The sequence below is a fragment of the Leeuwenhoekiella sp. LLG6367-2.1 genome (assembly GCF_045055775.1).
GTDB lineage: Bacteria > Bacteroidota > Bacteroidia > Flavobacteriales > Flavobacteriaceae > Leeuwenhoekiella > Leeuwenhoekiella aequorea.
This window is the reverse complement of record NZ_CP159331.1, coordinates 2,514,803-2,976,175: the sequence shown is the minus strand read 5'-3', so window position 1 is coordinate 2,976,175 and position 461,373 is coordinate 2,514,803. Positions and strand designations below refer to the sequence as shown.

Sequence of the window (461,373 nt, the reverse complement as noted above, 5' to 3'; positions counted from 1 at the left end):
AAAAAACAGTTTCCTACACCTCCCAAAATACGTACTACACGCTAAATAAACTAACTGAGAAAACAACCAAAATATGGTTAGTTTGTCACGGTATAGGTTATTTAAGTCCTTACTTTTTAGAACACTTTAAAAAACTAGATCCAGAACGCAATTACATTATAGCCCCACAAGCACCTAGCAAATACTATCAAGACAAGCGTTATAAATATATAGGTGCATCTTGGTTTACTCGACTAAATACAGAAATGGAAACACATAATGTCGTAAGATACCTCGACGAAGTTTACAAAAACGAAATTAAAGAACGTAATAATAAAATTGAATTCATTGCGATGGGATATTCACAAGGTGTTTCAGCTATAACAAGGTGGCTTGCTAACTCCAAGATTAGTTGTGATCATCTTATTATACATTCAGGATCTGTGCCTGAAGAATTTAACGAATCCTCATTTGCAAAAATGGACTCAACCAAGATTACATTGTTGTACGGGATAGATGATCCGTATATAAGTGAAAAGAAAATTGAAAACCAACTCAGCTACTTACAATCCGTTTTCAAAAAAGAAATAAACCTAATACCATTTAATGGAGTTCACGAAGTTCATGAAGAGAGCCTAATTGCACTTTCCGAATAAAAGCATTCCCATAAAATCACTTCAAACTGTAGGATTTTTCCTAATTTTTAGAATTTTAGATCCGTGAAAAACACTTTTCATCTGCTAAGAATTAAATTTAAATTAGAAAAACCCCTAAATACAGTTATATTTTACAAGTAAATAACAACTATAACAGGATGTAAAAATTATTTTTGTGCATTTCAACGAATTTATATGTATTTAAAGGATAAGTGTATGTATATTTACGTTGTAGAACACAAAAACAGATAATATGAAATCAATTCTTACTTTTATCGCAGTTGCTTTTTTAAGTTTTAATGCTGTAGCTGAAGTTGCTACAACTCAAAAAGAAGCTTTGATTGATTTATTTAATGCTACAAATGGTTCTGAGTGGAATACAACTTGGGATTTAAATGCTGATGTTTCTACTTGGTATGGTGTTCGAGTAATTAACAACAATGTAGTTGGCCTTAATTTAAGTATGAATAACTTAAATGGTGAGTTACCAGAATCACTAGGTAATCTAGAGTCACTAGTAACATTAGAATTGTTTTTCAACAAAATTGAAGGAGCTATACCTAATTCTATCGGTAATCTAAAAAACCTAAAAGTTTTAGTTCTTAACGGAAATATGCTTAACGGTAATTTACCTCAATCACTATATAAGCTAACTAAGCTTGAACAATTAATGTTAACCAGTAATAACCTTACTGGAAGATTAGATAATGATTTATCAAATCTTACTAACCTTAAAGTGCTTAACTTATTTGACAATAAAATTGATGGAGAGTTTCCACTGGCAGTTTTAAAACTGAACAACTTAAAGGAACTAAACTTATCAAACAATAGTCTTTATGGAGCAGTTCCTAAAGAATTGAATAAGATGAAAAATTTAACCTCTATCGCTATTGCTCAAAACAACTTTGATACAAATACAGATGCACTAGCTTACGATACTAACGGAAAAAGTGTAACACAAAATACAATTGCTTCTAACGAATAAATGATTTCCCCAAATCAGAATTAGTTAAGTTGTTTAAAAGATCTGTCATTGACAGATCTTTTTTTTATTTAGAATTTTACGTTTACTGTGCTGCTTTTTGCTTATTGATGGGCTTGACAACAAAGGGTGTAAAGAAATCCCAGGTAAGACCTATAGATACTCTAGAATAGCTATCTAAAAACCGGTAGTTATAATCATCATAACCAAAGCTAAAGCGTGCCATTATTCCTAAATCCTTATCCCAAGGATATAAAATTGCACTGGTTTCAGAACGATAAATATCGGCTGATGGATGTACATCTGGATGTATAAATATCTTCTGCCCAAGACTGTAACGCATCTCTTTAAAATGTCCGGTAAATTCATATTCAGCTTCTATTTGATGTCTACCATAGATTTTAATATCCTCCGGATTGTAGCCCCCAAATTGAAACATTCCCAAAAATCGATTGTGATAAAGCTGATAGGCCACTGTCAACGAATGCGATCGAGAAGGATAATTATCTTTATCAAAAGTATTTATTCTATAGTTTAGAGCCACTCGAGTAAGATTTGTAGAAAAATTACCAGAAGATCTATTTAACAATGCCGCTAAATCTGTGTTGTCATCAATATCTTCATACAAACTCCTACTCTCTTCGCTGTTATCATCAAAGGCTTCGCTAAATGCGGATTTACTTTGTCCATTAGAATAATGACCGGTTTCAATAGCTGCAGTTAAAAAATTATTCCGTTGTGTTTTAATTATTGACTGCCATCCTATAAATGCTTTATAAGAAGGTGTTTTTACTGGTTTAGAATTCTCATCATAAATTCTTAAATGAGGTTGGATACTCAGATAAACTGCATCACCGGCGGTTATAGTGTCTCTATTTAATGCTTCTCGTATATCGTTATAAATACTATAATAAACGACAGGCTTTGCTTCAAGAAGAATTGTTTCATAGGGATTGTTACCGCTACCTGCAGCCAGAAATGGACGTTCAGATATGGGAAAGTAATTTTTAAAAACACTACGCTCCTCTTTTTGGGCGTGTAAAAGATAGCCGCCAAAACTATTAATTAAGGCTACAAATAAAATGATACGTTTGTGGAAATTCATTGTTGGAGTTTAGGGATTTACAGTATAAATTAAATATCTAATTATTTTACAAAACTACTATCAAGTATCTTAAAGCTAGCTTCGGAATATAAATAATTTGAAACAAAACAATTAGTGCAGCGTCTTTATGCTATATTTTATGATCATAATACCCGGTATACATCACTTAATGATTATATAATAACTGTATTTTTACCACAAATTTCACCCTAATATGAAACATCTATTTTTAGCCTTTTTAGTATTTATAAGTTTGAGTACAGCCTCTGTAGCCCAAGGAACGGTAGCTCATATAGATATGTCAGAACTTTTAAAGATTATGCCAGAAAGCAAACAGGCAGAGGCAGAAATAAACCGACTGAACCAAGCGTACAGAGCAGATTTTGAAACCTCGTACAGAGAATATCAAGCTAAATTTGTAAAATTTGAGGATGAGGCGTCTACATTATCTCCAGAAGAATCTGCAAAAAGAAAAAGTGATCTCGAATTAATAGAACGCAATCTAGCACAGTCACAACAAAATATTGATAAACAAATTGCAGAAAAAAGAGAATTACTATTTGCTCCTATTAGAGAGAAAGCTAAAACATTGGTGACTAAAATAGCAGACGATCAAGGATTTTTATACGTTCTTGACTCTGCAGCATCTAATGGTCTAATAATGGCCAAGGGAAAAGATCTAATGCCAGAAGTAAAACGAACCTTAAATATTAAATAGGTTAATAGTAATTTACTGCTCTAGACTAGTAACAAAATACCAACAAATAAAAAAGCCGCATCTTCATGATGCGGCTTTTTTTTCTGATGTAATCCTCTACGTTGGGATTAATAAATAAATTAAACTTTCTTTCTTATTTGGGACAAAAAAGGGAATTTTAAAAACATTTAAAAATCACATCAGAATAATTAACATTCTATAGAATACTTACTTTCTATCTCAAATATAACTTCAATAAAGTTATAAAACAATAGATGAACGTTGTTTATCCAATATAATTACGTTTTATCGTCAATTATTTTAACTTTAATCAAGATTCATAAGATTATACTTAGAAGTTACAGATTCGATAATAATTTTATTTCAGCCCGATTAAACCTTTTGAGAATATAAAAGTCTCATATAATGTAAAAAGGTATTAAGTACAAAACCATTTTAGAATATAAATATTGAGTATCAAAACAATAAATCCCGTATCGATCAAATTTGAAGATCTGGTAAGCGAATATAAAGAGCGTTTATATTGGCATATTAGACGTATGGTGATTTCTCATGAGGATGCTGATGATGTTTTGCAAAACACGTTTATTAAAGTATTTAAAAACTTAAATACTTTTAATGGAGATAGCCAGATATATACTTGGCTTTATAGAATTGCTACAAATGAGAGCTTAACATTTATAAAGAAGAGACAACGAACCACTCATTTAAGTAATGAAGATCTGCAAGATAATTTAATTGCAAACTTATCTAGCGACCCCTATTTTAATGGTGACGACGCGCAATTAAAGCTTCAAGAGGCCATTAATACACTTCCCGCTAAGCAGAAGCAAGTATTTATTATGAAATACTATGATGAATTACAGTACAATGAGATTTCAGAAATTTTAGGCACTTCTGAAGGCGCGTTAAAAGCCAGTTACCATCACGCGGTAAAAAAAATCACAGATCACGTCACTGGTAATTAAACCTTTTTAAATATTTAAAGTCTAAAAATTATGGAAAGCGATAATAATAATAAAGAACAATTTAATATCCCGAGCGATTACTTCAAATCGTTTGACGATAGATTGTTTACTGAACTTAAGTTTCAGGAGCTTTTTCCTAATAAAGTGGATGTCTTTACAGTTCCAGAAAACTACTTTGAAGATGTTACCCTGAAGATTATAGAACAAAATAAACCGCATGGCAAACTCATATCATATGATTTTAAAACGTTTGTTAAAGCATTTGTAGCACTTGCAGCAGTTGTAGTACTATTATTTTATGTTATTAACCCGGTAGGCACACCAGAAGATTTTGATTCACTTTCTGTTTCAAGCATTGAGAGCTATTTAATAGATCAAGATCAACTACCCTACTATTTTTCTGATGAAGATCTAAGTAATATTGAAAATAACACTTCAATATTTGATCAGCAATTAGATAGTGAAGAGGTGATTTATGACTATATAGATCAAGATATCATTGAGACCTCTTGGACTGCAGATCAATAATTTAAACCCAAAACAATGAGAAATTTAATTATAATATTGGGGTTGTTAATAGGTGTTACATCCTATGCTCAAAATGACCATCACGAACGTATAAAATCACTTAAAGTATCTTTTTTAACTGAAGAGCTAAATCTTACTCCTTCAGAAGCCGAGAAATTCTGGCCTATTTATAATATATATGATTCAAAAATGAATGATTTACGTAATCGTGAACGTAGTTTATTCAAACAAAAATACGGTTCTTCAGGATCTAAAAACACGTTTTCAGAAAGCGAAGCTAATAAGCTTATAGCAGAATATAATGATATTCTTGAAAAGAGATTTGCTCTGGAAAGCAGCTTGATGTCTGACCTCACAAGAAAACTTCCTGCCTCAAAAATGATGTTTCTTCCTGAAGTGGAACACAAATTTGGCAAGAAATTGTGGGAAGAATACCGTAAAAGAAAAAAGTAAGTTAAGTTTTGGTTTTAGTTTTAAAAAGCCTGTTTACATTTTGTAAACAGGCTTTTTTTATCTTTTAAATTTCAACTTAGAAATTCTATTGGGTCCTGCCGCATATGCTGTTGAGTCATTTACAAAACGAACGGTAAAAAAACCTTCTTCACTTAGACTTGTCCAGCTTGCACCTTGATCTTTACTATAATCTATACCTTCAAATCCTATAGCCAATAGTTCCTTGCCAGCAGTATTAGGTATAAATTGAATACAACTTCTATAACCGGGATTAGCACCATTGGCGATTAAGTTCCATGTTTTGCCACCATCTGTAGTAAGTGCCTTATTAGCGGTATTATCATTAGGTTTTGTATAATCACCTCCTATGATTACTCCTAATTTGTCATTATAAAAATCTATTGAATAACCTCCTGTTGTAGACGTTCCTTGAACGAGCGGCGTTTTATATAACTCCCAGGATTTACCTTTATCTCCTGTAAACAGAACATTAGACTCCATTCCTCCGGTTATTATCCATGCATTATCTCCATAAACAGCAATATTACTATTACTAGCGGCAAAAGCTGCCTCTCCATCTGCTGCAGTGGGTAGATTTGAGCAGGCTATTTTTGACCAACTTTTACCGCCGTCGCGTGTTATAATAATCGAAATGCAAGAATCTGTAGGATCACCCATTGCAATACCTTCTTTGTCATTCCAGAAAATCATAGAATCATAAAAAGCTTTAGGATGATCTTCGCTGTAAACGAGCTCCATTCCCGAATTGCCTGTTTTATAAAGTAATGCCGGACTAGCAACACTAAGCATAAAAAAATCTTCTGCCGTATGTGCTACTGCTCTAAAACTTGGCGTGAGACTGTCTTTTTTAAGAATACCAGTATTCCACGTTTGAGAACTAAAATTATAGAGTCCGTATTTACCATTCGATCCAGCAAAAGCCAGACTACCATCATTAAGAATATCAACTGCACGTACACTTACAGAATCTGTATACATATCCTCAATTAAGACACTTTTAATAGGAGATAACGCTTTTGCTTCTTCTAAAGAATCTTTACATCCTGAAACAACTAGGAGTAGTAAAACAATAATATAAAATTTCATACTTTAAAATTTGGGGGAATTTAAAACTATTCGCCTTTAAACCTGTACCTTTGCACCCATTTTTAAACACACTTTTTATGCGTTTACACCGCAACTTGGTTTTTGCCGTCATTGATGGTCTTATCGAAATTTTTAACGAAGGCAGTTATGCCGATAAAGTTATATCAAAACAATTAAAGCGTGATAAACGCTGGGGATCTCGGGACCGTAGTTTTGTAGCAGAAACAACCTATGATATTGTTCGCTGGAAACGCCTATATGCAGAAATTTCAGATGTTAGCGAACCTATAGATCGTAAAGATCTATGGCGCATGTTTGCAGTATGGTGCACTCTTAAAGGAATTAAACTACCAGATTGGCCACAATTTGAAGAAACGCCTACGCGTCGTATTAAAGGTAGATTTGATGAATTATCAAAAACCAGAAAATTACGGGAATCTATTCCAGATTGGTTAGATGAGTTAGGAGAGAAAGAATTAGGTGATAAATGGGATGTAGAACTAGCTTCACTAAATAAGCAAGCTCCGGTCGTTTTACGTACTAATAAATTAAAAACAGACCTTGATACTTTAAAAGCTGCTTTAGTTGAAGAAGGTCATGAAACCGAAAACCTGAAAGCATATCCTGATGCTCTTCAGCTACAGGAACGCGGAAATGTATTTGCTACAGAGGCCTTTAAAAATGGCTTATTTGAAGTTCAAGATGCTTCTTCACAAATGGTTGCTCCTTATCTTGATGTAGAACCAGGAATGCGCGTTATAGACGCTTGCGCCGGTGCAGGTGGAAAAACATTACATCTTGCAGCACAAATGGATAATAAAGGCCAACTAATAGCTTTAGATATTTATGCTAATAAGTTGAAAGAACTGAAACGTAGAGCGCGAAGAGCCGGTGCTCACAATATAGAAACCAGAACCATAGACAGCACTAAGGTTATTAAAAAATTGCACAATTCTGCAGATCGTTTGCTTATTGATGCTCCGTGTACAGGACTAGGCGTTTTAAGTAGAAATCCTGATGCTAAATGGAAACTGCAACCAGACTTCGTAGCTAAAATACAAGAGACTCAGCAAGAACTTTTAGTAGATTATTCTAAAATGGTGAAACCCGGAGGAAAAATGGTTTATGCTACATGCTCGATTTTACCTTCAGAAAATCAGGAACAAGTAAAGAAATTCTTGAAAACAGATGAAGGAAGAGAATTTAAAATAGAAAAACAGAAAACAATTTTATCTAGCGAAAGTGGATATGATGGTTTTTACATGTGCCTAATGGTAAAGAAAGATAAAGCTTAATTTTAAGCAACGATTAAACTTGAAAAGCCTCTTAGAAAAATCTAAGAGGCTTTTTGTATTTTAATAAAATAAAACGCAAGTAGGTTATCAACATCAATGAGTTAAATTCTGTTGAATTTCTTTAAAAACTAAGACCGAAGTAAAGAGCAAAAATCACTAAATTTGTCGCTTCTTTAGCAAAAGCACTATGATTCATTTTTTCGGTTCACAAGAAACCAAAATTTTCGCAGTTCAAACCAATAACGAACTTTCACAAGAAGATATAAATAAGCTTAACTGGCTTTTTGGCAATCAGGCTAAAATACAAGCGTCTACTTTAGACGCTTTTTTTATTGGTCCACGCGCCACAATGATTACTCCCTGGAGTACTAATGCCGTTGAGATCACCCAGAATATGGGTATTGAAGGAATAATACGTATCGAAGAATTTGTTGCTGGTAAGGCAGATTTTGATCCGATGCTCTCTCAAGAATATCCTAAGCTTGATCAAGATGTATTTACAATAAATATTGAGCCTGATTCTATCTTACATATTGAAGATATTGCAGCATTTAATCAGCAAGAAGGACTTTCCTTAAATGAGGAAGAAGTAGCTTATTTAGAAAGCGTAGCAAAACGTATAGGCCGCCCACTTACAGACTCAGAAGTTTTTGGCTTTAGCCAGGTAAATTCCGAGCATTGCCGTCATAAAATTTTCAACGGTACCTTTGTGATTGATGGTGAAGAAATGCCGACTTCACTCTTTAAAATGATACGTAAGACTTCCGCAGAAAATCCTAACGAAATTGTTTCTGCTTACAAAGATAATGTTGCATTTATAAACGGACCTAAAGCAACACAATTTGCACCTAAGACAGCTGATAAACCCGATTATTATACCGAAAAGGAATTTGATAGTGTACTTTCACTAAAAGCCGAAACCCACAACTTCCCTACCACAGTAGAACCTTTCAATGGTGCTGCAACCGGTGCAGGTGGAGAAATTCGTGATCGTCTGGCAGGTGGTCAGGGCTCATTACCGCTGGCAGGAACTGCAGTTTATATGACGGCATATTCCAGATTAAAAGCAGAATCTCCAAGACACTGGGAAGCGGGTATGCCAGCACGTAAATGGTTGTATCAAACCCCAATTGATATACTTATAAAAGCTTCAAATGGGGCTTCAGACTTCGGAAATAAATTTGGACAACCGCTTATTGCAGGTTCAGTTTTGACTTTTGAACATGAAGAAGGTGGTCGCAAGCTAGGCTACGATAAAGTGATTATGCAAGCTGGTGGAATAGGTTACGGTAAAAAGAATCAAGCTTTAAAAGAAAAACCGCAAACTGGAGATAAAATTGTAATTCTAGGTGGTGATAACTACCGCATAGGGATGGGCGGTGCTGCAGTTTCTTCTGCAGATACGGGTGCCTTTAGTTCGGGGATTGAATTAAACGCTATTCAGCGCTCTAATCCTGAAATGCAAAAACGAGCTGCAAATGCCATTCGTGGTATGGTAGAAAGCGATGAAAATACCATTGTTTCTATTCACGATCACGGTGCCGGCGGTCACTTAAACTGTCTTTCTGAACTGGTTGAAGAAACTGGAGGACTGATTGATCTGGATAAACTTCCTGTAGGTGACCCTACTCTTTCAGCTAAAGAAATTATAGGCAATGAGTCACAAGAGCGTATGGGGCTTGTAATAGGAGCTCAAAATGCTGAAACTTTAAAACGTATTGCAGATCGCGAACGTTCTCCTATGTACGAAGTAGGTGATGTGACCGGTGATCATCGCTTTACATTTAAATCTAAGACTACAGGTGAAAAACCTATGGATTTAGAAATGAATGATATGTTTGGTAGTTCGCCAAAAACCATAATGACCGATTCAAAAATCAGTAGGGTTTATGATGATGTTTCCTACTCGTTAGAGAATTTTCACGACTATTTAGAAAATGTATTGCAACTGGAATCTGTTGCCTGTAAAGACTGGTTAACGAATAAAGTAGATCGTTGTGTAGGTGGACGGGTTGCAAAACAGCAATGTGTGGGTAGCTTACAAATTCCACTAAATAATGTTGGAGTAATGGCGCTAGATTTTAACTCTAAAAATGGTGTTGCTACCTCTATAGGTCACTCCCCTGTAAGTGGTTTAATAAACCCCGTTGCAGGAAGTAAAAATAGTATTGCAGAAGCACTTACAAATATTATTTGGGCACCACTTGAAAAAGGCTTAAAATCGGTTTCACTATCTGCAAATTGGATGTGGCCGTGTAATAATGAAGGAGAAGATGCCCGTTTATATGAGGCGGTACAAGCTGTTTCTGAGTTTGCAATAGACTTGGGCATTAATATTCCTACTGGTAAGGATTCGCTTTCTATGAAGCAGAAATATCCTGATGGTGATGTAATTGCTCCCGGAACCGTTATAATATCTGCGGCCGGAACTTGTAGCGATATTAATAGAGTTATCGAACCTGTCTTACAACACGATGAAGGAGCTATCTATTACATAAATTTATCTCAGGATGATTTTAAATTAGGAGGATCTAGTTTTGCTCAAATTCAGAACAAAATTGGTACTCAGGCACCTTCAATCTTAGACAATAAAGGATTTGCTAAAGCATTTAATGTCATTCAAGATTTAATTAAAAATGATCAGATCGTTGCCGGGCATGATGTTGCTTCCGGCGGACTAATAACTACTCTTTTAGAGTTGTGTTTTGCTGAAAATAACTTGGGTGCATCAATAGACCTGACTGCTTTTGAAGAGAAAGATTTAATTAAAATTCTTTTTGCTGAAAATGCAGGTATTGTATTTCAGGCAGCTAAGAATGCTGACGTTGAATCTATTTTGACTGAAAATAATATAGCTTTCTTCAACATCGGAACTACAACTGAAACTGCAGATTTAGAAGTTAAAAAGGATTCTATTGAAATAGGTTTAAATATCTCTTCTTTACGTAGAAAATGGTTTCAGACTTCTTATCTTTTAGATCAGCAACAAACCGCAAAAGGTCTGGCAGGTGCACGATTTGCAAATTTTGATGTACAACCCTTAACATATAGTTTTCCAAAACAATTCACAGGTATTAAACCTGAAATAGATGCTACTAAACCACGCCCTAAAGCAGCAATTTTACGCGAAAAAGGAAGTAACAGTGAACGTGAGATGGCAAATGCTATGTATCTCGCTGGTTTTGACGTAAAAGATGTGCATATGACCGATTTGATTACCGGTCGTGAAACACTTGAAGATATTCAATTTATAGGTGCTGTGGGTGGTTTCTCAAACTCAGATGTATTAGGATCTGCTAAAGGCTGGGCTGGTGCATTTTTGTACAACGAGAAAGCCAATACTGCTCTTAAGAATTTCTTTGCGCGACCAGATACACTTTCAGTAGGTATTTGTAACGGTTGCCAACTTTTTGTAGAGCTCGATTTATTAAATCCAGAACATGTGCAAAAGCCAGTCATGCAGCATAACGATTCTAATAAGCACGAGAGCGGATTTACAAGTGTTACTATTGCAGAAAATGATTCGGTGATGCTATCTACACTTTCAGGAGCAACTTTAGGTGTGTGGATTTCTCACGGAGAAGGTAAATTTAATTTGCCACTTGATGAAGAAAACTACAAAATTGTAGGTAAATACGGGTACGATGCTTATCCTGCTAGCCCTAATGGAAGTAGTTTTAATACCGCTATGATGACTGATAAAACGGGTCGTCACTTAGTAACTATGCCACACATTGAACGTTCTATCTTTCAATGGAACTGGGCAAAATATCCTAAAGGTCGCCAAGACGAAGTGAGCCCTTGGATTGAAGCTTTTGTAAACGCCCGTTTATGGATTGAAAAGCAATAAAACATCAGTTAAATTGTTAAAAAAGGCTCTGGTAAAATTTTATCAGAGCCTTTTTTTTAAGCTTTTTCGTTATTTGTAATACTTTAAAACATCAAAACCCAATAAATTATAAAAGAAATTTATAATTTACTAATGACTACTGAATCTGAATCTGAAACCAAATTTTATTTTGCAAAATTTAAATATTCAGATTCAGAAAATCTCGATTTAAATAAATTTTCAGGAAACTTAACTTATTACAATCAGGCAGGTAAAAAATTAACTTCCTCTTATTTCAATTCAGGCATTTTTTAGCTTAAATTCATTACAATAATTTGAATACTAGTAAAGATGAATTAATTACATCTAAAGCCATGCTCCCATGGAAGACTGTATATTAAAACCTATGCAAAATATACATATTGGTATAAACTAATAGATGGTGAATACCGGTATACTCATACCACTTCTGATATTGCAAGTAGAGAAATCTGTTCAACAGCTGGATCACCAGGAGAACCTTTTTTTGAAGGTAGCGGCAGCGGAAGTAACAATGGCAATACTAATAACAGTACTTGTTATGAGAATTAGAAAATGAATGTGGGGGATGTATGGTAGAATTTAATGATGAAATTTATGATGATAAAACAGATAATCAACTGACTAGAAAAGCTGATTGTGTTTACCAAAAAATGGTTGACAATAAAAACAATATTAATTGGATTCTTGAAAACTTTAATGATGGAGATACTCATTCTCAATTTAACTTAAAACTTGTAATGTCAACAACGCTTGGCAATAAAACAAATGCTTCTACAGCAACACCTTTACAAAGTGGTATCTCAAATACTTTTGTAATAAGTATAAATCAAAGTCATGCGGAAAATAGAAATACTACGTTAACCATTGCAAGAACCATTATACACGAAAGTATTCACGCAAGACTCTGGGAATTTATGTACTCAAGAGATAAAAATTTAGCGATGATAAAAAATGATTTTCCGGGTATTTATAACTATTATAAAAATCATCAACAGAACTGGGATCATGAGCAAATGGCTGCGTATTACAGGGAAACTATAGCTACAGGTTTAAAACATTTTGATAATGGACAACACACAGACTAATTTTATGGTGATATGTCGTGGGAAGGTTTAGCGAATATTGTTGATGAAAATAATAGGCCTAATGAAATTTACACGGAAGCGTGGGAAAAATTAACAGATACTGAACAAAATAGAATTAAATATACTATTGCAAATGAGAAAAGTAATGGAAATAAAACCTGTGTAAAATGAGAAAATACATTTTTATAGTTACATCTCTTTTGTTCTTAAGTTCCTATTCTCAGTCTAGGAAGAATATTTATTTTTTAATTGATAAAAAAGATACATTAATCAAAAAACAAATTGCTACTCAAACAAATGAATACGAAGGCTATCGAATAATTGATGAAAGACGCATAGTAACAGAATTAAAAAGATCTGAAAGTATTCATGGTGATGATGTTGAATATGAAACGTTTGCTTCTTATTCATTTTCTTTTAATAGAAAAGAGGATACTATCATTTCAAAAACGTATTTCGATAGTTTGTCAATAATTAAGGACAGGAAAAAAATTTTAGATACTATTAAAATAGAAAATATGTTCAATTTGAATTACATTTTTATTGAACCAAAAAATTGCAACGAATTCATTTTGAGACAAGCAGAGGTTTTAACCTTTGAATAAATGTAAGCCATAACAGTCTATAGGAATAGGATGTTCAAAAGTCCTAAACCATTTTTACTCTTTTTACTTTTAAGCTGCAATTTCTTTTAGTAAGAATCTGGAAAGAAATGGATGTCTATCGAGTATGTTAGTTGTTAAAAAATATAACAAATGCAAAAAACTAAGGGTAGCAAGCTGTGTGAATAAGATAATCCTTTTAATGTTTTTTTTGGCCACACCTTTTTTTTCATACGGTCAAAAAAATCAATATTTGCTCTTCGACATTTGTAATGATAGTTTTTTACTAGCGGAGATATGAAATATTATAATATTGACGATACTCTTTTTGAAATAAGCAGGTATAAACAAGTTGATACAATTTCTAGGAAAGAGTTTGGTAAAATCAATTTTACTACAGTTCATAACCTATGGGATAAGGGTGAAAAATTGTTTCTCGAAGTAAGTATTAAAAAGAATAAAATGTTAGAAACTAAAAATGAAGTTTTTGAACACATTTTTGTTATTGATAAGCTTCAAAATGATAAATTCAAAAGAACCCGGGTTTGGTGGATAGATTATTAATAAACTTTTATAATACTAATGAATTTTAATTTAGCTACCTAACACAGAATAGGATCTATTTAATATTAAATAAGCGGAGTGTTCTAACAGAGCCTTTAACAAATAATGTAAATCACTTTACTATTGGGCATCATTGTCTATGTCAAATACCTCTACAAAGAGTATATGGGTATAACAACTAAGTTTATCTACCTTTCGACAATAACGGGCCAAGCTGATCCTGATTTCTCAGAACTATTTGATGCTTTTATAGAATACAATAGGACTTCTTCTCCTGCCAATCTCAACAAAACTCAACACGAACTGATGAATGATTTCATCTTCGAAATGGCTACATCATTATCTGCTTATGGAAATGCAGCAGGCTATAATTTACCACTATCGTATTACAAAAAATTATGTTATTCTGGAGATATGTTAGCTTCTGCAAGTTTTAAAAATTCGTATCCTGAATTTGTTAATCCTGCTGATCGAACGAATAATATTTGAAATAGAAATCCTGAGTTCATAGAAATTCTTTATTCTGTTTTAAGTGAACAAGACAATACAACACAAACTAATACTTATCCTGATGCCACAACTTTCACAGCAACACCAAAAGGCAAACCTGTTTCATAGGTATTTCCTTGCAATTAGTGTATTTCTTATATTGATTCAGACTTCCTGTAGCTCTTTAAAAAACTCAAAAATTACCAATTTCAATATTAAGTCATTGATAGCTCTTGAGGTTGATTTTCATGAGGCAGATAATATTAAGTTTATTGATAGTTTCTCTAATGATAAAGCTTTTAAAAACTATTTGAAAGATAACCTGTTTGAAAAGGGACCAAAATTATCCTATCCCAATCCATTTTACTATAAAAGTCAGGCTATAGCTTTGTTCAAAGGATCAAATGGGAATCACCTCTTAGACCAACTTAATCATTCAGATGGCTCTTTATTACAATATTTTCCTGAACAAAAAATAAATTTACTTTTTAACTATGATGATGATGATGGCGAGAATAATCAGAATAGGGATTTTGAATATAAATCAAGTAAACAAATAAAAATCACAAAACCAGTCATTTCGATGGATGGGAAACTTGCGCTTATTTGGTATAGCACATACTTTGTAGGTGATGGTCATACAGGTATTCATATGTTTCAAAAAATTGATGGAAAATGGGTACTCTCGAACTTTAGAGAATTGTATTAGGCCTAAGATATTTTCAATATAATGTTAAGTAGTAATTGATAATTATAGATCTTTAGTTTGTGATAATAAAAAAAAGCACAGATTCTTTGAATCTGTGCTTTTTTTTACCCTATTCATAATGAAAAACCCGATGCTATAAGCACCGGGTTTAAAATTAACTAGGTAGTAAATTTAATTTTGATCAGCTTCATTAATATTTGGATTTGCATCAATTTCAGCTTGAGGAATCTTGAAAATCCAATCATCATTAACTGATGGTTTATCCTGTATAAAACCGTCTTGATAAAGAACTGCTGCTGCACCCGAATTTGTTAAGTCTATTCCCTCATCCCAGCGAATATGATCGGTATAACTAAACCCTTCGCCATAAAGCTCTATGTAACGTTGAAATTTAATTTGCTCCATAAGCTCTGCCTGAGTATTGTATTGATCAATATCAAAAGCACTGTCACGAGCACTTCCTAATGCATCTAATGCCGCTTTAGCACCAGTAATATCATTACTCATAGCTTTAGCTTCTGCTTCGATAAGATACATTTCTGCGGAACGCATGTAAATAACATCATCAGGATCTATAGTCCCAGGATTTTTATTTAAAAACTTTACATGCATATAAGGGTGAGTATTGTGCTGTGGTGTCATCCCATATTTTGAAATGATCGCATCAAAAGCAGCTTCAAATTCTTCTTCAGTATCATAATTAGGATCTGATTCAAAACTACCTCCTTGATCATTAGAAGCAGATGAATTTGTGTTAGGAGCATCTGGTAAAAATGCTTTCGTTCTATAATCTGTATCAGGAAGCATATCGTACATTTCCTTATTTACTAATTTAGGATTACCTCTGTTCTGACTTCCGTTGAATGTTGGAGAAATCAGATAAAAGTATGATCTAAAGAACGTAGTTTCCGTAGAAATTACATTCCCACCCCAGATAACTTCTGGTAATTCATTAGTATTAAAACCAGACAACCAGTCTGCTTCATTCATTAATGGATAACCATTACGAGCTAATGCAGCCGCACTTGCAGCTGTAGCCCAGTCCCCTTTAGATAAAGCAATACGTGCTTTTATACCGTAAGCTGCATTAATGTTTAATTGAGACTTAATTTTTGCACTTCCATTTCCTCTTGGGTCTGCACCTTCAAAATATGTAATAGCTTGATCTATATCCTTTTCCATTTGAGCATAAACTTCTGCAACTGTAGAACGTGCTTCACTTGTAAATGGAGGCTCTGTAGCAAATAGTAAGGGCACACCCGGATCTGTAGCCGGATCACCTATAATATATCCTTTTGCATACGCAGTAACTAGGCGATAATAAGACCATGCTCTGTAAGCATATGACTGACCTAAAACATCACTCAAATTCTCATCAATCGCAAGTCCGTCTTCCTGAACTTGATTAATGATTGAATTAACACTAGTGATAAAATGATAACGCTGATACCATAATTGCTCTGAAGTCAATGATGTAGATACGTTATGAGAATTCCATTGTAATTCTGATGTCATCCATCCATTTGCTGGTGCAGAGTGAATAAGATCACCGGTAAGCACATCTCCTAATGGTATAAAGTAATGCTCCCCTGCTCTACTTGCAGAACCTCCTGGTATTGGAGATTGCGCATACATTTGTCTGTGGAGTCCATTTAATATTAATCTCATATTTGCCACAGATGATAATGCATCTGCCGCAGATATCGCGTCGGTAGGTTTAGTTTCCAGAAAATCTTCTGAGCAACCTAGTGTTGATATCATAACTAATGACAACACTACTATTTTAATTCGTTGTAACATATGTGTAAATTTTATTTTCTTGTCGATTAATTAAAATGAAACATTAACTCCAAAAGAAACCACTCGAGAAGGATTGTAGTCATTACCAGAACCGGTACCTGCAAGGTTGTATTGCGGATTCAAACCATTACGCTCACTATTAAAGTATAGGTTTTCTCCTGCAACAAACAGACGTAAATTTTCAAAACCTAAACGCTCTGAAATATCTGTATTAAATGTATACGATAGGTTTACATTACGTAGCGCAACAAACGATGCATCTGTAAGGAAACGAGTAGACTGCGTTTGAACTTGGTTTGAGTTTCCATTTTCTAAACGTGGTACTGAAGTAATATCTCCCGGGTTTCTCCAAGCGTTAAGCGCATCTGGATGATAAGCATCTCCATAATCTCCAGTGTGCATTAAACCTGCATAACCATTATCTAAGATTTTTCCGCCTTGAGAGAAAGTGAATATAAAATCTAAAGCAAGACCTTTATAATTAATTCGGTTTTGGATAGAACCTATTAAATCTGGTATAGATTGTTCACCTACATAAGCTCTACCTGCTTCATCCCAATCGTTTGTAGTTGCTTGTGTACCATCTGCATTTAAAACAGGAACACGCTCCCCAGCATTAACATCACCTTCATACATATTGTAAAGAGCATCTCCATTATCTGGATCTACACCGGCATAGTCATATATGTAGAAATCAAATCTAGAACGACCTACTTCCCAACGTTTTGACCCATTCACAAATGGTGATGGTAAATCAGTAATTTTATTCTTAAAAGTAGATGCTTGAGCAGTTACAGACCAGTTTAAATTTTGAGTTCTAATAAGATTTGCTGTTAGAGCTAATTCAAAACCTTCATTATACATTGTTCCTACGTTTTGAGGAACCTCATTTAAACCATTAGATAATGGAATAGGTAGGTTGTACAACAGATCAGAAGAATTCTTTTTGTAATATTCAAAAGAACCATCTAAGAAATTATTGAATAGACCAAATTCTAACGCTATATCATAGCTCTCGATAGTTTCCCAAGTTAATGCTGAGTTACCTATATCTGATAAAAATATCGCAGGATCACCGGCATTTGAAGTAAGTGAATAACGAGGTTGTGATAAGTAATAATCTAATAAATCATCATTACCAACTTCACCATAAGAAGCACGTAATTTTAACTGATTGATAAAATCAACGTTATCCATAAATTTTTCCTGATCTATTCTCCAAGAAGCCCCTACAGAATAGAAAGAACCCCAACGTACATCACTGTTAAAAACAGAACTTCCATCACGACGTACAGAACCACTTACATAGTATCTGTTATCATAATTATAATTTAAACGCGCAAAATATCCCTCAATTCGTTTGTCTGAACTGTAACCACCTAACCTTACCGGAGTAGAAAAGTTGTCATACTCATATATACCTTCAGCAGTTTGTACTGTTGCAAGTCCATTATTTTCTGAATAATGACGATCAAAACTTTCGTGACCAAGCGTTAAATCCACATTGTGAACGTCTGCAAATGACTTATTGTATGTTAAAAGTTGTGTGAAGTTCTCTACTGTTCTTCTAAAACGAGTTTCTCCGTAACGTCCTGTTGGAGCACCATCACCAACTATTGCATTCTCATAACTTTTATTAATATAGTCTTGAACATCTTGACCGTATGTCAAACGTGCTTTTAAGCCATCTATAATTGTAAATTCTGAATACAAACGCATACCTAAGTTATTGATATCAGTTTGTTCATCATTAAAAATGGTTTCAGCAATACCATGACGACCTGGATTGTATGGTCGAGACTGAATGCCATATTCTGAATAACCTTCTCCTAAATCAAAAAGACGATCTCCATTAGCATCTAATACGTAGTTACCATTAGAATCAACTTGATATACTGGATATATTGAACCTAGATCTTTAGCCCAATTAAATGCATTTACAATACTACCTGTACCTGCACCACCTAAACCACTAGACTTACTAAGAGCAAGGTTAATGCTACCACCAACTGTTAACCACTTCGTCGGAGTAAAATCTCCGTTAAGTCGTGAAGTCAATCGGTTGAAATCACTTTGTATTACATAACCCTCTTCTTTAAGGTGCGATGTAGAGAAAAACACTTGATGATTCTCTCCACCGGCAGAAACAGAAACCGAATTATTAATACGACTACCTGTTCGTTGTAATGCGTCATACCAGTCTAAACCTTGGTAAACAACTTGTGCATTAGGATTTATTTTTCCATCTGTACCTACAATCTGATCGTTAGGAACATTAAAAGGATTGTAACCTAATCTATTGAATATGGAAGCTGAAGCTTGTGCTGCAGGATCTGCAACATTCAGCGAATTCTTATAAGCTTCCCACATAAGTTCGTAATACTCTCCGGGATTAACCGCATCATAATTAGATACACCTTGATTAACAACACCATATTGAGAAGAAGCAGTAATACGGGCAGGAACGCCTTTTTTACCACTTTTAGTAGTGATAAGAACTACACCATTTGCTGCTCTCGAACCGTAAAGCGCTGTAGAAGCTGCATCTTTAAGTACGGTAATAGATTCTATATCGCTCTGGCTAATACTGTTTAAACCACCTTCAAACTGAATACCGTCTACAATATATAATGGATCTGTACTTCCGTTAAGTGTACCTACACCTCTAATTATTACGCTAGGTGAAGAACCCGGCTGTCCTGATGCAGAGATAAATTGCACACCAGTAGTAGACCCTTCAAGAGCTGCTATAGGAGAAGTTACAACACGCTGCTCAAGATCTTCAGACTTGATAACGCTTGCCGATCCTGTAAATGCCTCTTTAGTAGTTGTACCGTATGCGGTTACAATTACTTCTTCTAAAGATTCTGAATCTGCTTGTAATGCTAATGAGAATTGAGTGGCATTCCCAATTTTCTTTCTCAAATTTTTAAAACCTACATAAGATATTACTAGTGTTTCAGTTGAAGAAGCCTCAATACTAAAATTACCGTCAAAATCTGTTTGTGTACCTCTACTCGTGCCTTCAATTATTACCGAAGCACCAGGCAGAGGTTGGCCATCTTCGGCAGTGGTAATCGTACCACGTACAGTTTTTTGTTGTGCAAAACTTGAGTAAATACCAAGAAATAGCACAAAAAATACGCTAAGTAGTTTTTTTAATTTCATATAAAAGTTTGTTAATGATTTAACGCAAGATTAACAATCATGATCTTTTTCACAAGTTGTAACTCTATCGGAATACTAGGTAAATGAGCGATTTCTTAACGTTTTATAAAGTAATATTTAACATATGATAATCAAGAGAGCTCTGATTAATAAAGTGTTAATAAAGAATAGAGAGAATTGCAAATCTTTCAATTTTAGCTAATTGAAAAATGTTGCATTTTTTGTGATTTAAAATCATTCAAAATAACCCATTGTTGTTTTCTTAACCTTAATGGAAATAAATTATCAACCATTTAGTATAAATACCATATTCTTAATACAACGTTGTAATTTTTTATAAAAATTAGAATATAGCTGTCAAAATTGCTATTTTGCAAGACAAACCCTATTCAATAAGCAATGGAAATTAAACGTCTTTTCGACTTCCCATACTACCAGCTAGAGAACTACAAATTAGACAATGCACTGGTAACTAAATACGACGGCAAGTGGGTCGCTACAACTACCCAATCCTATATTGATCAAGCAAATGCTATTAGTCGAGGCCTTCTCAAATTAGGCGTAAAACCAAATGATAAAATTGCTGTAATCTCTTCTACAAATCGTACAGAGTGGAACATTATGGACATTGGCATCCTTCAATTAGGTGCTCAAAATGTTCCTGTCTATCCTACTATTTCTAAGGAAGAGTATGAATATGTACTTAATCACAGTGAATCTATTTACTGTTTTGTTTCAGATAAAGAAGTTCTTGACAAATTAAATGCGATAAAAGATAATGTACCCTCTTTAAAGGGAGTTTATTGCTTTGATTCAATAACGGGTTGTCAGAGCTGGGAAGAGGTTAAAGAAGAAGATACCCATTTACAAGCTGAAGTAGAAAAATTAAAAGATGCTGTTCACGAGGATGATTTAGCTACACTTATTTATACCTCAGGAACTACAGGTAAACCTAAGGGGGTTATGCTTAGTCATAAAAATGTGGCCTCAAATGCATTAAATAGTGCAAGTAGATTTCCTATAGTTCCAGGAAAAAGTAAAGCCTTAAGTTTTTTACCTGTCTGCCATATCTACGAGCGTATGCTTATGTATTTGTATCAGTATTCTGGTGTGAGTATTTATTTTGCAGAAGGGCTTGACACGATAAGTGAAAACTTAAAAGAAATTCAGCCAGAAGTAATGACCGCAGTACCTCGTCTCCTAGAGAAGGTATATGATAAAATCATTGCTAAGGGTGCTGATTTAACGGGTATTAAAAGGAAACTTTTTTTCTGGGCTGTAGAGCTCGGACTTGAATACGAACCTTATGGCCAAAATGGGTGGTGGTATGAGCAAAAACTAGGAATTGCACGCAAATTGATTTTCAGTAAATGGCAGGAAGCACTTGGGGGTAACTTAAAAGTAATTGCTTCAGGTAGTGCAGCATTACAGCCGCGGCTAGCACGTGTATTTAATGCTGCAGAAATCGCTGTTATGGAAGGATATGGTCTTACAGAAACCTCGCCGGTGATATCTGTTAATGATATGAGAGATGAAGGGTTCAAAATTGGAACTGTAGGAAAACCTATTCCAGAGACTGAAGTGAAAATTGCAGAAGATGGCGAAATTTTGATTAAAGGTCCGCAAGTAATGCTAGGCTATTATAAAGATGCTGAAAAGACCGAGGAGGTTCTTATCAATGGCTATTTTCATACTGGAGATATAGGAGAGATTGATCACCAAGGATTTTTAAAAATTACAGATCGCAAAAAAGAAATGTTTAAAACAAGCGGTGGAAAATATGTCGCTCCACAGCTTATTGAGAATATGATGAAGCAATCCCGTTTTATCGAGCATATTATGGTTGTGGGTGAAGGCGAAAAAATGCCTGCAGCTTTAATCCAACCTAATTTTGAATTTGTTACCGAATGGGCTAAAAAGAAAGGTATTGATATAGGAACAACTAATCAAGATTTAGTTACCAATGCTGATGTAATTAATCGCATTCAGGAAGACGTTAATCAATATAATGAGCATTTTGGTAAATGGGAACAGATTAAGCGGTTTGAACTTACTCCCGATGAGTGGAGTATAGATTCTGGCCACCTCACTCCTACTATGAAATTAAAGAGACGCATTGTTAAGCAAATGTATATTGCTCAATACAATAAAATTTACGACCATAAATAATTGAAAGACTCCTTAGAAATAAGGAGTTTTTTTATGGATATATAGCTGCAGTAACAAACCAAATGTTAATCTGCTAAAATTAATTCAATTTATTATGCACGCATAGTATTATTTTTTTAACTTTACGCAAACGTATGAGTAAAAAAGATATAACAATAGATCACGCGCTTAGAGCAACCTGGCAAGCCATTACAAAAATGTACAATGAGCAAGCTGCTCAATTAGATAGTACAATGGCTACTGGCTTTGCATTGCTAAGTATAGATCCTGAAGAAGGAACACCATCTACAGCCTTAGGTCCAAAAATGGGAATGGAAGCTACTAGTCTTTCACGTACCTTAAAATCTATGGAAGAACGTGGATTGATCGAAAGAAAACCTAATCCTGCTGATGGTCGCGGCGTATTAATTTTTCTTACAGACTTTGGTAGAGAAAACAGAGACTTTAGTAAGGATAGAGTTTTACGCTTTAATGAAGCAATTAGAAATAATATAGACAGTCAAAAAATTGATCATTTTTTTGAGGTTGTCCATGTTATTAATGATTTGATTCAAAATAAAAAAATATATAACACATCTGAAACTACTATAAAACAATGAGTAAAAGACGTATAAACAAAGTTGCAGTTATTGGCTCCGGGATTATGGGAAGTGGTATCGCTTGTCATTTTGCTAATATAGGAGTCGAAGTATTATTGCTCGATATAGTTCCCAGAGAACTTACCGATAAAGAAAAAGCTAAGGGATTAACTTTAGAGAGTAAAGTGGTACGTAATCGTTTAGTTAACGATCATCTTACAAACTCATTAAAGTCAAAACCTTCACCTATTTACCATCTAGATTTTGCAAAACGCATTACGACAGGTAATATGGAAGATGACATCGCTAAGGTAAAAGATGTAGACTGGATTATTGAGGTTGTTATTGAGCGTCTGGATATTAAGAAGCAGGTTTTTGAAAATCTTGATAAACATCGTACTCCGGGAACATTAATTACGTCTAATACATCAGGTATTCCTATCAAGTTTATGAGTGAAGGGCGTAGTGATGATTTTCAAAAGCATTTTTGTGGAACTCATTTCTTTAATCCTGCTCGATATTTAGATCTTTTTGAAATTATTCCTGGTCCAAAAACAGACCAGGATGTGCTTGATTTTCTTGATTCTTATGGCGAAAAGTTTTTAGGAAAGACAACTGTAGTTGCGAAAGATACTCCTGCATTTATAGGTAATCGTGTAGGTACATTTAGTATTATGAGTCTATTTCATACTGTTGAAGAACTAGGTATGACTGTAGAAGAAGTTGATAAACTTACAGGTCCTGTTATAGGTAGACCTAAATCTGCCACATTTAGAACTGTAGATGTTGTGGGTCTTGATACACTTGTACATGTTGCTAATGGCATACGTGACAATGTAAAAGATGATGAGCGTAATGAACTTTTTGCTTTGCCTAATTACATCGACCTGATGAACGATAAAAAATGGCTGGGAAGTAAAACGGGTCAGGGTTTTTATAAGAAAATAAAAAATGAAGATGGTTCTAGTGAAATTCAGACACTAGATTTAAATACTATGGAGTATCGTGCAAATAAACGTGCTTCATTTACGACTCTTGAGCTTACAAAATCGATCGATAATGTAGCAAAGCGTTTTCCGGTACTTGTTAATGGAAAAGATAAAGCAGGTGAATTCTTCCGTAAAAATTTTGCTGGATTATTCGCTTATGTTCAAAATCGTATTCCAGAAATTACAGACGAACTTTATAAAATTGATGATGCGATGCGTGCGGGTTACGGTTGGGAACACGGTCCGTTTCAAATTTGGGATGCTGTAGGCGTTGAGAAAGGTATCGAATTGATGAAAGCTGAAGGGTATGAAGTTGCCTCTTGGGTTTCAGAAATGGTTTCATCTGGTAAAAATTCGTTTTACACCGTTAAGGAAGGAAGTACTTTTTATTATGATATTCCGAAGAAAGAATTTGTCAAAAAACCAGGTCAGGATGGTTTCATTATTCTAGATAACATACGAGAGTCAAAACAAGTTTTTAAAAACAGCGGTGTTGTTGTTGAAGATTTAGGTGATGGTATATTAAACGTAGAGTTCAGATCAAAAATGAATTCTATAGGTGGTGATGTGTTAGCTGGTTTAAATAAGGCCATCGATATGGCTGAAAAAGATTTTGCCGGTCTTGTAGTTTCAAACCAAGGGAAAAACTTCTCTGTAGGTGCAAATATCGGTATGATATTTATGATGGCTGTAGAGCAGGAATATGACGAATTAAACGCTGCTGTTAAGTATTTTCAGGATACGTGTATGCGTCTTCGCTACTCTTCTATTCCTACGGTTGTAGCTCCTCACGCAATGACCCTGGGCGGTGGATGTGAGATGACCTTACATGCAGATCGCGTTGTTGCAGCTGCAGAAAGTTATATAGGTCTTGTAGAATTTGGTGTAGGTGTTATTCCCGGTGGTGGTGGATCTAAAGAAATGGCTTTACGAGCATCAGAAACCTATCATAAAGATGATGTAGAATTAAATAGACTTCGTGAATATTTCTTAGCAATAGGTATGGCGAAAGTATCTACCTCAGCTTATGAGGCTTATGCTCTTGGTATTTTAAAACCAGGTAAAGATATTGTTGTGGTTAATAAAAACAGACAAATAGCCGCTGCTAAAGAAGTTGCCAAATTTATGGCAGATCAAGGGTACACAAAACCAATACCTCGTACTGATATTAAAGTACTCGGTAAACAAGCTTTAGGTGCTTTTTATGTAGGTACAGATCAAATGAATGCAGGTAAATACATAAGTGATCACGATAAGAAAATAGCCAATAAACTAGCTTACGTTATGGCTGGTGGTGACCTATCTGAAGCTTCTTATGTGAGTGAACAATATCTTTTAGATCTTGAACGTGAAGCCTTTTTAAGTCTTACCGGAGAACGCAAAACTTTAGAGCGTTTACAGCATATGATCCAAAAAGGTAAACCGCTGCGTAACTAACCTAAATCTAAAAAATTAGGTCTAGTTTCTAATGAAATGATTTAACCGCTTATTTGACAAGTTGGTTGAAGTTTAAAAGATGAATTATATACTTATAAAGAAATTCAAATAGCCTTAGGATTAAAATTCTACAGTCTATAATCTAAAATCTATATTAATGAAAACAGCATATATCGTAAAAGCATATAGAACAGCCGTAGGTAAAGCACCTCGCGGATTGTTTCGATTTAAGAGACCAGACGAATTAGCAGCAGAGACCATCGAATATATGATGAATGAGCTGCCTAATTTTGATAAGACACGTATTGATGATGTGATGGTAGGTAATGCAATGCCAGAGGCAGAACAAGGTCTTAACGTAGGTCGTTTAATTTCTTTAATGGGTTTAAAAATTGAAGATGTTCCTGGTGTAACTGTAAATCGCTACTGTGCATCTGGTGTTGAAACGATCGCAATGGCATCTGCAAAAATACAAGCAGGTATGGCAGAATGTATTATTGCTGGTGGTGCAGAAAGTATGAGTTATATCCCAATGGGAGGTTACAAACCTGTGCCAGATTATAAAGTAGCTAAAGCCGGTAATGAAGATTATTATTGGGGAATGGGATTGACTGCAGAAGCAGTGGCAAATCAATATAACGTATCTCGAGAAGATCAAGATCAATTTGCCTACAATTCACATCAAAAAGCTTTAAAAGCACAAGCTGAAGGACGTTTTGATGATCAAATTGTACCTATCGAAGTTGAGCATACATTTGTAAATGATGCCGGTAAAAAAGAATCGAAGACTTATACCGTAAAGCAAGACGAAGGCCCTCGTGCCGATACAAAACTTGAAATCCTTTCTAAACTTCCTCCCGTTTTTGCTGAAGGTGGTAGTGTAACCGCCGGTAATTCATCACAAATGAGTGATGGTGCTGCATTTGTATTGGTTATGAGTGAAGAAATGGTTAAAGAACTTAACCTTGAACCTATTGCTCGTATGGTCAATTTTGCTGCAGTGGGTGTTGAACCTCGCATAATGGGTATTGGACCAGTTAAAGCTATTCCCAAAGCTTTAAAACAAGCAGGTCTAAAACAAGATGACATTAGTCTTATGGAGCTTAATGAGGCATTTGCTTCGCAATCCTTGGCAGTTATAAGAGAGTTAGGACTCAATCCAGATATTGTAAACGTAAATGGAGGTGCAATAGCATTAGGACATCCATTAGGTTGTACAGGTGCTAAACTTTCAGTTCAACTGTTTGATGAAATGCGTAAGCGTGAGATGAAAGGAAAATATGGGGTGGTAACTATGTGCGTAGGTACCGGTCAAGGCGCTGCAGGAGTTTACGAGTTTCTCAACTAGATTATAGATATTTAGAAGAAAGATAAAAGACTATTTATCGATTATTTGTCAGGATCTTCTTTGAATTGGGAACACCGTTTCTCATAGCTCAACATAAAATTACATCAACCATAAAATATTAAACGAATTAGAAATTAAAATACAGGAATGGCAAAAAATGACAATGGTTTTCAACATGGTTTATAACTATAAATCTAATCTCATTTTTCTCTCTTCTATATTCTTAAAAATAAAATAATGGCAGAAACAGCAGATAATAAAGAAATTTTACGTGGTGGTCAATTTTTAGTTAAAGAAACCGCTTGTGAAGATGTTTTTACTCCTGAAGACTTTAACGAGGAGCAAAAAATGATGAAAGAAACGGTTAAAGAATTCGTTGACCGAGAGATTGTTCCTCACAGAGAGCGTTTTGAACATAAAGATTATGCACTCACGGAAGAGGTTATGCGTAAGGCTGGTGAGCTTGGCTTACTAGGTATTGCTGTTCCTGAAGAATACGATGGTTTAGGTATGGGTTTTGTTTCAACTATGCTTGTTTGCGATTATATTTCTGGAGCTACAGGATCTATCGCTACTGCATTTGGTGCTCATACGGGAATCGGCACCATGCCTATTACACTTTATGGGTCTGAAGAACAGAAGAAAAAATATGTTCCTAAGTTAGCTACAGGTGAATGGTTTGGCGCTTATTGTTTAACAGAGCCGGGTGCTGGATCTGACGCAAATAGTGGTAAAACAAAAGCCGAACTTTCCTCAGACGGTAAGACCTATAAGATCAATGGTCAGAAAATGTGGATCTCAAACGCAGGTTTTTGTAATGTGTTTATTGTTTTTGCACGTATAGAAGATGATAAAAATATCACTGGATTTATTGTAGAAAACGATCCTACAAATGGAATTTCACTAGGTGAAGAAGAAAAGAAATTAGGTATTCACTCTTCATCAACACGTCAGGTTTTCTTCAACGATACAGTAGTTCCTGTAGAAAATATGCTTTCAGGTCGTGGAGAAGGTTTTAAAATTGCAATGAATGCACTCAACGTGGGTCGTATAAAACTAGCTGCAGCTTGTCTTGATGCTCAACGTCGTGTAATTGATATGGGTGTAAAATATGCTAACGAGCGCGTACAATTTAAAACGCCTATTGCAAAGTTTGGTGCCATAAAATCTAAACTTGCCGAGATGGCAACTAATGCTTATGCTTCTGAAAGTGCTGCTTATAGAGCTGCAAAAAATATAGAAGACCGCATCAGTATACGTATCAGCGAAGGCAATACGCATCAAGAAGCAGAACTTAAAGGTGTTGAAGAATATGCAATTGAATGTTCTATTCTGAAAGTTGCCGCGTCTGAAGATATGCAGAGTTGTGCAGATGAAGGTATTCAAATATTTGGAGGAATGGGCTTTAGTGCAGATGCTCCTATGGAAGCTGCCTGGAGAGATGCCCGTATCTCCCGTATCTATGAAGGTACAAATGAGATTAACCGCATGCTTGCTGTAGGAATGCTTGTTAAAAAGGCAATGAAAGGTCACGTAGATCTTCTTAACCCAGCAATGGCTGTAGGTGAAGAACTTACAGGAATTCCTTCTTTTGATACTCCAGATTATTCTGAAATACTTTCCGAAGAAAAAGCGATTGTAGCAAAATTGAAGAAGGTATTCTTGATGGTTGCCGGTAGTGCTATTCAAAAATTTGGCCCAGAGCTTGAATCACATCAGCAATTATTAATGGCCGCTTCAGATATTCTTATTGAAGTATATATGGCTGAAAGTACTATCCTACGTACCGAAAAGAACATTAAACGTTTTGGTGAAGAAAATCAGAAGGAGCAAATTGCAATGGCTCAACTTTATCTTTATCACGCAGTAGATACGATAAACATAAAAGCAAAAGAGGGTATTGTTTCCTTTGCTGAGGGAGATGAACAACGTATGATGCTTATGGGATTAAAGCGTTTTACAAAGTATCAAAATCAGCCTAATGTAGTTGCTTTACGCAATCTTATTGCAGAGAAGATAACTTCAGAAAATACATATCCATTCTAGCCTTTCACTCCTAAGAAAGACTGAAAAAGACCTGTAGCAAATTTGTTACAGGTCTTTTTTTATTTAGATCCGAAGATAAAGTTTAGCTAGTGATGTAATACTTAATCTTATTCCTGTATTTGTCAAATCGGCTCAATACTTGCTGTCTTCGTATAAACATCAGTATCTTTAAAACTTTATTTAATTAACTATGCTTAACTACATTTTTTCAGCTCTATTTTGTCTGGTTTCCTTAGCCGCATCAGCACAAACTAGTCCAGATGTTTATCTGTTTGAGATAAAAACTACTCCTACTACCCTTGAGATTCTAAGTGGAAAAAATATATCTCAAAATCCAAAGTATGATAATCAACCTTCTTTTTATGACGACAATACTGTGCTATATAGTCATACTAGGGATAGTTTAACAACAATTAGTGCTTATGATATTAAATTAGATAAGAATAGGGTATTTACAAACGAACCTTCAAACGGATTCTTCTCTCCACAGCGACTTCCAGAATCTGAAGCCATTGTAATGGTAAGACAAGATTCTTTAGGAAAGCAGCGAATGGTAATTTACGATTATAACACTGCAAAATTTATTAAAGAAGTTGATAGCAACCAGGTGGGATACTTCACGTTTTATAATGATGACTTTTTTATTGCTTCTGTATTAGTTCCTAATCAAATGGATTTGTATTCTGGTCATATTTCACAAAAGAATTCAAGAATGATAATGAATAATGTAGGTAGATCTTTGCAAAAAGTACCTAAGTCAAAATCATTAAGCTATACCGTGGTTAATGAAGATCAAAATTTAGATTTATATGTTTTAGATCTTTCAGGAGACGAACCTACCAGTTATTTTGTTTGTGAATTGCCAATAGGAAGACAAGATTATACCTGGTTAGATGAAAACCGCATACTTGTAGGAAGTGGAGACAGTCTCTTTGTATATGATTTATTTGGTGAACCTGCTTGGCAGTTTTTAGTGAGCTTAAATAAATACCAGTTAACCAATATTACACGTATATCAATTAGTCCAGATGGTAAGCATCTTGCACTTGCGGCAGAACCGGTAGAATAATCTTGTATTTGTGATTATATCTTCTAAATCTCGTGTTGTATTTATTATAGTAATAGCCCAGTTTTTAGGAACTTCACTATGGTTTGTTGGCAATATTGTGGTTCCACAACTTCCATTCTCAGAATTAGGAAGGTCTGATGCGATACGCTCCATTTTGGCAGCTGTTCAATTTGGCTTTATAGCAGGCACCCTGCTTTTTGCACTACTTGCAATTTCAGACCGCTATGCTCCATCAAAAGTATTTCTTATTTGTGCAACTTTAGGAGCTCTTGTAAATCTCACTCTTTTAGCACCTAGTGTTTCTTTTAATACCATACTCATTTCTCGATTTTTAACAGGATTCTTTCTTGCCGGTATTTACCCTGTAGGAATGAAAATAGCGTCTGATTATTTTGAAAAGGGATTAGAAAAAGTGTTAGGCTATCTAGTAGGTGCACTTGCTTTAGGTACTGCCCTCCCCCATTTCTTAAACAGTCTTGGGCTAGCTATCAATTATAAAACAATAACATTGCTTACAAGTATATTAGCTTTAACAGGCGGACTTTTAGTAGGTTTATGTGTGCCTAACGGACCTTTTAGAAAAGCTCAACAGCAAATAAAATTAGTTGGATTATCAACAATGTTTAAGCACAGACCATTTAAAGCAGCAGCTATTGGATATTGGGGACATATGTGGGAGCTTTATGCATTCTGGGGTTTTGTGCCTCTATACATTACACTTTATAACGGTGAGAATGCCCTAAACATAAATATTCCGCTACTGGCATTTTTAACTCTAAGTATAGGAGCTGTATCTTGTGCCCTCGGAGGGCATATAAGTAAAAAAACTACCAGCAAATCTGTAGCATTATTTTCCCTTAGCGCATCGGGGATCTGCTGTCTAGTTTCACCTTTTTTATTGATGGCACCTCTATGGCTTTTTATAGTATTTATTTTGTTTTGGGGAGCTGTTGTGGTTGCAGATAGTCCGCAATTCTCTACCTTAATAGCCAATAACGCAATCGCCGAATACCGTGGTACGGCATTGACGATTGTAAATTGCATAGGATTTGCCATAACTATCGTGAGTATTCAATTTGTTGGTTATTTTGCAGAAAATTATGCCCCTTATTTGTTTCTTATTTTAGCGTTAGGTCCAATTATCGGTGTTATTAATTTAATCTTTCAGAAAAAATAGCTGCTAGAATACAATTCAAGATTTTCTAAATTCAACTATGCGTTTTTTATACCTACTAATTTTTCTTGGCTTATCAGCATGTAATCAAGAAACTTCAAAGCCTGACTTATTTGAAAAATCTAACAGTGATTATCAACCGGTAAAGCGCTCTTTAATTACACCAAATATAGATGGATCTCCCAATGATATTGCCTGGAAAAATAAAACTTGGATTCCTTTAGATAATGATTGGGAAGGAAAAAATGAAAATTCTGTACGGTATAAACTTACCTGGACACCTCACGCTCTATACATTTTGGTGGTTATTGAAAATCTAAAATTAGAACGCTCATTAAATAATCCCCTCAGTACATTTGAAAATCAAAGCAAACTAATACTATATATTGATGAAAATAATAGCGGAGGTAATTATGCCAATGACCATAGCGCTTTTTCTTATCATACACTTGTTGACGGATTTATTCTTGACTATAATGCATTAGGACAACCTGCTGTTTACAATAACCATATAGATAGTGAAATCAAACAATCTGATTCTAACCTTTATTGGGAAATCAAGCTAACCGTATTTGATGAAAGTTATTGTGATAACCTCCCGAATGAAGCGGTGAAGCTAATTAAAAACAAGAAAATGGGTTTTGCAATTGCTTACAGTTCTACTGACGCTTCTACAAATTCAAAAACCATTTTAGGCTCTGTCGAGATTCCAAAAGATTATGAGAATCACATTAAATATGATTCCGGTCTTTTTGGTACTATAATGCTTGTAGAATAGTTCCTTCTATGTATATAGAAAGTGAGTCTAACATATGTTAATCTCACGCTGTCTTAACCATACTATATTTGCATTTAGAAACAAGTTCAGCTTTAATTAACCGAGCAGGATAGTATCTTATAGCGTCAAATTACTTAAGTTTAAAAACAACTAATTTTCGCTATAGCGGAAAAACAAACAATATGGAAAACAAACTAGCACTCAATGATAATCTAAGCTTATCAAGAATTATACACGGTTACTGGCGTTTAAGAGACTGGAATCTTAGTGACCAGGAACTTTTGAAACTTATTGAACAAGTTTTGGAATTGGGAATAACCTCCTTTGATCACGCCGATATCTATGGAAACTATACGTGTGAAGCCTATTTTGGCCGTGCACTTGCGTTAAAGCCATCTTTACGCGATCAAATGGAATTAATAAGCAAATGTGGCATTCGATTAAATACAGATGCGAACCCAGAACTTGATGTGAAAATTTATGATTATAGTTTTAATTATATAGTACAACAGGCTGAAGCATCACTTAAGCATTTGGGTACAGATCGTCTTGATCTTTTACTACTACATAGACCTGCTCCATTTTTTAATCCGGAAGAGGTTGCAAAAGCATTTGATAAACTTAAACAGAGTGGTAAAGTGCTAAATTTTGGAGTCTCAAATTTCACACCGATGCAATTTGACAGCTTGCAATCAAATCTAGATATGCCTCTTGCCACAAATCAAGTTGAGATTTCAGTTTCTTGTTTAGAGCATTTCGAAAATGAAAATATGGAGTTTCTTCAGAAACATAAAATTAAGCCAATGGCATGGTCTCCCCTTGCAGGTGGCGGTCTATTTAAACCTCAATCTGATAAAGAACATCGCTTGTATTCTGTACTAAAGGAAATCGCAGCAGCTTTAAATGTGGAGTCAATTGACCAAGTGATGTATGCTTGGCTATTAAAACATCCTGCTGGTATAATGCCTATTGTAGGTTCTCAACACATAAACCGAATAAAGAGTGCGGTTGATGCGCTTGAGGTTGAAATGAGTCTTGAGCAATGGTACAAAATTTACATTGCTTCAAAAGGAGAAGAATTGCCTTAGAAATTTTAAAAATCGGTTGTTATATAGATTATATAACAACCGATTTTAAATAAAAAACTACTTTTCTAAAACGGTATATTCATAACGGGAATATCCTGTTTTTCCTGAAGGTGACAACGCTTCTATTAGTATTGTTTTTGTTCCTGGAAGATCGCTATTATAGAAAGAAAATTTTGCTGTACCTGTTTTATCAGTCAGGATATTGGGATCCCAGTAAAGTGTAGTTTCTAAATGATTTTTTGCTGTCTGGGTTTCTATATTTTCATATTTAGGAACATAAAACTTTTTTGAAGTGGCATACACCGGTATGGTGGTTTTTAATATTCCTTTAGATTTATAGGCGGTGAAAATTCCATTACCACTATAGGTATAAATAGCTAGAATACTTCCCCAGGAAGGGACAGCACTATAATCTGAAAACGGATTTGCTTCTCTATACAGTTGCTGATAATTAGATGAAGTTTCTTTTATAATTTCAACACTCTTAATATCTGCAGTAGAAAGGTTTTGTAACAATTGATATTCATAATTACGCACCGTTATACCATCTACTAAAATTAAGGTTTCATCTCCTGCTTGTATACGTGGCTTCAAATAAGTTCCCGTACTGTCTGTAACCGGTAAAAATGTAATCTCGTTACCAAATGCAGCACGCAATACGCTAAACAATCCAAATGACCAGTTTTGCTGACTATCTCTTATTTTATCTCCATCGAAAATAACATCGGGCTTTCCATATAAATCTTGTACTTTCTTTCGTTGTGGTGTCATTTCATAGCTGTCTAAAATAATTTCATCTAACTGATTTATAGTCGGATCATAGTCAAAAAATAAATCTTCAGAATTTTCACGTATTTTTTCTGAAAATTCTGAATCCATTACCACAATATTATTCACCTTATCTATTGTTTTAAAATCAACTTCAGGTCTTTCAAGCTTATTTAAATTAAGTGTATAATCACGTTGCCTACCCGCATCATTTTTAGTCTGTAGCACCGCTCGTAATCGATTTCCTTTAATTTGAGGTAGCGGAAAATAAAACCTTCCTAAACTGTCTGTTTGCTGTTTATAGAAACTTTGCTGCTCCCCAAAAATCATAAGGCTTACCTCTACATTTTCTTTCTTTTTATTTTCAGCAAGCAATGCGGCAATATCCCCTTTTACATACAAACCCAGTTCCGGTTCAAAATCAAAATCAGTTTTTAGGTCTGAAATAAATGTATAGTTTCGGTAGCCTTGCGTTAGCATAAGCGCATCCAAATCTAGTTGTCTGTGTGAATTATTTTTGTCAAAATAAGACGTCGCATTCTCGATAGTGCCTTTCAACTCAGAACTCAGCAGCATATACGTTTGAATAGATTTACCCGCTTGTGCTGCCGAAAATACAGAGTCTACAACAACTGCGGAAACCGTAGGAAGCACCGTTTCTTTAGCAAGATTAGCAATATTCAATTGGGCGGTTACTTCTTCTCCTGAGCGATAACTCAATTTATCTGTACCGATGTTAAGGTCTAAAAATTGAGTTTCTAAATCATTGTAATAAAGACGTTCTGCAAGTGGTTTTTTATTAACATCAAATAATGTAAATACAATAATACCGGCGGGCAAACTACTTTTATCTACAGGTAGGGTAAGTTTTCCCTCATTCAGTTTTTGATAAATATTACCGTGAGAAATCCCGCGACTTGCAACCTGTATTGCAATAGAATCATTTAAAAATTCTGTGGAAGTAATTGAGAGCAGTAATTTATCGCGAAGGAGCTTTACATTTAATAAAGTTCCCTGGTCAGATACTTCGGGTAAATCAAAGTATGTCGCTTTAGTTTCATATAAAGCATCAGTCTTTGTAAGTCTTGTACGGTATTTTGTAGCTTTCTTCGGAACCAAAAAAAGTTGCCCCATTCCCAGCGTATTGCTTCTAAATTTACCCACAACAACTCCACTCCCATCAACAACTTCACCTTCAACCAGAACGCCTTTACCGGTATGATCTAATGCTTTAAAACCAACCAAATTGGTAATACCTGCAACAAAATTTCCACTTTCGGGGAAAAATTGTAAATCAATATCTGGTTTTGCTAAATTATAAAACTCAGTGTGCCGCGCACCACTCGGTGTTTCTACAGTCAGGGTACTCCATTGTGCATCACTAGAAATATCCTTTTTAAATATAAAATCTCCAGCTTCATTTTTTGCTACAGCGTATGTTTTAGTATTCCCGGCTATCGCAAAATGTACGTCAATAATAGCTCCAGCTGTAGTATCTATAAACTCAGGTTTAATTAAAACTTCAAGCTGATTTCCGGCAACGGCTGTACTTGCATTTAGAATCTTAAAAACCTCTGTAGTTTGTGAGGCTTTATCTTCTAAAACTTGAATATGAGTTTTAAATGTAAATGCATCTCCAAAATTACGATTCCATTCTGTATACCCTCTTAGTTGATACGCACCTGCTAAATAGTAATATGGCAATTCAAAAGAATTTGAACCCACTCCCTGCTCTAATGGAATCTGCTTACTATCTATTATTTTATCATTGGCATCTATGAGTTCTACGTGCAACGTCTTACTTAATGGGGATGGCTGATGATCTTTTGCCTGAGTTACAATCGCCTTAAACCATAGGGTTTCTCCTTTTTGATACACGCTTTTATCGATTTGCAAATACACCTTTTCTGCAAATGCTTCCTGTGCGATTTGTTCTTGCGCACGACTAAAAGTTGTAAAGAATAGAAAGGCACATAGCGTCAATCTTAATACTGATTTGGCATAGATCGCTTGATTTAAATTCATAATAATAGGATTACAGATTTTATAATTTGTATAATTATTCTGTAGGGGCTATAATAAAACAAACTAAAAACAGCATCTTAGATTAGATCCTTAAGTTGTTTTTAGGATTCATAATTTCAGTATTAATTTGCTTTAATGCTTAAGCTATATTTAGAGTTTTATGATTTGCTTTTTTCCAGTAGTAAATGTTACTTCTGCTTTATTGTCTGTAACCTCTAAAGTAAGCGGCATCAATTCCTCTTTACTAAACGATTCTCCAGATTTTTTCCAAAGCATTAATGTAGCAAACACTGTATTTTTAGCCTTTGGCGAAAAGTCGGCAGTCACATTGATAACTTTGCTAATATCTGCTACAGGATGTAAACCTTCAGATTCTTTTATTTCGGTTTTACTCCAACCGCTTAAGGGTACAAGTGCCAATACATACTCGCCATTATCAATGAGTGTCGCTTCGGTGTCACCTACTTTAATTTTAGATTCTGTAATTGCTTTACCTTCTAGTTTAGGTAATGCGTAATGTCCTAAACGCATTTTTACAGGCACCGTACTCAACTGCTTATCTACGCGTAAAATTCCGTTAGGTAGTGGCATTTCTGCGAGTTGCATTTTTACCTGGTCATTGGTTTCTAAAACTGCATCTCTGTAATATACGCCATTTTCATAATTCTTAAACGTATATAACCTCCACGGCTCCCATTCTTTTTTGGCATTTAAAAACACATAATTCATAGAGATGGTACCATCTTCACCATCTGCTTGCCACGGAAACGCCGAGTTATAGGATAGCTTATTGTAATTTTCGCTAGAGCGAAATCCTTGCCAGTCATCTGCTTTTTTCTCGTGACACCAGGCTCTTACCTCAGCAGCACCTATGTTTGCATAATCTGTAATTAAGATATTTGATGCAGCCTGAAATTTATTATAAACCTTATCTTTTTTAAAGGTTGATTCCCACGGACCTTCATTTTCGGTAGCTGTCCAAAACGGATTATCCTCTGGCAACAACAAACCTAAAAAGGCTTTCCCCATCCAAAACACACTTCCGCGTGTACTGTAGTTTTGCACTGCAGGTTCAAAATGATCATAAAACCCCAACGTAGGAATTCTATCTTTTAAAAATTCGGGATTTTCTAAAAACTGAAGTAATGTGCTGGATGAGATGCGACGCAACCAGCCAAAATTAATCGTATCGTCATTTAATGTTCCCGAAAACGGAAACGGACTAATAGAAGCAATACGGTAACTGATGCTTCTTCCCCACATAATCATCTTACCATCTTCTGCAAACATATAGGGATAGTGATACACTAAATCCTGAAAATTAGTTTTAAAACCTTTTGCAAATTCCGGGTAATGCATATCGCCATATACCGTTGCCCACATAGGACCGTATACCTGAAATGCCCACATACTGTAATAATCATAAGCAGGATTATCATTGTACCAGCCCTGACCCCGGTAATCGTCTAAGGATTTTTGCAAATATTCTTCAAGTAGCGATTTATTGACTTTGTAACCTTGCGAATCAAAAAAGCTTAAAACAAAAATGTTGAAGAATTTCCAGTTAGAATCTACTGTAGGACCATCCCCATAGCTCAACATAGAAGCTGCAAGACCATCTTTTACCTCTTGACTTAATGGCTCCCATAAGGTCTCTGGTGATATAAATAATGAAATCGCCAATGCTCCATATTCAACTAAGTTCTGACTGGGACCGCCATTTCCTCTTGGCTTAATATAGGCCGGATCATTAGGATCTATTAGCTTAGGAATTTGATGCTGGTAATATTCTGCTACTTTAATTCCATTTAAGGTAAGATTGGGTTCTTTTTTAAGCAGTGGTGCTGCTACAAAAAGCGTACGTACCAAACCTTCTAATTTCTCGGTAGGAACACGACGGATATCATGTGGATAACTCTTACCCGGAAGTTTAGGAAACTTCATAGGATCGTCTAGATTATCTATATAGCTAAATGCTCCATCAAGAATATATCGTGCTGCATCTTCCCAGTGTTTTCTGGTCATTCCCGTTAAAGGACTCGTGGTAAAATCTGGATTTTCAACCTTAAAAAGTGGCCTTTCGCCATCTACTTGTTTTGCCGGTTTTATTTCCTGAGCGAATGTCGTACTAGTAAGCAACAACAGACAAAGTACTTTTATTATTCTCATAACTTTTTTATATAAATGTAATAAACACATTTGCAAAATTTCGCATAGTTCTCCCTTTATTTGGAGAAACTATACCATTTATAACCTACTGATTTTCTACAAAACGGTACATTTCTGAAGCGGCTAGCAAATATGCTCCTACTCCAAAATCTGCAGTAGATTTTATATTAACAACTTGCCCCGGAATAGCTTTTTCGCCGATAGGCTGTACATAGCCTACACTGCCATCTTCCTGTAATGCTACTTCACTTAAGTACGCCCAGCTCTTTTCAACAACCGGCACATACGTGTCTGTATCTAGAATACCATTATTAATTCCCCATAAATATCCGTAAGTAAAAAATGCTGTACCACTGGTCTCTGGTCCCGGGGCGTGTGCAGGGTCAAGAATACTACGTGTCCAATAACCTTCGGGTTGCTGTGCACTTTTTAAAGCAGCTGCCATCGTTTTAAAACGGGCTATATACTCATCACGATATTTTGCATCTTCCGGTAAATCCTGAATAACTTTTGCTAAGCCTGCAAATACCCAACCGTCGCCACGTGCCCAGAAATCTTTCTTCCCGTTAGCACTCTTGTGTTTTGGATATACATATTTAGCATCACGGTAATACAAACCTGCTTCTTCATCAAACATAATACTATTAGCATATGCCAGATATTCATGAAGTTTTTCTAAGTATAGCTCATTGCCTGTCACCTTATACAACTTGGTCATAACCGGCATAACCATATACAAACCATCTGCCCACCACCAGTAGTCATTAGCTTCGGTAGACATCTGGTATTCCATCACCTCACGGGCGCGTGCAATTTTTGAAGCATCTGTAGAACCTTCAATCGTATATAAATCTATATAGGTTTGAAACGCAATTTGCCAGTCTCCAAATAATACAAAATCATCGCTTTCGCCATAAGAATACTTCCAGTTTGATTTATCATCAGATTTTGCGCCTTTCCACTCATTCTGTTCAGCCCAAGCAGTAGAATAATCTAAAAAATCCTGATTCTTAGTAATCTTATACGCTTCTATATTACCTGTGTGATATGCAGCAGGATGCCAAAAAGCTCGCGCATGTACTGGTTGAGTCTCCTGCCAGTGCGTATTTACCTTATTTATAATCGCAACGACTTCATTTTTATCTTGTGGCAAAGCCGAAATTTCAGCGCTTTCTACTACTGCATCTGTACTTTTATCTGTAGTACTCTTGCAGCTTACTACAAGTAAGCCCAAGGTTATTCCCAATGCTATATGGCTTGAATACTTTATTAATTTCATTATTATTATTATTATTAGGTTGTAAGATTTAATTTATAAGTTAGTAATGGTGGTCTATATTAATATTCTGACCACTCCATATTTTCTTTTGAGTCCAGTCTGTCTCGGGATTACTCCATAACGGAGCGTCTGCTGGTAGCCCAAGTATTAAAAAAACTTCAGAACAGAGGTATAAACTTCCTGTTGAGATGTAGCCTTCACCTATATTGTTTTGATGCCCATAAAGTCCTACCGTAAGCCAGCCTTTATCATCAAAAGTTCCCGGAGCCTCAATTTGATTTTTAACCATGGTATACAGAGCATCTCGTACTTGAGCGGGTGCTACATCTTTAGGTAACTCATCTCTTAGTGCAACTTGCGACAGCAATTGGAATGCTCCAAAACGATAAGCCAAAGATCTTCCGATAGGAGGATATGTACCTTGCGGACCAATTAAACGCTCTTGAATTGCTGCATAACGGGTTGCACGTTCTTTTGCTCTTTTATAATCTCTATCTTTTGCGTGACCGGTTTCTTCTAGTGTTTTATAAATATCAAGCAGCATAGGCTGAATTACAAAACTGTTGTAGTAATCCCAGTGAAAATCGGGTCCGTCACCATACATCCCATCTCCCAGATACCATTCTTTGTGTTTGTTTAATGCATAGTCTATACGTATTAAGTCCCCACTAGTATCAAACTTGAGCAAAGCGGCTTCTACCATAGCTGTAAAGAGTAACCAATTGCTGTAATAAGGTTCTATTTTACGCGATGATTTTAAAGCATTAATTACGTTTTCTTGAGTTTTTTTATCTAAACGATCCCAGGTTTGTGTAGGCGCTCTTAATAAACCTTGTGCCAAAAAAGCAGCATCAACCAGTGGCTGACGGTCTGTGCTAAAATTCATAAAATCATCTGCCTCCGGATTGGTCCCGTTTACTAAACCTTTTAAAACGAGCTGGATGTACTTTTCTCTTAATTTTCCTTCTTTAGTATCATCTGGACCTAACTCGAGCCAGGGTGCCATTCCAGAAAATAAACGTCCAAAACCTTCCAAATAGGTTACGTGTTTGCGATCATCCCAGGCTCCCGGAGAGCGCTCTACAGGCATTTTTTCTTTTAACTGGTCTTTACTTAATGCTTCTAAAAGAGGATCGGCAATTTTTATCATGGTATTTACCATATACTCCCGCTTTTCTTGTGCTTGTAAGGCTTGTATACCCGTGATTACACCAATACATAGCGCTAAAACAATAGTTAACTGTTGTTTATTCATCGTCTAATTATCTTATAATTTTTGAAATATTCGCACGTAATCAACCTCATAGGATCTTGGGAAGCTTGTGTCTTTTAGTTCACCTCCATTAGAACCTAATGCCAGATTAAGCAATAGATAATGCGGCTGTTGAAACCCATTAAATCCGTCTACATTTTTAGTTTTACTTAAATCTATGGTATTTAATAACTCATCATCTAGGTAGAGTTTTATATACTCTTCGGTCCAGTCCATTTTCCAGATATGAAATTTATTGGGCCAGTCTGAATCTTTTTCTAAAAACGCTGTAAAAGGAATTGCCTCACTATCCCAGGAAACACCTCGTTCTTTTCCTTTCCATGCGGCATTCGCCAAAATGTGAGGAACACCATCAATTTGGTAATATTCCATAATGTCTATCTCGCCATTTGAAGGCCATCCTTTTTCGATTCCCAATGTCCAGATTGCAGGCCACATTCCGCTTGCAGTATCAATTTTTGCGCGCACTTCTACAATACCGTATTTAAACTCATACTTACCACGCGTATTGATACTGGAAGATGTATAGTTTGCTACTTTTCTATTCTTTTTCCAGTTGTTACTTTGCGCTTCATAATTGGGATTGTTCAGTATCTCTCGCTTTCCGGTAATTATGAGATTACCACGTTCGATAGTGGCATTTTCTTCCTGATACCATTGCATCTCATTATTACGTACAAAGCCATGTTCATACGACCAAAACTCAGGATTAGGTTTTGATCCTTTATTAAATTCGTCATTCCAAACAAGCGTATATCCTTTAGGAACTTCAAGCTTTTTAATATTAGTAAGTGCGTCTGTAGACTTACAAGAAACTTGTATTAAAAAGAGTAAAATGAAAAGGTGTTTGATTGTATTCATCGCTTATTGAATTGCGTATAACTGGGCTTTATCATCGTTGCGAGTTACCAAAAGCTCTTTTTTACCCGAATTAAACTTCATTATATTTAAACATTTAATATCTCCCGATAGCCACAATTGATTTTGTTTTTCTGAAATCTTAAACGCATTATTTTCAAATTTTAAAAGCGTTCCAAAAGAAGCATCCATACGCCCTATTCCCACACGCAACGGAAATAAATTACCTGCCGCTAAAATTTCTTTTTTTCCATCGCCATCAAAATCTTCAAATACAAAATCTTGTATTGCTGAGTTTTGCGCAAGAAATGGTAAGGCTTTAAGTTCAAATTTACCATTGCCCAAATTTTCTATAAATGAAGATTTTAAATGAGAAATTTCTAAAGTAAAACGGGGTTTTATAGCATTTTCAGTTAAGAAACTTTCAGTATTTACCTGAGCATAAGCTTCATAAGAACCGTACTTCTTTTTGAGCGTTGGCACCTGCCCCAGCAGTTCATCACGGGTAGGTAATGGATAACTTACCCCATTGATGTAATACGTTAAAATAGGATCTATACGCCCATTATTATCTATATCTTGTATGTAATAACGCATAGGCTCTGTTTCACTTGCTGAGAATTGCATATTGTCACCTAGGTTTCCTGCAAGAAAATCAATATCACCATCTCCGTCAAAATCTCCTGCGGTGAGACTAAACCACCATCCATTTGTATTATTTAGTCCAAAGAGTTCGGTTTCGTTTTTAAGCTGTCCTTCGTTGTTTTTTAAAACAGTAATTGGCATCCATTCTCCGGAAAGTATCAAATCTGGCCAGCTGTCATTATCTATATCTTCCCATACCGCATCTGTTACCATACCCACTTGCTCTATATCATAGTTACGTACAGATGAAAAGATCACTTTTCCGTTACTGCTATCGTTACGCAATAAAGCACTACGCGGAATCATCGGATAATTACCAGCAGAGAGTCTTCCTCCTACAAAGAGGTCTAGATCTCCATCTTTATCAAAATCACTGGCTTTAACCACACCACCACTAAACTTCATATCGGGCAATGCATCTACTGCTTTTGTGAACATCCCAGAACCATCATTTAAGTACAGACGATCCTGATAATAAACATCACCATTGAACTCTTCGTTTCCTCCACTTACTACATATAAATCCAGGTCGCCATCTGCATCTGCATCAAAAAACAATGCATCACTATCTTCATAATATTTTTCTTCTGGTAAGGTCCAGCCTTGTTTCTCATTATATTTTTTTAATGTGCCATCATCATTACCTAGATACAGTTGCGATGCTTGCCCTTTAGCTCCTGCTATATATACATCATCATTACCATCCTGATTTACATCACCTACCGCAGCTTTACCACCTAATCTTGATAATTGATAGGGTATTAAACTCTCGTAATTAAAATCTATATAATCATTCTCAATATGTGTAAAATCTAGCTGTGCCTGTTCTGTAATATCTACAAGGAAATTTTTACCGGTCTCTACTTTATAGGTATAGTTTGCATTTGCATCGGTCTCATTTAAAACCAGTTTTTGATTGTGTGTAACTTCGTTAAGAGTTGTTTGCTTTTTTGAAGGCCAAATAACTTGCAAAGTGCTTACTTTATCTTCCTTACCTAATCCTATGGTCATTTGGGGTTGTACCGAAGATTGATATCCCCTTACGTAATACGCTTCCTTATAAATAGTTTTTCCGCTGGCTAGCGTCAAAATCACTTTTGCTCCAAGCGCATTTGTATTTTTGTCTGCACCATGTAGTTGTAGCGTGATGTAATTATTTTTCTCTCGTTTTTCCTCGTTATTTTTATAAATGAGTATCGGCTGGTTGAGATTATTAACAATTAAATCAAGGTCTCCATCATTATCAAAATCTGCATATGCAGCGGCGTTAGAAACAGTTTTAATAGTTAGTCCCCAATCCAGGGTCGTATTTTCAAACGCTAATCCGTCTTTATTTTTAAATGCGTAATTGGAAATTTTAGTTGCCGGAATTTTACTTATCAGTAATCCTACATCAAGCGGAACTCCTTTTTCTTGTGCACTTTGCACCGCCTCATTTACAGTATAATTATTAAAATCCAGATTGCTATAGTCTCTTAGATAACCATTTGTTACAAATATGTCTTTTAACCCGTCGTTGTCATAGTCTGCAATTAAAGGCGCCCAACTCCAATCTGTATTTGAAATACCAGACAACTGCGCAATTTCTGAAAATTGCAAATTTCCTGCCGGGTCGTGCCCACGGTTTATCTGCAGATTATTACGCATATATTGATGGTGATAACCACTATCTATAAGGGTTTGTGCACGGTTATAATTATCTGCACCCTTGAGTGCTTTCTGTCTATAATTATCCTCTGGCAACATATCTACTACAAAAAGATCGGGTTCTAAATCATTGTTGAGATCAGCAATATCAGATCCCATTGCGTATTTTGAAAAGTGGCCAAAAGAAGATTTTGAAACTTCTTTAAAGGTGCCATCACCTTTGTTTATATAGCAAAAATCTTGTTCAGAATAGTCGTTAGTCACAAAAATATCTGGCAAGCCATCTTTATTTAAATCGCTTATTGCTGCGCTTAATCCGAAGTTGATTCCTGTACCATATATACCTGCCTCTTCAGAAACCTCTACAAATTTTCCGTCTTGATTTTGATATAATTTATTGCCGTAATACGGGTGACGTAAGTTCCTAAGATGCTTTACATTAAAAAGTGTATTATAAAATTTATTGGCGTGATTGAGTAGAAATAAATCAAGATCACCATCTAGATCGTAGTCTAAGAAATAGGCTTGTGTTGAAAATGATCCTAACGCATCAACACCATATTCTTTTGCTTGTTCTAAGAAAACGGGTAGGCCGTTAGCATCATTACCCTGATTGATAAATAGCTGATTTGCACGACCCGCATATTCTTTAACCACGGGTTGTGTAAATCCTTCTGAAGGAGCATTGCCCGAGTAACATAAATAAATATCCAGCAATCCATCACCGTTGACATCTGCCATCGAAACTCCGGTTTTCCAACCTTCTTTTTCGTCAATTTTCGCTTTTGCAGTAATGTCTTCAAATTTAAAATCTCCTTTATTTAAGAACAGTTTATTGTTTACCTGGTTGCCCGAAAGATACACATCTGCAAGGCCGTCATTATTTAAATCACCTACAGCTACGCCACCACCATTGTAGATATACTCATAGGTCATTACATTATAATCTTCTGTTTCTACCAATGTGTTTTCAAAAACAAGACCTGTATCTTCTGCACTCATTTCTGTAAAAAGTGTGGTCGCTTCCTCTTTACAACTAGTAAAAAGTAGTACAGCAAGTGCTAATAATTGAGTAGTTCTAAAATTCATAAATGTATTGTAATCGCATTCCTAAACTTGATGAAGTAGGTTTATTGAGTAATAAGCAATGCCCCGCCTTCACCATATAGTTTTATTGTAAACGTTCCGTTTTTATTAATTGTAACCGGTTTTGTTGCTGCTGTACGGTCTTTAGTATCATAAATTAAAGTTGCTTTAGCTCCTTTAAACATCGGCAAATTGAGCTCTAAGGTTTTGTCTTTTTTCTCTCCATTAGTAACTGCGAGATACCAGACAGCTCCTTTGCGTCTTGCTATGGCTGCGTAATCACCTGGCTCACCTCCTATATAAATGGTCTCATCCCATACCGTAGGCACTTTTTTTAAGAAATCTAATACAAACTCAGGTTGCTCTTTTAGGTTATTTGGCGTGAGTCCAAAATGCTGAATGGGAGAAAAATATAGAACTGCTGTAGCTAACTCAAATGCTTCTGAAGTGCTGCGTAGCGTTCCTTGTTTTTGATCTTTAGAAAGTCGCTTATTGAGAAACACAGGCGCAAAATCCATTGCAGCTACAGGATTTCTTGTAAATGGTAAAATTGTGCTATAATATGCGTGTTTATCTAAAGCATCTTGTGTGAAAATTAAATTTTCGGATGCGCGAACCGCTTCTGAAGTAACAAAATTAGGATACATTTTTTCCCAACCGCGGGGTAAGGTACACCCGTGAAAAGTTACTGCCAGTCCGTAATTGTTAGCGTCAGTAAGAATATCTTCATACAATTGCATCGTAACCTGCTTATCGCCTCCAAAGAAATCAATCTTTAATCCTTTTACTCCTATTTTTTGCAGCCACGCCATTTCTTGTTGACGTTTGTAGGTCGTATTCATAAGGTCTTGTGGTGTTTGAGGTGCGTTGTTCCAAAAACCATTAGAGTTGTACCATAACAAAACTTCTACATTTTTGGATTGTGCGTAAGCAACCAAATCTTCCATTTTATCACGTCCTATAGTTGCATCCCACCAGTTATCAATCAGTACATACTCAAAATTAAGTGCTGCTGCCAGGTCTATGTATTCTACCTGATCTTCATAATTAATACTGTTGTCCTGCCAAACAATCCAGCTCCAGGTTGCTTTACCCATTTTATAATCTTGAGAAGGAGCATATTTTTGTTCTACCAGATCAAATGCTACTGTAGATTCTACTATAGGTTTTAAGCTTTTACCAAGAGTAATTGTACGCCAAGGCGTTTGAGCCGGCATTGCCATCGCCGCATAGATTATACCAATACTGTTATTTTCGCCTTCTTGAGGAAATACCAAAGGAAATAGACCGGCGGCATTAGACTCTCCTAAGCGTGCTCCAGGATAACTCCCGTCTACTCCGGTTTCAGATATTAAAATCCAACCTTTTTCAGCATTTTTAAATAATGCCGGAAACGTGTATCCTACACCATATTGGGAAGGAGTTCCTAATGCTTCATTGAATGTATATTCTTCTTCATAAGAAGGTTTAGTTTGCTCCCAACCAGACATTGGTAGTGCCTGTGGAGTAATAAATGAAGTAGCATCATCTGGTAAATTAAATCCTGTTGCTTCCGCTAAAATTTTAACCTTTGTATTGCGGTCTTTAGCAACGATTTTATATGAAAAAGCAACGTCATTATTACTTATTCTAAAAATTATAGATAATGTATCATCATTAGCATTTGTGAATTTTACAATACGTTCATTAGCCAGATAATCAACTTGACTAACCTTTGATTTTGAAAGCTGATAGGATTCTGAAATCAAGTTTGAAATTGATTTCTTAAAGGCTAGATCTTGAGCAAAGTCTCCTATTGAAGTTTTTAAACCCAACGGTGATCTCTCTAAAAATTGCTTTCCATTCAATTGTATTGAGTATACCGGTTTTGCTTCAAATAACTCAATACAAACTTGTATCTGCCCATCTGGACTTGATGCTGAAATCGGCATCTGGCTCCATAATGACGGAGCCAGAATTAGATAAATTAACGTTGTGAAAATATTTTTTTGTGACACGTTAGGGCTATAATAATTTTATCGTATAGCTGTAGCTATACTTATCTTCTTCTAATCTATATTTCTCAAGTGGGTATTGTCCCCAACTGTTAAGACCTCCTAAACCACGTTGTTTTAAATCTAGATGAAGAAAAACTTTATCTTCTACCGTTAAGTCTGTAGGGTGTTTTTGATTTTTCTTCATTCCCGGATCAAGATCTTCTGTAGAAATATTAAGCGCACTAAAGCCTAAAGGTTGAGCAGCTTCAATATGTAATCCCTTACCTAAACTATTAGTGAGCGATAACCAGCGAGTGTCTGTATGATATCCTGATTCTTGCGGGCGTATATATGTCCAAGTGAATTGGTTTTCTACTTTATCTATATAGGTGCCTAAAAATGCCGATTCTTTTCGGTCAGAATAATTTTCCCATGGACCTCTACCGTAATACTTTAGATTATCAAAATCTCCATTTACAATCATACGCATTCCAAAACGTGGCATTTCTGGTAATTTTTTACCTGCCATATCCATACTTGCCGTAATTGTTATCGCCCCAGTATTATCTATTAAATAGGTAGTAAAATAAGGCACATCAACCCCTGCAAGTTGATATGTAAATGAGACCGGTAAACCCTTCTGACTAAGTTTGCCAACCTGAGCACTAACTAATTTTGCATCTTTAGAGGCCGTTTTCCAAGCTTGTAATTTTTTCGGCATTCCATTACCAAAATCATTATCCGTTGGTGCTCTCCAGAAATATGGTTGCGGAAATTCATTTACTACAACATCACCATTTTTAAGTTGGTATTTTTCAATGTGTCCCGTTTTAAGGTTAATAGTGCCCGTTGTATTTTCAGTATTGAATTGTAGCGTACCATTCTCAGTTTTAAAGGCAAGTTTACTTTCAGAAGATCTATCTTTCTTTGGAGCAAAGTAACTATTGATATTCATATCAAACTGCTCACGTGCAATTTCATAACCTGCAGGAATTAAAGCTGAAGCATTTTTTGTGTACGCGTAAACGTCTAAGAAATATTCACCTTGTGCCATTTCTGGTAAATCAAGTTTTACAGAATTTTGTGTATTGGGTTCTGCTGAAATACTAAAGTCACCTGTTTCTATAGAAATACCATCTTTTAATAAATTCCATTTAAAGTTGAATTTATCGAGATTGATATATTGATGTTCATTAGAAATATTTAGAGTTTTCCCTATAATTGAGAATTCTATAGGCTGATAAACTTTTTTAATCTCAGCTAAAGAAGGATGTGCAACACGATCTGCAGTAACTAACCCATTGGCATTGAAATTCTCATCATTCTGTAGGTCTTTACCTCCCAGATCACCACCATAAGCCCAGAATTCACGACCATCGTCTGTTTTTGCTCTTAGACCTTGATCTACCCAATCCCATATAAATCCACCTTGCATATGTGGACTACTGTCTATAATGTCCCAGTATTCTCTAAAGTTTCCACTACTATTCCCCATTGCATGAGAGTACTCACACATTATGTAAGGTCTTGTAACATCTGTACGCTCTGCATATTCTGTCATACTTTTGAGTCCTGGATACATAGGTGCAACTACATCTGTATTGCGATTTTGACCCGCCTGTTCAAACGTTACTAAACGTGAAGTATCTGTCTTTTTTAACCAGTCATAGGCTTCATAAAAAACAGGACCGTTGCCGCATTCATTACCCATAGACCATAAAATAATAGAAGTATGATTTTTATCCATCTCATACATACGCTTTATACGATCTAAATGTGCAGGTGCCCATTCTTCTAAATAAGCAGGATGCTTAGACTTATTTATTCTCCCCTGCCATTCTGCACCCATCGCATGTGTTTCAATATTTGCTTCGTCAACTATGTAAAATCCAAATTCATCTGCCAAATCATACACTTCCTGACCGTGTGAATAGTGACTCATTCGCACAGCATTAATATTGTTGCGCGCCATCAATTCAAAATCTTTCCGCGTCATCTCCAGATCTGGTACGTGACCTTTATCTGGATGATGCTCGTGCAAATTGACACCACGTACCGTTACGGCATTTCCATTAACTAGAAGTTGAGCATTTTTAAGTTCTACCTTTCTAAAACCAATGCGTCCCGAAGTTGCTACAATAGTATGTCCATTTTCATCTTCCAGTCTAATTAAATACGTGTATAATGTAGGTATTTCAGCGCTCCATTTCATTACCTTAGGAACTGAAAGTGCAAATGACAATTTTGAATTTGATGCTGCTGTAGCCTTTTTCTCTGCTAAAACTAAATCACCATTGGCATCAAATAAAGCTACCTGTACTCTTGTATTCCCAACTTTATTTTTGTTGAATGAGCGTATGTCAACCTCCGCAGAAAACTTTCCGTTCGTATAACTTTCATCGAGATCTCCGTTAACCCGGTAATCCCAAATTGTAGTTTTTGGCATTGCCTGTAGAAAAACTGTACGTTCTATACCACTCAACCTCCAGAAGTCCTGATCTTCTAGATAGCTCCCATCATGCCAGCGAGTTACTTGTACGGCTAGTAAATTCTCTCCTATACCTAAATAACTGGTAATATTAAACTCTGCAGGTGTTTTAGAAGCTTTTGTCATTCCTACTTCTGCACCATTAACAAAGATGCGAGCATATCCCGAAATTGAACCAAAGCTTAAAATCACTTCTTTATCATTCCATTCTTTAGGTAAAGAAAATGTGGTACGGTAACTTCCTACAGGATTGTAATCCCCATCTATAAATGGTGGATTTTTAGGAAATGGGTAGGCTACATTGGTGTAAATAGGAATATCAAAACCTTCAGTCTCCCAATTAGATGGTACATTAATCGCATCCCAATTACTATCATCTATATTGTTTTTATAGAAGTCTTGCGAAAGGGACTCCGGATTTTTTGCCAGTTTAAATTTCCAAGTTCCATTTAAACTTTTATAAAGTGAAGACTTCTCTGGAATATGTGTTTGAGCATTTTTTACATTCTCGTACAAAATAAAAGCACTACGGCCTTCTTCTTTATTTCTATCTAAAACTGTAGGATCTTCCCACTCGTTATGCTGGTTTTGAGCAAGTCCACTAAAAATGCAGACTATACTCAAGAGGTTTAAAAAAAAATTTCTCATTTAGTTAAATAATTGGAATTTTACAATTGGCTTTTATAAGGTAATTTTTTGAGTTCATTAATTTCTACTGGTGTTGCATTTCTTATTTTAAGTCCTTCACCATCTATCTGCACAACTTCTTGTTCAAAAATGTGCACCTTTCCCGTTTTCTTAAAGAGTTCTTTATCAAAATTAGGTTCCCAATCTCCCACACTTTTTTCGGTTAGATCTCGTATCTCCCAGGAACTTTCTTTATCTAAGTTTTTATAAGCTAAAGATATTTTGTTACCTCTAGAAGCATCTCTAAATAATAAATAGGTAATCTTTTCTCCAGACTCGTTCGAAATAAAAATTTCAGGTCTAGAAATCGGAATTTTTTTAGTTCCGCCACCGCCCAATTCAAATGCTGTTGATCTAAATGCAGTATTCTCTCTTTTCCAAGTTTGATTAATCGAGTAAACTATTTGATATTGTGTTTTTCCACCATCATTCCAGTAACTTGCGATATAAGGGTTACCTTGGTTATCTGTCGTCATTGCTGTTTGATTTATGAGACTACTATTTTGTGGGATTTTCCAAGAATATTCTGCGCTTGATTGCGTTATAGGTAACTGATATTTTTCACCAGTTGATTTTTGCCATGTAACACCATCATCAGTCGATTTTGCGTATGCTATATCGTGATTTGTTGCCACATCATATGTCTCACGCCATACCCAAGATAGATGTATGTTCCCATCTAAATCTACATACGCTTGCCAATAGGCATTTCTATAATTTTCGCCATCTATAAGATTTTGATAAAGCTGCGTCCACTTCTTTGTTTTAATATCGTATTTATTTAAAACTAAAACACCTCTACCCGATTGGCCTGAGCGATACATAAACAATAATCCTCCTGTTTTAGTTAGATTATAAAACTGTGGATATGATACTTTTTGCTCATTGATACCAGTCATTTTTATTTTGTCACTAAGCTCTAAACTTAAAGGAACTTTACTTTTTGCATAGCGTAGTTCATTATCATGATGATCCCAACTTACATGCAAATAACCCGCACCATCAACAGCTATACTAATAGCATTATGAGCATCTGTTGTATTGCCGGTATATTGTGTTTTTGATGTCAACCAGACACCATTAGGGAGTGTTCTCTTTGCTACAACGAGATAAGAATCAGCATCATAATAAGCTGTAAACTGTGTGTTATTATGTGTTGTCACGGCATTCTGTCGAAAAATTACTGTATTCACCGAATTAGAAGACCATCCCATTCCCACTAGAGATTTTGTAGTATTTATATTTTTTTGCTGAACACTACACGAGATGAAAATGCACCCTAAAAGACTGAAAATATTAAGCTTAAGTAAATTCATTTTCATCGAAATATAATTAAGTGTATAATATACGTTTAAAAATACTTATTTTATATGTAAAACTTGATGTTTTGTACATATTCAATTCAGGATTTAGTGTCTTAGATATCATTAATTTGAGGGTAAGCCATCTTTTTTCATTCCCTGAATAAGGAGAGCATGTATGATGTAGGTCATATCGTTACCATTATCCTCATGAGCACCATTTATACCATAGGGCCAAAAATGTATTTCATCACCTCTTACTGTAGCAGTATTATTGTTTGTCATCATCTGTAGTATTGCATTAGCTTCTACACCCTGATAAACTCCTGATTCGATCAAGTCATTCCATTTCCAGTGTTGCCCGACACCTACTGTATGGGCCATTTCGTGCATAGCCGTTCCTGTACGTTGATACCTTTCATTAGCACCTACTCTAATCGTGCCTGCAAAGTTTGCATCTGCCGTTGGCGTTCCTGGTGAATAATTAACAACAATGTGTTTTACAATTGAGGTAAAGCGATTGTAGTAATCTGTAGCTGTATCAAATGCTTCTTTAATGCGAATGTGATTTTCATTAGCTGTATCATAACCATTAAAAAAATAGGTGAATTTTCCTTTAGTAAGCGTTTTAACTACAACTTCATCTCCATAAACTATACGTTTGCTAGTTTTTGCAAAGGGTCTGATAAAATAGGATGTATTTTCTTTCAAATCTGAGATACACTCTGTAAATGAAGTGTTGATAACATCTCTTTTTACAATTTTATCTTTAAGACTTGGATTTTCATCAAGCGAATAAACTAAGCCTACTTCCTCAAATTCTGCAGCTCTGGTTTGATCTAAATTAATTGAAATAAAAATATCGTGAGCTCCAGAAATCTGTTTTTCTCCAATACTAATTAATGGAGATTCTGCAAATGTTGTTGTGAAATTTATTTCATTTCCATAAGCAATGTGCGTTTCTTTTTTAGCATACGCTCTGGCATAATACAAAGTACCTTCTAGTAGATTAGCAAGATTAACTTCAAACTCCCCTGGACTTTTTACTGTACCCGCTCTAGTTATATCTCCTTCATAATCTGGGTTAGCTGTAAGACCAAAAAGAATATCTCGATCTGTTATAGATGTCATACCATTATTAGTTGTTACCGAGTATGGCGCTAAATTTTCCGGCTCGTTTGTAATAAATGTTGCTAAGACAGTTTCATCTACAGGTTCTTTAATTAGGTTATTAACATTTAGAGCTTTTTCGCTAGAGCAGCCAACACTAAATAAAAAGAAAAATATATAGTTGAGAATTCGTTTCATGTTTTTTATCGAATAGCTAGACAGGTTTGATTTAAGACTACTAAAAATTCTCACCCTTATCTAAAAAATCAATCTCGTTGGAAATAAGCATTCACGTAGTGCAATCTTTATCTCTTATTTTTATTGGATTTTCTACTTAAAACTAGAGATTGTTTTCTTAAATGTAAGAAGTTGTAAAAGGCGATTTCTTGAAAAAAATTCATCCGCATAGTTCTACATATGCGGAATGAATTTCTTCATTAACTAATAAAAAAATTGACCTTTTACTTAACCACGATATCGAGTTTTAGAATTTTCCAATAACTCTGATCTACTGTAAAATCTGTAACTATACCTACTGAAACCGGCTTATTCTCTTCAGAAGTAAAATCAACAATTATATTACCCGTAGCTGATATTCTTTTGTAAGCGAGAACATCTGTAGATGTAATAATATCATCAATGTCTGGCAATCCATCACCTTTAGATACCACGGCGTAAACACGTGTGCCTGTTTCTGCCAGTTTATTTCCATTAGAAAGGTCAATGTTTAGAGTATATGTAGCAGGTTGTACCTCAACAACCTGATAAATTTTACCATTTCTAATTAATGGTGAACCCCAGCTTTCTAAACCCATTGCATCACGACCTCCATTGTTATCAAAACCTCCAACAGCAGGATTTCCATGGGTTTTAGCATTATCATTTGTAATCCAGTCTGACAAAGTCCCCCATCTGCCTGATCTCGCACTTGTTGCAAAAGGTAAACTCGCATTTAGAAGTAGAGGCTTTGGTATAGGTTTTAAATTACTATATGCGGTATAAAATGTATCAATTGCAGTTTTTTCTGGTTTAAATAGCGTGCGGTATTTATAGGTTGTAGATGATTTAAAATCAAGAATTGTAACCGCTGCACTATCTATAGGAACATAAATTTCTTTTATCTCATCACTAGTATTTGTGTACGATACTTGAGTACCTAAAACACCAGAAGTAAGATCCATCGAAGCATAATTTATTACCAAACTGTCTTCTATTAAATTATTTGCAATAACGGGTCTATTAAATAATGTTGCTTGGTAGCGGTCTCCATATACCTCTCCTGTTGCAGATACTGGAACAGAGCTATTACCCTGATCGTCAAAAGTGAGTATTTCAAAATTGTAAATGTTTTCTGGTAAGTCTGAAATTATTACTTCTAACGTATCTACCCCTATGGAACGGGTAATAGGTACTACAACGGAATCTTTTTTGCTTTCCCAGTACACTCTAAACTCTGTGATTTTAGGATCTGCATCTACAATACCCTGAATTTTAGCACGGTTTTTTCCAGAAAATATCTTTAATGAATCTACTTTTTCAGAGTAATTAATTTCTCCCGATACAGTAAAATCCTTAAAATCATCCATTTCTGCAACATCTCCACAGGAGCAGAGGCCTGTTACCAGTATTAGCAGAAGCATTTTTATTATTGTATGTATTTTCATGATTATAATACTTTATAAAATTAAAATTTAGTGTTACCGTAAACTTGAATTTCACCAATGGCTAAACTTTTACCACCTTCCCAGTTTTCTAGATTACGTATACGCAGATATCTCATTTTAGGCATATCTGCAGGCACTTCCCAACTAAAACCAGCAACTGCAGTTTCATAATCTTCATTATTTTGTTGTCCATAAGGAAGACCAGAAGGTTTAATCTCTTCATAGGTTCCTAAAAGTGTCCAGCTTGATAAATCTCCTGAAGTATCCAGTTCTTCGCTGCCATAAATCTCAAATCGTTTCATGCAGCCTTTATAATAGTAAGTACGCCCATTAAAATATTCTGGATAATCCCAAATAACGATTCGACTTAATTTAGCTTCTACACCCATATCAATTGTAAACATGTGTAAGTTCTCTGTATAGGTACCTTGCGTAAGATATACTCCAGACCAGTTCATTAAATTACCATCCCATAATCCACTAAGTGGAGTGGAGTTATGTCTTGGGGCATCATTAGGTAACTCCAATCCTCTATAACCTGATTTGGGAATAGCTTCTTCAAACAGAGGCTTAATTGTAGTAAATAACGTATCTGTATAATTTAACCAGCGATCTCTAACAGTTATAGCAAATTCTTGCGATAGAGTATCAAAACCCCGTATTGTACTGCTAATTTCATCAGTCGAAGTATAAACACTATTTGGATTTATCACCCAATCCCCAAGATCATCTTTTTCCATAAGTAGGAGCGCTACATCTTCTCGATCAGGGTTATCTGCTTTTAAATAGACTCCCCCAAAAGCAGCGCCAGACTCAACACTCTCATACACATCAAATATGGGGGCCCTTAACGGATTTACAGTAACTAGTACAGGTGCTGATTCTATTTCGCTACGATTTACGGTAGTAATTTTGACTTCGTTTGCCTGCGCTCCAGAAAACCCTTCTAATAACATACTAGAATTGTAGAACGAAGATTTCACTTCCATTTCTCTTCCGTTAGCAAGTGTATAACTCGCTTTTACATACAGTAAATCTTGGTCCTTAGGTAATTTATAGGATACCTTGGCTTTACCTTTTAAGTTTACTACACTAACATCTGTAACTTGTGAAGGTGCTTCAGAATTATTTTCTATCGGTGTTTGCAGATCCTCATCGGAACATGACACTCCAATGAGTAATCCCAGAACTGCTAAATAATTTAAAAATATTGTTTTCATGATTTTTCTTTTTTATTAATTCCATCCAGGATTCTGTACCAGATTTGAATTCTGTAAAAGTGCATATTCCCAAATCGGCCAGAAATAATCTCTAGGAGCTACAAAACGCTGCTGGTGCAAAGTTCTAATTTGGTAATATGCAGCCTCATCTTCTCCGTATACATTCCATCCTTGTATAGGTTGATTAAACTCACGCACTGCTTTTTTCCATCTTAACAAATCCCAGTAGCGTTGTCCTTCAAATGCAAGTTCTATTAAACGTTCTTGATGTATAATTTCACGCAAACCATTTTGTGAGCTTGGTTTATCTGGATTATTTGAGTATTGTGTCCAAGATTCTTCAACACCTGCTAAACCTGCACGATCTCTAATAAGATCTAAATAATGTAAAACTTCATTACTAGGACCATTTACTTCATTCAAAGCTTCTGCATACATTAAATACAAATCTGCCAGTCTCAATTCTGGCCAGGCGTAGGATCTAAATGAAGAACCATTAGCACCAAAGCTTTGATCATTATTAACCAGTTTTTTCAAGTAATAACCGGTTACATTAAAGAAAAATGCGTGATTGCTTCCTGCGTAATCTGCATACTTGCCTTCAATATGTGATACATTTTCAACATCTTGATCTGCATTGCGATACCATATAGAACCGTCAAAACCTAGGTCTGCATAAAAGCGATGCTCTCTATCAAAATTTAAACGAGATGTTCTATAGCCTTGAAGTATATTATTTCCTTCAGAGGAGTTTGCTTCTCTAATTTCTAATATATCGTTAAAATTCAGGCTCTTATCCTCATTAATAGGCACGCCATTTTTTGTGTAAAAAAGTTTTGCCATTTCAAGTGTAGGAGATATAATTTTTTCTGCAGATCTGTGATTATCATCAATAGATAAAGGAGCCATAGATTGACGCTGTAAATCTGAAACTACACTTTGAGTATTAGGCCATAATACTTCTTGACTTCTACGTAAGCTAACAGCATTCCGAATGCTTAATTTAATAGAGGTTGTATCAGATAAATTAAATGTGTTTCCTGAAAATTCATATAGGCTGTGTCCAGAATTCTTAGCTAGTTCTATAGCTTCTTGAGCTGCATCTAAAGCTTCTTGCCATTTAGATATTTCAAAAGACGTATTGTATAAAACTGTACCATCAGGGTTTACGACTCCGTTTAAATCCTCATTACCATTAAACAATGGACTGGCTGCTGTAAGCAATACTCGAGCTTTTAATCCCTTTGCGATAACCGAGGTTATACGACCATACTCTGTGTTTTGATCTGCAATAGAAGGAGGCAATATGGCTGCTGCTTCATCAAGTAATTCTATAACATAATCTATTCCTTCATCGTAAGGAGAACGCGGGATATCAAATTCTGAAGCATCTGCATCTATGCTCACATTTTCACGAATTATGGGAGAGGCACCATACATACGCATTATATAAAAATGGTAATATGCCTTTAAGAATTTTGCCTCGGCTATCCAGCGTTCACGTTCACTTGCATCTATATCAGGTACTTGTAAAGGATCGTTTAAATTCTCAATAAAAATATTGCAATGTCTAATTCCTTGAAACATGGGTTTTGCTTGAATTCTACCATCCCATGCATTATTAAAAGGATCGGCAGCGCTTTGTAAGCCTAAAGCTATATTCAAAGAAAAAGCAGTAATTGCTTGAAATTCATCGGGTATCCATAGCTCATCTCCAGCTAAAAATGCTGGGTTAGACACTAAATTTCCATTTTCTGGCATATATGAATAACAGGTAAACAAATATTTTTCGGCTTCATTACGCAGATTAAATACTTTATCTATCGTATTCACATTATCTGGTACAACATCCAGAAACTCTTCTTCGCAAGAGCTAAGTACAGTAAGAACTATTAAGGAAAGTACTAGTGAATGTAAGCGCCTTTTGCTTTTATTAGTATTAAATATCATATTCATAACTATTTTTTTTTAAAAGTCAAATTGTAAACCAAAATTGTAAACAGATTGTATAGGGTAGCCCAGACCGTTACCACCCATTTCTGGATCCCAAAGATCAAAACTGCTCCACACTGCAAGGTTTAGAGCACTCACATAAACACGCATCGATTTTATGTTTAAAGCATTCAACACTTTTTCTGGTGCTTTATATCCTATTTCTACATTCTTTAATCTTAAAAAATCCCCGTTGCGTAACCACCATGTAGATCTTTGAAGATTATTAATCTCTTGAGTTTGACTTAAACGTGGCCAAAACGCGTAGGCGTTACGATTATCCTCAGACCAATAATCTTCTGCTATTACATTTAATAATCCGTTTTGGTAGCGCCCTTCAACTACAAAGGGTGCTATACGCTCTGGACTTATGAAAAATGAGGACCTGGCAGATCCTTGAAAAAACATACTCAAATCAAAATTCTTATAACCTACACTACCCCCAAATCCATAAATGAATTCTGGTACAGTAGGTAAACCTATAGGCACTCTGTCTAGCGGTGTAATTTGACCATCACCGTTTACATCACGGTACTTGATATCACCACCGTTTACATCCCCAAATTGAGTAGGTGAGTTATTAACTTCTTCTTGATCTACAAAAAGTCGTTCTGCTATATATCCAAAAGTTTGATCAGAGTGCTGACCTACACGAGATAAATAGCTCAAATTATCAGGATAATTTAACTCATCATATTGGCTAATCTCATTAGTTGCATAAGTCATTGTAGCTCGCAACTGAGTCCACCAGTTATTGTTAAACTGTTTATTATAATCTAAAGCCACCTCAAAACCGTGGCTTTCAAGTTCTGCAAAATTTGCTTGTGGCTGAGCGGTTAATCCTATGACAGATCCAATCTCAGAACGTGTTTGTAAAATATTACTACGTTTCTGCTTGAAGATATCAAAGGTTAAATTTAAAGATCTGTAAAGCTCTAAGTCTATACCTAAATTGTATTGTTCAGACTCTTCCCAACCTATTTCTTCGTTAGGATATCTAGATACTAAAACACCCGGTCTCCCATAGTTAAAATCTTGCCCAAAAATTGCTCCGAAACCTCCATTATTTGAGTCAACATTAGATAAATAGAAAAAACGATCTCTATCTTCTCCAATTTGATCATTACCTGCTTTACCATAGGTGAGGCGTAACTTTAGATTAGTTACAGCATCGCTTATAGGTTCAAAGAATTTCTCTTTAGAAATTCTCCATCCTAAACCAACCGATGGAAAAAAGCCATAACGGTGACCTTTTGCAAAACGCTCTGAGCCATTATAACCAAAACTGAATGATGTTAAGTACCTATCATCAAATGAATATGAAAAACTACCTGATATACCGTGATTACGAAAAGGTAAAGAACCTTGCAAATCATCACCAACAACTCCATTTTCTGTACTATAAATTAAATTAAGTAACATAGCAGAAATCGCGTGCTTTTCTGCAAACGTGCGGTTATAATTTATTTGGGATTCATTATAAATTCTAGAGTTAATTCTTTGTGTATTAGAGCCACCTATAACATCTATAAATTCAGTACCTGTAAGGCCTATAGAGCCTTCACTCCCATCGTTAAGGACACTTAGACTTATTGAATTATCTATAGGATTAAGTGATGATGAATAGTAAAAAGGATTGTATTGTCTTTGTATTTGATAGAAGGCATAACGTCTTATATACCCCATCGATCTAAAGCTTAATCCTTCAGTAATAAAACTAAGGTCTTGCTTTATTTGTATTTGCGCCTGGATTGTAGATGCTTTACTAGTCTGATATCCTTTTACCATCTCTGCATACGGATTATATAATAGCGTATTTCCTCCTAGTTGTGAAGGAGCTCCTCCAAATAGTGGATGCTCTATAAGCGGTTTTAATTCTTGTGGGTAAATAGCAGGAAATGCTACAGGATTTGACCAAACAGCTGTATTAAAAACATAAGTACCTCCAGAAACTTCACCAAAAGGAGAATAGCGGTCGGTGCCACCTACAGGACCATTATAATCATCAAATTGACCATAAACATTAAGGGATAAATCTGTGGTTTCTGTAAGCTCAATATCTAGATTACTTCTTATAGAATAGTTACGTAATTTGATGTTGCTATTAAAGTTGTTAATGGGTTCTACATCAAGAATACCATTATCTATATTATAGGTACCTGCCACATAATATCGTGCTTTTTCTGAACCACCACTTGCACTAATATTTACACTTTCATTTACCGTATAATCTTTAACCATTTGATCTATCCAGTTATTACTAGGATATAAAAGGGGATTATCTCCCGCGGCAGTTCTATCTATTTTTGTTTGTGTATAGGGTAATATAGCCTGGCGGTCTCTAGTAAGAGCAGCTTCATTGGCCATATTCATATACGTGATATTATCTGCGAAGTTGAAATTTTTTGTGTTAGAAGATAAACGAGTCTGCGATCTAAAACTAAAGTTTGTTTTTCCAGATTTTCCGCGTTTGGTAGTAATCAAAACAACTCCATTTGCTCCACGTGCTCCGTAAACTGAAGCTGCCGCAGCATCTTTTAGGACTGAGAATGAATCAATATCATCAGGTTGTAGACGCGCTAAATCTGTAGAGGTAGATTCAATACCATCTATTAGAATTAAAGGATCACGTTTGCCAGATCCAAACGTACTCAAACCTCGTATAAAGAAATCTGAATTATCTGCACCAGGTTCTCCAGAACGTTGATATGAGATCATCCCTGGAACCCGCCCAGCAAGCATATTTGTGAGGTTGTTTGTAGGACCTTTTAATTGTTCAGGGTTAATTGAAACAACAGAAGTCACCACATTTGTTTTCTTCTGCTTTCCGCTAAAGGCAATTACGACCGTTTCTTCAAGCGATTCCTGACTTAAATTAAGAGTCATATCTATAGTCTGCTGCTCTCCTACAACCACTTCTTTTGTGATAAAACCTACAAATGAATAAATTAATGTAGCTCCCTTAGCAACCCGAATGCTATATCTACCATCAAAGTCTGTAGCGGTACCATTATTAGTTCCTTTTTCTTGGACGGTAACTCCAATTAGAGGTTGTTTATCATTACCATCATAAATAGTTCCTGTTACGATGTTTTGTAGAGGCTCTGTAAGCTCTTCAACCCCAGCATATAGACAACTGCAAGACAAACTACCTAAAACTAGGAGTATCCAACAAAATCGCTGCTTTGTTTTATAAATAATATTTATCATAATTTTCGTCTAAGTAATTTTATTCTATATTATCAAGTGTTTAGTTCAGTTAGATTTGATAGGTACATGGGTACTTTTACGAGTTTTATCATAGTTTATTGTTTTTAAATTAGTTAGCAGATTATTCTTTAAAATTTTCAATTACTATATCGATTGAGGAAGTTTTACCTACTCTATAATTACTTTAGGGTTGGATAGAATTATATTTACTTAAATCCCACTTATCTAACCATTCTATTTCTGGCTTTTTATTTTTGATTTTAATGGGTAACCAGATGTATCTACCATCAATATGATTTTTTGGATTCCAGCGATCGCCCATATATAGGAAAGTATCCTCTACTCCATTTACCGTCAATACATATGTGCTTTGAGAATTAAATGTCACCTGAGCTAGCTTACCCGTGGCGGGGTTACCTAATGATTTCCAAGGCCCCCAGATGGACTTTGCACTAAATGAACGTGCAGCATTAGGTGCCCACCCGGTCAAACCCGAAGTAATCATATAATAGGTATCATTATGCTTAAATACGGCGGGAGCTTCATTTTGACCCCCAGGTTTCATACGAGTCCACCTCGATGTAAAATCAAGATAGTCATCTGTTAATTCAGAAATATGAAGAGTTTGGTTTTCTTCAGAAGAGTGAATATGATATGCTTTACCATCATCATCAACAAAAACTGTCATATCTCGAGACATTTGTCCTTCTCTAAAATCTCTCCGAACATAGAGGCCCTCAATTAAAGCAGCCTTCCATTCTGGAGTCCACCATTCATATAATTCATTCTTTTTTGTTCTCTTTTGGTTTGATAGAGGAAAATTTAATGGCCATACGTTCGCATTGGGGCGATAAGACTTTAAATATTTAAAAGGTCCTGTAGGAGAATCACTAATCGCCACACCAGTACGCGCAGCTGCATATCCTTGATTTTTAAGTTCAAGGTGAAACCACATCACATACTTGCCTGTTTTGTTATTATAAATAACTTTAGGACGCTCGATAACAGAACCTTTGGTTATTTCGGAATCTAAATCGTTGCTAACGGCAAGAGCTATACCTTCATTTTTCCAGTTATAGAGGTCGCTAGATGAATATACACGTACACCTACTTGAGCAATACTGCTTTGGCCTTTATGTTCTCCATACCAGTAATATGTATCTCCTTCAGAATAAATACCTCCACCATGGGCGTTTATGTGTTTTCCCTCTGTGTCTTTCCAAATAGCACCAGGCTCAAAAAAGGTATTTTGAGAACTACATGGGTCTGCCACTATAATGAGAAAAAAGAGTAAACAAAGTAATTTCATATAAATATCGGAATTTTTGTGTGTTATTTACACTTAAAATAAGCGTAAGATATTAATTCAAAAGGTAATGTTAATTAGTTATACAATTTTCTTAATATCAAAGGATTATAATAGGGGGCGTAGTGATATAATTAGGGGGGCTTATCGTTCAGAGACAATAATATCTCCAGTTTTTTGTGATAATTCTTATTAAGAAACTAAATATTTTAATAAAATTTTAAGATCTTGGAGTAGTCAAATTTTGCTTTCTCCCTATGATAAACAAAATATATATTCTGCTCTTTGCAAGTCTATTCTATGTATCACTATATGCTCAAACTGAAAAATTAAATAGTCAATTTCCACTAGAGCGAAGACTTAGTTTCTATAATCTTGATACCGAAAAAGGCTTGTCAAATAATAATGTGAAATCTATTGTGCAAGATTCGCTTGGATTTATATGGATAGGAACCTCCGATGGCCTCAATATGTATGACGGCAATGAGTTTAAAATTTTTAGACGAGAGAGTTCTGCGTTAAGTAATAATTACATACAAAATTTAATACTTAGTAAATCTGGCGAGATAAAAATAGCTACAGATGGTGGTGTTAATAGTTATCACCCTCGCAAAGAACAATTAACTCTATTTAACGAGATAGACCCAACCCTAAGTCTTAGTATTAACTCTCTTGTAGAATTACAAGATTCACGTCTTCTTATAGGGGCTTATAATCAAGGTCTACACATTTATAATAAAAAAAATAAAGAAGCTTATTTAGGAGACAACGCTTTAACCTCATCAAAGATTTCTAGTCTTGTCAATCAGCAAGATTCTATAATCTGGATAGGAACATTTGATAAAGGGTTAGATAAGCTTAATTTAAGAACACTTGAGGTAGAGCATATAGCAATTGATACTAAAACAACAAAATCGAACTGGATCAATTGCCTATTTATTGATAGCAAAAATAATTTATGGATTGGTACTAATAATGGTCTAACTGTAAGGACGCCAGAAGGAACTTTGTTAAGTCTTAACAAGTCACATTCAAAAAAAGGACTTAGTGATAATCAAATACAAGCTGTAGCCGAGGATAACTATGGTCAAATATGGATAGGCACCTACGGAGGTGGCCTTAATATTATTGATCCAGAACTTTTTTTTAAAAACGATTTAAGATTTGGTGTACGTAAGTATCTACCTAAAGAAGATGGTAGCAGTATATTTAATGCAACTATAAACACAATTTTTAAAGACCAGTCGGGTAATATGTGGATAGGTACTAATGCTGGTTTAAACTTTGTTGATCCTAATGGCGAACCTATAAAATTACTAAAGAACGATCTTATAGGATCTCAAAAGTTAGCACACGATCGTATAAGCGCTATTTCGGAGTGTTCTTCAGGCAAAATTTATCTAGGTACAGATGGTGGCGGTATTGATATGTATGATCCTCTTACTGGAAACTTTGACTATTCTGTTTACAGTACTGCAAATGGCTTAAAATCTAATCAAGTACAAACTACACTAAGAGATAATGCCCAACGTCTTTGGATAGGAACTTACAGAAAAGGCCTCAATATGTATAATCTAAATACTCAAAAATGGAGCTATTATTTGCAGGGAGATACGCAAGACGGAAATGATGTACGTGTGATATACCAAGATCTACAGAACGATATCTGGGTGGGTACAAATCGAGGTGGCCTTTATAAATATAATTTTGCTGAAGATACTTTTGACTATGTATCAGAATTAGATGTTATCTATCCAAAAATGGATATACGTGATATTAAGATGGATAGTAAGGGAGTTCTTTGGATGGCGTCTTATGGAAATGGGGTTCTGAGATATAACCCTAGAACTAAAGAGGCATACTCCTACTTTAATGGAAATCTTGGGGGAATGACAAATAATGTCGTTTTCTGTATTTGGTTGTTAGATGATGATAGTATTGTTGCAGGATTAAAATATGGAGGCATTGTACACTTTAGTAGAGAAGATATCCAAGCTTTGAATCTTACTGAAAAAGATGGTCTAAGTAATAACACAGTTAATAGCATTGCACAGTACGATGATAATATTCTTTGGCTAGGTACCTATAAAGGAATTACAAAATACAATTATGTGAAGCATACCTTAGAGAGCATAAATTCTTTTAATAACATACAAAAGAGTGATTATAATATAGGTGCCGCTCTTAAAAGCAGCTCCGGATTTATGTATTTTGGTGGTAATAAGGGTCTTAACATTTTCAAACCTGAAGAGCTCACTTTGCAGCAATCTTCTAATAACATTATAATTAAAAAATTATCTATTTATAATTCAGATATTACTGTAGAGTCCCAAGATGAAAATGCGATTCTTACAGAATCTATTGCTTATAGTAATAAATTGATTCTCAAGCATAATCAAAATAATTTTTCGCTCGACTTTACAAGTTTAAAATTTCCTTTTGCAGACAATGTGAGTTATTCATACAAATTAGAAGGTTATAACGACTTTTGGACGAGCTTGAAAAACTCTAACCATATAAACTTTAGCAATATACCTCCTGGCAATTATAATTTAAAAATAGCTGCAGCATCTGATGTTGAATCGTCCTACTACAAAGAATTTGAAATAACCATACTCCCGCCTTTCTGGAAAACAATACCTGCATATATTTTCTACATTATTACTACACTAATTTTAATAACTACTGGCTTAAGATATTATTCAGAGCGTATAAAACTTAAAAACTCTCTATTGTTTGAAAAAAAACAAAGACAGCTAGAACACGAGTTAAACGAAGAACGTATTCGTTTTTATACCGGTTTTTCACACGAACTAAAAACTCCTCTTACACTTATACTTGCTCCATTAGAAACCTTACTTGATGATATAAAGCAAAAAGAACACCGTAACAGTTTAAAGTTGATTAAGCGCAATGCTAATAACTTATTGCAATTTATCAATAAGTTACTTGAGTTTAGAAAAAGCGAAGAAGGTCTTAGTAAACTTCATCTCAATGAGTATAATCTAACTAAACATTTGTCTAAATGGCTTGCTACTTATAAACCCTTATTGCAAAAGAAAAATATAGATTTGACCGTGACCATGCCACAAAATGCCATTAAATTTTACTGTGATCTAGAGAAGCTACACATAATTATTAATAATCTAATTTCAAACGCAATAAAATATACTGATAAAGGTGGTCAAATAGCAGTAAGTTTTACTCAAGATCATACATCAATATATCTGAGTATAAGTGATTCAGGAAGTGGGATTATAGCAGATGATTTAAACCATATTTTTGAATGGTATTATCAATCAAATACGTCAATAAAAAAGGATGGTACAGGCATTGGTCTAGCTCTATCAAAACGCTTTGCCGAGTTGCACAATGGAAACTTAAATGTATTTAATAATCCAGATATCGGTAGCACATTCATACTTACTTTACCTAAAGATGATCGCTTAATTGATGCATTTTTAAAAAATAGCCCTAATGCATTATTTAACAAGAAAGCGGTTGAACAACGTATAAATGATGTAGATGTATCCATAGAACATGCCAGCGTAAACGATTTACTTATTCAAACTGAAAATGCTAGAAAACTCATACTCCTGATAGATGATAATCCAGACATTCTCGAATTTTTAGACAGCGCATTGGCTTCAACTTATGATCTTATCCACGCTGAAAATGGCGAAGAAGGAATACAGCAGGCCAGTAAATACATTCCCGATTTAATAATAAGCGATATAATGATGCCTGTTAAAACAGGTATTGATTTGTGTCATTTTCTTAAAAACAAAAAAGAAACCTCCCACATACCTATAATTTTACTTTCGGCTAAAAGTAATTTTGAAATGATTGAAACCGGCTATTCTGAAGGTGCAGATGATTATATGGTAAAGCCCTTTAATGTACAGGTTTTAAGAGCACGTATTGAAAATTTAATTGCTACACGTAAAAAACTCTTAGAAGAATTTTCTAGTAAGTTTAGTGACGAATCTTTTCAAGATAATGATGATCGAAAATTGCTACAAATAGAGAAAAAATTTCTAGAAGAATTTCATACTGCCGTTTACAATAATATGCAGCAAGGTATAAAAACCGTAAAAGTGGTATCTGAAGAAATAGGCATGAGCCGGTCTTCTTTATATAGAAAAATAACAGCTACTACAGGACAAAATATTAATGAATATATACGTAATTTAAAAATAGAACGAGCTGCTCACCTTATTGAAAAGGAGAATTTCACAGTCTCTCAGGCGTCTTTTGAAGTAGGCTTTGCAGATGCAAAATACTTTAGAAAAATATTTAAAGAAAAATATGGTAAAACACCATCAACTCTTAAGTAAAACAACTGTTAGACGTACAAACTAGTGAATACTTAGAAGAAACCTTGTTAAACTAACATAGAAGAAAGTACTTTTTTAAAATTCAGCTAAAGACAGTACATAGTTTTTAATCAACAATAGTAACAGGATTTATACCTTCAATTGTAGGAATAACTTCATTTATAGAGCCATCTTCTGCAAATGTAATTTTATCTATTGCTACTTCTCTATGAAATCCTGCAGGACTGCCCATTTCCAACCCGCGTGGCCGTGTAAATCTGTGGTAAACAATATACCAATCATCGGTTCCTGGTACATTAATTATAGAGTTATGGCCCGTACCATAAATTTGGTTTTTATCATCTCTTTGAATTACCATATTAGATTCTGGTATAAATAATGGTCCTAATGGCGATTTAGCCGTCGCATAGCGCACTCGATAATTTGGACTACGTGTATCATCTTCAGACCACAAAAAATAATACACTCCATTTCTATAAAACACTTCAGTCCCCTCTCGATAGGTTTCATCTGGCGTTAAATCTGTAATGGTTTCTTCTTTTAACGATAGCATATCCTCATTAAGTTCGGCTGCTCCCAGGTAGCCATTCCCCCAATAAAAATAACTTTTACCGCTTGCAGGATCTGTAAAAACATCTGGATCTATAATCTGGCCACCACCACGTTTTATTGCTGAAGGTTTCTCACTTAAAAGTGCAGTACCCTTATCTTCAAAGGGACCTGCAGGACTATCTGCAACCGCTACACCAATTTTCTGTGCAGCTGAGAAGTAATAAAAATACTTTAGTTTACCATCAATTTCTTTTTCTGCAATACACGGTGCCCAAGCATTCCGATCTGCCCAAGAGACATCTTTTTTAAGATCAAGAATAGTGCCCTCATCTTGCCAGTGTATTAAATCTTTAGAAGAAAATGTTTTAAAATAGGTGCCAGACCAGCCGTCAAAACCATCACTGGTTGGGTATAAATAGAATTTGTTATCAGTATTTGAATAAATGATTTCGGGGTCTGCGTAAAATCCATCCAGAGCTGGATTTTTTGCTATAGCTGCTTCAACAGCATATGTGATTTTTTCGCCGTCAGGCAAAATAACGGTGTACGGTTTTGCACCATTTAAAAAATCTTGAATACCAGCCTCTTGAATTTTAACTCCTGGAAAAGCAATTAATTGCGCATCTAATTTTTGTAAGTTCTTATCTACACGTATGGGAAGATAGACCGTTTTTTTAGCTGGGTCAACAACGATGTTTTGTTTTCTCACAGCTTCTGCCTGCGCTCCTAAAATAAGTGGCAACTCTTTTGATGGAAACTCTTTGAGTAAACGTGCAGACTCTTCTTCGGTTATTGGGATAATCGTCCCGTGGCGCGGATGAAAATTCATCGAAATTTTATCTGCGCCCAATGCTTTAAAATTTAGTAGATCTGTACTTTCTGCAAATTGATATTTGCCATCTATATACATATCATATAGCAGAATATAGGTATCACTATCTATGATTTTAAACACACTAGAACCCTCTACAGCTCTATCGGTCTGATCTACGTAACCTTCGATAGGTTCATATCCTGAAGTAAGGCTGTCTGAAACTGCTACTCGAATACCTTTTGTAGCAGTCCCTTCTGTTTTATAAAATAAATAGAACTTACCCTCTTTACTAATGATATCTCCATCTATGCACGACTTCTCATCGGGACTATAGAATAATTGTTTTGGTGCTTCTTCTAAAGCCGTAAAATCTCTGTTGATGTAAGCATAATAGATCTTATCATAGCTACCCGGCTGAAGCATTGAAAAATAAACCATGTATTTACCGGTAGCCTCATCATAAATCGTTTGGGGAGCCCATGCCCGAGTAATATCGGAAAACTCTGGAAATGTTTTAGCTATATCAATAACTGTAGTATTCCAGCTTATCAAATCTGCTGATTTTGCAAGAATTATACCTGTATTACTCCATCCGTTATCCGTTTTTAAATCTGTAAGTACCATGTAAAAATTAGAATCTTTAGTACCTCTCAAAATATGGGGATCTCTTACACCACCGGTCTCACTAATACTTTCTGTACTTATAATAGGCTTGTCGTTATTTAAGGCATAAAAATTATACCCATCTCTACTTATGCCGTAGCGTACCGCTTCCTCCCCTTCTGCATTGCCAGTAAAATAAGTGAATAAATAAGCTGTTTTTTTTGTAGGCTCTGTAGGATTAGAGCACGAAAACACTAAGCTAGCAAGTGCAATAAGTGAAATTTTTAAAGATAACATACTAAGATATTTAATAACCTACCTAGTAAAAAACTCGCTAGATAGTAATGAAACAACTTGATAATCCAAATAAAATTGAGCTATAGTTTGGACTTCCTTCTAATTCTGCAAAATTTGATAAATCAATTTTTGAAGATAAATGTGAAAATAACAAATTAAACAAATATAAATGTATTTTATACATTTATACATAGAAATATTATTTTAATCTACTTAATGTGCGAACAATTCGTCAAAATTCTGAAAATCAAAGCCTATGGGTTATTGTTTAAAAAACTTTGAATTATTATCACTATAGAATTCTTACACAGCAAATTCTCTAGGATCATTTCCCCAAAAAAAAAATAAATAACAATTCAAAGCTAATATTAAATGTTATTTATACATTTAACCATAATTTAATAGTATTCATTTATAATTTACACCTATGAAACAAAAATTAATATGCTTTAAATCTTCCTTGATTTTCTGTCTATTGTTAGTTTTGAGCTATCCCATAAAGGCTTCTACAACGCTGACAGAAAATTTACAGCAAAAAATTACAGGTACAGTAACTATCGCAGCAGACGGAATGCCCCTACCTGGAGTTACAGTGCTAGTAAAAGGTACTACAACTGGAACTACTACCGATTTTGATGGTAAGTATGAACTTAATACTACCTCAGAGAATGATGTCTTAATATTTTCTTATGTAGGTATGAAAACGGTAGAGATTACAGTAAATGGGAAATCAGTAGTTAATATAGCACTTGAAGAAAATATTGGCTCTCTTGACGAAATCGTTGTCGTGGGCTACGGAAGTCAAAAGCGTTCTGATGTAACAGGATCTGTATCGTCTGTACCTGAAGATCGTCTCGAAAACCTACCCGTTACAAACGTCACTCAAGCCATACAAGGAACTACAGCTGGTTTAAATATTAGCCAAAACTCATCTGTACCAGGATCGAGTGGTTCTATACAAGTACGTGGCGTAAACTCCATTACTGGAAGTACGAGTCCATTTATTGTTCTTGACGGAATACCATTTACAGGTACTTTAAATGATATAAATACGCGAGATATAAAATCTATCCAGATTTTAAAAGATGCATCTGCAGTAGCTATCTATGGTACTCGTGGTTCAAATGGGGTAATACTTATACAAACAAAGAGAGGTGTAAGTGGTGAACCTATAATAAATTATAGCACTTATGTTGCTGTAGAAGAATTTGCAAATATTCTTAACCCATTAGGCCCTGATGCATATGTACAAAAGTATGCAGACTTTTTTAGCCAGAATAACCCGGGTGTTACTCAAGATCGTGTTCTAGAAAATCAAAGCGAAATAGACAACTTTAACGCCGGTAGAACTACAGATTGGTTTAAAGAAGTAACACAATCTGGTATCATACAAGAGCATAATTTAAGCATTCGCGGAGGTAGTGAAAAAGTAAAGTATTTTGTTTCTGGTGGTTACTTAGACCAGCAAGGCGTTATAAAAGGATATGATTATGAAAAACTTACGCTGCGCTCTAATCTAGACGTTGAAATCACAGATTATTTAAAAGTAGGTTTAAATACTTTTTTTGCTAATAACAATTTTGACGGTGGCCGGGCAAATTTATTACTTGCTACAGCAATGAGCCCGTACTCTGTACCATATGATGATAACGGCCAGCTTATTATAAATCCCATGTTACCTGAGTTATTATATGAAAACCCTTTATTAGGTTTAACAACAGATCGTGAAGTACGCGAGCGCACCCTTTCGGGGAATGTTTTTGCCGAAATTACTCCTGCGTTTTTAGAGGGTTTATCATATCGTGTAAATGCATCATACACCATAAATCCGTATTCATACAAAACCTATAAAGGTAGAGCGGCAAATGATAACCGGGGGACCGCTGTAATAGGTGGTGATGAGGAAAAAGTATGGATTGTAGAAAATATTTTGAAATATGCAAAGAGCTTTGGCAAGCATAATTTAGATTTTACAGCACTGTATAGTGCCCAGTCTAATGACTTTTTTAGAGAAGAATTAACTGGTGTGGGTTTTGTAAATGATCAATTATCATTTAATCGTATATCGGCAGCCGAAGTTTTATCTGCAGATCCTGGCCGTAATTATAGTACCCTTTCTACACTAGTATCTCAAATGGGTCGAGTAAACTATAATTATGACAGTAAATATTTAGTTACTGCTACGGTTCGTCGTGATGGCTATTCTGCCTTTGGTGCAAATACCAGTAAATATGGTGTATTCCCATCTGCTGCTTTAGGTTGGAATATACACAAAGAATCTTTTATGCAAAATGCAGATGCCATTAATAATTTAAAATTACGCTTGTCTTATGGTAAAACTGGAAACAGAGGCGTGGGTATAAATCAAACTCAAACCAGAACAGGAACTACCGTATATCCATTTGGTGGACAAGCTTACACAGGTACATTTATAAATGGCTTAGGAAATCCTAATTTACAATGGGAAACGACGACTTCCGGAAATTTAGGTGCAGATTTCGGACTATGGAATAACCGCATTAATGGTTCTGTTGAGGTTTATAAATCTAAAACTAAAGATCTGTTACTCAATCGTAGTATCCCGGCATTAACAGGGACGCGTAATATAATAGAAAACATTGGTGAAGTTGAAAACAGAGGTTTTGAATTTAGCATAAGTTCTATAAATGTTAATACAGGTGATTTTAAGTGGGAAACTAATTTAAACTTCTCAACTTATAAAAACGAGATTTTAGATCTCTATGGCGATGGTAAGGATGATATTCCCAGCCGCTGGTTTATAGGTAAATCGCTAGGTGCTATTTACGATTATAGACTAGCTGGTGTTTGGCAGGAAGGTGAAGACACCGGTACCTTTAATGCAAACCCTGGTGATCTCAAATTTGAAGACCTTAATGGTGACGGTGTAATAGACCCAGAAAATGATCGTTCGTATTTAGGTTCTTCTCTTCCTGAGTGGACTGGTGGGCTTACAAATACGTTCTCCTATAAAAATTTTGATTTAGCAATTTTCTTACAAACGGTACAAGGTGTACTAAAAGGAAATCCCGATTTAAACTATGGTGATGAGTTAGCACGTAGAAATACACCCGCAGAAGTAGGTTACTGGACTCCTGAAAACCAAAGTAATGAATTTCCTTCACTTACATATCGTAATACATTAGGCTATGGGTATCCTAAAGACGCTAGTTTTGTAAGACTTAAAGATATTCGTTTGAGCTACAGATTTCCTATTGAGAAAATAGAAAAATTAGGGCTTAGTGATTTGATGATTTACGCAACAGGCAGAAATCTATATACCTGGACTGACTGGACGGGTTGGGATCCAGAAAGTAGTCAATCTTATAGGGGGTCAGGTGACTGGACTAACAATTATCCCGTGGTACGCACATTCTCATTAGGACTTAACGTCTCTTTATAATACTACATAAAAATATAATGATACATTTTATGAAAAATAGATCTAAGATAATTATAGCACTCTTGAGCTTAAACATATTTATACTAAGTTCTTGTAGTGATGATTTTCTGGTAGAAGAAATACGTTCTGACTATACGCCAGAAACTTTGAATGATGAACTAGGTTATCAAGCTCAATTATTAGGCTTATACCAGATGTTGAGTACATTTTACACACGTAGCGGCGATCAAGGTTGGCTATCTGTATGGCAAGCAGGAACAGATATCACTTGGCCCACAGCACCGCAAGGAATTGAAGTACCATATTATAAATACAACCAGTTGACCACAGATGACAATGCAGCGTTTCAAAGTTGGGAGTTATGGTATAATATGGTTGAAAACGCTAACAGTATAATTGCAAGTATTGAAAGTTCGACCTCTACAGAATTAACTCAGGAACAAAAAGATGCTATAAATGCCGAAGCTCGATTTTTTAGAGCATATGCTTATAATAATCTTGCTACGCTTTTTGGTGGAGTTCCCTTAATTACTGAGCCAATTACAGAAGCTCGTTTTGATTATACGCGTAATACATTAGACGAGATTAACGCTCAAATTGAAACAGATCTACAGTTTGCAACTGAAAATCTAGGAGAACCTACTAATGCACCTCAATTTGAAGCTCGTGTAAATAGGTATGTTGCTAATCAATTATTCGCAGAATTTTATCTGCGTGCTGGTAAGCCAGATCTAGCAGAAAGTCAAGCAGATATTATCATTAATAGCCAGGCATTTCAACTTATAACTGAACGTTATGGAGTAAAAGCTTCAGAAGAAGGTGATCCTTTTTCTGATATGTTTTTCAAAGGCAATCAACGACGTTCACAAGGTAATACTGAAGCATTATGGGTATTAGAAAATGAGAATCCGTCAGATGTACGTGGAGGTTCGAGTGGCAACCCACAACAGCGCCGAGTTTGGGGAGCAGGTTATCACAATGTAAATGGTATGATCCCAGCAGATAGTCTGGGAGGTCGTGGACTTTCTCGTATACGCCTCAATAATTGGGTTGTATATGATTTATACGATGAGACAGATATGCGTAATTCAAAACACTCTATTCATAGACGCTTTAGATACAACAATCCGGATCCAAATTTTGCAGATATTTACGGAGATTTGGTACCATATACCGGCATTGATACCTTAGCTCGTATCAATCCGTATTCTCTAAAGTGGGGACATTTTGATCCGGCAGATGTATTCGGTTTTGGAATGTGGAAAGATTTTATCCTTATGCGATTAGGAGAAACTTACTTACTAAAAGCTGAGGCTCAAGTAATGCAAAATAATACTACCGGAGCTGCAACAACAATAAATATCCTTAGAACTCGTGCAAACGCACCTCAGGTAGTAGCAGGAGAAATGTCTTTAGATTTTATTCTGGATGAACGCGTGCGTGAATTGCTTGCCGAAGAAAATCGAAGAATGACTTTGATGCGTACCAAAATGCTAGTTGAACGGGCCTCTGGTCTCAATGTGCAGGATCAAAATATACCATTACCACAAACGATGCGTATAGAAGGCTTGCAAGAGTTCCACGAACTTTTTCCTATTCCACTTCGTGAGATACAACTGAATAAAGATGCTGTTCTAGAACAAAATCCTGGATATTCAACAAATTAATTTTTTTAATTTATAACTATTAAAAGCCTCATATTTTGAGGCTTTTTTACTTTAATTGAAAATTCTAATTATTTACCAACGATATAGTTTAACACAAGTTCAAGTTTTTAATATTCTTAACAAGTAATATAGTTTCAACCTATTATTTTTATAATAAACGCATATAAACATTAGTATATGAGTACGTATATAGATTCTAGACTTTCACTTTTCCTTGTAATAATTTTAATATCTGGGATATTAGTTTTCACCCTTTTATTTTATGCTTTAAAAAAGTTTGGTAAAAGTCCACGTACAATTTTGCCCGTTAATTTTGCAACCCGCATACGCATACCACTCGCATTATTTTTGTTGGCTTTAATTCTTAGAATCGTTCTGGTAAGAGAAGAAATTACGGCATATATTAATCAAGATATTCTGTCCCATGCAAGCACCTTACTATTCATCACAAGCATTACCTGGGCAATTATTTTAGTTATAAAAGCATTTAAAAGAAATATTCTTACAAAATATGATATGAGTGTTTCAGATAATGTGCACGCTAGAAAAATTTATACTCAGTTTAGCGTACTCGAACGCGTTATCATTTTTGTAATTGTTCTATTTGCCGTGAGTATTGCGTTGATGAGTTTTGAAAATATAAGAGCAATTGGCGTAAGTATTTTAACTTCTGCTGGGATTGCTGGTATTATCATTGGTTTTGCCGCTCAGAAAGCCTTAGGAACACTAATGGCAGGAATACAAATTGCATTTACGCAACCAATACGTATAGATGATGTTGTTGTAGTAGAAGGAGAATGGGGCCGAATTGAAGAAATTTATTTGACCTATGTTGTTGTTAAGATTTGGGACAAACGAAGGTTGGTTATACCCACTACGTATTTCATTGAAAAACCATTTCAAAATTGGACGCGCAATTCGTCAGATATACTGGGAACCGTTTTCATTTATACAGATTATAGCGTACCCTTTGATGCTTTACGTCACGAACTTACTCGAATTTTGGAAAGTACAGATTTATGGGATGGTGAAGTTAATGTTCTGCAAGTTACAGATACTAAAAATGAAGTCGTAGAAACAAGAGCTCTTATGAGCGCAAAAGATTCTCCTACTTCGTGGGACCTACGCGTATTGGTACGTGAAAAACTTGTTGTATTTATTCAAAATAATTATCCGCATAGCTTGCCCCGCACACGTGTGGAAATGCACGAAATTACAGATTCTAAAGATCCGGAAAATACTTCTACGTCTCCAGAACCTTCCGATTTACTTCGTAAATAATTGTTTGGTATTTGATGATTTTCAATCTAAGATGCTAGGCAAAGAATGCAAACATTAAACTAACGTTTAATACTATTAAAAACGTAGAATCTTGTAATTTACACTTCAGTACAAATGATTTATAATTGAAAAATAAAGCGACAGAAAATAAATGCTGGGAGGTCTGTAATGATTGTAAAGGTCAAGGGAAACGTAAGCGGCGAATACGCAAGAAAGTCCGCCTTAATTATAAAAAACAATTAGCGGCCGCGCTTAAAGGCGAGGCTCCAATTCCTAAACCTCTCAAAGCTCATAAATACCTTTGTGCAACTTGTAAGGGGGCTGGTCTTATTAAAGCTCCTAATTTCCCACAGCCAGATTCTATTAATTTTCCACATATTGCTATTATAGGTGGCGGTATTGGAGGTGTTGCTCTAGCTGTTGCTTGTTTACATCGTGGAATACCCTTTACATTATATGAGCGTGATTCTAGTTTTAATGCCAGATCACAAGGTTACGCACTAACCTTGCAACAAGCAAGTTCGGCAATAAAAGGTCTTGGCCTTAATGATCTTAAAGAGGGGGTTATTTCAACCAGACACGTTGTTCATAGTACTGATGGTGAAATTATAGGCGAATGGGGAATGCGCAAATGGCTCGAGTCACAATCGGCTCCTTTTTCAAAACGCACAAATATTCATATTGCAAGACAATTTTTACGTCAAGAACTATTAGATCAGTTATTGCGATCAGACTCGGTTAAATGGGATCATCAACTTTTAAGTTATTCAGAAACCGAATCAATAAACTTAAATTTTATACACGATAATGAATTGGTATCTGCTAAAACTGATGTACTTGTGGGTGCCGATGGAATTTTTAGCACGGTTCGTAATCTTTTACTAAAGGAAGATTATAAACCTTTAAGATATTTAGATTGTATTGTTATTTTAGGTATTTGCCCGTTGTCAAAATTAAAAGATATTGAAAACCCTTTGTTAGATTCAGCAACAGTTTTTCAAACTGCTAATGGCAATGAACGCATCTATATGATGCCTTATGATAAGGATCACATTATGTGGCAATTAAGTTTTCCATTACTGGAACATGAAGCAAAAAGTCTCAGTGCATTGGGAAGTGATGCTCTTAAAAAAGAAGCTTGTCGACGCACGCAGTGGCACAGTCCTATTCCCGAAATTCTCGCCGCTACATCCAGCGATTTAATATCTGGGTATCCAGTGTATGACCGGGAAATATTAGAAACTAAGGATTTTGTACATGCTTCAAAAACTACATTAATAGGTGATGCAGCACATCCTATGAGTCCGTTTAAAGGTCAGGGAGCCAATCAAGCTTTGCTTGATGCTCTTGCACTTGCTCGTGAGATTTATAAGGGATGCGGACCCAATTCTGGCTGGCGGGAAGAAGGTGTTAGAAAACGTATATTATTAAATTTTGAATCTGAAATGCTCAAACGTAGTGCTAAAAAAGTAAAAGATTCTGCTGAAGCTGCAGTGTTTCTTCACACAGATGAAGTTCTTTATAAAGCCAACCAACCACGAGGACGCCATCTCAAAACTGATAAGAATAGCAATTAACTACATTTAATAATAAATTAATCTACAACATTTGATTCCTTTAGAAAATTAAACGTAGAATTGTTATATAATCGTATTTAAATCAGAAATTTAAAAATCATTAACGCCTGCAACAGCACGAGAGTGAATGAGAACCAGAAATAATTTATACAAAAAGTTATATTCCAAAAAAAGTCATCGGTTTTTAACCACTAAAGTTCGCCATTCTAGGCAAAATGATATTGATAATCGAAAAATTGTATGGCACGCTATTGCCTCTTTTTACTTAGATACAGAATTGCTTGAGTATGATTATGAACGTATCGCAGCACTTTTTACGCAATCTGGATTCTCGATTACTGAATTGAAAAAAATAGACTTGTATGAAGTCTTTCCTGTTCTTAAGGATAACCTTCTTACGATCTCTGGAGTTTGGAATGGAATAGATGAAGGCTGGCTAAATAAGGCTTGCACTCTCACCTATTACAGACGAAACAATAATTTTTTTAGAATGAAAGTTAGGTTTTACAATCGCGTTTTATACACGATGCGCAAAGAGCATTGGATAAAAATAGAATCAATTATGCGAAGTAAAACAACTCCACAAATTCCTATCAATTCTAATTTAATAGAAAATAGTTGAAATAAATCTGCATCTAGTTTTATAGTTCGCCCTATTAATCGTAATATTGCAATGTACTAATATTTAATTATGGGTTTAGCTAAAACTGAAATGTTTACCGATGAGCAAAATAAGATTGCACTCTTTGCTAAAGTGTTTGGACATCCTGCTCGCGTTTCTATTTTACAACATCTGTTTAAGATAGATTCTTGTGTATGCGGTGATCTTGTAAATGAAATAGGATTAGCTCAACCTACAATTTCTCAACATCTCAAAGAATTAAAACACCTTGGTTTAATTAAAGGAAACGTTGAAGGCACCAGTGTTTGCTATTGCATAGACAAAGAAAACTGGACCGCAATGAAGGCTTTGATGAATCAATTTTTAAATCAGGATGTAAGCCTAAACAACGATTGCTGTTAAAAATTTAAACTCATTAATCGTATAATCGCAATAAACAAATATATTATGAAATTATCTGAAGTAAAAAATAATTTAAGACAATTAGAGAAAATCGCTTTTCAATTACCTAATGGCGAATTAGTTCCAAATCATTTCCACGTAACAGAAGTAGGTAAAATCACCAAGAATTTTATTGATTGTGGTGGTACCGTACGTAATGAAGAAGTAGCTAATTTTCAACTATGGAATGCAAATGATTATGATCACCGCTTACATCCTGAAAAACTTTTGGATATAATCGAATTATCTGAGAAGATTTTAAAGCTTGATGATCTTGAAATCGAAGTAGAATATCAAGGTGATACTATTGGTAAATTTGGACTTGACTTTGACGGTACAAATTTCTTGCTTACTTCAAAGCAAACCGACTGTCTTGCTAAAGAAAGTTGTGGTATTCCTGAAGAAAAGCCCAAATTAAAAATGGCTGATATAGCAACGGGTACAAGTTGTACTCCAGGAGGAAACTGCTGTTAATCAAAATCTGGTAACTTATGAATACTCAAGAAAACCTATTATTTGATAACATATCTGTTTTTATCTCAAAACTAGATAGTGATACTATTTCACAAGAGCGTAAAGAAGTATTGCAGCCTTTAGCAGATTTTATTCAATCTAAAGTATCGGCTGCTCAAGCTGTACGTATCAATTTTATATGTACTCATAACTCAAGAAGAAGTCATCTTTCGCAAGTATGGGCACAAACAATGGCGACCTACTTTAAAATTGATAAGGTTTCCTGTTATTCTGGAGGAACAGAGGCTACAGCCTTATTTCCTATGGTAGCAAAAACACTGGAAAATACCGGTTTTGCAGTCAAAACTATTTCTGAAGGTGATAATCCTATTTATAGTATAAAGTACGGAGCAAGTGAATCACCAGTAATAGGTTTTTCTAAAAAACTTGATGATGACTTTAATCCTAAATCAAATTTTGCAGCAATTATGACTTGCTCGCAAGCAGATGGTGGTTGCCCATTTATTGCCGGTGCAGAAAAACGTATTCCTATAACATTTGAAGACCCAAAAGTTTTTGACAACACTCCTCAGCAAACTGAAAAATATGCCGAGAGAAGTCTTCAAATAGCAACGGAAATGTTTTTTATATTTTCTCAAATCAATAAATAAATAAAAGATACAATGGCTAAAAAAAAATTGAGTTTTCTCGATAGAAATTTAACCTTATGGATTTTTGTTGCGATGGTAATAGGAGTTGGTATAGGCTATTTCTTTCCATCATTTCCTACTGTAATTAACTCTTTAAGCAGCGGATCTACAAATATTCCTATTGCTATAGGTCTAATTGTAATGATGTATCCTCCACTGGCTAAAGTGAATTATTCCTTATTACCCAAAGTTTTTAAAAACACAAAAATTTTATCTATCTCTCTAATTTTGAATTGGATTGTAGGTCCTGTTCTAATGTTTTTTCTGGCTATAACTTTTCTAAGAGATTATCCTGAATATATGGTAGGCCTCATCCTAATTGGTTTGGCGCGCTGTATTGCGATGGTTCTCGTATGGAATGATCTTGCTGAAGGTAGTAGTGAATATGGTGCAGGATTGGTTGCTTTAAATAGTATTTTTCAAGTATTTGCATATAGTTTCTATGCGTGGTTATTTATTACAGTACTTCCCCCCTATTTTGGATTTGAAGGTGCTATAGTAGATATTTCTGTAGGTACTATCGCAGAAAGTGTAGCCATTTATCTGGGTATTCCATTTGTTTTAGGAATACTTAGCCGTTTAATATTAGTGAAAACTAAAGGCGAAGAATGGTATATGCAAAAGTATATCCCTACAATTGCTCCACTTACATTAATCGCTCTACTTTTTACAATTGTGGTTATGTTTTCTCTTAAAGGTGAACTTATCGTGGAAATCCCAATGGATGTGTTAATTATAGCCGTACCACTTCTAATCTATTTTACATTAATGTTTATCATAGGCTTTTTCTTTACAAAGGCTACAGGAGCTGAATATGATAAAACTACCGCTGTAGCATTTACTGCGGCAGGAAATAACTTTGAACTGGCTATTGCGGTAGCAATTGCCGTATTCGGATTGAACTCGGGGCAGGCGTTTGCAGGTGTTATAGGTCCTTTAGTTGAGGTTCCGGCTCTTATATTATTAGTAAGAGTTTCGTTTTGGCTACGGAAAAAATACTTTACAAAAACTTCAAATCCGGTTTAACTAGTATAATTATTTTGAATTTAAAATGCCTCCTCAAAAGAGGCATTTTTTTTAATTTAATACCTAGATTTTCAAAATATGATAGTGATGATCGACCTTTACAAACTTAAATTGAATTGATACGATGAATTGGGTTCTAGTGATAATTGCAGGTTTGTTTGAAGTAGCTTTTGCATTTTGCTTAGGTAAAGCAAATGAGACCACAGGTAAGGAAATGTATGTATGGTATACCGGTTTTCTAATCGCTTTACTAATAAGTATGGGGTTACTAATTAAAGCAACACAAACATTACCTATAGGCACTGCCTATGCAGTCTGGACGGGTATCGGAGCCGTAGGAACGGTACTTGTAGGTATTTTAATTTTTAAGGAGCCTGCGACTTTTTTACGTCTCTTTTTTATAACTACACTTATCGGCTCGATAGTAGGATTAAAAGTAGTATCCCACTAAAGCAAAATATCCTTACGCTAACTCGCTTTTGAAACTTGATCGAGTAGATAATTACCAATCATATTTTTGGGATGACTCGTTTCTACAATAGGGAAGTCAAACCAGTGTTGCAGGTTTTTTTCCAGTCCCGCATTGTTGAGATAATTATTTAATGCAAGATTGAGACCGGCTGTATATTTAGGATGATCTGCCCCCAATGGATCTACATGGTACAAATCATTCTGAGCAAAACCTTCAAATTCGGGTCCGGTGATTTGAATTTCAAAAGCATCGGGATTCTTGCCTATAGGGCTGTGGATGGTAGTTGTAAACTGATGCCAGAAAGCTGATTGAATACAATTATTTTTAAACAGCTGACGCACTACTTCTAACGAATCTATAGTTTCTTGCTCGGTTTGAGTAGGAAAGCCATACATAAGATATGCATGAACCATAATATTATTTCTTGAAAAATAATGCGTCACACGAGCCACTTGAGCTATGTCTACACCTTTTTTCATTTTAGCCAGAAGTCGATCTGAAGCAACTTCAAGTCCACCGGTTACAGCGATACAACCAGACTGAGCCATTAAGGCGCACAAATCATAATCAAAGGTTTTTTCAAATCTAATATTTGTCCACCACGTGATTTTAACTTCCCGTGCTATTAATTCATTAGATAAGGCTCTAAGCATTTTTGGCGGGGCCGCTTCATCTACAAAATGAAAGCCTGTAATTCCTGTATCACTTACTATTTTCTCAATTTTATCTACAAGCTTACTCGCTGTTGTATTTTGATAATTGCCTATATAATCAAGGTTAACATCACAAAATGAGCATTGTTTCCAATAACATCCGTGAGATATCGTAAGCTTATTCCAGCGTGCATCTGTCCACATTCGATGCATCGGGTTTACAACATCCAGAAACGAAACATATTTATCAAATGGCAATCCGCTATAATCTGGAGCTGGTAAATCTCGATGATGATAAATCGTATTAGGAATTTTGTTCTTATAAACGACTTGCCCTTCTTCTAAAATAAAGGTGCGTTCGAGATCATCTATAGAAATACCTCCCTCTATATAATTGATTATTTTTAGAAGAGGACCCTCGCCATCATCAAGCGAAATAAAATCTACAAACTCGAAGATTCTGGAGTCCTTTAAAGACCTTAACTCGGTGTTACAATAACCACCTCCAAAGGCTATTTTAATATCTGGAAATAGCTGCTTAATAAATTGAGAACAACGTAGTGCAGAGAATAAATTTCCAGGAAATGGAATCGTGAAACAAACTAAAGCAGGATTTACAGTTTCTATTTGATCAATTAGCAGATCAAGCATTTGTTCTTCAACTCGGGTAGGTTGATAACTTAGAAATTCATCAAGATCATCAAAACTACTTGCTGAAGTCGCTATCTGCTCTGCATATTTTGTAAAGGCAAAAAATTCGTCAACATTAGCTTGAATAAAATCTCCTATTTCTTCAATAAATAAAGTTCCGTAGTGCTTTGCTTTATCAATTATACCTGCATTACCCGGTGACCAGGCAATTTTAGTATTTACATTTTTGAGTCGGTGTCCTTGTGGTAAAAAATTAGGCTGTAAAATGTGATGAGCACCTTCTAGATCTTCTTTTTGAAGAAAAGATATAACAGCATCTACCCGGGATATATATATCTTTTTAAACTTTCGTACTAATGGATAATTATAATTCTCTAAAGCATCAGCTTCCTCAAAAACCGATTTCAAAAAATCTGCCGTAAATAGTGCCGTAAACAATTCGATGCTCAGGTCAAAATGTGCAACAGAGACTCCGTGTTCGTTCAGAAAACCTTTCAAATACGCCGTCGCGGGGTAGGCAGTATTTAACTGTGTGAAAGGCGGAGTTATAAAAAGAATTTGAGATTGCATAGTGCAAAGATAGAATTCTATAAATTGAATAATCTGATACTAAAGTATATTAAGAGAAAGTGATAATCTGCATTCCTCCTAGCGGTATGTAAATGTTACTGCTTTATCAATAACGAATTATACATAAATGTATCCTGCCAATTTTCAAATCGCTTGTCAAACTTTTCAGTAAAAATTAAATACTGGCATTTACCTATACTTTCTGGAGTTCTCACAACATCTCCGAAACTGCTTTTACCTAATAAAAAGTGTGCATCATCTATAATACACATCTGCAGCTCGTTGAGATTGATTCCGTTTAAAAAGAATATTTTATTCAGACGTTTTGGCGTTGCAATGACGATATCTGTTCCCATGTAAATTTCGTCACGTTGATCGTCTATATTCTTCTCATCATATGCGCAATAAACACGTAAATCTGTGTCTTTTACATAGGGATAAAACTCAGACTCCAACTCAAGCGCTGCTTGCTTATTTTCAACAAAAATAAGTGCGCGTGGCGCATCTGCAACTGCTTGTCCTTTTAAGTTTTGAATTACACTTAAAATTATACTGGTCGTCTTACCAGCTCCTTTAGGAGCAACCACAAACATACTCGAGCCTCCTTTTATTTTTGAAAGAATTTTCTTTTGTAATGGTAAAGGTTCTTTGATTCCCTTTTGAGCCAGTGTTTCTTTTAAAGGTTCTATTAATTTCTTAAACGACATAGTTGCAATTCCTTAATTCGCTGCAAAGATAGTCGTTCTCATTCTGCTAACTCGTGTTATTTGATTCTTATAATCGAAGTAGTAGAAGTGCGTATTTTAAGCTTCTACCGTATTTGTTTTCTTAAATTCTGAAGGACTTACGCCTGTATTTTTTCTGAAAAATCTCGAAAAACTACTAATCGAATTAAACCCCAACATATAAGCTAACTCTTTTGTGGTAATTTCACTTTTTACGAGTTCGCGTTTAGCTTCAGTTATTTGGCGTTGTTGTATAATTTGCTTTGCTGTGAGCTTTAGTTTTGCTTTTAAAATTTGATTAAGTCGTTTCTCACTAATGCCCAACTTCTCTGCATAAAATAAGCTATTAGGTTCATTAAGAAAATGAGTTTCCATAAGCTCTAAAAACTGAAATACACGTTTTTGATTAAGATCTTGTTCTATGAAATGATCATTTTGACATCGAATAAGACGTAACAAAAGTACTTTCAATAAGGTTTTTAGCATTATATAAGAAGTGTCTTCTCTATGAAATTCTGACTTCAGATGATGCAAAATACTTTTTAAATGTTCAATTTCATTTAAGTCAGACAAGACAAATCGCGGACTTCTATTGAAAAGGGACATTACATCCAGAGCGTATTCAATATCGTCCTCATCGATCAGATCCCGCTCAAAATTCAGTAAGATTCCAAGCTTATTCAAAAAGATATTGCCATTAAAATTTTCATTCAAGGGTTTATAATGAATATGCAATTCTTGCGTATTTACATATTCAATATAGATGCCCATAGAGTTTCCTGCGAATTGCTCCTCACCTCCCTGAAAATTTTCAATTATCTGAAATTTATTTTCCCAACTTGTTAAATACATGTTCTACCAACTGTACCTCAAAAATAGGGAGAATTCTTTTGGTTATTTAATCACCTTCTGAAATACAAAATAAATACCTATACAAAAGATAAATGCTAGCCCCGTGGCAACGCCATAAATTGCAATATAAGCATCAGAAATAAACTCTATAAATGTAGATAAAAACTGTCCTCCAAAAACTCCCATTGAAAACAGGCTTAAATTTTTTCCTTGATTCTGGGGAGTACTGTTTTCTAACATCAAATGGTTTAACAAGGGAATAGTGAATCCAAAACCAATACCTATAAATATAACAGTCACTATTAAAAATGCCAGACTTGACGTAGTGGCTAGAACTAAATAACCTAAAGCAAAGAATAAAAATCCTAATGCAACAGTCTTTGTACTTCCCTGCGCTTTAACCATTCGTGGCATTTGGCTTGCGGTTAATATCGCAATTATCGATATAGATGCGAGCAAATAACCCGTTTGAGATTCAGTAAAATTAAAAGATTGAGGTAGATAAAGTGGTAGCGTTACAAAACCTATAAAAAACAGCATCATGGCTAGTAACGAGGTGATAAAAATAAGTTTTATAGTCGTCTTGCTTACTGAATTTGATTCATTATGAGAAACTTCAGCTTGCTCTTTAGACTCTGGCTTTGGAAGAAAAAAAGCGACTAGAACTAGACAGACTAAAGCTGTAAGATAAATATAGAATGGGAATTGCCAATTAATTTCTCCCACTATTCCCCCTATGGCGAGGAATACAACTCCGCCTAACTCGATAGCCATTCCTTGCCACGCGATCATCTTCATTCGTGCATCTCCGGTAAAAAATTGAGCAATATAGGTAGTGATAGATACCTGAATCGCAACTGTGGCTGCACCTAATAGAATTCGATCTAATATGAGCAAATAATCTGAAGTTATATAGCCTCCCGCAACTCCTAAAATAGCATACGGTATTAAACCGATATATAACAGTTTTAACGTTCCTAATTTATTGACTAACCTACCTATGATCGGTGCAAAAAGCACTACTCCCAAAGAGGGTAAGGTAATAAGCCAACTTGCCGAAAAACCAAGATCATTATTTGCTAAAATCCCTGACAACGAGGGCGCGATTACCGCACCTGCCATAATCGTTAAGCTACTTACAAATAGTATTGTAAAAATTCCTGCATTTGATATTTTATCCATTCTACAAATTTCTTATTTACTTCTACGATGAGTGACACCTATTTTCTAAAATAGTATGCTCAAAAGGAAATGACAATTGATTAACTGAACACGAAGACGCCATTTTTAATTCAAATTAAATTGAATGCTACAACAAGGCGTGTTCATATTTTGGAGTTGAAGGTGTATTAAAAACTAAATTTGTGTTAATCCAACTTCTATTACTAAACGATTGGTTAGTTTTGTGGTCTAATTAGATTTAATGGCAAGAAAAAAAAAATATATAGAAGAAGATGTAATCGTTAAAGCGATGCATTTGTTTTGGCGTAAAGGATATGAAAACACCTCTATGCAGATGCTTGAAAAAGAGATGGGAATCAATAAATTTTCTATTTATTCAAGCTTTGGAAACAAACACGGCCTTTTTCTAGAAAGTTTAAAATGCTATAAATCTAAAGTAGCATCTATGTTTGACAAATTTCAAAAGGCTTCTAAAGGCGTTGATGACATAAAGCAATTCTTTTACGATTCGGTTGCCATAAGTTCGCAGGATGATTTTGAAAAAGGATGCTTACTTACAAATACATACAACGAATTTTCAGAAACAGATGACCCGCTGATAAATGATTTAATGGTTTCCTTTATGGACAATTTGAAAAAATTGTTTATCGAAAAACTAAAATTGAGCGGCTATAGTGACGAAGAAGAAATTACTAAACTGGCTAACTTTTTAGTTTTGGCAAAACACGGTCTGGCAGCAGCCTCCCGAGTAAATTCAGAAAAAGAAATTGAAGACTATATTGAAATGACGTTTAAAAATTTATAAACGTTTTTTTACCCAATAACTAAATGAACGTTTAGTTATTTTCAGATTAAAAATTAATATTTAAAATTTTACACAATGACAACTTTAAAAATTCACGATTTAGAAACTGCTCCACAAGAGAGTAAAGTATTCTTAGAACAATCTCAAAAGCAAAATGGTATGATTCCAGGTTTACACGGCGTGTTAGCCGGCGCACCGGGATTACTTGAAGGATACCAGACCTTACACAAATTGTTTATGGATTCTTCTTTTAACAAAGAAGAATTAACAGTGGTATGGCAAGCGATAAATGTTGAGCACGAATGTCACTATTGTGTGCCTGCACATACAGCTATCGCAAATATGATGAAGGTAGATGAGGATATAACAGAATCATTGCGTAATCAAACTCCATTAGCTTATGCTAAACTTGAAGCATTGCGTACACTAACTTTATCTATGGTTCGTAATCGCGGAAATGTAACTCAAGAAGAATTACAAGCATTTTATGATGCCGGTTATGGTGAGAGACAGGTACTTGAAATTATTTTAGGACTTTCTCAAAAAGTAATCAGCAACTATACAAATCATATTGCGAATACACCAGTAGATGCTCCCTTTGAAAAGTTTGCATGGAAAAAATAATTAGAAGATAAACTTCTAATAATGGGTACGAACTAGCTCGATTAAATTGAGATTGGCTAGTTCGTACTTTAATAATATTTAAAAATACAACTATGAGTATTTCAATAAAAAACCAAGTAGCACTAGTCACTGGTGCAAACCGCGGAATAGGTAAGGCAATTACCGAATTATTTTTAAAACACGGTGCAAAAAAGGTGTACTTAGCTGTACGTGATACAACTTCAACTCAAGAGCTGGAAGAGGCTTACGGTGAACGTGTAGTTACACTGGAAGCTGATGTATCAAACACAGAATCGATTCAGAAACTAGCAGAGCAAACTCCTGATGTCGCTATTGTAGTAAATAATGCAGGTATTGGTTCACCATGTGCAACTCTTGATGAGGATGTTTTAGAAAGCTTAACAAAACAACTTGATGTTAATGCTTTTGGACTTTTACGTGTCGCCACTTCTTTTGCTAAGACCTTAGAAAAAAATAAAGGAGCACTCGTTCAGCTTAACTCGGTAGCTTCTATTAAAAATTTCCCTCATTTATCTACTTACTCAGCATCTAAAGCTGCTTCGTATTCTTTGACTCAAGGATTAAGAGCAGAACTAAGTTCTAAAGGAGTAACTATTCTAAGTGTACATCCAGGACCTGTAGATACAGAAATGGGCGCTGCAGCAGGATTTGAAGATGGTGCAGATACCTCAGTGATTGCTGAAGGAATCGTAACTTCTCTTGAAGCCGGAGATTTTCACTTATTTCCCGATGAGATGGCAAAGCAATTTGAAGATGCTTATAGCAACTTTTCTGAGAAAATAGTTTTAGCCGATCTTTCTGAATAATTAAATAATAGACTTATGATCAAGTTAACTGTAATGTATCCTAATAATGTAGACTTAACATTTGATAAGGATTACTATTTAAGCAAACACGGAAATCTAATTGCAGAATTATTAGGTGAAGCAATTATAGATTCTGATGTGAACTTTGGTATTGCTTCAGCATCACCCACTGAGCCCGCTCCTTATGCTGTGATTGCAAATATCACTTTTAAATCTATGGAAAGTTTTGAAAAATCTTTTGGCGCTAATGCCGAAACAATTTTAAAAGATTTACCAAATTTTACCAATGCAGAGCCGGTAGTTCAACTAAGTGAGGTTGTATAAATTAATAACTCAAAAACCAATCAAGTATGAAAATTAAACTGTTATCAGGAATAGTGAGCTTGGCATTAATCTCTTGTGGATTTAATGAATCTTCTAAAAATACAACCCGTACTGATGATACTCAAGAAGAAAAAATAGCTGAACCCGAATTTCAAAATAAAGGTCACGAATTAATTTATGCAGTAGCTCAAAAAGTAGGCAACAAAGATTCACTTTGGGCAAAAAATGATGTGATTTACACCTACACCTACAAAACTCCAGATGGTAAAGCCGATGTAAGTACTGAAAAATACCTATTTGATGGTGAACTTTCCTATGGCTCTTATTCGAAACACGAACGTACACTTCCACAGTTAGAAGGAGTAATTGAGCAGGGATTTGATGGTGAAGAATATTGGTTACGTCACAACGACACCTATTTATCTGATGAGGAAATGATGAAGCAAGTTGCTTTTAATAGACCTACTAATTTTTACTGGTTTACGATGATGCAGAAGCTACTTGACGATGGGATAAACTATGAATACTTGAATAAGAAAACCATCGACAGTACGACCTATGACGTTGTAAAAATAACTTTTGATCTTAATGAGGACAAACCTACAGACATCTATCAGGTTTATATCAATGAAGAAACTAATTTAATAGATCGCTTTTTGTTTACAGTAGCAGATTTCAATGTTATAGAAACTCCGTATTTGATGGTTTTAGAATATGAAGAAATCGATAATATGCTGATACCTACTTCTCGTAAGTACAAAAAATCTACTTGGGAAGGTGAGTTAACAGATGAGCCGTGGATTTATGTAAACTGGACTAATATCAAATTTGATAATGGTCTCAATAAGGAACTTTTCACAAAATAAAGGAGATGACTTATACGCTTACAGAACAATTATCTAAGCAACAATTAGCCGGTCTTGTATTTAAAGAGGTTTTTAGAACCGCTACAGATAAACCGGGGTTTTTCCATATCAATTTGGGCAGCGATAGTTCGTCAAAAGCGTTAAGATCATTAATGGTAATACTTAAAAATGAGCTATCACTATTATCGTTAGCTCATTTTAATAAGTCATTAGCTTACCATTGGCTGGTGCGGTTTGATCAACAAGTAAATACTCCGTTTCACATAGATAATGCAGGAGATCAATCATTTCTTATGTTAGGTTATGAACCTAGTGAAATTGCCAGTGAGTTGTCTCTTGCAGATTTTCATAGGTATGCAAAGGCAGATTTGAAAGCTTCGGAAAACTATCTTAACACTTTTGAGCCTGTTTTTAAAGCTAATGAGTCTCAACTGGCTCCTTTCACAACCACATTAAATTCTTTTAAGAAAGACTCATACAACCTGGTGATTATAAATAATAGTCACCCCAGATCTCCGGAAACTTTAGGTGTTTTTCATAAAGCACATATTAAAAATAGTGATCTACAAAAAAGCAGAATAGTTAACTCGATGCTTATAAATATGGTTGATGAATCTTTTGAGAATATAACGGAACCCAGTGAAACAAATTTCATAGACACTTCTATAATAAGTAAATAAAAAAATATGGCTAATAAACTGAAAATTGATATTGTATCTGATGTTGTTTGTCCGTGGTGCATAATAGGCTACAAAAGACTAGACAAAGCAATTAAAGAATTAGGTCTGGAAGACCAAATAGAATTAGAGTGGCAACCATTTGAACTCAATCCAAATATGCCTGTTGAAGGTCAAAATTTACGTGAGCATATTGCAGAAAAATACGGATCTACCACAGCGCAACAAGAAGAATCTCAACAACGCATGATAGATGCCGGTGCTGAGCTAGGGTTTAAATTTGATTATTTTGAAGATATGCGTATGGCTAACACATTTGATGCGCATATCTTGCTAGAATATGCTAAAGATTTTGGGAAGCAAACCGAATTAAAAATGCAATTGATTAAAGCATTTTTTAGCGAGCGTAAAGATGTTTCTAAGCAAAGTGTGCTCAAGGAGGCCTTGTTAAAAGTAGGTCTTAATGCTGAGGAAGCTTTAAAACGCTTAGATAGTGAAGAAGCTCGTTATGAAGTACGTACTACTCAATCTTACTGGAAAAATCTTGGTGTGAATTCGGTTCCTACTGTTGTATTCGATCGCAAAAGCGCAGTTACTGGCGCGCAGCCGGTAGATGTTTTTAAACAAGTTCTTCTTGAGGCAATGGGTAAGCAAACGAGTTAGCAAAAAGCAATATTAGATCACAAGCTAGTTTCCTAATTACTGAATATTGAAGGGTAAGAAATGGTATTATAATGGCTTTACCATTTTACAATTAGCTACTACAGAATAAAAAAGCTGATATTAATTTTTAAATTAATATCAGATTTTTTATTCTGTATAAGTATGTAATTTTGAATAAACAGCTAAATTACAGCCTACTATCCCCGTGATTATGAATAGTAAAAGAAAATCCTTGAAAATTTATCATCAAGTGGAGAATAAATCGATTTATATCGATGATGACCACAACAGCTATATGTTTTTACAGAAATTTTTAATGGTTCTTATTCTTGCTAACTCTATATTAAATCTCTTGAATATTTTTGAAAATAGAATACGTTTTCAATCTGTAGTATGGATTTTAATGGGTGTGCTAAGTATCTATTATTTGTATATCTATTTCTTCAAAATAACTATGAAAGACGAGTTACCCATTTCTCTAATAAGTCACTTATCAAAACGGACATTTTTTAGACCTAATCACTACTCAATTGTATTAAAAAATGGTAAGAAAAGAAGACTTCCTCAAGTGAAAACTCAGGATGACGTTAAACAATTAGAAGTTATACTTGCAACTTTCCAAGCAAATCCTGAGTATAATTAATTATACATTTTGTGAAACTATAACTGGCCCTTTATAAGTTCATAAGTCTGAACAAGGAAGCTTAAAGATTGATTTAAACGTATTTTTTACCATTTTAATTTAAAAAGAAAATTCAAGTTAAGGTTTGCAATTACATTGCGACTAGTGTATCTATATAATTTCTTACACTACAAAAAACCTTCCGCAGTACATGGATAAACTTAAAGGAATTGCCTTCGTTTCGATAGGCGCTGCCAGTTATGGTGTTTTAGCAACCATAGTAAAACTTGCAAATAATGCCGGTTTTGGTACTGCTGCACTTACATTTTTACAGTTCCTGTTTGGAGTAATTGTACTTAGCATAATCTCATTCGTTTCAGTAAGAAAAAACAATTCAACAGCAACAAACAACACTATTTCCTCAAATAAATCAAAGTTTAAATTGCTGCTCTTCGGGTCTTCGCTCGGGTTTACAAGTTGTTTTTATTACCTCGCTATTCAATTTGTACCGGTTTCAATAGGTATTATTCTACTTATGCAAACGGTTTGGATGAGTATCATTCTGGAGTTTTTTACTGAAAGAGAACGGGTTAACAGAACAAAACTTATAGGTGCAATTGTCGTCTTAGCCGGCACTGCCCTAGCCTCTCGCATTTTTGAAAGTGATTTTACATTTAGTCCGTTGGGTTTTGGATATGGCTTTCTGGCTGCTTTATCCTATACAATTACTATGTATGCGACTAATAAAATATCACTAGACTTACCCAACATTACCCGAAGTAAATATCTGGTTCTTGGGGGATTTATTGCTATTATATTCTTTTGGAATTATCAAATCATCGAAGAATTAAATACCCTCGAACTTATTAAATGGGGTGTTATTTTGGGATTATTTGGTACGGTTTTACCTCCAATTTTATTTAATAATGGTGTTCCAAAAATTGGCGCAGGATTAGCCGGAATCTTAGCCACGTTAGAAATACCAGTTTCTATCTTAAGTGCCTATTTTATGCTCAACGAGCGTATAGGATTATTACAAGCATTAGGAATCTTGATCATTTTAATTACAATAATCAAAATCAACACGCATAAACAAAAAGTCATATGAGTTTTTTAGAAGTAATGCAAAGTCGTTATACAACAAAGAAGTTTGATGCTTCAAAGAAGATAACTCCAGAAAATATCGAAGCCCTAAAAGAAATTCTGCAGTTAGCTCCATCCTCAATAAATAGCCAACCTTGGAAATTTACATTTGTTTCCAATTCAGAAATAAAAGCAAAATTAGCTGACGTATCTTGGATTAACACTCCAAAAATTCTCAATTGCGATACGCTTATAGTTTTAAGTCGTGTTAAAAGTTTAGAAGCTTTTGAAGCACGTATCGAGAAAGAATTACCTCAAGGAGCTGTTGGTTTTTACAATGATTTTATCAAAAAACAACCGGAACCACAAATTTATGCCTGGTTTGAAAAACAGGTATATCTTGCATTAGGAGTATTATTAAGTGCTTGTGCAGATATGGGGATTGATGCAACACCTATGGAAGGAATTGAGCCAGATGCATATGATACAATTTTGGGCCAAAAGGAACACGCAACTCTGGTTGCCGTAGCAATAGGATATAGAGACGCAGATGATACAAATCAACCTCATATAAAACCAAAATCCAGAACCGCATTAAAGAATGTGATTGAAGAAATATAATTTACTTTATTCAATATAATAACAAAGTCTGATAATCCTAAATCTATTATCAGGCTTTGCTGTTAGATATCCTGCACACTGTTAATCACAAAGTCATCAAATCTTAACATAATCCCAAGCTGAAGACTTTTAAAAAGCAGAACTTTACAAACTCAATTTTTAAGACAGGTAATGCATCACACAAGTTATGAGTAAAATTAAGACAGCAATAAAAGCGACTTATTTTAGTATCATAGGCAATGTGATTCTAGCTATTTTAAAAGGTATTGCTGGTATTTTTGGAAACTCGTACGCCCTTATTGCTGATGCGATTGAATCTACCGCAGATGTTTTTGCCTCTTTTCTGGTACTATTCGGTTTAAAATATGCAGATCGTCCACCAGATGACAATCATCCATATGGTCACGGAAAAATAGAACCTCTTGTAACGTTTATGGTGGTTGCTTTTTTAGTTACCTCAGCATCGGTGATTGCGTATGAGAGTATACAAAATATACAAACTCCGCATTTGTCACCAAAGCCCTGGACGTTGCTGGTACTCGGCTCTATAATTATCTGGAAAGAAACTGCTTTTAGAATTGTTTTAAAGCGCAGTATTGAAACTAACAGCTCTTCGTTAAAAGCAGATGCCTGGCATCATCGCAGTGATGCAATTACATCTGTAATGGCATTTATAGGAATTAGTATTTCATTGATTTTTGGAAAAGGTTTTGAAGCTGCAGATGACTGGGCCGCATTACTAGCCTCTGGTATAATTATCTACAATGCTTATTTGATTTTTAGACCTGCACTTGGTGAGATAATGGATGAAAACCGCTATGATGATGTCATTGAAGAGGTACGGGTAAAATCTCTGGAAGTTACCGGCGTATTAGATACTGAAAAAGCTTTTATTCGGAAAGCCGGTATGAATTATCATCTTGATTTACATGCAATTGTAGATGGTGATATAAGTGTAACTGCGGGGCATATAATTGCGCATAAATTACAAGATCACCTAAAAGAAGAAATTCCCAACCTCAATTTTATATTAATTCATATTGAGCCTGGGAATCCTATAGATTTTGATTCTGCGTCTACAAATTAGATGCAGTGAAATATCTGTTTTTTATAAGCCGGCAGCGGCGTCTCTGTCTAAAAACCAAATTAGCTCACCCTCTTTAGGAGCTACTAAACTTGCCGGAAATTTTTTATAATCTTCAAGTTCATTAACTATTAATGATACTTTTTCTTTTTTACTAGCTCCCGTTACTAGAAATGCAACTGTTTCTGCAGCATTAATAACTTTACCAGTAATTGTAATACGTTTTTGACCACTTTCAGGATGCGTAGCTACTCTGCAACTTTCTGGCATTTCCCATAATTCAATCTGATGTGGAAAAATTGATGCAGTATGACCGTCATCACCCATACCTAGAATAACCAAGTCAAAACGCGGTATTCCATTTAAGCTTGGTAAATTATCGCGTAATACATTTGTATAACGCTTCGCCTCTTCTTCAGGATCAGCTTCCCCTAAAATTCGATGAATATTTGCTTCCGGAATATTAATTTTTGAAAGCAAATGAGTAACCGTCATTTTGTAATTACTCTCTTCATCTGTAGGAGCTACACAACGCTCATCACCCCAGTAAAAATGCACCTTCGACCAGTCTATTTGAGAATTATATTCCGAAGCCAGTTGATCAAAAACAATTTTAGGCGTGCTTCCTCCGGAAAGTGCAACGTTCACCTCTTTTTTATCAGCGCAAAGTTCTTTGAAAAAATAAGAGAATTCTTCGGCAACTTGCTGCTTTGTGTCTTTTATACGTAAGTCCATAACTATGGGAATTTTTAATTATACTTCAATTTAAATAATGCAAAAACCAGATTCATCGGTAAGATGTTCTCCAGGATTTCGCCATCCGTTGCTATCTTCAATAAGATCATCAGAGTCTTTGGGACCCCAAGTTCCCGCAGGATAACCATACGTATTCACATCTTGACCGTTTGCCCAGTAATCCAAAATAGGATCTACAAACGCCCAGGCAGCTTCAACCTCATCTGCACGTGCATATAGTGTTGCATCTCCTTGCATAGCATCTAATAATAGACGCTCGTAAGCATCCATTATATTGGAGTCTGATAAACTGCTATAGTAAAAATCCATATTTGCACGCTCTACCTGAAAGCCTTGACCAGGTACTTTTACACCAAATTTGATTAAAATACCCTCATCTGGTTGAATACGAATGATAAGCTTATTGTCTTTATTATTTATATCCTGATCTTTAAATACCTGATGATGCGGAGTCTTAAAGTGTATAACAACTTCAGTTACTTTGGTAGGCATTTGCTTTGCAGTACGTACATAAAATGGAGTGTCTTTCCACCTCCAGTTATCCACAAAAAATTTAATTGCTGCGTAGGTTTCAGTTTTAGATTCAGGATCTACACCTTCCTCTTCTCTGTAACCTTTTACGCGCTTACCATTTATACTAGAAGCAACATACTGCCCACGCATAGTGTTGTGAAACAGTTCTTCTTCAGACCTCATAATTCGTAATGATTTTAAAGCTTTTACTTTTTCATTACGTATTTCTTCAGCATTAGAGTTTATAGGTGGCTCCATTACAATTAAAGAGACAATCTGTAATAAATGACTCTGAAACATATCGCGCAAAGCACCAGACTTATCATAATATCCACCGCGTTTCTCTACGCCTACCGTTTCTGCATTTGTAATTTCTACGTGATGTATATAATTTCGGTTCCATAGAGGTTCAAAAATTGAGTTAGAAAAACGCGTTACAAGTAAATTCTGCACGGTTTCTTTACCCAAATAATGATCTATTCTAAATATCTGATTCTCTTTAAAGTATTTCTGTAAACCTTTGTTTAATTCCTGAGCAGTTTCCAAACTATAACCAAAAGGCTTCTCAACAATTATGCGTCTAAAGCCTTTATCATTTCCAGAACCTTTAGTTAGTCCTTGATCGGAAAGATTTTTTGCTATCGGCTCATATAAACTAGGCGGTGTAGATAGATAAAACATAAAACTACCGTTAGTTTTACACTCTTTATCTAAGCTTTCTATACGATTTTTAAGATCTGTATAATCTGAGTCATAATCATCTCCCAGATCCTGATAATACATTATATCTGCAAATTTCTTGATGAATGCCGCATCCTTAGTTTTTACTTCTTCTTTTAAATACGGACTCTCATAAACAACTTTTTTACGAAACTCTTCGTCGCTCATATTACTACGGCTTGCTCCTAGAACAACAAAATTTTCAGGGAAATGTCCACCTTCATACAAGTGATATAATGCAGGTATTAATTTACGAGCGGTAAGGTCTCCAGATGCTCCAAATATAACCAGCAATTGATTTGATGTAGAATTCATAAAGAATTTTGATTTTTTAATGATTTTTGTAGTCGATAATGGTTAGTTGCAATTATAACATGAGTTTATACAATAAAGTAGTAATAAGTCAATGTTATCATTTAATTTTGGCTATAACCAATACAAAAATAAGGCATCTTACCTGCACACAAGAGGCTTTATAAAAACATTATAGTGCAAATTTAAAAGAACAATAAATAATTATTATGGAGCATAAAAATTATGATTTTGGCCTTGTAGGTCTCGGTGTAATGGGACGTAACTTTATATTAAATGTCGCAGACAATAATTTTAAGGCCTACGGTTATGATCTGGATCAGGAAAAAGTTGATGCACTCAAGACAGAAGGCGGTAATCTTGAAAAAGTTGATGCATCATCAGATATAACAACGTTTATAAATGCACTTTCTGCTCCGCGAAAAATTATGTTGCTGGTACCTGCAGGTAAAATTGTAGATCAAGTAATAGAATCATTACTTCCACATCTGGATCAGGGAGATATAATCATCGATGGAGGAAACTCTTTTTTTACAGATACAGACCGTCGTGAAGCTTATTTAAAAGAAAAGGGTATAAACTTCTTTGGAGCTGGTGTTAGTGGCGGTGCCGAAGGAGCTCGCAAAGGACCAAGTATTATGCCAGGTGGAGATGCTGAAGCATACACACATATCAAACCTATTTTTGAAGCAGTAGCCGCAAAATTTAAAGGAGAACCCTGTGTTGCGCATTTAGGTCCTAAATCTGCCGGAAACTATGTAAAAATGGTTCACAATGGTATCGAATATGGTATGATGCAACTTACTTCTGAAATCTATGACCTACTTAAAAAGTCACTCAGATTAAGTAATGATGAATTGCATCAAATATTTGATCGTTGGAACAAGGGTCGTCTACAATCTTTTCTTGTAGAAATTACTGCTGAAATATTTGCTCAAAAAGATGATCTGGGAGACGGAGATCTTGTAGATATGATACTTGATAAAGCCAAGCAAAAAGGTACTGGGAAATGGACCTCGCAAAACGCAATGGATTTAGGAATTCCTGTACCTACTATTGATGTCGCAGTAAGTATGCGTGAGATTTCTGCATTAAAAGAAGAGCGTATCGTTGCAGATAAATTATATAGCAGACCAGAACCACAAGAGATTGATAAAGACAAATTAATCGCTATGGCAGAAAAGTCATTATACTTTTCTTTTATAGCTGCATATGCACAAGGTTTACATCAGCTTGCAGATGCATCTAAAGAGTATGAGTACGATCTTGATATGTCTGTTATTGCAAAAATCTGGAGAGCCGGTTGTATCATTAGATCTGGTTTATTAGATGCTATTTCAGAAGCTTATATTACAGATAAATCACTTCCTAACTTATTACTAGCACCTGCATTTGTTCCTAAAGTACAAGAAACAATGGCGTCTGTAAGAGAGACTGTGGCGTATGCCGCTATGAGTGGTATTCCGGTTCCGGGATTATCTGCATCATTAAATTACTTCGAAGCATATACCTCAAGTCATTTACCACTAAACTTGATACAAGCGCAACGAGATAACTTTGGTTCACATACCTATGAGCGCATAGACCGCGAAGGTATTTTTCACACAGAATGGGGAAAATAAGAACCTATTAAATACAAATTAAAGAGCCCAATAGGGCTCTTTTTTAGTTTAAGCCGTGTTATTTTGAGAATCTCCGTATTTTAAATGCTTCAAAAATTCAATTCTATGTTTAGAATATTACTGCTATTTATTACTTCTTTAGTCTTATTATCCTGCACCGTAAAAGCTCCTGTATTTGATCTTGTTATTCATAATGTGAATATTATAAATTTAGAAAACGGAGAGATTCTAAATGAACAATCTGTTTTTATAAATGCAGATACTATTCATTCTATAGTACGTACAAAAGATTTACTAACTAGTGCTGCAAAAACACAGATTGACGGAACAGGAAAATACCTTATGCCGGGTTTGTGGGATAATCACGTTCACTTTAGAGGTGGTGACAGCCTTATTAAAGAAAACAAGAAATTCTTAAATCTATATCTCGCTAATGGAATTACTACCGTGCGTGACGCAGGTGGTGATTTAACATCTTCGGTAATGCAATGGCAAAAGGATATGAAAAATGGGACCTTAAACGGACCCACAATTTATACTTCGGGACCCAAGATAGATGGTCCCGGCGCAACCTGGGCAGGTTCTTTAGAAGTTTCAACTTCTGAAGACATAGAAAGAGCGCTCGACTCCCTTCAGTCTTTAGAAGTGGATTTCGTAAAAATTTATGACAGTAAGATTTCCGCAGAAAATTATCTTCAAACTATTAAAAAAGCAGAAAAACGCGGAATCATAACCAGCGGCCATATGCCCTACTCCGTAACTCTTGAAGAAACTACTGCAGCAGGAATTGATGCCATCGAGCACTTGTATTATATTTTGAAGGGTTGCTCCCTACAGGAAGCCGCAATAACTGAAGCGGTTAAAACCGGAAAAATGGGATTCTGGTCTTCTTTAGATCGTGTTATTAAAACGTATTCTGAAACTACAGCGGCAAAAACATTTAGTAGCTTAACAGAGCGTGATGTGTATGTTGTCCCTACACTACACATAGGTGAAACCCTGAGTTATTTAGATGAGCATGATCATACAGGAGATACATACCTCAACTATATAGGCCCGGGAATTAAAAAAACATATGAAGGTCGTATAAATAGTGCGCTCAACGCATCTCCAGAATTTGTAGCTATACGAAAAAAGCTAGACTCTACATTTATTTTTCTAACCGGCCAACTGCATAAAAATAAGGTTAGTATTCTTGCGGGTTCAGATTGTGGTGCGTATAACTCATACATCTATCCCGGTATCTCTTTACACAACGAACTCGAAGCTTTAGTAGGAGCTGGTTTAAGTCCGTTAGAAGCACTCAAAACTTCTTCACAAAATGGGGCTAAATTCTTAAAAAAGACCGTTCCAACAATACAGAGCGGTGCTCAAGCAGATTTAATACTTCTAAATGCAAATCCGTTGAAAGATATCAAAAGTACACAGGATATTTATGAAGTCATCAAAGCCGGAAGAGCATTCAATAGAAAAAAACTAGATAGCTTATTGGAAGCTTCAATTTATTAAATTTAAGAGCTAGAAATATTTAATTGCTTATTAGCATTAACAGACAAATTTTATGAGTTTAAAAATTACCACACTTCTTCTTCTCGTTACTTTTTCAACTTTTGCACAAAAAGTAAAAGTTCCTGTTGATACAACCAGTACATCCACTCATAGTGTTACTATAAAAGGTAAAACCATTCCGTATAAAGCTGAGTTAGGATTTCAACCAGTATGGGATGAATCTGGAAATCCCGTAGCTACTCTTAATTATACGTACTATTCACGTACAGATATTAAAGATGATCAAACGCGACCACTTGTAATAAGCTTTAATGGAGGTCCTGGATCTGCATCTGTATGGATGCATATCGCCTACACTGGACCTAGAATACTTAAAATAACTGATGAGGGCTTCCCGGTACAACCTTATGGTATAAAAGATAATCCCTACTCGATTTTAGATGTTGCAGATATCGTATTTATAAATCCGGTAAATACAGGTTACAGCAGAATGCTTCCTTATGAAAAAGGAGAAATGCCAGACCGTAAGGAGTTTTTTGGGGTAAACGCAGATATAAGCTATCTAGCCACTTGGGTAAATACCTTTGTTACCCGTCACAACCGCTGGAGATCTCCAAAATTTCTTATTGGGGAGAGTTACGGTACAACTCGTGTTTCTGGTTTGGCTATGGAACTACAACAAAGTAAATGGATGTATATCAACGGCGTAATACTTGTATCTCCTACAGAAATAGGCTTTGAATTTGAGGGACCGGTAGAAATCGCAAATCGATTGCCTTATTTTGCTGCAGCTGCCTGGTATCACAAAGCTTTACCGCCAGAACTTCAGAATAAAGATTTATTAGAAATGTTGCCTGAGGTTGAAGCCTATGCGGTAAATGAATTACTTCCTGTGTTAGCAAAAGGAGGATCTGCTACTGCTACTGAGCGAGCACAAGCAATTGAAAAAACTGCATATTATTCTGGACTTAGCCAGAAAACGGTTGCCCAGCATAATCTTGCGGTACCATTTAATTACTTCTGGAAAGATTTATTACGCGATAAAGAAGGGTTGACAATAGGACGTCTTGACTCTCGGTATAAGGGATTAGATATTGCTAATGCCGGATCCTCACCAGATTATAATAGCGAACTCACCTCTTGGTTGCATAGTTTCACACCTGCGATTAACTACTACATGACTCAAGAACTTAATTTTAAAACAGACCTTACCTATGATATGTTTGGCGACGTAAGACCTTGGGACCGTACTAATAATAATTCTGGCGCAGATTTACGCGAAGCGATGGCAATGAACTCAAATTTGCACCTCTTGGTTCAATCTGGTTACTATGATGGAGCTTGTACGTATTTTAATGCCAAGTATATTATCAATCAGATAAACATCAATGGTAAATTCACAGACCGTATGGATTTTAAAGGGTATCGCAGTGGTCATATGATGTATCTACGTAATGAGGATCTCAAAAATGCCAACGAAGACTTACGTGTATTTATAGAAAAAGCAAGTAAAAATATTGCTCAGGGCGCCAAATATTAATATTGACAACCATATTTAAGATTCTATTAATCTTAGTTATTCGCTAAGCTTCAATGTATAGATTAAATTTGCAGGATGGATTTATCTCAAGTAAAATTAGTGGTTTCTGATATGGATGGCACACTCCTAAATGATAAAGGAGTGGTTAGTGATTTATTTTTTGAACAGTTTGAACAGCTTAAAAAACATGATGTGAAATTTGTTGCCGCAAGCGGAAGACAATATTACAGTATGATTCACAAGCTCGAGCCTATTAAAGATGAGATTACAATTATTGCGGAGAATGGCGGGATGACGGTTATCTCAGAAGAAGTGACCGATACTTGCACAATAGATACAAACACTGTTCATGATTTGATACGAGATATGCGTAAAATAGAAGATGCGCATATTGTACTTTGTGGTAAAAAACAAGCTTATGTAGAGTCAAAGCATCAGGAGTTCTTAAATATATTTGATGAATATTACTTTAGATATAATCTGGTAGATGATCTTACTGAAATAGAAGATGATGATTTCTTCAAAATTGCCGTTTATAGTTTTGGAGGATCAGAAAAAACAACTTACCCAGCAGTAAAACATCTCGAAGATAGAATTAAAGCTAAAGTGTCTGGTGAAAACTGGTTAGACTTAAGCCATTTACATACAGATAAAGGACGCGCATTAAAAATCATTCAATCAAAATTGAATATCTCTAAAGAGGAAACTATGGTTTTTGGAGATTACAATAATGATATTGAAATGTTAGAGCTCGCTCATTTTAGTTATGCAATGCAAAATGCACATCCTAACATCATTAAAGCTGCTAATTATAGCACAAAAACCAATAATGAAAATGGTGTAGAATATATACTGGGAAAACTTATTGAAGCAAAAGAGCAGCTAGTTACCAAATAACGTAATAACCACACTTCGTGATCCACCATTATTTCTGTGCTCACACAAGTAAACACCTTGCCAAGTCCCTAGATTTAATTTGCCATTTGTTACCGGGATTGTGACAGAAGCTCCCATTAATGAAGCCTTGATGTGTGCAGGCATGTCGTCTGGACCTTCAAATGTATGTTTATAATAGGGTGCATCTTCAGGCACCATTTTATTTATATGACTTTCAAAATCTTCACGTACTGTAGGATCGGCATTTTCATTTATCGTAAGACTAGCAGAAGTGTGTTTAATAAATACCTGTAATTGCCCTACTTCAATCTTATTGATGTGCTCTAATTGATTTTCAATTTCTGAAGTAACTAAATGAAACCCTCTGGCTTTAGGTCTTAGTTTTATTTCTTTCTGAAAAAAATGCATATATGCTGACTTTAAAATTTAGTTGAATAAAGTTACAGTTTTTAGATAGTCTCTAAAATTTCTAGCTGTGAATAAGTGCTTAATAATGGTCTTTCAGGTTTTACTAAGGACTCCTATCTTAGTACTGAATCTTTAAACCATAAGAAATGTCAGCAATTCTGAAAATAACTCCGCTTCAAAACCAGTGGGATACACAAGATCCTTTTTTATTTTGTGCTTTTCATCATGATTTATATCCCGAAGGGAATGGACATTCTGGACCTAAAGATTCACTGGCGGGACGCAATATAGGTCAAGATTTTACACAACGCGATGGCTGGGCAATGTACCATGGCTCAAAAGTTCCGGGTTTTCCGGCACATCCACATGTAGGTTTTGAGACAGTAACTATTGCAGAAGAAGGATATGTGGATCATTCAGACTCCTTAGGTGCTGCAGGTAGATTTGGTAATGGAGATGTACAATGGATGACTGCTGGTAAGGGTGTTCAACATAGTGAAATGTTTCCGCTACTCAATACTGAAGCTAAAAATCCGCTGCTGTTATTTCAAATCTGGTTAAACTTACCTGCAAAGAGTAAAGGTGTGAACCCTTATTTTGGGATGATGTGGCACGAGAACATACCAGTGATTAACATAAAGGACACTAATAATAAGCAAACGACAATTAAATTAATTGCCGGCGAATATTTAGATACCCAATCATTAAATCCGGCACCAGATTCCTGGGCAGCAGATCCTGAGAATGCAATAAATATCTGGTTGATTACCTTAGAACCAGATGCAGAGTTTACACTTCCGAAAGCAAAACCTGGTGTGAATCGTTCGCTTTACTTTTATGAGGGAAAGAATCTTTTTTCCGAAGAATTTACAATCCCCAGTATGCATCAAATAAAGGCAGATGCAACTAAAGATCTAACATTAACAAATACTGACCAGTTTGCTCAGATTTTACTTTTAGAAGGTATGCCCATAAATGAACCCGTTGTACAACACGGTCCTTTTGTAGGTAATTCCAGAACAGATATTGAAAAAGCCTTTAGTAACTTTCAAGAGACTCAATTTGGTGGTTGGCCCTGGCCTTCAAAAGAATACACCCACGATGTAAATTTAAAGCGATTTGCTAAATATCCCGATGGAAAAATAGAAGAGTTGGAGTTTTAAATAGGATAATGTGAAAATTATCTTAATTTTAATTTACATTTAATCGTACTTAATTGCTATTAAACGGTTAATATTGTATTGTTAAAACTTATTCCAACTTTTATGGTTAAAAAAATTACGCTATTAAGAAAGAGCATTTTACTGTCTTTCCTATTTATTAGTTTAGGATTTTCTACAGCAGCCTATGCACAATGTGCCGGCCAAGATGCCAATTTGAGTACCTGTAATAAAGAGGTAAACCAATTTATTGACCTGTTTGCAGCTTTAGGTGGAAGTCCAGAACGCGGAGGTATCTGGATAGATGTTGATAATACAGGTGGATTAAATGCAACTACAGGTATTTTAAATACTTGGCAAATAAGTAGTGGTGGTACATTTAGTTACACCTACACAAATGCAACGTGCTCACAAAGTGCTACCGTTACCCTAGCATTAGCCGGTTTTCCAGGACAAAGCAATATGCTTGCGGTTGCCTGTGATGATAATACACGGGTTAATCTATTTCAATTTACCGGAGGTAGCCCTGCTGCTACCACTCCCGGAAACTGGATGCTTATTGACGTAAATAATGAGCGTGGCGATAATGTTGCTTCCATAAGTAATGCTCTTACAGGTCGCAATTTTAATGCTTTACAAGCGGGAACAGGTACATATACTTTTAGATATACAATTACTGATCAACCAGCTATAGATTGCCAGTCTGGTTCAGGATCAACTTCGTCGCTATCGAGTATGGTACGTCTGGAAGTATCCCCTGCACCAAACGCCGGAAATCTTGATATTACGACAAAAACAATTTTCTGTGAAACAGACGATTTTAGCAGCCTGCGTAATTTTGATTTAAGAAATGCGATTGTAAATGAAGATGAAGGCGGTACGTGGACTGAATCTAGAACAAATGAAATTAGCAATGCTAATGACAGTTTTATAGATATTCAAAACATTAGAGATACCTACGGAGTGGGAATTTATTCTTTTACATATACAGTAGAGCCTATTAATCAAATATGTAATGAAAGTGAGATAACAGTAGATATAGTTATTGAGCAAGTTGCAGATTTTAGAAACGCAACCTTAGAATTTTCATTTCCAGAAGCCCTTGATGATGTAATTTGTGAAGATACGCTTCCCATAAATCCTGTAGTTACCATCACAGGGGATATTGCAGACATTCCAAATGGTGATTATGTAATGACCTACAGCGTAGGCACTGCTCCTAATACTGGAACAGAAATAATCACAGTGACTATGACTGATGGTGTAGGTACATTTAATGCCAATCCTTCTTTTTTCACGGGAGTAGGAATTGCAGAACTGGCCATTACATCTATACAGGATCCTAATACAGAAGGTACATGTATTGCTTACATAGGTGATTTAAGAGATACACTTACAATTATAGGTCTTCCTAATCTTTCAGATATTGCCTTAAGCGTTAATCAGCCATTATGTTTAGAGGAAGATGGTGTATTTAATTTAAGTGATGCAGGTACAACGCCAGAATTAGAACTTATCGATGGTTCTTATAGTTTTACCTATTCTATAAGTAGTGGTGGTGTAGCAACAACGTATACGCAAAATGCCGATGTAGTAAGCGGTGTGGCAGCTATAACTCTAGCGTCTAATGCACTTGCTACTGCCGATGATTATATTCTTACGCTACTCAACGTAACGAATGATACAGGCTGTAGTACAGATACTAATGTAGTAACAAACTTTACAGTTAGTCCTAAACCCAATGCGGAAACAATTGCAATAACTGTTACAGATGCTTGTGAAAATGATCTAGTTACGGTTACCATATCTGACTCTGCTGCAACACCTAATCTTATTGATGGAGATTATGATTTCAATTATGAGATAAGCGGAGCAATTAACGCAACTAATCAAGTTGCAACCCAGGTTACTATCACTAATGGAACAGGATCTTTCGATCTACCTGCTACACTTTTAGTAAACGGAGATTCAAGTTTGACCTTAGTGGGTATTGTGAATACGATGACTACTTGTGAAGCAGATAATCTGACGATGCCAACTTCAGATTTTACAATTACACCTATTCCTGATGCCTCTAATGCAGTACTTGCATTTGTAGATATATGTGAAGACAGTACAGGTTCATTACTTATAACTGCACCAGCTATAGAAATTCAAGATGGCACGTATACCGTTTTATATGACCTAAGTGGTGCCAATGCATCGAGTCAAAACCAATCTACAGTTACATTTACAGCTGGTGTTGGGACATTAGAAATACCTGCGGTACAATTAGAAAATGCCGGTACCAATACAATAACCATAACTAGCTTATCTACGAATGTCTTGAATTGTGAAGCAACAGGCTTACCACTTACTCAGGATTTTGAAATACTCCCTACTCCAGATCTTGAGTCCACAACGATAACGGCTACAGATATATGCTTAGGAGAAAATGGCCAAATACTTTTTTCTAATTCAAATCTTGCCGATGGTTCTTATGAAGTAGAATATGAATTAACAGGAGCCAATTTATATAGCAATCTTGAAACTGTTCAATTTGTTCAAGGAAACGCCACCCTTTCATTAGATTCATCTTTTTTAATGAATGATGGCAACACAACTTTTACTATTGAAGCCATTACAAACCCATTGTCTAGTTGTGCTAATACCACTTTATATACAACTTCATTTACTATAAATCCTATTCCTGAACTAGCAACTGAAAGTATAAACGCTTCAGATATATGTTTAGCAGAAAACGGACTAGTTAGTATTTCGAACGCCACAGGTCTTTCTGACGGAGATTATAGTATTACCTATGATCTATCTGGTTCAAATTCTTCAAGCAACCTTTCTGCATCGGTAACCGTTACTAATGGTTCTGGAGTTTTTGAAATACCAGCAACCGTATTAACCCAACTGGGGATTACTACTGTTACTATCACTGCAGTTACGAACTCAACAAGCTGTGCACCTGGTACATTAAACATCAGTAATGATTTTGAAATTTTTGATCTGCCTGATGCGACCGGTGTAACGTTAACAACAGATGATGTGTGTTTTGGAGAGGCTGTATCTATAGCTATCGATAACGCTTCTTCTCTCGCAGACGCAAGCTATATGGTTACCTATCAATTAAGTGGAGCAAATACTACGCAAACTAGTACAGCCGAACTAACATTTGTGTCGGGTTCTGCTAATCTTATACTAGATTCTGCATTACTTACAAATGCTGGTAATACAACTTTTGAAATCTTAGATATTCAAAATTTTACAACGTTATGTAGTGCTTCAAATTTATCTGTAGCGCCGGTTCAATTTAATTTAGAAGATCCCGAAATTCCAACAATTAGTGCTACAGGTTCTATTTTCTGTATAAATGATGATCCTACAATGGCAGACTTATTGGCAAATATAAATTCGTCTTTTGAAGTTCTTGTTTATGATGCACCTACAAATGGTAATTTAATTAGCTCAACTGCTTCTTTATCTGCAAATACAACTTATTATTTTGCCGCGCAGAATACAAGCACCGGTTGTGAAAGTTCGCAGCGCTTAGCAGTTACAGCAGATTTGACAGGATGTGATTCAGTCTTTATTCCTGAAGGCTTCTCTCCTAACGGTGATGGAATAAATGATTTATTTGAAATGAAAAACATTGATATCATTTATCCCAACTATACAATCGAAATATTTAACCGTAATGGAAGCGTAGTTTTTAAGGGTAATGCTTCAATAGGACCTTGGAACGGGCAGGCAAATCAAAATCGCCTAGGTGGAAACACCCTTCCTAACGGAACATATTTCTACATCATCAATTACAATAACGGCCAAAAAAGTTCTAAACAAGGCAAAATTTACCTAAACAGATAAAAGGATAATCTCAATGAAAAATTCAACTTCAAAATATAGTCTTTTTGCAGTGCTTGTCCTTTTATGCACAAGTATGTTTGCACAGCAAGACCCAGAATACACTCAATATATGTACAATATGAGTGTCATAAACCCAGCATACTCATCAGTAAATAAAGCTAAAATAGGTGGAATTTACAGAGCCCAATGGGTAGGAATAGATGGAGCACCTACAACAGCGAGCTTTTTTGCTCACTTACCTATGTCTGATAAAGTAGAGCTAGGTCTAAATATTGTGCACGATGAAATAGGAGATGTTGTACAAGAAACCAATTTAAATGCAGATTTTGCTTATAAGTTACCTATTCAGGAAAACGCTACCCTTGCGCTAGGTTTAAAAGCTGGGGCATCATTTTTCAGTACAGATTTTAGTAGATTACAACTAGGTAGTGGTGGTGCTGCAACAGATCCGTCATTTGACCAAAATATAAATGAAACCTATCCTACCATAGGTATAGGTGCCTATTATTTTTCTGAAACGTATTACGTAGGAATTTCTGCTCCTAACCTTGTAGCATCTTACCATCTGGAAGATGAGAACGGAATACAGCGATTAGGAAGTGAGAACACTCATTATTTTCTAACAGGAGGTTACGTTTTTGAACCTACTTCAGATTTTCAAATCAAACCCTCTTTTATGGCAAGATGGGTTAACGGTGCTCCGGTAAGTATAGATGTAAATGCTAATGTGCGTTTCTATCAACGATTTGAAGCTGGTATAGGTTACCGAATTGATGATGCTGTTACCGGCATGCTTAATTTTGAAGTTACACCCGGCGTTCGTGTGGGTTATGCCTATGATTACACTACATCTAACTTAGGTGAATATAACAACGGTAGCCACGAAGTAATGGTTTTGTTTGATTTTGATCTATTGAGCAAGTTACCATCATATTTAAAATCACCACGTTTCTTCTAATTTACGGTATAATGACTATGAGAACTTACACACTATTTTTTATACTGCTTACCGTATTTCAAGCAGGATTTTCACAAAGTAAATCACTAAAAGAAGCTAATAAGCTTTTTGCAAATCAAGCCTATGCTGAGGCAATAGCGGCTTATGAAGATGAAGAAACACTTGATTCTACAGCTTTATTAAATCTAGCAAATGCTTATTATTATACAGCCGATGCTGAAAATGCAACTGCAGCTTTTGCTAAGGCATGGTCTTCAAATCCGAACCAAAGTCTTTCAACATATTTTAAATATGCAGATGCTGCAAAACGCACAAATAATTATGATAAAGCGAATGAGCTGCTATCTATTTATACCGGCGAGACTATTTCAATTTTACAGGATGCTGAAGCCACAGGAAAAGATCTTCCGCAGTATTTTGTAGCACAGCCTCTTGATGTATCCTCTGCTTACGATGATTTTGGAGCAACTTATTTTGACAGACAAATTGTATTTGCATCTAATCGGAATACAGAACGCCCCAACTATGCGTGGGATGGTAAACCGTTTTTAGATTTGTATTATGCAACTGTATCTGGATCTACACTTACAGATGTAGGATTGTTTCCAGGATCTATAAATACAGATACTCACGAAAGTAATGCCGTATTTTCACCAGATGGAAAACGAATGTTTTTTACAAGAACTAGTCCGCAGCTTACCCGTATCGAAAAAAATAAAGTAGGTGTTCTGCAAATCTACAGCGCTACTTTGATAGGTACAAAATGGTCTGATGTAAAGTTATTAGAAATTAATAACTCAAAATATTCGGTAACACACCCGGCGATAAGTCCCGATGGAGAATTGTTGTATTTTTCAAGTGATATGCCTGGTGGATTTGGAGGTTTTGATATTTATAAAGCCCAGATTAATCCAGACGGAAGTATAACTAATGCTGAAAACCTGGGAGCACAAATTAATTCTGATAAACTAGAACAATTTCCATTTATCGCTCAAAATGGGGACCTTTATTTTGCAAGTAATAGAGTTGAAGGCTTAGGTGGATTAGATATATACCGAAGTGTTTTAGAAGATGGGAACTTTCAGAAAGCATTTAATTTAGGTGCCTCCTTAAATTCTAATGCCGATGATTTCTCCATTATTTTGAATGAGAAAGAAGGAAAAGGATTTGTTTCTTCTAACCGCACTGGAAAAGACAAATTATATGCGCTAACTATTTATCCAAATATCGATTATCTGGTATTAGGTAATGTGGACGATAAAAAAACTTCCAGACCTATAGAAGGTGCAGAAGTGACTATGTTTAATGCAGAAACCGGATCTGTTTTAAAAGCAGTATCTGCAAAAGACGGAAGTTTTAAATTTGAAGTAAGTCCTAATAGCTCCTACAATTTTAAAGCCAGTAAAGAGGGCTATGCTCCTGCTGAAAAAGATTTAAGTATCGAATACTCACCAAGTACTAAAACGGTTATACAGCTCGAGATGCTTGCATATAAAGATTCTGATAGCCTTATAGTTTACAACGAGCGAAATAACACGACTCAAGTTAATCTGGAGAAAATATATTTTGATTTTGATAAAGCTTCTATACGTAATGATGCGGCTCTTATACTCAATAAATTAGTTGCTGTTATGCGAAAATATCCTACAATGAAAATTGAAGTAGCAGCACATACAGATTCTAAAGGTTCAGACAGTTATAATCTCGAGTTGTCAGAGCGCCGGGCGCAAGCAACTAAAGCCTATCTAATCTCTCAGGGAATCTCAGAAAGTAGATTAACCGCTAAAGGATATGGAGAGACCGATTTAATAAATGATTGTAATTCTATAAACTGCTCAGATGCACAACAAGATGCTAACAGACGCAGTGAGTTTACGATTATCAATTAATAGTATAACCATAAAAAAACCCGCTCAATGAGCGGGTTTTTTATTTTAAAGGAAATTGAACTTATAGTCCGCTTATGTAGCTTCCATAAAGATCTTTAAAGCGCATTCCTTCAGACATGCGGTATTTACTAAGCTTTTTAAATTCAACCAGTGCCCAAAGAATAAATTCTTTCATAAAGTATTGATCTTTTTTGTCAAGATCAGGTTGATACGTATTTATTAATGTTTGCAATGGGGCAACCTCATCAAGCATTTTTTTGTAAGACGCATCATTTAAATCATCTAACAATTGAAAATCAGTTTGATCAAAGAACCATGCAATGATGGGATCATACGGATTATTTTGATCCTGCTTTTCTAATTTTTTAATCTCTGGGAAATAGGTTACAAATAAGGTTTTGATTGCGTCACCTAATAACATATTTGCTACGGAAGCTGCTCCCTCCTGCTCTCCTTCATAAACTAACTCTACCTTCCCGGTAATCGCAGGAATCATACCTGTAAAATCACCCAGACGCACTGTGGTAGTTTCATCTCCTGCCTGTAATGCTCTACGTTCTGCAGTACTCAAAAGATTTTCATATGCTGTGATACTCATACGAGCACTTACACCACTTTTCACATCGATATATTCACTCTCACGGGCTTCAAAACTTATTTGCTCTAAAAGATCTTTAGCTAGCGAAGGAACATAAATTTGTTCCTCACCACGTCCATCTTTACGAGCCTCTTGTTGCGTAATAGTACGGGCAATTTCTATAGTTTCTGGGTAATGAGTGAGTATTTGAGAACCTATTCTGTCCTTCAAAGGTGTTACAATGCTTCCTCTATTTGTATAATCTTCGGGATTTGCTGTAAATACAAACTGAAGATCTAAAGGTAATCGCAACTTAAATCCTCTAATTTGAATATCTCCTTCTTGTAAGATATTAAATAACGCCACCTGAATACGAGCCTGAAGATCTGGTAATTCGTTAATAACAAAAATACATCTGTTTGCACGAGGAATCATTCCAAAGTGAATCACCCGATCGTCTGCATAACTTAATTTTAAATTTGCCGCCTTTATAGGATCTACATCTCCTATTAAATCTGCAACAGTCACATCTGGAGTTGCAAGCTTTTCAGCAAAGCGATCATCGCGATGTAACCAATCAATTGGAGTGTCGTCTCCTTTTTCTTCGATTAGATTAATTGCATAACGTGATAAAGGTTTAAAAGGGTCATCATTTAATTCAGAACCTTCCACAACAGGCACCCATTCATCAAGTAACTGAACCATAAGACGGGCTAAACGTGTTTTTGCTTGCCCTCGCAGTCCCAGTAAGTTTATATTGTGTTTTGATAATATCGCACGCTCTAATTCTGGGATAACGGTATATTCATATCCATGTATTCCTTCAAACGAGTTTTTCCCGTCCTTGATATTCTTTAAAAGATTTTGACGAAGTTCATCTTTAATACCGCGGCTGGTGTAATTCTCTTTTTTTAATTCGCCTAATGTCTTGATTGCTGGTTTACTCATAGTCTTACTTTATTTTCTTTATCTAGCGTATTCTCTTTTTTCTATTAGTCTCATAATCTTCAAAAATCATTTCTCCTAGTCCTTTCAAACCCGTGTAAAATGCTTTTCCTTGATTAGCCTCTGTAAACTGTCTTACAAATTGCATCAGATAAGGATCCTGCGCAATCATAAAAGTAGTAATCGGAATTTTAAGCTTTCGTGCCTGACTCGCCTGACTATAACATTTGTTAACGATATACTCATCCAGCCCTACACTATTTTTATAATACCTGCCATCAGATTCTCTAATGCAACTGGGCTTCCCATCAGTAATCATAAAAATCTGCTTATTCGTATTTCTTTTACGTCTCAATATATCCATCGCTAACTGAAGTCCGGCTACCGTATTTGTATGATAAGGACCTACTTGTAAATACGGCAAATCTTTAATTTTTATGGGCCAGGAGTCATTACCAAAAACGATAATATCAATTGTGTCTTTTGGGTACCGGGTAGTTATTAATTCGGCAAGAGCCATGGCAACTTTTTTTGCTGGCGTAATGCGATCTTCACCATACAAAATCATACTGTGACTTATATCAATCATAAGTACGGTACTCATTTGTGCTTTGTGCTGCGTTTCTTCAACAATCAAATCGCGTTCAGTAAGATCAAAATTGCCCATTCCGTTATTTATCTGAGCGTTTTTTAAACTTTCGGTCATTGATACGCGATCGAGTCCATCCCCAAAACGATATTCGCGGATTTCTCCAGTATGTTCATCTCCGCTACCCACACGATTGGTTTTATGATTACCTAAACCTCCACGCTTTAGATTACCAAAAATTTGATCAAGAGCACGTTGTCTAATAGCTTGCTCAGTTTTAGCAGTAATAGAAATTGATCCGTTACCGTCTGGCTCAATTTCTTCTTTAAGATATCCTCGTTCCTTTAACTCTTCAACAAAATCGTCTAAGGTATAATCGGGATTAGTAAGTTTATATTCTTTATCGAGTTCTTTAAGCCAATCCATTGCTTCGTCAAAATCTCCAGAAGTATGTGTAATCAATTCTTTGAAAATTTCAAATAACTGATCAAACAATGATTGCTCGGGAGCTTCGTATGTTTTAAATACAAAACCCTTGCGTAAATTTTCCTTTTTCATAGTACTTAAAATTACGGATTTTTAGACTTTTCACCTTAGAAAGTAATGAAAAGCTAGGCGTAAAAATTTACCTTGATATGCTATAGTATTAGACGTCTTTGATAGGATAGGATTACATATAAAACAAAAAACCCTTCATTGCTGAAGGGTTTTAAATAGTGACTAATTAAAGTCTTACATTTTTGGCATAACTACTGCATCAATACCGTGAATCACCCCATTAGAAGCGTCAACGTCTGCCATAGTTACTTTTGCTTTACTTCCGCTAGCGTCAGTTACAATAACATTCTCACCATCTAAAGTAGCAGTTAACTCACCACCTTGTACAGTTTTAATTACAAAACTTCCGTTGTTTTCTTTAATAGCTTTAACTATATCTGCAGCCATATACTCTCCAGAAACTACGTGATATTTTAATAGACCAGCAAGTTTCTCTTTGCTTTCAGGTTTAGTCAAACCTTCTAAAGTACCTTCAGGTAATTTATTAAATGCATCGTTAGTAGGTGCAAATACTGTGTATGGTCCAGAACCATTTAAAGTTTCTCCTAATTCTGCAGATTGAATTGCAGATACAAGAGTTGTAAAGTTTTCGTTATCCATTGCGATAGTAGCGATAGTCTGCTGCTCTGGCATTGTTTCTTCAGTTTGTGCTTCTGCCTCCATAGCCATTTGCTCTTCGGTCATAGTTTCATCAGCCTCTTTGTTTTCATTGTCTTTGCAAGATGTAAATGCTAAAGTAGCAAGTACTGCCATACTTAAAAATATCTTTTTCATAAGTGTTGATTTTAAATTTTAGTTGTCCAAAAGTATATCGAAATTCTTTCTCTTTTACATTTTAGTATTTAAGCTTCTGTTAATTGTATTTTATTTATGTTAATGCAAAATCAAAATGCCATTCTGAATCTTAATTTTTTAATTTTCTTAACTTTAGAAACTAAATCCAGTTAATTTTAATTATGAAAATAAGATTACTTCTTTCTTTTTTAGCAGTATCGCTAAGCATGTTTGGTCAACAGGTTAATCTCGACCTTTTAAAAAATATTAAACCCCGAAGTGTAGGTCCTGCTGGTATGAGTGGTCGAATTACCGCAATTGACGCCGTTACAAATAATCCCGATATTATATATGCGGGTTCTGCAAGCGGTGGTATTTGGAAATCAACTTCTGGGGGTGTAACCTGGAAGCCTATTTTTGAAAATGAAGCTACGGCTTCTATCGGAGCAGTGGCAATACAACAATCAAATCCAGCTGTAGTTTGGGCAGGTACCGGTGAAGGAAACCCGCGTAACAGTCTTAATGGTGGATTCGGAATTTATAAAACGCTTGACGGTGGCAAAACCTGGAAATGTATGGGATTAGAAAACACGCGCCATATTTATAGGGTGCGTATTAATCCTTCAAATCCAGATATTGTTTATGCCGCTGCTATAGGCTCTCCTTGGGGAGAACATGAAGAACGTGGTGTGTATCGCACAATCGATGGCGGTAAAAACTGGGAAAAAATTCTCTATGTGGATCAAAAAACCGGCGCAGGCGAATTAATTATGGATCCTACTAATCCCAATAAACTTATTGCTGCAATGTGGCAGCATAAGAGAGATCCTTGGTTCTTCAACAGTGGTGGCCCAGGATCTGGATTATACATTACTTATGACGGTGGAGATACCTGGAAAGAAATCACATCACAAAATGGTTTACCAGAGGGAGATTTAGGACGTATGGGTCTTGCTATTGCTCCAAATAAACCAAATATAGTCTATGCTTACATAGAATCTAAGAAAAACGCATTGTACAGATCTAACGATGGCGGTGAAAACTGGAAGAAGGTAAATGATAATATGGACGAAATAGGAAATCGTCCTTTCTATTATGCTGAAATTTATGTTGCTCCTAACAATGAAAATCGTGTCTATACCGTATTTACATATATTAATGTATCTGAAGATGGTGGTGCAAGTTTTAAAGAACTAATGCCGGCTTATGGTGTTGAGAATGGGGTTCACCCAGATCATCACGCCTGGTACATACATCCTACAAATGCAGATTTTATGATAGATGGTAATGATGGAGGATTAAATATTACTCGTGATGGCGGAAAGTCTTGGCGCTTTGCGGAAAATATTCCGGTAGGTCAATTTTACCATATTGCTGTGGACAATGAATTTCCATACAATGTTTATGGAGGAATGCAAGACAACGGAAGCTGGAGAGGACCGGCTTACGTCTGGAAAGATCAAGGAATACGCAATGCCTACTGGCAGGAAATATCGTTTGGTGATGGTTTTGATGTAGTACCAGATCGCGATAATTCACAGTATGGATGGTCTATGAGTCAGCAAGGGTACGTAAGCAGATATGACCACATTACAGGAAATAACTATTCTGTGCGTCCTACACATCCAGACCCTGAAGTAGAACTAAGATTTAACTGGAATGCTGCTATTAATAGTGATCCTTTTGATAACAGCACATTGTATTTTGGGAGTCAGTTTGTGCATAAATCAACAGATAAAGGTCTTACTTGGGAAGTTATATCTCCAGATCTAACCACCAATAATCCTGAAAAGCAAAAGCAAAGCGAGAGCGGAGGTCTTACAATGGATGCTACCGGTGCAGAAAATCATACGACAATACTTGTCATTGAGCCTTCACCAGTAGAAAAGGATATGCTATGGACGGGTTCTGATGATGGTAAAGTATTTTATACGTTAAATGGTGGTACAAGCTGGACAGATGTATCAAAAAATATTAAAGGTCTTCCTGAAGGTAGCTGGATTGCTCAAATAAAAGCTTCTGCAACAAATAAAGGTGAAGCCTTGCTTGTAGCCAATAATTACCGCCGTTTTGACTACAGACCCTATGCATACCGTACTACAGATTATGGTAAAACCTGGAAAAGCTTGGTTAAAGCGGAAGATGTAGGCAGTTACACACTTTCTATTTTAGAAGATAAAATTCAGCCTAAGCTTATGTTCTTAGGTACAGACGATGGACTCTATATAAGTTTTAATGCAGGTGCAAACTGGCAAAAATGGACCAATGGTTTTCCAACCGTTCCTGTTAAAGATATGGTAATTCAAGAGCGTGAAGATGATCTTGCGATTGCAACATTTGGGAGATCTATCTGGGTGCTAGATGATCTTAAACCTTTAAGAGCATTGGCAAATGATTCCCAATTAGTCACAAAAATGAATTCTTCAGAATCACCGATACTCGAAGTATTCCCCACTCCCCTGGCCTATCAAAATGCTTCTCAACAACCTACCGGAAGTAGATTTGGAGCAGATGCTACGTTCAACGGACAAAATCGACCAGGCGGTGCTCACATAAAATATCTATTTATCCCTAATAAAGATGTCAAGAAAGACGCAGTAAAAGACGAGTCTTTGGAAAATACTATTCAATGGGATAGCATCACCTTAAATATCTATGACGAATCACGATTGATACGCACTTTAAAAACTAAATCCCCAGATAGCGCGGGTACGTATACGATGAGATGGAATATGGATGAAAAAGGCAGCGACAGACCCTCCCGCACGTTACGTAAACGTTCTTCAGAAGCTGGTGGTGTTTCTGTAAAACCAGGAAGCTATAAAATCGTTATGAATTATGGCGATCTAGAAGATGAACAATCTATTACCGTTAAAAGCGATCCTAGATTAACTATTTCACCAGAAGCAATCACAGAAGTTTATACCGCTCAGAAAAATTTAGAACAGATGATTCAAATTTCTGCTGATGCTGTAAAACAATTGGTCGAAAGTAAAAACATTGCTGAAGGGTATATAACTGATCTTAAAAAATTAGATAAGAAAAGATATAAAGCACAAATAGATAGTTCGACTGCAATTGTAAAAACAATCGACAGCAAAATTGCTTTATTTTTAGGAAATGAAGATGACAGACAGGGAATTACACGCAATAAGGAGATCACTGTGTTGAATCGCATATATGAAGCAAACAGCTATGTAAGAAGTAGACCTAATGGAATAACTAAAACGGAAACTATTCTTATAAAACAAGCCAAAGACGAACTTACAAATGCACTTCAAACCGTTAATTCATTTTTTAATGAAGAATGGATCTCCTATAAGAATGAGATGCAACAGTTAGAAATTGATCCTTTTAAAGAGGTTAAAACTTTTCAGCTTTAAAAACCTTTATAAAACATTAAAAAATCCCGATTGCTCGTTGCAATCGGGATTTTCTTTTTTATTAGTCTACTATAATACCTAGTTTTTTTGAATGAGAAATCGCTTCAGAACTATTTCTAAAGTAGCAAGTCGCAACTTGCATACGTTCGATATTTTTTAAAGTATCTGCTATTTTTCGTTTTGACGATCTCTTAGTTTGCCTTAAATAAACGGCCTTAATATTTAAAGGAAATATTTTACATATACGTTCATAGATATACGCGTCGTGTTGCGAGTCATCACCTAAAAGCACATACTGCTGTTTCGGGTAAAATGATATTATATCTTTTATCTTAACAAACTTGTGATCGTGATTACCTCCTCCCGTGGTAAGAAAATCTGATATTCCTGTTTTAATATCTTTTAATTTAATAACCGCCTTAGGTAACTCTTGCAGTTTTGTAAACTGTACGATAAAATCATATAGATTCCATTCACTACTGGATACGTAAAAAAACGAATTACTTTTTCCTTTTTCTTTATGACCACTATTACTTAATGCAGCATAATGCTTAGCTACATCATCAAATATTTTACGCTTGTTTACATTACGAGCAAGCATTACATATAACTTTTTAAAAATATTACCGCTATGCGAAATAAGAAAGGTATCATCTATATCTGATATAATGCTTAATTCACTTTTGTAAGGTTTCAGTAATTCTGCATTTTCAACAATACCATAATTTACTTCGTCTAGTTTACAGATAACCTGATACTCGTGCCAGCCACTTTCTAATTTTTCAGTAAAAGGAACCGTAAACCTAAAATAGCCATCATCCATAGTACGAGTTGTGACTTCCAGATTTTTAAATCTTAGTTGTACCTCGACATTTTTAAGGGGAGAGATTCTAAACATATGCAACACCGCAAATGCATGTTTAAAGCCTTTGCGATCTGCCTGGTATTTATCTGGAGCCCAGGATTTAAAAACGTGCCCAAATATTATTAGCTCATCGTCATTAACATAACCTCGGTATACTTGTAAATCTAGTTTCACTATTGGTAATTTATTAACGTTGTCTGGTTGTCAAAATACCTAATTTTAAATCGAAATTTACTTAATGAAAGCACAAAAGAGCATATTACTTGTAATCAATCCTATTGCGGGAGACACAGATAAAAAGCCCATTATCGAGGCTTTTAAAAATCACGTAAGTACGAATGGAAATACACCAATAGTTTATGAAACTACGGGTGAAAATGATAATGAAGCTATAGTAAACTATATAGACGATCACGATGTAAAGCGGGTGCTAATATCTGGCGGTGATGGCACAATACGACAGGTTGCAGATGGTTTGAAAGAGCGCTCGATAAACATTGGGTTATTACCATCTGGATCTGCAAACGGATTAGCTTCAAATTTTTTAATTTCTGAAAACTTAGAAGACCAGCTTGACATTGCATTGGGAGATACATTTATTGATCTGGATGTTCTTGACATTAATGGTTATACTAGTTTACATATTGCAGATTTAGGTGTAAATGCTAAGCTTATTGAAAACTATGAAAAGTCTGAAATACGTGGGAAACTGGGTTATTTTCTACAGGCTATACCTACCTTATTAAATTCTGATTATCCATTTGAAGTTGAGATTTTTGTTAATGGAAAAAGTCACAAAGAAGAAGGTGTACTCATTGCAATAGCAAATGCTAATAAATTTGGAACCGGTGCAAATATTAATCCGACAGGAAAAATGGACGATGGTCTATTTGAAGTACTTATTTTTAAAAATCTCAGTATTAAAGGTATTATTGAAACCTTTTACAATGATGCGCCACTGGATCCTGACTTTGTAACGGTAATAAGTAGTAAAGAAGCTACTATTAAATGTACTAAACCTATTGCATTTCAAATTGACGGCGAGTTTATAGGTGAGCAGTCGCTTGTTGAAGCAAAAATGACTCCCCATAAACTACGAATTGCTATTCCGTAGAACTATTTAAAATTATGCATTTTGTTAAGCTATCTATAATTCTTTGGTAAGCGATTTGCATTCCTTTAATTTAGCTACACTAAACAATCAAATATATTATTATGAAAAACTACGCAATACTTTTTTCTCTTGCTCTTACACTAGGTTTTACATCTTGTAAAAGCGATAAGAAAGATAATGAAGAGGAAGTAACAACTACTGAAACTACCGAAACAACTGAAGTACCGGTAGTAAAAAAAATAAACGTATCACTTGATTCTAAAAGTGGAAGTACTGCAAAAGGTACCGCCGTTTTTAAAGAAGAAGATGGTAAAGTTGCGATGACTGCTGTCTTTGAAGGATTGCAACCGGGAACTCATGCAATTCACATTCACGAAAACGCAGATTGTTCTGCAGAAGATGGTACTTCTGCCGGAGGACACTGGAATCCTACAAAAATGCCACACGGTAAATGGGGCGATAGCGAAGGATACCATAGAGGTGATATCGGTAATTTTGAAGCAGATGATAATGGTAACGGTACTATTACAATGACTACAGAAGAGTGGTGCATTAGCTGTGATGATAACACAAAAAACATTGCAGGAAAAGGCCTTATTGTACATCAGGGTGCTGATGATTTCACAAGTCAGCCTAGTGGTGATTCTGGAGCTCGTGTAAGCTGTGGTGGAATCATTGAATAATCTTACTAGAAAATAGATCAAATACTAAAAGCAGCCTTCTTGGCTGCTTTTTACGTTTTATTTAATACATTTAGCCATAACTAACTTATGCTATGCAGCCAGACGATTTAATACTGAGATTACAGCAAAAAGATGAAAAAGCTTTTGAACGTTTGTACACATTGTATTCTCAAAGCATTTTTGGAGTAATAAATAGTGTTCTGCACGACACCGAAGCTTCAGAAGAAGTTTTACAGGATGTTTTTATTAAAGTGTGGGACAATTGTGACTCGTACTCCTCAAAAAAAGGGAGATTTTTTACGTGGTTACTTAATATAGCGCGAAATGCCGCTATCGATAAAACCCGTTCTAAATCTTTTAAAAATCAAAAGAAAAACCTCACTCAAGAATATTTCGTAGATATTATTGAAAGCAAGAATAGCTTTTCAAACAAAATGGATGCTATAGGTATTAGCAAGTACATCAAAACTTTAGGGGAAGAATGTAAAAAAGTAATTAACCTGTTATTTTTTAAAGGTTATACGCAAAAAGAAGCTTCTGAAGAGTTGAGCATTCCGCTAGGTACTATTAAAACCCGTAACAGACTTTGTCTAAATAAATTAAGAGAAATACTAGTCGAGTAAGATGAATATACAAGAATATATAAATTCTGGCATCCTTGAATTATACGTTTATGGAGCTTTAAGCCCTCAGGAAAGTGAAGAGGTTTCTAAAGTTCTTAAACAGTATCCAGAGGTTGAAAATGAAGTTTCAGAAATTGAAGAAGCTTTAAAAAGTTTAGCCTCAGCTGCGGCTCCTTATAATCCTGAGGAGATGCTAGCTGCAATAAAAGCTAAATTAAATAGTCACGGCGGGATTGTACAGATGCACCCGACTCCTACTAATAAGCGCGCACGTATTATATCGTTTATAAGCGTTGCCGCCTCATTGATCTTTTTAGTGGGAATCTTTGTGCTGCTTAACAGAACAAATAATTTACGTCAAGAACTTCGAGTTGTAGAGGCTAAGAATGCCATAATGCAGACTAAAGTAGATGATTCAGAAAATTCTTTAAATCAAGCTAAAACGATATTAGCAGTAATTAGAGATCCTAATGTCACAAAAGTGCCTCTTGCCGGTCAACAAGTTGCTCCAGACGCTTATGTTAATGTTTTCTGGGATAAAGAAAATAACAAAGCTTATATAGATGCACTGGGCTTACCAGAACCTCCACAAGGAATGGTTTATCAGGTTTGGTCTTTAAAACTTGATCCACTTACTCCTACAAGTATGGGTCTGTTAGAAGACTTCTCTAATAATGAAAATAAAGTGTTCTCTTTTGATAATCCAAATGAATCTCAAGCTTTTGGGATAACTCTTGAGCCTGCTGGTGGTAGTGAAACACCTACTATGGACCAACTTTATACTTTAGGTGTTATTACAAATAACGCATAATTAAAATACCGTATAATTTATAAATGCCTCTAGAAAACTCTAGAGGCATTTTTATTTGGAAAAAATAGGGCATAAAAAAAGAACCACCTGCCTTCTCCAAAACATGGTGGTTCTCCAACTAACAAAAAATCCAAAAAAACTAATCAACTAACCAATTGATATTCATTTTTCTTTTTCATAATTCCGACTAATCGGGAAACTGGATTTTTTTCCAATTTTAAATAGTTAAATGCCCAACTTAATCTATTTACTACATTTACGTAATAGAGTTTTCTATGGTTTTCTTATTTCTATTTTTTTTTGTGTTAAAGTGAATGTTAAAATAATAAACCCAGCATTTATCAACGCTACCAAAGATTATTTAATGAAAATCTGTTAGTACACAATATAATTTTCGAACTAAGAGTTACAAAGACTTAATTTCAAAAACATTATAATGAATCCTTCATCTCCCGGATGGATAACAAAACACCAACCTATACTTAAGCAGAAAATTCTGGAGCGAAAACCAGACTTTGAATTGTTTTACAACAACCTTCTGGAAACCGGTTTTTTATACGGTGTTTCTGTGACTACCTGGAGTTATGGCGATCAGGAGCCTTTGCGATGGACGGAAATAGAAAGAACAAAACTCAACTTTCACGATAGCCTGTTTTTTGCATATTTCAACTATTCTAATAGTGAAGCTGGTTTCTTTGAGGCAATTACAGATTTTTACTCTCAGCTTAACCCTAAAGAATTCCATTATTTTGGTTATTTCAAAAAACCAAAACCAAACGCATCTTCATTAGAAAAAATAATACAAGAACGTATTCAAACTAATACTCCGGTATTACAGAAAAACTTCAGCAATCTTATAACCAATGCCCTTTTATTTCTAGATGTAATCGCATTTGATTATTTTCTTAACAAAGGGGAAAATAGTATCACATTTGCTCAAGAGTTAGAAGCTAAGCTTATGAATACCATCTGGCTGGCTCTTATGCAAAAAGAGGAGAAAGAGTATTACGACAAACTTTTACTTAAACTATTTGAAAAATCATTGCGCTATTCTAGTAGTTTGTCACGTGAAATACAAAATATTGAAGATTTGCAACTCGCAAATTATCCTAAACTCATTCAGAAGAAATACTTATTAGATATGGCAGCACTTGCTATATGGGATGATTCTAGTATAGATCGTTCTGAATATTTATTTCTGAAAAGCCTAGGGAAATGTTTAGACTTACCTCATCAAACTATTGAAGTTTCTACAAATTATGTACACCGCTTTATAGTCAAAAACCGCAGGAAAATTGCCTATTTTAACTCTAGTAATCCCGTTAAGCATTTCTACAATCAAACAACAAAAACAGTCAAAATACTAATCTTACGAAATAAAAAACGATTGCTACAAGAGCTTTCTGAGAGTAAAGATCTCGTGTTATTGTTGAGTCAATCTACATTTAGAGACTTAAGTAAAGTAGAGAAAAAAAGGGTGAAAACACAATTACTCAGTATTTGCAAAACTGTACCATCATTAGCTATATTTATGCTGCCGGGTGGCGGAGTTCTACTTCCGCTTTTAGTAAAATTTATACCCGAACTACTTCCCACTGCCTTTAATGAAAACCGACTAGATGATGAACCGGAAGCAACTTAAAATAGCTGGTGAAAATTCATATTTTATTGAAGTTATTTAGCAACTTCGCTTTATGCTTCAATTTATTACAAAAGTCAAACTCTTATTTAATAATCTTACAGGGAAAATAGGTTTCTATCCTTCACTATTTGCCTTTGGAGGTCTTTGTTTAGGTTTTATAATGCTGTATGCAGAAAGTCAGGGCATTTCAAAATTTCTTATAGAAAACGCACCTAAATTAGTCATTAATGATGCAGATACTGCCCGTACGCTACTAAGTACTTTTATAGGTGGTATAATATCACTTATGGTATTTAGTTTTTCTATGGTAATGATATTACTCAATCAAGCTTCTAATAATTATTCACCTAGAATTCTGCCCGGTTTAATATCAAACAAAAGACATCAGTACGTTTTAGGATACTACATAGCTACTTTAATTTACTGTATTCTTGTTCTACTAAGTATTAAACCTACAGATAACAAATATCAGCTTCCGGGTTTTTCGGTACTTATAGGAATAATATTGAGTATGCTGGTACTGGCATTGTTTATCTATTTTATACATTCAATTTCTGAAGCCATTCAGATTAATAAGATAATTGAGACTATTTATCAAAAAGCAAAGATTCGCCTTACAGAGCTCACAAGTCAAACTGATGAAGAATATAGCCAGGAAGATTTTCCTGATAGCGAAGACTGGAATATTATTCGTATTGATAAAACAGGCTATCTTCAAACAATAGCTACTAACGCTTTACTAGAATTTTGTGACGAAGCTAATTGCAAAGTTGAGCTTTTAGCAGCTAAGGGTACTTTTATATTAAAGAATGTACCTATTGTAAAATGTGATATAGAACTTGATGAAAAACAACAAGACCAATTATTTACTTGTTTTGGTTTTTCCCGAAGTGAGATTGTAACTCATAATTATGTATTAGGATTTAAACAACTCACTGAAATTGCAATTAAAGCAATGAGTCCGGGGATTAATGATCCTGGTACTGCGATTACGTGTATAGACTACTTATCAGAATTATTTGCTCTAAGACTTTGTAAAAAGGATTTCAGTTACTTTAAAAATGAAGACAATCAAGCGGTAATAAGTTTAAGAACTATAAATTTTAAAGAGCTCATTTACTTTGTATTTGTACCCTTACGCATTTATTGTAAACATGATATAATAATGCTGCACAAGATGCTTACTGCCTTGTATTTCTTATTGCAAAGCGAAAGTGTAATCGATGATGCTCATGTAATCATTATTAATGAGGCTAATTTGATCTTGCAAGATGCAAAGCAAAGTATCACAAATGAAAAAGATCTAAGCGGCGTATTTGCAATACGTGAGAAAATTGCTGCGATAAATACCACGACTATAGAGCTTGTAGCATTAAACCCTTAGGATAGCCACAATTTAAAGTCCTTTACGCGTTCTCTACTCACAATGATATCTTGATCTGAACAGGATTTTAATTTTACCTGCAGTCGGGAATTTGTATAACTTACAATATCCTCTATCGCTTTTATATTTACAAAGTACTTTCGGCTTACTCTGAAGAATTGATCTGGTGCCAGTTCATCTTCCAGAAGCTCTAGTGTGGTATCCAATAAATAGTCGCGCTGTTCCCGTGTACGTGCGTATGTCCCTTTATTTTCGCTATATAAACAAACAATATCTTCAACATTAATCAGCTTTATATGCTGCCCGATTTTCACGGTAAATCGTTTTTTATAATCTCGCTCCACCGGATTGATACCTAATAATTTTCGGATATCATCAAAGTTCACCTTTACATCTGCCTGCACAGGATTTTGTTTTTTAAATTTTAATACCGCATTTTCTAATTCTTCATCATCTATAGGCTTTAACAAATAATCAATACTATTTAATTTAAAAGCTTGTAGCGCATATTCATCATAAGCGGTAGTAAATATAATTGCACTCGTTACAGTAACAGCATCAAAAATCTCAAATGATAAGCCATCACTTAATTGTATATCCAAGAATATTAAATCTGGATGGGTATTATTTGTAAACCAGGTTATGGCTTCTTCTACTGAGTTTAACTGTGCCAGAACATTTAAATCTAATGCTTCCAGCATTCGAGTAAGACGCCGTGCAGCTGGTTTTTCATCCTCAATAACAAGTACATTCATAATGATACAATGATTAATAAATTAAGAGTCTAATCCCAGTTATTTATAGAAGAGCTTTTTTCTTCTTCCTGCTCTAAGTATTCTTTTATTTTTCGCTGTTCCCATTTTTTATACTTATGCTCTATTTTACTACCGCGAGTAATATAGAAATAATAAATAAGGAGACCCATCCCCCAGCAGGATGCCATGATAACCGGTGACCACCACGGGATGTAACTGCTTATCGCTCCGTCATCAAATAAACCGGTACAAAATGCAAAGTAAGCGAGACAAACCACAATATAAACAGGTATGGAATTATAAAAGTTTTTGAGTTTTTTTACTCGTTTTGCCGCTTCTGTATAATTTGAATTTTCCATTTTATCTTTTTTTAATTTATTCCCAACGCCCCATTGTAGATTGCGACTTATCCTCACGATCCATAAATTCTTTTATTTTTCGCTCTTCCCAATCTTTTGAAACAATTGGATTCCAATTAAAAGCTTTCGCTGCTTGAAATAACAAACCTATCCCCCATCCAAATGCAGGCCATAAGAACCAAGGGTATCTCAATTCATTTGTATAATAATTTAATGCTGCTAAACCACCTATAACGAGTACATAACTCATTAAACTACCATAAAACTTCTTTAATTCTCTCACTTGCTCTTTAGCCTGAAAGTATCTGCTTTCTTTATCTAAGTTTTCCATTTGATTTATTTGTTAAGATTAATATAGAGCAAATATCATAGCTTCTTTGGATCTGCTCAAGTTTTAGATACTCGACTGTAGAATTTACTTACTCAATTGTAATTAGTTATCCGTTTTCTTATCCATTAGTTCTCTAATTTTTCGGGCTTCCCAGTTCTTGCCTAGAAATAGACTGTAATTAAACACTTCAGCACCGTGAAAAAATAATCCCAATCCCCATCCTAATGCGGGAAATATCGACCAGGGAAATGAAGTGCTGTAAAAATTTAAACCTATGAGTATAGGAATAATCAAACAGTAGAGCCCAAGATTTATATAAAAACCCTTTAGTTTTTCTACGTGTTCTTTAGCGAGAGCATATTTCTTTTCTGATAAGTAATTTTGAGTATTCATAACAGGTTGTTTTAATTGATGAGTTAACAGCGGAATTTTCACTATAAATTCTTCTGAATTTTGCTCAATAAGTATAGTACGCGTCGAAAGCAGCGCATAACGTTGTCTAATATTTATAAGTCCTACGCCACTACTTTTTGAAATTATTTTTTTTGGCTGAAGATTATTACTAACAACTAGATAGTTATCAACTTCTTTGATTGTGATATGTAATTTGTATAAATCACTTACTACATTATGCTTCACAGCATTTTCTAAAAGAAGCTGCAAAGCCAGCGGTACTACCTTTGCGGCAGAATTAACGGCCTTATCCGGTATCGAGAATACAATACTGTCTTCATATCGCATTTTTAAAAGTGTCATATATGTTTTAGCAAAAGCCAACTCCTCATCTATTGCTATGAGTTCTTTATTTTTTTGCTCCAGAACATATCTATAAACCTTAGAAAGAGAGGTAGTAAATTTTTGTGCCTGCTGCGGATTTTCTTCAATTAGACTGGTAAGTACATTCAAACTATTGAAAAGAAAATGCGGATCTAATTGGTTTTTTAATGCATCAAATTGAGCTGAAGCAGTACCTGCGATAATTTTCTGTTCCTTAACCTGGCGATCTTTCTTGTAGCGATAATAGAAAAAAGAATAAAATATAATATTACATACTAACGCTATGAATATAGGAATCCAGTATTCAGAAAATGATTCCTCTTGTACAAAGAGTACGACATCAATATCTTGAGTAATTGATTTTATAAAAATTCTTACCAGAAATATTCCAACTACAGTTACTAGCAAACTGGCAATTATGGCTTTATAAAGATGTTTTAAAGAATAAAGCTTATCTACATGCTTTTTATAGAAATATCTAAATACAGCCATATTAAGCATATACAATGCGACTGAATAAAGGAGACTCTGTAAAAAGTCTATTACAAGATTACTATCTAATCTTAATGTATTTCCTAACGCGAGATGTATTGCTAGAAAAACAAGATAGATTGCAATACCTACGACTAGAGCTTTCCCAAACTCTTTTAAGATGTTATTCATACTTTCTTAGGTAGTTGGTCATTTTTTGTTGAGATTATAAAGTTATGACAATCTCTAAAAAGCACTATTGAAGGTTGAGCAAGTCTAGTTTCTATTGTATGTTTTTCAACAATCTCTGTACGGGATTGCAAGTTACTTTCTGATGAGTCTGCTAGTAGGATTGAATTAACGATTATTAAAATAAGTTTAAACATAGCCAGCTGTTTTCTTTATTAGATACATCAAAGATGATAAACAGCACTTTATAATCTAAATAGGATTGACTCAATTGTCAAATTAGCCTACTCAAATGTAACTTGCTTTATATTTAAGCAGAACGTTAACAATGACATAAAAACTTTTAACGTCAAAATGAATTAATATTTTTGCTCAAATTCCTACACCCCAATTCATGCTTCATAAAAAAATACTTCGGGTATCATCGTTTGCAATTAGTTTGATGATTATAATTTCCTGTGCCAGCAAACGCACACAGTACCTAGATGCTAAAACTAAGACTATTGCTACAGCAGCTGATACTTCGTCATATCGAAGCGTTTATTTACTGGGAAATTTGGGCTCAAGCAAAAGTGGACCGAATAACAAATTAATTTCTGCCTTTGATAGTGTGCAAAGCAGCAACGCAAGCAAAGACGATTACTTGGTTATTCTGGGAGATAATATCTATGCAAATGCTTTAAAGAAAGGAACAAACGAGGAACAACTAGAACAGAGCATCTCGTTAATTAAATCTTTTATTGGAGAGACGCTTATAATTCCGGGAGAAAATGAATGGAATGATAAAGGTGCAAAAGGTGTAGAAAAAATTGAAGATTATATTGAAAGTAAAATTGGTAAAGACAATCATTTTCAACCAGAAAATGGTTGTCCACTAGAAACAATAACTGTTGATGATGAAACCGAAATCATTATTGTAGACTCCCAGTGGTATATTGAAGATTGGAGTAAACATCCGAATTTTAATGATAAATGTGCCATAAAAACGCGTACTCAATTAATTACGGCTTTAAAAGACGAAGCCAGAAAAGCAAGACATAAAAATATTTTACTTGTTATGCATCATCCCCTATACTCAAATGGGATTTATGGTGGTGAAATGAGTACAAGATCTTTGTATAAACCTTCCGCAGAAAATGCCTTTATTCCATTAGCTGGATTTGGCTGGGCCTTTATGAGAACCCAGGGCGGATTATCAAAGCAAGATCAGTTTAATCCATTAATGAATGACTTAATGCGTGAGATCAAAAAAATGGCCATTGATCTTCCCAGACTTTTTGTACTTTCTGCTCACGAACGCTCACAGCAATATATTGTAAATAAAAATATACGCCAGATTATTTCTGGTACAGGTAGTAAAACGGAATATGCTCGCTTAGGAAAAGATGGACATTTTTCTTCGGTAGCTCCTGGTTTTACCGAATTGCGTCTCTTTAAAAACGGATCATCAACCGTTCATTATTATACACTTGAACAAAATAAATTAGTTGAGAAATTTTCTAAAGTAGCATTTGCGCAGCCTAAACCTTTTCCGTTAGATTCCTTACCTACTAACTTTTCAAAATTTGAATCCGCTCGAATTTACCCAACAGAGACCGTTAAGGTAACCCCAGAATTTGAAGAGAAATGGGGCAAACACTATAGAGATTTATATGGAGTTGAAATTAAAGCTCCGGTTGCGATATTAGATACGCTGTATGGCGGACTTCAAGTAGAGCGAGCCGGAGGAGGAAATCAAACCCAATCTTTACGTCTGGTAGATAAAGATGACAAAGAATACAATATGCGAGCTTTAGCAAAAGATCCTTTTGCCTTTTTAAAATCATCTGGATATGACGATTTAGACGCGCAAGCTTATTTTAAAGGCACACTTCCCGCCCAATTAATAGAAGATTTTTATACTGCAGCTCATCCTTATGGAGCTTTTGCGATCCCTAAACTAGCAGGTGCTGCAAATTTAAATCATACGCATCCTAAAGTTTTTTATGTACCTAAACAGCCTCGATTAGGAGATTTTAATCATAGTCATGGAGATCGATTATATATGATCGTAGAAAAACCGGATTCTGATTTTAATGGCGATCATATGTTTGGCTTTAATGAAGATGTAGAAAGTACCTCAGATCTTTTTGAAGCAATACGTGAAGATGAAAAAAATCGAGTCGATGAGCTAGAATATATACGAGCGCGCGTTTTTGATATGCTTGTAGGAGATTGGGACCGCCACGAAGATCAATGGCGCTGGGCAGAGCAAAAAGATAGTTCGGGAGTTGCCCATTATATTGCAATCCCAAGAGATAGAGATCAGGTGTTTTCAAAATTTGATGGGAAAATCATCAAAAAACTACAGAAATTTATGCCTAGCACTCGCGAACTGGCAAACTACGGTCCTGATATAGAGTTTATAGAAAAATTTAGTGAAAGTGCCATAAATCTCGATCGTGCTGTATTGCAACGTACCGCAAAAAAGGAATGGCTTGATGCAGTAGCATATATTCAAGAAAATATAACCCCAGCAGTGGTGGCAAAGGCCTTTAAAGATATGCCAGTAGAAGTTCAAGACGAAAACTGGAAAAATATTCAGAAAGATTTACTGAAACGAAAAGAGAATTTAAAAGCAATTGTAGAGCGCTATTATGATTACTACATAAAATTTCAGACCTTAAAAGGTACCGATAAGGATGATCACTTTTATATAAATCGCAATTCAGACGGTACAACTCAAATAAAGGCTTATCGCATAGAGGATGGAAAAGATGGTGCTTTGCTCTTTGACCGCCTTTTTGATCCTAAAGAAACAAAGGAGATTTGGATTTATGGGCTGGATGATGACGATCGTTTTACCACCACAGGTGATGCAAAAAGTAAAATTAAACTTGTGATTGCAGGTGGGCAAAATGATGATATTTATGACTTACAGAATGGAAATAATCTTACCGTTTATGATCAACCAAAAGTGAATAAAATTGAAAAAAATAAAGGTGCTCGAGTACGGTTTAGCTCGGTTTATGAGAACCATATTTATGATACCGAAAGACTCCCTTCTGAAGCAAAACAGATAGGTTTAAATGTATCTTATAATCCAGATTGGGGAGTGGCTCCACATCTAATTATTAAACGCCAAAAATTAGGATTTGAGCGCAATCCGTTTACATCACAATTTGTAGCTGATGTACACTATTTTTCATTAATGCAAGCAGCACAATTTAAAGGTGAAGTTCATTTTTCAAATATTTTTCCGGAGTGGAATTTTAAAATTTCAGGATTAGCAACTACAAATAATTACACTGAAAACTTTTTTGGCTTCGGAAATGAAACCCAAAATAACGCATCCCATTTTGATCAAAATCGCATAAATATGCAGAAATTTGAAGGGGGCACAGGTGTGTATTATAACGGAGAATATGGTAGTTCATTTGAAGCGTCTCTTAACTACCAGCAATACAACCTTGATCAATCACTTTTACTCAACAACTACAACCATCTGAATTCTAACAATTATGCGACTTTAAAATCTATTTATTCCTACACGAGTTTAGACAAAGAAAAATTTCCTACACGAGGTATGCTTTTTGAGGCTTCAGGATTTTATAGTGATAATCTGGACAACCGAGAAACAGTCTTTGCTGCAGATCCAAAACTCATCTTTTGGAACGCGATAGATTCCTCCAGAGATCTTATTTTAAAAACCCAAATAGATGCCGCACTTCGATTTGGAAATGACATCCCTTTTTACCAAGCAGCAAAATTGGGTGGTAATTCAGGTTTACGAAGTTATCGTTTAGGAAGATTTACAGGCGATCAAATGTTGCATTCTTCAGTAGATTTATTATATCAAATTAAGCCAATTAAAACGGCTTTATTTCCTATTCGATCGCATCTGTATTTAGGATACGATTTAGGTAGAGTTTGGTTGAATAATGAAGATTCAAATCGATGGCATGACAGTTACGGTGGAGGTGTAAATTTTAGTATTGGAGAATTTCTATCTAGCAGCTTTGGATACTTTACCGGTTCGGAAGGGGGTCGTCTTCAGTTTGCTCTAAAATTTGGGGCATAACCCAATTTAAATTTAGATTTTCTAATCTATGTAACCCGAGTTACTGTATACCAGAAGAGGTGTATTATCTTTGCATAAGAAAATAGATAAGATGAACATAGAACAAATTTATACGGGTTGTTTAGCTCAGGGAGCATACTATATTGAAAGTGAAGGAGAAGTTGCAGTTATAGATCCTTTACGGGAAACAAAACCTTATATAGATCGTGCCGAAGCAGACAATGCAAAAATCAAGTATATTTTTGAAACACATTTTCACGCAGATTTTGTGAGTGGACACGTAACTCTCGCAAAGGAAACAGGAGCTGACATCATATATGGACCTCAGGCAAATCCCTCTTTTGACGCTATAATCGCAAAAGATAATCAGGAATTTAAATTAGGTGCAATTACCATCAAGGCCCTACACACTCCCGGTCATACAATGGAAAGTACCACGTATTTACTTATTGATGAAAATGGAAAAAATCACGCTATTTTTAGTGGAGATACTTTGTTTTTAGGTGATGTAGGTCGTCCAGACCTGGCTCAAAAAGCAAAAGAACTATCTCAAGATGATCTTGCTGGTTTTTTATATGATAGTTTACGTACTAAAATTATGCCGCTAGCAGATGACATTATCGTGTATCCTGCCCATGGTGCCGGCTCGGCTTGTGGAAAGAACATGATGAAAGAGACCGTGGATACACTGGGCAATCAGAAAAAGATGAATTATGCACTACGTGCAGATATGAGTAAAGAAGAGTTTATTGCCGAAGTTACAGATGGCTTACTACCTCCACCTTCTTATTTTCCACTCAATGTAAAAATGAATAAAGAGGGCTATGATGATATAAGTGATGTTATTGAACGTGGTACACAAGCGCTGGATCCTGATGCATTTGAGAAAGCCGCAAATGACACCGGAGCTGTAATCATAGATGTGCGCAAACAAGCTGCATATGCCAAAGCTCATATTCCAAGATCGATTTTTATAGGTATTGATGGTGGTTTTGCTCCGTGGGTAGGCGCTCTAATAGCAGACACAAAGCAACCTATCTTATTAGTTGCAGAAGAAGGAAGAGAAGAAGAAACGATTACACGTCTTTCCCGCGTAGGTTTTGACGGAACTATAGGATATCTGAAGGGTGGTTTTAAGTCTTGGGAAAGTACTGGTAAACAAACTGATTCTGTACACTCTGTTGCGGCTAGTGAATTAGAAACAGCTGTTAATCAAAATGAAAATACACCGGTTTTTGATGTACGTAAACCAGGTGAATTTGAAGCAGAACATCTAGAGATTGCACAAAGCACTCCCCTAGATTTTATAAATAAACATCTAAAAGATTTCCCTACAAACACCGATTTTTATATTCATTGTGCAGGTGGTTACCGTAGTATGATTGCTGCCAGTATTTTAAAAAGTCGTGGAATTCACAATTTAATTGATGTACAAGGTGGTTACAAATCTTTAAAGGAAACAGATTTAAAAACAACCAACTTTGTTTGCCCATCAACACTAAAAAAGTAATTTGATGAAATTTATTCTATCCTTTATAATCGTTACAGCATTTACATTAGGAGTTAATGCACAGAATTCCAAACACCAAATTTTAGACAAGGCTACTTACCAGGATAGTTTGTTTCAACCGAATGTGACTTTAATTGATGTGCGCACTTCTGAAGAATATGAGAGCGGTCACCTAGATAAAGCTCAAAATATCGATTTCCTCAACGAAGAACTTTTCATAACAGAGATCGAAAAATTTGATAAGTCACAGCCTATCTATATTTATTGTCGTTCAGGAAATCGTAGCGGAAAAGCAGCTACATTGATGCAAGAACTTGGTTTTCAAAACATATACGATTTAGAAGGTGGTTATCTTAACTGGACTTCAAAATCTGGATTTGAAAAATAATTATCCATTTATTGTAATCAAAAAAAAAAGGGCTGTTTGCTTAAGCAAACAGCCCTTTTTTTTAAATTCTGCTTGCCCTTTTAATTGCGGTACTTGAATATAGGACCAGATTCATTTCCTAATATTAGAAGATTAGTAGTATCAAGAAATAATCCTGTTTCTACAATACCAGGCACTTTAAGTAATTTTATTTCAAGTGCTTTTAGATCTTCAACCTTAAATATATCTACATCTATAATGTAATTATTTTCATCAGTACGATAAGGTTGTCCATCTTTCATACGTTGTATAGGTTTTAAATTTTCAGCTTCTAAAAAATTTAAAATTTGTTTAGTCGCAAATGGAATAACTTCAATAGGAAGTTTAAACGCGCCCAGCTTCTTCACAGCTTTACTACTATCGGCTATAATAATATTATACTTCGTATTCCAGGCAAGTATTTTTTCACGAAGTAAAGCTCCTCCTCCACCTTTGATTAGCTGAAAATTTTCGTCACATTCATCAGCGCCATCAATTGTGATGTCTATTTTGTCTATTTCGTGTAAATCCACAATTTTAATCCCTAATTCTAATGCTATTTTTTGTGTAGCCTCAGATGACGGGACGCAGGTCAAATTCATACCTCTTTTTACGAGATCTCCAACTGCGAGAATCATATGCTTTGCAGTAGATCCCGTACCAAGGCCTACAACCATATTGTTTTTAATGAATTTAACTGCCTCTAAAGCAGCTTGTTGTTTCTCTTGATCAGCAGTCATCAGATAGAATCTTGTGGTGGTTTAAGTGTTTAAAATTAAGTTTATTTTCTGAGCAAACGTTTATAATCATCAGGAGTATCTATGTCTTCAATTTTATTTTTAGTATTTAAAACAATAAGATTTTCCATTCCTGAATTTAAAATATAACGCGCACCTACATCACCAGAAAGCTTTCCCAATTCTTGATAAAGTAGTTGAGGAAAAATTGCCGGTACTCCTAGTTTATCTCCGTAACCGGAAGCAATACAGCTTTCGGGATTCTTTAACGCAGTATTGATTAATACGTTTAAATATGCTGTATCTATAGCAGGCTGATCGGCAAGCATAATTAAAACCGAATCGTATCCCTTTTTCTCTAACTCATTTACACCTGTTGCAATACTATGCCCTAATCCCTTTTTCCATTCTGGGTTATAAATAAATTGCACGTCTTGCTTAATTTCCTTTTTAATAACTTCAGCATTAGCTCCTATAAGACAATAAACAGATGCGACGTTAGCTTTGACCGCTTGGTAAATTGCGTGGCCTAACAATGTGGTATTTTTATAAGGCAATAGCTGTTTAGCTTCACCCATTCTACTGGCGCTTCCTGCAGCAAGGATTAATACCGCTATCTTCATTTCAGTCATTTAAAGCTCAAAACTAATCATTGCTTAAAAACTATATAAACTCTTTCTGGTTTTTATAATCTGTATAAATAGAAGTAGCCTTCGCATAAACTTGTTAAGTTTTTATTAATTTAACCTAAATAAAAATTTCTATTATGCCTATTTACAATCTTACGGTCAATGGCAAATCAATGCAAGTTGATGCTGAACCTGATACGCCCTTGCTTTGGGTTTTGCGCGACGAACTTGATCTTGTAGGTACAAAATTTGGCTGCGGAATAGGCCAATGTGGAGCTTGTACGGTACACATTGACGGTGCAGCTACACGAAGCTGTCTGCTACAAGTAAGTTCTCTAGAATCTGCTAAAATAACAACTATCGAAGGTATTTCTGATGATGGCACACATCCCGTACAAATCGCCTGGAAAGAACATGATGTACCGCAATGTGGTTACTGCCAGGCAGGACAAATAATGACTGCGACATCTTTTCTAAAAAATAATCCTACTCCCTCAGAATCTGAAATTCGTGATGCGATGAGTGGTAATCTTTGCCGTTGCGCTTCCTATAATCGTATAGAGCAAGCAGTTGCGACTGCCGCAAAAAAACTATCTTAAAATAGACGTTATGAAAACAACAGAAAAAATGACGTTCAGCAGACGAGGATTTATTCGCACATCAGCACTTGCGAGTGGCGGACTTTTAATAGGTTTTAATTTTCTCACCGCCTGTAAAGAAGAGGTACAACCTCCAGTTGATATAGCCAATTTAAATTTTAATGATTTTAATGCTTACATACAAATTGCCGATAATGGATATGTAACCATTTTTTCTCCCAATCCTGAAATAGGTCAAGGTGTTAAAACGGCAATGCCAATGCTTGTTGCAGAAGAATTAGATGTCCCGTGGGATCACGTTTTTGTGAAGCAAGCAGGTCTTGATACAGATAAATATAGAGGTCAAGTAGCCGGTGGTAGTCAATCAATTAGGCAAAACTGGGAAGTCTTAAGACAAACCGGAGCAACAGCGAAACAAATGCTTATAAATGCAGCAGCAGCAAAATGGCAAATTGATGCTGATGAAGTAACTGCAACAGCTGGCGTCATTACTTCACCTAGTGGTGAAAAATTAGGTTACGGCGATGTGGTGAAAGAAGCAGCTGCTCTTGAGGTTCCTGAAAATGTAGTACTTAAAGAACCTAAGGATTTCAAAATTATAGGTAAAGACACTTTAAATGTAGATTTAGATAACATTGTTACTGGGAAACCCTTATATGGTCTCGATTACAAAAAGGAAGGTATGGCCTATGTATCTGTTTTGCGTCCGCCTGCATTTGGAATGAAATTAAAAGATTTTTCAGATGCAGATACACGAGCAGTTACAGGGGTTTACGATGTGATTCAGTTTGGCGATAAAATTGCTGTTCTTGCTAAAAACACCTGGGCAGCTATGAAAGGTAAAAAGGCTTTAAAGGCTAATTGGCAAGATGATGCATTAGAAAATACAGAACTGCATGATAAAATTCTGCTTGATCTGTTAAACAGTAAAGAAGGCGAAGTCCGTAGAGAGGATGGTAATGTTGATAAAGCATTTGCCGAAGCAGACCAAATTATAGAACGTATATATGAATCTCCATTTCTTCCACATAACTGTATGGAACCGATGAATTTTTATGCGGATGTCACGGAAGAAAAAATTCATCTCGCAGGTCCCATCCAAACTCCGGAAGGTACAGCCGCGCAAGTTGCAAAATTATTAGAACGAGAGCCACGAGAGGTCGTTTTAGAATTAACACGTATGGGTGGTGGCTTTGGGCGTAGACTCTACGGTGACTTTGTTTTAGAAGCTGCAGAGATTTCGAGCAAAGCTAAAAAACCGATAAAACTCATATATTCACGAGAGGATGATATGACTGCTGGTATTTTTAGACCTGCAATTAAATATAAAATTTCAGCATCCTTAAAAGATGGGAAAATTACGGGCTACAAACTAAAAGAGGCGGCCATTAATAGTAATATGTATGGTCTTATTCCTCATTTTTTCCCTGCAGGAGCGATCGCCAATTTAAGAATTGAAAGCGCCAATTACCAGAGTAATATTACAACAGGTGCCTGGCGGGCTCCTTACACTAATTTTCTAGCTTTTGCAGAACAAAGCTTCTTTGATGAAGTGGCAGAAAGTCTAAATCAAGACGCTGTACAACTGCGTTTAGATTTGTTAGATAATGTCGTTGACGGAGCAGATGAGCGAATACAGTATTCTGCTGCCAGATTGAAAGAAGTGATTAAAGTTGCCGCTGATAAAGGCAATTGGGGTTCAACTTCAGAAGGCGTTTATAAAGGCTTTTCTGCGTATTACAGCCATAATACACACGTGGCTGAAGTTGCAGAAATACGTATGCAAAATGGCATACCCAAAGTGAGCCGTGTAACTGCTGCTGTAGATTGCGGTATTGTAGTAAATCCTACAGGAGCGAATAATCAAGTCGTTGGCGGAGTTTTAGACGGTATAGGCCACGCCATGTATGGTGATTTTACTTTTAAAGATGGTAAGCCTTCGTCAACAAATTTTGATACCTATCGATTAATACGTATGCACGAAACTCCTAAAGTAGATGTTCATTTTATTGAAAGCGAACTTGCACCTACAGGTCTGGGTGAACCCGGATTACCTCCCGCAGGTGGTGCAGTGGCAAATGCAATTAAAGCAGCTACCGGTAAACGATTAACAAAACAACCTCTCCTTAAATATCTTACTGAAGCTGAAACACAATTAAAAGGATAAAAAAAAGAGATCTCGTTGAGATCTCTTTTTTTTTTAGAATTTATATCCTATAGATACACTATAATTTCTTGGAGCTATAGGGTTAATACTATTATCATCGTGTATGTTGTAGTTAAGCTCATTAGTACAATTTGCAAGCTTTGCACGTAGCGTAATATGATTATTTAAAACGTAGCCTATTGTAGCATCTAACTGAAAATAATCGGAAAGTGGTATGAGTTGTCTTCCACTATCAGGGTTTGTAGTTTGAAATGATCTACCGGCAAATCGTTCTCCAAAATACGAAACTATCACACCTAAATTTAGTCCATTAAGAATTCCTGATTCAAAACGGTAATCTGCACTTAAATTTGCGGTATGCTTAGGATTATATCTAAATGAACTTCCTACTATATAAATATTCGATTCTGTGTATTTCATCTCATTAAAGCTGTATCCGACTAATAATCGTAATCCTTTTACAGGATTAGCTGTAAGATCAACTTCTACACCTTTACTTTCAGTTGCTCCAGCTAGCTCCTGGACGGTATTGTCAGTTAATGAAGTTTGTGCTAGATTACTATTTTTAATTAAGTAGGCGGTTATATTAAACAGCAATTTGTTTCCGAAGAATTCATTTTTTAAACCTACTTCAAATTGATCGATTATAGAAGGTTCTAAAGCGTTGCCATTTATATCAATTCCTGTATTTGTTTCAAAAGAATTTGCATAGCTGGCAAATATTGAATTGTGTTTTGTAGGCTGAATAATTAACCCAAAACGAGGTGTGAATGCATCATCGTAGAAGTTTGTACTACTTGTACTTAAACCTGGCAGGTTTGTAATTTCACTTTCAGTATCTTGATACGTATAGCGCACTCCGGCAAGAACTTTCACATAGTCTGTGAGACGTATTAAATCTTGAATATAAATACCAAAACGCGATACCGGCGTAGTCGTTAATCTATTTTGATCAAGCTGTGGAATGTCATTTCTAAAATTAGCATAATCCGGGTTAAATATATTTATAACATCATAAAAGCTCTCTCCATTATCTTGTTCTGAAAATGTATTGTATCTATAGTTTTTTGTTCGATAATTTTCAACGTCTGCACCTACTAAAAATTGATGTTTTAAGAAGCCTGTATTAAAGACACCTTTTAAATCAAATTGGTTGATATTATAATTATCCTGAATATCATTTTTCTGGATATTACGTTGCCAATCTCCATTTTCTTGTATAATACCACCTGAAGTATTAGGGCGGGTATTTGCAAACAGATTAGTATTATAATGACGAAAAGAATTGATATAAGTCAAACCCCAATTATCAGAAAATTGATGATTTAAGGTAGCTGTCACCGATAATTGTTCAGAATCAAAATAACCCCACTTCACTCCTGTAAATTGTTCACGAGGAAGATCTACTAATTGGTAATTAATTATACCTGCACCAAAATCTGGTGTACGAGAATCATTTGTATAATCTGCTTCAATAAGTAAATTCGTCTTCTTCCCTAATTTGAATAAGAAAGATGGATTAATATAATAAGTTTCAGAAGAAACAAATTTTCTATAGCTGTCTGCAGATGTATAGGAGCCATTTAATCTGAAGGCACTAGTTTTTGATTCATTCAAAGCACCATACACATCAAATATGGGTTTTATTAAATCAAAACTTCCCAACGTTAAATCTACTTCACCACCAAATTCAAACTGTGGCTTTTTTGTCACAAGATTAAGTATTCCTCCAGCTTGCACATTACCAAATAAAATAGCTGCACTACCCTTTAAAATTTCAGCTTGCTCTATTCCACTTGTTTCGATGCGCATTCCATTAAAGTAACGCACCCCATTTTTAAATGTATTACTACTTCCTAAGCTATATCCGCGAGAAGCAATCTCCTCTTGATAACCACCTGTAGTACCCATTATATAAACACCATTGGTATTTTTGAGAATATCTGTCAGCGAATTTACCTGCTGATTTTCTAATGTTTGTTGAGAAATTACAGCTGCACTTTGAGGTAAATCAAGTGGCTTAATCCCAGCTTTAGCAGCATTAGGTGTTCTATTAAACAAGCTACCAGAAACGATTACCTCGTTTAATTGATTATTAGCTTCTTCAAGTTCTATAACAGATAGATTAGTTGTCTGCCCACTAATTATACTTACTTGTAAAAACTGAGTTATAAATCCGAGGTGAGCGATTTTTACTGTGTAAACTCCAGCATTAAGATTGTCTATTGTAAAATTACCTTCAGCATTTGATATGCTATATTTATTAAGGTTATCTATACTTACTGTTGCACCTTCAATTTCTTCCTGAGAATTTGAAATAATTTTTCCTGATAAAATGCCCTCTTGAGCAAGCACGCTATTAGACACTAGCAGTGCTAAGATTATAAATAAAAACCTTGATATCATCCTTGTTTAGATTAATTAAAAATAATGCGCGAAACTAATCTCGGGAATGATATAAAACAACATTTATTTAGAATAAATCTGCATAATGTTAATATCCTCTAATCAAGTGTTTTACCAAGTTTATAAAAGATTTTTAGACAAAATTACTTCTTCAAGATACTTGGAAGATAGAAACAGCTATACGATCGAGGAGTAATATCTTAAATAATTGAACCAAATACGTATCCTATAAAAGCTGTTACGCCCATTGCTAAAGTGCCCCATAGGGTGATGCGTATTATGGCTTTTCTAATGGGAGATCCGCCAGTCTTTGCAGCTAGGACACCTAGTATAATTAGAAACAAAATCGCACTTACATATTGTATATATTCCATATAGCGTATAGGTGCACTAAAAGCGACTATCATAGGCATTCCTCCTCCTAAGGTAAACGCAGCTCCACTATACCAGGCTGCTTGCAAAGGTTTTGCCTGTGTAATCTCATGCAATCCTAATTCGTCTCGTGCGTGAGCCTCAAGCGCATTATGAGCAGTAAGCTGTTTAGTAACTTCTAGAGCAGTTTCTTGATTTAAACCTCTACTTACATAAATTTGCTGAAGTTCAGACAACTCTTCATTAGGCATCGTTTCTAATTCAAAACGCTCCCGCTCAAGATCTGCTTTCTCAATGTCACTTTGAGAACTTACAGAAACATATTCTCCGGCAGCCATCGATAAAGCGCCAGCAACAATCCCGGCCACTCCGGCAAGTACAATGGCTTCTCTATTTTCACTTGCAGCTGCAACTCCTATAATAAGACTCGCGGTAGATAAAATTCCGTCATTTGCGCCTAATACTGCAGCCCTAAGCCAATTACTGCGTTGTGTATAATGATCTTCTTTTTGCATATTACTAAATTTAACCAATTCAAATTGAATCCCAGTTTTCCGCTAAAAATACCAGCTGGATTACTGTAATTTTAATAGCCAGATAGGATATAATTAATACCTTGCTAATCTAAAAATCACAAAAATGACTCTTGTTTTTGCTACCCATAATGCAAATAAATTACGTGAAATACAGGCTTTGATGCCAAAGTATAATCTGAAAAGTTTGACCGATATAGGATGTACTGAAGATATTATCGAAGACGCTGAAACTATAGAAGGTAATGCGTTGTTAAAAGCAAAATATGTAAAAGAAAAATATGGCTATGACTGTTTTGCAGATGATACCGGATTAGAAGTTGAAGCGCTCCAGGGGGCACCCGGAGTTTATAGTGCCCGATATGCCGGTGAACAAAAAAATGATGCCGATAATGTAGCCAAATTACTAACCGAATTAAACGGTAAAGAAAACCGAAGTGCGCATTTTAAAACTGTCATTGCTCTTCTCATAAATGACAAAACCTATACGTTTGAAGGCATTTGTAAAGGTTCTATCACACGAGATAAAATGGGTGATAATGGTTTTGGCTATGATCCTGTTTTTAAACCCGAAGGCTATGATATGACATTTGCTCAAATGCCACTATCTACTAAAAATAAAATAGGTCACCGCGGAAAAGCTACTGAAAAACTTATTATTTCACTTCAAAATTTATAAAAATTCGCTGTTATTCTAACCACTTGATCCTTAGATCGATGAGCTAATTCTATTTATTCAAGTACAAATAGTTGATATTTAGGCAACTAAATGATTACACACATCTACATCTTCTTACATTAATTAACATTATCTTTGCAGCCTCTTAAATCGACGTTGATTTGAGATAATTTTTTTATATGAATACATTTAAAGCGTTAGGACTTAATGATGCCATCTTGCAAGCTGTAACCGATATGGGTTTTACAGAGCCTTCAGAAGTGCAAGAAAAAGCCATCCCGGTCCTATTACGCGATGCAACAGATGTGGTTGCACTCGCTCAGACAGGTACAGGTAAAACGGCAGCATTTGGTTTTCCGCTTATTCAAAAAGTAGATGCAACCAGTCGCAAAACTCAGGGGCTTATAATTTCCCCTACTCGTGAACTTTGCCTACAGATTACAAATGAACTTAAGAGTTACTCAAAGTATGTAAAAGGTTTAAACACCGTGGCAGTTTACGGTGGTGCTAATATTCAAGAGCAAGCTCGTCAAATTTCTCGTGGTGCACAGATTATTGTTGCAACACCAGGACGTATGCAAGATATGATGCGTCGTAACTTAGTTGATATTAGTGGTATTGATTTCTGTATCTTAGATGAGGCAGATGAGATGCTTAATATGGGCTTCTATGAAGATATAACTGCAATTCTTGCAGATACTCCAAAGACGAAGCAGACGTGGTTATTTTCTGCTACAATGCCTAAAGAAGTTGCTCGTATTGCGAAGCAATTTATGAACAATCCTATTGAGATTACGGTAGGTACAAAAAATATGGGTGCAGAAAATGTATCTCACGAGTACTATCTAGTGAACTCAAGAGATCGTTATCAAGCACTTAAGCGTCTTGCTGATGCTAACCCAGATATTTTCTCTGTTATATTTTGTAGAACAAAGAGAGATACTCAGAAGGTTGCCGAAAATCTTATTGAAGATGGTTATAATGCTTCTGCTCTACACGGAGACTTAAGCCAGAATCAGCGTGACCTTGTGATGAAAAGCTTTAGAGCTCGTCAAATACAAATGCTTGTGGCTACAGATGTTGCTGCTCGTGGTATTGACGTTGATGATATTACTCACGTTATTAATTACCAATTACCTGATGAAATAGAAACCTATACACACCGTAGTGGTCGTACAGGTCGTGCCGGTAAAACGGGTATCTCAATGGTAATTGTTTCTAAAAGTGAAATACGTAAAGTAAGAACATTAGAAAAAATCATAAACAAGAAGTTTATACAAAAAGAGATTCCTACAGGAATGGAAATTTGTGAAGTTCAGTTAATGCACCTTGCAAATGACATTCGTAATACTACTATTAATGATGAAATAAATCCGTATTTATTCAGCATTAATGAAGTTCTTGAAGGCTTAAGTCGTGAGGAACTTATTAAGAAAGTATTTTCTGTAGAATTCACTCGTTTCTTTAATTACTACAAGAAAACAAAGGATCTAAATGCCGGAGTTGTTGCAGATATGAAAGAAGAGTCTGGGGAATCTACAAGATATTTTATCAATGTAGGACAGCGTGACGGATTTGACTGGATGAGTTTAAAAGACTTCTTAAAAGATCTTACCAGTCTGGGTGAAGGAGTTTATAAAGTTGACTGTAAAGACTCATTTTCATTCTTTAATACAGATACTGAACACAAGGATACTATTTTAGCTCTTTTTGAAGATTTTAATCTTAAAGGACGCTCTGTACACGTAGAGATTACTAAAGACACCAGAAGTGGTGGCGGCGGTGGCGGAAAACGCAAACGCAACGACAGAAGAAGTGGTGGTTCTGGAGGCGGCGGAAGACGCAGAGATGACTCTGGTGGAGATGGCGGATTCAAGAAGAGAAGATCATCAGGAGGTTCAAGCTCTGGAGGCGGTAGAAGTCGCAGCAGTGAAAATGCCGGTGGTGAACGCAGAGGTAAAAGTAAACCGGAAGGAGAACGTGAAAATAAGAGTCCGTTTTCAGGAAAAAGAAGAAGGAGAGATCGTTAATACATCATTAATTTTCTAAGATTTGTCACATTTGGTATGGTTTTACTGTCTCTTTTTCTAAATTGATTATACTATGAAGAAGATTTTTATACTACTCCTATGTATTGTCTTGCCCACTTTTGCCTTTGCGCAAAGCACAGTGACAGACGATACAGAAGAATCGCTTATTGAAGGTACTGTTATAAACGCAACTACAGAGGAGGTTCTTGAAGGAGTTAATATTATAAATCTAAATACTGTAAAAGGGACAACTACCGCTACAGATGGAACTTTTAAAATCAGGGCGTCTTCAACAGACACCCTGTTTTTTTCATTTTTAGGTTTTAAAACATTACAAGTACGTGTTACAAATGACTGGAAACGTTTTGGCGATGTGAAAGTTAAAATGACAGAAACCGGAATCGCTTTAGAAGAGGTTGTCGTTAAAAATGTCGAATTAACTGGATATCTTGAAATTGACGCTAAGAACGTTCCTGTTTATAAAAATGTGCGTTATAGTATTTCTGGTTTAGATACTGCTTACGAAGCGGGTAATTCGCAACCGGGTGCCATAAACAAAGTATTGAGTGCTATTTTTAATCCGGCAGACTTTTTAAATAAAGTCTTTTCGAATAAAAGTTCGCAAATGCGCAAACTTAGGCAAATGAAAGAGGATGATAATATTAGAAATCTTCTGGTAACTAAGTTTGATAGAGAAACGTTAAGTGCATTGCTACAGGTTCCTAAAGAAGATATAGAAGCTATTCTTGGAAGATGCGACTATTCACAGAGCTTCGTAAAATCTGCTAACGATCTTCAAATATTAGACGCGTTGAGCAGTTGCTATGAAGAATATAAAGTTCTCAATAGAGATAAATAACAAGTAACTCAAGTTTTTAAAATAGTAAAGTCCGTAGTATTCACATACTACGGACTTTACTATTTAAATTCAATTCTATGTTAATTAGAGCTGTTATTTTCTAATTCATAACGTGTCACTAGTTTGTCATAATCTTTCAAATTTCTTTTAAGCCATAGCTCCTTAATATCAAGACAGTCCGACGCATTTAACTGCCAGTCAAGATTAGATTTGCGTAAACGTTGTGTAAGTTCTTGAAGTAAAATTGCCGCACATACAGAAATATTAAGACTTTGAGTAAAGCCAAATGTGGGTATGTAAATGTATTCATCTGCAGCCTCTATTACCGTATCTGTTAGCCCATCTTTTTCACTTCCGAAAAATAAAACAGTAGGTTGATCTAATACAAAATCTTCCAATTTATGCGCAGTATGATGCGGTGTCGTAGCAACAATTTTATAACCTTTACCTTTTAAGGAACTCAATGCTTCTTTGGTGCTTGAATATCTATTTACAGTAGTCCATTTCTGCGCTCCCATGGCGATTTCTCGATCTATACGCTTTCCTTTTAGCTCTTCAATTACGTGCACATCTTGCACACCAAACGCATCGCAACTACGCATCACCGCACTGGTATTATGTAAATGACCTACGTCTTCTATAGCTACTGTTAAAAAACGGGTACGCTGTGCCAGTACCTCTTTAAAAAGTTCTTGACGTCTGGGCGTGAGATAGGTTTCTAAGTAATTGTGAAGACTTTGTTTCATACTGTTCAAAAATAAAATAAGCTAAGCAATCACGCTTGATAATCTCGTTATTTGTGTTTAATTCTCATCGATGATGGTTATTTTTATACTGGATAAATTATCGGCATAAATTATGAAAAAGGTAGTAGTACTTTCTGGTGCAGGAATCAGTGCAGAAAGTGGTCTTAAAACATTTAGGGATGCTAATGGATTATGGGAAGGTCACGATGTAATGGAGGTCGCCAGTCCAGAAGGATGGCAGAAAAATCAAGATCTTGTTCTGCATTTCTACAATGAGCGCAGACGTCAATTAAAGACTGTAACTCCCAACGCAGCCCATTCTGCATTGGTAGATTTAGAAAAGCAGTATGAGGTATCTATTATCACACAAAACGTAGATGATTTACACGAGCGTGCCGGCAGTAGCTCGGTAATTCACTTACACGGCGAACTTTTAAAAGCCAGGAGTTCTGTGGATGAAAATATTGTTTTGAATTGGGATACAGACATTTGCACTGGTGATTTGTGTGAGAAAAATAGCCAGTTGCGACCTCATATAGTATGGTTTGGAGAGCAAGTTCCGCTACTTGAAACTGCTGCGCATTTAGTATCTCAAGCAGATATAATTATAATCGTAGGGACATCGATGCAAGTTTATCCAGCCGCAGGGCTTATCGATTATGCTAAGAATACCGCTCACATCTATTTTATAGATCCTAATCCGGCATTAAAATCAAAACAAAATTTACACATAATCCCAGAAAAAGCGTCTATAGCATTGCCTAAGCTGGTTGACGAATTGATGCCCAACTAAGGCTTTGATATTTTCATTCTTAGAAATTAAATATTCTGAAACAATCTGGTAACGCATTCTTGCCCTTTGTAGTTTGTTAGTAGGATATAGCTGCGTATCTTTGCTTCTTAAAATTAAAATGCAATTATGTCGCTATCTTCATTAGAAGCTGTATCACCTATAGACGGTAGATATTCAAGTAAAACCGAAATATTATCTGCTTTTTTTTCTGAAAAAGCACTTATTAAATACCGTGTAAAAGTAGAAGTTGAATATTTTATTGCTTTATGCGAAATTCCGCTTCCTCAACTAGCAGACTTTCCGAAGAAGCATTACGCAGATTTGAGAGGTATTTATGATGATTTTTCTACTGAAGATGCAGAGAACGTTAAAAAGATTGAAAACGTCACCAATCACGACGTCAAAGCCGTTGAGTATTTTATAAAAGAGAAATTTGATGCACTGGGACTTACTCAGTCTAAAGAATTTATACATTTTGGACTTACCTCTCAAGATATAAATAATACCGCAATTCCTTTAAGTCTTAAGGACGCAACAAATCAAGTTTACATACCTCAACTTCTTGAAGTAATCGACCATTTAAAACAGTTAGCAGATGAGTGGGAAACTATTCCTATGCTCGCTCGTACTCACGGTCAGCCAGCCTCTCCTACTCGATTAGGTAAAGAAATTGAAGTGTTTATTGTACGTCTGGAAGAGCAAATACGACTGCTTAAGGATATTCCGAGTGCGGCAAAATTTGGTGGTGCTACAGGTAACTTCAATGCACATCACGTAGCATACCCACAAGTCGACTGGAAAAATTTTGGATCTTCGTTTGTAAACGGAACTCTTAAACTTCATCATTCTTTCCCTACTACACAAATAGAGCATTATGATCATATGGCTGCTCTTTTTGATACAATGAAGCGTATAAATACGATTATCATAGATCTAAACAGAGACTTCTGGCAGTATATTTCTATGGAATATTTTAAGCAAAAAATTAAAAAAGGTGAAGTTGGTTCATCTGCAATGCCACATAAAGTAAATCCTATTGACTTTGAAAATAGCGAAGGAAACTTAGGAATTGCAAATGCTATTTTTGAACATCTATCTGCTAAGCTTCCAATTTCTAGATTACAGCGCGATTTAACAGACAGTACCGTACTACGTAATATTGGCGTGCCTTTAGGTCATACAATAATAGGATTTCAGAGCACTTTAAAAGGTCTAAACAAATTGCTATTGAACGAAAGTAAATTTGCTAAAGATCTTGAAAATAACTGGGCAGTTGTAGCAGAAGCTATCCAAACCATTTTGAGAAGAGAAGGATATCCTAATCCTTATGAAGCTTTAAAAGGGTTAACCCGTACTAATGAGGTAATTAATCAAGCATCTATGCACGCTTTTATAGATACATTAGATACTAGTGCTGCTATTAAACAAGAATTAAAAGCTATTACTCCGTCAAACTACACGGGTATTTAAATTACAATAGAAAATCGCTAAATCTGATCTGAGTACAGGTTTGTGTAGTATTCTCCCTGCGGGCCTAGCAGGAATACTTAATCAAACACAAGTACTTTCAGGTTTAGCGATTATTTTTTAAATAATTCCGAGTTGAATATAACCAATAAAGCGTTAGTCTTCGATTAAATCAAAAACCTGATTTGCTATTTCTAACTCTTCATTTGTAGGAATAACTAATACTTTTACGCTAGATTCTTGAGCGTGAATCTCTCTTAGCTTCTTAGAACGTTCCGCATTGCTGTTTTCATCCAGATAGATACCTAGATAATTCATATTACGGCAAACTGCACTACGTAAATAACTACTATTTTCTCCAATTCCTGCTGTAAAAACTAGAGCATCCAAACCGTTTAATGCAGCAGCATATGCACCAATATATTTTTTAATACGGTATGCATTCATTTCCAGAGCTAATTTGCACGTGGCATCTCCACTCGCCGCAGCTTCTTCAATATCTCTTAAATCGCTAAAACCTGTGAGTCCCAGCATTCCGCTTTTTTTATTCAGAATATCATTAACCTCGCTTATAGAATATCCTAAATGTTCTTGCATATAGAATACCACGCTCTGATCTATGTCTCCGGCGCGAGTACCCATTATAAGACCATTTGCAGGTCCAAAGCCTAACGAAGTATCTATGGGAAGTCCATCTTTAATTGCAGCCATACTACAACCATTACCCAAGTGAATCGTAATAATCTTTGATTCTGGCTTCTGTAAATAGTCAATAGCCTTTTTACTTACATATTTGTGACTAGTCCCGTGAAAACCATAGAGTCGTATTCTGTTTTCAGTCATAAAATGTTGTGGTATAGCATATTGATATGCCATTTGCGGAACAGACTTAAAGAAAGCCGTATCAAAAACACAGAACTGAGGCGCCTTATCAAAAAGCTTTTCGGCAACTTCAATTCCCGTTAAATTTGCAGGATTATGTAAGGGTGCCAAAGAAAATAAGCGCTTGATGTTTTCCTTTACATCTTCATTAATTTCTATAGTTTCCGTAAAACGCTGTCCGCCATGAACCACACGATGTCCCACAGCATCTACCTCATCTGTATCATCAATAACCCCATATTTTAAATCCATCAAGAGACTAGAAATTTTGTATAAGCCTGCAGTATGATCTTCAAAATGTGCTTTTTCGGTAAATTCTCTCATCCCGGCTTTATAGGTGATTTGACCACCATCTATACCTATACGCTCCACAATACCCGATGCCATCACACTCGCTTCAGGCATACATATAAGTTGAAATTTTATTGAAGAACTTCCGGAGTTTATAACTAATATATTCATCTGTTATCTTTTATTTTACAAGCCCTGTGCCTGAATTGCAGTAATAATCACTGTGTTAAAAACATCATCTACAGTACAACCTCTACTTAAATCATTTACTGGTTTATTTAAGCCTTGAAGCATAGGGCCGATTGCTAAAGCTCCCGTCTCACGCTGTACCGCTTTATAGGTATTATTACCTGTGTTTAAATCTGGAAAAACTAGAACACTTGCTTCCCCGGCGACTTCAGAATCTGGTAGTTTACTTTTACCAATGGTCGCATCTACTGCAGCATCATATTGTATAGGCCCTTCAACTTTTAAATCTGGACGTATTTCTTTAACAAGTAATGTTGCCTCTCGTACTCTATCTACATCTGCTCCTTTTCCGGAAGTACCTGAAGAATACGATAGCATAGCAATTTTAGGCTCTATACCAAATGCCAAACTACTTTCTGCGGAAGAAATAGCGATCTCTGCTAATTCTTCTGCTGAAGGATTAGGATTAATTGCGCAATCTCCAAAAACAGAAACCCGATCTTCAAGACACATAAAAAATACCGAAGACACTACTGAAACTCCAGGTTTAGTTTTTATAAACTGAAGCGCTGGTCTTATAGTATGTTGTGTAGTATGAGCCGCACCACTTACCATACCATCTGCGTGACCTTTATAAATCATCATTGTACCATAATAGGAAACATCTGTCATCCAATCTCGGGCAATGTCCATATTTACATTCTTATGTTTACGCAATTCATAAAAGGTTTTCACGTAATCATCAAAATGCGCAGACTTTACAGGATCTATAATGGTGATTTTCTCCAGATTGAGTGGTAAGTTTAATTGTACAGCCTTTTCTTTTACTTTATCAGGATCTCCTAGCAAAGTTATTTTAACGATATCTAACTCAACTAGTCTTACAGCAGCAGTGAGAATACGTGCATCTGTACCTTCAGGCATCACGATATGCTTTTGTTCTGTTCGTGCTCGTTTCATCAAGCCGTACTGAAACATTCTCGGAGTAATACCTCTAGGTTTGAGATTAATAAGTCGTTCTATTAATTTATCAAAAGAGACTTCTTTTTCAAAGACGGTAAGTGAGGTTTCAATTTTTGGTTTGCTTGAAGCATAAATTTGGGATTTGATATTACCGATACGATTTGTAACCGAAAATGTGCCATCACCTACTGAAACTATAGGAACTATTTGAGAAAGACCACGTATGAGCTGTAATATGGGTTCCTCTGGTATGAGACCACCGGTAAGTATAATACCTGAAATTCGTGGATAATTAGTAGATATATGCGCTTGTAAAGCACCTAAAATAATATCTGCTCGGTCGCCTGGAGTAATTACCAGACTATCTTGCTTAAGATGAGTTAAATAATTTCTAAGCTGCATCGCCCCTACCCCAAAATTGCCGGTTTGATTGTCTAAAAGATCTTCGCCAAAGAGCACTTCACCATCTAATGCATATACAATTTCTTTAATGGTAGGATGTGCAAGTTCTTCAGTATATGGAATGGCATATACATCTACATTTTCTGGCAGAAAATTGCGTAATCCTTTTTTTACCTTTTTTAAATTAGAACTCTGCACCTTGTTTGCCACTACTCCTATTACCGAAACATCTTTATCGAGAAAGCTGGTATATGCAATTTGTAAACTTCCGAATAAATCATCTTCAGATTTCCCTACACCATTTCCTACAAGGATTACTGGAAGTCCAAGATTTTTAGCGATCAGCACATTGGTATCAAATTCAAACACGGTGCCTTCTCCTGTAAAATCTGAACCTTCAACAAGTATAAAATCAAAACGCTCTTCAAGGTTTTTATATTTTGTAATTATCGTATCGAGAATTTCACCTGCTTTTCCTTTGTTACGTTTTTTAATTACCTCACTTCTTGTAAATGCATACGCCTCTTTATAATCTAACTGGATATCAAAATATGAAAGAATCGTATTAATGTGATTGTCCTTTTCCTTGTTTTTCACATCATCTATTATGGGTCTAAAGTAACCTACTTTAGCAGTTTTTCCAAGTAGTGTACGCATAAGACCCAGTGATATTATTGCTTTACCGCTATTAGGTTCTATAGTTGCTATGTATATTCCTCTGCTCATCGTTTTGTGTATTTATTTAAAAATACAATTATTCATTTTTAACCCCATAATAGTTGCTAATTATAAGTCGTTAAATCTTATATAAAACAAAAAAGGATCTCTCACGAGATCCTTTTTTAAACTTTAATTTGGGTGGCTGTTATTTGTTATTAAAAACATCCATTACACCTTCAAAACCCGCAGTATTAAATGCAGTACTACTTGTATCCATAGTCTCTGCAAAGCGTACCATATCTGCGACATTCATTTTATCGCCAAGAACACGAGCTAGTAAAAAGCCCTTTTTTTCGTCTTGAGCAAATACGACTATCTCATCTATAGACTCTTCCTGACTTTTAATAAATAAACGCATCCGCTGATTGGGATTTCCAAATTTCATCAGCTCCTCATAATTATCATCTGCAAGAATCTCTTTTACTTTTAAGGTTTCAGAAGTATAAAAATCACTATCTGTTTTAGCATAAGCCAATAGATTAACTTTCTTTACCGACTTCAATACCTTCTTTTGATCTTCGGTCATTTCTTCTGCAGATGGAGCAATCAAACTTGTAGGCACATCTACTAAAATAAAAGCATCATTTTCCTTACTATCAACATAGTACTCCTGAAGCGTTTGCTTGTCTTGACAACTCGTAAAAGCAATTGCAAAGAGGATTACAAAAATTCCTTTTATTGCATTCATATTAATTTACTTTTACATTTTTAAGCTGCTCACTTCCTTTGAAGTTGATGCTGTTTGCGATTTTACCAATTTCTTTTAAGTTGATATCACCCGTTATCCTAATTAAAACAGTGTCTTCCTTGCTTGAAACTCCATCTAAAAACATCACAAACTCACTTACAAAATTGTCGCTCTTTCCCGGTTTGTAGTAAAAATTTACATTTTTACCTTCATCCTTAACCTGCATTAACTGCTGCAAATTTGCACTTGTAAGATAAGACTTGAACTCACCCTTTAACTGCTGGGCAGCAATAGCATTTTTTGTTGTGAACACCTTAATATCCTGAAGACTGTTAACCATCTCAATGTAACTCTTCATTTCTGGATCTTTAGAATCAAGATCCATATCACTAAGAAGTTTAAACATTTTTTGATTCATTACCATAGAGGTAACTCCTTGCATATCTTCAAACTTTTCAAAGTTTTTTTGTGCAAAAGCGGTAAAACTAAATCCTACCAGTATTAATGTAATTACTAATTTATTCATCGTTTTTTGATTTTAATTATTTTAAAATTTCATTGGTGGTTTCTTCAAATGCATCTAGGTTATCTAGTTGCGCTGTACTTTTATTCATAAAATTACCCATCATAAAAAGGGCTTGCTTTGTTTTAAGGGCTGCAATTTCAGGATCTTTATAAGTACCTAAGTCATTATCAGACCCACGTTTATTATTAAACGTCAAAAACAGTCCTAAACAAATCATAATGCTTGCTGCAATAGGTATCCACTGCCACGATTTTTTAGTTTTAGGCAATTCTATTTTACGATTAAAACGTTCTTGTTTTGCTTTCGCGAAAGCGGTAAAAAGAGGCGTATACTCCTCCAGATGCGGGGCTACTTCATCACTAGTAAAGTAATCCCTCAACTTAGCCTCTTGCTCTAAGGAAGTAGTTCCCTCAAAGTAAAGCTCAAGTAGATTTTCGATCTTATTTAATTCCATAATTATGTTTTTTTAGCAATTCTTCACGTATCGTTTTTCGAGCTCTAGACAGCGCAACACGTACCGCTGTTTCATTTAAATCTAATTCTTTTGCAATCTCACTATTAGTATATTGTTCAACATCTCTTAAATGCAATATCATACGTTGCTGCTCTGGCAAATCATTCATTAATATATAAACCCAATTCACACTATCATTAACTTCACTCGCTCTAACAGTGTTATAATGATGATCTTCATAGTGAGTATGCACCAGTTGCAAATTAGAACTGCTCTTGGCTTTTAGCTTATCTAAACAGTAATTCTTAGTCATTGTCACTGCAAATGCCTCTATACTACGCAACTTCGCAATCTTCTTACGCTGTGACCATAATTTGATTAAAATTTCCTGAGTTGCATCTTGAGCTTCATCTTCAGAAACTAGCAGTCGTTTAGCAAGGCGATATAACCTGTCCTGAACTGGAGTAACTTTCGATAAAAACTCTTTTTGGTTCATTTATTGTTAAGGTTAGTTATAAGGAAGACGACTAGCTCTTATTTTTGTTACAGCGATAAAAACCAATACTACAATTATACCGTATTTTTAATATGTACTTAAACAGTTTTATGAAGAAGACTACCTTGCCCCTAATTCTATTTTGTTGCGCATTATTTACCATCTCATGTAGTGAAGATCGTGATGATGTGCAAATAGTAAGTAATCTGGAAATTAAGAATTTTATTTATTCAGCAATGAATATTTACTACCTCTACAAACCAGATGTTCCTGTTTTAGCAAATGATTTTTTTAATGATCAGAGTGAACTAAATAGCTATTTAGATCCATTTAATACTCCCGAAGACTTATTTGAAGACTTACTTTCTGGTCAGGATCGATTTAGCTTTATTACAGATGACTATCGTGAACTAGAAGACAGATTTGCCGGTGTAAGTAAAGATAATGGTCTTGAATACCGGCTGGTGCGTGTAGCTCCGGGTAGTAACGATATTATAGGTTATGTGCGTTATATAATTCCTAATTCTGACGCTGCGACAAAAGAAATTAAGCGAGGAGATGCCTTCACTCAGGTTAATGGCACTTCTTTAACGCTTACAAATTATATCGACTTGCTTGCATTGGACACGTATACACTAACACTTGCAGATATCACAAATGATGGAACGACCACTTCTATAATTGAGAATGGCAGAAATGTTACGCTTACCAAAGAGGAAGGTTTGATCGAAAATCCTATTTTGATATCTAAAACACTTACCATTGATGGGGCTAAAATTGGTTATCTAATGTATAATGCATACACAGCAGATTTTGATGATGAACTAAATACGGCATTTGCACAATTTAAGGCAGATGGTATAAGTGACTTAGTCCTGGATTTAAGGTACAACGGTGGTGGATCTGTAGAATCTGCAGTTGATCTAACCGCGATGATTACCGGTCAGTTTAACGGTGAAATTATTACTAAGCAGCAATGGAATCCTGAACTACAAGCTGCATTTGAATCTAACGACCCTGAAGATTTACTCGATCGCTTTAATTCTACTATTCGTACCGGCGAATCAATTAATAGTCTTAATCTTTCTCGATTATTTGTTATAGGTACCGGTAGTACTGCCTCTGCAAGTGAACTTACAATTATAGGACTTAAACCTTATATTGATGTAAAAACTATAGGCACCACAACGGTAGGTAAATTTCAAGCATCAACTACGCTGTACGATTCAGAAAATTTTGGGAGACAAAATGTAAACCCAAACCACTTCTATGCTATACAACCTTTAATCTACACGTATGCAAATGCTAGCGGAACTGTAGGTCCTGCTACAGGAATTGTACCTGATTTTGAAATTGCTGAAACTCCGTCTAATCTTGGAATACTAGGAGATCCTAATGAACCTTTATTAAAAGTCGCGATTGATCAAATATTGGGTCGCAGTTCAGCAACTAAAAGCTTTAAATTGGAAAACCCTATGGAAGTTGTAGGAGAAAGTAAAATGTTTACTCCTAATTTTCAGCGTATGTATGTTTTAGACTTGCCAAATAGATAGTTAAATCCTATTTTGAGCAGCAATATTTACCCAAAATCATTAATTTTTTAAAAATAAATATGAAAAAGTATTTTTTAGTAGCGCTTTTGGCAACCGTCAGTTTTAGTTCCTGTTCTACAAGTGACGATGTTCAAGAGCCCGAAGTAATTGATCCGGTTGTAGAACCAGAACCAGAAGAAGAGTTAGATCGTGCAGATTATCCTATTCAGGATTTTATGTATGGAGCAATGAATTTGTATTATCTATATAAAGGAGATATTCCTGAGCTTGCAGATACTTTCTTTACTGATGAGGACTCGTACATAAAATATCTTTCAGAAAACCCAGATCCAGAAGCATTTTACAATGATGAATTACTATCAGATCAAGATCGCTTTAGTTTTCTTACCGATAATTATATTGAATTAGAAAATAGTTTTTCTGGTGTAAGTAAAAGCAACGGATTAAAGTTTAGTCTTGTCCGCTTTTCAAATTCAGATAATATTTTCGGTTATGTACGTTATGTAGCGCCAAATTCTACTGCTTCTGAAACGATTATTGAACGCGGTGATTTATTTACTGAAATTGATGGTACAACGCTAACAATAAACAATTATCAAACCTTGTTAGCTCAAGACACCTACACGTTAAATATAGCTGCTGTAGCAAATAATACGGTAAGTCCTACGGGTGAGACCGTAACGCTAAGTAAAGTAGAAGGATTTGAAGAAAACCCAGTATATATCGCTAAAACATTAGAAATCGACGGCGCAAAAATTGGATATCTAATGTATAATTCATTTGTTTCTAATTTTGATGATGAGCTTAATAATGCATTTGCTCAATTTAAAGCAGATGGAATAACTGACTTAGTTCTAGATTTACGTTATAACGGTGGAGGTTCTGTAGCGACAGCTATCGACTTAACATCTATGATTACTGGTCAATTTGATGGTGAAATTATAACTAAGCAACAATGGAATGCTGAAGCGCAAGCTTATTTTGAATCTGAATCCCCGGAAAGTTTACTAAGTAGATTTAATTCTACAATTTATACAGGTACAGCTTCAGAACAACCTATAAATAGTCTAAACCTTATGCGTTTGTACGTTATAGGAACTGGAAGTACAGCTTCTGCAAGTGAACTTACAATTACAGGTCTTAGACCGTATATAGACGTAAAAACTATAGGTAGTACCACAGTAGGTAAATTTCAAGCATCTACAACTTTATATGATTCAGATAATTTTGGCAGAACAAATGCAAACCCAAATCATACGTATGCGATACAACCCTTAATCTATACTTATAGAAATGCAGATGATGTGGTAGGACCTCCTACAGGTATAGAACCGGACTTTGAATTAGAGGAAGATCTTACAAACCTTGGGGAATTGGGTAATCCTACCGAACCTCTTCTAAGCTTAGCTCTAGATCAAATATTAGGTAGAAGCAGAAGTACAAAAAGAAGTGCGGGACCTGCTTATCAACTTATTGGGGAGACCGATATGTTCTCTCCTACCTATCAGAGAATGTACGATAACAAACTTCCCAACATAAATAAATAATAAATCTATTAGTAGAGCATAAAAAAATCCGCTGAATTATCAGCGGATTTTTTTATGCCTTAAAGTTTATGAAACTGTTTAGTTGAAATAGAAACCGTTTGGTCCTAATCCAACTGTTATATTCTTTAATAAACTTCCATTTGTTGAATAGATTTCAACAAAGCTATCAGAAGAAAAATCTCCTCCGTCAGCGATGTAAATACGACCATCTTTTGCAGCAAAGCCATACATTGCGCCATATTGAGATGTAGAACTATATGTAAGAAGCGGTTTTTCAGGTTCAGTTGTACTGTTTTGTTCCATCACATAAACAGACCGATTGACAGTGAAATAAGCTTTGTCATCTTCTAAAACTAAATTTGATGCTCCACTCAAATCTGAAAATTCTAAATTACTTATTTGCTCTCCATTATCTTTATTAAACACCTCATATGAATTACTAGAAAGTGTATAAATTGAACCGTCTTCTATATCAAAAGAATTGACTCCAAAAGCAGTAGAAATTGTTCGTACAACAGCATTGGAAGAAGGGTTTATCACATTTATAGTATTTCCATAACCAAAAGAAGAACCATTTACATAGATCAATCCATCTTCTTCTTCAATCTGCTCCGTATAGCTATTGGTTTCAATGGTTGATTCAACAGATAAAGTTTCTAAGTCAATTACCGCAATGAAATCATCATAACTTGATGGAGGGTTATCATTGTCATAAGTATAATCATCAAAGGTATTGTTATTGGTTACATAAGCTTTACCTTTATATACAACCCCGTATTTTGGTACAGTTAAACCTTCATCAATCACATCAATTAACTCAAAAGTGTAACGGTCTACTACAGTAATTAAATTTGATCCATTAGAAATAATGTAAGCTCTATTATTATCATCAAAAAATATTGATTGTGTGTATGCTCCTAGGTCTGCTGCATTAGGATTAGCGCTTGCAAAAATATCTTGCTCCACGTCACTAAGATCGTCACTTATATAAGTTACTGTACCTATTCCACCCTCATTCAATACAAAAAAACCATCAGTATAATCACCTTCGGGAACTTGATCGATAAGATCATCTGTATCATCAGAACAGCTGTTTAAAATAAATACGCTTAACAGCGCTAAAAGTGTAAGTTTATTGATTTTCATTTTTAATTGTTTATAGTTTAAAATTTAAATACATAGTATAGTTTCGACCTGGCATCCAGCGATTCTCAACACTTTGATATTCGGCATCAAGAAAGTTATTGACTCGCCCACCCAGTTCAAATTTTTCTAATTTTCCTAAGCGATAACCCAGACTAAAATTGCCTAAGTTATAGCCCTCCAGATTGTAACGACTGTTATTATCACTACGCGTAAAGACCTCTCCTACTCGTAAAAATTGCAGGTTAGCATTAAATCTGCTGTAATCATAACTCACATTTACCGTTGCCTTATGATATGGAACATAGATGAGTTGGTATCCTGTTTCCTCATTTTCAGAAACTGTATAGGAATAAGTGGCATTAGTAGAAATTATGTGATTATTCTGAAATTTTTTAGACCAACTTAGAGAAGATTCCAAACCATATATACGCACCTTATCTTCATTAACCGGTCTCCAGACACCATCATTAGCAGGAAGCCACCTTATCATATCTGTAATTTTATTGTAGTAAGTAGATAGGATAGCTTTAAAATTATTGAGAGTAAAAGCTACTCCAACTTCTCCCTGTAACGATTTTTCAGGAAGTAAATCAGGATTGCCGGCTGAAGGCCAATAGAGATCGTTGTACGTGGGAATTCTAAAATTTCTGGAAGCATTGAAATTTAAGCTAAATAAGCTGTTTAAATCTTTGGTAGCTGCAAGTGAAAACAAAAACGGACTTTCGTAATTATCAGTAGCTTCTTTTCTAAATCCTAGTTCGTAATTAAATTTTGGGTCTATTCTGTGTTTTAATAAAAGAGCTGCTGCAAATATATTTCGTTTGTTTTCGCCCAAACTGGAACCTTTTCCATTTGTGTTTGTATTGGTTAAGACGGTATTTAATTTTAACTTATCTGTAATTGAATAACTCAGATCATACTTAGCCACAACAGTTTTCGCCTCTCCAAATGAAAAGGAATCGGAATTGATATTTAGGAAGTATTTGTAATTTTCTTCTAAGTAAGCCAGTCGGGCGATCGAAACAAACTCACCAAAATGACTTTCCCATTCTAGAAGATTCTTACTATTTACATCTTGATATTTTGTTCTTGTTTCTGAAGTTCGTAATACCGAAAAATGACGTTCACCATCAAAAATCTCACTGAAGAAGCGTAGCGAATTTTGATTGTTTATTTTAAAACCAACTCCAACATTTAATGCTGTATTTTCAAAACCTCCATTTAGATTTTTACTACCATTAGGAAGCTCATAATTATTGTCACTACTAGTTCTGGCTAAAGCTAAATTTAAGCTCCATTTTTTAGTTCCAAGATTTAAATTATATCGGGCGTCTTTAGTATTAAAACTGCCATACTGTGAAAAAAGATTGTGTGCAGTAGTATCTTCATATATTAGTCTGGTATTCAAATGAACACTACCACCTATCGCTCCTGAGCCATAAACTATACTACCTCCACCACCTCTTACCGATATCTCGCTATATGCGCCTGCATTGACCGTATTAAAATCAAGCTGACCATTAAACTGAGAATTTATATTAATCCCATTCCATAAAACGGCTGTTTGAGATGCACTTGTGCCTCTAAAAGAAGGTGAAGAAACCATTCCCAAGCCATTTTCCTTAAAATAAATAGGTGTATTAAAATTAAGCGTATTGGTAAGAAGTGCACTATTATTACGTAGCAGAGAATCTGATATACTAATAAGATTTCTTCCGGTAGAAAATTCCTTTAATTTAGAATCTGTCAAATACACAGAATCCAAAGCAGTAAACACGCGTTCCTGACCCGTAACCGATAATGTCAAAAGCATTACCGAAATAATAATGTAGTTTTTTAAATATTCCATATGCGCCAGACCTCTATCCCGAAAGTCATTTGTTAAATGTTATTCTTGGCAGGTCTCCTGGCTTGCGTATAAAGATTAACCTTCCCACCTCTTGAGGCAGTGGTATTTAAGAACAATCTTTATCATTCACTAATCGTGAACTAAGCTTACAGTTGCGGGAACAGCTCAGGACTATTTAAACTTGTGTTTAACGTAACCTGATTCCCTTTTAAGTTATTTTTCAGAATAAAAAATAACACCAAAAATTAAAGCGCGAAGTTAATCAAATGTGTAACGTTTGCTTGCTTTTTTTAATTAATCTTACTTTTGAAAAATGAATTATTAGATTCGTGATCAATTTTAAACCTACCTTAACCGAAATGCGCACTTCTGCAATAGTACTATTTATCTGTATTTCAGGACTTTTAAACTCTTGTAAAAAAGAAGTAAATAAGAAGACCTCTGTTAGTGAAAAAGGAATCAAACAACAAATCGATTATGCCACTGGTTTTGAGATTGTAGATTATGGAAGCTATAAAATTCTTTCTGTTACAAAGGCTTGGCCAGATAGTGAAGTCGTTTTCAACTATGCTTTAATAAAGGATGAGGCTGTTTTACCGAATGGAATAGAGGTTGATGCTACTATACAAATACCCGTTAAAAATATTGTAGTTACATCAACTACCCACCTTCCGGCATTAGAATTATTAGGGGTAACTCAAACCCTAAAAGGGTTCCCAAACCTTGATTATATCTCTTCAAAAACGGTGAGAAAGCGTATTACAGCCGGCCAGATAAAAGATTTAGGTCAAAACGAATCTATTAATACTGAAAGTACAATAAGTCTTCAACCTGATGTCGTGATAAGCTTTGGAGTTGCCGGTGAGAATAAAGCGCTTAATTCTATACAACGAGCGGGAATTCCTGTTTTTTATAATGGGGATTGGGTTGAGAAAACTCCTTTAGGCCAAGCGGAATGGATAAAGTTTTTCGCTGCACTCTATGATAAAGAGGCAGTAGTAGATTCTATTTTTAAAGAAATTGAAACGAACTATCTTACTTTAAAAAATAAAGCTCAAAATGCTACCTCAAATCCTACTGTGTTAAGTGGTGCGATGTTTAAAGATGTGTGGTATCTTCCAAAAGGTGAAAGCTGGGCTGCCCAACTTATCGCAGATGCAAATGCAGATTATTTATACAAAGATACCCAAGGTACCGGCAGTGCATCTCTAAGTATTGAAGAGGTACTTACTACAGCACAGAATGCCGACTTCTGGATTGCTCCCAATTCTTTTGAAAACTATGACGAATTAGGAAATACCAGTGCAGCTTATCAACAATTTAAAGCTTTTAAAGAACGAAAGATTTATGGATTTGCAAGTGCTAAGGGAGAAACCGGCGGCTTAATTTACTATGAATTGGCATCCTCCAGACCAGATTGGGTTTTGGAAGATCTTGTAGCTATTTTTCATCCCGAACTAGAATTAGATCATAAACCTCATTTTTTTAAAGCTCTTGATTAGTTCTGTAAATCATACTCCAAAATTTTTAGTACTGGTTATTTTATTAATAGCCTTTTTTCTAGTGAATATAAGTCTGGGAAGTGTACGTATTCCTGTAGATACTATTATTTCTATTCTTCTTGGCAATGATCACAACCAGGAAGCCTGGACATATATCATAATCGATTACCGAATTCCAAAAGCCATTGCGGCACTTTTAACCGGAAGTGGTCTCGCAGTTTCCGGTTTGATGATGCAAACCCTGTTCAAAAATCCCTTGGCAGGACCCTATGTTTTAGGGATAAGCAGCGGTGCCAGTCTGGGAGTGGCTTTTTTTATTTTAGGTGGTAGCGCCCTGGGGCTTTCATCCATATTAATCCCAGGAAGCTGGGGAACAATTATAGCTGCAAGCTTAGGCAGTTTTACTGTTCTAAGTGTCGTATTGTTAGTCGCTTCACGTGTACGAGATGCAATGGCTTTACTAATTATAGGTCTCATGTTTGGTAGTTTAACTGCTGCTGTAGTAAGCATCTTAGCTTATTTTAGTCCGGCAGAAGACCTGCAGCGTTACATGTTTTGGTCCTTTGGAAGTTTAGGAGATATTTCTTGGGGCGCTTTGCAATTGCTCTGTCTTTGTTATAGTATAGGAATAGTACTAGCATTAAGTATTTGCAAAAGTTTAAATAGTCTTTTATTAGGCGAATCCTATGCACAATCCATTGGTGTTTCTATACAGAAAAGCAGATTTATTATTCTAATATCTACAAGTATTCTTGCTGGAAGTTTAACTGCATTTGTAGGCCCTATAGCTTTTGTGGGGCTTGCAGTTCCCCATTTGATAAGACAATGGTTTACCGCATCAAATCACTGGGTTCTTATGCCCGCTTGTATGCTAGGTGGTGCTTTACTTTTATTATTTTGCGATACCATTGCGCAAATGCCAGGATTAGATTTTACACTTCCTATAAATGCAATAACTTCAATTATAGGAGCTCCCATTGTTATCTGGCTGCTTATTAGAAAAAAGAAACTCTTATTTTAATATGATCAAGTCTCAAGATAGTCAGAATCTTTATTGTAAAAACCTCTCAGTAGGTTACACAAATAATGGCAATAAGAAAATCATCTTAGAGGATATAAGCCTATCTCTCAAAAAAGGAAATTTCATATCATTAGTGGGTATAAATGGATCGGGGAAATCTACACTATTGCGCACATTAGCAGGTTTGCAAAAAGCTTTAGAAGGTGACGTATATCTAGACAAAAAGAAAATCGCTGCCATAGATCCGGTCCAAAAATCAAAAACGCTGAGTCTTGTCCTTACTAATCAGCAAATTTCAAAAAACTTAACGGTATTGGAGCTGGTCGCCTTAGGAAGACAGCCATATACAAACTGGTTAGGTACTTTAACTGACAGCGATAAAGAGCATATTTTAGAAGCTATTAGAGCTACTGAATTAGAAAATTTTAAAAATACCTCTTGTTTTGAATTAAGTGATGGTCAATTTCAGAGAGCTCTCATAGCACGTGCTCTAGCACAAAACACAGAAATCATTTTACTTGATGAGCCTACAACGCACCTGGATCTACACCACAAAGCTTCTATTTTTTTACTGCTGAAGAAAATAGCTCATACTCATAACAAATTAATTCTGAGCACAACGCATGATATAGAATTTGTTCTTTCCCTTTGCGATCAAATGATCGTTATCAAAGGAAAAACCTGCATTACTGATACTCCAGATAATTTAATACAATCCGGAGTCTTTGAAAATCTTTTCCCAGATAATACCATTGGTTTCAATACACAATCAAAACAATTTTTTATTAGATAAGACGCATACCTAATCTGTATCTTTGATAGAAATAAATATCAATGAACGAAAGCTTATTATTTTTAGGCATAGGATTAGGCTGTTTACTTCTTGGTTCTGTGCTTGGTTATTTTATTGCAAGACTTAAGAATAAATCAGAAACCGGGATGCTTACCGAGCGCCTAAATCTAAAATCTGAACAACTATCTCAATCTGAAAATAAATTAAAAGAGCAAAATCTTAAAAATGAGCATTTACAGCAAAAAAAAGAATTTTTGCAAAATGAATTGACCAGCACTACTGTAGCTTATGAAAATCTTGAGCAGCGTATAGAGGAGAAAACCGCCGAATTAGAACAGCTACAACAAAAATTTACTAAAGATTTTGAAATTGTGGCAAGTAAAATTTTAGATGAGAAATCCTCTAAATTCACACTTCAGAATAAAGAAAACTTAGATCTTATTCTAAAACCCCTGCACGAGCGTATTAATAGTTTTGAGAAAAAAGTAGAAGATACAAATAAGGAAAGTTTAGGTCGCCACAGCGAACTTAGACAGCAAATTAAGGGCCTTGCAGACCTTAATCTTCAAATGAGTAAGGATGCAGATAATCTTACAAAAGCACTCAAAGGTGATTCAAAAATTCAAGGTAATTGGGGAGAGCTTATTCTTACCCGTGTTCTTGAAAAATCTGGCCTAGAATTAGGCAGAGAATACACCATACAAGATAGTCATCTCACTCCAGAGGGTAAACGCCTGCAAACAGATGTTCTTATACATTTACCGGACGGCAAAAAAATGATCATCGATAGTAAAGTTTCTTTAACTGCTTTTGAACGTTTTGTTTCCGAAGAAGACTCCACTCTTAAAAGCTCTTACTTAAAGCAGCACATAATATCTATTAAAAAACATATAGAGACGCTAAGTAGAAAAAATTATTATACGCTTCTTGAGGAAAGTCCAGACACGGTCTTTATGTTTATACCCATAGAACCCGCTTTTGCGATTGCATCGGCAAATGAACCACAATTGTATGAAGATGCATTTACAAAAAATGTAATTATTGTAACCCCATCTACACTTCTGGCTGCACTAAAACTGGTTGAAAATTTATGGCAAAATGATAGACAAAAACGCAATGCGATCGAGATTGCTACTCAGGCTGGGAAACTTTATGATGCTTTTACCTTGCTTACCGATGAACTTATTAAAATCGGTAATCAATTGGGGACGGTTAGCGCTACGTATGAGCGCACTATGACTAAACTTACCGGAAGAGGTAATCTTATAATACGCGTAGAAAAATTAAGAAGTTTAGGTGCTAAAGCAACTAAGCAGCTAGACAGCAATTTAGTTAAAAGAGCTAATGATACTTTAGATTATGAAAAAGAAATTTAGAGTTGCATATTGCAAGCCTGTAAATCACTAAGAACTTTAAAATGAAAAAATTACTTCTAATTGTTTTAGCTGCAATATTTGTATTTGCAATACTATTTTACAGCTTTATATATGCGGTACCTTACAGTGAAGGAACACGTGCCGGTGAACTGATTAAATTTAGTAATAAAGGCGTTTTGATAAAAACTTGGGAAGGCCAGATTAGTCAAGGGATTAGTGGTGCGCAAATATTTGATTTCTCTGTAATGGGAGGAGAAAAAGAAGTTATTGAAAAATTGAAAGCGTATCAAGGAAGTTATGTAAAACTTACGTACGTAGAACGCTATGCCACGTTCTTCTTTTGGGGAGACACGAAATATTTTATAACTGAAATTTCAAAAGAAAACTCTCCACATTTCAACAGGCAGTAATAAATAACAAAAAAAAATTATTAAAATTGAACACGTTTAAGAAAATTGAACAATCTCAGGTAACTATAAGTGAACTTATGTTACCATCACACACTAATTTTAGTGGTAAAATTCACGGAGGTTATATCTTATCACTAATGGATCAGATTGCATTTGCGTGCGCTTCTAAACACTCTGGAAATTATTGTGTAACTGCATCAGTAGATACAGTAGATTTTTTAAAACCTATAGAAGTTGGTGAGCTGGTTGTTATGAAAGCTTCTGTGAATTTTGTAGGACGTACTTCGATGGTTGTAGGTATACGTGTTGAATCTGAAGATATTCATAGCGGAATTATTAAACATTGCAACTCCAGTTATTTTACAATGGTAGCAAAGAATGACAAAGGAGAAAGTATGCCGGTACCTGGACTTGTTTTAAAAACGGAACAAGAAGTACGTCGATTCTTGAAAAGTCTAAGACGACAGGAGATGAAAAAAAGCCATCGTGAAGAAACTTCTTTTAATACAGAACTTCGTAATGAAGATCTAGAAATTCTTCGAAACTCTCATAAAGTTGAGCTTCAGTACTAGGCAAAAAAAAAGCGAACCAATTGGTTCGCTTTTTTTTGCTTTTTATATTTCTTAGTTCTTTACAAGCTTCTGTGTAAATGAACGTATACCATTATCTATTTGCACCAAATAAACTCCACGTTTTAATTCGCTAACGTCCATTCCGTTTTGAGCCATTGACGAACTCATTAAATTTCGTTTCACCTGTTTACCTAATACATCATAAAACGTAATCTCTAAAGGATCTGATTCAGCAGGGTTTTCAAAAAATATTCTATCCTTTACCGGATTAGGATAAATTTTATAACCTTCTTTATCTTTAGTAAAAAAAGATTTGGAATCGGTCACTTTAATAGCACCTTTCAAACCTTTCTTAGAACTACTTTCGAATGTATAAATACCTTTCTTGTCAAAAACGTATTCATATATACTGCCTTTAGTTTGAAATTTACGTAGCCCAAAGGATGAGGGAGTGCCAAAAGATGTATTAATAACATTCTGTGGTAAACTCTCCCCAAAAACCCATTGTACGGTATCTCCTACTTCAACTTCTAATGTAGATTGAAGCGACTTAGAACCAGATTTCCAATCTATTATATGAGTTTCTTGGGCACTAATAGATGTTGCAACAATGAAAATAAATATGTATAACCAGGTAAATTTCATGCCATATTACTGTGTTTGAGGTCATTGTAAAGTTAAATAACTTTCACATATTAAATACTAATATTGTGCCATAATTATAATAATCTTTACTTAATGACGTTGGCCACAATTAATTGTTGCAAAAAATTTATCTACTTAGGTACATTTTTCTTCTCGCATAAAGCTCATAAAATGCATCGTCCTTCAAACTGTCTATAAATAAGATACTTTCACCTGTACTTTTCATTTCAGGCCCTAGTTTTTTATTTACATTATGAAACTTATTGAACGAGAATACCGGTTGCTTTATAGCATAACCTTCTAATTTTGGATTAAAATTAAAATCGGTTACTTTCTTTTCGCCGAGCATAACCTTAGTAGCATAATTTACATAAGGCTCTCCGTATGCTTTTGCAATAAAAGGAACCGTTCTTGATGCTCTAGGATTTGCTTCTATTATATAAACCATATCGTCTTTAATGGCAAACTGTATATTAATTAATCCTACAGTGTTTAATGCCAGAGCAATTTTATGGGTATGATCTTTTATCTGTTGCAATACAAGATCTCCTAAGTTAAACGGAGGCAAGGTTGCATTAGAATCTCCCGAGTGAATTCCGCAAGGCTCTATGTGCTCCATAATCCCTATAATGTAAACATTCTCACCGTCACAAATAGCATCAGCTTCAGCCTCTATTGCTCCATCAAGATAATGATCTAACAACAGTTTATTATTAGGTATTTTACGAAGTAAATCAACAACAGTCTCTTCTAATTCGTCTTTATTTATAACAATCTTCATCCCTTGTCCACCTAACACATAGGAAGGTCTTACCAATATTGGAAAATCTAATTTGTCTGCTACAGCAAGAGCTTCTTCTGCAGTTTCAGCAACATCAAATTCTGGATAAGGAATATTATTTTCTTTAAGTAATCGAGAAAAACTACCGCGATCCTCAGCTAAATCAAGAGCTTTATAACTAGTACCGATGATCTTAATTCCGTAGCGGTCTAATTTTTCAGCTAATTTAAGAGCAGTTTGACCACCCAATTGAACAATTACACCCACCGGGTTCTCGTGACGAATTATATCATATATATGCTCCCAGAATACAGGTTCAAAATATAATTTATCTGCAATATCAAAATCTGTAGATACCGTTTCGGGATTACAGTTTATCATTATTGTCTCATACCCACATTCTGAAGCTGCAAGAACTCCGTGAACACAGCAATAATCGAATTCTATTCCTTGTCCTATGCGGTTAGGTCCAGAGCCTAATACAACTACTTTTTTCTTTTCTGTTACTACACTTTCGTTATCTGCAAATCTTTCGCCAGAGGCTAATTGCATATCATTTTCAAAAGTGGAATAGAAATAAGGTGTCTGTGCAACAAACTCTGCCGCACACGTATCTACGAGTTTGTAAACACGGTTAATTTTTAATTCATCACGCTTAGTTGTTACTTGGCTTTCTAAGCAATCAAGCATATGCGCGATTTGACGATCTGCAAAACCTTTCTGCTTTGCTTCAAGCAATAAATCTCTCGTTAAGGTATCTATCTTAAATTCACCTATCTCCTTTTCTAAAGCGTCCATTTCTTCAAACTGCTTTAAAAACCACATATCAATTTTCGTTATCTCGTGAATACGACTTAATGGGATTCCCATTTGAATTGCATCATAAATAACAAATACGCGATCCCAACTAGGATAGGTAAGCTTTTCTATTATTTCGTCATAATTAGTATACCCTTTGCCATCTGCACCCAGACCATTTCTCTTTATTTCAAGTGATTGAGTTGCTTTATGTAGTGCTTCTTGAAATGAGCGACCTATACCCATAACTTCACCTACAGACTTCATCTGTAGACCTAAAGTACGGTCACTTCCTTCAAATTTATCAAAGTTCCAACGAGGGATTTTTACAATTACATAGTCTAGCGTAGGCTCAAATAAAGCTGATGTAGATTTTGTAATTTGATTCTGTAATTCGTCTAGATTGTAACCTATTGCTAACTTAGATGCAATTTTTGCAATAGGATATCCTGTTGCTTTAGATGCCAATGCCGAAGATCTAGAAACACGAGGATTAATTTCAATTGCAATTATGTCTTCTTTATCGTCAGGACTTACAGCAAATTGTACATTACAACCACCTGCAAAATCACCTATCGAGCGCATCATATGTATTGCCATATCACGCATTTTCTGATACGTGGTATCACTCAAAGTCATTGCCGGCGCAACTGTTATAGAATCTCCAGTATGAATACCCATAGGATCCATATTTTCTATAGCACATATAATTACGACATTATCATTTTTGTCACGCAGTAACTCTAACTCATATTCTTTCCAACCCATAAGAGCCTTGTCGATCATCACCTCGTGAATGGGCGAAATCTCAAGACCGCGGCTTAAAAGCTCATCAAAATCTTCAGCTTTATAAACAATCGAAGCTCCTGCTCCTCCTAATGTATAAGAAGCTCTAATTACTAGAGGAAAACCAAACTCCTGAGCTATTTCTTTTCCTTTTAAAAATGATGTAGCAGTTGCCTGAGGGGCCATACCTACACCAATTTTTAGCATTAACTCTCTAAATTTCTCACGATCTTCAGTAATGTTAATTGCATCGATATCAACACCTATTAACTCAACTCCAAAATCTTTCCAAATTCCTTTTTCATCAGCCTCAATACATAAATTTAATGCGGTCTGCCCACCCATCGTAGGAAGTACTGCATCAATTTGAGGATGTTCTTTTAAAATTTTTACCAGTGATTTTGTGGTGAGTGGCAACAAATAAACATGATCAGCCATTGTAGGGTCTGTCATTATTGTTGCAGGATTAGAATTAATTAAAATTGTTTCTATTCCATCTTCACGAAGGGAACGTAAAGCTTGTGTTCCAGAATAATCAAATTCACATGCCTGGCCTATAACGATAGGGCCAGAACCGATAATTAAAATAGACTTTAGATTGTTGTTTTTAGGCATTGTTGGCTCAGATTAAGAGTTTTATATAAAATTACGGAAGGCATATTTATAAAAAAAGGTGTTACTTAAAAAAGTAACACCTTATTATATTAACGGTTGTTCACCATTTTTATCTTTTATGTCTTAGCTCAGAAGATACAGATAGTTTTTTTCTACCCTTAGCTCTTCTACGAGCAAGTACTTTACGACCGTTTGCACTAGCCATACGCTCGCGGAAACCGTGTTTATTTTTTCTTTTTCTCTTTGAAGGTTGAAACGTTCTTTTGCTCATTGTGTATCTTCTTTAATCTTCCTTTAACTTTTCTATACTAAAATGCTTTAAGAAGTACCTTCTCAAAAGCTGGGCGCAAATATACAAACACTTTCCATTTCAACAAATGGAAAGTATAATTTTTTTTAGATTGTTTTTATTACATTTGCTCGCTCATAAAAACACGAGTATATTCACCTGTTAAATACAGGGTAAACAACACTATTATGTTCAATAAAAATATAAAATTAGTTCTTGCTATACTTATTTTCTGCCTGGCCATCTGGCAATTTATAGATAGATCTATAGGCAACGGTATTATGCTTATACTTTTATCGGGTATTTTTATTTTACTTTATTTTAAAAATGAATTTCTAATATTAGCATTTCTTCGCCTCCGCAAGCAAGATTTTGAAGGATCGAAAAAATGGCTAGACAAGATTAAAAACCCTGAAGCTGCTTTAACCAGAAAACAACATGGTTATTATAACTACTTAAATGGTCTTATGTTATCGCAAACAAATATGACACAAGCCGAAAAATACTTCAAAAAAGCGGTTCAATTAGGTTTAAGTATGGATGCAGATATGGCGATGGCAAAAATAAATCTTGCAGGTATTGCAATGACAAAAAACCGAAGACGTGAAGCTGATTTACTTCTTACTGAAGCTAAAAAACTTGACAAGCACAATATGCTTGATGAGCAAATTAAAATGATGAAGAAGCAGATGAAACAAGCTGCTAATATGCCAAAACAACAATACGGAAGAGGTAGAAGATAATCTATAGCACTATTCTACACACTTCAGAAATCTTCAGCTCGATTATTCACTATCAGAAAGTTACGTTAGTTACCTGATTATTTTAACAGTTTATCGATAAGTTTTCGTTATATCTATATCTAGATTTAACTTCGCTATATACGGATTGTATATGGCAAAAAAACTACTCTTTATCTTACTGGTATCTTTCTTTAATTTATCTGCTCAGGAAACTCATAAGACTTTGTTTTCTGAAGCACTCACATTAAATTTAGACGCATACAACACGAAAGTAGATAATGCTTTAGAACGTGGAGAACTCTCATATGCAAAATCCCTTTTAGATACTCTCGTCAAGGATCATTTACAAGGCACCTATATCGATGCCTTAAAATTTGAAAGCCTTAATACTTTTCTTACTTCAACAGAAGATATTGAACGTCCTACCTTGATACTTACCTATGCCTCTTGGTGTATTCCAAGCGAAGGAGAAATTCCCGTTTTAAATAAGATGGCTGCGCGCTATGGTGATATGATAGACTTTGTTGTTTTATTTTGGGATGATAAATCAACTGTAAAAAAGTTATCTAAGCAATTTGATAAAAACATCCAAGTCGTTTATGTTGATGAAACTCAGAATAAACATATGCGAACTGTAAATCTTTTGAAGCACTCCTTAGGACTCTCATTATCTTTTGTGATCGCAAGTAATGGAGAAATTCTCGACCTCAAAAGAAGACCTGCAAATAAGCTTAATGCGAGTATCAATCAGACACTAAATGAGAATATGAGATTTCTTGTGAGACAAATTGCAGCAATTAATATAGACCTTAATATAAACCTCAAAGATTTACCAGAGTCTCTGGCTACCTTCTAATTTTTAGAAAAAAGGATAAAAAAAAGAGAACTCTTCAGTTCCCTTTTTTTTATCCTTTTTTCTCTACTGCCCTACTGTATACGTATAAGCTCCTTTTTCAGGAATCTCAATGTAATACTTTTTACCTGAACTATTGTTTAAATGATCTTCACGTAACCACGGATTATGCAGTTTTAATATTTTATAATTAATACCATATCCTTGAGCAAACTTCACAAAATTTGTAACCGGCGTGTCTATTTCCACTTTGTATGTTGGTACCTTATTATATAGATCTTTATCTGTAAAATTCAAACCATACTTTTTAGGATCTGATAGGATTTCTTTTAAAGCTAGTATTCTAAAAACATATCTACCCGTTTCCTCTCCTAGCAACAAATCATAATAATCGTGAACATCTTGCTCTCTCAATCTACGGCTTATACCGGCATTCCCGGCGTTGTAACCTGCTGCTGCCAATGTCCAAGAACCTAAATTATTTTTAGCGTTTTTTAGATATTTACAAGCAGCACGAGTCGATAATTCTACATTATAACGCTCATCAACATTATCATTTACCTCCAGACCTAATTCTTTACCGGTAGAACTAAGAATTTGCCAAAAACCTGTAGCTCGTGCTGGAGACACAGCCTGAGTTAATCCACTTTCTATAACAGCTAAGTATTTAAAGTCATCTGGTAAACCCTCTTCTTTTAAAATAGGTTCGATAATCGGGAAATACTTGTTAGCTCTCTTAATTAACAAAAGTGCATTAGATTGCCAGTAGGTATTTACAAGCAATTCTCTATCCATTCGCTCACGAATGTCAGGATCATTTAAAGCTAATTTTTCACCGGCAAAATCCATTTCATCAGGTAATGGTATAGCATAAACATTGTAATCATTAACCAGTTTTTCCTCCTTCATAACCTCAGGATCTGCACTTTCCTGCTGTACAGCCTGAATGCAAATTGCCGTTGTCGCCACCAGTCCTACACCAGCTAAAATTGATTTTATATTTACCATCTAGAATAATTTTAAGTTGATCTGCAAATTAGCGATTAATTCCCGATAATTTTTGGCAGATTATTGTTAAACCACTTACATTTTGTAATAATCATTGCGTGGGTTCCTCCTTTTATCGGTATACACTTATCTATGTATTTATACTGAAAAACAGGATCGTCAGTTCCGTGTATATGTACTAAATCTTCATTATACTCAGTTTGCTCCCAACATAACATTTGTTGAAGTGCCCAGTTGAGATAAATAGGATTAGTAATCGAAAGATATTTTTGATATAAAGCAACTTTATGTTTCAGTCGATCTCCAATTGCATAGTTTGCCAGAGTATCTATGTTACGCACAAGACTTACAGGAGCTATCCTATACAAACCTAATGCTCTACTAAAGCGCATCCGCTTTGGTAATTCATTTTTACTTTTTACGCTGCTTATAATTATCGTTTTCTTAGCGGTGATATATTTAGCCATTTCCTGAACAATCACACCTCCAAAACTAACACCTATAAGGACCGGATTATCTTCCTTAACCTCTTCTAGCATCTTTTTTGCATAGACTTCTAATGTATCATTTGCCTCAGGAATTTTCCAAGATAGTGGATGTAAGGTAAACTGGGTGTCAGGTAATTTTAAATATTCAAATATACTAGGATTGGCAGCCATCCCAGGCATTAAATAAACATGAATCATATAGCTTAGAATTAATGCTTTAACAGTTAAACCTCAATAAAACCATAAAAATTTTGTATATTTGTAACAATATGTTAACATAACTTTATGTTTTAAACATATTCCAAATTCCTTTCTCGAGTTTAACGTAATTTCTTAAAACAAATTTTATATGGATGTAATGACAGCGATTGAATTAACAGACAACGAGTTTTTAAGACAATTTGAGGCCACCATAGATGGTAAAATGGCAAAAATTGAATATTCCCTTCAAGATCGAAAAATTTTTCTGACAAAGATAAAAATGCCGGAAGGAACTGAAGATAAAATGAATGATTTTATCGTTACTGTTTTTAAAGAAGTCGAAGATCGCAACATCAGTCTGGTCCCTACAAGCCCTGAGATCGCAAAGTTTATGAGGTCTAACCGTAGAAAGTATAAAAAATTACTTCCTGTCGGAATCAATATCTAGACTCAAAATTTTAAAATTAAAAAAACCTGCAAAAGCAGGTTTTTTTTATGCTGTTAAAAGATTTTCGTTTTCATATTCAAAACGCACTAAGCCATCTTCATCTATTTCTGTAAGTGTAATGTGGTGAATAGTGTTTACAAGCCCTGGATCCCAAGGTGCTTTAACCTTGACATAATTTTCAGTAAATCCGTGAATGTAACCTTGCTTATTCTCTCCTTCAAAGAGCACCTTATGACTCGTATTTAATTGGGATTCATAAAATGCTCTTCGTTTTTTTGCAGATAATCCTCTAAGCATTTTACTGCGTTTTTTTCGTTGTCTCAAGGGTATGGCATGCTCCATTTCTGCCGCCTTAGTATTCTCACGCTCTGAGTACGTAAATACGTGTAAATACGAAATGTCTAATTCATTTAAAAATGTATAGGTGTCTAGAAAATGAGCTTCTGTCTCTCCCGGAAAGCCTACAATAACATCTACGCCTATACAAGCATTAGGCATTAATTTTTTTATTTCAGATACACGATCTGCATAAAGTTCCCGCTTATATCTTCGACTCATTTTACCTAGTAATTCATTATTACCACTTTGAAGTGGAATGTGAAAATGAGGAACAAAAGATTTTGACTCAGAGACAAGCTTTATGGTTTCATTTTTAAGAAGATTTGGCTCTATACTAGAAATGCGTAAACGCTCTATCCCATCTACATTATCTAACGCTTTAACAAGATCCAGAAAAGTATGCTCGTGCTTTTTATTACCAAATTCTCCTTTTCCGTAGTCACCAATATTTACACCCGTCAACACAATTTCTTTAATATCCTGAGCTGCTATCTCCTGTGCATTCTTAATTACATTAACAAGAGTATCACTTCGCGAAATACCACGAGCAAGTGGAATGGTGCAATACGTACATTTGTAATCACAACCATCCTGCACTTTTAAAAATGCGCGTGTGCGATCTCCTACTGAATAAGAACCTACATAAAAATTTGCATCTTCGATCTCACAGCTGTGCACTTCTCCCATATCATTTTTAGAGAGATCATTTAGGTAATCTGTTATCTTGAATTTTTCTGTGGCTCCTAAAACAAGATCCACGCCATCAACATCTGCAAGCTCTTCGGGTTTAAGCTGGGCATAACAACCTACTGCCGCAACAAAAGCATCGGGATTGATCTTTTGAGCCTGCTTTACGATTGTTTTAAAACGTTTGTCTGCATTTTCAGTTACACTACAGGTATTAATCACATAAATATCTGCTGATTCACTAAAATCAACTCGCTCAAAACCTTCACTTTTAAAACTTCGGGATATGGTAGCTGTTTCCGAAAAATTAAGCTTACATCCCAGTGTATAAAAGGCTACTTTTTTACCTGCTTCGTTCATTAGAATCTTCTTCACAATTGGTTACTTTTGCTTTTCTTTCGCTTACGCGAAAAAATATAGCGCCAGTTTAAGACTGCAAAGTTAACTACAATAATTTTATTGCTAAAGCTTTGCGTCAATTCCAGGTTTATTAGATCAAAATGATCCTAAACACGATGCTGATTTATTGCAAAAAAATTGTTTTCATTCAAAAATTAATTACCTATTACTACATTGATATTCAAAGCTATAAAGTCACTTCTACTAGTATTAAGTTTTAGTACGTTTTTCATTTCTTGTGATTCAAAAGAGAATTCTTCACAAGAACTAAAGGTGTTTAGATACAATGAGCATTACAATGTAGCAACATTAGATCCTGCATTTGCCCGTAATCCTCCTATTATTTGGCCTACAAATCAACTATTTAATGGTTTAGTACAGCAAGATGATTCTTTAAACATCAAACCAGATATTGCTAAAAGTTGGGAAATTAGTGATGACACAAAAACCTATACCTTTAATCTTCGCAAGAATGTATGGTTTCATAAACATTCTCAATTTGCAAATGCAGACAGTACACGCACAGTGACAGCTGCTGACTTCGTATATAGTTTTAATCGTTTAAAAGACCCTAAAGTTGCCTCTCCCGGCAGTTGGGTTCTAAGTAATGTAGAGCACTATAAGGCGGTTAATGATTCTACCTTAGTCATTACTCTTAAAAAAGAATTTCCTGCATTTTTAGGATTACTAGCAATGCGTTATTGCTCTGTTGTACCGCATGAAGTGGTTGATTACTTTGGCACTGAATTTAGATCAAATCCTATAGGAACAGGTCCCTTTAAATTTAAAAGATGGGAAGAAGGCGTTAAACTCGTTCTCAGAAAAAATGAGAATTACTTTGAAAAAGATGAAGATGGAATTCAACTTCCATACTTAGAAGCTATAGCTATTACTTTTTTACCTGATAAACAAAGTGAATTTTTACAATTTGCTCAGGGCAATCTGGACATGTTAAATAGTTTGGATCCTTCCTATAAAGATGAGTTACTTACTGCAACAGGCCAACTTCAAGAAAAATATAAAGAAAACGTAAATACGATTACCGGTCCGTTTTTAAATACCGAATACTTAGGTTTTTTCTTATCCAGCAACGAAGATGAAGTACGCTCTTTAGCACTAAGAAAGGCTGTTAATCTTGGTTTTGATCGTTTAAAAATGATTAAATATTTAAGAAACGGCATAGGCACACCGGCAAATGCAGGTTTTATTCCATCTGGTCTACCCGGATATGGAACATCAGGATTTGAATATGATCCTGTTGAAGCTCGAAAGTTAATTGAGCAGTATATTAAAGAAAGTGGCAATACTTCACCATCAATCACAATAGGTACAAATAGTCAATACCTTGACATTTGCGAATACATACAAAGGGAATTAGGTAAACTCGGATTATTAATTAATATTGATGTCATGCCACCCTCAACTCTTAGACAATTAAAATCGACGGGGAAATTGGATTCATTCAGAGCCAGCTGGATTGCAGACTACCCAGATGCAGAAAATTATCTATCGCTATATTACAGCAAGAATTTCACACCAAATGGACCTAATTATACCCATTTTAAAAGTGCTGAATTTGACAAATTATATGAAGATAGTTTCAAAATTTCTGATATTGAAAAACGAAAAATTCTTTATAAAAGAATGGATTCTATTTTAATATCAAAAGCTCCATTTGTTCCGCTTTATTATGACCAGGTTATAAAATTTGTTCATAAAAATGTCACTGGACTCACTGCAAATCCGCAGGACTTTCTTGTCCTCAAGCGTGTTAGAAAATTACCTTTAGATTAGTTCTCAAATCGATTAGACATTTGAAATTGGAGACTTTAATACCTCCTAAACTTTGCAGTTTCATCAAATATATGCTGAAGGATTGCAGCCTCTTGTTCATCAAAAGCTATATTTCGTCTTTCAGTCACGAGTTTTGCTGTTTGAAAAGCCTTTTCAGTTTTATAGGTAGTAAATCCGCTAGCACCACCCCAAGAAAACGAGGGTACAAAATTACGCGGAAACCCGGTTCCAAAAATATTTACACTTACACCGATTACAGTGCCCGTATTAAACATTGTATTAATACCACATTTACTATGATCACCCATTATAAGTCCGCAAAACTGAAGTCCTGTTTTAGAAAAACCTTCTGTTTCATAATCCCACAAACGTACCTCTTCATAGTTGTTTTTAAGATTACTATTATTAGAATCTGCACCGATATTACACCATTCTCCTAGGACAGAATTTCCTAAAAATCCGTCGTGACCTTTATTTGAATATGCCATTAACACCGCGTTATTAATCTCTCCACCTACTTTGCAGAAAGGACCTATTGTTGTGCCTGTGTATATTTTTGAACCCATTTTTACAGTAGCTCCTTCACACAAAGCAAAGGGACCACGTATATGAGCCCCCTCCATAACCTCTGCATCTTTACCTATATAAATAGGGCCTTCAGATGCGTTTAACGTACAGAAATTAAGAGTTGCTCCTTCTTCAATAAAAATATTTTCAGGATTAATAACCTGAACGCTTTTAGGAATTTTCACAGATTCGCGATCTTGAGTTATCAACTTATAATCAAGCTCGATCGCACGATGATTTTCACTGAAAATATCCCAGGTGTGTTCAATTTTAAACAGGGCTTTCATGCCTACCTCAATTTGAGTGTATTCATCAAAATCAATTTCCTCCTGCGTGTCCTGAGTATAAAAGGCTATTACATCTTCGCCGTCAAAAATAGCTTGGAGCGGTTTTAGATCCAGAATCGCTTCAACTAAATCATCTGTAGGTAAATAAGAAGCGTTAATCATCACATTATCTTCAAACTCCACCATAGGGAATTTTTCAGATAAATATTCTTCAGTAACAGTTGATGTCGTGTTGCCAAGGTGCATCTCCCATTTACCCCTAATAGTTAAAATACCTAATCGCAAATCTGCTACAGGTTTAGTGAATGTTAAAGGTAAAAGCTTATTACGTGAGGGACCGTCAAAAAGAATATAGTTCATGATGTTTGCTTAAGGTAGAAACTGTTCAGTTTATCTGCTAATAATGTACAAACCGAACTTTTAAATCATAGATTCAGGATCTCAAAAGTAACCAAATACTGTGAATTTTCATTACTCAAAATGCCATAAATAAATTGCCATTCTCCTCAGAGTTAAGAATGATATTTTATGCTGAATTGAGCCTAAATTTATATTCTAAAATATAGATAAAAAAAAGCTCCTTAACTTTCGTTAAGGAGCTTTCTATTTTAAAAAATGTTAGGGCTTAGTTACCACCTTTTTCCATTTTCTTTTTAAGTGCTGCAAGAGCGTCATTAGCGTCTCCTAAAGTAGGTGCACTCGCTGCTGCAGAATCAGCTGCTTTCTTAGCTGCCTGCTTAACAATCTTAGCTTCCTCTTCTCTAAACAATGAAGTATGCGATGCAACCACACGTTTAAAGTCTTTATTAAACTCAATGATCTGGAATTCGGCGCTATCACCTTTTCCTAATTTGCTACCATCTTCTTTTTCTAAATGACGACCTGGAACAAATGCCACGATGTCTTCGTTAAATTCGATAGTTGCTCCTTTGTCTACTACGTCGCTAATTACACCAGTGTGTTTTGTACCCACTGCGAAATCATCTTCGTACTTATCCCAAGGATTTTCTTCTGTTTGTTTATGACCTAAACTTAATTTACGACCATCAACATCTAGTTCAAGAACTACAACCTCTAGCTTATCGCCAATGTTTGTAAATTCTGAAGGATGCTTGATTTTCTTAGTCCAAGAAAGATCTGAGATGTAAATAAGACCATCAATACCTTCTTCTAATTCTACGAATACACCAAAGTTAGTGAAGTTACGTACAATACCAGTATGACGTGATCCTACAGGATACTTAGTAGTAATATCTGTCCAAGGATCTTGAGATAATTGCTTGATACCAAGAGACATCTTACGCTCATCACGATCCATAGTAAGAATTTGAGCTTCTACTTCATCACCAACATTTACAAAATCTTGAGCGCTACGTAAGTGCGTAGACCAAGACATTTCAGAAACGTGGATTAAACCTTCTACTCCTTCTTCTACTTCAACAAAAGCACCGTAATCTGCGATTACAACTACTTTACCTTTTACTTTATCACCTATGCTTAAAGTTTCACTTAGAGCATCCCATGGGTGCTTCTTAAGTTGCTTAAGACCTAGTTGAATACGTGTTTTATCCTCATCAAAGTCAAGAATAACAACGTTTAATTTCTGATCAAGATCAACGATCTCATTCGGGTGGTTGATACGAGACCAAGAAAGATCTGTAATGTGTACCAATCCATCAACACCTCCAAGATCAACAAATACTCCGTAAGAAGTGATGTTTTTAACAGTACCTTCAAGTACCTGACCTTTTTCAAGCTGCCCAATGATTTCTTTTTTCTGCTCTTCAATATCAGCTTCGATTAGTGCTTTATGAGAAACAACAACGTTTTTAAATTCTTGGTTGATTTTCACAACTTTAAATTCCATTGTTTTGTTCACATAAGCATCGTAATCACGTATAGGCTTAACATCGATTTGAGAACCTGGTAAGAAAGCTTCAATACCAAATACATCTACGATCATACCACCTTTTGTACGAGCCTTTACAAAACCAGTAACAATAGTACCTTCTTCGTGAGCTTTATTAACACGATCCCAAGCCTTAATAACACGAGCTTTACGGTGAGAAAGAACTAACTGACCTGTAGCGTCTTCACGTACATCAATTAATACCTCAACTTTATCTCCTACTTTAAGATCTGGGTTGTAACGAAATTCGTTAAGTGAGATTACACCTTCAGATTTTGCATTGATATCAATAATAGCATCACGATCTGTGATATTGATTACTGTACCTTCAACAACCTCATCATCAAGAGTGTCTACAAAATTTTCTGCTACTAACTTCTCAAATTCATCTAACTTGTCTTCATCGATTGGGTCAATACCTTCCTCGTAGTTGTGCCAGTTAAATTCTTCTAGAAATTTTTCAGGATTTGCTTGAGAAGCAGTCTGGTGGTTCTTAGGCGCTGCTTGTGCAGTGCTTGTTTCTTCAACTGCAGGAGCAGTTTCCGGATTTTGGTTTTCTTCAGCCATTGCTGATTAATATTTGTATTTTACGCTTTCGCGGAAGCTAAACAACACAAAACCATAAAAGAGGTTTGATTATTTTTCAACACTACCAGCAACGCTAATAATGCAGTCCTTTTGTGCTTCCTTACATTGTCAAAAGGTGTGCAAAATTACATAAAGTTTTCTTATTTTGATATTTAAATCATAAAATATGTTTGAAGAAGTTTCCATAGAGACATTTCAAGGGCAAACAACTCGCCACGAGTTATTTGGAAAAAGCTGGAAGACTCAAAATCCGAGAGCAGTGGTATGCATAATTCACGGTTTTGGGGAGCATATAGGCAGATATGATCACGTGGTTAGCGAATACACAACTAGTAATATCTCTTGCTATGGCATTGACTTACCGGGTCACGGTAGATCGAATGGGAAAAAGGGGACTGTACAATCGCTTCAAGATTATATTCTAGCTGTTGATTTTATTTATGAAAAAGCTGTTCTTGAAAATAAAGATTTACCTGTGTTTCTATATGGGCATAGCATGGGCGGTGGTATTGTATTACGATATTTGTTGCTTACAAGTCTTCCTCCAGCCGGAGCAATTATAACATCTCCCTGGCTCAGTCTTGTAAAAAAGCCCAATGCTTTTGAACTTGTTCTGGGTCGTATGCTTTTGAGTTTTGGCCTCAATAAAAATCAAACTGCTAAACTTGATCCCAAGTCGTTATCCCGTGATGAATCTGTAGCAAAAAACTATCTCGAAGATCCGCTAGTTCATAACACAGCATCTATACGCTTATATTTTGCAATGAATGATAATGGGGTTTATCTGCTCGACCGTTCATTTGATTTTAGAACACAAATTTTACTTGCTCACGGCACTGCAGATACCATCACAGATTTTAAGGCTTCTGAAACTCTCGCTAAAAGACATCACGACCAGATTACATTTAAAGAATGGAAGGATCTCAGACACGAAACGCATAATGAAATAAATAGCTATGAAGTGCTGCGCTATTATAAAAATTGGATTCTGGATAAATCATAAAAATAAAAAACCCTCTCTGTAATACAAAGAGGGTTTCAAAATTTCTAAACCTGATTTAATTATCCGTTAAGACGCATAATCGCTTTTTCATTTACAAATTCTTTTAATCCAAAACCACCATGTTCTCTTCCGTGTCCAGAATTCTTTACTCCACCAAATGGCATATTAGGCTGAGCCAAGCCAAAACTGTTTATAAACACCATTCCGGTGTCAAAATGGTTCTTAGCTAATTCAAAGGCTTTCTTTTCATCTTTAGAAAAGATACCTCCACCCAATCCAAAACGACTATCATTAGCAATTCGCATAGCATCATCATTATCTTTAGCCATAATTAGAGATGCTACAGGTCCAAATAATTCATCATCATAAGCCGGTTGTCCCGGTTTAACATTACCTAAAATTGTAGCGGGATAATAAAATCCATCCCCATCTGGCATTTTACCTCCACAAAGAATTTCGGCTCCATTAGCAACGCTTTCCTCTACTTGGTCGTGCAATTTTTCACGTAAATCTTTACGTGCCATTGGGCCAATATCATTAGATTCATCAGTAGGATCACCAAATTTTAAATTGCGCATTCCTTCAACAAATTTCTTTTTAAATTCGTCATAGACTTTTTCAGTTACTACAAAACGCTTTGCAGCTACACAGGTTTCACCATTATTATAGATTCTACCTTTAATACTCCATTCAACTGCCGTATCAATATCTGCATCTTCTAATACTAAGTATGCATCATTAGAACCTAATTCTAATACAGTCTTTTTGAGAGCTTTTCCGGCTTTCTCAGCTATAATCTTACCTGCATCACTACTACCAGTAAGTGTTACGCCCTGTACATGTTCATTCTCTATAATAGTGTCAGATTGATCATGACTTATACGTAATACCGTAAATAAATTATCTGGAAGTCCCGATTCTTTAATTATCTCCTCTATAAGCAATGCAGAACCAGTGACATTTTCGGCATGTTTAAGTAAAATACTGTTACCTGCCATTAGATTAGCAATTGTATAACGCATCACCTGATAAGTGGGGAAATTCCAGGGTTGTATCCCATAAATCACACCTAATGGCGAGTAAGTTATAAGTCCTTTACCACCATCTGGTAAGGTACGCTCTTCATCCTGTAATTCTTTGGGTCCGCTTTCTGCAGTATAATCACATATACCTATACATAAATCAACTTCCTGGACTCCTTGAGGAAGCATTTTCCCCATTTCCTCAGTCATTAATTTTACAAGCTTATCCTTATTTTTCTCAAAACTCTTACCAATATTTTTGATGTGTTTAGCACGTTCTTCTAAAGAAACATTTTTCCACTTTAGAAACGCTTTGTGCGATGCCTCCACAGCTTCTTTTGCTTCGGAATCGCTCATTAATTTGTAAGAGTTTATTTTTTTTCCGGTTGCCGGATTTATAGTTTCTAAATATTCTTGTTTAGAATCTGATTTACTTTTTTGTTGATCTAGTGTCTCAGTACTCATTTTATTCTTTTTTGTAGCATTAAGGAGATTCGTTGATTTTTAATAGTATCGCAGAAAAACCTATATAATTTTACATAAAATTAAAAAACATACATCGTACGGCTTATCCTTTTAATAAAGCCTTAAGTGCATCTTATAATATATTTATGAGAAAAGAACACTCTTAGCGTTTGAGAGGTTAAGAAGTACTTTTGATTACTCTTTTTTAAGTATAGTTGTAAAAACGAGTATGAGCGCAGAAAAAATTAAACCCAATGTAGCAACACCTATCCACCGAAAGTGCTCCCAAGCATACGCACCGGCAATTGTACCTAAAGCGCCTCCTATAAAATAGCCCACCATATAAATGGTATTTACCCGATTACGTGCATCTGGGTTTTTTGAGAATATAATATTTTGGTTTGTAACGTGTAGTGATTGCAAGCTGAAATCAATAAGTAAAACTCCTATTACGATTCCTATTAATGAATGCTCTGAAAACTGAAACACTATCCAAGACAAAATGAGCAATATCGAAAAAAGTAAAACCAATTTATTTTGATTGTACTTATCATTAAGTTTTCCGGCAAATGCTGCCCCTAAAGCTCCAATCATTCCCAGCAATCCAAACATTCCTGAAACTGCACTGCCATACCCAAAGTTTGTTTCCATGAGAAAAACGAGTGTGGTCCAGAAGGCACTAAATCCGGCAAATGCTAAACCACCGCGTAATGCGGCAACGCGCACTTCTGGTTTAGTCTTTAAAATATTTATTAATGAGCGCATTAATTGCACATAAGTGCCTTTAAAATCTGTAGCAACATTGGGTAATTTAAAATATAGGATTGCAACATAAATCAACATTATACCTGCAGCGAGAAAATACATTACTCTCCATCCATAATATTCACCTACGATACCACTAATAAACCGACTCCCAAGAATACCTATTAAAAGTCCACTCATTACTATCCCAATTACTTTCCCCCTGTTCTCTTCAGTGGCTAACTCTGCTGCCATAGGAACAAATAATTGAGGAACCACAGATGAAAAACCTACTAGAAAACTAGATATAGTAAGTATCCAAAGTGAAGGAGCAATGGCGGTAATTAATAAAGAAATGATAATTGCTATAAAGTCGTATAGTATAATTTTTCTTCTTGAAAATTTATCTCCAAGTGGAATAATAAACAACAAGCCGAAAGCGTATCCCAATTGAGTAGCTAAAGGAATTCTGCTTACCTGCGATTCTGAAACTTCAAAGGTTGCTGCAATTAAATTAAGAAGGGGTTGATTGTAATAGTTATTCGCAACTACAAGCCCCGCGCCTGCTGCCATTAGGTATAACAAGCTTTTAGTAAGTTTAATCGATCCCATCTAGTAGCTTAAAAGCACATTTAGCAACGTCCGTAAATGCGATCTTTAGAAAGCTGAAGTAAAATGTGAAACTGATCTTCAATATTTGTATGCGTATTGTCTAACAAGATTGCATCATCTGCTTTTACAAGTGGCGAATCTTCTCGGGACGTATCTAAAGCGTCACGCTTCACCACATTTTCTAAAACGGCCTCGTACGTTACATTATCCCCTTTGGCAATTAATTCTTCGTAACGACGGCGTGCACGTTCATCTGCACTTGCAGTCATAAATACTTTTAATTCTGCTTCAGGAAAAACCACAGTACCTATATCGCGGCCGTCCATAACAATGCCTTTTTCTTTGCCCATTTCCTTTTGTTTTTCAACAAGTAAATGACGAACCTCTGAAATTGCAGCTATTTGACTTACAAAGTTAGATACCTCTAACGTACGTATCTCCTTTTCTACATTTTCAGAATTGAGATAAACATCTGCAATACCTGTAGAAGGATTCATTTTAAATTTAACCGAAACTTTAAATAGATTTCTCAGAAGTGCTTCTTTATCAAAATGCCCTTCCTTAATATATAAGTGTCGCATTGCAAATAAAGTGACGGCTCTATACATCGCTCCTGTATCAACATAAATATAGTCTAACTCTTTAGCTAGCATTTTTGCTACTGTACTTTTACCGGTTGATGAAAAGCCATCAATTGCTATTGTTATTCTTTTCAAATTTAAAAATTGACTATTAGAATTCTAATGTATTATTGAGAACAGAATGCGTTATTTATCTTAAATCGATATGTAATCCAAAAAAGCTAGAACTGGCTGCAGAATTATATCTGGAATAGCTGTAACTAAGCCGCAATTTATTAAACTTCACAGAAAAACCAGCACTTAGACCTGCGAAACTACGTTGTTCTTGTATGCGCAATTCTTCAGCTCTGCGCAAATTATATCCGAGTCTAATATTAAAACCACTATCAGGAAACAACTCTGCCCCTATAATCATATGTCGTAGCGCTTCATCGAAGAAATTGATTTTTTCAGGAATTGTATTTCCGTCTAGATCTACTGTTGCCCGATTGGGATTTTCAAACGCTAAATTCCAATTTTGTAGATTTTCTAGTGTAAAATGCCAGCGCAGCGGTACGTGAGCCGGCTGCTGAGAAATTCCTAAATCTATTTCTAACGGAAGCTTTTCATAGACTGCATCATAGGCGGTGAACTGCGTTCCCAAATTACGTATTACTCCACCTATGTGAAGGTTTAAGTCTTCATTAAGATACATAAAACCAAGATCTACAGCCCCACCTAACGAACTATATTGCTCTAATTTTGATGAGATCAATTTAGCATTTGCACCTACAAAGAAGTCTGTGTAGGGAATGTTATATGCGTATCCTAATGAAAGAGCAGCCTCTCCCCCACTGAAGTCTGCTGTTGCATTACCTTGCTCATCATACCCCTCAAAATTTCCGTAATTAATATAGGTTACACCTGCGTGAATAACTTGAGTACGTCTATCATAGAGATATGCGTAACTAGCGCTTCCGTAGTTTACATCTGCGAGATAATTCACATAGTTGAGCGCAAGCTGATTATCCATTTCTGCGTTTATAGATGCAGGATTAAATAATGCTGAAGTGGGATCATAACTATAATCTGTAACTACTTTACCACCCATAGCTGCTTGCTTAGGTGATGATACCAGATTGAGAAACTGATAAGTAGATCGCCCACCCAATTGCGCCTGCAGAACTGAGCAAAAACAAATAAGTAAAAAAGATAATAGCGTTTTTATCATTCTAAAAATCAACCGGCAGCAAATTATAAGCCCACAATATTACTGTATTTATCAGGCATTAAAAAACCCGCTAACTTTTCAGCTAACGGGCTTTAAACTAACCTATAAGAATATTACAATTCTTTTGCATTTTTAACTTTCTCATTTGTAAGAGCCACAGCCAATACCTCGCTCATATCATTTACATAGTGAAATGTGAGACCTTTAAGATAATCTTCATTAATCTCTTTAATATCACGCTCATTCTCACTACACATAATAATCTCTTTAATATGCGCACGCTTTGCAGCAAGTATCTTTTCTTTAATTCCACCTACAGGAAGCACTTTACCTCTTAGCGTAATTTCACCTGTCATAGCGATACTTTTCTTCACTTTACGCTGGGTGAATAAAGAAACTAATGACGTAAGCATTGTTATACCCGCACTTGGTCCATCTTTTGGAGTTGCCCCTTCAGGTACGTGAATATGCACATTGTATTTCTCAAAAATCGAAGGATCAAGTTTCAACTCAGCTGCATTAGATTTAATGTACTCTAAAGCCAGTGTCGCACTTTCTTTCATCACTTTACCTAAATTTCCGGTAACTGAAAGAACTCCTTTTCCTTTTGAAAGAATAGACTCAATAAATAAGATATCTCCTCCTACCTGTGTCCAGGCAAGTCCTGTAACCACTCCGGCCACATCATTATTCTCGTATTTATTACGTTCTAACTTAGGAGATCCTAAAACATCAATAATCGTTTCAGAATCAACTTTAACTTTATACTCCTCTTCCATTGCTATATTCTTGGCTGCGTAACGCACCATTTTAGCAATTTGTTTTTCTAATCCACGTACACCAGATTCACGCGTATAGCCTTCAACTATTTTTTCTAATTGTGGCTTAGCAATCTTTAGCTGATCTTCTTTTACTCCGTGTTCTTTTAATTGTTTTGGCAATAAATGACGCTTTCCTATCTCAACTTTCTCTTCGATAGTATAACCGGTAACATTTATGATTTCCATACGATCACGTAATGCAGGTTGTATTGCTCCCAAGTTATTTGCGGTTGCAATAAACATCACTTTAGACAAATCAAAACCTAACTCTAAGAAATTATCATGAAATTCTGCATTCTGCTCTGGATCTAGAACCTCAAGTAATGCCGAAGAAGGATCTCCTTGATTGCTATTACTTAATTTATCTACCTCATCCAGTACAAAAACAGGATTACTGGTACCTGCTTTTTTTAAACTTTGCAATATACGGCCAGGCATTGCACCGATATAGGTTTTACGGTGACCACGAATTTCTGCCTCGTCACGCAATCCTCCCAGACTCATACGCACATATTCTCTGCCTAAAGCTTCTGCTACAGATTTACCTAATGATGTTTTACCCACTCCCGGAGGTCCATACAGACATAAAATAGGAGATTTCATATCATTACGTAGCTTGAGTACCGCCAGATACTCAATAATACGTGTTTTAACATCCTCTAGACCATAATGATCTCGGTCCAGAATACGCTTAGCCCGTTTAAGATCAAATTTATCTTTGCTGAATTTATTCCACGGAAGGTCTAAGAAGAGATCAAGATAATTACGTTGAATACTATATTCTGCAACCTGCGGATTCATTCGTTGCATTTTTGCTAGCTCCTTATTAAAGTGCTTAGCAATCTTCTCATCCCATTTTTTCTTTTTTCCACGTGCGCGCATTTCTTCAAGTTCATCCTCTTGAGAAACACCACCCAGTTCTTCCTGAATGGTTTTCATTTGCTGATGTAGAAAATACTCACGTTGCTGCTGGCTCATATCGTTATGCACCCGGCTTTGAATATCATTCTTAAGCTCGAGTTTCTGCATCTCTGTATTCATATGACGCAACGTCTGTAGAGCACGCTCTTTTAAATCTCCTATTTCCAGAAGTTTTTGCTTTTCCTCTACCGTTAAGTTCATATTAGAACTCACAAAATTGATAAGGAAAGACTCACTTTCGATATTCTTAATTGCAAAACCAGCTTCGCTTGGAATATTAGGCGACTGCTTAATGATTTGTAAAGCCTGTTCTTTAATAGAATCTATAATCGCTTTAAACTCCTCATTACCTTTTTCTGGACGAAGTTCTGGCACTTCACGTACTGTTGCTACCAGATATGGTTTTTCAGTAATTACTTCAGCAATATTAAAACGTTTTTTTCCCTGTATGATAACAGTAACATTACCATCAGGCATTTTTAACACTCTAAGAATGCGAGCAACAACTCCGGTTGTATTTATATCATCGGCTGTAGGATTCTCTACAGACTCATCTTTTTGAGAAACCACACCTATTGTCTTAGAACCTTTATTAGACTCGTTAATAAGATCTATAGACATATCACGACCTGCGGTAATAGGAATTACCACGCCCGGGAATAACACCGTATTCCGAAGCGGTAAAATAGGCAACGTCTCTGGTAATTCTTCTTTATTGATCTCTTCCTCGTCTTCAGGAGTCATTAATGGGATTAAATCTGCTTCACCATCAAAATCCTGCAATGACAGATTGTCAAGATTTGTAAATTTTGTTCTAGCCATATTATTTAACGTCACATTGTCACAAAATTGATTAATTATGCTTGATGTAAACTTTTTTAATTTGATTTAAAACGCTGTAATGCATCCAATTAAACACACTAAAGCTTTCTTGTACTAGTTATAATTCAATTGTTGTGCCAGCGTATTATTATCTTAAATGAAATAAATTTAGAACCAACTGTAACAAATATAAATTAACCTCATCTTTATATTGAAGCACTAACCAATTGAACACTACTAACCATACTATTGATTTGCTTTTAGAGCAATGTAAATGCGGTAATCAGCAAGCCCAACTTGCTGTTTATAATCGCTATTACAAAGCGATGTATAATACTTCGCTACGCATTGTTAAAGATAATGCAGAAGCAGAAGATATTATGCAGGAATCATTTTTAAGCGCCTTTACAAAACTGGATAGCTACAATGCCGAATCCTCTTTTGGAAGTTGGTTAAAACGTATCGTAGTAAACAATAGCATTAGCAGTTACAACAAACACAAACGATTAAAAGAAGACGATCTGGATGATACTCTTTATAAATTGGAAGATGATCATGAAGGGATAGCAGATTGCGATACGAGTGCTTACGAAGTTCAACGTGTGCTGCAGACAATGAATGAACTCAAAGATAGTTACCGTGTGGCGCTTACTTTAAATTTAATTGAAGGTTTTGACTATGAAGAGATGAGTGAAATTTTAAATATTAGCTATGCAAATTGCAGAACAACAGTATCGCGAGCCAAAGAGAGCCTGCGCAAGAAATTGAGCAATTTAATTAAGAATTAATGACAATGAAAAATAATATAGACACCTGGTTTGAGGAGCAGCGCAATTGCTTTGATATTGCGGAGCCACTTAATGATCACGAGAAACGATTTATAACCAAACTTCAACAGCATAATGAAAAACAAACTACCAGATTAGGATTTAATTGGTGGAAACCCTTTGCTGCAGCAGCGGCTGTTTTAATCTTAGTCTTTGCTGGTTTCAGCACATTTGCATCAAAAAGCAATGTTGACCTGGCAGCAGTTTCTCCAGAAATGGCAAAAACTCAAGACTTTTTTACTAAAGCTATTGAAGAAGAATTATACAACATCAATGAAGCAAGAACCCCTGAGACTCAAAAGCTTGTAAATGATGCATTAAAACAACTGAAAACCCTTGAAATCGAATATGACAAATTAACGGCCGACTTAGCGAAAAGTGGAGAAGATAAACGAGTTATTTATGCGATGATCACCAATTTTCAAGCACGTATAAATCTTTTGAACACTGTTCTAGAAGACATTAATTCAATCAAAAACACAGACTATGAAAACAAGTTACTATAAAATTTTATTCCTTTTTCTACTTACCGCTACCACTACGTTCGCAAATACAGATCCTAAAAAATTTAATGGTAGATATTCTAAAGAAAAAAAAATCACTAAACAGTATAATGTTAATTCAGACGCATTATTAAAAGTGAATAATAGTTATGGTAACGTAGATGTGGTTACCTGGGAGGAGAATCGCATAGTTCTGGAGGTTACCGTTAAAACCAATGGCAATGATGAAGATAAAGTAATTAAAAAATTAAATGAGATCGATGTAAAGTTCAATGCAGATGCAAGTATGGTTTCCGCATATACAGAAATCTCAGACAGCAATAGTTCGTGGTGGAGTTCCTGGATATCGGGATCTAACAACGTGAATATGGAGATTAATTACAAAATTAAAATGCCGGTTACTAACAATGCAGATCTCACTAATGATTATGGTGGAATATCCTTAAACAGACTCAAAGGTCAAGCTAAGATTTCATGTGATTATGGTCATTTAGACATTGGTGAACTACTGGGAGATAATAATATTTTAAGTTTTGATTATACTAACAATTCTACGATTGCATATATAAGAAGCGGAAAAATAAATGCTGACTACAGCTCTTTTACTCTTGAAAAAGCAGATAAAATTGTACTTGATGCAGATTACACAAAATCAAGTTTTGGAGCAATCAAAAATTTAAAATATACCTGCGATTACGGAAGCATAAATGCCCGAACAGTGGGAACAGTTACAGGTAATTCTGATTATCTAAGCGTACGCTTAGGTAAAATTAATGGCGCTCTTGATCTTAATATGGATTATGGTTCTTTGAAAATTGAAGAGTTGACGGCAAACTCAGAAAACGTACGTATTAATACCGAATATGCCGGTGTAAAAATTGGTTACAACGCTAACACGTCTTTTAAATTTACTATTAAACTAGACTATGCTAGTCTTAATGGAGAAGATTCTTTTGAGTTTACCAAAAAACAAGTTGAATCAACAGATAAATATTACGAAGGCTATTACGGAAGTTCTTCATCAAAAAATTCGCTAGTTATAAATTCGGAATACGGCGGAGTAAGTTTTTATAAAGTAAACTAATATTAGAAAAAATGAAAAAATTAATAACACTAACGGTAATTTTACTGGTAACTACAGTTTCTAGCGCACAATTTTGGGGTGGTAAGAAAATTCAGGGAAATGGAAATCAAGTTACAGATAACCGGGATCTTGGAGACTATGATGAGATCAATGTTGCGGGTTCATTTGATATATTTTTGGTATCTGGCAAAGAAGGAAAACTTAAGGTCGAAGCTGAAAACAATTTACTAGAATATATAATCACTGAAGTTAAAGGTGATAAGTTGAAAATTTATACCCGAGAGGGATACAATCTAAATACTTCTAGAAATAAAAGCATTACAATTACCATCCCATTTGAAGATATTTCTAAGGTAAGTATGGCCGGTTCTGGCGATATAATAAGTAAAGATGCAATTGAAGCAGATGTATTTACCTGCTCGGTAGCGGGAAGTGGAGATATGGTATTAGATATTAAAGCTAAAGAAATTAATGGTTCGCTGGCGGGTTCAGGAGACCTTACACTAACGGGTAAAACGCAAAAAGTTAGCCTTAAAGTAGCGGGCAGCGGTGATATCGACGCTTCAGACTTAAACAGTGTAGATGCAGAGGCTAGTGTTGCCGGTTCTGGAGATATTAGTTTAAACTGTGATGGAGGGAATTTGAAGGCAAGTGTGGCAGGTTCCGGGGATATTCAATATTCTGGGAAGCCTAACGATATCAACAAAAAAGTAGTAGGTTCAGGAAGCATCAGAAATTAATCCAAAAACTTTTACTATACTTTTTATAAACCGAAAGGCTGCTTTATGAGCAGCCTTTCGGTTTTAATTTTCATATTTAATTCGTTTTCGGGGTACAAGCAATAGTAAAATTACCCCGGCAATAAAGAATACAATAAAAAATAAAATAGCATATCGTATACTTCCGGTAATTTGAGCAACATAACCGTAACTCAACATACCTATTACAATCCCTATTTTTTCAGAAACATCATAAAAACTGAAATACGAAGCGGTATCAGTTTCTCCTTCTGGAATTAATTTTGAATACGTAGAACGCGACAGGGATTGTATTCCTCCCATTACCAATCCTACAAATGCTGCTGTAAAATAAAATTGAAAAGGCGTTGTAATGGTATAGGCATAAATACAAATACCTATCCAAATACAATTAATTACAATTAGGGTTTGAATATTTCCAAATCTGGCTGAAGCTTTTGAGGTAAGCCAAGCGCCCAAAACGGCAACGAGCTGAATTAATAAGATGCTAACGATAAGTCCTGTGGTACTATTTGTTGTTCCCCAATCTAACTCTTCAATTCCAAAATAAGTAGCTACCAGCATAATTGTTTGTACAGCCATACTATAGACAAAAAATGCTGTCAAATACGTACGCATAGGTTTATCAGACTTAAGTCTTTTCCATATTTTTTTTAATTCTCTAAAACCATTAAAAAGCACATTCTTGCTGAATTTTTGCTTCTTGGCTCCCTTAGGCAAATAATAATAAGTATACTGACTAAAACCTATCCACCAGACACCTGTAAGTATAAACGATAATCGTGTGGGAAGTCCTTCATCTTCAAATCCAAATGTTTCATACATTAGAATCATAGCCAGGCATAGAATTAATAAAATCACACTACCTATATATCCTAAAGAATATCCTTTTGCACTTATTTTATCTTGTTGGTCAGGGAAAGCGATATCTGGCAAATACGAATTATAAAAAACTAAACTTGACCAAAATCCTATTAAGGCTAAAAAATAACAGAGTAAACCAAACCATAAATGCTCCATATTAAACCAAAACAGACCTATACAAGATAATGCTCCTAGGTAACAAAAGAATTTCATAAAGCTCTTTTTGTTGCCTATATAATCTGCTATACCACTCAACAACGGACTTAAGATAGAAACTACTAAAAAGGCAGCAGCTGTCACATAACTTATAAGCGTATCGTTATTAAAATCAATTCCTAGAAAGGTTACCGTATCGTCAAGTATTTTTCCATCTTGATCTTTAGTAAGGGTTAATGCACCATAAAATATAGGAAACACAGCTGAGGCAATAACTAGACTGTAAACCGAGTTTGCCCAATCGTAAAAAGCCCAGGCATTCAGTAATTTTTTATTTCCCTTAGGTAATGATTCCATATAAGTGTAGGTTGTAAGGGCTCTAAATTAAGAAAGCCGCTCTAATAGAGCGGCTTTTCTTAATTATTTTTTGGTTAACTATTTAAACGAAGTTACTCCAAACTTTTTCGCTTCTGCTGCAGCTCTAGGAGCTATAGTAGTTAATGCTTGAATACGTGTATCTGGTGATGGGTGTGTACTTAAAATTTCTGGAGTTCCAGAACTTCCTTGCGCCTTCATACGCTCCCATAATTTTGGAGCTTCGTAAGGGTCATAGCCGGCAATTGCAGCAATGATCGTTCCTATTTCATCTGCTTCAGACTCGTGACTTCTACTAAATGGTAAGATCCCAACAATATTACTTGCCGTACCGTAATATTGATTAAACAATTGACCAGATTTTGAATCACCTAGTGCTAGTCCACCAACTGCTCCTACTACAGATTGAGCTTCCCCAGCAGTCATACGTTGACCACCGTGATTAGCTAAGGCGTGTGCAAGTTCATGTCCTAATATCATTGCTAAACCAGCCTCGTCCTGAGCAACCGGTAGAATTCCTGTGTATACTACAATTTTACCTCCTGGCATACAAAATGCATTAATCGCTTCGTCTTGAACCAGGTTATATTCCCAACGGTAATCATCTAAGTAATTAGGATATCCCAAAGCTGTCATATAGCGCTCTGCCGCTTTCGCGATATTAGAGCCTACTCGCTGAACCATCTGTGCTTCAGAAGTATTGTTCACCACCTTATTTTCCTTTAAAAAAGCATCATATTGCTGAAATGCCATTGGAAATAAAGTAGAGTTATCATATCTGTTAAGCGTTTGCTTACCTGTAAATGGACTTGTTTTACAACTAACTACAAGTAGTACCGTAACAAGTGCCAATAGTATTGATCTTGATTTCATTTATATAGTATTTGATTAGTGGCCGAAAGTTACAAATTATCAACTTTGCCTTTTAACATATTAGCTAAACTTTAGCAGATCAGACGCTAACCCATAAGATTTACAACGGCAAAATTCTTACTAAGTTTCAAGCACTTACCATCATTTTCCAAGATGTTTAAATCATATTCTACATTGTCTACTGTAATTGATTTAATTTCAAAAGACAACCCAATCAGATTTAATTTGATAGTGTCGTAAGAGGTATCATATGTTCCTGATTTATGTTGTTGAATGGTAAGTTCACCCTCTTTACCCGTAAGATTAAAGTTGCGCAAACTATATCTTCCTTTCTTGTAATCATATCCATCATTACCATCTTCATAAACCTGAGAAGCTTCTTTACCTATCTTAAAATACACATCTAACTTAAGCTCGGTAATTACTTTTTCTTCTACATATTGCTGAACCGGATATCTGGGTATTATTGCACCTTCTTTTACAAACATGGGAATACGATCTAGATCTGCATCGACCCATAATTCACGACCTCCTTCTATTACCGAGTTATCCCAGAAGTTATACCACGTTCCTCGTGCCAAGTACATACGCCTTCCCTTAGAATTAGGCTCCAGAATAGGGCAAACCAGTATACAATTTCCAAAGATAAATTCGTCTGTACGGTAATTTGTATGAGGATCTTCCTGATCATAATATACCAGTGGCTTTATCATAGGTATTCCTTTTGTAGAATACTCATAAAACATCGTATATAGGTAGGGTAAAAATGTATAACGCATTTCAATAAATGCGCGGGTTATATTTGTAATTTCATCTCCAAAAGCCCACGGTTCTTGATCACCATGATGCCCTGAAGAATGTACTCTGCAAAATGGATGAAAAACACCAAGCTGAATCCATCTGGCAAACAACTCACCAGTAGGCTGTTCTGCAAACCCACCTATATCTGTACCAGTAAATGACATCCCTGATAAACACATCCGCTGTACTTGATTGTTTGCAATCCATAGATGTTCCCAAGTAGCAACATTATCACCAGTCCATGAACTTGTATAACGCTGTGCTCCGCTGTATGCAGAGCGTGTGATTACGAGTGGTCTTTTAGGATATACATATTTTTTAACACCTTCATAAGTGGCCCTGGCCATTTGAGTACCATACACATTATGTGCTTTTCGATGACTGCAGGGGTGACCATCATAATCGTGCCTTACATCATCAGGAAATGTCTTACCGGGAACTTCCATAACTGCCGGTTCGTTCATGTCATTCCACACACCACGAACCCCTATATCTCCTACAATATCTTTAAATAGTCCTGCCCACCAATCCCGAACTTCAGGATTAGTAAAATCTGGAAAAGCACATTCTCCCGGCCAAACTTTCCCAACCATATAGGGTCCATCTGCGCGTTTACAGAAATAATCGTTTTCTAAACCTTCCTGATATACCCAATAGTCGGGATCAATTTTAATCCCTGGATCAATTATTACGATTGTTTTAAAACCGTCTGCCTCAAGCTCTCCAATCATACGCTTAGGATCTGGAAAATATTCTTTATTCCAAGTAAAGCATCGAAAGCCTTCCATATAATCAATATCCAAATAGATACCATCACATGGAATTCGCAAATCTCTAAATTTTTGTGCCAAAGCTTTTACCGTACTCTCCGGAAAGTAGCTCCATTTACACTGTTGAAAACCTAAACTCCATAATGGCGGTAAATCTGGTTTTCCGGTAAGGTGCGTGTAGTTTGCTACCACATCGCTCATGCTAGGACCATAAAAGAAGTAATAATTCATCTCACCACCAGGAGCCCAAAAACTTGTCACATCAAGACGTTCTTGACAAAAGTCGAAGTTGGTCTTAAAGCTATTATCAAAGAAAATTCCGTAAGCCTTTTTCTCTTTTAACCCAATGTAGAATGGTACCGATTTGTAAATAGGATCTGTATCTTTTCCGAATGCATAAGAATCTGTTGCCCAGTTAGTAAATTTTTTACCTCGTAAATTGAGATGTACCGGTTTATCTCCTAATCCAAAAAATGTCTCACCGGGATGCGCCCGTTTACCCATTTTGACGATATTTCCGCCTAGCGTAAAGCTTTCTTCATAATGAAACCCAATCTCATCTTCATTTATTAAATGGCCTTCTTTATCAAGTATTTTTGTCTGTAAGCTTATCTTTTCAATCTTTATAATAAGCTTAGCAGTAGTAACAATATGATAATTTTTGTTTTCGGTGAGTTCTAGATGATTATAGCCCGTATAACTATCAGTATCAATCGCGTAAGAAAAGTCATCTTCTAGTATTCCGCGAGTTCCATATCTAAAGCGTATAACACTATCACGAAGTACAGTAAGTTGAAGTACTACCTCATTTAAAGTCGTAAAATATATAGTATCTACCTCTTGACGAACCTCTTTTATATCATTAGGAAATTGATTCCCTCTTTGTTCTAATTCTGAGTTAATGATCATAACCGCGCTGTACAAATTTATTTAGCCTTACTAAAGTAAGGGTTTAGTATGCATTTTGTAAATTATATATCACTCTTATATAATTACTCAAAATTATTTAAGGGCAAAAACCATTACTGCTAACGGGGCGAGACTCACTTCAATAGAATTTTCTCTACCATTCCAGGATGTATTAGATACTGTAATAGCATCACTTAAATAATCGCCACTACCTCCATAATTACTTGCGTTACTATTAAATATCTCGCTAAGCTTCTTGTTTGATTTAAATATATCTGAAGGTACGCCAACACGGTAATTTTCTCGTGGAACCGGAGTGAAATTGCAAATAACTACCAAGGTTTCTTTTGCTTTTTCGCCTTTCCTCATATAGGTGAGCACACTGTTTTCACTATCGTTCCATTCTAACCATTCAAAGCCAGAATGATCAAACTGTTTCTCATACAATGCAGGATAATTTTTATATAATTTATTTAAATCCCGAATACAGTTTTGAATCCCAGTATGAAATTCATATTCTAGTAAATGCCAATCTAAGCTTTGTTGAAAATTCCATTCTTTGCTCTGCGCAAACTCACCACCCTGAAAAATCAATTTTGCACCGGGGTGTGTAAACATATACCCAAACATAAGCCTCAAATTTGCAAAGCGCTGCCATTCGGTACCGGGCATTCTATCTAATAATGACTTTTTACCATATACAACCTCATCGTGGGATAAGGGAAGCATAAAATTCTCAGTAAAGGCATATGTCAAACTAAAGGTAATATCCTGTTGATGAAATTTTCTGAATGCAGAATCCTTTTTAAAATATTCAAGAGTATCGTGCATCCACCCCATCATCCATTTCATCCCAAAGCCTAATCCGCCATCAAACACCGGCTTAGAAACGCCTGCATAATTAGTTGATTCCTCTGCAATGGTTTGAACATCAGGATAATTCTCATACACTGAAATATTCAATTCCTTAAAGAAAGAAACTGCATTTAAGTTTTGGTTTCCACCAAATTCATTTGGCTCCCATTCTCCTTCCTCTCTAGAATAATCCAAATATAACATTGAAGCCACGGCATCAACACGCAAACCATCAATATGATATTGATCTAACCAAAACAAAGCATTGCTTATTAAAAAGGCTCTAACCTCATTGCGCCCGTAATTAAATATGTACGATTTCCAGTCTGGATGCCATCCTTTTCTAGGATCTGGATGCTCATATAAATGAGATCCGTCAAAGTTACCCAGCCCGTGCGGATCCTCCGGAAAATGAGAGGGAACCCAATCTAAAATCACTCCAATACCAGCTTGATGAAATTTATCGATTAGCAGTTTAAATTCTTCGGGATACCCAAAACGAGAGGTAGGTGCAAAATATCCGGTAAGTTGATATCCCCAACTTGGATCATAAGGATATTCCATAATAGGCATAAATTCAACGTGAGTAAATTGCATATCCTTTACATAATTTACCAGATCATCAGCCATTTCTGTATAGCTCAAGCTTCGGTTTTCTTCACCAGTTTTACGCCACGAACTTAAATGAACTTCATATACTGAATATGGAGCATCTAATGCGTTTTTTGCACTTCTGCTTTTCATCCATTTTTTATCCTTCCATTTATAATCGGCTTCATAAACTACAGATGCCGTTTTAGGAGGATGCTCTGCTCTACGTGCAAAAGGATCGGCTTTTTCTAGCTTGGCGTTGTTATTTGAAGATTGAATTTTGTACTTATAAATTGTTCCCGCTGATACGCCAGGAATAAATCCTTCCCAAATACCACTGCCGTCCCAACGTACATTTAACCGATGGTCACCTTCTATCCAAAAGTTGAAATCACCTACTACAGAAACGGTTTTAGCACTTGGTGCCCAAACCGCAAAATAGGTTCCTTCTTCCCCATCTATCGTCATTGGGTGCGAGCCTAGTTTTTCATAAAGTCTAAAATGCTTACCAGCCTTAAATAAATCTATATCGAAGTCAGAAAACCGACTGTATACGCGTACGTTACTCATAATTTTGTTGATTAAGTATATTTGAAATTCCTTTAAGAGGAATTATTGCCCAGGTAGGTCTTGCATTTAACTCATAACCGAGTTCATATACCGCTTTTTCAAGAAGACAATATTGTAATAAAAATTCGATTTCCTTAATATAGCCTATGTTTAAATTAGCTACCTGTACCTCGTTTATATAGGTATGTAAAAAGACGCCGACTATATGACTATATAAGACTTCTGCAATTTTGAAAAGCTCCTCCTGACTGTAATTAAATTCAGATTCATTATTAAAAATTGTAGCATAAATAGCATAATTAAATGATCTAAAAATACCCGCAATATCTTTTATAGGTGGTTGTTTTACTTTGCGATCTCTAATAGTACTTTCTGGTTCACCTTCAAAATCAATTATATAAAAATCGTGATCCTGAACCAAAATTTGACCTAAATGATAATCCCCGTGTATACGCAAGCGCTCGCTTTTTAATTTATCCTCATCAAAGTCAAGCAATTGCTTCCGTATTATTTTTTTATTTCTCAAAAGTTCCTCGGCCAGTTCTAAGGCGAGTCCGTGAAGTTTGTAAATATTATTTTCAACCAGATTTATTCGGTTTTCAAACTGGTATATAAGTCGGTTTTTAAGCCAGACCGTATAATCATTGCCAAAAGCTTGCGGTGTGAATGCTGTATTTGAACGTTCTGAACCAAGAGCTATATGCATTTGCGCAGTACGCGTAGCTATCTGAGCTACATCTTCAAAAAATAATTTAGGACACCAGGCAAGTATATTATCTGGAATTTGACTTAATTCTAGTTGCTCCAGATATCGGGTAGATTTGAGTGTATGTACATCTGGATGTTGCTTGGAAATTTCATCAAAAATCCCCTTTAGCTCGTGTGTAAAATACTCCCAGGCATCACCTTGATTAGGCACTAAAGCCTGAAGTAAGCCTAAAGTAATTACATTTTTATTGCTAAATCGCAAAGTGATACTCCCCAGATATTTTGGAGTGTTCATAAAAATACCTTTCATAGTAAGGTATTTGCTTATCTCATAATCCGGGTTTTCATCTACATAAACTCTTCTAAATATTTTCAGAATGTATTTCTCATTATATATTATGGAGGTATTACTTTGTTCTACACCCATTAACCTACTGCTCTCATACCCTTTTGCGTCATTCGTGCGGCCCCGGCGGTAAGCCACTTCCTTATATTTAAATTTATCTCCCTCCAGAATTTTTTCAAAAATTTGCTTTCTAAATGACTCCAGTAATAGGGCATCTACAAGAAAGCCTGAGACCCCATTTAATTTTATGGGAGTTATGTATTTATCGCCAATTAAACTGCCGTCTGTAACAAAAGCAATAGGTAAAAAGTAGTTTTGTACAAAAGCTTCTTTGTAATTTACTTCAAGTACAATACCATAGAATAAATCATTTTCACGCTCGATAGGAAAATCATCTATAATTTCTATATACTTTAAGGCACTTGCCTTTCCTCCATACCAGCGTTGATTGAGTATGTAAGATTCTAAAATATTCTCACACAATTCTCTTCTAAAACGTTCTTCTTCTAATAAGTTTTTCCAATCGGTGTCATAATGCACCTCAAACTGTCCATCACCATAGCTATCATTACTCATTTTAGAAATCGAATTAGTTAGTTAGTTTTTATCTTATCTGGATATTTTGAAAATATGAAAAGGTAGCGTTGGATGCAGCTCAACATAATTCCACTCTTCTGCCCAATCGTACGTATTAGCCGTTATAAGATCTTCTACGCGAATATGGCTTCCGGGATTGTGCTGCATCAATTCATAAGGCAATCGTACCCTTGCCGCTTGTTTGTAATATGGATCAAGACTAACAATGATTAATAATTCATTGTTCATATGTTGATCCCATTTGTAATAAGCGATTAGACCCTCGTTACCAATATCACAAAATCTAATATTGGTTGTTTGTTGTAAGGCTGGTTGCTCATTACGCACTCGGTTTATCATTGTGATAAGGCGTATCAGCTTATTATCAATATTCCAATCCCAATGCTGAATTTGATACTTCTCAGAATTGTAATACTCCTCTTTCCCGGGCACTGCATCAGAAACCATAAATTCGAAAACAGGTCCATATAAACCTATATTACTACTCATCGTTGCAGCTAATGCATATCGTATGAGGTGCTGTGCTTCATTAGCTCCTTGTAAATGATACGGATTGATATCTGGAGTGTTTGGCCAAAAATTAGGACGGTAGTATTCTTTTTGATTGGTTTGAGTGAGTTCGGTCATATACTCAGTTAACTCGTGCTTACTGGTTCTCCAAGTGAAATAAGTATAAGATTGTGTATACCCCTCTTTTGCAAGTTGCTGCATAATTTTAGGCCGCGAGAATGCTTCCGCCAAAAATAAAACATCTGGATGCTTCTTTTTAATTTCAGAAATAAACCAATTCCAAAAGTAAAATGGCTTTGTATGCGGATTATCTACTCTAAATATTTTAACTCCAAAATCTATCCAATGAAAAGCTACACTTAGCAATTCATCCCACAGCCCTTGATAATCTTCAGACTCCCAATTGAAGTTTACAATATCTTGATATTTTTTTGGTGGATTTTCAGCATATTGCATGGTGCCATCCGGGCGTTTCTTAAACCATTTAGGATGCTTTTTTAAATATGGATGATCGGGTGCTGCCTGAAACGCAAGATCCATTGCTATCTCAATCCCTAATTTATTTGCTTCTTTTACCAGGCGCTTAAAATCTTTTTCCTTACCCAAATCCGGATGAATAGATTTATGACCTCCTAGTTTTGAACCTATACCCCACGGCACACCAGTATCTCCATCTTGAGCAGTCACCGCATTATTTTTTCCTTTTCGGTTTACCTCACCTATGGGATGAATAGGCGGAAAATAGAGTGTATCAAAACCCATCGCAGCTACACGAGGCAAAAGTCTCTCGCAATCTTTAAAAGTGCCGTGCTTGCCGGGTTCTTCACTAGCTGATCTCGGGAAAAACTCATACCATGTGCTAAAACCTGCTTTTTTACGATCTACATAAACCCGTAACACTTTACTATCTTTAGCAAACAATCTGGTAGGATGATCTGTAAAAATCTCGTGTAAATCTCCTGAAACAGCTAGTTCAATTGCTTCATTATAACGAGATTCATCAGCAAATACTTCAATGGCATTCTTCAGGTATTTCTTCCCTTCTTTATCCAGTTGTTTTGTAATTGCCTTTAGGTATTGTATCCCGTCTAGCAATTCGCTTTTTACGTGTTGACCATCTTTCAACTTAGCTTCTATACCGTGCTGCCAATTTAAAGCGTGATCTACCCATCCTTTAATTTTGTATTCATAAAAACCTTGTTGCTCTACATAAAACGCACCCGTATAAACATCATTAGGATGAGGAGTTAAGCGCACAGTAGACCAGTCAGAATCTTTTTCAGATTTAAAACATATTTCAGCCTGTATCACATCGTGTCCATCACCAAATACATCTGCTTTAATCTCTATGATCTCTCCTACAATTCTTTTAATAAAAAAGTCACCACCATCTAACTGGGGCTCTATATTTTGGATTACGATACGTTCTCGTGTCAAGATTGAATATTTTAAAAAGTTGATACATAAAATTAGCACTATTTAATTAGTAGCCTACGTAAAATAGTAATTTGACAAGTCATTAACAAAAACAGATGCTTGGTAAGCACTTTTTGTTAAATAAAACTTTAAGAAGCTTACAGCGAATCAGCTTTAAGTAATTTTATATAAAATTTGTTCTATGAAAAAATTAGTTCTAGCCTGCCTGCTTATATCATTAAGTGCTTGCAAGGGCACGGCACAAAAAGAAAAAAAAGAAACATTTGAAATAAATAAATCTGAATCTGAATGGAAAAAAACGTTGACATCTGAGCAGTTTTATATTTTAAGAGAAGAAGGTACCGAACGCCCCTTTAGTAGTGAATTATTATCTATTAAGGAAGAAGGTACGTATGTATGTGCAGCTTGTGAAACTCCGGTATTCAAAAGCAGCACGAAGTTTGACAGCGGTACAGGCTGGCCTTCGTTTTACGATTACATTAAAGGTAATGTAGCGTTTTCTACAGACCAGAAGTTAGGTTATACTCGAAGTGAAGAACATTGCGCAACCTGCGGGGGTCATCTTGGGCATGTATTTAATGATGGACCCAAACCTACAGGTAAGCGCCATTGTATCAATGGTGATGCTTTAAAATTTATAGCTGCTAAATAATCAAAACTATCAATAATATACCTGTTAGAATTTCTGTCCTAACGGAAATTAATAAATAAGATTTTTTATGAAAGAATACCCGATACAGAAAACAGATGCCGAGTGGAAAGAACTATTAGGACCAGAACGCTACTATGTTTTACGTCAAAGTGGTACCGAAAGACCACACACCGGTAAATACAATTTGCATTTTGATAAAAACGGAAGTTATCATTGTGGCGCTTGCGATGCAAAACTATTTGAGGCCAACAGTAAATTTGAAAGTGGCTGCGGCTGGCCAAGCTTTGATGAATCTATAGAAGGTGCCGTAGAATATGTACGTGATACCACATTAGGAATGATGCGTACTGAAATCTTATGTGCTAACTGCGGAAGTCACTTGGGTCATGTATTTGATGATGGTCCTACAGAGACCGGTCAACGCTACTGCGTAAACAGTGCTTCCGTAGATTTTGAGAAAGATAATTAATAGAGATATATCAAATAAAACGAATTAAGCACCAGCAGATTTATTTTTTGGAACAACTCTTGATACTTCTGTAACAGACAATCAAATTAAATTATATAGATATGAAAAAAATAACTTTAGTACTTAGCCTTTTTACACTAATTCTTGCATCATGTTCAGGTTCTGACGGAAGAGATGGTATTGATGGATTAGACGGATTGGACGCTCCAAAACCAACAGTTTTTGAAGATAGAGCAGATTATACATATAACGCAGACGGTAACATCTGGGTTTCTCAACTTTTCACGTTTGATGGTTCAGAACCGGGTGATGTTTATCTAGCATATATTTCATTAAATAATGATGGTGTATTTACTAATATGCCAACAAGTATTTTTGATGATCAAGGAGAATTTCAATATGTATTTGATCACGACTTTGATACCGTTGAAATGCAAATTATTGGAGATAGTGACTTAAGTGGTCTTGATGCTGCCAGTACAACTAATGTACAAATACGTATTGCTATAATCCCAGCTGATTTAGTAGGTAGTTTTGATCAAGCTGATTTTGCAAATTATGATTCATTAATGTCTGCTCTGGATATTCAAGAGTCTGAAATACAAACCTTAGATTAAGGTTTAAAGGTTAAAGAATAAAATTTATGAAAGGCTTACTCACGGAAATACGCAATTGTACCGTTTGTAAGCCTTTTTTGCCTTTAGGTGCTAACCCAATAATTTCGGCTACCTCAAAAAGTAAAATAATTTTAGCCAGTCAAGCGCCCGGAAGAATTGCTCACGAAAAATCTCTTGCCTGGGATGATCCCAGCGGCAGGCGTTTACGAGAATGGTTAGATGTTGAGGAAGACGTATTCTATAATCCCAATAATTTTGCGATTTTACCTCTTGGATTCTGTTTTCCGGGAAAGAGTAAAACGGGCGATTTACCGCCCAGACCCGAGTGCGCTCCGCTATGGCATCAGCAGGTTGTTGATCAATTTGAAGAAGATCCACTCTATATTTTAATTGGTAACCATGCGCAAAGCTATTATCTACAAGACAAGCTTTCTCTTACTAAGCGGATTCAAAGTTTTGAAAGTTACCTGCCAAAATATTTTGTCCTCCCTCACCCCTCACCCGTAAATCACTTCTGGATAAATAAAAATAAATGGTTTTTGACCGATGTAATTCCGCACTTACAACTCGAAATTAAGCGTCGATTGAACACGTAAAATTAGAACGAAATCGATATAAGTTCGTTTTCGTTTTTTAGGGTTTTTATGTGTAAATTTGCACCTTGAAAATTCACTGAAAACTATGAGTAAATACGATATTATTGTCTTAGGAAGTGGACCCGGTGGTTATGTTACAGCTATTCGTGCTTCACAATTAGGTTTTAAAACCGCTATTGTAGAAAAAGAAAGCCTTGGAGGTGTGTGCTTAAACTGGGGTTGTATCCCTACTAAAGCCCTTTTAAAAAGTGCCCAGGTTTTTGAATATCTGAAACATGCTGAAGACTACGGTCTTAAAGTAGAAGGTGCAGATAAAGATTTTGATGCCGTAGTAAAACGTAGCCGCGGTGTTGCAGAAGGAATGAGCAAAGGTGTTCAATTCTTAATGAAGAAAAATAAAATTGACGTTATTAACGGTTTTGGAAAACTAAAACCAGGTAAAAAAATAGACGTTGATGGTACTGAGTATAGTGCTGATAATATTATTATCGCTACTGGTGCTCGCTCACGTGAATTACCTAGTTTACCTCAAGATGGTAAAAAAGTAATAGGATATCGTGAAGCTATGACTTTAAAAGAGCAACCAAAGAGCATGATCGTAGTAGGATCTGGTGCTATAGGTTGTGAGTTCGGAAGTTTTTACAACTCTATGGGGACTAAGGTAACTATAGTTGAGTTTATGCCTAATGTTGTTCCTGTTGAAGATGAAGAAGTATCTAAACAATTTGAACGCAGCCTTAAGAAAACCGGTATTAAAATAATGACAAACTCATCTGTAGAGTCTGTTGATACTTCGGGTGAAGGTGTTGTTGCAACTGTAAAAACAGCTAAAGGAGAAGAAAAACTACAAGCAGATATTATACTTTCTGCAGTAGGTATTAAAACCAATATTGAAGGTATAGGCCTTGAAGATGTAGGTATTATTACAGATAAAGATAAAGTTATTGTAAATGACTGGTATCAAACAAATATGCCGGGTTATTATGCGATAGGTGATATTACTCCTGGACCAGCCTTGGCTCACGTAGCTTCTGCAGAAGGAATACTTTGTGTTGAAAAGATTGCAGGAATGCATGTTGAAAAATTAGACTACGGAAACATTCCGGGATGTACATACGCATCACCTGAGATTGCATCTGTAGGTATGACAGAAAAACAAGCTAAAGAAGCTGGATACGAACTTAAAATAGGTAAGTTTCCATTCTCAGCATCTGGTAAAGCAAGTGCTTCAGGTAACAAAGATGGTTTTGTAAAAGTTATTTTTGATGCTAAATACGGCGAATGGTTAGGCTGCCATATGATAGGTGCAGGTGTTACCGATATGATTGCTGAAGCTGTATTAGGGCGTAAATTAGAAACTACAGGTCACGAAGTACTCAAAGCTATTCACCCGCACCCAACGATGAGTGAAGCGGTGATGGAAGCTGTTGCTGCTGCTTACGATGAAGTGATTCATTTATAGGCACTCCCTATAAAATTATAATAAATAAAACCCTGTAAATCAATTGAATTACAGGGTTTTTTAGTTGTTTAAATTTAAGATATAATAGAGCTCAGACCTTAACTCTATTAAGTAGGTATCAAGTCGCAAAAATAAAACTGGGTATTCCAAGATTTTTTATCTTCAGAAAAGCAGTTATCGTCATCATTACTACTGGGTGTGTATGATCGTTCAACAATTTCTCCAACTTCAAAATTTATAGGTTTTGTAAATAAGGGTCCGTCAAATACAAACGTATGGAACTCTCCATTCTCACCACAGGGATCAACATCCTCCGGTAAATCATCTATAAATTGTTTATCTATAACTCGTCCTACAAAAGATTTATCGAGATGCTTAGCATTTACACAAACGGTAATTGCTTTAAATCCGTGGTCTATAAAGCTATGTATTAGTTCTAATGTGTTTCGTTTCCAAAGTGGAAAAACTGCTTTTATTCCTACACGATCTAATTGCTCTTCTCTATATGCTTTTAAGTCTTCAAGAAAAATATCTCCAAAAATACTATGCGTATTTCCCTCTGCCGCCAAAGCTTCCGTATTAGCTCCTAGTATCTTAGAATATTCAGCCATACTCACATTTCCTGAGAGAAATACTTTCTCTAGAGGTAAACCTAAACTTTCCGCCTGTAAATCTAAAAGAGCTTCTCTCAGACCGTGCATAGAAACACGATCAACATCAGAGTTTAATGTCGTTACTAGTTTTGTAATAGTATATTCTTGTTGCTTTAGAATCTCATAAAGCGCCAATGTGGAATCTTTACCACTACTCCAATTAAAATATGCTTTATTCAAATTGATATTATAAAAAAGATTTAATGGCCAACTCGTAACTTTTAAGACCAAAACCTACAATAATTCCTACTGCATTCTTTGATATATAGGAGTGATGACGAAAGGACTCACGTGCAAATGTATTAGATATATGCACCTCCACAACCGGAACAGAAATAGCAGCAATAGCGTCACCAATACCTACTGAAGTATGTGTATAAGCAGCAGCATTTAAAACAATACCGTCAAAAACACCTTCGGCTTGTTGAATTTTAGTTATTAAATCTCCTTCACTATTAGACTGAAAATAAGAAAGTTCTGTTTCCTTAAACTGAAATTGTAATGTAGAAAAATAATCTCCAAAACTTTGATTTCCATAAACACCGGGTTCACGGGTACCCAATAGGTTTAAGTTAGGACCATTTATGATAAGTATTTTAAGTTCTTTTTCCATCATTTGAAATTAAGTAAGTAAAGGTAAATTAAAATCAAAGCAAAAAAAAACCTCGCGAAGCGAGGTTTTAGTTGGTTGATTGGTTTGTTTAGTATGATTAAAATACAAAACCTACACCTGCTTGGATAGCGTAGTTATAAGCTTTTACATCATCGTAGATTTTTGTAAAACCTCTTGTGTAACGACCTTGAATAAAAAGACCGTTGTCAAATTTGTATTCTAAACCTGCTGCAGTACCAAATTCAAAATCATTAGCACCGTCAACAATGTTTATATCTCCACCATTGTTTGTTGGTTCATAATCGATTTCTTCATTAACTAAGAAGTTAAAAGAAGGACCTGCTTGTAAGCTTAGACCGTCTACTAAATATATTTTAGCTAATAATGGTACTTGAATGTAATCTAATTGGTATTCTGTGTTGTCATCAATATCAAAAATATTATCCTGATCGATTGTAGCGATAGTTGCTCCTTGTGCAGAATAAATAACCTCTGGTTGTATAGAGAAGTTTTCAGCAATAGGAAATTCTGCTACTAAACCTGCATAAAATGCTGTTCTTGAATCTGGATCGTTTGAATCATCTCCAGCAATATTTGCGAAGTTAACACCACCTTTTACTCCAAATTGAAATGACTCTTGAGCTTTAGCTGTAGTAGTTCCTAAAGCAATAATACTTGCAATTAAAATTAGCTTTTTCATAAATTGTTTGTTGTTTATAATTCTCTGCAAAGCTATATTCTGTAAGGGTTAACGAATGCTAACACTTCTTTAATATTATCTAAATAATTGCCAATTGGGAATACCTTTTCATTCTAAAACTAAACGTTTTGAATCTCTGCTGTTTACCATTTTTACCACAAATTATTCCGCATAAAATACCACTGCAACTCTTTGAAATCTATAATCTTGCAATTTATTGCCTCTTTTTGAAAGTATTTTTTAATTGTTAAAATGTGTTAATTAAAAATAGTCAGATTTAGTATTTGTAGAAAAAAAAGCACCCCAGTGGGGTGCTCTCATCTATATATTTTGATTTCTAGTTAAAGATAAAACCAATTGATGCAGAAAAAACGCCGTTCTTAGCATCAAGAGCCTCTGTATCTACGTTGTCTCCATTATCGTAAACGTCAGAAAAACCTTGAGTATAACGTCCGTTAAGATAAAGACCTCCATCAAATTTGTAACCTAGACCTACGGCACCACCAAAGTCGATATCATTAAAGTTATCTTCATCGATATCTACACTACCATTAGGACCATCTAATTGACTATCTACAAGAAATCCTATTTGAGGTCCTGCCTCCACATACAATCCCTTAACTAGATATAATTTTGCTAATACAGGAACATTAATATAGTTCAATTGAAATTCTGTATCCTGCTCATCATCTCTTTGCACAAGATCAAAACCTTGTCCAGAGTAAAATACTTCTGGTTGTATAGCAAATCTTTCAGTTACCGGTATTTCTACAAGAGCACCAATATTAAAAGATGTTCTTGCATTATCATCGTCAAAGCCATCTCCCCCATCACCAGTGAAGTTAGCAAAGTTTACGCCACCTTTTATACCAAAAGCTAATTCACTTTGCGCCATTAAAGCGGTAGAACCTGAGACAAAAAGTATCGCTGCAATAAATAATTTTTTCATAATTATAAGTTTTAGATTTGAAGCAAAGCTAATTTCAATCTGTTTCAAAGATTATTAACGGAGTTATAATTAAATTTTAAAATATTCCCAAAACCACATTGTTTATTGATGAATTGGCAAAAAACATTAAAAGATTATCAAGCTTATTTAAGATTAGAGCGCGGTTTATCAGAAAATAGCATTATTAATTATATATATGATATTCAGAAATTAATAAATTGGGTAGCTGGTACTAATTCTCAATGCTCTCCTGTAACTATTAGTCAAGAACTTATTCAGCAGTTTATATACAACGCAGCTAAAGATCTCAATGCTACTTCACAATCCCGATTGATTTCTGGCCTAAAAGGTTTTTTTGATTACCTAGTTTTTGAAGATTACCGCAAGGATAACCCGACAGATTTAATCGAATCACCTAAAGTAGGACGCAAATTACCAGACACCTTATCTGAAGAAGAAGTAAATTCTATTATTGAAGCCATCGATTTAAGTTCGCCTCAAGGTGAACGCAATCGCGCCATTATAGAAACTTTATACGGTTGCGGATTACGGGTTTCTGAGCTACTTAATCTCAAATTGTCTGATCTCTTTTTTGAAGAAGGATATATTTTAGTTACGGGGAAAGGAGATAAACAACGATTTGTACCTATCGCTCCAATCACCCAACACTATATTAAAATATATAGAGATGAAATACGCATTCATGAAAATCCAAAACCACTATTCAAAAACATACTATTCTTAAACAGACGTGGAGCACAATTAACACGTGCGATGATATTTACCATTGTAAAACAGAATACTAAAAAAGCGGGGATTCAAAAAACAATTAGTCCGCATACCTTTAGACATTCATTCGCGACACATCTATTACAAAATGGTGCAGATTTACGGGCTATACAATTAATGCTGGGACACGAAAGCATAACGACTACAGAAATTTATATGCATCTAGACCGAACACATCTCACAGAAGTTATGAATACCTATCATCCCAGAAAATAAAGCATAAAAAAAACCGGTATAAAACCGGTTTTATAAACAAACCAACTAATTAGTCTGTAACAACTAATCGTAGGGGGAGAAAGTAAGTTTGCCCCTTAATAGCCTTTGCCTTTAGTTCTTTGTAATTCAATGTATTTTGTATTGAATTCTTAATTGCAGCGTTATCTGTTTTCACATTAAGCACTACAATTTCATTTTCAGAATTTACAGTAAAGGCAATGTTTACAGTAGTCTCCTGAGCCACTTTAAAACGTGAATTACTCAATAAATCCACTAATTGCTTATTCATAGAAGCCTTCACTTCTTTACTAGTAGTTTTACTAGTGGGTTCTGTAGGATCCACAGAATTGGCTGTTAAGATTGCTGAACTGCAAATCGCAAATGCGAGCATAAAAATTTTGATTGTCTTCATAATATTTGATTTTTGATTGATGTATTATAAAGACGAATGGCTTAAAAAACTGTTACACTAAGTCTATTTACTTAACAGATTTTTAACTTTTCAAGTGACTGATCATCAGTGATCTGTATATTTTTTCCAAAGAAAAAGCCCAACTTAACAGTTGAGCTCTTTCCCCTAACTAAACGAAAATCATAGATAAACTTATTTCTTCAATTTACCTATTATACTTATATATTGATTGATACTTAAAAGACGCTTGAAAGTTCTAATCGTTACACCCACAATCTATTTTAACAGGTTATTAACTTCATTTATATCCTTTTATGTAATGTGTCGCAATTTAACTTACTCACTACTGTAAATTCCAAAAAAAAAGGCTCTCCTAATTGAGAGCCTTTAAATATCCTAGTTGAACTAAGACTATAAATTAGCAAGTACTTTTTGTACTTTATCTGCTGCTTCCTGAAATTGGATTGCACTTTGAACGTCTAGACCACTGTTGTCTATTAATTCTTTTGCGATATCAGCATTTGTTCCTTGAAGACGTACAATAATAGGCACGTTAATAGTTCCCATATTTTTATAAGCATCTACAATACCTTGAGCAACGCGGTCACAACGAACGATTCCTCCAAAAATGTTTACAAGAATAGCCTTTACATTAGGATCTTTAAGAATAAGTTTAAATGCAGTTTCAACACGCTCTGCATCTGCAGTACCACCTACATCTAAAAAGTTTGCAGGTTCACCACCAGCTTGCTTAATTAAATCCATAGTTGCCATTGCAAGACCAGCTCCATTTACCATACATCCTACGTTTCCGTCAAGATCTACGTAGTTAAGGCCTACTTCTTTTGCTTCAACTTCAACAGGGTTTTCTTCGCGAGTATCACGCATAGCTGCATAATCTTTATGACGGTAAAGTGCATTATCATCTAAAGACACTTTAGCATCAACAGCTAAAATTTTATCATCACTTGTTTTTAATACTGGGTTGATTTCAAATAGAGATGAATCTGAATCTGAGTATGCTTTATAAAGAGCTGTAACAAATTTTGTCATTTCCTTGAAAGCCGTTCCACTTAAACCAAGGTTAAAAGCAATACGTCTTGCCTGAAAAGGTAATAACCCTGCAGCAGGATCTACTTCTTCAGTATATATAAGATGTGGCGTTTTTTCTGCTACTTCTTCAATATCCATTCCACCTTCGGTAGAATACATAATCATATTTTTACCAGTACCTCTGTTTAATAAAACAGACATATAATATTCTTCTGGCTCACTGTCTCCAGGATAATAAACATCTTCAGCAACTAAAATTTGATGTACCAGTTTACCTTCAGCAGATGTCTGTGGAGTAATCAGATTCATTCCGATAATATCTCCAGCAATTTTTTCTACTTCTTGTAAATTCTTGGCAAGTTTTACACCACCACCTTTTCCTCTACCACCGGCGTGTACCTGAGCTTTAATTACATGCCATCCGGTACCTGTTTCTTCAGTAAGTTTTTTTGCAGCTTCAACAGCTTCCGCCGGACTACTTGCAACTTTACCGCGCTGTATGCGCACTCCAAAACTATTTAGTATTTCTTTTCCTTGATATTCGTGTAGATTCATAATCAGGCGTTTCTATGTATTTGAATTTTGCAGAGCAAAAATAAGTATTTTAAGGCAAACCCTACTAGTAAAATAGTTGGGATTTCAACCTTAATAAACTATTCTATATCACCTAGTGTATAGTCTGTAAAATCTAAAGGATTAAAGTTTTTAAAATGACCGTTGAGTTCTATAAGTCTGCGTGTACGATTTATCTCTTCAACCATAGGTATGGTAGCAGATAAATGATCTATTAGATAAATATAACGATCAGCTTCGTTTTCCATTTTAATAAGCTTTAGCTCCTGCTCTATCGAAAGACCTAATTTATGCGCAAAACTAAAACTGGTCACTTCGTCTGCTAGAAATACCGGCGCTTCTACTTGTAGTGCTTCATAAAGACGTAGAACTAATTTAATAAAAAGTAATTTTTGATTTGTCGTACCATTTTTAATATCATCTAGAAACTGTACTTCTGCACCAGCGTAAAGTCTATCTGAAAGAGTAGGTTGAAAATCTAAAATTTTAAAAACGCGTATACCCTCACAAACCACATCACTAGCACCGCTTGAATATTTTTTATCGACTTTTACAAGTTTAACTTCGGTACCGTATGCTAGAGTTTTCTCTATATAGGCTGGTATGCCAAAGGTTATCTCGTATTGTTCGCAGTCATTTACAAGTTGTTGATACCTGTCTTCAAAAATATGTAAAGCCAATCGTTCTTCTGGAAAGACGACCATCTCCAATGGAAACATTGCTAATGTCGTTGTCATATCACTTCTTTTTATCGTGAAAATAACTAATTACTGTTCAAAAATTAATTTTTTACTATTTCTCTAACAGATTGATCAATTTTTGAACTTGTTAGGTGCTTAAGTAGATATTCTATATTAGATTTGCACGTTTAAAGTCTTACAGTTATGACCAATCAAAATCTTCTAGCAATTGCTAAAGAATACGGTAGCCCGATATATGTTTATGATGCTGCTAAAATAGAATCACAATACAACAGATTAACGGGTGCATTTAAAAAGGTAAAAGAATTGCGTATTAATTATGCGGTTAAAGCCCTTTCTAATATGGCAATACTTCAACTTATTCACGGTTTTGGTGCCGGTCTTGACACGGTAAGTATCCAAGAAGTACGTTTAGGTCTTGCAGCAGGCGTAGATCCTTCAAAAATTATGTTTACTCCTAATGGTGTTTCTCTTAATGAGTTAGAAGAGGTTGCTAAAATGGGGGTACAGATTAATATAGATAATTTATCTATTCTCGAACAATTTGGTACCAAGCACCCAAAAACTCCTGTTTGTATACGTATCAACCCTCACGTTATGGCTGGAGGAAATTCTAATATTTCTGTAGGTCATATAGACAGTAAATTTGGAATAAGTATTCACCAGATTCCGCATCTGCTACGAATAGTTGAAAACACAAAGATGAATATCAACGGTATTCATATGCATACGGGAAGTGATATTCTCGATATAGATGTATTCTTACACGCTGCAGAAATTCTTTTTGATACGGCCAAAGATTTCAAAGACCTTGAGTTTTTAGACTTTGGAAGTGGTTTTAAAGTACCTTATAAGCCTGGAGATATTGAGACCGATATTGAAGAACTTGGCGATAAGCTATCGACTCGGTTTAACGAATTTGCAAAGGCGTATGGGAAACCGCTTACTCTTGTTTTTGAACCCGGAAAGTTTTTAGTAAGTGAAGCCGGCAAATTCTTAGTAAACGTAAATGTTATTAAGCAAACTACTTCTACAGTATTTGCTCAGGTAGATAGTGGCTTTAACCACTTAATACGCCCTATGCTTTATGGAAGTCAACATGAGATTCATAATATTTCAAACCCCTTAGGACGCGAACGCTTCTATTCGGTAGTAGGATATATTTGTGAGACAGATACTTTTGCGACAAACCGAAGAATCCCTGAAATTGCCGAAGATGATATATTAGCATTTAGTAATGCAGGTGCATACTGCTACAGTATGGCAAGTAATTATAATTCTCGATATCGTCCTGCTGAAGTATTATTTATGGATGGAGAAGCACATTTAATAAGAGAACGTGAGACATTTGAAGATCTCTTAAAGCATCAAATCCCTCTGAAACAAATAGAAAATGCTTAACTATATGTGAGTTTTATTTTCACATACGTTTATAAAAAAAATAATGAGCCCTGAAGCTTTGCTTCAGGGCTCATTATTTTTTTCAATTTCAGCGAATTCATCAGCACTTGAACTGATAAAATGATTAAATTAAAATATACTCAATGAAGAGATTAGAAAATAGGCATTTGTATATAAAATCTTTAATTTCGTTGATTATAATAATTCATATTACGTGAATAAAAGAGTACTCACAACAATCATTACTTGCTTAGTTTTTCTCGCTTCACAGGCTCAGCAAATTGCTGTGCTTCAGTATGAAGGAGGTGGCGACTGGTACTCAAATCCTACGTCCCTGCCTAATCTGGTAAAGTTTTGTAATAAAAACATCTATACACAGCTCGATACAAAAGTTGCAACTGTTCTTGCCACAGATACTGGTATTATGCAATTTCCATTTGTGCATATGACCGGCCACGGCAATGTTTTCTTTTCTGATGAAGCTCTAGTTAATCTCCGCAATTATTTAAATGGAGGTGGATTTTTACATATCGATGATAATTACGGTATCGATGAATATTTGAGACCGCAGCTAAAAAGATTATTTCCAGAGGAAGAATTAATAGAATTACCCGCATCTCATCCACTTTTTTCAACGGCCTATACATTTGAAAAGGGATTACCTAAAATACACGAACACGATGGCACAAGGCCTCTTGCTTTAGGTATTTTTAGAGAAAATAGACTGGTATTATTATATACGTTAGAAAGCGATTTAGGAGATGGATGGGAAAATCCTGAAGTACACAATGATCCTCCTGCAGTTCACGAAAAAGCATTAAAAATGGGTGCGAATATTATAAAGTACGTTTTTGAAAACTAAACAGTTATCGCACGACAACACACAAATAGAACCTAATACTTTTCATTTAGTTCTGGTTTGTGATGGCATAACCAGTCCGGCAAATGCAGGAGGTTTAATGCGGCTTGCCGATGCATTAGGAATTTATCACGTGTATTTTTGCAATAGTAAAATTAATTTTGAAAGTTCTAGATTTAAAAGAACTGCGCGGTCTACAGAAATGTACGTACCTTATACGCAGACTCTAGATACTCAAGCACTCATAGAAAAATTAGTTGCCACCAATTATAAACTGATAGGTCTCGAACTTACTAATACGAGTTTACCACTTACAGCTTATAAAACGGAAGAAATCACCAAGATTGCATTGGTTCTTGGAAATGAACGCAACGGGATTTCGCAAGAGGTTTTAGACAAATTAAACGATACCATCTTTATACCCATGCATGGTAAAAACAGTAGTATGAATGTAGCTCAAGCCGCAGCAATTGCAGCTTACAACCTTATTAACAATGCCCTTTAATGGAAGATAAATCTAAAATAATTGCATATGGTATTCTTAGAGCGCTAGGTATACTAGGCGGAATCATATTAATTCTTTGGTTCTTATACAAGGTGCAGGCTGTAATAATGTTTATAGCTATAGCTGCAGTTGTTTCGCTAATAGGAAGACCCATAGTAACCTTCTTAAAAACACGACTCAAATTTGGTGATGTGGGAGCAGCAATAACCACGCTTCTCATCGTTATGGGTATTATTGTAGGGATCATAGCCATTTTTGTTCCTATACTTATCGATCAGAGTGAACACATAAGTAAAATAAATTTTGAAGAAGTTCAGCACAATATAAACCGCCTCAACGTGGAGTTTAGCCGTTCGCTGGGTGTAGATCAGGTTACGTTAATAGAAGGATTGAAACAATCTGATTTTATCAAAAATTTTGATATTTCAGTGATACCAACATTTATCAATAGCATCCTCGGAAATTTTAGTTCTCTAGTAGTAGGCTTACTATCGGTAACTTTTATTTCCTTCTTTTTACTGAAAGACAGCAGATTACTTTTAGATAGTTTTCTCGTATTTGCAAATAAAGGAGAAGAAAATAAATTTAAACACGTCTTTCATAAAACAAAACATTTATTGAGTAGGTACTTTATTGGGATTCTTCTACAACTTCTAATTCTCTTTGTAATCTATTCCATTTTACTTTTTAGTTTTCAAATACCGAATGCTTTCGCGATAGCTCTTTTTTGTGCAATGCTTAATGTGGTTCCATATATAGGACCGGTAATAGGGTGTGGTGTAATGATGTTATTAGTAATTAGCGGGTATTTTACCGCAGATTTTGAAACCGTTATCCTTCCCAAAATGATTTATATTTTTATAGGATATTGTATTGCTCAGCTTATTGACAATTTCATAAACCAACCGTTGATTTTTGGAAATAGTGTAAAATCGCATCCCTTAGAGATATTTCTTGTTATTATTATTGCCGGTTTATTATTTGGAATATTAGGAATGGTAATAGCAATCCCTACTTACACGGCAATTAAAGTGGTCGCACAAGAATTCTTATCTGAATATAAAATCGTTCAAAAACTTACTAAAAACCTTTAATACTTGAACTACCGACTTTTTGATAAAGATGTTGTAGATTTTATTCATTCAAACCTAAATGAAGATATTTCAAGATTGATTCTTAAGGGGAGTCCGTTTTCTGATGTAACAATTCAGGAACTGGCTCAGCAGCTTATTGGGTTCCAAAAAGCACAAAATAAACTACCATCGTGGTTTTCTAATTCAGGGATTTATTTTCCTCCTAAACTTAATCTAGAGCAAACCTCATCAGAAGCTACTGCTGCATATAAATCAAGTTTATTTACAGGATCAAAAGCAATAGATCTTACAGGCGGTTTCGGGATTGATGATTATTTTTTAAGTAAAAATTTCAAACAAGTAACCCACTGCGAGATTAATGAAGAACTTGCAACTATTGCTGCGCATAATTATAACTCGTTAGGAGCAGGAAATATAAGTGTTGTCACATCAGATAGTCTAAAGTATTTGGAAAAAACAGATGCATTTTACGATTTGATTTATGCAGATCCCTCACGACGATCTACCAGCAAAGGCAAAGTATTTATGCTGAAAGATTGTGAGCCTAATATACCTGATAACCTGGAATTATTATTTAAAAAAACGGATACTATAGTGTTAAAAACCAGTCCGTTGCTGGACATAACTGCCGGATTAAAGGAGCTTAATTATGTAGCTGAAATTCACGTTGTAGCCGTTAAGAATGAAGTGAAAGAATTACTTTGGGTTCTTAAGAAAGACAGTGCACAACAATCAATAAAACTAGTAGCGGTAAATCTGGATAGTGATTATGCTACTCCGGTAACGCTTAATATTGAAGCACAAAACGAATCATTTTCCGCTTATGCCGAGCCATCAATGTATTTGTATGAGCCTAATGCTGCTTTATTAAAATTAGGAATTTTTAACTGGATAAGTGCTCATTACCATCTAGAAAAACTTGCTCCAAATTCACATTTATATACTTCTGATAAAAAAATTGAATTTCCGGGGAGAGTGTTTAAAATTAACGCTACTGTACCTTATTCAAAAAAAGAAATCAGCAAGCTTCTAAAAAATAAAAAAGCACATATAACGACTCGTAATTTTAAAGAAAGTGCTCCTGCATTACGATCTAAATTTAAAGTACTCGACGGTGGAGATACCTATTTATTTTTCACCACACTGGAGAATAATAAATCGGTTATGCTTAGCTGTTCAAAATTAACTTAATATGACTTTTGAAAAATTTCAAAAGCAAAGTGAGCTCCATCTACTGCTTCATCAATTTCTGAATCTGTATAGGTCTTTTCGTTTACAGCTTCAGTAAAGGCCTTCCACCTATTCATAACATCTGGTGCAGATTTTCCAAAAAAGTGATGTGTTTCAATAGTGTTGATCCCCACACAATTCTCTAGATTTTTTCTAATTAAAAGGCCTCCCATCATTGAGCCTTCTGCAACGTAAAGCATTCCCAGGAGAAAAGGATAGTTTATTTCATTAGGTAAAGATTCATTAAGTTTTGAGGGCAAGGATGCACCTAGTTGTTTTAAATCTTTTTCTAATGCTTCGGCTTTTTTTGAATCTGCAAAGTCTCTTAAAGAATCAGGCATACTGCCCGAAAATTGCTTTAATAATTCAGAAAGCGTATAATAAGCCTGGTAATTTTTAGATAATAGCGCCTTATATTGATCTAATGTTATACTATGATCCAGTATATATTTTGCAAGGTTATCAGCTTCTGTTTCTTTATGAAGCGTCGCCGTTCTTGTCTTTAAATGTTGTAAAATCATATCCTAATTTAAGGCGTTTTAAGTCTTCCTGTATTTTGTTCATTCCGTCTCGATGAGACATATTTTCTCTGGAAAAATTTTCTAAAAAAAGCTCGATATCACTTACTAACTTTTTACTCTCCAAAATACGTTTGCGTACTGGATTTATATAAGGTCCGTTGTTACTTATCGCTTTTAGATAAGGCTCAATACGCTTGTGCAAGGTACTTATATTTTTCTTCAAGATGTAGCCAGAAGCACCATTGAGAATAGTATCTGCTGCAAGCTCTTCATCATTGATAGTGCCCGTAATAAATATAAATGTAACAGATGGAGCTACCTCCTGCGCTAACTCTAATACATCTAACCCGGTACAGGTAGGTAGATTATAATCAGATAGAATAAGGTCTGGCTTTAAATTAGATAAAGCCAATTTAAAATCTCGCAAATTATTACATACTGAAATAGTAGCGTTTTCAGCAATTTTTGAAATTTCTCTTTTGATCAAAGTGCTATCACTAGGATTGTCTTCAACCATTAAAATCTGTAAAGGTTCTTTAATCATCTTATTTGTTATATACAATCCAATATTCTATTAAAACAGGTAAGGTTTTGCTTAATTCTAAATAGCTTTTAGGCTTTTCTAAAAAACTATTTGCACCTATTTCATACGCTTCTTTAATATCTTTTTTTAAATCTGAAGATGAGAAAATAACGACAGGAATATTTAAATATTCCTTGTAAGCCCTAAATCTTTTTAAAATCTCAAGTCCATCTAATTTCGGTATTTTAATATCAAGTAAAATTAATTTGGGTAATGCTAATTTAAAACTTTCACTTTCTAAATAACTTATAGCCTCTTCCCCATCGCAAATGTGCATCAGATTATATTCTGGAATATGCTTCTTAAATATGCGTTTCATTAACGCTACATCTCGTTGGTTGTCTTCTATAGAAAGAATGTGATTTGAATACACCTAATATAAATTTTATCCTAAATTAAAGAAAAAAGTACTTCCTTCATTAACCGCACTCTTTACAGTAATAATTCCAGAATGTTTTTTAACAATACGAGCCACTATGGCCAGGCCTATACCAGAACCCTCATACTCCTCACCTACTAAGCGATTAAAGAGTTTAAATATGCGATGCTCGTGCTTTTGGTCAAATCCTATCCCATTATCTTTAACATAGTAAAACAGATCTCCATTTAATAAAGTAGAGCCCACTTCAATATGCGGATTCTCAGATTTTCCCGTGTATTTAATTGCATTTGTAAGCAGATTCTGCATTAACTGAGTAACCATTTTTGCATCCCCGTTAAGCATTGGCATATTAGCGTCAATAGTAATCTTAAGCTTAGGATGGTTCAGCTTAACATTTAAGAAATCTAGGATGTCATTTGTAATTTTCGCGAGATCAAATGGTGCCCGTTCGGTTTCATATTGGGTTACTTTTGAAAATTCTAAAATATTATCAATAAGCTGATTCATGTTACTGGCTGAATCTAAAATAGTCTCAATAGCAGATTTACCAAAGTCATCTAACTCTTCATAATAATCTTCTTTAAGAATCTGTGTAAAACCATCTATCCCTCTTAACGGGGCTCTTAAATCGTGTGCAACACTATAGCTGAAGGTTTCTAAATCTTCGTAGGCAATAGTAAGTTTATTATTTAAGGTTTTTACTTCCTCGTACTTCTTTAAAATTATTTCAGAAATATTTTGACGCAGTACGCTTGCAGCTTCTACCTCATAATCCTGCCAGGGTTCAGATTTCTTCTCTTGAGAAACAGACCACATTTCAAAAGACTTACGTGGCGAAATTCTAAAGTTTTTCTCATTAGTGAATGACTTATCTGGGTTCCCTGCCCAATTTACTGTGCTTTTCTTTTCTGGTTTAAACCAAATTAGACAGTCATTTTTAAATTTTGAAATAAAAACACACAATACGCCAGAAGCCTTTCTAATTAACTCCTGATCCCCGTCAGATTCTAAGATAAACTCGTTTGACTGAAATAAATTTTGAGTTGAGCGCTTTTTAATCTCTAAAATGAATTTAAGGATGTCTCGTTCTTCTGGAGCATCTCCCAGACGATATACAATATCATCTATGTATAAAGCGGCCCCACTGGCATCATTAAGATCGAGAAGATTTACATCACCTTTAACTAAGCCTTCACTAATATCCCAATTTTCACTTATCTGCTTCATTAGCGTATTACGCAAATTTGCAGACTCGTTCACCTTCTCAAGTAATGTATTTGTAGTTGATAATAAAAGTTGACTCGAGAACACCTGCGTTAAAAACTTACAAGATTGACGCTCGTAATAGTTAACAAACTTAGGCGTATAATGATGACAAGCTATTAATCCCCAAAGCGTACCCTTAAAAATAATTGCCGCAGTGAGTGATGCACCTACATTCATATTTTGCAAGTACTCTATATGAATAGGTGAGGTACCTCTAAGCTCACTTAAAGTTAAATCTACAGGATTATTGCGCTCTACACCCTGATGTGCTAAAATAGATACAGGGGCTTCATTTACATCTGAAATGATGCGTACACCTTGCTTTAAAAATAGATCGCGAGCTTGTTTAGGAATATCACTTGCCGGGTACCTCAGACCCAACCAGGTTTCCATTCCCTGATCGCGAGCTTCAGAAATAACAATGCCATCCCAGTTCTCATCAAACTTATAGATCATAACTCGGTTATAATCGTAGAGTTTCTTAATAAGATCTGCCGCAACATCACACATTTGCTGCTCGTTATTTTGCTCGCTGAGTCTCGTAACAACTTCTGAGAGCTGAATTTGATAATCAAAAGCGTTTTGCGACTCTTGAAAGTTCTCAAACTCCAACAAGATATAATTACCTGTTTTATGGGCAATTAATAAAATATCTTCATTGTTTAAATGCAGGCGTACCGGAGAAAGCTTTACGTGATCTGTCGCATTTTTTAAATCATTAATAAGGTGGTCTTCAAAAAGAGATTCTAGTGAAGAACCTAGTAACTCACTAATAGATTTATTAAATAAGGTGTCTATATTTTCACTACAATAGGTTATTTCTAATGTAGTAGCATCACAAACCAGTAAGTATCCGTGGCTTTGTATTTTGCCTATTATATGTATAGGTTCTTTATCACAATCGATAAGCTTTAAATCTTCAGGATATAATTCTGATGAACCTTCTTTCATACTAAAGTTTTATTTTAAAATAAAAAGTACTTCCATCGCCAAATTGTGAATCAACCCAAATATGACCATCGTGAAGCTTAACAATTTTCTTACAGTGGGCAAGTCCTACACCAGTGCCTTCATAGCGTTCTTCAGTAGGAACTCTTCCAAAAATCTTAAATATACTTTCTAGATCATCTTCTTTGATTCCGATCCCGTTATCGGTTATAGCGAATGTTTGATATTCTTCATCAGCAAATGTGGAAATCCGAATACTGGGTTTCCCATCTTTCTTTCGGTATTTAAGCGCGTTACTTATCAAGTTCTGAAACAGCAGTCGCAACTCGGTCTCATAAGCCATAACTTTAGGCATTTTCCCAATACTAACTGTGGCATCTGCCTCCCGAATACTTTTATTTAAATCATATTTTACAACTTCAAGCAATTCATTTACATCAACACGAGTTTTCTTTAAGTCTTCACCTATTCTACTGTGTTCTAAGAGTGCTTTAATTTGTTCCGCCATTCTACCGGAAGCTTCATGAATATAACCTAGGTACTCTATACCCTTTTCATTAAGATTTTCACTATACTTTTTCAATATAAAATCACTACTAAAACGTATAGTAGCTAAAGGTTCTTGAAGATCATGAGAACAAATTGATACAAATTGCTCTAAGTCTGTGTTTGTACGTACCAGATCTTCTTTTTGACGCATAAGTTCGGCCTGAGTCTGTTTAAGCTCTGTAACTTCCATAAGCGTACAGCGATAAAGGGTTTCACTCTCATCAAAGTTGCTTAGCGCATCAGCATTAAATATAATTTCTATACGCTCTCCATTTAAATTCTCAAGAGTAAGTTCTTCTGTAGAAACTCTACCTTCCTCTTTGAGCTTTTTATGAATACGTATTCCTTTTAACTTACTTTCATTTGAATAGTAATCAAAAATGGAAGAACCTATAACTTGACTTTTCTTCTCAAAACCAAGGGTATTAATAAATAACTTATTGCACTCTGTAATTAAGCCTGTATCTGCATTCAGGCTTACGTGCATTACAGGATCATCTTCATAAAAGGCTTTAAATTTTTCCTCGCTCTTACGCAGTTTTGCTTGTGATTTTTCAATTTTAGTAATATCAATAAATGAGATTACCACCCCTTCAATTTTTTCGCCGTGATTAATAAATGGAGAAATTCTTTTTATGAAATGTCTACCCGATTTACTAATGATTCGTTTTTCAAAGACGGTTCCCGATTTCATCACATTTCGAGCATTATCTGCTAGCGTACGCTCATTAGAAATACTAAAACTAGAAACAAAATTCTCAATAGGTCGCCCAATATCGTGCTTCATCAAATGAAAATGCTCCCGAATTGCCGGAGTAAATTTTCGGATTATTAGATTTTGATCCAGGAACACAGTACCTATACGCGTGCTATCAAGAAGGTTATCCATATCAGCATTAAGCATAGCCAGATCTTCCATCTTTTCAATATGCTCTGCATTGATCGAGTGCAACTCTTCATTTACACTTTGCAACTCTTCATTAGTACTTTGTAACTCTTCATTAGAGGCTAATAATTCTTCGTTAGAAGCCTGTAATTCTTCGTTACTTGTTTCTGCTTCTTCTAAGGCATTACTTAATTCGTACTGGGTTTCTTTTAATTCTTCCTCAAGACTAGCAATACGTTCCTGAGCACTTTTTGTTATATCTGCACGCTCTACAACCACACCTTTAAGGCTGCTCTTGTCTTGCTTAATGAAGGTTACAATAAAATTAAAAATCTCTGTCTTTCCAGATTCAACAGGTTTTACCAGGACATCAATTACCGCATTTAAATTCCCGTCATCATCTATTAATTCTACCTCTTTGTAAAAAACGGTTTTTTGCTTACGCGCAGCTTTACGCACTGCATTACGTACAACCACAGAAAGTTCAGGAGCAATCATACTCATAAGATCTGTCGTAAAACCTTCACTGGGCAACTGGGCATACAAATTAAATGCACCCATTGCCTCAATAATTTTGAAATCTGCGTTTATATAAATACTAGCCGCACCGTATTGTTGTAAAATAGCAGTACTTATCTCGGTACGTAAATAATCTGCTGACATACTTTTTTTGCTACTTGATTTTTTCAAATCTGCTATTTGACTTTTAAATGCGTTACGTTCTGCGGAAGAGCTTAGTATTTCAGTTCTTAACCGCAAAGGGGCTTCTAGATTTCTATAGATATTCCACTTTCTATTAATATCTTCAAATGAATCTGCGTGCTCGCCTAACGATTCACTTGTACCTAGTGTTAATACTCCACTTTCTTTAAGTGCATAGTGCAAAATATGAATAACTTTCGCCTGTACACTGCTTTGTAAGTATATAAGTAGGTTACGACACATCACCATATCCATATTTTTGAATGGTGGGTCGTTTGTTATATTGTGATTGGAGTAGATTACCGACTTTCTAAGAGAATCTTTAACGGTATAATTCTCTTCTTCTTTTATAAAATACTTAGCAATTCGAGCCTCTGAAATATCGCCAAGTGCATTTTTTGAGTATTTACTTCTTCCGGCAATTTCCAGGTGATCGCTTGAAATATCTGTAGCAAAAATTTTAAGACTAAGATCTTTACCTTGTTTATCTATTTCATCTAATATTAAAATCCCTAATGAAAACGGTTCTTCTCCCGTACTACATCCTACATCCCAAACCTTAATAACTTCGCCATTAGGTTTTTCTGCCACCATTTTAGGAATGACTTCATTCTCTAAAATTTCCCAAACACGCTGGTCTCTAAAGAATTTAGTAACTCCTATAAGAAACTCTTTATATAATACCTCAACCTCTTTTCTGTTGTTTTTTAAATACGTGTAGTAAGCTTCTAATGAATTTAATTTTAAAACACGTACGCGTCGTCCTATCCTTCTTAAAAGTGTGGGGCGTTTATATAAACTGAAATCGAGATCTGTATGTATTTTTAATACCGTTAAAATATCTTTTAATAAGTTTTCATCGTACTGATAAGATCCCGCATCAAAATCTAAATTACTCTGCGCTTCAAAATAATTTGACAATTCATCGCTCATACGCTCTACAGGAACAACATAATCAACCAATCCGGTTTTTATTGCATTGCGTGGCATACCATCAAATTTTGCCTGCTCTGGTTGTTGAACCATTACTACGCCCCCTTTTTCTTTTATAGAACGTATTCCTCGCGAACCATCACTTCCTGTTCCGCTTAAAATAATACCCGCACATAAATCACTTGCAGTCTCAGCCATCGATTCAAAAAATAAATCAATAGGGAGATTTAAAGTCTTATCTGTAGGTTTTGCTAGTAGCTTAAAACGACGCTCTTCTATAATAAGATTTTTAGTAGGTGGTATTAAATAAATACTATTTGCCTGTATTTCTGCACCATCCTTAATAATTCGTATTGGAATTTTAGTGTTTTTACTTAATAATTCTGCCATCAAACTTTTATGGTCTGGAGACAGATGTTGCACCACAATAAATGTGTACAAAGAAGATGTGGGAACATTATCAAAAAACTCGTTAAGTGCCTGAAGTCCGCCTGCACTAGCACCTATACCAACAATTACGTGCTTTGCATTTTGGGTAGTTGTATCTATAGTCACAAAGTTATTTTGAGTAGTTAGTTTCTTTTAAATACCTGATTTATTATTAAAAATAATAAACTAGTTGAGAATGAATCAAAATTACAATATCTATAGATATGAATTTAACGCGGTGTTAAATTTTAAGAAATCCTTAAGTATCGTATTCCTTATAATAATTTTTAATTATCATATTTGGATTATTTCGAGCTTTTAAAATGCTCAATTTTGAGTCCATAAAAAAAGCACCGTTAGCGGTGCTTTATAATATAAGTATATTTATAACTAATAATTATAAACTACGGCATTAATATTCATACCGGCACCAACAGATGCAAAAACAATACAATCTCCAGGATTGATTGTATGCCCCTCAACTTTAGCTTTTAAAATAAGATCTAATAACGTTGGAACTGTAGCTACAGATGAATTGCCCAACCAAGATATAATCATAGGCATCACTTTTTCAGGAACTTCATCAACTCCGTACAGTTTATATAATCTTTCGATTATAGCATCATCCATTTTACCATTTGCCTGATGTATAAGTACTTTATTTACATCACTAATGTCTTTCCCTGCTTTATCTAAGCAGGCTTTTATAGAAGTAGGAACAGTCTCTAAAGCATATTGATACAATCTGCGACCATTCATTTTTAAATACAGATCGTCTTTGTTGGTATCGGTTTTATTATAAGAGCAACCCATAGTAAGCATTTCTGCATATCTATAAGTATCAGAACGTGTTTTATGAGCTAATATCCCCACTGGAGATTCACTCTCAAAAGCTTCTACAATAGTTGCACCAGCACCATCTGCGTAGATCATACTATCTCTATCATGTGCATCAATAATTCTAGAAATGGTTTCAGTACCTATTACCAGAATTTTTTTTGCATCTCCAGATTTTATAAAATAATCTGCCTGAATCATTCCCTGTAACCATCCAGGACACCCAAAAGGTAAATCATAGGCCACACACTCAGGGTTTTCTATCTTAAGCTTATATTTTACTCGTGCTGCAAGTGCAGGAACCATATCACTACGATTTGATCCATGTTTTACATCTCCAAAATTGTGTGCAACGATTATATAATCTAAAGTCTCAGCATCTATCCCTGCATCCTCAATAGCCTCTTTTGCTGCGAAATATGCAATATCAGATGCTACTAAATCATCAGTTACGTATCGCCTTTCGGCAATAGTCGTGATTTCCTCAAATTTTTCAATTATATAATTATTGTCTCTTGCAACCGGATTTCCATTGGATTCATAAAACTCATGATTTAAAAAATCACTATTCTTTATGCGTCTTTCAGGAATGTAATTTCCTGTACCTGTAATCGTACTGTATATTTTCTTTGTCATAAAATCCTGCTTTTAGTCGCAGCTTTTAACTCTAGTTTACATTTAAAATTGACCGTAATTTAACATAATGGGGGTAAAATACAATCTTATTATTTAATTGAGTCCTTAGGACATTATTTAATACTATGTTCAAAACACATTATGAAATCAAAACCTATTAATAATCAAATAGTTATAATAAAAAAAATAAATACTTTCGATCATTTATTAGTGTTCGTTATGTACCAAATTTTGAAATCACACTCCCGCAATTACGCATCGTATCTGTATAATATGGATTTATAATTTTTTCTGAAGTACTAAGCCAAACCGCTCCTTCACTATTATTTGCCATTGGACATCGCTGCAAATATAATGCAGGTTTTAAATTATTAAGATTATTTACTATCGCAGCCATATTTTCATTAAGAATCACAAAATTTTCTCGTTGACTGGCAATCGTTTTTGCATTTATAATTGCATTGAGCATCTTTGTAATTTTGGTTACTTGCATCTTCGCAGAATTCGGAAGTGTTTCCAAATTAACTTTATTAAAGGAGGATTTTAAATCTGTTGCAGATTCAGAAACCCGTTTAGGGTTAGATTCTACAAAGGCTTCTGTTAATTTTAAATACCCGGTTATTGTATTATTTAAAGCTGCTTCATTAGCTTCAGAAAAAACAATCTTGATTTCCTTAGATTTCAGCTGTTCATCTTTAATACCAGAATTCATCATTGATTTTTTTCCGCCTAACTGAGCGGCAGCATCAACCGTGAATGTTCCATTGATTACAATCTCTTCACCTACAGATAATCCGGAGACAATGGTATAATTTCCTCCTGCTTTTTGTCCTAATCGAACTTCTCGCATCTCAAAAACTGTTTCTTTGGGATTCGGTTTAACATAAACCAGCGATCGCTCTCCCGTCCACATTACTGCTGAAGCAGGTATACTTAATTCAGAATTGGACGTGCCTGGCGAGCTATCTACACGTGCAGATACAAACATTCCCGGTTTAAAAAGGCCTTCTTTATTATTAAGTATAACTCGTATAGTAACAGTACGAGTCTGCGTATTGAGAATAGGATCAATAAATGATATCTCTCCTTCAAAACTGCGATTAGGATATGCATTTGTTTCTATAGAAAGTAACATCCCTTCTTTAAATTGATCGATTTGACGTTCATAAACATCAAATTCAGCCCAAATAGTAGCTAGATTACTTACCTTAAAAATAGCTTTCCCGTCCATAATATGATCTCCCTCATTTACGGCAATTTCAGTCACTACACCAGATACGTGAGAATAAATTGGGAAACGTGTTACCACTTCACCAGATTGCTCTATTTGATCAAGTAATTGACCGTGAATTTTAAGGTTATTAAATTTACTACGTACGGCACTGTATAACTTTGGCTGTGTCGCTTTCATTTTTGCAGCTGTGATTAACTCTTGCTGCGCCGCAACTAATTCTGGTGAATAAATAGTTGCAATTCGTTGTCCTTTAGAGACCTCCTGCCCCAGAGAACGAATAGCTAAACTTTCTATTCTACCATTAAAATGGGCTGGTTGCGTTGCCGTTGCATTCTCATTTATTGCAATCCTGCCAGACAAAGTAGTTGTATTTGTACCAGTGTTAGTTTTGCTGCCAATGATTAAAGTTTGCACTCCCGCTAATGCTATTGCATTTTTGGTCATTGTAAATTGATTTGCTTTCAATCCCGAAGATTCCGTTTCCTTTTTAACGAGATCCATTCCACATATAGGACAGTCACCAGGCTCTTCTCTAATAATTTGCGGATGCATAGAACACGTATACAGTTCTGCAGCATCACTAGCGGTATGTTCATGACCAACTTCCGCAGAAATGGATTCTTGATTATCGCTATTTGTAAACAACAAGTAACCCAATCCCAAGCCTACTGCCCCGGCTATTAAAATGTAAAGAATAGATTTATTCATAATTTTATTTTATTTCTTCGGAAATATTAAATTTTCTACCTCCTGATATTAGTCTAGAGATTTATTCCGTAGGCGCAATGCATTTGCAATTACAGAGACCGAACTAAAACTCATAGCAAGTGCAGCAATCATAGGCGACAATAGAATCCCAAAAAACGGATACAATACTCCCGCGGCGATAGGCACACCAATAGAATTATATATAAGAGCAAAAAATAAATTCTGCTTAATATTTCTCATAACAGCAACACTCAGGTTATGAGCTTTTACAATGCCATGTAAATCGCCCTGCACCAGTGTTATTGCTGCACTTTCTATTGCAACATCTGTACCTGTTCCCATTGCAATACCTACATTACTTTGTGCCAGTGCTGGAGCATCATTAATCCCGTCTCCTGCCATAGCAACGAACTTTCCTTCATTTTGCAAACGCACAATCTCATCCTGCTTATCTTCAGGCAGCATTCCTGCTTTATAATCCTCTAGATTAAGGGAGTTTGCTACCGACTTTGCTGTATTTTGATTATCGCCGGTAAGCATTATTACAGCAATACCTTTTGCCTGTAGAGCCTGTATAGCTTTTTTACTTGATTTTTTAATTTTATCAGCGATTACTACAAAACCTACCCCTTCCTTATTTACCGATAGAAAGGATACAGTTTTGCCCTGCTCTTGATGCTTTATTGAAGCCGCGCGCAATTCATCTGTTATGCTTGCGCCAGCTTCTTCCATCATTTTTTCATTACCTAATGCTAATTTTTTATTCTCAAAATTACCAGTAACCCCTTTTCCGGTAACCGAATTAAAATTTTCTATTTTAGAAATAGAAACACCTTGCTCTTGAGCGTAGCGTACAGTAGCTTCGGCAAGAGGGTGCTCACTTAAATTATTAAGTGCAGAAATGTATTCTAAGAGTGCTTCTTCTGTAAAATCTCCATACGAATGAATTGCTTCAACAGATGGTTTTCCTTCGGTTAGCGTTCCTGTTTTATCAACAATGAGCACATTAATTTTATCCATTTTTTCTAGTGCTTCGGCATTTTTGATCAGCACACCGTTTTGCGCACCTTTACCTACACCTACCATTACAGACATAGGAGTGGCTAAACCCAATGCGCATGGGCAAGCAATAATGAGAACTGCAATTGCATTTACTAATGCATAAACATAAACTGGCTCTGGACCAAAAATTACCCAAAGAATAAAAGTGAGTACAGAAATGCCTACAACTACAGGAACAAAATATCCAGATATTTTATCAGCTAACTTCTGAATGGGCGCTTGACTGCGGCTGGCTTTATTAACCATCTCGATGATTTGAGATAACAATGTTTCTCCACCTACCTTTTCGGCTTTCATTAGAAAAGATTGCTTTCCATTTATGGTTCCGCTGCTTACCGTGTCGCCCTCTTTTTTATTAACCGGAATAGGTTCTCCAGTAATCATCGATTCATCTATAGCGCTCTCGCCTTCTGTAATAATACCATCAACAGGTATTCTGTCTCCCGGCTTTACGCGTAAAATATCATTCTTCTCAATCTCATCTATTGATACCTGCTGCTCATTCCCGTCTACGATTTTTAATGCTTTATTAGGTGCCAACTTAAGCAATTCTTTTACCGCAGAATTGGTTTTACTATGTGCTCTGGCTTCTAAAACTTGACCCATTAAAACCAAAGTGAGAATTACAGTTGCAGCTTCAAAATAAACGTGAACAGTATCTGAGTCTGTCTTAAACTGCTGCGGAAAAAAATCGGGAACAAGCATACCAAATACACTAAAAAGCCAGGCAACTCCAGCTCCGATTCCTATAAGTGTAAACATATTGAGATTCCACGTTTTTACTGATCTCCACGCGCGTTCAAAAAACATCCAGGTTGCATAAAAAACCACAGGTAGTGATAAAATAAACTGAACCCAATTCCAATATTCCTGAGCCATCAACTTATACAAAGGATTGTCATTGAGCATTTCACTCATAGCGATTATAAATATGGGAAGCGTAAAACCGAGCGCAATCCAAAATTTATTCAGCATTTTTTTATACGACTTTTCCTCAGCCGAAAGATCCGGTTCAACAGGAACTAAATCCATTCCACAAATACTACAACTACCCGGCTCATCTTCTTTAATCTCAGGGTGCATAGGGCAAGTGTAGGTAGTGTGCGCTGTAGCTCCTGCGGTTTTTTCCTGCACTAAGTCCATACCGCAAACTGGGCAATCTCCAGGTTTATCGTAGGTTTTATCTCCTTCGCAGTGCATAGGGCAATAATATACTCCTTCACCTGCCGCTGCTTTAGATTTGGTTTCTGACTTTGATTTTATAGAATCCTCCTTAATTTTGGGCGCTTTACCTTGTTCGTGAATGGTATAATCCCCACCGGCTTCGGCTAAAGCAGCCTGATAAACCCCAATTTTGATAGGTTTTTCGGTTTCGAGAATTGCTTGAGCATTTGACAAATCTATGTCTGCCTGAATGACGCCACTTACCTTAGACAACGTTTGTTGAACGTGGTTTTGGCAGCCTTTGCAACTCATTCCGTGTATGTGATAGGTCTTTGTCATTTTTTCCAGATATTAGAATTTAATATAGAATGTAAAGGATAGTCCTCCATTTTCTGTACAGCTCTATAACTGTATTATTTAATTATAACTTTATTTAGTTATCGTCGCGGTTACAGAACCACAATTCATCATTTTATCTCCGTAGTAAGGGTTTTGAATGCTACTTTCATTAGATAACCAGTCTGCTCCCTTACCATTTAATGCCATAGGACAGTGCTGTTTATATAAGGTTCCGGCACTTATATTTTTTCTAAAGTATGTCTGTACCGCATTTGAAAATTGCGAAAATGCTTTGCGCTGTGCTTCTAAATCTTCTGTAGTAGCAATTGCCTCTGCTGCAGATTTTAGTTTTGCGTTACTTTCATCAAAAATTATAGCCAGATTTGCCGCTTGCTGTTTAGTCTTTTCTGCATCTGAAGCTATAAGAGCTACACGCACTGCATTATACGCATCCCAAACCCCATTAGAAGCCGAATTTTTAAAAGAAAGAGTTGCTTTGTCAATTCTCATTTCGGTAGATCTGTTGGAGGTTTCCAACTCATTTTGTCCCGCATTACCCATAGGCTCATTAGCTACTTCATTTTCTACTGAAACAACCGGCTCCAAAGAGTCATTCTCAGTTTCATTTTTTTTATCATTACCACATGAAGTTATAGATAAAGCGATAGCAGCAATGCTTACTAATTTGATTGTATTTTTCATAGTCTGTTTTATTTTGAGGTTAAATAATTAATTATAGCAACTTGTTTATAATAACGCATTATGGCGTCAACTTGATTTCTATTAAACCGTAATTGCAACTCTTGAATATCCAAAATTTCATTAAAATCTATAGTTCCGGTTTCATAATTTTTTAGTAAAATTTCTTCAGCATTACGAGCTTGTTTTAAATTCTCTGCTTCTTTGAGAAAATCTATTCGTGCAGAATTTCTAATTCGTATCGCATCTGCATACATCCCTTTTAACAAATTTAAACGATCACTTTTTTGAGCATTTATAGTGGCTTGTTTAATTTCATTTTGCCTACTTATCGATTTATACTTTGAGGTAAATAATGGTACAGACACCGAGATCATAGGCATAATAATATCTTTTCCGTTATTCTCAACCACCATATCTGTACGCTCCGATACCGGCAAATAGTCAAGTCCTAATCCTATTTTAGGTGCAGCATCACGTTGATTGAGGAGCTCTTCCTGGATAATACTTTCTGCCAGTTTATCATAATTAAGAATTTCATAATTGCTTGATATATCGGTTATCGTACTTTCAAAATCTTCTTCAGGCAAATACAAACTATCTGCAACTTGCACTGCAGACTCTACCTCGATATTTAGCAGTGCATTAAACTGAATTTTTGCAGCTTTCAAATCTTCATCTAACAATGCTAACTGCGCATGTAAATCATTTTGACGAATTTGAATTTTTAAAAAATCTACCGCTGATGCCGTTCCTACTTCAACTGCATTAAGTGCTAGCTCTTCATATTTTGAAAGTAAGTCTAAGCTCTCATCCACAATCTTTTTCGTAGCCTGTATCTGGTATAACTCGTAATATTTTTGAGCTACTTCTAATCTCAATTTTCGTTTAGCAATAACATAATTCACATACTCGGTATTTGCTAAAGCATTTTGATAATTTTCACGTGCAGCAATAGTACCAAACCACGGGATCATCTGTTTAACAGAAAACCGAGCTCGTTGACTACCTACTCGAGTTTCTGGCGTACTTACAAAGTATGCCGCGCTAATTTCTGTATCGGGAAGTCCGCCAACTTCATTTATTTTCTCTTTTGCGATCTCATAATTCAAATCAAATGCTTGAATAGCAGTGTTGTTTTCTTCAGCAACTTCAATGTAACTCGCTAAGTCTTGAGAATAAACTTTCACAGCATTTGCACTAAATAAAATTATCGCAAACACAAATTGCCAATACCTAATAGGTTGTATAATCATTTTAATAATTTTATAAGGAGCCACCCGATTGATCTTCAATTTTAATGGCCTTTTTCAATTCATATTCTTTCTTCCAACTATACAACACAGGAACTATGAAATAAGAAGTTATATCTATTATCATACCTCCAAAAACAGGTATAGCCATCGGAATCATAATATCACTCCCGCGCCCAGTAGAAGTTAGTACTGGCAATAAAGCGAGCACCGTTGTAACCGTAGTCATTAGACAAGGTCTAATACGTTTGCCCGCCGCTTTTAAGGTTGCAAGGCGTATCTGCTGTTTAGTATTGGTTTTGGTTTTATCAAAAGTTTGAGTGAGATAAGTTGCCATAACCACACCATCATCTGTTGCAATTCCAAAAAGTGCAATAAAACCTACCCAAACCGCCACACTCAGGTTTACCGTCTTTATATTGAATAGATAACGTAGATTCTCACCAAAGAAATTAAAATTTAAAAACCAATCTTGACCATATAACCACAGCATAATAAAACCTCCCGCAAAAGCCACAGCAATGCCTGTAAAAACCATCAACGAGGTGCTTACAGATTTAAACTGAAAATAAAGAATCAAGAAAATTATGAGCAGCGCTAGTGGTATAACTACCGAAAGTGTTTTTTCTGCCCTTAATTGATTCTCATAAGTTCCCGTAAATCGATAGCTGATTCCTTGCGGTACAATTAATTCTCCAGAATCAATTTTTGAAGCTATTATAGCTTGTGCATCTTCAACGACGTCTACTTCAGCATAACCATCAAGTTTATCGAATAATACATAACCTATAAGAAAAGTATCTTCACTTTTTATAACCTGTGGTCCTTGCTCATATCGTATTTGAACAAGTTCGTTTAAAGGCACCGGGCTGCCACTACTTACCGGCACATAGATATTCTTTAAATCTTCAGGGTTTTCTCTTAGCTCTCTGGGATAACGCACGCGCACCATATAACGTTCTCTACCCTCAACTGTTTGCGTAAGCGGCATACCTCCTACAGCAACTTCAAGAATTTGTTGTACAGTTTGAATAGAGATCCCGTAGCGTATTAATTTTTCCCGTTCAATATCAATAAGTAAATAAGGTTTGCCTACGATGCGATCAGCAAAAACAGCTTCACGCTTTACTCCCGGAGCTTGTTTTAAAATTTCTTCCAATTGCAAACCAAAAGCTTCAATTTCTTTCAGATTTGAGCCTTTAACTTTAATTCCCATAGGTGCGCGCATCCCCGTCTGCAACATCACTAATCTGGTTTCGATAGGTTGTAGTTTTGGTGCTGAAGTTATACCCGGCAATTTTGAGACCCGTGCAATCTCATTCCAAATATCATCAGCAGACTTAATTTGGGGCCGCCAACTACGATAGTACTCCCCACTAGAATCGGGTATTAATTGATCTGCAGAAATTATGTTTTCTTTGAGATCATTACCCGCTCTAGAAGTATTATTTGGATTGGAAACAGCACCACCTGCTTTTAAAACAAAATCTCCATTATTGTTAACCTTATAGCGCTGTTTCTTTCCATCACTATTCAGTAAATATTCTGGTTTATATTGTACGATATTTTCATACATAGATAGCGGCGCAGGATCTAAAGCAGATTCTGTACGACCCGCCTTGCCCACCACCGTCTGTACTTCTGGAATACTGGCGACAGCCATATCCAATTGCTGCAATACGCGTTTATTTTCCTCTACACCAGCGTGAGGTAACGATGAAGGCATCAGTAAAAATGTACCTTCATTTAATGAAGGCATAAATTCTTTTCCAGTATTTGAAAGTATAAGACCTCCACAAATCAATAAGGCTGTAGGTATGGCTAAGAATAGAATTCTATTCGCTAAAGCCCAACTTAAAATACGCTCATAGAAATGTTTTAGAATCCAGAAAACTCCAAAAAAGATTCCGCAGAGGAGAGTTACAAAAACAAGATTGATGACTATACTTCTATCAAAACCTAATGGTCTCCAATAGGTTGCCAATAAAAAAGCAATTGTGATAATTGAGATAATTCCTTCCGCTTGCGGAAAACCATTAAAAGGCAATCTATTTGCATATCGTAAAAGCGCTATTATTCCAAATGCGATTAAGACCAGCCCAAGCCAATTTCCATACACTATTGTTATTAATCCCACTACAGTTAGACCTAATCTAAAAGTCAGTTTTGTAGACTTTTTAAAGCTTTTTCTACGGAAAATTAAAGCAGCAAAAGGTGGAATTATAAATAAAGCAATAACCAGCGAAGCGGTGAGAGCAGCTGTTTTTGTAAATGCAAGTGGTCTAAATAATTTACCTTCTGCACCTATGAGTGTAAAAACAGGAATAAAACTTATAATCGTGGTTAAAACAGCGGTAACAATTGCTCCCGAAACCTCTGAGGTAGCATTATAAATTACGGTATTAAGCGCTAATTTTTTAGCTTGCTTGTTGTTGTCATCGAGATGGCGTATCATATTTTCGGTCAAAATAACACCAACGTCAACCATAGTACCTATGGCTATAGCTATACCCGATAAAGCCACAATATTTGCATCAACATCAAAAAGTTTCATTGCTATAAAAACCATTAAAACGGCTACAGGTAATAATCCGGAAATTAACACGGAAGCTCTTAAATTAAATAGCATTACAATGATTACGAGAATGGTAATAAGTATCTCCATTGTTAACGCTTCATCTAGCGTATGAAGGGTTTCATTTATAAGCTGTGTGCGATCATAAAATGGTACGATTGTTAATTGCGATTTAGTACCATCTGGTAATAATTTAGAGGGTAGGCCTCCACTAATTTCGGTGATTTTATTTTTTACATTGGTAATCACTTCCATCGGGTTTGCGCCATATCGGGCAACTACGACACCGCCCACAACCTCGGCTCCTTCTTTATCTAAAATACCTCTACGCGGAGCTGGTCCTAACGAAACGTGAGCAATATCTTTAACCCGTATAGCAGTGTAGTTTGATGCAGTAACAACTGCATTTTCTATATCTGCTACAGATTTAATATAACCGAGACCACGCACGAGATATTCAGCTTTATTAATTTCTAAAGTTTGCGCTCCTATATCTCTATTACTTTCTTTAACAGCAGTTACAAGAGCACTCAAATCTAGATTGTATTGTCTAAGCAGTTCGGGATTTACGTCTATTTGATATTCCTGAACGTATCCTCCTATAGATGCAACTTCTGAAACACCTCCTGCTGAGGCAAGACCGTATTTTACGTAATAATCTTGAATACTTCGTAATTCTTGTAAATCCCACCCGCCGGTGACATTTCCTTCTTCATCACGTCCTTCTAGCGTATACCAATAAATCTGACCTAAACCAGTGGCATCTGGTCCTAATGTAGGATTAACACCTTCAGGAAGTAATGTAGCAGGTAAAGAATTTAGTTTTTCTAAAATGCGACTACGACTCCAGTAAAACTCGATGTCTTCTTCAAAAATGATGTAGATACTTGAAAAGCCAAACATTGAAGAACTACGTATCGTTTTAACTCCCGGAATACCTAACATAGCCGATGTTAACGGGTAACTAATCTGATCCTCTATATCTTGAGGCGACCTCCCGTCCCACTTTGTAAAAACTATTTGTTGATTTTCACCTATATCTGGTATAGCATCTACGGCTACAGGACTGCGTGGTATAAAGCCTGTATCCCAATTGAAAGGTGCCGTTGCCACTCCCCAACCAATAAAGATTGAAAGTAACAAGATTGCTACAAGCTTATTTTCTATAAAAAATTTGATGCTTTTATTGAGCATATCTAATAGATAATGAATGAGAAAAGTATGTTCTAAAAATTTTAGATAACACAGAAAATTCTTTCGCAAATGCGAAAAAAACTAAGATGTGCAAAGGCACATAACTCTCAAATCAATATCAAATTATAAAAACCTGATCGCGAATATGGATATCTCGAATGAGATTAGGCGGAGAATAATCAGTATAGAATAAATTGTCTATTTGCTCAGGTGCAAGTAGTGCATAGTAGCTATAAACAAATGTTGAAACGAAAAATTGCTGATCTAAATCTAAAGTATAATGTACCGGTTTTAGGTCATCCTTTCCAGTAGCTACGATCTTTTTATCTGAACAGCAACCCTTTAAATCAATTGTCGTATCACAGTCTGCAGTGACACTCTTAACGTCCATACCACATGAATTGGTATGATTTGTAAGGGAATAATCAACAAGCGTTTTACCACAATAATGCATATTTACAGTAAATGACATCGTAGTAAATAATACTACAATTGCCATAACACCTGCAATTATTTTATGTGAAACTTGTTTCATATTCCTGCAAAGATAAGCAAAAACGGTGATGAAAAATAAACTCGGTAAATCAAAAAACTTACCGAGTTCAATTAATCTGTTTGTTTATTATATTTTGACTACCATTTTACCTTTATTCTTTCCTTCAAAAAGGTCTAAGAATGCTTGTGGAATATTGTCAAAACCTTCTACTATGGTCTCTTCATATTCAAGTTTTCCTTCAGAGAGCCATCCTGCTAATTTCTGAATTCCTTCTTGAAAATGTGATTGAAAATCTCCAAGAGTAAAGCCACTCATTGAAACACTATTTTTAATTAAAGTTGTGTTTACACGAGGACCTGTAGGTGTTTCTGTCTTATTATAATCTGCAATTGCACCACAAAGAACTACATGCGCATTGCGTGCAATATTAGCCAGCACTGCATCAAAGATTGTTCCGCCTACATTATCAAAAAATACATCAACACCATCTGGTGCAACCTCTGCTATAGCAGAAGTCATATCGTCAGTCGTATTGTAATTAATAGCTGCATCATAGCCAAACTTACTTTTAAGCATTTCTACTTTTTCATCGCTACCAGCAATACCTATAACTTTACATCCGTGTATTTTCCCTATTTGACCTACTATAGTTCCTACCGCGCCTGCTGCACCAGAAACAACTAACGTATCTCCCTCCTTAGGCAAACCTAATTTTGTAAGACCAAAATAAGCGGTCAAACCAGTTAAGCCCAGAACACCTAAATAGGCAGATAATGGAGCTTTATCTGCATCTACTTTATTCAGACCTTCGCCATTAGAAGTTTGTTGCTCTTTCCAAGCTAACATTCCATTGACGAAATCTCCTTTTTTAAAATTTTCATTTTTAGACTCTATAACTTCTGCAACAATACCAGATGTTATAGGTTCATTAAGTTTAAACGGTTCTATATATGACTTTTGATCCATCATACGCCCACGTAGATATGGATCTACAGAAACATAACGTGCTTCAAGAAGAAGCTCTCCGTCTTTTGGCGATGGGGTATCTTCCTTAGTAAATTCAAAATCTGAATTCTGAGGAGCACCCACGGGTCTATTTTTTAATTTAATTACTTTATTCATCATTTTTGATTTTAAATAAAGTGTAAAGTTAGAGAGGATCGTACAGACAGCTAAACCTTTAGATTGTAAGGTTTAGTTAAAGTATGACAACAGGTTTATAGAAAAGTCTTAAGCTGACTTTAAACGGGCTCTTATGCTGGAAGAAAGTAACAAAGGGTCAAAAGGTTTAGCGATAAAATCTGAAGCGCCTAATAAGTAAGTACGCGTAATTATATTTTTTTCTGCGGCGGCAGATAAAACGATTACAGGAAGAAAAGGAAACTCTGTCTTCACCCATTTAATAACATTCATCCCTGAAGTAAAGGGTAAAACCAGATCGATAAGAATAAGATTAAACTGTATGGTCTTAACCAGCTCTATAGCAGATGTACCATCACTACAAACAATAACATCATATCCTTCTTTGCAGAGCTTAAAATTTAAAGCACTTGCCACCATAGGATTGTCTTCCACTATAAGAATACGCTCACCCATTATCTGTTCTAATTACTAGAGATGATTACTGATAATAATGGCTAATTTAATGTTATTTTTGAATAATAAGCAATTTTATAGTTCAAGCAACTGTAAATTAACTACTTGAAATCTATATTTTACTTGTAGATAATGTGTATTGGTTGAAAAATTAGTCAATCGATTTAGGTAGTTATAAAAATTTCTGGTAAATCACTTTTTAGATGATTCTGAATTGTGCGGAATTCAATATCTAATAGTTTAATCAAATTACCCACTTCTTCATTTTCTGCATGGTGAGCTAATCGATCACAAAAGTCTTTACCTCTACTATTTTCGAGCATTTCGAAAGAAGGCTTAATGTTATGCGCAACATCCCCTATTTGTTTAAAATCATTTTGCTGGAGTAGAGACTGCATCTCTATGATGCGCTCGCCGACAGAATAATTAAAAATGCGGATACTCTCTACAACAAAAGATTCATCTCCTTCAGATAAGTTTCTTAAATAGGCTAATGAATAGTCGCCTACCGCAGGTTCAACAGATTCATCAGGAAAATTAATAACTGCTTTTAATTTTATCTTGTCTTCGGCACTAAATTGATTACTTAACACCCGATAAACAGCTGTCTCAGAATAAATAGGTTCTTGGTTTTCAGAAACAACAAATACCTGTCCGTCGTATTTAAACTGATCGTTGAAATAGTTAAGCGTTTGTAACGCACCTAAAGGCTTAACATTTTCTTCAATAATAATTAATGAGGGTAATTTATTTCTTTTAAGGTGTTGTATTGCTGCCAATCCCGTTGAAAAATAAGTCACTTTACTTTCAACCGGATTCATTAATTTTTCAAAGCGCTCTTGCGTATTAGTATCTTCACCTATAAAAAATACTTCATTTTTATTCCTAGTTACTCCCGTCATTATTTATATAAATCTCTAAATAATTTCAAAGCTACGCTTTGTCAAAAATTTTAAAATACACTGTTTTAAATCTTCTAAGACTACTGGTTTTGATACGTAATCATCCATACCATTTGCAAGACAACGATCTCGTTCTCCTTTTATAGCTCTTGCTGTTAATGCAATTATTATGATCCGCTTGTCACTACTTTCTATTTTTCTAATAGCTTTAGTTGCTTCAAAACCGCTCATAATAGGCATTTGTATATCCATTAGAATAAAATCTATGCTATTATCCTTGTAAGCGTCAACAGCTTCAGCGCCATTATCTACTTCAATCAATATTGAATTAGGTAACACTTTCTTTACTATCGTACGCGTCAAAAACTTATTTACAGGATTATCCTCGGCTATGAGTATAGTAGGTGAAATATTTGTGAGGTCTAACTCTTCAACTACTTCCAGATTAACATCTGATGAAAGTTCACTTTTTTCAAAATCATCAAAAAACTCAAATAATTGATGGCGTTGTACCGGCTTAACAATTTTACTTAAGATATCGAGACCTGCACTCTGCTCATTTAGAACCTGATCTTCTCCAGAGCTATGTAGTAATAAGATAGGTAGTTTTTCTTTACCTATATTTAATTCATTTCTAATATGTCTTATAAGTTCGATTCCATTTAAATAAGGCATATGATAATCTATTATTGCCAAATCAAAATCTGTATCGTTTTCTAGAATATCGAGAGCTTCAATCCCATTTTGAACCATGCGTGATTCAATATTCCTGTCAAGAAGCATCTCATTAAGAATCACCCTATTATTTTCATTATCATCAACAACAAGTATTCGCTTTACGCTCGAGATTGTACTACCATCTGTAGGCAAAGTGTTCTCATTAGAAAGTGCTACTGTGAATGAAAACGTGGTACCTACCCCTAATGTACTTTTAACGCTGAGCTTACTTCCCATGAGCTCGAGAAGTCTATTACTTATGGTAAGACCTAAGCCCGTGCCGCCATATTTTCTGGTGGTAGATGCATCTTCTTGGTTAAAAGCTTTAAAGATTTTTTGAAGGTTTTGAGGAGCAATTCCTATACCGGTATCTCTAATAAAAAACTCATAATTTGTTTTTTGTTTAGACTCATCAAATTCCCGCTGCTCAATTTTGAGCTCAATTTCACCTGCCTGTGTGAATTTTACTGCGTTACTTAAGAGATTTATGATTATCTGTCGCAATCTTAAACCATCTGCTAGCACATATTTATCAAGCTTGCTAGATATATTAAGCAAAACTTCAATATCTTTCTGATGCGCCTGTTGCTTAATCATTTCTACAGAACGACCGCAAAGTTCGGTAAGATTAGTAGGTTCCTCATTAATTTCAAGCTTCCCAGCTTCAATTTTTGAGAAGTCAAGAATATCATTTATAAGATCAAGTAAGGTAATGGCAGATGAGTAGACGGTTTCCATATACCTACTTTGGTTTTCATCTAGAGAAGTTTTCATTAATAAATCTGTAAATCCTATAACTCCATTGAGTGGCGTGCGGATTTCGTGGCTCATATTTGCCAAGAATTCAGATTTAGATCTGTTTGCGGTTTCTGCTCTATTCTTTGCTTTTAAAAGTGAATTTTCCATCACTTTTAAGCTGGTAATATCTGTAGCTACTCCCAGATAGCCTCTAACCTCACCCTCTTCATTTCGAATAGCAGTTATAACGAGCTGTACAGGAAATTTTGATCCATCTTTCTTGACATACGTCCATTCATTCGACTCAAGGTGATTCTTTTTTAACTTGAACGAAAAGGTCTCATTGGTATTTACAGATTCACCATATTTTGTCTGAAGTTTTGACCTGTATTGATCAATTTCATCTTTTAAATGAAAGATTTCAGACTTTTGTTTTCCTATTACTTCTTCCGCTTTGTAACCCAGTAAATTTTCGGCACCTTTATTAAATTTTCGAATATTTCTATCCAGATCTGTTTCAATAATTATAACCTGAGTTGTAGAATCTAATAGGGCTTTTAAATCAGCAAGACTATCTTCTAGTGCGATTTTAGCCCTAATTTGTTCTGTCATGTCTACGACGTGACCAATAAGAGAAGAAACTTCGCCCTGATCATTTCGTAAACCCGATACAGTTAGATAGCAGTTGACAATACTACCGCTTTTATGAATGTATCTCTTTTCAACCTGGTAGGTATCAAGCTCCTTATTAATTATACGGGTAAATAGATTAATATCATTTGATCTGTCATCGGGATGGGTTAGCTGCTCAAGAGTTTGTTTAACTATTTCCTCCTTTGTGTAACCCAGCATTTGTGCTAGATTATTATTCACATTACGCCACTTACCTCTAAGGTCTACAAGCGCCATCCCATTAGGCGAGTATTGAAAAACACGTTTAAAACGTGTGGCGTTTTCAAGTGATTTGCGCTCTAGTCTCTTTTTATTAGTTATATCTTCTACCTGGGTAATTATAAAATGATCATCCTCAGATTCATTTTTAACTAGTGAAGATTTTAAACTACACCAGATTGATCTCCCATCATGATGATAACATTCTACATCGATACTATAATTACTTATGTTTCCTGCAAGTAGTTCTTTGCGTTTCTCAATAGCTAAAGGTAAATATTCGGGCTTTATAACATCTTTAAATGTGTAGGTCAACACCTCGCTTTCCGGTAAATTCTCTAATCCAAAAATCGTACGAGCAACCGGGTTAGCCATCTCCAGATTATTCCTTTGGTTAACCAAAATGATACCTAGCGAAGAGTTTTCATATATATTTTGAAATCTTAACTCTGCTTTTTTATGTGATTCTTCTTGTAACTTTCTATCGTTTATATCTTGAAATGCTCCATAAACACGAATACATCTACCTTCCCACATCTCGGCCTTACCCAGACTTCTTACCCACTTCTCAGAACCATCTGCCAATACAATAATGAATTCATCATCATAAGAGACGCCATTCTCAACACAATTTGTAAACCGTTTTATTAAAAGATCTCTACTCCATCCTTCTTTAAAAAAGTTAATTCCTGTTTCTAAATTAGGTTTATAATCTTCAGATACACAATGAATGGCTTTAGTAACCTTAGTCCAACTTATATCATTTTTGATTAAGTCGACTTCCCAACCTCCTACATTTGCGAGTTCGTTTGTTTCTTCATAAATCTCCTTGAGCTTTTGTAAACTCTTTAAGCGCTTTGAAATTTTTGAATTGGTACTATCCTGATCATCTAGCTTAATAAATTTTATAAATAGATGCTTAATATTATTTGGGTCTTCAATTATTAAATGCGCTGGCTCACAATTTAAAAACTCTCCGTTACGTGTAAGAAATGTAAATTCACATTTCTCTACCGGTTCTGGTAATTTTTCCCCACTCGCTATATATTCTTTTAGCTTATCAATTTTTGTACGTCCTGAAATACCAACTGAATGTCTCCACAAATCTGCTTTATCTTCCTCAGAGGGCACTTCATAATCGAGCTGTGACCAGATAGATTCAGTTACAATAAAATCGTGAAGATTGGACAAATTTGAATAATAAAACCCAATGTTTACTTCCTTAGTAATCCATGAGAATATGGAAGGATTTTCACGTAAGATCGAATGGAAATCGTCTTTAAAAAATTTTGGTTTAGACATAGTCTAAAATATTAGGTAATAAGTTGGGTTTTGATCGTAACAATCATAAGAGTTAGGCCAATTATCATCAAAAGTATGACATTTAAACTCAAAATAATGCATTTGACCGATATATCGAACAAATGAAAGACATTTTTTGGAATTAAACGTTAATTTTCGTGACTAATATATTTTCTTATATTATTATTTATAGTAATGATTTTGAGCAAATTCCATAAGAACCTGATTTATTTGCGATTAACTCAAAAGTGCAATCAAGTATAAGGTTTTTTTCTTGACGGTGAGAAACGTAGATTAATGCTGTATTAGATTGATTTATAATTCTTTTAATTAGCGCTATCACACGTTCTGCACCTATATCATCTAATGAACTAGTGGGTTCATCCAAAATTAAAAGCGGAGGCTGTTTAATCATTGCCCGAGCAATAAGAATCATTCTTTTTTGAGATTCAATGAGTGTAGAAAATCGAGTATTTCGTTGAGTTGACAAGGAAAGCAACGAAATCCATTGTTCTGCTATTTTAGACTGAAGATTGCTAGGTTTATCAATTAAACCAACACTATCAAAGAATCCAGAAAGTATCATCTCAATTACAGTCGATGATCCATCAAAATGCTCTGTGAGATTTGTTGTGAAGAGTCCTATTTTCTGCTTTATGTCCCACACACTCTCTCCGCTCCCTTTTTGTTTATCAAATAGATATAACTTCTGACCGTATCCTTTAGTATTATCCCCACTTATCATATTAATAAGGGTTGTTTTACCAGATCCGTTGGGGCCCTTTAAATACCACGATTCACCTTTTTTTATTTCCCAGTTTATAGCTCTAAGAATGGATTTTTCCCCGTAGGAAACTGATACATTTTCAAACCTAACTAATGACTCCGGAATAACATTGAAGTTTGATAAAGACTGTGGAAATTCATCATATAACTCAGAAGATGCTATCGTCTCTCTAACTTCGGAAGATTTTTTGGCACTGATTTTATATTCAGAATCAATATTCAATTCAGTAGTAATAAATGGAAGTACATCTTCTTTGCGCCTGTATAGCTGTACTATGGTAGTATGGAAAGATAAATCACAAAGCTGAGCTTTCAGCAACTTAACGTGACGTGTATCAAGTGTATCAAAGGGATTATCTATAATCAAAAAATCGGGATTTTGATTTATTAGATATTTAAAAAGCAGCATTCTTCGCTCACCCGTAGACTTATTCAGTAAGCTATCTTGCTCGTCTGTTATAATTTTAATATCGTACTTGTATTCTTTTTCTAAGTAGTGCTTTAAAGTATAATCTGAAAAAAATAATCCAGACTTTCCCGTATCGATTTTCAAAAAATCTAAAGTCAGTAATTCGTTTACGAATTCAGGTGTAAGTTTTAAAGTTGATGAATCAAGTGAATAATGTTTACGAATACTCATAATAAAACTGAAGTCATCAAGAAATTAATCTTCAATCGTTAATACTATCTTACCTATATGTGCACTGCTATCCATAAGTTGATGAGCCTCACCGGCATTCTGTAATCTAAAGGTTTTATACACTATAGGTTTAATTCTTTGCTCTTCAATCAAAGGCCAGACATTCTCTAAAAGTTCTGAAGCAATTTTAGCTTTTACTTCATTGCTTTGGGGTTTAAGTAAACTTCCGGATAACTTAATTTGCTTGGACATAACCGTCCATAAATTAATTGTAGGAGACAGACTTTTCATACCGTTAATATATTGCAGACGTCCGTTCTTAGCTAATAAGTTTAGATTTTTTTGTGTGTAATCCCCACCTACCATATCAAGAATCACATCAATTTTCTCGTCTTTGAATTCCTTTTCAAAATCGGTTTTCTTATAGTTTATAACTTTTCCAAAACTGTTCTCCTTTATAAAATCTAACTTCTCCTGAGATCCCACTGTAGTAAATGTATAAATCCCTAAAGCTTGTGCAACTTGCAAACCCATCACACCAATACCGCTGGTACCGCCGTGAATAAGTAAACCTTCTCCTTTTTTAATATGAGCTTGCTGAAAAATATTAAACCATACTGTAAATAGTACTTCTGGTAGGGATGCAGCTTCCACAAAATCTAGCCCTTTAGGAACAGGAAGGCAAACCCGCGCATCAATGCATAATTCTGTTGAATACCCGCCACCAGGAGCCAATGCGCAAATGTGATCACCCACTGTATAGGCTGTAACTTCAGAACCTATTTCAGTAATTACACCGGCTACCTCTAAACCTGGAATAGTGGCTACCTCAGCATCACCACCATACGCATCAGGATTTTCACGTGTAAGAATATCGCTTCGGTTCACTCCAGCTGCTTTTACAGCCAAACGCACCTGTTCTCGACCAAGCTCCTTACTTGTAAACTCTTTAATTTCTAAAACTTCTGGCCCTCCAGCTTTGGTAATAACAACTGCTTTCATAAAAATTATATTAAAGCTAAATTTAAATATTAGCCGTATTAAAGCAGGCGCTATGATGTGAAGAGTATGCTAAAGTTTGTAAACTAAAAAAGCCTTCTCTAATCGAGAAGGCTTTATATCTATATATTAAGAATAATTTAAACGTGAAGAGCACGGTCCTCGGTAGCAGCGAGAGCAGCCTCTTTAACTGCCTCTGCATAAGTAGGATGTGCATGTGACATACGCGCAATATCTTCAGCACTGGCTCTAAATTCCATTGCGGTCACCCCTTCTGCAATAAGATCTGCAACACGGGCACCTACCATATGAACGCCTAAAACCTCATCTGTCTTTTTATCTGCAAGAATTTTTACGAACCCATCGATATCACCAGAAGCTCTTGAGCGTCCTAATGCACGCATAGGAAATTGGCCAGATTTATATTCTATACCACTTTCTTTAAGTTGTTCTTCCGTTTTACCTACAGATGCAACTTCTGGCCACGTATAAACCACGCCAGGAATTAAGTTGTAATCGATATGTGGTTTTTGACCCGCAATTGCTTCAGCTACAAAAACACCTTCTTCTTCAGCTTTATGAGCAAGCATAGCACCTTTAACAACATCGCCTATTGCGTATATGTTAGCTACGTTTGTTTGCAAATGATCGTTAACAGCTACTCTGCCACGCTCATCAGTATTAAGACCAGCCGCATCAAGATTAAGACCGTCTGTGTATGGCTTACGACCTACAGAAACTAAGACATAATCTCCTTTAAACTCAACTTCATTATCTTTTTTATCAGTTGCCGTTACAACAACCTCATCCCCATTGCGTATAACACCACTTACTTTATGAGATACAAAAAATTTAATTCCCTGCTTCTTCATCACTTTAGTAAGTTCTTTACTTTGTGCAGCATCCATTGTAGGTATTATACGATCCATATATTCTACAACACTTACTTCAGAACCTAATCGTTTATAAACTTGACCCAGTTCAAGACCTATAACACCGCCGCCTATAACGATCATATGTTTAGGTATTTCTTTAAGTTTTAAAGCTTCGGTAGAGGTTATAACTCGCTCTTTATCTATATCTATAAATGGCAGGCTCGCTGGCTTACTACCCGTGGCAATTATAATATTCTTTGCTTCGATAGTAATATCGTCACCGTTTGCAACAGCAATATTAATATGAGTTTTATCTTTAAAACTACCTACACCTTGATAGGTATCGATATCATTCTTGCTCATTAGAAATTCAATCCCTTTTGTAGTTTGATCTACAACCGATGCTTTACGGGACATCATTTTCTCTAAGTTAATTTTAACCTCACCTGGTATTTCTATACCGTGCTCCTCAAAATGCTTTATGGCATCTTCATAATGATGTGAGGAATCTAATAAGGCTTTAGATGGAATACAACCTACATTTAGGCAAGTACCGCCCATAGTTGCATATTTCTCAATGATTGCTGTTTTAAGACCCAACTGGGCGCAGCGAATGGCAGCCACATAACCTCCGGGACCGGAACCAATAACTGCAACGTCGTATGTACTCATAATTTGCTTTCTTTTTTAAGAGGGCTTAAAGGTACGATGTTGAAAAATGTTAACCGAATTATCTTTATGGATTATTTACAGATAATTTGTTCACACATTCTGAATAAAATACGCAACAAGCAAACTATTCTACAGTAAATTGACTGGCTTTCATAACACCCGAATTTCCATCAGGGTTTGTCCCCCAAGAAAATGAAAATGATTGTCCGCCTGCATTTTCATAATACCAGAAATCAAACTTATGTTTTCCTGCTGAAAGTAAAATTGCAGGGGAGCTAGTAGTTTCTCTACTACTATCTTTCCAGTCATCCAATATTAAAACATCATCAATATAAATTCGCACACCATCATCTGATGACTGTGTAAATATGAAATTACCAGATTTTTTGACTAAATAAGTCCCTGTAATTTTTACTACAAACCCATCCTCATCAGTAGGTGGATTAAACGCTGACGAGTAAACCAAATCTCCATTATAGTCGCCTGATTTTGATATCCTAGTATTGGTTTTAAGTTCAATTAAATCAGGTGAAGCTATACTCGCTATATCATATGTATAATACTGCACTCCTCTAGTTTCTGTAACAGCTGGTAACTGCCAACTCGCATTACCATTGGCATCTGAAGTAAGAACTTTTCCATTATCATCACTTGGTGTTGCATCTACGTAGCGTAAAGTACCATTAACTTGTAATTTAGCTGTTGGCGTATTTGTACCTATACCTACTCTAATGTTGTCATCGCTATGGTCTCCCAGTATTATAGAGTTATTTTGTGAAGCAAGAGTACTCTTACCTATTGCTGTAGACCCAGTTCCCGTTGCAGAAGCTCCTGCGCCAAATGCTGAGCTATTTAATGCAGTTGCTTTGGCTTGAAAACCTACTGCTGTTGCGTTAGCTGCATTACTTGAAGCTTCTCTACCTAGTTGCAGGGAGTTGTCAACTTTAAAACTACCCACTGACACATTATTTACTCTAAAATTAAGTGGTTGTGAGTTTGTCGTCCCTAAAAAATCTGTTGCTGTAATAGCGTTCCCCTGTAGTGCCCAGTTAGAAGAATTAGCTCCGGGAACTTGCCAACTCGCATTACCATTAGCATCTGAAGTAAGAACTTTGCCGTTATCATCACCAGGTGTTGCATCAACATATCTCAACGAATTTGTGATGTGTAATCTTGCCGTTGGATCAGCTATTCCAATACCCACATTCCCTGCGTTATTAATAGTCATCGCACCTGGATTTGCTGTTTGATTAACCGCACCTTGACGAGTAGTATTAAATACAATTTTTGTGGGTAAACTTCCACGAGAAGGGGCTCCATCCATAAACATACGTATACCACCTACTTCATTAATCGAGCTACCATCGTATGTTTTAAAAACAACAGATCCTATCTCCTGATCATCATTCAATAATTTTGGAGCTGCAAGCGTTCCTCCCGTATTGTAGAAAATTACATTAGGGGGATTAGCATTAGCGCTGGTAAATTGCATGTCATTATCACCTTCACGTTTTATCTCAATATGTTCAATAGGGTTACTCGATCCTATACCCACTTTACCCATAATATAAATATCATCTGTATTTGAAGTTGCGGGTTCTGTTGTATTAACTTTATACCACGGTTCAACTGTGCTATTTAATGGGATCCATCTGGTTGCTCCAGAATCCCAATAATGAAATCCTTTAGAATATGAAGCTGTTGATGTTGTTAAATAGATGAGCTGGCCATCTGTAGATCCATTAACACTAAGATTAGCTACTCGAGGTATTAAAATACCATCTTTTGCAGTGACTGCTCCTAAATGATTTGCTGCTCGTATATCTAACGATGCCTCAGGCGCAGTGGTACCTATTCCGACTTGAGCCCAACCCGATAAAAAACTCATTAAAAAACAAACAGAAAGTATTTTTTTTGCCATACGGTATTTATAATTATGTATTAGAGTATTTACTATTTTTCAATTACTTACAACTACCAAAAGTTATTTTAAACTTGTACAAATCAACAATAATTTATACTTATATACTAGCAATTGCAACCATCGACTCTATATACGAAGAAGCACATACATCTGGTTTGTAGGAAAATAAAATAATTTGAGATTTGACATTTCTTCAAACTGACATTATTTATCGGTGAAAGTCAAAAATTAAGGCGTCACTAATTACAAGTGATATTTAAGTATAGAATGATTATAATTGTAAATATTTTACAATTCACCATATGAATCAGGATTCAGACCCTAAAAATCAAGAAATAGTTGAAAACCGTGAGCTAAGTATTTGGGAAGCTATGATCCCAATAATTGCATTAGTAGCAATGCTTGCTTTTAATGTTTATATGTTTGGAGATGATGCTTTAAGTGGATCCAATCAATTTATACTTCTTTTAGGTGCTGCAGTTGCTGCAATTGTAGGGTTATTAAATAAAACTTCATTTGAGACCATGATGGATGAAGTTGCACAAAATGTAAAATCTACAGCGGGTGCTATTTTAATACTTCTTTTAGTAGGGGCATTAGCAGGCACCTGGCTGGTAAGTGGCATTATACCCACTATGATTTATTATGGATTACAAATTTTAAATCCGTCGATTTTTCTAGCCGCTTGTGTTGTAATCTGCGCAATTATTTCTGTTGCTACCGGTAGTAGCTGGACAACTTCTGCAACCGTAGGTATTGCATTAATAGGTATTGCAAATGCGCTCGATATATCACTGGGTATGACTGCAGGCGCAATACTTTCCGGAGCTTATTTTGGAGATAAACTTTCTCCCTTAAGCGATACTACAAACCTGGCGCCAGCAATGGCAGGTACCGACTTATTTACGCATATACAGTATATGTTATTTACTACGGTACCCACGATTACCATTACAATTATTGTCTTTATAATTATTGGCTTTAATATTGAAACTAGTGGGACTGCAGATACTTCAGCGATATTAAATTCTATAGATGACGCCTTTGATATTAGTCCGTGGTTATTTATTGTTCCTGCCTTAGTAATACTTCTAATTGTTAAGAAAACTCCCCCACTTATAGCACTACTTGCCGGCACTCTGCTGGGCGCCATTGCAGCATTAATTTTTCAGCCAGAAATTATAGCAAAGCTCGGAGGAAGCGACACCCTTTCTATCCAAAGTGGGTATATGGGCATTATGAATGCAATTACTGTAGATACGGCTATCGAGACAACCAATGAAAATCTAAATGATCTTTTTGCAGCAAGCGGAATGGCGGGAATGTTAGGAACGATCTGGCTAATCTTGTGCGCGATGACTTTTGGCGGGATTATGGATGCCATAGGGGCGCTCTCCCGAATAAGTAAATTTATGCTTAACCTGTTCGACAGCACTTTTGGTTTGTTTGCGAGTACAGTAGCTACTTGTATTGGTCTTAATGCTACTGCAAGTGATCAATATCTTGCGATTGTGGTTCCTGGTAAAATGTATGCTAAAGCGTATCGCGACAAAGGTCTTGCTCCAGAAAACTTGAGCCGAACCTTAGAAGACAGTGGTACCGTAACATCTGTATTAGTGCCTTATAACACGTGTGGTGCTTATCAAAGTGGAGTTCTGGGAGTATCTGTAGCAGATTATTTTGTTTATGCTATCTTTAATTGGCTAAGTCCTTTTATGACTTTAATTTTTGCTGCATTGCGTATAAAAATTAGAATGCTTTCTGAAACAAGTCAATCAAAATAAATTAGTAAAAAAAGCGGAAAATCTCCAATTAATATTTTCTAAGTAAAGTGCCTATTTAATTCCTATTTTATCAAAAAAGTAATTGGACAATTGCGCATTTTAGCCCATTAGTACTGCTGCTGTAAAGCTATAGATTATACCTATTCTACTATAACATTATTTATTTCTTTTGAATTAGTATGCGGTCTAAACATACTACTTTTGCCGAAGAATTAAAAAACAACAATAATGACATTAGTAGGAAAAAAATTCCCTAGCATCACAGTAGATGCAATGAACGAAATGGGTGATACGTTCAAATTAAATATTCTTGAAGAAGCACAGAATCACAACAAGAAAGTTTTGCTTTTTTGGTATCCTAAAGATTTCACATTTGTATGTCCTACAGAATTACACGCATTTCAAGCTGCATTAGCAGATTTTGAAAAAAGAAACACTATAGTTATTGGTGCTTCTTGCGATACTCCAGAAGTGCATTTTGCATGGTTAAATACCCCTAAAGATAATGGCGGTATCGAAGGTGTAACTTACCCTATACTTGCAGATACAAATCGCAATCTTGCAAACCGTCTAGGAATTCTAGATGTTACTAATGAGCGCTATGATGAAGAAACTGGCACTCTTTTAGTTGATGGTGATAATGTTACTTACAGAGCTACTTATTTAATTGATGAAGAAGGTACTGTATTTCACGAAGGTGTAAATCATATGCCATTAGGTCGTAATGTAAATGAATTTCAACGCCTAATCGATGCTTATACGCACGTTCAAGAAAAAGGTGAAGTATGTCCTGCAAACTGGGAAGAAGGTAAAGATGCTATGAATGCTAACCGTGATGGTGTTGCATCTTATTTAGCAACTAACTAAATATAAAATTATCCAGACTCTCTTTTGTAAATTAGAAGTCTGGATAATATTTTAAAGAAGATATTAATTCTCCACATTGTGGTTAAAATCAAATACTATGTTAAACGAACTTGATCAAGATAATCTTGCAGAGATCGTAAATAGCAATGATACAGTAGTTGTTCAATATATGGCCGGCTGGTGTGGAAATTGTAGATTAATGAAGCCAAAATTCAAAAAAATGGCTTCAGAAAATGAAAACACGGTATTTCTACTTGTTGATGCTGAAAAATATCCGGAAAGTAGAAAACTGGCGACAGTAGACAACCTTCCTACATTTGCCACTTTTAAGAATGGTGCATTTGTAAATCAGGTACAAACAAATAAGCTAGAAATCCTAAAAGAATTAGTAGATGAAGTTACCAGTAATTAAGCATTTACAGAAAAATAACAGCGCTGAAGCCTTAGAACATACCATCGAAGTATTAGAGTCTTTTACAGAACATAGATCTGTAAGTGAACAAGAAATGGATGTTGTAGGTGAGCTTATAACAAATCTGTGCGGTGCAGTAGAGATGCATCAAATGATCGCAAACGGAATGTCTGAAAAAGATGCTGCTAACGGTTTTGCTCAGAAAGTGTTAGGATCTATAGATAGATAATTTCTTATTAACAGTTTTAAAATCCCTTAATCATAAATGATAAAGGGATTTTTTGGTTTTAGACAGTTATGCAAATTAGCATTTGTTTAATTGTTACTCTATACGCTAATAATTACATTTACTTAAACATACAAAAGCATTATGGCAACAATAACATTAGGTGGAAACACAACCCATACCCTAGGTGAACTTCCTAAAGAAGGAACAACAGCTCCCAATTTTCAGCTTGCTACAAAAGATCTACAACACGTATCTTTAGAAGACTTTAAAGGTAAACGCGTTGTGATGAATATCTTTCCGAGTGTAGATACCGGCGTGTGTGCAGCTTCTATCAGACATTTTAATAAAGATGCTTCAAATCTTGAAGACACTATAGTTTTATGTATATCAAGAGACCTTCCTTTTGCTCAGGCTCGTTTTTGCGGTGCCGAAGGCTTAAAGAATGTGGTTACTCTATCTGATTTTAAAAATGGCTCTTTTGGTAAAGATTACGGTCTTGAAATTGAAGATGGTGCGTTTGCAGGATTACATTCTCGCGTGGTTATTGTTTTAAATGAAGATCATAAAATTATATATAGTGAGCAAGTTTCAGAAATAGGTCAAGAACCTAACTACGAACTGGCTTTAAACGCGTTAAACTAATCAATGAATAACGCAAAAGATAGTTTTATAATAAATCGAATTAAAGCGTTTAGGTATGCCTTTAAAGGAGCCTGGCTACTCATAAAAAAAGAACCAAGTATAAAAGTGCAAATGGTTTGCGCAGTGCTAGTCACCATACTAGGTTTTGTATTAGATATTTCTACTACAGAGTGGATTCTACAACTACTATCTATAGGGCTGGTATTATCTATTGAAGGTCTTAATACCGCAGTTGAGAAAGTTGCAGATTTTATACATCCCGAGTATCACGAAAAAATAGGCGATATTAAGGACGTAGCTGCAGGTGCTGTTACGTTTGCCGCACTCATTGCGGCAATAATTGGTCTTATTATTTATATTCCAAAACTGTTCTAAAATTTTATCAGTTGAGTACCGTTTGATATTTGTATTTTTGCCAACCTGTAGATTTTAAAATCAATGCTACATTTGGCAAAATATCTATAACTACAGCATTGCAATCTTAAACTAATAATAAGTTACCGGTACAAATAGTCAACGCTTGGAATGGCCAGAAAAAAAACCAAAACCACAACCAAAAAAACTACGCAACCTAAGAAGTTAACTCTTAAGTTGTCTAAACAGCAGAAGATTGTACTAGGGAGTTTTTTATTTCTCCTGGGTATCGCTCTCCTATTTTCTTTTATTTCCTTCTTCTTTAACTGGCAGGCAGATCAAAGCACATTAGATAGTCTGGGAGATCGCAGTGTAGAAAGTCAGAACTGGCTAAATAAATTTGGTGCTGCCATTGGTGATTTTTTCATATATCAAGGTTTTGGGGTAGCTTCATTTGCGCTTGCTATTTTAGTAACGCTAACTGGTTTTTACTATTTCTTTGACAAAGAAAAGAAATCCCTTCGCGCCTATTGGTTTTGGGGAATAATAGTAATGCTTTGGTTCGCCATTTTCTTCGGATTCTTTTCAGACTCTGCACCATTACTTGGTGGTATGGTAGGTTTTGAACTTAATGACTATCTACAAGATTATTTAGGATTAATAGGTACAATACTTATTCTTGCTTTTTTTGCAATTGTTTATTTCGCCATTCGATTAAAAATCACTCCAGAACTTGTAGGGTCGTATTTAAAACAGAAAAAGCAATCGCTTCAGAGTGAACTAAACGATGAAGACGATGATGATTTTTCAGAATACAGAGACAATGCCTTTGATAAAGACAATATAGATTTACCTAAAGCTAAACCAGCCCCTACTCCATCTACAACAGAAGAGAAAGTTGATGAACCGGTTTTACAACAAAGCAATCCTGCAGCACCTAGCGAAGAACCTGAGCTAAAATTAGAAACCACCCAAGCTCCTCAAGAAGATTTTGAAATAGAAATTGAAGAACCTATTGAGGAAGAAGAATTGGTAGAAAATCTAAGCACTAAGCTTGTACAAGATTTTGGAGAATTTGATCCTACTTTAGAATTAAGCAACTACAAGTTTCCTTCGATAGATTTATTGAAGGATTATACAAAAGGACAAAGCATAACCATTGATCAGGAAGAACTTGAAGAAAATAAAAATCGTATTGTAGATACGCTTAAAAACTATAAGATCGAAATCGCACACATTAAAGCAACTGTAGGCCCTACGGTTACTTTGTATGAGATTGTACCCGAAGCCGGCGTTCGTATTTCTAAAATTAAAAACCTTGAAGATGACATTGCTCTGTCACTTTCGGCATTAGGTATACGTATAATTGCGCCTATCCCCGGTAAAGGAACTATAGGTATCGAAGTGCCTAACAAAAACGCGCGCATCGTCTCTATGCGCTCTGCTATAGCTTCTCCTCGTTTTCAAAATGCTGAAATGGAATTACCGCTTACATTAGGTAAAACCATTTCTAATGAAACTTTTGTAGTTGACCTAGCAAAAATGCCTCACTTACTTATGGCGGGTGCTACCGGTCAAGGTAAATCTGTAGGTCTTAATGCAATTCTTACCTCGTTACTTTATAAAAAACATCCTGCGGAAGTTAAATTCGTGCTGGTAGATCCTAAGAAGGTTGAGCTTACGCTGTTTAATAAGATTGAACGTCATTATCTGGCTAAATTACCAGACTCTGAAGAAGCAATTATTACAGACAATGCCAAGGTTATAAATACGTTGAATTCGCTTTGTATTGAAATGGATAATCGCTACGACCTGCTTAAAAATGCATTGGCTCGTAATATCAAGGAGTACAACGCAAAGTTTAAAGCTCGTAAACTGAATCCAAATGATGGTCATAAGTATCTACCGTACATCGTATTGGTTATAGACGAGTTTGCAGATCTTATTATGACTGCCGGTAAAGAAGTAGAAACTCCTATAGCACGACTTGCTCAACTAGCACGAGCGATAGGTATTCACTTAATTGTGGCTACTCAGCGTCCATCGGTGAATGTTATTACAGGTATTATAAAAGCCAATTTCCCTGCGCGTATTGCATTTAGAGTTACCTCAAAAATTGACTCCCGTACGATTTTAGATAGTCAGGGTGCAGATCAATTAATTGGGCGTGGTGATATGTTATTTACTCAGGGTAACGAACTTACGCGGGTGCAATGTGCTTTTGTTGACACTCCTGAAGTTGAAAAAATTACTGAATTTATAGGGTCACAAAAGGCATATCCTGATGCCCATCATCTACCAGAATATGTAGGCGAAGAAGGTGGCACAAGTCTTGATATAGATGTGAGCGACAGAGATGTTCTCTTTATGGAAGCTGCGGAAGTAATTGTTATAGCACAACAAGGAAGCGCTTCTTTATTGCAACGTAAACTGAAGCTGGGTTACAATAGGGCAGGTAGAATAATTGATCAATTAGAAGCTGCCGGCATTGTAGGACCCTTTGAGGGCAGTAAAGCTCGCCAGGTACTGGTTTCAGATATGAATGCCTTACAACAACAATTAAATAATGATTAAAATGAAAAATTTAAAAATAAAAGCATTTACCTTTTTATTTGTATTTCTCTCGGGTATTACGCTTTCTAATGCTCAAGATGCTAAAGCAAAATCTCTTTTAAATGAGGTTTCTACTAAAGTGAAATCTTATAAGAATATGTTTATCGACTTTAAGTACACGCTATCGAATGATGCAGCTGGCATTAATCAAGAAACACGTGGTGATGTTACTTTGAATGGGGATAAATACAAACTGAATTTAATGGGAACCACCCAGATGTATGATGGTAAAAAATTATATACTGTAATCCCTGATGATGAGGAAATCACTATTTCTACTCAAGATCCGGGAGATGATGATGCTATTACACCATCAAAAATGCTTACCTTTTTTAATAAAGGATATACATACAAATGGGACATAGATCAAAGTGTAAACGGTCGTAAAATACAGTATGTAAAGTTAATTCCTATTGATTCTAATAGCGAGTTAAAGTCGGCTTTGCTTGGTGTTGATGCCCAGACAAAACACATCTACCGTTTAATAATGACTCAAAAAAACGGAACAAAAATTACTATAACTGTAAACTCATTTAAGACAGACCAGCCATTACCCGGCAACTTGTTTGTTTTTGACGAGAAGAAATATGCAGATTATTACATCAATAGGCTAGACTAGCTTCTGTGAAAATACTGGACCGTTACATACTTACGACTTTCGTTAAAAACTTTCTGAGTACATTCATCATTTTGATGTTCATATTTGTACTTCAGACGGTATGGCTATACATTAAAGAACTTGCTGGTAAAGATCTTGATTTCTTTATTATCATCAAGTTTCTTATGTATTTCTCTCCGCGCCTGGTCACGCTGGTATTACCGCTTACAGTATTACTTACCAGCATTATGACCTTTGGTAATTTTGCTGAAAATTATGAGTTCGCTGCAATGAAATCTACAGGGATTTCATTGCAACGAGCTATGAGAAGTCTTACAATCTTTATTGTAGGGCTTGCTGCTACTTCATTTATGTTTGCTAATTATGTTATTCCTGCTGCAGAATTTGAATCACTTAATTTGAGAAGAAATATTGCTCAGGTAAAGCCCGCAATGGCAATTACAAAAGGACAGTATACAGATATTGCAGATGGTTATGTAATTAAGGTGGCAGATAAACAAGGTGAAAATGGGCAATTTTTAAAAGATGTGATTATCTACGAAAAAAATCCCACTCGTATAGGAAACTACACGGTAATTAAAGCACGAGAAGGCGAACTCATTAGTGCCGAAGGTGATAATATTTTATCACTTAAACTTATTGACGGTAATTACTACGACGAGATCGAGCAGAGAAACTACAACAAACAAAAGCGCGAGCCATTTGTAAAAAGTTATTTTGAAACGTATACCATTAATATAGACTTGTCTGAACTAGACAATGTAGATATGGATGAAAAAAGTATTGACAATGCGTATACAATGCTTACCGTTGCCCAGCTTAGTGACACCTTAGTCGATATTTCAAAAAATTATAATTCTCATTTAGAAGGTTTAGGAAAAGGCGCTCTACGGGAGTTGTATTTACAGAATTTAGATTCTACCTATCTCGCAAATGTTCCTATAGATACTACCCGAGTACTCAATGAAAATTTGTTAGAAAATTTTGAAGATTCAGAAAAGATGCAATTACTGGATCGTACTATTGCCAAAATTAAAAATGAGATAAATGACATTAAAAATGACAAGACCACAAATAGTCAAAAAGTAAAAGTTCTCAGTAAATATGAGATTGCATTACACGAGAAATTTGTTCTTGCCTTTGGATGTATTATTCTCTTTTTTGTAGGAGCACCTTTGGGAGCTATCATCCGTAAGGGAGGATTAGGCTTGCCTATTGTGGTAGGAGTTGTTTTATTTCTCACCTATCACTTCATAGGTATTTTCGCAAAAAACAGCGCAGAAGACGGTAGTGTTTCAGCCTGGTTAGCGAGCTGGTTGAGCACACTTATATTATTTCCGCTAGGGGTATATCTAACTTATAGAGCAACCACAGATCAGGGATTATTTGATCTAGACGGATTTCTTGATCCTGTTAAAAAGTTATTCCGTAAAAAAGATAAAAACGGTATTGATCCTCAGCAACCACTTAAAGATGTTGAACTTTCAAATGCTGAAAAGGCACTTCTAAAAATTAAAACCAAGCAGGAATTAGGAGATATAGTAGCCAATTATAAAAAATATGGTTATTCTGAAAATTTTAAAGACGCTGCAGCGCTTCTTTTACAGCAACAATCTTAGCCTAATCGCTCTCCTTTTAGTCTTAAATCTGTAGGCTCACAAAGCTAAATTGTATCTTTACGCATCTAAATTAAACTCATGACTACGCAGACATTTACCAGAGATATAGAACTCAATACCATTCAGGAAGCTATTGAAGATATTAAAAATGGAAAAGTAATAATTGTAGTAGATGATGAGGATCGGGAAAATGAAGGTGATTTTTTAGCCGCATCAGAGATGGTCACGCCAGAAATGATAAATTTTATGGCGACTCACGGCCGCGGACTTATTTGCACTCCTATTACTGAAGACCGTTGTAAAGAGCTCAAGCTGGATATGATGGTGGGAACAAACAGTGACCCGATGGAAACCGCATTTACGGTTTCGGTAGATTTGAAAGGAAATGGAGTTACCACCGGGATTAGTGCTTCAGATAGAGCAAAAACTATACAAGCATTAATAAACCCAGAAACCAGACCTTGGGATTTAACGCGACCGGGACATATTTTTCCGCTTAAAGCGAAAGAAGGTGGTGTATTAAGGCGTACCGGGCATACAGAAGCTGCCATAGATTTTGCACGTCTAGCTGGTTTTGCTCCTTCAGGTGTGATTGTCGAAATCATGAATGAAGATGGTACGATGGCACGTTTACCTCAATTACTTCAAGTCGCTAAAACTTTTGATATTAAAATTGTATCTATCGCAGATCTTGTTGCGTATCGCATGCAACACGATTCTCTTATTGTTAAAAAAGAGGATTTTAATATAGATACCCGTTATGGCAATTTTAGATTGCGTGCCTATCAACAAACTACAAACGACCAAATACATATTGCTCTTACAAAAGGCACTTGGGACATCGATGAGTCGGTTTTAGTACGCGTGAATTCTACTTTTGTAAATAATGACATCTTGAGTACACTCACTCAGGAAAACGATCGCAAACTTGATAAAATTTTTGAAACTATAAATACCGTCGGAAAAGGTGCGATTGTATTTATAAATCAGGAAAATATCGCTCACAAGTTACTCTACCGTCTTGCCGAAATTAAAGATAGACAGGAAACTGGTCGTAACAATGCGGTGCAGTCTAAAATGGATCTTAAAGATTTTGGTATTGGTGCTCAGATATTACACGATTTAGGTATCACAAAAATTAAGCTCTTATCTAATAGCGAAGAACTTAAGCGTGTAGGTATAATAGGGTACGGACTTGAAATTACAGAACGCGTACCGTACTAAACGCAAAACACGCTTATTTTCCTTAGACATTTCGCTGATACAACTAGAGAAGCAGGTTTTATACCTAAATGATTTTCTATGATTAGAATCAACTCGTATAACAACGAGTTCTTTTCTAAGTTGTCAATAAATTAGATCTATTACCAGTTGGTGTTTTTGTTGATATGTTCACATACTGAATGTATTTTTTAAAGTACTTGTTACAAAACGGAAACTTATCTTTATATCTCAACATCCCACACGTAGTTATTTTCGTAATTATATTGTGAACACGATAGTATATGAGGGTTAAAAAGATAGTCTTATTAAAACTACTAGGTTATTTAACACTAGCCTTTGTTGTGCTACTTCTATTTGTGAGCACCCTCTCCTATCGTATTAAGTCATATAGTGAGCCTTACATTTTTGATGCGGCTGCTGAAACCCCTAAAGTATATTCCGTAATCATTTTAGGAACCAGCGTGCTGTCTAATGGAGAATTATCGACAATGCTTAGAGATCGTGTAGAATCTGCATTATTACTTTACAAGACAGGCAAAGTAACACGGTTTTTAGTTAGTGGAGATAATGGTTCTACGAGTTATAATGAACCGCAGGCAATGAAAAGATATCTTAGAGAACGCGGAGTGCCCGAAGAGGCTATTTTTATGGATTATGCTGGTTTTGATACCTATGATTCAATTTACCGCGCCTCTTATATTTTTGAAATTGATAACGCAATTGTTGTCTCACAACGTTTTCATCTTCCGCGTGCAATTTATATAGCTCGCCAAATGGGTCTTAATTATTACGGTTACAATGGCGATCGTAGAGCTTATGATCTTGAAATGCGCAACAGGTTTAGAGAAATCTTAGCGAATGTAAAAGCATTTTTTGAACTTACATTTAACAAAGAGCCTCATTTTAAGGGAGATAAAATCCCCATCACCGGAAAAAACAATTAGTTTCAAAATTCCTTTAAAAAGAGTGTTGCCATATTAAAAAAACTTTCTATATTTGCACCCGCAATCAGCAAATAGCTGATGAGACAACTCAGGAGAAATGGCAGAGCGGTCGAATGCGGCAGTCTTGAAAACTGTTGAGGGTCACACCTCCGGGGGTTCGAATCCCTCTTTCTCCGCAATCAAGCGCAAGGCTTGAAATAACAAAAACCGCAGCAGTTATGCTAGCGGTTTTTTTGTTTTAAGACTTAGGCATTTGCAAAATGCTCAAAGTGGGATATTGGAACAAAATCCCTCTTTCTCCGCAAGGTCAACTAATAATCAGTTAGTTGTGAAGTTGACACCCAAAATTACACCCAATTCTGCAAAGGATTGGGTGTTTTTTTTTAATACATTTTGATTTTAAACTTCTTTTATCTCAATCTATCTACAAATGGCTGTAGCGCATTTCAGAATTTGGAATTATCTCAACTTGTCTTTTAAAAGCTCTTTACATTCTTTTGATGTCCAGTCGTAATTAGGCTGATACACCGGTATTACAAACTGTACATTAGGCGCTTGTAAAAAGGCATTTACAGGTAGCTCTTTTACTTTAATATTAATTAAGCTTAAATATTTCAGTAAAAATCAAAGTCACATATTAAAGTACTACTATACTTGGACTACCTAAACAATTCCATATACTATAAAATCCGTTTTTATAAACTTCTATAATTAAATAGCAAAATACAGTTTAAAGGTTCATTTTCCTCCCATTAATTTCTCAATAAAACTACCTCCAGGCATTGTTGGTGAGGAATCATCTCGCAACAAACCTGAATCTGCACGACTAAATAGCGATTGCATAATAAGGTGTCTTTCTGTAGGATCTATACTTTGTTCCTTTTTCAATGCTAAATAAACATAAGATAATTGCTCCCGTTCTTCAGCATCGCGACTTAAATGATAAGAGCTAAACATTAGCTTTGCAAACGTGCGAATACCATATGCCAAGAATGATACGAAGGTTATAAAAACAACTGACCAGCGCACAGCGCTACCTGTTTTTTCAAATAGATCTTTAAGTGTACCATCTGAAATAAGATATAAGACAATACCCAAAGCAATTATTGCTATTACAGTAACGCCTATTAACCAATTCAACCACGTTCTACCTTCAGTATTTAGTTTTTCCGATCGATTTCACCAGTAAGTAGCAGGTGCTTCAAGTTTGAGTTTCTCATTATATAACTCTTCAAGCTCCTTTAATCGTTTTAAATGATACTTATTATAGGTTTCTTCATTTGTCTTACTTTCATTAATCCATGATTCAATCTCGTTTTTCTTATTCGCTATATATTCGTCTAAATCTGTAGTGTAATTTTTATTATAGGATTCACTTTTTCTATAAACTTCTATAAGCTCTTGTTGACTCTGAGTTATTAGCTTTTCATACTGATTTCTTAAACTTGATAAGGTAGCATGCTCCTTAGCTCTCCTTTTGGGTATTTCAGTAACTTCGTTAAATTTATATTAATAAGCCATTAGTGCCCCTGACATTAGTTCAGGCGTATTATTAAAGCTGTTTTTTGGCTCTAATAAAAACTTATAAGCACCAGAATAAAAATTTGGATTTTTTCGATGAAGATCAATTAAGAATTTAGTTAGTGGTAAATCTATTGGAAAATGGAAACCTCTTGCTAATGAACTTACCTGATTACTATATTGGCTCCAATCATTATTTAATTGGTTAGTTTCTTTATCTGCTGCATTAATGATAAATTTACTCAACCAATTATGTATTCTATTGAAAACAGTCTTTGATAATTGTAGTTCGTTAGGAAGCTCTACTTCAATTTTTGACCAGCCACTTACTTGCTTTTGGAAATAATTATAAATATCTAAGAAACCTTCTTTAGAAATTGACATATCAGAATGATTATATGATATATCGCTAGAGATTGCTCTAAACCACTCTGGCGATTTAGACTCTTTTATTATTTGATTAATTTCTTTATTATTCATTTATAAGATATTAACTATTCTCCACGATCTGTATCTCCTTCTCTGTCAAACCATACAGCTCATAAACCATTTGGTCTATTTCAATTTCGGTGTGAGCTATTTGGGTTTGCAAATCCTGGGCTTTCTTCTTGTTTTCTTCAAAAAGCGACATCCACTCAAACTCGTCTTTTTTGGTCAAGGGAGGCACCTCGACTACGCTCGGTGTGACAACTGCTTCGCTCGAACTGACAGCGGCTTCTTTTGCGGCTTTTTCACGGAGTTTGTTATTGGCTTTGATGCTTTTATTCAACTCTTTGATAAACTCATCAAACTCCAACTCGTGCCAGTTTTCTAGTTTACGGGAGAGTTTCTCCAACTTGTATTGGGAGGCAAAAAAGATTAGGAATTTGTTTAAATGGTGCTGATTAATCTCGGTTTTTTGGATTACTAAATTGGTTATTTTTTTAAAATCGTAATTATTTAGACGATCAACAGGAATACCAAATGGCTCTAAATATTTTGTTTTAAAATAGTAATAACCTCCACTGTACTCAGAACTTGTGTTTTTAATAAAGTACCACATAAGTTTACTGTTAAGTATAGGAAGCAAATTTTTTACAGAATAATTTAGCGGTATTAATAAATAACCTCCAGCATCAGCATAAACATCCGTTTTTTTAATGGTGAAACTTGGTTTATTTTGTAGTTGTGGTGTTATAATATAATCCCTCTCAAAAACTGATATTTCTCTAGACCTATGTAATGAATACCAATAATCTGAATTTGTTTTATATCTTATTTTCTTTTTTATAAGAGGATCTTTAAAATTTAATAGATAACCATAAGTCAAAGGAAATTCATTTTGTAACACCTCCTCTTCTATGGGCTTTGTTTTTCCTTCCTCATCTTTAAAGTGTGGATATATTACGTATTTGTTAGATTTTAAAGGTAGATATCTTTTGATATCTTGCCCTTTAAGCACCTCTTTGAGAATATTTTTTTCAAGTTCTACAACACAATTTAAAGCTTTAGAAAAACCAAAAAAACTGTCACCCTTTATTTCACCCTCAAGCATAAAGATGTCATCCCCAGTGGTTATTAGTCCCTGATAAATTCCTTCACAAATAGATTTAAGTGAAACTTCCTTAACGACTTTATCAATTATTCCAACACCAATTTTATTTTTCAATAGCCAAGGCTTGGATGACAAATTATCATATTCAATTTTTTCAACTGAAAAAGGCTCTAATATCTTATCTGGTAGAATATGACTATAATTGATCGATTGAGAAAACTTGTTGAGATTAATAATGCAAGTATAAGTTGATGCATCTTGAAAAACCAACTCAGACCCAAAATGTATTATAATTGAGACTGCATTTTTTTCAGCTAAAAAAGCTCTTATGCCTGCACCAAAATCGGCAACCAAAAATTTATGTGGCAGAATAAAGGAGACCTCTCCACTTAAATTGATTAATCTATAGGCTTGCTCAATAAAAAGAACATATAAATCATATTTGCCCGTAGCACTAACAAAATTATTTTCTAAAAAAAGTGTTTGATTAAAATAATGTTCTTTCAAACTTTGTACCCGAACATAAGGCGGATTCCCAATCACCACATCAAATCCACCTTTTTCAAAGATTTTTGGAAACTCCTGCTCCCATTTAAAAGCTTTATCACCGGCAACCGCTTTATTGTCTATAAGACTGTTACCGCACTTGATGTTGCTGCTTAGGTCATTGAGCTTTCTGCGAGGTTGTGCGGTACGCAGCCACAGGGAGAGTTTAGCGATTTCTACAGACTCCTCGTTAAGGTCTACGCCGTAGATGTTGTTTTCTAAGATGGTGTTCTCAATATCTGCAAAGACGAGACCGCCACCCAGCACTTTAGCTTTGAGTTCGTCGATATAGCCGTGTTCTTTGATCAAAAAGTCAAGCGCCTGGTTTAAAAAGGCTCCTGAGCCACAAGCGGGATCGCAAATGGTTATTTGCAAGAGCCACTCGCGGTAGGTATCCAGAATGTCAACCAACTTTAAAAGCGTGTCTTTGTTACGGCCTTTTCTGCTTTTAAAATACTCGGCTTCTTCAAAACCCAGTTCGGCTTTTTTATCTTCACAGAGTTTGCCTACGGTGTTTTCTACAATGTATTTGGTAATGTATTTTGGCGTGTAAAAAACCCCGTCTTTCTTCCGTTTACTGGTTTGCTTGTCAAAGGTATCGCCTTCTATTTCGGCATTTACGCTTTCGATCTCATTTAACGAATTTTCAAAAATATGCCCCAGAATATTGACATCTACCTGACTTTCAAAATCGTAGTTGGCAAGTTTCCGCGTATGCGTTAACAGCAATGCATCGTCAATAACCAGTTGGTCTAAAATAGCATCCGGTTTAAAAAGTCCACCATTGTAGGCGTAAATCTCTGCGTGCCTGTCTGTACCTTTTCTGCCCTGATCCAGATAATTAAAATACAGTTTAAAGCGATCGTACAGCGGTACATGGGCATCCATCTCCTTAAGTTTTTCAAACTCATCTAGAATCTTAAGCGTAGAGTTAGGCGGTAAAAGTCCGCGGTCTTCGGCAAAAAAGATAAACAGAAAACGGTCTATGAGTTTCTGCGACTTTTTAAATAGGGTAAGCTTTACGTTCTTATCAAGGCGGTTACGCTCTGCACGCTCCTCTTCGGTAAGTTCTGCGGTGGTCGCGGCATCAAGTTGCTCTTGCCTGCTCGTCCTGATACGCTTTACATTGCGCTTGACCAGATCGCGAAACAGCTCACGTTTAAATATTGAATAGTCTTTGTAAAAGTTTTTTGTAATCGCTTCTTCTTCGGCAATAGAAGCTTCTTTGATCTTAAGCGGCAAATCGCTCATTAAGTTCTCACGCTGTAAACAAAGGAATAGCAGTGCAAAACGTTCTTGTGTAAGCTCAAATAAATTAAACTCTTCAAACTCGGTCGCATCGTTGATGTAAAACCGTAGTTTTTCAAAATTTGAAGTGATCACGTATATACAGCCTTTCTGGTTTGCCTTGTAATCAAAAGCCTGCCGGCGTATGCTTTCCAGGTCTTTAGTATTGGTTCCCTTCAATTCAATAACACCGGTAGCACTACCGCTTTTTAAAATCGCACCATCGGCCTTGCGGTTGTTCTTTTCGTTCTTAAACTCGGTAGTGAGATCATAGTTTGGGTTCGGGTTAAGCGTATATCCTAAAATATTTACAAAGAGTTCGTGTAAAAAAGTAGCCTGAAACTGCTCTTCTTTAGACTTGCGTATATTTTCCTGAATAACAGGATTGAGAAAATAGGCTGAAAAAATTTTATAAGCTTTAGCGATTACTCTATCGTCCTGAGCTTTGAGGTATTTATTAAGTACCGAATTTTGAAATAATGCCATTAGATGCTATAAGATATTACTAAGAACCTAAAAGTAAATAATCCTTAGATTTAAACTGCATCTAAAACTAGAAGTAATTAAGAAGTTATTAATGAGAAAATCTGTAAAAAGGGTTTATACCTTTAACTTCTCCTGTTGTTTAGGAACTAATACAGAATTTATAGAATGTGTTAGTATAAACGATTTGTAAAATTACGCTACTAAGAATTAGATAGACAGTTGCCTCTAAAAGTAGGTCTTTACATATCGTTCTGCTATATGGATTAGATAGAAAAATGAAATTTCTAAAACAATCGCAAAACTATAAACAAACTCAGAAAATAGTATTACAATCATTAAGAATATAGAATACAGAAAATCCCGATATTAGTAGTTCATAAATCAATATAACTTAAACTGCTATATCCTAAGACATCAGACTTGAAAGACATCCCTAACATATCATTTGAAAGTCAAGATGATCTTAATGATTTTGAGATACTTAAAATTTCTGAGATTTTCGAAAGAGTAAGCAAAAACCCAGATCACGATCCCTGCAAACCTCATCGCATTAACTTTTTTGCATTACTAATAATTACAGAAGGCTCTGGAACGCATCAGGTGGATCTAGGGCTTTACTCTGTAAAAAAAGGATCACTCCTAAAAATTGCTAAAAATCAAATTCATGCTTTTCAAGAAAATTTAAATTACAACGGGTATTTAGTGATTTTTACTGAAGACTTTGCTGTAAAGAGATTTTCTCGATCTACCCTAGATTATACTACACATCTATATAATTACTACCTCTCTACTCCATTAATTGAAAATGAAAAATATGGCGCTTCCTTTCTTACAGAAATCTCAGATGAATTAAATACTGTGTCACACGTACAAAAAGAAATCATTGCAAAATTGCTAGAAGTATTTCTTTTACGTCTTGAACAGCAAAATCATAAACTTGTATCGCTTAAAAGTAAGCCAGTTCACCTTACCATTTTCAACCAATTTAAAAGTTCGGTAGAAAACTTTTATACCCAAACAAGAAATGTAAAAGATTATGCCGAAAAGCTACAGATTTCCCCTAAACATTTAAATAACATAGTACGTCAAATAACCCACAATAGCGCTAAATCGTTTATCGATCACTATGTGATTTTAGAAGCTAAAAGAACTATCCTGCTTAATAATTATAGTATCAAAGAAGTTGCTTTCTCATTAGGGTTTGATGAACTCACTAACTTTACTAAGTTCTTTAAAAAACATACCGCTGTTTCTCCAAAGGAGTTTAAATCCAGTCTTTAGTCTGGTTTCACATTTACCACTTTGACCCGCCTTTTACCTTGTGGTAGTTGCCTATGATATAGAAATTTGCTTTAAAATATAAAACAATGAGCACAATAGCCATATGCCCTACTTGTGGGAGCAAATCAAGAATTAAAGAAAAAGAAGGAGAAACAATATATACAGCTGTTCAGGATGACGAGGCTTTTAAAAAAATAGGTCAAATGAAAAAAGCAATGGAAAAATTTAAAAGTAAAGCGGAAGCCCTGGAGAAAGAATTAGAAGCATTGAAAAGTCAGCAATAATACTTGATTTATTTATCTTAATTTTTTGACTGGATTACAACATCCAGTCTATCATCTGCGCATTTACCTTAATGTGTAAGTACTAAACAAATAATAACAACTATGAAAATTGCCGTTACATCTGCCAGTGGGAAATTAGGAGGCGCTATTATAAAAGCTCTCATACAAGAGATCGGTAAAGAAAATGTGGTGGGTATTGCACGCAACACGGCAAAAGCTGCACATTTAGGCGTAGAAGTGCGTAAAGGTGATTATAATAATCGCGAAGATTTTAACGAAGCATTGCAAGGCATCGATAAAGTCTTATTGATTTCAGGTATGGACAAACCGGAGAAACGCATAGCACAACACCAAAATGTAATTGAAGCTGCCAAACAAAATGGCGTTCAAAAAATGGTGTACACCAGCATTATTGGTGATGAAAAAAACACCGCTTTTAGTCCAGTAGTACAGAGTAATCGCCAAACTGAAGATGATGTGCGCAATTCTGGTATGGATTTTATAATTGGCCGTAACCGTATTTATATTGAACCAGACCTAGAGTATATTGATACCTACATAAAAGAAGATGGCATTATAAATTGTGCAGCCGATGGCAAATGTGGATATACCAGCCGTCAAGAATTAGGTTATGCTTATTCTCAATTATTATTGAATGATAATTTAAATGGTAAAACGCTGAATCTGGTTGGTGAGGGAATTACGCAAAGTCAATTGGCAGATTATATAAATCAAGTGTATGGCACCACACTCTCTTTTAAAAACATATCTGTAGAAGCGTATAAAGAAGAACGTCAAAGCGCCTTAGGTGATTTTTTAGGAACTATAATCGCTGGTATTTACGAGGGAATCCGCAATGGAGCTAACGATGTAACTTCTGATTTTGAAACTGCCGCAGGCCGCCCACACAAAAGTGCTTTAGAACTTATTCAACACAATCGCCTCGCCAATTAAAGGCATTCACAGAATATCATTAACCTAAATAAAAATTGTTTCTTAGACCTCTTTTTTTGAATAGAGATTTAGTATAATATTGTTTGGCAAAAGAATGATTTTCAAAGTTTTCCATGGACATATTCTAAAAACCGATATTGCCAAGGTTGTGCAATAGTTTTATTAAAACTGCTAAGTTTTACGCAACTCAAAAAGAGCACGGGGTTTTAATTATAAAATCATTTTATACACGTGAGTGAATATTAAAATCCTGTACATTTTCAGTATTCAAAATGGGATGCATATCCGTTGTCCTCCTTATAAACACGTACACTTTGATAAATAAATAGTATTTTTATTTATCAATCTCTATTCGATGAAATCAACATTACCGCAATCACTACAAAACGATATTTACAACATAACGCAAATTAGCGCAGTTCCTTCAATTTTAAATATCATTTGTAAATCTACCGGAATGCGATTTTCTGCCGTTGCTCGCGTAACAGATAACAAATGGATTACTTGTGTATCTCAAGACGAAATAGAGTTTGGTTTAAAAACAGGCGACGAACTTGTTTTAGAAACCACAATCTGTAATGAAATTAGGCAGCATTCAGCTCCGGTAATTATAGATGAGGTTAGTAAAAGTCCAGAATTCTGCAATCACCATACACCCGCACGTTATGGTTTTCAGAGTTACATCTCCTTCCCTATTTTTAGAAAAAATGGCGAATTCTTCGGAACGCTGTGCGCAATTGATCCCGAACCAGCAAAACTAAATAATAATGAAGTTCGTGATTTATTTGAACTCTATACACAACTAATTTCCTTTCATTTAGATGCGATTGAGGAAGTAAACGAACTCAATACAACACTTCAAGAAGAAAAACATATTGGTGAGTTGAGGGAAACTTTTATAGCAGTTTTAGGTCACGATTTAAGAAATCCTGTAGGTACTACAAGAATGTGCGCAGATATCCTTTTACAAATGGATCTACCTGAGATAGCTAATCGCCAGGCAAGCACCATAAAATCTACGTCCTATAGAATGCAAGGGTTAATTGACAATCTTCTGGATTTTGCCAAAGGACATTTAGGCGACGGTATTAGATTAGAATTATCACGTAATAGGCAAGCTTTAAAGAAATTATTACTTCAGGTTTCTAAAGAAATAAAAACTGTAGACAGTAACCATTCTCTTCATATAAATATTGATTTAAAAGATGATTTTGAATGTGATTTAAATAGAATAGGTCAGCTGTATTCTAATCTCTTAGGTAATGCGATAAAACACGGGGCAGCAAATATGCCTATCGACACGCAGGTAATTACAGAAAATGGAATGTTCAGTTTAGCTGTAACTAATTCGGGGATAAAAATTCCTGATAAGAAAATGGCGGATTTATTCAAGCCCTTTTTTACAACTAATGCTACCAATAATAAATCAGGTTTAGGTTTGGGACTTTATATTTCTTCTGAAATTGCGAAAGCACATAACGGTAAAATGGAAGTTCTATCTACCGTTGAGAAAACACAGTTTAAATTTACAATGCCGATTAAAGCTGTGGTAAATAAGATAGGTTTGTAGTCAATATTCACACGAGCTTCTCTAGTACTAAACACCTCCAATTAATTATAAAAATCGGCTAAGTAATAAGACTGATCAATATCTTTGACTTAATTTTATTTAATGGAAAAGATTGCAGTTATTGGAGGTTTAGGCACTTTATCAGGTGGTGATTTATTACTTAAATTACTCAAAAACAAAGAAGTGCTTAAGAATCAGTCTAAGTACTACTTTTCATTTGAGCAACAACCTTATAAGAAAATGGATGTTCCTTTGTATCATGAAAATGATATAAAATCGAGAAAATTCTATGCTTTTTCTATTTGTAAAAATTTTGAACAAAAAGAATTTTCTAAAATCTTGTTACCTTGTTTTGCAAGTCATTCTTTTCTAAACGAGTTACAGGAGGAGGTTTCACTTCCTATTGTCAATATGTTTGATGCGCTTTCTTACTATTTAAAACTAAATTATAAGAAGGGTTCAAAAATAGGCATACTAACATCAGATTTTGTCAAAAACTTACCACTCATAACTACTTATTTTGAAGATTATGAGCTTGTTTTCCCTCAAAATCAAACTGCATTAATGGATGCTATTTATGGTACTCACGGTATTAAGAATGGTTATCTCGACGGGTTGCCATTAGAATATATCTATGAGGAATGCAACCAATTACTTCAAGCTGATTGCGATGTGATTTTGCCGTGCATAACCGAATTATCATTAATTACAAACCAACTTTGGAAAAGGGGAATTTCAATCATCGATGTGAATCAGGTTTATGCAGATTACGCTTTAAGCACATCAGCTTCAATTTCAGCACCGCCATTTAAACTTGGTATTGTGGGTGGAGTTGGACCTACTGCTACGGTAGATTTTATGAACAAGGTGATTCTTAATACACCTGCCCATAAAGATCAGGATCATATAAAAATGATTGTAGATCAAAATCCCCAAATTCCAGATAGAACTGCAAACTTGATTTATAATGAAACAGATCCTACAATCGCTCTGTTTTCAACTTGTAAACGCCTCGAAGCAGCCGGCGTAAATGCAATTGCCATTCCGTGTAATACTGCACACGCGTATGTAAAAGCTATACAGAGCCATCTCAAAACTTCTATCATTAATATGCTTTCGGTAACAGCATCGCATATTTCGGAAAACTTCGGAAACAACGTTGTTGTAGGTTTACTAGCTACCTCAGGAACTGTTGCGAGCCGAGTTTATCATCATGTTTTAAACGAATTTGGTTTTGATGTTTTAATTCCTGATGAAACGCATCAAGATCTCGTTATGGAAAGTATTTACGGAAAAGATGGTGTAAAAGCGGGTTTTGTAACCGGCAATGCAAAGAATAACATTTTGCAGGCAGCAAATTATCTAATTACGCAGGGTGCAGATATACTCATTTTAGGGTGTACAGAATTACCACTACTCTTTCCTTTAGAAAAGGAACTTGATCATCAAACAAAAACTGCAAAACTTATTGATCCTACTTTAATTTTGGCAAAAGAAATTATCACCTTGTCAAAAGGCAGCCCACAGTTATCCAACTAAAATACGCATTGGTATATTTATTGCACCTTCGCTGTTTATGGGCAAGATAAATAATGATAATGGCTTTGTAACAGTTAGCGGAGCAAGACAAAATAACCTAAAAGATGTTTCTCTTAAAATACCACGGAATGCGCTCGTAGTATTTACAGGAATATCTGGATCCGGAAAATCATCATTGGCTTTTGGCACTTTATATGCTGAGGCACAACGACGTTATCTTGAGTCTGTTTCTCCTTATGCCCGCAGACTTTTTAATCAAATGCCCATTCCCGAAGTAGATTCTATAGAAGGCTTACCTCCTGCTGTAGCCCTACAACAGCACCGAAGCTCGGGGAGCAATCGCTCTTCTGTAGGATCTGTTACAACGCTATCAAACCTGCTGCGTATGCTGTACTCGCGAGCGGGAGATTATCCTAAGGGACAATCTATTTTGTATGCAGATTCTTTTTCAACAAATACGCCTGAGGGTGCTTGTACTGAGTGTCACGGTTTAGGGAGTATTTATGAGGTTACAGAAAAGAGTCTGGTTCCAGATGATACGTTAAGCATTAGAGAGCGCGCTATCGATGCCTGGCCAAAAGCCTGGCAGGGAAAAAATCTAAGAGATATTTTGGTAACATTAGGTTATGATGTTGATATCCCGTGGAAAGATCTTCCGCAGAAACAGCGTGACTGGATTCTTTTTACAGATGAGCAGCCACAAGTTCCGGTTTATAGAAATTACAATCGGGAGCAAGTTCAGCAAGCTATAAAAGATGGCCTACAACCGAGCTATAAAGGCACATTCACTGGCGCTAAAAAATATGTCTTACACACATTTGCAAATTCACAAAGCGCCTTGATGAAAAAAAGGGTGTCTAATTATATGGTTAAAAGTGAATGCCCGGTATGCAATGGTAAAAAATTACGGAAAGAGTCACTTTCTGTCACATTTGCAGGGTATGACATTGCAGACATTTCTCAATTACCCCTAAAAAAATTAAATGTGATTTTTGAACCTTATAGTAAGGGTAGTGCTCCTGCCCTAAAAAAAATTGCTATAAGCCATAAAGAGAAAGCTATTGTGGCACAACGTATTGCAGAAGACCTTGTAAATCGCGTTGCAGTACTATTAGAATTAGGTTTAGGTTATTTGTCATTAGACAGAAATACTCCTACACTTTCTCCCGGTGAGCATCAGCGTTTGAGATTGGCTACTCAAGTACGCAGCAATCTATTTGGGGTGGTTTATGTTCTCGATGAACCCTCAGCAGGACTGCATCCGGCAGATACAGAGGCATTATTGAGCACATTAGATAAACTTAAAAGTGGTGGTAATTCGCTTTTTATTGTTGAACACGATCTGGATGTCATAAAACACGCAGACTGGATTGTAGATGTTGGTCCAGAAGCTGGTTCTGCAGGCGGAAATATTATATATAGCGGTCCCCCAGAAGGGTTACGCCAGTGCACAGAATCTAAAACTCGGAAACACCTTTTTAATGAGCACCCGTTAGTTACAAACAAGGTATTCTCACCAGCAGGATGGCTGGAATTGAACTCTATTTCAAGGAACAATCTAAAGAATATTGACGTTTCATTTCCTTTAGGGGCATTAACTAGCGTTACCGGTATTTCTGGATCTGGAAAGAGTAGTTTAGTAAGTCAGGTGCTCGTTGATTTAATGAAAGTACATTTAGGTCAAGATTCTAACGATCAAATAGAAGACGAGGAACACTATGAAGTTGTAAATAGTACAGCGTCTACATCAGGTACAATTGCAAACGGTGCAACTAGTCTGAAAAGAATGGTTGTAGTTAATCAAAAGCCTATAGGTAGAACTCCTAGATCTAATCTGGCTACATACACTGGTTTTTTTGATGTGGTGCGAAAAATATTTGCTTCGACTCCCCTTGCAAAATCTAAAAAATATAAAGCTGGAAGATTTTCTTTTAACGTTGGGAAAGGGCGCTGCACTAATTGTGATGGAGAAGGTTTTGTAATGGTCGAACTTTTGTTTCTTCCAAGTGTTTACGCATCTTGTCCAGTGTGTGAAGGTTCTCGTTACAACCCGGAAACTTTAGCAGTTACTTATAAAAATAAAAATATTGCTCAGGTTTTAGAAATGACTGTTGACGAGGCTCTTCTGTTTTTTGAAGAGGACGATCGGGTAAACCGTACATTAAAGGTGCTACAGGAAGTAGGTCTTGGTTATTTGCGATTAGGACAACCCGCAACCGAACTCTCAGGAGGCGAGGCACAACGTATTAAATTAGCTAAAGAACTTCAACGCCTAAATCGCGGAAATACTCTTTATATTCTTGACGAACCGACAACAGGATTGCATCCTACAGATGTAGAAAAATTGCAATTACAACTAGAAAAACTAGTTGAAGCTGGTAATACTGTTATAGTAGTTGAGCACGATATGCAAATAATTGCATCCAGTGATTGGGTAATTGATATGGGACCCGGAGCAGGAAATGAGGGTGGAAATGTTGTCATAGCAGGAACTCCTGAAGAAGTTTCAGAAAATCAAATAAGCAAGACAGCGTCATTTTTAAAGAAAAAATTAAGCCGGTAGTTTTTAAAAACTACCGGCTTAATTTGACATTAATGCTATTTACTATTCAAATACGTGCTTCGCGTAATTTAAATTACGGTCTTCGTAATTCTTTTTAAAAATATCCAGTCGTTTTAGGAATGACTTATAATCTTTAGTCTGCTCCTTGGGTGACCATGCTACTTCAGAAAGTGCAGTCATTCTAGGCAAAATCATATATTCTGCGTATTCTGGTGTACTTATATATTCGGTCCACAGGTTTGCTTGAATACCTAAAATATTTTTTTCTTCTTCCTTGGTTAGTTCAGATGGAATAGGTTCAAAAGTGTACACATCTTCAACCGTATTTGGTCCTCTTCCTCCTATTGTAAGCGGTTCGTTTATAGTGTCATTAACTTGATAATAATCAAAATAATAAGGTTCTCTGGGTGTCATAATCACGTTCTGACCTAGTTGAGCCGCTTCAATTCCACCGGCAACACCACGCCAAGACATTACCGTGGCATTGGGTGCTAAACCACCTTCAAGAATCTCATCCCATCCTATAATTTGTTTTCCGTTCTTATTTACAAAACGTTCCATATGCTGAATGAAATAACTTTGCAACTCTTCTTCATCCTCTAAACCTTCATTTTTTATTTTTTGTTGGCAATGCGGACATCGTTCCCAATTATCTTTAAGACATTCATCACCTCCAATGTGGATATATGACGACGGAAATAATTGCATTACTTCGCTTAATACATTCTCATAAAACAAATAGGTGCTTTCTTTTCCGGCACATAAAACATCAGACTTTATACCCCAGGATTCTTGTACAACTTTCTGGGTTCCTGAATTCATTTTCTCTTTTGTTAATTCAGAAATTATATTATCATTCATTTTTGTTGGTTCTTCTGGGAAACAACTTAAAAATGGATAAGATGCAATAGCTGCACCATTATGACCCGGCATATCAATTTCCGGAATAATTGTAACGTGTCGTTTTGCGGCATAAGCGACAACCTCTTTAATCTGCTCCTGACTGTAAAAGCCTCCGTGTTTTTTATTATCACTTTTATCACCCGGAGTTCGGCCTATCTCTGTACCATTACGCCACGCTCCAATTTCAGTAAGTTTAGGATATTTTTTAATTTCTATTCGCCATCCCTGATCTTCGGTAAGATGCCAATGAAACGTATTCATTTTATGTAGAGCAATTAAATCTATAAACTGTTTTACAAATTCGACATCATAAAAATAGCGTCCGGTGTCTAACATCATTCCACGATAGGCAAAGCGCGGCTCATCTTCAATAGATAATGCAGGAATTACTGTATATGATTTGCTGTCTATTACAACTTCCTGAACCAGCTGTCTCAATGTTTCCACACCATAAAAAAGCCCTTTTGTAGTTTTTGCTTTTATTTTGATCGCATCATATTGAATATCTAAACTATAGCCTTCTTCAGCCTTTACCTCATCAGAAATTTCAAGTTGTATTGCGTGTGTACTTTCCGAAGTGGTTTCTATTTCTACATCTGCGATTTCTTTCAGCATATGTTTTAAATAATCAACTTCATTTGAGGCACTACTATCTGCTTGTATAGATGTTTTATTGTCTAGTACAAAAACGCCGCTTTTAGTCTCTATTTTTTGGGGCGCCGGAATTATCGTATACAAATCTGCATCTACCTGAACAGATTTAAAATCCTCATAATCGTTTGAAGTGCAACTAGAAATTAGAAGACTTAGGAGTAAACAACAACTGTACAGTACACTGTTGTAATTATTTTTAAATGCTATCATACCATTATTTTTTTTCTATTTTTTTTATTTTTCTTACTATAAGACCACAAATTATAAGTGTTGAAATAGCTCCTAATGCATATGCGATTGTATTATCTAGTTGCAAACCTTCGGGAGCTAGTAAAATATAAGTTGTACATACCATTGTCATAAAAACAGAAGGAATTAAAACAATCCAGTAATTCCTTTTGCGTTGTGCCAGATATATCGTTATCGTCCAAAGAACCATCGTGGCTAGTGTTTGATTACTCCAGGCAAAATAACGCCAGATAATATCAAAGTTTACTTGGGTTAGAGCTATGGCAATTACAAATATTCCTATGCTTAAAAACAACCTGTTTTTAACTTTCTTCTGATCATATTTAAATGAATCTGCAAGGATTAATCGTGCAGATCTAAATGCGGTATCTCCAGATGTAATGGGAGCTATAACAATACCTACAAGTGCGAGCAAGCCGCCATATTTTCCGAGTAAACTATAGGTGATTTCATTTGCTGCCCAGGCAGCATTATAGTCATTTGCAAACATCGCCTCGTTTAAGCCAGAAACTCCTCTAAATACTACCATTGCTGCTGCAGCCCATATTAATGCCACAATACCTTCGGTAATCATCGTACCATAAAAAATGCTGCGCCCTTGTTTTTCGCTGGTCATACAACGAGCCATTAAAGGGGATTGTGTCGCGTGAAAACCGGAGATCGCGCCACAACTAATTGTAATAAATAACATAGGAAAAATAGGAGTGTCCTGAGGCTGTAACGTCCCATTTTGAATACTGGTCCAAGAAATTTCTGGGATTTGATAATCATTAATAAGAAGTGCAACAAATAATCCTAATGCCATAAGTACCATAGCTATACCAAACACCGGGTATATTTTACTTATAATTTTATCTATAGGCAATAGCGTCGAAATAATGTAATACCCTAAAATGATACCTATCCAGACTTGAATTCCAAGCATATTCTGGGTCATCCCATCAATAATTTTTGCCGGGCCCACAATAAATACGGTACCCACAAAAATTAGAAGTACAAATGAGAATATTCTAACAAGGTATTTGCTTTTATTCCCCAGATAAACACCCACGACTTCACTTATACTCAACCCATCATTACGCAGGGATAACATTCCTGAAAAATAGTCATGAACTCCACCAGCAAAAATACTTCCTATTACAATCCAGATAAATGCAGACGGACCATACATCGCTCCTGAAATGGCCCCAAATATGGGGCCCAATCCAGCAATATTCAAAAATTGAATTATAAATATGCGCCACCTGGGTAACGGCATATAATCTACATTATCCTGTAATCTAATTGCAGGAGTAGTGCGAGTTGCGTCTACTTTAAACGTACGCTCTACAAATTTTCCGTAGGTATAATAACTAATTACCAGTACAACTATTGAAATACAAAAGCTTATCATAACTAATTAGTTAGTATTTCTAGAAACAATTATTAAAATTTAGTATCCTGTATTCTGAGTAAGATTCGGATTCAACAAGCGATCTTCTTCAGGTATTGGAAATAAATATTGACGTTCTGGAAATGTTGTTACATTAAGCGTACGGCAATATCCTGCATTTAGCAAGCCTGTAAAGTCTGGCAATCCGTCTTCATCGATTTGTGGTGTTTGACCCCAAAACCAAAGATCTTTGTCTACAAGATTATCCATTAAGGGACCCGTAGGAGGCGTATCTGTATTAGCATCTGCTGTAACATTTAGCAAACCATATGTGTAGCCCGTTAGCGCCTTTTCTGCAAGTCTCCAGCGTATAAGATCCATATATCTACGCCCTTCAAAAGCTAGCTCTGCTCTACGCTCACTACGCACTTTATAACGCAGTTCTGCCTGATTTGTAGTTGTTATTTCTGGATTTGTAAATGGTGAATTTGCATAGGCTCTGTCACGAACGCTATTTAATGCATTTAGGACACTCTGATCGATCTCGTTTAGTTCAATTTTGGCTTCAGCGTACATTAAAAGAACATCTGCATATCTCATTATAATTAAATCGGGATCTGTTCTATAATCTTTCCAATCTTTAGTAACTCCTTTTTTAAACAAGAGTCCGTTAAATGCTGCGAAAGCTCCTATCGATCGTGTGTCTTGGTTTCTAATGTCTATATTATTTTCATAATCACGAACTAGTTTAGCATTAGGATGTGGATTATGCTCAATATCCATAAAATTAGATCCAGAATCTGGTTCCAGACCATCGCCATCTTCTAAAGAACCAAATGGAGCTATAGTAGCCAGCAAACGTGGATCTCTATTTTTAAACGGATTTTGAGGGTCAAATAAAGGTGATTCATCTATAGGCAAACCATCGACGCACTCATAGGATGCCAATAATTCCCATGTAGGATTACGCCCGGCATAACCCCCGTGATTTCTTGGTAAAAAATCGCGCACATTATCATTACGTATGATATTTAAATCTGTATTACGCGGAATATGAAAAATCGTTTCCTTTGAGTTTTTTGTAGTAGGCTCAAAAAGCTCTGCATAATCTTCATACAATTCGTACTCTCCAAGATTTATACAATTTTCAGCAGCGGTAGCAGCTATTTGAAAATCACCCATATATAAGGCTAATCGTGCTTTCATTGCATATGCAGCTCCTTTAGTAGCATACTGCAAACCATTATAGGATACTGGAAGTGTAGCAGCTGCGTTATCATAATATTCATAAAGTTTAAGCTTTATTTCCTCTTTAGGAGTACGTGCTACTTCAAACGATTCATCTACAGTGAGCTCTTGCTCATAGAAGGGTACATCACCAAAATGTGTGATTAAATAACTATAAAACGACGCTCGTAAAAAGTTTGCTTCTCCAAGCAACTGGCTAGACTCTGCTTCGGTAAGTACGGTTTGATTCTCAAGTTCATTAACAACAACAAGTACACGAGCAATTCCTTTGTATAAATTAGACCAGTCTGTATTTGATTTTGCATATTCAGAGCTCACATTTCCTGCCTTGATTGCATTAAGCACATCTCGACGTTGCCAGTCATCATCCATACCCTCGTAAACCTCATCAAGAGGCCAAAAAACTTCTCGATAGCTTTCATTTAAAGATTGTCTAAACTGATCTTTAGTCTGGTACCAGGTTCCCGAATTAGCAGCGTCCTTTTGTGTAAGATCTAATTCGGTACAGGATTGTAAACACAAACCACTTAGAATTAGAAGCGTATAAAATGTATTGAATATATATTTTTTCATCTCTATATTTTTAGAAGTTAGCTTTTAAGCCTAAAATGAATGATTTTGTAATTAAATATCCACTTTGCTGTTCGGGATCTATACCGTCTGGTAAACTATCAAAAGTGAAAAAGTCATTACCCGATGCAAATACTCGAAGGCTTGTAAAAGGAGCGTTAGGTATTGCACTTGCAGGAAGCGTATATCCTAAGGTTATATTCTTAATACGTGTGTAAGCTCCATTTTTTAACCAGAAGTCTGAAAATCTATAGTTGTTACTTGAAGAGCTTTCTGATAAACGTGGATATTCTGCTTGTGCATTTTGTTCTGGCGTATTGTAATTGCTGTAATAATTACCATCATAAATACTGTTTACTGCTTGCCAGTTATACAAGAACGGACGGATGTAATTTTGCGCCAAATAGAAGCTTTGTTTCCCTACACCTTGAACTGTAAGTCCAAAATCAAAATTTTTGTAGTTAAGATTAAGTGTACCACCATATTGGTATCGTGGTAAAGAACCACCTAGATGTTGTTTATCTAATTCGTTGATCACACCATCTGGCACACCATCTGGACCACTTATATCTTTATATCGAATATCACCGGGACGTACCGCTGCGCTGGTAACAGCAGAATTATCTACTTCAGCTTGAGTTTGATAAATGCCATCAGACACATAACCATACCACGTTCTAAATTCTTTGTCCTGCTCAGAAATTACATTTCCGGAGATTAAGCGTTTTCCGTTTATATCACCTACAACAGATTTTGAATCAAAAACATTTGCAGAAATCGAGTATCGTAAATCGCCTATGCTATTGTTATAAGAAAGTGCAAGTTCCCAACCTTTGGTATTCATACTTCCCACATTTACCGTAGGATCTTCGTATCCTATTAATGACGGAATACTTAAATTAAGTAGCATATCTTCGGTATCCTTCACAAAGTAATCTGCAGTAATAGAAAGCGAATTATTAAACATCGATAAGTCTAGACCTACGTTTTTTGAAATTGTGGTTTCCCAAGTAACATCTTCTACAGCAAGAAATCGCTGGGCTGCAGAGCGCACTGCTTCTACATTGCTTCCGTTTGCGATCAAAGCATTGCTAAATTGTAATACAGATAAATATAGATAGTTACCTAATCTGTCATTTCCTAATGATCCATAAGATCCTCTAAACTTTAAGAATGAAATGGTCTCACTCAACGGACTCATAAACTCTTCATTAGACAATACCCAACCCGCAGAAATAGAAGGGAATGATCCCCATCTGTAATCTTTACCAAAACGGGACGAGCCATCACGTCTTACATTAGCCTGCAAATAGTAAGTATCGTTATAATTGTATGCCATTCTTCCGAAGTAAGAGACATACGCATTTTCTGAAATTGTAGTCCCATTATCAAAAACACCATCTAAAGGCGCCTGATTAAGATAGGGATAATCTGAACTTACAAACTCATTACCACGTACACTTAACGTCTCATAATCTGCATTAAAATCTTCATAACCCAATACTCCGCTTAACGCATGTTTACCAAACTCTTTATCGTAGTTAATAAGTGCCTGAGTCGTTAACGTATTGTCATTTGTACGGTTCTCTAACAGATAATTCTGGCTTGCATTATGTCCTGAAATATAAGCCGGAACAGCGGTTTGATTAGGATCATCAAAATCATAATAAGGTACGGCTTCATTAAAGAACTTGTATTTATTGAAGTTAAAGTTAGGCGCTAGATTTACCGATAACTTAAGATAATCTGTAGGTTTGTAGTAAGCACCTATCTTACCATAAAATAAATAAGATTCACTTTTCTGAAATCCTCCATTTTGTACAATTGCATAGGCATTCTCTCCAGATTTACCTCCTGCAATACGTCCATCTTGCCATACAGCAGCATAGTTAGGACCGGAGTTTAGAGCTAACTCTGTAGGATCAATTACGGGATTATTGTTTGTGGTAAGCTTCACAGCAAAATCAATATTTGCCCCTATCTTATCTGAAATTTTTACATCATTATTTAAACGACCTGTATATCTTCTCCAATTGCTGTTGTCGTAAAGTGCATCCTGGTATTCATAACCCATCGTAAAACTGGATTTAATTTTTTCAGAACCACCGCTTACGGCAATGTTATGGCGGTAACCATAAGAGGCATCATTAAGGATAAGATCTTTCCAGTCTGTATCTGGAAATTGATCTGGATCTAATAAATGATTTGCATCGTAGTTTGCAATATAATCTGAAGCCCAAGTAGGATCTTCAACACCTGTATTTCCGTTATCATTCCACGCTTTTTCATTATCCATTTCAAAATAACGGGTAACACTTACATTTTTGCGGCTTTCGGTAGGTGTATTCATAATAAATTCGCCATTGTAAGACACTTTATAAATACCCTCTTTACCACGCTTTGTTGTAATAATTATAACCCCTGCAGCTGCTCTTGAGCCATACATTGCAGAAGAAGCACCATCTTTTAAAACAGAAATACTCTCTATTTGATCTGGGTTTACATCATTAATATTATCAACCGGCACATCATCAACTAGAATTAATGGTGAGCTATCACCCTGCAGTGTGGTGATACCCCGTATGTTTATTGTGTTTCCTGCTCCTGGTGCACTGCTACTGCGGGTAACACTAACACCGGCAACGGCTCCTTGTAAAGCATTAGAAACATTAGTTACATTTCTTGAAGTGATATCATCACCTTTTACCACACTTATAGAACCAGTGATATCTTTTTTAGATTGAGTTCCATATCCTACTACAACAATCTCCTCAAGACTTGAAACATTCTCTTGCAGATTTACCTGGATCTCCTTCTTACCCTCAATCGGAATTTCTTGCGACAAAAAACCTACATATGTTATTTTAAGCACAGCATCTTCAGAAGATACATTAAGACTGAATTTACCGTCAAAATCGGTTTGTGTTCCAGTGCTTGTTCCTACCTCCATAACAGTTGCTCCTGGCAGCGGCACCCCGGTGTTATCGAGCACAGTACCAGTTATTAAAAAAGATTGTGCATTGTTTTGCATAGAAAAATTACTTGCTGCTGCAAATAAGTTTTCTTGTGCTAAGATCACCATCACTACCACCAGTACTAAATGGACAGGAATTTTGAATTTGAAAAAATTGACTTTGAGACAATTCCGAATTGCAGGTTGATTCATAATTTGTGTTTTTAGATTTATATTGGTGTTGATTTTTCTACAAATAATAATTAAAGCTCTTCTTAACAAAATGTAAAAGGGGACCATTTTCAATAGCCTAGACAGCAGCTACTTTGTTAATATTTTACTAATCTACTAAATATTTTTTAAAAATGTGTTCGAGCACATAAGTTTTTTTTGATAATTAGCGAGATTTATTTGTTATTGTTATGTTATAAAATTGTTTGCTAGTATTTAACGCACATAAATACTAATGAGCGTCTTTATTTTGAGAGATGAAGTGTATTTGTGGCTCCATCTTTTACAGTAATTCGTATCGTGGTATTTGATTCTGAATGATCTATACTCACTTGCTCATTTTTTGTATCTAGCTGCCATATACCTTTTATAGTAGCTTCAAACCTTAACTCGTGACCTTCTCCCGGTGTTTCTATACCTTCTACTGTTTTAAAATTTAAATCTGGTTGCACAATACTTACACTAATATTTTTTGCATCAACCTCTTTGATCATAAGCATTGCGGGATCACTTACGCTTTTTAATAATCCGTTATTTACTTGATATTTTTCATCAAAGACTACATAACCGGTTGTGTTACTCTCTCTATCAAAAACAATATGTGCCTGCCGGGTTGCATTCAATATTTTGTAGCTCGAATCTTTAAAGTTCCCATTTTCGATTTGTGCCAATCGGCTTTGAGCGCTGAAGGGATATATTACATATTGATACGATGCGTCTTTAGGTGCTTTACCGTGATTTATATAAGCAACTCCATAATCTCCAGAAGTTTCCTGAACACCATTTCCTTTGGGATTCATTTTACCCGTATTTATAGAATATTTATTGTGATATGATTTTTGATTAGTTTGTTTGAGATGCACCTTACTTGCAGATAAAATGTGATACGCATTTTTATATGCATCGATTAACCATCCATCCTTTGCCGTACTTTTCCACGAATTAGTAAAAGGTGATTTTTGTACTGTGCCAGTAACATCAGCATATATAGATCTGGTAGCTTGGTTTAAATTATTCTGAAAAAGTACCGTCTCAACATCGTGATTCTCGTCTATACTATTAATAGAACTTCCTATGCAAATCAATTTATCTCCGAAAGAAAAAACAGATTTATGAGCTTTTAATTTTCCCGGGAAACTATAAGTTCCGCGCTGGCCATCTGCATTTGAGCCAGAACTTTCATCCAGAATCATTGCAAATACTCCGTTACCATTTTGTTGTACTGCTCCTGCAAAGGTTTGATTTGATTTAAACATCAAAAGTGATAAATCTGATTCCAATTCTTCTAATGGCAAGTAAATTATAGTAGCCCCTGGATATCTATTCCAGTCCCAACCCAACTGATTAAAGCCGCTTTTTTCTTCTCCTTTTTCAGAAAGTAGTTGTATTGTTCCATTTGCAGGGTATCTTCCGTAGCGATTAGAAGCTATATAAATTTCTGATGCCCACACATACTTACTATATCCCTTTAAAATAGCCGCCCAGTCATTTCTCCTGTGAATTGCTGTTGCCGCATAGGGTAAGGTATGATAACCCGGAAGCTCTTCTGCCTCGAGATTGTAGTTATTCTCTAGTTCGTTTTGCATTTTAGGATTACCACTTCCCCACAATCTCAAATATGCACTTCCAAAATCGGTATCTATAGTTGAGGTATGTTCTGGGTTACCGGAAAAAATCATATCTCTAAACTGAGGTTCTAAAAATTCTATAGAATTGTCTTCAAGTGGATGTCTTCCTGCATTTGCAAACCCAAAATCATAGGTATTGCTATATAATCGTGTGGTAAGTAATGCTTTTTTAAAGTTTTGATGCCCGTCTGTTCCTATTTGATAGCGGGTGCTTGCAAGCGTTCTAAACACTTTAGGTAAATTCTTAAATGCGCCCATACCATAGGCAGGATAATGCCCTCCATGATGCCAGGATGTACCGTCTTTTTTAAATACCCCATGTGCATCATCCTGCGCCAGGGTAATTGACATATACTGGCTGTATTTTTCTAGTAAAGCTGCGATCTCATTGTAATCAGATCGCATGTAAATAATCATCAAATGATAAAACGACTGCGTATTAAAGTAATCGATATTGGCTACGAAGTCATTTTCATCTGCAAGAATTTTACCCAGATTAAAAACCCATTGCATGCTATCTCCTACCTCATTTAATAACTGTGCATTTTCTAGTGGTTTCCGCATAATAAAAAAAGCAACAGCAATGTCTTCTAGGCTATAGCCTATATGATGACGCGTTCCTCCAGAAGAGCCTGCCTGCCATCCCTGATCTAAAAAATAGCGTGTCGCATTAATAAAATATTCCGAAACTCTTTCTTTAGTTTCAGCATCAGCGATTGTATAAATTTCTGCGAGTTTAAGCATGATTTGCCCCAGACGATGAACTTCGATATAATCTTCATCATATTTAGGTGTCTCCTCAAAATAAGTCTCACCATTTCTAAAGGTGACCGGTCTACCTTTTACGGTCTGTCCCACATCGAGATCTAATTTATCATAGGCAGCAGTAGCAGAACGTAATTTTGCTGTGATTGTATCTTTTATTTTTAAGCGCTCTTGTAATCGGTTTTCAATCGCTATTAAATCTGCTTGTGCTTCGGAAGATATTTTAGTCACCTCAAGATTTTTTATCGATTGATAATAGGCTAATGACGGCATCCAGTGATCTTGCTCTGCAGCAAAATCGGTTTTAATAAAAGGAACTAAAAAATCTGGATATGCGTAGCGATCATCCTGATATTGAGAAAAAACTATATCATCAAAATAGATACTTCCCGCAACTACATCGATTGCTTGAACTTTAAAAGAATTAAAATTAATCTGTGTATTTCGCTCAGGAGTATCTCCTTCCATTTCATAATAAGGAACCCAAATCGTTCTCCAGCCTGTAAATTTTAGGTTAATATCAAACCATACCTGATCTCTATTTTCTGAAGTTCCGTAGGAGAACCGGAGTTTCCCCTCTTGGGGTTGCTCGTTATAAATGGATATACTTGTAGTGGGACTATTCGGAAAATAATCTCCATATGCCAGTGGACTTTCAGCTTCACTAAGTACGCTAAATCCGGCTGTTATATAACTCTTATTTTCAAAATTCCATTTTAAGGAAGCCTTACCAAAGTGATAATGGTTATCACTTAGAGTAAGGCTACTAGTTGCATCACTGCCTAGTTTTGAAAGTTCGTTCTCATTTTCAAAAACTAATTTAATAGGTTTTAAATCCTGAGCATAAAGCCCAGGAAACCAAATATTCACCAAAATAGAGATTAAAAAACCTATTAAGCAGTTTGCATGCATAAACATTGTTCTATTTATAATTTACTGATGTGTTTCCCGCTCCCTGTAAACCTATATCTACGGGTTTATTTGATTTCCAGTTGCCTCTTGTAAAATCTGGAACATCGACAGAGTTAGATCTGTTTGCTACAGACTGTTCACTTAAAGTTCCTACAGAACTCCACAGTGCTGCATCATACACATCTTGATCAAGAGGTAAACCATTGCGTAAACAATCAATAAGCCTCCAGTCCATTATAAAATCCATTCCTCCATGGCCACCTATTTTTTTAGCAAGGTTTCCTACTTTTTTGACTAGTTCGGGAGTATATTTCTCTTCAATACCTGCCATTTCTTTCTCGGTAAGCCAAATATCGTTTACAGCTACTTTACCGGGTGTAGGCCATTTCTGAGCAAAAGCTTTGGTGCCGCTTACCATATGAATTCGTGAATAGGGTCTTGGCGAACTCACATCATGTTGTACCATAATACTTCTCCCCATTTTAGTTTTTATGAGCGTTGTATTCATATTTCCTCTGAAATTTTTATTTGCATAATCAGAAAAAAATGGATCTGTACCTGCTCGCTGTTTTGCTCGCTTCTGCATATCAAAATCTGCAGAAGAGAGAGAATTTAAGTAATCCATACGGTCCCCACGATTAATATTCATAATCTGGCAAATAGGACCTAAACCGTGAGTAGGATATAAGTTTCCGTTGCGTGTAGCATTTTCTTCCAGACGCCACATACCCTGGTAACCTTCTTCTTTATCAAAATTAAGGTCAAGCAGATTGTGAATGTAGGCTCCTTCCCCGTGTATAATATCTCCAAAATAATTCTGACGAGCCATATTGAGAGTAAGCAACTCAAAAAAGTCATAGCAACAGTTTTCAAGCATCATACAATGCTTTTTAGTACGTTCTGAAGTTTCTACCAGTTCCCAGGCTTCGTCAATGGTTTTTGAGGCAGGCACTTCTACAGCAACGTGTTTTCCTGCTTCCATAGCATAGACAGCCATTGGCGTATGCCAGTCCCAGGGAGTAGCGATGTAAATTAAATCGATATCATCGCGATCTACCATTTCTTTCCAGGCATAGGCACTACCCGAATATAAATCGGGGTTATGCTTAGTACCTTCTAATAAGGCTTTAGATTTTAAAACACTTTCTTCACGAAGATCACACAAGCCTTTTATAGAAACTCCTTCAATAAGACTCATACGCTTCACTGCACCTGGGCCACGCATTCCCAGACCTATAAAACCTATGCGTACTTCATCTAGTTTAGGTGCCGAATAGCCAGACATATTAAATGAAGAAATACCCGGCACTGAAGATTTAGAACCTGGAAAGGTTAAATTAGCTTCTCGGGCTAAAATAGAACCTCCCATCAGACCTACAGCTCCGATAGAGGTTAACTTCATAAATTTTCTTCGATTATTTTCCATTTATTAGGTCTTTATATTTTAATACTTTTTAATTCGCTTATTTTAATTCTCAAGATAACAACGCACTTCAAAGAGTCTCGCTAGCTTATCACCGTGAGATTTTGTTACATTGATACGGATAGATTTTGCACTTATTTCTTCAAAAGAGTGACTTGCTAATCGTAAATAGTTATTATCTATATCAACAATTTTTTTGGTTCCATCATTAGTTTCCGCTTCGATAGTGTATGCTGCAATTGTTTCGGGCTGTGCTCCACGTACCTGATCGTTGTACACCCAATCTTGAGGAGACATACGTAAGAAGCGGTCTAACCCGGTATCAAATGTGAGTTGTATCTGATTTATACGTACGGGCTTTTTCCACTTAAGTTCAATCCATTGCTCCCCATTTTCAAGAGAAGCGCGCCATTGATGAGTTTTACCGTCTGCAATATCTCGGTTTATACCATCTAGAATATTCTCTGCACTACCATCTGAAGTTTCAGACGAACTTTTAACACGGGCGTTTTTAGCCAAATCATCTTCATCTTCATTTTTAATTCCCAATAGAGCCTGATCCTGTTTCAATAATAATTGCTGAAACTTAGACATTGCTGTTGATGTATTTGCTAAACTGTCTGGGGTCAAATTATTATTCATACAATAGGCTGCGGCGGTCCCTACCGCTTGACCAAGTGTTGCACAGGTTGCCATCACTCGCGTTGAGGAAAGCGCTACGTGAGATACACTAATATTTCTACCGGCAAAAAGTAAGTTTTTGATATTATCGCTAAAGAGTGATCTAAACGGAATTGAATACGGCTCTTTAAGTGGAATTGAAACATACGGCACATCTCCTGTCGTATCCATTCCTCCCGGTGGGTGATCATCTAACGGCCAGCCGCCATATGCTACGCGATCTTCAAATAAAGTAGCCGCTTGCACATCTTGTTGTTTCATAATATACGGACCTACAATACGACGGCTTTCGCGTTTTCCGGGGATCATACCTACCCACGATAACGCCCAGTTTGCAGATTCTGGATGATTGCCTGAGTTTTTAATGTAATCCCAAACTCCGAATAAGGTTGCAAGCAAATCGTGACGATTCTGCTGTCCATCACCTATAATATCGATAGAACCTCCCAGTTCTAACCACCAGTAACCATATTCATACGAACCAATATTACGATGCACAAAATCTTTGGTTGTGTACTTACGTGCCCAAACCGGAGGGGTATATGGCATAGCATCCTCGTGCGGCTGAGCCATAAAAAGTATACTGTTACCCATCGTTTTTTGATCTGCAACATCTACGGCTAAAGACTCATTAAATGTAGATTTTGCTTCTCTCCCGCGCATACAATTTGCACCGGCCTTTGCTGCTAGTGATCCGTCTCCAGTACAATCTGTAAAATAGGTCGCCGTTATTTCAGATATCTCTTCTGTAGGAGAACAAATTCCCCATACCTTTTGAATCTTAGAATCGTTTACCTCAACATCATAAAAAGCAGTGTCTAATAACAAGGTGATATTAGGTTCTGAAACTACTTTGTCATAGAGAACAAAATCCCACATCTCATAAGAACGTTGTGGATTTGTAACAGCTTCTGTAAGTACTAATTCTTCAAGAATTCCTGTCTCCCTCCATACTTGCTTTAATTGACTTGCTCCCGAAATATGCATACGTATTTCACTACTTGCATTACCTCCTAATCGTGAGCGGTCTTGCATTAAAACAACTTTTTGCCCGTTACGTGCGGCAGCTATTGCTGCACATATCCCAGACATACCGCCACCTACAATACAAACGTCTACATTGTAAGCAACCTTAGCATAAGCCTCCGTTTTTGCTAAAAATGCACCGGGGCTGATTGTTTTATCGCCTTCAAACGAAAAATCGCTATGACTGGCAGCAAATAAAGTACTTATAGGTCCGCCTAAAGCCACTGCTCCAGATCCTATTCCTAATGTTTTTAAAAACCCTCTTCTTTTATTCATATTCTATATTTTAATGCTTTCTCTTTTACCGTAATTCTAATAGTTGTTTGGCAAATGGAGCAAACGTATTATTTGTATCTGTGGCTATTTTCTGTAATGCCTGTCGAGCATTTTTATCTAAACCATTTATATTGTTTTTAAGAATTTTACTGAACTTCTCATATTGATTTTCTTTCAAAAATGGGTGCTGCTTGATTAGTGCACTGAGATTTGAAGAATCAACAGAACCCAATCCACTTATAATTTCATTTTGTAATTCAAAATCTGCGGTTTCAATATGTTCAATTAAGCTCTTTTGAAAGTTGACGTCAGACCACATCGCTTGATCTACTTTTGCAATTGCGAAATACGGAACATATTTTTCTCCTTTCACAATTAGTTGAAGTAGAATATCCCGATATCCTTTTAGCTCTTTATCTGCATTACGGAGTGCATACATTTGTAAATCGTGGTTTTCTGAAAAAGCCATTTTTTTTATCACAGCTTCATCGAGATGAGCAATTGTGTATTGTTTGATTTCTGCAGATAGTGATCCATTGACTATATTCCAAAGTGTATGCGTACTATAAACCGCCCCGGGAACAACACTGTTTTTTAGTGCAGGATACGTAGCTCCAACCACAGCATCAATCAAAGGAGAATAAAGGGTTTTACTTTTATCTACTAATTCTTCTGGTTTGTAATTTGCTAAGGGAGATGTTTTATCGGCTAAAATCTGTCTAAGCTTGTGGTGATCTTCAGTAGTAAATAACTCGTGTTCATACTTTGTAAAAGGATCTGAAGTCACCTCCTCATAGTTAGAAAAATTACCCAGCAAGTCCCAATACAAGTGCACTTTTAAATCATAACAAATCCCTTCTTCACAAACCGGTGTTTCTATGTAACTATAATATAAATCAGGTAAAGAATCGGTATCATATAACAAGTCGATCTCCACGGGAATAGTATCTTTTATAAAAGTTTTAATCACTCCCTTATCTATCTTTTTATCAGAATCTAACGGTATGGCATAAGCTAATAAGAATATTGCTACACAAACAGTTACCGATATTCTGATAAAATGGGTGATATGAGAATTTTTAAACGACACTATATTAAATCTGAAATAGTTTTAATCATTAATTGAGCAAGTTCATCTGCCTTCTTTGGCGATGCACTTTCAGCATAAATGCGCACAATAGGTTCTGTATTAGATTTACGCATATGAACCCATTCTTTATTCTGAAAAATAATTTTTGTACCGTCTATGGTATTTATTTCTTCATTCGCATAGACTTTTTCAATCTGACTTAACAACGAATCAATATCGGTAGCTGGAGGTAATTCGATTTTTTCTTTAGCTATATAATAAGCCGGATATGATTCTCGCAATTCTTTACAGCTTTTACCGGTTTCTGCCAGATGAGATAAGAATAAAGCTATACCTACCAAAGCATCACGCCCGTAGTGCGACTCTGGGTAAATGATACCTCCGTTACCTTCTCCACCTATTACTGCATTTACTTCTTTCATTTTTGTAACCACATTCACCTCTCCTACTGCGCTTGCATAATAATTTTGACCGTGTTCAACAGTAACATCATTAAGTACACGTGTAGAGGATAAATTAGAAACCGTAGTCCCCGGATTTTTACCCAAAATATAGTCTGCACAGGCAACAAGTGTGTATTCTTCTCCAAACATGCTCCCATCTTCATTTACAATTGCAAGACGATCTACATCTGGATCAACTACAAATCCTAAATCTGCTTTTTCTTTAATTACACGCTCAGAGATGGCTGTAAGATGTTCGGCTAAAGGCTCTGGATTGTGCGGAAAATGCCCGGTAGGTTCGCAATATAATGGAATACAAGTAACGCCCAATTTATCAAGTAAAGCCGGAATAGCAATTCCACCAGTAGAATTTACAGCGTCTACAACTACTTTAAAACCTTTAGCTTTAATTGCATCTACTGCAACATGCTCTAACGCAAGTACCTCATCAATATGCGCATCTATTGCATTTGAGTTAACCGTATAACTCCCCAATTCATCTACTGAAGAAAATTCAAAATTGTCTTTTTCGGCTAATTCAATAATTTTGCTTCCTTCTTCAGCATTTAAGAATTCACCTTTATGATTAAGAAGCTTTAGTGCATTCCATTGTTTAGGATTGTGACTAGCAGTTACAATTATTCCACCTTGAACTTTCTCGCGCACTACAGCAAGCTCGACCGTAGGGGTTGTAGATAAGCCTAAATCTATTACATCTATTCCCAGACCGGTAAGCGTATTGCATATCAAACCACTAACCATAGATCCAGATAAACGGGCATCACGACCTATTACAATTGTAATCTGCTCCTGCCCATTTTCCTGCTTTAACCACGTGCCGTAAGCTGCTGCAAATTTTACAGTGTCTAAGGGAGTTAAATTATCACCGGTTCTACCACCAATGGTTCCTCTGATCCCTGAAATTGATTTAATTAATGTCATATCAGCTGTTTAATATTCCCATTTTACAAAAGCTTCCATAGCTGCATAATGTGCTAATCCCAGCTTATCATATAATTCTGCTGTTTCTCTGTTACGGTCTTCTGCACGCTGCCAGAACTCGCGACTATCTGCTCCCTGAAATACAACTCCATCTTTTTGCGACTGGTGTTTAAATATTCCAAAGCGTTTTTCTATAACTTGATCTGGTCCCATAGGTACAGCCATATCGATCTCATCGATACCCCATTCTTGCCACGCTCCTCGATACAACCATAACCAGCAGTCTTTCATAAAGTCTTTGTGCTTGATTTGTTTTAAAGCTTCAAAAATGGCGTCTAAACACACCTTATGTGTACCGTGCGGATCTGCAAGATCACCTGCTGCATAAATCTGATGTGGTTTTATCTCCTCGATAAGCGCTATGGTAAGATTAATATCTTCTTCACCTAAAGGATTTTTCTCAACCGCACCAGTTTCATAAAATGGTAAATTCATAAAATGAATTTGGCTATCTGGTAATCCTACGAAGTGACTTGTCGCTCGTGCTTCTCCACGACGTATAATTCCTTTGATTTTACGAAGCTCAGGAATATCAACACCTCCGATTTCCTTGTTTTTTAAGAAGTCAAAACTCTTTGTATAAATCTCTTTAGCTTCATCACACGAAATATTAAATGCCTCGTTATAATCTGTGATAAATTTTGCAAAACGAATGGCTTCATCATCGGCAACAGCAATATTTCCTGAAGTTTGATAAGCTACGTGCACCTCGTGTCCTTGCTCTTGTAAGCGCTTAAACGTCCCTCCCATACTTATGATATCATCATCTGGATGCGGACTAAAAATAAGTACACGTTTTTTTGCAGGTAATGCACGCTCTGGTCTTTTGCTGTCATCTGCACCTGGTTTTCCTCCCGGCCAGCCAGTGATGGTATTTTGTAGCTTATTAAATATTTTAATATTGATGTCATACGCCGGTCCCATCTGAGCTAATAAATCACTCATCCCGTTCTCAATGTAATCTGCATCTGTAAGCATAAGAACTGGCTTTTCTAGCGTAAGTGCCAGACCCAATACTGCTTTGCTTATCAATTTATCAGTCCATTCTACTTCTTCAACGAGCCAAGGTTTATTTATACGCGTAAGATTTGAAGATGCTTCTTTATCTAAAATAAAATCTACCTGTTGATGCTCCTGCAAAAATGAGGCAGGCACTAGATTTGTCATTCCTTCTTCTACCGCCTTTGCTACAATTGCAGATTTACTTTCACCCCAAGCTAAAAGAATAACACGCTTAGCATCCATAATTTTGTTTACTCCCAGCGTGATCGCCGTACGTGGAGTATTTTTCAACCCTTCAAATTCTTTGCTAGCCGCAATACGCGTACTGTGATCGAGTGCCACTAAGCGAGTTCGGGAATTTTGAAGCGATCCCGACTCATTAAATCCGATGTGCCCGTTTCCTCCTATTCCTAAAACTTGTAAATCTATACCTCCTACACGTTCTATCGCTGCTTCATATTCTTTACAAAAGGCAGCAATCTCATTCTTTTCAAGTGTGCCGTCTGGGATGTAAATGTTTTCTTTTAGAATATCCACGTGATCAAAAAGCTGTTCATTCATAAACCGCACATAGCTATGAATAGATGCTGCTTTCATAGGATAATACTCGTCCAGATTAAAAGAGATAACATTCTTAAAGCTCAAGCCTTCCTCTTTATGTAGTCGCACTAATTCTGCGTACAAACCCTTAGGAGAAGAGCCTGTTGCTAATCCTAAAACACAAGATTTGTTTTCCTTTTGTTTGTCTTCGATTAACTTTTTAATTTCTTGAGCTACAGCTTTTGACGCATTCGCGGAATTATCAAACACGTGTGTATTGATCTTTTCAAATCGCTTTTCAAACTCAGTTGCGGTATCTATTGTACTAGTGAACATGCTCGTTAATTTTATTGTTTATGTTTTTGACCAACTTTTGATTCTGCAACCCCAGATTGCAAAGAATAGAATAATGAGATAACAGGGAATTAAAATAATATATCCAGAATTTGCGGCTTCACCTGCAACTTCAGCAGCGGTCACACCTTCCTCAATTAAGTCTTCTTTATTGGTATCTACTAATCTTCCGTAGAGTGGCGGAATTAATGCACCACCCGAAATACCCATCACTAATAAAGCAGAACCTGTTTTTGTATGCTTACCCAAATTATCTAGTGCCAGCGGCCATATTGCGGGCCATACCATTGCATTTGCAATTCCCAATGCAGCTACAAATAAAACGGAAGTAAGTCCTGTAGTATTGATTATTAAAAAACTAAGAATTATACCCAGAACTGCACTTGCTATTAAAGCGTTGCGTTGTTCTATATATTTTGGTATTAAAAATATCCCCAGTCCATAAGAGCAAACCATTGCTAATAAGGTATAACTGGTGAAAAATTTAGATTGCTCTGCAGGAAAACCGAGTGCTAAACCATAAGAAATAATACTATCCCCTGCAATTACCTCAACACCTACATATACAAACAAGGCTAATACTCCAAATAACAGATGTGGATACTGCAGAACAGATTTCTTAGAAGTTGCTGCACCCGGTGTATCAGACTCATTTGCTTCTAAGTCTGGTAACGGAGCTTTACGTATAAGAAATGCAAAAATAAATAGACATAATGCCATTACGAGATATGGCCAGACTACACTGTCTGCCATTTGATCTAATAAAAGAGATTTTTCAGCGGCTTCTACAGTTTTTATCTTCTCCTGAGTAGCTTCAATACCCGAAAGCAATAGAGCTCCAAAAATTAAAGAACCTAATGCTCCAGCGACTTTATTAGAAATACCCATGATGGCGATACGCTTAGCCGCACTTTTTATGGGACCTAGAATGGTAATGTATGGGTTTACTGCGGTCTGAAGCAAAGTCATACCGGCACCCTGAATAAAAATTCCTATAAGAAAATAAGAATAGGTTCTTGCCTCGGCTGCGGGAATAAAAACAAGTGCTCCTAATCCCATTATAAATAAGCCCAAAGACATTCCTTTACAATAGCCTATCTTCTTTAGAATTGCAGAAGCCGGCAAAGCCATAACTACAAACGATATATAAGATGCAGAAGCTACCAGGTAAGATTGCTGATCTGTAAGTTCGTTTATAGCTTTCATAAAAGGGATTAGGGCTCCGTTAATCCAAGTTACAAATCCTAGGATAAAGAACATCCCTGCAATGATAGCAATCGAAACTTTTTTTGATTCCTGAGGTGCTGCTGTATGTGTAGCTGTATTTGCCATTTATAGATTGCTATTTACTTGTGCAACTAATTCGCTTTCATAAAAAGCGATCGTTTCGATTAAACCTTCTTCAATAGTATATTTTGGTGTAAATCCTTCATTCTGAAACTTTTTAGGATTTGCCTGAGAATGCTTTATATCTCCTGCTCTGGCATCTAAAAACTTGATTTCAGATTTTGAATTGGTAAGTTTTATGATAAATTCTGCCAGCTCAAGAACAGATGTACTATTTCCTAAAGCTACGTTGTACACTCCTTTCCCAGTTTGTGATGCCAGAAGGTTTGCTGCTACAACATCTTTAACATAAATAAAATCTCTGGTTTGCTCTCCGTCACCGTAGATTACTAAAGGTTTATTCTGTAAAGCGTTTAATATAAAAATGGGCACAACAGCTGCATAAGCAGACTTCGGATTTTGTCGTGGACCAAATACATTAAAATATCGCAATGAGGTTGTAGGCACATTAAATTGATTGCGGTACATATCAAGATAATACTCGCCATCTAATTTTGTGATGGAATACGGCGTCATAGGTTCAGGAGTCATCGTCTCCACTTTGGGTGAAACCGGATTATCTCCATAATTTGCTGCAGAAGATGATAAAACAACTTTACAATCTCCTGTATTCTTTGCTGCTTCCAGAACATTTATAGTTCCTTGCGCATTAATCGAATTGCATTCTCCTATTTTCTCGATAGATTCTGGTACACTTACTAAAGCTGCAAGGTGAAATATTGCTGAAGCACCTTTTACATAGTTGTTCACAGCTTGCTCATCCCGAATATCTACTTGCTCAAATTGAAGCTTAAAGGGAGCTATATTCTTTTTAAAACCGGTTCGCAAATTATCTAATACGACAACTTCATTTCCGTCATTTACTAATTTTTCAGCAATATGACTGCCTATAAAACCGGCTCCTCCAGTAATTACATATTTTTTCATATCTGTTTTTCCTTATGGATAGATTTACTCAGTTTTATAATTTCTTCATATTGCGCTTCAAAACTTGAGATCAATTTAAATTGATTTTTTGCTCTATCTAGATTATGCATATCATAAGCTGTTTTGTAATACACATCACCAGCCAGATAATCTGTTAAGAAACGTAGTCCCATTATGAAGATTATCGTTTTTGCTCCTAATGGCAAATACGCAATTTCTATATCTGAAAGCGAATCATTAAGCTCTTCTAAAAAGCCTTTTAAATAGACTTCATAGTAAGCCACATTAAAGTTTACCAGATTCAAATCTTTTTGATCTTCTTCGGCAGTATTACAGATCGTACGTATGGCATCACCAAAGTCATTATGCACAATGCCCGGCATCACCGTATCTGTGTCTATTACGCAGAGTCCGGAATTATCTGTATTAAATAAGGCATTTGATATTTTTGTGTCGTTGTGCGTGACACGTGTGGGTATATCCCCATTGTCTTTCAATTGCTGCAAAAGCACCATTTCGTCCTGAAGCTCTTGTACACGTTCAATTAGCGATTTTGCTTCTGCTAAACGCGCAGCTGATGCTTTTTCTTTAGCATCTCTAAATTGTTGCAGTCGCTTCGGAACATCGTGAAATCCCGGGATGATTTCAACCAACTGTCGTGCGTCAAAATCACTGGTGTCATTAATAAACTTCCCAAAGAGTTTTCCTCCTTCATACGCAATTTCTTTATGCGTAACCGTATCATAACTTTGACTATCTGCTATGTAGTAAGTAAGGTTCCAGAAATTCCCCTGCGCATCCAAGTGATAATAGTTACCCGCTAAAGTAGGCACAAAAGTAAGTACTGCTCTGCGCAGCTCCTGTTCTGTTAAATGCGGAACTTTTGACGCTAAGTGCTTGCTAATTTTCACTTTATTAGAAACTAACTCGGGTACATTTTTAAATACATCACTATTTATACGTTGCAAAACAAAATCTGTTTGCTCTTCAGTTTGTATAAAATAGGTATCGTTAATATGTCCGCTTGAAAATTCGGAAATAGCAACTAGTGAACTATTATGCAAGAAAGCGTTGAAAACCTCAGTTATAATTTGGTTGTTATCTACTCCCATAAGTTCACAGGATATATATTATTATCCTTTAATTTTTTAATTTCTGCCTGTGCGATTGCCTTGTCCTCTTTATAGGTAACACCAAACCACTTTTCAGGAGTACTTAAGACCTCAACCTGCACTTGATCTGCACGAAGCATTTCATTTACTACTGAAGGAATAAAAAATTCGGCTTTACTGTTTCCCTTACTTTTTTCAAGAAATTCATTAAATAACTCCCAGCCAAATTCAAAACATTTAGGTGTAAATCCCCAAAAATTCATTGACACAAATGTATCGGGATCCATTGGTTCTAGCACTCCATCTTCGGCTTCTACCAAGATTTTATCACCTTGCTTTTCTATATGTGTCCGTTCGGTGACATCTTCTAAGTTTCCCTCTTTTGAAACCGTACACGCCCCTCTAGACACATAACCGTGATCTGATACGGTATTTTTCAGTTTAAAAGCCACCATATTAAAATGGTAAGAATCACTATTTGTAGCATTAAGCGCATTTGCCATTGTGATAAATGATTGTCTCCCATAAAAATCATCTGCATTGATAATTGCAAAGTTTTCTTTTACCACGTCTTTAGTAAGTAATAAGGCGTGACCCGTTCCCCAGGGTTTTGTGCGTTTGTCATCTATATACGCTTCAGGTACACGATCTAACTCTTGAAAAACATAATCTACAGATGCTTTACCTTTAAGTTTAGGTTCAAATACTTCTTTAAACTCCTCTAACAAATTCTCTCTTATGATAAATACAATCTTTTTAAAACCTGCTTGAAGCGCATCATAAATTGAAAAATCTATTATAGTATCTCCTTGAGGTGAAAAAGTGTCCAGCTGCTTTAAGCCGCCGTATCGACTACCTATTCCAGCTGCAAGAATTACGAGTGTTGGCCCTTTGGTATTTTGATTTTCTAATGACATACAGGTTATTTTCAATAATTAGATTGGTTAGTTAATAAATTGTCAAATCTCTAAAAAGAGCACTTTATTAACCGAATAAAATTTCAAATAGATTTAATAATTTAAATACTTAATTTTCAGTATTTTATAAAATTATAATATTGCTCTCACACAATTTTAATCTTTAAATCTGGTACAATTTATCTAAAAATAATGTTATAAAAAAGCATTTTCAATAAAAATGTGCTCGAACACACAAAAAATATGTTATCGAGCACATTAAGAATATTTAATTCTACCAGATTCTTATATTTGTACTAATGAAAGAAAATTACACCATTAAAGATATTGCTGAAATGGCAGGAGTATCTAAAGGCACTGTAGACCGTGTAATTCATAAGCGAGGGAAGGTTTCTCCTGCAGCATTAGAACAGGTTAATAAGGTACTTGACAAAATTGAGTATAAGCCTAATCCTATTGCTAAAAGTCTTAAGAATAATAAAAACTACAATATTTCTATTCTACTCCCCGATGCTGAGGCAGATCCGTATTGGGAACCGTGTTATGAAGCTATAAGTCAAGTAGAGAATGAGTTTAGCCATTTTGGGATTAAAATACATAAGAGCTTATTTAAACCCAGCTCCACAAAATCATTTAAAAAAGCTGCAGATGCTGTAATTGATTCTAAACCAGATGCTATTTTAATGGTTCCTTTGTTTTACAAAGAAGCAGAGAATGTTGCTAAACGCTGTGTAGAGGCAGATATAAAAATTGCGACGTTTAACAACTATATTAAAGATCACAAGATTAATTTTGAAATAGGTCAGGATTTGTTTCAGAGTGGTCGGGTTGCAGCAAAGTTATTCAATATGCTGCTTGGCAAATCTGGTTCTATTGCCATTTTACATATTGATGAAGCCTTTCAAAATGCATCACATATGCAGGAGAAAGAACGCGGTTTTAAAGATTTTTTTAATCTGAATAAAGAGCTTGATTTTAAAATAGATGTTCATAATTTAAAAAAAGAATCAAAAATCACCTTTGATCAAACCATAGAAAACTTTTTAAAATCTATTGATCCGGTTGACGGTATTTTTGTAACCACATCAAAAGCATATTTAATCGCAAATCATATTGCAACTTATACACCAGACAGTGTTATCATAGGGTATGATCTTGTTTCTGAAAATATAAAGTATCTCGAAGAAAATAAAATTGCTTTTTTAATTCATCAAGATCCTAAAAAACAAGTATATCTGAGTTTAACAAATCTTATTGAATTTTTCCTTTTTGATAAGCCATTACAGGAATCGGTTTTACTTCCTATTGATATTATAAATACCGAAAACTTTCCGCAGTATTTAAACTAAGGTTCTAAACGGAATACTCCGAACGAATCTTTGATATGAAATTCCGGATATTCGGTTTGTGGATCTACCCAAGTAATCCAGGTTGCCTTGTTTTGTCCGGTAGTTTTTCTGGTATATTTTGCCCGATAAACTCCTACTTCGAGGTAATATCCCTTTTCGTCTTGCTTAAGCAAATTGAGTGTTTTTAAAGAAGCCAAACTCAGCTTGCCTTCTACTGAAAATTTTTGTTCATCTATAGCAGATTTTACTTCTATGCCCTCTGCAGGCCAACTCCAGCCGAGATCAAAATCCCGATTAGGTCGAGCTATAAAATCCATTACCCGGGGTTGCGTATCTATTTCTAAACAGTAATACGGATCTAATAAATTATCTGATCTTAAGAATAACTCCACCCGATCTGACTGTGCAATACTTTCTTTACTATCATCTTGTAAGTCTGTATAAACCTCATTATCGGCTACTATAAAGCTGAAATAAAGATATTCTTCATCATATAACGCTCTAAATGAGATAGGATCTACCGGTTTATTATCCCAAGGAGATTTAAAGTCTGTAAGATTATTTGCTATATTCCATTGTGGATCATCTACGTTACCGCTAAGCCTAACTTCTGTTGCTTTTTTTACTTTATATACTGGCGTGTCCATCTTTGTAATTATTGCTTTTTTTTTGAATAATAGTTTTTCAGACCCAAAAGCGCTTCTATATAATAATAATCGGCGTAGTTAAGCGGAACATCAATTTCATTATCGTGAGGGATACTACCAACGCTGTGTTTTAATAAAAAATTCTTGTTAGCTCCCAGCTCTGCTTTATATGCAGGTGTTGCTAGTGTTTTTACAATATCTAATGCTTCCTGTTCATATTTTCCGGAGGTAAACTCATTAAGTTTTATTAGTGCTGAAGCGGTTACAGCCGCCGCAGATACATCTCTTGGCGTTGTTGTTTTATCTGGTGTATCATAATCCCAATACGGTATTTTATCGTCTGGCAATTCTTTTGAGTTTAAAATATAAGCTGCAATATTCTCTGCCATATCAAGATACTTCTTGTCATTTGTATATTTATAACAAAGTGTAAAACCGTATAAGCCCCAAGCTTGACCACGTGCCCACGAACTAGAATCTGCAAATCCCTGAGCGGTTTCTTTTTTGCGTACTTCACCAGAAATAGAATCATAATCTACAACGTGATACGAACTGTAATCTGGCCGGTAATGATTTGCCATTGTTTTATCTGCGTGGGCATTTGCAATCTGCGCAAAAGTTGAATCTGAAGTCAAGATTGACGCTTCATAAAGCAACTCTAAATTCATCATATTATCTATAATTACGGGGTATTCCCAGTTTCTATCTGCCTGCCATCCCTTGTCTGCATCCCAGCTCTTTATACTTCCAACCCGAGCATCATATCTATTTGCAAGCGTATTTGCTGCATCGATCAAAATTGTTTTATAATCATTATTAGGCGCAATACGGTTTCCATTTCCATAGGAGCAATTAAAGACAAATCCCAGATCATGATAAGCAGGTAAATCTTTATGATCCTTATATAAACTCTGAAAATGAATTGCTGCTTCTTTCCATTTTGTATCCTGAGTTGCTTCATATAAATACCAGCAAGTCCCAGGGAAAAATCCTTCTGTCCAGTCAAATGAAGTGCTATCAATGAAATAAATAGAAGAATCTTTTTCTACCGTACGCGGATTTTTATTTGCAGCTTTTGCCTTTGTCAGGAGTCCGCTTAATTGCTTATCAGCAAACTGAAGTTCATCCTCAATAAATGCCAAGTTATCTACAGGTTCTTCCGAATTTTCAGTAGTTAATTGTTTGCACGAATTTAAAAGGATGCCTAATAAGCATAGCGAAAGCACAAATATATTTCTCATCTAAAAAATTTATAAAGTTGATATAGGAACAGGAACATTCAAAGTGCCTTAAAACCTCCTACTGAAAGATTTATTTTTAGATAAAGATGAAAAGTGTGTGAGAGTAATAATTCGATTTAAGAACTATTGAATTTCAAATGTAGAAAAATATTTTTTAGAAATTACCTAAAAAGTTGAGAACTAAAAAGATTTGTAGCTGTAAACCTATGTTTTAGAAAACGTAATTTTCTCGAGTCCCACCCTGCTTTCGTCAACCGCTTTATAAAAAGTCTCACTGTTTTTGAAGCTGCGTTGTTTTAGTTTATGATATTCATAATGTATAGTGAGCTCTGTTCCTGCAAATGGCCAGGGATCAATAATAAGTCTTCCATTTTTGTCTTTGAGCTGGTGTATTTTATTACCAAGTGCATTATTAATCTCGAAAGACCTTTGCGCGTCTGGAAGCTCATTTTGACAAATCATTAATGACAACCTATCACAAAATCGAACAATCCCATATAAGTAATCGTAATCAGCCTTCTTGATTTTATACAAGCGCATTGCTTTGCGATCGAGATTAGAATTAGATTTAGATACTAAACCGGAGGTAAAAACTTGCGGACTCAAAAATTGTAAATGAGTTGAAACCAAAGCTGCAACTAACAAGGAACGGGTTTTTAGCTTGTCTAAGATTTTATTTGTTTTCTCAGCCTGTTCTTCGAGCGTAATATCTGGTTTATCAAAAGAGACCGGCTGTCCCAGATCGTTAAGCTGACGTGTGTAATTAAAGTCGGTTTCCTGAGTTTCGTGATAGAATATAGCTGCAATAACTTCAGAAAAAAATAGAGATTTATACTCACTTTTTAAATGATTACCAATAAAACCGGCAATATGTGCGTGGTGTGTTTGCGTGATTACGCGCGTTTCATTTATATCGTAAGCAACTATCATACTTACAAATTTAACTTGACTTTCTCAAGTGCAATGCGGTTTAATAAAACTTTAGATAAACTATAACTTAAGAAAACATGTAGTAAAATACGAGGTTTACATTACGTGTAAAACTCTAGTAATTAGGAATTTTCAAAAATAGTATCGAGATCAAGCACTTTAAAAGCCTTAAATATTCTATTATTATTTACACGTCTTAAAAGTATTGTCTTGCCTTGTTCTCTCTGAATAGTTTGTAAATCTTCAAGAAAATAAATACACTCCACATCTATCCTATTTAAAAAAGATAGATCCACGATTATCCTGGAGTTACTCTTTAAGAAAGCGGTAATAAGATCCTCAACCAATTTAATTGATTCTTCGGTAAATCTTCCGTTTAGTTTTAAAACATCTGAGTCTAATTCAAATTTCAGTGTCATAGGTATAAGTTTGATTTGGAGTATACTACTTAAGGTTATACCCACGGTATACTTAAGCATCTGTCTTAAAATTAACTATCACACTACGTAAAATTTGATTTTTTAGTTAGAAGTGCCGCTTCCACGCTTTGAAGTGCTATTAAGTGTAGATGAGCAGAGATTTGAATTATTTTGTTTTAACTCCCATACCTATAATTGACTGCGATTACTTTCAGGTAATCTTATAATCGGCTATAAAACAGCGGTTAATCGACTCAAATACAGTCAACTTCCATTTATCTACAGTAAAAGGTTAGTGATCGAATATTCCCACTTACAGCTGAATAAATACAAATATTTGACAAAACAAAACAACTTACAGCTATGGTAACCTTAACTAAAACAAAGTATGTCTTGAAAATAAACGGAAAGTTAACCAGTAAAAACGTTTCAGAAACCCAAAAGAAAATCGAGTACGCACTTACACGCTATAACAATCTATCCATAAATATTTCAGGAATTGAAAAAATGGATATATCTGGTGTTTTTATGCTCTATCTCATTAAGAAAACTGCGGTCGAGAAGCAAAAGAGAGTAAGCCTTAGTGGCTTGAATAATAAAGCCTTTAAGAATGCGCTAAAAACTACCGGAGTAAGCAATTTATTTATCACGAAGTTCTGTACAAAATATACTTCGATAGAAAAATGCTAAGACAAAAGGGTTACTAATAACTAATTACATATAAGAATCATAACAAATTTCAATTTAAAATTTAATCTAAATCTCGTACACATGAAAAATTTAAAAAATTATTTAGCAGTAGCAGTAGCAATCAGCGGCTTTCAATTAGCCAATGCGCAAGACAATAGTGATACCAATATTGCATCACATATTCTTAATGTAGATGTTCCTGAAGTTGCTCTTCTAGACATCTTTGACGCAAATACAAATACAGAAGCCGCAGCAATCTTATTTGATATGTCTGAAGCTACAGTGACCGGTATAAATTCTGAAGCAGGACTTTATGCTTTTCAAGCTTTGAGCTACACAGACCTTTACCTAAACTACACCAGCGTGGTTGCAAGTGCTACAAATACAGATGGGTATGACCTATCCAGAAAAATCAATGTGCAATTTGAAACCGGCAGTACATTTCCAGGTAATTTAGACTTAAGAATTATTCCGGAAGCACCATTATTAATTACAGACGGCGGTACAGTCGATTCTGGAGGAACAGTAGTATCTGGCGGAGTAGCCCTGGGAAAAACAGTCCCTGTAGGAACCGATGCATTACTTGTAGATAGTATTGAAAGTGTGTATACGGGAGATGAAAATCAAGGGGTCAAACTTACCTATACCCTAGAGCAAAATGGAAACTTCGCAGCATATAACGCAGGTAGCTATCAATCAACACTTATTTATACATTAACAGACCTATAATGCCTTTCAACCCTTTCATTAAAAGCTCCTTACACAGTATGGAGCTTTTTTTATGCTTAATCCTTTTAACGTGTAATAGTCTGGTTAAAGAGTAAATCTTACCACTCGTCTAAATGAAAACGGCAACCACCGAAAATTATCATAATCGCCTCTATTTCAGGCTAACTTTAATCTAAATCAAAGAGATATTATGAGAAATTTAGCCTTAAAAACAGCACTCGTTTTCTTACTTAGCTTCACCACACAAGCGGGTGTTGTTGTTCTTAATGGTCTTACACATACATCCTCTGGAAATTCTGGAGATATCATTGAAGGAGAGATTGTATTACTAAACACAACCGATCAAGAACAACGCTTAATCTTCAAATTAAGTGATGCATTGTACTCCTGCGGATCTACACGTATTTTTAGCGACTCGCTTACCCATACACAATCGTCTAAATCCTGGTTTTTAGGAAGCTTAATGGACAAGGTTTTAATTCCTAAAGAAAAGTATGTGTATAAATACGCACTTAAAATTCCGAAGGATCATTCAGTAACCGGAACTTTCTGGTCTGTACTTATGATAGAAGTTCAAAAGCCTATAAAAAAAGAGCGATTGACGCAACAAATAGATTTAGATACAAAAGTGAGATACGCAATAGGGCTTATTACCCATGTAAATCAAAAATCTGAAGTAAACCTTGATTTTAAAAATGTACAGCTACAGGAAAATGAAGACCATAAAAATTCATTACAAGTAAATCTATTTAATAGCTCTGACTACGTAGAAGGTGTGCGACTCAATCTGGAAGTGTATAACGAAGACGGCGATCAGATTTTAAAAACTAAAACCAAGAGGTTAATGGTTTTTCCGAATATGTGCATTGATTATGTTCTGGATATTTCTCGTCTCAAAACTGGTTCTTACCAATGCCTACTTACGGCAGATGCACGCAAAGAATATGTGGGTACAAACATAAGTCTCAATATAAAATAAGAGCGCAAGCTACTTCCTCAAATCCTGATTTATATCTTATGAAAAACTTCGTATTAAAATTAATTTATGCGCTTCCTGTTTGTCTTTTAGGACATACAGGTATTGCGAGCTATGATTTTGATACAACTATGTCAAATCATAATAATATAACACGTCACACTACATTAGAGAACCCGTTTGAAACAAAATCTGATAGTTTAAAAGACAAGAAAAGAACAACTGACAAGGCTATAGCTTTAAGCATCAAAATTAAAAACAGTAAAAAAAATTACCTGCCGGGTCAAAAACATACTTTGGCTTTAGAGCTTGAATTAGAAGGTGAAAACGCAATGATCTTTAATATCGAGCCCCAATTACCTGAAAACTGGAAACTCATTTCGTCTGATAAGATTTCTGAGCTTTCTCCGGGTAAATCGAAAATTGTATTGCTAAGTTTTTTTATACCGGCTAATACATCTCCAGGCACCGAAGTAATCACATTAAAGCTTACCGATAAATCAGGTAAACATCTGCGGAGTGAAGACTTTAAAATTGTTGTAGCTGAAAACTACAAATTAGAAGTTTTCCTTATTTCAAATCCTGAAAGTGTAAAGGCTGGAGAAGAAATTATAACAAAATTTGGTATTCGCAATACAGGAAATGTACCTCAAGAGATACAAATTTCTTCGAATGGTTTGTTGAGCGAAATAGATATGCCTTTAGGAAAAACAGATAGTTTAATAACTATAACAACATCCAGACCTACAAATGCAAAGCATTATTATCTAATAACCTTGAGCACATACTTAGAAGTTACAGGAACGAATATAAATGAATCTTTAAAGAGCTATGCAAACACGACTGTGTTCCCTAGTAAAATTAAGCAGCGGGATGCATTTTTTAGATTTCCTATAAGAGCCAGTTTTAATTATAATAGCTACACGGCAAAAGATATTCATTTTTCAACTATTTCTGCAGAATTAGCCGGAGATGGTTATCTAGATGAGAAGAAACAACATCATTTAAATTTTCTGCTACGTGCACCGCAACAACAAACTTTAAAACGCTTTGGGGTTACAGATCAGTACAGCTTGATCTATGATTATAAAAATCAAACAACAATCTATTTAGGAGATCATGCCTACTTCATTAATAGATTGGGTTTTGACAACCGCTATGGAATGGGTTTTAGAATAGATCAACGCGTAAAGCGATGGGTTTTCACTGCATTTTATTCTAATCCACGGCTTTTTAGTTATAATGACACTCCCTTATATGGTGTGCAGGCAAAGTATGCAGTAACTAAAAAATTACAATTGGGAGTATCTCTTTCCGAGTCAAAGGGTACGATAAGAGGTGTTAGTAACAAAATTGATGCTAATCCAGATGAGCAGGGTCAAATTGCAACAGTATCACTCGATTATAAAAGTAAGAATACACATCTTGAGACAGAGCTTTCGGGTAGTTTCACTAATTTATATACAGACTTTGCAGGATTTATCAATTATTCTCAATCCTATAAAAAATTCACATACAGCGGTAATCTTACACTTACGGGTGAGAACTACTTTGGTTCTATTAGAAATAGTTTACAGTACGCTAATAATCTATTTTACAAGAATAAAAAATGGAATGCATCTATCGGTCATATTGTTTCAAGAGTAAACCAGAGACTCAACCCGTTATTCTATGCTGCTGAGCCCTATTATGAAAATAGCTATGCTTTATTGGGCTACCGATTTAACCAAAAGCATTTTGTAACTATTCGGGTAGATCAGAGAAAGCGTGAAGATCAATTAGAACCTAAATCCTATTTCTATAAAGAAAAGGGAATTACCTACAGATACTTATTTTCAGGAGCGCGTTTTAATTTTAGTTTCAATGGGAGATTAGCTAAAACACGTAACTTATTAAGTGCAACTAGTAATTACAGAGATTCCTATGCACATAGTTTTAATGCATCTTATTTAATCGACTCTGGATTATCGGTTAGAGTAGGACTAAATCATAATTATAATAATAGATATGGATTATCAAATCTTAGTACCAGTTATACGCGATACAGTTTAGGAATTAACTATAGTATGAGTAAAGCCATACGTATAAATGCTTCTTATAATAGTGGATTTAGTCCAGAGGACACGTACTTACGACGGGATTTTTTAAATGCAAATATTTCATATAAACCTTCAAAAAACCATCTTTTTGAAATTAGAGCTAATTATTATGAAAATGCGGGTTCTGTAAATCGACGAGAATTATTAGCCTTCGGAAAATATACGTACAGCTTTGGAGCTCCTATCAAACGAATTTTAGAGCAAGGAGGAATCGATGGAAAGTTATATTCTATCCACTCAGATTTTGATGCTGAGAATATTAAAATTATTGCTGCAGGACAACGTATCACTTCCAAAGAAAATGGCTCTTTTAGATTAAATAATTTACCATTAGGAACAAACTATATTTTTTTAGATAACGCAACACTTCCTGAAGGTTTTGTCGAAGCAAAAAAAGCGCCTTACGAAGTAGTTGTTACGCAAAACAAAATTGCAGAATTAAATATAGAATTAGTTAAAGCAGCCACAGTGAGAGGCAAAATTATGAAGATTATTCCTCGTGATACTTTGGGGTACAAAGGTTACATAAAACTAATTAATGAAGATTTTGAATATGCAATAGAATCTGATGTTGCAGGTAACTTTATATTTAAAAATATCGTTCCCGGAAATTACAAAATAGCCTTATCCAACACCTCTAAAGAAAGTGAGTATCAAATTCCAACAGCTCTTAATGTTCAAGTTGCTCCTGGCGAAGAAGAATATGTAGATATCAGTTTAAAAACTAAGGATCGAAAAATTAAGTTTAAAACAACAAACTTCAACCTAAGTAATTAATTATGGGAACTTTAAAATATATTATTTTAATTGTAGTGTTAATGTTCTTTCAAGGGTTTACGGCTCAGGAACGTATTAACGCAACGCTCAGCTCAATAATTTTAGGAGGCGGCCAGCAAAGTGTTACTGCAACCTTAGATCTTCAACCTATAGCAATTGTTGATCTTGAACCAGAAAATACAAACACTAGTGAAACATTTATTGTTGAAGAAGCAGGAAATCCTTTTCTAACCGGTGGATCTGCAAACCCGGGTGAATTTTGGTTAAACTATACTTATAGAGGATCTAATTTAGAAACAGCTTCCTTATATACCCGTATAAATCAACCTTTACCGGATGGTATGGTAATTACTTTACAAGTTATTAATAGCGCATCTCTTAACGGAAATTTTATTCCAAGTCCTATTTCGACTCCGATAACGCTATCTACCACTCCACAACCAATTGCATCTGATTTTAGTAGTGGTTATACGGGTGATGGAGAAAATACGGGTTATTTAATTCAGTATAAAATAAGCAACCCAAATGCCATCTCATTGCCCGCAGGCCTTGAAATTGTTTTTGAAATTAAATAACATTTAAATGAGAACTCTTTTATTATATATCGTACTTAGTGCAACATTTTTTTCTACTGAAGCTCAAATTCTTGATGGCACGCTTGATGTCACAGGTCTTCCTAATTTCATTCAGTCGTTTGAGGATGTGATTAAAGAAGCAGGTCTTGATGATTCAACATTAGGATTTGAAAGTGAGGTAGATGCAAACCTAATAAGTTTTATCCTTGATCCCGTTCTTTTAGTTCCTTCCTCTACCGTTTGCACCGGAAATATCTTTAGATACAGTTTATATATGCACACGGAAAATAGTCCTCAAAATGTAAAAATCAGTGCGCGAACGACCAGTAATAGCGGTTTTAGATTTCCGGCTTCTATACCATATGATTTATTAATCATAAAACCACTTGGTCCACGGGATTTGCAACCCACAAATGGCGGTAATTATATCGAGATTCCTAATGATGGTACTCAAGCCATTAAAATTTTAGAGTTTGTTGGCTGCCGCACAGATATCCCAATTCAGTTTAAAATTGAGGCAAGTGCTCTTGCTCCGGCAGGAGTTTCCAACTTTAATATTTCATATACGATTGTGGGTAGTGTGCTTTAAAACTGCTCGTATAATTAGCATATTACCAAACAAACCTTGTAAATCTTCTTAATCTTTCAAATTTTGAGAGTCGCTTTGTTAGAATCAGCTGCAACTAAAAAAAGTATTATAACTTCGTTTTTCATTGATTTTGAAAATTTAAAATAGTTAAATGCAGTATTCTAACCTAGGGATTATAACCACTGCCCTACTTATCTTATCAAGTTGTGGTGTTAAAAATGATTCGCTTCAGATAAGCGTTGAAAATAAACTTGATGTAAAAAGATCTTTTGAAACGATCGCTGTCCCACTAAATCAAATTCCGTATGACGTGAATGACTCTACCAAAACAATTGCTGTGGTAAATACGGCAACAAATGACACCTTGGTAAGCCAACTTGTAGATGAAGATGGGGATTCTAGTTTAGATATGGTATTATTTCAACCCGAAATAGCTGCCAAAAGTATAAATACATATACGCTAACCTCTGTGGCTAAAAAAAGAGTTACAGATTCTGTTGATCCCTTGGCGTATTCCAGATTCGTCCCAGAACGTACCGACGATTATGCCTGGGAAAATGATAAAGTAGCATTTAGAACCTATGGTCCTGTTGCTCAGCAAATGGTTGAAGATAGTGTTCCCGGCGGCACGTTAACCAGCGGCATTGATGCCTGGTTAAAGCGAGTTGACTACCCTATTATTAATAAATGGTACAAAAAAACAATGTCTGGCGCCGGTACTTATCATGAAGATACAGGAGAAGGTTTAGATAATTTTCACGTGGGCGCTAGCCGTGGAATTGGAGGAATTGCGGTTAAAAAGGATACTACTTTTTATTATTCAAAGAACTTTACAAACTGGAAGACACTTTCTACCGGACCATTACGTACCAGCTTTATTTTAGAGTATGCAGATTGGGATGCAGGTGGAAGCCCAATAACAGAACATAAAAAAATAACTCTCGATCGCGGAAGCTATTTTTCTAAATTCGAAATTAATATTACTGGTGCAGACAGTGTTTCGGCAGGACTCACACTTCATAATAACACCGGAAACACGGTAGTAAATGAAGATCTGGGTTATATAAGTTACTGGGAAACATTAGATGATTCTGAAATAGGATCTGCAATTCTTGTACCTAATAATTTACTGAGCACCCAGAAATATATCTCCACAAAAACCGATGAGAGCAATCTCTATGCAACCATAAAACCGGAAGACAATACGGTAACTTATTATGCAGGTTTTGGCTGGAAAAAAAGAGGCGAATTTACTACTGAAGAAGAATGGAAAGCTTTTTTAGAGCGTACTGCTAAAAAACTCAAATCGCCCTTAAAGGTCAATTACCTTAAGTAAGACAAACAAAAAACCCTTATGTTCACACATAAGGGTTTTGTTTTTCACAGCAGTTTATGTACTAGATAACTCCTAATTCTTTTCCTACTTTAGTAAAAGCCGCAACCGCTTTAGTAATATGCTCATCTTCATGAGCTGCAGAAAGCTGAACGCGAATTCGTGCTTTTTCCTGAGGCACAACCGGATAGAAGAAAGCAATTACATAAATTCCTTCATCCAGTAATTTAGCTGCAAATTCCTGAGCTACCTTAGCATCATAAAGCATTATAGGTACAATAGGATGTTCCCCTTTTATAATATCAAAACCTGCCTCTGTCATTTCTTTTCTGAAACGCTTAGCATTATTTTGAACTTTAGCAATAAGATCTGCAGAATTACTAAGCATATCTATTGCCTTTATAGAAGCGCCTGCAATGGCTGGTGCTAGTGTATTAGAAAATAGATAAGGTCTTGATTTTTGACGTAGCATATCTACGATTTCTTTTCGCGCAGCAGTAAAACCACCTGAAGCACCACCCAAAGCTTTTCCGTAGGTTCCTGTAATAATATCTACACGTCCCATTACGTCATTGTATTCGTGACTTCCTTTACCGTTTTTGCCTATGAAGCCTGTAGCATGACAATCATCTACCATAACCATTGCATCATATTTATCGGCAAGATCACATATCTTATCGAGTTGGGCGATGGTACCATCCATAGAAAATACTCCGTCTGTAACTATAAGTTTTCTACGGGCTCCAGAAGCTTTTTTCAATTCTTCTTCGAGCGCCTCCATATTGTTATGGCTATATCTATGGCGGGCAGCTTTACATAAGCGTATCCCATCTATAATACTCGCGTGATTAAGTTCGTCAGAAATGATAGCATCTTCTTTGCCTAAAATAGGTTCAAAAATTCCTCCATTTGCATCAAAAGCGGCTGCATAAAGAATACAATCTTCAGTACCTAAAAACTCTGCCGTCTTGCGTTCTAGTTCTTTGTGAATATCCTGAGTACCACAAATAAAACGTACAGAAGACAAACCAAACCCATGACTCTTTATAGCCGAAATACCAGCCTCGATAATCTCGGGATGAGCAGATAGTCCTAAATAGTTATTTGCACAAAAGTTTAAAACTTCAGAGCCGTTTTTTGTGTTGATTTTTGCACGTTGAGGTGTTGTGATAATTCGTTCTTCTTTATAAAGACCTGCTTCACGTATCTCTTGTAATTCTTCTTGTATATTTTCTCTTACTGATGTAAACATAGCTTTCTATTTATGCGTGTAATTTCTGACTATTATTTTTTTTTAACTCTAATTGCTTAAGCATTTCCTGAGTCATTTTATCCAAATCAAATTTTGGTTTCCATCCCCACTCTTCTCGAGCCGGTTTATCATCTAAGGATATTGGCCAACTCTCTGCTATTGCTTGTCTGTGATCTGGCTTATAAGTTGCATTAAAATCAGGAATATATTTTTGAATTGCCGTTAAAAGTTCTACCGGTGAGAAGCTTATTCCCTGTATGTTATACCCTACTGTCTTAATTGCTTCCTTTGGCGCTTCCATAAGTTGAAGAGTCGCTTCAATTGCATCGTCCATATAAAGCATAGGCAATTGCGTATCCTCTTTTAAATAACTTTCAAAATCCTGACCATTAATCGCTTTATGAAATATGTCTACGGCATAGTCTGTTGTTCCACCACCGGGTAAAGATTGATAACTAATAAGACCAGGATAACGTAAACAACGTACATCTAGGCCATACTTTAAGTTATAGTATCGTGCCCAGTGCTCACCAGCAACTTTACTTATTCCGTAGACCGTTGTAGGGTGCAAAGCAAAATCTGTAGCCACTTGCTCGCTACGAGCATCTGGACCAAAAACTGCTATCGAACTCGGGAAAAACACTTTCTTTATGTCGTTTAGACGAGCAACTTCCAGCACATTAAAAAATGTTGAATTATTTAACTCCCAGGTTTGCAAGGGTAACTCTTCACCTTTTGCAGATAAAATTGCGGCTAGATGATAAATTTGAGTAATTTTTTGTTGTCTTACAATTTCATCCAGAGCTTCAATATTAGTAGCATCTAGTTTTATTGTAGTACACTTAAATTCATCACGTATATTTAAGTCTGTTGCTACAATCGCATCAGAACCGTACTTAGTTATTAAAGCTTCGGTAAGGGCAGTTCCTAATTGTCCAAAAGCTCCTGTTATTAATATTTTTTGCTGTTTCATAACGTCGATATTTCAGTATAAAATTACCAAAAAGACTATTCGCACCATATAATAATCTGCAGTTCCCTTAAATTTAAGTAAATTAGTCTTTATATTAAATACTTTACCAGTATTTAATCTTAAAGCGCTACTTCGTAACTCATTTAACAGGAAAATATTCTTCTATGGAACTACTTGATGAAACAGACTTGAAAATTCTAAGAATTTTACAAGATGATGCAAAAAAAACCACTAAAGATATAGCAAAGCAACTGCACCTTACTGCATCTCCCGTCTATGAACGCATACGTAGGCTCGAAAAAAAAGGGTACATAAAACATTATGTGGCCATACTTGACAAGAAAATGCTAAATCGCCCGGTTACAGCGATTTGCATGGTTTCTTTACGCTACCATAATGAAGGGTTTATCGACACTTTTGAACAACAAATTAAAGAACTAGTTGAAGTTCAAGAGTGTTATCATATGGCTGGAAAAGTAGATTTCTTTCTAAAAATTCATCTTGAAGGTCTTGAAGAATATCACGAATTTGTAAGAAGTAAACTGTCAAAAATTCAGAACATCGGTGTATTAGAAAGCTATTTTGTTTTAAAAGAGGTTCACAATACTACCGCTATTGATTTTTAAGTGCGTCGATTATATCATAATCGTATGATTTGAAGCTCGTTTATACCCCTCTATTTTGATATGAGTAGAGGTAATCTCTACGATACTAAAAGCATTATTTTCAACACCTTCGTAATCTACCATTCCCAATTGCGTGATATATTGAATACCGTTAAATTCCTGATAATCTTCGGTATGTACATGTCCTTGGAAACAAGCTACAACCTGACCATGAGCTTCTAGTAATTTCTGGACTTCCTCATAATTGGTTACATGAAATTTAGCCTCCTCTTTGTAAAATTCGTATAACGGATGATGGCAAAATACAACAGTTGGAATTGACCAACTTTCCAATTGATCTGCTAACCAGTTCAGTTCTTTCTCCGGAATATTAGCATTTTCCCAGTCTGAGCCGTTAGCGAAAAAATGAGAGGTTCCATCTGCATCATAATTTGCATCTAAAACAATAAATCGCATTCCGTTTGCTGTAAATGCATAGTAACTTTCTGCCTTTTCCTGCCCAGTATTTGCGATATGATTTAGAAACTGTTGCTTGGTAATACTATCTACATCGTGGTTTCCTAGAGCGTGGTATTTAGGACCCTTAAATTTTTGAAACACCGCTTCTACTTTGTCAAGATAATCCAGTGTATCTGCTGGCTGAGCACCAGTATCCTCATCTTTAAAGTCTCCCAGATGAATAATAAAATCTAAATTTTGTGTGTTAAGGCTATCAATAGCCTCTTGCATTTTAGGAATTGAATCTCTATAAAATCGGGTTCCTGCAGGTTCGCGATCTGCATAATGCGAATCAGTGATAATGCCAAAACGAAGTATAGAATTTTGCTTTTCAGAACTAAATATATATCCCGGCATTGTCAAAAGTGTAGTGCCTGTGAGTGCAAAAAGTTTCAAAGAATTACGCCTGCTTATTGTTAATTTATCCATTTCAATATTACTTAGGAGTAGAATATATAAATTCTACGATTCAGCCTTCAGCTGCGATATTTAAAGATATATTAAAGTGTTGAAGAGCTAAATAAGATTTTGTAATCTTATAAAAAATATCCTTCACTCACTTAAACTTTCCGTCGTGAAAAATCTCCTACTTCCGCTTTTTATCGTTTGTGTTTCTATAGCTTCCGCTCAAGAGAATTCATTAGAATTACTAGATCTACAACTCAACAATTATGAATATCCTTATGAGACTGAAACTATAAACATCTCCGCTCAAAATCAAGAGTTAGAAATGGCTTTTATGGATATTAAACCAAAGAATTATAACGGGAAAAATATAATGCTACTTCACGGTAAAAACTTCAATGGTGCATATTGGAAAACCACGATTGAAGCGCTGACTGCTGAAGGATATCGGGTTATAGTTCCTGATCAGATAGGATTTGGTAAATCATCTAAGCCAGAAACTTTTCATTATACGTTTCAGCAACTTGCATTAAACACAAAAGCTGTTTTAGATAGTATAGGGGTTTCTAAAACCGCAGTTTTAGGTCATTCTATGGGTGGTATGCTGGCAACACGATTTGCCTTAATGTACCCTGAAGCAACAGAGAAATTAATTCTTGAAAACCCTATAGGTCTCGAAGATTGGAAATTAAAAGTGCCATACAAACCGGTAGAATGGTGGTATGAGAACGAACTTAAAAAAGACTATGCTTCAATAAAAAAATACCAACTGGAAAATTACTATGATAGCAAATGGGATCCTGCTTATGATGAGTGGGTTAATTTACTGGCAGGATGGACGCTCAATTCGCAATACGAGACAATCGCCTGGAATGCTGCACTTACGTATGATATGATATTTACGCAGCCGGTAGTCTATGAATTCCCTGAAATACAAGTACCTACCCTACTTATTATAGGAACCCGAGATCGTACAGCTTTAGGTAAGCCTCTTGTCTCAAAAGAAGTAGCAAGTACAATGGGACTCTATGATAAACTAGGTAAAACCACCCAACAGAAAATCCCTAATAGCCGCTTAGTCGAGATCGAGAACACTGGCCACCTTCCGCATATAGAACGGTTTGAGAAATTCATTGTTCCACTTAAAAATTTTTTAAGAGAGTAAGTCCAAGTATTTTGATAGAAGTCAATAACTTCAACATCTTAAAAATTAAGAGTAAGAGAATATGGCATCGTTTAATACGCCTAAAGCAGGTATGCACAAATACACAGATAAAGAACTGGTAAAAATTGTTACTGTTGAAGTGCATAAATTTGAACCAGAACAAGTAAAAGCAGCAGAAAGCGAACTAGCAAAACGAAAAATAAGTAAACTTAAAATGGCTGAACTGGTAAAGGCAGCTACTTTAGACAATAGTGCTGCACTTAATATACAAAGTTATGTAACCACAACAGGTATACGTTTTGTAAACTTCATAATAGACTTTTTTGCGTTTGTTATACTGGCTATCTTAGGAAGTTTGCTTTTAGATTCGATCTTTACTACAAGCGATACGCAGCTGCTTTTAACCACTGGCTATGGTTTAATATTTGTGATTTTTATGCTCTACTATGGTGTTTCGGAGTTCGTATTTCAGAAAACACTAGGGAAGTATTTCACTAAAACTAAAGTGGTAACTAATAAAGGTGAAAAGCCAGGTATAATGACAATTCTCATACGTACCCTGTGCAGACTTATACCTTTTGATCGCTTGTCATTTTTGATTTTCAAAAAAGGCTTTCACGATAAATTATCTGAAACGCAAGTGATTAAAGATGCCTAAATTTTTATTCTTAAATTAAAATAAACAACGATGTAGGTGATTTGTTTTAGCTTAATTTCGCCGCCTCTAATCAAAAACTGGCAATGTTAAAAAAAGAACTTATTCAAGAGCTTCGTGAAAAATTAAACAAGCGTCTTGAACAATTGCGGGAAACCAAAGCAGGTCTTATAGAATCTCGTGAAAGCGATGGCAAAAGCAGTGCAGGCGATAAATATGAAACTGGTGTTGAGATGATTCAACAAGAGATGGAGCGCACTCAAGGTCAAATTGATCAAGCTGAAAAACAAAAAGAAATTTTAAACCGTATAAGTTTAACTCCTAATGCGGTTATAGGAGAGGGAAGTCTTGTAATTACTGATAAGGCGTCTTACTTTATAGGTATTCCTTTTGGAGAATTAAAACTAGCTACCGGTAATATATATTGCATATCTAGCGCATCACCTATGGGTGAAGTTTTGAATGGAAGCCAAGCGAATGACAAAGTAAAATTTAGAGAAGATTATATTACTATAAAAGAGATTCTTTAAGACTTACAAAATTTATAATCTCTAAGAAAAATTAAATAAAAAAACCGATGCTGCAGGCATCGGTTTTTTTATTTAATAGATAACTGATTAATGTTTAAATAATGGTCTGTGACCCATCATTTCATTCACCTCATCAGCAATAGATTCTAGTTTATCGTCATTATTAAAATTAATAAGAGCAGCATCAATAAGATCTACAACTTTTTTCATATCAGACTCAACAAGACCTCGTGTAGTTACTGCTGCAACACCTATACGCATTCCCGATGTTACAAAAGGAGAACGGGTATCAAAAGGCACCATATTTTTGTTTACAGTAATATCTGCTTTGCCTAAAGCTTCTTCTGCATCTTTACCAGAAATATCTTTATTTCTAAGATCAATTAACATCATATGATTGTCGGTTCCGCCAGAAATGATATCATATCCTTTCTCAACAAAAGCAGCAGCCATAACCGCAGCATTTTTCTTAACCTGAACCATATAATGTAAGAAATCATCTGTAAGTGCTTCTCCAAAAGCAATTGCTTTAGCAGCAATAATATGCTCTAGAGGTCCACCTTGATTTCCTGGAAAAATACCACTGTCTAGTAAAGAAGACATCATACGCAGATTTCCATTCTTTAACGTAATACCAAATGGATTTTCAAAATCTTTACCCATTATAATTAAGCCACCACGAGGACCACGTAATGTTTTATGCGTAGTGGTTGTACAAATATGACAATGAGGTACAGGATCACCTATAATACCTTTTGCAATTAAACCGGCAGGGTGCGCCATATCACACATTAAGATTGCACCTACTTTATCTGCAATCTCTCTAAAACGCTTATAATCTATTTCCCGACTATATGCAGATGCTCCTGCGATAATCATTTTTGGCTTTTCTTTTACAGCAAGCTCTTCAATCTTATCATAATTAAGCAATCCCGTTTCTTTATCTACTCCGTAAAATACCGGATTGTACAAACGACCTGAAAAATTTACTGGAGAACCGTGTGTTAAGTGACCACCGTGTGATAAGTCAAAACCTAAAAAAGTTTCTCCTGGCTTCATTACTGCATGAAAAACAGCTGTATTTGCCTGAGATCCAGAATGCGGTTGAACGTTTGCGTATTCTGCATTAAAAAGCTCTTTAGCGCGCTCAATGGCGATCGTCTCTACCTCATCTACCACTTCGCAACCACCGTAATAGCGCTTGCCAGGGTAACCCTCTGCATATTTATTTGTTAATACAGATCCTGCAGCTTCCATAACTTGCTCGCTGACGAAGTTTTCTGAAGCAATCAACTCTAAACCATTAAGTTGGCGTTGTTTTTCTTCTTGAATTAGATCAAAGATTTCGGTATCCCGTTGCATGCGCTATAAAGTTTGTTAAATTAGGTTCAAAAGTAGTGAATACATGCCTTTGGTACTATTTTAATTCTATATTTGAAATGAGCATTTACTAACATTTTATCAAAAATCTATGCCCTCAAAGACTAACGATCCAAAACGTAAAACCTGGTTAGAAACATCTGCAGATACAGATTTCCCTATTCAAAACATACCATTTGGTGTATTTTTAACCAGAGATGACATTATCACTATAGGTACGCGTATAGGTGATTTTGCCATAGATCTGGGAGCTTTACATCAGTTAGGGTACTTTAGTGAAATCCCCCTTACAGACGATATTTTTTTACAAGACAGCTTAAATGATTTTATTGCAGATGGTCGTAAAACGTGGCGGGCGGTACGCAATCGTATATCGGTAATATTTGAAGCAAATAATGCTGAGTTACGTGATCGAATTGAACATCGGGAGCGCGTAATATTTGCGATGGATGAAGTAGAAATGCAACTGCCTGTACAAATAGGCGATTACACAGATTTTTATAGTAGTAAAGAGCATGCTATTAATGTAGGATCGCTATACCGTGATCCTCAAAATGCGCTTTTACCTAACTGGATGCATTTACCTGTTGCCTACCATGGTCGTAGCAGCTCAATTATACCTTCAGGTATTTCGGTACATAGACCACAAGGTCAAAAATTACCTAACGGTGCTACAGAACCTATATTCGGACCATCACGCCAACTCGATTTTGAGTTAGAAATGGCTTTTATAACTACAGATGCTAATGAACTGGGGCAACCTATTCCAGTAGATCAAGCCGAAGAATATATTTTTGGATTGGTATTATTTAATGATTGGAGCGCTCGTGATATTCAACGTTGGGAATACGCACCTTTAGGTCCGTTTTTAGGAAAGAATTTCGCTTCTTCTGTGTCGTGCTGGATCGTAACTCTGGATGCTCTGGAGCCTTTCCGTACTGCAAGTCCCAAGCCTGAAAAAGAGCTATTACCTTATTTACAGTATAGTGGCAAGAAAACTTTTGACATTAACTTAGAAGTAAGTATAAAACCTGAAGGTAAAGAAGAGACAGTTGTTACAAACTCAAACTTTAAACACTTATACTGGAATATGAGTCAGCAACTCGCACATCACACCGTAAACGGATGTCCCGTAAATAGTGGAGATATGATGGGAAGCGGCACAATTTCTGGCTCTGCTCCTAAGTCATATGGCTCTATGCTTGAGTTAAGTTGGAAAGGTTCTAAACCGGTTAAGCTTAATGACGGTGGAGACCGAAAATTTATTGAAGATAAAGACACGGTAATTATGCGCGGTCATTGTGAGAAAGAAGGATCTGTGCGTATAGGTTTTGGTGAGGTAAAGACAAAAATTCTTCCTGTGTTTAAACCAAAGAAAAAATAACAAACAACCTATAAACAAAAAAAAAGAGCAACTTCGTTGCTCTTTTTTTTTACACTAACTTTTATTCAGCTTTTAGTTCTGAATAACTAATAGTTTACCATTTTATAATCGCACTTGCCCAGGTAAAACCACTTCCAAAAGCAGCCAAAACAACTGTATCTCCTTCTTTTATTTTTCCGTTTTCCCAAGCTTCAGTCAAAGCAATAGGAATTGAAGCTGCTGTGGTATTACCGTATTTCTGAATATTATTATATACCTGATCATCGTTTAAACCAAACTGTTTTTGAACAAACTGAGAGATTCTCAAATTGGCCTGATGCGGTATAAGCATATCAATATCTTCAGACTTAAGCTTATTTTTCTCAAGACCTTCAATAATAACTTCTGAAAAACGAACAACAGCATTTTTAAATACAAATTGGCCGTTCATATATGGATAATACGGTATATCTTCTTGTGGATTTTTTTCTATTAGCTCCGGAACCCATTCCATAGTACTAGGTCCTTTTAAAGCAAGCTCTAAGGCGTGCTTACCCTCACTATGTAAATGTGTAGATAAAATACCTTTAGCATTATCTTCTTCACGTGTAAGTACTGCAGCTCCCGCCCCATCACCAAATATAACTGACACGTTACGACCCCGAGTAGTCATATCGAGCCCACCACTGTGATTTTCTGATCCTATAACCAACACATTTTTATACATACCTGTTTTAATAAACTGGTCTGCTGTAGAAAGTGCATAAATAAAACCACTACATTGGTTACGTACGTCTAGCGCAGGAACTGTACGCATATCAAGCATCTCCTGGACTTGTACACCACAACCCGGGAAATAAAAATCTGGACTCAATGTAGCAAATACAATCATATCTATATCTTGAGCCGTCATATTTGCACGTTCAAGTGCAATTTTTGCCGCTTTTACACCCATTATAGCGGTACTGTTTCCATCGCCTTCTTTAATATGACGTCGTTCTTCTATACCGGTACGCTCTTGTATCCAAGCATCATTTGTGTCCATTATTTTTGACAAATCATCGTTTGTCACTATATTTTCAGGTACATAAGCACCCATTCCTGCAATTCGAGAATTATACATAGAGTAGTTAATATGAGAAATAATTAATAGTACCAGAATTTCTGGTGTCATAAACCGTGGAAAGATACAGATTCTGCAATTTTAAATGCATCTTTGGGGTTGCCTTTAGCTATGCGCGCATAGTATTTAGAATTAATTATTTTTCATAAATTGGTTCAAAATCCATCTCATGAAAAAAATATCCTATTTTGCTTTAATGCTATTTCTCACAACCCCCCTATTTTCACAAGAAAACCTCGATTATCAAAAACCTCCTAAAGAAATTCTAGATCTCGTAGATGTGCCCAGAGCACCTGCTGTTGTTATGAATTCTGAAGGTGATACGATGCTATTACTTTACCGTGATAGTTATAAAACCATTGCCGAACTTTCTGAAGAAGAACTACGCTTAGGTGGTTTACGTATCAATCCTAAAACCAATATAGGAAGTAGAACTATTTTCTATAATGATGTGAAAATTAAAGGGATTGAGGAAACCGAAGCGCGATCTATATCGGGTCTGCCTCAAAATCCGTTACTAAGTAATTTTACGTGGTCTCCAGATGAAACCAAAATGGCACTTACAAATACCACAGATAGTGGCGTTGAAGTATGGATTCTTGATCTTCAAACCGCAGCTGTTTCAAAACTTACCGATGCCACTCTCAATGCTAACATGGGTAATCCTATTGGCTGGTTTAAAGATGGTAAAAGTTTATTACTTAATATGCTTCCTAAAGAGCGTAAGCAATTAATTAATACTGCAGAAGCTGTTCCTACAGGGCCTACAATATCTACGAGTGATGGTTCAAAAGCTCAGAACCGCACATATCAAGATTTACTTCAAAATCCTAATGATATTTTCAACTTTGAACAATTAGCTACTTCTACTCTTGTAAAACAAGAATTAAGTGGTGCATCAAAGCAATGGGCTTCAGCAGATATGTATACAGACGTATCATTTTCTCCAGATGGAAAATATATAATGACTACTACTATTCACAAACCCTTTTCATATATCGTTCCTTACAATCGCTTTCCTGAAACTGTAAGCGTGTACAAAGAAGATGGAACACTGGTGAAAGTGGTTAATGAAGTTCCGCTAATTGAAGAGCTTCCTCAAGGATTTATGGCTACTCAAACCGGAAAACGTAATCTATCGTGGAGAGCAGATGAGCCGGCAACTCTTTACTGGGCTGAAGCACTTGATAAAGGAGATCCAGAAGTAGATGTACCTTTTAGAGATCAAGTTTACATACAAAAAGCGCCATTTACTGAAGCTCCAAAAAAACTCGTAAAGACAATTAACCGTTTTAGAGGTATTAGCTGGGGTGATGATAAAACTGCTATTGCGTACGATTACTGGTGGAACACACGTAATACCAAAACCTACGTATTTGATCCATCAGGCAAAAGCAATGAAGGAAAAGTACTAACAGACCGAAACTATCAAGATACGTACAGCGATCCAGGTAATTTTGTTACTGAAGATAACGCATATGGGAAGCCGGTGCTTACATTAGTAGATGGAAATGCATTTTTAATAGGTGATGGTTTTAGTGAAAAAGGACAGTTTCCTTTTATAGATAAGCTGAATCTTAAAACCCAAAAATCTAAACGTATCTATGAATCTGAATACACAGATAAATTAGAAAATCTTCAGGATGTTTTAGACATCAAAGAAGGAAAGGTATTAGTGCGTATTGAGGCGCCTACCGAATATCCTAATTATTATATAAGAGATCTGGATGACAACAGTCTTACTCAGATTACACAGTTTGAAAATCCGTTTAAAAGTATTCAGGATGTTCATAAAGAGGTTATTAAATACAAACGTGAAGATGGTTTAGAGTTATCGGGTACGTTATACCTGCCTGTAGGTTATGATATGGATAAAAAGGAGAAGAAACCAATGCTTCTCTGGGCATATCCTACCGAGTTTAAAGATAAAAACAGCGCAGGACAGACTACTTCAAATCCTAATGAGTTCACCTATCCTTACTATGGCTCCATGGTTTACTGGGTTACGCGTGGTTATGTAGTACTTGACGACGCTTCATTTCCAATTGTAGGTGAAGGAGAAACAGAACCTAATGATTCATTTAGAAAACAATTAGTAGCAAATGGAAAAGCTGCAATTGATGCCGTTGATGCTTTGGGTTACATCGACCGAAATAAAGTAGCAGTTGGTGGTCATTCTTACGGAGCATTTATGACTGCAAACTTATTATCGCATTCAGATTTGTTTGCTGCGGGTATTGCTAGAAGTGGTGCATACAACCGTACCCTTACCCCTTTTGGTTTTCAATCTGAAGAACGTAATTATTGGGAAGCTCCAGAAGTTTATAATACCATGAGCCCTTTTATGCACGCAGATAAAATGAAAACTCCTTTACTCCTTATACACGGGGTTGCAGATAATAACAGCGGAACTTACCCTTTACAAAGTGAACGCTACTTTAATGCACTAAAGGGCTTAGGTGCTACTGCCAGATTGGTAATGCTTCCTAAAGAGAGTCACGGCTATGCAGCAAAAGAATCAATTTTACATATGCTTTGGGAACAAGACCAATGGCTTGAAAAGTATGTTAAGAATCGAGAGTCTAATGAAATTAAACAGAAAGAGCAAATAAAAAAATAACCACTTTCAAACTGCTGCTGGTAACCAATTAAATGATTACCAGCAGTTTTTTTTATACTAAAAACTGATTAGATAAATTATTCGTATCTTATAGTAAAAAAGTAGAAGTTCTAGCTCTGTTAATTGCTATGCGCGCATAATAAGAATTGATGTAAAATAGTTCCTAAACCGTCTAAAACTGCTACATTTACTAAAATTTTTCCGAGAAAATGAAATTATCTAATATACGTCTCGAAGTGATGCAAACCATAGGTAAATCTATGGATGAACTTATAGGGACCTACCTCAAATCAATTGATGAAAACTGGCAGCCTACAGATATGCTTCCAGATGCTACAAATCCCGAATTTATTGACGAAGTCAAAGAGATTCAGGAATTATGCCGCGAGATGGATTACGATTTATTTACGGTACTTGTAGGTGATACGATTACTGAAGAAGCCTTGCCTACTTATGAATCCTGGTTAATGGGAGTACAAGGTGTAGATCAAGTAAATGGTAACGGATGGTCTAAATGGGTACGCTCTTGGACTGCTGAAGAAAATCGTCACGGAGATCTGCTTAATAAATACTTATACCTATCCGGTCGCGTAAATATGCGTGAGATGGAAGTGAGTACGCAATATCTAATTAGCGATGGTTTTGATATAGGTACCGGTATGGATCCTTACAAAAACTTTGTATATACCAGTTTTCAAGAACTTGCTACAAATGTATCACACAGACGTGTAGCTTCGTTCTCTAGAAAATCTGGTAATAAGCAATTAGCAAAAATATGTAATATGATTGCTAAAGATGAGGCACGTCACGCTTCTGCTTATATGGAATTTGTACGCCGTATTTTTGATCTAGATCCTAGTGAAATGATGATCGCTTTTGAAGCGATGATGCGTAACAAAATTGTTATGCCGGCTATGTTTTTAAGAGAATCTGGCCAGCAAATTGGTCAGTTATGGGAACATTTTTCTGATGCTGCACAACGCTCTATGGTTTACACCACACAAGATTATATTACGATTTTAAAATCACTGGTTGCAGATTGGAAAATTGAAGATATTAAAGGTCTAAATGATAAAGGTGAGCGCGCACGTGATTACTTATTAAATTTACCAGATCGTCTAGAGCGTATTTCGCAACGTATCGTGGTACCAAAACTAGATCACAAGTTTAAATGGATTGCTAGTTAATTAGTGATTTCAAATTATATAATAACCCTGAGCAACAGTATGTTTCTCAGGGTTATTTTTTTGTACCTTAACCTGAACAATCTATTCAAAAATATCCAAGATTAATCTACTATAAGAGCTCCTTTTTTATGAAGTTATTTTTTACGGTTTTACTTTCTCTATACAGTATGTTGGGATTTTCTCAAACGCTAATTGATGATGAAGGTTTAAGAAAAACTATACTTCTTCATAAAGATCTTGTAAGCATTCCCAATCTACCTGAAGATGAAGATCGTATGCTTCAAAATATCAACTGGGTTGCCCAGAGTTATGAGGCCTTAGGTTTTGAGACAACATTATTGCCTTCAAGTACGCTCCCACTCCTATTGACTGAGAAAGTTTATGATCCTAAACTCAAAACCGTCTTGTTTTATTTTCATATAGATGGTCAGCCGGTAGATAAAGCAAACTGGGATCAATCAGATCCATTTACACCGGTTCTTAAAACCCAAGACGCTACCGGCACATGGAATAAGCTAGATTGGGATGCACTTGATGGTTCTATAAATGATGAATGGCGGGTTTTTGCCAGAGCCGCAGCAGATGACAAGGCTCCTATAATAATGCTACTTGCTGCTTTACAAAAAATGAAAGAAGCGCAAGTGGTACCAAAATTCAATATTAAGGTCATTTTTGATCCTGAGGAAGAATATTCCTCCTCGGCATTATTATCTACACTTTCGAAATACAAAGATCAGTATAAGGCAGATTACTTTATTGTGATGGACGGTCCTGCTCACGATTCTAATAAACCTACCATAACCTATGGTTGCAGAGGTATTGTTACCTGTTCTATTACTACTTACGGAGCTAAACTGCCGCAGCATAGCGGTCACTTTGGAAATTACGTTTCAAACCCCGTCTTTGCTTTAGCCGACTTGTTATCGAGTATGAAAAATAATCAGGGAGAAGTGCTGATAAAAGATTACTATAAAGGGATTACCATAACACCTGAAATTAGTGAAGTATTAAGGAGTGTGCCTTACGATTCTACAGAATTTAATAATCAACTAGGGATTTATACTTCAGAAAAAATAGGTGCTAATTATCAAGAAACGTTACAATACCCTTCCTTAAATATTCGTCAGATCGGCACTTCATGGACAGGAGAAAATTTAAAGACGGTTGTTCCGGAATTTGCAAAAGCCGATATCGATGTTCGACTTGTTCCTGAAACAGATGCACAGGATCAATTAGAAAAAATTAAGAAACACATCAGAACCCAAGGTTTTCATGTGATTGATAGAGATCCTACAGATAGTGAACGTAAAACGTATGCTAAAATCGCAAAATTTACAGGAAGCTCAGGGATAAATAGTTTTAGAACAGACCTTGATAGTGAATTCGGTAAAACTATTGCTTTGACTCTTACCAAAGCTTTTAATGAAGAGCCTATTAAAATTAGAATGATGGGAGGCACGGTTCCAATTGTTCCTTTAATAAATGAATTAAATATTCCAACTCTTATAATTCCAATGGTTAATATGGACAATAATCAGCATAGTCCTAACGAAAACATTCGTATAGGAAACTTACGTCAGGGAATCTTAATATGTGAGGCAATTTTAAGTGTAAAACTTTAGAAAACAGAAATTAAAAAAATAATTTATGGTAATAGAATTTGAAAAGAAAAGCTTGTTGATTTTGTAAATCTAGAATCAAGAAAAATGAAGTGGTAAGTATTTCAAGTAGTCGAGAGTCTTGGAATTATATACACTTTCTATGGTTTTATAAATCAGCTATATAAATATATTTAGTATTTTTAGAAAGCGATGTACAAGATTAACAAAGCACCAGGCGTGTATCATAACTCAGCAGTGAATTAAACTATTGCCTAGATGGTAATTCGTTTGAATCTATGAAATTCGTTAGGACATAAAAGACGTAAGATTAATTGTATGAAAATTAAATTCAAGAAAAAAATACTTTACTCTAAATTAATTTTAGGTCTCATATGCCTGATAATAGCGCCAATAACCCTATTGAGAAATGAGGACTTACACTGGTCAGATTACATATATTTTATAATAGGTCTGCTTTACCTTACGCACTATGCTTACGACGTTACTCATCAGTATTTAGAAATTGAAGATGGTGTAATTAAGAAAAATAGTCTGTATGGTTTTCGTAAAAAATTGAATTTAAAAGATATTGATACAATTAAAAAATTCGCCGGAGATTATACGCTTAAATCATATGATACTGAGTTGAAAATCAAAACTTCAATTATAGAAGACCATTCGCTTACATCTCTCGTTAAAGTTTTATCAGAACTTGATCTACCGCAGGAAAAATCCCCGTTTGTAAGTATTTCATAAAGCAGTACTGCATTTTTTTTTACTAAATACTGTGCGTTTCTATTTCTCATCGATTAGAACTTTCAATATTCCTCAACCCCCTACAAACCAACGTTTTCTGTTAAAGCTGTAATAAGCATTAAGATTAAGCGTATCTTTGCTACTTATTATATTTTATGACATTTAAAGAATTAGGTCTTATAGACCCTATCCTTAAGGCATTAGCCGAAAAAGGATACACCCATCCTACCCCTATTCAACAACAAGCGATACCGGTACTTTTAAGAGGACAAGATTTATTAGGTTCTGCACAAACAGGAACTGGTAAGACCGCAGCATTCACAATACCTATATTACAACAGATATATAACAATATTGGCTCTGGAAAAGGCGGGCGTAAGCTCAAGGCACTTATAATAACGCCTACCAGAGAACTTGCAATACAAATTGATGATAATGTAACCGAGTATAGCAAATATACCGGCATAAAAAGCACTGTTATTTTTGGAGGTGTTAAGCAGGCTTCTCAAGTATCTGCAATGCGCAAAGGTGTCGATGTATTGACAGCAACTCCAGGTCGCCTTCTCGATTTAGTTAAGCAAGGATTTATAAGTTTAAAGGATATTGAATATCTGGTGCTCGATGAAGCAGACCAGATGCTTGATATGGGTTTTATACACGATATTAAAAAAGTACTTAAACTAGTTCCTCACGACAGACAATCGTTATTCTTTTCGGCAACAATGCCTAAAGCAATCGTAGATCTTTCTAAATTAATTTTAGGAGATTTTGAAAAAGTAAGTATAGCTCCAGAAAAGCCTACGGCAGAACGTGTAGATCAAGCCGTTTACTTTGTAAGTAAAAAAAGTAAGCCTAAATTATTAAAGCATCTTATTGAAACAGAAAATCCGGCTACGGTTCTTGTATTTTCTCGCACCAAACACGGCGCTAATAAAATTGTGAAAATTCTGGATAAAGCAGGTATCAATTCTGCTGCAATTCACGGAAATAAATCACAAGCTGCCCGTCAAAAAGCACTAAGCGCTTTTAAAGATGGTAAAACTCAAGTTTTAGTTGCTACAGATATCGCCGCACGTGGTATTGATGTTTCAGAATTAGAAATGGTGATTCAATATGACTTGCCTAACGTTGCTGAAACTTATGTACATCGTATAGGTCGTACCGGTAGAGCAAAAGCAAGCGGAGTAGCCTTATCCTTTTGCGATAAGGAGGAGCGTGCATATCTGAGAGATATTGAGAAGTTAATTAAACAAAAAATAGATGTAATTGCAGAACATCCATTTTTAATTGATGGACCTGATGATCCTTCAGATGAACCGGCTGCAAGACCGGCACGTAATAACTCGCGTAACAATTCAAGAAAAAGTAATTCACGCAATAGCTCGGGTTCTGGACGCTCACAAAATAATGAAGACCGTTCAAAGCGCCAGCCTATGACAAAAACAGCGGGTAAACCTAACAAACGTTTTGCCAGTAAACCTAAATCTAGCGGAGCATCTAATTAATTAGATCTGTAAACGTAAATTCTTAAGCCCTGATATATTTATCAGGGCTTTTTTATTTTTATAAATTCTGTAGTGTATATATAATCCAGTTAAATTTTCAGTAATTGTAGAGACACAGCGGCTTTTGAATTAGATTCTTTTTTATATTTAATCTATTATTAATGACTAAAATAATTATGAAAAAAATAATGCTATTAGGCGTGTTAGCAGCTTCAATACTAACAAGTTGTGATGACACACGTAAAGTTTTACACGATCAATACTTAGAATATGTAATGCATACAGATAGTCTGGATGTGGTGCATGATGCAATGAGCGTACGTCACGATGCGCTTAAAACAGACACCCGTACCCTATCTCAAAAGCTGAAAGATGTAGAAGAAACAGACTCTATTGCAATTGCTGATTTGGCCAAACATCAGGTTTTACTAAAGCAACAAGCAGCGTCATTGGGTAAATTGAAAAAACTAATTGAAAGTCACGCAGATGTAAAAACATATTTTATGTCAGACAGTATTTCTGTTGACGATATGGAAGCTCAGTTATTAGAGATGGAAGCTAATAATAGTGATATAGCTGCACGTCTTACAAAAATTAAAACCGAGTTGAAAATGATCGAAAAGGAACAAGAATCCTTGAAGAAACCTGAAACCCATTAAGAGTAAAAACAAATTCTTACTCCTATATATTTAAGAGTCCGTTGATTTTTCAACGGACTCTTTTTTTATAAGCATATTTCCCTTTCAAATGAACAATTGATTATTTTAGTAGCTTCAACATTTCAGAATTTATCTGCACAGAACTCTTTTTATGATTAACAAAATTACTACCGTACTTCTTTTTCTTTCCTTTTCCATAACTCAAACCTTTGCACAATCTGCGCAGGAAGATCCCAAACTTTGGACTCCAGAAGATATTATTAATACCGAATCAATGCGGTCTCCCATTTTTTCTCCAGATGCAACAATGGTAGTCTGGTCTAAACGAATTCCTGTTAAGAAGAAAGATAAATTTGTTTCTAATTTATTTGTAACCCGCTTAGCTGTAAAAGAAAAACAAGGCTATTTGACTACCCAACTTACGCAGGGAGAGGAAAATGATTATAATCCTGTTTTCTCCAAAGATGGTAAGGCAATCTATTTTTTAAGTTCTCGTGATAAAGGCAAAAAATTATGGAAATTAAGTTTGTATGGTGGAGAAGCCGAGGAAATAGAAGAATTTAAAAATGGTATTTCTTCAATACAATTAAAAGATGACCGTACGCTGTTATTTACTTCTAAAGATGGTAAAACACTATATGATCAAAATAGTGAAGAGCTAAAAGATGATGTTGAAATTATTGAAGATAGCTTACACTGGCAACCTAATCATATATATGCTTTTGATCTAAAGGACAAAGAGACAACACGTATTACAACAAATGATAAGCCCATCGAAGATTTTGTTGTTTCTAAAAATGGTAACTATTTGTATTACTCGACAGCACGCAGCTTAAGTTATGCTGTAGATGCTCAAAAAGATCCATACAATTACTTGAAGAATTTAAAAACGGGTAATACGCTTCAAATTCTCAAAGAATTTGAATTTCCCATAAGTAATGTATCATTTACTCAAGATGAATCTGGGTTCTATTTTAGCAGCGACTTTGCATCAGACCCAAAATGGAATGGAGCCGGAATTAGCGAATTATATTTCTACGATATTGCCTCACAGAAGACTCAAAAAGTAAATATTGATTGGTCATTAGGCTTAGGCAATGGTTTCAACGTAAGCGGAAATGACGTAGTTGTTTCTCTTGCTAATAAAGCGACTATGAAATTGGCATATTATAAAAAACAAGGAACTAGCTGGTCTAAGTCCGTTATAGATTTAGGTGCAAAAAACAATCACGTTACCATAGAAGCTATAGCCGATAATTCTTCAAAAGTGATCTTCTCTCACTCCACGGCTTCAAAACTTCCTCAATATTTTGTTGCAGACATAAAGGGTTCTAAATTTCAAAATGAATCCACCTTCATAACACTCAACAAAAAACTTGCAAAAAAATACATGCCCAAAAGTGAAATTATGACTTGGGTAGGTTATAATGGAGATAGCGTTACGGGAATTTTATATTATCCAAAAGAGTATATCTCTGGTAAAAAATATCCGTTAATGTTAAATATTCATGGCGGTCCAATGAGTCAGAATCTTGATGAATGGTCTGGTAGTTGGGCATATTATCCCGCTATACTTACCCAAAAAAATATGTTTGTCTTAATGCCTAACTACCACGGCTCAACAAACCACGGACTAGAATATGCTGAAGCCATTAAAGGCAATTATTATGAACCCGAATTAGAAGACATTACTAAAGGAATAGATAAACTGGTCAACGACGGCAAAGTCGATAGGGATCAAATGGGTTCTATGGGTTGGTCTAATGGGGCCATTATAACAACTATGCTCACTGTAAAATATCCAGATCTTTTTAAAGTTGCCGCTCCAGGTGCAGGTGATGTTAACTGGACATCAGATTATGGTACTTGCCAATTTGGTGTTAGTTTTGATCAGAGTTATTTTGGGGGTGCTCCTTGGGATGATACAGCAGGGAAAACCTACAATGAAAACTATTTAATTAAATCTCCTCTATTTGAAATTGAGAAAATTAAGACTCCTACTATTATATTTCACGGAAGTGAAGACCGGGCAGTTCCACGCGATCAAGGCTGGGAATATTACCGTGGCTTACAGCAAGTAGGCAAAACTCCGGTTAAGTTTTTGTGGTTTCCGGGGCAACCTCATGGTCTTGGTAAAATCACACACCAATTACGAAAAATGAAAGAAGAAATAGCGTGGATAGACACCTATTTATTTGATAAAAAACCTACGGAAAATGAAGCATTTAAAGAGGAGAGTCCGTTAGGAACTATTTTAAAACTTGCTGAAGCTAAACAACAGTCTGGCTTATACGGAAATTTAGAGAAGAATGTTCTTATTCCTGAAACTGTATTATTGAAAAAAGATTCTATTAGCCTGGGACGTTTTGAAGTAACAAATGCGCAGTTTAAAGCCTTTAAAACCGACTTTGATTATGAAGTGGGTAAAGATAATTACCCTGCTCTTGTTACAAAGTCTTCTGCCATTGATTACACTACTTGGCTTTCAAAACAAACCGAAAGCACCTACAGATTACCTAACTCTAAAGAAGCTGATGAGCTTCAGAAACTTGCCGCTAAAAATGCTAAAGAACAAAACAACCTAAATTACTGGGCAGGTTACGCATTGACTCCGGAAGATTCAAAACTTCTAAAACAAAAATTAAATGAATTGACTACATCTTTACTAAAACCTGTAGGCTCTCACAAGGCAATTAAAATCAACGAATCCTTATTTTACGATTTAGGCGGAAACGTATCAGAATATAGCGAAAATGGTAACTATGATTATAGTGCATACGATTACGCAGATCCATATGATGTAACAACAAAACCAAGCGAACATATTGGCTTTAGAGTAGTCAAGCAATAAAGTGAGTTCCTGTTATTGCTCGAAAGAATTTTAGTTAATCCCTGAATATTATAGATGGGTAAATTATGAAATTTTGAGGTTTTATAATCATAAGCTTAAAAGATAAACCTATCGCTAACAGCAAATTAAAACGCATTTATAAGCCGATTTCCTAAAATTAGGGATTTAAACTATAAATTTATAGATGCTTTTTTAAGGCTTAACTTTTTGTTTCCGGTTTGCGTGCTGCAAAAAGAAAATCAACAAATCAATCAAATTATGAAAATCAAAAAAAATCTATTTGCTCTTCTCTCCATTTCCGTTTCTTGTGTGGGTTTTGCGCAATCTGTAAATACCACAGACACCCGGTTGCTTTCAGAACCTGCAATAAGTGAAAATCACATTGCATTTATTTATGCCGAAGATCTTTGGGTTGCAGACTTAAACGGATCCAATCCGCGGCGATTAACCATCGATGAAGGAATAGAATCAAATCCCGTGTTTTCTCCAGATGGGAGTATTATTGCCTTTAGTGCAGAGTATGAAGGAAACACAGATGTATACACCGTACCTGCAACAGGAGGAGTGCCTAAAAGACTCACTTATCATCCGTATCCTGATCTTGTACGAGATTTTACACCAGATGGTAAAGAGGTTTTATTTGCATCCCAGCGGTCAATATTCACAAATAGATACACCCAGTTATTCACCGTACCATTAAGCGGAGGTCATACATCTAACGTATCTATCCCAAATGCATTTTGGGCAAGTTATTCCCCTACAGGAACTCATATTGCCTATACTCCCATTCCCGATCGTTTTAATCAATGGAAACATTATAGAGGCGGCACCCAATCACGTATTTATATTTTTGACACCGCAACTCAAGATGTTGCAGAAATTCCAAAACCTCAAAGCGGCAGCAATGATGCACAGCCTATTTTTATAGGGTCTACAGTTTATTTTAAAAGTGATCGGGATGGTGAGTTTAATTTATATTCGTATGATCTAACATCTAAGCAAATAGCTAAGCACACAGATTTTAAAAACTTTGGGCTTCTTGATCTTGATGTAAATGCAAATGGATTATTATTACTGGAACAGGGTGGATACTTACATACTTACAATCCGTCTTCAAAAACTTTAAGTAAACTTAAAATAGCAATCGCTACAGATCTTTTAGAAATGCGTCCACGCTTTGTAAGTGGAAGCGATTATGCTCGTAGCGCAAGTATTTCACCTTCCGGAGCTCGGGTAGTTCTCGACTTTAGAGGGGAGATAGTTACAGTACCTTCAGAAAAAGGAGATGTAGCTAATCTCACACAGACTCCCGGTGTTCATGAGACATTTCCGAGGTGGTCACCAGACAGCAAATCGATTGCTTTTTTCTCTGATGAAAGTGGTGAATATGCATTGCACATTAAAGATCAAAACAGCACCAATAAAGCAAAGACGGTTAAATTAAATGGTGCCGGATTCTATGCCTATTTACACTGGTCGCCAGATAGTAAAAAAATCGCTTACGTAGATAACGGTCGCAATTTATATATTACCACAGTAGCTACAGGAAAGACTCAAAAAGTTGATCAGGATATTTTATACCAGCCTGGAGAATACCGCGATTTATTTGGTAGCTGGTCTGCAGATTCAAATTGGTTGTCGTATACGATTATCACAGATACAAATTTTGAACAGGCCTTTTTATTTTCAGTAAATGAAAACAAATCCTACCCCATTTCAGATGGCTTTTCAAATGTTACAAATCCTACATTTGATCCCAGCGGAAAATATCTATACCTAACAGCCTCTACAGACGCCGGACCGGTAGTTAACTGGTTTGATCAATCTAATCAAGATATGGAATCTTCAAATTCCTTATACTTAATCACGTTGCAGAATCAAGTAAAATCTCCTTTTGCTAAAGAAAATGATGTTGAAGTGATTGAAAAGGAAGAAGAGCTTAAAACTGAAAAAGAAGATAAAGAGGAAGATAAACCTATTAAAGAATTAAAAATCGATTGGGACGGTATTCAAAATCGAATGATAGCATTACCCGTGGGAGCTGGTAATTTTGCTGCTCTTTCTTCTCCTAAAGAGGATATGCTCTATTATTTATCCTACCCCGCACACGGTGGAGAAACCACTTTACATGCTTATAACCTCACCAATCAGGAGGACGAGGAATTGTTTGCTACAGACAGTTATGAAATTTCTGCCAACGGCGAAAAAATGCTATACTATAGTACAGGTAGCTGGTATGTTTCTGATACCGGGAAAAAATCGGAGCAAGCAGAACTTGCATTAGAAAGTATTCAGGTCAAAATAGATCCTGTAAAAGAATGGAAGAATATCTTTAATGAGGCCTGGCGAGTAAACCGGGATTATTTTTACGATCCGTCGATGCACGGCGTAGATTGGAATGCAATGAAAACCAGATATGAAGCATTTTTACCAGATGTTACTACAAAAAGTGATTTATATCGTGTGATGAGCTGGATGTTTGCCGAGTTATCTGTGGGGCATCACCGTTTTGATTATACTGGTGATTCTAGAGTTGAAAAAGAAACTATAACCGGCGGATTATTAGGTGCCGATTATGTAGTGAAAAATAACAGATATCAAATTTCTAAAATTTATGGAGGGCTCAACTGGAATCCAGATTTACGCTCACCCCTTACCGAGCCCGGAGTTCAGGCAAAAACCGGCGAATACATAATTAAGGTTGATGGTGATGAAGTAAAAGCAACAGATAATCTATATAAGTTCTTTGAAAATAAAGCCGGACAAATAGTAGCTCTTACATTATCGTCAAATGCTAATGGCAGCAACGCGCATACAGAGCAAGTTACCGCATTAGATTCTGAACGCAGTTTGCGTAATCGTGATTGGGTTGAAGGAAATATAAAAAAGGTGAATGAAGCAACAGATGGTCAAGTTGCTTATGTATATGTTCCCAATACCGCTACTGGAGGTCACGAATATTTTAAACGTTATTTCTATCCTCAAGCAAATAAAAAAGCAATAATTATAGATGAACGTTTTAATGGTGGTGGTCAATTAGCAGATTATGTGATAGACCTTTTAAACAAACCCATGCAAAGTTATTGGGATTTTAGATATGGTAACGACATGAAAGCTCCCAGCGCATCTATTCAAGGGCCCAAGGTGATGCTTATAGATGAGACCGCTGGCTCTGGAGGGGATTATCTACCTTATTTATTTAGACGTAATAATCTGGGTACACTCGTAGGAAAGCGTACGTGGGGAGGCCTTGTAGGCGTTTTGGGCTATCCCGAATTTATTGATGGTGGAATTGTAACTGCTCCTAATGTTGCCTTTTATAATGAAGAAGGTTTTGGAATTGAAAATGTAGGAACTCCCCCAGATATTGAAGTAGAACAAACCCCTAAAGATGTAATAGCCGGTAAAGATCCTCAGCTTGAAAAAGCGATTGAAATTATTTTACAACAATTAAAAGAAAATCCACCGAAAACTCTTAAAACACCGGCGTACCCTGATAAAACAAAGTAAAATTCTTAAGTCAAATAAAAAAATCCTGATCTAACGATCAGGATTTTTTTTTAACTCGTAATTAAATCACAGCTATAGAAAAGATCTAGCCTTTTACCTTCGATCCTATTTTTAATACTATATCTGGATCAGGACAATTTTCCTTATAAAAAGATAGATTTCCTGCTGAAGATACACCTGGGTAATCACCTTCGTTTTGTTGTAAATCTTTAATAATCTGAAAATGCAAATGAGGTGCATAATCGCCGTTTTCTTCGGGTTTACCTAAATGAGCTATAATTTCTCCGGCGTCGAATTCTTGACCTATTTCTAATTCTAAAATTGATGCTCTGCTAAGATGACCATATAATGTAAAAAAAGAATCTCCCTTAATTGTATGCTCTAGCACTATACACGGCCCATAGTCACCATGGTTTTTGTTGTCTTTAAAACTATGCACCTTTCCTTTCACAGGTGCGAGGACGGGAGTTCCAGACGGGCACCAGATATCTATTCCTAAATGAATATTCCGTTTTAGTTGAATCTCTTGCGTACCAAAATAGAGACTTCGGTCATAAATACTTCGTTTTTCTAAATATCCTCCGTAAGCTACCTTACCTCCTGTTTTAGATAAATAAGTATCTATATAAATTGCTATAGCCTCAGCAGAGCTTGTATCTACCGAATCTATAATTGTATTTGATGTAGAAAGATCGAGAAACCGATAAACCTCAGCTCCATAAATAGGATCAACCACAGGAGTAAAGCCATTTGTAAGTCGAGATAACTCGGCTAAAAAATCTGATGCTTGCATAAATTCAAAAATACAATTCTAATAAAATTAAAAGCATAAAAAAAGTCCATTCTGGCAGGAACGGACTTTTCAACAATTAACTTAAAACTAATTTAAAACTATATCACTAAATTTTGACGAAATAGCAATTATACTATCGGTGTTTCTGGATTTATAAAACCCATTTACCATACTACTATTATAACCTTCCATCACTTTTGCATCAATACTTTTTGGATAATTCAACCTACTACGTACACCATTAAAATTAAAATGAAATGGGGTCTCTGGTAGATTAAGAACTACATCACTATTCTCTACACTTATATTTAGAGTCTTGAAGTTTTTACCCAATTTTGGGATTGAAAGTTCTCCAAAACTTCCTGTAATCACGGCAGCATCTTGTAATTCTTTTATAACAATACTACTTGCTCTAGAATTTATATTTATACTGTTGGCCTTATCTATCACACATTTCTTTGTATAACTGGCTTGGAGTGTGCCGTAATCCCAAGTTGCAATATCCACTGGACTATACGCTACGTTTATAAAAGTTTTATCTCCCGAAATCTTATTGGCTATAAAATCACCATGAGAAAGATTAACCTTTGCATTTGTTGCTTCTGCTATATTTATGTTACCGTGCCTTACGGTCAAATCTAGTTTTGCAGCATTAGGCATATGTACAATTATTTTGCGCTTGTACGACGCTCTTGGTTTTGCGTTATTTGCAACAGTATTTCCAGAATAGCTATAAGTCATTTGAGTACTCACGTTACCATTTGCATCACGGGTCACAGTTTTTTTAAGATTTCCGCCTTGCTCTTCAGCCATTTGCTCTAATTTTTTCGCAAAATTATCACTCCAACCTTCCATAGCTTTACCTATGTTTTGTCCTAGAGCAGCCATATCACTTTCTAAAGCCTTACTGAAGTTAGCCCCTAAAGCTTCTGAGGATCCACCAAATTGCTTACCAAAACGCTCTCCCCAGGCTTGCATATCTTTATTAAAATCTGCTCCCCACGCTTCCATGTCCGAGCGCCATTTATCGGTTTGAGCAACACTCACATTAGTACCGTACTTTTTATTTATAGCAGCGAGGTATCCTTTTTTATCCCGTTTGTATGCATCAGCATCGAAAGACAATTGCTTACCAAAAGGTGACTTAGGCATTCCTAGTAAACTACTTCCTGCCACACCCTGTCCCGCAGCAACCTTTTTCTGATTGTTCCGTTCCCACTTTTTCATTACAGCATCAAAATCTTCGCCAAAGTTAGCTTCGATTTTCTTTTTGTATTGTTCCAGATATTTCTCACCATCCCGTTTGTAGGCATTGTAATCAAAGGAGATATTCTTCATCCCTTTAGAATATTCAACAGGTAATTGCATACCAGAAAACTGCTCCAGCATAGGACTCAACATATTATCCATACCTGAGCGCTGCATCATTTGCATTGATGAGGCTATAAGATCATTTACGCTACGCATTTGACCATCCCCGGGAGCCAGATTAATTGCCGCCGGTGCCCCTCTACTCACAATCTGTACTACATTGCTATTACCCTTTACACTTACTTGCCAACCTTTGAGTAATTGCTTAATCTCTTCTTTAGAGATATTTTCACCTTCAATAACAGCTTCTACCGCAACTTCATTCTTATTCCAGTTCTCAAAAACGATATCTGCATATTGCGTATCTGCAAGAATTGCTACTTGAGACCCGGTTGTAAAACGTTCATTAAGTTTATTCTCTTTGGTTTGTGCCTGCATAAGTGAGACAGATCCCACTGTAAATGCAAAAACCCATAAACGAACAGTTAATCTCATGGTGTTATATAGTGTTGGTTTTAATCTCATTAAATTGAGATTCTTGTAATTCATTCAATTTTTCTTTCAATTTTAAAAGAAGATCTAGTCTAAACTGTAAATTATCTACGAGAGCTTGTATGTTTTGATTATTAACACCCGCTTCTACCAGATCTTCATTAAGACGATCATACTCTTGATTTAATTCTTCAAGCTGTCCCATAAAAGCATCTACTACAGCTTTGTTATCGTCTGTAACATTTAATTGTGCAAGCTCCATATGTATGCTAGCCAGATAACGATCTTCTATCTGCTTATACTCTGGAGAAAAATCACTTAACTGTACCTTTGCGGTAGTTGTACTAGCAATAGTATTTGCATCAGTAGGCTGTTGTGGAGTTGTTGCACTAAAAGGATTATTAAGTAATAATCCGGTAACAGCTATAAGTACTACCAGCACTGCAGCAATCTTCATCCATAAATAACCTTCGGCTTTAGCTTTTGCCTGAGTACCAAAGTTCTCATCGAGTCTTGCGTTAAAACGAGCCTCGTGATTGGGCTTTAACCCTTCAGTAGGAACACTTAAATCATTTTTAAGAAGCTCTCTAATATCCTGTGCCATGATATTTTGTTTTTAATTTTTCTTGTAATTTCTTTTTTCCGCGGTGTACCAGTGTGCGTGATGCTACCTCGGTAATTTCTAATATTTCTGATATTTCCTGGTGGTCATAGCCTTCTATTAAAAAAAGCATAACCGCATAGCGATAACGCTCAGGTAAATCTTCAATAGCTTCTTTAATTTGATCTACCGTGATACCGTCTTCAACAGTCCAGTCTGTATCTTCGTCAACTTTACCTAATACTTGTTCATTCATTTCAACAAGCTCCAGCTTTTTAGCCTTCAGCATATCTATGCTTTTGTTGATCACAATACGTTTTAGCCAAGCTCCAAAAGTCACCTCACCATTGTATTGATGCATTTTTGTAAACGCTTTAACAAAACCTTCTTGCATCGCTTCTTCAGCTTCAAAAGAGTTTTTTAAAAACCGAAACGCCACGTAGTACATTCCCTGGCTGTATTTATTATACAACTGCATTTGTGCACGCCTGTCGTTTTGTTTACATCGTTCAAGTATTTCGGTAATTTGCAAAATGATGGTTTGGTTAGTTGCTAATTCCTTTTCTAAAGACGAACCGTTTTCGCCTGCGTTGCAAAATTCTGATTAAATAATTTAGTACTTCCTGTAAACGCTTTTTATTTGGCATAAAATCTGTTAGCGCCAAGCATTTCGACTTTTAAACAAGTTTATCGCATAAAAAAACCCGCTTTCAGCGGGTTTTTTTCTTAATTCATATTCTAATCACATTACTCGTCTAAAAGTAAATTTAGTGTAACATCAATATTATCCATTGTTGCACGTGAATAAGGGCACACTTCGTGAGCTTCATTCACAAGCTCCTCTCCTTGTTCTACGTCAACTGTAGGTAAGTAACAATCAAGCACTACTGCAAGCTGAAACATATCTTCTTCATTTTTACCTATTTTCACTGTTGCTGTAACTGTATAAGCACCAAGATCTACCTTCTTCTCACGAGCAACGTGTGCTAATGCACTACCAAAACAAGCCGAATAACCTGCTGCAAAAAGTTGCTCCGGGTTTGTACCCTCGCCTCCACCGCCACCAAGTCCTTTAGGTACAGAGAGGTTAAAATCTAATGTTCCGTCGTCTGATGAAACGTGACTGTCGCGACCACCAGTGGCAGTTGCTTTTGCTTTATATAAAGCTTTCATATCTAGAAATTTTCAATGATTAAGTGTTCAAGATACCAATACATATTGCAGGAATCAACCCCAACTTCCTAAAGATTTCACAAAAAGTATTTAACTTTTTAATACCATACTACTCATCTTAAGTAACGGAGTTTGCGTAGAAACTTTAAATTTGTTGATTACACCTTTTGAGCTATGCCTAAAAATTCAAATAGTATAGATGAACAAGCGGCCAGACATATTATTGCAAAGCGCAAAAATATTCCTGATGCACAAACTCTTATTTCAAAGATTTGTGAAGGCAATACCACAGCACTGAGTCAGAGTATTACCCTTGCCGAGAGTACAGCAGCTCGTCATCAACTAGTAGCTCAAGAAATACTTACGGGTTGTTTACCCTACGCAAATAAATCGCTCCGCATAGGAATTACCGGGGTCCCCGGGGTTGGTAAAAGTACTTTTATTGAGGCGCTAGGAAAGTATCTCATCTCATTAGATAAAAAAATTGCAGTGCTTGCAATTGATCCTAGTAGTAGTATAAGTCACGGTAGTATACTGGGGGACAAAACTCGTATGAACGATCTTTCTACAAATTCACAAGCATTTATACGGCCTTCAGCAGCTGGAGATTCATTAGGTGGAGTTGCCCGAAAAACAAAAGAAGCTATAATTTTATGTGAAGCGGCAGGTTATGAGATTATTCTAATCGAAACTGTGGGCGTAGGACAAAGCGAAACAGCAGTGCACGCTATGACCGATTTTTTTCTTCTTCTGAAATTAGCAGGAGCCGGTGATGAGCTACAGGGTATTAAACGCGGAATTATGGAAATGGCCGATCTCCTTGTAATTAATAAAGCTGATGGCGAAAATAAAACCGCTGCTCAATTTGCAGCAAGCGCTTTTACTAAAGCTTTGCATCTTTATCCCGTGAAAGAAAGTGAATGGTCACCAGTTGTAAAACGTTGCAGTGCTATAAACAATGAAGGTATTTCTGAAATCTGGGAGAGCATTTCGGCCTATTGCGCTCTTGTAAATAGTAATGGCTACTTTGAAAACAACCGAAAGAAACAAAATGCATATTGGTTAAAAACTACTATAGAAAATACCCTGAAAGATACGTTCTACTCAGATCCTCAAATCAAGGATGCATTATCTCAGCTACTTGCTGCGCTAAATAAAGGGAAAACAACACCGTTTCAAGCGGCTCAAGAACTCCTCAAGAAACACAATTCTAAAAACTAATATTTAGACTACTTTGATTTGAGGAGGTGATACTTCTTTTCGTTTGCACGAAATTTAAAATAGGCTACAACAATACCCAATATTAAACCGAAAAGACCATATTGTAAAAAGACTTCTAGATCAAAAATTTCACTAGAAAAATAGTTTACTACCAGTTTATAAGTTACAGTTATAAGAACAATTTGAAGAATGATACCCAGATAAAACTGAAGCTTGGCTGCTCTCTTTACAGACCAGGACTTTACAAATTCTTTTTCTTTATCGCTTAACATCATAATTTTAGTCTACAAATTCTTTACGATACCATTCGATTTGTTTGCCCAGACCTTCTTTTAATGTGGTAGTCGGATTGTAGTTAAGAAGTTTTCGGGCTTTATTAATATTTGCTTTTGTAAACATCTGGTCGCCACCTCGCTTTGCCACAATCTCTTTACGTATTTTAGTATCAAGAATCTCTTCTACAATTGCCATTCCCTCTCCAGTAGTATGTTCTTGTTCGGTACCTAAGTTTATTACTTCTCCATCAACGATATCTTCTTTACCTATAACGCTTACTACTCCATCAATAATATCATCTACAAATGTGAAGCTACGCACGTGAGCCTCACTACCATCAAATAATGGAAACTCCTGGTGAAAAAATCCGCAACCTATAAGTTTTGTATATAATTTCTCTGGGCGCTCTCGTGGTCCATATACCGAAAATAACCGCAAAGAACAGGATTTTAATTTATGAGCTCGTGCTTTTGCTAGTACCAGTTGTTCTGCTGCTAATTTTGTAACACCGTATAAAGATGCCGGTTCTGGTGCAGCATCTTCTGTTAATGTTGCTCTAAGCCCGTAAATAGAAGAAGTTGATATATTTGTAAATAATTTTAAATCCTTACAAGAGAGCGCAAAATCCATTAGATTTTTTGTCGCCACAAGGTTATTCATTAAATAATCTTCAAACGTAGAAGTAGCAGCTATTCCTGGCTGCGCAGCAAAATGAAAAATATAATTAAAATCTGTAGGAATTTTTTTGAAGTCTTCGGGTTTTCTCAAATCGATAATCTCGATAGGAATACCCACTTTTTCCAAACTTTTTGCATTTCGGTTTTTAAGATCTGGACTGTAGTATGGTGAGAAGTTATCGATACCTATAACTTCAAAATTCATCGCTTTTAAGCGCTCGGCACAATGAGATCCTATAAAACCGGCAGCTCCGGTAACTAATGCTTTCATATTAATTTTCTTTAAAAATTTTGGCATAGCCAAAACGGTGCAGATACAACATTATCAATCCTATAACACCTCCAATTAGCATCCCGGTTAAGACATCTCCGGGATAGTGAACACCTATATAAATTCGGCTATAACCTACCATAATCGCCCATATAAGAAGTACTGGAAGTAACCATTTGTGCCTAGATTTTAACAAGAAGCCTACAAATAATGCTAAGCCCATCGAACTTGCAGCGTGAGCAGAAAAATATCCAAAACTTCCGCATCGAACAGCTATAAAACGTGCTTGCTCCATTACTCCTTCTTGACGACAAGGACGCGGCCGTTCAAAACCGTGTTTAAAGACATTTGCAAGTTGGTCTGTAGCAGTAATTAATAATGCGACAGTTACGAGCGTGTATAGCGTTCCTTTTAATCCAAACTTCTTATAAATAAGAATAAGTAAGAAAAAGTATAATGGAATACTGTACCACTTATTAGTAATAAATAACCAGAAAGGATCCCAAGTCTCTGATCCCAAATTATTGAGAAAGAGATAAACATCGTGATCCAATTGCTGTAACTCGTTCATTTATTCTTCTTCGTATCGTGCAACTTCACGGTCGTAAAACTCAGTAGCTTTTGTAATTAAACCTTCTGCTTCTGTAGAAAGTTCTTCTTCATCATTTTCATCAAAATCTTCAAACCACTCCACATCATCAGTTTTTAAATCAATGACAAAGCGCGGAAAATCTGTATGAATTACAAATATTGATTCAGGATAATCTGTGTTATCTCCTAATATAAACTTGGGAAGTTCCATAATTTCAATGTATTAATTTCAACTACTAGCCTTAAAAAGGACTACTAAAGAAACTAGAATTAGTAATAAAATGAAAAAAAACCAGTAACAGCTTCTTTTAATTTTGCGCAAAGGTAAGTTTACTTTGTAAATTTTTAAGATTATGACAAATGAAGTTTTATACCTTATATTCGTTCTCCAAAATTACATACCGAAAAAAGTACTTCTAAGTTATGCAACCCACTACCATACTCCTACTTATTGCTGGCTATTTTATAACCCTAATGTTAGTTTCCTATTTTACAGGAAAAGGAGGTTCAAATGATGATTTTTTCAAAGCAAGCAAACAGTCTCCCTGGTATTTAGTTGCTTTTGGGATGATAGGAGCTTCACTATCTGGGGTAACTTTTATTTCTGTTCCGGGATGGGTAGAAGCTTCGCAGTTTAGTTATTTTCAAGTAGTTCTGGGTTATACACTGGGTTATGCAGTTATTGGCCTGGTCCTATTGCCACTTTATTATAGACTCAACCTAACATCAATTTATGCATATCTCGGTGGTCGCTTTGGTATAAATTCGTATAAAACCGGGGCATCTTTTTTTCTGCTTAGTCGGGTTGTAGGCGCTAGTTTTAGGCTATATCTAGTCGCAAACGTATTACAGCTGCTGGTTTTTGATAGTATGAATGTCCCGTTCTGGGTAACGGTAACCATAACAATTTTACTCATCTGGTTGTACACATTTAAAAGTGGTATTAAAACAATTGTATGGACAGATACGCTGCAAACTCTATTTATGCTTACAGCACTTGGTGTTGCGATTTACTTTTTGTCTTCAGATTTAGGATTATCACCTACCGGTCTTTTTAATTTTATTGCTGAAAGCGATATGTCTCAAATATTCTTTTTTGAGGATTGGAAGAGTAAAGACTTTTTCTTTAAGCAGTTTATAAGTGGTGCTTTTATTGCAATTGTAATGACAGGTCTGGATCAAGATATGATGCAAAAAAACCTCACCTGCAGAACCTTAAAAGATGCTCAAAAAAATATGTTTTGGTTTACGATGGTGCTTACAGTTGTGAACCTTGTGTTTTTAGCATTAGGAGTTTTGCTCACAGTTTATGCTCGTAACAATGGTATAGAAGCTTCTAGAGATGATCTATTTCCGTTTATTGCAACGCAAAGCGGATTAGGATTTGGTATTGCAATTTGTTTTATATTAGGTCTTATTGCAGCTGCCTATTCTAGTGCAGATAGTGCACTTACCGCGCTTACGACATCTTTTAGTATCGATATTTTAGATATTGAAAACAAATACACCGAAGCAAAACAAATAGCAATACGTAAAAAAATACACATCGCTGCCTCCCTAGCGATAATCCTAGTTATAATAGGCTTTAAATACATCATTGCCGACGAGAGTGTGATTGCAAAACTCTTTGTTTTTGCAGGGTACACCTACGGCCCTTTATTAGGTTTATACGCCTTCGGATTATTTACAAACTGGAATGTGCGAGATAAAATAGTACCGGCAATATGTGTGGCAGCACCCATACTTGCTTACGTTATTAGCGAATTTACACTTACCTACCTTAACTTTGAATTTGGCTTCTTTATTTTAATTTTAAATGGACTACTTACTTTTTTAGGATTAGTAAGTATTCGTACTCAAAAGAACTAGTGTACACGCATTATCAATTTCAATATTTGCTTGCTTTAAAAGCTTATATAATTCAGGATTCTCTGTACCCGGATTAAAGATGATACGCTTAGGCTGTAATTGTATAAGATACTCGTAATATGGTTTTTGATTTTGAGCATTGAGATAAAGTGTTACGGTATCTACATCCTCATAATCAGGAAATCCAGTATCTATAGTTACACCTGCAACTTCACCTCCCCGTAAGCCAATAGCAACTACAGGTTGTCTCTTTTGCACTAGGCGATTTATAGCCATATAAGAATAGCGTATAGGTTTGAGAGATGCTCCTAGAACCAGCGTTTTTTTTGTTGTCATAAATCAAAGTTAAATGATTACTTCTTCTGTAACAATACCTTTTTTAATTGGTCTATAAGTTAGAAGTCGACTTCAAAAGTTTGAATGCTTATTAATTAGTTTTGATGGTTAGTGTTAGTTTTAACATTCAAACTTGAAAACCCGGGATTTAGCGATTCCGGGTTTTCTTTTTTTAAAATATTTTACGTTTTACTGTAACAGATCTCAATCACGTTCGTCTATTAATAAACCGCTAATCACGGGGTACGTTGTTTTAACTAGTATGTTATGCAAAGTATTATGTAATTATCAATCAAAATCGAACAGTTATGAAATCTAGCCATTGGCTTTTAAGCCTATTTGTGTTATGCATTAGCACGATCGCATTTGCCCAACCTAAACCAGAACCTCCAATCACCGGTAGCGTGAGTGGTAAGGTAATGGACGCAGAACTTAATCAACCTATCCCCTACGCCACCATAATTATAAGTAAAGGTACCGAAGTGGTAACAGGCGGTATTACAAATGACCTTGGTGTATTTGAAATCTCAAAAATACCTGAAGGAATTTATACATTGAAAATTCAATTTATAGGCTACGAGAATTCCCAGCGAGATCTTATAATCGATCGCGACCACCGTAATAATAACATGGGAACAATTATGCTGAGCGCAGTTATGGCAGAGCTCGATGCGGTGAATATTGTAGCCGAGCGCACTACCATTGAACAAAAAATAGATCGCAAAGTAATTAATGTAGGTAAGGATCTAACCACTGCAGGAGCCAGCGCTGCAGATATAATGAATAATATTCCTTCTGTAAATCTCGATCAGCAGTCTGGTGCTCTTTCTCTACGCGGAAACAGTAATGTACAGGTAATGGTTGACGGAAAACTATCAAACATTCCGGCAGATCAATTACTTAAACAATTGCCATCTAGCTCAATCAAAAAAATAGAATTAATTACAAATCCTTCAGCAAAATATAACCCTGATGGAATGAGCGGAATCATAAATATTGTACTGCATAAAAATGTCAATGTTGGATTTAATGGAGATGTTAGTGCAGGTTTGTCTTACGAGAAGAATGCACAATTTAATAGCGGATTAAATCTTAATTACCGCAATGGTAAATTCAATTTATACAGTAATTACAGTAATAATATAGGTAAGAGTGCTAATTACGGTACCATTTTTCGTGAAGACGATAATTCTACCCAATACTTTGATATGCTTAATGATCGCGATTCGCACTTGCTTAAGTTGGGTCTGGACATTTACCTAAATGATAAAAATACCCTATCTGTATTTACATCTCAAAACAGTTTTAAAGGAAAGCCTTCAGGAAATATCAATATCATCTATGATGGTGATACTTCACGGAATGTGATGCAGGATTTTGGTGCAGAAGCAGATAATTATTCTGCTCAATATAATGTAGATTATAAAATAGATTTTGAAAAAGAGGGTCACAACCTCGAGTTTGAAGCAGATTACAATAGTTTCAAAGAAGATGAAAACACCTTTTTTAACTTTATGGGTGCTACTCCACTTTCAGATTATGTAGACTTTGTAGATACAGATCGTGATCGCACCACTTTAAATCTTGATTATGTGAATCCGCTTTCTGACTCAGAAAAGCTAGAATTAGGTGCTCAAGCTATCCTTTTTAATACAGATATAGATTATAGTAGTACCGGGCAATCATTTAATGCCAGTGGTAATCTTGCTCCTACACCAGATGCCCGTTTTGAATACAGCAGAGATATTTATTCGGCTTATGTAACCTATGGTAAGAATTATGAGAAATGGTCATACCAGGCTGGAGTTCGTGCTGAACAAGTTAAAGTAGCAGCAGACACAAACACCGTACGTGCTTTTACTAATGAGTATTTTGAGCTCTACCCTTCTGCGTATGTGACTTTTAATCCTTCAGAAAAAAATCAATATCAAGTAAGCTACAGTCGTCGTATAGATCGCCCGGGGGTAGGACAGGTTAATCCTATAAGAGAATGGAGTTCGCCTTTAATCACAGAATATGGTAATGTATATCTTACACCTCAGTTTACAAATTCTGTTGAAGCAAATTATACGCGCAGCTTAAAGAAGGGCAGTTTTACAGCAGGAGTATTTTATCGAATTATCGAAGATGAGATCAATCAGGCAATTTTTGTAGATCGGTTTAATTTAGATCGGGTTGTACTCACACACGATAATTTTGATACGACCACGGCATACGGTTTTGAGTTAAGTACAAACTATAAACCATTTGACTGGTGGAGCATTAATGCGAGTTTTGATCTGTATAGTCAGTCACAAAGTGGAATTACGGAGAGTCTAGATCCTACAATCGAGAATCCTACTGCTACAGACATTATACAAGTTAAACGTGAGATCGATAACACCATTTACAACGCACGTATAACCAATAATTTTACAGCTACTAAGAAACTTACCTTAACCGCCTTTGCTTTATACAGAGGACCTAACGAAGGAATTCAATTTAAAGGCAAGTCCATGTTTATGACGAATGTGGGTGCGCGTTACACCATATTTGACGGTAAAGGAACTGTGAGTCTTAACTACAATGATATTTTTAATACGATGAAAGCTCGCTTTACAAGTGAGAATCCTTATCTGGTGGAAGGGCAATTTAACTGGGAAAGTAATACCGTTTATGTAGGATTTAATTACCGTTTTGGAGATAGTAAGTACAGAGCCAAGCGTAGAAAAAACAGAGATGACAATGAAATAGACGGCGGCGGAATGTTTTAATCACGAGTTTAAAAGAGTTCATAAATGTTGCTTCATAGCAACAACTCCTATTAAAATATCTGGTTTTTCTGTTTTCGTTTATATGAATTAGCCTTCTACTTACTCAAACAGCAGTAAATTAATAGGAATAAAAAACCCGGAGCAGAGCTCCGGGTTTTTGCTTTAATTCTACTTCCATTAAATCTTCTGCTTTAAAATAGCAGCATCAATGTCACTATGCGAAGTATGATATACCGCGATACCGTTTTTTATAAGCAATACCTGCGGACTCTCATGACGTACATTAAATTTCTCTGCTATCGCCTGACTTATATCACGGTGTTGTTTTAAATCTAAAAAATACGGCTCTATCTCCTTTTTATCGTAATCGTAATTTTTCTCAAAGCCACGTAAAGCCATACGACTAATTCCGCATGTTGTACTGTGTTTAAAAATTAATACTGGTACTGCATTAGAAACCTCAGCAATTTCATCTAACTGCTCTAAACGCTCTAGCTGTATCCAGTTAACCTCTTTTATCTCTTCTTTAGCAATATCACTTGCACTTTTAAATTTATCAAAAAAACCCATGGTCGTGTAACTTTTAAAATTTATTAACGCCTGTTTTCTATAGGCTAGCGTAAATTTAAGTAAATCGTATGGTCTTTAGTATTAAGGAAATCAAAATACATAGTGAGACAAAAAGACAGTCTAAACCCGCATGAATAGTGACAATACGTCGGTTTTAACATATGGTATATAAATTGCCAATGCTAAGACAACTAGCATGTTTAAGATCCCGATCACATCTTAAATAACTTAAATTAATTCTAATCCCGCTCGTCGGGCTTAATATAAAAAACGATGAACTTTAATAACTTTACTATTAAATCCCAGGAGGCCATACAGCAAGCACAAGCACTTGCTCAAGGTTATGGTCATCAACAAATAGAAAATGAGCACATTTTTAAAGCTATTTTAGAAGTAGATGAAAATGTGACTCCTTTTCTCTTACAAAAATTAGATGTCAACCTAAATCTGCTTAAGCAGATTTTAGAAAGCACACTTACAAGTTTCCCAAAAGTTACAGGTGGTGAGATTGTACTTTCACGAGATGCTGCGCGTAGCGTAACAGAAGCCGGTAATATTGCTAAAAATATGAAAGATGAGTATGTCTCACTCGAACATTTAATTTTAGCTATATTTAAATCAAGCAGCAAAATAGGTCAGATATTAAAAGACCAGGGCGTTACCGAAAAACACCTTAAGGCTGCAATAGAAGAACTTCGTAAAGGGGAGCGTGTGACCTCTCAGAGCGCAGAAGAAACCTACAATTCGCTAAGCAAATATGCTAAGAATTTAAATCAACTTGCGCGTGACGGTAAGCTCGATCCGGTAATAGGTCGTGACGAGGAAATACGCAGAATCTTGCAAATTTTATCTCGTAGAACAAAAAACAACCCAATCCTCGTAGGGGAACCGGGAACCGGAAAAACTGCAATCGCTGAAGGACTTGCGCATCGTATAATTGATGGTGATGTACCTGAAAATTTGCAGGAAAAACAAATCTGGGCTCTCGATATGGGCGCTCTAATTGCCGGTGCAAAGTATAAAGGTGAGTTTGAAGAACGACTTAAAGCTGTAATCAAAGAAGTTACAGAAAGTGCAGGTGATATTGTACTTTTTATAGATGAAATTCACACACTTGTAGGTGCCGGTGGTGGCCAGGGTGCGATGGATGCAGCAAATATCTTAAAACCTGCTCTTGCACGCGGTGAATTACGTGCCATAGGTGCAACAACATTAGATGAGTATCAGAAATATTTTGAAAAGGATAAAGCATTAGAACGTCGTTTTCAGAAGGTAAGCGTTATGGAACCAGATACCGAATCTGCAATTTCCATTTTACGTGGGATTAAAGAAAAGTACGAGACACACCACAAAGTGCGTATAAAAGATAATGCGATTATCGCAGCTGTGGAGCTTTCGCAACGCTATATTACAAACCGTTTTTTACCAGATAAGGCGATTGACCTAATGGATGAAGCGGCTTCAAAAATGCGTATGGAAATTAATTCCAAACCCGAAGAGCTCGATGTTCTAGACCGTAAGATAATGCAACTCGAGATAGAAATTGAAGCTATAAAGCGAGAAAAAGACGAGAGCAAACTTAAATCACTACATGCCGACCTGGCTAACATAAAGGAAGAACGTAATGAGATAAATGCCAAGTGGAAAAGTGAGAAAGATGTTGTTGACAATATTCAGAATGCAAAACAGGATATAGAAAACTTTAAGCTTGAAGCGGAGCGTGCTGAACGAGAAGGTAATTATGGTTTAGTTGCAGAATTGCGCTACGGAAAGATTAAAGAAGCACAAGAAGAACTCGAAAAGCTGCAAATCGCATTAGCAAATCAAGGAGAAAATACACTGATTAAAGAAGAAGTTACCAGTGAAGATATCGCCGAGGTGGTTGCAAAATGGACTGGAATACCGGTTACTAAAATGCTGCAAAGCGAGCGTGAGAAATTGTTGCATCTTGAAGGCGAACTACACAAGCGTGTGGTGGGACAACAGGAAGCAATAATTGCAGTGAGTGATGCGGTACGTAGAAGCCGCGCCGGATTACAGGATCAAAAGCGCCCTATTGGTTCGTTTCTGTTTTTAGGTACGACTGGTGTAGGTAAAACCGAACTTGCAAAAGCACTTGCTGAATATCTATTTGATGATGAGAATAACCTTACTCGTATAGATATGAGTGAATATCAGGAGCGACACAGTGTAAGCCGTCTGGTAGGTGCACCTCCGGGATATGTAGGTTACGACGAAGGTGGGCAGCTAACTGAAGCCGTACGTCGCAAACCCTACAGTGTAATATTACTTGATGAGATTGAAAAAGCACATCCAGACACCTTTAATATTCTATTGCAGGTGCTAGATGAAGGGCGCCTAACAGATAATAAAGGCCGTCTTGCCGACTTTAAAAACACCATTATCATTATGACCTCAAATATGGGAAGTCATATCATTCAGGAAAAATTTGAATCTATTAAAGATCCTCAGACCGCGATGGAAGGTGCTAAAGTTGAAGTGTTGGGTATGCTTAAGCAAACCATACGGCCAGAGTTTATAAACCGTATTGACGATATTGTTATGTTTACACCACTTACGCGAAAAGATATCGAAAAGGTTGTAGGCTTGCAGCTTAAAGGAGTAACTAGAATGCTCAACAAACAGGGGATTACATTAGATGCTACAACTGAAGCAATTGCACATCTTGCAGACAAAGGCTTCCAACCAGAATTTGGAGCAAGACCTGTTAAGCGTACAATACAAAAAGAAGTACTTAATAAGCTTTCTAAAGAAATCTTAGGAGGTAATATAACAACCGATAGCATCATCTTGCTGGATGCTTTTGATGACGAACTCGTTTTTCGTAATCAAAATGATCTGGTAAGCGGCTCCTGAAGAGAACTGGTTATCGAATAAATTTAAAAGGCGATTCTTTAAAAAGGGTCGCTTTTTTTGTGTTTATTTTTCACCGTATACAGAATCCATATTACCGCACGATTGCATCGTGTGGCAATTAATAAAGTAAAAAATAAAATTTAATAGCTCAGTATTTAAGACATATAAAGAACTGGGCTCCTATACGCGCGATACAATCGCGCGCGAGCAGAAACTATATATTATAATTATCTGCAGATCTTGTTACCCCTTGCTACCGCACGATTGCATCGTGTGGCAATTAATAAAGTAAAAAATAAAATTTATTAGCTCAGTATTTAAGACATATAAAGAACTGAGCTCCTATACGCGCGATACAATCTCGCGCGAGCAGAACTATATACTATAATTACCTACAGATCTTGTTACCCCTTGCTACCGGTAATTAATACAAAATAAAAAATCACACTATATAAGCTATCTATTATTGTTAACAAGAACTAGTACATATAAGCGCGATATAATCGCGTGACAATTAGTAAATTAAAAAGTAATATCTTAACTGCACATTTTACAAAGCTCTGGAACTTATACCTGTGATATAATAGCGCGCATAGAAACTATATAATGATTTCCGGCTGCTCTTGTTACCGTAAAATTGCATCGTGCGGAGAACAGCACAAATCACGATAGAACTAATTGACTTAAGCTAAAGATGAGCAGAAATTATAAATTTCATAACCCAGAGGGTTTATACTTTGTAAGTTTTGCAGTAATTGAGTGGCTAGATGTTTTCACCGAAACAATTTATAATAATATCTTATTAGATAGTTTAAGCTACTGCCAAACCCATAAGGGAATGGAAATTATAGCATGGTGCATTATGACTAATCACATTCATTTAATATTTAGAAGTATTAAAGGGGAAAAACCAGAGCAGCTGTTGGGTGATTTCAAAAGGTTTACAAGTAAAGCAGTGGTAAAAACCATTCAAATAAACCCTACAGAAAGTAGAAAAGAATTTTTACTAGAGCATTTTAAAAATGCTGCTGAAAAATCATCTAATGTCAAGTACTACCAATTTTGGAGGCATGATAATAAACCAATAGAACTTTGGAGCAATAAAGTGATTTGGCAAAAAATAGAATACATTCACAATAACCCAGTAAAAGCAGGTATGGTTTCTAGACCGGAGGATTATAAATATAGTAGCGCTATAGATTATGCTGGAGAAGAAGGATTATTGAAAGACATTTTAGTATTTAAATATTATGGATGATTAGTAACACTTCATTATCCGCGCGATACAATCGCTCAATAACAATAATTAGGATATATTATCTCTGCAGTCACTTGTTTCCGCACGATTGTATCGTGTGGCAGTAATAAACTAAAAAGTAATACTCATATCTTAGTATCTGGCATATAAAATTCGTGTGCTTATACGCGCGATACAATCGCGTGCGAGCAGAGACTATATTATAATTACCTACAGCTCTTGTTACCACTTGTTGCCGCACAATTGCATCGTGTGGTAATTAGTTTAAAATCAAAAACAATTAAACTAACTAATCCTACACTTAAATAAAATAACAAACTACAATAACCTAGAATACAGCATGGCAGTCTCTTTGCCGCATTCTACCACCCGTTCAATTGCTTTGTTAAGTTCGTTTTTTCTCCAGTTCATAAATAGACCTATTTCTTCATCTAGTTCGATAAACCGTACATTTTCAGCTTTTGCGTAACTAAAGGACGACGGTAGGATAGTAATCCCTAATCCTTTAGACACCAGACTTAAAATCATACCACCAAAGTCTGATTCTATAAGCACCTGAGGTTCAAAATCGTAATTGTGAAATAAATTGCGAAGAAAAGAAGCAAAAAAAGTTTTTTGATGCAAACCTGAAAGTATAAATCGCTCATTCTGCAAATCCTTGAGACTCACAAAATTCTCTTGTGTCAACCAATGCGCTTTAGGCACAATCAGACAAACCGGCTCTGCATATAGTTGATAGGTTTCAATAGAACTGTTTTCAATACGATCTCGACCAAAGGCAATGTCTGCTTTGTAATCGAGCAGTAATTTCTCGTGATTCTCATCGGTGGGTTCGGTGAGTTCTATTTTGAGATTAGGTAATTTACTATTGAGATTATCCAAAAATAGAGGTAAAAATTTGAAAGCTATAGAACCGGGATAGGTTATAGATACACCACCAGCTTCTCCTTCACTAATTTTTTTTGCCTGACTTTGTATATGATCTAATTCCCTCACTTTTACACGCCATTGCTTTTGAAGAAATTTACCGGCATCAGTAAGTTTTACATTGCGCTTATCCCGCTTTAGCAATTTTATACCTAGCTCTTCTTCAAGAGCCTGCATATGCCTACTTAGTGAAGATTGTGAGATAAAAACCCGCTCAGCAGTTCTCCAAAAATGAAGCTCTTCTGCAAGGACTAGAAAGTACCTTATCTTTTGTAAATCCATAGTAATGCATTTTTTGCATTAGTCTATCAAAATTAAGTATTTGTTGCTGATTTATTGGTGCTTTCCTTTGCATATATAAAAAACGAATGTTGATCTATAAAAATTAGGATTATGGGTATTGTAAACTATCTTACGTTTTTAATTACAGCTTCCATCTTTGTAATTATACCAGGGTTGGACACACTTTTCGTATTGAATAAATCGGTGATTTCTGGGAAACGCAGCGGCATTAAAGCTTCGTTAGGAGTAAACACCGGAGTGCTAACGCACACCTTGTTTGCAGCGTTAGGTCTATCTGTATTAATTGCACAATCTGAATTAATCTTTACAGCTGTTAAATACCTAGGTGCTAGTAATTTAATATTTACAGGAATTAAAAGTCTTAGAAAACCCGTTACCTTTTCCGAAAATTTACCGACAGAAAATCCAAATTCTAAACGTAAAAGTGATTTCTGGTCAGGATTTTTAACTAACTCATTAAATCCAAAAGTGGCTTTGTTTTTTATGGCTTTCTTTCCGCAGTTTGTAACTCCAGAGCAGCTTTCTAGTCCGTTGCCATTTATAATTCTTGGAGTTACTTATGCACTTATAGGTGTTGTATGGTACCTCCTACTTTCAGTATTTGCCGGCAATTTTTCGCAGAAAATAAAAGAAAACCCCAATGTAAGTTTATGGATTAATCGCGTGAGTGGTTTACTGTTTATTTTGATGGGAATACAAATAGCCTTTACTTAAATGTAAAGGCTATTTCCCAAATTAAAATTAGTCTTTTAGTGGTTTTGACCAATTGTATTCTGAGCTCAAATGCTTTTCATTTTAGATTTAAAAATCTCCTGAATAACCGCTAATTCTTTTTTAAATTTTAAATCGGTTCTGGAAGCAAAGTATAATGTGTTTTCAGTTTTTTTGGTTCCTTCCCATACTACTTTAATTTCTTCATTATTTATGGCATCTTCACATAAAAAGTCAGGCACAATAGCGAGTCCGTCTTTATTACTGATGCTCCGTATGATTGAAGTTATACTTGGCAATATATAGTTAGGCTTAAAGGAGGCATTCTTTTTGAAATTATCATACCAGAATCTTCTAAAATGCTCCATCTCATTAGAAGAACTGTACCAACTATAGCTCTGAAGAACCTCTTCAAGTCCTTTTAAATCTTGACTTCTTAAAAGACTTTCAATGGGTTTAGTATCAGTTTTACTTCCTGCGATAAGAATAATTTTTTCTTTTGAAAACGCTGTGTAGGTTACCGGAGATTTTTTATCAATTTGTTCGTTAGGAGTTATAACGAGGTCAAGAATTCCGTTGTTTAGATCTTTAATAAGATCTGTATGCGCACCAAATCTCGCTACCAGATCAAAATCTAGGGTAGCTAGTTCTGGCTCAATAATAAGTTGAAAGGTTTCTGAACACATACCTATGTTCAAAGAAGGATTTTTCTCTTGTGTTGTTTTTTTAAAATGTTGTTCTGCCGTTTCAAGCTTACTCAGTGATTCTTGTATAAACTCGTACAAAAATTTTGCTTCTTCCGTAGGTATCATTTTACGAGAAGTACGCTCAAATAATTTTTTTCCTATGTAAGACTCTAAAGCATTTAAGTGGACACTTACACCTGGTTGCGACGAATATAGTGCCACAGAAGCCTTTGTAAGGGTGCCGTGATCATAAATTGCTTTAAAGGTTCTATACCACTCTAAATTAACCATACTATTAATATTATTATACAAAGGTATGAATTGTATTATTTTATAAATACTTGATCACTTCTTAATTTTGGCTTGTACAAAATACGAGTTATGAAAAATATATTTATTATCAACGGAAGTCATCCCTTCGCTCATTCCGGCGGAAAGTTTAATCAAACACTCTTTGAAAACACACAAAATTTCTTCCAAAACCGTGAAGAGTTCGCTCTAAAAACTACCCAAGTAGGATCTAATTATGATCCTAAAGAAGAAGTTGAAAAATATAAATGGGCAGATATTATAATCTATCATACTCCAATATGGTGGTTTCAGATTCCCTTTGGCTTTAAAGAATATATTGATACTGTTTTTACAGAGGGACATCAAAATGGTATTTACGCCAGTGATGGAAGAAGTCGTACAAACCCGGATATTAATTATGGAACCGGCGGTTTACTGCAAGGTAAACGCTATATTCTAACCACTAGCTGGAATGCTCCTAAAGCTGCATTTACGCTAGAGAATGAGTTTTTTGATCAACGCAGTGTAGATGATGGTGCCTTATTTGGTTTTCATAAAATGAATGCATTTACCGGTATGAAATTACTAGACACGCACCACTTTCACGATATGGAGAAAAATGCAGATGTTCCTAAAGAATTGGAAAATTACAATTCGTTTCTACTACATCATTTCAACTAATTCTACTCTTTTAAAAAAATCTAACAAGATGAGATTCAATTTTCGCCCTTATCTTGTTAGATTTTACTTACTGCTGCCTCCTATTCATAAATTGCATCCTGCTTTTCTTAAAGCGCTGCCCTTCCAATAATAAATTTGAAGGTTAAGATTTCCCTTCTTTACTTTATAATTTCAGCCGTTGCAACTTTCTAATTTTCGTAACTTCGACTTTCCTCCTACGCGTTAAAACCAGAATCATGAAAATTTTGCATACCGCCGACTGGCATATCGGGAAAAAACTACATAAACATTATTTACATCAAGATTTTGAACTCTTTATAAACTGGCTATTAGCTCTTATTCGCGAAGAAGAAATAGAATTAGTACTTATATCAGGTGATGTTTTTGATCTTGCAAATCCGTCTGCAGAAGCACGTCGCCAATATTATCTGGCGCTTAAAAAACTTAGCCTTCTCAAGTGTAAAATTATAATTACAGGAGGCAATCACGATTCGCCTACTATGCTCGATGCTCCTCGTGAAATTCTCGAGGCGCTTGATGTGCATATAATTGGTGGTATGCCACAAAATCCTGTAGATTGTCTGATACCTATTAAAAATAAAAATAGCCAACTCGAACTTGTAGTTGCTGCAATTCCATTTTTGAGGGATAGTGATATTCGTGCAGCTGAAGAAGGTGTAACCTATGATAACCGCATAGAGGCGATACGCAAAGGTATTGAAGCCACATTTACAGCGGCTGCCGCAAGTTGCAAAGCACAGTATTCACAAATTCCGGTCATTGCCATGGGCCATTTGTATGCAGCTGGGATTGAAACATCAGATAGTGAACGTGATATTCAGATCGGGAATCAAGCTGCATTTCAAGCAAGTCAGTTTGGAGATTATTTTAGCTACGTGGCATTGGGTCACATTCACAAACCGCAACGTGTTAACGCTTCAATCCCCACATTTTACAGCGGCTCTCCCCTACCGCTATCTTTTAGCGAGCGGAAAGATGAAAAACGTGTACTCTTATTAGATACAAATACTGGGTTTGAACCTATAAGTATTGCAATTCCCACATTTAGAAAACTAAATAAAATAAGTGGAACGCTAAATGAAATAAAAGCAAAATTAGCCAATTTAACTGCGGAAGGTGAACTTACAAACCTCATAGAAGTTGCGCTTATCGAAGAGAATTTTGACGCATATCTTATTGCTCAGTTAGACGAACTCGTTACATCATTTAGTGCTCCAAAATTAGAAATTGTTAAACATCGCGCCAGCTTTAAAAACCGATTGAAAGAAACCGGTCAACTTTTTGAGAATCATCGACATCTTGAAGATTTAAAACCACAAGAAGTATTTGACAAAATGCTGGAGCAGCATAGCTACGATGACAGAACTAAAGTGCTGGTAACTCAAGCCTTTCAAGAAATTGTAGAACAAATACATACGGCAGATCACCTATAAGCTATGAAAATTTTAAAGATCGCTTTTCAAAACATAAACTCGCTACGAGGAGAACATACTATTGATTTTACAAAAGCTCCATTTCTGCAAAATAGCTTGTTTGCAATTACAGGCCCCACCGGTAGTGGAAAAACCACAATTCTTGATGTTATCTCGCTAGCTCTTTTTAATCAAGTACCACGATTAGGTAAAATGAGTACGGGCGAAATTCTTAAGAAAGGAGCGCTGCTTACGCGCAATCAAACTGAAGCATATGCGTGCATAACCTATCGTTGCAAAGAAGGCATTTTTACTTCCACATGGTCAATTTCAACAAACCGAAATGGTAAGCTTCGGGATTATCATATGGAAATTACCGATGCACAATCAGAGACCATTATAGATTTAAAAAAGTCTGATATACCGGGAAAGAATGAAGAATTAATAGGCTTAAACTACGATCAGTTTATAAAATCTGTAGTTTTAGCACAAGGTGAATTTGCAAAGTTTTTACAAGTTCCGAAGAAAGAACGTGGTGCACTTTTGGAAAAAATTACCGGCACCGAAATTTACCGTCGTATAGGTACGGAGGTGTATCTAAGGCATAAAGAACGTGCTAAAGAGCTTAATGGTAAACGGGCCAAAATAGAAACCTACAAAGAGCAACTACTTGAGGAAACTGTTTATGCTGAAAAGCAACAGGAAGCAAAGAAATTAGCTAGTGAAAAAGAGCTATTGCTACAAAACCTTGAGAGCAGAGCTAAAGAAATTGAGCTGAAAAATAAACTGCAAAAAGAAGAAAAGGAACTTGAAAAGAGCCTGCAGGAACTCGATAAAATCAGCACACTGAAGAAGGTATTTGATTCTGAAAAAGGAGAGAAATTAAAGCGACATCAGGACATTCAGTTATTTGAAGAAGACCTAAATCTCTGGCAAAACTTACAAGAAAAAATAACAGGGAAATCAAATGAAATATCAGCAATTACAGATGCTTTAACCACTGCAAATACAACTCGGGAAGGCTTAAAACAAGAATTTGCTGAACTCTATAAATTGCATATTGATCCGGCTAATTTCTCAAACCAACTAGAGACCTACAAATCAAAAGTGCGCAGCTTAATTACAGATCGTAATGAGATTGCAACAACTTATAAAAACAGCAAAACGCATATAGAACGTCTTGCGGCACCACTACGATTTACCACGTCTGTAACGCAATTATTTGATTTTGAAAATGAGTTGCTCAATAAGCAACGTGTTAAAACATCTGCATATAAAAAACTGGAAGCTCAATTTGATTTAAAGAATACTCCAATTGAAATACGCCAGAAAGAGACACAAGAATTACTCAGACAAGTACGGAATGCAGAACGGGCTCATACACAATTAACTCATTTAAAAAATAAGCTTGATGATGAAATTAAAGATCTGGAAGAGCTTAAATCACAAAAAGCCGGTTTACCCGATACAATTGATAAATTAAAAGCGCAACTTGAATTAAAGGAAGCACAATTAGAAGTTAAACGACATAAACTGGAAATTGAACAACTTCAAAAACAGTTAGAAGATTTCCGCAGTGAGCTACAACCAGAAGCCCCTTGTCCTCTTTGTGGATCGCTTGATCACCCTTTTGCAACACAGCTTCCGCAGCAGGAAAACGGACTCAAAATTGCTGTTTCCCAACTCGAACACGAGCTAAATACGCTGATAAAAACGCGTACCATACAAGAGACTTCTTTAAAGAATTTAACTGGGCAATCTCATGAACTGCAAGAGCGTATACAACGACTTTCTAAAGAACTGAAAACTGCACAGAATTTATTTGACAACGAATATAACACGGTCATTTCGGGTAAAGAAAATTTTTCTTTTCAAGAACTAGAAAACCAACTTGAAAATAAAGAGCAGGAATTAAAAATTGCAAAACAATTGCAGGAAGAGCTGCTTGTATTGCAATCATTGCAGTCTGAAACCCTAAAATTAAAAGAGCTTATTGAAGCAGGTAAAACGAAGTCTGAAGCTATTGCTGCACTATTTATAGGTAAAAATTTTGAACAGGAAATCAGCCTTTCTGAAACAACTTGGAACCGCAATGAGCAGCATATAACACAGCAAACTCAACTTTTAAAAACGGCAAAAGAAAATCTTAATACTCTTAATAAACAGAATGAATCACTTGCTGCTTCACTTCTTAAGAAGCTACAAGAAAAAGGCTATACCACTATAGAAAAAGCTTTAGAGCAGCGTTTGAATGCTTCAGTTGCACAAAGCTGGACACAGGAAAATCAAAAACTTGAAACCGAACTCATTCGGTTAAAAACATTAAGCGCAAAGCTTATCGAAGAAATTAAAATCTTACAAAAAACTGCCGGATCTAAGCCACTTAACGAATTACTGGAAGAGCAGTCGATGCAAAAAGAAAACCTCGATTCATTAGAAACCGCTGCAGCCTCTTTATCACGTTTAATTTTAAATCAGGAACAATATTTAGGATGGATATCAGATCTTAAAATTCAGATAGAAACCGAATTAAAAGATGCCGAGCATTGGCACATTCTCAATGACCTGATAGGCGATGCCACCGGAAATAAATTTAATGATTTTGCTCAGGATCTTACTTTAGCGCAGCTTTTGCAATTAGCAAATAAGCGACTACTGCAACTTACAGATCGTTATCGAATCGATCAGCCGGGAGATGAAGAAGACGATAGTCTGGTAGCAATAGACGAACATATGGGCGGTCAACGAAGATCAATCAAAACCCTGAGCGGTGGGGAAACTTTTATACTTAGCCTCGCTCTGGCACTAGCGCTATCTGATCTCGCATCAAGAAATATTGAAATAAATAGTTTGTTTATAGATGAAGGTTTTGGGACGCTCGATCCGGAGACTTTAGACCAGACATTAGATACTTTAGAAGTTTTGCAAGCCGAATCTTCAAAAATGATAGGCGTCATTAGTCACGTTGATAGTTTAAAAGAACGTATAGCAACGCAAATACAACTCACTCAAAATGGACAAGGTTATAGCACGTTACGCGTAATTTAGTTTGTGTTCAATCTGAAAATTGCATTTATATTGGTTATAATACTATAAGTGATTCCGAAAGGTAAAAGCCACTTAAAGGGTTGGTTTTCCTTAACTTTACCAGTGAACCTGAAAAGAAATAAGAATGAATTTTCACACTAGAAAATGGATAAAACCACAGGATTTAAACCCCAATCGCTCGCTTTTTGGAGGACGGCTTTTAGAATGGATTGATGAAGAAGCTGCACTTTATGCGATTATACAACTTGAAAATCCACGTACGGTAACAAAGTATATTAGTGAAATCGACTTTAAAGCAAGTGCACGCGAGGGTGATATAATTGAAATAGGTCTAGAACCTGTAAAATTTGGAACGGCATCAATTACGCTGAAATGTGAAGTACGTAATAAGATGACCCGCGAAACAATTATTACCATCGATAAAATTGTAATGGTAGGTCTTGATGAAGAAGGCAATGCAAAAGCCCACGGAAAGACACAAATTGAGTATGTGAAAAATAGATTAGAAGTCTAAATTACTTTTACAATAAAAAAACAAAAGCCCGAAGAAAACTTAATTCTTCGGGCTTTTGTTTTAAATTCAGTTTGAATAATTAAGCTGCTTTGGAATGCTTTGCGCTTAGTTTAAGCTGCTTTTCAATTAATTCTTTCCATTTATTTACACGATTCATCTCATAATTTTGAGTTGCATCCAGTGTAGAATCATAAAAATTAATTACAATAGGTTGTGCATTTTCTTTTGAAATAAATTCTAGAGACAACTTTTCTAATGTATCGTGCATTTTACCATCAATGCGTTTAGAGGTTCTATCTTCTAGGGTAACTATACGTGTAATTGTATTTAAATCAATATGTTGGTGTTCTAATTCCTCACCACGGGTTTTTGAAAAAAGTAACTTATTTGCAACTGTATCTAATGATAGATACCGAGATGACCATTTTTCAGAATGGTTAATATTCAGGTTATTCTTTTTTGCTTCTTCTTTAATTTGTTTCTCTATTTTTTTTGAGTTTCCAGATCCGAATAATATAAATAATGCATAAGGAACTGCAACTAGGCCAACTACAATGGCAAATACTAAGATCATATCTATTTTCATAATAAGGTATTTTAACTGTTTTGTATAAAGTATTTTGATGCAAAGCATCAGAAGAAAGAGTCTTGTAATTAAACAGACTCTATAGTGCTATAAACAGTTAATTATTAGGGAAATAGATGAAAGGGAAATATCAATACAAGACCGCTTAGAGCTGGACAAATTGTACTGGAATATTCAAGATAATTAAGATCTTCTACAGCTTTAGATAAAGCGTAGCGCGAGCTTATGGCAGGGGACGAATTACTAGTTGTTGAAATGGTTTCTTGCTGAGAGCGTGTCACAAGCTCAGGAGCAGCATGAGTAAGATGTTCTATAACAAGTGCCTGATCATTTGCATCGCGAATCTCTGCGCGGTGCTTATCTGCAGGTACGGTGATAACAGATCCATTTTGTGAAGAAAAACCATAGGTAAACTGTGCTGTAAAAAACAGCAAAAACAGTACAACTACATTTTTAAAAAATGGTTTCATAAGACCCGCAAAGTTAAACAGCAACCTGTTAAGTTGATGCTAAATTTTGATGAATTATAGTTAGAATTTTGAACTGTTTTTAAATTCTTAGCATAGTTATAAATGTCTTACTAAGGCAACCCCCTACGAGATAAAATTCTTTTCCATAGTTATTTATAAGAAAGGTATGGTAAGGCAAATTACATCTTACCCTTCTTGAAGCTATCTCAATGCTTTATGACGAATAGAGAAAGTAATAAAAAAAGCCCGCAAACGCGGGCTTTTGAGCTGAATGAAAAATACCTTATTAAGAATCACTTAGAATCTGAGCTGCATGCTCTTTGGTTTTTACTTTATCAATAACTCGGGAAACAACTCCGTTTTCTATTAGAAAAGTCATTCTATGAATACCTTCATATTCTTTACCCATAAATTTTTTAGGTCCCCAAACTCCAAAAGCGTCGATGACTTTTTTATCTTCATCTGCTAATAGTGGAAATGGAAATTCATATTTATTTTTAAAATTAGATTGTCGCTTTTCAGAATCTGCACTCACCCCTAAAATTGCGTAACCCTGCGCCTGCAACTCCTCGTAATTATCTCTAAGATTACAAGCTTCTGTTGTACAACCCTGTGTGGACGCTTTTGGATAGAAGAACACAACCACTTTTTTATCAGTGTAGTCACTCCAATTAATAACATTTCCGTCCTGATCTGTAGTTGTAAAATCGGGTACCTTATCTCCGGCTTTTAAAGTCTTCATCTGTTTAATTTTTAATTATAGTTCGAAAGCATCTGATAGTTTATTCTAATACCTGCGCTTCTTTGTATTTTAGCCTTAAAATTACAGATAATGACTAAAGCCGATAAGGTAACTTTTGTTATAGATACGTTAAAGCGTATTTATCCGCAAATTCCCATACCCTTAGATCATAAAGATCCCTACACCTTATTAATTGCCGTATTAATGAGTGCTCAAAGTACAGACGTTAAGGTTAATCAAATCACACCACTGCTTTTTGAAATTGCAGACAATCCATTTGATATGATTAAACTTTCTGTGGAAGAAATACGTGAAATCATCAAACCCGTAGGTTTATCTCCTATGAAAGCAAAAGGGATACACGGCTTGTCACATATTTTGATCGATAAGTATAACGGAAGGGTTCCTGAAAGTATAGAGGCGCTTGAAGAACTTCCTGCAGTAGGTCATAAAACTGCAAGTGTAGTAGTTTCTCAAGCCTTTAATATTCCTGCTTTTCCGGTAGATACGCACATTCACCGCCTTATGTATCGCTGGAATCTTACCAATGGGAAAAATGTAGTGCAAACTGAAAAAGATGCAAAACGTTTGTTTCCTAAAGATGTTTGGAACGAACTGCATCTACAAATTATTTGGTATGGCCGGCAATATAGTCCGGCACGTGGCTGGGACTTAAATAAAGATATAATTACCGCAACCATAGGACGTAAATCTGTGATTGATGAATGGTATAAGCATAGAAAGTGATTTTTATTTTACTGTAACAGAAAATATTAACAAATAATTAGAAACCGCTTAGCGTTAATCTTGTTAATGCAAAACTAATATCCAATTAATCAATCCCTATTTTTAGATGAAATACCTATTCCTATCTCTTATAATTTTACTTACGGCCTGCAATTCGCAAAAAAATACCGCTCAATTTTCTGCTAAATCAAAACCTGTAAAAACACGTATAGATAAGCACTATGCAATTAACAATGACGAGCAAGAAGAACTTATAGAATACTCAGAAATACATTTTGACAGAAAAGAAAATCCAATTCTGTATATAGACCATCTTAGCGAACCAAAAGATACCATCAATGAATTTCCAGAATATGATAAAAAAATAACCGGAACAAAGATTTGTTTTTACGAAAATGACGTTGCCTTAGTATGTAGAGATACCAGCGCTACACTAATTAAAAACTATGAAATTCCAGAATCTGATCTTCCTACTTCCTATGAATTATACGATTCTGAAGGTTTGCAAGCAATTGTAGAATATTACGAAGAGGATAATTTTCCTTATAGAAAATATTTTATGACCAATCGTAAAACAGATAGATACGGGAGTTTAACGAGTTATCTGAAAAAGTCCTATTACTTACCCAAGGATTTTGAGCCTACAAATGAAGAAGCTCTAAAAATTGATAGCAACGGCCTACAAGAATTTGATAATGTGGAGCGCGTTATTTCAGAATATACCTATTATGAAGATTAATTAAAATAAAAAAAGACCCGCTTTTCAGCGGGTCTTTTCTTTTAGTTGAGAAAGTTATCGACTTTCCCAATCTTGGTATTCATAACACTTAAAGCCTTAGAATAATTTAAAATCCGATTTACGGTATCCTCAGAAGGATTCATTTTGCTGTTTTGAAAAGGAGATTTTTTAGAGTAAATGTTTTCCATCTAGTGTCGTTAAAGATTAATTGACTTCTATAACGCACACAAATGTCTTTTAGTCTAAGTTAATTTGTTAAAATTATATTGTTTTTCTCAATCACTTTTCTAAGGTTTATAAGCGCATAACGCATACGCCCCAAAGCCGTATTAATACTCACATCTGTAGATTCTGCTATCTCCTTAAAGCTCATGTCTTTGTAAATACGCATAACCAATACATCACGCTGATCTTCAGGTAACTCTTCTATAAGTTTGCGTACATCTTGCTCTACTTGATCTTTAATTATACGCTTTTCGGCATTTAATTCAGGATCCCCTAAAACAGAAAAAATATTAAAATCACCGGTGTTGTCAAACTTAGGCATACGCTTATTTTTTCTAAAATAATCGATTACCAGATTGTGAGCAATACGCATTACCCAAGGTAAAAATTTGCCTTCTTCATTATAACCTCCACGCTTCAGAGTACGTATAACTTTTATAAATGTATCCTGAAAAATATCTTCAGTTACATCTCGGTCATACACCTTAGAATAAATAAAACTATATATACGTTGTTGATGTCTTGAAATAAGAACAGAAAGAGCGCCTTCTTCACCCTGAATATATTTACTGACAAGTGCTGAGTCAGCATTTAATAAATCTTCCATAAAATCACTTTTGTAGTTTAAAGACCCTTAGGATCAATTCAATAATTTAAAAAGTAATTTTCAAGAATAGGCTTATCGCTTAGTAGTTAATGTTGAGCCAAATATAACAACTTTCATTCCAAATAAACAACTACTCCCGTACAATTTTAACATTAACAGGACGTTGGGCAAATCTGTGATTGAGTATCAATACTATAAATTATCTTTGTATTTAAAAAAATTGACTTCCGGTAGCTTACAGCTTCGAAGATTGTATTTCATAAATAACTTTGAACTAATACTCAAAGTTTTAAAAAACCGCGCTGCGGAATATTAGCTATGATTATTGACGTTTCTAATGTAGATCCTAAAAAAAATATCATTATTAAAGGTGCTAAACTGCACAACCTAAAAAATATAAATGTAATTATCCCACGTAATAAACTGGTTGTTATAACCGGTTTATCAGGTTCGGGTAAATCAAGTCTCGCTTTTGATACACTCTACGCCGAGGGACAACGCCGGTATGTAGAGAGTTTATCATCGTATGCGCGTCAGTTTTTAGGTAGACTTAACAAACCTAAAGTAGATTATATAAAAGGAATCGCTCCTGCTATAGCAATTGAACAAAAGGTAAATAGTACAAATCCGCGTTCTACAGTAGGCACCAGTACCGAAATATATGATTATCTAAAACTTCTTTTTGCTCGTATTGGCAAAACTTATTCTCCGATTTCAGGAGATGAGGTAACAAAAGATACGGTTACCGATATAGTTGATTATGTAAAGAGTTTTGAAGAACGTAGTAAATTGTTACTTCTAGCTCCTTTTATTGTTGAGAAAGACCGAAAGATCGAAGAAAAACTGAATATTCTTCAACAACAAGGATATGCACGTATAAAAATAAATGACGACGTGGTGCGTATTGAGGAGGCCGGTTCAATTAAAGCTTCAGACAAATTATTTCTAGTGGTTGACCGAATCATAACAAAAAATGATGAGGATTTTGAAAACCGTCTCGCAGATGCCGTGCAGACTGCCTTCTATGAAGGAAAAGGGGAAGCTTATATTGAAGATCTGGCTACTGGTAAACAGCATCATTTTAGTAATAGTTTTGAGCTTGATGGCATAACGTTCTTAGAGCCGAATGTTCATTTATTCAGTTTTAATAATCCATATGGGGCTTGTCCTACCTGCGAAGGCTATGGGGATGTCATTGGGATTGATGAAGATCTTGTAATTCCTAATACGGCGCTTTCTGTATATGAAAATGCGGTATTTCCCTGGCGGGGAGATAGTATGAGCTATTATCGGGATCAACTGGTGAATGCAGCTTACAAATTTGATTTCCCCATTCATAAACCCTACTTCGAACTATCTGAAGAGCAGAAGAATTTATTATGGAATGGGAACAGCCATTTTGAAGGTATAAATCAGTTTTTTGAATACCTGGAATCTAAAGCATACAAGATTCAGAATCGCGTAATGTTATCGCGCTACCGCGGAAAAACAAAATGTAAAACCTGTGGCGGAAAACGCCTGCGTAAAGAAGCCAATTACGTAAAAATAGGTGGCGCTACAATCACAGATCTAGTAGGACTTCCGCTAAATAAAGTAGCTGATTTTTTTAAACAATTAGAACTTGGCGAACACGATGCTACAATTGCAAAACGCTTACTTACTGAAATAGAAAGCCGACTTGAATTTCTGGCAAAAGTAGGTCTCACCTATCTTACTCTAAACCGAAAGTCAAATACATTATCTGGTGGGGAATCTCAACGTATTAATCTGGCAACCTCATTGGGAAGTAGCCTTGTAGGATCGATGTATATCCTCGATGAACCCAGTATAGGATTACATCCTAAAGACACAGAGCGTTTAATTGAAGTTCTCAAAAATCTGCGAGATCTGGGTAATACGGTTATTGTGGTAGAACACGACGAAGATATTATGAAAGCCGCAGATGAGATTATCGATATTGGTCCAGAAGCAGGTACTTTTGGTGGAGATCTCGTCGCTGTAGGCACCTACGATGACATTCTGAAAAGTGAATCCCTCACGGCTAAATATCTTAACGGCACTATGGAAATTAAAGTTCCTGAAAAGCGCCGTACCTCAAAATACTATGTAGATGTACTGGGCGCTCGCGAACATAATTTAAAAAATATAGATGTACGTTTTCCGCTAGGAGTTTTTGTTGCAGTGACGGGTGTTTCGGGAAGTGGAAAAAGTACCTTGGTAAAAAAATTACTGTATCCCGCGTTACTTAAAGAAACGGGTGGTTTTGGTGAAAAAGAAGGTCAAATGACTGGTATAACTGGTAAGTTTGACATTATTAATCACATTGAATTTGTTGATCAAAATCCTATAGGTCGATCATCACGTTCTAATCCCGTTACCTATATTAAAGCGTATGATGATATACGCTCTTTATATGCAGGTCAGAAACTGAGTAAAATCCGTAATTTCCAGACAAAACATTTTTCTTTTAATGTAGATGGTGGACGTTGCGAGACGTGTAAAGGAGAAGGTGAAGTAACAATTGAGATGCAATTTATGGCAGATGTGCATCTGGAATGTGAAGTGTGCAAAGGAAAGCGATTTAAAAAAGAAGTTCTTGAAGTTACTTTTGAAGATAAAAATATAGATGATATCTTGAATCTCACTATAGATGATGCAATTTCGTTTTTCACAGAACATAAACAGGATAAAATCACCCGCAAACTAAAGCCGCTTCAGGACGTAGGTCTGGGCTATGTAACTTTAGGACAAAGTTCCTCTACCCTTTCGGGTGGTGAAGCGCAGCGAATAAAATTGGCATCTTTTCTGGTTAAAGGAATCACTAAAGAAAAGAATCTCTTCATATTTGATGAGCCTACCACCGGACTACATTTTCACGATATTCAGAAATTATTGACGTCATTTGAAGCGTTGATAAAAAAAGGACATTCTATTATAGTTGTAGAGCACAATCTTGATTTGATTAAATGTGCAGATCACGTAATAGATTTAGGACTTGACGGAGGCGAAAATGGAGGCTATTTAATCGCTTCAGGCACTCCGGAAGAAGTGGCAAAAAATAAGAAGTCGTACACAGCTGAATATTTAAAGGAAAAACTTTAATTATTTGTTTTGAAACTATCCCCGATCCTTCTCCGCTATGGAGAAGGATTTTCGGTTTTTTAATTGTTTTGTTTCCTGTTTTGCAATGCAAAACAGAAAGCGTTTATCTCAAAAATTCACATTATTCCTAAGATCTCTCTCGATGAATATTCCAGCTAACCTTCCCTAGATTTATTGGAACAGGAGAGCTTTTTGTTCGTTTGATGCTTCAGTTCTTAGATAAATTAAAAAGAATTTTACAGATTAGCTACACTTATACTAATTGGTTTCCAATTCATTATAGTATCGAAAAACTCTTCGCGATAGCAAAATAAAGAACATATTTTAAGTTTGGCACGAGGTTTGAAAAGTCTATAGTATAACACGGTTAATTCTTAAGAATTAACTTAAAATACAGATAGACATGAAACGCACTTTATTTTTTTTAGCAGCAAGTTTCGTAATGGGAGCTACTGCACAGGCAGCAGATTTTGCACAAGTAACAACCCCTGGTGATAATCTAATTATAAACTCAACGGCGATGAGTCCGGTGATTTTTATAGAGCGCGGTGTCGAGTTTCTAGTCTATCCTAATGGCACATTAGATTTTAATGTAACTCCGTCATCAACCCGTATGAATGGGAAGTATGTAAAAGAAGTTTACTATGCGGGCAATCACAACGTGAATTATAAAACTGGTGCAAATTACCGCAAAGGATATGTGCAGTATAACAGAAGTGGTCAAGTGATACAGATAGGGACATTGACTATTGATTATTTACGGAATGGTCAAGTATCTCGCATAGGCGCTATTCCAGTAAAATATAAAAAAGGACGCTTAGATCAGATAGGTAATGCAAAAATGCATTATGACAGAAGCGGTCGTATTTATAAGCAAACCGGTAATTTATCTAACGGAAAAGATAAAATTGATTTAAATATAAAAGTTATAGAAGTATATGGAGACCGAAGCCGTAGGTAATGAAGCAAATGTTTCAAAACCAGGTATAGTTTCCGTGAAAGAAGACTCGCCTGATTAGCGAGATCTAGTTTGATTTTTTTGGTTGGTTAGTTGATAAGTCCCCTGTAAATTCTTTTGCAGGGGACTTTTATTTGTGCGGTGTATCGCCACCAATATTTCGTAATTTTGTGGTTATGCAAATTCAAGATACCATAGCCGCATTGGCAACTGCTCCTGGTGCGGGAGCGATAGCCGTAATCCGTGTTTCGGGGGAAAACGCGATTGATATTGTTTCTTCCATTTTTGATGCTAAAAGCGGAAAGATTCTCAAAGATCAAGATACCCATACCCTGCATCTTGGAAATATAAAAGACGATAATCGTATTATTGATGAAGCGCTGGTTTCCATTTTTAAAGGGAAGCGATCCTACACGGGAGAACCTACCATTGAGATTTCGTGTCACGGAAGTTCCTACATTCAGCAAGAAATACTTCAGCTTTTATTTAGGAAAGGCTGTCGCGCTGCTAAAGCTGGCGAATTTACCCTTCGTGCTTTTATTAATGGCAAGATGGATTTAAGTCAGGCAGAAGCTGTAGCCGATTTGATTGCCAGCGATAATGCCGGTGCACATCAAATCGCAATGCAACAAATGCGTGGTGGTTTTTCTAATGAAATAGCTCAACTACGTCAGGAATTGCTGGATTTTGCTTCACTTATCGAACTCGAACTAGATTTTGCTGAAGAAGATGTGGAGTTCGCTAATCGCGAAGAATTTCAAAATCTAATCACAAAAATAACACGTGTTCTTAAACGCTTAATCGATTCATTTGCTACCGGAAATGTAATTAAAAACGGAATACCCGTTGCTATTGTAGGCGAACCTAATGTGGGGAAATCTACATTGCTCAATGCGCTTTTAAATGAAGAGCGCGCGATTGTAAGTGACATTGCAGGTACTACCAGAGATACTATTGAAGACGAACTCTCAATAGGCGGAATTGGATTTCGTTTTATAGACACCGCGGGAATACGTGAAACCTTTGATGTTATAGAAGGTCTGGGAATTAAAAAAACTTTTGAGAAAATCACACAAGCACAGGTGGTGCTTTATCTTATAAACGCGGATAAGTTCAGAAATCAACCCGATCTATTTATTGTTGAAATTCAGAAAATTCGCAACCGTTTTCCTGATAAACCTTTAGTACTGGTTGCAAATAAAATTGATCACCTCACCGAAGCGGAGCAAAACAACATTAACGAACAATTATCTCAGTTAATACCGGAAAAATCTAAATCTGCAGTACTTCTAATTTCTGCTAAAACCGGATTGGGTGTAGACGAATTGAAAGAGCAATTGCTGCAATTTGTAAATATGGGTGCTCTTCGCAATAACGAGACTTTAGTTACCAACTCCCGCCACTACGACGCCCTCCTAAAAGCCCTTGAAGAAATCGAAAAAGTACAACAAGGAATTAATGATGGGTTGAGTAGCGATTTAATGGCTATAGACATTAGAGAAGCCCTGTATCATTTTGGGGAGATCACTGGTCAAGTGACTAATGATGAACTGCTTGGTAATATATTTGCTAATTTCTGTATTGGGAAGTAAAGACTTAAAAATCTCTTAAACGTCCTAAATTAACATATCGATTACATTCATTAACTTCAAAATCGAAACAAAAAATTGAATTAGGCTATTTAAAAACTAAGAGAAAATCAATTAAAATGCCTGAACATTTTTCGACAAGAGTTCTTAGAAACTCTGGTATTAAGGTTAATTCTGGCACTGAAGCTTGGAGAAATAATCCCACTGGCTAATAAACTAAAAGTCGATATAAAAAAAACAATAAGTTGTTATCAGCCATTACAAAATAAGGAATGCGGCCAATGTATAAGCTGCCTAGTAAATTACAATGCTTTGATTAATAATTAAAAAAATGGATATAAGTAATAAAATTGAATTGCAAAGGAAGGAAATATTAAATAATAGTGAGAAAAATCTTGATAGATTTTTAAATCAGGCTGATTCTCCCATTGAAAAGTTAATGTTGCAATACATAATTAGATATCTAACCACCACACATAATTACCGGTTTTGCAACACATACAATTATTTTGGCGATGATGGTAATGAAAATTTTATTTTCTCTAGTCGTATTCATATTTCAAAATTGCATAATACTGCAGATATTAATGACCCAAAAAAATACAAACTCAAATATTTAATTTCTGTAGTGCCACAACTTGAGGAATATTCCGATGACAATAAATATTCCATAGATATAGCAATAAAGCTAAGAACATTTCAAAATGATGGAACATTTATCAAAGAAAATAAAGTAGCCATCGAATGTGATGGCCACGATTTTCACAGTAACAAAATACAAATAGAGAAAGACAATAAACGAGCAAGGAGTCTGAGAAACAAAGACTGGTGTGTTTTAAGATATAGCGGTTCCGAAATTTATAATTTTAATTACAAAATATTTTCCGAAAAAATTTTCACAGACATACTTCACATACTTTTTGAAAGTACAAAAGATGAAAATGAGCAGATGTTTCTCAGATTGTGGAGAAATGGTGATTTTCAATTCATTAACTCTTCTTATATCTATGATTTTAAAGAATGATCAATCTAGATTTAATTATACTTAAATAATCTATTTACCAGTAGAAGTAATTATAAAAACAAATTTATTTTTTACATAAAGTATCTATATTTATCAAATATAGATACTTTGTTATGAATATTAGTTTCACTAAAAAGCAAGAAGAATATATCTCCAAACAAGTTGCTTCAGGAGAATATCAAAATAATAGCGAGGTCATACGAGATGCGCTAAGACTTCACGGCATCTATCGCGAAAAGGTCATACAGGATTTAAGAAAAGAAATTGAATTAGGCTGGGATGGCCCAGATAGTTCGATGACTATGGATCAAATTATTGAATCCAAGAAAAGTCCTGATGAACAACTATATCTTATCTAAGAAAACTCAGGAAGATATTGACGCCATTTATGAGTTTGGAGTTCTCCAATTTGGAGAAGATCAAGCCCTAAATTATTTAATAGAACTACGTGTTCACTTTGAGCTTCTTTTAAAAAATCCTGAGATAGTATACAACGTCGTGAGATTAAAGAAGAACTTTACAGTCTCCACTACGCTTCTCACATCATTTTTATCGCATTCTAAAAATTATTTAAGGATCGTTAGAGTACTACACGGAAGCAGAGATTTGAGAAAGTTTTTAAAGTAATATTTCTCTCCATTACTGAATCCCGTAAAACTCTAAATTCTTTTTTTGCCTATGTTTGACTATAGTAGCAATAATAACTACTTTTAAAGCCCCCCTTGCTTTATTAATTTGTCTAACATTCCAAATGAGTTACTTATTCTTTCTATGTACAGCCACTGCTAACAACAGAAATATAGAATAGTTATAGGCCATATACTGTTTGCTTATGAACAAAAAAGACCTTTCCGAAAGGGATATCTGTACCAAGTTTATAAATCCTGCTATACAAAAAGCAGGGTGGGATATGAGAAAGCAGGTACGCGAAGAAGTTTCATTTACAGATGGGCGTATTATTGTACAGGGAAACTTACATACCAGAGGCCAGCGCAAACGAGCTGACTACATTTTATATCATAAGCCCAACTCTCCTATTGCAATTATAGAAGCTAAGGACAATAAAAAATCAGTGGGATCTGGAATGCAACAGGCGTTGGAATACGCTGAAATATTACAAGTACCTTTTGTATTTACCTCCAATGGTGACTCTTTCGTTTTCCATGACACTACGGGTTTAACGGGCGATATTGAAAAGGAACTTAAATTAGATGAATTCCCTTCTCCGGAATACTTATGGGAACTCTATCTCAGGTACCAAAATATAGAAAGTCCGGAAGCTGTTGAGATTGTTGAGCAGGATTATTTCTTAGATATCAGTGGAATGAATCCCCGATATTATCAGCAAAATGCAGTAAACAGATCTGTAGAAGCCATTGCAAAGAATCAAAATAGAATTCTTCTGGTAATGGCTACCGGTACCGGTAAAACCTATACGGCTTTTAATATCATATGGCGGCTTTGGAAAGGACAGGTAAAGAAACGCATACTTTTTCTTGCCGATCGGAATGCGCTTTTGACACAAACTAAAAACGGTGACTTCTCCCCTTTTGGTAATGATATCATGCACATTATCAAAAACCGAAAAATTGATAAATCCTATCAAATTTACTTTGCCCTCTATCAAGGGCTGACGGGTAATGACGAATCAAAAAATGCTTATAAAGAATTCAGTCGTGACTTCTTTGATCTGGTTGTCATTGACGAGTGTCACCGCGGCAGTTCCTCAGAAGCTTCTGCCTGGAGAGAAGTATTGGATTATTTTAGTTCGGCTACTCAAATAGGACTAACCGCTACTCCAAAGGAAACAAAAGATATATCCAACATCGCTTATTTTGGAAAGCCCGTTTATACCTATTCCCTCAAGCAAGGAATAGATGATGGTTTTCTTGCCCCATATAAAGTGGTTCGAGTTAGTACTAATGTTGATGAAGGCTGGCGTCCTACTAAAGGATTAAAAGATAAATACGGTAATGAGATTGAAGATCGAATTTACAACCTCAAAGACTACGATCGTAGCCTTGCAATTGATGAACGGACCCAATTAGTTGCTCAACGAATAACAGAATACCTTAAAGGAACAGATCGTTTTTCCAAAACTATTGTATTCTGTACCGATATTGACCACGCCAACCGTATGCGCATTGCGTTGATCAATGAGAATGCTGATCTGGTTGCTAAGCATAAACATTATGTAGTTAAGATTACGGGAGATGACGAGGTAGGTAAAAGAGAATTAGACAACTTTACCGATGTAGAAGAAAGTTTTCCGGTTATTGCTACTACTTCTAAGATGCTAACTACTGGTATTGATACCAAAATGGTCAAAATCGTTGTGCTCGAAGCTAATATAGGCTCGATGACCGAGTTTAAACAGATCATAGGTCGTGGCACGCGTATTCGGGAAGCCGAAGGCAAAGTCTATTTCACGATAATGGACTTTAGAAAAGCCACCAATCATTTTGCAGATCCTGATTTTGATGGAGATCCTGTTCAAATTTATGAACCGGAGCCTGATGAACCTGTAGTACCTCCTGTTGAGGATGATGAAGTTGTTATTGATGGTGACAATTGGCCGGATGGTGAAGAACCCAATTATCCGGAAGGCGATACACCAAATATTGATATAGACGGTACACCCGATACTCCTAAAAAATATTATGTCAATAACATAAAAGTAAGCGTAGCTCACGAGCGCGTGCAATACTATGGAAAGGATGGGAAGCTAATTACCGAATCTTTAAAAGATTACACGAAAGAAAACCTAAACAAGCAATTTGGTTCTTTAGATGATTTTTTACTCCGTTGGAATAGCACCGAAAAGAAGGATGAATTATTTAGGGAATTGGCAGAGCATGGTGTATTATTGGAGGCCTTACGACAAGAAGTAGGTAAAGACCTTGACGATTTTGATCTCATTTGCCACATCGCATTTGATCAACCTCCATTAACCCGCAAAGAACGAGCAGATAACGTACGTAAGCGTAATTACTTTGCAAAATACGGTGCGGTTGCGCAGCAGGTTTTAAACAGTCTTTTAGTAAAATATGAAAATGAAGGAATCAGCTCTATAGAACAAGGTTCTGTTCTTAAAGTAAGACCTCTAAACGAATTGGGCTCACCCGTAGAGCTCGTGCGTGCTTTTGGCAAAAGACCAGACTTTGAAAAAGCGATTCAAGAATTAGAACACGAAATTTATAAAACTGGTTCTTAATGGAAGTTAATATAAATGTGGATTTCTATAATGACGAAGAAAGAGAGCTCATAAAGAAAAATTATCCTGAAGAGTATGACAAATTTGAAAAAATCGTTGAACCTCGTTTCGTACGAGTTTCATTTGCTGATTTCAAGGTTTATAGTCAAATGCACCACAGAAATAATAGAATTGAAAAACTGAAATCGTTCACTGCCATTCTTTCACAAATTGGAGACTTATATGGGAACGTAAATGTCTACACAAATTTCGATCCTGAAACAGGGCGATTTACTGCAGAAAATACGACAAATAATGAGCAGAATCACGTTTCTGAGTCAATTGGATGTGGTGGTGTTCTAAGCGTTTTGGGAATTGCTTATGATTTAACTCAAGCAGATTGGCAAAGAATAGATATTCAAGATCATAAGGATTTTGATTTTGATAGTGCTGTTATTGAAAATTTCAACAAAATGATAGTTGTCGAAACTAAAGGAAGTATTGTCGAAGACAACACTTCACTAGAAAAGGCTTCAAAACATAAAGCAAAAATAAAAGGCAAAAAAAATGATTTAGAATTTCTTGAGAAGTATGCTAAAAAAGCTGATTTACTTTTAGGCGGAATAACATTAATTGATGATGTTAATCATATGAAAGTATTACTAGTAGATCCTCCAGTAAATTCGGATCTAACTGAAGAATTTAGATTTAAAATAAAAATAATTAAAAGAATTACCTATTATAACGATTGGATCGCTTTAATAAGTACTCGCTCCTATCTGTCTATAACGCTTAATAACCGCTTAAATGCACTCAAAATCATAGATGATATACGACCATTTGATTTTGTGACTTTAACAAATTCGAATGAAGAAGTACTAAAACTACAAGAGGGATTTATTAAATCCAGAAGTCATATCGATCAAAAAATAGTTGGAAAACTTTATGTATTTAATAAAAATAAAGCCGTATTTATTGGTCTTCCTGTTGAAATCTATAATTTACTTGCAATACAAGATTTTTCTGCAATTGCTAAGTTTAGAATCAAAGCTTCAATCACTAAAAAAAAAATTGAGCTAAAGCTTTCTCGCTCATCTGCTCAGTATTCGGAATTCATTCAAAATATAAATATTCATTCTGAAATAAATTCTTCTAAGTTATTTCAATTTTCAGTTACAGATGCAGATGTTTTCCAAAATTCTGCAGGTCTTGTTTATAGCATACTAACTAATAATAATAATTATAACTTCTCTTATGAGTAACATCACTTCAAATATAAAATCCATACGAGATATAATGCGAAAAGACACCGGTGTTGACGGTGACGCACAGCGTATCTCACAAATGGTATGGATGCTTTTTATGAAGATTTTCGCAGATAAAGAAGAAGAATGGGAAATCACGATAGACAACTATGAAAGTCCTATTCCTGATAAATTAAAATGGCAAAACTGGGCGGCTGATGAAGAAGGCTTGACCGGTGATCAGTTGATGGACTTTATTGATAACGAACTTTTTCCTGTTCTAAAAGATCTGGACATCACCATTAGCCCGCAGGCACATATCATTCGTTCAGTATTTGAGGATACCTATAATTATATGAAGAACGGAACATTGTTTCGTCAGGTGATCAATACCATTAATCAAATTGACTTTAACAGCTCTACAGACCGTCATCTCTTTAATGACATCTATGAGACTATTTTAAAAGAACTACAGTCTGCAGGTTCATCGGGTGAGTATTATACACCCCGTGCCGTCACCCAGTTTATGGTAGATATTACAGACCCGCAACTGGGGGAGACCATTCTGGACCCGGCTTGTGGTACCGGAGGTTTCCTAACCTGTAGTATAGATCATATTCGCAAGCAGGTAAATACGCCTAAAGACCGTCAGGTACTTCAGACTTCCATTCGGGGTATTGAGAAAAAACCCCTACCGCATTTACTATGTACAACCAACCTGATGCTACACGGTTTTGATCTACCGGCTGTACGCAGGGATAATTTATTGAGCAAACCCTATAGTGATTGGGGAGCTAAAGACAAGGTAGATGTCATTCTTACCAATCCACCGTTTGGTGGGGTTGAAGAAGACGGTACCGAAACCAACTTTCCACAAAAATTCAGAACCAAAGAAACAGCAGATTTATTCCTGGCTTTAATTATTCGCTTACTAAAAGATGGCGGTCGCGCTGCTGTGGTTTTACCTGACGGAACCTTATTTGGTGAAGGTGTAAAAACACGGGTTAAAGAAGAACTATTAGACAAATGCAATCTGCATACGATTGTACGCTTACCTAATGGCGTTTTTAATCCTTATACTGGTATTAATACCAATTTGCTATTCTTTGAAAAAGGAACTCCTACCAAAGAGATATGGTATTATGAACACCCGTATCCTGAAGGCGTAAAAAGTTATAATAAATCCAAGCCTATCAACATTGCAGAGTTTGATACGGAAAAAGACTGGTGGACAAACAGAGAAACCAACCCATTGGCCTGGAAAGTCACTTTAGAAGAAATTAAAGCAAAGAATTACAATCTTGATTTTAAAAACCCACATCAGGAGGTAGATACGCTTGCAGCTCCGGAAGTTATTTTAGAAAAGTACAGTAAAACAGAAACTAAAATAAACAGCATTCAAGACGAGATTATAAAAGTACTAACCGAAGCTTTACAGTAGATGCAGTTACTCAAACACTTTCATAAACTCAGCATACATCCTAAAAATGCCGGTGAGCTTAAAGGGCTGATTCTGCAATTGTCTATACAAGGAAAGTTAACTGCTGACTGGAGAAAACAAAATCCAAAACTTATAACCGGATTAAATTCTGCTGAAACTCTTTTAAAAAATATAAAAACTGAAAAACAACGCCTGATTAGTGAAAAAATAATTAAAAAAGAGAAGAAACTTGATCCTGTACCTAAACATCTTATAACATATAAGGTTCCTAAAAATTGGGTACAAACAAGACTAGGTGAAATTGGTGATTGGGGAGCAGGTGCAACTCCATTAAGATCCAACTCTCTATTTTATGATGGTTCTATTAATTGGTTTAAATCAGGTGAATTAAACAATGGTATTATTGATTTTGAATCAAAGGAAAAAATTACAGAATTTGCTCTAAAAAAAACATCTCTCCGCTTAAATAAACCAGGAGATATTCTAATTGCAATGTATGGTGCAACAATTGGAAAAACAGCTATACTTGCTGTAAAGGGCACAACAAATCAGGCAGTTTGTGCTTGTACAACTTTTAAAGGTTTTAGTAATACATATTTGCATTTACTACTTAAAGGCTTAAAAAAAGATTTCATAAATCAAGGTGAAGGTGGCGCACAGCCAAACATTTCAAGGGTTAAAATTCGAAATAAAATTTTTGCACTCCCTCCACTTGAAGAACAAAAAGAAATCGTCCGGGTTGTCGAAATACTTTTTAAAGAAGTTCAGCAATTAGAAAACCTCACTCAAGAGCGCATCCAACTTAAACAGGATTATGTTTCATCTGCTTTAAACCAGTTAGCTACTCAAAACACACAGACAGCCTGGCAAGAGTTGACTCCGCACTTCTCTACTTTTTTTGATGATGTAACCAACATTAAAAAATTAAGAGAGACCATTTTACAATTGGCAGTACAGGGTAAACTCACTGCAGATTGGCGCAACCGTCACCCTGAGCTTGTTTCAGCATCGCATCACGCCAGTGAACTCCTTAAAAGCATCCAACAAGAGAAAGCCCAACTCATCAAAGAAAAGAAAATTAAAAAGGAAAAAACCTTACCTCCTATTACTCCCGAAGAGATTCCTTACGAATTGCCGGAGGGTTGGGTTTGGTGTAGATTTCAAGAAATTTTTGATGTACGAGATGGAACACACGATTCACCAAAAAACGTCTCTGATAAAAATTCTTATCCTTTAGTTACAAGTAAAGACTTTAAAAAAGGATTTATTGATCTAGAAAATACAAAAAGGATTTCAGAAAAGGATTACTACAAAATAATTCAGCGATCCTTAGTTGAAGAAGATGATATTTTATTTTCAATGATTGGTGGAAATTTAGGAAATCAAGTTATGGTTAAAGGAAATACTGATTTTGCAATAAAAAATGTTGCGCTTTTTAAGTATTACAAAAAGTCTTTGAGCGTTCCTGATTTCCTTAAAATTTTTAGTGAACATACTGCATATGAGATTCAGTATAAAGCTACAGGTGGTGCTCAACCATTTGTATCCCTAACGTTTTTAAGACAAATGTTATTTCCTCTTCCCTCATTAGAAGAACAAGAAGCAATTGTAGAAAAAGTAAATGCTTTAATGAGTCTTTGCGATCAGTTGGAGGAGGAAGTTAAGACCGGTAAGCAGCAAGTTGAGGATTTGATGAAAAGTGTTATAAGAGAGGTTTTTGAGGAAGCAAAATCAGTTTAGGATGAGATTAAAATATATTTATATAAGTAAATACAAAAACCTAAAAGAGTTTACTTTAGATTTTGAAGGAGACAGTTTTATAGATGTTTTTGTAGGTAAAAATGGTACTGGAAAATCTAATTTATTTGAAGCTTTAATAGAAATATTCAAACATTTATTTGAAAATGATCATGAGCTTAATTTTGATTTTAAGTTAAAATACGAATTAGGAGATAAAGACATTTTTATAGGTTGGAAGTGGGCTGAAAGTATTTGGATAAATGAAGCTGAAAAAGAAATAAAAAAAGTAAGTAAAGAACAATTACCAGATAATATTCTTATTTACTATTCAGGTCACAATAACAAAATAACGGAGTTAGTTGACGCTTATGAACGTATATTTAAAAAAAGCTTAAAAGAAGCAAATGAAGGAGATACTAGAGAGTTTATTGGTATAGGTAAAGAATATAAAGCCTTGTTGTTGAGCGTGCTACTTTTACAACCTGATGAGTGCAAAGCAAAAGAATTCATTGTTAAAAAACTTGGTATCAAAAAAATAGATGATCAAGTAAAAATTACCTTAAAACGTCCTTTTTATGCAAGAAAGAATGGCTATGACATAGATTCTGTAGAGTCAAAAACTAGGTTTTGGAAGGCTCAAGGAATTACCCTTGAATTTTTAGATAAATTAACTTTAATAAAAAGAGGAGCTATAGAACAAGGTAGGGTTCGTGATGAAGACTACATTTATAGAGAAGATTACGGGGATGAGTTTATAATGTATTTAGATATAGAAGATTTTCAGAATAAATTTTCAGAAGCATCACCTCAAGATATTTTTAGAGGTTTTGATAATTTGAAAACAATAGAAATGCTCGATGATATTTCAATTGACCTAGAGCTTTTAGATGGCTCAAAAATTGGAGTAGATAAATTTAGTGATGGACAATTTCAATCAGTTTACATTTATTCTATTATGGAACTCTTTAAAGATAGAAATTGCATCACACTTTTAGATGAGCCGGATTCTTTTTTACACCCAGAATGGCAGTTTGACTTTTTAAGTCAAATATTTGAGATTACAGATCAACAATCTGTTAATAATCACGTGTTAATGACTACCCACAGTCCATCAACATTAACTACATATAAAGAATCGCACCTTAATATTTTTGAAATAAATGATGAGAATAAAGTCGTTTGTCATAAAATGATAAAAGCTGATATTATTCATTCACTTTCATCTGGTTTAATTTCCTTAACTCAAAACGAGGCAAAATTAAATATCAATCATTTCCTTAATAACACTAGTGGAGCAGTGCTTTTTACAGAAGGTATCACTGATGAGATGATCATTGAAACAGCTTGGGATAAAATATACCCGGGTACTAAACCTGATTTTGAAATTCAAAACGCATTTTCTTGTGGATTTTTAAGAAATCTAATAAAAGACGAAGAATTGTATAGAAATGCTAACGGAAGAAAGTTTTTCTCATTATTTGATTTTGACGAAGCTTATGGAGATTGGAATCAATTGGGTACAGATTTGGAAACTAACCCGGCTAATTGTTTAACAAAAAAGTACAAGACTTTTGAATCATATGCCATGTTGTTACCAGTACCAGCTATCGAAAATATATCAAAACAGGTTTTAAATCCCCTTACCGGTGGTAACTATGGTAAAAACTCATTACTAACCATTGAATTACTATTTTCCGAAGTACCAAGCTTAGATCAATATTTTAGAGTTGATACCCAAAGAACAGATGGCTTCAGAAAATTTAATGGAGATAAAGTAAGTTTTGCCCGTGATATTGTTCCAACTATAAATGCAGAACACTTCGAAGTATTTCGCCCGATGTTTGAATTTATAAAAAGCAAAATTTAGATGAGTAAACCAAAAGCCAAAATACAACTAGTAAAAACTCTTCTCCAATCTAATTTCAAAATTGCCGATTATCAAAGACCTTACAAGTGGACTATTAAGAATGTAAATGATCTTATTAATGACATTATAACTTTTCAAGAGAAGAAAGCCTACCGCATAGGCACCATTATCATTTACAAATATGTTGATTCGGAAAAGAAGAAACTTCAGGAAATTGTAGATGGGCAGCAAAGGTATTTAACCTTACTCCTTTTGTTTAAAGCACTTAAAGAAAGGTTTGAGATTTCAAATTTACAATTTGAAGCTCCGGCTTTAAAGCATCTACATTTTGATAATGCTATAAGCATTGGGAACTTAAAAGCTAATTATGCCTTTATAAAAACCCAGGTAACTGATTTTGATGAAGGTTTAATTCGTTTCTTTTTAGAAAAATGTGAATTTGTTCAGGTTACCATAACCGATTTAGGGGAAGCCTTTCAGTTTTTTGATTCCCAAAATTCCCGAGGTAAAGCATTATACCCTCATAATTTACTTAAAGCTTTTCACCTAAGGGAAATGAACCATCTGCAGGAGTCTAAGAAAATCATAGCAATCGAGCATTGGGACGCAACAGATCCTTATTTACTTAAAGATGCTTTTGCTAATTATTTCTTTAAAATTAGGAATTGGTCAACAGGTAAAAGCGCCTCCTATTTTTCTAAAGATGAAATAGCGGTTTTTAAGGGTGTCAATCTTCTAGATAATCATTTATACCCTTATGCTCGTCCTATTGCCATAAATGCAAAGTATGTAGGCTTAAAACAGCAGATACTCTATGACTTTAATGATAGTCAAGAGCACTTCCCTCACCAGCTTGATGCATTCACTATAAACGGTGAATGGTTTTTTGATTTTGTAAAACACAAATCTAAAATGGTTGGGGCTATTAAAGATTTTAATAACCCTTATTATAAAGGTTTCGAGGAAAAAAGCAAAGCTTATGAGATTGTTGAAAAATTAAAAAGTTATAGTGCAGCTTACAGAACAGGTGATAAGTATTGCAAGAATCTTTTTGAAGTTACATTGCTCTACTACATCGATAAGTTTGGACAAAAACAATTGGAAAAAGTGATTCCTTTAATTTTCTTTTGGGCTTACAGACCTCGCATCAAACTTACAGCCGTAAGACTAGAATCTGTTGACAATCACGCAAGACATCCTAATAGCCTTATTCGCCTAATACGGGAAAGTCTAACAGTCTCTCAAATACTCATCTATAGGCTTAAGCCTATTACACAAATGGGAGGTAATTCTGATGAGCTAGCTAAACTTTATATTAAAAACAATCTAATAGAAGCCTAATGTCTGAAAACCCACCGCTGTTAAGTATTTCTGATATTTTTAAAGATGCAAAGTACAGCATTCCTATCTATCAAAGGGAATATGCCTGGACAATCACCGAAGTTACACAGTTGCTGTCTGATCTATGTAGTCAAGCAAAAGACAATCGAAAAGACAACTACTATTTAGGCACATTAGTCATCAATAAAGGAATTCACGGAAAAGAAGAAGTTATAGATGGCCAGCAACGGTTAACCACACTATATATACTGCTAGCTTACCTATCTCACAGTGAAGAATCTTCATATACAGTTAATTTCGAATTTGACACGTTGCTATTTGATTCTAGACCTCAATCAATTAGCGCGCTACAAGCTATTTATTATAAAAAACTTGATGACGTAAATGAACCGGCAATAAAAGCAGCCTATAAAATCATTAGAAATAACCTAGGTCAATATTTAAAAGATTTTAGTATTACACTTAAAGAATTTACAGACTACCTTATAAACAAAACGCTTCTCCTCAAAGTTACCGTTCCACCAGATACGGATCTTAACCACTATTTTGAGATTATGAATGTACGTGGGGAACAACTTGAAAAACACGAAGTTCTTAAATCACGCCTAATGGGCTTTCTAATAAAATTCCCAGAAGATCGGCAACTTTTCAATACCGTATGGGAAGCTGCAAGTGATATGAACAGGTATATTCAGTTATTCTTTACCAGAGATACCAAAAATGAGAATAAAAATACCCGAAAGAAAATTTTTGGAGATGATGGCAATACTATACCTGCAAGTTATGAAGAATTACTTACAGCATTTATAAATACTCAGGAGATAAATAAAAAGGAAAAAGAGTCTTCTAAACCAAGCTTAAATGAAATTCTAAATTCTAAAGAATTTGTTTACCTGGAAGAAGCTGAAAACATAGAAGGTCACGAGCAGCTAACAGCTGTCATTAATTTCCCAAATTTCTTACTTCACGTACTTAAAATACAGGAAAATAATAAAGAGATTGTTTTAGATGACAAACAGTTACTCAAACAATTTGAGCTAATCTACAAGGATAGGAGCGATCAATCTCAGTTTGCCAAAGATTTTTGTTTTAGTCTACTCAAAACGAAGTTCTTATTTGATAAATATATCATTCGCAATTTAGACTTAGGTAAGGAAACCAAATGGGTTCTAAGAAAACAAGAACATCAGTTTGTACAAGGCAAATCACATTATCTAAAAGATACTTTTGAAAAAGACGACAATACTCAAGACAAGACTGATCATAACCAAATCATTATGCTGCAGTCGATGTTTCATGTGTCATTCCCTACGAGAATTTATAAACACTGGTTTAATGCTACTTTGTACCACCTATTTAATAATTCTGAAAATGGAGTAATTGAAGCAGACCAGCTGATAGCTTATTTAGAAAAATTAAATGATGCCTTCTTTTTTGATCGAAATCAATCGGTCAATATGGAATATGAAGAAATTATCTACGACAATAAGGGCGAGGCCAAAAATAGTAATGTAAGTGATGATATATGGCTTGAAGGTACCGGCACTAAGAATTTTATATTTAATAGGTTAGATTATTTAATATGGTATTATGCTACAATCGAAAAGTCTACGTATAAAAACTTGATCGATTCTAGTAAAGCGAACAACTTTCAATTTGGCTTTAGAAGTTCGGTCGAACATTTCTTTCCTCAACAACCTAGAAATGGAGAAAAAGCCCCGTTTGATGATATAGATCGATTTGGTAATCTCTGCCTAATAAGCCAACAGAAAAACTCCCGTTTTAGCAATGACTTACCAAAAGCTAAAAAAGCTAATTATCACAGACCAGATGATAAACCTGAAAGTTTAAAAATGGAGCTGATGTGGGATCATGCAGACGATTGGAATGAAGAAAATCTAAATGCTCACGAAGAGTTAATGAAGGAGATTTTAAACTCAACTTATGAACGATAGTATTGAAAATAGATTCTCCCTAAATGATATAGAAAGTGCATTTGATCATTTTTTAGAGCAACAAAAGTATGCTGTTGAAAACATTTATAACGGTTCCAATGCCACTATTGCCAAAGAATTAAAACAAGAAGGGATTTATGCCTTTTGGTGGAATGATAAAAATGGCTTGCTTAAAAAGCATTTACTAAATCCAGACACCGCCTATTATTTAAAAGGTCCGCATGACAACTCTGAAAAAGCAGATCATTTTTTAAAAGTGATTTTTACTGAAGAATGGATTGATAATGCAAGTAAGGGTGATCATATCTGCCTATATGTTGGAAAGAGTACTAATATCAAATCAAGAATAAATGGTCATATAAAATACAATATAGATCCGGAAAAGGATAACCAGTATAGTAATACCATTTGGAAAGACTATAAGAAGGGAAAAAGTTCAGATGACGATCTTAGTCATTTATGGCCAGTATCCCAAAACAAGAATAGATTAACTAAATGCCGATATGGGTTTGGTAAAAAGCCAAATACTGTAAGTCAGTTACGTATTGGATTAGAACGTCTTTTTCAAAGAGACGCTTTAGCATTAATTAAAGAACACGTATCCCTTTCCTTTTTACCCTATCCCGGAAAAGAAAACGCTGTTAACCGTTTCTTTATAGAAGATAAACTCATCGCCTCTTTATATCCTATTTTAAATATTGATGTTGAGCGGTAGGTAAATCTTTTGATTTGAATAGGAATAAGTACACCCAACATACACCCCTACCCTTCTCAACCCCTAAAAATAAATAAACCGAATATATTGTATTGGGAAGTAACCTATCAAAATAAGATGTTTCTACAGATATTGTTACACTAGATCATGTAATCGAATGACTCTATAGTTTAACCTCTTTTTTAAAGACGATCTTTGTTAGTTTATCGCTGCAAAAGCGTCATACTTTTAAGACCTTTGCAACAGCAAAAAAACGTATTTTTTGCTTTCCAAAATAAATTAAATCAGGTCCATCGCGCGATCAACTTTAAAATAAACTACTTTGAACGATAACAACGTACTAAAAGCTATAGAAGAGGTGTTAGCTAATATGCCGGGAGACTGGTTAGGATTAACTACCCACCGGTTAGATATTTACAATGAACAACTGGCTAAAAGTCATTTTTTAGAAGAATTTGAGACCCTGCTTCGATCTGGTGATTTAAATACTGCAAATTTAAGCCAGTTACCCACAGCATATGACTACATTAGACTGGGACATCCATTATCTAGTATCTTAGAATGGGGAATTGCTAAAATGAACAAGCTTAACGCCGAGTGCGTAATTAGTTTTTCTTCTCAAACAATGTCTGTTTTAGCTATTTTAAGAACAAATGCTCTGGCAAATAAAAAAACCAGAATAGCCTACACCGACAATCTACCAGAAAGTTTTGATGTTGAGACTATAAAACAAGTCTATGATTATGATTTCGAACTTATTCAGGTTGAAAATACGAATGCTTTATCTCCATATGAAGGAAGTACCATTTATATTTCTGATAACATAGATCTTACCGAAACACAACACAATACGTCTATTGATTTTATAGTAAGTCTTCACGATAAGCTGGGGAGTATTCTTCTTATCAACGGAGAAAAAAATGCAGATTATGTAGCTCCTATACAGCATGTACGCAGAAGAGAATCTATTGCTATGACGCCGGCAGATAGTCTTAAAATGCTACAACTGTTGACCGGGAAACCCGTAACTGATTCTGCTGAAAATGATTTTAATGAAAATAAGACCAAGGTGGTAAGTACCATACAAGAAGTTACGGCTACACATTCTAAGGTGCTTTTGGGTTCATCTGGTTTATCAGTTCAATATGCGATAATGATGGGGCTTATTGATGATGCGCTGGAAAAGCATCCCGGTAAGGCTATAAAAATTATCGTCCCGCCTAATTGCTATGGAGGTACAAATGATCAGGCAAGACGCGTAGCAGCAAGTGTTGATGATGTAGAAGTTCTTGATCTCCCTGTTGATGGCGATAACGACATGGTTAAAAGTACAGATCAGGTTTTAGATCAGGTTGCCCGAGAAGATGCTGTGCCTTATATAATTGCTGAAATTCCTACTAATCCACGGGTAGAAGTTCCAGATCTTGATAAACTTCGGGAAGCTTTAAGTAAAAAACGTAAAACGCCTTCCGGCGAGCTGGCAATTGATCCGGTTTTTATTTTGGATCAGACTTTTTGCCCAAATGTTCAATTTTTGAGTGAACAAGGCATTCTCGCGTCTATACGTACCATATCCTATGTAAGCGGTTCAAAATTTCCAAGTGGTGGAAAATGTACTGCAGGATATTGTGTTGCTAATAAGAAAGCAGAAAACCTGCTGGATAAAATAGATAAACACTTTAAAATTTGCGACAACGAAGCTACAGCGCTTCAGGTTGCATTTCTGGCAGAACAATTACCTTCTATGAACTCGCGCATTGCGGAAGCCTATGAGAACACTAGGGAATTTGTGAACTTTATAAAAGAAACCCTACCGGTCGCTAAAATTAATTTTGTTTCCGAAGAACTGGCGCAACAGGGCTTTACACCCTCGGTATTTTCTCTTGACCTCCCAACCAAAGGAGCAACTGCAGAGGAAAAAGAAACCTACAAAAGGGAGTTAAATCTAAAACTTATCACGATGATGATCACAAGTATTCCTAATGAGAGTAAATATTGTGTGAGTTATGGCCAATTAAAGGGATGCTACTGGACGATACCGGCAACCTCAACGCAGGGAACAACTAAAGAAGGAGATAAAGATTATATCGTACGGGTATCTTTATCACCTAATTTAAATCTAAATCTTCATAAAGAGGTGTTTACGAAGTTTGTGAATGGGATTAACTAAATAGATTTGCTGCAATACGTAAAAACAAGCAGTTCCTAAAAAGTAAAGTAATACATCCCACCAATCTGCCGTATATCTATTTGAAAAGTGTGGTAAAATAGCTTCGAAATAGATACTGTATATAAAAGTGAGTACAAAAACCGGTAACAGTTCAAAATGTTGCCGGTTTTTATTTTTAATGAGTTCGTAGCAACCAAGACAAAATCCCAACACTATAGGCATACATAAAAAATCTTTGAGATAGATTCTTGCAAAAAGTGGAGCTGTAAAAGGGAAAAAATGATCAAATTCAATGAGTAGAAATAGAAATATACAGATGCAGCAAAAAATATAAATCAATCTCATATAGCGGTAAGTGTTATGAGGAAAGCGAGCAAACCTCCCAGCCCTATTAATACAATCCACATAATGTACCCAGCTCTTGCAAATGCTCTAACCACTGGATTTTTATGGTCTCTTAATGACTTTTTCGCTACAGTAGATTCCTCCTTTATAGTAGAACCGGAATTCTTGGATGAATTTTTATCATTATTTTCTGGCGGCATAGGTGTTTGTGGATTCATCATTTCTATTGAATTTATAAGTTACAACTCAGTTAAATTTAATTCAATTCAAAAAAAACAGAACTATCTGAATCGGTTTTCTATTTTTAGAAACTTAGTGTATCCATCTCAGAACGTCCTAAAGATTAGATCCGTTTTCAGCACCAAGTATTATAGCAATTTTACTAAGTGTTTTTGAAATTATAATAGCCGACAATGTCAATTAAATGCTAAAAAATTTGGTTTTAGGCATTCTTTCGTAAATTCGGTAAACGGTTTAAGAATCTAAAAATTCTTAGGTGTTTTTAGTATTTAGCGAAATTACATGACTCACGAGTTTAAAAAAATTATAGAAAATGCCTTTGCGTATTACACCAAAGGCATTTCATGTGTTCTGGCGACTGTAGTGCATCTGGAGGGATCTTCTTACCGCAAGCCCGGTGTGAGAATGTTAATCGCTGAAGATGGGATGATGACGGGTGCCGTAAGCGGAGGCTGTGTTGAAAAAGAAGTATTGTTTCAAGCGGCTACAGTTTTTAAAACAAATCGGCCAAAAATGATGACCTACGATGGTCGATATCGTTTAGGCTGTGAGGGAATTTTATATATATTAATAGAACCATTTTCAATAAATGAACAGTTCTATAAAAGTATCTCTGCCGATTTAGAGAAACGAGAACCAATTAAAATAGCTTCGTATTATTCGTTAGATACAGAAAATCCTATACTCGGTTTGGGTTCAGAAATACAACTGAGTAATGGCAATGTCATAAAAACAAATTCAGATTCTGATGAACCTAAGACTGAAAACCAAGATACCCTACTCTATTTTCAGCAGGAATTAAGTCCGTTATTTCAGTTATTCCTTTTTGGTGCCGAACACGATGCAGTACAGCTGGGTCAGCTGGCAGCGCTGATGGGCTGGGAAGTTACTGTAATTGCTTCTGTTAAAGATCAGAAAGAATTAAAGCATTTTCCGGGAGTTAGAAATCTCATACACATTACTCCTGAAGAAAGTCACACCCTGTCTATTGACGAGAATTCTGCAGTGGTTTTAATGAATCATAACTATGCTACAGACCTCAATTTCCTCTTGCATATTTTAGAGAAAAATCCCGTTTACATTGGTTCGCTGGGCTCTGTAAAACGACGTGAGAAACTGTTTAACGATTTAATAGAGTACCGCCCAGATAAAGCTGAAGAATTTATAGATAAAATTTACGGTCCTGCCGGTCTCGATATAGGAGCAATTACTCCACAAGAAATTGCAAATTCAATTATTTCAGAAATAACTGCCGTAGTACGTGATAAAGAAATAAAATCCCTAAGAGATCTTCCGGGGAAAATACACGCTTACTAGTTTTAATACCCTTTCCTATGACTACAACTAAAAGACCTCGCTATAAAAAGAAGAGATATATCATACCAATAACACTAATAATCCTTCTTATTGCATTTCGCCTCTATCTTCCTACTCTTGTAAAAAACTCAATCAATAATGCTCTTGCAGATATTCCTGGTTATTACGGGCAAGTAGATGATGTAGATATACGACTGTACCGAGGTGCCTACGTACTTAATAAACTCTATCTTAATAAAGTGGATGCAGGTACTCAGGTCCCTTTTTTAAATTTTCCGAAGACAGATATATCTATTGAATGGAAGTCGGTTTTTAAAGGAAAAATAGTAGCTGAGATTACGATGAATAGTCCGGAGATTATTTACGTCTTCGAAGATCAGCAATCCACTCCTGAAGAAGGAACGGCCGATGTTGATGACTGGACTAAAGCGATCACCGAAATTGTACCTCTGGAAATTAACCATTTTGAAGTTCATAATGGGAAACTGGCATTTGTGCAATTATCTGCAGAGCCTAATGTAGATTTAGCTATCGAAAAACTCGAACTCACAGCAGATAACTTACGTAATGTAGTTGAAAAAGGGCGCGTTTTACCATCCCCAATAAGTGCTACTGGAGTTTCCTTTGGAGGCGGAACGGTGAAGCTGGACGGAAACATTAATATTATAAAAGAAATTCCCGATATGGATCTTGCATTTTCCCTTCAAAAAGCAAATGCAACAGCCTTAAATGATTTCACTAATTACTATGCGGGTATTGATTTTGAAAGTGGTACTGTCGAACTATTTAGCGAAATAGCGATTGCAGATGGATATCTGAAAGGATATATGAAACCATTGCTTGTAGATACAAAGCTTATAGGCAAAGAAGATGGTTTCCTAGAAACGCTCTGGGAAGGTTTTGTAGGGTTTTTCAAATTTGCTTTTAAAAATCAGCGTACAGATACATTGGCCACCGAAATTCCGCTTCAGGGAGATTTAAATAATATCGAAGCAGGTGTATGGCCTACCATCGGTGGAATCTTTAAAAACGCCTGGATAAAAGCTTTCAAAGGTGAAACTGACGATTCTATCGAATTTAAGGATGCTTTTAATGACGATGATGATTTGAGCTCTAAAGAGAAACGTGCCATTAGAAAAGAAGAACGTAAAGCCAAGCGAGAAAAGCGCAAAGCAGAAAAAGAAAACGATACGGTATAACTTCTAAGCAGTTTTAACGATCTGTTTACCAGTTCATTTTCTGTAGTCGTATTGCATTTAATATTGCAAGAAAAGCGACTCCTACATCTGCAAATACAGCTTCCCACATAGTTGCAAGTCCGCCAGCTCCAAGTAAAAGTACCACAGCTTTTACGCCAAAAGCGAGGGCAATATTCTGCCATACAATTTTGCGGGTAGAGCGACCTATTTGAATTGCAGTTGCAATTTTTGAGGGTTGGTCTGTCTGAATAATTACATCTGCAGTCTCAACCGCAACATCACTACCTAATCCGCCCATCGCGATTCCCACATCACTTACAGCAAGTACAGGGGCATCATTAATACCATCGCCGGTAAATGCTACATAAACTCCGGTTTGCTTTTTAAGTAGTTCTACTTCTCTTAGCTTATCCTCTGGGAGTAAACCGCCCTTAGCCCAATCGATTTTTAATTCTTTAGCTACCTGCTGAGTTATAGAATCTTTATCTCCAGAAAGCATCACTATTTTTGAAATACCTGCCTTACGAAGATTAGAAATCATCTGCTGCGCATCGTCTTTAAGTTCGTCTGCTAGGATCACATAACCTACAATACTACCTTCAATGGCCATAAAAACTAAGGATTCTACAACAGAATCTGTGTCTGGTGGTAGTTGCAAAGCATTGGCTTGCATTAAGGCTTTATTACCTACAAGAATTTCTTTTCCGTTTACTGTCCCAGATAATCCTTTACCTGCTATTTCGGTGATCGCTGTAGCTTCTAAAGGGAACTCATCAGTAGAATATTGCAGGATTGCTTTTGCTATGGGATGGGTAGATTTAGTTTCCATAGCGATCAGATAACGCATAAATTCTTCTTCAGAATAACTAGACAGGGTCTTTATTTCCTTGATTTTAAAAATTCCTTTAGTAACTGTTCCGGTTTTATCAAGAACTACCGTATTTATCTTGGTCATAGTATCTAGAAAAGAAGCTCCTTTAAATAAAATTCCATTACGAGAAGCAGCGCCTAGTCCACCAAAGTAACCTAGCGGAATTGATATTACTAATGCACAAGGACAGGATATAACCAGAAAAATAAGAGCTCTATACAACCAGTCTTCAAAAATATAATTGTCCACTATGAAGTACGGAATCAATGTAACTCCTAGTGCCAGAACCACGATTATAGGTGTATAAATGCGTGCGAATTTTCGAATAAAGAGTTCGGTTTTTGATTTACGGGAAGTCGCATTTTGAACAAGCTCAAGAATACGGGCCACCGAACTATCTTTAAAAGCAGCTACTACCTCTAATTCAATTACATTATCAAGGTTAATGCTACCAGCAAACACACGTTCTCCTTTGCGTACGGTAGAAGGTTTACTCTCACCAGTTAACGCAGCCGTGTTTAGCGTTGCCTTATCAGAAAGTAACGTACTGTCCAATGGTATTTTTTCACCTGCACGAACTTGAATTTTGTCTCCAATAGCCACTGTTTCAGGATCTAAGGAAACATACGTGTTATTTTTAAGTACGAACGCTTCTTTAGGGCGTACATCCAGCAAGGCCTTAATATTTTTCTTTGCATTACTTACTGCTGCGTGCTGAAACTCTTCTCCTACGGTGTAAAACACCATCACAGCAACACCTTCGGGATATTCCCCTAAAATAAAGGCTCCCACCGAAGCGATTGTCATCAGAAAAAATTCAGTAAAAAAGTCTCCCTTCTTGATGCTATCTAAACCCTGACGTGCAACCGGCAAACCCACAGGCAAATATGCAATTACATACCAAGCTAGTCGAACCCAGCTTTTAAAAAAATCTAAGTCAAAATAGTCAAATACAATTCCGATTATAAGAAGAATAAAACTGAATAAACCCGGAATATATGCTTTGAAATTAGAATGTGAGGAGTGGTCGTGCTCAAGGTCAACAGTAGAATCGACCGAATCATCACACGAACTGCAACATTCCTTTACATTATTAGATGGTACACCTGTATCTTTCATAGTTGCAAGTTCATAAATAGACACGTGCAACAGAAGTGCAATTATACCGTATTACATTTTTTACAAATACCTTTAATTACCAAATTTGCGTCTTCAGCTTTATAACCTTCGGGAAGGTTAATATGCGGAATTTTATGATCGGTGAGACAGACCGTATCATCACAAATTGTACAGTGAAAATGTAGATGCAAATCCCTATCAAATTCACAGTTACAGTTAGGCTCACATAAAGCATATTTTAAAATACCAGAACCATCCTGTATCTGATGAACAACACCTTTTTCTTCAAATGTTTTTAAAGTTCTAAATAGGGTTGTTCTTTCTGAATTTGAGAATGCATTTTCCAGATCAGACAAGGCTAGTGCTTTATTAGATTTATTTAAAAGTTTATAAATTAAAATACGCATAGCCGTTGGCCGAATTTCTTTTGCCTCTAAACTTTTCTCTGCCTCAATGCTGTGTAACATATTCTTTATAATTAAATCGACTAACCGGTTTATAAAGGTAACTAATTCGTTAGCTTGAAAATTCTTTAATTCTTCTAACAAAAAAATGCTCCTAATGGAGCATTTTCTATTTTTATAAAATGTCTTATTATTTGGTTGCTTTAATATCTTGTATCACGCCTATAGCTGAAACGTTTTGTGGGTTATCTGTAGTTTTATAAGAAACTTGAAAAGTTTTACCTTCAAGATTGCCGTTTACTAAATCATAGTTAGAAATACTTGATGCATCATTCACTTCTAAAACAACGGCTTTAAAGTCTGCATCTGTAAAGAAATAATAATTTCCCTCAAATCCATCAAAAACCAACTGATCTTCAACAACGGCAGATGTAGTTGCTATTTCTGAATTTATTGTGGTAAAAGAAAATAAGAATGCGCTGAATATTATAAGTAGAGTTTTCATAAACTGAATATTTAAATTTGAGAATCTAATTTACAAGACCTTAAGCGGAGAATTCCATCTCTTATAAATACTTTAATATCAACTATTAATAAACTCCCAACATTTTAGGCATATCCCATTTATTTAAGATTTCTATCACATTTCAATTTGTCATATAAAGCCGAATTAAATGATTTTAAACATCTACTCAATGTATAAATACGAGAGAATCAGCTGAATATGTTAAATTAATGCTTGTACTTTTAACACTTAATCGTTAAAGCGTGCATCGTATCTAAAATAACCTTCACCCCGATGCTTTCCGGTAAATAAAAATTAGATTAGTTCTAGGTATGAGTACTTTAAATTGAGTTTTATGTCCCCTATACCCTAAACATAACTTACAATTTTAACCCGAATCGCTTTAAACCGATTAACTCATTTACAACTTCTATGAACTTAAAATATGATGGAACAAATGCACTTGTGAAAAGTGCCGTAAATAGAGCAGAATTAATTTTAAGAAGTTCGTTTTTTCAAGAGCAGCTTCTAAAGAATTTTAGTGTTTCAGATGCTGAAAAAATAAGGTCAATAATATCTTCTATTGGCGATCAAAATTCTGAAAGTATCTCCATTACTACTTTCTGGAATCCATTGAAAAAAGAATCTATTATTGAGCCAAAAAATAACATAATAGGCTTAAACACTGCACTTTTAAAAAAATCCAGACACGCATTTTTACAGCAAATCATAAAAAATTATTCAAAACTTTTAATAGGTAAGCTTACGTCAAACCCATTGAAAACGGATGATCAAATTTTAGACCGTCAGATCAAAATGATCACCCAAGCATACGCCTAAAAAAAAACTTGAAAATTTTTAAATAAATTGTTTTGCGTATTGAGATTTATATTACATTCGCACGCATTTTAAACGCAATAAATTTATAATTATGAAACGCATTTTATTAGCTGGTTTCGCATTGAGTCTAATGATTACAGTTGCATCTTGCAGAGAAGCATCTGAAGAGAAGACAGAAGAAGTAATGGAAGAAACTTCTATGGAAGAAGTGGCTCCTGAGGCTCCTGTTCAAGAGATGGAAGTTGAAGAAGTTGTTAATGACACTCTTCAAGTTGAAACTCCTGCTGCTGAGTAATTCAAAAAACTACAAAGATCCAAACAAAAACCCTGCATCCTGCAGGGTTTTTGTATTTTACACTACTTCGTATTTAAAGCTTACAGCGCATATTTCTTGGCTATAGCATCTACACAATTTATCCCATCTATCGCTGCAGACATAATTCCGCCGGCGTAACCAGCACCTTCACCACAAGGGTATAATCCTGAGATTTCAACGTGTTCTAATGTTTCTGAATTACGCGGAATAGAAATGGGTGATGATGTTCTACTTTCGGGTGCATGCAAAACAGCGTCTTTAGATAAATAACCCGGCATTTTTTTTCCAAAAGCTACAAATGCCTTTTTCAATCTTTTAGCAATAAGATCTGGCAAAACTTTATTAAGATCTGCACTTACAATACCCGGCTGGTAAGATGTTTTTGGAAAGTCTTTTGATTTAACACCATTTACAAAATCTGTCATACGTTGTGCTGGGACTTGCTGTGTTCTACCACCTGCAATCCAACAAGTATGCTCTACTTCCTTTTGAAAATTGAGACACACCAAAGGGTCATCTGGTGTGTAATTAGGTAAATCTTCTGGGGTAACGCTTACCACAATACCAGAATTAGCATAAGGATTGTTACGTTTACTAGGGCTCCAACCATTAGTTACCACCTCATCTTGAGCGGTGGCACAAGGAGCTATAATACCGCCGGGACACATACAGAAAGAATATACTCCCATCCCATCTATTTGAACTACGAGACTATAAGCAGCAGGTGGTAAATAAGGATTATCTGTTTCTCCGTGATATTGGATATAATTAATAACTTCTTGCTGGTGCTCGATACGCACGCCAAGCGCAAAAGGCTTTGCCTCCAGCTTTATATTTTTAGCGTGCAATAAATAAAAAATATCGCGTGCAGAGTGTCCGGTAGCTAAAATAACTTCCTTAAACTCATACTTAGTTTCATTATTTATTTCCAGACCTTTTATCTTGTTATCCTCGATTATCAAATCGGTTAATTTGGAATCAAAATGTACAGCCCCACCGGCTTCTTCGATCGCTTCCCGCATTGCCGTAATTAGCTTAGGTAATTTATTTGTACCTATATGAGGATGTGCATCAACAAGAATATCTTCATCTGCTCCAAAATGAACTAACCACTCCAAAGCTTTTAAAACGTTTCCGCGTTTTTTTGAACGGGTATATAATTTACCGTCAGAATACGTACCTGCACCGCCTTCCCCAAAACAATAATTAGATTCTGGATTTACAATTTGTTCCTTATTAATTTTAGCAAGATCGCGTCTACGCGCCTTTACGTCTTTTCCTCGCTCAAAAACAATGGGCTTTAATCCAGCTTCAATCGCACGTAATGCCGCGTATAGCCCAGCAGGACCAGCTCCTATTATTGCGATTGTAGGTGCATTAGAAACATCTTTAGACTCAAATTTACTTAAGGACTCCCGTAGATCCCCGCGCTCCCATATTTCTATCTGAAGCTGCATTTTTACAGGCTTTTTTCGCGCATCAATAGATCGTTTGCGTATGCGCCAGTCTGCAACATTTGCGGGATTAATAGCTGCTTTTTTGAGGGCAGCTTTCAAAATATAATCAGTATTTTCTAATTCGTTAGGAAGAATACTTAAAGAAACAAGTGTGCTCATACCCTGCAAATATAATCATTGCTAGCAAGCGAGTAAAGTTCTTAAAGCCCGTGCTTCATATTAATGAGTTCTATCATACACTCATTTTTACGCCTATAGTTTAAAAACAAAAAAGGCTTCTATCAATTTTAGGATAGAAGCCTTCTTATAGAGTTAATTAATTCAGTTTATTTCATTTTATAGACGCGTACATAGTCAATACTAAATTCCTGCGGAAAGATAGAATCATCAACTTCGGGACCTCCAAAGTTTCCGCCTACTGCCAGATTAATTATAAAATAAAAAGGCTGATTAAAAGGCCATACAGAATCATCTTTTTTCTCTGGGTTGTAGATAAAAACGGAAGTGTCGTCCACAAAAAATTCAATTTGATCTGGTGACCATTCAGCAGCGTAAACGTGATAACCATCTTCTACATCTTTAAACAATGTCTTTTTACTGAATGCCGAATCACCGTGACCTGCCGGTACGTGAAGTGTGGTGTACACCATATCTTCTTCTTTGCCTACATATTCTAAAATATCAATCTCCCCACTCGAAGGCCACCCTACCTCATTTATATTTGTCCCTAACATCCAGAATGCTGGCCATATACCTTGACCAGTAGCAACCTTAGCTCTGGCCTCCATACGACCGTACTTAAATGTGCGCTTATTTTGTGTAGTAATGCGCGTGGAAGTATAACTATCTCCTTCTTTACGCGCCGTAATCACTAGCTTACCATCTTCTAATCGATGATTATTTTCAGTATAAATCTGTCGCTCATTATTTCCCCATCCACAAATTGTAGGGCATCCATCCCCAAGTTGAAAATTCCAGGAATTTAGATCTAGAGTTGATCCGTTAAACTCATCAGACCATACTAATTCTGAATATTTTTGTGCTTTACAGCTCATAGCAATCAGTAGTAGACTGCTCAATAGACCTATTTTTTTCAGCATTGTAAACTTTTTAAAAATGAATACTAAGAATAGCAATTAGCTACTCATAAGTGATTTTAACTGTTTTTAAATCTACAGAATTTGAGCCAATCATTATTTCAAATTCTCCGGGTTCTGCCTCCCATTTAGCGTTTGAAGTAAAAAATTCTAAAGTTTTAGAATTGATTGTAAAGGTAACCTTGCTAGATTCACCGGGAGCCAGTTCAATTTGTTTAAAATCGCGCAGTTCTTTCACTGGTCTCGTACGACTAGCTACTAAATCTCTAATGTATAATTGCGCTGTTTCTTTACCTGTGACTTTCCCGGTGTTTTTAAGCACTACGGAAACAGCAATACTACCCTCACCTGAAAATTTTGCATCAGATACCTCAGGATCTCCACAACTAAAGTTGGTATAACTTAGGCCGAAACCAAATGGATAAAGTGCATCTCTTGATTCATCCTGATATCCAGAATAGGTAACCATATTACTAGAAGGTCTTCCTGTGTTTTTCTGATTGTAATACAAAGGTTCTTGCCCTACATTTCTGGGGAATGATACCGGTAATTTTCCAGACGGATTATAATCTCCAAACAGCACATCTGCAATAGCATTCCCAGCTTCAGAACCTAAAAACCAAGTCTCTAAAAGCGCTGGTACTTGCTCACTAGGCCTACTTAAATCTAATGGTCGACCATTCATTAAAACCAAGACAATATTTTTGTTCACTGCAACGACTGCATCTAATAGCTCTTGTTGAACACCTTTAAGTTTTATATCTGTTTGACTGCGACCTTCTCCAGATTGAAACGCATCCTCTCCTAGGACAAGTACTACAACTTCAGATTTTTCTGCTGCGGCAACAGCATCAGCAAATCCCGAGGTGTCGGTTTCATTAATTTTTAAGGGCATAAGAAAACTACGTTCTCCTATACCTAACGAAGCTCCTTTTGCATAATTGATTTGTGTATCTGCGCTAACGGTATTTTTAATTCCTTCTAAAACAGAAACAGCTGAATTTTTTATTGCTTGAGCACGCCAATTTCCCAATGGAGAATCTTTATCATCTGCTAAAGGACCAATAACAGCAATACTCTTGATATTTTTAGAAATAGGCAGTATTGTTTGTTCGTTTTTGAGCAATACAATAGATTTTCTTGCAATATCACGGGCAGCTTCTAAATGTTCTGGGGCAAGTAGCACTTCTCTTTCTCGTTTTTCGTCACTGTATTTATAGGGATCGTCAAATAAACCCAATGCATATTTTACCCGTAAAATTCTACGCACAGCATCATTAAGCAGCTCCTCTTTAATCTCATTTTCTGAAACTAATTGTTCTAACGCCACTTCATAAACCCGACCTTCCATATCCATATCGCTACCTGCAACCACTGCAAGTTTGCCGGCTTGCATTTTATCTTCGGCAAAACCATGCGGAATTAACTCTGCAATTGAGCCCCAATCTGAAACCATAAAACCTTTATAATCCCAATCGCCTTTTAAGATATCCCGCTGTAGATGAACAGAAGCTGTAGCAGGAATACCATCTATTTCATTAAAGCTATTCATAAAGGTGGCCACACCTGCTTCAGAGGCTGCTTTAAAAGGTAGGAGAATCGAATTTTGCAATTCTGATTCTCCGACATTTACCGTATTATAATCTCTTCCGGCTTCGGCGTAACCATAACCGGCAAAATGTTTAGCGCAAGCAGCAATAGTATAATCATCGGTTAGATTATCTCCTTGGAAACCCTTAATTCTCGCAACTCCAATTACACTATTTAGGTAAGGATCTTCTCCTGCGCCTTCCATAATGCGTCCCCAACGCGCATCTCTAGAAACATCTATCATAGGCGCAAACGTCCAATGAACACCTGCAGCAGCAGTTTCTCTTGCAGCAATTGTGGCACTTAATTCAAGTGCTTCAAGATCCCAACTTGCACTCTCCCCTAGTGGTACCGGAAACATAGTTTTGTAGCCGTGAATCACATCGTACCCAAATATCAACGGAATTTTTAATCGTGAGTTTTTCATCACCACCTCCTGAGCTTCTCGAGTAGCTTTAGCAGTTAATACATTAAGCATAGAACCAACTTCGCCATTCTTAAGTTTCTCAAGTTTTGTTCTAGCGTCAATATCTGATGGAGCACCTGTGACGTCAAAACTTCCATTATATTGAGTCATTTGACCTACTTTTTCCTTGAGGGTCATCAAAGAGAGTAGCGAATCAATTTTCGTCTCAATTACCAGATCTAGGTTATTTATACCTTGTGCCTGCGTATCTAATCCCGAAGCAACACAAGCAAAAAATAGAATTACTGATTTTATAAAATACCTTTTCATCCTATCTATTTAATTGCGCTGATATACGCGTACATAATCAACCTCCATACTAGATTCGGTAAATGAATCGGCTACATTTCCACCCAGAGTTCCTCCCATTGCTACATTTAAGATCATAAAGAAATCTTTATCAAAAGGCTTTGTTGAGTCATTTTCAAATAGGTGAAAGAGTTGGTCATCTACAAAAAAGCGAATTTGAGTTTCGGTCCATTCTACACTATAAGTATGAAATGTGGTAGCCACATCAGATACCGTTGTGCTTTCCGTAATACCATTTGCTCCAGAATTTCCGGGATAATGCAGTGTAGAGAGCACTTCATTTTGATTACGACCTACGTGCTCCATAATATCTATCTCACCTGCTCCCGGCCAAGGATTCGTTTGGTAATCTGCACCCAACATCCATATCGCCGGCCATGTACCTACACCTTGTGGTAATTTTGCGCGCACCTCAACTCTACCAAAGGTAAATTCTTGCAATCCTTCAGTCTTTAATCGAGCAGAAGTAAACTCTTGTCCCATATAATTTTCACGTCTCGCTGTAATTTTTAAAACACCGTCTTCAATTATTACATTTTCAGATCTATCTGTGTAATATTGAACTTCGTTATTTCCCCAGCCTACCTGGCCATTCCCAATATCATACGTCCATTTTGAGGCGTCTGGTGCTCCGTTAGCATCAAATTCATCTGACCATAATAAGTTAGGAAAAGTATCTTCTTCGGCTACCGGTCCGCTACCCTCAACAGGTTTTGTCGCTGTGAGAATAACATACCATGCTAAGCCCTGATCGTTGCCTTGCACTGCACGAAGCACCATTCTATTTGCAGTAAGTGATATAATCTCATATTCATTAGTACCTATATAATAGCCTACATAACCAGAATCTCCCAATGTCATTACTGTACCACGTTTGCGATCTGCTGCCACTACAGATTCTGATGGCGCTAAGGAAACTCCCATTTCACCAGCAGTCGTGTACTCATAACAACTATCATCGGGAGAAGCGCCTCCTGCGACACTCGCATAACTTCTATTAAAAAACGAAGCACCTTTATTGTCTTGTTCATAGGTTAAATTCTCCCCATTAGTAGTGGAAAAAATAAACTCGTCATCGTATGCACAACTAGAAGCCGGATTAGCATTTAATGCGAATGGATCTGTAAATGAGAAATAAGCCCAAAAATAATTTTGAGATAAATCATCATTATTAGGACCTACTCCTAAATGATTAGGCACATCTGCCGCCCAATACCAAGTCTTAGAACTTCCACCTGTGAGAAGTTCTATTGCTTCAGGATCTGAGAAGTCACTTTGTACCGTAACCTCAACAAGTTTTGAGCTCGTAACTCCGCCTTTTCCATAGGCTAAAACGGTAACTTGATAGGTGTTTAATCCCGTTTTTGTGAATCGTTTTTGATAAATGCCATTCGGTGCTACAACAACACTGCCATCTGGAAAAGCAAATCTGTAGGTAATTGCATTTTCTGCATTTGCCGTAAATGTTACATTACCAGATCCATCATCTGTAATGTCTAAGCTTACCTCCAGATTTTGAGGAACAAGTATCTGATCTAATGTATTATCGTCATCCTGACAGCTAATCATACTTATGATTATGAGGGTGATCGATAGAATTTTATATATAAATCTCATCGCTTTAAGTTTCTAGTTATGGAAGTACAAGTTATCTATGAAAAAAGTCCCTCCTGAATTAAATTGGACATCAAATTTGAATTGAAATACATTTTCTACGGATATGCCTTGGTCTGTAAAAGCTGAAAGAGGAATATCTATACTTGTCCATTGCTCCGCATTTACAGCTAAGTCAACGGGTCGCTCTCCTGAAGTATCAATTATAAAAAACGGAATAGTTGTATAATCTGCAGACCATACATCTATATGTACAAAAGCATAGCCAGAAGCATCTACTTCTTCGCCCAGATCGATACCTTCATAATTTGCATTTCCATATTTGATAACTTGATTGCTGTTTATACTCACCTGCTCATAGGTTGTACTTTGCCCCCAGTTAGGAAAGTAATTTACATTCGCAGGATCTGAATATGAATCACTAAATACAGAATAAACGGTACTTGCTGCATCAACAGGGTTTGCGGCTGCAGTTGCTGGAGCGCTAAGAGAAACATAATTTTCATTGTTGAAATAAACATTATCCATATAAACTGTGGCCTGACCTGCGGGCCCTGCAGAATATATTAATTGTGCGATGTGAGCACGCTCATTAAGTCCGGTAAATGCACTTAAAGGAAGATTTAATGTAACCCAAGTGGCTTGTGTAAAATCGCCATTGTCTAAATTTAAAACTACTTCGTGTTCAGAATCGTCGCCTCCATCATAGGTTCCGTTAGGTCCAAAATCTACTAGCTTAAAGCGTAATTGTGTAGCACTGCCCGTCCAAACATCAATATTAAAATGAGTCATTGAAGAGGCATCTATGGGATTTGCCGGCTCAACACCTACGAAGTTTAAAGCATCGTATTGCTTTGTAGCATTACCTTCAATATTAATATCTGTAAGACTTGCATCTGACCAATCTGTACGCCAAGTTCGCATTTCAGCATTTGTATAGACATCAGAAAATAAAGAAATAACCGATGCTGCTTTTTTAGTTGGACTAGGTGCTGCGGCAAGTGGTGAGGTTACTTCATAAACTGTTATTGCTTCTGTAGTCTGAGTGGTGGCTGCGCCCGCACCTTTAGCAATTACACGTATAGTATAGTTACCCAGTTCTTGATATTCATAAGAAATGCTTCCGCCCGGCATAAGTTGCATAGGCTCTTCATTTTCTTCTTCTCCAAAATAAACATCAAAAAGAGTTGCAAAATCTGCTTCTGCTGAAACACTCACATTAGCCGGATTTGATGCAGATTGATTTACTGATATGACTAAATTTTCTGGAGCTCTAAAAGAAATTGTAACTAATTGCGAATATTCACTAGTTAATCCTGTTGCTCCTGTTGCAGTAACACGCACTAGATACTCTCCCTCTTCAAATACAGTAGAGGCAGATTGTCCTGCATCAATAGTCACTTCGCTTTGTTGCTCATCACCCCAATTTATGGTAAATGTAGAAGCACCTTCACCGGCAGGTGTAATGGTTAACATTCCTGTATCGTCTTGAGCAATAGAGAAATTAGCAGTCACATTTTGCGGTGCAGAAATATCTTGTAACGCATAATTAGTTACTGTCTCATCTTCACAAGCCATAAAAACCGTAAATACAGCGGTTAAGGCAAAAAGTAGTTTTAAAATTTTCATCGTTTAATCGTGTATTAGTTTGTATATCCTTGATTTTGTTCCCAACGGTTACCTGCAAGCTGAATTTCTATAGCAGGAATAGGGAATAATTCGTTTTTACCGGTTGTAAATCCGGGAATATTTTGAGCTGCTCTTCCTGTACGTACCAAATCAAAAAACCGATGTCCTTCACCTACAAGTTCAAGCCTCCTCTCATCGTATATAAAATCTGTAAGAGCTGCTCCCGTAGCAGTTATATCGTGATTGGTATCTCCAAATGCGCGTCTGCGAACTCTATTCAAGTATTCTTGAGCAAGGGCATCATTAGGAGTTGCCTTGCGATTATGCGCTTCTGCAGCCATTAATAAAACATCGGCAAATCGTATTGAACGGTAATTATTAGGATTTGTAAGTGCGGCATCTCCTATATTAGCATCTCCTTTACGAGCTATATATTTTTTATTATAAAAGCCTGTATGCTCAAAACCTTCATTGTAAGTTGCACCATTGGCAGCGGCAAATTCTACAATATTTAAGATAGCTACATCTCTTCTGGAATCTCCAGGTTCAAAAGCTTCATAAACCTCTTGAACCGGAACATTAAAGCTAAATCCCGAGTCAAATTGTGGACCTGAATAATTACGGATTCCATTAAAACCTACAGCTACATTACCTTCACTACACTGTAAACATCCAAAACCAGCACCTTCTTTATCTGTGTATTGTACTTCAAAAACCGATTCAACATTATTCTCGCCTTCTTGTTCAAAAATTGTAGAATAGTCTGTAACCAAATCGTAAGGACCTGCTATAACAAGATCAAATGCCGCAGCAGCTTCAGTAAATTTATTTTGATATAAATAAGCCTTTCCTAAGAGTGCTCTTGCCGCACCACTGGTAATCCTACCATTTTCTGCTTGAGTTGCCGGAAGTGTTTCCGCAGCAAAAATTAAATCAAGTTCTATTTGATTATAAACCTCGGCTTTAGGAGTACGCTCTGCATTAAACTGATCTCCAAAAAGTAGACGCTGGTCAACTGCTAATGGTACATCACCAAACCATTTAACCAATTCAAAATAATAATATGCTCTTAAAAAACGAGCTTGCGCTATAACTTGCTCTTTTCCATTAAAATCGGTTTTATCCTGAAACTCTAAAATATAATTTGCCCGGTTAACACCTGAAAACATCCAACCCCAAATATCTCGCAATTGCTGATTTATAGTGCCGTGAGTCATGTTATCTATTTCTTGAATTCCCGGAGTATCTGTTGCACTCTCCCCTCCCGCAAGGGTATTGTCTGAGGCAATCTCTCCCACCATCACATTGAGATAGGTTGCTTGTAATAAATCGTAAGCTCCTACTAACGCTAATTGATAATCTTCTTCTGAATTAAAATAATCTTCAGAGTTCTCATTTGTAGGATCAACATCAACAAAATCATCACTACAACTCATCAAAAATGTTGCGGTAATTACTGAGGCAATTAGCCCTAATTTTATATTTAAATTTTTCATTGCTAATCGATTAAAATTTGAAGTTCATTCCTGCTGTATAAACACGTGGCACGGGATAGAATCCTTGATCTATACCTCCTCCTATGGGAGCTCCAGATGATGCAGAAGGATCGTAGCCATTGTACTCGGTAAGTGTAAATAGATTAGATACCGCTAAGTAAAAGCGTAATTTTCTTATACCTAATTGATCAAGTACCTCATTACCTAAACTGTAACCCAATTGCACATTTTGCAGTCTTAGGTAAGACCCATCTTCAACATAAAAATCTGAAAATAGTAAGTTAGAATTAGGTCCTGTAGTAACTCGTGGAAACGAATTTGTGGATCCTGCACCTGTCCAACGGTCCAATACATAATTTGTCTTGTTAGTGAGGTTTTGATTGCGGTCGTATGCGCGTATTATATCATTTCCGATTGAAGCAAAGGCGTAGGCGGTAAAATCAAAATTCTTGTAGTTAAATCCAAGATTGAGTCCCATTGTTACATCTGGAATTGGATCGCCCAGATTTACACGATCATCTCCATTTATTACTCCATCTCCGTTTTGATCTACATAGCGCAGATCACCAAGTGTTGCATCTGTTTGCGTAGCGTGAGCATCTACTTCAGCCTGAGACTGAAAAATGCCATTTGTTTGAAGACCATAAAAGTAACCTATTGGGAAACCGGCTTCCATACGAGCGGGCGCTTCCTGACCAAAACCAAAACTACCTCCAGGTATGAAACCGCTTTCATTACCTACGGCGATAACTTCGTTTTTGAGTGTCGTAAAATTATAACTCAGATTGAATCCCGCATCATCATTAAAGGATTTACTATAAGAAAGTGAGAATTCTAATCCACTATTTTCTACGCTTCCCGCATTAACTATAGGAGCGCCAGCACCGGGAGCAGATACACCTAGAATTCCTGAAACCTGAGGTATAAGTAATAAATCGTCAGTTCTTCGTTTAAAATAATCAACCGTAAGATCAATTGCAGAGTTAAAGAGTCTTGCATCAAAACCTACATCAAAGGTTTTTTGTCGTTCCCATTTAATCTCTGGGTTAGATAACTGCCCAGCAGCCACCCCATAAACGAGTTCGTTATTAAAAACATAAGTTCCTTCAGCATTTAAGGTAGAAACATAACCAAAAGCACCAATTCTATCATTACCCAAAATACCATAACTCGCTCTCAGCTTTAGAAAATCTAGTACATCACTAGTTCCATAAAAAGCTTCATCACTTACAACCCATCCTAAGGATGCAGATGGAAAATAACCAAACTTATTTCTTGGACCAAAATTAGATGAGCCATCACGTCTTAAAACAGCAGAAAATAGATAGCGTTGTTTGTAGTTATATTGAACCCGTGTAAAATAGGAAAGAAGTCGTTGATCAAATTCATTAGCTCCATTTACATCTCTTGCGTCAATTAATTCTGCTGCGCTCTCAAGGGAAGCTCCTTCATAGGTAGGACTTACAATACCTCTTCCTGTAAAATTATAAAACTCGCCTGTCGTTTTAAAAACAGACATTCCCAACAAAGCGGTTAGATTATGATCATCACCAAAGGTGTTTTTATAAGTAAGAAAATTATCAAAAGTATAATCCCGAAAGAAACTATCATTTACAAAATACTGACTATCACCAAGATTATTAAACACTTTTCCATCTCCAAAATTCAGCCCGCTAGGAAGAAAACTAGTATTATGAACCTCAGAATAATTAAACTGGTATCTGGATTCAATTGTAAAATGATCAAGAAAATCATATGCTAATCCCACAGTACCAGTAATTTTATCTACAACTGTCCCATTAAAAGTATTTTCAATTTGAGCTAAAGGATTTATTACTTCATTTCCTAAACCAGTAGCTAGGGTATAATCACCATTTGCATCTCTAACAGAAAATGTAGGCGCCATATTCACTGCATTGAAAAGCACAGATCCTAAAGCATTTTCTGATAAAGTACTTCGGTTAGAATTTGTATATATAGCGGTTGTAGTTAATTTTAAATTATCTAGTAGATCTAAATCATAACTACCTCTCCCTGTAAAACGATTAAAATTTACTGCTCCACCACCTACGATTCCATCTTGATCGAGATAACCGGCACCTATTGAGTAAGCCGACTTCTCACCACCACCGTAAATTGTTGCGTTAACATCTGAAAGTAAAGCTTGTCTAAAAACCTCATCTTGCCAGTTTGTACCTGAACCCAAAATTGCCAAATTAGGGAAAGGAGGCGCTTGGTTTCCGGCAGCATATGCCTCATTAATAATAGCACCATATTCAGTGGCATCTAATACAGGAAGTTTTCTACTCGTTTCTTGTAAGCCTACATAAGAATCAAGATCTACACGAAGGTCTGTGTTTTTACGTCCACCTTTAGTAGTTATTAATATTACGCCATTTGCTGCTCTAACTCCATAAATACCTGCTGTAGCATCCTTAAGTACATTAATGCTTTCTATATCATTAGGATTTATAACACTTAAATCTTCAATTACCGCTCCGTCAACAAGTATTAACGGTCTATTATCTCCATTAGTAGATATCCCGCGTATCGAAATTGTAGATGCACTACCTGGTGAACCAGAAGTTGAGCTAATATTTACACCAGCTACACGACCTTGTAAAGCCTGCTCAATGCGTACAGGATTCTGCTCCTCAATACTCTCAGAACTTACTACGCTTACTGCTCCCGTAATTTCTTTTTTCGTTTGAGTTCCATAACCTACGACTACAACTTCGTCAAGCGTACTAGCATCTTCTTCTAGTGTTATACTCAAATCTGTAGAAGTTTGAACTAAACGCTCATTAGTAAGGAAACCCAAATAAGAGAACTGCAAAATGCTATTTGATTCTGTCTCGATGACAAAAAGTCCATCAAAATCTGTCGTTGTTCCCTTGTTGGTTCCTTTAATAAGTACATTAACTCCTGGTAAAGGCATTCCCGAAGGATCAGAAACGGTACCAGAAATACGTATTTGAGAATTAGTCTGACTAAGAACAGTCAGACTAAAGAACCCAAATAAGATTAAAGATAAAATTGATTTCATATATAATTAGTTTGAAATCAAAGCTACCTCACGATATGAAGGGTTCAAAAAAAACCACCTCAACAAAAAATATACAGAATACTACAGCTCATTAAAACTTAACGAAAACGTGTGCGTTAAAAGGCGATAAGACCATAAATAAAAATTAGAATAACCGTCAATTATTACTTAATTAAACAATTACTATCGTTTTCGTATAGGTGTTGTATAGGTGTTTTTTTGAATTGTAGAGGTGGATTAAATGGAAAGTATATACTCTACGAGCCCATCTTCATGTTCTAAGTTTAATTTTTTACGCAATCGGTATCTTTTTATTTCAACACTTCGAACCGAAATATTTAACAAAGGAGCAATTTCCTTAGAAGATAAATTAAGTCTCAAATACGCACAAAGTTTCAAATCATTAGGCGTCAATTTTGAATGCTTGCTCTTAATTTTCTTTAGAAAATCTTTATCGGTATTATTGAAAGCCTGACTAAATAATTCCCAATCCTTTTTTGGATTCAGATTTTTATCAAGAATTTTTATTACTGACTTAGATTCTTCTTCATTATCTGAAGCTAATAATTCTTTTTTAATGGTGTTGAGAAGCTCATTTTTCTTTACAATACTCATTGTTGAAGCTGCGAGCTCTCTATTTTTACTTTCTACATCTTGAAGCAATTTCTCGTTTTCTAATTGCATTATTTTGCGCTCACTTTCGTATTTTGAAAGTTCGATCTTACGCGTATTAATTTCAATTAAACGCTCTTTTTGTTTTTTATAGTATCGTCTATTAAAAAAATGAATAGCAACAAACAACGCTAACAATAGAATAAGATAAATGACAAGCATTAGTACCGATAAATACCAAGGTCTCTTAACTGTAAAAACAAAGTTTGCGGTATTGTCTATTAATTCATCTCCAATTCTTGCTCTTACTTCAAAGGAATAATTGCCTGAAGGTAAATTTTCAAAAGCTACTTCAGATTTTGTACTCCAAGAGCTCCATTGTTCATATAAACCAGAAAGGCGGTATTGATAATTTACGGATTTAAATATATCGTAGTTGGCTACACTATAATCAATGATTAAGTTATTCTCTTTGTAGTTAAAAACTTGATCTTTATCTAGTGGTACCAGCCGCAGCTCTTTATCTAAACTTCCGTTTTGAATAGAACGTATTGTAACATCGTAATTCGAAGGTTCCTTTTTATCAAGGTTTAAAATTGTATAACCCGAGGAATTACCTATTAAATAACGATTATTTTCTAAGAATGTAATGTTTTCAAAACCTGTTACATCTTGTCTTTTAGTGGAGGGAAACGATATGTGAGTTATTTTTGGTTCTATACCCACAGCTCCCGGTTCGACATAAAAAATCTCTTCAGTATTAAACCCCCACAATTTTTTATGCGGTTCATCATAGGTGAGCTTTCCACTTAAATAGTTACCGTTTTTATAGGAGCCAAGGCTTAAAGCCTCCTCTCTTTCAAATATTTTTTTTGCGCTATCTAATTTGAAAATTCCATTTTCTGACGTGTATAACAGCTTACCATCATAATTTAATATACCCGATTTCTCTCCTTTTCCTAAATCCTTTACGAGTTGCTGTTCTACTACTTTCTGATAATTAGCATCTATTTTTAGTCTGAATACACCCTTATACTCGTGATTTATGTAAAGTGTATTAGGGTTGATAAAACCAAAATATCTACTTGAAATATTAAATCCATCAATTTTATTTCGAACGGTCCATTGGTCATTTTTATTTTCTAAAATATACAGACCATTATAATTACCTTGGATAGCGAGTCCACGCTTGACATCCAGCCACATAATTTTCCAAACACCTTGAATTTCAGAAATTGATTTAACTTGATTTCCCTTTACTAAAAAAGTGCCTTCGTGATGACCACATAGAAGATCGTTTCCCAGAATATCAAGAAACCAAACTTGCCCTTTAGTATTAGGAATTAAGGTAAAAGGTTGGTTCGTGTTGTTTAAAGGTCTGTAAAATAAACCTTGATTAGTTCCTAAATACAATAATGAATCTTTTACTGCTGCACAATAAACTGCACCAATATCGCCACTATTATCCTTATAAACAGCATATGGAGAGTTATTGTTAATGAGCGCAATACCGCGATCTAACCCTAGCCACACATTACTATCTCTATCTTCATTAATGCTTAAAACCGTGTTGTTGAACAATCCAGCATCTTGATTGATATGATATTGAATAGTACCGTCATTTGCTAAATGATATACTCCATCAGATATGGTTCCGATTATGAGGGATTTATCCTTTAACTGTTTTGCGCTATAAATTGTTTTCTCTGATAGTTCTGGACTGGCAGGCAGTACCAAAGGCTCTGTAATTCCATCTTGAATCGTAAAAAATCCGGAGTTTTGTGTTACTGCAACTAGGTCTGTTTCCGTTTTAATTAAGGTAACTAATAATTTATTTTTGAATACTGAAGCATTAGAAATTAGGTCTTTTTTTCCATTCAATATTGTGAATAATCCTTCCCCAATACTTTGAAAGTAGATCTTGCCACCAACTACTACAGACTTACTTATCGTAGCATCACTATATATTATTTCAAATGTTTTAAACCGCGTATCATAAATGTATATTCTGTTTAAAGATTGAAACAAAACCCATCGATCTAAAGGTAAAATATTCCAGAATTGTTCATCTTCTTGTAAAGGCAACTCTAGATTGTCACTTAGCGAATTGTAAGTGAGTTTTCCGCTAGAGTCAGATTGCCAATAACCAAATTGCATATAACTTCCTGTATATATGCGATCACTAACTACCTTAACCGAACGAATAATAGTTCTATTTGGAGATGAATATACCCGCCATTTTGCACCATCATATTCGAGTAAACCACTATTGTTTGCTACATATATGTAACCGGATTCGGCTTGATCAATAGACCAATTCTGATTCTCTGCTCTATAGGAATCTGGTGAAAAATTGAATATAGGAGGTAGTTCCTGAGCATTTAAAAATTTAAATGTTAGGAGAATAAAGACACAAAAGGTATTGAAATTAATTCTCAATAGATAAAATAGTTTTAAGCAATATACTTAAATCCTCAAATCTATAAGATAAGCCCCAGTCACTAAAACGAATAATAATATTTTAAACCCAATCCTAAGTTTTCTTTTGTCAGATTACTATAATCAATAGCAAAAAGACCTGTGAAATTTCCATATTGAGTAGGGTATTCAATTTCTAAAAATGAATAAACTGCTTGTTCAGATTTAGGGTAAGGGTCATTATAAGTTCCTAAGTTTTTCACATAAGTTCCTTTAGCTTTATATTTAAATTCTCCCAATGTACCAGTAATACCCAGGTGATGTACAAAACTGCGATCATTTTTAAAGCGTCTTCCAAATTCGCCCGGAAGTATAAATGGTAAACCTATAATCTGATTCTCATATTGCCATCCAGTATTATATATACCATTCCAAAAGTAACTGTCACCACCACTAAATCTGCCAATATCACCATTACGCATAAATCTTCCACTCTGGGATACTGTCTGCACATATTCATAAACTATAGCATCGATATATTTTGAATTTGCTGGTTCTAAATATGCTCCCCATACTCCATCGGGAAAATTACTTAATTCAATGCCAGATGTATCTTCAAACAACGACTGATGATACAAACGCAAATAATAATTTTCTCGAGTTAAGTCGTAAGCTAACTCATAAGATCCCAGCCCATTTCCTAAAGAGTTTATTTGATCTCCTTCAAAAGCATCATTTGTACTTGAACCTTGACCAAAAAATACATCTATATAATTTCTAAAACTACTTGGTTGTTTCCCATATCTAGAAGAAGTGCCACCATATTGCACATAATGTTTCATACTACCAGATAATCGATCGCCAGGAGAAAATACTAATGCCAATTCTAGACTTTTGTGATGAACTTGTGCATTTTTGACTACACGGTCATCACCTAAAAAGTAATGTCCAAAAGTTCCTTTTGCTTGAAACCACTTAAAGATATTTATTGGTTCGGTCATTTCAATATACAATCCAGGAAGTGCTCTAGCATTGTTACTCCAGATAATATCTCCGCCTACACTTGAAATTCCTTTTAACTTTTCATCTCTATGCTTAATACCGGCACTTGCTTCAACTATTTTCCAGGTATACTTCGCATAGAGCTCATCTATCTTAATATCTTCATACAATCCATCATTATATAATAATCCACCACCTACTTCCAAAGCATTAGATTCGTTGAACGATTTGGCATATTTTACAGCAGCCAATGTCATGAAATTTGATTTTGAATCTACTCGGCCCTTCTGGTTCGCATAAAACCAGAATGGTTTTGTATCTCCAGATGACAACATTCCTCTAGTTTCCATTGAAGAAACTAAACTATCTTGAGCATTAACTAAGACTGAGCTTAACAGAAGACTGATAATGACTATTTTCTTGATCATATTTATTTTATTTTAAACCTCTGTTAAGTGCAAGCTTTAACTGATTCTATTGTTTATTTTTGCCGAAAATAAAGAAATATGTTCTCTATATTCAATTCTAAGAAATTCTTGGCTTCAAAGCTCGGCGAATTTACAGATATTCATAATCATATACTACCCGGAATTGATGATGGCGCTAAAACTGCCGAAGATTCTCTAAAACTTCTAAGCAATTTTAAAGAATTAGGCATTACAAATTTAATTTGTACTCCCCATACCATCAGTGATTACTATCCCAATACGCCCGATACTATATTAGCTGCTAAACAAGAACTTGAAGATTTCCTTATTCAAAACAATCAAAAGGACTTTACAATTAAAGCTTCTTCAGAATATATGATGGACTCTTCTTTTGCAAACTTAATTGACGAAAAGAAGATTCTCCCACTCAAAGACAATTATGTCTTGGTAGAAATGTCTTATTTACAACCTCCAATTAATCTCAGAGAGATTCTATTTAAATTAGGTAACGCAGGGTTCATTCCGGTACTTGCACATCCAGAACGATATGCTTTTTATCATAAAACCTATGACGTTTATAATGACTTAGCGTCTATTTGTAAATTTCAGCTTAATGCCCTTTCTATAGGAGGATATTACGGTCCAGGTATTGCAAAAATTGCGCAACAGCTTCTTACCGATGGTAAATATGAGTTTTTAGGTACAGACACGCATCACATGCGTCATATAGAAGGATTGAAAAATGTCAAATTTGCCGGTAAATACGAATTAGCAATAGACCGCATAATTTCAAATACCAATGCGACATTTACGAATTAGTTGAAAGTTTTAAGAGCTTCTCATAAGCACTTTTTACTTGATACATTTTTGCATCCTGAATACACTCTTCAAGTAAGATTGTGTTTAACGATGTAGGCTTATGGGTATCTAAAAATTCGACTGGAGCATTTGTTAGTTTAATTCTATATTCATTCGTATTAAGCAATTCTTCTTTCAACTTCTCATCTTCTGGTAGACACGTATAGACTATGGGATAGGTAGTTGCATCTTTATTTGACTCTTTAAGTACTTTGCTAGCTATTTTTTGAATAAGAATCTCTTTCGAATTGTTAGGAATATAAATACCATTTAAGTTTAAATTGTGAAAAATATAATTGAATATATTTCTCACTTCCTTTGGTTTTATAAAACTGCGTATCAGCTTTGAATCTTTAATAATCAAAGGTAAATTTTGGGCTATTCTACTTTTAAAAATAGGAACAACAGATCCCGAGGAGCTATAAATATTACACAGTCGAAGAACAATCAAATTGGTTTTATGAGGTTCTTCAGATTTTAAATATGCATATTTTTCGATCACATTCTTTGTTCGTCCCATTGTATTTATAGGATTCACTGCTTTATCAGTTGATAATATAACAAGCTGGGAAACATTATTTATAATTGAATGATCAATTATGAGTTGAGCTCCGTAGATATTAGATACAATCGCAGAGCAAGGATTTGCTTCCATTAAAGCCACGTGCTTGTAGGCTGCTGCGTGAAATACACGTTTAAAATTAAATTCTTTAAACAAGTATTGCACAAACTCTTTATTACTTATACTCTCTATAAAATAGTTTACAGCTAACTGGGGATATTTAATATTTATTTCTTCAAGTAACTGAAAGATGCCAATTTCTGAAATATCGACAAGAACAAGCTGAACATAATCAACCGCCAAAAAATTAAATGTAAGCTCCTTGCCTATAGTCCCTGCAGCTCCTGTAATTAATATGGTTTCAGAATAGTGATTCATTATACTTTAAAATAATCTTTAAGAGCTGATTCAATACGGATTAAATTCTCATCGCTCATTCCAGTTCCTGAAGGTAAGCAAAGTCCCGATTTCCACAAATCTTCAGCAACTGTGGCGCCATAATAGCTTTGATTTATATAAATACCTTGTAGATGAAGTGGCTTCCATAAAAAGCGTGATTCAATGTTTTTAGAATTTAAATACTCTAATAATCCTTGTGGCGTTTTGTGATCGAAACTTAAATTATCAAAACAAATACCATTTAACCAATGATTAGATTTACTGCGAGTATTTGATGTTTCAATAAAAGACACACCTTCAATCTGCTTGAATAACTCTTTATAAAAAGCATTTATTTTATTTTTTGAGACTAACTTAGATTCCAAATTTCGTAATTGATTTGTACCTAATGCAGCATTCAATCCCGGCATCAAATAATTATAGCCTACGGCATCATGCTCAAAACCAAAAGCCAACGATTTTGCCTGACTCGCTAAATGTCGTGCACGTTGGGCATCACTATCAGACCTACAAATAAGTGCTCCTCCACTGCCTGCAGTAAGAATTTTATTTCCATTGAATGAAAAAACACTAAAATCACCAAAACTGCCACATTTTTGATCATCATAATAACTTCCTAGTGCTTCAGCAGCATCTTCAATAATCGGGATTTCGTAATTACGGGCAATAGTTGTGAGTTCGTTTATTTTACAAGGTATTCCGTAGGAATGAACCAGGATAAGCGCCTTAGGCATCTGCCCGATTTTAATACAATCTAAAATAGCTTCTTCTAAAGCCTCAGGACAAATATTATAAGTTTCTATTTCACTATCTATAAATAGCGGTTTCGCCTTTAAATACTGGATTGGATTAGCTGTCGCTACATAGCTCATGGTCTGGCATAAAACAAAATCTCCCTCTTTAACTCCGGCTACTGTTAATGCAAGATGCAATGCAGATGTACCTGAATTAAGAGCTAGAATGTCATTAGATATATCTAAATAAGCTTTTAAATCATTCTCAAACTCATTCACAAAAGGACCTCCTGTGGTAATCCAGTTTTCTGTCATAGCTCGGGTTACATAAGCTATATCATCCGTGCTAATTTCCGGTAATGCCAGACCTATGCGAGGTAAATTTTCCATTAGCTATTATTTGAAATCTTCTTATGATTTTGCATTATATACAAAAGCATCCCATGTAATCCCAACCAAATTACAACTTGAAACATAAAATAATAAATTAAACCTACCCGAGGCGCCACTAGTAAACAAATTGCAAGTTGGCAGATAGTTAAAAGCACAACAACAATAACAATTTGATTATGACTGTAACCTACCCTTAAAAGCAATGAATAACTATGTTTTTTATCTCTTTTAAATAAAGATTTACCGCTTGAAAGACGAATTAGTAAAACCCGTAGTGTATCAAAAAGAGGATACCAGAACAATGTCAATGCAATGGGCAGTCGCAGCTGGTCGCTATATAAATTGGTACTTGATACTTGAACATCTCCTTCACAAAACAAAATAAAGAGGCTAGCACATAAAAATCCGATACTTAGAGAACCACTGTCTCCCATAAAAATTTTAGCAGGAGATTTATTCAATCTTCTAAATGCAAACAGTCCTGCTCCTGTGCACATTAAAAAAATTGGAGAAAACGGAATTCTAAAATACATCAAGCCTAATATAAATAGTAACGCAACGGTTGTAGCTAGTCCATCTATTCCGTCGATAAAATTAAAAGCGTTGATAAAGAAGATTAATACACCAATACTTAAGAAAACACTTAATGTATATGGGATTTTAAAAAATGAATAATCGAGCAAAACAGATTCTATGCGTAAATCTGCCAGTAGAACTACGCCTATTATCAGAATTAATTGGGCCCCCAACTTGACCATCCATCCTAAGGGTTTTAAATCATCTATTAACCCAAGAAGAAATAGTAAAACAAACGCTAGAAGAATATAAAAGTAATTCTGAAATAACAGAGATCCTTCAAATAAAAGGGCTGTGAATAAAATCCCTATAAATAAAGCTATACCGCCAGATGCAGGAACAGGATTGCGATGTAACTTGTTTCCACCAGGTTCTTCAATAAAATATCGAGCAAAAGCGGGTTTTAGTAAAATCTTACAAATACCATAAGTAGCCGCAAAGGCTATTAATGCTGGAAGAAAGAATTTAATTATTGAAGGCACAAAACTGTTTTATGCTTCAAATATACACTTTTCAAATGTTGACGGTGACACATAAAAAAACCGCCTTCCGGCGGTTTTTTTCTACTTATCGTTACGGTTCTTAATCTAGTGTCGCATCAAGACTAATCGCTGCTTTAAATAACTTCGAAACAGGACAGTTTTCCTTAGCTTTGTTAGCTATTTTCACAAATTCTTCTTCACTGATTCCTGGCACCTTACCTTTTAGAGTTAAATGTACTTTTGTTATTTCTCCATCTTCAAAAGTAACCTTCGCATCTGTGTGTAAATTATCTGCAGTATAATCCTCCTCACCTAAAAATGCGGAGAGTTGCATTGTAAAACATCCTGCGTGAGCAGCACCTAGAAGTTCTTCAGGATTTGTTCCTTTTCCATCTTCAAAGCGGGTACCAAAAGCATATTTTGCTTCATCAAGTACCGTACTTTCTGTAGATATAGTTCCTTGACCTTCTTTTATTTTTCCTTTCCAGTTTGCAGATGCATTTCTTGAAAATTTCATATCGTCGTTTTTTTATTATTTATACTAAAACTAGTCATATGACTGCACTCTCCCAACATTTTAAAGATAATTTAGCTTTTGAAACGCCAGTATTAACAGGCCTTAACAGCAATTTTCATAAATTGCATCTATGAAGACAGCCACCGTAACTCAACTTAAAAAAGAACTTAAGCATAAAGACACTGATGAACTCTTGCAACTTTGTTTGAAGCTGTCTCGTTTCAAAAAAGAAAATAAGGAATTACTTACCTATCTCTTGTTCGAATCAGACTATGAAGCGGGTTACGTAGATTCAATTAAAGAGTTAATTGCAGAACAATTTGCAGCAGCCAACTCAAAAAATTATTATTGGCTGAAAAAAGCGATACGTAAAATTCTAAAAGATACTAAGAAATACATTCGCTACTCGGGTAATAAGGAAACCGAAGTTCAACTCTTACTCTACTTCTGCGAGCAGATGAACGATTTTGAACCCAGCATACGTAACAACAATACATTGAGGAATTTATATTTACGCCAAGTTGAATATATAACCAAGAAGATCGAAGGGCTTCACGAAGATTTACAGCTTGATTATTATAACACACTAGAAAATCTAAATTAAATGGTACATCTAAATTTAAATAACCTAAAAGTAGAAATTGATGAAGGTGAACTTGTTAGCTTCACAAAGGATAACTATGAGTACATCCACCAGAAAGGAACTCCGGGATGGCGTAGCTCAGACACCGAAATGTTTCCTATCATAGGCCCTACAGATAAAGCCGATTTTAAAGTTAATACTCCTCGAGGCTTTGCTATTCAAGATCAGCATGGATTGTTACGGGAGCTAACTTACAAGCAAGTAGAATCGACTGAAACTTCTTCAATCTTCGAAAAAAAATATCTAGCAAATACGCAGGTGAAAAATTCAAAATTTCCTGCAAAATCTACTGAAGAGCATCTTTCCTGGCCTTATGATTTCAGTTTTAAAAAGAAGTTTACTCTTATTGAAAATAAACTTAAAATTGAATTTATAATTAACGGTGAAGAAGGTATGCCTTTTATGTTAGGGTATCATCCGGCGTTTAATATTCAGAGTACAGAACCTCTTATAAAAACTCCAACTAAGGACATTACTTTAGATGAAATTCTGGCCGTAGGCAGTAGAGCTTATCAAGTACCTGACACAACTAAAATCACGTTAGAAGACAAAAAAGCAATCAGCATAACTTCAGAAGGTTTTGGCAATTTTATGCTTTGGACTGAGGTTACTAATATGGTGTGTATTGAGCCTGTAAGCTTTTACCCCTACGCCGTTGATCAGAAAGATCTTCACACTGGTTTTATGACCCTCGGAAACACCGAAAGTACATTTAAAGTAGTATTAGATTTAGATTAATGCTTGTTTTAAAATAGACACGGGATGTATCGCCTCGCGTTGCGTCCCGTCTTTAATCTGATGCCTGCAACTTGTTCCCGTAGCAGCGATTAATGTCTCTAGAGGCGCTTTTCGCACCGCCGGAAATAAAGTTTGCTCTCCTATTTGCATGCTTAATGCGTAATGTTCTTTCTCGTAACCAAAAGAACCCGCCATTCCACAACATCCAGATGGTATAATTGTAGGTGTATAATTCTGCGGCAAATTGAGAATAGCAAAAGTATGCTCAATCCCACTCAAGGCCTTTTGATGGCAATGACCGTGAATTTTAATTTTTCGGGCTTCAGTAGTAAATGAGCTAGATTCTATATTACCTAATTTAACTTCTGAACTTAAAAATTCATCGATAATAAAAGTATTTTTCGCTAGAATTTTAGCTTCTGCGCTATCACTAGCCAGACGTATATATTCATCTCTAAAACCTAGAATTGCAGAAGGTTCAATTCCTATTAAAGGGTGATCTTCATCTATAAGATTTTTAAATGTGTTTATATTTTTACGGGCTATTTTACGAGCTTGTTTTAAAAAACCCTTAGATATTAAAGATCTGGCACTCTCTGCGTGAGCTATTATACGCACCTCATAATTAAGCCGCTGCAGTAAGATAATAGCATCTTCACCTATAGCAGCATCAAGAAAATTCGTGAATTCGTCTGCAAATAAATAAACTGTTTTAATCGGATTTTTAGGATTGAAGGCGCTCAATTTTTTAAATCGTGCCCGCAATGTCTTTTTCGCCAAAGGCGGAAGACTTCGTTCTGGCGCTACCTCTAGCGTCTTTCTTATAAAACCTCCTGCAAGTTTTGATTTATAGAGGGTGTTGGTAATTCCGGGAACTACTGAAGCAAATCTATTTAAATGAGCGTTAAATGCAAATGCGCGTGTACGTAACGAACTTCCATTTTCTTTTTTATATTGATATTCGAATTCTGCCTTTAGCGTAGCAACATCTACATTACTGGGACATTCGCTAGCACAAGCTTTACAACTTAAGCACAAGTCAAAAACTTCTTTAAGTTCTTTATGATTAAAATTATTTTTACGCTCAGAATGAGTTAAAAACTCGCGAAGTGTATTTGCCCTACCTCGAGTAGAATCTTTTTCATTACGCGTTGCTCTGTAACTTGGGCACATCGTTCCGCCGGCTTCCGGCAACTTGCGGCAGTCTCCACTTCCATTACATTGTTCTGTTGCACGCAAAATGCCTTTAGAGTCATCAAAATTTAATAAAGTATCAATTTCAGGCTCTTCTCGATCTACCTCATAACGTAATTGTTCATCCATAGGTTTAGCATTAATTACCTTACCCGGATTAAACAATGCTAATGGATCAAAAGTCTTTTTTAGATGAATTAAGATCTCGTAGTTGGCTCTACCTATCATAAACTCCACAAACTCTCCGCGCACAAGACCATCGCCATGCTCACCGCTCATAGAGCCTCTATATTTCTTTACTAAATTTGCAACCGCTGTGGTTATTTCTCTAAACAGCACCACATCGGTACTCTTCTTTATGTTTAAAATGGGCCTCAGATGAATTTCTCCAGCACCAGCATGAGCATAATAAACAGCGTCTTGCTTAAACCCTTGCATCAATGCGGTAAACTCTTTGATATAAGATGCCAAATCAGGAAGCGCAACTGCAGTATCTTCAATACAAGCAACCGCTTTACGGTCTCCTACAAGATTTCCCAGAAGCCCTAATCCCGCTTTGCGCAATTCAAGAGCTTGATTAATTTCAGAACCTTCAAGTGTAGGATATGCATAACAGCGTTTTGAAGCTTCAAGTGTTTGTATAAGCTCTGCAGCATTTAATCTAGCTAATTCCAGCGTTTGGGCACGAACTTCCAACATTAAAATTGCTACAGGGTCACCATTTATAAAAAAACGGTTTTTTTGCTGTTCACGATTATTTAAAGTACAATCGAGAATTACTTTATCCATCATTTCGCACACATACAAATTGTGCTGCATAACAGGAACAACTGCTTCAAGACAAGCATTTATGCTCTTAAAATGTGCTGCAACCATTATGGCTTCAGCAGGCGGTAAATCATCTAATTTTAAAGTAATTTCTGTTGTAAATGCTAATGTACCTTCACTTCCTGCAAGCAGTTTACACATATTGAAAGCTTGCTTACTTTCAGAATTAAAAACCGTACTTTCAATAAGTGAATCTAATGCATAACCCGTATTTCTACGGTGTATTTCTGGCTTCGGAAAATTATCAAGTATTCTTTGTTGCGTTTCAGGTAACTTTAAGGCATTATAAGTTTCTTTATAGATAGCTCCCTCAAGAGTTTGTAAGTTGCATTTCTGTCTAAATTCTTCCGAAGAAACCTCTGAAAATTCTACATGCGAACCATCACTTAAAATCGTTTTCAACGACAGAACTTTGTCTCGGGTCACTCCATACTGAATAGAGGTCGTCCCAGATGAATTATTACCTACCATACCTCCCAGCATACATCTGTTTGATGTAGAAGTATTAGGCGCAAAGAACAATCCATAAGGCTCTAAATACCTATTTAATTCATCCCGAATCACTCCGGGTTGCACAGTAACCGTTTTATTCTTTTTATCAAAAGATAAAATTTGTGTAAAATACTTAGAAACATCAACCACAATCCCAGAACCTACACATTGTCCTGCAAGAGAAGTCCCAGCGGTACGCGGTATAATTCCTATTTTATATTGAGCAGCAAATGCTATAAGTTGTTGAATATCTTTATCCGTTTTAGGAAAAGCTACAGCTAGCGGTAATTCTCTATAGACGGAAGCATCTGTTGCATAAAGTTTTTTATGTAAATCGTCAAAAAACAACTCCCCTTCCAGAGCGTCGTTAAGTGTTTGTAATGCTTCTTTATTGTCTATAATCATAAAATCAAAGTTACAATTATTCTCTACTTAGGGTGTTAACATTTTCTAAGATAAGCTTAACAAAACATTGGCGTAAAACGCAGAATTCATAACTGCTCCTCAACTTACATTTGCGATGTTAAACAACAAATCAATTACAATTATGAAAAAATTATTTATAGCTTTTGTACTTATTGCCGGCTTTTCACTTACTGGTCAGGCTCAGGAAATTTCTAAAAATGCACTAGGGATCCGTTTGGGAGATAACGATGGTTTTGGCGCAGAAATATCATATCAAAGAGGTTTAGGAGACAATAATCGTCTAGAATTAGATCTTGGTATCAACGATGGTAATCGATATGATGCTTTTAAATTAGCAGGTCTTTACCAATGGGTATGGAATATTGATGGTGGCTTCAACTGGTATGCAGGTGTAGGTGGTGGTTTAGGTAGTGTAAGCTATGATGATGATTTCCCAGGTAGAGATAACGATGATGATTCTGAGGTTTTCCTTTTTGGAGCTGGAAATGTAGGTATCGAATATAACTTCGATATTCCACTTTTAATTTCACTTGACTTTAGACCAGAAATAGGTTTTAACGATTTTAATGATGATTTAGGATTTGATATCGCATTAGGTTTGCGTTACCAGTTTTAATCGAAAGTCTGTAAATAAAAAAAATCCCGCTAGCTTAAGCTAGCGGGATTTTTTTTGACTCGATCATTCTACTCAACTTATTTCTTTAATGCAGCTTTTGGTTTTTTCTTAAGTCTGTTTATGGCTTTTAAATAAACATCTTCATACATAGGAACTACCCGCTCGATTGCAAATTGCTGAGCTTGAAGACGTGCTTGTTTTTTAAACAAATTCAACGTGTTTGAATCTTTTAAAATACTCAATGCATTTGTTGCCATAGAATCAGTATCACCTACCCTACTCATAAATCCAGAATAGCCATCTTGATTAACTTCAGCAAGACCTCCCGCATTTGATGAAATCACAGGCACACCGTGTGCCATTGCTTCCAATGCTGCAAGACCAAAACTCTCTGCTTTTGAAGGTAACAGGAACAAATCTGAAAAGCATAAAATCTTATCAATTTCATTACTATTTCCCAGAAATACAACCTTATTTGCTATTCCAAGTTCTTGAGCAAGCAATTCTGCAGGACCGCGTTCTGGTCCCTCTCCTACCATTATAAGTTTTGAAGGTAAATGCTTTTGAATTTTACTGAATGTTTTTATTACATCTGGTATACATTTTACTTCGCGCATATTACTAATGTGTGTAATTATACGCTCCTCTTCGGTTGCCATTAATGCTCTTTGGCAATCTGTAAATGTGTCTTTAACCGTATTGATATCTATAAAATTAGGGATAACTCGTATTTTACGTTTAATATCAAAAAGACGGTTTGTATCCTCTTTTAAACTTTGAGATACGGAGGTTACTACATCACTCTTATTTATACTAAAAGTTACAGCAGGCTTATAAAAAGGATGGCTTCCTACAAGGGTAATATCTGTGCCATGCAAGGTGGTTACCATAGGCACCGTTATTCCCTCTTGCTTCAGCATTTTTTTAGCCATATAACCGGCATATGCGTGAGGAATTGCATAATGTACGTGCATTACGTCTATATGATATGCCTTAATAATTGTTACCAACTTACTGGATAAAGCGAGTTCGTACGGCTGAAAATGAAATAAGGGATACTCCGGCACATTTACCTCATGAAAAAATATTTTCTCATTTAGTAAATCAAGTCTTACCGGTTGCTTGTAGGTAATAAAATGGACTTCGTGTCCTCTTTTAGATAATGCGATACCTAATTCGGTAGCGACAACTCCACTTCCGCCAAACGTAGGATAACAAACTATAGCTATTTTCATGGCGTAAAATTACCAATTATTCAGCCAGTACCAGTATTCCTAAAGCGGATTTAGATTTTATTTATGAAGATAATTAGGGAATAATCGCATTCTGAATAACTTCCTGAATGCGGCTTCGGAGATCAGATCGTATAAGCTTGCGATTTTCTGCATCGGGAAATGTTCTGTTTGAAAGAAAAACATAAACAATTTGAGTCTCAGGATCGGCCCAGGTAAACGTACCCGTAAATCCAGAATGACCAAAACTAGACTTAGACACACAACCACACGTACCTCCTACAGATCCTAATTGCGGTTTGTCAAAACCAACTCCTCGGCGAACGCCTTCACCGCAATAATAACAAGTGTTAAAAGCATCCATCGTATTTTTTGAGAAATAGCGTTTACCACCGTAATATCCATTTTGCAAGTACATCTGCATCATTTTTGCAACATCATTTGCATTGCTAAATAAACCCGCGTGACCACCCACATTGTCGTCCATTGCTGCACCCATATCGTGAACGTATCCTTGAATTTGTTGCATACGCCAATAGGTATCATTTTCTGATGGTACAATCTCACTTTTAGGCGCAAAGCTGAGTGGTTTGTATCCCATATGATTTGCACCTAAAGTTTTGTAGTAAGTACGTTGAGTAAGTGTATCAAGATCTGTCTTTGCCGTATCTTCAAGATACTTTTTAAATAAAAAATAGGACAAGTCGCTATACTTATAAACTCGAGAAGGTAATAAGTCTGTATCTGCTATAATTTTTACAATAGTATCAGGATAATCTTTACGCAAGTACATATCCTCTGCTATTTTAATTGAAAAATCGCCTTCGGGAGAAGAGCGATAGTATTTTTTTGAAGGTTTGCCACTGGCATCATAAGTGGCCCTATAGAATGGCAGCCAGGGTTTTAATTTTCCATAATGGGATAAGACTTGTTTAATTGTAATATCCTCCTTATTTGTCCCTCTTAGCACAGGTAAAATGCTTCCTAGTTTATCATTAAGTGCAAACTCATCCTTATCAAACCGTTGCATAAGCAAAGGCAAAGTTGCTAGAATTTTTGTCATAGATGCCAGATCATAAACATCTGTGAGTTGTACATCATCTTTTTTAGTATAGGTGTGATGGCCAAAAGATTTCTCATATATAACTTTCCCGTTGCGAGCTACCAGCACCTGAGCGCCGGGAAACATAACTTCGGTAAGACCTTCTTTAACTAGTTCGTCTATCTCTTTGAGCTTATTTGAGTTCATCCCCTCTTCTTCGGGAACACCATATTGCAATCTACGTAGGGAACCCGTCTCAAAACTGGTATTTATCTGAAAGTTCTTACCTAGAGAAACCGGTAATTTTCCTTGTGCTCCAATCGCTCCAAAAATGAGCTGTGCACTAAGGTCCTGAGCGATTTTACTATTTTGATAAGACATTACAATCCCTTCAATTTTACTAATATCTTTCAGTTTTAAAAGCGCGTAAGGCCTTACAAACACATCTAGAACCGTAGGTTTAGCATTAGCGATTGCTTCTATAATAGCAATATCGCCAGAGGTCATGGAATAGGATTTCCAAGGATTTTCATCAGAACGGTGAAACCCTATTATAACATAATTGTACTTCTCTAACTTAGATACATATTCTGCAGAAGAGTTGGCACTTATCTTAGTAACCGATGTATACTTTTGAAGGGCTTGATGAAATGTGTTTCCACTATCATCTCCTAGCTCAACATAGGCGATTTTTTTTAGATCTAAATCCTTAACCGGTAGAATGGCCTGGTCATTTTTTAAAACCGTTAAAGCATTAGCCATCGCCTTTCTATAGATAACGTCATCTTGTACGCTATTTAAATCATTATAGAGATTAGTTGTATTTACTGGCTGGTATTTATTTAAACCTACTTTGAACTTGGCAAATAAAATTTTCTTAACAGAGCGCGCAAGTCGCGTTTCTGTAATAGCGCCAGAGTTATAAGCCTCTTCAATTTTAAGCATTGCCTTAGGTACATTCTCGCTTATAAGTAGGATATCATTTCCAGCTTTAAAAGCTTCGAGATCTATTAATCCCGGTTCTTTATAATTAGAAGCACCTTTCATATTTAGTGCATCTGTAAAAATCAAACCTTGAAAACCTAAACTATCCTTTAAAAGACCTGTTACTACTTTCTGAGATAATGAAGTAGGATATCCGGGTCTGCTTTCTAAAGCAGGAACATTTAAATGTCCTATCATTATACTGGCAATTCCCGCATCTATAACTTTTTTATACGGAAACATTTCTATAGAATCAAGACGCTTTCTTGTAAAAGGCAGTGTAGGAAGTGTTTTGTGAGAATCCTGATTTGTATCTCCGTGACCCGGAAAATGTTTTGCACTACCCAGTACTCCGGCTTCTTGCATACCTTTAATAAAGGCGACACTTTTATCGGTAACATTATTTCGATCTTCTCCAAATGATCGATTTCCGATAATTGGGTTTTCAGGATTAACATTAATATCTACGACAGGTGCAAAATTAATGTGTACGCCTAAGCGCTTATTATGCAATCCTATTTGCTTAGCAACTTCTTCTACAATCTTATTATCTCTAATCGCTCCTAGAGTCATATTCCAAGGAAATGCATAGGTAGAATCTAATCGCATTGCCAGACCCCATTCTGCATCCATAGCCATCATTAGCGGAACCTTGCTAATCGCCTGAAATTCATTATTTAATTTTGCTTGACGCATAGGACCACCCTTAGAAAAAATAACACCGCCAATATGGTTATTTTTTATAAGTGATTTTATTGCATCTGTTTTTGACTTGGGATCACTAGAGAAAACATCAACCATAAATAATTGACCTATCTTTTCCTTAAGGGTCATTTTATTGTAAATGCTATCAACCCAAGCTTGTTGCTCGGTAATATCTTTAGCAATTAGTGGATTTTTTGATTGTGAGAAACCTTGAAAGGCTAGTATTAGAAATACTCCAGTGAGTAAAAGTTCACGCATCATATACATTCTATTTATTTAAAGAAACGGCTGTGCCAGCTTTCTATTGCAGGGACTTCCCAAAATTCAAGATATTCTTCTTTAGTATTTACTAGATTATTAAATACAATGGTTTTTTTACCTACAGCTCCTTCTTTAGCCATTTTTTTGAAATCTGCTAACGGCTTAAAATGTACTCGATCATTTTGAATGTAGGTAACATTCATTTTATCTAACAGAACAACATCAAATTCTTTTTCAATCTGTTGTATAAATCGCACCTGGCTATCTATTGAGCAACCGCTTGCAGAACTTGCGCTTTGATCAAGACCTATGACAATAAAGCGCTCGTATTTAATCTCAAAACCTGCATTCAAACTTGCACCATGAGCGGTCCAATCATTTAAAAAACTATTAAGTGCTTCCTGAAGTTTTAGAAGTTCGTCTTCTGAAAACTTACGGTCACTTTGATAAATCCATAAGCGGGAGTTTGCAGGTAAATCTTGAAATGGAACTAGCATAAAATCATTTGTAAATTAATAGCACAAACTTAACGTATAATATTATGGTGCTTAAAAAAGATCGTGTTAAATGCTAATGAAAGCATTGTAATAGGCAACTATTTGATTAAAAATCATAAAAAAAGCATCGTAAAACGATGCTTTTTTTTATCTCAAAATTTGAGTTTAAAGATCTTCTGCATTTGCAATCATTTCTGCAATATCCAGAACTTCTACACTATCTTCTTTCTCTTTATTTTTAACGCCATCAGTCATCATAGTATTGCAAAATGGGCAACCGGCTGCTATAACATCTGGTTTAATACCTAAGGCTTCTTCAGTACGCTCAATATTTACTTCTTTAATACCAGGCTCTGGTTCTTTAAACATTTGAGCACCACCTGCACCACAGCAAAAACCTTTGGTCTTACAGCGTTTCATTTCGACAAGCTCAACTTCAAGCTTACGCAACAAGTCGCGTGGAGCTTCATAAATACGATTAGCACGAGCTAGGTAGCATGGGTCGTGAAAAGTAATACGTTTCCCTTTGTATTTACCTCCTTCAACGGTTAACCTGCCTTCTTCAATTAATGATTTAAGAAATTGAGTATGGTGTAAGACTTCATAATTACCACCTAATCCGGGATATTCATTTGCAATGGTATTAAAGCAATGAGGACAAGCAGTAACTATTTTTTTAACCTCATATGCATTTAAAACTTCGATATTAGTTACCGCCTGCATCTGAAATAAAAACTCATTTCCTGCACGTTTTGCAGGATCACCCGTACAGCTTTCTTCGGTACCTAATACAGCAAATTCTACTCCGGCTTTTGCTAGTAGTTTTACAAATGCCTTAGTAATTTTCTTTGCTCTATCGTCAAAACTTCCGGCGCAGCCTACCCAGAAGAGAACCTCCGGGGATTTGCCTTGTGCCATAAATTCTGCCATCGTAGGTACTTTGATAGCTTCTGCCATAATCTAACTTTTATCGTATTTGTTTATTTAAAGATCTTAATCTTCAAACACTTCAATGGTAACATCTTTTTCTACAAGATCTGTAAATTTCCCTTTGTAACGCGTTGCACGCACTAAGTGATTATCGATCCAATGGTAATTACCGCCTCTAGGTTTCCCCATTAAAAGACTGTGATAATTAAATCCATGTTTGTTTAACCAATTTTCGGTTACCTCACGATGCTCCTCGGTACGAGAGGTAAAAAAGCAAATAATATGCCCTTCATCATACCACTTATTTAGAGTTGCTAAAGCATCAGGGAATGGCTCACAAGTTCCCATACGCTCTGGCTCTTCATTAGGTACGTCTTCAGTAATTGTCCCATCAATATCAATGAGGTAGTTTTTTACACCTTCTGGCAAAACCGGACTTACGTGTTCTCCGTCCTGCAGCTTTTCACTTAACATTTTATCCACTTCCTCTTTTTTCATCACTTCTTTGTTTTAAATTATTGGTTGGTTGGTTGATTCTATAATTCGTTTATCCAATTTGCACGATCCATTTGATTGAAAGGCCATGGTGCTGCGTTATTTTCAATATTGGTCATTGCATTATTTAAATCTGTAGGTGCTGCACTCTGTTCCATTACCAGATACTGACGCATATCCATAATAATGGAAAGCGGATTAATACCTACGGGACAGGCTTCAACACAAGCATTACAAGTAGTGCAAGCCCATAATTCTTCTCTGGTAATATAATCATCTAATAACTGCTTTCCATCATCTTGAAAAGTACCTTTATTAGCGTCTATATTATTACCTATATCTTCTAATCGATCTCGTGTAGCCATCATAATACGACGAGGTGACAATAACTTTCCGGTTTGATTAGCGGGACATTCACTTGTACACCTTCCGCATTCTGTACAGGTATAGGCGTTTAATAACTGAACCCAACTCAAATCTGTAGCTTCACTTGCACCAAATTTTGCAGGCGTTTCATCCTCTGCACCTTCTTCTGGCATTGCATAGGGATCTGCATCTGGATCCATCATTAACTTTACCTCATTAGTTACAGCTTGCAAATTATCAAACTGACCTTGAGGTTTTAGCCTTGCAAAATAGGTATTCGGGAATGCTAATAGAATATGTAGATGTTTTGAATAATATAAATAATTCAGAAATACTAAAATCCCTAAAATATGCACCCACCAAGCCGTACGTTCTATAATAATAAGAGTAGAGATACTTAAATTTTCTAGAAGCGGCACTATAAATTGGCTAACCGGAAAAGATCCTAATATACCATCTGCACTCGCATAATGTTCTGCACCTTTAAGTTGAAGTGTGTAATCTGCAGCATTCATCGTTAGAAAGAGAAGCATCAAAACCACTTCAAAATACAGAATAAGGTTAGCATCTAGTTTAGGCCAGCCTTTCATTTCACGATTAAGAAAACGCTTTATATGAAGAATATTTCTACGTACCCAAAAGATGATAACTCCTACAAGTACTAGAAGCGCAAAAATCTCAAAAACAGCAATTAGAAAGTCATAAAAACCTCCCATAAAGCTGAATATGCGGTGTGTTCCAAAAATACCATCAATAACAATTTCTAGAACTTCTATGTTAATGATAATAAAACCCAGATATACGAGAACGTGAATAATACCAGAAACAGGTCTACGAACCATTTTGTATTGCCCTAAAGCAATTTTGGCCATATTCTTCCAGCGCTGCGGCTTATTGTCGAAGCGATCTTCATCTCGACCTAATTTTATATTGCGGATAAGTTTTTGAACATTTTTAGCAAAAAAAACAACTCCAATCGCTAAAGCGATTATAAACAATATATTAGGCAGGTATTGCATGAAATTTATTTAAGTGAATCTTTCGGTTCGTTGTATGGACCCGGATTTTTTCCGAAAACTGAAAAATGTACGTAACGTTTAGGATTTAGCTTGATGTCCTGCATAAGTTCCTCCATCTGCTTAGTAGCACGTTCAAGATTATTATACATCTGCTTATCATTAATAAGCTGACCCAGACTACCTTCTCCGTTATCTATTTTTGAAGTAATACTTTCTACTTCAGCAATCATATTTTCCATTTTAGTAACTAGCTGCCCAACATTTACCTGAGATAAACTATCACTCATTTGGTTAAAATTGGCAGACATTTCGTCTAGATTTGTAAATGTACGGCTCAATTTCTGATCATTATCTGCTAAAAGCGAATTTAAATTTTGAGATGCCTGTTTAAAAGAAGAAGCGGTCTCACTAATATTAGCTATAGCAATACGTAAATTTTTTCGTGTGTCTTTATCAAGAACATCAGCTACACCCGTAAGTACAGAATCGGTACTGTTAATCACAGATTCTACTTTTTTCTGCAAAGGAGTTAAACGCTCATTCACTAGCTCAAAAATCCCCTCATCAATAGTGCCTTCAAGAGTATCTCCAGATTTTGCTACTTCTCCCCGCTCGTAATCAGGAACAATAGAAAGTGACTTACCTCCTATGAGACCACCACCATATATTTGTGCTTTACTACTCGTCGAGAATTTAAAATCATTTTTTACATTAAATGTAACTAATAATTTTCCGCGTTGATCTGCAAAATCTATAGAAAGAACTTTACCTACAGCAAGACCATTAATAGTAACACTAGAACCGGGTGAAAGACCTTCCACATTGTCATAAATCGCGTAGTAAGTACGATCATTATTTAGAAGATTGTTGCCTTTTAAAAAGCTATATCCAAAAATCAAAAGACCTATAGCCACAACCGCTAACAGACCTGTTTTTACTTCTCTAGAAATGTTCAATGTGCACTATTTTTAATGAATTCCAAATTTAGGAATAAAATCTATTAGGACTTACGGCGCTAACTTTTATTTATAACTTAGTTTAAGATTGTCTTCACCCCATTTTTGAAGGAAACAATGTAAGCCGTTTTATATCCTTTGGATTTTGCTTCAGATAGTTTGCGTTGTATCTCACTGTAATTAGAAGTGTCACCATAATAGTATTTGTAAAGACGCCCTTCTTTCTCTTTTGAAATTTCTGGCAAGCCTTTAAAATTGTAAGCTTTTGCTTCTACGTTCTTACTACTAGCAGCAATCTGTACCTTATAATTAGTATCTTCGGAAACCACATCCTTGACTTCTACTGCAGGTACCACTTTTGAAATACCCAAAAAGTCATTTGCGCTTACATTTTCTCGGTATTCTTCAATAGCAGTAGCAATTGCATGTGCTATTTCACGCTGCCCAGAAGACGAATTTAAATATCTACCTTCTTCATTATTTGTAATAAAACCTGTTTCAATAAGTATACTCGGCATAACTGTTTGATGTAAAACAACAAAACCCGCTTGTTTTACACTTCGATCCTTACGGTTTAATTTTTCCCTAAAATTATCCTGAACTAAACTTGCTAATTGAATGCTCTGATCCAGAAATTCTTCCTGCATTAGGGTAAGACCGATTAGAGACTCTGGGGAGTTTAAATTATATTGAGCATATTTCTCTTCATAGTTATCCTCTAAAAAGATCACCTCATTCTCTGCTTTTGCAACTTCAAAATTGGTATTGTTTCGGTGTAATCCCAGAACATACGTTTCTGCTCCCGAAGCCTGAGAGGTGTGTGCATTACAATGAATGGAAATAAAAAGATCTGCTTTTGCCTTATTCGCTATTTCTCCACGACGGTCTAATTCGACAAAAACATCTGTTTTTCGGGTATAAATAACCTCGATCTCACGATTTTTACTTAATTCTTCACCTAATAGCAAGGCTATCTTGAGCGCAACATCCTTTTCTCTTACCCCCGTTTTTGATGGTTTACCTGGATCTTTGCCACCATGACCGGCATCTATAACAACTACAAATCGCTTGCTATCAACCGGTTTATCATTAGAAAATGCATTGCCACAGAACAAAATAAAGCTTAATACAATTATATAGGATATATTCGTTTTCATATTTGGGGAACGTCATTTAAAGTCTTACAATTTTACAAAGCCATTTTTAATCTGCATTGTTAATGGCTTCTAAAAAATAGATGTAATTTTGGCATATTGGTTTTTGCCCTTTCATTTACAAAAATAGTATTAATCCCATTGCGAACAAAGATCCTTATCGTACTGCAAATTCTAGGCGTATTGCTTATCTGCTGCGGAGCTTTACAAGCTCAGGAGATATCGGTAAATACGTTAAGATCAATTCCCGCAGACACGTCTTATAAACAAATTACAAACAAGCCTCAAGGCAGCACATTAACAGGAATGTTACCGGTTTCTCAACGCGATAGCACCCAAACAGATAGTATAAAACCACCTCGTGAACCATTAACAGCAATTGTCAAATACAGTGCCACCGATTATTCTAAGTTTGATAGGCGCTCAAATAAATTGTATTTGTATAACGAGGCAGAGATAAATTATACAGATATAAATATTAAAGCGGGTCAAATAATTGTAGATAATACAAACAATGTAGTATTTGCTAAAGGAATTTTAGATTCTGCTGGTGTATATACACAAGGCCCCGTTTTTGTTCAAGCTCAAAATACGGTAGAGCCTGATTCTATTAAGTACAATTTTAAAACTGAAAAGGCACTCATTTATGGTTCCCGCACAAAGCAGCAAGAATTTTATATAAAAAATGAGGTTAGTAAACGTGTTAACGATTCAGTAGTATTTATGCGCAATGTGCGTTTTACTACTAGTGAAAATGAGGAAGATCCCGAATACTATTTTTATGCACGGAAAGTAAAATTTGTTCCCGGTAAAAAGATTGTTACCGGTCTGGTAAACATGTTTGTTTATGATGTTCCCATTCCGTTAGGAGTACCCTTTGCCTATTTCCCAATGGAGAAAGAAACCAGCGTCTCCGGATTTATTATGCCTTCTCCTGGAGAAAATAATGAACGTGGCTATTTTCTTCAAAATGGGGGTTACTATTTTGCAATTAATGATTACGCAGATCTTACTCTAACCGGAGATTATTATACAAATGGTAGTTATGCATTACGCGGAAGTAGTGTCTATCGTAAACGCTATAAGTTTAGCGGTAATGTGAATATTAGATATGAACATTTACTTACGAGCGAACGTGGGCTACCTGATTTTTCTGAAACCAATACCTATAATATTCAGTGGTCACATAGTCAAGACACTAAATCCAGTCCTAATTCGCGGTTTTCAGCTTCTGTAAACTTGGGAAGTAGTGATTATTTTAGACAGTCAACAAATATAGATAACGTTGCTAGCCGACTTACAAATACCTTGAGTTCGTCTGTTTCTTATTCTAAAACTTTTCAAACTGTTCCGCAGGTAAACCTTGCATTAACAGCGAGACATACTCAGAATACACAAACTCAAATTATTAATATGACGTTACCTAGTTTACAGGTTAACGTAGATCGTATTTATCCTTTTGCGCCTAAAACAGGTTCTAAAAAAGGAATTATAGAAAATATAAATTTCAACTACTCAGGTAGTGGAGAAAATCGTTTTGTAACTACAGACAGTCTCTTTTTTACTGCTCAAATGTTTAGGGATGCAGAACTAGGGGTACAACATAGCATACCGTTAACAACAAACTTTAAATTATTTAAGCACCTAAGTGTTTCTGCAAGTACAAATTATCAGGAAAGTTGGGTATTTGAAACTATAAATCAGAGCTTTGATACAGAGCAACGGGAGATTGTACTGGATACAGTAAATGGATTTGATTCCTTTCGCACCTATAACTTCAGTACAAGTTTAGGTACTACTTTATATGGTCAGTTTAACTTTGGCGAGGACAAAAAAATTCAAGCTATTCGCCACGTAATAAAACCGTCGGTCTCTTTTAATTACAATCCTGCATTTGATCAATATTATGAGACTTTTTTAGCTCCTGAATTAGACGATCCTAACGGTGATTTAACTCGTGAAGTGACCTACTCAAGATTTGATGGTGGTTTCTATGGTGCTCCGGGTAACTTTAGTTCGAGTGGTGTTAGTCTTAGCATTAACAACACCTTAGAAGCAAAAGTTAGAGATCGAGATAGTACTGCTGTAGAGCCCAAGAAAATAGATTTAATAAGCAATCTTGCCGTTTCTACTAACTATAATTTTCTGGCAGACAGTTTACGATTGAGTCCAATTTCAGTGAGAGGAACTATTCCTATAATTCAGAATAAATTAAGTATCAATTTTAATACTACTCTTGATCCTTACGCTCTGAATAATAACAACCAGCGAATAGACAAGTTAAACATCGAAAATGGAGGTAGCCTTTTTCGTTTAACAAACGCGAGCACAAACTTTAGTTACTCATTTAGCAGTAAGAGTTTTGAGAAAAATTCTAATGACGAGGATACGCAAACGGCTCGTAATGGAGCACGCCGTGATAATCTACTGGGAGAGGATGGTGATCAGTTACGTAATAAATTTAATAATAAGGAAGAGGATGAGGAGGAAGATGTAAAGCGCGAACTTTACAATTACAAAATCCCTTGGAACTTACGTGTGAACTATAATGTTAATTATAATAACCTCACACGTCAAAATACAATCACTTCTCACGCTGTAAACTTTAGTGGAGATGTAGAATTAGGAGAGCGCTGGTTTGTAGGAGCCTCATCTGGTATAGATCTAACTACCGGAAAATTTACACCTACTCAGTTACGTTTTGCCAGAGACTTAGAAAGTTTTAATATGACTTTTGCCTGGACTCCCTTCGGAACCTATGCTTCCTGGAACTTTTTTATAGGAATAAAGTCAAGTGTATTAAGTGATCTTAAATACGAAAAACGTCGTTCTCCAGATCAAAATCTGTAAGTCAAACTTAATTATATAGCGTTATGAAAAAAATAATTAGCACAACAAATGCACCAGCACCTATAGGCCCTTACAACCAAGCTGTATTTGCCGGAGACACACTATACATAAGCGGACAAATACCATTAGATCCTAAAACCGGTGAATTAGTAAGTGGCGATATTGCTGCTGAAACAAAAATGGTCATGCAAAATCTGAAAGCTATTTTAACTGAAGCAGGATTAACGTTTGAAAATGTGGTGAAGAGCTCTATATTTTTAAGCGATATGAACAGCTTTGCAGCTGTAAACACGGTTTATGCTACCGCTTTTAATGAAGATACTGCACCGGCTAGAGAAACTGTAGAAGTGGCTAATTTGCCAAAATTTGTAAACGTAGAGATATCAATGATTGCTGTTAAGTAATCAAGTAATAACATTAACTAAAAAAGCTGCTAAGAATCATTCTTAGCAGCTTTTTTAGTTTGATGTAAAGATATTTATATCATTATATAGTTCTTGTGATAAGCAACTAAACCTTCGATAGGTCTCTTCAAAACTTTACCAATCTTCAAGTCATATTCTTTCAATAAGTCTCTCAACTCATCCTGCAAGTAGAATGAAATAGAACCTACAAAATGCACAGGAATTTCTTTAGCATTTTTAAATTGAAGTATTTGATGCTCTATAAATAACTTAAAGCCCTTACGAATAAGTTTTTTACAATACTCGTGATCTTTGTTTGTAATTAAGAAACGTGCAAATTGTGCCAAATACGTATTTGGGTTTGGCATTTTATATAAATGATTCTTTATACTCTCTGCAGTAAGGTCAAACTGCTTAGCAAATTCATAAGCAAGTTCCTTTGGAATTTTATTGAAATGGAAATCGCGCAATAGCTGGCGTCCAAAATAATTACCACTACCATCATCCATTAAGATATACCCTAGAGAAGTAACTTTTTGTTCTATATTTTCTCCATCGTATAAACTACAATTAGAGCCGGTACCAATTATACATACAATACCTGGTTCATTTTTTTTAGTAGTAGCGTAAAGAGCAGCATAAGTATCTTCTTTTATATCTATAAGCTGCGCTTTGTCAAAAAATTCATCAAAAACACCTTTAATCAATTCCTTAGGCTTAGTAGTACCACAGCCTGCACCGTAAAAGTAAACATGAGTCACTTCGTGACGATGCTTATACAGTTCGTAATTATTGATTATTCTTTCGGTTAAGATTTCAGCAGACAACACTTGTGGATTTAAACCAAAAGTCTGTGTTTGAAAAATCTCAGCCCCCTCAGCATTCAATGCGATCCAATCTGTCTTCGTTGATCCGCTATCTACTAATAATATCATATGTTTTGATGTAAGAGTTAAAAAAAAGCCCTTTAATTCAAATATGAATTAAAGGGCTTAAAAATTATAAGTCGATTATAGCGTATTAACGTATTCTGCTAAATCAACTAATTTGTTTGAATAACCAAACTCATTGTCATACCAAGAAACAATCTTAAAGAACTTAGAGTTAAGCTCAATACCAGCACCAGCATCAAAAATACTAGTACGTGCATCTCCTATAAAGTCTTGAGAAACTACATCTTCTTCAGTATAACCAAGAACCCCTTTCATCTCACCTTCTGAAGCTGCTTTAAAAGTTTTCTTAATTTCCTCGTAGCTAGTCTCTGTAGATAAACGTACCGTTAAATCCACAACAGAAACATCTGCAGTAGGAACACGGAAAGCCATACCTGTTAATTTTCCTTTTAATTCTGGAATAACTTTAGTTACAGCTACTGCAGCACCTGTACTAGCAGGAATAATGTTAAGCATTGCTGAACGTCCACCTCTCCAGTCTTTCTTAGAAGGACCATCTACTGTCATTTGTGTAGCAGTAGTTGCGTGTACTGTAGTCATTAAAGCTTCATCAATACCATAAGCATCATTTAATACTTTTGCTAATGGAGCTAAACAGTTTGTAGTACAAGATGCATTAGAAACGATTTTATCGTTTGCTTTAACATCTTTATGGTTTACTCCCATTACAAACATAGGAACATCTTTAGAAGGTGCAGAAATTACAACTTTCTTAGCTCCTGCTTGTATGTGATAATCTGCAGTTTCCATAGTAGTAAAGATACCTGTACATTCTGCAACAACATCTACTCCAGCTTCATCCCACTTCAAGTTCTTAGGATCACGCTCTGCTGTGATACGTACTGTTTTACCATCTACTACAAGATGACCATCTTTTACTTCTACTGTACCGTCAAAATTTCCGTGTACAGAATCATATTTTAAAAGGTATGCAAGATGCTCAACGTCTAAAAGGTCGTTAATTGCTACAACATCAACATTATCACGTTTTACTGTTGCTCTGAATACGATACGGCCAATACGACCAAAACCATTAATACCTATTTTTAAATTTCCCATTTTAAATTACTTTTAATTAGAATTAATATTATGTGGTCATTATTTCAGACACACGCACAAGCTCTTTGTTAATTTCAGTTTTTCCTTTGATGGCTTTTTCTATAGGATATAAAACCATTTTCTCATGTTGTATACCTACCATATAATTACTTTCGCCTTCTAGTAAAGATTCTACTGCCTTCACTCCCATTCTACTGGCAAGTACACGGTCATAACAACTAGGTGATCCTCCTCGCTGCATATGCCCTAAGACTGCAACACGTACATCATAACCTTCTAAGTGCTCATCGACGTAGTCTTTAAGCTCAAAAACATTTTTCCCCGTCTTATCGCCTTCAGCGACTACTACAATACTAGACATTTTACCGCTGGCTTTACTACGTAATAAAGACTCTAACAAGCGCTCTAGTCCCAGATTTTCTTCAGGAATCAAAATTTCTTCTGCTCCAGCACCTACTCCGGCGTTTAAAGCAATGTGACCTACATCTCTTCCCATAACCTCCACAAAGAAAAGTCGGTTATGCGAGCTGGCAGTATCACGTATTTTATCAATCGCTTCTACAGCGGTGTTGAGGGCAGTATCGTAACCTAATGTTCGATCTGTACCACTAATATCATTATCTATAGTTCCCGGAATACCAATTACTGGAAAATCGTATTCCTTATTAAATAGTAATCCTCCGGTGAAAGTACCGTCACCTCCTATTACTACGAGTGCCTGTATATGATGTTCTTGTAAATTGTCATATGCAATTTTGCGACCTTCCGGAGTTCTAAAGCGATCTGATCGTGCAGACTTGAGCATAGTTCCACCCCGGTTAATAATATCACGTACACTACGTGCATCCATAGGTGCAAACTCACCATCAATTAAACCTTCATATCCTCTAAATATGCCAATACAATCAATTTTATGGTACGCACAAGTACGTACAACCGATCTTACTGCAGCATTCATTCCCGGAGAATCTCCACCAGAAGTAAGAACTCCGATTTTTGTTATTTTTTTTGCCATTTACTATTGAATGAATAGTAAAAATAGGAATCTCTAATCACTTTCCTAAGTCATTAGCAATGAATTTGAGAGTATCACTAATTTCAATCGTTATCGTTAACAACTATTTTTTGTAAGCGTTAAAATTTAACAATTTTATAATCTAATTGGGTAGTTTTTAAAGGATCAGAAATTAAGAACTAGTGAAAATATCATATTCTTAATGCGTTTTACAATTTTAAAACGTCATTTAATCAACAGGATAGTCAGAATCAGACTGAATAATTTTAATTTCTTCTTCAACTTCTCGAGCCTCTCCTTTAAATATTTTCTGAATTAATTGTTTAAACGTATCAAAATCTACCGAGTAAGAAATACCGGCTCCTTGTGTGTAACCATCATTATCGCTAGCAACAAATTGAATGTCGGTTTGACGGTTAAATATAGTGGCTCTAAGCGAGCCGTCTTCATTAAGTAAGAAGTTCACCTCAACATTACCTACAACCGCTCGCTCGCTTACTCCTCCTACTGGCACACCCACTTTACCATTTATAATCACCCGATTAGAAATTTGAGTAGAAAGTGTGAAGCCAAAACGACCCGATGTTTGTAAATCTGGACGATTATCTGCCTGCACATAATCAAGTCCTACACTAAATTTACCATCGTCATCAGAAAGCAAATCATTAAATATCCCGGAAGCCGTTTCTATTAAGTTTCCGTAGGCGGCAGATTGAGCATCAATACCATTCTGACTAAAGAAGGAGCCTTGTGTTACTAAAGAAAAAGCCTGAAGCTCGCGAGTAGCTCTGTTATCTAATCTGTAATTGAGCTCAGAGGTAACAATCGAACTCGTATTGGGAAATTCAAAATCAAAGGTGATTTCTGGTTGTAATAATTCTCCATCAAGATTAATAATTACATTAACAGGAATTTTTCGGTTTACTGAAGGGTTTTCTAGTAGAATTGAAGGGTTTGCCTGTGTTCTATACACAGCACTTATATCGAGTAATGCTTCAGTAGGCTCACCATCCCAGCTTATTTTCCCTTCAGGAAGTATATCAAATTGTTTTTGAACTACACCACTATATCTAAAGTTATATGATCCCTCATACGGCGTAAAGTCACCAAACATATTAAACTTACCATTCGTATTTATCTGAATTAACAAGTAACCTGCTCCTCGACCCTTTAAAGTACTTCCATTTGTCTCATCTACTACAATCTCAACCTCAGCATCACGAGTAACTTCTAAATCAAAATTGAGCTCCAGACCTTTAAATTCTTTAATTACAATTTCTTCTCCGTCAAGTCTGGCCTGTTTTTCTTCGGGACTTAGAAAATATATATTACTACTATCTCCAAAAGATTCTGTATCACTTAATGGAATTTTGAAAACTGTCCCTTTTTCAGTAGTAGCTGTTACGTCTATTACCAACTCATCTGTAGGACCTTTTAAACTTGCGTCTCCACTTATAAAGGCTGTACCGTAATACAATGCAAAGTCCTCTTGCTTTGTATCCAGTACGAGGAGTCTATCTGTAGAAACATCAAGATCTAACTCCCAGTCGCTAAAAAACTGATGTCGTATTGTACCACTTAAATTTCCGGTAGTTTTATATTTTACGTCTGATAAAGAGACTGAATTAAATTTAAATTCCTGATCACTTAAAGTTACCCGGGCCGTACCTTTAAAATCGTAATTGGTATTTAAATAAGGTACAGATAGACCCGCCTCACGTAAGAGGAGTTCGCCATCTATATCTGGGTTGCGATAATCCCCAGTCACTTGCGCTCTACCACTGGCAAAACCACGAATTGCAGAAATTACATCACCTCCTAACGGACTAAAAGCTTCCAGATTTAATTTACGTAATTGTACATCGAGATCTATAGCAGGACTATTAGCTCCAAGGTCTATAGTCCCCAGTGCGGTAAGAGTTTCTACATTTTCATTACGTAATCGCGTATCTATTTTATAGCTCGTGAGACTTTCATTACCTTTTACGGAAAGATCAAGGTCACCCATCAACACATCATTTATAGTGAAGTTGTTGATACTAATATTACTATTAGGTAGATATACTCCTTCTTTCTGTAAAATATCCAGATTTCCATTTACGAGTCCGCGAAGGCTTAAACTATCTACATAAGGCGTTATATGAGAAAGACGCACCTGTTCAAAGTTTGTCTTAATATCTTTAAAAGTACTATCCCTTAAAATTCCTTCAAGTGATATGCGCTCTTCTTCGTGAGATAATATAATTTCCCGAACATCAATATCCTGAAAGTTATTGCTAAAAACTATTTTGTTTGCCTTGTTATCGGCTTCATTAAGAAACCACTGATTGTTTTTAAACTTTAGACTACTTTTCTTGAAGCCTACTACCGAGTTGTTATCAGGATTGATCGTGTGATAAAAACTTAAGTCATAAGCATCTTGTTTATCTGGACCTCCTTTAAACTCAGATCGCATAAATAAGGTATCTTTTAAGGTAACATTAATGAGATTAAAATCACTCACTCCATAGATACCGCTACCTATACTATCTGCTTCAATAAATGTATTAAACAATGGGTTCTTGTTATCTACACGCACGTTAATCGATTCGGCTAAAACTCCAAATGCTTTAATACGAGGAGATCTAAAAGTAAGTTTAAAATCAGAATCATCAGAAATTACGCTTCCTCTTACAAATGTATTGGGTTCAAGTTCTACACCCGGAACCAGCACCTCAACGATCTTACTATAAATCTGGATATTAAAATCCATAAATTGATCTGTAGTAATTGTTTGAGGCTCATAATTAGTATACAAACTTCCTATCGCATTTCTAAATAAGGACCGCACGTCTCCTATTTTAAAATTCCCAGATACTTCTCCTGAAATAATATCGGGAGAATTAATTGTAATCGTTCGTAGACTATCTGTAAAAGTTGAGGTGATTTCAAAATCTTCAAACTCATACAAATCGTTACTATTTTCAAAACTTGCTTTACTAAATACAATCCTACCTGCCGCATCATCAACAGTAGTACCTTGCATATCCATAACCACCTGACCTTTTAAAACCGCAGTGCTGTCCTTTAAGAAGTTTAGTTTGGCTAAGTCTATACGTTCTATCTCTGCAGTAAAATCATATGTATTTATAGCTTCAGTAACGTCAATCAAACCGTTGAATGATAAATTAGCATTGGGGTCTCGTATAGTTAATCGTCCGTCAAAAACCGGATAACTTAAATCCCCAGAAACTGTAATTCCCTGATAGTTGTATTTGTTGTAGTTTATTCTATTAATTACACCTTCAATATGGGTGTCAAGCGTAGCAGCCTCAATACCTTCTCCATTAATAAGTAAATTAAATGTTACTGCACCCAGTTTAGGAACTTGCAGTAATCGACCTAAATTAAAGCTTTCGGTACGTATCATTCCCACGTAGGTAGCCAGATCTATATTACTCGTATTTTTCAGATCTATATCTGTTTCTACAAGACCCAGATCTGTTTGTATAGTGTTTTTAGAATACACCGTATTTTCTGTAACATTTAAAATTCCGGTGAGATCAATTACACCCAAACGCACAAATTCTTCCGGTAAGTTAGACCCTAGAACGTTAGGTAAAAGACTGGTTAAATCGAGGTAGGAAGTTCGCAATTGCGAATAATCTCCTTCTATTGTAAATGTATTATTGTCACCAAGCAAATTTCTAAACCGCACATCACCGCGTATACGGCTCGTGCTTAAGCCAGTCAAGTCAAACGCGGAGAGTCTAAAATCATTAAGAGTCCCTTGCATTTTTCCAGAAAGCGACAATAGCTCCCCACTTCCAAATTCAGAATAAAAAGCCCGTAGATCTGAGGTTGAAATTTTTGTCTCTTTAAAATCAATATCAAATAATACCCGATTATTAAAATCTTGAAATGCATCATCCTTTGTATCAAGCACAACATCTCCTTTTAATACTGAATATTTTGTTGCTAGTGTAAGATCTTTAAGAATAATTGTATCTGGATTGTACTTAAAATCTGCTTCGAGACCGCGTATATGATAGTCTCTCGCAGCATCTAATTGTAAATCTTTAATTTGCGCAGTTATAGTAACGTCGTCTAATTTAAAATCCTCCGCAAGCAAATTTAAATTTGTGTAATCTACGACCGTGGGGTTGTCCAGATCTTCATCACTAAATTTAAAATGCATATTAATTAACTCAACTTCAGAAGTGGAAAGTTTAAAAGGAGTAGAAGGCGGAGCACCTGTATTAAATTTTTGAGAAAAAACATAGAGGTTATCATTCTCCTCGCCCTTATATTTTTTCACATATAACTTCGAATTTTTAAGTGCGATATCACCTAAATTCATTTGGCTATTCATCAACGCTTTTAAGCTAAGCAGACTGGTTTCTACTTCTTGAGAATATATGAGTGTATCATTATGATGATCGGCTATATATACTTCTTTAATAGCTGCAAAACCATTATACTTGATGTGGATTTTGCCAACATTGATTTGCGTATCATACTTCTCATTAAGAGATGCAGTAACTTTATTCGCTATATAGGTTTGTACCGAGGGAATGGAAAATATGACAATTAGCAACGCAAAAACACCTATTAAAATAAATAGGGTACGCGTAACTATTTTTCTAAATTTTCTGATACGTATTTAAGTTTTAACTTTGCACACTATGCGATATATAAAATCTTAAAACATCGATATTAAGAAAGATCGCATTCTTTATAATAGCCCGTTTAAGATTTGCAATTCAGCATTGATTTTCTAAAGGGTAAAAGTACATTAACAAACGGTATGCTTAACTCCATTATGCCAAAAAATAACACCTACATTCTTGCTATAGAATCATCTTGTGATGATACTGCCGCAGCTGTGCTCCTTAACGATAAAACATTATCAAATGTTGTTGCCGGTCAAGCAGTGCATAAGCAATATGGCGGCGTCGTTCCTGAACTTGCCTCAAGAGCACATCAGCAAAACATTGTACCTGTGGTACATGAAGCTTTACGTCTTGCAAATGTAAAAAAAGAAGATCTTGCAGCGATAGCATTTACCAGTGGTCCCGGTTTAATGGGTTCGTTGCTGGTAGGTACCTCATTTGCTAAGTCTCTTGCTATGGGATTAAATATTCCGCTTATTGATGTAAATCATATGCAGGCACATATACTGGCACATTTTATAGAAGAAGAAAACTACAGCAAACCTACATTTCCATTTTTGGCAATGACTATTTCGGGTGGTCATACACAAATCGTAAAAGTTTCTAATTATTTTGAAATGGAAGTTCTGGGTCAAACTATTGATGATGCGGTAGGTGAAGCTTTTGACAAGAGCGCAAAAATATTGGGTTTGCCTTATCCGGGAGGTCCCTTGATTGATAAATATGCAAAGCTTGGAAATCCTAAAGCCTATAAATTTACAAAGCCGAAAGTTGACGGATTGAATTTTAGCTTTAGTGGATTTAAAACTGCCGTGCTTTATTTTTATCAGCGAGAAATAGCAAAAGATCCACAATTTGTAGCAAATAATCTCAATGATATCTGCGCTTCCATCCAATATACTATTGTGGAAATATTAATGGATAAGATTAAAAAAGCAGTAAAAGAAACCGGAATTAAGCAAGTAGCAATAGGAGGCGGAGTTTCTGCAAACAGTGGAATTCGAGAGGCGTTAAAAACTGCAGAAGATAAATACGGCTGGAAAACATATATCCCAAAATTTGAATACACAACAGATAATGCTGCAATGATAGGAATTGTAGGGTATTTAAAATATTCTGCTGAAAACCTGGAAAATACCGGGTTTAAAGAAACACGAGTTATGGCTCAATCTCGACTTAAATTATAACTATGCAATTATTTTATAATCCAGATATAGCCGCTCAAGATAAGACTGCTACATTCCCCAAAGATGAAAGTAAGCATATTGTAAAAGTTCTTCGGAAAAAAGCTGGTGATCTTCTTGATATAACGAATGGTTCGGGTAATTTTTTTAAAGCCGAAATAACAACTGCCAGTCCATCTGGATGCACCGTACGGATTCTCCATGTTACTCAGGAAAAAGCTTTACCATATAAGTTGCATATGGCCGTTGCTCCCACAAAACTTAATGACCGCTATGAGTGGTTTTTAGAAAAAGCAACAGAAATAGGTATTACCGAAATAACTCCCGTAATCTGTGATCATAGTGAACGTAAGGTTATCAAAGAAGACCGCTATGAGCGGATTCTTCAAAGTGCAATGAAGCAATCATTAAAAGCACATATCCCTAAACTGAATCCAGCAGTTACCTTTTCAGAATTTATTGAACTTCAGAAAAATTTTGAAGGCGTAAAGTATATTGCACATTGCGAAGAGACCTTAAAGTATTCTTTAAAGCAAAAACTAGAACCAGGCGGCACTAATCTTATTTTAATAGGTCCTGAAGGCGATTTTTCTACCTCAGAAATAGAACTTGCTTTGAGTGCTTCATTTACGCCGGTAATGCTTGGATCGAGTAGACTACGTACTGAAACAGCAGCTGTTGTAGCGGTTCATAGTGTAGCATTTACAAACGAGTAAGAGCGTATTTGGGAGCAATTACTAACCCATAATTTGCACCATTAATTCTTTTAAAATATCTCCTTGTGGCAGCTGGTTTGCTCCCACCCCTTTACCCTTCATGTCTGCATCACGTAGCAAGTTTATTATGAAACTCACCTTTTTCATTGGGTAATTGCGACCTGCCTCAACATATTCTCCTACAAAAAACGGACTTACACCTAAGGCTTTGGCTACACTACTTTTATCTTTACTAGGTAACCCGTGATACATTAATAATTTCTGAAAGTATTGAAACAGTAAGGCAATGGTCACAACCATCGGATTATCCTTTGGGTTCTGTGAAAAATAATTAATTATGCGATGCACCTTAACAATATCCCTACTACCTACAGCTTTGCGTAATTCAAAATTGTTGTAATCTTTACTTATCCCTATATTTTCTTCAATTGCCAGAGGAGTAATATCACTTCCGGGAGGAAGAATAAGCATCAGTTTTTGAAGTTCATTATTTATTTTAGAAAGATCTGTTCCTAAAAACTCAACGAGCATATGTGCCGCTTTAGGTTCTATGGTGTAGTTTTTACCACTCATTACTTTTCTAATCCAATCGCTAACCTGATTTTCATAAAGTTTTTTGCTTTCAAAAACGACTCCGCCTTTTACCAGTGCCTTATATACTTTTTTGCGCTTATCTATCTTCTTGTATTTATAGCAGAAAACTAAAACGGTTGTATTTTGCGGATTTTCTGCATAGGCTTCCAGTTTATTCTTTTTGCCATCGCTTTGTGCATTAATCTCGCGTGCCATATCCTGAGCTTCCTTTACAATCACCACCTGATGTTCTGCCATCATAGGAAATCTTTTTGCCTGTGATATCACATCATCAAGAGAAACGTCTCTACCGTATAAAACCATTTGATTAAAACCACGCTCTTCTTCAGTAAGTACTTTATCTGCAATATAATCTGCCAGCTGATCGATATAATAGGGCTCTTCTCCCATTAAAAAATAGATAGGCTTGAGATTTCTACTTTTAATATCTTTTACTATACGAGTAACTTCTTCCACAAAAAGATGTATTTATTAAGGCTTAATTATACAAATGAGATAAAAATTATAAAGGTTGATTACCTTTGAAGCGATGCAGCAATTGAACTTTCCCAATTATACCTTTAGGGTCAAAAATAGCGAAAATAAACCGCTTATATTTGACGATATACGCAAAAAGTTTGTTCGGCTTACGCCAGAAGAATGGGTGCGCCAGCATACTGTCACACATCTTCTTAAAGCTTATAATTACCCGCTCTCTCTTGTAAATGTAGAAAAGGAACTAAAAATAAATTCCCTTTCTAAACGCTATGATATTGTGATATTTAAGCCAGACGGAAGCATAAAACTTATTGTTGAATGTAAAGCGCCTAAGATAAAAATTAACCAAGACACTTTTGATCAGATTGCACGCTACAATTTGGCTTTAAAAGCAGATTATCTAATGGTTACAAATGGCTTAAACCATTATTATTGTCAAATGGATTATGAAGCAAAAAAATATATTTTTCTGAAAGATTTTCCTGCATACACCCTATAAATTAAAGAATTGAAAGTAGCACTAGTTATACTTAATTGGAACGGTAAACATTTACTGGAGAAATTTTTGCCTTCAGTAATAGAACACAGCGCAGATGATGCTCAAATTTATGTTGCAGATAACGCGTCAACAGACGACTCAGTCGCCTATCTAAAACAACATTTTCCGCAGATAAAATGTATTCAAAATACTTCTAATGGCGGTTATGCCAAGGGATACAATGAAAGTTTGCAAGGCCTAACTGAAGAATTATTTATTTTAATGAATAGTGATATCCTCACTACTCAAAATTGGTTAAAGCCTATTATAAAAGAATTCATTACAGATAAAAACCTAGGTGCTGCACAGCCAAAGATCCTAGATTTAAAGCGGAAATCTCATTTTGAGTATGCTGGTGGTGCAGGAGGTTTTATTGATAGACTGGGATATCCCTTTTGTAGAGGCCGCATTTTTGAAACTCTAGAAGAAGATCACGGTCAGTACGATGATGTTGCTCCTATTTTCTGGGCCAGTGGTGCTTGTTTAATTATACGGAATGACCTTTTCTGGAAGGTGGGCGCACTCGACGAACTCTTTTTTGCGCATCAAGAAGAAATAGATTTGTGCTGGCGCATTCACGGAACAGGCAAAACTATTAAGTGTATAGGTAAAAGTACCGTGTATCATTTGGGCGGTGCCACATTAGAACAAATGAATCCGCAGAAAACTTTTCTGAACTTCAGAAATAATTTAATTCTATTACTTAAAAATGTCGCTGGTATTCAAGTTTGGCTTCTCCTATTTATTAGATTATGTTTAGATGGCATTGCCGCTTTTAAATTCTTGATTGAAGGTAAACCTGCTCACTTTTTTGCAATTTTAAGGGCACATTTTAACTTTTATTCAAAAATTTTTATAGTTCTTAAAAAGAGACACAATATACTGAAAATCACTAAGTACTATCAAATTAATTCTATCGTATGGATGCATTTCGTAAGCAAAAAGAAGCAGTATGACGAAATTTTTTAACAAAATTTAAAGTATTGTTAAGTTTGATATTTTGCATCGTATTTTAGGTATATTTGGCTCCACAAAATTTAAATAGAAAACAACTAAATTATGAGAAAATTAATGCTTGTATCGGCTTCTGCTATGATACTTCTTTCCTCTTGCGTATCTCAGAAAAAATATGCTGCATTGGAGGCAAAACAAATGGAAACTCAAGACATGCTGAATTCAGCAACTGTGAAATTGAACTCTTGTTTAGCTCAAAGTGAAACATTACGTGAGCAAATAGGAGATTTAAGAAAAACTAATAATAGTTTAATAGACACTCAAGGTAACCTTACCACTTTATCAACTAAAGGTGCTGAGAACTTAGAGAAATCTTTAGAGCAAATGAAAGAAAAAGATCTTCAGATCAAAACTTTCCGTGACGCTTTAAACAAGAAAGATTCTGTAACTCTTGCATTAGTAACTAGCTTAAAAGGTGCAATAGGTAACTTAAATGATGACGATATCCAAATCAACGTTGAGAAAGGTGTTGTTTATGTTTCTATCTCAGACAAGTTATTATTTAACAGTGGTCGTTGGGATGTAACTAGCCGTGCAAAAGAAGTACTAGGTAAAGTTGCTACAGTTGTTAAGAATAAGCCAGAGATCGAATTTATGGTTGAAGGTCATACAGACAGCAAATCTATTAGCACTGCAGTTATCGAAGACAACTGGGATCTAAGTGTTAAACGTGCAACTTCTGTAGTACGTATTTTACAAAAAGAATTTGGTGTTCCTCCAGAGCGTATGGTAGCAGCAGGTAGAAGTTACTACGTGCCACTTGCTAGCAACGATACTGAAGAAGGTCGTGCTCGTAACCGTAGAACTCGTATCGTAGTTCTTCCTAAGCTTGACCAATTCTACAAGATGATAGAAGACGGTATGCCTAAAGAAAAATAATATTTTCTAGTATTAGAAAATAAAAAAAACCCGGTCTACGACCGGGTTTTTTGTTTATATGCGTTTCTAAATTACTTAGATATAAAGTCGATAAGTAACTTATTTAATTCTTCAGTATGCGTGAAAACAAGTCCGTGAGGCGCATCCTTTAATATGTGTAATTCACTGTTCTTTACTATTTGTGCGGCTTGGTTAGCAGAAGGTTTTATAGGCACTACCTCATCCGCATCCCCGTGAACAATGAGCGTAGGCACATCAAATTTCTTCAAATCGTCTCTAAAATCTGTGGTCCCAAAAGAATCTATACAATCTACCGTAGCCTTTGGTGATGCATTTGAAGCAATAGACCAGTTAAAGTGAACCTGAGCCTCACTAATGCGATCTGTATTAGCCTCATAATTCACAAAATTTTTACCAAACTCTTTAAGAAAACCCAACCTGTCTTTGCGAACACCTGCTTTAAACGATTCAAATGTTTCTGCTGGTACTCCATCAGGATTGTCATCTGTTTGCAACATAAATGCAGCTACAGAAGAAACAAGTGCCACTTTTTTAAGTGCTGCAGTGCCATAGTGCGCAATATATTTACATACTTCACCACCACCCATAGAGAAACCTACCAATGTTGCATTAGTCAATTTTAAAGTGGTTATAAGATCATTTAGATCTTTTGCTAAGGTATCGTAATCATAAGGTCCCCAAGGTTTGTCAGAATTGCCGAACCCTCTCCGGTCATAAGCTATAACCCGATAACCGGCATTTACTAAAGGTTCAATTTGATATTCCCACATTTGATGACTAAGGGGCCATCCGTGGATTAGAATTATAGGATCTCCGCTACCGTAATCTGTATAATATAGATTTATAGCTTCGCCATTTTCAGTTGAAGTTGTTCTTAGAAAGCTCATAATTTAGTTTTACACTTAAATTACAACCTCTATCCAGTGTATATAGTTTATTCGGTGTATTTTAAAACAATTTTAACCTTAAGGTCTTAACGTTTTAGATCGTTAGCGAACCCTTCCCCTCTCGAATAAGTACTGCTTCACCACTAGTCAAATCAATCACTGTAGAAGGCACATTATCTCCATAACCCCCATCAACGACAATATCTACCAACTTATCCCACTTCTCTAAAATAAGTTCGGGATCTGTGGTATACTCCACAACTTCATCCTCATCATAAATAGAAGTAGATATGATAGGATTGCCCAGTTCTTTTACAATTGCACGTGCAATATTATTGTCGGGCACCCGAATACCTACTGTTTTCTTCTTTTTAAATGCTGAAGGTAAATTGTTATTTCCCGGCAATATGAAGGTATACGGCCCCGGTAATGCACGTTTTAATATCTTAAACGTGGGCGTATCAATTTGCCTTACATATTCAGAAATATTGCTCAAATCTTCGCAAATGAATGAAAAATTTGCTTTCTCGAGCTTCACTCCTCGTAGTTGTGCGACTTTAGTAAGTGCTTTGGTGCTAGTAATATCACATCCCAAACCATACACGGTATCTGTAGGATATATTATCACACCATCATTTTTGAGGACCTTAACGATGCGCTTAATCTCACGTTCGCTTGGATTGTCGTTATAAAGTTTAATAAACTCTGCCATCTTAATTATGCTTTTTCTACTTCACTTTCTAATTTCAAAACCTCAGAGCCATCCTCTTGCTTGATATTAAGTGCTTTGTTACCTTCTTCCCCATCGCGGGTAATTTCAGAACCTTCAATAGTTCTGGTTATTTTTTTAGTATAAGTTTTTTCAACTGTACCGGTTGCAGAACCGTTACCCCATTTCCATTTTACAGTACTTCCTTCTCGAATCATAACTTTTTTTTCTAAAGTTAAAAGAGTCTGTAATTTTAAACCCCCACTCTAACAGAAGATTAACGAGGCTCAAAAAATTAGGAATAGTTACGTAGCTTATAGAGACTATTTTTTACAAAAACTTCCCATTTTTTCTCAGCAGCTTCATTTTGAGAATGATCTGTTTCATTATCAAATTGTGTTTGCATCTCTCGCCGTTTAGCTTCTATAGTATTATAAATTTTCTGAATTTCAGATTTAGAGTTTTTTGTAAAACGATATTCATCTATGGCTTTTCTAAGTAAACGTGCGTGAAGTTCTGAAATATCAAAATGGGTTTGCTCGTGTGCTAAGGTATTTTCATCAATCAACTTTGGTTTATACCACGACAAATTAGGATAAAAATTAGCCGTAATAATCGAAGCTTTTTTTACTAAAAATCCTTTACTGTCAATAGTATATCTATGGCTCAGTCCAGAATTTGCAGTCGCAGAATATCGAGCTCTTCGATCTGGCAAGGCTTTAAAATCTGACCATTCTAAGGGATCATTAGCATCCCAGGCAAAACGCTCTGCGTTACGTTGACCAGAAAGAAATACAACTGCTAAGACAATTAAAAATAAATGGCGATACATTAGGTTTTTTGTTGTTTTTTCTTTGCTGCAGGAAATAATATATTATTTAAAATAAGCCGATATCCAGGACTTGTAGGATGCAATTCTAATTCCGTTTTAGGATCTCCCACCCGATGTTGATAATCTTCAGGATCGTGACCTCCATAAAAAGTAAAGAAACCTTTACCCTTTATTCCGTGAATATACCGCGCCTCTCCATTCGTTCTATTTTCTCCTAAAATAAGAACGTTAGCCTTTATTTCAGACGGATTGTACGCAGTCGTCTGCCCCATAAAGCCTTTTACTAATGCAGTATGATTTTGACATAACATCGTAGGAACAGGATCCCATTTTGCTGAAAAATTCTTTAAGCTAAAATAATCTGTATCTGCATTTATTGCTCGTACCGGAGTGGTATCTATACTCGAGAATTCGTACTGTACGGGAGAACGTTCCAGAGTAAAGTCTGTAAAAGCAAATGTACGTTCAAAATTAATTAGGGATTGGTAGTCTGCATCTGAAGCATCTCCGTCAAACATAGGCTCGCAAATATCTACCCCTGCAGCGGCTAATGCAATATCAAAACTATCGGTAGCACTACACATAGCAAACATAAAACCACCACCTATCACATAGTCGCTTATTTTTGAAGCTACTGCTAATTTTTCTTCGGAAACTTTCTCAAAGCCCAATTCTGTAGCAAGAGCTTCGGCATTTTGCTTTTCTTCAATATACCATGGCGTAGCTCTGTAAGTCCCATAAAATTTGCCATACTGTCCTGTAAAATCCTCGTGATGCAAATGTAACCAGTCATATAAGATCAACTCATCTGCCAGTACTTCCTTATCGTAAATTTTGGTATATGGTATCTCTGCATACTCTAATACCATTGTTACTGCATCATCCCAAGGTGCAGAACCATCAGGAGTATAAACAGCAACCTTTGGAGCTTTTTCAAGGATAACGGCTTCCATATTTTGCGACGGACTCTCAATCTCGGCTAAAATCTGTTCTGTTTTTGAATCGCTAATAATTTCAAAAGTGATTCCGCGTATTTTACATTCTCTTCTTAAACTCTCTGAGTCAGGAAGCAAAAATGAACCGCCTCTATAATTGAGTAACCATTTCACTTTTTGATTTTGACTAAGTGACCAGTATGTTATTCCGTATGCTTTAAGATGTTCTCTTTGACCTTCTGCATCCATTGGTATAAGTACATATGAAGCATAGTTACTTATGGAAACAAGCAAAATTGTTAGAAGGGCAATAGCGGTTTTATAGTTATATGTTTTCAATCTTTAGATTTTATAGCAATATATATCCTATGAAATACAACTTAGCAAATAATATGCCTACTTTAAATAAAAATAGTGTAATTCTAAAAGTTTTCCCTCTTAGAATTACACTAGATAAAATACTTAGGTTTATTTATAAACTTGCAGTAAACCCAGCCGTTACGCTATAATTTGGATTTTCTAGAGTATCTATAAAAAACCAACTTGCATTTACTCCGCTGTCATTTACAGCAACCTTAAGATACCCTCTTTGTGAGGCATCAAAATTTTGCAAACCATCTATTAATACTACAAGCGCCTGCTGAAAGGCTCCTAATTGCTCAGGAGATGTACCAAGATAAGTTTCAAAACCCGGCGAACTTACAGACGATGTCGCAAATTCTGTTGCTACTTTTTTGCCTGCTGCATTATAAATCTCGTTATGCCAAGCATTATGGGTATCTCCTGCCAAAACCACCACATTTTTATCTTCAAAAAGAGCTAATAATTGTTCTCTTTCAGCAGCGTATCCATCCCAGGCATCAAGATTATAAGGAATAAGTGTCGTTATACGTGCTCTTTCGGCAGCAGTTAACGTGGAATCATTTGCAAGTAATCGAACTTTGAGTTGGATTAATTGCATCAAGCTACCCTCAAATTGTGCTTGGGTACTTGCCGTCACTGTCCCTAATGCTGCTACCTCTCCGAGTATTTGTCCTAGAATCAAAAGCAATTCTGCCGGCATCATCATACGTCCCATAAGCACTTGCTGACCAATTATTTGATATTTTGAGGAACTTGAAGTCATTTGGTTTTTGAACCACGATAACTGCTGTGCTCCCAACATTGTTCTCGAAGTATCAGTAAGATCATTCTGAAATCTTATGGCGTCAATAGCGCCAGTTGCATCTACGTAGTCAAATATTTCAAGTTGTTTATCCCGACCTACCAGTCGTGTGTCTAGCATAATTAAATCTGCCAGATCTCCTATTTTAAAACTTCTGTAAATAATGCTTATATCATTTGTCATAGCAGGCATAAATTCACTATAGGCTTGCAATGCGGCTTGTTTACGCACTTCAAAACTACCTTCATCACTTTGGTGATTCTGTGCTCCGTCAATATAGGTATCGTTTGTGATTTCGTGATCATCCCACACTGCTATAAAAGGCTTTAGCTGGTGCGCCAATTTAAGGTCTGCATCAGATCTGTATTGTCTGTATCTGGTTCTATAATCATCTAAGGAAACAATCTCTCGATTAGGCTCCGGAACGCGGTTTAGAGCTACTGTATTTTCGTTAGTTCCGTATTGATCTGGAGCATACTCATAAATATAATCTCCTAAGTGAATGACAATATCCACATCTGAGTTAGCAACTTCCTTATAAACATTAAATAGACCTGCAGGATAATTAGCGCAAGAGACCACAGCAAAAGAAACTGCTTCATTTCCTGTCGCCGCTAATGTAATTGTTTGACCTACCGGAGAAACCGTTACATCTTCAGAATTTATAAAGCGATAGAATAATTTTAGAGAAGGTTCAAGATCTTTAACTTCAATAGCAGCAGTAAAGTCACGAGATTGATCAACTACTACTTCACCTTCACGTAATATAGTGTCAAAATTAGAATCTAAACTTAATTGCCAGATAATACTAGCCGAAGGAGCTGTAGTTGCGTAGCGTGTCCAAATAATTACCTGATTTGCTGTAGGGTCGAAACTTGCGACTCCCCAATCAAAATTTTCAATCTTAAGATTTTCAGGAATTTTAATAGATGCCGGCAAATCATCATCAGAACAACTTATAAAATTAGGTACCAGAATTACTCCACCTGTAGCAAGTAAAGTATTTTTTAGAAACGCGCGTCTCTTTAGATTTGAATTCATGCTATCTTGTTTTAGATATACAGAATTACCTATAATATTCAAATCAAATTTCTCCAATGTGTTAACCTAATTTTATCAAATAACACCGGAAACAAAAAAAAGGAAGCCGTTAGGGCTTCCTTTTTTACTATAACGTAAAGTTCACTTTAATTAAAAAGGAACCTCATCTTCACCATTACGATCAAACCCACCATCATTCATAGAACTACCAAATGCCTGATCGGGCGTAGGCGTTGGGAATGACTCTGGTCTAAAGGTATCATCATTCGCCGCTGCATTTTGATTCATAGCAGATTCAAATTGATAAGGCGTATTAAAGTCATCGAGGTTATCAAATTTACCTAAATGCCCAATAAACTTAAGACGTATATTTTCTAAACCACCATTACGGTGTTTTGCAATAATAAATTCGGCCTGACCATCGGTAGGGCTGCGCTCTTCATCATCCCACTCATCAATCTTATAGTATTCTGGACGATAAATAAATGATACAATATCTGCATCCTGCTCAATTGCTCCAGATTCCCTAAGGTCAGAAAGCAAGGGTCTTTTACTACCACCACGTGTTTCTACAGCTCTCGAAAGCTGAGACAGTGCAATTACTGGTACCATTAACTCTTTTGCAAGTGCCTTTAAGTTACGTGAGATCATAGATATCTCTTGTTCCCGGTTTCCATTTTTTTGACTACCTCCTGCAGTCATCAACTGCAAATAATCAATTATAATCATTTTAATACCGTGCTGCGAAGCCAGACGGCGGGCTTTTGCACGCAAGTCAAATATAGATAGTGATGGTGTATCATCTATAAATAAAGGTGCTTTCTCAAGGCTTTTAACCTTAACATTTAATTGCTCCCACTCGTGTTTTTCTAATTTTCCGGTACGTAGCTTTTCTGAAGAAAGACCAGTTTCTGAAGAAATAAGACGGGTAATTAACTGAACAGATGCCATCTCAAGTGAGAAGAAAGCAACGGGAATTCCTTGTCCTACGGCAATATTACGAGCCATAGATAAGGTAAGAGCCGTTTTACCCATACCCGGACGAGCAGCAACAATAATTAAATCACTAGGTTGCCAGCCCGAAGTTAATTTATCAAGACGGTCAAAACCTGATGGAACACCAGACAGACCTTCTTTATTAGAAATCTCTTCAATTTTCTTTTTAGCTTGTATTACAAGACTTTGAGCAGTTTCTGAAGAACGCTTAATATTTCCTTGTGTTACTTCATATAACTTACTTTCTGCAGTATCTAATAAATCAAAAACATCTGTAGTCTCATCGTAAGCCTCCTCAATAATCTCGTTAGAAATTTTGATAAGACTACGCTGTATATACTTCTGTAAAATGATACGTGCGTGATACTCAATATGTGCCGATGAAGATACCTTTTGTGTAAGTTGTATAAGATAATAATCACCGCCTGCCTGATCTAACTTGGCCATTTTCTTTAACTGCTCTGAAACAGTTAATAAGTCAATAGGCTCCCCGTTTTCAAACAATGCACGTATTGCATCGTAAATGTGGTGATGGGCCTCTTTGTAGAAAACTTCGGGGGTAAGAATATCTATAATCTCATCAACACCCTTTTTATCAATCATCATCGCCCCTAGAACAACTTGCTCTAAATCAATAGCTTGCGGTGGTATTTTGCCACGTTCAAGCGATATTACTTCTTTTGAAGGATTAACGTAATTGGGTTTTGTTTTTACTTGTTCCATTAGAGCAAATGTAAAGAATGTGTTAAGGGCAGCTTAATTTTCTACTCTTCGGTTATTCACTGGTCGTTAACAATTTACCTGTGAACAACTTTATTTTTTTGTTGATAAGCATAAAAAAAACCGGAACTTAAGGTTCCGGAATTTAAGTGCAAGTGATGTTTAAAAGGTTATCCTTTAAACACACCCATATTTGAATATTTATCCATTCGTTTTTCAACCAATTCTGATGCTGATAAGTTTTTTAAATCCTTATAAGTGCTTAGAATTGTGCTTTTGACAGTTGCAAAAGTTTCCTCACGCTGAGTATGAGCACCGCCCAATGGTTCTTTAATAATAGAATCGATTACTTTAAGGCGTTTTGCATCACTTGCAGTCAGTTTTAACGCTTCTGCAGCAATTTCCTTATACTCCCAACTTCTCCAAAGAATTGAAGAACAGTTTTCTGGAGATATTACAGAATACCAAGAGTTCTCAAGCATCATCACCTTATCACCTACTCCAATACCTAGGGCTCCACCACTGGCACCTTCACCTATTACTATAACTATAACAGGCACCTTAAGGCGCATCATCTCAAGTATATTACGTGCAATCGCTTCTCCTTGACCACGTTCTTCTGCTTCCAGACCCGGATATGCTCCCGGCGTATCAATAAACGAAACCACAGGAATACCAAATTTTTCTGCGCTCTTCATAAGACGCAGCGCTTTACGGTATCCTTCAGGGTTAGCCATACCAAAATTACGGTACTGTCTGGTTTTTGTATTATAACCCTTTTGCTGACCTATAAGCATAAAACTTTGGTCACCTATTTTACCCAGGCCACCTATCATTGCCTTATCGTCCTTTACCGTACGATCACCATGCAGTTCTAAAAATGAAGTTCCGCAAAGTGCTTTTATGTAATCTAAAGTATACGGCCTGTTAGGATGACGAGACAGCTGAACACGTTGCCAGGCTGTAAGATTTTTATAAATATCTTTCTTTGTCTCAGCAAGCTTCTTCTCAATCTGCTTGCAGGTATTAGTGACATCTACGTCACTCTCTTCACCAATTAAAGAACATTTTTGAAGCTGTTCTTCAAGCTCTTTAATAGGTTGTTCAAAATCTAAATATTCCATTAGGGGAAAATTTGAGTTAGCTCACAAATATAATGGTTTTAGAAACCTTTTGCCAAAGTCTCAACCATTTTAAATGTTAAGGTCAATTTATTATTTTACTTGTTTTTTTAATTGTCGGGCTGTACGCCACTTACGCTGACTTTTTAGAATGCCGTTACCAATAACAGTTAGCAAAATTAAAACTGCACCGTAGTAAAATCCGGTATTCATTTCTTCTGTATCGCCTAGAATCACATAGGCAAGTATAATACCATATACAGGCTCCATATTAGTCGTAAGCATTACGGTATATGGAGACAAATATTTCATCACTTTTATAGCCGCAATAAATGCATATGCCGTACAAATTGTGGCTAAGATTAGAATATAAATCCAGTCTGACTGATTTAAATTAAAAAACTGCGCATCAAAACGAGCTGTTACTGCAAGAAATACGGTTATAAATAGTGCGCCGGTTAGCAATTCATAAAATGAAATCATAACCGGATGATGCTGCTGTACAAATTTTCCGTTAATCAATGTGAAAATTGCAGATAGCAAAGCTGAAATTAAGGCGACAATTATTCCTTCAGTATATCGGGTTTCTACTTCAAATATGAGATACAGTCCCGCTATTACAAATAAACCAAAAACAATCTCGTACCAGATTACTTTCCGCTTATAAAATATAGGTTCTAGTATGCTTGTAAAAAATGCACCTGTACTTAACATAGCCAGAGTGATTGAAACATTAGCCAATTTAATTGCTCCAAAAAATGTAAGCCAGTGGAGGGCAATAATTATACCCGCTCCAGCCAACTTTAATCGTGTAGATTTACTTGCTCCTAGCGGAATCTTTTTGTAACGTATATAAATATAGATAAATAGTGAAGCAATTAACATGCGGTACCACACCAGTGCTACCGTGTCTATACTTATAAGTGCGCCTAAGACTGCGGTAAACCCCCAAATAAAAACTATAAAATGAAAATGGAGGTAGCTTTTTAAACTATCGTTTTGCATTGTTGAGCAGATATATTGCTAAAATCCCAAAAAGAACGTTAGGTAGCCAAACGGCTACTAACGGTGAAAAATCTGATTGCTCTGATATTGTTCCAAAAACTTTATCAAAAAATATGAATATAAAAGCGAGAGAGATACCAAGTGCCAGATTAATCCCCATACCTCCTCTTCGTTTCATCGAGGAAACCGCAACCGCAATTATAGTTAAAATATAGGCGCTTACGGGTAAACTGAAACGTTTATATAGCGTCACCTCATATCTATTTATTGATGACGAACCTCTAGCTTTTTCTTTGGCAATAAATTCTCGCAATTTTGGAGTGGTAAGCGTTTCTGCAATATATTCTAGTGGTGTAAGATCTTCTAAGTCGAAGGCGAATAACGTGTCTAATTTAGTCTGACTAATTAAAATATCACCTTCCTCTCCTATGATTCGTTTTTTATACCCATTTAACCGATATAAGGTGTCTTCAGGGCGGTACACAATGCTTCGCGCCTGAATTTTATACTTTAACGTATTATCCTCAAAATGTTCTAGCGTAAAATTCTGTCCCATCTTACTTGAGGGAGTAAATCGGCTTACGTAAATAAAATCATTATCGTTAATCTGTCTATACACATTACGCGTTTCCCTATCTGCTTTATTATTCTTTAAATACTCATAAGAAAACTCATTAAACCCTCTACTTGCTGCGGGAGCGAGATAGGTTCCTAATATATAGGCTCCTACACAAACCAGAGTTGCACCAATGAGATAAGGACGTAAAAATCTATAAAAAGAAACACCAGAGCTTAAAAATGCAATAACCTCGGTGTTATTAGCAAGCTTTGAAGTAAACCATATAACCGAAAGAAATAAAAACAACGGAAAAAGCAGATTTGCAAAATAAACTGTGAAGTTTAAGTAGTACAATACTACCTCTAAGAAAGGTACCTCATTAGCCAGCATCTTGTCTATTTTTTCAGCAAGATTTACTGTTATTCCTATCGGAATAAACAACACAAGCATCATCGTAAATGTACCCAGATAACGCTTAAGAATGTACCAGTCCAGAATTTTCATCTACAACCTTTTGTCCATTTGTTTAACCATTTTTTCTTTCCAGCTATAAAAATCTCCTGCTATAATATGTTTACGTGCTTCCCGTACTAGCCACATATAGAAACCAAGATTGTGTATAGTTCCTATTTGTCTTCCTAATATTTCATTTACACTAAATAAATGACGCACATACGCTTTTGAATATGCAGTATCTACCCAAGTGGTACCGTCTGGATCAAGGGGAGAAAAGTCTGCCTCCCATTTTTTGTTTTTAATATTTATGCTTCCGTGCTGTGTGAAGAGCGTTCCATTTCTTCCATTACGAGTAGGCATTACGCAGTCAAACATATCTATACCTAACGCAATATTCTCTAAAATATTTATAGGCGTGCCCACACCCATTAGATAACGGGGCTTTTCTTTAGGAAGGATGGCGGTAACAATTTCTGTCATTGCATACATCTCCTCTGCAGGTTCTCCCACAGAAAGACCACCAATGGCATTACCCACAGCCCCAGAATTTGCAATATATTCTGCAGACTGCTGTCTTAAATCTTTATATGTACTCCCTTGAACAATAGGAAAAAATGCCTGATCGTAACCATATTTTAAAGGGGTTTTTTCTAAGTGATTAATACACCTGTCTAACCAGCGGTGGGTCATATGCATAGATCGCTTTGCATAATTGTAATCGCAAGGATATGGCGTACATTCATCAAAAGCCATAATAATATCTGCACCTATACTACGCTGAATTTCCATCACACGTTCTGGAGTAAATAAATGTACAGACCCGTCTATGTGAGATTTAAACTTTACCCCTTCTTCTTTAATTTTTCGGTTTGCAGAAAGTGAGTAAACCTGGTAACCTCCACTATCTGTTAAGATATTGCGGTCCCAGTTCATAAACTTATGTAATCCTCCTGCTTTTTCTAAGATATCAATTTGAGGTCTTAGATAAAGATGATAGGTGTTCCCTAATATAATATCTGGGTTTATATCTTCTTTAAGTTCACGTTGATGCACCCCTTTTACAGTACCCACAGTTCCTACAGGCATAAATATGGGAGTTTCTATAGTACCGTGATCTGTGGTGATTGTTCCTGCGCGGGCCTGACTGCCTGCGTCAGTATTAAGAAGATTAAATTGCATAATATATTTTAGAGGGGGCAAAGATAAAACTATTTAGCAGATACAGGGTCTAACCCAAATAGGATAATGACAAATGTGCAATGATAATCCCAATCTTCTTAAATTATCTTAAAAGCTTAGTAATATATAGGTTATTGATTGTAATCCCTATTCAAAAACGGTATTTTTGAAATTCAATTTTAACTCAATAAAAATGCCAAACACAAAACAATTAGAGGATTTTGTTTCTCAGGTAAGAAGAGACATCGTAAGGCAAGTACACGGAGTGAATTCTGGTCACCCGGGAGGATCTTTAGGTTGTGCAGAATTTTTTGTCGCCTTATATCAAGAAGTAATGAAGCGTAAAGATGGCTTTGATATGGATGGCAAAGACGAGGATTTATTCTTCCTGTCTAATGGTCATATATCACCCGTATTTTATAGCGTTTTGGCTAGATCAGGATATTTTCCTGTAGCTGAATTAAATACATATAGAAAAATAGATTCACGTGTACAAGGTCACCCTACTACACACGAAGGTTTACCGGGAATACGTATAGCATCTGGTTCATTAGGTCAAGGTATGAGTGTAGCTCTAGGTGCAGCACAAACTAAAAAACTTAATGGAGACCCTAACTTAGTTTACTCATTACACGGTGATGGGGAATTGCAAGAAGGTCAAAACTGGGAAGCAATCATGTATGCTTCTGCAAATAACATTGACAACCTTATTTCTACAGTAGATTTAAATGGACAGCAGATTGACGGAACTACAGATCACGTTCTTAATATGGGCAGCATTAGAGCAAAATTTGAAGCTTTTGGCTGGGAAGTTCTAGATGTTGAGAAAGGAAATGATATGACTGCGGTTCTTGCTGGTTTAAAAGAAGCAAAATCATTAACCGGTATAGGGAAACCCGTTTGTATTTTACTACATACGATTATGGGTAATGGTGTTGATTTTATGATGGGAACTCACGCGTGGCATGGAAAAGCACCAAATGATGAGCAACTAGAATCTGCTTTAACTCAAAATCCTGAAACGTTAGGAGATTATTAATCGATAGCCTTAGCAGTTTCTCACACTTTAAAAATACATTCATGAAAAAATATATAAACTCAGGAAATATAGATACTCGTTCAGGTTTTGGAGCTGGTATGGATGAACTAGGAAAGACACATGAGAATGTAGTCGCTCTTTGTGCAGATCTTACAGGTTCATTAAAATTAAACGATTTTGAAAAAAATCATCCAGAACGTTTTTTCCAAACGGGTATAGCAGAAGCTAATATGATGGGTATGGCTGCAGGTATGACCATAGGAGGTAAAATACCGTATGCTACAACATTTGCAAATTTTGCAACAGGTCGCGTTTATGATCAAATACGTCAAAGTATTGCTTACTCAAATAAAAACGTGAAAATATGTGCATCTCACGCAGGTCTTACACTTGGTGAAGATGGTGCTACGCATCAAATCTTAGAAGATCTTGGATTGATGAAAATGTTACCGGGTATGACCGTAATTAATACGTGTGATTACAATCAAACAAAAGCGGCTACTATCGCAATTGCAGATCACGATGGCCCTGTTTACTTACGTTTTGGTCGTCCTAGCGTAGCAAATTTCACTGAGAAAGACGGAAAATTCGAAATAGGTAAAGCGGTGCATTTGCTTGAGGGTTCTGATGTGACTATCGTGGCTACCGGACATTTAGTTTGGGAAGCTATTAAAGCTGCTGAAGAATTAAATGAAAAAGGAATTAGCGCAGAGGTAATTAATATTCACACTATTAAACCTCTTGATGATGAAGCAATACTTAATTCTGTAAAGAAAACAAGATGTATTGTTACTTGTGAAGAGCATAATTATTTAGGTGGTTTAGGTGAAAGCGTTGCACGCGTACTTGCTACTAATGACCCTGCTCCTCAAGAATTTGTAGCAACTCAAGATACTTTTGGTGAAAGTGGAACTCCTGCCGAGTTAATGGAAAAATATGGCTTAAATACTAAATCTATTGTTGCAGCCGTTAACAAGGTACTAACTAGAAAGTAAATATTACAGGTATAATTCCTGAGAATGTTTGCTTCTATCAACCAAAATTAGAAGGTCTTTAGCTAGACCAAAATTAATTTTAACTGCTCAATATAAGAGCACAAAATAACCGATATGAAGAATTTATTTTTAGGAGTTTTATTTTTAGCTGCCGGTGCGGTAAGCGCACAGTCAGATCCGGGATTTGGTATTAAAGGTGGTCTTAACTATGGTGGTACAGGAGACATAAGTGATTCTGCAAGCAACGCTTATGACGACCCAAGTAGCGACATAGGTTATCACGTGGGAGTATTTGCCCGTACAGGAGAGAGATTGTTCTTTAGACCAGAATTAGTATATACTAAACTAAATACCACTTATGAGGATTCTGATTTCGGTATGCAAAAATTGGATGCTCCTTTATTAATTGGATATGAAGTAATAGGACCCCTAAATATTTTTGCAGGTCCATCGTTACAGTATATTTTAGATACAGACTACGATGGCCTAGCATTAGGAGATGTAAAAAATGATTTTACAGTTGGTCTTAATTTTGGTGCAGGAGTAGCTCTAGGTAAATTGGGGATTGATCTACGATACGAAAGAGGCTTTGGAGATAATGAAGCAGAATTTTTAGATTCTCGAGGCATTATTACAAATGGTTCTCGTATAGATACAAGACCAGACCAATTGATCTTAAGCGTTTCGCTTAACCTATAATTATATACTCTAATATTGAAAATAAAAAACCCGCCAGAGTTATCTGGCGGGTTTTTTTTATAGTTAAAAATATAGATGAATTAGTTTACATCTGGATCTAAATAATCTGGAGTACCATCATTATTAGAATCAGTGTATGTTACTGTCCCATCTGCATTAATGACAATTTCATCACGTGTAAGCGTACCATCACCGTCGTCATCTGTATCTAGGAAATCAGGAATATTATCTCCATCTGTATCATCTGCTACTTCATTCAAGAATTTGTTTCCGTTGATATCTTCTTTCCAGTTAGGAACACCATCATTATCATCATCTGTATCTGCAACCGCACGATACAAATCAAAAGTAAATACCAGATCTGAATACGAACTAAAACCACTACCAGAGCTATTAAAGTAGCCTAAACCACTCGGTATAAACACTGCTCCTATACCATAATCATTACCAAAAGTAACAGAACCGTCTGCGTTTTCAGTTGCCATTGTACCTGCCTTTAAGTTGCTCAATCCATTTGCAAAACCAAAAACAACCTGAGTAAGATCAAACCAGATTGGTGTAGTTGAACTATCAAATTTTGCACCACCTACTACACTGCCTTGATAATTAACGTAGGTAGAATCTGCAAAGGTAGGCTGGATGCCTGCACCTTGCCGTGCTATAAGACTATATAAAGTATATTCTGTTTCTTGATATGTAAATTTCTCTTCGATTACCTGCGATAACAATGGGGTTTTATCTGCATTGTCTCCACTAATCGTATCAAAAACTATTTTATAATCAAAGCCTTCATCTTCTGCTTCAAATTCTTCATAATTATAAAAGTGCGTTGATAGGTAGGCTTTTAAATTTGCCTGACTCTCTAGTTCTACTTCACCACGATCTCTAGGTGGAGTAACCTCTACAGAATCATCATCATTACTACAAGAAGCAAGAATTAAAAGGCTGAAAACAGCCATAAACACATTTTTAATCATTTTCATCATATTCCTTTTAGGTCGCGCAAGATACAATTTTGCGCTATTTTTGTGTTATTAAAAACGAGCTTTAAAGCAATTGATTATGCGAGTTGATAAATATTTGTGGTGTGTACGGTACTTTAAATCACGTTCTATTGCCACAAATGCCTGCAAAAAAGGGCAAGTAAAAATGAATGATGTTTCGGTAAAACCCTCTAGAGAGGTGTTTCCTTCAGATACCATACAGGTAAGAAAAAATCAAGTAGATTATATTCTTGAGGTTATTGAGCATCCGCCCAGCCGCGTTGGAGCAAAATTAGTAGGATTATATGTTATAGATAAAACCCCTGCTGAAAATTTAGAGAAACTAGACTTACTTAATTATTCTAAGGATTATTATCGCAAAAAAGGTACGGGACGCCCTACAAAAAAAGACCGTCGCGATCTAGATGATTTTCACGATACCGATGACTTTTTTGAAGATGTTGAATAAAAATTATTGGGAATCCAGATATAATGAATCTAATACGGGATGGGATATAGGTTATGCTTCTACCCCATTAACGGCTTATTTTGATCAATTATCAAACAAAAATCTTGAAATCTTAATTCCGGGGGCGGGATTTGGACACGAAGCATTGTATCTGGCAGACAAAGGTTTTAAGAATATAACTGTTTTAGATATATCTTCAATTCCCTTATCAAATATCAAGGATAGTTTACCTAACCCTGCATTAGTAACTTGTATAGAAGAAGATTTCTTTCAGCATACTCAAAAATATGACCTTATTATAGAGCAAACCTTCTTTTGTGCTCTTGATCCACGACTGCGATCTAGCTATGCATCACATATGCATAAATTATTAAAACCAGGCGGAAAGCTTGCCGGTGTGTTATTTAATTTTCCACTAAATGAACAGGGGCCACCCTATGGCGGAAGTTATCCTGAGTATCAAAATCTCTTTTCTGAATATTTCAGCATTAAAACCCTTGAGCCTTGTTATAATTCTATAAAACCACGTCACGGAAACGAACTCTTTTTTATATTTGAAAGTAAATAGCAACCTGCTTATAAACGCTTATGAAAACTACTGTACAGACCATTCTCAATCACGAAGATATTCAGAATAAAATACGACGTATTGCTTATCAAATTTATGAGAGTAATGTTTCTGAAAATGAAATTATTCTGGCCGGTGTTGCGCTTAATGGGTATGTAATTGCAGAACGTTTAAAAGTAATATTAGAAGAGGTCTCTGATATAAAATGTACTTTATGCAAGGTGACAATGAATAAAACTGCTCCCTTGGGTACGGTAGAAACCTCTCTTGATGCTAAAGATTATCAAGATAAATCACTAATACTTATTGATGATGTTTTAAATTCTGGAACCACGTTAATTTATGGAGTAAAACATTTTCTAGAGGTACCGCTTAAGCAATTTAAAACGGCTGTACTCGTAAATCGTAATCATAAAAAATATCCGGTAAAAGCAGATTATAAAGGTATTTCTTTAAGCACCTCATTGCAAGAGCGCGTTAAGGTGCGCTTTAAACCCGGAAAAGATTCTGCTATTCTAGAATAGCGTATTATTTAATTCTTTAATTAGCTCAGGCACTGTTTTTGAATTTACTAAAATCTTCACTTCTGCCTGATTGTAGTAGTAGCTACGTTCAAAAAGATGCTTGCGCACAAACTCTTCTAATTTCTCTTTAGTTTCTTGATGTTTTAAAACAGGACGCTGCTCTCGCTCTGTCCATAAACGCTGGGTAAGCTCATTAACACCTACGTTTATATAAACAGAAGTCCCATCTGCTTTTTTTATCCTCTCCATTGCATCACCATAACAGGGAGTGCCACCGCCCAGACTTATAATTGTATTAGGATAACCTTTAAGAAGTAAATCAAGATAAGCCGATTCGCGTTTTCTAAAATAGATCTCTCCTTTCTCTTCAAATATATCTTTAATTTTTTTTCCTTCCTTTTGCTCCAGGTAGTCGTCAAAATCGATAAAATTCATTTTTTGCTCTTGGGCTAAAATCCTCCCTAAAGTTGATTTTCCCGATCCCATATAGCCTATTAAATATATTTTCATCTTTAAAATTACTGATTTTCAGAAGCCTAACAGCTATCTGTATTTTTTATTCAAATTTATCACAAAAAGACTTGCAAAGATTAAAAAAATGGGTGTATATTTGCAGCCGCATTTAAGGAAAGACTTGGTAGCTCAGTTGGCAGAGCATCTCCCTTTTAAGGAGAGGGTCCTGGGTTCGAGCCCCAGCCAAGTCACTAACATAAAACCAGATCTCAACATCTGGTTTTATTTTTTAAAAATGTTGATTTTGATTAAAATCTGAGTTGTAAAAGACTTGGTAGCTCAGTTGGCAGAGCATCTCCCTTTTAAGGAGAGGGTCCTGGGTTCGAGCCCCAGCCAAGTCACTAATGGAAACCAGATCTTAGGATCTGGTTTTTTTTATTACTTTAGAATTATACCCGGATGCTGGAATTGGTAGACAGGCACGGTTGAGGGCCGTGTGTACTACGTACGTGTGGGTTCAAGTCCCATTCCGGGTACAAAAAACCCCTGTAAACACAATGTTTACAGGGGTTTTTCTTTTTATACTTTCAAATTACTGACGAAATTTCCCGTCTAAAATTGATGTTTAAAATTTAGCTTTCTTTTCCATATACTTTTGCCACATTACAATTAGATATTTGATTTACCAGATTTTTCCAGATCGAGGAATCCGTAATCATAAACGAATAAGTAAACATCTCCCCTCTTGTTTTTCCAATAATGCGTGAAGAAATTAGGGTTAAAGCCATCG

Annotated in this window: 367 protein-coding genes, 4 tRNA genes, 1 pseudogene and 1 riboswitch (2 of these 373 only partly in view); of the genes and pseudogenes, 190 read left to right on the top strand and 182 right to left on the bottom strand. The window is 35.7% G+C overall.

Annotated elements, in window-relative coordinates; all coding sequences use genetic code 11:
- Window positions 1-635, top strand: the 3' portion of a protein-coding gene (locus tag ABVM53_RS13225; RefSeq protein WP_405326905.1) for an alpha/beta hydrolase. 10 nt of this gene lie to the left of the window's left edge; 635 of the gene's 645 nt are visible here — the last part of the coding sequence; its start codon lies off the left edge, out of view; it ends in the stop codon at window positions 633-635.
- A gap of 253 nt (window positions 636-888) precedes the next feature.
- Window positions 889-1,620: a leucine-rich repeat domain-containing protein gene (locus ABVM53_RS13220; protein WP_405326903.1), complete on the top strand. Its 732-nt coding sequence runs from the start codon at window positions 889-891 to the stop codon at window positions 1,618-1,620.
- A gap of 82 nt (window positions 1,621-1,702) precedes the next feature.
- Here ABVM53_RS13220 and ABVM53_RS13215 read toward each other — a convergent pair whose 3' ends face one another.
- A complete protein-coding gene (locus tag ABVM53_RS13215; protein WP_371456334.1) occupies window positions 1,703-2,722 on the bottom strand; it encodes a hypothetical protein in 1,020 nt (339 codons plus the stop codon).
- Between the two features lie 214 nt (window positions 2,723-2,936).
- On the opposite strand from ABVM53_RS13215, the gene ABVM53_RS13210 reads away from it, so the two are divergent.
- From ABVM53_RS13210 to ABVM53_RS13195, 4 genes are all read left to right on the top strand, one after another.
- Complete coding sequence (locus ABVM53_RS13210) at window positions 2,937-3,440, top strand: OmpH family outer membrane protein (protein WP_405326900.1); 504 nt, start codon at window positions 2,937-2,939, stop codon at window positions 3,438-3,440.
- Between the two features lie 446 nt (window positions 3,441-3,886).
- Window positions 3,887-4,408, top strand: a complete 522-nt coding sequence (locus tag ABVM53_RS13205) for an RNA polymerase sigma factor (RefSeq protein WP_371456825.1) — start codon at window positions 3,887-3,889, stop codon at window positions 4,406-4,408.
- A gap of 30 nt (window positions 4,409-4,438) precedes the next feature.
- Window positions 4,439-4,936 (top strand): hypothetical protein, encoded by a 498-nt coding sequence (locus ABVM53_RS13200; protein WP_405326898.1) that lies wholly within the window; start codon window positions 4,439-4,441, stop codon window positions 4,934-4,936.
- 15 nt (window positions 4,937-4,951) lie between these two features.
- On the top strand, window positions 4,952-5,389 hold the full coding sequence (locus ABVM53_RS13195; RefSeq protein ID WP_371456331.1) for a sensor of ECF-type sigma factor: 438 nt from the start codon (window positions 4,952-4,954) through the stop codon (window positions 5,387-5,389).
- Window positions 5,390-5,446: 57 nt separating this feature from the next.
- On the opposite strand, the gene ABVM53_RS13190 is transcribed toward ABVM53_RS13195, so the two are convergent.
- Window positions 5,447-6,496: a WD40/YVTN/BNR-like repeat-containing protein gene (locus ABVM53_RS13190; RefSeq protein ID WP_405326895.1), complete on the bottom strand. Its 1,050-nt coding sequence runs from the start codon at window positions 6,494-6,496 to the stop codon at window positions 5,447-5,449.
- Window positions 6,497-6,573: 77 nt separating this feature from the next.
- On the opposite strand from ABVM53_RS13190, the gene ABVM53_RS13185 reads away from it, so the two are divergent.
- From ABVM53_RS13185 to ABVM53_RS13145, 9 genes are all read left to right on the top strand, one after another.
- Window positions 6,574-7,791, top strand: a complete 1,218-nt coding sequence (locus tag ABVM53_RS13185; RefSeq protein ID WP_405326892.1) for an RsmB/NOP family class I SAM-dependent RNA methyltransferase — start codon at window positions 6,574-6,576, stop codon at window positions 7,789-7,791.
- A 187-nt stretch (window positions 7,792-7,978) separates the two neighbouring features.
- Window positions 7,979-11,641, top strand: coding sequence for a phosphoribosylformylglycinamidine synthase (gene purL / locus ABVM53_RS13180; RefSeq protein WP_405326889.1), 3,663 nt, complete (start codon window positions 7,979-7,981; stop codon window positions 11,639-11,641).
- Between the two features lie 132 nt (window positions 11,642-11,773).
- Window positions 11,774-11,935: a hypothetical protein gene (locus ABVM53_RS13175; RefSeq protein ID WP_405326887.1), complete on the top strand. Its 162-nt coding sequence runs from the start codon at window positions 11,774-11,776 to the stop codon at window positions 11,933-11,935.
- Window positions 11,936-12,312: 377 nt separating this feature from the next.
- Complete coding sequence (locus ABVM53_RS13170) at window positions 12,313-12,747, top strand: hypothetical protein (RefSeq protein WP_405326885.1); 435 nt, start codon at window positions 12,313-12,315, stop codon at window positions 12,745-12,747.
- A 12-nt stretch (window positions 12,748-12,759) separates the two neighbouring features.
- Window positions 12,760-12,918, top strand: a complete 159-nt coding sequence (locus ABVM53_RS13165; protein ID WP_405326882.1) for a hypothetical protein — start codon at window positions 12,760-12,762, stop codon at window positions 12,916-12,918.
- On the top strand, window positions 12,915-13,352 hold the full coding sequence (locus tag ABVM53_RS13160) for a hypothetical protein (RefSeq protein ID WP_405326880.1): 438 nt from the start codon (window positions 12,915-12,917) through the stop codon (window positions 13,350-13,352). Before ABVM53_RS13165 ends, ABVM53_RS13160 begins: the two co-directional genes overlap by 4 nt.
- Before the next feature lie 294 nt (window positions 13,353-13,646).
- Window positions 13,647-13,913, top strand: a complete 267-nt coding sequence (locus ABVM53_RS13155) for a hypothetical protein (RefSeq protein ID WP_405326877.1) — start codon at window positions 13,647-13,649, stop codon at window positions 13,911-13,913.
- A gap of 123 nt (window positions 13,914-14,036) precedes the next feature.
- Window positions 14,037-14,402, top strand: a complete 366-nt coding sequence (locus tag ABVM53_RS13150; protein ID WP_405326875.1) for a hypothetical protein — start codon at window positions 14,037-14,039, stop codon at window positions 14,400-14,402.
- An 82-nt stretch (window positions 14,403-14,484) separates the two neighbouring features.
- On the top strand, window positions 14,485-15,111 hold the full coding sequence (locus ABVM53_RS13145) for a hypothetical protein (protein ID WP_405326872.1): 627 nt from the start codon (window positions 14,485-14,487) through the stop codon (window positions 15,109-15,111).
- Between the two features lie 171 nt (window positions 15,112-15,282).
- Here ABVM53_RS13145 and ABVM53_RS13140 read toward each other — a convergent pair whose 3' ends face one another.
- Both ABVM53_RS13140 and ABVM53_RS13135 read right to left on the bottom strand, forming a co-directional pair.
- Window positions 15,283-16,911: a RagB/SusD family nutrient uptake outer membrane protein gene (locus ABVM53_RS13140; protein WP_405326870.1), complete on the bottom strand. Its 1,629-nt coding sequence runs from the start codon at window positions 16,909-16,911 to the stop codon at window positions 15,283-15,285.
- A 30-nt stretch (window positions 16,912-16,941) separates the two neighbouring features.
- Window positions 16,942-20,079 carry a SusC/RagA family TonB-linked outer membrane protein gene (locus tag ABVM53_RS13135; protein ID WP_405326867.1) on the bottom strand — a complete coding sequence of 1,046 codons (3,138 nt, stop codon included), beginning with the start codon at window positions 20,077-20,079 and terminating at the stop codon, window positions 16,942-16,944.
- A 399-nt stretch (window positions 20,080-20,478) separates the two neighbouring features.
- Here ABVM53_RS13135 and ABVM53_RS13130 point away from each other — a divergent pair, with 399 nt between their 5' ends.
- The 9 genes from ABVM53_RS13130 to ABVM53_RS13090 all read left to right on the top strand — a co-directional run bounded on the left by ABVM53_RS13130 (window position 20,479) and on the right by ABVM53_RS13090 (window position 32,755).
- Window positions 20,479-22,248, top strand: coding sequence for an AMP-dependent synthetase/ligase (locus tag ABVM53_RS13130; protein WP_405326864.1), 1,770 nt, complete (start codon window positions 20,479-20,481; stop codon window positions 22,246-22,248).
- 134 nt (window positions 22,249-22,382) lie between these two features.
- Entirely contained in the window at window positions 22,383-22,847 is a 465-nt protein-coding gene (locus tag ABVM53_RS13125) for a MarR family winged helix-turn-helix transcriptional regulator (RefSeq protein ID WP_128757208.1), read from the top strand.
- The gene (locus tag ABVM53_RS13120) at window positions 22,844-25,252 is read left to right on the top strand and encodes a 3-hydroxyacyl-CoA dehydrogenase NAD-binding domain-containing protein (RefSeq protein WP_405326860.1); all 2,409 of its coding nucleotides are present in this window, start codon (window positions 22,844-22,846) and stop codon (window positions 25,250-25,252) included. The genes ABVM53_RS13125 and ABVM53_RS13120 overlap by 4 nt, the downstream gene beginning before the upstream one ends.
- A 157-nt stretch (window positions 25,253-25,409) precedes the next feature.
- Window positions 25,410-26,600 (top strand): acetyl-CoA C-acyltransferase, encoded by a 1,191-nt coding sequence (locus ABVM53_RS13115; protein ID WP_405326858.1) that lies wholly within the window; start codon window positions 25,410-25,412, stop codon window positions 26,598-26,600.
- Window positions 26,601-26,837: 237 nt separating this feature from the next.
- On the top strand, window positions 26,838-28,646 hold the full coding sequence (locus ABVM53_RS13110) for an acyl-CoA dehydrogenase family protein (RefSeq protein WP_405326855.1): 1,809 nt from the start codon (window positions 26,838-26,840) through the stop codon (window positions 28,644-28,646).
- 190 nt (window positions 28,647-28,836) lie between these two features.
- Complete coding sequence (locus tag ABVM53_RS13105) at window positions 28,837-29,715, top strand: hypothetical protein (protein ID WP_405326852.1); 879 nt, start codon at window positions 28,837-28,839, stop codon at window positions 29,713-29,715.
- A gap of 10 nt (window positions 29,716-29,725) precedes the next feature.
- Complete coding sequence (locus tag ABVM53_RS13100) at window positions 29,726-30,892, top strand: nitrate/nitrite transporter (RefSeq protein ID WP_405326849.1); 1,167 nt, start codon at window positions 29,726-29,728, stop codon at window positions 30,890-30,892.
- A gap of 37 nt (window positions 30,893-30,929) precedes the next feature.
- Window positions 30,930-31,667: a sugar-binding protein gene (locus ABVM53_RS13095; protein WP_405326846.1), complete on the top strand. Its 738-nt coding sequence runs from the start codon at window positions 30,930-30,932 to the stop codon at window positions 31,665-31,667.
- Between the two features lie 182 nt (window positions 31,668-31,849).
- Entirely contained in the window at window positions 31,850-32,755 is a 906-nt protein-coding gene (locus tag ABVM53_RS13090) for an aldo/keto reductase family oxidoreductase (protein WP_405326843.1), read from the top strand.
- A gap of 57 nt (window positions 32,756-32,812) precedes the next feature.
- Here ABVM53_RS13090 and ABVM53_RS13085 read toward each other — a convergent pair whose 3' ends face one another.
- From ABVM53_RS13085 to ABVM53_RS13015, 15 genes are all read right to left on the bottom strand, one after another.
- Window positions 32,813-35,548 carry an MG2 domain-containing protein gene (locus tag ABVM53_RS13085; protein ID WP_405326840.1) on the bottom strand — a complete coding sequence of 912 codons (2,736 nt, stop codon included), beginning with the start codon at window positions 35,546-35,548 and terminating at the stop codon, window positions 32,813-32,815.
- 150 nt (window positions 35,549-35,698) lie between these two features.
- Window positions 35,699-37,717, bottom strand: a complete 2,019-nt coding sequence (locus tag ABVM53_RS13080; RefSeq protein WP_405326837.1) for a DUF2264 domain-containing protein — start codon at window positions 37,715-37,717, stop codon at window positions 35,699-35,701.
- A gap of 85 nt (window positions 37,718-37,802) precedes the next feature.
- Window positions 37,803-38,996, bottom strand: coding sequence for a glycoside hydrolase family 88 protein (locus tag ABVM53_RS13075; RefSeq protein ID WP_405326834.1), 1,194 nt, complete (start codon window positions 38,994-38,996; stop codon window positions 37,803-37,805).
- A 40-nt stretch (window positions 38,997-39,036) separates the two neighbouring features.
- Complete coding sequence (locus ABVM53_RS13070; protein WP_405326831.1) at window positions 39,037-40,251, bottom strand: DUF2264 domain-containing protein; 1,215 nt, start codon at window positions 40,249-40,251, stop codon at window positions 39,037-39,039.
- Window positions 40,252-40,263: 12 nt separating this feature from the next.
- Window positions 40,264-41,130: a family 16 glycosylhydrolase gene (locus ABVM53_RS13065; protein ID WP_405326828.1), complete on the bottom strand. Its 867-nt coding sequence runs from the start codon at window positions 41,128-41,130 to the stop codon at window positions 40,264-40,266.
- Window positions 41,131-41,133: 3 nt separating this feature from the next.
- Window positions 41,134-44,508, bottom strand: a complete 3,375-nt coding sequence (locus ABVM53_RS13060; RefSeq protein ID WP_405326825.1) for a VCBS repeat-containing protein — start codon at window positions 44,506-44,508, stop codon at window positions 41,134-41,136.
- 41 nt (window positions 44,509-44,549) lie between these two features.
- Entirely contained in the window at window positions 44,550-46,502 is a 1,953-nt protein-coding gene (locus ABVM53_RS13055) for a glycoside hydrolase family 97 catalytic domain-containing protein (RefSeq protein WP_405326822.1), read from the bottom strand.
- A 7-nt stretch (window positions 46,503-46,509) separates the two neighbouring features.
- Window positions 46,510-49,617 (bottom strand): glycoside hydrolase family 2 TIM barrel-domain containing protein, encoded by a 3,108-nt coding sequence (locus ABVM53_RS13050; RefSeq protein WP_405326820.1) that lies wholly within the window; start codon window positions 49,615-49,617, stop codon window positions 46,510-46,512.
- 20 nt (window positions 49,618-49,637) lie between these two features.
- Window positions 49,638-50,978 carry a BNR repeat-containing protein gene (locus ABVM53_RS13045; protein ID WP_405326818.1) on the bottom strand — a complete coding sequence of 447 codons (1,341 nt, stop codon included), beginning with the start codon at window positions 50,976-50,978 and terminating at the stop codon, window positions 49,638-49,640.
- A gap of 105 nt (window positions 50,979-51,083) precedes the next feature.
- Window positions 51,084-52,265, bottom strand: coding sequence for a hypothetical protein (locus ABVM53_RS13040; protein WP_405326816.1), 1,182 nt, complete (start codon window positions 52,263-52,265; stop codon window positions 51,084-51,086).
- A 263-nt stretch (window positions 52,266-52,528) separates the two neighbouring features.
- A complete protein-coding gene (locus ABVM53_RS13035) occupies window positions 52,529-53,731 on the bottom strand; it encodes a DUF4998 domain-containing protein (RefSeq protein ID WP_405326813.1) in 1,203 nt (400 codons plus the stop codon).
- Between the two features lie 20 nt (window positions 53,732-53,751).
- A complete protein-coding gene (locus tag ABVM53_RS13030) occupies window positions 53,752-54,951 on the bottom strand; it encodes a DUF4959 domain-containing protein (protein ID WP_405326811.1) in 1,200 nt (399 codons plus the stop codon).
- A 15-nt stretch (window positions 54,952-54,966) separates the two neighbouring features.
- Entirely contained in the window at window positions 54,967-56,907 is a 1,941-nt protein-coding gene (locus ABVM53_RS13025) for a RagB/SusD family nutrient uptake outer membrane protein (protein ID WP_405326808.1), read from the bottom strand.
- A 12-nt stretch (window positions 56,908-56,919) separates the two neighbouring features.
- Complete coding sequence (locus ABVM53_RS13020) at window positions 56,920-60,153, bottom strand: SusC/RagA family TonB-linked outer membrane protein (protein ID WP_405326805.1); 3,234 nt, start codon at window positions 60,151-60,153, stop codon at window positions 56,920-56,922.
- 184 nt (window positions 60,154-60,337) lie between these two features.
- The gene (locus tag ABVM53_RS13015; protein WP_405326802.1) at window positions 60,338-61,462 is read right to left on the bottom strand and encodes a glycoside hydrolase family 43 protein; all 1,125 of its coding nucleotides are present in this window, start codon (window positions 61,460-61,462) and stop codon (window positions 60,338-60,340) included.
- Window positions 61,463-61,716: 254 nt separating this feature from the next.
- On the opposite strand from ABVM53_RS13015, the gene ABVM53_RS13010 reads away from it, so the two are divergent.
- Window positions 61,717-65,796 (top strand): two-component regulator propeller domain-containing protein, encoded by a 4,080-nt coding sequence (locus tag ABVM53_RS13010; protein WP_405326799.1) that lies wholly within the window; start codon window positions 61,717-61,719, stop codon window positions 65,794-65,796.
- A gap of 106 nt (window positions 65,797-65,902) precedes the next feature.
- Here ABVM53_RS13010 and ABVM53_RS13005 read toward each other — a convergent pair whose 3' ends face one another.
- The gene (locus ABVM53_RS13005; RefSeq protein ID WP_405326796.1) at window positions 65,903-68,062 is read right to left on the bottom strand and encodes a family 43 glycosylhydrolase; all 2,160 of its coding nucleotides are present in this window, start codon (window positions 68,060-68,062) and stop codon (window positions 65,903-65,905) included.
- A gap of 427 nt (window positions 68,063-68,489) precedes the next feature.
- Here ABVM53_RS13005 and ABVM53_RS13000 point away from each other — a divergent pair, with 427 nt between their 5' ends.
- The 10 genes from ABVM53_RS13000 to ABVM53_RS12955 all read left to right on the top strand — a co-directional run bounded on the left by ABVM53_RS13000 (window position 68,490) and on the right by ABVM53_RS12955 (window position 79,711).
- Complete coding sequence (locus tag ABVM53_RS13000; protein WP_405326793.1) at window positions 68,490-71,483, top strand: SusC/RagA family TonB-linked outer membrane protein; 2,994 nt, start codon at window positions 68,490-68,492, stop codon at window positions 71,481-71,483.
- A gap of 29 nt (window positions 71,484-71,512) precedes the next feature.
- Window positions 71,513-73,150 carry a RagB/SusD family nutrient uptake outer membrane protein gene (locus ABVM53_RS12995; RefSeq protein WP_405326790.1) on the top strand — a complete coding sequence of 546 codons (1,638 nt, stop codon included), beginning with the start codon at window positions 71,513-71,515 and terminating at the stop codon, window positions 73,148-73,150.
- 177 nt (window positions 73,151-73,327) lie between these two features.
- Window positions 73,328-74,431, top strand: coding sequence for a mechanosensitive ion channel family protein (locus ABVM53_RS12990; RefSeq protein ID WP_405326788.1), 1,104 nt, complete (start codon window positions 73,328-73,330; stop codon window positions 74,429-74,431).
- A 125-nt stretch (window positions 74,432-74,556) separates the two neighbouring features.
- Window positions 74,557-76,008 carry an FAD-dependent oxidoreductase gene (locus ABVM53_RS12985; protein WP_405326785.1) on the top strand — a complete coding sequence of 484 codons (1,452 nt, stop codon included), beginning with the start codon at window positions 74,557-74,559 and terminating at the stop codon, window positions 76,006-76,008.
- A gap of 127 nt (window positions 76,009-76,135) precedes the next feature.
- Window positions 76,136-76,630, top strand: a complete 495-nt coding sequence (locus ABVM53_RS12980; RefSeq protein WP_405326782.1) for a hypothetical protein — start codon at window positions 76,136-76,138, stop codon at window positions 76,628-76,630.
- 69 nt (window positions 76,631-76,699) lie between these two features.
- Window positions 76,700-77,032, top strand: a complete 333-nt coding sequence (locus ABVM53_RS12975) for an ArsR/SmtB family transcription factor (protein WP_405326779.1) — start codon at window positions 76,700-76,702, stop codon at window positions 77,030-77,032.
- A 45-nt stretch (window positions 77,033-77,077) separates the two neighbouring features.
- Window positions 77,078-77,545 (top strand): DUF6428 family protein, encoded by a 468-nt coding sequence (locus ABVM53_RS12970; RefSeq protein ID WP_128757218.1) that lies wholly within the window; start codon window positions 77,078-77,080, stop codon window positions 77,543-77,545.
- Between the two features lie 17 nt (window positions 77,546-77,562).
- Entirely contained in the window at window positions 77,563-78,195 is a 633-nt protein-coding gene (locus tag ABVM53_RS12965; protein ID WP_405326776.1) for a low molecular weight phosphatase family protein, read from the top strand.
- A gap of 12 nt (window positions 78,196-78,207) precedes the next feature.
- Window positions 78,208-79,260 carry an ACR3 family arsenite efflux transporter gene (gene arsB / locus ABVM53_RS12960; protein WP_405326773.1) on the top strand — a complete coding sequence of 351 codons (1,053 nt, stop codon included), beginning with the start codon at window positions 78,208-78,210 and terminating at the stop codon, window positions 79,258-79,260.
- Window positions 79,261-79,384: 124 nt separating this feature from the next.
- Window positions 79,385-79,711: a multidrug efflux SMR transporter gene (locus ABVM53_RS12955; protein WP_128757221.1), complete on the top strand. Its 327-nt coding sequence runs from the start codon at window positions 79,385-79,387 to the stop codon at window positions 79,709-79,711.
- A 17-nt stretch (window positions 79,712-79,728) separates the two neighbouring features.
- Here ABVM53_RS12955 and ABVM53_RS12950 read toward each other — a convergent pair whose 3' ends face one another.
- The 4 genes from ABVM53_RS12950 to ABVM53_RS12935 form a co-directional block, all read right to left on the bottom strand.
- Window positions 79,729-81,606, bottom strand: coding sequence for a B12-binding domain-containing radical SAM protein (locus ABVM53_RS12950; protein ID WP_405326769.1), 1,878 nt, complete (start codon window positions 81,604-81,606; stop codon window positions 79,729-79,731).
- Between the two features lie 95 nt (window positions 81,607-81,701).
- On the bottom strand, window positions 81,702-82,313 hold the full coding sequence (locus ABVM53_RS12945) for a DEAD/DEAH box helicase (protein ID WP_405326766.1): 612 nt from the start codon (window positions 82,311-82,313) through the stop codon (window positions 81,702-81,704).
- 96 nt (window positions 82,314-82,409) lie between these two features.
- Window positions 82,410-83,183 carry a helix-turn-helix domain-containing protein gene (locus tag ABVM53_RS12940; protein WP_405326764.1) on the bottom strand — a complete coding sequence of 258 codons (774 nt, stop codon included), beginning with the start codon at window positions 83,181-83,183 and terminating at the stop codon, window positions 82,410-82,412.
- Window positions 83,184-83,225: 42 nt separating this feature from the next.
- Window positions 83,226-84,365, bottom strand: a complete 1,140-nt coding sequence (locus ABVM53_RS12935) for an MFS transporter (RefSeq protein WP_405326761.1) — start codon at window positions 84,363-84,365, stop codon at window positions 83,226-83,228.
- A 241-nt stretch (window positions 84,366-84,606) separates the two neighbouring features.
- On the opposite strand from ABVM53_RS12935, the gene ABVM53_RS12930 reads away from it, so the two are divergent.
- The 11 genes from ABVM53_RS12930 to ABVM53_RS12880 all read left to right on the top strand — a co-directional run bounded on the left by ABVM53_RS12930 (window position 84,607) and on the right by ABVM53_RS12880 (window position 92,564).
- Entirely contained in the window at window positions 84,607-85,170 is a 564-nt protein-coding gene (locus ABVM53_RS12930) for a TetR/AcrR family transcriptional regulator (RefSeq protein WP_405326758.1), read from the top strand.
- 75 nt (window positions 85,171-85,245) lie between these two features.
- Entirely contained in the window at window positions 85,246-85,794 is a 549-nt protein-coding gene (locus ABVM53_RS12925) for a carboxymuconolactone decarboxylase family protein (protein ID WP_405326755.1), read from the top strand.
- 92 nt (window positions 85,795-85,886) lie between these two features.
- On the top strand, window positions 85,887-86,621 hold the full coding sequence (locus ABVM53_RS12920) for an SDR family oxidoreductase (RefSeq protein WP_405326752.1): 735 nt from the start codon (window positions 85,887-85,889) through the stop codon (window positions 86,619-86,621).
- A 15-nt stretch (window positions 86,622-86,636) separates the two neighbouring features.
- Window positions 86,637-86,945, top strand: a complete 309-nt coding sequence (locus ABVM53_RS12915) for an EthD family reductase (protein WP_405326749.1) — start codon at window positions 86,637-86,639, stop codon at window positions 86,943-86,945.
- Between the two features lie 26 nt (window positions 86,946-86,971).
- The gene (locus ABVM53_RS12910) at window positions 86,972-87,811 is read left to right on the top strand and encodes a hypothetical protein (protein WP_405326746.1); all 840 of its coding nucleotides are present in this window, start codon (window positions 86,972-86,974) and stop codon (window positions 87,809-87,811) included.
- Between the two features lie 5 nt (window positions 87,812-87,816).
- Window positions 87,817-88,491 carry a hypothetical protein gene (locus ABVM53_RS12905; RefSeq protein WP_405326743.1) on the top strand — a complete coding sequence of 225 codons (675 nt, stop codon included), beginning with the start codon at window positions 87,817-87,819 and terminating at the stop codon, window positions 88,489-88,491.
- A 6-nt stretch (window positions 88,492-88,497) separates the two neighbouring features.
- Complete coding sequence (locus tag ABVM53_RS12900) at window positions 88,498-89,151, top strand: DsbA family oxidoreductase (RefSeq protein WP_405326740.1); 654 nt, start codon at window positions 88,498-88,500, stop codon at window positions 89,149-89,151.
- A gap of 211 nt (window positions 89,152-89,362) precedes the next feature.
- Window positions 89,363-89,794 carry a hypothetical protein gene (locus tag ABVM53_RS12895; protein ID WP_405326737.1) on the top strand — a complete coding sequence of 144 codons (432 nt, stop codon included), beginning with the start codon at window positions 89,363-89,365 and terminating at the stop codon, window positions 89,792-89,794.
- A 190-nt stretch (window positions 89,795-89,984) separates the two neighbouring features.
- A complete protein-coding gene (locus ABVM53_RS12890) occupies window positions 89,985-90,881 on the top strand; it encodes an EamA family transporter (RefSeq protein WP_405326734.1) in 897 nt (298 codons plus the stop codon).
- Window positions 90,878-91,477, top strand: a complete 600-nt coding sequence (locus ABVM53_RS12885; protein WP_405326731.1) for a nitroreductase family protein — start codon at window positions 90,878-90,880, stop codon at window positions 91,475-91,477. Before ABVM53_RS12890 ends, ABVM53_RS12885 begins: the two co-directional genes overlap by 4 nt.
- Before the next feature lie 187 nt (window positions 91,478-91,664).
- Window positions 91,665-92,564, top strand: coding sequence for a cation diffusion facilitator family transporter (locus ABVM53_RS12880; RefSeq protein ID WP_405326728.1), 900 nt, complete (start codon window positions 91,665-91,667; stop codon window positions 92,562-92,564).
- 21 nt (window positions 92,565-92,585) lie between these two features.
- Here ABVM53_RS12880 and pgl read toward each other — a convergent pair whose 3' ends face one another.
- Both pgl and zwf read right to left on the bottom strand, forming a co-directional pair.
- Window positions 92,586-93,296 carry a 6-phosphogluconolactonase gene (gene pgl / locus ABVM53_RS12875; protein ID WP_405326725.1) on the bottom strand — a complete coding sequence of 237 codons (711 nt, stop codon included), beginning with the start codon at window positions 93,294-93,296 and terminating at the stop codon, window positions 92,586-92,588.
- Window positions 93,297-93,326: 30 nt separating this feature from the next.
- Window positions 93,327-94,865, bottom strand: a complete 1,539-nt coding sequence (gene zwf / locus ABVM53_RS12870; protein WP_371456284.1) for a glucose-6-phosphate dehydrogenase — start codon at window positions 94,863-94,865, stop codon at window positions 93,327-93,329.
- A gap of 206 nt (window positions 94,866-95,071) precedes the next feature.
- Here zwf and gndA point away from each other — a divergent pair, with 206 nt between their 5' ends.
- The 4 genes from gndA (at window position 95,072) to ABVM53_RS12850 (ending at window position 100,430) form a co-directional block, all read left to right on the top strand.
- Window positions 95,072-96,484, top strand: a complete 1,413-nt coding sequence (gene gndA, locus ABVM53_RS12865; protein WP_371456283.1) for an NADP-dependent phosphogluconate dehydrogenase — start codon at window positions 95,072-95,074, stop codon at window positions 96,482-96,484.
- 105 nt (window positions 96,485-96,589) lie between these two features.
- Window positions 96,590-97,993 carry an amidohydrolase family protein gene (locus ABVM53_RS12860; protein WP_405326721.1) on the top strand — a complete coding sequence of 468 codons (1,404 nt, stop codon included), beginning with the start codon at window positions 96,590-96,592 and terminating at the stop codon, window positions 97,991-97,993.
- 52 nt (window positions 97,994-98,045) lie between these two features.
- Window positions 98,046-99,533 (top strand): S10 family peptidase, encoded by a 1,488-nt coding sequence (locus ABVM53_RS12855; protein WP_405326718.1) that lies wholly within the window; start codon window positions 98,046-98,048, stop codon window positions 99,531-99,533.
- A 75-nt stretch (window positions 99,534-99,608) separates the two neighbouring features.
- Complete coding sequence (locus tag ABVM53_RS12850; protein WP_405326716.1) at window positions 99,609-100,430, top strand: HAD family hydrolase; 822 nt, start codon at window positions 99,609-99,611, stop codon at window positions 100,428-100,430.
- On the opposite strand, the gene ABVM53_RS12845 is transcribed toward ABVM53_RS12850, so the two are convergent.
- Window positions 100,416-100,838 (bottom strand): secondary thiamine-phosphate synthase enzyme YjbQ, encoded by a 423-nt coding sequence (locus ABVM53_RS12845; RefSeq protein WP_405326713.1) that lies wholly within the window; start codon window positions 100,836-100,838, stop codon window positions 100,416-100,418. The two genes, ABVM53_RS12850 and ABVM53_RS12845, sit on opposite strands and share 15 nt — an antisense overlap.
- A gap of 146 nt (window positions 100,839-100,984) precedes the next feature.
- On the opposite strand from ABVM53_RS12845, the gene ABVM53_RS12840 reads away from it, so the two are divergent.
- From ABVM53_RS12840 to ABVM53_RS12825, 4 genes are all read left to right on the top strand, one after another.
- Entirely contained in the window at window positions 100,985-102,001 is a 1,017-nt protein-coding gene (locus tag ABVM53_RS12840) for a pirin family protein (RefSeq protein WP_405326710.1), read from the top strand.
- Between the two features lie 102 nt (window positions 102,002-102,103).
- Window positions 102,104-105,853: a gliding motility-associated C-terminal domain-containing protein gene (locus ABVM53_RS12835; RefSeq protein WP_405326707.1), complete on the top strand. Its 3,750-nt coding sequence runs from the start codon at window positions 102,104-102,106 to the stop codon at window positions 105,851-105,853.
- Between the two features lie 13 nt (window positions 105,854-105,866).
- On the top strand, window positions 105,867-106,811 hold the full coding sequence (locus ABVM53_RS12830) for a type IX secretion system membrane protein PorP/SprF (protein WP_371456276.1): 945 nt from the start codon (window positions 105,867-105,869) through the stop codon (window positions 106,809-106,811).
- Between the two features lie 11 nt (window positions 106,812-106,822).
- Entirely contained in the window at window positions 106,823-108,700 is a 1,878-nt protein-coding gene (locus ABVM53_RS12825; protein WP_405326704.1) for an OmpA family protein, read from the top strand.
- A 61-nt stretch (window positions 108,701-108,761) separates the two neighbouring features.
- Here ABVM53_RS12825 and ABVM53_RS12820 read toward each other — a convergent pair whose 3' ends face one another.
- The 3 genes from ABVM53_RS12820 to ABVM53_RS12810 form a co-directional block, all read right to left on the bottom strand.
- On the bottom strand, window positions 108,762-110,225 hold the full coding sequence (locus tag ABVM53_RS12820) for a magnesium chelatase (protein ID WP_405326702.1): 1,464 nt from the start codon (window positions 110,223-110,225) through the stop codon (window positions 108,762-108,764).
- A 22-nt stretch (window positions 110,226-110,247) separates the two neighbouring features.
- On the bottom strand, window positions 110,248-111,369 hold the full coding sequence (locus tag ABVM53_RS12815) for a vWA domain-containing protein (RefSeq protein WP_405326700.1): 1,122 nt from the start codon (window positions 111,367-111,369) through the stop codon (window positions 110,248-110,250).
- A gap of 174 nt (window positions 111,370-111,543) precedes the next feature.
- Complete coding sequence (locus ABVM53_RS12810; RefSeq protein ID WP_371456272.1) at window positions 111,544-112,143, bottom strand: fasciclin domain-containing protein; 600 nt, start codon at window positions 112,141-112,143, stop codon at window positions 111,544-111,546.
- 182 nt (window positions 112,144-112,325) lie between these two features.
- On the opposite strand from ABVM53_RS12810, the gene ABVM53_RS12805 reads away from it, so the two are divergent.
- On the top strand, window positions 112,326-115,526 hold the full coding sequence (locus ABVM53_RS12805) for a WD40/YVTN/BNR-like repeat-containing protein (protein ID WP_405326696.1): 3,201 nt from the start codon (window positions 112,326-112,328) through the stop codon (window positions 115,524-115,526).
- Window positions 115,527-115,587: 61 nt separating this feature from the next.
- On the opposite strand, the gene ABVM53_RS12800 is transcribed toward ABVM53_RS12805, so the two are convergent.
- A complete protein-coding gene (locus ABVM53_RS12800; protein WP_405326693.1) occupies window positions 115,588-116,565 on the bottom strand; it encodes an App1 family protein in 978 nt (325 codons plus the stop codon).
- 64 nt (window positions 116,566-116,629) lie between these two features.
- Between ABVM53_RS12800 and ABVM53_RS12795 the strand changes: the two genes are divergently transcribed.
- The 6 genes from ABVM53_RS12795 to ABVM53_RS12770 all read left to right on the top strand — a co-directional run bounded on the left by ABVM53_RS12795 (window position 116,630) and on the right by ABVM53_RS12770 (window position 122,648).
- On the top strand, window positions 116,630-117,505 hold the full coding sequence (locus tag ABVM53_RS12795) for a diacylglycerol/lipid kinase family protein (RefSeq protein ID WP_405326690.1): 876 nt from the start codon (window positions 116,630-116,632) through the stop codon (window positions 117,503-117,505).
- 101 nt (window positions 117,506-117,606) lie between these two features.
- Window positions 117,607-118,188, top strand: coding sequence for a superoxide dismutase family protein (locus ABVM53_RS12790; RefSeq protein WP_405326687.1), 582 nt, complete (start codon window positions 117,607-117,609; stop codon window positions 118,186-118,188).
- 92 nt (window positions 118,189-118,280) lie between these two features.
- Window positions 118,281-118,811 carry an RNA polymerase sigma factor gene (locus ABVM53_RS12785; protein WP_128757255.1) on the top strand — a complete coding sequence of 177 codons (531 nt, stop codon included), beginning with the start codon at window positions 118,281-118,283 and terminating at the stop codon, window positions 118,809-118,811.
- 1 nt (window position 118,812) lies between these two features.
- Entirely contained in the window at window positions 118,813-119,622 is an 810-nt protein-coding gene (locus ABVM53_RS12780; RefSeq protein ID WP_405326683.1) for an anti-sigma factor domain-containing protein, read from the top strand.
- Between the two features lie 436 nt (window positions 119,623-120,058).
- A complete protein-coding gene (locus ABVM53_RS12775) occupies window positions 120,059-121,264 on the top strand; it encodes an LETM1-related biofilm-associated protein (protein WP_405326680.1) in 1,206 nt (401 codons plus the stop codon).
- Window positions 121,265-121,316: 52 nt separating this feature from the next.
- A complete protein-coding gene (locus ABVM53_RS12770; RefSeq protein ID WP_405326678.1) occupies window positions 121,317-122,648 on the top strand; it encodes a DUF2254 domain-containing protein in 1,332 nt (443 codons plus the stop codon).
- On the opposite strand, the gene ABVM53_RS12765 is transcribed toward ABVM53_RS12770, so the two are convergent.
- From ABVM53_RS12765 to ABVM53_RS12750, 4 genes are all read right to left on the bottom strand, one after another.
- Complete coding sequence (locus ABVM53_RS12765; protein ID WP_405326675.1) at window positions 122,645-123,403, bottom strand: LytR/AlgR family response regulator transcription factor; 759 nt, start codon at window positions 123,401-123,403, stop codon at window positions 122,645-122,647. The genes ABVM53_RS12770 and ABVM53_RS12765 overlap by 4 nt on opposite strands.
- 29 nt (window positions 123,404-123,432) lie before the next feature.
- Window positions 123,433-123,762 carry a 2TM domain-containing protein gene (locus tag ABVM53_RS12760; protein WP_371456263.1) on the bottom strand — a complete coding sequence of 110 codons (330 nt, stop codon included), beginning with the start codon at window positions 123,760-123,762 and terminating at the stop codon, window positions 123,433-123,435.
- Window positions 123,763-123,778: 16 nt separating this feature from the next.
- Window positions 123,779-124,093 carry a 2TM domain-containing protein gene (locus ABVM53_RS12755; RefSeq protein WP_371456262.1) on the bottom strand — a complete coding sequence of 105 codons (315 nt, stop codon included), beginning with the start codon at window positions 124,091-124,093 and terminating at the stop codon, window positions 123,779-123,781.
- 102 nt (window positions 124,094-124,195) lie between these two features.
- Window positions 124,196-125,533, bottom strand: coding sequence for a 2TM domain-containing protein (locus ABVM53_RS12750; protein WP_405326671.1), 1,338 nt, complete (start codon window positions 125,531-125,533; stop codon window positions 124,196-124,198).
- Window positions 125,534-125,924: 391 nt separating this feature from the next.
- Here ABVM53_RS12750 and ABVM53_RS12745 point away from each other — a divergent pair, with 391 nt between their 5' ends.
- The 3 genes from ABVM53_RS12745 (at window position 125,925) to ABVM53_RS12735 (ending at window position 131,488) form a co-directional block, all read left to right on the top strand.
- Window positions 125,925-129,590 carry a hypothetical protein gene (locus ABVM53_RS12745; protein ID WP_405326668.1) on the top strand — a complete coding sequence of 1,222 codons (3,666 nt, stop codon included), beginning with the start codon at window positions 125,925-125,927 and terminating at the stop codon, window positions 129,588-129,590.
- A 91-nt stretch (window positions 129,591-129,681) separates the two neighbouring features.
- Window positions 129,682-131,100, top strand: coding sequence for a rhodanese-like domain-containing protein (locus tag ABVM53_RS12740; protein WP_405326665.1), 1,419 nt, complete (start codon window positions 129,682-129,684; stop codon window positions 131,098-131,100).
- A gap of 4 nt (window positions 131,101-131,104) precedes the next feature.
- The gene (locus tag ABVM53_RS12735; protein ID WP_405326662.1) at window positions 131,105-131,488 is read left to right on the top strand and encodes a rhodanese-like domain-containing protein; all 384 of its coding nucleotides are present in this window, start codon (window positions 131,105-131,107) and stop codon (window positions 131,486-131,488) included.
- An 80-nt stretch (window positions 131,489-131,568) separates the two neighbouring features.
- Here ABVM53_RS12735 and rpiA read toward each other — a convergent pair whose 3' ends face one another.
- On the bottom strand, window positions 131,569-132,246 hold the full coding sequence (rpiA, locus tag ABVM53_RS12730) for a ribose-5-phosphate isomerase RpiA (RefSeq protein ID WP_405326660.1): 678 nt from the start codon (window positions 132,244-132,246) through the stop codon (window positions 131,569-131,571).
- A gap of 41 nt (window positions 132,247-132,287) precedes the next feature.
- The gene (locus ABVM53_RS12725) at window positions 132,288-132,866 is read right to left on the bottom strand and encodes an NTP transferase domain-containing protein (protein ID WP_405326657.1); all 579 of its coding nucleotides are present in this window, start codon (window positions 132,864-132,866) and stop codon (window positions 132,288-132,290) included.
- 143 nt (window positions 132,867-133,009) lie between these two features.
- Here ABVM53_RS12725 and ABVM53_RS12720 point away from each other — a divergent pair, with 143 nt between their 5' ends.
- On the top strand, window positions 133,010-133,471 hold the full coding sequence (locus ABVM53_RS12720) for a (2Fe-2S)-binding protein (RefSeq protein WP_405326654.1): 462 nt from the start codon (window positions 133,010-133,012) through the stop codon (window positions 133,469-133,471).
- A 10-nt stretch (window positions 133,472-133,481) separates the two neighbouring features.
- The gene (locus ABVM53_RS12715) at window positions 133,482-135,638 is read left to right on the top strand and encodes a molybdopterin cofactor-binding domain-containing protein (protein ID WP_405326652.1); all 2,157 of its coding nucleotides are present in this window, start codon (window positions 133,482-133,484) and stop codon (window positions 135,636-135,638) included.
- 33 nt (window positions 135,639-135,671) lie between these two features.
- On the opposite strand, the gene ABVM53_RS12710 is transcribed toward ABVM53_RS12715, so the two are convergent.
- Both ABVM53_RS12710 and ABVM53_RS12705 read right to left on the bottom strand, forming a co-directional pair.
- Window positions 135,672-138,005, bottom strand: a complete 2,334-nt coding sequence (locus tag ABVM53_RS12710) for a TonB-dependent siderophore receptor (protein ID WP_405326649.1) — start codon at window positions 138,003-138,005, stop codon at window positions 135,672-135,674.
- A 239-nt stretch (window positions 138,006-138,244) separates the two neighbouring features.
- Window positions 138,245-138,931: a VIT family protein gene (locus ABVM53_RS12705; protein WP_405326646.1), complete on the bottom strand. Its 687-nt coding sequence runs from the start codon at window positions 138,929-138,931 to the stop codon at window positions 138,245-138,247.
- 124 nt (window positions 138,932-139,055) lie between these two features.
- Here ABVM53_RS12705 and ABVM53_RS12700 point away from each other — a divergent pair, with 124 nt between their 5' ends.
- The 3 genes from ABVM53_RS12700 (at window position 139,056) to ABVM53_RS12690 (ending at window position 142,517) form a co-directional block, all read left to right on the top strand.
- The gene (locus ABVM53_RS12700; protein ID WP_405326643.1) at window positions 139,056-139,628 is read left to right on the top strand and encodes a non-canonical purine NTP diphosphatase; all 573 of its coding nucleotides are present in this window, start codon (window positions 139,056-139,058) and stop codon (window positions 139,626-139,628) included.
- Between the two features lie 179 nt (window positions 139,629-139,807).
- Entirely contained in the window at window positions 139,808-141,658 is a 1,851-nt protein-coding gene (locus ABVM53_RS12695; RefSeq protein WP_405326640.1) for a DEAD/DEAH box helicase, read from the top strand.
- Window positions 141,659-141,731: 73 nt separating this feature from the next.
- Window positions 141,732-142,517, top strand: a complete 786-nt coding sequence (locus tag ABVM53_RS12690) for a carboxypeptidase-like regulatory domain-containing protein (RefSeq protein WP_128757274.1) — start codon at window positions 141,732-141,734, stop codon at window positions 142,515-142,517.
- Window positions 142,518-142,597: 80 nt separating this feature from the next.
- Here ABVM53_RS12690 and ABVM53_RS12685 read toward each other — a convergent pair whose 3' ends face one another.
- The gene (locus tag ABVM53_RS12685; protein ID WP_405326637.1) at window positions 142,598-143,263 is read right to left on the bottom strand and encodes a TrmH family RNA methyltransferase; all 666 of its coding nucleotides are present in this window, start codon (window positions 143,261-143,263) and stop codon (window positions 142,598-142,600) included.
- A gap of 112 nt (window positions 143,264-143,375) precedes the next feature.
- On the opposite strand from ABVM53_RS12685, the gene ABVM53_RS12680 reads away from it, so the two are divergent.
- Both ABVM53_RS12680 and purB read left to right on the top strand, forming a co-directional pair.
- On the top strand, window positions 143,376-144,056 hold the full coding sequence (locus ABVM53_RS12680; protein WP_405326634.1) for an SIR2 family NAD-dependent protein deacylase: 681 nt from the start codon (window positions 143,376-143,378) through the stop codon (window positions 144,054-144,056).
- Window positions 144,057-144,182: 126 nt separating this feature from the next.
- Window positions 144,183-145,526 carry an adenylosuccinate lyase gene (gene purB, locus ABVM53_RS12675; RefSeq protein WP_371456247.1) on the top strand — a complete coding sequence of 448 codons (1,344 nt, stop codon included), beginning with the start codon at window positions 144,183-144,185 and terminating at the stop codon, window positions 145,524-145,526.
- Between the two features lie 153 nt (window positions 145,527-145,679).
- On the opposite strand, the gene ABVM53_RS12670 is transcribed toward purB, so the two are convergent.
- The 6 genes from ABVM53_RS12670 to ABVM53_RS12645 all read right to left on the bottom strand — a co-directional run bounded on the left by ABVM53_RS12670 (window position 145,680) and on the right by ABVM53_RS12645 (window position 151,134).
- Entirely contained in the window at window positions 145,680-146,867 is a 1,188-nt protein-coding gene (locus tag ABVM53_RS12670) for an acetate/propionate family kinase (protein WP_405326631.1), read from the bottom strand.
- 15 nt (window positions 146,868-146,882) lie between these two features.
- Window positions 146,883-148,976, bottom strand: coding sequence for a phosphate acetyltransferase (pta, locus tag ABVM53_RS12665; protein ID WP_405326628.1), 2,094 nt, complete (start codon window positions 148,974-148,976; stop codon window positions 146,883-146,885).
- A 139-nt stretch (window positions 148,977-149,115) separates the two neighbouring features.
- Window positions 149,116-149,658 (bottom strand): DUF4252 domain-containing protein, encoded by a 543-nt coding sequence (locus ABVM53_RS12660; protein ID WP_371456244.1) that lies wholly within the window; start codon window positions 149,656-149,658, stop codon window positions 149,116-149,118.
- A 1-nt stretch (window position 149,659) separates the two neighbouring features.
- The gene (locus tag ABVM53_RS12655) at window positions 149,660-150,184 is read right to left on the bottom strand and encodes a DUF4252 domain-containing protein (RefSeq protein WP_405326625.1); all 525 of its coding nucleotides are present in this window, start codon (window positions 150,182-150,184) and stop codon (window positions 149,660-149,662) included.
- Between the two features lie 16 nt (window positions 150,185-150,200).
- On the bottom strand, window positions 150,201-150,638 hold the full coding sequence (locus tag ABVM53_RS12650; protein WP_405326622.1) for a hypothetical protein: 438 nt from the start codon (window positions 150,636-150,638) through the stop codon (window positions 150,201-150,203).
- Window positions 150,625-151,134: an RNA polymerase sigma factor gene (locus ABVM53_RS12645; protein ID WP_405326620.1), complete on the bottom strand. Its 510-nt coding sequence runs from the start codon at window positions 151,132-151,134 to the stop codon at window positions 150,625-150,627. The genes ABVM53_RS12650 and ABVM53_RS12645 overlap by 14 nt, the downstream gene beginning before the upstream one ends.
- Before the next feature lie 110 nt (window positions 151,135-151,244).
- Here ABVM53_RS12645 and ABVM53_RS12640 point away from each other — a divergent pair, with 110 nt between their 5' ends.
- Both ABVM53_RS12640 and ABVM53_RS12635 read left to right on the top strand, forming a co-directional pair.
- Window positions 151,245-152,687 carry a S41 family peptidase gene (locus ABVM53_RS12640; protein WP_405326617.1) on the top strand — a complete coding sequence of 481 codons (1,443 nt, stop codon included), beginning with the start codon at window positions 151,245-151,247 and terminating at the stop codon, window positions 152,685-152,687.
- A 59-nt stretch (window positions 152,688-152,746) separates the two neighbouring features.
- Window positions 152,747-154,234: a S41 family peptidase gene (locus ABVM53_RS12635; RefSeq protein WP_405326614.1), complete on the top strand. Its 1,488-nt coding sequence runs from the start codon at window positions 152,747-152,749 to the stop codon at window positions 154,232-154,234.
- Window positions 154,235-154,312: 78 nt separating this feature from the next.
- Here the strand turns inward: ABVM53_RS12635 and ABVM53_RS12630 are convergent, their stop codons facing one another.
- Entirely contained in the window at window positions 154,313-155,380 is a 1,068-nt protein-coding gene (locus ABVM53_RS12630; protein WP_405326612.1) for a YncE family protein, read from the bottom strand.
- Between the two features lie 10 nt (window positions 155,381-155,390).
- The gene (locus ABVM53_RS12625; protein ID WP_405326609.1) at window positions 155,391-157,229 is read right to left on the bottom strand and encodes a TonB-dependent receptor plug domain-containing protein; all 1,839 of its coding nucleotides are present in this window, start codon (window positions 157,227-157,229) and stop codon (window positions 155,391-155,393) included.
- A gap of 29 nt (window positions 157,230-157,258) precedes the next feature.
- Window positions 157,259-157,487: riboswitch (cobalamin riboswitch) on the bottom strand.
- A gap of 71 nt (window positions 157,488-157,558) precedes the next feature.
- Between ABVM53_RS12625 and ABVM53_RS12620 the strand changes: the two genes are divergently transcribed.
- The 6 genes from ABVM53_RS12620 to ABVM53_RS12595 all read left to right on the top strand — a co-directional run bounded on the left by ABVM53_RS12620 (window position 157,559) and on the right by ABVM53_RS12595 (window position 162,903).
- Entirely contained in the window at window positions 157,559-158,731 is a 1,173-nt protein-coding gene (locus tag ABVM53_RS12620; RefSeq protein WP_405326607.1) for an ABC transporter substrate-binding protein, read from the top strand.
- Window positions 158,724-159,752 (top strand): FecCD family ABC transporter permease, encoded by a 1,029-nt coding sequence (locus ABVM53_RS12615; protein ID WP_405326605.1) that lies wholly within the window; start codon window positions 158,724-158,726, stop codon window positions 159,750-159,752. The genes ABVM53_RS12620 and ABVM53_RS12615 overlap by 8 nt, the downstream gene beginning before the upstream one ends.
- A 1-nt stretch (window position 159,753) precedes the next feature.
- A complete protein-coding gene (locus ABVM53_RS12610; RefSeq protein WP_405326602.1) occupies window positions 159,754-160,545 on the top strand; it encodes an ABC transporter ATP-binding protein in 792 nt (263 codons plus the stop codon).
- A 41-nt stretch (window positions 160,546-160,586) separates the two neighbouring features.
- Entirely contained in the window at window positions 160,587-161,921 is a 1,335-nt protein-coding gene (gene rmuC / locus ABVM53_RS12605) for a DNA recombination protein RmuC (RefSeq protein WP_405326599.1), read from the top strand.
- A 41-nt stretch (window positions 161,922-161,962) separates the two neighbouring features.
- Window positions 161,963-162,331, top strand: a complete 369-nt coding sequence (locus ABVM53_RS12600; protein ID WP_405326596.1) for a 6-phosphogluconate dehydrogenase — start codon at window positions 161,963-161,965, stop codon at window positions 162,329-162,331.
- A 77-nt stretch (window positions 162,332-162,408) separates the two neighbouring features.
- Complete coding sequence (locus ABVM53_RS12595) at window positions 162,409-162,903, top strand: acyl-CoA thioesterase (protein WP_371456824.1); 495 nt, start codon at window positions 162,409-162,411, stop codon at window positions 162,901-162,903.
- Window positions 162,904-162,954: 51 nt separating this feature from the next.
- Here the strand turns inward: ABVM53_RS12595 and ABVM53_RS12590 are convergent, their stop codons facing one another.
- The 3 genes from ABVM53_RS12590 to rpmH form a co-directional block, all read right to left on the bottom strand.
- Window positions 162,955-163,548, bottom strand: coding sequence for a T9SS type A sorting domain-containing protein (locus tag ABVM53_RS12590; RefSeq protein WP_405326593.1), 594 nt, complete (start codon window positions 163,546-163,548; stop codon window positions 162,955-162,957).
- Window positions 163,549-163,675: 127 nt separating this feature from the next.
- Window positions 163,676-166,528: a carbamoyl-phosphate synthase large subunit gene (carB, locus tag ABVM53_RS12585; protein WP_405326590.1), complete on the bottom strand. Its 2,853-nt coding sequence runs from the start codon at window positions 166,526-166,528 to the stop codon at window positions 163,676-163,678.
- 109 nt (window positions 166,529-166,637) lie between these two features.
- Window positions 166,638-166,799 (bottom strand): 50S ribosomal protein L34, encoded by a 162-nt coding sequence (gene rpmH / locus ABVM53_RS12580; RefSeq protein WP_028374856.1) that lies wholly within the window; start codon window positions 166,797-166,799, stop codon window positions 166,638-166,640.
- A 206-nt stretch (window positions 166,800-167,005) separates the two neighbouring features.
- Between rpmH and ABVM53_RS12575 the strand changes: the two genes are divergently transcribed.
- Entirely contained in the window at window positions 167,006-167,560 is a 555-nt protein-coding gene (locus ABVM53_RS12575) for a DUF2892 domain-containing protein (protein WP_128757294.1), read from the top strand.
- 151 nt (window positions 167,561-167,711) lie between these two features.
- Entirely contained in the window at window positions 167,712-168,416 is a 705-nt protein-coding gene (locus ABVM53_RS12570; RefSeq protein ID WP_405326585.1) for a TlpA family protein disulfide reductase, read from the top strand.
- Between the two features lie 63 nt (window positions 168,417-168,479).
- Here ABVM53_RS12570 and ABVM53_RS12565 read toward each other — a convergent pair whose 3' ends face one another.
- Together ABVM53_RS12565 and ABVM53_RS12560 are read right to left on the bottom strand one after the other, a co-directional pair.
- Window positions 168,480-169,421: a transglycosylase SLT domain-containing protein gene (locus ABVM53_RS12565; protein ID WP_405326582.1), complete on the bottom strand. Its 942-nt coding sequence runs from the start codon at window positions 169,419-169,421 to the stop codon at window positions 168,480-168,482.
- Window positions 169,422-169,456: 35 nt separating this feature from the next.
- On the bottom strand, window positions 169,457-170,107 hold the full coding sequence (locus ABVM53_RS12560) for an alpha/beta hydrolase (RefSeq protein ID WP_405326579.1): 651 nt from the start codon (window positions 170,105-170,107) through the stop codon (window positions 169,457-169,459).
- A gap of 151 nt (window positions 170,108-170,258) precedes the next feature.
- On the opposite strand from ABVM53_RS12560, the gene ABVM53_RS12555 reads away from it, so the two are divergent.
- The gene (locus ABVM53_RS12555; protein WP_128757298.1) at window positions 170,259-170,558 is read left to right on the top strand and encodes a GNAT family N-acetyltransferase; all 300 of its coding nucleotides are present in this window, start codon (window positions 170,259-170,261) and stop codon (window positions 170,556-170,558) included.
- Window positions 170,559-170,603: 45 nt separating this feature from the next.
- Here the strand turns inward: ABVM53_RS12555 and mtaB are convergent, their stop codons facing one another.
- Window positions 170,604-171,944 (bottom strand): tRNA (N(6)-L-threonylcarbamoyladenosine(37)-C(2))-methylthiotransferase MtaB, encoded by a 1,341-nt coding sequence (gene mtaB, locus ABVM53_RS12550; protein ID WP_405330870.1) that lies wholly within the window; start codon window positions 171,942-171,944, stop codon window positions 170,604-170,606.
- Window positions 171,945-172,157: 213 nt separating this feature from the next.
- On the opposite strand from mtaB, the gene ABVM53_RS12545 reads away from it, so the two are divergent.
- Window positions 172,158-173,777 (top strand): ABC transporter substrate-binding protein, encoded by a 1,620-nt coding sequence (locus ABVM53_RS12545; protein ID WP_405326575.1) that lies wholly within the window; start codon window positions 172,158-172,160, stop codon window positions 173,775-173,777.
- 35 nt (window positions 173,778-173,812) lie between these two features.
- Here ABVM53_RS12545 and ABVM53_RS12540 read toward each other — a convergent pair whose 3' ends face one another.
- Complete coding sequence (locus ABVM53_RS12540) at window positions 173,813-174,991, bottom strand: GlmU family protein (RefSeq protein ID WP_405326572.1); 1,179 nt, start codon at window positions 174,989-174,991, stop codon at window positions 173,813-173,815.
- A gap of 265 nt (window positions 174,992-175,256) precedes the next feature.
- Complete coding sequence (gene rpsA, locus ABVM53_RS12535; RefSeq protein WP_128757301.1) at window positions 175,257-177,107, bottom strand: 30S ribosomal protein S1; 1,851 nt, start codon at window positions 177,105-177,107, stop codon at window positions 175,257-175,259.
- Between the two features lie 187 nt (window positions 177,108-177,294).
- Here rpsA and ABVM53_RS12530 point away from each other — a divergent pair, with 187 nt between their 5' ends.
- Complete coding sequence (locus ABVM53_RS12530) at window positions 177,295-178,131, top strand: alpha/beta hydrolase (RefSeq protein ID WP_405326569.1); 837 nt, start codon at window positions 177,295-177,297, stop codon at window positions 178,129-178,131.
- Window positions 178,132-178,190: 59 nt separating this feature from the next.
- Here the strand turns inward: ABVM53_RS12530 and ABVM53_RS12525 are convergent, their stop codons facing one another.
- The 5 genes from ABVM53_RS12525 to lon form a co-directional block, all read right to left on the bottom strand.
- Window positions 178,191-179,618, bottom strand: coding sequence for an NAD-dependent succinate-semialdehyde dehydrogenase (locus ABVM53_RS12525; protein WP_405326566.1), 1,428 nt, complete (start codon window positions 179,616-179,618; stop codon window positions 178,191-178,193).
- Window positions 179,619-179,813: 195 nt separating this feature from the next.
- Window positions 179,814-180,974, bottom strand: a complete 1,161-nt coding sequence (locus ABVM53_RS12520) for an MFS transporter (RefSeq protein ID WP_405326563.1) — start codon at window positions 180,972-180,974, stop codon at window positions 179,814-179,816.
- A gap of 20 nt (window positions 180,975-180,994) precedes the next feature.
- Window positions 180,995-181,690 carry a (d)CMP kinase gene (gene cmk / locus ABVM53_RS12515; RefSeq protein ID WP_405326561.1) on the bottom strand — a complete coding sequence of 232 codons (696 nt, stop codon included), beginning with the start codon at window positions 181,688-181,690 and terminating at the stop codon, window positions 180,995-180,997.
- 55 nt (window positions 181,691-181,745) lie between these two features.
- Window positions 181,746-182,765, bottom strand: coding sequence for a type IX secretion system protein PorQ (porQ, locus tag ABVM53_RS12510; protein ID WP_405326558.1), 1,020 nt, complete (start codon window positions 182,763-182,765; stop codon window positions 181,746-181,748).
- Between the two features lie 113 nt (window positions 182,766-182,878).
- Complete coding sequence (gene lon, locus ABVM53_RS12505) at window positions 182,879-185,329, bottom strand: endopeptidase La (RefSeq protein WP_405326555.1); 2,451 nt, start codon at window positions 185,327-185,329, stop codon at window positions 182,879-182,881.
- A 227-nt stretch (window positions 185,330-185,556) separates the two neighbouring features.
- On the opposite strand from lon, the gene ABVM53_RS12500 reads away from it, so the two are divergent.
- From ABVM53_RS12500 to ABVM53_RS12485, 4 genes are read left to right on the top strand one after another with little or no spacing between them, the layout of a single operon-like run.
- Window positions 185,557-186,117 (top strand): RNA polymerase sigma factor, encoded by a 561-nt coding sequence (locus ABVM53_RS12500; RefSeq protein WP_371456218.1) that lies wholly within the window; start codon window positions 185,557-185,559, stop codon window positions 186,115-186,117.
- A gap of 5 nt (window positions 186,118-186,122) precedes the next feature.
- The gene (locus tag ABVM53_RS12495; RefSeq protein ID WP_405326551.1) at window positions 186,123-186,662 is read left to right on the top strand and encodes a hypothetical protein; all 540 of its coding nucleotides are present in this window, start codon (window positions 186,123-186,125) and stop codon (window positions 186,660-186,662) included.
- Window positions 186,643-187,743: a hypothetical protein gene (locus ABVM53_RS12490; protein ID WP_405326549.1), complete on the top strand. Its 1,101-nt coding sequence runs from the start codon at window positions 186,643-186,645 to the stop codon at window positions 187,741-187,743. The genes ABVM53_RS12495 and ABVM53_RS12490 overlap by 20 nt, the downstream gene beginning before the upstream one ends.
- Before the next feature lie 11 nt (window positions 187,744-187,754).
- The gene (locus ABVM53_RS12485) at window positions 187,755-188,483 is read left to right on the top strand and encodes a head GIN domain-containing protein (RefSeq protein WP_405326546.1); all 729 of its coding nucleotides are present in this window, start codon (window positions 187,755-187,757) and stop codon (window positions 188,481-188,483) included.
- 63 nt (window positions 188,484-188,546) lie between these two features.
- Here the strand turns inward: ABVM53_RS12485 and ABVM53_RS12480 are convergent, their stop codons facing one another.
- The 6 genes from ABVM53_RS12480 to ABVM53_RS12455 form a co-directional block, all read right to left on the bottom strand.
- Entirely contained in the window at window positions 188,547-189,878 is a 1,332-nt protein-coding gene (locus ABVM53_RS12480; protein WP_405326544.1) for an MFS transporter, read from the bottom strand.
- 78 nt (window positions 189,879-189,956) lie between these two features.
- On the bottom strand, window positions 189,957-190,769 hold the full coding sequence (locus tag ABVM53_RS12475) for a M48 family metallopeptidase (protein WP_371456213.1): 813 nt from the start codon (window positions 190,767-190,769) through the stop codon (window positions 189,957-189,959).
- 86 nt (window positions 190,770-190,855) lie between these two features.
- Complete coding sequence (locus ABVM53_RS12470; RefSeq protein ID WP_405326540.1) at window positions 190,856-193,249, bottom strand: glycoside hydrolase family 31 protein; 2,394 nt, start codon at window positions 193,247-193,249, stop codon at window positions 190,856-190,858.
- 93 nt (window positions 193,250-193,342) lie between these two features.
- Window positions 193,343-195,265 (bottom strand): 1,4-alpha-glucan branching protein GlgB, encoded by a 1,923-nt coding sequence (glgB, locus tag ABVM53_RS12465; protein WP_405326537.1) that lies wholly within the window; start codon window positions 195,263-195,265, stop codon window positions 193,343-193,345.
- Complete coding sequence (locus ABVM53_RS12460) at window positions 195,258-196,895, bottom strand: trehalose synthase (protein ID WP_405326534.1); 1,638 nt, start codon at window positions 196,893-196,895, stop codon at window positions 195,258-195,260. The genes glgB and ABVM53_RS12460 overlap by 8 nt, the downstream gene beginning before the upstream one ends.
- Window positions 196,896-196,928: 33 nt before the next feature.
- Window positions 196,929-198,863 (bottom strand): alpha-1,4-glucan--maltose-1-phosphate maltosyltransferase, encoded by a 1,935-nt coding sequence (locus tag ABVM53_RS12455; protein ID WP_405326531.1) that lies wholly within the window; start codon window positions 198,861-198,863, stop codon window positions 196,929-196,931.
- Between the two features lie 181 nt (window positions 198,864-199,044).
- Here ABVM53_RS12455 and msrB (ABVM53_RS12450) point away from each other — a divergent pair, with 181 nt between their 5' ends.
- The 5 genes from msrB (ABVM53_RS12450) (at window position 199,045) to lpdA (ABVM53_RS12430) (ending at window position 202,659) form a co-directional block, all read left to right on the top strand.
- Window positions 199,045-199,515: a peptide-methionine (R)-S-oxide reductase MsrB gene (gene msrB, locus ABVM53_RS12450; protein WP_405326528.1), complete on the top strand. Its 471-nt coding sequence runs from the start codon at window positions 199,045-199,047 to the stop codon at window positions 199,513-199,515.
- A gap of 67 nt (window positions 199,516-199,582) precedes the next feature.
- Window positions 199,583-199,984 carry a peptide-methionine (R)-S-oxide reductase MsrB gene (msrB, locus tag ABVM53_RS12445; RefSeq protein ID WP_405326525.1) on the top strand — a complete coding sequence of 134 codons (402 nt, stop codon included), beginning with the start codon at window positions 199,583-199,585 and terminating at the stop codon, window positions 199,982-199,984.
- Window positions 199,985-200,085: 101 nt separating this feature from the next.
- Entirely contained in the window at window positions 200,086-200,601 is a 516-nt protein-coding gene (locus ABVM53_RS12440) for a hypothetical protein (protein WP_405326522.1), read from the top strand.
- A 26-nt stretch (window positions 200,602-200,627) separates the two neighbouring features.
- Window positions 200,628-201,197: a uracil-DNA glycosylase family protein gene (locus ABVM53_RS12435; RefSeq protein ID WP_405326519.1), complete on the top strand. Its 570-nt coding sequence runs from the start codon at window positions 200,628-200,630 to the stop codon at window positions 201,195-201,197.
- A gap of 85 nt (window positions 201,198-201,282) precedes the next feature.
- The gene (gene lpdA, locus ABVM53_RS12430; protein ID WP_405326516.1) at window positions 201,283-202,659 is read left to right on the top strand and encodes a dihydrolipoyl dehydrogenase; all 1,377 of its coding nucleotides are present in this window, start codon (window positions 201,283-201,285) and stop codon (window positions 202,657-202,659) included.
- A 107-nt stretch (window positions 202,660-202,766) separates the two neighbouring features.
- Here lpdA (ABVM53_RS12430) and ABVM53_RS12425 read toward each other — a convergent pair whose 3' ends face one another.
- The 4 genes from ABVM53_RS12425 to ABVM53_RS12410 all read right to left on the bottom strand — a co-directional run bounded on the left by ABVM53_RS12425 (window position 202,767) and on the right by ABVM53_RS12410 (window position 205,574).
- The gene (locus tag ABVM53_RS12425; protein ID WP_405326513.1) at window positions 202,767-203,492 is read right to left on the bottom strand and encodes a diphthine--ammonia ligase; all 726 of its coding nucleotides are present in this window, start codon (window positions 203,490-203,492) and stop codon (window positions 202,767-202,769) included.
- 7 nt (window positions 203,493-203,499) lie between these two features.
- Window positions 203,500-203,925 carry a type II 3-dehydroquinate dehydratase gene (aroQ, locus tag ABVM53_RS12420; RefSeq protein WP_371456822.1) on the bottom strand — a complete coding sequence of 142 codons (426 nt, stop codon included), beginning with the start codon at window positions 203,923-203,925 and terminating at the stop codon, window positions 203,500-203,502.
- Window positions 203,926-204,022: 97 nt separating this feature from the next.
- A complete protein-coding gene (locus ABVM53_RS12415; protein ID WP_128757325.1) occupies window positions 204,023-204,625 on the bottom strand; it encodes a porin family protein in 603 nt (200 codons plus the stop codon).
- A 337-nt stretch (window positions 204,626-204,962) separates the two neighbouring features.
- Window positions 204,963-205,574: a porin family protein gene (locus ABVM53_RS12410; protein ID WP_371456202.1), complete on the bottom strand. Its 612-nt coding sequence runs from the start codon at window positions 205,572-205,574 to the stop codon at window positions 204,963-204,965.
- 108 nt (window positions 205,575-205,682) lie between these two features.
- Here ABVM53_RS12410 and ABVM53_RS12405 point away from each other — a divergent pair, with 108 nt between their 5' ends.
- Window positions 205,683-206,579, top strand: coding sequence for a site-specific tyrosine recombinase (locus ABVM53_RS12405; protein WP_405326510.1), 897 nt, complete (start codon window positions 205,683-205,685; stop codon window positions 206,577-206,579).
- Window positions 206,580-206,628: 49 nt separating this feature from the next.
- On the opposite strand, the gene ABVM53_RS12400 is transcribed toward ABVM53_RS12405, so the two are convergent.
- From ABVM53_RS12400 to ABVM53_RS12390, 3 genes are all read right to left on the bottom strand, one after another.
- Window positions 206,629-206,991, bottom strand: coding sequence for a hypothetical protein (locus ABVM53_RS12400; protein ID WP_405326507.1), 363 nt, complete (start codon window positions 206,989-206,991; stop codon window positions 206,629-206,631).
- A gap of 411 nt (window positions 206,992-207,402) precedes the next feature.
- On the bottom strand, window positions 207,403-208,599 hold the full coding sequence (sucC, locus tag ABVM53_RS12395; RefSeq protein ID WP_128757329.1) for an ADP-forming succinate--CoA ligase subunit beta: 1,197 nt from the start codon (window positions 208,597-208,599) through the stop codon (window positions 207,403-207,405).
- 98 nt (window positions 208,600-208,697) lie between these two features.
- On the bottom strand, window positions 208,698-209,354 hold the full coding sequence (locus ABVM53_RS12390; RefSeq protein WP_371456198.1) for an LON peptidase substrate-binding domain-containing protein: 657 nt from the start codon (window positions 209,352-209,354) through the stop codon (window positions 208,698-208,700).
- Between the two features lie 147 nt (window positions 209,355-209,501).
- Here ABVM53_RS12390 and lysA point away from each other — a divergent pair, with 147 nt between their 5' ends.
- The 5 genes from lysA (at window position 209,502) to ABVM53_RS12365 (ending at window position 214,368) form a co-directional block, all read left to right on the top strand.
- Window positions 209,502-210,719 (top strand): diaminopimelate decarboxylase, encoded by a 1,218-nt coding sequence (gene lysA, locus ABVM53_RS12385; protein ID WP_128757331.1) that lies wholly within the window; start codon window positions 209,502-209,504, stop codon window positions 210,717-210,719.
- Between the two features lie 214 nt (window positions 210,720-210,933).
- Entirely contained in the window at window positions 210,934-211,581 is a 648-nt protein-coding gene (locus ABVM53_RS12380; protein WP_405326502.1) for a DUF4159 domain-containing protein, read from the top strand.
- Window positions 211,571-212,083, top strand: a complete 513-nt coding sequence (locus ABVM53_RS12375) for a TrmH family RNA methyltransferase (protein ID WP_405326499.1) — start codon at window positions 211,571-211,573, stop codon at window positions 212,081-212,083. The genes ABVM53_RS12380 and ABVM53_RS12375 overlap by 11 nt, the downstream gene beginning before the upstream one ends.
- On the top strand, window positions 212,083-213,177 hold the full coding sequence (locus ABVM53_RS12370) for an AI-2E family transporter (protein ID WP_128757334.1): 1,095 nt from the start codon (window positions 212,083-212,085) through the stop codon (window positions 213,175-213,177). The genes ABVM53_RS12375 and ABVM53_RS12370 overlap by 1 nt, the downstream gene beginning before the upstream one ends.
- 3 nt (window positions 213,178-213,180) lie before the next feature.
- The gene (locus tag ABVM53_RS12365) at window positions 213,181-214,368 is read left to right on the top strand and encodes a class I SAM-dependent methyltransferase (protein ID WP_405326497.1); all 1,188 of its coding nucleotides are present in this window, start codon (window positions 213,181-213,183) and stop codon (window positions 214,366-214,368) included.
- Here ABVM53_RS12365 and ABVM53_RS12360 read toward each other — a convergent pair.
- The 20 genes from ABVM53_RS12360 to ABVM53_RS12265 form a co-directional block, all read right to left on the bottom strand.
- Window positions 214,365-214,928, bottom strand: a complete 564-nt coding sequence (locus tag ABVM53_RS12360) for a biliverdin-producing heme oxygenase (RefSeq protein WP_405326494.1) — start codon at window positions 214,926-214,928, stop codon at window positions 214,365-214,367. The two genes, ABVM53_RS12365 and ABVM53_RS12360, sit on opposite strands and share 4 nt — an antisense overlap.
- A complete protein-coding gene (locus tag ABVM53_RS12355; protein WP_405326492.1) occupies window positions 214,885-215,472 on the bottom strand; it encodes a response regulator in 588 nt (195 codons plus the stop codon). Before ABVM53_RS12355 ends, ABVM53_RS12360 begins: the two co-directional genes overlap by 44 nt.
- Window position 215,473: 1 nt before the next feature.
- Window positions 215,474-215,884, bottom strand: a complete 411-nt coding sequence (locus ABVM53_RS12350) for a response regulator (protein ID WP_405326489.1) — start codon at window positions 215,882-215,884, stop codon at window positions 215,474-215,476.
- Window positions 215,885-215,896: 12 nt separating this feature from the next.
- On the bottom strand, window positions 215,897-218,110 hold the full coding sequence (locus tag ABVM53_RS12345; RefSeq protein ID WP_405326486.1) for an ATP-binding protein: 2,214 nt from the start codon (window positions 218,108-218,110) through the stop codon (window positions 215,897-215,899).
- Window position 218,111: 1 nt separating this feature from the next.
- Window positions 218,112-221,732: a chemotaxis protein CheB gene (locus ABVM53_RS12340; protein ID WP_405326483.1), complete on the bottom strand. Its 3,621-nt coding sequence runs from the start codon at window positions 221,730-221,732 to the stop codon at window positions 218,112-218,114.
- A 264-nt stretch (window positions 221,733-221,996) separates the two neighbouring features.
- Window positions 221,997-223,079 (bottom strand): 3-oxoacyl-ACP synthase III family protein, encoded by a 1,083-nt coding sequence (locus tag ABVM53_RS12335; RefSeq protein ID WP_371456188.1) that lies wholly within the window; start codon window positions 223,077-223,079, stop codon window positions 221,997-221,999.
- 217 nt (window positions 223,080-223,296) lie between these two features.
- A complete protein-coding gene (locus ABVM53_RS12330; RefSeq protein ID WP_405326479.1) occupies window positions 223,297-225,021 on the bottom strand; it encodes an efflux RND transporter periplasmic adaptor subunit in 1,725 nt (574 codons plus the stop codon).
- A gap of 48 nt (window positions 225,022-225,069) precedes the next feature.
- Window positions 225,070-227,586, bottom strand: coding sequence for a heavy metal translocating P-type ATPase (locus ABVM53_RS12325; RefSeq protein WP_405326476.1), 2,517 nt, complete (start codon window positions 227,584-227,586; stop codon window positions 225,070-225,072).
- A 90-nt stretch (window positions 227,587-227,676) separates the two neighbouring features.
- A complete protein-coding gene (locus tag ABVM53_RS12320; protein ID WP_405326473.1) occupies window positions 227,677-228,288 on the bottom strand; it encodes a DUF3347 domain-containing protein in 612 nt (203 codons plus the stop codon).
- 8 nt (window positions 228,289-228,296) lie between these two features.
- Complete coding sequence (locus tag ABVM53_RS12315; protein WP_405326470.1) at window positions 228,297-229,541, bottom strand: TolC family protein; 1,245 nt, start codon at window positions 229,539-229,541, stop codon at window positions 228,297-228,299.
- Window positions 229,542-229,551: 10 nt separating this feature from the next.
- Window positions 229,552-233,307: an efflux RND transporter permease subunit gene (locus tag ABVM53_RS12310; protein WP_405326467.1), complete on the bottom strand. Its 3,756-nt coding sequence runs from the start codon at window positions 233,305-233,307 to the stop codon at window positions 229,552-229,554.
- A 118-nt stretch (window positions 233,308-233,425) separates the two neighbouring features.
- Complete coding sequence (locus ABVM53_RS12305) at window positions 233,426-233,842, bottom strand: HYC_CC_PP family protein (protein WP_405326465.1); 417 nt, start codon at window positions 233,840-233,842, stop codon at window positions 233,426-233,428.
- Between the two features lie 87 nt (window positions 233,843-233,929).
- The gene (locus ABVM53_RS12300; protein ID WP_405326462.1) at window positions 233,930-234,925 is read right to left on the bottom strand and encodes an NADP-dependent oxidoreductase; all 996 of its coding nucleotides are present in this window, start codon (window positions 234,923-234,925) and stop codon (window positions 233,930-233,932) included.
- Window positions 234,926-235,033: 108 nt separating this feature from the next.
- Entirely contained in the window at window positions 235,034-235,399 is a 366-nt protein-coding gene (locus tag ABVM53_RS12295) for a response regulator transcription factor (protein WP_128757347.1), read from the bottom strand.
- Window positions 235,400-235,563: 164 nt separating this feature from the next.
- Window positions 235,564-236,301: an Hpt domain-containing protein gene (locus ABVM53_RS12290; RefSeq protein WP_405326459.1), complete on the bottom strand. Its 738-nt coding sequence runs from the start codon at window positions 236,299-236,301 to the stop codon at window positions 235,564-235,566.
- A 15-nt stretch (window positions 236,302-236,316) separates the two neighbouring features.
- Complete coding sequence (locus ABVM53_RS12285; RefSeq protein WP_405326456.1) at window positions 236,317-239,949, bottom strand: PAS domain S-box protein; 3,633 nt, start codon at window positions 239,947-239,949, stop codon at window positions 236,317-236,319.
- 187 nt (window positions 239,950-240,136) lie between these two features.
- Window positions 240,137-241,375: an ABC transporter ATP-binding protein gene (locus ABVM53_RS12280; protein WP_405326453.1), complete on the bottom strand. Its 1,239-nt coding sequence runs from the start codon at window positions 241,373-241,375 to the stop codon at window positions 240,137-240,139.
- Between the two features lie 24 nt (window positions 241,376-241,399).
- Window positions 241,400-242,377 (bottom strand): NAD(P)H-quinone oxidoreductase, encoded by a 978-nt coding sequence (locus tag ABVM53_RS12275; protein WP_405326450.1) that lies wholly within the window; start codon window positions 242,375-242,377, stop codon window positions 241,400-241,402.
- Window positions 242,378-242,514: 137 nt separating this feature from the next.
- A complete protein-coding gene (gene lpdA, locus ABVM53_RS12270) occupies window positions 242,515-243,921 on the bottom strand; it encodes a dihydrolipoyl dehydrogenase (RefSeq protein WP_405326447.1) in 1,407 nt (468 codons plus the stop codon).
- A 124-nt stretch (window positions 243,922-244,045) separates the two neighbouring features.
- Window positions 244,046-245,842, bottom strand: coding sequence for a PA14 domain-containing protein (locus tag ABVM53_RS12265; protein ID WP_405326444.1), 1,797 nt, complete (start codon window positions 245,840-245,842; stop codon window positions 244,046-244,048).
- Window positions 245,843-246,147: 305 nt separating this feature from the next.
- Here ABVM53_RS12265 and nhaC point away from each other — a divergent pair, with 305 nt between their 5' ends.
- The 12 genes from nhaC (at window position 246,148) to ABVM53_RS12205 (ending at window position 257,328) form a co-directional block, all read left to right on the top strand.
- Window positions 246,148-247,629, top strand: a complete 1,482-nt coding sequence (nhaC, locus tag ABVM53_RS12260; RefSeq protein WP_405326441.1) for a Na+/H+ antiporter NhaC — start codon at window positions 246,148-246,150, stop codon at window positions 247,627-247,629.
- Window positions 247,630-247,857: 228 nt separating this feature from the next.
- Window positions 247,858-248,496: a peroxiredoxin gene (locus ABVM53_RS12255; RefSeq protein WP_128757355.1), complete on the top strand. Its 639-nt coding sequence runs from the start codon at window positions 247,858-247,860 to the stop codon at window positions 248,494-248,496.
- Between the two features lie 97 nt (window positions 248,497-248,593).
- Window positions 248,594-248,908 carry a thioredoxin family protein gene (locus ABVM53_RS12250; protein WP_371456172.1) on the top strand — a complete coding sequence of 105 codons (315 nt, stop codon included), beginning with the start codon at window positions 248,594-248,596 and terminating at the stop codon, window positions 248,906-248,908.
- Window positions 248,889-249,137 carry a DUF6952 family protein gene (locus ABVM53_RS12245; RefSeq protein ID WP_128757357.1) on the top strand — a complete coding sequence of 83 codons (249 nt, stop codon included), beginning with the start codon at window positions 248,889-248,891 and terminating at the stop codon, window positions 249,135-249,137. The genes ABVM53_RS12250 and ABVM53_RS12245 overlap by 20 nt, the downstream gene beginning before the upstream one ends.
- A 141-nt stretch (window positions 249,138-249,278) precedes the next feature.
- Complete coding sequence (gene tpx, locus ABVM53_RS12240) at window positions 249,279-249,779, top strand: thiol peroxidase (RefSeq protein WP_405326436.1); 501 nt, start codon at window positions 249,279-249,281, stop codon at window positions 249,777-249,779.
- Between the two features lie 3 nt (window positions 249,780-249,782).
- The gene (locus ABVM53_RS12235) at window positions 249,783-250,154 is read left to right on the top strand and encodes a diacylglycerol kinase family protein (protein ID WP_371456169.1); all 372 of its coding nucleotides are present in this window, start codon (window positions 249,783-249,785) and stop codon (window positions 250,152-250,154) included.
- A 150-nt stretch (window positions 250,155-250,304) separates the two neighbouring features.
- The gene (locus tag ABVM53_RS12230; RefSeq protein ID WP_405326432.1) at window positions 250,305-252,707 is read left to right on the top strand and encodes a DNA translocase FtsK; all 2,403 of its coding nucleotides are present in this window, start codon (window positions 250,305-250,307) and stop codon (window positions 252,705-252,707) included.
- A gap of 1 nt (window position 252,708) precedes the next feature.
- Window positions 252,709-253,365, top strand: a complete 657-nt coding sequence (locus ABVM53_RS12225) for a LolA family protein (RefSeq protein ID WP_405326429.1) — start codon at window positions 252,709-252,711, stop codon at window positions 253,363-253,365.
- Between the two features lie 5 nt (window positions 253,366-253,370).
- Window positions 253,371-254,984, top strand: coding sequence for an LptF/LptG family permease (locus tag ABVM53_RS12220; protein WP_405326426.1), 1,614 nt, complete (start codon window positions 253,371-253,373; stop codon window positions 254,982-254,984).
- 78 nt (window positions 254,985-255,062) lie between these two features.
- Window positions 255,063-256,208, top strand: a complete 1,146-nt coding sequence (ribB, locus tag ABVM53_RS12215; RefSeq protein WP_405326423.1) for a 3,4-dihydroxy-2-butanone-4-phosphate synthase — start codon at window positions 255,063-255,065, stop codon at window positions 256,206-256,208.
- A 281-nt stretch (window positions 256,209-256,489) separates the two neighbouring features.
- Window positions 256,490-257,152 (top strand): vancomycin high temperature exclusion protein, encoded by a 663-nt coding sequence (locus ABVM53_RS12210; protein ID WP_405326420.1) that lies wholly within the window; start codon window positions 256,490-256,492, stop codon window positions 257,150-257,152.
- Window positions 257,153-257,243: 91 nt separating this feature from the next.
- Window positions 257,244-257,328, top strand: a tRNA-Ser gene (locus ABVM53_RS12205).
- Between the two features lie 562 nt (window positions 257,329-257,890).
- Here ABVM53_RS12205 and ABVM53_RS12200 read toward each other — a convergent pair.
- From ABVM53_RS12200 to ABVM53_RS12190, 3 genes and pseudogenes are all read right to left on the bottom strand, one after another.
- Window positions 257,891-258,637: pseudogene (locus tag ABVM53_RS12200) on the bottom strand (DUF6161 domain-containing protein).
- A 24-nt stretch (window positions 258,638-258,661) separates the two neighbouring features.
- The gene (locus tag ABVM53_RS12195) at window positions 258,662-259,153 is read right to left on the bottom strand and encodes a hypothetical protein (RefSeq protein ID WP_405326417.1); all 492 of its coding nucleotides are present in this window, start codon (window positions 259,151-259,153) and stop codon (window positions 258,662-258,664) included.
- 10 nt (window positions 259,154-259,163) lie between these two features.
- Window positions 259,164-262,526, bottom strand: a complete 3,363-nt coding sequence (locus tag ABVM53_RS12190) for an Eco57I restriction-modification methylase domain-containing protein (protein WP_405326414.1) — start codon at window positions 262,524-262,526, stop codon at window positions 259,164-259,166.
- Between the two features lie 420 nt (window positions 262,527-262,946).
- Between ABVM53_RS12190 and ABVM53_RS12185 the strand changes: the two genes are divergently transcribed.
- From ABVM53_RS12185 to uvrA (ABVM53_RS12160), 6 genes are all read left to right on the top strand, one after another.
- Entirely contained in the window at window positions 262,947-263,807 is an 861-nt protein-coding gene (locus ABVM53_RS12185; RefSeq protein WP_405326411.1) for a helix-turn-helix domain-containing protein, read from the top strand.
- An 86-nt stretch (window positions 263,808-263,893) separates the two neighbouring features.
- The gene (locus ABVM53_RS12180; RefSeq protein ID WP_405326408.1) at window positions 263,894-264,091 is read left to right on the top strand and encodes a hypothetical protein; all 198 of its coding nucleotides are present in this window, start codon (window positions 263,894-263,896) and stop codon (window positions 264,089-264,091) included.
- 102 nt (window positions 264,092-264,193) lie between these two features.
- Window positions 264,194-265,045, top strand: coding sequence for an NAD(P)H-binding protein (locus tag ABVM53_RS12175; protein WP_405326406.1), 852 nt, complete (start codon window positions 264,194-264,196; stop codon window positions 265,043-265,045).
- Between the two features lie 355 nt (window positions 265,046-265,400).
- The gene (locus ABVM53_RS12170; RefSeq protein WP_405326403.1) at window positions 265,401-266,615 is read left to right on the top strand and encodes an ATP-binding protein; all 1,215 of its coding nucleotides are present in this window, start codon (window positions 265,401-265,403) and stop codon (window positions 266,613-266,615) included.
- 102 nt (window positions 266,616-266,717) lie between these two features.
- Window positions 266,718-268,154, top strand: coding sequence for an amino acid racemase (locus tag ABVM53_RS12165; protein WP_405326400.1), 1,437 nt, complete (start codon window positions 266,718-266,720; stop codon window positions 268,152-268,154).
- Window positions 268,155-268,191: 37 nt separating this feature from the next.
- Complete coding sequence (gene uvrA, locus ABVM53_RS12160; protein ID WP_405326397.1) at window positions 268,192-270,717, top strand: excinuclease ABC subunit UvrA; 2,526 nt, start codon at window positions 268,192-268,194, stop codon at window positions 270,715-270,717.
- 42 nt (window positions 270,718-270,759) lie between these two features.
- On the opposite strand, the gene ABVM53_RS12155 is transcribed toward uvrA (ABVM53_RS12160), so the two are convergent.
- The 14 genes from ABVM53_RS12155 to ABVM53_RS12090 form a co-directional block, all read right to left on the bottom strand.
- Window positions 270,760-272,484, bottom strand: coding sequence for a beta-N-acetylhexosaminidase (locus ABVM53_RS12155; RefSeq protein WP_405326394.1), 1,725 nt, complete (start codon window positions 272,482-272,484; stop codon window positions 270,760-270,762).
- Window positions 272,485-272,488: 4 nt separating this feature from the next.
- Window positions 272,489-273,916, bottom strand: coding sequence for a carbon starvation protein A (locus ABVM53_RS12150; RefSeq protein WP_405326392.1), 1,428 nt, complete (start codon window positions 273,914-273,916; stop codon window positions 272,489-272,491).
- A gap of 39 nt (window positions 273,917-273,955) precedes the next feature.
- Window positions 273,956-275,716 (bottom strand): RagB/SusD family nutrient uptake outer membrane protein, encoded by a 1,761-nt coding sequence (locus ABVM53_RS12145; RefSeq protein WP_405326389.1) that lies wholly within the window; start codon window positions 275,714-275,716, stop codon window positions 273,956-273,958.
- Window positions 275,717-275,726: 10 nt separating this feature from the next.
- Window positions 275,727-278,879: a SusC/RagA family TonB-linked outer membrane protein gene (locus tag ABVM53_RS12140; RefSeq protein WP_405326386.1), complete on the bottom strand. Its 3,153-nt coding sequence runs from the start codon at window positions 278,877-278,879 to the stop codon at window positions 275,727-275,729.
- A 263-nt stretch (window positions 278,880-279,142) separates the two neighbouring features.
- On the bottom strand, window positions 279,143-282,202 hold the full coding sequence (locus ABVM53_RS12135; protein WP_405326383.1) for a chondroitinase family polysaccharide lyase: 3,060 nt from the start codon (window positions 282,200-282,202) through the stop codon (window positions 279,143-279,145).
- Window positions 282,203-282,212: 10 nt separating this feature from the next.
- On the bottom strand, window positions 282,213-283,604 hold the full coding sequence (locus ABVM53_RS12130; protein WP_405326380.1) for a Gfo/Idh/MocA family protein: 1,392 nt from the start codon (window positions 283,602-283,604) through the stop codon (window positions 282,213-282,215).
- A 66-nt stretch (window positions 283,605-283,670) separates the two neighbouring features.
- Entirely contained in the window at window positions 283,671-285,608 is a 1,938-nt protein-coding gene (locus ABVM53_RS12125) for an FAD-dependent oxidoreductase (RefSeq protein ID WP_405326377.1), read from the bottom strand.
- A 25-nt stretch (window positions 285,609-285,633) separates the two neighbouring features.
- Window positions 285,634-286,698 (bottom strand): hypothetical protein, encoded by a 1,065-nt coding sequence (locus ABVM53_RS12120; RefSeq protein WP_405326374.1) that lies wholly within the window; start codon window positions 286,696-286,698, stop codon window positions 285,634-285,636.
- Window positions 286,698-288,083: a phosphoglucosamine mutase gene (gene glmM / locus ABVM53_RS12115; protein ID WP_405326371.1), complete on the bottom strand. Its 1,386-nt coding sequence runs from the start codon at window positions 288,081-288,083 to the stop codon at window positions 286,698-286,700. The genes ABVM53_RS12120 and glmM overlap by 1 nt, the downstream gene beginning before the upstream one ends.
- 9 nt (window positions 288,084-288,092) lie before the next feature.
- Window positions 288,093-290,021, bottom strand: a complete 1,929-nt coding sequence (gene nagB, locus ABVM53_RS12110; protein WP_371456113.1) for a glucosamine-6-phosphate deaminase — start codon at window positions 290,019-290,021, stop codon at window positions 288,093-288,095.
- Window positions 290,022-290,039: 18 nt separating this feature from the next.
- Complete coding sequence (locus ABVM53_RS12105) at window positions 290,040-291,371, bottom strand: sugar MFS transporter (protein WP_405326367.1); 1,332 nt, start codon at window positions 291,369-291,371, stop codon at window positions 290,040-290,042.
- Entirely contained in the window at window positions 291,372-292,313 is a 942-nt protein-coding gene (locus ABVM53_RS12100; RefSeq protein WP_405326364.1) for an NAD-dependent epimerase/dehydratase family protein, read from the bottom strand.
- Window positions 292,310-293,425, bottom strand: a complete 1,116-nt coding sequence (locus ABVM53_RS12095; RefSeq protein ID WP_405326361.1) for a phosphotransferase enzyme family protein — start codon at window positions 293,423-293,425, stop codon at window positions 292,310-292,312. The genes ABVM53_RS12100 and ABVM53_RS12095 overlap by 4 nt, the downstream gene beginning before the upstream one ends.
- Window positions 293,416-294,342, bottom strand: coding sequence for an NDP-sugar synthase (locus ABVM53_RS12090; protein ID WP_405326359.1), 927 nt, complete (start codon window positions 294,340-294,342; stop codon window positions 293,416-293,418). Before ABVM53_RS12090 ends, ABVM53_RS12095 begins: the two co-directional genes overlap by 10 nt.
- 299 nt (window positions 294,343-294,641) lie before the next feature.
- Between ABVM53_RS12090 and ABVM53_RS12085 the strand changes: the two genes are divergently transcribed.
- Window positions 294,642-295,691: a substrate-binding domain-containing protein gene (locus tag ABVM53_RS12085; RefSeq protein WP_405326357.1), complete on the top strand. Its 1,050-nt coding sequence runs from the start codon at window positions 294,642-294,644 to the stop codon at window positions 295,689-295,691.
- Here ABVM53_RS12085 and ABVM53_RS12080 read toward each other — a convergent pair.
- The 4 genes from ABVM53_RS12080 to ABVM53_RS12065 form a co-directional block, all read right to left on the bottom strand.
- Window positions 295,688-296,338, bottom strand: coding sequence for a sugar-binding protein (locus ABVM53_RS12080; protein ID WP_405326354.1), 651 nt, complete (start codon window positions 296,336-296,338; stop codon window positions 295,688-295,690). The genes ABVM53_RS12085 and ABVM53_RS12080 overlap by 4 nt on opposite strands.
- Window positions 296,339-296,346: 8 nt before the next feature.
- Complete coding sequence (locus ABVM53_RS12075) at window positions 296,347-297,579, bottom strand: glucuronyl hydrolase (protein WP_405326351.1); 1,233 nt, start codon at window positions 297,577-297,579, stop codon at window positions 296,347-296,349.
- Between the two features lie 204 nt (window positions 297,580-297,783).
- On the bottom strand, window positions 297,784-298,509 hold the full coding sequence (locus ABVM53_RS12070; protein ID WP_405326348.1) for a DUF3891 family protein: 726 nt from the start codon (window positions 298,507-298,509) through the stop codon (window positions 297,784-297,786).
- A gap of 122 nt (window positions 298,510-298,631) precedes the next feature.
- Window positions 298,632-298,928, bottom strand: coding sequence for an STAS domain-containing protein (locus ABVM53_RS12065; RefSeq protein WP_405326346.1), 297 nt, complete (start codon window positions 298,926-298,928; stop codon window positions 298,632-298,634).
- A 363-nt stretch (window positions 298,929-299,291) separates the two neighbouring features.
- Here ABVM53_RS12065 and ABVM53_RS12060 point away from each other — a divergent pair, with 363 nt between their 5' ends.
- From ABVM53_RS12060 to ABVM53_RS12030, 7 genes are all read left to right on the top strand, one after another.
- On the top strand, window positions 299,292-299,618 hold the full coding sequence (locus tag ABVM53_RS12060) for an STAS domain-containing protein (RefSeq protein ID WP_405326343.1): 327 nt from the start codon (window positions 299,292-299,294) through the stop codon (window positions 299,616-299,618).
- An 81-nt stretch (window positions 299,619-299,699) separates the two neighbouring features.
- Window positions 299,700-300,347 (top strand): hypothetical protein, encoded by a 648-nt coding sequence (locus tag ABVM53_RS12055; RefSeq protein WP_405326341.1) that lies wholly within the window; start codon window positions 299,700-299,702, stop codon window positions 300,345-300,347.
- Between the two features lie 190 nt (window positions 300,348-300,537).
- Window positions 300,538-301,326: a WxL protein host-binding domain-containing protein gene (locus tag ABVM53_RS12050; protein ID WP_405326339.1), complete on the top strand. Its 789-nt coding sequence runs from the start codon at window positions 300,538-300,540 to the stop codon at window positions 301,324-301,326.
- A 38-nt stretch (window positions 301,327-301,364) separates the two neighbouring features.
- A complete protein-coding gene (locus ABVM53_RS12045) occupies window positions 301,365-304,199 on the top strand; it encodes a hypothetical protein (protein WP_405326336.1) in 2,835 nt (944 codons plus the stop codon).
- Window positions 304,200-304,201: 2 nt separating this feature from the next.
- A complete protein-coding gene (locus tag ABVM53_RS12040; RefSeq protein WP_405326333.1) occupies window positions 304,202-304,774 on the top strand; it encodes a hypothetical protein in 573 nt (190 codons plus the stop codon).
- 7 nt (window positions 304,775-304,781) lie between these two features.
- Complete coding sequence (locus ABVM53_RS12035) at window positions 304,782-305,363, top strand: hypothetical protein (protein WP_405326331.1); 582 nt, start codon at window positions 304,782-304,784, stop codon at window positions 305,361-305,363.
- A 151-nt stretch (window positions 305,364-305,514) separates the two neighbouring features.
- The gene (locus tag ABVM53_RS12030) at window positions 305,515-306,699 is read left to right on the top strand and encodes a DUF4861 family protein (RefSeq protein ID WP_405326328.1); all 1,185 of its coding nucleotides are present in this window, start codon (window positions 305,515-305,517) and stop codon (window positions 306,697-306,699) included.
- A gap of 61 nt (window positions 306,700-306,760) precedes the next feature.
- Here the strand turns inward: ABVM53_RS12030 and kbl are convergent, their stop codons facing one another.
- Both kbl and ABVM53_RS12020 read right to left on the bottom strand, forming a co-directional pair.
- Window positions 306,761-307,948 carry a glycine C-acetyltransferase gene (gene kbl, locus ABVM53_RS12025; protein ID WP_128758455.1) on the bottom strand — a complete coding sequence of 396 codons (1,188 nt, stop codon included), beginning with the start codon at window positions 307,946-307,948 and terminating at the stop codon, window positions 306,761-306,763.
- A gap of 10 nt (window positions 307,949-307,958) precedes the next feature.
- On the bottom strand, window positions 307,959-308,921 hold the full coding sequence (locus tag ABVM53_RS12020; RefSeq protein WP_405326325.1) for an NAD-dependent epimerase/dehydratase family protein: 963 nt from the start codon (window positions 308,919-308,921) through the stop codon (window positions 307,959-307,961).
- A gap of 164 nt (window positions 308,922-309,085) precedes the next feature.
- Here ABVM53_RS12020 and ABVM53_RS12015 point away from each other — a divergent pair, with 164 nt between their 5' ends.
- Window positions 309,086-309,547: an Lrp/AsnC family transcriptional regulator gene (locus ABVM53_RS12015; RefSeq protein ID WP_405326322.1), complete on the top strand. Its 462-nt coding sequence runs from the start codon at window positions 309,086-309,088 to the stop codon at window positions 309,545-309,547.
- Window positions 309,548-309,556: 9 nt separating this feature from the next.
- Here the strand turns inward: ABVM53_RS12015 and ABVM53_RS12010 are convergent, their stop codons facing one another.
- Entirely contained in the window at window positions 309,557-310,474 is a 918-nt protein-coding gene (locus tag ABVM53_RS12010; RefSeq protein WP_405326320.1) for a metallophosphoesterase, read from the bottom strand.
- A 145-nt stretch (window positions 310,475-310,619) separates the two neighbouring features.
- On the opposite strand from ABVM53_RS12010, the gene ABVM53_RS12005 reads away from it, so the two are divergent.
- From ABVM53_RS12005 to ABVM53_RS11995, 3 genes are all read left to right on the top strand, one after another.
- On the top strand, window positions 310,620-311,615 hold the full coding sequence (locus ABVM53_RS12005; protein ID WP_405326318.1) for an alpha/beta fold hydrolase: 996 nt from the start codon (window positions 310,620-310,622) through the stop codon (window positions 311,613-311,615).
- 61 nt (window positions 311,616-311,676) lie between these two features.
- Complete coding sequence (locus tag ABVM53_RS12000) at window positions 311,677-312,273, top strand: RDD family protein (protein ID WP_405326317.1); 597 nt, start codon at window positions 311,677-311,679, stop codon at window positions 312,271-312,273.
- A gap of 83 nt (window positions 312,274-312,356) precedes the next feature.
- Window positions 312,357-312,800: a 3-oxoacyl-ACP synthase gene (locus tag ABVM53_RS11995; protein WP_405326315.1), complete on the top strand. Its 444-nt coding sequence runs from the start codon at window positions 312,357-312,359 to the stop codon at window positions 312,798-312,800.
- 87 nt (window positions 312,801-312,887) lie between these two features.
- On the opposite strand, the gene glyA is transcribed toward ABVM53_RS11995, so the two are convergent.
- Window positions 312,888-314,162: a serine hydroxymethyltransferase gene (glyA, locus tag ABVM53_RS11990; protein WP_405326312.1), complete on the bottom strand. Its 1,275-nt coding sequence runs from the start codon at window positions 314,160-314,162 to the stop codon at window positions 312,888-312,890.
- Window positions 314,163-314,271: 109 nt separating this feature from the next.
- On the opposite strand from glyA, the gene fahA reads away from it, so the two are divergent.
- Window positions 314,272-315,564, top strand: coding sequence for a fumarylacetoacetase (fahA, locus tag ABVM53_RS11985; protein WP_371456091.1), 1,293 nt, complete (start codon window positions 314,272-314,274; stop codon window positions 315,562-315,564).
- Window positions 315,565-315,658: 94 nt separating this feature from the next.
- On the opposite strand, the gene ABVM53_RS11980 is transcribed toward fahA, so the two are convergent.
- A complete protein-coding gene (locus ABVM53_RS11980) occupies window positions 315,659-316,666 on the bottom strand; it encodes a 3-oxoacyl-ACP synthase III family protein (RefSeq protein ID WP_405326309.1) in 1,008 nt (335 codons plus the stop codon).
- Window positions 316,667-316,835: 169 nt separating this feature from the next.
- On the opposite strand from ABVM53_RS11980, the gene ABVM53_RS11975 reads away from it, so the two are divergent.
- From ABVM53_RS11975 to ABVM53_RS11940, 8 genes are all read left to right on the top strand, one after another.
- The gene (locus tag ABVM53_RS11975; protein ID WP_405326306.1) at window positions 316,836-319,286 is read left to right on the top strand and encodes a prolyl oligopeptidase family serine peptidase; all 2,451 of its coding nucleotides are present in this window, start codon (window positions 316,836-316,838) and stop codon (window positions 319,284-319,286) included.
- Between the two features lie 209 nt (window positions 319,287-319,495).
- Window positions 319,496-320,473 carry an acyl-ACP desaturase gene (locus ABVM53_RS11970; protein ID WP_371456088.1) on the top strand — a complete coding sequence of 326 codons (978 nt, stop codon included), beginning with the start codon at window positions 319,496-319,498 and terminating at the stop codon, window positions 320,471-320,473.
- Between the two features lie 128 nt (window positions 320,474-320,601).
- A complete protein-coding gene (locus tag ABVM53_RS11965; protein ID WP_405326303.1) occupies window positions 320,602-322,095 on the top strand; it encodes a M20/M25/M40 family metallo-hydrolase in 1,494 nt (497 codons plus the stop codon).
- 315 nt (window positions 322,096-322,410) lie between these two features.
- Complete coding sequence (locus ABVM53_RS11960) at window positions 322,411-322,830, top strand: hypothetical protein (RefSeq protein WP_405326300.1); 420 nt, start codon at window positions 322,411-322,413, stop codon at window positions 322,828-322,830.
- A gap of 155 nt (window positions 322,831-322,985) precedes the next feature.
- Window positions 322,986-324,335: a DEAD/DEAH box helicase gene (locus ABVM53_RS11955; RefSeq protein ID WP_371456085.1), complete on the top strand. Its 1,350-nt coding sequence runs from the start codon at window positions 322,986-322,988 to the stop codon at window positions 324,333-324,335.
- A gap of 176 nt (window positions 324,336-324,511) precedes the next feature.
- Window positions 324,512-324,994, top strand: a complete 483-nt coding sequence (locus ABVM53_RS11950; protein ID WP_405326297.1) for a hypothetical protein — start codon at window positions 324,512-324,514, stop codon at window positions 324,992-324,994.
- Window positions 324,995-325,145: 151 nt separating this feature from the next.
- On the top strand, window positions 325,146-327,845 hold the full coding sequence (locus ABVM53_RS11945; RefSeq protein ID WP_405326295.1) for a prolyl oligopeptidase family serine peptidase: 2,700 nt from the start codon (window positions 325,146-325,148) through the stop codon (window positions 327,843-327,845).
- Between the two features lie 258 nt (window positions 327,846-328,103).
- The gene (locus tag ABVM53_RS11940) at window positions 328,104-331,355 is read left to right on the top strand and encodes a PDZ domain-containing protein (protein ID WP_405326293.1); all 3,252 of its coding nucleotides are present in this window, start codon (window positions 328,104-328,106) and stop codon (window positions 331,353-331,355) included.
- A gap of 85 nt (window positions 331,356-331,440) precedes the next feature.
- On the opposite strand, the gene ABVM53_RS11935 is transcribed toward ABVM53_RS11940, so the two are convergent.
- From ABVM53_RS11935 to ABVM53_RS11915, 5 genes are all read right to left on the bottom strand, one after another.
- Window positions 331,441-332,148 carry a peptidoglycan DD-metalloendopeptidase family protein gene (locus ABVM53_RS11935; RefSeq protein ID WP_405326291.1) on the bottom strand — a complete coding sequence of 236 codons (708 nt, stop codon included), beginning with the start codon at window positions 332,146-332,148 and terminating at the stop codon, window positions 331,441-331,443.
- Window positions 332,149-332,235: 87 nt separating this feature from the next.
- Window positions 332,236-333,984: a hypothetical protein gene (locus ABVM53_RS11930; RefSeq protein ID WP_405326289.1), complete on the bottom strand. Its 1,749-nt coding sequence runs from the start codon at window positions 333,982-333,984 to the stop codon at window positions 332,236-332,238.
- Window positions 333,959-334,555: a hypothetical protein gene (locus tag ABVM53_RS11925; protein ID WP_405326287.1), complete on the bottom strand. Its 597-nt coding sequence runs from the start codon at window positions 334,553-334,555 to the stop codon at window positions 333,959-333,961. Before ABVM53_RS11925 ends, ABVM53_RS11930 begins: the two co-directional genes overlap by 26 nt.
- Entirely contained in the window at window positions 334,539-335,030 is a 492-nt protein-coding gene (locus ABVM53_RS11920; RefSeq protein WP_128758510.1) for an RNA polymerase sigma factor, read from the bottom strand. The genes ABVM53_RS11925 and ABVM53_RS11920 overlap by 17 nt, the downstream gene beginning before the upstream one ends.
- Before the next feature lie 269 nt (window positions 335,031-335,299).
- Window positions 335,300-335,725, bottom strand: a complete 426-nt coding sequence (locus ABVM53_RS11915) for an organic hydroperoxide resistance protein (protein WP_371456077.1) — start codon at window positions 335,723-335,725, stop codon at window positions 335,300-335,302.
- A 174-nt stretch (window positions 335,726-335,899) separates the two neighbouring features.
- Between ABVM53_RS11915 and meaB the strand changes: the two genes are divergently transcribed.
- Window positions 335,900-336,946 (top strand): methylmalonyl Co-A mutase-associated GTPase MeaB, encoded by a 1,047-nt coding sequence (gene meaB / locus ABVM53_RS11910; RefSeq protein WP_405326285.1) that lies wholly within the window; start codon window positions 335,900-335,902, stop codon window positions 336,944-336,946.
- Between the two features lie 8 nt (window positions 336,947-336,954).
- Here the strand turns inward: meaB and ABVM53_RS11905 are convergent, their stop codons facing one another.
- Genes ABVM53_RS11905 through ABVM53_RS11890 form a run of 4 tightly spaced genes read right to left on the bottom strand, consistent with a single transcriptional unit; the run spans window position 336,955 to window position 338,972 of the window.
- Entirely contained in the window at window positions 336,955-337,221 is a 267-nt protein-coding gene (locus ABVM53_RS11905; protein ID WP_371456075.1) for a hypothetical protein, read from the bottom strand.
- Between the two features lie 4 nt (window positions 337,222-337,225).
- Entirely contained in the window at window positions 337,226-338,170 is a 945-nt protein-coding gene (locus ABVM53_RS11900; protein ID WP_405326282.1) for an NAD-dependent epimerase/dehydratase family protein, read from the bottom strand.
- 1 nt (window position 338,171) lies between these two features.
- Complete coding sequence (locus ABVM53_RS11895; RefSeq protein WP_405326280.1) at window positions 338,172-338,741, bottom strand: phosphatase PAP2 family protein; 570 nt, start codon at window positions 338,739-338,741, stop codon at window positions 338,172-338,174.
- Entirely contained in the window at window positions 338,742-338,972 is a 231-nt protein-coding gene (locus ABVM53_RS11890) for a hypothetical protein (protein WP_128758430.1), read from the bottom strand.
- Between the two features lie 212 nt (window positions 338,973-339,184).
- On the opposite strand from ABVM53_RS11890, the gene ABVM53_RS11885 reads away from it, so the two are divergent.
- Window positions 339,185-340,630: a sodium:solute symporter gene (locus tag ABVM53_RS11885; protein ID WP_405326278.1), complete on the top strand. Its 1,446-nt coding sequence runs from the start codon at window positions 339,185-339,187 to the stop codon at window positions 340,628-340,630.
- On the opposite strand, the gene ABVM53_RS11880 is transcribed toward ABVM53_RS11885, so the two are convergent.
- Complete coding sequence (locus ABVM53_RS11880; RefSeq protein WP_405326276.1) at window positions 340,601-340,966, bottom strand: CoA-binding protein; 366 nt, start codon at window positions 340,964-340,966, stop codon at window positions 340,601-340,603. The genes ABVM53_RS11885 and ABVM53_RS11880 overlap by 30 nt on opposite strands.
- Before the next feature lie 308 nt (window positions 340,967-341,274).
- Between ABVM53_RS11880 and ABVM53_RS11875 the strand changes: the two genes are divergently transcribed.
- Window positions 341,275-343,719 (top strand): TonB-dependent receptor domain-containing protein, encoded by a 2,445-nt coding sequence (locus tag ABVM53_RS11875; protein WP_405326274.1) that lies wholly within the window; start codon window positions 341,275-341,277, stop codon window positions 343,717-343,719.
- 177 nt (window positions 343,720-343,896) lie between these two features.
- Here the strand turns inward: ABVM53_RS11875 and ytxJ are convergent, their stop codons facing one another.
- Window positions 343,897-344,289, bottom strand: coding sequence for a bacillithiol system redox-active protein YtxJ (gene ytxJ / locus ABVM53_RS11870; RefSeq protein WP_371456069.1), 393 nt, complete (start codon window positions 344,287-344,289; stop codon window positions 343,897-343,899).
- Between the two features lie 273 nt (window positions 344,290-344,562).
- Between ytxJ and clpB the strand changes: the two genes are divergently transcribed.
- Together clpB and ABVM53_RS11860 are read left to right on the top strand one after the other, a co-directional pair.
- Window positions 344,563-347,166: an ATP-dependent chaperone ClpB gene (clpB, locus tag ABVM53_RS11865; RefSeq protein WP_405326272.1), complete on the top strand. Its 2,604-nt coding sequence runs from the start codon at window positions 344,563-344,565 to the stop codon at window positions 347,164-347,166.
- A 694-nt stretch (window positions 347,167-347,860) separates the two neighbouring features.
- Window positions 347,861-348,424, top strand: coding sequence for an REP-associated tyrosine transposase (locus ABVM53_RS11860; RefSeq protein WP_405326270.1), 564 nt, complete (start codon window positions 347,861-347,863; stop codon window positions 348,422-348,424).
- 318 nt (window positions 348,425-348,742) lie between these two features.
- Here the strand turns inward: ABVM53_RS11860 and ABVM53_RS11855 are convergent, their stop codons facing one another.
- Window positions 348,743-349,633 (bottom strand): LysR substrate-binding domain-containing protein, encoded by an 891-nt coding sequence (locus ABVM53_RS11855; RefSeq protein WP_405326268.1) that lies wholly within the window; start codon window positions 349,631-349,633, stop codon window positions 348,743-348,745.
- A gap of 111 nt (window positions 349,634-349,744) precedes the next feature.
- Here ABVM53_RS11855 and ABVM53_RS11850 point away from each other — a divergent pair, with 111 nt between their 5' ends.
- Complete coding sequence (locus tag ABVM53_RS11850) at window positions 349,745-350,368, top strand: LysE family translocator (protein ID WP_405326266.1); 624 nt, start codon at window positions 349,745-349,747, stop codon at window positions 350,366-350,368.
- A 65-nt stretch (window positions 350,369-350,433) separates the two neighbouring features.
- On the opposite strand, the gene ABVM53_RS11845 is transcribed toward ABVM53_RS11850, so the two are convergent.
- On the bottom strand, window positions 350,434-351,342 hold the full coding sequence (locus ABVM53_RS11845; protein WP_405326264.1) for a LysR family transcriptional regulator: 909 nt from the start codon (window positions 351,340-351,342) through the stop codon (window positions 350,434-350,436).
- 90 nt (window positions 351,343-351,432) lie between these two features.
- Between ABVM53_RS11845 and ABVM53_RS11840 the strand changes: the two genes are divergently transcribed.
- From ABVM53_RS11840 to ABVM53_RS11825, 4 genes are all read left to right on the top strand, one after another.
- Window positions 351,433-352,023: an NAD(P)H-dependent oxidoreductase gene (locus tag ABVM53_RS11840; RefSeq protein WP_405326262.1), complete on the top strand. Its 591-nt coding sequence runs from the start codon at window positions 351,433-351,435 to the stop codon at window positions 352,021-352,023.
- Window positions 352,024-352,259: 236 nt separating this feature from the next.
- Window positions 352,260-353,477 (top strand): exonuclease SbcCD subunit D C-terminal domain-containing protein, encoded by a 1,218-nt coding sequence (locus ABVM53_RS11835; protein WP_405326261.1) that lies wholly within the window; start codon window positions 352,260-352,262, stop codon window positions 353,475-353,477.
- A 3-nt stretch (window positions 353,478-353,480) separates the two neighbouring features.
- Window positions 353,481-356,504 (top strand): AAA family ATPase, encoded by a 3,024-nt coding sequence (locus ABVM53_RS11830; RefSeq protein ID WP_405326260.1) that lies wholly within the window; start codon window positions 353,481-353,483, stop codon window positions 356,502-356,504.
- Between the two features lie 124 nt (window positions 356,505-356,628).
- Window positions 356,629-357,018, top strand: a complete 390-nt coding sequence (locus ABVM53_RS11825) for an acyl-CoA thioesterase (protein WP_128758413.1) — start codon at window positions 356,629-356,631, stop codon at window positions 357,016-357,018.
- Window positions 357,019-357,097: 79 nt separating this feature from the next.
- Here ABVM53_RS11825 and ABVM53_RS11820 read toward each other — a convergent pair whose 3' ends face one another.
- From ABVM53_RS11820 to bcp, 3 genes are all read right to left on the bottom strand, one after another.
- A complete protein-coding gene (locus ABVM53_RS11820; protein WP_405326258.1) occupies window positions 357,098-357,604 on the bottom strand; it encodes a hypothetical protein in 507 nt (168 codons plus the stop codon).
- 104 nt (window positions 357,605-357,708) lie between these two features.
- Window positions 357,709-358,074, bottom strand: coding sequence for a hypothetical protein (locus tag ABVM53_RS11815; protein WP_405326257.1), 366 nt, complete (start codon window positions 358,072-358,074; stop codon window positions 357,709-357,711).
- A 286-nt stretch (window positions 358,075-358,360) separates the two neighbouring features.
- Window positions 358,361-358,816 carry a thioredoxin-dependent thiol peroxidase gene (bcp, locus tag ABVM53_RS11810; protein WP_405326255.1) on the bottom strand — a complete coding sequence of 152 codons (456 nt, stop codon included), beginning with the start codon at window positions 358,814-358,816 and terminating at the stop codon, window positions 358,361-358,363.
- Window positions 358,817-358,906: 90 nt separating this feature from the next.
- Between bcp and nth the strand changes: the two genes are divergently transcribed.
- Window positions 358,907-359,563, top strand: a complete 657-nt coding sequence (gene nth / locus ABVM53_RS11805) for an endonuclease III domain-containing protein (RefSeq protein ID WP_405326253.1) — start codon at window positions 358,907-358,909, stop codon at window positions 359,561-359,563.
- Window positions 359,564-359,669: 106 nt separating this feature from the next.
- On the top strand, window positions 359,670-360,302 hold the full coding sequence (locus ABVM53_RS11800; RefSeq protein ID WP_405326251.1) for a hypothetical protein: 633 nt from the start codon (window positions 359,670-359,672) through the stop codon (window positions 360,300-360,302).
- Window positions 360,303-360,549: 247 nt separating this feature from the next.
- Here ABVM53_RS11800 and ABVM53_RS11795 read toward each other — a convergent pair whose 3' ends face one another.
- On the bottom strand, window positions 360,550-361,134 hold the full coding sequence (locus ABVM53_RS11795; RefSeq protein WP_371456054.1) for an RNA polymerase sigma factor: 585 nt from the start codon (window positions 361,132-361,134) through the stop codon (window positions 360,550-360,552).
- 318 nt (window positions 361,135-361,452) lie between these two features.
- Here ABVM53_RS11795 and uvrA (ABVM53_RS11790) point away from each other — a divergent pair, with 318 nt between their 5' ends.
- The 16 genes from uvrA (ABVM53_RS11790) (at window position 361,453) to ABVM53_RS11715 (ending at window position 383,473) form a co-directional block, all read left to right on the top strand.
- Entirely contained in the window at window positions 361,453-364,236 is a 2,784-nt protein-coding gene (gene uvrA / locus ABVM53_RS11790; RefSeq protein ID WP_405326249.1) for an excinuclease ABC subunit UvrA, read from the top strand.
- Between the two features lie 403 nt (window positions 364,237-364,639).
- Window positions 364,640-365,197: a hypothetical protein gene (locus ABVM53_RS11785; RefSeq protein ID WP_405326247.1), complete on the top strand. Its 558-nt coding sequence runs from the start codon at window positions 364,640-364,642 to the stop codon at window positions 365,195-365,197.
- Window positions 365,198-365,370: 173 nt separating this feature from the next.
- A complete protein-coding gene (gene mnmE, locus ABVM53_RS11780) occupies window positions 365,371-366,786 on the top strand; it encodes a tRNA uridine-5-carboxymethylaminomethyl(34) synthesis GTPase MnmE (protein WP_405326245.1) in 1,416 nt (471 codons plus the stop codon).
- A gap of 120 nt (window positions 366,787-366,906) precedes the next feature.
- Entirely contained in the window at window positions 366,907-367,110 is a 204-nt protein-coding gene (locus ABVM53_RS11775) for a 7-cyano-7-deazaguanine synthase (RefSeq protein ID WP_405330869.1), read from the top strand.
- A gap of 4 nt (window positions 367,111-367,114) precedes the next feature.
- The gene (locus ABVM53_RS11770; protein ID WP_405326243.1) at window positions 367,115-367,807 is read left to right on the top strand and encodes a hypothetical protein; all 693 of its coding nucleotides are present in this window, start codon (window positions 367,115-367,117) and stop codon (window positions 367,805-367,807) included.
- A 113-nt stretch (window positions 367,808-367,920) separates the two neighbouring features.
- Window positions 367,921-368,166 carry a type II toxin-antitoxin system ParD family antitoxin gene (locus tag ABVM53_RS11765; RefSeq protein WP_405326241.1) on the top strand — a complete coding sequence of 82 codons (246 nt, stop codon included), beginning with the start codon at window positions 367,921-367,923 and terminating at the stop codon, window positions 368,164-368,166.
- On the top strand, window positions 368,144-368,434 hold the full coding sequence (locus ABVM53_RS11760) for a type II toxin-antitoxin system RelE/ParE family toxin (RefSeq protein WP_405326239.1): 291 nt from the start codon (window positions 368,144-368,146) through the stop codon (window positions 368,432-368,434). Before ABVM53_RS11765 ends, ABVM53_RS11760 begins: the two co-directional genes overlap by 23 nt.
- 205 nt (window positions 368,435-368,639) lie before the next feature.
- Window positions 368,640-371,021: an EcoAI/FtnUII family type I restriction enzme subunit R gene (gene hsdR / locus ABVM53_RS11755; RefSeq protein WP_405326237.1), complete on the top strand. Its 2,382-nt coding sequence runs from the start codon at window positions 368,640-368,642 to the stop codon at window positions 371,019-371,021.
- Window positions 371,021-372,262 (top strand): hypothetical protein, encoded by a 1,242-nt coding sequence (locus ABVM53_RS11750; RefSeq protein WP_405326235.1) that lies wholly within the window; start codon window positions 371,021-371,023, stop codon window positions 372,260-372,262. The genes hsdR and ABVM53_RS11750 overlap by 1 nt, the downstream gene beginning before the upstream one ends.
- The gene (locus ABVM53_RS11745) at window positions 372,255-373,685 is read left to right on the top strand and encodes an N-6 DNA methylase (protein WP_405326233.1); all 1,431 of its coding nucleotides are present in this window, start codon (window positions 372,255-372,257) and stop codon (window positions 373,683-373,685) included. The genes ABVM53_RS11750 and ABVM53_RS11745 overlap by 8 nt, the downstream gene beginning before the upstream one ends.
- Complete coding sequence (locus tag ABVM53_RS11740) at window positions 373,686-375,425, top strand: restriction endonuclease subunit S (RefSeq protein ID WP_405326231.1); 1,740 nt, start codon at window positions 373,686-373,688, stop codon at window positions 375,423-375,425.
- A 1-nt stretch (window position 375,426) separates the two neighbouring features.
- Window positions 375,427-377,292, top strand: a complete 1,866-nt coding sequence (locus tag ABVM53_RS11735; RefSeq protein ID WP_405326229.1) for an ATP-dependent nuclease — start codon at window positions 375,427-375,429, stop codon at window positions 377,290-377,292.
- Window positions 377,293-378,633, top strand: a complete 1,341-nt coding sequence (locus ABVM53_RS11730; protein WP_405326227.1) for a DUF262 domain-containing protein — start codon at window positions 377,293-377,295, stop codon at window positions 378,631-378,633.
- Window positions 378,633-380,588, top strand: a complete 1,956-nt coding sequence (locus ABVM53_RS11725) for a DUF262 domain-containing protein (protein ID WP_405326225.1) — start codon at window positions 378,633-378,635, stop codon at window positions 380,586-380,588. The genes ABVM53_RS11730 and ABVM53_RS11725 overlap by 1 nt, the downstream gene beginning before the upstream one ends.
- Window positions 380,578-381,303, top strand: coding sequence for a hypothetical protein (locus ABVM53_RS11720; protein WP_405326223.1), 726 nt, complete (start codon window positions 380,578-380,580; stop codon window positions 381,301-381,303). The genes ABVM53_RS11725 and ABVM53_RS11720 overlap by 11 nt, the downstream gene beginning before the upstream one ends.
- 322 nt (window positions 381,304-381,625) lie before the next feature.
- Window positions 381,626-383,473: a PLP-dependent transferase gene (locus tag ABVM53_RS11715; RefSeq protein ID WP_405326221.1), complete on the top strand. Its 1,848-nt coding sequence runs from the start codon at window positions 381,626-381,628 to the stop codon at window positions 383,471-383,473.
- 341 nt (window positions 383,474-383,814) lie between these two features.
- Here the strand turns inward: ABVM53_RS11715 and ABVM53_RS11710 are convergent, their stop codons facing one another.
- A complete protein-coding gene (locus ABVM53_RS11710) occupies window positions 383,815-384,039 on the bottom strand; it encodes a hypothetical protein (RefSeq protein ID WP_405326219.1) in 225 nt (74 codons plus the stop codon).
- Between the two features lie 301 nt (window positions 384,040-384,340).
- Here ABVM53_RS11710 and ABVM53_RS11705 point away from each other — a divergent pair, with 301 nt between their 5' ends.
- Window positions 384,341-385,375: an XdhC family protein gene (locus ABVM53_RS11705; RefSeq protein WP_405326217.1), complete on the top strand. Its 1,035-nt coding sequence runs from the start codon at window positions 384,341-384,343 to the stop codon at window positions 385,373-385,375.
- A gap of 17 nt (window positions 385,376-385,392) precedes the next feature.
- The gene (locus ABVM53_RS11700; protein WP_405326215.1) at window positions 385,393-386,574 is read left to right on the top strand and encodes a DUF748 domain-containing protein; all 1,182 of its coding nucleotides are present in this window, start codon (window positions 385,393-385,395) and stop codon (window positions 386,572-386,574) included.
- A gap of 25 nt (window positions 386,575-386,599) precedes the next feature.
- Here ABVM53_RS11700 and ABVM53_RS11695 read toward each other — a convergent pair whose 3' ends face one another.
- The 3 genes from ABVM53_RS11695 to ABVM53_RS11685 form a co-directional block, all read right to left on the bottom strand.
- Window positions 386,600-388,564 carry a heavy metal translocating P-type ATPase gene (locus ABVM53_RS11695; protein ID WP_405326213.1) on the bottom strand — a complete coding sequence of 655 codons (1,965 nt, stop codon included), beginning with the start codon at window positions 388,562-388,564 and terminating at the stop codon, window positions 386,600-386,602.
- A gap of 41 nt (window positions 388,565-388,605) precedes the next feature.
- On the bottom strand, window positions 388,606-389,031 hold the full coding sequence (locus tag ABVM53_RS11690) for a Fur family transcriptional regulator (RefSeq protein ID WP_371456045.1): 426 nt from the start codon (window positions 389,029-389,031) through the stop codon (window positions 388,606-388,608).
- A 127-nt stretch (window positions 389,032-389,158) separates the two neighbouring features.
- Complete coding sequence (locus ABVM53_RS11685; protein ID WP_405326211.1) at window positions 389,159-389,473, bottom strand: hypothetical protein; 315 nt, start codon at window positions 389,471-389,473, stop codon at window positions 389,159-389,161.
- A gap of 432 nt (window positions 389,474-389,905) precedes the next feature.
- On the opposite strand from ABVM53_RS11685, the gene ABVM53_RS11680 reads away from it, so the two are divergent.
- Together ABVM53_RS11680 and ABVM53_RS11675 are read left to right on the top strand one after the other, a co-directional pair.
- On the top strand, window positions 389,906-390,313 hold the full coding sequence (locus ABVM53_RS11680; RefSeq protein ID WP_371456043.1) for a hypothetical protein: 408 nt from the start codon (window positions 389,906-389,908) through the stop codon (window positions 390,311-390,313).
- A gap of 91 nt (window positions 390,314-390,404) precedes the next feature.
- A complete protein-coding gene (locus ABVM53_RS11675) occupies window positions 390,405-390,608 on the top strand; it encodes a hypothetical protein (RefSeq protein WP_128758375.1) in 204 nt (67 codons plus the stop codon).
- Between the two features lie 80 nt (window positions 390,609-390,688).
- Here ABVM53_RS11675 and ABVM53_RS11670 read toward each other — a convergent pair whose 3' ends face one another.
- The 9 genes from ABVM53_RS11670 to ABVM53_RS11630 form a co-directional block, all read right to left on the bottom strand.
- Entirely contained in the window at window positions 390,689-392,245 is a 1,557-nt protein-coding gene (locus ABVM53_RS11670; RefSeq protein ID WP_405326208.1) for an NAD(P)/FAD-dependent oxidoreductase, read from the bottom strand.
- Between the two features lie 167 nt (window positions 392,246-392,412).
- On the bottom strand, window positions 392,413-393,186 hold the full coding sequence (locus tag ABVM53_RS11665; protein WP_405326206.1) for a family 16 glycosylhydrolase: 774 nt from the start codon (window positions 393,184-393,186) through the stop codon (window positions 392,413-392,415).
- Window positions 393,187-393,226: 40 nt separating this feature from the next.
- Window positions 393,227-395,509, bottom strand: coding sequence for a beta-glucosidase BglX (gene bglX, locus ABVM53_RS11660; protein WP_405326204.1), 2,283 nt, complete (start codon window positions 395,507-395,509; stop codon window positions 393,227-393,229).
- 9 nt (window positions 395,510-395,518) lie between these two features.
- A complete protein-coding gene (locus ABVM53_RS11655) occupies window positions 395,519-397,165 on the bottom strand; it encodes a family 16 glycosylhydrolase (RefSeq protein WP_405326202.1) in 1,647 nt (548 codons plus the stop codon).
- 12 nt (window positions 397,166-397,177) lie between these two features.
- Window positions 397,178-398,791, bottom strand: a complete 1,614-nt coding sequence (locus ABVM53_RS11650; protein WP_405326201.1) for a hypothetical protein — start codon at window positions 398,789-398,791, stop codon at window positions 397,178-397,180.
- Between the two features lie 14 nt (window positions 398,792-398,805).
- The gene (locus ABVM53_RS11645) at window positions 398,806-400,287 is read right to left on the bottom strand and encodes a RagB/SusD family nutrient uptake outer membrane protein (RefSeq protein ID WP_371456037.1); all 1,482 of its coding nucleotides are present in this window, start codon (window positions 400,285-400,287) and stop codon (window positions 398,806-398,808) included.
- A 10-nt stretch (window positions 400,288-400,297) separates the two neighbouring features.
- On the bottom strand, window positions 400,298-403,333 hold the full coding sequence (locus ABVM53_RS11640; RefSeq protein ID WP_405326198.1) for a SusC/RagA family TonB-linked outer membrane protein: 3,036 nt from the start codon (window positions 403,331-403,333) through the stop codon (window positions 400,298-400,300).
- 237 nt (window positions 403,334-403,570) lie between these two features.
- Window positions 403,571-406,384 carry a triple tyrosine motif-containing protein gene (locus tag ABVM53_RS11635; RefSeq protein ID WP_405326196.1) on the bottom strand — a complete coding sequence of 938 codons (2,814 nt, stop codon included), beginning with the start codon at window positions 406,382-406,384 and terminating at the stop codon, window positions 403,571-403,573.
- A gap of 62 nt (window positions 406,385-406,446) precedes the next feature.
- Window positions 406,447-407,793: a capsule assembly Wzi family protein gene (locus tag ABVM53_RS11630; RefSeq protein ID WP_405326194.1), complete on the bottom strand. Its 1,347-nt coding sequence runs from the start codon at window positions 407,791-407,793 to the stop codon at window positions 406,447-406,449.
- A gap of 108 nt (window positions 407,794-407,901) precedes the next feature.
- Between ABVM53_RS11630 and ABVM53_RS11625 the strand changes: the two genes are divergently transcribed.
- Complete coding sequence (locus ABVM53_RS11625) at window positions 407,902-408,612, top strand: tyrosine-protein phosphatase (protein ID WP_405326192.1); 711 nt, start codon at window positions 407,902-407,904, stop codon at window positions 408,610-408,612.
- Here the strand turns inward: ABVM53_RS11625 and ABVM53_RS11620 are convergent.
- The 4 genes from ABVM53_RS11620 to ABVM53_RS11605 all read right to left on the bottom strand — a co-directional run bounded on the left by ABVM53_RS11620 (window position 408,602) and on the right by ABVM53_RS11605 (window position 412,314).
- Window positions 408,602-409,591, bottom strand: coding sequence for a polysaccharide biosynthesis protein (locus tag ABVM53_RS11620; RefSeq protein WP_405326190.1), 990 nt, complete (start codon window positions 409,589-409,591; stop codon window positions 408,602-408,604). The two genes, ABVM53_RS11625 and ABVM53_RS11620, sit on opposite strands and share 11 nt — an antisense overlap.
- Complete coding sequence (locus tag ABVM53_RS11615; protein WP_405326188.1) at window positions 409,591-410,736, bottom strand: DegT/DnrJ/EryC1/StrS family aminotransferase; 1,146 nt, start codon at window positions 410,734-410,736, stop codon at window positions 409,591-409,593. Before ABVM53_RS11615 ends, ABVM53_RS11620 begins: the two co-directional genes overlap by 1 nt.
- On the bottom strand, window positions 410,736-411,797 hold the full coding sequence (locus tag ABVM53_RS11610; RefSeq protein WP_405326186.1) for a glycosyltransferase family 4 protein: 1,062 nt from the start codon (window positions 411,795-411,797) through the stop codon (window positions 410,736-410,738). Before ABVM53_RS11610 ends, ABVM53_RS11615 begins: the two co-directional genes overlap by 1 nt.
- Before the next feature lie 100 nt (window positions 411,798-411,897).
- Window positions 411,898-412,314: an OsmC family protein gene (locus ABVM53_RS11605; protein ID WP_405326184.1), complete on the bottom strand. Its 417-nt coding sequence runs from the start codon at window positions 412,312-412,314 to the stop codon at window positions 411,898-411,900.
- A gap of 130 nt (window positions 412,315-412,444) precedes the next feature.
- Between ABVM53_RS11605 and ABVM53_RS11600 the strand changes: the two genes are divergently transcribed.
- Together ABVM53_RS11600 and ABVM53_RS11595 are read left to right on the top strand one after the other, a co-directional pair.
- A complete protein-coding gene (locus ABVM53_RS11600; RefSeq protein ID WP_405326182.1) occupies window positions 412,445-412,918 on the top strand; it encodes a hypothetical protein in 474 nt (157 codons plus the stop codon).
- A complete protein-coding gene (locus tag ABVM53_RS11595) occupies window positions 412,919-413,695 on the top strand; it encodes an aldose 1-epimerase (RefSeq protein WP_405326180.1) in 777 nt (258 codons plus the stop codon).
- Here ABVM53_RS11595 and ABVM53_RS11590 read toward each other — a convergent pair.
- On the bottom strand, window positions 413,687-416,614 hold the full coding sequence (locus ABVM53_RS11590; RefSeq protein ID WP_405326178.1) for an FAD-binding and (Fe-S)-binding domain-containing protein: 2,928 nt from the start codon (window positions 416,612-416,614) through the stop codon (window positions 413,687-413,689). The two genes, ABVM53_RS11595 and ABVM53_RS11590, sit on opposite strands and share 9 nt — an antisense overlap.
- A gap of 142 nt (window positions 416,615-416,756) precedes the next feature.
- Here ABVM53_RS11590 and ABVM53_RS11585 point away from each other — a divergent pair, with 142 nt between their 5' ends.
- On the top strand, window positions 416,757-417,251 hold the full coding sequence (locus tag ABVM53_RS11585) for a hypothetical protein (protein WP_371456026.1): 495 nt from the start codon (window positions 416,757-416,759) through the stop codon (window positions 417,249-417,251).
- Between the two features lie 77 nt (window positions 417,252-417,328).
- On the opposite strand, the gene bshA is transcribed toward ABVM53_RS11585, so the two are convergent.
- From bshA to ABVM53_RS11545, 8 genes are all read right to left on the bottom strand, one after another.
- Complete coding sequence (gene bshA, locus ABVM53_RS11580; protein WP_405326176.1) at window positions 417,329-418,486, bottom strand: N-acetyl-alpha-D-glucosaminyl L-malate synthase BshA; 1,158 nt, start codon at window positions 418,484-418,486, stop codon at window positions 417,329-417,331.
- Between the two features lie 73 nt (window positions 418,487-418,559).
- Window positions 418,560-421,472: a glycoside hydrolase family 3 N-terminal domain-containing protein gene (locus ABVM53_RS11575; protein WP_405330868.1), complete on the bottom strand. Its 2,913-nt coding sequence runs from the start codon at window positions 421,470-421,472 to the stop codon at window positions 418,560-418,562.
- 14 nt (window positions 421,473-421,486) lie between these two features.
- Window positions 421,487-421,972 carry an ABC transporter ATPase gene (locus ABVM53_RS11570; RefSeq protein WP_405326174.1) on the bottom strand — a complete coding sequence of 162 codons (486 nt, stop codon included), beginning with the start codon at window positions 421,970-421,972 and terminating at the stop codon, window positions 421,487-421,489.
- 165 nt (window positions 421,973-422,137) lie between these two features.
- On the bottom strand, window positions 422,138-422,929 hold the full coding sequence (locus ABVM53_RS11565) for a (Fe-S)-binding protein (protein ID WP_128758355.1): 792 nt from the start codon (window positions 422,927-422,929) through the stop codon (window positions 422,138-422,140).
- A gap of 36 nt (window positions 422,930-422,965) precedes the next feature.
- Entirely contained in the window at window positions 422,966-423,400 is a 435-nt protein-coding gene (locus ABVM53_RS11560) for a phosphoheptose isomerase (protein ID WP_405326172.1), read from the bottom strand.
- Between the two features lie 38 nt (window positions 423,401-423,438).
- Window positions 423,439-424,782 (bottom strand): 4Fe-4S dicluster domain-containing protein, encoded by a 1,344-nt coding sequence (locus ABVM53_RS11555; RefSeq protein ID WP_405326170.1) that lies wholly within the window; start codon window positions 424,780-424,782, stop codon window positions 423,439-423,441.
- A 5-nt stretch (window positions 424,783-424,787) separates the two neighbouring features.
- The gene (locus ABVM53_RS11550) at window positions 424,788-425,738 is read right to left on the bottom strand and encodes an MlaD family protein (protein WP_371456022.1); all 951 of its coding nucleotides are present in this window, start codon (window positions 425,736-425,738) and stop codon (window positions 424,788-424,790) included.
- A 77-nt stretch (window positions 425,739-425,815) separates the two neighbouring features.
- Entirely contained in the window at window positions 425,816-426,895 is a 1,080-nt protein-coding gene (locus ABVM53_RS11545; RefSeq protein WP_405326167.1) for an N-acetylmuramoyl-L-alanine amidase, read from the bottom strand.
- A 138-nt stretch (window positions 426,896-427,033) separates the two neighbouring features.
- On the opposite strand from ABVM53_RS11545, the gene ABVM53_RS11540 reads away from it, so the two are divergent.
- Together ABVM53_RS11540 and ABVM53_RS11535 are read left to right on the top strand one after the other, a co-directional pair.
- Window positions 427,034-429,742, top strand: a complete 2,709-nt coding sequence (locus ABVM53_RS11540; RefSeq protein WP_405326165.1) for a putative LPS assembly protein LptD — start codon at window positions 427,034-427,036, stop codon at window positions 429,740-429,742.
- Between the two features lie 23 nt (window positions 429,743-429,765).
- Window positions 429,766-430,146, top strand: a complete 381-nt coding sequence (locus ABVM53_RS11535) for a RidA family protein (RefSeq protein WP_405326163.1) — start codon at window positions 429,766-429,768, stop codon at window positions 430,144-430,146.
- A 74-nt stretch (window positions 430,147-430,220) separates the two neighbouring features.
- On the opposite strand, the gene ABVM53_RS11530 is transcribed toward ABVM53_RS11535, so the two are convergent.
- The 4 genes from ABVM53_RS11530 to ABVM53_RS11515 form a co-directional block, all read right to left on the bottom strand.
- Window positions 430,221-431,081 (bottom strand): N-acetylglucosamine kinase, encoded by an 861-nt coding sequence (locus ABVM53_RS11530; RefSeq protein WP_128758348.1) that lies wholly within the window; start codon window positions 431,079-431,081, stop codon window positions 430,221-430,223.
- Between the two features lie 75 nt (window positions 431,082-431,156).
- On the bottom strand, window positions 431,157-432,158 hold the full coding sequence (gene gap, locus ABVM53_RS11525) for a type I glyceraldehyde-3-phosphate dehydrogenase (protein WP_405326161.1): 1,002 nt from the start codon (window positions 432,156-432,158) through the stop codon (window positions 431,157-431,159).
- A gap of 28 nt (window positions 432,159-432,186) precedes the next feature.
- Window positions 432,187-433,173 (bottom strand): 6-phosphofructokinase, encoded by a 987-nt coding sequence (gene pfkA / locus ABVM53_RS11520; protein WP_128758346.1) that lies wholly within the window; start codon window positions 433,171-433,173, stop codon window positions 432,187-432,189.
- A 229-nt stretch (window positions 433,174-433,402) separates the two neighbouring features.
- Window positions 433,403-437,749, bottom strand: coding sequence for a translocation/assembly module TamB domain-containing protein (locus tag ABVM53_RS11515; protein WP_405326159.1), 4,347 nt, complete (start codon window positions 437,747-437,749; stop codon window positions 433,403-433,405).
- A 225-nt stretch (window positions 437,750-437,974) separates the two neighbouring features.
- On the opposite strand from ABVM53_RS11515, the gene tsaD reads away from it, so the two are divergent.
- Together tsaD and ABVM53_RS11505 are read left to right on the top strand one after the other, a co-directional pair.
- Complete coding sequence (tsaD, locus tag ABVM53_RS11510) at window positions 437,975-439,012, top strand: tRNA (adenosine(37)-N6)-threonylcarbamoyltransferase complex transferase subunit TsaD (RefSeq protein WP_405330867.1); 1,038 nt, start codon at window positions 437,975-437,977, stop codon at window positions 439,010-439,012.
- Window positions 439,013-439,014: 2 nt separating this feature from the next.
- Entirely contained in the window at window positions 439,015-439,725 is a 711-nt protein-coding gene (locus ABVM53_RS11505) for a 16S rRNA (uracil(1498)-N(3))-methyltransferase (RefSeq protein ID WP_405326157.1), read from the top strand.
- A gap of 21 nt (window positions 439,726-439,746) precedes the next feature.
- Here ABVM53_RS11505 and holA read toward each other — a convergent pair whose 3' ends face one another.
- Complete coding sequence (gene holA / locus ABVM53_RS11500) at window positions 439,747-440,775, bottom strand: DNA polymerase III subunit delta (RefSeq protein ID WP_405326156.1); 1,029 nt, start codon at window positions 440,773-440,775, stop codon at window positions 439,747-439,749.
- A gap of 73 nt (window positions 440,776-440,848) precedes the next feature.
- On the opposite strand from holA, the gene ABVM53_RS11495 reads away from it, so the two are divergent.
- From ABVM53_RS11495 to ABVM53_RS11485, 3 genes are all read left to right on the top strand, one after another.
- Window positions 440,849-441,295: a type I restriction enzyme HsdR N-terminal domain-containing protein gene (locus tag ABVM53_RS11495; RefSeq protein WP_128758342.1), complete on the top strand. Its 447-nt coding sequence runs from the start codon at window positions 440,849-440,851 to the stop codon at window positions 441,293-441,295.
- 9 nt (window positions 441,296-441,304) lie between these two features.
- Entirely contained in the window at window positions 441,305-442,303 is a 999-nt protein-coding gene (locus tag ABVM53_RS11490; RefSeq protein ID WP_405326154.1) for a glycosyltransferase family 2 protein, read from the top strand.
- A 90-nt stretch (window positions 442,304-442,393) separates the two neighbouring features.
- Window positions 442,394-443,227, top strand: a complete 834-nt coding sequence (locus ABVM53_RS11485) for an OmpA family protein (RefSeq protein ID WP_128758340.1) — start codon at window positions 442,394-442,396, stop codon at window positions 443,225-443,227.
- 71 nt (window positions 443,228-443,298) lie between these two features.
- Here ABVM53_RS11485 and ABVM53_RS11480 read toward each other — a convergent pair whose 3' ends face one another.
- The 11 genes from ABVM53_RS11480 to tgt all read right to left on the bottom strand — a co-directional run bounded on the left by ABVM53_RS11480 (window position 443,299) and on the right by tgt (window position 454,853).
- Complete coding sequence (locus tag ABVM53_RS11480) at window positions 443,299-444,135, bottom strand: alpha/beta fold hydrolase (protein WP_405326151.1); 837 nt, start codon at window positions 444,133-444,135, stop codon at window positions 443,299-443,301.
- Between the two features lie 94 nt (window positions 444,136-444,229).
- Window positions 444,230-444,847 (bottom strand): L-threonylcarbamoyladenylate synthase, encoded by a 618-nt coding sequence (locus ABVM53_RS11475; RefSeq protein WP_371456013.1) that lies wholly within the window; start codon window positions 444,845-444,847, stop codon window positions 444,230-444,232.
- A 5-nt stretch (window positions 444,848-444,852) separates the two neighbouring features.
- Window positions 444,853-445,062, bottom strand: coding sequence for a DUF2945 domain-containing protein (locus tag ABVM53_RS11470; RefSeq protein ID WP_405326149.1), 210 nt, complete (start codon window positions 445,060-445,062; stop codon window positions 444,853-444,855).
- Between the two features lie 77 nt (window positions 445,063-445,139).
- Window positions 445,140-445,676, bottom strand: a complete 537-nt coding sequence (locus ABVM53_RS11465) for a DUF922 domain-containing protein (protein WP_405326147.1) — start codon at window positions 445,674-445,676, stop codon at window positions 445,140-445,142.
- Window positions 445,676-446,860 (bottom strand): asparagine synthetase B, encoded by a 1,185-nt coding sequence (locus tag ABVM53_RS11460; RefSeq protein WP_405330866.1) that lies wholly within the window; start codon window positions 446,858-446,860, stop codon window positions 445,676-445,678. The genes ABVM53_RS11465 and ABVM53_RS11460 overlap by 1 nt, the downstream gene beginning before the upstream one ends.
- A 223-nt stretch (window positions 446,861-447,083) precedes the next feature.
- Window positions 447,084-448,817 (bottom strand): alkaline phosphatase D family protein, encoded by a 1,734-nt coding sequence (locus tag ABVM53_RS11455; protein WP_405326145.1) that lies wholly within the window; start codon window positions 448,815-448,817, stop codon window positions 447,084-447,086.
- Window positions 448,818-448,967: 150 nt separating this feature from the next.
- A complete protein-coding gene (gene dnaB, locus ABVM53_RS11450) occupies window positions 448,968-450,536 on the bottom strand; it encodes a replicative DNA helicase (RefSeq protein WP_128758334.1) in 1,569 nt (522 codons plus the stop codon).
- 167 nt (window positions 450,537-450,703) lie between these two features.
- Window positions 450,704-451,657 (bottom strand): acetyl-CoA carboxylase carboxyltransferase subunit alpha, encoded by a 954-nt coding sequence (locus ABVM53_RS11445; RefSeq protein ID WP_371456007.1) that lies wholly within the window; start codon window positions 451,655-451,657, stop codon window positions 450,704-450,706.
- Window positions 451,658-451,747: 90 nt separating this feature from the next.
- Window positions 451,748-452,659, bottom strand: a complete 912-nt coding sequence (locus ABVM53_RS11440; protein WP_405326142.1) for a DMT family transporter — start codon at window positions 452,657-452,659, stop codon at window positions 451,748-451,750.
- Complete coding sequence (locus ABVM53_RS11435; protein ID WP_128758331.1) at window positions 452,646-453,722, bottom strand: LptF/LptG family permease; 1,077 nt, start codon at window positions 453,720-453,722, stop codon at window positions 452,646-452,648. Before ABVM53_RS11435 ends, ABVM53_RS11440 begins: the two co-directional genes overlap by 14 nt.
- Entirely contained in the window at window positions 453,723-454,853 is a 1,131-nt protein-coding gene (tgt, locus tag ABVM53_RS11430; RefSeq protein WP_371456005.1) for a tRNA guanosine(34) transglycosylase Tgt, read from the bottom strand.
- Between the two features lie 193 nt (window positions 454,854-455,046).
- On the opposite strand from tgt, the gene ABVM53_RS11425 reads away from it, so the two are divergent.
- From ABVM53_RS11425 to ABVM53_RS11415, 3 genes are all read left to right on the top strand, one after another.
- Window positions 455,047-455,892, top strand: coding sequence for a transketolase (locus ABVM53_RS11425; RefSeq protein ID WP_405326139.1), 846 nt, complete (start codon window positions 455,047-455,049; stop codon window positions 455,890-455,892).
- 41 nt (window positions 455,893-455,933) lie between these two features.
- On the top strand, window positions 455,934-456,887 hold the full coding sequence (locus ABVM53_RS11420; protein WP_371456003.1) for a transketolase family protein: 954 nt from the start codon (window positions 455,934-455,936) through the stop codon (window positions 456,885-456,887).
- Window positions 456,888-457,001: 114 nt separating this feature from the next.
- Window positions 457,002-457,586: an outer membrane beta-barrel protein gene (locus tag ABVM53_RS11415; protein WP_405326137.1), complete on the top strand. Its 585-nt coding sequence runs from the start codon at window positions 457,002-457,004 to the stop codon at window positions 457,584-457,586.
- Between the two features lie 80 nt (window positions 457,587-457,666).
- On the opposite strand, the gene ABVM53_RS11410 is transcribed toward ABVM53_RS11415, so the two are convergent.
- A complete protein-coding gene (locus ABVM53_RS11410; RefSeq protein WP_371456002.1) occupies window positions 457,667-458,569 on the bottom strand; it encodes an FKBP-type peptidyl-prolyl cis-trans isomerase in 903 nt (300 codons plus the stop codon).
- Between the two features lie 79 nt (window positions 458,570-458,648).
- Here ABVM53_RS11410 and ABVM53_RS11405 point away from each other — a divergent pair, with 79 nt between their 5' ends.
- The 3 genes from ABVM53_RS11405 to ABVM53_RS11395 are packed head-to-tail and all read left to right on the top strand — an operon-like array spanning window position 458,649 to window position 460,130.
- On the top strand, window positions 458,649-459,038 hold the full coding sequence (locus tag ABVM53_RS11405; protein ID WP_128758325.1) for an RNA-binding S4 domain-containing protein: 390 nt from the start codon (window positions 458,649-458,651) through the stop codon (window positions 459,036-459,038).
- Window positions 459,028-459,606, top strand: coding sequence for a methyltransferase (locus tag ABVM53_RS11400; RefSeq protein WP_405326134.1), 579 nt, complete (start codon window positions 459,028-459,030; stop codon window positions 459,604-459,606). Before ABVM53_RS11405 ends, ABVM53_RS11400 begins: the two co-directional genes overlap by 11 nt.
- A 20-nt stretch (window positions 459,607-459,626) precedes the next feature.
- Window positions 459,627-460,130 (top strand): phosphoribosyltransferase family protein, encoded by a 504-nt coding sequence (locus ABVM53_RS11395; RefSeq protein WP_371456000.1) that lies wholly within the window; start codon window positions 459,627-459,629, stop codon window positions 460,128-460,130.
- Here ABVM53_RS11395 and ABVM53_RS11390 read toward each other — a convergent pair.
- Window positions 460,122-460,640 (bottom strand): shikimate kinase, encoded by a 519-nt coding sequence (locus tag ABVM53_RS11390; RefSeq protein WP_405326132.1) that lies wholly within the window; start codon window positions 460,638-460,640, stop codon window positions 460,122-460,124. The genes ABVM53_RS11395 and ABVM53_RS11390 overlap by 9 nt on opposite strands.
- Window positions 460,641-460,761: 121 nt before the next feature.
- On the opposite strand from ABVM53_RS11390, the gene ABVM53_RS11385 reads away from it, so the two are divergent.
- The 3 genes from ABVM53_RS11385 (at window position 460,762) to ABVM53_RS11375 (ending at window position 461,119) form a co-directional block, all read left to right on the top strand.
- Window positions 460,762-460,834: transfer RNA gene (locus ABVM53_RS11385), tRNA-Lys, on the top strand.
- A 77-nt stretch (window positions 460,835-460,911) separates the two neighbouring features.
- Window positions 460,912-460,984, top strand: a tRNA-Lys gene (locus ABVM53_RS11380).
- Between the two features lie 52 nt (window positions 460,985-461,036).
- Window positions 461,037-461,119 (top strand) — tRNA-Leu (locus ABVM53_RS11375).
- A gap of 133 nt (window positions 461,120-461,252) precedes the next feature.
- Here ABVM53_RS11375 and ABVM53_RS11370 read toward each other — a convergent pair.
- Window positions 461,253-461,373 carry the 3' portion of a hypothetical protein gene (locus ABVM53_RS11370; RefSeq protein WP_405326130.1) on the bottom strand. It continues 104 nt past the right edge of the window, so 121 of the gene's 225 nt are visible here — the last part of the coding sequence; its start codon lies beyond the right edge, outside the window — the gene reads right to left on this strand; the stop codon is at window positions 461,253-461,255.

What these genes read in the sequence shown, in the direction of transcription:
- ABVM53_RS13220 (WP_405326903.1), top strand. Translation starts at nt 889, where the DNA reads ATGAAATCAATTCTTACTTTTATCGCAGTTGCTTTTTTAAGTTTTAAT.
- ABVM53_RS13215 (WP_371456334.1), bottom strand. Translation starts at nt 2,722, where the DNA reads ATGAATTTCCACAAACGTATCATTTTATTTGTAGCCTTAATTAATAGT.
- ABVM53_RS13210 (WP_405326900.1), top strand. Translation starts at nt 2,937, where the DNA reads ATGAAACATCTATTTTTAGCCTTTTTAGTATTTATAAGTTTGAGTACA.
- ABVM53_RS13200 (WP_405326898.1), top strand. Translation starts at nt 4,439, where the DNA reads ATGGAAAGCGATAATAATAATAAAGAACAATTTAATATCCCGAGCGAT.
- ABVM53_RS13195 (WP_371456331.1), top strand. Translation starts at nt 4,952, where the DNA reads ATGAGAAATTTAATTATAATATTGGGGTTGTTAATAGGTGTTACATCC.
- ABVM53_RS13190 (WP_405326895.1), bottom strand. Translation starts at nt 6,496, where the DNA reads ATGAAATTTTATATTATTGTTTTACTACTCCTAGTTGTTTCAGGATGT.
- ABVM53_RS13185 (WP_405326892.1), top strand. Translation starts at nt 6,574, where the DNA reads ATGCGTTTACACCGCAACTTGGTTTTTGCCGTCATTGATGGTCTTATC.
- purL (WP_405326889.1), top strand. Translation starts at nt 7,979, where the DNA reads ATGATTCATTTTTTCGGTTCACAAGAAACCAAAATTTTCGCAGTTCAA.
- ABVM53_RS13175 (WP_405326887.1), top strand. Translation starts at nt 11,774, where the DNA reads ATGACTACTGAATCTGAATCTGAAACCAAATTTTATTTTGCAAAATTT.
- ABVM53_RS13170 (WP_405326885.1), top strand. Translation starts at nt 12,313, where the DNA reads ATGGTTGACAATAAAAACAATATTAATTGGATTCTTGAAAACTTTAAT.
- ABVM53_RS13165 (WP_405326882.1), top strand. Translation starts at nt 12,760, where the DNA reads ATGTCGTGGGAAGGTTTAGCGAATATTGTTGATGAAAATAATAGGCCT.
- ABVM53_RS13160 (WP_405326880.1), top strand. Translation starts at nt 12,915, where the DNA reads ATGAGAAAATACATTTTTATAGTTACATCTCTTTTGTTCTTAAGTTCC.
- ABVM53_RS13155 (WP_405326877.1), top strand. Translation starts at nt 13,647, where the DNA reads ATGAAATATTATAATATTGACGATACTCTTTTTGAAATAAGCAGGTAT.
- ABVM53_RS13145 (WP_405326872.1), top strand. Translation starts at nt 14,485, where the DNA reads ATGCCACAACTTTCACAGCAACACCAAAAGGCAAACCTGTTTCATAGG.
- ABVM53_RS13140 (WP_405326870.1), bottom strand. Translation starts at nt 16,911, where the DNA reads ATGTTACAACGAATTAAAATAGTAGTGTTGTCATTAGTTATGATATCA.
- ABVM53_RS13135 (WP_405326867.1), bottom strand. Translation starts at nt 20,079, where the DNA reads ATGAAATTAAAAAAACTACTTAGCGTATTTTTTGTGCTATTTCTTGGT.
- ABVM53_RS13130 (WP_405326864.1), top strand. Translation starts at nt 20,479, where the DNA reads ATGGAAATTAAACGTCTTTTCGACTTCCCATACTACCAGCTAGAGAAC.
- ABVM53_RS13125 (WP_128757208.1), top strand. Translation starts at nt 22,383, where the DNA reads ATGAGTAAAAAAGATATAACAATAGATCACGCGCTTAGAGCAACCTGG.
- ABVM53_RS13120 (WP_405326860.1), top strand. Translation starts at nt 22,844, where the DNA reads ATGAGTAAAAGACGTATAAACAAAGTTGCAGTTATTGGCTCCGGGATT.
- ABVM53_RS13115 (WP_405326858.1), top strand. Translation starts at nt 25,410, where the DNA reads ATGAAAACAGCATATATCGTAAAAGCATATAGAACAGCCGTAGGTAAA.
- ABVM53_RS13110 (WP_405326855.1), top strand. Translation starts at nt 26,838, where the DNA reads ATGGCAGAAACAGCAGATAATAAAGAAATTTTACGTGGTGGTCAATTT.
- ABVM53_RS13105 (WP_405326852.1), top strand. Translation starts at nt 28,837, where the DNA reads ATGCTTAACTACATTTTTTCAGCTCTATTTTGTCTGGTTTCCTTAGCC.
- ABVM53_RS13095 (WP_405326846.1), top strand. Translation starts at nt 30,930, where the DNA reads ATGCGTTTTTTATACCTACTAATTTTTCTTGGCTTATCAGCATGTAAT.
- ABVM53_RS13090 (WP_405326843.1), top strand. Translation starts at nt 31,850, where the DNA reads ATGGAAAACAAACTAGCACTCAATGATAATCTAAGCTTATCAAGAATT.
- ABVM53_RS13085 (WP_405326840.1), bottom strand. Translation starts at nt 35,548, where the DNA reads ATGAATTTAAATCAAGCGATCTATGCCAAATCAGTATTAAGATTGACG.
- ABVM53_RS13080 (WP_405326837.1), bottom strand. Translation starts at nt 37,717, where the DNA reads ATGAGAATAATAAAAGTACTTTGTCTGTTGTTGCTTACTAGTACGACA.
- ABVM53_RS13075 (WP_405326834.1), bottom strand. Translation starts at nt 38,996, where the DNA reads ATGAAATTAATAAAGTATTCAAGCCATATAGCATTGGGAATAACCTTG.
- ABVM53_RS13070 (WP_405326831.1), bottom strand. Translation starts at nt 40,251, where the DNA reads ATGAATAAACAACAGTTAACTATTGTTTTAGCGCTATGTATTGGTGTA.
- ABVM53_RS13065 (WP_405326828.1), bottom strand. Translation starts at nt 41,130, where the DNA reads ATGAATACAATCAAACACCTTTTCATTTTACTCTTTTTAATACAAGTT.
- ABVM53_RS13060 (WP_405326825.1), bottom strand. Translation starts at nt 44,508, where the DNA reads ATGAATTTTAGAACTACTCAATTATTAGCACTTGCTGTACTACTTTTT.
- ABVM53_RS13050 (WP_405326820.1), bottom strand. Translation starts at nt 49,617, where the DNA reads ATGAGAAATTTTTTTTTAAACCTCTTGAGTATAGTCTGCATTTTTAGT.
- ABVM53_RS13045 (WP_405326818.1), bottom strand. Translation starts at nt 50,978, where the DNA reads ATGAAAATGAATTTACTTAAGCTTAATATTTTCAGTCTTTTAGGGTGC.
- ABVM53_RS13040 (WP_405326816.1), bottom strand. Translation starts at nt 52,265, where the DNA reads ATGAAACGAATTCTCAACTATATATTTTTCTTTTTATTTAGTGTTGGC.
- ABVM53_RS13035 (WP_405326813.1), bottom strand. Translation starts at nt 53,731, where the DNA reads ATGAAAATACATACAATAATAAAAATGCTTCTGCTAATACTGGTAACA.
- ABVM53_RS13030 (WP_405326811.1), bottom strand. Translation starts at nt 54,951, where the DNA reads ATGAAAACAATATTTTTAAATTATTTAGCAGTTCTGGGATTACTCATT.
- ABVM53_RS13025 (WP_405326808.1), bottom strand. Translation starts at nt 56,907, where the DNA reads ATGAATATGATATTTAATACTAATAAAAGCAAAAGGCGCTTACATTCA.
- ABVM53_RS13020 (WP_405326805.1), bottom strand. Translation starts at nt 60,153, where the DNA reads ATGATAAATATTATTTATAAAACAAAGCAGCGATTTTGTTGGATACTC.
- ABVM53_RS13015 (WP_405326802.1), bottom strand. Translation starts at nt 61,462, where the DNA reads ATGAAATTACTTTGTTTACTCTTTTTTCTCATTATAGTGGCAGACCCA.
- ABVM53_RS13010 (WP_405326799.1), top strand. Translation starts at nt 61,717, where the DNA reads ATGATAAACAAAATATATATTCTGCTCTTTGCAAGTCTATTCTATGTA.
- ABVM53_RS13005 (WP_405326796.1), bottom strand. Translation starts at nt 68,062, where the DNA reads ATGTTATCTTTAAAAATTTCACTTATTGCACTTGCTAGCTTAGTGTTT.
- ABVM53_RS13000 (WP_405326793.1), top strand. Translation starts at nt 68,490, where the DNA reads ATGAAACAAAAATTAATATGCTTTAAATCTTCCTTGATTTTCTGTCTA.
- ABVM53_RS12995 (WP_405326790.1), top strand. Translation starts at nt 71,513, where the DNA reads ATGAAAAATAGATCTAAGATAATTATAGCACTCTTGAGCTTAAACATA.
- ABVM53_RS12990 (WP_405326788.1), top strand. Translation starts at nt 73,328, where the DNA reads ATGAGTACGTATATAGATTCTAGACTTTCACTTTTCCTTGTAATAATT.
- ABVM53_RS12980 (WP_405326782.1), top strand. Translation starts at nt 76,136, where the DNA reads ATGAGAACCAGAAATAATTTATACAAAAAGTTATATTCCAAAAAAAGT.
- ABVM53_RS12975 (WP_405326779.1), top strand. Translation starts at nt 76,700, where the DNA reads ATGGGTTTAGCTAAAACTGAAATGTTTACCGATGAGCAAAATAAGATT.
- ABVM53_RS12970 (WP_128757218.1), top strand. Translation starts at nt 77,078, where the DNA reads ATGAAATTATCTGAAGTAAAAAATAATTTAAGACAATTAGAGAAAATC.
- ABVM53_RS12965 (WP_405326776.1), top strand. Translation starts at nt 77,563, where the DNA reads ATGAATACTCAAGAAAACCTATTATTTGATAACATATCTGTTTTTATC.
- arsB (WP_405326773.1), top strand. Translation starts at nt 78,208, where the DNA reads ATGGCTAAAAAAAAATTGAGTTTTCTCGATAGAAATTTAACCTTATGG.
- ABVM53_RS12955 (WP_128757221.1), top strand. Translation starts at nt 79,385, where the DNA reads ATGAATTGGGTTCTAGTGATAATTGCAGGTTTGTTTGAAGTAGCTTTT.
- ABVM53_RS12950 (WP_405326769.1), bottom strand. Translation starts at nt 81,606, where the DNA reads ATGCAATCTCAAATTCTTTTTATAACTCCGCCTTTCACACAGTTAAAT.
- ABVM53_RS12945 (WP_405326766.1), bottom strand. Translation starts at nt 82,313, where the DNA reads ATGTCGTTTAAGAAATTAATAGAACCTTTAAAAGAAACACTGGCTCAA.
- ABVM53_RS12940 (WP_405326764.1), bottom strand. Translation starts at nt 83,183, where the DNA reads ATGTATTTAACAAGTTGGGAAAATAAATTTCAGATAATTGAAAATTTT.
- ABVM53_RS12935 (WP_405326761.1), bottom strand. Translation starts at nt 84,365, where the DNA reads ATGGATAAAATATCAAATGCAGGAATTTTTACAATACTATTTGTAAGT.
- ABVM53_RS12930 (WP_405326758.1), top strand. Translation starts at nt 84,607, where the DNA reads ATGGCAAGAAAAAAAAAATATATAGAAGAAGATGTAATCGTTAAAGCG.
- ABVM53_RS12925 (WP_405326755.1), top strand. Translation starts at nt 85,246, where the DNA reads ATGACAACTTTAAAAATTCACGATTTAGAAACTGCTCCACAAGAGAGT.
- ABVM53_RS12920 (WP_405326752.1), top strand. Translation starts at nt 85,887, where the DNA reads ATGAGTATTTCAATAAAAAACCAAGTAGCACTAGTCACTGGTGCAAAC.
- ABVM53_RS12915 (WP_405326749.1), top strand. Translation starts at nt 86,637, where the DNA reads ATGATCAAGTTAACTGTAATGTATCCTAATAATGTAGACTTAACATTT.
- ABVM53_RS12910 (WP_405326746.1), top strand. Translation starts at nt 86,972, where the DNA reads ATGAAAATTAAACTGTTATCAGGAATAGTGAGCTTGGCATTAATCTCT.
- ABVM53_RS12905 (WP_405326743.1), top strand. Translation starts at nt 87,817, where the DNA reads ATGACTTATACGCTTACAGAACAATTATCTAAGCAACAATTAGCCGGT.
- ABVM53_RS12900 (WP_405326740.1), top strand. Translation starts at nt 88,498, where the DNA reads ATGGCTAATAAACTGAAAATTGATATTGTATCTGATGTTGTTTGTCCG.
- ABVM53_RS12895 (WP_405326737.1), top strand. Translation starts at nt 89,363, where the DNA reads ATGAATAGTAAAAGAAAATCCTTGAAAATTTATCATCAAGTGGAGAAT.
- ABVM53_RS12890 (WP_405326734.1), top strand. Translation starts at nt 89,985, where the DNA reads ATGGATAAACTTAAAGGAATTGCCTTCGTTTCGATAGGCGCTGCCAGT.
- ABVM53_RS12885 (WP_405326731.1), top strand. Translation starts at nt 90,878, where the DNA reads ATGAGTTTTTTAGAAGTAATGCAAAGTCGTTATACAACAAAGAAGTTT.
- ABVM53_RS12880 (WP_405326728.1), top strand. Translation starts at nt 91,665, where the DNA reads ATGAGTAAAATTAAGACAGCAATAAAAGCGACTTATTTTAGTATCATA.
- pgl (WP_405326725.1), bottom strand. Translation starts at nt 93,296, where the DNA reads ATGGACTTACGTATAAAAGACACAAAGCAGCAAGTTGCCGAAGAATTC.
- zwf (WP_371456284.1), bottom strand. Translation starts at nt 94,865, where the DNA reads ATGAATTCTACATCAAATCAATTGCTGGTTATATTTGGAGCATCTGGA.
- gndA (WP_371456283.1), top strand. Translation starts at nt 95,072, where the DNA reads ATGGAGCATAAAAATTATGATTTTGGCCTTGTAGGTCTCGGTGTAATG.
- ABVM53_RS12860 (WP_405326721.1), top strand. Translation starts at nt 96,590, where the DNA reads ATGTTTAGAATATTACTGCTATTTATTACTTCTTTAGTCTTATTATCC.
- ABVM53_RS12855 (WP_405326718.1), top strand. Translation starts at nt 98,046, where the DNA reads ATGAGTTTAAAAATTACCACACTTCTTCTTCTCGTTACTTTTTCAACT.
- ABVM53_RS12850 (WP_405326716.1), top strand. Translation starts at nt 99,609, where the DNA reads ATGGATTTATCTCAAGTAAAATTAGTGGTTTCTGATATGGATGGCACA.
- ABVM53_RS12845 (WP_405326713.1), bottom strand. Translation starts at nt 100,838, where the DNA reads ATGCATTTTTTTCAGAAAGAAATAAAACTAAGACCTAAAGCCAGAGGG.
- ABVM53_RS12840 (WP_405326710.1), top strand. Translation starts at nt 100,985, where the DNA reads ATGTCAGCAATTCTGAAAATAACTCCGCTTCAAAACCAGTGGGATACA.
- ABVM53_RS12835 (WP_405326707.1), top strand. Translation starts at nt 102,104, where the DNA reads ATGGTTAAAAAAATTACGCTATTAAGAAAGAGCATTTTACTGTCTTTC.
- ABVM53_RS12830 (WP_371456276.1), top strand. Translation starts at nt 105,867, where the DNA reads ATGAAAAATTCAACTTCAAAATATAGTCTTTTTGCAGTGCTTGTCCTT.
- ABVM53_RS12825 (WP_405326704.1), top strand. Translation starts at nt 106,823, where the DNA reads ATGACTATGAGAACTTACACACTATTTTTTATACTGCTTACCGTATTT.
- ABVM53_RS12820 (WP_405326702.1), bottom strand. Translation starts at nt 110,225, where the DNA reads ATGAGTAAACCAGCAATCAAGACATTAGGCGAATTAAAAAAAGAGAAT.
- ABVM53_RS12815 (WP_405326700.1), bottom strand. Translation starts at nt 111,369, where the DNA reads ATGAAAAAGGAAAATTTACGCAAGGGTTTTGTATTTAAAACATACGAA.
- ABVM53_RS12810 (WP_371456272.1), bottom strand. Translation starts at nt 112,143, where the DNA reads ATGAAAAAGATATTTTTAAGTATGGCAGTACTTGCTACTTTAGCATTT.
- ABVM53_RS12805 (WP_405326696.1), top strand. Translation starts at nt 112,326, where the DNA reads ATGAAAATAAGATTACTTCTTTCTTTTTTAGCAGTATCGCTAAGCATG.
- ABVM53_RS12795 (WP_405326690.1), top strand. Translation starts at nt 116,630, where the DNA reads ATGAAAGCACAAAAGAGCATATTACTTGTAATCAATCCTATTGCGGGA.
- ABVM53_RS12790 (WP_405326687.1), top strand. Translation starts at nt 117,607, where the DNA reads ATGAAAAACTACGCAATACTTTTTTCTCTTGCTCTTACACTAGGTTTT.
- ABVM53_RS12785 (WP_128757255.1), top strand. Translation starts at nt 118,281, where the DNA reads ATGCAGCCAGACGATTTAATACTGAGATTACAGCAAAAAGATGAAAAA.
- ABVM53_RS12780 (WP_405326683.1), top strand. Translation starts at nt 118,813, where the DNA reads ATGAATATACAAGAATATATAAATTCTGGCATCCTTGAATTATACGTT.
- ABVM53_RS12775 (WP_405326680.1), top strand. Translation starts at nt 120,059, where the DNA reads ATGAATCCTTCATCTCCCGGATGGATAACAAAACACCAACCTATACTT.
- ABVM53_RS12770 (WP_405326678.1), top strand. Translation starts at nt 121,317, where the DNA reads ATGCTTCAATTTATTACAAAAGTCAAACTCTTATTTAATAATCTTACA.
- ABVM53_RS12765 (WP_405326675.1), bottom strand. Translation starts at nt 123,403, where the DNA reads ATGAATGTACTTGTTATTGAGGATGAAAAACCAGCTGCACGGCGTCTT.
- ABVM53_RS12760 (WP_371456263.1), bottom strand. Translation starts at nt 123,762, where the DNA reads ATGGAAAATTCAAATTATACAGAAGCGGCAAAACGAGTAAAAAAACTC.
- ABVM53_RS12755 (WP_371456262.1), bottom strand. Translation starts at nt 124,093, where the DNA reads ATGGAAAACTTAGATAAAGAAAGCAGATACTTTCAGGCTAAAGAGCAA.
- ABVM53_RS12750 (WP_405326671.1), bottom strand. Translation starts at nt 125,533, where the DNA reads ATGAATAACATCTTAAAAGAGTTTGGGAAAGCTCTAGTCGTAGGTATT.
- ABVM53_RS12745 (WP_405326668.1), top strand. Translation starts at nt 125,925, where the DNA reads ATGCTTCATAAAAAAATACTTCGGGTATCATCGTTTGCAATTAGTTTG.
- ABVM53_RS12740 (WP_405326665.1), top strand. Translation starts at nt 129,682, where the DNA reads ATGAACATAGAACAAATTTATACGGGTTGTTTAGCTCAGGGAGCATAC.
- ABVM53_RS12735 (WP_405326662.1), top strand. Translation starts at nt 131,105, where the DNA reads ATGAAATTTATTCTATCCTTTATAATCGTTACAGCATTTACATTAGGA.
- rpiA (WP_405326660.1), bottom strand. Translation starts at nt 132,246, where the DNA reads ATGACTGCTGATCAAGAGAAACAACAAGCTGCTTTAGAGGCAGTTAAA.
- ABVM53_RS12725 (WP_405326657.1), bottom strand. Translation starts at nt 132,866, where the DNA reads ATGAAGATAGCGGTATTAATCCTTGCTGCAGGAAGCGCCAGTAGAATG.
- ABVM53_RS12720 (WP_405326654.1), top strand. Translation starts at nt 133,010, where the DNA reads ATGCCTATTTACAATCTTACGGTCAATGGCAAATCAATGCAAGTTGAT.
- ABVM53_RS12715 (WP_405326652.1), top strand. Translation starts at nt 133,482, where the DNA reads ATGAAAACAACAGAAAAAATGACGTTCAGCAGACGAGGATTTATTCGC.
- ABVM53_RS12705 (WP_405326646.1), bottom strand. Translation starts at nt 138,931, where the DNA reads ATGCAAAAAGAAGATCATTATACACAACGCAGTAATTGGCTTAGGGCT.
- ABVM53_RS12700 (WP_405326643.1), top strand. Translation starts at nt 139,056, where the DNA reads ATGACTCTTGTTTTTGCTACCCATAATGCAAATAAATTACGTGAAATA.
- ABVM53_RS12695 (WP_405326640.1), top strand. Translation starts at nt 139,808, where the DNA reads ATGAATACATTTAAAGCGTTAGGACTTAATGATGCCATCTTGCAAGCT.
- ABVM53_RS12690 (WP_128757274.1), top strand. Translation starts at nt 141,732, where the DNA reads ATGAAGAAGATTTTTATACTACTCCTATGTATTGTCTTGCCCACTTTT.
- ABVM53_RS12685 (WP_405326637.1), bottom strand. Translation starts at nt 143,263, where the DNA reads ATGAAACAAAGTCTTCACAATTACTTAGAAACCTATCTCACGCCCAGA.
- ABVM53_RS12680 (WP_405326634.1), top strand. Translation starts at nt 143,376, where the DNA reads ATGAAAAAGGTAGTAGTACTTTCTGGTGCAGGAATCAGTGCAGAAAGT.
- purB (WP_371456247.1), top strand. Translation starts at nt 144,183, where the DNA reads ATGTCGCTATCTTCATTAGAAGCTGTATCACCTATAGACGGTAGATAT.
- ABVM53_RS12670 (WP_405326631.1), bottom strand. Translation starts at nt 146,867, where the DNA reads ATGAATATATTAGTTATAAACTCCGGAAGTTCTTCAATAAAATTTCAA.
- pta (WP_405326628.1), bottom strand. Translation starts at nt 148,976, where the DNA reads ATGAGCAGAGGAATATACATAGCAACTATAGAACCTAATAGCGGTAAA.
- ABVM53_RS12660 (WP_371456244.1), bottom strand. Translation starts at nt 149,658, where the DNA reads ATGAATGCAATAAAAGGAATTTTTGTAATCCTCTTTGCAATTGCTTTT.
- ABVM53_RS12655 (WP_405326625.1), bottom strand. Translation starts at nt 150,184, where the DNA reads ATGAATAAATTAGTAATTACATTAATACTGGTAGGATTTAGTTTTACC.
- ABVM53_RS12650 (WP_405326622.1), bottom strand. Translation starts at nt 150,638, where the DNA reads ATGGAATTAAATAAGATCGAAAATCTACTTGAGCTTTACTTTGAGGGA.
- ABVM53_RS12645 (WP_405326620.1), bottom strand. Translation starts at nt 151,134, where the DNA reads ATGAACCAAAAAGAGTTTTTATCGAAAGTTACTCCAGTTCAGGACAGG.
- ABVM53_RS12640 (WP_405326617.1), top strand. Translation starts at nt 151,245, where the DNA reads ATGAAGAAGACTACCTTGCCCCTAATTCTATTTTGTTGCGCATTATTT.
- ABVM53_RS12635 (WP_405326614.1), top strand. Translation starts at nt 152,747, where the DNA reads ATGAAAAAGTATTTTTTAGTAGCGCTTTTGGCAACCGTCAGTTTTAGT.
- ABVM53_RS12630 (WP_405326612.1), bottom strand. Translation starts at nt 155,380, where the DNA reads ATGAAAATCAATAAACTTACACTTTTAGCGCTGTTAAGCGTATTTATT.
- ABVM53_RS12625 (WP_405326609.1), bottom strand. Translation starts at nt 157,229, where the DNA reads ATGGAATATTTAAAAAACTACATTATTATTTCGGTAATGCTTTTGACA.
- ABVM53_RS12610 (WP_405326602.1), top strand. Translation starts at nt 159,754, where the DNA reads ATGATCAAGTCTCAAGATAGTCAGAATCTTTATTGTAAAAACCTCTCA.
- rmuC (WP_405326599.1), top strand. Translation starts at nt 160,587, where the DNA reads ATGAACGAAAGCTTATTATTTTTAGGCATAGGATTAGGCTGTTTACTT.
- ABVM53_RS12600 (WP_405326596.1), top strand. Translation starts at nt 161,963, where the DNA reads ATGAAAAAATTACTTCTAATTGTTTTAGCTGCAATATTTGTATTTGCA.
- ABVM53_RS12595 (WP_371456824.1), top strand. Translation starts at nt 162,409, where the DNA reads ATGTTACCATCACACACTAATTTTAGTGGTAAAATTCACGGAGGTTAT.
- ABVM53_RS12590 (WP_405326593.1), bottom strand. Translation starts at nt 163,548, where the DNA reads ATGAAATTTACCTGGTTATACATATTTATTTTCATTGTTGCAACATCT.
- carB (WP_405326590.1), bottom strand. Translation starts at nt 166,528, where the DNA reads ATGCCTAAAAACAACAATCTAAAGTCTATTTTAATTATCGGTTCTGGC.
- rpmH (WP_028374856.1), bottom strand. Translation starts at nt 166,799, where the DNA reads ATGAGCAAAAGAACGTTTCAACCTTCAAAGAGAAAAAGAAAAAATAAA.
- ABVM53_RS12575 (WP_128757294.1), top strand. Translation starts at nt 167,006, where the DNA reads ATGTTCAATAAAAATATAAAATTAGTTCTTGCTATACTTATTTTCTGC.
- ABVM53_RS12570 (WP_405326585.1), top strand. Translation starts at nt 167,712, where the DNA reads ATGGCAAAAAAACTACTCTTTATCTTACTGGTATCTTTCTTTAATTTA.
- ABVM53_RS12565 (WP_405326582.1), bottom strand. Translation starts at nt 169,421, where the DNA reads ATGGTAAATATAAAATCAATTTTAGCTGGTGTAGGACTGGTGGCGACA.
- ABVM53_RS12560 (WP_405326579.1), bottom strand. Translation starts at nt 170,107, where the DNA reads ATGATTCATGTTTATTTAATGCCTGGGATGGCTGCCAATCCTAGTATA.
- ABVM53_RS12555 (WP_128757298.1), top strand. Translation starts at nt 170,259, where the DNA reads ATGGATGTAATGACAGCGATTGAATTAACAGACAACGAGTTTTTAAGA.
- mtaB (WP_405330870.1), bottom strand. Translation starts at nt 171,944, where the DNA reads ATGAACGAAGCAGGTAAAAAAGTAGCCTTTTATACACTGGGATGTAAG.
- ABVM53_RS12540 (WP_405326572.1), bottom strand. Translation starts at nt 174,991, where the DNA reads ATGAACTATATTCTTTTTGACGGTCCCTCACGTAATAAGCTTTTACCT.
- rpsA (WP_128757301.1), bottom strand. Translation starts at nt 177,107, where the DNA reads ATGGCTGAAGAAAACCAAAATCCGGAAACTGCTCCTGCAGTTGAAGAA.
- ABVM53_RS12530 (WP_405326569.1), top strand. Translation starts at nt 177,295, where the DNA reads ATGTTTGAAGAAGTTTCCATAGAGACATTTCAAGGGCAAACAACTCGC.
- ABVM53_RS12525 (WP_405326566.1), bottom strand. Translation starts at nt 179,618, where the DNA reads ATGAGTACTGAGACACTAGATCAACAAAAAAGTAAATCAGATTCTAAA.
- ABVM53_RS12520 (WP_405326563.1), bottom strand. Translation starts at nt 180,974, where the DNA reads ATGGGATCGATTAAACTTACTAAAAGCTTGTTATACCTAATGGCAGCA.
- porQ (WP_405326558.1), bottom strand. Translation starts at nt 182,765, where the DNA reads ATGATAAAAACGCTATTATCTTTTTTACTTATTTGTTTTTGCTCAGTT.
- lon (WP_405326555.1), bottom strand. Translation starts at nt 185,329, where the DNA reads ATGGCTAGAACAAAATTTACAAATCTTGACAATCTGTCATTGCAGGAT.
- ABVM53_RS12495 (WP_405326551.1), top strand. Translation starts at nt 186,123, where the DNA reads ATGAAAAATAATATAGACACCTGGTTTGAGGAGCAGCGCAATTGCTTT.
- ABVM53_RS12490 (WP_405326549.1), top strand. Translation starts at nt 186,643, where the DNA reads ATGAAAACAAGTTACTATAAAATTTTATTCCTTTTTCTACTTACCGCT.
- ABVM53_RS12485 (WP_405326546.1), top strand. Translation starts at nt 187,755, where the DNA reads ATGAAAAAATTAATAACACTAACGGTAATTTTACTGGTAACTACAGTT.
- ABVM53_RS12480 (WP_405326544.1), bottom strand. Translation starts at nt 189,878, where the DNA reads ATGGAATCATTACCTAAGGGAAATAAAAAATTACTGAATGCCTGGGCT.
- ABVM53_RS12475 (WP_371456213.1), bottom strand. Translation starts at nt 190,769, where the DNA reads ATGAAATCAAGATCAATACTATTGGCACTTGTTACGGTACTACTTGTA.
- ABVM53_RS12470 (WP_405326540.1), bottom strand. Translation starts at nt 193,249, where the DNA reads ATGATCATTAACTCAGAATTAGAACAAAGAGGGAATCAATTTCCTAAT.
- glgB (WP_405326537.1), bottom strand. Translation starts at nt 195,265, where the DNA reads ATGAGTAACGTACGCGTATACAGTCGGTTTTCTGACTTCGATATAGAT.
- ABVM53_RS12460 (WP_405326534.1), bottom strand. Translation starts at nt 196,895, where the DNA reads ATGAGTAATGATAGCTATGGTGATGGACAGTTTGAGGTGCATTATGAC.
- msrB (WP_405326528.1), top strand. Translation starts at nt 199,045, where the DNA reads ATGAAAAAATTAGTTCTAGCCTGCCTGCTTATATCATTAAGTGCTTGC.
- msrB (WP_405326525.1), top strand. Translation starts at nt 199,583, where the DNA reads ATGAAAGAATACCCGATACAGAAAACAGATGCCGAGTGGAAAGAACTA.
- ABVM53_RS12440 (WP_405326522.1), top strand. Translation starts at nt 200,086, where the DNA reads ATGAAAAAAATAACTTTAGTACTTAGCCTTTTTACACTAATTCTTGCA.
- ABVM53_RS12435 (WP_405326519.1), top strand. Translation starts at nt 200,628, where the DNA reads ATGAAAGGCTTACTCACGGAAATACGCAATTGTACCGTTTGTAAGCCT.
- lpdA (WP_405326516.1), top strand. Translation starts at nt 201,283, where the DNA reads ATGAGTAAATACGATATTATTGTCTTAGGAAGTGGACCCGGTGGTTAT.
- aroQ (WP_371456822.1), bottom strand. Translation starts at nt 203,925, where the DNA reads ATGGAAAAAGAACTTAAAATACTTATCATAAATGGTCCTAACTTAAAC.
- ABVM53_RS12415 (WP_128757325.1), bottom strand. Translation starts at nt 204,625, where the DNA reads ATGAAAAAGCTAATTTTAATTGCAAGTATTATTGCTTTAGGAACTACT.
- ABVM53_RS12410 (WP_371456202.1), bottom strand. Translation starts at nt 205,574, where the DNA reads ATGAAAAAATTATTTATTGCAGCGATACTTTTTGTCTCAGGTTCTACC.
- ABVM53_RS12405 (WP_405326510.1), top strand. Translation starts at nt 205,683, where the DNA reads ATGAATTGGCAAAAAACATTAAAAGATTATCAAGCTTATTTAAGATTA.
- ABVM53_RS12400 (WP_405326507.1), bottom strand. Translation starts at nt 206,991, where the DNA reads ATGAAGACAATCAAAATTTTTATGCTCGCATTTGCGATTTGCAGTTCA.
- sucC (WP_128757329.1), bottom strand. Translation starts at nt 208,599, where the DNA reads ATGAATCTACACGAATATCAAGGAAAAGAAATACTAAATAGTTTTGGA.
- ABVM53_RS12390 (WP_371456198.1), bottom strand. Translation starts at nt 209,354, where the DNA reads ATGACAACGACATTAGCAATGTTTCCATTGGAGATGGTCGTCTTTCCA.
- lysA (WP_128757331.1), top strand. Translation starts at nt 209,502, where the DNA reads ATGACCAATCAAAATCTTCTAGCAATTGCTAAAGAATACGGTAGCCCG.
- ABVM53_RS12370 (WP_128757334.1), top strand. Translation starts at nt 212,083, where the DNA reads ATGGAAGATAAATCTAAAATAATTGCATATGGTATTCTTAGAGCGCTA.
- ABVM53_RS12360 (WP_405326494.1), bottom strand. Translation starts at nt 214,928, where the DNA reads ATGATTTTACAACATTTAAAGACAAGAACGGCGACGCTTCATAAAGAA.
- ABVM53_RS12355 (WP_405326492.1), bottom strand. Translation starts at nt 215,472, where the DNA reads ATGATTAAAGAACCTTTACAGATTTTAATGGTTGAAGACAATCCTAGT.
- ABVM53_RS12345 (WP_405326486.1), bottom strand. Translation starts at nt 218,110, where the DNA reads ATGAAAGAAGGTTCATCAGAATTATATCCTGAAGATTTAAAGCTTATC.
- ABVM53_RS12335 (WP_371456188.1), bottom strand. Translation starts at nt 223,079, where the DNA reads ATGACAAAGAAAATATACAGTACGATTACAGGTACAGGAAATTACATT.
- ABVM53_RS12330 (WP_405326479.1), bottom strand. Translation starts at nt 225,021, where the DNA reads ATGAATAAATCTATTCTTTACATTTTAATAGCCGGGGCAGTAGGCTTG.
- ABVM53_RS12325 (WP_405326476.1), bottom strand. Translation starts at nt 227,586, where the DNA reads ATGACAAAGACCTATCACATACACGGAATGAGTTGCAAAGGCTGCCAA.
- ABVM53_RS12320 (WP_405326473.1), bottom strand. Translation starts at nt 228,288, where the DNA reads ATGAAAAATACAATCAAATTAGTAAGCATTGCTGCTATCGCTTTATCT.
- ABVM53_RS12315 (WP_405326470.1), bottom strand. Translation starts at nt 229,541, where the DNA reads ATGATTATACAACCTATTAGGTATTGGCAATTTGTGTTTGCGATAATT.
- ABVM53_RS12310 (WP_405326467.1), bottom strand. Translation starts at nt 233,307, where the DNA reads ATGCTCAATAAAAGCATCAAATTTTTTATAGAAAATAAGCTTGTAGCA.
- ABVM53_RS12305 (WP_405326465.1), bottom strand. Translation starts at nt 233,842, where the DNA reads ATGAAACAAGTTTCACATAAAATAATTGCAGGTGTTATGGCAATTGTA.
- ABVM53_RS12300 (WP_405326462.1), bottom strand. Translation starts at nt 234,925, where the DNA reads ATGAATAAAGTAATTAAATTAAAAAATAGACCCGTGGGTGCTCCTCAG.
- ABVM53_RS12295 (WP_128757347.1), bottom strand. Translation starts at nt 235,399, where the DNA reads ATGGGTGAGCGTATTCTTATAGTGGAAGACAATCCTATGGTGGCAAGT.
- ABVM53_RS12290 (WP_405326459.1), bottom strand. Translation starts at nt 236,301, where the DNA reads ATGACGGGAGTAACTAGGAATAAAAATGAAGTATTTTTTATAGGTGAA.
- ABVM53_RS12285 (WP_405326456.1), bottom strand. Translation starts at nt 239,949, where the DNA reads ATGTCTAAACCAAAATTTTTTAAAGACGATTTCCATTCGATCTTACGT.
- ABVM53_RS12280 (WP_405326453.1), bottom strand. Translation starts at nt 241,375, where the DNA reads ATGAGTATTCGTAAACATTATTCACTTGATTCATCAACTTTAAAACTT.
- ABVM53_RS12275 (WP_405326450.1), bottom strand. Translation starts at nt 242,377, where the DNA reads ATGAAAGCAGTTGTTATTACCAAAGCTGGAGGGCCAGAAGTTTTAGAA.
- lpdA (WP_405326447.1), bottom strand. Translation starts at nt 243,921, where the DNA reads ATGAGTACATACGACGTTGCAGTTATTGGTTCCGGTCCCGGAGGTTAT.
- ABVM53_RS12265 (WP_405326444.1), bottom strand. Translation starts at nt 245,842, where the DNA reads ATGGCAAAAAAAATACTTTCTGTTTGTTTTTTAATGAGTTTTTTATCG.
- nhaC (WP_405326441.1), top strand. Translation starts at nt 246,148, where the DNA reads ATGAATCAGGATTCAGACCCTAAAAATCAAGAAATAGTTGAAAACCGT.
- ABVM53_RS12255 (WP_128757355.1), top strand. Translation starts at nt 247,858, where the DNA reads ATGACATTAGTAGGAAAAAAATTCCCTAGCATCACAGTAGATGCAATG.
- ABVM53_RS12250 (WP_371456172.1), top strand. Translation starts at nt 248,594, where the DNA reads ATGTTAAACGAACTTGATCAAGATAATCTTGCAGAGATCGTAAATAGC.
- ABVM53_RS12245 (WP_128757357.1), top strand. Translation starts at nt 248,889, where the DNA reads ATGAAGTTACCAGTAATTAAGCATTTACAGAAAAATAACAGCGCTGAA.
- tpx (WP_405326436.1), top strand. Translation starts at nt 249,279, where the DNA reads ATGGCAACAATAACATTAGGTGGAAACACAACCCATACCCTAGGTGAA.
- ABVM53_RS12235 (WP_371456169.1), top strand. Translation starts at nt 249,783, where the DNA reads ATGAATAACGCAAAAGATAGTTTTATAATAAATCGAATTAAAGCGTTT.
- ABVM53_RS12230 (WP_405326432.1), top strand. Translation starts at nt 250,305, where the DNA reads ATGGCCAGAAAAAAAACCAAAACCACAACCAAAAAAACTACGCAACCT.
- ABVM53_RS12225 (WP_405326429.1), top strand. Translation starts at nt 252,709, where the DNA reads ATGAAAAATTTAAAAATAAAAGCATTTACCTTTTTATTTGTATTTCTC.
- ribB (WP_405326423.1), top strand. Translation starts at nt 255,063, where the DNA reads ATGACTACGCAGACATTTACCAGAGATATAGAACTCAATACCATTCAG.
- ABVM53_RS12210 (WP_405326420.1), top strand. Translation starts at nt 256,490, where the DNA reads ATGAGGGTTAAAAAGATAGTCTTATTAAAACTACTAGGTTATTTAACA.
- ABVM53_RS12195 (WP_405326417.1), bottom strand. Translation starts at nt 259,153, where the DNA reads ATGAATAATAAAGAAATTAATCAAATAATAAAAGAGTCTAAATCGCCA.
- ABVM53_RS12190 (WP_405326414.1), bottom strand. Translation starts at nt 262,526, where the DNA reads ATGGCATTATTTCAAAATTCGGTACTTAATAAATACCTCAAAGCTCAG.
- ABVM53_RS12180 (WP_405326408.1), top strand. Translation starts at nt 263,894, where the DNA reads ATGAGCACAATAGCCATATGCCCTACTTGTGGGAGCAAATCAAGAATT.
- ABVM53_RS12175 (WP_405326406.1), top strand. Translation starts at nt 264,194, where the DNA reads ATGAAAATTGCCGTTACATCTGCCAGTGGGAAATTAGGAGGCGCTATT.
- ABVM53_RS12170 (WP_405326403.1), top strand. Translation starts at nt 265,401, where the DNA reads ATGAAATCAACATTACCGCAATCACTACAAAACGATATTTACAACATA.
- ABVM53_RS12165 (WP_405326400.1), top strand. Translation starts at nt 266,718, where the DNA reads ATGGAAAAGATTGCAGTTATTGGAGGTTTAGGCACTTTATCAGGTGGT.
- uvrA (WP_405326397.1), top strand. Translation starts at nt 268,192, where the DNA reads ATGGGCAAGATAAATAATGATAATGGCTTTGTAACAGTTAGCGGAGCA.
- ABVM53_RS12155 (WP_405326394.1), bottom strand. Translation starts at nt 272,484, where the DNA reads ATGATAGCATTTAAAAATAATTACAACAGTGTACTGTACAGTTGTTGT.
- ABVM53_RS12150 (WP_405326392.1), bottom strand. Translation starts at nt 273,916, where the DNA reads ATGATAAGCTTTTGTATTTCAATAGTTGTACTGGTAATTAGTTATTAT.
- ABVM53_RS12145 (WP_405326389.1), bottom strand. Translation starts at nt 275,716, where the DNA reads ATGAAAAAATATATATTCAATACATTTTATACGCTTCTAATTCTAAGT.
- ABVM53_RS12140 (WP_405326386.1), bottom strand. Translation starts at nt 278,879, where the DNA reads ATGAATCAACCTGCAATTCGGAATTGTCTCAAAGTCAATTTTTTCAAA.
- ABVM53_RS12135 (WP_405326383.1), bottom strand. Translation starts at nt 282,202, where the DNA reads ATGCATGCAAACTGCTTAATAGGTTTTTTAATCTCTATTTTGGTGAAT.
- ABVM53_RS12130 (WP_405326380.1), bottom strand. Translation starts at nt 283,604, where the DNA reads ATGAAGTTAACCTCTATCGGAGCTGTAGGTCTGATGGGAGGTTCTATT.
- ABVM53_RS12125 (WP_405326377.1), bottom strand. Translation starts at nt 285,608, where the DNA reads ATGAATAAAAGAAGAGGGTTTTTAAAAACATTAGGAATAGGATCTGGA.
- glmM (WP_405326371.1), bottom strand. Translation starts at nt 288,083, where the DNA reads ATGACATTAATTAAATCAATTTCAGGGATCAGAGGAACCATTGGTGGT.
- nagB (WP_371456113.1), bottom strand. Translation starts at nt 290,021, where the DNA reads ATGTTCACTAGTACAATAGATACCGCAACTGAGTTTGAAAAGCGATTT.
- ABVM53_RS12105 (WP_405326367.1), bottom strand. Translation starts at nt 291,371, where the DNA reads ATGGCAAATACAGCTACACATACAGCAGCACCTCAGGAATCAAAAAAA.
- ABVM53_RS12100 (WP_405326364.1), bottom strand. Translation starts at nt 292,313, where the DNA reads ATGAAAAAATATGTAATTACTGGAGGAGCCGGTTTTATAGGCAGTCAT.
- ABVM53_RS12095 (WP_405326361.1), bottom strand. Translation starts at nt 293,425, where the DNA reads ATGGGAGTAGATAACAACCAAATTATAACTGAGGTTTTCAACGCTTTC.
- ABVM53_RS12090 (WP_405326359.1), bottom strand. Translation starts at nt 294,342, where the DNA reads ATGTCATTAGAAAATCAAAATACCAAAGGGCCAACACTCGTAATTCTT.
- ABVM53_RS12085 (WP_405326357.1), top strand. Translation starts at nt 294,642, where the DNA reads ATGAAAGAAAATTACACCATTAAAGATATTGCTGAAATGGCAGGAGTA.
- ABVM53_RS12080 (WP_405326354.1), bottom strand. Translation starts at nt 296,338, where the DNA reads ATGGACACGCCAGTATATAAAGTAAAAAAAGCAACAGAAGTTAGGCTT.
- ABVM53_RS12075 (WP_405326351.1), bottom strand. Translation starts at nt 297,579, where the DNA reads ATGAGAAATATATTTGTGCTTTCGCTATGCTTATTAGGCATCCTTTTA.
- ABVM53_RS12070 (WP_405326348.1), bottom strand. Translation starts at nt 298,509, where the DNA reads ATGATAGTTGCTTACGATATAAATGAAACGCGCGTAATCACGCAAACA.
- ABVM53_RS12065 (WP_405326346.1), bottom strand. Translation starts at nt 298,928, where the DNA reads ATGACACTGAAATTTGAATTAGACTCAGATGTTTTAAAACTAAACGGA.
- ABVM53_RS12060 (WP_405326343.1), top strand. Translation starts at nt 299,292, where the DNA reads ATGGTAACCTTAACTAAAACAAAGTATGTCTTGAAAATAAACGGAAAG.
- ABVM53_RS12055 (WP_405326341.1), top strand. Translation starts at nt 299,700, where the DNA reads ATGAAAAATTTAAAAAATTATTTAGCAGTAGCAGTAGCAATCAGCGGC.
- ABVM53_RS12050 (WP_405326339.1), top strand. Translation starts at nt 300,538, where the DNA reads ATGAGAAATTTAGCCTTAAAAACAGCACTCGTTTTCTTACTTAGCTTC.
- ABVM53_RS12045 (WP_405326336.1), top strand. Translation starts at nt 301,365, where the DNA reads ATGAAAAACTTCGTATTAAAATTAATTTATGCGCTTCCTGTTTGTCTT.
- ABVM53_RS12040 (WP_405326333.1), top strand. Translation starts at nt 304,202, where the DNA reads ATGGGAACTTTAAAATATATTATTTTAATTGTAGTGTTAATGTTCTTT.
- ABVM53_RS12035 (WP_405326331.1), top strand. Translation starts at nt 304,782, where the DNA reads ATGAGAACTCTTTTATTATATATCGTACTTAGTGCAACATTTTTTTCT.
- ABVM53_RS12030 (WP_405326328.1), top strand. Translation starts at nt 305,515, where the DNA reads ATGCAGTATTCTAACCTAGGGATTATAACCACTGCCCTACTTATCTTA.
- kbl (WP_128758455.1), bottom strand. Translation starts at nt 307,948, where the DNA reads ATGTTTACATCAGTAAGAGAAAATATACAAGAAGAATTACAAGAGATA.
- ABVM53_RS12020 (WP_405326325.1), bottom strand. Translation starts at nt 308,921, where the DNA reads ATGAAACAGCAAAAAATATTAATAACAGGAGCTTTTGGACAATTAGGA.
- ABVM53_RS12015 (WP_405326322.1), top strand. Translation starts at nt 309,086, where the DNA reads ATGGAACTACTTGATGAAACAGACTTGAAAATTCTAAGAATTTTACAA.
- ABVM53_RS12010 (WP_405326320.1), bottom strand. Translation starts at nt 310,474, where the DNA reads ATGGATAAATTAACAATAAGCAGGCGTAATTCTTTGAAACTTTTTGCA.
- ABVM53_RS12000 (WP_405326317.1), top strand. Translation starts at nt 311,677, where the DNA reads ATGGCATCGTTTAATACGCCTAAAGCAGGTATGCACAAATACACAGAT.
- ABVM53_RS11995 (WP_405326315.1), top strand. Translation starts at nt 312,357, where the DNA reads ATGTTAAAAAAAGAACTTATTCAAGAGCTTCGTGAAAAATTAAACAAG.
- glyA (WP_405326312.1), bottom strand. Translation starts at nt 314,162, where the DNA reads ATGCAACGGGATACCGAAATCTTTGATCTAATTCAAGAAGAAAAACAA.
- fahA (WP_371456091.1), top strand. Translation starts at nt 314,272, where the DNA reads ATGCCCTCAAAGACTAACGATCCAAAACGTAAAACCTGGTTAGAAACA.
- ABVM53_RS11980 (WP_405326309.1), bottom strand. Translation starts at nt 316,666, where the DNA reads ATGTATAATTCTCGAATTGCAGGAATGGGTGCTTATGTACCTGAAAAT.
- ABVM53_RS11975 (WP_405326306.1), top strand. Translation starts at nt 316,836, where the DNA reads ATGAAAAAAATATCCTATTTTGCTTTAATGCTATTTCTCACAACCCCC.
- ABVM53_RS11970 (WP_371456088.1), top strand. Translation starts at nt 319,496, where the DNA reads ATGAAATTATCTAATATACGTCTCGAAGTGATGCAAACCATAGGTAAA.
- ABVM53_RS11965 (WP_405326303.1), top strand. Translation starts at nt 320,602, where the DNA reads ATGAAGTTATTTTTTACGGTTTTACTTTCTCTATACAGTATGTTGGGA.
- ABVM53_RS11960 (WP_405326300.1), top strand. Translation starts at nt 322,411, where the DNA reads ATGAAAATTAAATTCAAGAAAAAAATACTTTACTCTAAATTAATTTTA.
- ABVM53_RS11955 (WP_371456085.1), top strand. Translation starts at nt 322,986, where the DNA reads ATGACATTTAAAGAATTAGGTCTTATAGACCCTATCCTTAAGGCATTA.
- ABVM53_RS11950 (WP_405326297.1), top strand. Translation starts at nt 324,512, where the DNA reads ATGAAAAAAATAATGCTATTAGGCGTGTTAGCAGCTTCAATACTAACA.
- ABVM53_RS11945 (WP_405326295.1), top strand. Translation starts at nt 325,146, where the DNA reads ATGATTAACAAAATTACTACCGTACTTCTTTTTCTTTCCTTTTCCATA.
- ABVM53_RS11940 (WP_405326293.1), top strand. Translation starts at nt 328,104, where the DNA reads ATGAAAATCAAAAAAAATCTATTTGCTCTTCTCTCCATTTCCGTTTCT.
- ABVM53_RS11935 (WP_405326291.1), bottom strand. Translation starts at nt 332,148, where the DNA reads ATGCAAGCATCAGATTTTTTAGCCGAGTTATCTCGACTTACAAATGGC.
- ABVM53_RS11930 (WP_405326289.1), bottom strand. Translation starts at nt 333,984, where the DNA reads ATGAGATTAAAACCAACACTATATAACACCATGAGATTAACTGTTCGT.
- ABVM53_RS11925 (WP_405326287.1), bottom strand. Translation starts at nt 334,555, where the DNA reads ATGGCACAGGATATTAGAGAGCTTCTTAAAAATGATTTAAGTGTTCCT.
- ABVM53_RS11920 (WP_128758510.1), bottom strand. Translation starts at nt 335,030, where the DNA reads ATGCAGTTGTATAATAAATACAGCCAGGGAATGTACTACGTGGCGTTT.
- ABVM53_RS11915 (WP_371456077.1), bottom strand. Translation starts at nt 335,725, where the DNA reads ATGAAAGCTTTATATAAAGCAAAAGCAACTGCCACTGGTGGTCGCGAC.
- meaB (WP_405326285.1), top strand. Translation starts at nt 335,900, where the DNA reads ATGCCTAAAAATTCAAATAGTATAGATGAACAAGCGGCCAGACATATT.
- ABVM53_RS11905 (WP_371456075.1), bottom strand. Translation starts at nt 337,221, where the DNA reads ATGATGTTAAGCGATAAAGAAAAAGAATTTGTAAAGTCCTGGTCTGTA.
- ABVM53_RS11900 (WP_405326282.1), bottom strand. Translation starts at nt 338,170, where the DNA reads ATGAAAGCATTAGTTACCGGAGCTGCCGGTTTTATAGGATCTCATTGT.
- ABVM53_RS11895 (WP_405326280.1), bottom strand. Translation starts at nt 338,741, where the DNA reads ATGAACGAGTTACAGCAATTGGATCACGATGTTTATCTCTTTCTCAAT.
- ABVM53_RS11890 (WP_128758430.1), bottom strand. Translation starts at nt 338,972, where the DNA reads ATGGAACTTCCCAAGTTTATATTAGGAGATAACACAGATTATCCTGAA.
- ABVM53_RS11885 (WP_405326278.1), top strand. Translation starts at nt 339,185, where the DNA reads ATGCAACCCACTACCATACTCCTACTTATTGCTGGCTATTTTATAACC.
- ABVM53_RS11880 (WP_405326276.1), bottom strand. Translation starts at nt 340,966, where the DNA reads ATGACAACAAAAAAAACGCTGGTTCTAGGAGCATCTCTCAAACCTATA.
- ABVM53_RS11875 (WP_405326274.1), top strand. Translation starts at nt 341,275, where the DNA reads ATGAAATCTAGCCATTGGCTTTTAAGCCTATTTGTGTTATGCATTAGC.
- ytxJ (WP_371456069.1), bottom strand. Translation starts at nt 344,289, where the DNA reads ATGGGTTTTTTTGATAAATTTAAAAGTGCAAGTGATATTGCTAAAGAA.
- clpB (WP_405326272.1), top strand. Translation starts at nt 344,563, where the DNA reads ATGAACTTTAATAACTTTACTATTAAATCCCAGGAGGCCATACAGCAA.
- ABVM53_RS11860 (WP_405326270.1), top strand. Translation starts at nt 347,861, where the DNA reads ATGAGCAGAAATTATAAATTTCATAACCCAGAGGGTTTATACTTTGTA.
- ABVM53_RS11855 (WP_405326268.1), bottom strand. Translation starts at nt 349,633, where the DNA reads ATGGATTTACAAAAGATAAGGTACTTTCTAGTCCTTGCAGAAGAGCTT.
- ABVM53_RS11850 (WP_405326266.1), top strand. Translation starts at nt 349,745, where the DNA reads ATGGGTATTGTAAACTATCTTACGTTTTTAATTACAGCTTCCATCTTT.
- ABVM53_RS11845 (WP_405326264.1), bottom strand. Translation starts at nt 351,342, where the DNA reads ATGGTTAATTTAGAGTGGTATAGAACCTTTAAAGCAATTTATGATCAC.
- ABVM53_RS11840 (WP_405326262.1), top strand. Translation starts at nt 351,433, where the DNA reads ATGAAAAATATATTTATTATCAACGGAAGTCATCCCTTCGCTCATTCC.
- ABVM53_RS11835 (WP_405326261.1), top strand. Translation starts at nt 352,260, where the DNA reads ATGAAAATTTTGCATACCGCCGACTGGCATATCGGGAAAAAACTACAT.
- ABVM53_RS11830 (WP_405326260.1), top strand. Translation starts at nt 353,481, where the DNA reads ATGAAAATTTTAAAGATCGCTTTTCAAAACATAAACTCGCTACGAGGA.
- ABVM53_RS11825 (WP_128758413.1), top strand. Translation starts at nt 356,629, where the DNA reads ATGAATTTTCACACTAGAAAATGGATAAAACCACAGGATTTAAACCCC.
- ABVM53_RS11820 (WP_405326258.1), bottom strand. Translation starts at nt 357,604, where the DNA reads ATGAAAATAGATATGATCTTAGTATTTGCCATTGTAGTTGGCCTAGTT.
- ABVM53_RS11815 (WP_405326257.1), bottom strand. Translation starts at nt 358,074, where the DNA reads ATGAAACCATTTTTTAAAAATGTAGTTGTACTGTTTTTGCTGTTTTTT.
- bcp (WP_405326255.1), bottom strand. Translation starts at nt 358,816, where the DNA reads ATGAAGACTTTAAAAGCCGGAGATAAGGTACCCGATTTTACAACTACA.
- nth (WP_405326253.1), top strand. Translation starts at nt 358,907, where the DNA reads ATGACTAAAGCCGATAAGGTAACTTTTGTTATAGATACGTTAAAGCGT.
- ABVM53_RS11800 (WP_405326251.1), top strand. Translation starts at nt 359,670, where the DNA reads ATGAAATACCTATTCCTATCTCTTATAATTTTACTTACGGCCTGCAAT.
- ABVM53_RS11795 (WP_371456054.1), bottom strand. Translation starts at nt 361,134, where the DNA reads ATGGAAGATTTATTAAATGCTGACTCAGCACTTGTCAGTAAATATATT.
- uvrA (WP_405326249.1), top strand. Translation starts at nt 361,453, where the DNA reads ATGATTATTGACGTTTCTAATGTAGATCCTAAAAAAAATATCATTATT.
- ABVM53_RS11785 (WP_405326247.1), top strand. Translation starts at nt 364,640, where the DNA reads ATGAAACGCACTTTATTTTTTTTAGCAGCAAGTTTCGTAATGGGAGCT.
- mnmE (WP_405326245.1), top strand. Translation starts at nt 365,371, where the DNA reads ATGCAAATTCAAGATACCATAGCCGCATTGGCAACTGCTCCTGGTGCG.
- ABVM53_RS11770 (WP_405326243.1), top strand. Translation starts at nt 367,115, where the DNA reads ATGGATATAAGTAATAAAATTGAATTGCAAAGGAAGGAAATATTAAAT.
- ABVM53_RS11765 (WP_405326241.1), top strand. Translation starts at nt 367,921, where the DNA reads ATGAATATTAGTTTCACTAAAAAGCAAGAAGAATATATCTCCAAACAA.
- ABVM53_RS11760 (WP_405326239.1), top strand. Translation starts at nt 368,144, where the DNA reads ATGAACAACTATATCTTATCTAAGAAAACTCAGGAAGATATTGACGCC.
- hsdR (WP_405326237.1), top strand. Translation starts at nt 368,640, where the DNA reads ATGAACAAAAAAGACCTTTCCGAAAGGGATATCTGTACCAAGTTTATA.
- ABVM53_RS11750 (WP_405326235.1), top strand. Translation starts at nt 371,021, where the DNA reads ATGGAAGTTAATATAAATGTGGATTTCTATAATGACGAAGAAAGAGAG.
- ABVM53_RS11745 (WP_405326233.1), top strand. Translation starts at nt 372,255, where the DNA reads ATGAGTAACATCACTTCAAATATAAAATCCATACGAGATATAATGCGA.
- ABVM53_RS11740 (WP_405326231.1), top strand. Translation starts at nt 373,686, where the DNA reads ATGCAGTTACTCAAACACTTTCATAAACTCAGCATACATCCTAAAAAT.
- ABVM53_RS11735 (WP_405326229.1), top strand. Translation starts at nt 375,427, where the DNA reads ATGAGATTAAAATATATTTATATAAGTAAATACAAAAACCTAAAAGAG.
- ABVM53_RS11730 (WP_405326227.1), top strand. Translation starts at nt 377,293, where the DNA reads ATGAGTAAACCAAAAGCCAAAATACAACTAGTAAAAACTCTTCTCCAA.
- ABVM53_RS11725 (WP_405326225.1), top strand. Translation starts at nt 378,633, where the DNA reads ATGTCTGAAAACCCACCGCTGTTAAGTATTTCTGATATTTTTAAAGAT.
- ABVM53_RS11720 (WP_405326223.1), top strand. Translation starts at nt 380,578, where the DNA reads ATGAACGATAGTATTGAAAATAGATTCTCCCTAAATGATATAGAAAGT.
- ABVM53_RS11710 (WP_405326219.1), bottom strand. Translation starts at nt 384,039, where the DNA reads ATGATGAATCCACAAACACCTATGCCGCCAGAAAATAATGATAAAAAT.
- ABVM53_RS11705 (WP_405326217.1), top strand. Translation starts at nt 384,341, where the DNA reads ATGACTCACGAGTTTAAAAAAATTATAGAAAATGCCTTTGCGTATTAC.
- ABVM53_RS11700 (WP_405326215.1), top strand. Translation starts at nt 385,393, where the DNA reads ATGACTACAACTAAAAGACCTCGCTATAAAAAGAAGAGATATATCATA.
- ABVM53_RS11695 (WP_405326213.1), bottom strand. Translation starts at nt 388,564, where the DNA reads ATGAAAGATACAGGTGTACCATCTAATAATGTAAAGGAATGTTGCAGT.
- ABVM53_RS11690 (WP_371456045.1), bottom strand. Translation starts at nt 389,031, where the DNA reads ATGTTACACAGCATTGAGGCAGAGAAAAGTTTAGAGGCAAAAGAAATT.
- ABVM53_RS11685 (WP_405326211.1), bottom strand. Translation starts at nt 389,473, where the DNA reads ATGAAAACTCTACTTATAATATTCAGCGCATTCTTATTTTCTTTTACC.
- ABVM53_RS11680 (WP_371456043.1), top strand. Translation starts at nt 389,906, where the DNA reads ATGAACTTAAAATATGATGGAACAAATGCACTTGTGAAAAGTGCCGTA.
- ABVM53_RS11675 (WP_128758375.1), top strand. Translation starts at nt 390,405, where the DNA reads ATGAAACGCATTTTATTAGCTGGTTTCGCATTGAGTCTAATGATTACA.
- ABVM53_RS11670 (WP_405326208.1), bottom strand. Translation starts at nt 392,245, where the DNA reads ATGAGCACACTTGTTTCTTTAAGTATTCTTCCTAACGAATTAGAAAAT.
- ABVM53_RS11665 (WP_405326206.1), bottom strand. Translation starts at nt 393,186, where the DNA reads ATGCTGAAAAAAATAGGTCTATTGAGCAGTCTACTACTGATTGCTATG.
- bglX (WP_405326204.1), bottom strand. Translation starts at nt 395,509, where the DNA reads ATGAAAAGGTATTTTATAAAATCAGTAATTCTATTTTTTGCTTGTGTT.
- ABVM53_RS11655 (WP_405326202.1), bottom strand. Translation starts at nt 397,165, where the DNA reads ATGAGATTTATATATAAAATTCTATCGATCACCCTCATAATCATAAGT.
- ABVM53_RS11650 (WP_405326201.1), bottom strand. Translation starts at nt 398,791, where the DNA reads ATGAAAATTTTAAAACTACTTTTTGCCTTAACCGCTGTATTTACGGTT.
- ABVM53_RS11645 (WP_371456037.1), bottom strand. Translation starts at nt 400,287, where the DNA reads ATGAAAAATTTAAATATAAAATTAGGGCTAATTGCCTCAGTAATTACC.
- ABVM53_RS11640 (WP_405326198.1), bottom strand. Translation starts at nt 403,333, where the DNA reads ATGAAATCAATTTTATCTTTAATCTTATTTGGGTTCTTTAGTCTGACT.
- ABVM53_RS11630 (WP_405326194.1), bottom strand. Translation starts at nt 407,793, where the DNA reads ATGATCAAGAAAATAGTCATTATCAGTCTTCTGTTAAGCTCAGTCTTA.
- ABVM53_RS11620 (WP_405326190.1), bottom strand. Translation starts at nt 409,591, where the DNA reads ATGAATCACTATTCTGAAACCATATTAATTACAGGAGCTGCAGGGACT.
- ABVM53_RS11615 (WP_405326188.1), bottom strand. Translation starts at nt 410,736, where the DNA reads ATGGAAAATTTACCTCGCATAGGTCTGGCATTACCGGAAATTAGCACG.
- ABVM53_RS11605 (WP_405326184.1), bottom strand. Translation starts at nt 412,314, where the DNA reads ATGAAATTTTCAAGAAATGCATCTGCAAACTGGAAAGGAAAAATAAAA.
- ABVM53_RS11600 (WP_405326182.1), top strand. Translation starts at nt 412,445, where the DNA reads ATGAAGACAGCCACCGTAACTCAACTTAAAAAAGAACTTAAGCATAAA.
- ABVM53_RS11595 (WP_405326180.1), top strand. Translation starts at nt 412,919, where the DNA reads ATGGTACATCTAAATTTAAATAACCTAAAAGTAGAAATTGATGAAGGT.
- ABVM53_RS11590 (WP_405326178.1), bottom strand. Translation starts at nt 416,614, where the DNA reads ATGATTATAGACAATAAAGAAGCATTACAAACACTTAACGACGCTCTG.
- ABVM53_RS11585 (WP_371456026.1), top strand. Translation starts at nt 416,757, where the DNA reads ATGAAAAAATTATTTATAGCTTTTGTACTTATTGCCGGCTTTTCACTT.
- bshA (WP_405326176.1), bottom strand. Translation starts at nt 418,486, where the DNA reads ATGAAAATAGCTATAGTTTGTTATCCTACGTTTGGCGGAAGTGGAGTT.
- ABVM53_RS11575 (WP_405330868.1), bottom strand. Translation starts at nt 421,472, where the DNA reads ATGCGTGAACTTTTACTCACTGGAGTATTTCTAATACTAGCCTTTCAA.
- ABVM53_RS11570 (WP_405326174.1), bottom strand. Translation starts at nt 421,972, where the DNA reads ATGCTAGTTCCATTTCAAGATTTACCTGCAAACTCCCGCTTATGGATT.
- ABVM53_RS11565 (WP_128758355.1), bottom strand. Translation starts at nt 422,929, where the DNA reads ATGGCAGAAGCTATCAAAGTACCTACGATGGCAGAATTTATGGCACAA.
- ABVM53_RS11560 (WP_405326172.1), bottom strand. Translation starts at nt 423,400, where the DNA reads ATGAAAAAAGAGGAAGTGGATAAAATGTTAAGTGAAAAGCTGCAGGAC.
- ABVM53_RS11555 (WP_405326170.1), bottom strand. Translation starts at nt 424,782, where the DNA reads ATGCAATACCTGCCTAATATATTGTTTATAATCGCTTTAGCGATTGGA.
- ABVM53_RS11545 (WP_405326167.1), bottom strand. Translation starts at nt 426,895, where the DNA reads ATGAAAACGAATATATCCTATATAATTGTATTAAGCTTTATTTTGTTC.
- ABVM53_RS11535 (WP_405326163.1), top strand. Translation starts at nt 429,766, where the DNA reads ATGAAAAAAATAATTAGCACAACAAATGCACCAGCACCTATAGGCCCT.
- ABVM53_RS11530 (WP_128758348.1), bottom strand. Translation starts at nt 431,081, where the DNA reads ATGATATTATTAGTAGATAGCGGATCAACGAAGACAGATTGGATCGCA.
- gap (WP_405326161.1), bottom strand. Translation starts at nt 432,158, where the DNA reads ATGGGAAATTTAAAAATAGGTATTAATGGTTTTGGTCGTATTGGCCGT.
- pfkA (WP_128758346.1), bottom strand. Translation starts at nt 433,173, where the DNA reads ATGGCAAAAAAAATAACAAAAATCGGAGTTCTTACTTCTGGTGGAGAT.
- tsaD (WP_405330867.1), top strand. Translation starts at nt 437,975, where the DNA reads ATGCCAAAAAATAACACCTACATTCTTGCTATAGAATCATCTTGTGAT.
- ABVM53_RS11505 (WP_405326157.1), top strand. Translation starts at nt 439,015, where the DNA reads ATGCAATTATTTTATAATCCAGATATAGCCGCTCAAGATAAGACTGCT.
- ABVM53_RS11495 (WP_128758342.1), top strand. Translation starts at nt 440,849, where the DNA reads ATGCAGCAATTGAACTTTCCCAATTATACCTTTAGGGTCAAAAATAGC.
- ABVM53_RS11485 (WP_128758340.1), top strand. Translation starts at nt 442,394, where the DNA reads ATGAGAAAATTAATGCTTGTATCGGCTTCTGCTATGATACTTCTTTCC.
- ABVM53_RS11480 (WP_405326151.1), bottom strand. Translation starts at nt 444,135, where the DNA reads ATGAGCTTTCTAAGAACAACTTCAACTGAAAATGGCGAAGCTATAAAT.
- ABVM53_RS11475 (WP_371456013.1), bottom strand. Translation starts at nt 444,847, where the DNA reads ATGGCAGAGTTTATTAAACTTTATAACGACAATCCAAGCGAACGTGAG.
- ABVM53_RS11470 (WP_405326149.1), bottom strand. Translation starts at nt 445,062, where the DNA reads ATGATTCGAGAAGGAAGTACTGTAAAATGGAAATGGGGTAACGGTTCT.
- ABVM53_RS11465 (WP_405326147.1), bottom strand. Translation starts at nt 445,676, where the DNA reads ATGTATCGCCATTTATTTTTAATTGTCTTAGCAGTTGTATTTCTTTCT.
- ABVM53_RS11460 (WP_405330866.1), bottom strand. Translation starts at nt 446,860, where the DNA reads ATGGATGCAGAAGGTCAAAGAGAACATCTTAAAGCATACGGAATAACA.
- ABVM53_RS11455 (WP_405326145.1), bottom strand. Translation starts at nt 448,817, where the DNA reads ATGAATTCAAATCTAAAGAGACGCGCGTTTCTAAAAAATACTTTACTT.
- dnaB (WP_128758334.1), bottom strand. Translation starts at nt 450,536, where the DNA reads ATGGAACAAGTAAAAACAAAACCCAATTACGTTAATCCTTCAAAAGAA.
- ABVM53_RS11445 (WP_371456007.1), bottom strand. Translation starts at nt 451,657, where the DNA reads ATGGAATATTTAGATTTTGAACAACCTATTAAAGAGCTTGAAGAACAG.
- ABVM53_RS11440 (WP_405326142.1), bottom strand. Translation starts at nt 452,659, where the DNA reads ATGCAAAACGATAGTTTAAAAAGCTACCTCCATTTTCATTTTATAGTT.
- ABVM53_RS11435 (WP_128758331.1), bottom strand. Translation starts at nt 453,722, where the DNA reads ATGAAAATTCTGGACTGGTACATTCTTAAGCGTTATCTGGGTACATTT.
- tgt (WP_371456005.1), bottom strand. Translation starts at nt 454,853, where the DNA reads ATGCAATTTAATCTTCTTAATACTGACGCAGGCAGTCAGGCCCGCGCA.
- ABVM53_RS11425 (WP_405326139.1), top strand. Translation starts at nt 455,047, where the DNA reads ATGCCAAACACAAAACAATTAGAGGATTTTGTTTCTCAGGTAAGAAGA.
- ABVM53_RS11420 (WP_371456003.1), top strand. Translation starts at nt 455,934, where the DNA reads ATGAAAAAATATATAAACTCAGGAAATATAGATACTCGTTCAGGTTTT.
- ABVM53_RS11415 (WP_405326137.1), top strand. Translation starts at nt 457,002, where the DNA reads ATGAAGAATTTATTTTTAGGAGTTTTATTTTTAGCTGCCGGTGCGGTA.
- ABVM53_RS11410 (WP_371456002.1), bottom strand. Translation starts at nt 458,569, where the DNA reads ATGAAAATGATTAAAAATGTGTTTATGGCTGTTTTCAGCCTTTTAATT.
- ABVM53_RS11405 (WP_128758325.1), top strand. Translation starts at nt 458,649, where the DNA reads ATGCGAGTTGATAAATATTTGTGGTGTGTACGGTACTTTAAATCACGT.
- ABVM53_RS11400 (WP_405326134.1), top strand. Translation starts at nt 459,028, where the DNA reads ATGTTGAATAAAAATTATTGGGAATCCAGATATAATGAATCTAATACG.
- ABVM53_RS11395 (WP_371456000.1), top strand. Translation starts at nt 459,627, where the DNA reads ATGAAAACTACTGTACAGACCATTCTCAATCACGAAGATATTCAGAAT.
- ABVM53_RS11390 (WP_405326132.1), bottom strand. Translation starts at nt 460,640, where the DNA reads ATGAAAATATATTTAATAGGCTATATGGGATCGGGAAAATCAACTTTA.